The organism is Maribacter sp. C-4077, assembly GCF_055378385.1.
In genome coordinates, this window is record NZ_AP038807.1 from 3047501 (window position 1) to 3508873 (window position 461373).

Below are 461373 nucleotides of genomic sequence, written 5' to 3' on the forward strand. Positions count from 1 at the left end.
GTAATTACCGATATCAGAAACAGTTTTGCACATCCCGATCGACTTCCCTATTTTCAATTGACGCCTTCCAGGAAGCCTACCTTGGAAACAAAAATCAAGCAACTCTTGGATGCAGGGGTCGTATTGTTAATAGGAACGGATAGTGGCATCCCGATGAAGTTCCATAGTCAATCAACATGGCATGAATTTGATGTTTGGGTAAATGAGTTTGGAATCGACCCAATGTATGCCATTAGGGCAGCTACCTATTGGCCCGCGTTATGGATGGGCGTTGCCGATAAGGTTGGGACCGTAACTCCTGGTAAATACGCTGATATCATTGCGGTAAAAGGTGATGTTCTTCGTCATATAAACATTTTGCAGGACGTTGACATCGTATTTAAAAAGGGCAAGCAGTACAAATGAATTTGAATCAACTCTTCAAAATAGGAAATCAAGTTACAGAAGAACGTTTAAACTCCTTGTCTCACTTTTGCGGTGTTATTGCCGCTTGTATAGGTCTTATTTTTTTATGGAAAGATAATAATCATAGGTCGGTCTATTCGGAATTTAGTATTGGGGTATATGGTATAAGTTTAATAGTACTTTTTGCGTCTTCGACATCGTATCATTTTGTTGACAATCCTAGTTGGAAAAAACGCCTTCGAATTCTTGACCACATCAATATCTATTATTTGATTGCTGGTACCTATACCCCGGTAGCCTTGATAACTTTGGTAAATGGAAACGGTTGGACCTTATTTTACATTGTATGGGCAATTGCAGCATTGGGAACAGCATTAAAAATTTTTTATACGGGGCGATTTGAATTTATTTCTCTGTTGCTATATCTGGTAATGGGATGGTTGATCGTCTTTGACCTTAAAAATCTTCTTGCAAATTCTACTTCCCTTGGTCTGACTCTTTTGTTTCTTGGAGGCATATTTTATAGTGTTGGAATTATATTTTACGCAATACAAAGAATTCCCTACAATCATTTTATTTGGCATTTGTTCGTTTTGGCAGGTGCCTTTTGTCATTGGTTCTTTTTATATACCGATGTAATCTAATTTTTTAAATAATTGTCTAACTTGAATATTCGATGATTATTCGAAACTATTTTATACTTCTCCTTATTCTTTTTGTCTCATGTAAGAAGGATTATCCTGAAACGGATGTCGACTTGACAGCCTATATTTTACAGGATGGATTTAAATTAAAACCCATTGCCTCAGAACCTTTACTCATAGCCCCTGTAGCTATGGATTTTGACAATCGAGGAAGAATTTGGGTCGCCGAAATGAACGGTTATATGAATACCATGGAAGGCAAAGGGGAGGAGTTGCCACTGGGAACGATTAAAATTTTGGAGGATAGGGATGGTGATGGCGTTATGGACCATGACAAAAAGTTTTTGGATAGTTTGAGATTGCCCAGGGCCATCGCCCATGTCTACGGAGGCTTATTATATGCGGAACCCCCCAATCTTTGGTACGTTGAAATACAGAATGACAGACCGGTTAATCGCATATTGGTCGATTCTATGTATGCTCCGGACGGTAATCCGGAACATCAGCCCAATGGACTTATGATGAATGTGGATAATTGGATATATAATGCCAAATCGCACTTTAGATACCGCCGAGTAAATGGGCTATGGGTAAAGGAACCTACTACTTTTAGAGGGCAATGGGGAATTACCCATGACAACTTTGGGCGTTTATACTACAATGATAATTCCAGACAATTATTGGGGGATTATGTTTTGCCAAACAGAACTACCCGTAACAAGTTCTTGAAACCAGCCCATAGCGTACATAAATTGCTAACGGAAGACCAGAGGGTGTACCCATTACACGCCAGTTTGGTCAATAGGGGATATGCCGAAAGTATTTTGGATAAGGACAGTTTGTTGGTAGATGTAACCGCAGCTTGTGGACCGCTGGTATACAGGGGAGGAATGTTTCCATTGGAATATGTCCAGAACGTTTTTGTCTGTGTGCCCGAGGCAAACCTAGTCAAGCGTAATATTTTGGAATTTCATGGCGACAGTACCAGTGCCTATCAGGCTTGGCAAGGAAAGGAGTTTTTAGCGTCGACTGATGAAGGCTTTAGACCCGTAAGCCTATCCAATGGTCCGGATGGGTCTTTGTATATTGTGGATATGCATAGGGGCGTAATTGGTCACCATGCGTATTTGAGTCCATACTTCAAAAAGAAGGCTAAGGAAAAGTCCTTGGATACCATTATCAACAGGGGTAGGATCCTAAAAGTAGAAAGTGAAAATATTTCAATTGCAACCCCAGTAAACCTCGAGACAGCTACAGATGAGCAGCTTTTAGAATTTCTAAATCATTCGAACGGTTGGGTCAGAAATCGAGCCCAGCAACTTTTAATAGACCGAAACAAGAAAGGATTGGTGAACTCCTTAGTCAATTTGGTGAAAGAAAAGGAACCCAGTATTTCGCAAATTCATGCATTATATACGTTGGAAGGAATGGATGCCTTGGATTTTGATCTTTTACTTCATGTTGCTAAAAATGGCGAAGAACAACTGGCTGTCCATGCTATTGTTTTGCTCGAATCATTTGTAAATAGCAATAATACTGCCGATTTCCTTGAATTGGGGAATGGGATAATCAAGGAAAAAAGTCTATTTAAAGATATGTATTTGGCCAGTTCATTGGGTATTTGGACGCATGGATCCAAAGAATTGCTAGCGCCTTTGCTTGTGGAGTATAGTATTTTATATAAGGGAAATCCTATCATATCCGAGGCTTTGGTAAGCGGTGCCGAGGCCATACTGGAAGATTATAAGGTGATTTTGGACCAAATTGACTTTGATAGGTCATCGATTTTGTACCAAATGCTATTGGAAAGCATACAAAATAAAGCCGATGCTATTCTAAATCCAATTTACGTAAGTAAGGGATTGAAAGAAGATCCTAGAACCAAGGGTGCAAAAATCTTTAGGCAGATTTGCGCTGCATGTCATGGCATCAACGGAGAGGGAAATGAGGGGCTTGCTCCGCCATTGGTACATTCAGAGTATGTTTCCAAGCCTATTGAGCGCTTGGCTTTGATAATTTTAAATGGATTAAAGGGACCCATCCATGTAAATGGAAATCGGTATGAAATGAATCAGGCTATGCCAGGGTTAAAGAATAACGAAACGTTATCGGATAAGGACATAGCAGATGTAATTACCTATGTGAGCAATGCATTTGCGGATAACCCTCAGTGGATTTCGGAAGAAAGCGTAGGTGAATTAAGGAAAATAGAATCCCAGGATGGGAATGAATTTACCGAGGCTGAACTGTTGGAACTCGATTTTGAAAATTAAGTGACTAGGACTTCATTGGACTATCGTCACATTCTAAATCTCCCGTTGCATATAACAATCCATTGAGCAGAAATGAAAGTATGCTAGGGTTTTCATAGCTCTGTGGATTATGTGAAGGGGCGGAGTAAAAGACCCTACCTTTTCCAAACTTTTTTATCCAAGCCAAATAACTTATGTTTTTGGAAACTTCTTTATTTTTTCCTTCTATTTTTTCCGTCTCCATATATAGCAAAGGCTTAAAATCATACTCAAAATAGGCGTTGTCAAAAAAATAAGGTTCGTCCACATGTGCAAAGCCTTCCCCATCAAAGGCTCTAAGAATAGGATGGTCTTTATCCGCCAGTTTGATTTGGATCAACTGCTGTTTGGGATGATAATCAAAACTTCCACCCACCAATTCACTGAATTTTTTGGATTTGTTCAGCATGGTAATGCCACCGTGAAGTACCACCAAACCGTTACCTTCCCGGATGTATTGCAAAAGATTGGTTTCATATTGCTCGGCTTTTGACCAAGCCGCATTAGCATTCAATTCTTTCTTAAAAACGTCGTAGAAGAGATTTCTAAAATCTCTTTCGGAACAATTGTTATTCAATACGATCGCATCAAATTGCTGGATATTTTCCTTGTTGAACATGGCAACATCCTTGGAAGTTGTGATGTCAAAATTTTCACTTTTTTCCGCTATACCTTTGATTACGGCCTCGGTGTGTGGAACCGTCCAATGGTCAAACCCGGTGAATAGGCTAAAAATCAACACCTTTTTCCTTTCTTTCAATTTTGGATAATCATTCGGTAATTTGGATACGATGGAATTTGTCCATTCCTGGGTTAAATCGAAAGCTTCCAGATCTTGTGAAGAAACCTCAAGACACAGAAATAGCAAAATAAGGAAATAGACTAAAGTTCTCATACGTTTAAAACTAGGTTAATAACTTGATTCTTAAACATTTCCTATTGTAGAGGCATTTAACTTACCATAACAAATCCCTCTATGAGGGTTTCATTTATTTATTTGAAATGTATTGGAATATACGTCTGTTTTTCACGAATGTAAGTAATTAAAATTTCTTTATTGAGGCCGCATGATGGGATATGAATTTCGAATATCTTATTTTTAGCGCGAAAAACGTTCGTCCCCGGATTACTGGATTCCGGTGTGTCGTTAAAACTTAATTTACTTAAATGACCGATTTATTTTCCCTAAAAAATAAGATTGTTGCACTTTCTGGAGGAACGGGAACCTTGGGCGGATCTATCGCCAAATACTTGATCGAGCAAGAGGCTCGGGTAATTTTACTGGGAAGGTCAACAAAAAAATTAAGGGATAAAAAAAATGAACTCGATAGCATTTCCCCGGATCGCACATTTACTTTTGAAGTGGATGTTTTAAATGAGGAAGCACTTAACGAAGTTCGGGAGGAGATTGCCCAAAAGTTCGAAACCTTGGATGGGTTGATTAATCTTGCCGGGGGAAATATCCCTGGAGCTACTTTAAGTGCCAATCAGAGTATCTACGACATCGCGATTTCGGATACACAAAAGGTCTTGGATATCAACCTGTTCGGAACGGTCATACCTACCATTGTGTTGAGCGGACTTATGGCTAGGCAAGGATACGGTTCCATTATAAATATTTCTTCTATGGCCTCAAAGCAGGCTATTTCAAGGGTTTTGGGCTACTCGATGGCCAAAGCGGGCGTGGATACCTTTACCCAATGGATGGCCAATGAAATGGCTTCCAAATTCACGAACAGGATTCGCGTAAATGCCATCGCTCCTGGTTTTTTTATCGGAAATCAAAATAGAAGCCTTTTGACCAATGAAGATGGCACCTACACGGAGCGCGGAAACAAAATAATCAACAATACGCCCATGGCCCGTTTTGGGGATGCTTCGGAATTAAATGGTATGGTCCATTATTTATTGAGCGAGGCTTCCAGTTTTGTAACGGGTGTGTGTTATGATGTGGATGGTGGTTTTAATTCTTTTTCAGGAGTTTAATGGAATATTTAAAAAAGACATTTAGGTGGTTTGGACCCTCTTTTGGGGTTCGATTGAGCGATATTAGGCAAATAGGTGTAGAAGGTATTGTGGCTGCCTGTCAGGATATACCTTTGGGAGAGGTTTGGCCAATTGAAACCGTAGCATCCCTGAAATCTGAAATTGAAAGTGCCGGATTGGAATGGTCCGTGGTGGAAAGTGTGAACATCCATACTTCCATTAAATATGGTCTTCCGGATAGGGACCGATATATTTCCAATTACATTGAAACGCTTAAGAATTTGGCAAAGAACGATATAAAAGTCGTTTGCTATAATTTTATGCAACTGATCGATTGGACACGTACCAACTTGGATTATAAATTGCCCAATGGGGCATCGGCGTTGCAATACGATCCACTGGCCGCGGCAGCTTTCGATTTATATATCCTTAAACGCGAAAATGCGGAAAAGGACTATGACGAAGGTTGTTTAAAGGAGGTAGCCTCCTTTTTCAAAAATTTATCGAACGAGGAGATTTCCAAACTCGAAAAGTCCATCCTCGCCGGAATGCCGGGTTCAAGAAAGCTTATCGATTTGAACGAATTCAAAAAAAACCATGAAATCGTTTTGGGAATCAGTAAACAACAACTTCAGGATAATTTGGCCTATTTTCTGAAAGCTGTGATTCCTGAAGCCGAGAAATTAGGTGTAAAAATGGCCATCCATCCAGACGACCCACCATTTTCGGTATTTGGGGTACCAAGGATAGTTTCCAATTACGAGGAACTCAAGTTTTTGTTGGATGCCTGTCCTTCGCCCAGTAACGGATTAACATTTTGTTCCGGTTCCTTGGGGGCCTCTTCCAATAATGATTTGGTGAAGATTATCAAGGATTTTGGTGATAAGATACATTTTATCCATTTGCGAAATGTACAAAGACACGGGAATGGAAGCTTTTATGAGGCGGAACACCTAAACGGTTCCGTTCCTATGCAAAAAGTGATGAAAGCTATCGTTGAGGAACAGTTAAAAAGAAATGAAAAGGGTGGTATAGTTAATATTCCCATGCGACCCGATCACGGTCATGTGCTTTTGGACGATATCCAGAGACAGGACGAGTTCTATTCCGGATATTCCTTAATAGGAAGGGCTATGGGACTTGCCCAATTATCAGGACTTGAAATGGGTATTCGGGAAAGCCTTCTTTAACAAAGGGGTTTGTTTGGGCTAGGGAAACACGGGGTGCTACTTTTCTATCAATGCCTTTCCAAAATAGAACCCTAAATAAGGGATTCAAGGTTTTAGTATATCCCTAAAATCTTCAAAAAATGCCTCCACATGATTCATGTTTTCATTAAAAAATAACATGGTCTGCAGCCAGGTATTTTTGTTGTGGATGGATACACCTTTAATTTCAACATAAATTCTGGAAATTTCCTTATGGTTTTCCAGCAAGTGGTATTCTTCGAATATTGCACTGGGCCAGTAGTCCTCCAAAAGAACGGATTTCAAGGATAGGAATTTTTCCCATAGCAATATACGTTGTTCAAGGCCTCCCTCCACATCAATGGATACCAAGGCTTTTTTGGAGTCAAAAGTAAATTTAAAGGTCAGCCCCTTTATTTTGGTTTTATAGAGTATCCATTTTTTGGGATATGATTTACCATAGGAAATCCAGAATTCCTCCCTGAGTCTTCGTGATTCCTCTTTGCTGAACATTAAATAAAATAGGCTATGATTATTCCAAGTACAATGACCACTAGTTTTCTTAGGTTGAATTTATGTCCTTCTGAACTTTCAAATAGGATTACCGTAGAAATATGGAGTAAAACCCCAATGACAATGGCATTAATGAACATCAGGTTATCCATTATAAAACCAAAGGATTGCGATAGATAGGTTCCCAAAGGTGTCATCATCGAGAAAAGTAGTATGAACAATGCCGATGCAATTGTTTTCATTTTGGAGTTCAATAAAAAGAAGCTCAGAATTACGGCGATGGCTATCTTGTGGATCAGGATTCCATAGATAATACTGTTGTTTTCGGAAATGGGAATACCCTCCAACAACGAATGTATGGAGAGACTTCCAAAAAGCAACCATGGAAAGTTAGTATCGGTTTTGGACAAATGAACGTGTCCATGCTCCGCACCCTTGGAAAAGAACTCCAGGAATATCTGTAGTAATATCCCCAACATGATAAATATTCCTATACTTTTGGTATTGGAATGCTCGTACACTTCCGGCAGCAATTCAAAAATGGTCAATGCGAGCAAGAACGCCCCGCTAAAGGCCAGTAATAATCTAAAATGCTCCTTTTTTTTGGGTTTGGTAAAGAAAACAAAAACAAAACTTAGCAGTACACCAAGAATTGGCAGAATATAAATCATGTAAAGCAGGGTTTGTTGCCTAATTGAGAATGGCGAATCTTTGCTGCATCAAAATTAACGTATTTTTGTTGTATGCTAAACAATGGGTATGGGGAATAATTTTAGGATGGTAGCCAAAACACTTTTTGGCTTTGAAGAAATATTGGCCAAGGAACTTAGGAACCTTGGTGCAGGAAATGTTGAAATTGGGATTCGCAATGTGGCCTTTGACGGCGATACCGGATTCATGTACAAGGCCAATCTATGCTTGCGGACCGCTATTAAAATTATAAAACCCATCGCCACCTTCTCCGTATTAGGGGAGGATGATCTTTATAAAAAGATTTTTCGGATGGACTGGGCCGAATATTTGTCCGTGGACGATACGTTTGCCATTGATGCCACTGTTTTTTCCGATAATTTCACCCATTCGCTCTATGTTTCCCAAAAGACCAAGGATGCCATTGCCGATAAATTCCGAGAAACGGATGGCAAACGTCCCAATGTGGATGTCAAGAACCCGGACCTAAGAATCAACGTTCATATTCACAAAGATCAATGCAATGTTTCCTTGGATAGTTCCGGGGCCTCCCTGCACCATAGAGGCTACAGGACAGCGACCAATATAGCCCCCATTAATGAAGTCCTTGCTGCCGGAATTCTATTGTTGAGCGGGTGGGACGGCCAGTGTGATTTTATGGATCCTATGTGCGGCAGTGGAACCATGCTGGCGGAGGCGGCCATGATTGCCTGCAATATTCCGGCGAACATCAACCGGAAAGGTTTTGCATTTGAAAAATGGCCCGACTTTGATGCAGATCTTTATGAAAAAATTATCGAGGCAAGTCTCAAAAAGACCAGGGAATTCCATCATAAAATCATCGGAATGGACAAAGCTCCCTCAGCGGTAAGAAAGGCAACGGAGAATATTGAGAATGCAAACCTATCGGATTATATAGAAGTAAAAAGGGATAACTTTTTCAAGACGGAAAAGGAGACGGAAGGACCCTTACACATGTGTTTCAATCCGCCGTACGGCGAACGTTTGGACATCGACATGCAAAACTTTTATGCCTCCATTGGTGATACCTTAAAACAGGGATATCCCGGCACCAACGCATGGATGATTACTTCAAATCTGGATGCCCTGAAATTTGTTGGGCTAAGACCCTCACGCAAAATAAAGGTATTCAACAGTCATTTGGAGTCCCGTTTGGTACATTATGAAATGTATGAGGGAAGTAAGAAGGCGAAATATAATAAAACTGGAAATACAGAGGCATGAGTTTGAAGCAAAAGGCATTGTTGTTCAATTTTTTGGGATTTGCCGTTATTTTCCTCCTATTCCGGTTTGGACTTTCTTATTTATTGGCCATCAAACCGGTATACATTTCGGTACTTTCCGCAGTTTTGGCAATGGTTATTGCCCCAAAATTTGCCGTCGCTAGCATTGAGGGTGTTCCAAAATTGTTGATGAAGTGGATTTTCCTGAAGGGTTTTAAGGAATTGTGATTATTGCTCAGGCTCCAGTTCCTTGGGCTGTTTTTTCTTTTTGTAGAGGGGTAGGAAATAGGAAATGGAATAATTATAGCCTACACCAAACCGGGTACCGTCCGTGACCTTGTTAAAACCTGGAATCCAAAGGTTGGGAAACCGATCGTCCCCACCGTCAGAATTGAAAACCAAAATTCCCAAACGAACACTCGCTCCCAAAAATATATTTGCGAAAAGTTCCACTTTGGTACCAAAAAGTGCCTCTACCCATACGGCGGACCTTCCGGAAAATTCCTCCGCTATGTTGGAGCCTTCTGCAAAATCCGTCGGATTCCAGTACCTGTTGGAATTGAAATATTGATAGTTGTTCAAGGTCTGACTAAAACTGCTAAAAGCCAATCGGCCTCCATAATAGAGCAAATTTTGTTCCCCGTACCAGTTTTCATAGGTATTGTTGTCAAACCCCAATTTGAGGTAGCCTCCGGTTGTGGTGAAATTATATAGGTCTTCCTGTTTGGTCTTGTCTTCCGTACCTAGTTCAGCGGCCAGGTACAGTTTTTCAGTAAGTCTATAATCGGCCACAATTTCAAACCCCGTATAGTTCTCGTCCAAAGTACTGATAAAGGGCCTACTAAGGTCGATTCCCGCACGCAGTCCGTAAGCCTGTTTATATTCCAAGGTATCCTTGGGCTGGGTATCAATGGGTTTGCTTTGGGCAAAACCAAACATCAGTCCGAATAGAAATAAGGAATTAATGAAATATTTTAACATGGGTGGAGTCTGAGTTTGTAATATTGGCCCTAACGATTTCTATATCCAAGATCCAATTACCGGAGCCGGATTGTAGGTTGGTCCTAAGACTGTCATAATTGACAATAAATCCGCAGGCACGCGATGTAAAGTCCTCTAGGCGTTCATAATTGAAGGTCAGGGTATCGATATTGCCAGTTTCTTGTCCGCCATCGTTTGTGGCAGAGTTGGAAATCATCAAAAATGTGGTTGCATCCGTTTCCGTTCTGAGAGGGATTTGGACGTTGTTCACATTGGACCGGTCTGTAAATGTATTGACTGCAGTACTTTGCCCTTCACCCAAAATGCGCAGGGCGGTGACATTTTTGTTTGCGGTGGGGTTGGCCGCATCAAAAAATTCCAGAACAAGCAACGGGGTATCACCCTCAACACAAATGTCATCCTTCTCACAGGAAGCCACAAAGACGATACACAATACCGCGAACAAGACCAAACCTAACTTCTGCATGCTAATTTTTCTTTTCCAAAAGTACGACATTTTCAACGTGGTGCGTCTGTGGGAACATATCCACGGGCTGAACTTTCACAACCTCATACCAATCTTTCATCAGCTCAAGGTCCCTAGCCTGGGTAGCACTGTTACAGCTTACATAAACGATACGTTGTGGGGAAATGTTGAGAATTTGTTGCACCACATCTTTGTGCATGCCGTCCCTTGGGGGGTCGGTTATTATGACATCCGGTTTTCCATGTTGGGCGATGAAACTATCGTTGAAGACATTTTTCATATCCCCCACGAAGAAAGCCACATTATTAATATTATTTCGTTCCGCATTTGCCTTGGCATCCAGAATTGCGTCCGGAACGGATTCGATCCCAATGACTTTTTTGGCCTTTTTGGCAACGAATTGGGCTATGGTTCCTGTTCCTGTATAAAGATCATAAACCAATTCGTCCCCCGTAAGCATGGCGAAATCCCGGGTTACTTTATAAAGTTCGTAGGCCTGCTCAGAATTCGTTTGGTAAAAGGATTTTGCCGTAATCTTAAAGGAAAGGCCTTCCATCTCTTCAAAAATATGGTCCCTTCCAGCAAAACAAATCACTTCTTGGTCGTAAATGGTGTCGTTTTGTTTTGTGTTGACTACGTAGAGCAAGGAAGTAATGTCAGGGAATGTAACCTTTAAATGATTTAGCAGTAGTTCTATTTGAGGTTTGTCTTCCTCAAAAAACTGTATCAATACCATCAATTCCCCCGTCGAAGCGGTGCGTATCATGAGGGTCCGCAGCAAACCATATTGATTTCTTGGATTGAAAAAAGTAAGGTCGTTTTCCTGTGCGAATTTTTTGGTTTCCGACCGTATGGCATTGGATGGATCTCGTTGTAGATGGCATTTTTTTATGTCCAGGATCTTGTCCCACATGCCTGGTATATGAAAACCTAGGGCGTTTTTGTTATCGATGTCTTTGTTGGATTGGATTTCATCCATGGTAAGCCACCTGCTGTCCGAAAATGAAAACTCCATTTTGTTCCTATAAAAATAGATGTCCTTGGAGCCTAGAATGGGTTGAATTTCGGGTAGATCCAAATGGCCTATTCGCTTTAAATTGTTCTCAACCTCTTTTTGTTTATAATAAAGCTGGTGATCATAGCCCATATTTTGCCACTTGCACCCGCCACAAACACCAAAATGTTCGCATTCAGGTGCGACCCGCTTTTCCGAGAGGGAGTGGAACGCAACGGCTGTACCCTCAAAATAGCTTTTTCGTTTCTTGTGCGTTTGCACATCCACCACATCGCCCGGTACGGCGTTATCCAAAAATACGATTCTTCCATCTGGGGCCTTCCCCAAGGTTTTCCCCTTGGCACCGGCGTCCACGACTGCTACATTTTCAAAAATGAGTCTCCTTCTGTTCTTTCGCATGCGGCAAAAATAATAGGTTTCTTTGGATTGAAGGTTAGGATAGGCATACTATTAACAAGTGCGTTGACACCCTTCAAAAAAGCTTTAAAATGAATTGGAATATTTGTACTTTTGAAACTCTACAGGGATGATTTCTCTCCCACGCTGAATTTTCGTTCCGATGCCCATCGGGATAGCGAAAGGATAAAGGTACAGAAGGAATTGCTAAAGTCTTATTTAAAGTAATTTTATCATGTCAGTTTTAGAAAAAATCACTTCTGAAGATGCCATTGCATTGGAGGATAAGTACGGGGCCCACAATTACCATCCGTTGCCCGTAGTTTTGAGCAAGGGAGCCGGCGTATATGTGTGGGATGTGGAAGGTAAAAAGTATTACGATTTTCTTTCGGCCTATTCTGCAGTAAACCAAGGGCATTGCCATCCCAAGATTGTTGGGGCCATGATGGAGCAGGCCCAAACCTTAACGCTCACTTCCAGGGCATTTTATAATGACAAATTGGGCGCGTTTGAAAAGTATGCAACGGAAACTTTTGGGTTTGATAAACTCCTGCCCATGAATACAGGTGCCGAAGCCGTAGAGACCGCCTTGAAGATCTCTAGAAAGTGGGGGTATGAGAAGAAACGGATTCCGGAGAACGAAGCGGAAATCATTGTGTGTGAAAACAATTTCCATGGACGGACCACCACGATCATTTCCTTTTCCAATGATCCTATTGCACGAAGGAACTTTGGACCTTATACCAAGGGCTTTCTAAAAATAGCATACGATAACCTGCAGGCCTTGGAGGAAGCTTTGAAAGACAACCCCAATGTAACCGGATTCTTGGTGGAACCTATCCAAGGTGAGGCCGGGGTGTATGTTCCGTCCGATGGGTATTTAAAAAAGGCGAAGGAACTTTGCGAAAGATATAATGTGCTTTTCATTGCCGATGAGGTACAGACAGGCATTGCGCGTACGGGCCGACTTTTGGCCACCTGCGGTAATTGCTCCTGTTCAGATAAGCATTGTAGCGGTACTCCAGAGGTAAAACCCGATATTTTAATTTTAGGGAAGGCATTGTCCGGTGGGGCCTATCCTGTTTCCGCTGTATTGGCTAATAACGATATTATGGAGGTCATTAGACCTGGTAATCATGGTAGTACCTTTGGGGGCAACCCAGTGGCCGCTTCCGTTGCCATGGCCGCATTAAATGTCATTAAAGAGGAGCAATTGGCAGAAAATGCCCAAGAACTTGGGGAACTGTTCCGTGCAAAACTGAATGAATTCATCCCCAATTGCGATTTGGTTACTGCGGTGCGGGGTAAGGGCCTTTTGAACGCTATTTTAATCAATGATACCGAAGAAAGCTCCACGGCATGGGATATTTGTATGGCCTTGAAGGAAAACGGTTTATTGGCGAAACCTACGCATGGTAACATCATCCGATTTGCGCCACCACTGGTAATGACCAAAGAACAGCTACTGGATTGTGTCGGCATAATCATCAGAACGTTGTCCGAGTTTAAGAAATAAAAAAATCCCCGAAATTCTTCGGGGATTTTTTTCTCTCGATTCCTATTATTTAAAAATTACCTGATGACATTACAAGGGCTATGATTGCCCCAAAATAAATAATGGTAAAAATCAAATAGATCAAGGCGAGGCCCAATCCAATATAGGAAAGGATCCTTCCTGTTTTTGCATTTTCATATCCGCTGTACGAATTGCCGACTTCAGACCGATATATGTTCTCCGCTTTTTTGGCATTGCTCAGTCCTATGAAACTGAAAATAGCACCAAAAGGACCACAACAGAAAATGGTCAAAACAATGGACAGAATGCCAAAAGTTAGGGCATTACTTGCGCCGGGTAGTGGTTGCATATTCATAGTTGACTACTCTTCAATTCCCCACTGTTCCATCATTTCCCTTTGTTGTTCCATAATGCCGTCCCAACCGATAGTGCTTATTTGGTATATCACGCTACCTATGTAATATACGCTTAAAACAATTCCTATAATGGCCAGAATCTTGCCAATGTTGATTGTCTTAAAGTTGGAGTACAGTTCAGGGTTTTCCTTATAAATCCTTTGTGATTTAAGGGCCAATACCAAGGCTATCACCGCTGGGATGATCCCAAGACCAAAACACCAGCAACAGATAATTCCAAAGATGGATAAAACGATAATCGCTATTTCATTAGGTAATTTTTGTTGTTCCATAATTTTTAAAAGGTTTGGTTAGATAAATTTTAAAATAAAGTTAATGAATACGGCCGCAGTGCTTATAAACATGAGTGAAAACGTAATATTGGACTCGTGCTTAAAGTTAAACCTATTTCTCACTAGTAAAAACGCGAACAGGGCAATCAAAGGATATATGGCAGGATACATTTTAAAGGCCTCCACAAATTCGCCCTTAAACAAAAACAACAGGGACCGTTGTAATCCGCATCCCGGACAGTCCACACCCAGAAATTGCTTCGTAAAACAGGGAAGCATGTACTTCTCAATGTTGAGTATATATAACAATGCCGATAGTTGCATGGTGCGCATTATACAGAAGCTGAAAATTACCACTATTTTTGGGTAAACAAAATAAAAAATGGCTCAATTTGAAATAGGGGATAGGGTAGAGGCAATTGACGATGTCATATCGGGAACCGTGACACAAGTAAGCGGTCATATGGTTACGCTCATGACCAAGGACGGATTCCCCATGCAATTTCAGGACACGGAATTGGTGCTGGTCTCCAATGACATAAGGGTAAGTAATTTTGAGGTGGCCCAGGTAAAGAAGGAAAAAGAGCTTCCCAAAAAAAGAACTAATAAAAAGGTCAAGCCCAAGGAAAGAAACCTACCAAAGATGGAAGTGGACCTACATATTAATCAGTTGGTGAAAAACCCAAAGCCCTTGAGCAATTTTGAAATGTTGAACCTACAACTGGACACTGCGAAAAGGCAGCTTGATTTTGCCATTGGCAAACGCATACAAAAAGTAGTGTTTATACACGGGGTGGGCGAGGGAGTCTTAAAGGAGGAATTGTACTCCTTATTTAGAAAATACGAATATGTAAAATATTATGATGCCGACTACCAGAAATATGGATTAGGAGCCACCGAAGTATATATCTTTCAGAACTACTGAAAACTACAATTTGGTCGTAACCGTACCGAAATCATTGATGCGTAAGTCTGTAATCCTACTTTCATCTTCGGTTACCAAAGAAATGCCGCTTAGACGTATGGTGTGTTCAAAGGTAACGGAATCCACGGGCGCTGTAGTTATAAAAACGACCCCATCCTGAGCAATGATTTCCTTGGTGACCACAGGTTCAACAGGTGGCACATCGTCACAGAAATAGTTCGAGGAGACCGTGCCCGAGAAGATTCGGTAGGTCACGGAACCCGATTCCGTAATGTTCACGGTAATGTCCTCCGTAGTAGCCTCGTTTTTTATCGCCCCATTGGGCAATTCAAGAATCAGGGCCTCGTCCCCATTGATCTTGAACAGCACATTGGCCGAAGTTACGGAGACCCCACCGCAACTTTGCACGGAAGTAATACTATCGAAATCCAGGGTTTCTATTTCCAAATCCCCATCGTCACACGAAAGGAAAAGCGCAAACAGCGCTAAGACAACATACTTTTTCATCCACCAAATTTAATTGAATTATTGGATATGGCTCAATCGGCCCAACACCAATTAAGTTTAAATTAACAGGGCCAAGGTTTGGAACCTGGTGTAGAAATAGCATTGATATGATTTATAGTTTTGGCATATCCTCCCCTTATATCAAGGCATTTTCCTTTATTTCAATTATTTTTGCGGCACTAAAGAAATCTGATTCAGGAAGTCATGAAGCACGTATATCTTGACAATGCCGCTACTACCAAGGTTCGGGACGAAGTAATATCTAAAATGCAGGATGCCTTGGCCAACAATTATGGTAATCCATCCTCTACGCACAGTTACGGTAGAACGGCGAAAACGGCTATTGAAAGCGCCCGTAAAACCATTGCCAAATATATGAATGCGCTACCTTCTGAAATTATATTTACGTCCGGGGGCACGGAGGCGGACAACATGATTTTACGAAGCGCCGTGAAGGACTGCGGGGTAAAGACAATTATCACCTCAAAAATTGAACACCATGCCGTACTGCATACCGTGGAGGAAATGGAACAGTCCGGCCTACTTGATGTTTTGTACGTTCGTTTGGACCAGGTTGGAAATCCAGATTTGGAACATCTACAGGAACTATTGCAAAAGGACTCGGGCAAAAAACTTGTAAGTCTTATGCATGTAAACAATGAAATAGGAAACTTGTTGAATATTAAAAAGGTCGCCAAAATGTGTAAGGAACACGGGGCCTTGTTCCATTCGGATTCCGTGCAGTCCATTGGACACTACCCTTGGGATGTAAAAGAAGTCCCTGTCGATTTTCTAGCTGCCGCCGCGCATAAATTTCACGGCCCCAAAGGGATCGGTTTTGCCTTTATTCGCAAGAATTCCGGTCTTAAATGTTTGATATCCGGAGGTTCCCAAGAGCGCGGTTTTAGAGCGGGAACGGAATCCTTCCATAACATCGTAGGCTTGGAAGAGGCCTTTGTTTTGGCCTATGATAATCTTGAAAAAGAGCAGTCGTACGTAAAGGAATTAAAAGGGTATTTTGTGGAAAAGATTAAAACCGAGATTCCGGGAGCCAAGTTCAATGGTCTTTCCGGAAGTCTGGAAGAAAGTACCTATACCCTTGCCAATGTCTGTTTGCCCGTATCTCCAGAAAAGGGTTTAATGCTTCTTTTTCATTTGGATATTAAGGGAATTGCCTGTTCCAAGGGAAGCGCTTGCCAATCCGGTAGTGATTCCGGTTCCCATGTGCTCAACGAAATTTTAAGCGGGGAGGACCTAAAAAAACCTTCTCTAAGGTTTTCGTTTTCAAAGTACAACACCAAAGAGGAAATCGATTACACGATTGGGGTGCTTAAGGAATTTACCCTCCAATAGCAAAAACCTTTTATTGGCCTCTGTCCCTTTTACGTTCCCGTTCGTATGGGAATTTTCGAATGGCAAGCTTCATCATCCGATCTATCAGGTCATCGGTATTCTTGCCGGTCTTTTTGTTGATTTCCTTTTCATATTTCCAGAGAAGTTTGCCCGTATCGCCATCACTTATCTTAACTCCGATCCTTCCATAGTCCGCAGCTCCAGAGAAATAATCGGTTATACTAAAATCCGTGGAAACTCCCTTGGACAATAACACGTTCAAGTCTAGCGTGCCACTGATAATGGCATCTACGCCCAGGATCTCGCTCAGTTGTTTGGTGGTATAGACATCTATATTGCGGTAATCAATGTTGTGCTGGGCAAGAATCGCCTTGGTATCCTTAATATTCTGGAAGTCCACCGGAAATTTCTTTTTTTTCTTTCTTTTGGAAAAATAGGTTTCAAAGGCATCCTGAACGGCATATCCCTCTTTTTCCTCTAGGGATTGGATATCTTCTTCGGATGCATTTTCCCTCAGGTCCAAATTGGTAAGGAAGGGTAGAATGGCCAGCATTTTATGGTCATCGCTCATTTCATCGAAACGAGGGTTTTCATAAATGTTTTTTTGAGCGTTTAAGGAAAAGGCGCAAAATAGGGAAACGTAAAGTATGAATTTCTGCATTTTTCTATATCACAGTCGCATTTGTAATCTCAAGTTAAGAACCCTGGATGTGAGATAGTTTGGTACGGCAAACTCATTTTTACTATCCACGTCCCTTACCCATGTATTGGTTATCGAATTTTGATTGTTGAACAGATTGAAAATTTCAAAACCAACATTCAAATTTTTGAAAGCGTGTAACCAGTGGCTTTCGGGAAAGGTTTTGTTCTTATCGGCAAAAATATAGGAAATTCCTAAATCGGCACGTTTATAATCTCTTAATCTATTCTGAAAAATATAGGGGTCCGCATAACTGGGGGAACCCCCTGGTACGCCCGTGCTGTACACCAGGTTCAAATACATTTTCAGCTCTGGAATGTTGGGAATGTAATCTTGGAACAGGATCCCCAGTTTCAGCCTTTGGTCCGTTGGTCTTGAAATATAGCCTCTATTGTTCCTATTTTCCTTGGTTTCCATATAGCCCAAGCTTACCCAGGATTCGGTTCCGGGAACAAAGGCGCCGTTGAGCCTTACTTCAGCTCCATACACATAGGCCTTCGCATCGTTATTGGCGCTATATCGAATACGAACATCCTCCAATGTGTAGGGATTCACATCGGTCAATTTTTTATAATATCCCTCGCTGATCATGGTAAACGGCCGTTCCCAAAGCAAGAAACTATATTCATTCCCAGCAACGATATGAAAGGATTTCTGGGCTTCCACATAGGGATTGATAGTACCCGTGATATCCCTTAACTCCCTGTAGAAAGGAGGTTGTTGGTAAAGGCCCGTGGCAATTCTGAACAGCATGTCTCGCTTCCAATTCGGTTTTATGGCAATTTGGGCCCTAGGGCTTACAACGGTATGCGACACTTTTTCTACATTCTGTCCACTGACCGTCCAGTGATGGGCGCGTATGCCTACATTATAATACAATACGTTGGAGTTCCACGCTGTTTGGGTGCCCATTTGTACAAAACCGGAAAACCGATTAGTCTTAACAAAATTTAGGGCATTAATACTTTGATAGGCCTCCAAAGGCGCTAAAAATGGTTCCTCTGGTTGGTTGTTCACAAAAGATGGTCCAGGAGGTCGTACCGAAAACCCTAAGGAATCGATGAATTCAGATTCCCGCAGTTGGTCCCTGATATCCTCATGGGTATATTTTACGCCCCATTCCACATTTGTTTTATCCTTCCAATGGCTGCCCCTGTGGGAAAGATTGACTATGAGTGCGTCCAAATCGTTTCTGGCACGGTTAAACTGGGAACCCACACCGCGACTGTTGGTGGGCTGTCCAAAATTGTCGCTCCCCAAATTACTATCCACTTGGCCCAATAAATAACTCGCAATAACATCCGAGTATTCTTCCTCCGTGGTATGATAAATGGAGCCTAACAATTTTAAGGTGGTATTTTCATTTATAAAGTAGTTTCCCTTAAGGGCTCCCAATGCCGTTGCAAAGCGGTTGTTTTCCTTTCCTTCATAAAAAATGGTCAATGCCCGGGGGTCCGTAATGGTTCCAAAGTTGGTCTGTCTCTGTCTCGGTTCATTTCTATAATTGTTGACCGATATGTTTCCTAAAAAATTTATATTGAACTTGTTGGAAACCTGATAGGTGATAAAACTTTGTAAATCCGTAAAGTTGGGTTGAAGACTTGCCTGAGTCTGGAGACTGTTCAGTAATAGAGAATTGTTTCGATACCGGAAACCCGATGTGCTACTCAGTTTCTTGTTTTTGGAACGTGTGTCCATGGAAACATTGGCCCCTAAAAAGCTAAAGTCACCCGTGAGGTTAAAACTGGTTGGGATTTTGTATTTGATATCCAGTACGGAAGAGAGTTTGTCCCCATATTTCGCCTGAAAACCTCCAGCGGAAAACATGACCTCCTGCACAAGGTCGCTGTTGACAAAACTAAGGCCTTCCTGTTGTGCGGAACGAATTAAAAAAGGTCTATATACCTCAATATCATTTATGTAGACCAGATTCTCATCGTAATTTCCCCCGCGAACGGAATATTGGGTGCTCAATTCATTGTTGGAGGTTACGCCAGGCAACAGCTTTAGAATATTCTCCACGCCGGCATTGGCACCAGGTATTTTTCTGATCTTTTCGGGGGAGATGTTCAGGATTTCCATAGGCTCCCTTTTGCCAGTGGAAGTAACGGTAACTTCGTCTACTTGCAGCACATCCAATTTTAGAACCGGGTGAAACTCAAAGGTCTCATTCGTATTCAACAATAATTTTTCAAGAATGACCTTTTGGTGGCCAATATGTGAAAAAGTGACGGTCGTTTCTACATCGGAAACCAGTTCCAATATATAGAAACCTGTGTCGTCCGTAAACGTTCTGGAACCGCCCGATGTAATCTCGACATTGGGCAAGGGGGTGTTTTCCTCATCCAACACAATTCCTGTTATGGAGGCAGTTTGGGCGGCCACAATAATGCAAAAAAGCATTATTGGGACGAAAATGATGTTCCTAAGCTTCAAAGACTTTAATTTCTGTAAAAAGGTGTGGCCAAGGTACTGGTATTACCCACATTATCAGTAACGGTAACTTCCAGTACACATTGCTTTTTATCCAAAATTGAATCGTCAAAATTATAGGTAAGCGTATTCGTTTTTGGCTCATACTCCATCAATATCCATTCCCCGTTGAGCGTGGCGGAATAACTGTCCACCCCGCTGAGGTCGTCCGAAATATGGACGCTGAGATATCTGTAGTTGTTCAGCCATTGTTTCTCCTTGAAGTTCTTTGTACGTATTTTGGGAGGAACGGTATCCTTTGCCAAGGTATAGGTGCCCAGATTTCTAGTCCTTGCCGTAAATGTATTTCCCCGTTTATAGGTATTCAAATAACTAGGGTTCAACTGATTATCCAATCTTGCTATGAACAATTGTTTTCGTTCTTCTTCCGGATATTTATCCACGTCAAAGGTGATAGTGAAATTCCTGTGCGCTGGAACGGTGTTTCTATGGATGGTAACCGTATCCCGGCCTTTTTTCAAATCGATGTAAAAGTCCTCGTAAAAAGTATTCTCGGGAAAATAGACCTTTGCCCCGCCAAGGTCATAGTTGTTGGGTTTCTTGGCGATAACAAAATAATCCGTCCTATCATCCTCCTTTTCAATTTTTATTTCTTCCTTTTTCCCTTCCAAGGGAATGTTGAGGGTAACCTTGTTCCCTTTGAAGTCGGAAATCAGTAGTTGCAAGTTGTAGCTCAAACCCTCGCTCACCTCAATAATGCCATTATTATAAAGTTCCTCGTAAATGCTCAGGTAATTTCCAGGGGATTTGAACAATTTTTGGATTCGTTCCCTATAGCGTCCAAGGTGGTCATAGTCGATGAGTGTATTGATATACCTGGTTTCGCCAAAGGAAAATGATTCAAAATCGTAGGAGCAGTATGTTTTACCGTTTACCGAAAGCGATACGGCGTAGACCCCATTCTTGTTCGCGGCCATATCCAGACGGTCATATCCCACAAAACCGACGCCTATTTTTCCCAGGGCGTTTACGGTGCTCGCCAAATAGGTCCCGTCCGCTTGCCGACTAAAATTGACTTGGACCTTTTCCCGGCTCTGGTTCACTTGCGAATTATCGGAAAGTGGATAAACAAAAAGTTTTTCCAAGGTAGGGTTTGTGGCATCGGGGATATCGATTCCGTAAAGCATTGGATTGGTGGGTTTTTCCGAAATACTACTACGAATTTCAAAATGCAGGTGCGGACCGGCGGAACCTCCCGTATTTCCACTGTACGCGATGAGCTCGCCTTTTTCAATTTTTAGTTCTCCATAATCAGGGAAGGCTTCAACTTCAAAGGATTTTTTATTGTACTGTAGTTTTTTTACATATTCCTCAATTCTAGGGGAAAATTTCTGAAGGTGACCGTAAACCGAGGTGTATCCGTTGGGATGCGCTACATACAGTACCTTGCCATAGCCCCAGATGGAAACCTTTATCCTTGTGATAGTACCATCGGCTATACCATATACTGGCAGCCCTTCACGTTGTTGTGTCTTAATATCGATTCCCCCATGAAAATGATTGGAGCGAAGTTCACCGAAAGTACCTGCCAAAATAAGCGGGATATCCAACGGTGACCTAAAGGCGTCCTGGGGATAGTTTTCTTGGGTGAAACCAAAAGTGGAAAATAATAATAGGAGTCCAAGGGTAAATCTCTTCATAGCAATGTTACGTTGCTACGAAAATAAATAATAGGCTTCAATTGGAGAAAGCTCCGTATGCCAAAAATGAAATTGGCCCCAACGCTCCTATTTATTGAGGTTGTCCAAATGGCCCCAAGAATATTTCTGAAAAGTATTGCTAAGTCAGCGAACGAATGTTAACTTTGTGTAAATCGCATCGAATTTTTGTATGGGCGAATTAATTCAAATCGTTGATTCCTTAGAGAATAAGATTAGCAAGTTGCTCCATAGATTGGAGGTTTTGGACAGGGCTAACAAAACGTTGGAGAATGAATTGAAAAATGTACGGTCCAATCAGGAAAATGCCCGTAAAACGGTGTCTGAATGGGAGGAGAAATACAATTCGCTCAAACTGGCAAATTCAATGCTTGGCAGTAATACAAACAAAACAGAAGCTAAGCTTAAAATAAATACATTGATAAGGGAGTTGGACTATTGTATAGCACAGCTTTCGGAATAATGTACATACTATGTCTGAAAAGCTCAAAATAAAGCTCTCCATTGCTGACAGGGTCTATCCATTGACCATTGACCCAAGTCAGGAGGAAGGTTTGAGAAAGGCGGCCAAAAATATTGAACAATTGGCCAAGAAATTTGAGCAGAACTATGCCGTGCGGGATAAGCAGGATGTATTGGCCATGTGCGCCTTGCAGTTTGCCTCCAAAATTGAGCAGAAGGGGATAGAACAGACAAAGGGAACCAAGGAAGCTGAGGAGCGTTTAAAGGCGCTCGCGGAACTGGTAAATTTGCAGCTTGCCTCAAAATAAAAACGTTCTTTTAAATACATTAAGTTACTGCCCACATTGGTAATACCTTTTGACGAACTCAACATTAATTAAGTTAAAAAGGGTGAGTTTAGATTGTAAAAGCAGGCCTTACTCGTATAAGGATCCTTGATCAGTCTGTTAGCCCTAAACCTGTTTATCGGAGTTTGTACAAAACTTCTCCAATGTGGGCTTTTTTTTAAAATATAACACTATGGATAGTACAATAATTATAATAGCGGCCATTGTTGGTTTGGCCATCGGTTTTGCCATCGCCAAGTTTATGGAAAAGGGCAAGGCCTCCAAAACCATCGCCAATGCAAAAAAGGATGCCGCCCAAATTTTGAAGGAGGCGAAGATAGAGGGAGAAAACATTAAAAAGGATAAGATACTACAGGCCAAGGAGAAATTCTTGGAGCTTAAGGCGGAACATGAGAAGGTCATCATTGGGAAGGACAAGAAAATAGGGGAGGCGGAAAAAAGGACACGAGACAAGGAGTCTCAAGTGAGTAGCGAACTTGCCAAGAACAAACAGCTCAATTCCCAACTTGAAAACAAGATGAAGGAAGTTGAGCATGCCAAGGAGTTTTTTGAAAAGAAGCAGGCCGAAGTGGATAAGCTCCATAAGAGCCAAGTGCAGCAATTGGAGGTCATTTCCGGTCTTTCCGCTGATGAGGCCAAAAGTCAATTGATCGAGAGTTTGAGGGATACGGCCAAGTCCGATGCTATGGGCTATATACAGACCACGTTGGAAGAGGCCAAACTTACCGCCCAGCAGGAAGCTAGAAAAATTGTTATCAATACCATACAGAGGATTGGAACAGAGGAAGCGGTGGAAAACTGTGTATCCGTTTTCAATATTGAATCGGACGATGTTAAAGGTCGTATCATTGGTAGGGAAGGAAGGAATATACGGGCATTGGAATCAGCTACCGGAGTTGAGATTATTGTAGATGATACACCGGAGGCAATTATTCTATCTTGTTTTGATTCCGTACGAAGGGAAGTGGCCAGATTGTCCTTGCACAAGTTGGTTACCGATGGAAGGATACATCCGGCAAGGATAGAGGAAGTAGTTAAAAAGACGGAGAAGCAGATAGAGGCCGAAATTGTTGAAATTGGGAAACGTACGGTTATCGATTTGGGTATCCATGGGCTACATCCAGAATTGATCAAAGCCGTGGGAAGGATGAAATATCGTTCCTCTTACGGGCAGAACTTGTTGCAGCATTCCCGCGAGGTTGCGAAACTTTGTGGCGTTATGGCATCCGAATTGGGCTTAAACCCAAAAATTGCCAAAAGGGCCGGTTTGTTGCATGACATTGGAAAGGTGCCCAACACGGAGGCCGAAGTTGAAACGCCTCATGCTATATTGGGTATGCAGTGGGCCGAGAAATACGGTGAAAAACCAGAGGTATGTAATGCTATTGGCGCCCACCATGATGAAATTGAAATGAAGACACTTATATCGCCGATCGTTCAGGTATGCGATGCCATTAGTGGTGCGCGTCCAGGAGCAAGAAGACAGGTCCTAGATTCCTACATTCAACGTTTGAAGGATTTAGAGGAGATAGCCTTTGGTTTTGGCGGTGTTCAGAAAGCTTATGCCATCCAGGCCGGGCGTGAGCTACGGGTAATTGTGGAGAGTGAAAAGGTCAGCGATGAAAAGGCCGCACAATTGTCCTTTGAAATTTCACAGAAAATACAAACGGATATGACCTATCCAGGTCAGGTAAAGGTAACGGTGATACGGGAAACAAGGGCCGTGAACGTTGCCAAATAAATCGGCAAGGAGGCTATAATGCCTCCTTTTTACTTTTGTGATTCCCTGTTAATCCATAGCAATAGGGAATTTTTTTCTTCAAGTGTGAGGGCGTTATTTTTTCCTTTGGGCATTTTGTTTTTTACAAAGACCTGCTCATTGATTTTAGACACCAGACCGTTCATGTTATCCAATGTAAAGTGATCAAGCCTTTTCCTAGTCATATGGCAGAAATTACATTTGGAATCCAAAACGGAAAAGGCCTTGTTTTGAATGGGATCCTGTGGCTCAACCGAAATGGGTAATTCCGAGGGTCCGGTTAGAGCATCAAAACTAAAATGTATTCGGTCGTTGTAGAAAAAGTGAACCCAAATTAACAATGGAAAAACAAAAACCTTGCTTTTGACCATTATGTATAATTCTAATGGAAAAAATCCTTGAGGCCGTCCAAAATGCTTTGCACGGCATAAGAGGCCAAAATTAGTCCCATAATCTTACTGATTACCGTAATGCCATATTCACCGATTCTTCTTTGTACTATGTTGGCGGCAAGTAACAACAAGCAGGTTAAAAATATGACTACCAAAACCAAAACGGTAGTTATTACTTGCTGATTCAGAGCGTATTTGTGATTGTCAGTCATCAAAACAACGGCCATGATAGCACCAGGGGAAGCGATGCTTGGTATTGCCACCGGGAAGATAGTAACATGTTTGTAATCCGAGATTAAATGCTTTTCCGATTCTGGTTTACCGTCGCCAAAAATCATGGTCAAGGCAAAGAGAAACAAAATAACGCCACCCGAAACTTGAAAGGCATCTAGTGAAATCTCCATGCCTTCAAGAATAAGTTGGCCAATGACGATGAAGAACAATAATATGAAGAAGGCGACAATGCAGGCTCTTACTGCAATCTTTCTCTTATGAAGCCTGTCAAAGTGTTTGGTGGCCTCCAAATAGACGGGAACTGAACCTATTGGGTCAATTACTGCAAAAAGAAAAAGGATGGTAGTGATTATTTCCTTCACATCATTTTATTTGGTGTCCTTGGGTAGTAAATGATAAACCTTGCTGTCCATAGGTTGAAATCATTACTGCTTCAAAAATAGGGTAGGTGCTCTCAGGTTCAATTGCCCAATCGAAAATAAAATTAGCTCCAGTGCCCCCCTTTTTATCAAATTCCGCAATGACTATTTCCAACGTTTCCAATTCGGAAATTTCTATAGGTTTGTTGATATAGGAATGTATTTTATTTCCGTGGGTGTCAAAATAGTCGGCTTTTAAAAGATAGAGCTTCCTTTTGTCATCTGTATTGCGCATGCTTACGGTCGCCGTTAAATCAATGGAGGTATGCTCCGTGTAACTGTATATCTGTGAATAAACGGATAAGTAAGTGCTTCCGGTAAGCAATGAATCTTTTTGGACAAGATTTACTTCCTTACTGCTCCAATCAATTTTGGACAAAGGTTCCTCGGTTCTTTCCTTACCGGAATTACAGCTGATAAGTCCAACGAAAAAAAGAAGCATTAAACTAACTATTCGGATTTTCATATCCCGTATTTTTTGGTGGAACAGTGAAGTGTATAATCATAAAGAACTGTAAAACAGGAAGTATTGGATTATTCCTCTTCAGGGGCGTCGTTAGCTTCTTCGGCATCCTCCTTTTCCAAGTTGTTCCTTAAGATATTCAACTTCTTAAGTTTCGTTTTCCAGGAGTCCAAGGCTTCCTTATGTTTTTCAACCCGGTTGATTACATCTTGGACCAATGGATTGTTTTCGGAATCGTCTGAAAAAAACTGTAGGTTATTCTCAAGCTGTATTATTTCGTTTTTGCTTTCCTCGATTTTTTTCTTGATAAAGCTACGTTCCTTTTGAATGGCTATTTCTTGGTTGTCCTCTTCCTTGAGCTTTTGAATTTTATTTCCATATTTCAACAACTCCGATTCTTGGGGGCTTACCTTCAATTTATTGAACAGGGCGTCGACTATTTTATGAAACTTTTGATTGATGTTTTTTTGTTTGAAGGGAACATGGCCAATGACCTTCCATTCCTCCAGCATTTTTTGGATTTCCTTTATGTCGCTTTCCTTTTTACCGCTCAGTTTGAAATCCTTTAGGCTTGCAAGGATGGCCTCTTTTTTATTGAGGTTCTCCATCTCCTCCTTATAGGAATCATTTTTGGAGGCATGTAATCTATCAAAATAATGGTTACAGGCAGTCTTGAAATCCTTCCAAAGTTTATCCGAATATTTTCTGGGGACATGACCAATTTTTTTCCACTCGCTTTGAATGCGTTTCATTTCATTGGTCGCGGTTTCAAAATCCTCACTGTCCTTGAGAGAAACCGCTATATCCAATAAGGCCCTCTTTTTGTCCAAATTGTCCTGTTGGTCCTTTTTAAGGTTTTTATAAAACGCGTTCTTGTTTCGGTTAAAGGAACGCACCGCATTCTTAAAGGAACTCCATGTCTTATCATTTTCTTTTTGGGGGACCTTTCCCGCCTTAAAGAATAGTTCCCTAAGTTCTTCCAGATGCTTGATCTGCTTTTGGATGCCCCTGTGATTGTTGGCCACATTTTCCGAAAGCTTAACAATTTCCTGGATTATTTCGTTTTTCCTTTCCAGATTTTTCTCGCTTAGTTTGTCCAGTTCCTTAAAATACTCCTGCCTTCTTTCATGAATGGCCTTGGTAGCACCGCTAAAACGCTCCCATACTTCTTCCCTATGTTCCTTGCCCACGGGTCCAATGTCCTCCTTCCAAATCTTGTGCAGCACCTGTAGTTCCCTAAAGGCTTTGTTGAGGTCCGGCTCCACGGCAAGGGCTTCGGCACGTTCCACGATTTTGAGCTTTTCCTCCAGATTATGTTTGAAGTCCAGATCTCTGAGTTCCCGGTTCAGGTGAAGGAAATCATAAAAAATCTCGATATGGTGGTGGTAGGTTCGCCACACATTGTTGTATTCGGCTCTGGGGACCGGACCGGCATTTCGCCAATTTTCCTGAATCTCCTTAAAGGTTTTGTACGTGGTGTTCATATCCTCTTCCATGTTTACAAGACCTTTCAAGCTCTCTATAAGTTCCAATCTATACGCCAAATTTTCCTTATGGCTTTTCTCAAGGTTCTTGTAATACTGGTTTCGCTTTTCCTTGTAATCCGTATATACCTCGTTGAACTGACGCTTGGTAACGGAATTGTACCGAAAGTCGATTTCATTGCCTCCATTGGCCACGAAATCCTCTTTTTTCTGTTCGATAAAATCCTGAAACTTCAGATTGAATTCGTCCTTAATGGTGTCCACATGCTTCCTAATGGCCTGTACTTTCTCGTTCCTGACCAATTTTTGAAGTTCACCAACGAGATTTTCCATGGACATGGAATGGTAATCCAAAAACGGAATTTCATGTCGCTTTTGGGTTTCCGTATCCTCGGCATCTTCGGCGTTGCTTTCATCGATTTCGTCCTGGACATCCACCTCTTTTTCGGAGGCTTCCTCTACCGATTCGGTATGTGTCTCTTCCGATTCATTCGCTACAAGGGGTTCATTTTCAGCATTGTCGGTTCTTTCCTCGGTAGGTTCTTCTAGAATGGAATTATCGGCCTTTACAACTTCGGTCTTTTCCTCGGCTACGTTTTCTTCGGTTATTTTTTTCTCGTTTTCTTCAGACATCATGGAAAATTAGGTGTCTACAAGATAGTGACAACCTAAATAACTGCAAAGTTTATGGGTTTTCTTTTTGTGGGCCTAGAATACACCTATGGTTATGCTAAATGTAACATAGTTAAAACCATAGTGTTGGAAAACGATTGTGGAAACCAATCATTAGTCCTGTTCATTCCAGATTTCCCAGGCGCGTTCCGCCTGTAGTTCCAACATTTTCAATCCGTTCAATATGACAGCGCCTTGGGCTTCCCCCAATCGTAGAAATTCCGTTTTTTCCGGATTGTAAATTAAATCGAACAGGAGATGTTTTGGTCCCAAATAGGCATAGGGTAGGGCAGGTTTGTCCGTGATATTGGGGAAAGTACCCAAAGGAGTACAGTTTATGATCAACAAATGCTCTTTTATAATTTCTTCCGATAGCTCTTCGTAGGTAAAATTACCCGACTTTGATTTTCTGGAAACAAATGAAAACTGGATGCCTAATTGCTTAAGCACAAAGGCAATGGCCTTGGATGCGCCACCTGTTCCCAATATCAATGCTTTTTTGTGGTAGGTTTTGAGAAAAGTTTCCAAGGATTTTTCAAAACCATAGGCATCGGTATTGTATCCCTTTAAATGATTTCCCCGGATTTTTATGGTATTTACTGCGCCAATTTCCGCTGCCGATGCATCAAGGGCATCCAAAAATGGAAGTACTTCCTGCTTGTAGGGAATGGTAACATTTAAGCCGATGAGATTTTCGGTGTTGGAAATGACCGATTCAAAGTCCGCTATCGACGGGATATCGAAGTTTTCATACCGATGGCTGTCCAGACCAAGGGCCTCGAACTTTTTTGAAAAATAACCTCTTGAAAAGGAATAGGAGATATTTCTACCCACCAACCCGAATCTATGCAAACCGTTTCCTGTTTTTTCCATACCAATCCAAAAGTAACAAAATACCAACACCCACAACTATGAAGAAGAAGGCCCACCAGGTTTCGGTCAACCCAAGATCTGGAAGATAGCGTTCGTAGTTCATGATGATTTCTTTTCCGTTAGAGTCCAAAAGAATAGTACCATCTGCATCCTCCTTAAAAATTGTTTTTTTCCAAGGCCATACTACGCCCAAAGACCCCGTTATAAACCCTAGAATTACGGCGGTTGAAATATGTTTGTAATGTTTGAGCACATAACTGAGAATATGGGACAAGGTTACCAATCCGGCCGCGGAGCCCAAGGTGAATACCGCAAGAATCTTCAATGTCCTAAGGCGTTCCGCATTGGAAACGAAACTAAAATCCCCCACAAACACCTCTGAAAAAGTGTCGTAGAGAGCGTTTACGGAATCTACCAGAAGCAAAACGTAATTACCTAGCAAAATCAGGATGAACGAACCCGATAATCCGGGAAGTGTCATACCCGATACACTGATCATGCCACAGAAAAAAATGAACAACAGATTGTCGTTTTCCTTTGCGGGACTCAAAAAACTAATGGCCACGCCTACGGCAAGCCCCAATAGGGCGGCTGGAACCGTTTTTTTTGTCCAATGCCCAAAATCCTTTCCAATGTAATAAATGGACCCTATGATCATCCCGAAGAAAGCCGCCCAAACATAAAGTTCCTTTTTGACCAAAAAATAATCGAGCACTTTTGAAACACTGAAATAGCTCACCAACATCCCGAAAATTAGGAGCGAAAGGAAAGAGCCGTTTATATATCTGTAAAAACTTTTGAACCTACCAGCGATCAGAAGCTTAAAAGCCTTGATATTTACCTTTTGGAGGGAATAAATGAATTCTTCGTAGAATCCGGCAACGAAGGCCACAATACCGCCGGACACTCCGGGCACTTTATTGGCGGCGCCCATACATAGTCCTTTGACCACTAAAAATAGTTTGTCCAGTAAAGTTCTAGTATCGCTCATTTGGGACCTTGCCTATTTTTTGGAAGCTGTTCTTTCCAAGATAAAAATAAGGGAAAATCCTATGAGGGCCGCAAGGATGGCATATAATATTTGGGGATCACCCTCATAGTTGAAAGGGGAAGTATTGGTGTCGATAACCACGGTTTTTTCTCCAAAAACCCTAGTTTCCAAGATGCGCTTCCATGGCCAAATTTTATTGAGGGATCCTAGAATGAAACCCGTTAATATTGCCAAGGTCAAATTCTTATAATGGGTGAACATCCACTTTAGCAATCTTGCAAAACTCAACAGCCCGAAGACAGCCCCCAGACCCACAGTGATGATTATTGCAAAATCTTTTTCATGTACCGCATCCAATATGGTTTTGTAGGACCCTAAAAGCACTAAAATGAAGGCTCCTGAAATTCCGGGTAAAATCATTGCACATACGGCCAAAGCTCCAGAAAGAAAAAGATACGGAAGGCTGTCAATATTATCGCTTGGTGGGAGGGTGGTAATGTAAAATGCAACAAAGGCTCCCAATATCATGGCAAAAACGATTCCAAGATTCCATCGTTTGATTTCCTTGCCCACAAAAAAAACACTGGCCAGCACCAATCCAAAAAAGAAGGACCATAGCAAAATGGGCTCGTTTTCCAATAACCAACTTACCAAGGTCGCCAGTGAAAAAAGGCTTATAAAAATGCCGATGAATAGTGCCAATAGAAAATTTCCGTTCATGGATTTCCAAACGGCCTTAAAACCATCCTCTTTCCACGTATTTAATAATCCAAGATTAATATTGTTGATGGCTGTAATCAACTCTTCGTAAATCCCTGAAATAAAGGCAATGGTGCCGCCGGAAACGCCGGGTACTACATCGGCCGCCCCCATGGCCATTCCCTTAAGTGTTATGAATAGGTAGTCTATTAAATTTCTATTTCCCATACAATTTTGGAGTGAAACGTCAAGAAGCTTTTTTGTAGTTCGCTAAAATAGTATTAATCCACTCTGAATTGCTGTATTGGGGAAATTGTTTGTTAAAAAGTTGGAGTTGATTTCGTTTTTTGTCCAGTTTCAGGGCATCCAGAAGGCATATTCTGGCATTGATAAAATCTTTAATGATTAGGTTAAACCCAACCGATTTATAAATAATTTTCAAATTTTTTGGATAAAACTCCCTTCCTTGCGCCAGGATTTGCAAGGCGGACAGTGTGTCTCCGTTAAAATGCGCTACATCGGCCCATTTCAACCACGTGTCCAATTCATAATTTCCCAGATCTACCACCTGCTTGTAAGCGAAATCTGCTTGGTCGTAATTTTCCAAGGCGTAGTTGATATTGGCACATTTCTTCCAATACAAAGGATTTTCCCCGTCAATGTTCAACGCCTTGTTTATGTAATAAAGGGCCTTCTCGTAATTCTTATTGTTGTAATAAAAATTGGTAATTGCCAACCAGCCTTTATCCAACAAAGGATCTTCGTGTACGGTTTGGTAGAAATAGTATTTGGCCATTTCCTTGTTCTTCAACTTTTCATAACACTTTCCAATACGTAGGAATGCATGGGAAGTGGGATCCTCAATATTGATGGTGGTCTCGTAATTCTCTATGGCCTCCTTGTATTTCCCTAGTTTCTCCAGCACTTTTCCTTTTTCAAAGTAGGCCCCTATGAAGGTGTCATCGGAGATTATGGCAAAATCGAATGCCGTTAGGGCCTCGGGGAACATACGCTTTTCGTAGTACTGCTTGCCCAATTGGTGCCAAGCAACTTGACAATATGGGTTTTTGTCCAGGTATTCGTTGAGGTAATAAATAGCCCCGTCGTAGTCTTCCAAAAATTCAAAGCAATAAATGACATTGTAGAGCGACGAATAATCCTCGTTATCGAATTCAACACAGCGCATAAAGCTTTCCTTCGCCAATTTAAAATCGTCCATGAACAAATATTCCATGCCTAAGAGGGAATAAATGTCAAAAGAATCGGTCGTTAGTTCCAAAGCCTTTTGCAATAGGGAAACCGCTGCCGCGTGATTGTCCTTTTTTGAAAAGATATTCGCCCTTTGGATGTAGATTTCCTCATTGTTCCTATCCAACATCTCCAGTTCGTCCAATAATTTTTCGGCGTTTTCCAAATGGTTTTCAAACACCATGACCTCCACTTGCAAAAGTTTCAGTTCAATGGAACATGGATGCTGTTGTAAACCTATTTTAATACCTTTTTTGGCTAGGGAAATCTTACCGTTGTTCAGGTAGTGGTGCACTATGTCCTCAAAGTCCTCCGCGTCAAAAAAATAGACGTCATCGGTCTTAAGCATAGATTCAAACTTGGTAATGGGCTTGTCAGGTCTTTCGTTAGATTCTAACGCCATAGGAACGTTTTGGTTAAACTATGGATTTAAAATTAAACTTTTGTTGATGCTTAGTACCCCAAATAGGCGGTATATTATTAACAAATTAGTTAACAAAATATTGTCAGATTCCGTCAAGAATGTCAAGAATAACCCTACATCCCTTGCGGATTTCATCCATGGAAATGGTCAATGGAGGAGAAATACGTACGGCCCTTTTTTCAAACAACAACCAAAATAAAATCAGGTTTTTCTCTTTGGCTTCTAGCACCAATTGATCGGCTATTTCCGGAGTTTTCATAATCAATGTCAACATGAGTCCCTTTCCGCGTATCTCCTTGATTTTGGGATGTTTCAAACATTCCCTGAACAGTTTTTCCTTTTCCAGGGTATCTTCGATCAAGGTCGTTTGCAAAAGGGTTTTGAGCGTCGCCAAACTTGCGGCGGCTATCACTGGATTTCCTCCAAAAGTGGTAATGTGTCCCATCTTGGGACCGTCGCTCAAGGTATCCATGATGGTCTTGCTTGCAATAAAGGCACCTACGGGCAAGCCCGATGCCATTCCCTTGCCTATTACTAGAATATCGGGTTCACAATCAAAATGTTCAAAAGCGAAAAGTTTGCCCGTCCGGCCAAAACCGGGCTGAATCTCGTCCAGAATCAATAAAGCGCCAACTTCTTTACATCGGTTTCTGATTTTTTTGAGATAGTTGTTTTTTGGCAAAATAAAACCCGCTCCTCCTTGGATGGTTTCCAGCACCACACAGGCCGTTTTTTCCGTGATGAGATCAATATCCTTCAAATTATTGAACCGGATATGGTGCACATCCGGTAACAAAGGTCTAAAAGGGGCCTTACGTTCCTCATAGTCCATTAGGCTGAGACTACCCATGGTATTGCCATGGTAGGCGTTATGGGCGGCAATAATCTGTGACCGACCCGTATAGCGTCTGGCCAATTTAAGGGCTCCTTCCATAGCCTCAGTTCCGGAATTCACCAAATAGGTCACTTCCAGGTTCGCAGGTAGCTGTTGTTGCAATAATTTGACGTATTCCGTGGCAGGGGATTGGATATACTCCCCGTACACCATTACGTGCATATACTTCTGTGCCTGTTTTTGAATGGCCGCTACAACGGCTGGGTGGCAATGCCCCAGACTGCAGGCAGATACCCCGGCAACAAAATCCAGATGGGCATTTCCGGCAACATCGTAAATATAGCTCCCCTTGGCGTGTGAAATTTCAATCCCCAACGGATATAGGGAAGTCTGTGCCTGATATTTGAGAAAATCCTCTTTCATGAATGGGGTCGATTATTTTCTCGAAGCATCTTTTTGCCGGGGATCCGTAGCCTTGGTATTGGGAAGATTGTTCACGGGATCGCTCTCATTTTTGCTCCGCTCTTCTTCTTCGGCATCTATGTCAATGGGATTGTCAATTCCCCGAATCGTGACCAACTCAATGTTGTTATCGTCCTCATCAAAAATGTCGTCCTTGGTCATGATGCGTTCATCGCCGCGCCAAATAAAGCCTTGGAGTTTTCTACTGTTTTCGGGTAGTTCCGCTTCCGTGTAGATGGTTCCATCGGGATTGGTAAAAAACGTGAGGTCCTCCACATCGTTATTGGCCATGGTTATTCTGATAGCACTACAGACTGTTTTGTCAATGCCAATAAGCTCATCGTCATCGTTGTACATGTAATAGATCACCTCCGTATTCTGTACCAGGTCTATGATCTTTAATTCGTTCTCTACAAACTGACCGTACAGATTGATTCCCTTCGCCTGATTATACCCTTTTTTACTGATGCTGTCCAGAGAAATGACAAAGGCATTTTGTAAAACTTTTAATGAATCCAACTTTTCCGTTTCCAAGTTGGAAATAAGATGGATACTGTCGCCTGTCATCTGGTTGGCCCCGTTCCATAAAATGGGATTTTTAATCAGTTGGGTAATACCCGTTTTTTCTTCGGAATGAATGGAATCACACTTGCCACTAAGGTCTTTTTTGAAAAACTTGGCGTTTCTAAACGCACGCGTAATCCTAGCCTCCGGTTTACCGGTAACCATCAAGGTATCGCCATGGACATAGAGCGAATCCAGTTCTTGAACCAAAATAGAGACAGCCCTTTTTGTCGCAAAAACCGAATCTTTCGCTTTATGGACTTCGGCATAGTGAGCTCTTATTACTCCATTGTTTATGGTGTCCGTAACGGTGATATTGTTGGTGGCTGATGCGAATTCCCTGGCCTTGTTAAAATAAACGCTATCCCCCTCTACGATGCGATTGTTATAATTGATTTTGGTATTTTTTATGAAGTAACCACTCTCCACCTTGGTGTCGTAAAACCCCCGTTCGCAGTAAATTTTATAGGTTTCCCCAACAATGGTGGACGGCCCATACATATAGGCATTTTTGGAAGTCGTGTAATAATCCAGTTGCTCCGAATCCAAAATATATTCAGGATTGTCAATATGAACGCTGTCCAAGAACTGATATTTTTTCTGTTCCATGAAATACCGACCGATTCTGCTGGTTAGGGTATTGGCCGAATCTATAACGGTGCCATTATCTTGATAGTAGGCTTCCTGCTTGATACGGTCCAACCGAAGTGTATCGGTTCGTAGGGTCATATCGGCGTTTTTTAACACGACATTGCCCCAGGCTTTGGCCAATTTTTCATCTCCCTGATAATTGATTTTTTTGGCCGTCATTTCTACGGAATCGCCTTGTTTTAAGAGCACGTTGCCAATCGCCTCCAGCCGATTTTCACGCTGAAAATAAATGGCCACGTCGCACCATAGGTCGGCCCCTTGGTGTTCAAATTGGACCTGTCTTTCATCCTTGCTAAAAATGGAGGCACCGGGATATTCGGTTTCGTTTTTGGTGAAGTTGGCCCCATAAACAATATTGATTTGTTTAGGTTCCTCTGGGGGTTCCTGCGCAAAAACGGATATGCTTACAAAAAGGAACCATGTTCCCAATACGGTACTACGCAACACGAATTTTTTTTCAAAAATAGGATTTTTAGTGGTGGCTGGCGCATCCTTAGCATTCTTTTAGGAAACCTGGATTCCTATTCGTTTGCTTTGGGAACTAAGTTCTAAACCCGTTTTTCCATTAATAGCTGGACTATTTTTGTACCGGTTTCTCGCCATTAGTGTATGAGTTTTGGCTTTTGGTTCAATTTGTACTTTTGGCCAAATCCGGAATTGTTGGGTTCATAGGGACTCGCCAAGGTAACGTTCACCCCATCTTCCGGAATTTTATCCTCTTTCCCCAATGCCCAAAAAATTCCGTTCATGGCAATTTTGCGCACCTGCGGAAGTTTAAAATCATAAGGGTGGCCCAAGGTGGTAAAAAATACGCGCCCTGCTTTCCCACTGTTACCGGTATAACTTTTGGTCCAGGCTACGGGGTTGGTCAGTGGAAATTTATCCAAATTTCCATCTATTTCATGTTGGGACTTGGTGGAGTATCCTTTTAGAATAGGTTTTGAGTCGCCATATAAACTCCAATCCCCACCATCCACATGATAGAGCCAGGAATATGCCTCAAAAGGTTTAAACCCGTTGAGGATGGCATTACTGGAATCGATGGCGGATATTTTCGTAACGGGAAATTTGCCGTCGTCAAAATGACCGTGGTGGGTAATCCATTGCTGACCGAATACTTTGGTAGGCCATTCATTGTTCCAGTATTCCAAGGTTGGATCATCGTATTTGAAGGCGTGGGTCGATGTTCTAAAGCCTACGATCGGCTTTCCGGATTCCACATAGTTTGAAATGTAATCCCGTTCTTCTTTGGGCAATTGCCTGTATCGGGTAAAGATCACCATTAAATCTGCATCTTCCAATGCTTCCAAATTTGAAATATGGTCCAATCTGTTGGGGTCTATAGTCCCAGTGGAGTCCAAAGCATAACAAACAGTGACCTTGGCGTTCAATTCCCTTTTAGCTATGGCCGCCAGCATGGGCATGGATTCTTCGGAGCGATATTCCTCGTCCCCGGTTACGAACACGATATGTGGGGGATTTTCAGTTTTCTTTTGTGCCAATTGGGGCTCCTTTTTTTCCTCCTTGCAGGCGAAGGCCAGTATCACAAAAGCAAATACCATTAAGTGTCTGAAATTGATTCGTTCTTTCATACTTTTAAAATTAGGTTTAGAGCTTCATTTTTAAACATTTCCTTTTGTAGAGGTATTTTACTTACCATAACAAATCCCTCGATGAGGGTTTCATGGTCTTCATTTAAATACTATTTCATAGGATGTTCCTTCAACAATTCATCCGGGGTGTAAAAATCGTTTCGGTCTTTGGTGGCTTCCCTGACACGTTGTACCGTTTCGGGTTGCACGACAGACGCTTTGTTTCCAAATGCATTGCGAACATAGGTCAGTACCGCCGCGATTTCCTCATCGTTCAATAGACCTTTAAAAGGCATCATAGGAACCTGACCGTCATAGTGATTGCCCATGACGTCCATGGGCCCGTACAGGCCATGTAAAGCCAATTTAATAAGTCTTTCTTCATCGCCGGTAACCCATTGTTGATTTACCAAAGTTGGATAGCCAGCCTGTTGAAGACCGGTACCACTTTCTTGGTGGCAGGTAATGCAATAGCCCTCCGTTTCATAAATTTTCTTTCCTTGGGCAAACACCTTTAAATCCTCCCCTTCAAGCGTAGTGATGAGGTTTTCTTCTTCTGTGGTGTCCAAGAAGTTACCGGTAAGTCTTGTTTCGGCGAACTTATAGGAATCTTCCATCCATGTGTCTAAAGGATGTTGACCCGCAATTTCCAGAATTTCCAATCCTTTCTCTTTTGGTAACCAGGAGGCGGCCGTTATCGCTTCCAAGCGTACACGGCCATGTGCATCGGCAGCCGCTGTCTTTAAAAGTTCCTGTGCATTGTCCAGTTGATGTCCCATATATCTGAGAACGCGTACCGAGGCTGCCCTGACCCTATGGTCCTGCGATTGCAGCAGGCTTTCAAGCAGGTTTTTGTCCACCTTGTTCAGTCCCCAGGTTACCCACAAGGCTTCCAATCTGTGGTGTTCAAAATTTTCCTCCGATGCATCTAGGTTGTTTACCCACGTTTTTAATTTTTCCAAAACTTCATCAGTATTTCTGGCCCTAATTTCGCGTCGGGTTCTGTATCGGGTCCTATATTCTGGCAGTTTTAGGTTTTCCAATAAGGTCTCTATGGATGCCCCGTCGATTTTGGCCGGTTCAACTAAAGGTCTGGAAGGATAGGTGATCCGGTAAATCCTGCCGTGGACATGGTCCCTCAAAGGGTCGCGTGCATTGTGCTGCATGTGGCCGATGAGTACATTGTGCCAGTCTACCACATACAGGGAACCATCCGGGGCGAATTCCATTTCTACGGGCCTAAAGTTTTTGTCCGTACTGCTGATGAGGTCCAGCCGATGTTTTGTTTTATATCCCGTACCATCTTCCATCACTTGATGTTGCTTCATTCCCAAAAACCCGATGGAATTTGCCAGAAGCATATCGCCCTGGACTTCGTCCGGAAAATGCCTGCTGGAGATAAATTCCATGCCGGAGGTAGGCCGTACCCGATGCGCTTCCTCGATAAGGTCCTCTGTCAACGGAGATGCTACACCATAAATCGATTTTAAGGTGCTGGGCATCATCCAGTTTACCGTAGGCCCCGAAGTATGTAGGAAAAAGTCCTGTCCCCAGTCGTCAAAAGCGATTCCCCACGGATTGGGAATGCTCACTTGAACGGCTCGCTCCAATTTTTTTCGCTGTGGATTGTATCGGTAAAAGCCTCCATTGGTGCCTCGTACGGGACCGTAGGAAGTCTCCACGTTGGTGTGGAGAAACACTCCTTCGGCCATATAAAAAGCCCCGGAAGGATCCGCACAAAAAGCGGAAATGGCATGATGGGTGTCATGGTCATCAAAACCGCTGAGCAGGATTTCGATATTATCCGCCTTGTCATCGCCATCGGTATCGGTTAAAAGTTTAAGGTTCGTTCCCTGACTCAGGTACACACCCTCTGGGGCAAACTCAAAACCTATGGGCAAATGAAGGCTGTCCGCAAAAACCGTTTGCTTATCCGCTTTTCCATCGTTATCGGTATCCTCAAGAATGATCAGTTTATCGTTCGGTTTGGCATCGCCTACACGATAATGTGGATAGGAGGGCAGGGTAGCCACCCATAATCGGCCTTTATTATCGAAGGAGATTTGTGCGGGGTTGGCCAAATCCGGAAACTCCTTTTCGGAAGCGAACAACTCCACTTTATATCCCTCCGGGACCGTGAGTGTTTCCAATGCGTCCTCCCCGTATTTGTAACTGATCATTTCTCCTTCGTCCGCTAGATTGTAATTTGTTTCTACTTCGGGGAGTACCGTGGTCCTGGCATCGGCCATAGAAATATCGTAATTTTTATTTTGAAGGATGGACCAGATGGCGGTATCCCGGATTGCGGTCATTTCCCTGATCTTCAATTTTTCATAGGGATAATTATCGGGTCCAAACGGGTCGTACCTCCTTCCATAGGCGTGCACCCCGTTGGGAATTTTATAGTCATTATGCCAATAGAAATTCTTTTCGTTAACCATTTTGTTGATGGCCGTTCGTTTGGAGGCGCTACCGGCTTCGGGGATTCCTGTAAGCTGTTCCACAAGGTAGGCAGCAAATTTTTGATACCCTTTTTCATTTAACTGCGAACCATCTATCGTGTAGTCATCGCTATCTACAAACCACTTCAAGGTTGGCGTATATACATCCAAAAAGGGCACTTGGTTCTTTAGACTTACCTCTTTGATGGCATCTGTATACAACTTAAGATTTTCATTCTCCTTTTGACCGTTGGGTAGGTCCATCTTTTGGGAAAGGTCCTCAAAAGCGATGGGTGAGATAAGGACCAGTTTTGGACTCGTTTTTCCATTATAGGCCTGATTCTTGGTGTGTTGGATAAAGGCCTCCAATTCACCTTTAAAATTATCCAACCCCTCCGGACCTTCAAAGGATTCGTTGTAGCCAAAGAATCCAAGAACGATATCCGCCTCCAATTGTGTCAACCATTCATCCGGTGAGGGGAAGAATCCTTCGCTTCCGGAATTTTGGGCCAGTTCCGTTTGGAATTTCTCCGCGCCCGGAAACGCCCATGGATTGTTTCTGGACGAATGTGGCCTGAACCCGGGGGTGTTTCCGCCATCGCACATGTTTCTTATCCGCAGGGAGTCCTCTGGGAATCTCAATTGCATTTCGGTCTCAAAAAAACCGTAATTCAGCATTCTGGAACCTAGGTTGTTGCCAATAAGAACGATGCTGCTTTTAGGATTTATTTCGACTAAAGGCTCTTTTTGATTTTTACAGGCGGCAAGGAAAATCAATAAAAATACTAACGGGTAGGTAAACTGGCGTTTCATTGGTTGAATAAAAGTGCAATTAAATATAGTCATTATGTTGAACTACCTCAAAAAGAACAACAACTAACAGTTGCGTATAGAAACAAATAGACCTGACAGGTTTTAAAACCTGTCAGGTCCAGTTTTTCAAATTTTAGTCGTGTTTCAAGGTGGGCACTGGATGAATTAAAAATCCCGGTAATCCCCAGCCAAATATTGATTGGCCTCCTCTTCGGCGAATTTTGCGTTTTGGGCATCCCAATGTAGGGTTTGGTTGGGGAACCTTCCGGCAATCACGCCCAAAAGGATAGTTTCCGTAAGCCTTGAGGCATAGGAAAAGGGTGCACTACATTCCGCTTCGCCCAAACAGGCATCCACAAATTGGTGGTAATGTTTTGGCCCCTCCGAAGCATAATCCCTAATGGGTTTCCCCATATTGTTCGCTTGCTCCACTTGCGCAATTTCTTCGGAAATATCCACATATTCCCCATCCACTATTTTCTGTGGAAGCTGCATGAAGTGCGGCAGTAGGAGTCGGCCCTTATCGCCAACGAACATAGCCCCCTGCTCAGGGAGTTGTCCCGCTTCGGCAATTCCGGCATCCAAGGAAATTTTATTTTCTTCGGATTCTTCTTGGTTCGCATTGGAACTTTCTCCCGTACTAGCAACGCTATTCGGTAGTTTTAGGTCCTCGTGCATTTCCGGTGCTCCAGGTCCGTCATACCATATCCATTTTAAGGATTCCGCCGTATGCTTGGTGCCGGGGAATTCGTAGGTAACGATATTTTTTTCAGGGAACCCAAAACCGTTCGGTTCCCTACATTCATTTTTGATGGTTCTGGGAACGCCCAATTCCAGTGCGTTATATGGGGTATCAAAAATGTGAACACCCATATCGCCCAAGGTTCCACACCCATAGTCTACCAACTTTCTCCAGTTTCCGGGGTGATAGACTCCTTCCTTATAAGGCCTTTTTGCCGATGTTCCCAGCCAAAGGTTCCAGTTGAGCGTTTCGGGTACCGGGTCAGAACCTTCGGGTTCCGGTCCGTCATATCCCCAGTTTTTGGGCGACCAGGCATGTACCGTATGAACCTTTCCAATGATGCCCGACTGTATCAAAAGCGTAGCCAGTTTATAATCATAAAAGGAATGTACCTGTATTCCCATTTGGGTTACCAAACCTTTTTCAGCTGCCAATTTGTTCATCGCTCTGGCTTCGGAAACATAATGTGTCAAGGGTTTTTGGCAATACACGGCCTTATCCATGTTCATGGCCATCATGGATGCGGGTGCATGGGTATGGTCTGGCGTACTTACGATTACGGCATCTATCTCATCACCAATTTCTTCCAACATAACCCTATAATCCGTATAGGTCTTTGCATTGGGATGCAACTTTTTGGCTGCTGCCAGATTGTTGGCATCCACATCGCATAGGGCGGTAACATCCACTTTGGGGTGCGAGGAAATATCCCTCAAATCCTCTCCTCCCATATTGCCTACACCTATATGCGCGGTTCTGAGTCGGGTTAATGGAGTTTTTACCACTTCTTTTTGCTCTTCCTTACAGGCGATTAAAATTGATGGCATGATAGCCGTGGAGGAGGCCAGTATAGCCGATTTTTTTAAAAATTCCCTTTTTTTCATTTTGTTGGTCTATAATTTTTTGATTTTGATATTTCGAAACCAGATCGGACTGGAATGGTCTTGAAGGCCGATATATCCCGTTTTGTATTTTCCGTAGTCCTCGCTATTTTTCCATTTGTCCGAATTCTTGCGTTCGTACCAATCTTCGGACCATGGAACGAAGGACAGTACCATTTGGCCGTTCAGCCAGTGCTCAACTTTTTCCGGGGTGAAGACAATCTTGGTAGCGTTCCATTCCCCTACGGGATGCAGTATTTTTTTGCTGGCATCTGCGGCGTGCATGGCATAGTCCGAAGCTGTTTGTTGTAGCGGCTTCAGTTCTTCCGGTTTTTCCGTGTAGCCCAGGCTCTTGTTGTATTCGGTAAGGTCGTGGATTTTGGCGTAGTTTTCATCATCGATCAATTGATATTCCGGAGCAACTTCCGGGGGACCGCCATAGCCTTCCTTTAGGTGGTAAAAAATTCCGCTATTACCGCCTTCCGGTAACTTCCATTCTAGATACAGTTCAAAATTTTCGAACTCTTCCGCACCATAAATTATATCCTTTCCCCCAGTGTAATCCTGTTCCAATCCCAATTCCGTATCAAAAGTGAGTGCGCCATCCTTCGCGATCCAGCCTGGTGGGAGTTCCTCCCCGTTATAGGCCCGCCATCCTTCGGTACTTTCACCATCGAATAGCACAATCCATTCGTCCGATGTTTCCTGTTCAACGGTTTCCTTGGGGCTGTCATCTTTTTTATCGGTTTTACAGGAGATGATTAAAATAAAAAGCAGTGGGAGAAACTTGAGCTTAGTCATTTTTGGTTTTGTAAGTTATTTGGTTTGATTGGTAATTTAATAAAAAAAGGATAGCGATACTGACTTTTGTCAATATCGCTATTCTAAAATTTATGAATTCTATGTTCTTACCTATGTATCGTTTGGGTCCTGTCCGGTCCCACTGAAACGATCTTAATTGGTACTTCCAATTCTTTTTCCAAAAATGAGATGTATTCTTTTAATGCTTTAGGGAATTGCTCTTCTGTTTCCATTTTGGTCAAATCCTCTGCCCAACCGTCCATTTCAGTGTAAATAGGCGTCACGTTTTCTGCTTCAATATTGAATGGAAGATGCTCGATTTTTTTTCCTTTGTAATTGTAGGCGGTGCATACCTTTAGTTTTTCGAATCCGCTAAGGACATCCCCCTTCATCATCATCAACTCCGTAACACCGTTAATTCGAACGGCATATTTAAGGGCCACCAAATCCAACCAACCACACCTTCTAGGCCTTCCCGTAGTTGCCCCAAATTCATTACCGACCCGTCCCATGGTTTCACCAACTTCATCGAACAGTTCCGTTGGGAAGGGGCCACTTCCAACCCTTGTTGTATACGCCTTGAAAATTCCCTTGACCTCCCCAATTTGGTTGGGAGCAATTCCCAATCCCGTACAGGCTCCTGCCGCCGTGGTGTTGGAAGAAGTTACAAAGGGATAGGTTCCAAAGTCAATGTCCAGTAAGGACCCTTGAGCGCCTTCGGCCAATATCTTTTTACCGGCTTTTTGGGCCTGGTACAGATATTCCTCACTATCAATGAAGGTCAGTTCCTTAAGTTCCTTGACCGCCATAAAAAATTCTGCTTCCAACTCTGCCAGGTCATATTGAATGTCCACATCGTAGAAATTGATCATGGCCTCGTGCTTGTTGGCCAAGCTACGGTATTTTTCCTTCCAATCGTCCAGTTCCAAATCGCCAACGCGCATACCGTTCCTGCCCGTTTTGTCCATATATGTAGGACCGATTCCCTTCAAGGTAGAGCCAATTTTGGCCTTGCCTTTGGCCGCTTCGGATGCGGCGTCCAACAACCGGTGCGTGGGTAATATTAAATGGGCCTTCCTGGAAATCAACAGGATGGTCTTTATGTCCAGGTTGAACTTTTTTAGGTTGTCCAATTCCTTTTTAAAGATGACAGGGTCAATGACGACGCCGTTTCCAACCACATTTATGGCATTTTCATGGAAAATTCCGGAGGGGATGGTATGTAGAACGTGTTTGATACCGTCGAATTCCAAGGTGTGCCCGGCATTGGGACCTCCTTGAAATCGGGCGATTATGTCATAATTTTTTGTGAGTACATCAACAATTTTTCCTTTTCCTTCGTCCCCCCATTGTAGGCCCAACAATAAATCTACTGCCATTTAAAATAAACTTGCTTGGTTAGTTATTTGTGTTTTCTGAATTATTTTTTACTCCATAAAAATAGAGCGAATGTGTATTAATCTTTATATCGAATACTTCCTCTATCGTTTTTTTGATAGACTGGATCCGTGGATCGCAAAACTCCATGACTTCACCCGTATCCGTTAGGATTACATGATCGTGCTGCCGGTCAAAGTAGGACTTTTCATATTGTGCCTGGTTTTTTCCAAATTGGTGTTTGCGCACCAATTTACAGTCCAATAAAAGCTCAATGGTATTGTACAAAGTGGCCCTGCTAACACGATAGTTTTTGTTCTTCATTTTTATGTAGAGCGATTCAATGTCAAAATGATCCTCACTATCATAAATTTCTTGAAGGATCGCGTAGCGTTCAGGCGTTTTTCTATGTCCGTTTTCCTCCAAAAAAGTGGTAAAGACATTTTTCACTATTTCCTGATTCTTCTCGGAAGCCATACAAATAAAGTTAATGTACAAAGGTACAGTTAAATTTTTATTCCTTTCCAAGAGCCCATTCAAGAATTTATCAAATGTTATCCATGCCCTTGTTAGCGGTCAAAATCGAAATCCAAAGGGCTAAAATGCTCTTTTCCGACTATGCAAATAGGGTGTCAAATTCCAAATTTAAAATGACTGTAAAACTCTATAGTCGGGTTACTTTGTCTATGCCGTTTATTTGCTGAAGGTTCTCGGTGAGCTTGTTCAGGATACCCTTGTTTTTTACGACTACGGTAATTCTTCCGGTGAAGGTGCCGCCGTCTGTGCTAAAGTTGAGGTTGCGCATGTTTACGTGCATGTTGTCCGATATTACTTCGTTAATCTCACTGACCAGTCCAAGATTGTCGATGCCGGTTAACTGAATATCGGCCTTGAATTCTTCCTGCGTGGAATCTACCCATTTCGCGCTGATGATGCGGTAGGCATAATTAGACTGTAAGGAAATGGCATTGGGACAATTCTTTTTATGCACCTTGATGCCTTCGGATACGCTCACAAACCCAAAAACGTCGTCACCGGGAATGGGGTTGCAGCATTGTGACAGCTTGTAATCCAATTTTTCCTCTTCCTTGCCAAAGACCAAAAGATCGTATTTGGAGGTAATCTCCTCCTTGTCGATATCCTCCGGTGCCGGCGTCCTTCTGATCCTGTTTTTGAAGAAACTGATAAAGGCATTGCTGTAGGAAGATGCAAAATCACGAATCATTTGATTGTCTATGGAACCGATACCCACCCTGTAGAACAGGTCCAAACTCGTCTTCAGCTTGAAAAAAGTCACCATCTTATTGATGGAATCCTCGTTCAAGGTAATTTTTTGCGACTTTAATTTTCTTCGGAGTATCTCCTTGCCTTCCTCCGCAACTGATTTTTTCTCTTCCCGTAAAACCGATTTGATCTTTGCCCTGGCCCTCGCAGTGGTGGCGTAATCCAACCAGTTCTGGTTGGGTTTCGCCTGTTCCGATGTAATGATTTCTACTTGGTCTCCACTATGCAGCGTCGTATTTAGCGGTACCAATTTACCATTGACTTTGGCACCACGGGTCCGCATACCCACTTCTGTGTGGATGTTGAAAGAAAAGTCCAGTGGTGTCGCTCCTTTGGGGAGCGATTTTAATTCGCCTTTTGGGGTAAATACAAAGATTTCTTTGGAGTAAAGGTTCAGTTTGAACTCCTCCACAAAATCCACCGCGTTTGAATTGGAATTTTCCAAGGCCTCCTGAAGTTTGTTCAGCCAGACCTCGATTCCCTGTTCCTTTTGGTCGCCGTGCTTGTACTTGAAATGTGCGGCATACCCTTTTTCGGCAATCTCGTGCATGCGCTCGCTTCGTATCTGTACCTCCACCCATTTTCCTTTAGGCCCCATCACGGTGATGTGCAAAGCTTCATAACCTGTTGATTTTGGAGAGGATATCCAATCCCGCAAGCGAACCGGGTTGGGTGTAAAATGATCGGTTACGATGGAGTATATCTTCCAGGCCAAAAACTTTTCGTTCTTGGCATCGGATTTATAAATGATACGGATGGCGAACTTGTCATAGATTTCATCAAAACCTACATTTTGGGTCTTCATTTTACGCCGCATGGAGAAAATGGATTTCATACGGCCTTTGATGTAATAATTGAGCCCTTCCTGTTTTAGGGAATTGTCTATGATATCAGAAAAGGCATCTATGTATGCCTGTTGCTCCTCTTTGCTTTCCTCTATTTTGCTTTTGATATCATAATAAACCTCAGGTTCCGTATACTTTAGGCTCAGGTCCTCCAATTCCGTCTTTATGTTGTAAAGCCCAATTCTGTGCGCTAACGGAGCGTAGATGTATAAGGTTTCGGAGGCTATCTTCACCTGTTTGTGCTCCGGCATGGAATCCATGGTGAGCATGTTGTGGTAGCGATCGGCAATCTTTATGATGATGACCCTAACATCGTCGTTCAGGGTCAATAACATTTTTCTAAAATTCTCCGCTTGTTGGGAGATGTTCATATCCTTTTTTAGGTGGGATATCTTGGTGAGGCCGTCCACAATACGTGCCACCGTTTCCCCGAACATCCTGTCAATATCGTCCAGTGTGTACGGTGTGTCCTCCACAACGTCATGCAAAAGGGCTGAGGCAATACTTACAGCATCCAAACCAATTTCCGAAGCAACGATCTTGGCCACGGCAATGGGGTGAAACACATAAGCTTCACCGGATTTTCTCCGTTGTTCCTTATGTGCGTCCACTGCAACTTCAAAGGCACTTCGAATCAATTTCTTATCGTCATCCGTTAAGGTTTGGTAACTGATACGAAGAAGTTCCTTGTACTCCTGTGCGATTAACTTGTTCTCTTGTTCTAATGCAGCCTGTGTCATACTTGATTAAAATTAGCACAATCCTAGCTGTTAGACAACAAAAATTATGCCTTTAAATTTCGGATTCTTTCCACCAACGGTGGATGCGAGTAATGGACAAAAACATAGGTAGGGTGGGGGGTGAGGTTGCTCAAGCTGTTTTTTGAAAGCTTTTTTAGGGAAGTGATCAAGGGAGGTGCCGCAAAGGTGTTTTTTGCAAAATCGTCCGCCTGATATTCGAATTTCCGAGAAAAATAATTCATCAAAAGACCGGTAAGCTCAGAGATGGGACTATACAGGATTCCAAAACCGATCAGCGCCGCGTGAAAACTAGGTCGGTCAACCCCAACGGCCAAGGAAATACTAGGGTTGTTTATGAATAATGAAAGGATAAAGAGCATAAAGCCCGTAAGTAAAACCGATGTTATCAAATTAAAGATGATGTGGTTCTTTTTGTAATGCCCAATTTCATGCGCCAAAACGGCCACAATCTCGTCCTCTTCCAAATCATTGATGAGGGTGTCGTAGAGCGTTATCCTTTTTTCCTTTCCAAACCCGGAAAAGTAGGCGTTCGCCTTGGTCGATCTTTTTGATCCATTGATCACGAAAATATTTTTAAGCTCGAAGCCCACCTTGCTCGCATAAGCCTCTATTTTTTCCTTTAACGAACCGGTCTCCAGGGGTTCCTGTTTGTTGAACAATGGAACGATCAATTTGCTGTAAAACAAATTCATGAAGAGGGTAAAGACGGCGATCAATGCCCAAGTGTAAAGCCAAAAGCCTTTGCCGGCGAACTGAAAAAACCAAATGACCAGGGATAAAAGAATGCCGCCAATGACAATTGTCATTAACCAACTTTTAAGCTTGTCCAACAGAAAGGTTTTCACCGTTGTTTTGTTAAAACCGAACTTCTCCTCGATCACGAAAGTTTGGTAATAAGATAGGGGCGTAGCCAGAAAATCACTGCCGATCATAATGAATCCAAAGAACAGCAGGGCCTGTAGGATTTGGTCGTTGGTAAGATCCATAACGATGGTATCCACAAAACCGAAACCTCCAAAAACCAAAAAGGCGACAATCAATACGAGTGAAAAAACAGAGGTTACAATGCCAAACCTGTAATTGGCCAATTTATATTCCTGTGATTTTTTGTACTCTTCCGGATTGTAGACATCATGTACATCCGCAGGTATGGGATCCCTAAATTTCTTGGCATTGAGATAGTTTAATATTGTGGTAACAACAAATTCCCCTATGAGAATTCCCAGAATACAATAAAAAACAACGGTGTGGTCCATAAAGACTTTTGAAATTAACGAACGAATTTTGGTTTTGTTATTACAATCGCTGACGTTTCGCCTCAAAGATAAGTATTGCCGCGGATACCGAAACATTCATGGAATCGATGGCGCCTTCCATGGGAATGATAATGTTTTGAGTGGAATTTGAAAGCCATTCTTCACTGAGTCCGCTATGCTCCGCACCTACAACAATGGCTGTGGGCCCTTTGAAGTCGATCTCCGTGTAAGGTTTGGAAGCGGAAAGTGAGGCACAATATAGGGCAATGCCATTTTCCTTTAAAACTGAGATGATGGTAGCCGTATCTGCCATAAAAATCTTTCTTGAAAAAACACATCCTACACTTGACCGAATGATATTCGGATTGTAAAGATCCGTTTTAGGATTAGCGATAAAGACGGCATCCAGGTTTGCGGCGTCGGCCGTTCTTAAGAGAGCCCCAATATTCCCTGGTTTTTCTGGGGCCTCGGCTACAAGGATCAAGGGGTTTTTGGTTTGAAACGAAACCCCTTCCATGTTGTGGTTCTTGGCTTGGGCTATGGCGATAACGCCTTCCGTCGTATTTCTATACGCCAATTTTCCATAAACCTCGGGACTAACCGAAATCAAAGAAGCCTTCTCTATTTCTAAGGAAGTCTCCAACGTATCATATGAGATTAGTTCCGGACAAAATAATAAGGTGTCAATGGTATAGTTTCCATGGATCGCGAGTTCAATTTCCTTTCTTCCTTCTAGTACGAAAAGTCCGGATTTCTTTCGTTCCCTGGATTTTTCCTTTAGTGAAAGGGCCTTTTTTATCAGTGGGTTTTGTAGGCTGCTAATGAGTTTTATGTCCTTCATCGGCAACAAAAATAATTTAATCTGTTAACTAAACATGGTATGACCGACCAACTTAAAAACTAATTCCTGAAAAATGATAAAACAACTAGTACCAATCTGTATGCTTCTTATGCTGATGGGCTGTAAAGAGGCTGCCAAAGAGAAGAAGACCAATGAAACCATGGGTAAAACTACCGAGACAAGTAACGTAGTAAGCAGGTATCTGGGAGCGCTAGAACGCATATTTGATGCCCATGGGACGTATGGGGCATGGAAGGAATACAAAACGCTTTCCTATGAAATAGGGAAAGAAAAGACCCATGAAATCCATGTTGTGGATCTACCAAAAAGAATGGATTTGGTTACCATGGGTGCTGTTCAAATGGGTTTCGATGGTACCAAGGTTTGGCTCGCGGATCTGGAAAGAGACTATCAAGGTGACCCTGTATTTTACCACAACCTTATGTTCTATTTTTATGCAATGCCCTTTGTTTTGGGCGATGAAGGCATCAACTATGGGGATACAGCGGATTTACTAGTGGATGGCAAATCCTTTCCCGGGATAAGCGTTACCTATGATTCAGGTGTTGGTACGTCACCCAAGGACGAGTATTACCTTCATTACGACCCGGAGACTTTTCAAATGGCTTGGTTGGGCTATACGGTAACCTATAGAACTGGTGAGGATTCGGATACTATAAAATGGATTCGGTATGATGACTGGCAGAAAGTGGACGACCTTGTTTTGCCTAAATCGATTTCTTGGGTTGCCTATGAAGGCAGGGAGATGGGCGAAATACGAAATACCGTGCAGTTTGAGAATGTGGAATTAAGCAAGGAACCCAAGCCCAATGAATATTATGCAAAGCCCGAAGCCGGGGTTTTTGTCGAAGGAAAATCCCAAGATTGATTTTGTGTTTTTCAAACTTAATGAAAGGTTAAATAGGCCTTTGATTCGTTAGGTTCTTCCAGAATAATAAGTAATTTAGAGGTTCAGGTAAAATGGGCATGCCCATTGGACAAATTGGGTCAAATGGATTTACTTTTTTTTGGAATTGCAAAGGATATTGTTGGAACATCCCAATTGGACATGGATTTTGGGGAAGATGCCCCGAATTCTGTGGCGGAGCTAAAACAAGCCTTAAAAAAAAGATATCCCGAATTTTCGAAGTTGACCTCCTTGGCAATAGCCGTTAACAGCGAATATGCATCCGATGATGTTCAGCTTAAATCAAATGATGAGGTGGCGATAATTCCGCCCGTAAGTGGAGGCTAATGAATAAGATCATTGAAATAGTACAAGATTTGGATACCAACAAAGTGTATCAGGAATTATCCCATCCAAACAGTGGTGGCATCTGCGTCTTTGTAGGTTCTGTCAGGGAGTTTACCAATAACGAGCAAGTGATGGCGCTGGAGTTTGAGACCTACGAATCCATGGCTTTGAAGGAGATGGATAAATTGGCGGATAAAGCTTTTGAGCAATGGAAGTTGAACAAAGTGGTCATCAAACATGCGGTCGGGAAGAAAGAGGTCCAAGATGCGGTGGTCATTGTAGGAGCCTCATCGGCACACAGGTTGGAATGCTTCGAAGCATGTCGGTTCTTAATCGACACCTTAAAGGAAACGGTTCCCATATGGAAAAAGGAACTGTTCAAAAATAAATCGGTCTGGGTTTCTGCCCACCCATGAAAAGGAAGAGAAACCAACCGACTGTTGGCCATTTTGCATTGGCAACGCTAAAGCGTATATTGAAGGAATATGTTGATAGACAATCATAATAGAACAATAAATTACCTAAGATTGGCGGTTACGGACCGTTGTAATCTCAGATGCAACTATTGCATGCCCGCGGAAGGCATCAACTTTGCCAAAAACGATAAACTGCTCACCATTGAAGAATTGAAAAAACTGAGCAGTATTTTGGTAGGTCAGGGAATAGATAAAATCAGGATTACCGGGGGCGAACCTTTTGTGCGAAAGGATTTGATGGAATTGCTAAGATACTTGGCAAAGTTGGATGGTTTAAAGGATATTTCGGCAACCACGAACGCAACCTTGATAGGGCCGTATATCGATGAGCTAAAATCCTTGGGCATCAAAAATATCAATGTGAGCCTGGATGCCATCAATAAAGCAACTTTTGAGAGAATCACTCGCAGGGACCAATACGATACGGTCCATAACAACCTGATTCGTTTGATCAGTGAAGGATTCAACGTACGCATAAATTTTATCGCCCTTGACGGACAAAATACCCAGGACATTCTGCCCATTTTGGAGCTGGCGAAGCACTATCCGGTATCGGTTCGGTTTTTGGAGGAAATGCCCTTTAATGGAGGTTCAAAAACCTTCCAAAAAATAACTTGGGACTACAAAAAAATACTGGAGCATATTAGGGAAGCCCATCCCGATTTCTACAATCTGGAATCACCAAGCACTTCCACTTCCATAAATTACAAGATACCCGGTCATATGGGAACTTTTGGGGTGATACCTTCGTTTAGCAGGACTTTCTGTGGTACCTGTAACCGACTCAGGGTTTCGGCCACGGGCGATGTTATTACCTGTTTGTATGCAAAACCCAGCGCAAACCTAAGGGACATTATGAGAAGTGAAAATGCGAAATCCAAAGTGGAAGAACAAATTTTGAAAGCTGTTGGCAGTAGGGCAAAAACCGGTTTTGAGGCCCAAGAAAAATATCGGGAAGTCTTTTCCAATTCCATGACATCGATTGGAGGGTAAGCCATGGAGAATAAATTATCACATATCAATGCATCCGGTAATGCCGAAATGGTAGATGTTTCGGAAAAACAGGTAAGTTCAAGAATTGCCATTGCTTCTGGTAGGGTACTATTTCCAACGGAAGTTTTTAAAGAATTGCAACAGCAGGACTTTTTGGGAAAAAAGGGAAGCATCGTGCAGACTGCAGTGATTGCAGGGATACAGGGAGTCAAGAAGACATCGGAATTGATTCCATTGTGCCATCAGATCAACCTGACAAAAATAGATGTGGACATCGTTCCGGACGATAATCAATTTCTGATTACCTGTACCGTAAAGTGCGATGGAAAAACAGGGGTGGAGATGGAGGCACTTACCGGCGTTTCCGTGGCCGCCTTGACCTTATATGATATGTGCAAGGCATTGTCCCAGGATATTGTGATTTCTACGATACAGTTAGAAAGAAAATCAGGAGGAAAAAATGACTACGAACGATAAGATTTATGGATTGGTGCTTTCCGGAGGGAAAAGCACCCGGATGGGTCAGGACAAAGGATTGATTTCCTATCACGGCGTGCCACAAAGGGAACATTTGTACCGCCTTTTGGAGGTTGTTTGCGACAAAACCTTTATGAGTGTTCGGCACGATCAGCAAGGAGACATTCCGCCCACGCTCAATACCATTTTGGATAAAGACGAATTTCGAGGTCCCTACAATGGATTGTTATCGGCACATAAGGAATACCCAGGTGTTGCATGGTTGGTTTTGGCATGTGACCTTCCTTTGATTGATAAGGAATCCCTCATGGAATTGATAGGAAAAAGGGACACCAAAAAGATGGCCACCGCCTTTGCACAAAGGGAAAATCCGCTACCCGAACCTTTGTGCGCTATTTGGGAGCCGGAAGCCTTACGAACTTCGATAGCCTATTTGGAAGCGGGCAATGGTACCTGTCCCCGAAAGTTTTTGATTAATAATGATGTACTGCTCGTATTTCCTAAAAGACCGGAAGTTTTGTTGAATGCCAACTCCCAAGAGGAGTATAAGGAAGCGGTACAAAAACTGGAAGCCTAATGGAAGGTAGGTACCATAGACAGACCATTTTACCCGGTTTCGGGGAAAAGGGGCAAGCGGCTTTGGCAAAGGCTAGGATTCTAGTGGTAGGAGCCGGAGGCCTGGGCGTGCCGGTACTGACCTATCTGAATGCCATGGGAGTGGGCACCTTGGGAATAGTGGATGCCGATCTGGTTTCACAGTCCAATTTACACAGACAAGTACTCTACACGGAGGCCATGATAGGTAAGTCAAAAGTGGAAATGGCAAAAGAACGATTATCGGCACAGAATACAACCACTTCAATCCATATCTATAAAACCTTTTTAGCACCGGATAATGCCGAAAAAATTATTGAAAATTATGATGTGGTAGTTGATGCTACCGATAATTTCCCTACTCGATATCTCATAAATGACGTTTGCGTACTTCAAAAAAAGCCTTTTGTATATGGTGCTTTGCACGGTTTTGAGGGACAGGTAAGTGTTTTTAATTACAACAATGGTCCTACATATCGATGTTTGTTCCCAAATATGCCAAAGGCCGATGAGGTTCCCAATTGCAACGAACATGGTGTCCTGGGAATTCTTCCTGGGATTATTGGCAATTTACAGGCCTTGGAAGTTGTAAAGATTGTCTGCGGACTGGGCGGTGTACTAGCAGGGGTTTTGTTACTCTATGATGCGCTGTCGCAACGTATGCAACGCATGAAATTCGGACTAAATCCTGACAATCTAAAAATAAACGGGGTCCAGGATTCTTATAATTTTGATTGCGAAGTAGTATTGGAGTCCGTTGAGGCAGTTGGAATCCAAAACCTTATAAAGGATAAAAAAGTGTTGCTTTTGGATGTTAGGACGGAGCGGGAATTCCATAGGAAGCATATTGACGGTGCTAAAAATATTCCATTGGATGAATTGGAAAAAAGAGCGGGGGAGGTGGCCATTGAAAAACCGGTGTATGTTATTTGTCAGTCGGGTATACGTAGTAGGAAGGCTGTTTTAATGTTGCAGGAATTGTCTCCGGAAGGAAAATATATCAACGTGGCCGGAGGTATGAACCAATTGAACTCCTATGCAACTACCTATTGAGCAATTCGCACTCTTATGTTGCGGTTTTTTTGTGGTGGCAACCTTATACTCTTCAGTGGGATTTGGAGGTGGATCCAGTTACCTGGCCCTCTTAACCCTATTTTTAGGAAGTTTTTTTGCAATACGATCCATTGCACTTATTTGTAATCTGGTGGTGGTTTCTGGGAGCACCTATCTTTATTTTAAGAACGGACACGCCAAGTTGAAGGATTTTCTCCCTTTTATAATTACTAGTATTCCTTTGGCCTTTCTTGGAGCGTCGTTCCGCTTAAAGGAAAATATATTCTTTATTATTCTGGGTATCTCCTTGATTCTTTCGGCAACCTTTTTGGTATTGCAAACCTTTAATTGGGCAAAGTCGGTACCGGAGACCAAAAAATATCCGGGTTACCTGAGCTATTTTTTAGGGGCCGGAATAGGTTTTCTATCGGGTTTGGTAGGAATTGGCGGGGGTATATTCCTGGCACCGATCTTAAACCATTTACGTTGGGACAAGGCCATTAAAATAGCGGCCTTGGCCAGTTTCTTTATTTTGGTCAATTCGGTATCGGGACTCATGGGATTGGTAACAAGTGATTCCTTGTTCCTCCCTTGGTTGGAAACCCTATGTCTTGGAATTGCCGTGCTATTGGGAGGTCAGTTGGGAATACGTATCAGTTTGAAGCGACTTTCCGCGAACGGTATCAAACGGGTAACGGCACTATTGGTCCTGATTGTGGGAATTAGGGTGCTTTTGGTAAATGGATTCGGTGTCCTTTAAAATGAAAAGTGAAAAGTGAAAAATGGAAATTTAGAAGTAAGAATATAGATTTTAGAATGAAGTTAAACCTCAAATCTGAACCTTGAATTCTAGTGAAATAGTTGGATAGTGAAATAGTGAAATGTCACTTGAACTAAAAGCGAACAACCACCAACTAACAACGAAAAACGAACAACGAAAAGTGAAAAATTGAAATGAAAAATGATTTTTTTTGCTAAAGGCTAAAGGCTAAAGGCTACAGCGAAGAATGCAGAGTTAAGAGGTAAAAATTATTTCATTAGCCAACAACCAACAACCAACAACCAACAACCAACAACCAACAACCAACAACCAACAACCAACAACCAACAACCAAAAGCCAAAAATAAACAACAGTGATTACATTTAAGGAAGCATTGCAAAAGGTATTGGAACATCCCCTGAATTTAGGGAGTGAACACGTACCGTTGATGGATAGTATGGGTCGGTATTTAGACGAACCCATTTATGCTGACAGGAATTTCCCTCCTTTCGACCGCGTAACCAAGGATGGAATTGCTATCCAATTTGATGCCGTTATAGGCAAAGTTGAAACACTGCGTATTGAAAACATTGCCAGTGCTGGTATGGCACAATGTACCCTTCAAGATGAAACGGCCTGTATCGAAGTCATGACGGGTGCAGTATTGCCCAAGCACACGGACACGGTCATAATGTACGAGCATCTAACCATTGAGAATAATCGTGTAACCATCAATGAAACGGTTACCAAGGGTCAGAATATTCACTGTGAAGGGAGCGACGAAAGCAAGGGAACCCAAATATTGTCGGAAGGAACCAAAATAACCCCTGCCGAAATTGGAGTGATGGCCTCAGTGGGAAAATCGAATGTCTTGGTGAAAAAGGTCCCACGCGTATGCAGCATCGCTACAGGGAATGAATTGGTGGATGTTGATGTACTACCGGAACCCCATCAGATTAGAAAATCAAACAGTCTTACGATGGTATCGGCCTTATCCGATTTGCGAATCGAGGGAAGTTCCTTACATCTTTTGGACGATAAAAAAAGTATTGAAGATGGTCTTTCATCCGCCTTGCGTGAAAATGATGTCCTGCTGTTGAGTGGTGGCGTATCAAAAGGTAAGTTCGACTTTATACCGGAAGTGATGGAAACTCTAGGTGTGGAGCAGCTATTTCACCGGGTGGCGCAGCGCCCTGGAAAGCCCTTTTGGTTCGGGATCCATAAGGAATTCAATACCGTTATATTCTCCTTCCCCGGGAATCCGGTATCGACCTTTGCCAATTATCATTTATATTTTTTGCCGTGGCTGTTTCGTTCCTGGGGAATCAAAATAGAAAATCAATTTGCCAAATTGACCGTTGAACTGGACATTAAACCTCCCTTGACCCGATTCATTCAGGTAAGTACGCATTGGCAGGACAGCTGCCTACAGGTTACACCGGTGGTGGAGAATGGTTCCGGTGATTTAACAAGCTTGTCCCGTGCCGATGGCTTTATTTGCCTAGAACCAAGAGATTTAAAATATACAAAAGGTGAGCTGGTATCTTTTATTTCCACAAGGTAAACTTTGAAATTGCTGTTTGCAAAAGATTACTATTTAATCTCTTATTATTGGAATGAACATAAAATGTTATCTTGGTTTTGCTATAAAGTAAACGATTATCATTCATTCCTAAATAAAAGTAAATATGAACCCCATTATTAAAAATATATTAGCAGTAATTACGGGAGTTTTAGTAGGAAGCATCGTAAATATGGGTATTGTCATGATTAGCGGTTCTATAATACCGCCGCCGGAGGGAGGAGATATTACAACCATGGAAGGATTGAAAGCGACAATACACTTGTTTCAACCAAAACACTTTATATTTCCCTTTCTCGCTCACGCATTAGGAACTTTGGTCGGTGCATTTGTAGCCGCCAAAATCGCAGCAGCACGTCCTTTATCCATAGGTTTGATAATTGGGGTTTTCTTTTTGATTGGAGGGATAATTAATATCACAATGTTGAACGGGCCAGTATGGTTTACCATTTTGGATTTGGTTGGAGCCTATTTGCCAATGGCGTATTTAGGTACAAGATGGGCAACTAGATAATGGAAACCATTTATTTTTAAAAAAATTTTTTTCTTTCAGGCGAATTTTCCCCTACCTCATTGAAAGTTGTGCAAATACGACATTAAATAATTTTTGAACGTTTCTGACTAATTATCAAAGGGTAGAAACCTCTTACGTTCAACAGCGACGGAATCAACCTTTTGCTTAGTGTAATAGACAGGAAAATACTGATCCTTGGCCCAAGGTTCAAACAGATTGCTATAAAAAGGACTCTCTGGATTGCCGGATTGCCCCGGTCCATTGGTAGCTTGTGCGGCATCCCAGTCCCCGGTATTTACGATCATCCGGAAGGAGGCACCGCTCGACTGGTTCATATTGCCTCCCGTTGATCCCGGTGTGGTGCCGCTGCCGCCCCTGGGCAAAGGGCCTAGATTGAAAAGGGTGTCACGCATAGCTTGGTTAACAACCTTTCCCAAGGCATGCTCGATATATACGTGTTTGTTTTTTGCCTGACCGTACTGCCATTTTTCCATATCCGCGCCCAATCTGTTTTCCAGGTCATCGATGGCTTGTTGAAAGGACTTTTTTAATAACTCGTTTCTATTTTCCTCTGTATCGCCCCCAAAAACTATTTTAGGATGTGAAACATATTCAATGATTGTTTTAAGTTGCAACGAGGTCACAATATGTCTTGCTTCTTTGGGAATGACCAAATCTTCCATCATTTCTGCCAACGAATCCTCCCAAGCTACATAGATGGCCGCGGGAATGGAATTCGGGTTCAACGTAAAATCCCAATCCTCCAATTTCGTTTTGGCCTCTTGGTACGTACCGTCCAACGTAATTTTATTTAGCAAGGGAACAAGTTCCTTTGCAGGTAGGGAAAGAAAGTCGGTTTGTAAGGCTTTAAAATCCTCCATGGTAAAGTCCGATTTACTACTTAAAACATCTTCGATCCTGTTACCCCTGTAAGGATCCGACCATGAAAAGCCAATGGCATCCCAATGTTCATAATCGGGTGGGGTAACATTTTGGTTGGCGGTGGCAATAAAGCCTTTGTCAGGGTTATGGTCGTTCGGTTTTTTAACAATGGGCAGATAACCGTCCCACTCATAGGTTCCATCCCCGGGTACGGGGACCAAACCGCTAAAATTTCTCCGGATAGGGGCAATGCCAACGGCTTGCCAGCCGATATTCCCTTCTTTGTCCGCCCAGACCATATTTTCCCCTGGAATATGGCTGTAGTTGCAGGCTTCCCGAAATTCCTCCCAATTTTTGGCCTGGTCCATTCGTAAGGATGCCAAGTACGGGGAGCCTCCAGGCTCCAACCAAGCACAACGAACGGCATAGGCAACGTGGTTTTCTATATCGATTAGGGTCACTGGGCCATGTTGGGTGTAGTGTAGATTGACAATGGTGTCTTTTTCCCCTTTTATCTTAATGGTTTCCTGAATGGTTTTCATATCCACCCATGCTCCTTGGTATTTATACTGATTCTGATTTTCAGGATTGAGTTCATACACATAAAGGTCTTCACCATCGGTTTCAAAAACAGTCAATCCCCAAGCTCCATATTCATTATGTCCGATTGATATACCCGGGATTTCGGGTTCCCCTCCGCCAATAACATTCCAACCCGGAGCGACCAAGTGGGCCATATAGCGCAGGGAAGGTACCGCAATGGTTCTGTGGGGGTCATTGGCCATAAAGGTGTTGCCATCCTTGGTGCGGCTACCGTTAACTACCCAATTATTACTCCCAATAGACAGGGAATCCCTGTTTTTTTCCTGATTTTCGATAAGAAGGTTGGCCACTTCTTGGCCTCTGTATTCGGGTTGGATATCCTCCGGGGCGAACTTTACCGATTTTCTATAGGCATTGTAAAGCTCCAAAATATCCTGGGACAGAAGTTCCTTGTTAATTTTTTTGTCAATGGTCAAGTCAGGATCTTTGGGGTGTAACCAAAATAATTTCTTAGTCATTTGCGGTCCCATTTTTGCGACCGCCCTACCAATTTGTAACTCATCATTGATATTTCCCAACAGGCCTTGATGTCTTGATATCACCACCTCTGGCGTCCATTTTTGGGGAAGTATGTCCAATATCCTGAACTCTATGGGAAGGCTATCAGGATTTTGCAACACTTCGTCAATATAGGCATTCACTCCATCGGTATAAGCAGTTATGATTTCTACGCCATCCTCGTGATAGTGGTTCATTTCCGTTTCCATATCTCCCCGAAACTGGAAGAGTCGGGTGCCAATATCCCGCTTCAATTCACGTTCTCCAAGAATTTCCGCCACGGTACCCGTTGCCTGTCTACGCCAAATTTCGAACTGAAAAAGTCGGTCGGCCGCCGCCGCATAGCCTTGGGCGAAGAAAAGATCATGTTGGTTATTGGCGTAAATGTGGTTGATGCCCCATTGGTCCCGCACTATCTCTACGGGTTCTTTAAGACCCGCCAATTCTAACCCATTTTCCGATGTTTTGTTTTTCTTACAGGAAAACAAAACCAATAGACCAAAGAAGATTATTTTTTTCATACGGAAGGTTGTTATTTACACAAACAAAAAAGCCCGATAGCATACCGAGCTTTTGTTGATACTTAATTCGCTAACAATAAAGTCGATACCTACCGACTTAAATGTACACTTTTATAATCAGATTCCTAATCTAGTAATTAGATTGATTATAGTTTCTGTCCTCTTGAGCGCAGTAGAAAGGTCGACAGAAACATCTCGACTGCGCTCGATGTGACATATGAATAGAGTCGTGTCTTTTTAGACGGCCTCTTTGTTATTATTTGGTTCATTTCCAATTCAGTCGATACCTACCGACTTAAATGTACACTTTTATCTTTTTGGAAACGATTTATTCCCCCTCATATTTGCCCATGTATCGTTTCCACAATTCGGTTTGGTGAGTTTCAAGGGAAATATTCCTACCATCAATAAACGCATGGGTCAACTGGTTGGTGCGCATGTCCAAGGCATCTCCCTCCGAAATAAAAAGTGTGGCACTTTTACCAACTTCCAGAGTACCATAACTATCATCAATGCCCAAAATCTTAGCGGAATTCCCGGTAATCAACTGTAAGGCCTTTTCCTTATCCAATCCCTGTTGCCCCACTTGGCCAGCATAGAAAGGCAAGTTCCTGGTTTGGAAATTGGACGCTTCGTTGTTTTGTAGACCAACCAACAGGCCACTGTCCACCAAGAGTTTGGGAAGTTTGTAAGGAAGGTCATAATCGTCGTCATCAAAAACGGGAAGATTGTGGGTAAACTGAACCAAAACGGGAATATTGTTCTTTTTAAGGAAGTCGGTTATTTTGTAGGCTTCATATCCTCCTACCAATACAACTTCCTTGACTCCGTTGGTTTTTAATGTGTTTACGGCATCAATGATTTCCTTTTCCCCATCGGCATATACATACATTTTTTGAGTTCCATCCAGAACACCCTGCATTGCGGCAAAGGCGGGGTTCATCTCCGTAGGTTTTCCTTTGCCATAGGCCACGGAATTTTTGAGGAACGTAACTACCGTTTCAACATCTTTGCTATAGTCCTTATTGGGTTGGTATCCTCTTTCCTCGCCCATCCACCAACGTCCTTGGCGGAAACTTCTTGGCCAGTTTAAATGTACGCCATCATCTACCTTGATGGCTGCGTCCTCCCAATTCCAAGCATCGAACTGCACTATAGAGGAGGTACCGGAAATTCTTCCGCCAGATGGGGCAATTTGTCCAAGCAGAACACCATTGGGCCGCATGCTTTCCACCACCTGGGATTCCGCATTGTAGGCAATGAGACTCCGCACGTGGGGAATTAGTTCCCCAATCTCGTCTTGGTCGTCCGTAGCGCGAACGGAATTGATTTCGATGAGTCCCAAGGTTTTTGCCGGGGCAATGAATCCAGGATAGACATGTTTTCCTGAGGCATCTATGATGTTGCCTTTACGGGCAATCTTCATTTTGGAATCCCCCACAAAGGTGAGTTTGCCATCTTCGAACATGATCAATGAACTTTCAATGACCTCGCCATTTCCCAAATGGGCCGTAGCTCCCTCTATGGTAATAGCTTCTGTCTGCTTAGCGGCAGGTGTCTGTTGTGCCGATACTGGCAAATATGTTGCTATTGCCAGTAGTAGTATTAATATATTTTTCACACGTTTAAATTTTAGTAATTAGTTGATAATAAATAAATTATAAAATTAAGAACGTGTGCAACCACTCGCTGTACTCGTTCTCTCATTAAAAATTTTAAACATTCCCATTTATGAAGAAATTTTTAAAATTTTTTAATGCTCGTTTCATCTTACTAGGTATTTTCGATTTTAGAATTTTAAAGCGTTTCACAAGTGAACGTTTGTTTTACACTTTGTTTTGGACCTTGGGTCTTTTTGCCTCCGGCTTTCTCCTCCAACATCATTTTTACCAACTCGTTGCGTTCTTTTTTTATGGCTTCCCGCTGGGCTTTGTCCTTTTCCAAATCAAAGTAAGTGGTACCTTCAATGATGGTTTTTTCGGCTTTCGTATACACTGATAATGGATTGCCGGACCATAAAACAAGGTCAGCATCCTTTCCTTCCTTGATACTACCCACACGGTCATCCAGATGAAGGAGCTTCGCCGGGTTGATGGTCACCATTTTCCAAGCTTCGAGTTCCGTCATACCTCCGTATTTGATGGTTTTGGCCGCTTCCTGATTCAAACGCCTCATCATTTCGCGATCGTCACTATTTATGGCGACCGTGACACCTTGTGAATGCATGATGGCGGCATTATAGGGAATGGCATCCTTTACTTCGTATTTGTAGGCCCACCAATCGCTAAAGCTTCCTGCCCCAACACCGTGCTCGGCCATTTTATCGGCTACCTTATATCCTTCCAAGATATGTGTGAAGGTATTGACCCTAAACCCAAAGTGCTCCGCAACTTTCATCATCATATTAATTTCGCTCTGTACATAGGAATGGCATGAAATAAACCGTTCACCATTGATAATTTCTGCCAATACTTCCATTTCTTCATCATAACGATAAGGCTGTCCGCTTTTTTTCTTTTCGTCGTACTCTTTGGCACGTTGAAAATAGTTCATGAACACCTGCTCCACGCCCATTCTCGTCTGCGGGAAACGGGAGTAGCTATCCCAATTGGACTGTTTTACGTTTTCGCCCAAGGCAAATTTTATAAACTTGGGGGAGTTATCGTAGATAAGACCATCCGCTTCCTCACCCCATTTTAATTTTAGGATGGCCGAACGACCCCCAATAGGGTTTGCGGAACCGTGCAATAACTGAATCGAAGTAACCCCACCCGCCAGACTATGGTAAATTCCCATATGTTCAGGATCTACAACATCTTCCATTTTCACTTCTGCCGAGCTATTATGACCTGCTTCATTGACGGCAAGTGCCGCAATATGGCTGTGTTCGTCAATGATTCCGGCAGTTAGGTGTTTGCCTGTGGCATCGATGACCTTGGCGCCGCTGGCTCCCAAATTGGTGCCTATTTTAGCGATTTTTCCATTTTTGACCAACACGTCCGTATTTTCCAAAATTCCCGCTTCCTCACTGGTCCAGACCGTGGCATTTTTGAACAACAAATTTTCCTGCTTAGGTTTGGAGGTATAGCCGTAGCCCACATTTGGAAAGGTAACTGGCATTACCTTGGGAGCATCGGAAGCATCGCTGTCATCTTTGGATTTTTCCTCAAAACCTGATTTTTTGTTGGCCATAAAGGAGGTTTCCGTTCCGTCCGGCAATATCAACCTGCCGGAAAGATTGTCGGTATCCGGAAGCACCGCTCCTATCATCCGGTAGGTTTTGGCACCTTTATCGGCGGAAAAAGAAAAGGTCAGCCAATCATTTTCATAGGATATTTTTGAATCCAGTTTTACGGTATCCAGCTTTACCTCCATTTTGGGCTTTGCGAGTTCCCCAGTTATGGAAATATCATAGGTTTTACCTTCGGTAGTCAGGGTATAGTCACCCCGTATGTCCGTGATGTCCTTATTGTTGATGCTATTTTTATTCCCTTGTACCCAGTTTTCATAAAGGGTCGTGGACTTGTCAAAAATATCGCCCGATGTAATCAGGAAGTTTGCATGCGCCCCTTTTTTTAGGGTTCCAAGTACATTTGATTTTCCCAATATTTCGGCAGGAACCGTAGTTAGCGCCTCTAGGGCCTTTGTTTTGGGTAGGCCATATTCTATAGCCTTCATCAGGTTATCCTTGAATTTTGACATGGATTTTAGTTCGTAGGGTGTCAGGGAAAAAGTGACCCCATTTTCGGCCAGCACTTTCGGATTGGTGGGGGCCTGGTTCCAGTAGCGCATATCCTCCAAGGATACATACCCTGCCTGATAAGGGTCGGAAACATCATAGGCATCCGGAAAATTCAAGGGGATTATGAACTTGGCGTTGGTGGCCTTTATTTCATCAATGCGCTCAAACTCATTTCCACCGCCTAGAATGGTATATTGAATACCATAGGCGTCCCCAATTTTATCGGCACGTAGGTCGTTGCCCTTATCCTTGGCCTCAAAGATTTGGACCAGTCCCTTGTTTTTTATTAATGCCTCCAAGGATCGATCCGTTGTGGATGCATTTCCGTTTGCATACCAATTTGCGTCACTATACATCTGGCGCAACAAGGCTAGCGCACCCATTAGGGAGGTGGGGTAGGACTGTTGTTTGGTAACACTCTTTTCCAACGAAAAATATTGGGCGGATCTATCATCCAGTACCCTGTTGGCATCTGTACCCGCATTGTTCAGGGCGATGAGTACACCAGTACCCCGAGCGATTCCATCATGGATATGCGAATTCACCGCACCAAAACCCGCTTCAATCAATTCCTTCGCTTCTTTTTCGTCATACTTGAAACTGCCAATGGCATCGTTTTCGGGCATGATATGGTCGTTCCAGTAAAACCCTTCCCGAGTGGGCTCAAATTGCGGGGAACGTCTGCCACCACTGCTTCGCTTTGGTTGTTCTACCCCAAACTTGGAATAGATGTCTATAAAGGAAGGGTATATTGATTTACCGTTTAAATCCACCACGATTGTATTTTGTGGTAGTGTTACGGATGCGCCAACATTGACCACTTTGCCGTTTTGGATGAGCAGCGTTCCTTTTTGAATGACTTCGGTAGGGGTCACAAAAATCTTGGCGTTCGTAAAGGCCGTAAAATTATTGTTGTTCGCTTTCACGCCTTCGCTTTCAGGGAAGTAATCCTGAGAAAAGAGTAGGGCACTACACCAAAATAGGCATAGTGAAAAAATAAGTTTTTTCATTTTTGAGTTCGTTTGATTAGTCCTTTTAAAAGTAAGGTTTAATCATTGCTATCCGATGATTTTAGTTTTTTTTAACACTTAAAACGGCCAAATTGTGTGACTTTGAATACAGCTATTAAAATTTGGAAAATTTTATAACAAATTGATATAAATAGTATCAAATTGCTAAAGGTTTTACTCGTTTTGGTAAGCTAATTTTAAAATTGCCTGTATTCTAAAGCGGATATTTTTTGTGATAGGCTATCACAAGGGAAACCACCCCGTTGTAACTTTTAATACCCTGTTCTTGATTATTCGCCTTTAAAAAGGAATTGAAGATCGATTTGAATACGGGTTCCAAGGGGTTTTCATATTGTTCCCAAAACAGGGCCATTTCCTCAAAATTGGCCCGGACACCTGGATTGAGTTTTTGGAACATTCGGTCGAAAGTTTCTCTATTTCCACGCCGTACATCGCTGAGACAATATCCCATGACATAAGCATATGCTGCATATTGAAAATAGGGGTCCTTGTTTTTTGATGTTACCAAGTATCCAATGAAATTGGTCTCATTTTCGGCTGAATAACCCAATTGATGGCCAATTTCGTGTCCGGTGACAATGGGAAACCTAAAATTGGGCAGGATGCCGTTTACCTGGGCTTCATTGGTAAATGGGTTCAAGTAACCCGCGTAGCCCATATAGGTGAGTCCGGTGCTAAAAAGTGAGGTTTTCACGCTTGGATGTTCGTACCCCAAAAAACCGAATTCCTTGGCAAGCTCATGATAACCTTCAATGCTCATTTGAAACATTTCATTTTGGGAATAGGGAATGTTCACTTTTTCAAGGGTATCGCCAACCACATATTCTTGTATGGAATTTGTTTTTTGGATAAGCCTTTCCGTAAAGTCCAATAATTCTTGATAATCCTTGGTTTCGGTCAAACCCAATTTCTCCGATAGCGGTCTGCGATAATAATTAAATCCCCATACCAGATGGAATGTCAGGTAGGCAATGGACAGCACCATCAGCACATCCCTTAGAAACTTCAGTTTTTGTGTTTTGATAAAGGTCCATCGTCGGTATAAGTAAAAAATGACTGTACATATTAGAAGGAAATAGAGTAGGTCGCCCACGGAAAAAGGAATCCAACCAAAGAGCCATCTGAAAAATCCGGATATATGGGGATACAGCCCCATGCTGTAATAGGATTCTATGAAATCTGTGTTTTGGCCCAACCATTTTACAAGCATAATTTGGGGAATCAAGGAAACCGCGATTACGGTTTTTAAGGACATCTTCATGATTTCAAAAATAGGGATTTGATTTTATGGTATGTATTTTTACTGAAAAATTTCAATCTTATGAAAAACCAGATACTCGAATTAGAACCCAAAAACGTTTGGAAGAACTTTTCAAGATTGAATGCGGTTCCCAGACCTTCCAAAAAGGAGGAAAAGGTGATTCAATTTATGGTCGATTTTGGAAACTCATTGGGGCTAGAAACCTTGACCGATGCCGTTGGAAATGTCATTATCCGGAAGCCTGCAACAGCTGGTATGGAACAAAGAAAAACCGTCACCCTTCAGTCCCATTTGGATATGGTGCACCAGAAAAATTCGGAAACCGACTTCGATTTTGAGAATACCGGGATTCAAATGTTTGTTGCCGGTGATTGGGTGAAAGCGAAGGGTACCACTTTGGGAGCCGACAATGGTATGGGAGTCGCTGCCATTATGAGCTTGTTGGAATCCACGGAAATTGCGCATCCACCTTTGGAAGCCTTGTTCACCATAGACGAGGAAACCGGGATGACGGGAGCTTTTGGGTTAAAGGATAGTCTGTTACAAGGAGAAATTCTGTTGAATTTGGATACCGAAGAGGACGATGAAATCGATATTGGGTGTGCGGGGGGCATTGATGTCACAGCAACCAAATCTTATAATCAGACTCCTAGAATATCGGGGGAAGTCGGCCTGAAAATTACCGTAAAAGGACTTGCCGGGGGCCATAGCGGTATGGATATCCACAAGGGTCTGGGCAATGCCAATAAAATAATGAATCGGTTGTTGTTCCAAGGTAATGAATACGATTTTAGGATTTCTGAAATACATGGTGGGGGCCTTAGAAATGCCATACCCAGGGAAAGCGAATGTCTGTTAAATGTGGACGAAAACCAGCTGCCCGCATTTTTGGAAAAATTGAAGACCGAAGCACAAGCTATCAAAACCGAATTGGCGGTGGTGGAACCGAAACTCGATATTTGCTTTGATACAGTCATTCATCCTTTTGAAAAATTGATGGAATTGGAACAGCAGGAGCAGCTATTAAAAACTATTTATGGGCTGCATAACGGGGTTTACCGAATGAGTGCCAACATGGAAGATTTGGTGGAGACGTCCAACAATGTGGCAAATGTGACCGTTGCCAATGGCACGATAGAGATTGGTTGTTTGACCCGGTCTTCGGTTGAATCCGGAAAAATGGATTTGGCCAATGCAATAAAATCGGTATTTGAACTTGGAGGCTTTTCGGTTACATTTTCTGGGTCCTATCCCGGATGGAATCCCAATATGGATTCTGAAATACTCAAGACTGTCACATCGGTGTATAAAACACTTTTTGATGCCAAACCCAATGTGGTTGCTTGTCACGCCGGACTGGAATGTGGGATATTAGGACAAAATTATCCGGGGATGGATATGGTCAGTTTTGGACCCACCATCAAAGGGGCCCATTCTCCCGATGAACGCGTAAGCATCTCCTCCGTACAGAAATTCTGGAAGTTTTTACTGGAGGTACTAAGTCAGATACCTTTAAGGACGTGACGGGTTTGGTTTTTTTAGACCTGACAGGTTTCTAAAACCTGTCAGGTCTTTACATGTACTATTCCTGTATTCCCGTAATCTCCAAATCAAACACCAAATCTGAATTGGGAGGTATGGGTCCAGACCCCTGCGCTCCGTATCCAAGATGTGGAGGTATGAATATACGTACCTTGTCCCCAACGTTCATGCTTAAAAGACCTTCCCTGAAACCGGCGATTAAAGGTGATTCTGGACTGTAGTCCATAGGTATCGGCATGTAGCCGCCTCCCTGTAAACGTCGCTCATCGAACATGTCATATTTTCTGGCAACTTCTTCATAATTACTGTCAAACAAAGTACCATCCTCCAGATAACCGGCATACATTACGCCAACTTTTTGGCCTACTGCGGGTTTTTCGCCAGCGCCTTCGTTCAAAACAAGAATTTTTAGACCGGATTCCAAGGTTTTTGCCTCTTGCTTTTGAGTTTCCAAAGTGGATGAGAACTCCGATTTCATTTTTTCGATTTCGGCCCTTTTTGCGGCTTTTTCCTTTTCAATGGCAGCAAGACGTTCTTCCTCCCCGTCAAAATACTCTGTCATTATTTTTACGGCATCGAATTTTTTCGCTTCCTTTCCATTACGAATGATTTCAATGGTATTCATTTTTACGGGTTCCAAAGGCTTATTATTTCCGGGGGATACCTGTACGCCTGCGATGGAATCCACCACTTCCAGACCCTCTACAACTTCACCAAAAACACTGTGCCTGTTATCCAACCATGGGGTAGGAGCATGGGTGATAAAGAACTGGCTTCCGTTGGTCGCAGGCCCTGAATTGGCCATGGAAAGTATCCCTTTTTTATCATGGATGAGAGAGTCGTTGAACTCGTCCATGAATTTATAGCCCGGATTCCCGGTACCCGTAGCCAATGGATCTCCACCCTGTATCATAAAGTCCTTCATCACACGGTGGAAGGTAAGTCCGTCATAATACTTTTGCCCTTTGAACTGTTCACTAACAAAAGGGTTGTTGCCTTCGGCCAAGGATACAAAATTGGCCACCGTAACTGGTGTTTTTTCATGCTCCAGTTTCACGATAATATCGCCATGGGTGGTTTTGATATCGGCGAAAAGGCCATCGCCCAAATCCGCTCTCTGACTGGTTTTACAGCTTGCCATAAGCAAGACAAGGGCCGCCCATAGGTATGTTTTCTTTATCATAATATTTATTCTTCTAAATTATCCTGTTGTTTTTCTATGTTTAAAATTGTAATCGTCGATTTAAGGGGCACATTGGTGCCTATTTTATTATTGTCGCCATGATATCCGTAAGCTATGGACGAGGGGAAAAGGAAAGTGGCCTTTTCGTTTTCCTTTAACAACTTTACCGCCGCTCTAAGGCCCAGAAACAATTCCTGTTTGTCCACCTTATAAGTAAATGTTCCTATCTCATCTTCGGAATACAAGGTGTCGTTATCCAAGGTCAGAAGATTATATTTCATGGTAACAATATCATCCGTTTGGGGGGTATACTCCGTTGAGTCGTTCACCCTAAGGTAATGATACCAGGAACCGGAAGCACTATGGGTGTAATGCTTTAAAGAATCGATCTTTATGATTTCCTGGATTTTATTTTCTTCGGCCTCCAACAATTTTCTACTCCTTTCAATGGATTCCTTGAAATAACTGCCGCTTTTTCGCTGGACCGGTTTGCGAGGTTCAGGACCCTGACATCCATAAAGTAAAATGAAAACGAGAAGTACGCCAAGGGTTCTCATGCTGTCAACTCTTTTTTATAGTTGGGTAATAGGGATATAAAGTAATCGATGGTCTCTTGCAAGGATTTTTCGCTTTTGCCGCCAGCGGCATTGGTATGTCCGCCTCCCTCGAAGTGGTTCCGTGCAAATTCGTTCACTGAAAAATCGCCTACGGACCTAAAGGAAATTTTAAAGATCCCTTCATCCTTATTCTCGATAAAAATAACCGCAAAACGAATATTGTTCAAGGTAAGGCCATAATTCACGAAGCCCTCCGTATCGCCTTTTTCATAGTCGTACCTATCAAGTTCTTCCTGGGTCAACGTAATATAGGCCGTGTTGAATTCTTCAAGAATGACCATGTTCTTTAGGGCACAGCCCAAAAGGTGCAATCGGCTAGGCGAGTTGGTATCGTAGACTTTCTCGTGGATGGCCGTATTATCGGCCCCTTTGTCCATAAGTTCCGCAACGATGCGATGTGTCTTACTGGTAGTAGCCTTAAACTTGAAGGAGCCGGTATCCGTCATAATACCCGTATATAGGCAGTTTGCTATATCGCTGTCGATGAGATCACGGTCCCCCATGGCATCGATGAGGGTGTAGACCATTTCGCAAGTAGAGCTCATGGTTACATCGGAATACGTGATGACCGCATAGTCCGAAGGTTGCTGGTGATGGTCCACCATGATGAATTGTGCCGATGCATTTTCCAAACATTCCGCCATTTGGCCTACACGTCCAAAGTCGTTAAAATCCAACGTGAAAATCAAATCGGCATTTTCGATATACTTTTTTACTTCCGTATTATGCCTTTCAAAGTTCAAGATTTCAGTGGCCCCGGGCATCCATTTCAGGAACTTTGGAAAATCATTGGGAGCGAGTACTTGGGTTACATGACCTTTTTTTGATAGATAATGGGAAAGCGCCAGGGTGGAACCAATGGCGTCCCCATCCGGATTTTTATGCGGTACAATGGCAATCCTTTTTGAAGAGGAAAGCAATTTCTTCAACGCCGTTACTTGCTCAAAATTCATGGGCGCAAAGATACAATTTAATAGGAAAGCGAATACAGGACCCCCGTTCTTTTCACAAGGCATATTCTTTGAGTATGCTACTATAAAGTTGTGGTTCTTTGGGAAAAGCGTATTTTTGCGCAAAATTTTAGAATAAATGACTACAAATAGAACATTTACCATGATTAAGCCCGATGCTGTTGAAAATGGACACATTGGAGCTATTTTGGAAAAAATCACGGCGGCCGGATTTAAGATCATCGCCATGAAATATACCCAGTTAAGCGTACGGGATGCTCAGGAATTTTATGCCATACACAAAGAAAGGCCTTTCTTTGGGGAGTTGGTGGAATTTATGACACGCGGCCCCATCGTTTCAGCCATATTGGAGAAGGAGAACGCCGTGGAGGATTTTAGGGCCTTGATCGGTGCTACCAATCCTGCCGAAGCTGCGGAAGGTACCATCCGAAAGATGTTCGCTACGGATATTGCGGAAAACGCCATACATGGTTCTGATAGTGATGCCAATGCCTCTATCGAGGGAGCGTTTCATTTTTCCGGTAGGGAAATATATTGATAGGAAAATTTAATTTAAGAAAGTAAGGCTGTTCAAATAATGATTTGGACGGCCTTTTTTTGTGGCCTTCGCTTTGCTCCGGGAGACCGTATTGGCTTTTTGGTTGTTCGTTATTTATTATTTGTTGCTCGTTGTAGATAGTAGCTAGACGCCTTGTGATGAACGCTTTACGCTGAGCGCTTTTCGCTTAAGGCTAATAGCTTTTGCACAAAATTGTACATTGTAAACTTTTTACTATAAACTGCTACTGTTTGCTGCCAACTGTTAACTTATAACTGGTAATTGTTCATTGCCAAATGCACACTGAATACTGGCAACTGAAAACTGCTACTGCATACTGCCACTGATTTCTGTTCAACGCAGCACCAATTTTTTTATGAGCTCTTTGCCCAACTCCTCGTTCAGCATGGTGATAATCTTGGTCTTTCCATGGCTGAGTTCTTCCCGTAACACGGAAGAAGATAGGGAAACGAACAGCGTGTCCCTTTTAAGTTCCACATCCGTCGTATAATTTAATACCCCATTGCCCATAAGATTGGCCCACGCCGTACGAACATCCACCTTGTCCATTCCTTCCTGCAGGTTGTTCTTTTTTATGAAGGCGTATAGGGCATCCTGCATGCTCAAATGGTCGTTCTCTCTTCGGGACATGGTCAATCCAGTTTTATAGGTTCAAAGCGTTTGAAACGATATAGGATTCCTTCCGGATTTTCAACGGAAAATGAATCTTCTGTTAAAGATAACAACCTTTCCTGCCATTCGCTCAATGGATTTTCATAGCGCAAATAAAAAACACCGTTTTCTTGAACAATGTTAAAGGGTTCCGCATCGTCCGAAGTTTCAAACGTACCATCGAACCGGGGCACCATTTTTTTTCGGAATCCGTTATTTTCCTTAAACTCGATATAATCGACCACGGTATTCATCGGGTATTCCTTTTTGTTTCCATTAGGGAATTCCACTTCCTGAATTTCCCAGTATCCGTTTAAATGAAGTAAATCCTCCTGAGCGACCTTGTCAGTGCAGGAAACCCCGAATATCAGTAACAAAAACAGTAACCTGTTCATGGTTCAAAGTTTAAAAATCTTATACGACTGATGTATTTTTTTTACAACGGCTTCAGTCCGGTCGGCATGGGTGTCACTCACAAAAATCTGGCCGAAGTTTTCCTTGTTCACCAAGGAAATGATATGGGAAACCCTGTTTTCATCCAGTTTGTCAAAAATATCATCCAATAGCAAAATGGGATTGGTCTGTGACAAATTGCGCATAAAATGGAACTGTGCGAATTTTAAGGAGATCAAAAAGGACTTTTGCTGTCCTTGGCTACCAAATTTCTTGATGGGATACTCCCTAATGGAGAAATTTAAATCGTCCTTGTGAATACCCACGCTCGTGTATTGAAGGGCCCTGTCCTTTTCCAAGTTTTTCTGTAAGAGGGAACCCAGGCTTTCGGAGAGCAGTTTGCTTTCATACGTGAGGTTTACATCTTCAGTATTGTTGGTGATAGCCTTGTACTGCTCCTTGAAAATGGGTATGAAGTCCTCCAGAAACTTCACCCGTTTTTTGAATATTTCCGTACCGTAATTTTCCAATTGCCCGTTGTAAACGGATAATGTGGCCTTGTCAAAAGTATGGTTGGCGGCAAAGTACTTTAAAAGCGCGTTTCTTTGCGAGAGGACTTTGTTGTAATTTATCAGGTGTTGCAAGTACTCCTTGTCCGACTGGGCAATGACCCCATCCATAAATTTTCGGCGGACATCGCTCCCTTCCAAAATCAGGTCCCTGTCGGCCGGGGAAATGATTACCAGTGGCAATACCCCAATATGGTCCGCAAATTTCTCGTACGGTTTTCCGTTTCGTTTGATGATTTTTTTATTTCCTTTTTTTAAGCTACATACTATTTTTTCCTCTTTGTCCTCCTTTTGAAAGTGCCCTTCTATTACAAAGAAATCGGCATCATGCTTTATGTTTTGGGAGGAAACGGGGTTAAAATAGCTCTTGCCAAAGGATAGATGGTAAATGGAATCCAGGATATTGGTTTTTCCAACACCATTGTCCCCCACAAAACAGTTGATCTTGGAGTCAAACTCCAGATTCTTGGATTCAAAGTTTTTGTAGTTAAGAAGGGAAAGGCTCTTTAAATACATTAAAAGATTCGAGTTTTTATTGCGCAAAGTGCATCCATTGCTTGGACTTCCAAAAATAACGAATAAATACACTATTGGATTTCAATAAAAACTTTATTTTTGCGCGACCAATAAAAATAGAGATGGCAACATACAAGAAAAGAGGATTTAAGCCCAAAACAAAGGTTGAGGCTCAGGAGTTTGAAGAGCAGGAAAGTACTACCGCGGAAGTTTTTAGTTCGTTGGATGAAGGTGCTTCCAGGACCGAAGAATGGGTTTCTAAGAATCAGAATTACATCTTAGGAATCATTGGTGTGGTCGCCGTAGCCGTATTGGGGTATTTGGCCTATAATCAATTTGTATTGAAGCCAAAGGAGGCGAACGCCGCCAACGAAATGTATTATCCGCAGCAGTATTTTGACCAGGCCTTGAACAGCACCACGGCAAAGGATTCCCTGTTCACGCTTGCCTTGGAAGGTGCAGAAGGTAAATATGGTTTCTTGGATATCATTGAGGAATACAGTGGTACCAAGGCAGCCAATTTGGCCAATTATTCCGCAGGCATGTCCTATTTGAACATGAATAAGTACCAGGAAGCCATTGATTATTTGGAGGATTTTAAATCCGATGATGCCATTTTAGGGGCTCTGGCAAAAGGTGGTCTTGGAGATGCCTTTATGCAATTGGACCAACCCTCCGATGCTTTGGGCTATTACGAGGCCGCTTTCCAGCACAGCAATAACGAATATACAACGCCCAAATTCCTTTACAAGGCCGGGGTCACTGCCTTGGAAATGGGAAATAAGACAAAAGCTTTGGAGTACTTCCAAAGAATCAAGGACGAATTTTCGGGTTCCCAAGCGGCCACTTCCATCGATGCTTTTATCGGCATAGCCAAAACTGGCGCATAATGGCCACGGAGAACAAAAATCTATCGGAATACGATAAGGACACCATCCCAAACGCGAAGCACCTTCGGTTTGGGATCGTTGTTTCTGAGTGGAATTCCAACATCACGGAAGGGCTGTACCAAGGGGCCGAAATGACCTTGTTGGATTGCGGTGCCCAGGCGTCCAATATCATACGGTGGAACGTACCAGGAAGTTTCGAGCTTACCTATGGCTGTAAAAAACTGATACAACAGGAAAAACCGGACGCGGTCATTGCCATAGGGAGTGTCATACAGGGTGAGACCAAACATTTTGATTTTGTCTGTAGCGCTACCGCGCAGGGTATCAAGGACCTCAACGTACAATTTAATGTTCCCGTCATTTTTTGTGTCCTAACGGACAATACCATGCAACAGGCCATTGACCGAAGTGGTGGAAAACACGGTAATAAAGGTGCCGAAGCTGCCATCGCTGCAATTAAAATGGCCGTGTTGGGCAATTAGCCGTTTCCTTTTCATTCCATCTTACTTGCTCCATATTTTCATCTGTTCATATTTAAAATTTTTAAAAGGTCAGATGCAATTATTCACATCGCTGTTTATTGTATTTTCAAAAGGTGTTCATGAATCTTTGATTTCGCCAATAACAATCAAGGTGGGTATCAAGACTTATTATGGCTCATTTCCTAAATAATTCAGATTGCCAGGCAATGTGGCGTGTTAACAAATTTTGGGGATCCTTGTAAGGGGCTTTTTGCTATTTTGAGTAACTTTGAAGCTATGGGATTTCTGAGTAAAATAACGCGTTTACGAAAAAACAGAAGGTTCGAGTACAATCCTAGATTTTATGACGATAAGGGCAAAGGAAGCCCCTACCGGATAGAGCCCAAGTTTGATCAGTTTCGAAGTACCCTCAATAATCAACGGGGTTTGAAGAACAAGATCAGCAATGCCCTGGAAGATTCCCGAAGAGAGGGCGATAGAAACGTAAAAATCCGATTCGTGATTATCTTGGCCATTCTCATTTTGATTTTCCTATATATAATTGATTTCGATCTCTCCATATTTTTTTCCCGATAATGGCGGATATTATTAGACTTTTACCCGATCACGTTGCCAACCAAATCGCAGCGGGAGAAGTAGTGCAACGACCGGCCTCCGTGGTAAAGGAGTTGCTGGAAAACGCCATTGACGCCCAATCGACCGACATAAAATTGATCGTAAAGGATGGGGGGAAAACCTTGATTCAGGTGGTGGACAATGGCATTGGTATGAGCGATACGGATGCCCGTTTGAGTTTTGAACGGCACGCTACCTCCAAAATCCAAAAGGCCGAAGACCTTTTTAACTTGCATACCAAAGGTTTTAGGGGCGAGGCATTGGCGTCCATAGCGGCCATTGCACACGTGGAAATGATGACACGTACCGCTGAGGATGAGGTAGGTACCCATATAAAAATTGAGGGCAGTAAGGTTATAAGTCAGGAAGTTGCCGTAGTGCCCAAAGGGACTTCCATGATGGTGAAAAATCTCTTTTTCAATATTCCGGCACGGCGTAATTTTTTGAAGTCGGATCAAGTGGAATTCAGGCATATTACGGATGAATTTCACAGGGTGGCTCTGGCGCATCCGCAGGTTTCGTTCAGTTTTTATAATAATGGCAGTGAGGTCTTTAATCTTCCTGCCAATGATTTTAGAAAGCGCATCGTTCAGATTTTTGGGCGAAAGACCAACGAGAAATTAGTACCTTTAAACGAGGAAACCCAGGTGGTGAAAATTACAGGATACGTCCAAAAGCCGGAATTTGCCAAAAAGAGTAGGGGGGAGCAGTTCTTTTTTGCCAATGATAGATTCATCAAGAGTCCGTATTTGCACCACGCCGTTTTGGGCGCCTTTGAGGGATTGATAAAACCTGGAATGCATCCGGGTTATTTTATTTGTCTTGAAGTGGATCCGGCAACTATAGACATCAATATACACCCCACAAAGACCGAAGTGAAGTTCGACGACGAGCATACCCTGTACGCGTATTTAAAATCAACCATAAAGCATAGTTTGGGCCAGTTCAATGTGGCCCCGTCCCTGGATTTTGAAAAGGACCAAAATTTGGAGACCCCATACGATTTTAGGGACAAAGCGGTATCGCTGCCCAGTATAACGGTCGACTCCAGTTTTAATCCCTTTGAGAAATCGGGAACCAATAACGCATCCGGGTATTCCAGACAACCGAGTGCCAAGGGATGGGAAAGCATGTACCATGGCTTGGAACGAAAATTGCCCCAGCGGGACATAGGTATCCTGGAAATGGAATCCGAAGGTATCAATAACACTATTTTTGATACTTCGGTGGAAACCCAGGAATCTGTAACGACTACCTTTCAGCTACGAAAGAAATACATTGTTTCCACCATAAAGTCCGGGATGTTGATCATCAACCAGAGCAGGGCACACCAAAGGGTGCTTTACGAAAGGTTTTTAAAGAATATAACCATCAAGGAGGCGGTGAGCCAACAATTATTGTTCCCGCTGAATCTAAATTTTACCCGGGGCGAAATATCCATACTGAAGGAAATAAAAGAAAGTCTTTGTGCGGTGGGATTTGTCTTTGGCGATATTACCCCCGAAACGGTGGAAGTGAAAGGCGTGCCAGTAGTGGTTACGGAAAGTGAGGTGCAAATGATTATGGAACAGCTCATCTCAGATTTCCAAATGGAAGTTGCCGAAGATAGTTTTTCACAGGTGGACATGTTGGCAAAGACCTTGGCCAAGACCCTATCCGTTAAGACCGGGGAGGTGTTGGACGAACGTTCGCAGGTAGGTTTGGTAAACGACCTCTTTGCCTGCAAGGAAAGTGCCCTGAGCCCATTTAACAAACGTACCTATACCACGATTACAGAAACCGATATTGATAGAAAATTTATATAAATGAGCAGACTAACCGAGGCGATAAAGCACTTATTGATCATCAATATTTTATTTTTTGTTGCCACACAGATTTATGGGGACCAAATGTATCAATGGTTCTCGCTTTGGTTTCCAAAAAACGAGAATTTCGCAATCTGGCAAATTTTGACCCATATGTTCATGCATGGTGGGTTTATGCATATCCTCTTCAATATGTACGCCCTTTACGCATTTGGAACACCCTTGGAGCGTATGTGGGGTCGAAATAAGTTTCTGTTCTTTTATTTTTCTGCGGGATTAGGGGCAGCCTTGCTCCATACCGGGGTCAACTATTATTACTTTCAGGAAGGACTCAATGCCATCGTTAGTTCCGGAGTATCGGAAAGTTCTGTTATGGACATTGTTACTAGGGGGCAGTACAATACGGAGTGGTATAACATAGCTGGAAAATCAACTGTCGACAATTTTTTAAGCGCCTATCACACACCGGCCGTTGGTGCTTCCGGGGCCATTTATGGTGTATTGGTGGCCTTTGGGATGTCCTACCCCAACAGTGAACTTTTCCTAATTTTTCTTCCGGTTCCCATCAAGGCAAAGTATTTCATTCCCGTATTGATCGGTTTGGATTTGTTTTCGGGGATTACGGGCTATGGAATTTTCGGACAGGGAATTGCACATTTTGCCCATGTTGGAGGTGCGCTTGTAGGTTTTATAATGATGTGGTATTGGAAAAAGAATCAGTTTAACAATAATCGCTGGGACAGATAATGGCAGGATTCGATTTAAAATATCAATATGCACGCTTAAGTGTGGCCGAGAAGCTTATCGCAATCAACGTAGTGGTATATATTGTCAACGCACTTATTCCATTTCTATTTGGCTTCTCCAAAAACGCGATTGTCCAATGGTTTGAGCTGCCCAATGATTTCTTCGGGTTTTTGATGCAGCCCTGGTCCATTATTACGTATTCCTTTTTTCATGGCGGACTGGGACATTTGTTCTGGAACATGCTGCTTATTTTTTTTGTAGGCCGAATTTTTTTGAACCTTTTTGATGGCAGGCGGTTTTTGAACGTGTACTTTTTGGGCGTTATCCTTGGGGGCTTGTTTTTTATGCTGGGCTATAACATATTTCCGGCATTCTTTAATGTGAACGCCGCATTGATTGGCGCCTCGGCCGGTGCGAGTGCCATTCTTATCTTTATTTGCACCTATATTCCCAACCAGGAAGTACGGGTCATTTTCTTCAATGTAAAGCTCTGGTATATTGGAGTATTCGTTATTTTGATGGATTTGATCCAACTGCCCACCAGCGGGAATGCAGGGGGGCATTTGGCCCATTTGGGAGGTGCTTTGCTGGGATATCTGTACGCGAGTCAATTGTTCAAGGGCAATGATATAGGGGCCGGGTTTTCAAATTTTTTTGACAGTATTGCCAATCTATTCAAGCGCACCGAAAAAAAGGCTCCCTTAAAAACGGTATACAGGAACCAAAGTGCCCCTTCCAATAGAAGTACAACCGATTATGATGCCCAGAGCAAGCAGAAAAAAATTGATGCCATTTTGGACAAAATCAGCAAGTCCGGTTATGAAAGTCTTTCTAAAGCGGAAAAGGACTTTCTTTTTAAGGCAGGTAAGGAATAGATTCAAATTGGCGTATGACTCTCTGGGGTAAAACCGTTTACGGGTTAAATATTGTTTTTTCGTTGGCATTGCTATTGGCCTGTGTTGCACAATACATGAAATCGGCCACCCTTTCCTTCTTAAGCCTCCCTGTTCCCGTGTTGGTGATTTCAAACTTTCTATTTCTTTTATATTGGCTCATGGTCAAGCCAAAACGTTTGTGGCTCTCCTTTATCATTTTGGTGGTTGGCTATTTTAGCTTGGGCTCTTTTGTTCAGTTCAATACCGGGGAGGCGTATGACGATAATGCCCTAAAAGTCATGAGTTTCAATATACAGGGGTTTGAAGGGTTTCCGCGGAATTATGACCGACCCATTGTTCCCGAAATTGCCGAGTTCATCCAAAAGGAAAATCCGGACATTCTATGTTTGCAGGAGTTTGGGTATTACGGTTTGCGGAATGAGGTTTTTACCAAGTATCCGTACAGTTTTACAAATTACGAGGTCGGTTCACATGAAAAGGGGGTCTTAATGGCCATCTACTCCAAATACCCGATTATCAATAAAGGTGATATTGAGTTTCAGAACTCCTTGAACGGGGCCAGTTTTGTGGATGTAGTGTACCAAAAGGATACCCTTCGCGTATACAATCTTCATTTGGAATCCTTAAAGGTGCGTCCCAGAAGCCTGAAAAGGGAGCGATCGGATAGATTACTGGGAAGATTGCGGAATTCCTTTGCGAAACAGCAGGAACAGGCAGATTTGATCAGGGAACACATGAGCGGGGTGGGTCATAGCAAAATTGTTTGTGCCGATATGAACAATACCCAATATTCCTATGCCTATCAGGAGCTTAAACAGGATATGGCCGATACCTTCGTGGAAAAGGGAAACGGCTATGGTAGGACCATCAACTTTTGGAAATTCCCATTGCGAATCGATTTTATCTTGACCGACCCAAATATCGAGGTGTTGGCACATAAAAATTATAAGGTAAGTCTGTCCGATCACGAGCCCATCATGGCCGTCCTACAGGTTGTTTCGGATAAATAGGCAGTCGGCCAGATCCGCCACCATGTGGATTAAAAAGGCGATACCCCAGATTCGGGTGGTTTTCCAAAAAAGCATCAAACAATACATAGCGATCGCCCAATAAGTGTGCAATGGGTGGAAGTTGATACTACATCTATCGGCATCAAAAATGGGCGAAGCCAAAAGATGATCTACATCCAGAACAATTCCCGCTAAAAGTATCAAAGCCACTTTCAACCGATGTTCCTTAAAAAAAAATAAGGCAACAAGTATGGGGACTATAAAATGAATCCCGTAGTGTACCAAGAACCTAAGCATCGGGCATGGAAATTTCTATATCGGAAATATACCCGGCGGTGTTGGGACCTAAATTGAAAAGTACGTCTAGAATGCTCAGGTTGGGGATAAACCCATGTCGGTCTCCAAAAACCTGCACATATTCGGGAAATTCGTACGGCAACTCTTTTTTTGCATTTACCAAATACCGATAATCTTTTTCATACTCAAGGGAATAGATATCCGTGAATTCATCCACAAAGTCCAATTGTAGGCAATCACAGATGGTTTGGATGGAAGCCAAATTGAAATCCAAGAGGAGCTCGAATTCCTTTTCGTACAAAGGTTTGATTTCATCTTCGTAAAACTCGAAAAACGGCGAAGTTCTGTAAGCAGTTTCCAAGGTTCTCCAATGCTGGCGTTGCCATGGATAGGAATTGTCCAGTTTCACATCCTTGTAGTACTGCCTGCCTGTGGCACCTTTGGTGTGCACGATGGGAATGCTTAACAAATGTTTGCCCCTGTCCGTGCAGATATACGCCCGGTTCCTGTAGGTCTGTTTTTGATAGTTGTCCTGCATTTCCAGCACCACATTTTTAGCCTTTGTATACACATTTAAAAAAGCCACATTGGGAAAATAAGCAGGATGTAGTACGGTCATGGGTGCCTGTGGTTATTTTTGGGCCTTTTTGCGTTTCCAAAACCAGTTGCCCACGAAATAGGCCGCCAAGAGAATCAGGAAGTACTTAAAATAGGATTGTGGTTCGCCATCCCCGTTTACGGTCGTAAAGATGCGGTCCCATCTGGGGCGCCATTTGGACATGGGTTCCGTAAAGTTGTCAAAACTCATCCATATGAAAATAGGCGTTCCTACGATATGGTTCTCTGGTACATAGCCCCACGCCCTGCTGTCTTCTGAATGGTCCCGGTTATCCCCCATCATCCAATAATAGTCCTGTTGAAAGGTATACGTGTCAGCAACTTCGCCATTGATCACTATTTGGTTGCCGTTCACGTCCAGGGTGTTGCCTTCGTACTCGCGGATAATCTTTTTGTATAGCGGCAGTGTTTTTAGATTCAGCGAAACTGTCGCTCCTTCCTTGGGTATATAGATGGGACCCATTTGACTATAGTTCCAAGGGTAATCCGGACTTTGGGGGAAAAGGTTGATGCCCCTTCTGCCTTTGGGGACTATTTGCCGAACTACGGAATCGATACCCGAGTCCTTGCGTAGCGTAGCTACCATTTCATCCGTAAGGGGAACCAAGCGCTCCCGATCCGTTACCTCTTTAAGAGAAAGCCGATTATTTCTAATGACATCGGTTGGGAAGCCTGAACTGCCCGTATAGAGTTCCAAACCGCCATCGGCCAGTTGGTTAAATCCTTTTAAATAGGGATTTATAGCTTGGGCCTGTTGTTGGTTGACGGGTCCTGAAATGTATTTTCTGGTGAAATCCGTAATTCCTAATTGGTCCAACAGTCTTGAGGATACTCCTTTTTGGGCGTAAATGATATAATCATACTGAGGTTTGGCACTTCCGGGCAGTTCCAGCTGCTTGCCGTTTATGAATACATATCCATCGCGCACTTCCAGGGAATCCCCAGGAATGCCCACGCAACGTTTTACGTAGTTGGATTTTTTGTCGATGGGTTTTTTCACCCCGGCTTCGGCCCTGAAGAATTGGCGTACGGTATCCGCCGGCCAACTAAAAACTACAATATCGTTCCGTTCAACCTTTGTAAATCCGGGCAATCGAAAATAGGGAAGCTGCGGTTTGTTCAAATAGGACTTTGTTCCTATGAGGGGAAGGGTGTCATGCACCATAGGTGCCGCCACCGTAGTCATGGGTGTCCGGGCCCCATAATGGAATTTGCTCACGAATAAAAAGTCGCCCACACGCAAGGTTCTTTCCAGTGATCCGGTGGGTATTACATACGGTTGAATAAAATACGTGTGCACCAAAGTGGCCGCCACTACGGCAAAAACAATGGAACTTACCCATTCGCCCAAGGCCGTGCCTGGATGGAGGCTCCTATTTTCGATATATTTTACGTCCAATGCATAGTTCACATAGAAGATATAAAAGCCTAGGGTCAATACGACCAACCAAGATTCCACGAAGCTGTTCCTGCCATAGCTCCGTATGGTCTCAACCCAGATTACAGGGAACATCAACAGATTGATGATGGGAATGAACAACAAAATGACCCACCATTTGGGCCTGTTGATAATCTGCATCAAAACGATGGCATTGTAGACGGGTACAAGTGCCTCCCAGGGCTTTCGACCGGCCTTAACGTATAATTTCCAAGTTCCTAGAAAATGAATTACCTGTATTGCTAAGATGAATATGATCCACTGTGTGCCATTCATGATGTATACTTTTTACGCGATAATCGATATTTAATGCTCCCGCTAGGAACGTAATTTGATTGTATCTGTCTATTGAATATTCGTTTGTTACTTATTTTAACCCAGGTTTAACACATCCTTCATTGTGAAAACCCCTGTCTTTCCAAGAATCCATTCCGCAGCAATGACGGCTCCCAAAGCAAATCCCTCGCGGTTGTGTGCGGTATGTTTTATCTCAATACTATCTACAGCGCTAGCGTATTCCACGGTATGGGTACCCGGCGTATCCCCGATTCTCTTGGCCGAAATCGCAATTTGATGATTCCCCGGTTCGTCCAGCTTCCAATTTTTGTAATCGGTATGGGCAATAATTCCTTCCGCCAAGGTAATGGCCGTGCCACTGGGTGCGTCCAATTTTTGGGTATGGTGAATTTCCTCCAACGAAACGGAATACTGGGAAAGGTTTTTCATCATTTTGGCCAAATATTCGTTTAGTTCAAAAAAGATGTTTACCCCTAAACTGAAGTTGGAGGCATAGATAAAGGCTCCTTTTTGCTCCTTACAATGTTGGACAACCGACCCGAATTTGTCAAGCCAACCTGTGGTTCCAGAGATGACGGGAATCTTATTGTCAATACAATTTAGTATGTTTTCGTAAGCGGCATCCGGAGTACTAAAATCGATGGCTACATCGATCTTTGAGAAATCTACCTCTGTGGTTCCCACATCGATTTTGGCTACGATTTCATGTCCTCTCTCAACGGCCAACCGCTCTATCATTTTTCCCATTTTTCCGTAACCGAAAAGTGCAATCTTCATACTTAAAATTTTATGGTTAGGGCCATCCCGTAGGTGGGGTTGTTGGTAACGGCGTTCAGGTCAAGATACGGTTCAAAATCCAGGGCCAGATTGTTATCGATATTGAATTGCTTTAAGTGCGCATCCACATTGGCATCGATAATGTTCAAGCTATAGGCCACGATTGATAAAACCAACCAAAGGTCCCGGTCGCGCTGAAAACGTTCCTGTTGGTTTTCCAAATCACCATCGTCCAAAAAGGGAAAAACACCTTCGCCATTAAATTCATCGTCCGTAAACCCGGCCTGCCTTCTTTTAAAGGCCGTCCTGAAACGTTTGTAGTTATCGTTGTTCCAAGTATAGGCATAAACGCTTCCACCAATAGCTCCCCAAACAAGCGGAACCTTCCAATAGCGCTTGTTGTAGATTTGGCCCAGACCGGGCAGCACCGCAGAATAAAATGCGGCCTTGCTAGGAGCCAACGGATTTATATTCCTTGTTTTCTTGACGGTTAGGGAGTCGTCCATGATTAAGACATCCGTACTAAGTGCGTTGGAAATGGAGTCCGTTGCTTTTTCCTCCGGTTGCTCTTCCTTTTGGGAATAGGACGTTACTGTCAAAAAAAACAACAGGGAGAGTATTGAAAAGTGTTTATGCACCCGTAATCAACTTTTTTATTCGCTCGAATTCCTCTTTGGAATGAAAGGGGATGGTAATGCTTCCTTTGGAATTTCCGCTGGTCTTTACTTTGATTCCTGCGGATAGATGTTTGGAGATTTCCTCGATTCCCGATGCCACATAGGTTGGGGTCTCCCCCTTTGGTTTTACCGGTTTTGGCTCCTCTTTTTTGTGATAGTTCTTTACGGCATTCTCCGTATCCCGTACCGATAAATTTTGCCCTACGATTTTCTCGTAGAGGGCTATCTGGTCCTGCCTGTTCTCGATATTTACCAAGGCCCTCCCGTGTCCCATGCTCAAAAAGCCGTCGCGCATCCCGGTCTGTATAATGGGGTCTAGCTTTAATAACCTTAGGTAATTCGCGATCGTAGAGCGTTTTTTTCCTACCCGATCACTTAATTTTTCCTGGGTAAGATTAATTTCATCGATAAGACGTTGGTAGGAGAGTGCAATTTCAATGGGGTCCAAATCTTGTCGCTGGATGTTCTCCACCAACGCCATCTCCAAGGATTCTTGGTCGTTAGCGATGCGAATATAGGCCGGGATGGTATCCAGTCCTACCAATTTGGAGGCGCGATACCTTCTTTCCCCAGAAACGAGTTGGTATTTGTTGAAACCAAGCTTTCTTACCGTAATGGGCTGGATAACACCCAATTCCCGTATGGAAGAAGCCAGTTCCTGTAAAGTTTCATCGTTAAAATTGGACCGGGGCTGAAAAGGATTGACCTCAATATGCTCTAAATCCAGTTCAATGATATTACCAACGACCTTGTCGGCGTTTTTATCCGATGCAGATTGTATGTCATTATCAGGGTCCTTCAACAATGCCGATAATCCTCTTCCCAAAGCCTGTTTCTTTACTGCTTTTGCCATGTTATGCTGTCTGCTTGTTTTTCTTCACCACCTCATCCGCCAGGTTCAGGTAGTTCGTTGCCCCTTTGCTGGCCGCATCATACTTTATGATACTTTCACCGTAGCTGGGCGCTTCGCTCAATCGAACGTTCCGTTGGATGATGGTCTCAAAGACCATATCGCCAAAATGTTTTTTGACCTCTTCCACCACTTGGTTTGAGAGCCGTAATCTGGAATCGTACATGGTCAATAACATTCCTTCAATGTCCAATTGCGGATTGTGGATTCGTTGTACGCTCTTTATCGTGTTCAATAACTTACCCAAACCTTCCAAGGCAAAGTATTCACATTGAATAGGGATGATGACGGAGTCTGCGGCTGTCAGTGCATTTAATGTCAAGAGCCCCAAGGAAGGGGCGCAATCGATAAGGATATAATCATACGCATCCTTTATGTCCATGACGGCCTTTTTCATCATATATTCTCGTTCGTCCTTGTCCACCAATTCTATTTCGATCGCCACCAAGTCTATATGGGCGGGAATCAAATCCACATTGGGTGAGGTGGTTGGGATGACGGCCTCTTTGGCAGTCTTTGTATGTTCCAAAAGCTGATAGGTGCCCAACTCGATACTGTCCACGTCAATACCCAATCCAGAGGTGGCATTGGCCTGGGGGTCGGCGTCGATCAACAGTACCTTCTTTTCCAGAACACCTAGGGAGGCAGCGAGGTTTACGGTCGTAGTCGTTTTACCAACGCCGCCTTTCTGATTCGCTATAGCAATTATCTTGCCCATATACTAAGTAAGTTAGGGTGTAAAAATACGATTATTTGTGGGGCTGATAAAAGGATTTTGTTAACACAAGGTGAATAACCAAACCCTTTTGATTAAAAAAGCGTTAAAGTTTTAGATATCAAAACTTTAGATGTGATACTTGAAATGTACTTACCGCTTAGCCGGATGGGCCTTATTCCTTTTTTTCCTTGAGCTTGAGGCTGTCCTCGTACTCAATCAAATAGATTTCCTCGTTTTTTTTCTTCAGGTAGTATTCCTCTCTGGCAAATTTTTCCAACTCGTCCTCATTGGACAGTTTTTCGATGACTTTTTTATCCTTGGCGATTTCCTTTTTTAAGAATTCCTGGGTCTTTTCCAACTTGTTTATTTCACGTTTTAGCTCCATGTGAATGAGCAGGGAGTTGGTGTCAAAGAAGACCATCCATATAACGAACACGGTTAGTACCAAAACATAGATGTTGGTCATGACCTTGAACCATTTTTTCTCCCTTAATTCCTTTAGTCCCACTAGGCTTCGGCTAATTTTTCGTTAATAATGCTCCGTACAATTTCAACGGCAACCGTATTGTATTTATTATTGGGAATGATGATATCAGCATATTCCTTGGTGGGCTCTATAAACTGGTCATGCATCGGTTTTATGACATTCTGATAATTGTCCAGGGTTTCGTTCAAGTTCCATCCACGTTCGTTCACGTCCCTTTTTAATCTACGGATGAGGCGCTCATCGGTATCGGCGTGCACAAAGATTTTTATATCGCACATATTTCTGATTTCGGCATTTGTCAAGATGAGGATACCTTCTACGATCATTACCTTTCTTGGATGGGTAGGTATGGATTTTTCTGTCCTATTACACTCCAAAAACGAATACACCGGTTGTTCTACGGATTCCCCCGCTTTTAGCGCCTTCAGATGATTTTCCAATAATTTGAAATCGATGGCACTGGGATGGTCAAAATTGGTTTTTCGGCGCTCTTCCAAAGTAAGATGTGAAAGATCATTGTAATAGGAATCCTGTGAAATGACCCCCACCTCGTTTTTAGGCAGTTCATTGATGATCTGATTTACCACGGTGGTCTTTCCGCATCCCGTTCCTCCCGCTATTCCTATAATGAGCATCCATCTAATATTTGGTCCAAAAATACATATTTGAACATCAAAATGGTACAAAACTTAAAATTGACGATCGGGTAACGGTCATTCTGGTATTAAGGGTTACTTTTGCGCCATGCAAAACGAACAGGTAAAACCTAATTTTGAATTTGTAGCGTTAATGGCCTCATTGATGTCCATCGTAGCCTTAACGATTGATGCCTTGATACCTGCCATTTCCGATATTGGCATGGCCATCCATAGCTTGGACCCGACCCAGAATCAGCTATTGATCATCATGATATTTTTGGGACTGGGCGTGGGGCAGCTCTTTTTTGGACCCATTTCCGATAGTTTGGGCAGAAAGCCCGTGGTATACATTGGTTTCGGGGTTTTCGCCATCGCCAGTATTATCTGTCTTTTGGCACCAAACCTAGAAATCATGATTGTTGGTAGGATTTTACAGGGTGTCGGGCTTTCGGCGCCAAGGACCATCAGTATTTCAATTATCCGGGATACCTACAGGGGGGATTATATGGCCAAGATTATGTCCTTCGTGACCGCTTTCTTTATATTGGTGCCGGTCATCGCTCCCGCTTTTGGGAAATTTATCATGAGTTTTTCAAGCTGGGAAGGCATTTTTTATGCACAGCTGTTTTTTGGTTTGGTGGTATGTTTTTGGTTTTATAAAAGACAGGAAGAAACCTTGAAACCTGAATATAAGGTACCTTTTAAAACATCGGTATTTACAAACGGAACCAAGGAAATTTTCAAGTATCGGGAGACGGTTTCCTGTACGATTATCTCCGGATTGATTACAGGTTCTTTTTTAGTGTATCTAAGCTCCGCCCAACATGTTTTTGAGGAATTATATGGCATGGCAGATAGCTTTCCGCTAATCTTCGCCGGACTCGCCATTTCCATCGGTTTTTCAACGTTGACGAACGGTACGCTAGTGTTACGTTTTGGCATGCGAAACCTATCTTTCGTGGCCTTGTCCGCCTTCACGGCCATCGCCCTTCTCTATAGTGTTCTATTTTGGAACAAGCCCGACCCAAGCGTGCCCGTATTGATCGGTTTTCTTTCGATATTATTTTTATGTTTGGGATTTATTTGGGGAAATTTACGGTCCATCGCCATGGAACCTATAGGTCACATAGCTGGTATTGGGGCGGCGATTACAGGTTTTGTCTCCACGGTATTATCGATTCCGATATCCATCTACATAGGAAAATTCATAACCGACTCCGTATGGGCCTTGTTCGCAGGGCTTGGTATATGTGGATTATTTTCAGTGGTCCTGTTCGTCGCGTTTAAGACAAGACCACTGTTTGCAAGTAATCAGGCGTATCAGTAGAATAAAACCCAGATTATGCATTAGAAAAGCTGTTACAACTAAAAATCGCTTTATAATAAAACGCTACGCTGTATTTTCAATTTCGCCATAGCGGTGCTATACCGAAATTTCCAAACCACTTTACTTTATTGCGCTTTTTACCTTCGCGACGCTCCCCTAATGCATATTCCGGGTTAAAGCGCCTCATCCATGATTTCCTGAACGATTTCAGGATTCAACAGCGTACTCGTGTCGCCTAGATTTGAGGTGTCACCACTGGCGATCTTGCGCAGTATCCGTCGCATGATCTTACCACTTCGGGTCTTGGGCAATCCGGAAACGAATTGGATTTTATCCAGTTTGGCAATAGGGCCAATTTGCTCCGTAATCTGTTGGTTGATTTCCTTTCTGAGATTGTTTTTGTCCCTGCTTTCCCCGGTTTCCTTCAAAATTATATATCCATAGAGTGCATTTCCCTTTACATCGTGCGGGAAGCCAACGATGGCGGATTCTGCCACGGCCGGATGTTCGTTGATGGAATCCTCAATAGGTGCCGTACCCAAATTGTGACCGGAAACGATGATGACATCGTCCACGCGACCCGTAATCCGGTAATAGCCAACGGCATCGCGCAATGCACCATCGCCCGTAAAATACATGTCCTTATAGGCCGAAAAATACGTATCCCTGTATCGTTCATGGTCGCCCCATATGGTTCTTGCCATGGAAGGCCACGGGAATTTAATGCAGAGCCTGCCATCGACTTGATTCCCTTTAATCTCCTGTCCGTTTTCGTCCATCAGGGCGGGTTGGATTCCAATAAAAGGTAACGTGGCATAAGTTGGGGTCGTTGGGGTCACGTACGGAATAGGGCTTATCATGATGCCGCCCGTTTCCGTTTGCCACCAAGTATCTACAATGGGGCTTCTTTTTTTGCCAACATTGTTATTGTACCAATGCCAGGCCTCTTCATTGATTGGTTCGCCTACAGAGCCCAAAACCTTTAGGCTGGATAGGTCGTATTTTTCAACATAATCGAGATTTTCCTTTGCCAAGGCGCGTATTGCGGTGGGAGCCGTATAGAACTGAGTGACTTTGTGTTTTTGGACCACTTCCCAAAACCGACCAAAATCGGGGTAGGAGGGGATTCCTTCGAACATCACGGTGGTGGCACCGTTGGCCAAAGGCCCATAGACGATATAGGAGTGTCCGGTAATCCAACCGATATCGGCAGTACACCAATACACGTCCTCTTCCCTGTATTGAAAGACATTTTTGAAGGTGTATGCGGTATAGACCATGTATCCGGCGGTGGTATGGACCATTCCTTTTGGCCTTCCTGTGGATCCCGAAGTGTATAAAATGAAAAGTGGGTCTTCGGCATTCATGATTTCGGCAACGTTATCGCCATAGGCATCGTCCAATAAAGGTTGCAACCAATGGTCCCTTTGGGGCATCATATCGATATCGCTATGGATGCGTTTCGCCACCAAAACCGTTTCTACGCCGGGGCAGCCTTCCAAGGCTTTGTCCACAATTCCCTTTAAATCGATGGTCTTGGCACCTCTATAGGAACCATCCGAAGTTATAACCAACTTACAATCGGAATCATTAATCCGTGTAGCGAGGGCATTGGAGGAAAATCCGGCAAAAACGACCGAATGTATGGCGCCAATTCTGGCGCATGCCAATACTGAAACCGCCAATTCAGGTATCATGGGTAAGTAGATACACACCCGGTCCCCTTTTTTGATGCCTTTTTCCAACAGCACATTGGCCATTTTGCATACGCGCTGGTGCAATTGTCTGTAGGTAATATGTTCCGCTTCTTCCTTGGGGTCGTTGGGCTCAAAAAGAATGGCCGTTTTATCGCCACGGGTAGGAAGGTGTCGGTCAATACAATTCTCGGTAATGTTCAACTGTGCACCTTCGAACCACTTTACTTCAGGTTTTCTAAAGTCCCAGCTCAGGACATTGTTCCATCGCTTGCGCCAAACAAAGTGCTCCTCTGCGATTTCTTCCCAAAAGGCCTCTGGATTACGAACCGATTTTCTATATACTTGATAATATTCCTCTAGATGTTTAATGTGATAGTTACTCATTTTTGTATGCTGATTTTACGCGATAATCAAAATTGAAAATAATCCAAAACTGGTCCGTCCCGGTTTTTAAAAATACGAATTTATTTAATGGTCTATGGCCTCTCCCGCACCGCTTGGAATCCGAATATCCTCCACAATCTCCTGAACATTATAGGGAGGGGGCGGGGTGAGTTTCATGACACTAATGGATACCAAAAAATTGGCGAGCATGGCAATGCTTCCAAAACCTTCTGGGGATATGCCAAACCACCAATCTTCTGAAGTTCCACCGCCAAACCAGTCGAACTTGAACTTGGTCATATAGAACAGCATCAAAAGGGTTCCCGTGACCATGCCGGCAATGGCCCCTTCCTTATTCATCTTTTTGTAAAAAATTCCAAGCACAATGGCCGGAAAAAAGGAAGCTGCGGCTAATCCAAAGGCGAGGGCGACCACGGCGGCAACAAAACCGGGCGGGTTGATTCCAAAATAACCAGCGATTACAACGGCAACCGTTGCCGATAAACGTGCCGCCCAAAGTTCCCCTTTATCTGAAATAGTGGGTTTGAATACTTTTTTTATGAGGTCGTGGGATACTGAAGCCGAAATCACCAATAGTAGGCCTGCCGCGGTAGATAACGCGGCCGCAAGGCCACCGGCCGCCACCAGGGCAATTACCCATGCGGGAAGGTTGGCTATTTCCGGATTTGCCAGTACCATGCTATCTGGATCTACGTAAAGTTCGTTTCGATTTTTATTCGCTACATACTGTATTTTACCATCTTTGTTCTTATCGTCAAATTGAAAGAGCCCCGTAGTTTCCCATTTTGTAAACCATTCTGGCATGGAACCGTATTCCTTGTTGTTAACCGTATTTATCATATTCGTTCTGGCGAATACGGCCACGGCGGGTGCTGTGGTATAGAGGATAGCAATAAGAAGTAGTGCCAATCCGGCCGATTTTCTTGCGTCCTTGACCCTTTTGACGGTAAAGAATCGGACAATAACGTGGGGCAGTCCGGCGGTGCCTACCATCAACGCCAAGGTAATGGCCAACACATCTATCATGGATTTTGAGCCGTTGGTATAGGCGTTAAAACCCAATTCCGTGGATAATCCGTCCAACTTGTCCAAAAGGTAGGTTCCCGAACCATCGGCCAATTTGGAACCCATTCCCAGTTGCGGAACGGGATTTCCGGTCATCTGGATGGAAATGAAAATGGCTGGCACCATAAAGGCGAAAATCAAAACACAGTATTGGGCTACCTGCGTATAGGTGATTCCTTTCATTCCGCCAAGCACGGCATAAAAAAGAACGATGATCATTCCGATGATGACACCGGTGTTGATGTCGACCTCTAAAAATCGGGAAAAAACTACGCCAACCCCGCGCATTTGCCCAGCTACATACGTAAAGGAAACGATAAGGGCACAGATAACGGCTACGATTCGGGCGGTTTTGGAATAGTAACGGTCCCCTATGAAATCCGGCACGGTAAACTTTCCAAATTTCCGAAGGTATGGCGCCAATAAAAGCGCTAAAAGCACATAGCCCCCTGTCCAGCCCATAAGGTAGACGGAACCGTCATAGCCCGCAAAGGCGATGATGCCTGCCATGGAAATAAATGATGCGGCGGACATCCAATCGGCTGCAGTGGCCATACCGTTTGCCAACGGGGAAACCCCGCCCCCGGCCACGTAAAAATCCTTGGTGGAGCCGGCGCGCGACCAAATGGCAATACCGATATACAGGGCAAAAGTAATTCCGACGAGAAGGTAGGTCCAGATTTGAACGCTCATAATTTTTTAGTTTGTGTGGTCTTTGGTTTTAGGCAGTCTTGGTGTTGTTTGAAAGCATTTTTAGAGACTATTCATTATAGCCATATTTTTTGTCCAGTTTGTTCATGAGTCGGACATACACGAAAATAAGGATTACGAAAACGTAGATAGATCCTTGTTGCGCGAACCAGAACCCGAGTTTAAAACCGCCAATTTTTATCGTGTCCAAGGCATCTTTAAAGAGGATACCCGCTCCATAGGACACCAAGAACCAAATTGTTAAGAGAATGAAGAGATATTTTACGTTTTCCTTCCAGTATGCGGAGGCTCGTTTTTGTTTGTCGGACATTTTTAGGAATTATCTAATTAAGATAGAAAATTAATGAAAATACTTCAATTGGGTAAAAAAATAACCCCGCTTGAGGAATCCCTTTTGGCACCTGTAACTGTTTTGAGTACATTAATTTCCTTTTCCGACCTCAATACCCCCATGAAGGCGAAAACCAGCGCTTCCTTGAATTCAATTATTTTTTTTTCCGGCACAACGACTTCTATATTTTTATTTAGTTTTTGCTTCAATGTTTCAATGAGAAAGGTGTTCAGGGCACCTCCACCGGTGATGAATAATTTTTGGGCTTGCTTTCCGGAATTCAAGGTCACTTGATGGGCAATTTTTTCGCAAATGTGATGAACGGCGGTGTGTAAAAGGTTCTCTGTACTGTCTTTTGTCGTTTCTACAATAGGAACGACCTCCTCCAAAAACCACTCATATCCGATCGATTTGGGGTGTGGCAATAAATAGTAATTAAGGTCATTGAGCTTTTTCAACATCTCAGGATTGATGTTGCCCGATTTTGCCATGGTCCCGTTTTCATCATAATCCAGTCCGATTTTTCTGGTGATGTAATTCAGGATCATATTCGCCAGGCCGATATCATAGGCAATCCTGCTACCTTTGGATTCAAAGGAGATGTTGCTGATACCCCCAAGGTTGAGGCAAAAATCATATGCACTGAAAAGCAATCGGTCACCGATGGGAACCAGGGGCGCACCCTGTCCGCCCAAGGAGAGGTCGTTACTTCTAAAGTCGCAGATTACTTGATGTCCGCAAGCATTGGCCAAATGCTGCCCCGATCCCAACTGAAAGGTGAGTCCTAGTTCCGGCCTATGATGCGAGGTATGGCCGTGGCTCGCAATAAAATCGGTCTCCAGATTATTTTCAGCGATGAATTCCTTGGCCCTTGCCCCAAGCCAACTTCCGTACTCGTTGTGCAGTTGCAGCAATTTTTCGGCCGATAGGTGTATGGCATCCTTGAGCTCGTTCTGCATTTCTTGGGTATAGGATATACTTTTTGTTGCCTTGATCTCGAACTCCCATCGGTCCTTATGTTTCCAAAAATGGCAAAAGGCCAGGTCCAGACCGTCCAATGAGGTGCCGGACATAATACCGATGACTTTGTATTTATTCATAGTTACGTTACGTTAATGAAACAGGTAATTTTCCATGCGCCTTTATTTTTCCCAAGAAATGTTCCGTGGCCACATCCTGAAACTCGGTAAAATCTTGATAGACCAATACGGTTGCAACGGATTTTTTTACATCAAAAAGGTTTAGGGAATATGGATTTCCAAAATAGTAAAGTACCACCTTCTTTTCCTCTAGCATTGCATTGATGAAATCAATTTCTTCTTGAAAGAAACCAAATTGGTTCGCGGGCTTCACTTTGGGCGGGGTTACCAGTAAAAGAATATTTTTCTCTTGTTTGGTTTCCTGTTTGGCTTCCTCCAAAAAGGATAGGATATCTTCCTTTAAAGCGTTTTCTTGGGAACGTTTTAGGGTAAGGGTACAAAAGTCTTTTTTTCTGAAAGATTTGATATCGGTTTCGGTGCCATGGTATACCGTGATGCTTTCCGTTGCGATTTCCTTGTTTAACTTACTGCTATCCGAAAGTTCGCCGAATCCCTTCCAAAATGGATTTCCCATCGCCTTTACCTTGAGCTTCCATACGCGTTCAAAGGTTTCTTCAAGCTGTTTTGCAGTACTATTTATTGCGATGGTCTCAATGCCTTCCTTTACGTGTTCGGCAAAGCAAAGGATATCGTTTCCTGCATTGAAGGCGAGCCATTCCAGCTCACCGGGCATGGGATAGATTTTTGAAACGGCATGCATGTTCAGGGCATCGGAGATGACAACGCCCTTAAAATGTAGTTCGCCCCGTAAAAAATCGGTACAGATTTCCCTCGAAATACTTGCGGGAGTATCCGAGCCATTTGCCAAAGCCGGCACGGACAAATGGCCCACCATTACGGCATCCACGCCTTCTGATATTATTTTTTGAAACGGATATAGTTCATTTTCCAAAAGCTCCTTCTTCGATTTATCAATGACCGGAATCCCCAAATGTGAATCTACGGAGGTATCCCCGTGTCCCGGAAAATGTTTGATGCTTGTCAATATGCCAACACTTTCCGTTCCTTTTATGTAGGCCAATGCTTTTTGCGTTACTTGTTCCCGGTCATCTCCAAAAGACCGATACCCGATCACAGGGTTGTTGGGGTTGTTATTGATATCCACTACCGGGGAAAGGTTCCAATGGATTCCGGCCGCCAAACAGTCCTGGGCAATCTTTTTCCCTACTTCATAAATAAGTTCCTCGTTTCCGGTAAACGCCCCCAAAGTGATGGCGTAGGGATATTGAGGGGTATTTTCAACGCGCATCGCCAAGCCCCATTCCGCATCGATTGCAATAAAAAGGGGATATTTTGATGCTGACTGATATCTTTTTATGAGGGATTTTAAGGTATCAAAACTTTGCTCGTTTCGTAAGACCTCCTTTTTACCCTCAAAATTGGTAGCCGCACTCGCCCTCGAATGAAAAAAGCAAATGCCCCCAATACCGTAATTCCTGATCAAATCTTCCAAGGCACGGATTTCTTCTTCCGTATCGTTGATAAACGCTGCGGGCATGAAAAATTGACCAATTTTTTCGGCAGTACTTAAGGTGTTTTTGGCTTCGGTATAGTTAGGTAACGACTTCATGTTAGTTATCGGTTTTCTTTCCGAATTCCGGTGGGTAGGTGATGTATTTCAATAATATCAAGGCGGGTAAGGCCGCGATAACGACCCAAATAAAGAATCCGTCGTACCCCAACCATTGTTGCATATATCCGCTGATCATGCCAGGAAGCATCATGCCGAGTGCCATAAATCCTGTGGCAATGGCATAGTGGCTTGTCTTGGACCTGCCTTCGGCTATATAAATAAGATACATGAGAAAAGCCGCAAAGCCGAAACCATACCCAAATTTCTCGAACATAACGGTGGCGGTTACTGGTATGACATGCGTGGTTTTGGTAATCGCCAAAAGGGCGTACAAAATATTCGGCAAGTTTAGGGAAAGCACCATGGGAAGCATCCATTTTTTGAGTCCGTCGCGGGAAATCAGGATACCGCCCAGAATACCCCCAATAGAAAGCATGATAACACCTGCCGTACCAAAAATGGTCCCTATAAGTTCCGTGGAATAGCCCAGCCCTCCTTTTTCCGGACTGTCCAGCATGAACGGAGCCGCCATTTTTACCAATTGTGATTCCCCTAGTCGGTACGTTAAAATGAACGCCAACGCGATTCCAATGTTTTTCTTCTGAAAAAAGGACTTGAACACTTCCAGGAAGCTTTTGGGTTTTTCGGTAACATTCGATGCTTCTGATTCATATTTTGGGGTCACAAAGAAATTGGAAATGGTGAGCAACAGCATTAGAACCGCCGCAGCGATCATGGTCATGCTCCAGGCCTTGGAATTGTCCCCGTATTTGTTTTCAAGGAATCCGGCCATGATAACGATAAGCCCTTCTCCTGTGACCATCGCCAAACGGTAAAAGGTACTTCGCATGCCCACGAAAAAGGATTGCTTTTTTTCCGTTAGTCCCAGCATATAATACCCATCCGAAGCGATGTCGTTCGTGGCCGATGCAAAGGCCGCCATCCAAAAACAGGCGAGGGTAGTTATAAAAAACATATTGGTGGGGATGCTCAATCCTACGCCCAATAAGGCAATCGCGATGAGCAACTGCATGGCCAAAAACCACTTTCGCTTGGTACTTTTAAGGTCTACCAAGGGACTCCAAAGGGGTTTCAATACCCAAGGGAGGTACAACCAACTGGTATACAGTCCAATGTCCGAGTTGCTGACGCCCAACTGCTTGTACATGATGACCGAAACGGTTACGACCAACACATAGGGCAGGCCTTGCGTGAAATATAAAATGGGCACCCAGCCCCATGCGCCCTTATCTTTTTCTGCCATACCCTGATATTTGATTTAAATGTAAAATTGTTGGTTGGGATTCCCGCCCATATCGGTCCAAAAAAGTAACCGCAATTCGCTTTCCTTTGAGAACCGACTTTGGTATTTGGACCTGATTTGATTCCGCCTCAATAAAAATCTTGTCAAGAAGTTTCTTGGCTTTTAATTCCGATGCCGTTCTTTTTCCCGATTTATATACAAGTGCATATTGAATTGCATCATTGTGCGCTATGGTCAATGTCAAAAAATCATCTGATTGTACCTTGCCGATAATGTCAATGTTTTCCGAAGGTTGTTTTTGTCCGCCATTAATTTCAGGTGTAAGGGCCGGCCATTTGTAATACTTTTTTTTCAAATAGGAAACCACGTCCGGGTTATTTTCCATTAGGGATTTTGCGCTGAACAAAATATTGCCTGATATCTCTGGGGTCTGCCTCGCCAATTTGAACTGGTTGGGCAATTCCTTTTTTTTCTCCCAGGCTAGATCGCTATTATTTCGGACTTTATAGGCACCATTGCCAATATATACTTGGGTATTCGCACTGTTCTTGGCCCACCAATTCACCAGGGTTTTATGAGAGGCCACAGGAAGCTCCAGGCTCCAATAGATTTGCGGGGCTATGTAATCCAGCCAGCCATTTTCCATCCATAGGAGCGGGTCGGCATAGAGGTTTTCATAGGTGGTCTGGCCCGCTTGGGTTTCGGAACCCCGTGGGTCTGTAGACTTATTTTTCCACACCCCGAACGGACTCACCCCAAAGGAAACCCATGGTTTTATTTCCTTGATCGTTGCGTAGCTTTTTTTTATAAGGCTGTCCACATTACTTCTTCGCCAGTCTTCCAAGGACTGATTGGGTAAGGAGCAGTTGTAATAGGTAGTGCTATCGTTGAACACTTCGTCCTTGATGGTGTAGGGGTAAAAATAGTCGTCAAAATGTACCCCGTCAATAGCATACGAACTGGTCAATTCTTTTATTATAGAGGTAAATTTTTCCTGTACTTGGGGCAATCCGGGATTGTAGTAGTATTTGGTTCCGTATTTGACCATCCAATCAGGATTCGTATTATAGTCGTGTTCAGGGCTTAGGATATCGGTATTCAAATCGAATGTGGCCCTGTACGGATTTAACCAAGCGTGGAATTCCAAACCACGGCTATGCGCCTGTTCGATCATCCATGCCAAAGGGTCTTCTTTCCACTTAGGGTTTTCCCCTTCCGTTCCGGTCAGAAATCGGGACCACGGAGCATATTCCGAAGCGTAGAAAGCATCCCCGGTGGCACGGACTTGCACAATCACGGCATTGTAGTTGAGGTTTTGATAAAAATCCAGAATTTTTAGAAAATCCTCCTTTTGTTTTTCGACCGTATCCAAGCCATTTTTAGGCCAGTCAATGTTCACCACCGTGGCTACCCAAACCCCTCGAAATTCCTTTTTTGGTTGTGGGATAGTGGAGGTAAGGACACCGCAGGAACTGGCAAGTGTCAAAAGGAAAACAACAATTAGCTTTTTGGGCATGGGAAAAATAAAAAGGGCCTATCGAAAATAGGCCCTTTTTTAAGAGTATTAAAATTTATGTCTTACAAAAGCTTCCATGGCCGCATAGGAAGACATGCCCAAAGCCTTGTATTTGTTTGCGGTATCCCTATTTCGCTCCTCGGCTCGCATCCAGAATTCGCGGGAGTCGTCCCCTTGGAACATAACCCCATCCTTTTGGGACTGATGGCAGAATATGGCATTTCTCTTTTTTAGGACCTGTCCCGGACTCATAGGAACGCACATTTCTATTTCGTTGATGTCCCATTCGTGCCAAGCGCCCCTATACAGCCACAACCAACAGTCTTGTATGAAAGGTTCCGGTTTTAGTCGTTTTAAGGCTTCTAGAACGGCGTCCAGACAGACTTTGTGGGTGCCATGAGGGTCTGCCAAGTCCCCGGCAGCATATATTTGATGCGGTTTAATCTGGCTTATGATATCTACCATTAAGTCTATATCCTCTTTAGAAAGATTGTTCTTTTTAATCGTTCCGGTTTCGTAGAAAGGCAGGTCCAAGAAATGGACGTTGGCATCCTTTAGGCCCATGTATCGGGTGGCGGCATAGGATTCGGACCGCCTGATATCTCCTTTTAACCTACGTAATTCCGGGGAATCGATTTGGCTATCCCGTTTGTTGTTGATTGAGTTGATGATTTTCTGAACTTTTTCAGAGGGGTTCAAGTTCATGGCGATTTCCGCGAATTTGCGGGCATCGGTATCGGATACGGCAATATTTCCGGATGTTTGGTACACTACATGCACTTCGTGGCCTTGTTCCACCAATCTATCGAAAGTTCCCCCCATGGAAATGACGTCATCGTCTGGATGCGGGCTAAAAATAATGACCCGTTTTTTGGCAGGTTCCGCCCGTTCCGGTCTGTAAGTGTCGTCCGCATTCGGTTTTCCGCCGGGCCATCCCGTGATGGTATGTTGTAGTTTGTTGAAGATCTGTATGTTGAGGTCATACGAATCCTCAATGGCGAGTAGATCGGCCATGCCGTTGTCGTTGTAATCCTTATCGGTGAGACTCAGAACGGTCTTGCCTGTCTCTTCGCAAAGCCAGATGATGGCCTTGGCCTTGAGTTCTTCCGTCCACTCGCAGGCATCTACCAGCCACGGGGTTTTGTTTTTTGTCAATTCCGATGCGGCCCCTGCATCCAGGATAAAGGTGCAGTTGGGATGGTTTTGTAGGTAGGTTGCCGGCACCTGCGAGGAAATTTCCCCTTCAATGGTTTTTTTGATGATTTCAGCCTTGTTTTCGCCCCAGCCCAAAAGCACGATCCGTTTGGCCTTGCGAACTGTGGCGATACCCATGGTGATGGCCTTCCTGGGAACGTTGGTTATTCCAAGAAACGCTGGTGCGGCGTCCACACGCGTGATGTGGTCCAAGGTGATCACCCTTGTCCCGGAATTATAATGGGAACCGGGTTCGTTGAAACCAATGTGTCCCGTTCTACCGATACCCAATAACTGAAAATCGAGTCCGCCGTAGTCCTTTATTTTCCGTTCGTAACCCAAACAATAGGCTACCGTATTCTCAGGGGCTACGGTACCGTCCGGAATGTGCACGTTTTCTGGGTCAATGTCGATATGGTTGAAGAGATGTTCGTGCATGAAGTAGTGATAGCTCTGAATATTGCTTTTTTCCATGGGCAAATATTCGTCCAAATTGAAGGTGACTACATTTTGGAAGCTAAGACCTTCCTCTTTGTGCATTCGTACCAGTTCAGAATACACACGAATAGGAGAGGAGCCAGTGGCCAGCCCCAAAACACATGTTCTTCCCTGATTTTGTTTTTTTCGGATGAGTTCCGCAATCTCTTCCGCTACGCGAATGGACGCTTCATTGGAATCCGAAAAAATGACGTTGTGGATTTTTTCAAATCGGGTTTCCTCAAATTGTCCAATGGGTTGGTGGCTTATGTCCCTCTTTTTTTTGACCATGGTGGTTTTCATAGAAAATTGGAATTATACTTTTTAAATTCATGCAAATATAGGCAATAAAAATATATTTTGCTGTTTTTTGCAATTTTAAATTGCTGTTTTTTGCAATATTAAATATTAAATTAATTGTCAGGACACAATAACGGAATAAAACGGCATGTTTAAATTTTAGTTATCTTTGTCCCAATTTCTATTTATTTGAATACCTATGTTAAAGGAAGAACGCCAACAAATCCTCTTGAACGAAGTAGAATTGCATAATAGGATTCTATTGACGGATATTGCAGAAAGCTTGGATGTTTCCATTGATACCATCCGTAGGGACGTTAAAGAACTGGATGCCGAAAACAAATTGAAGAAGGTTCATGGTGGTGCCATTTCCTTGGGTTTTACCAATAGCAATAGCAGGAATACAAACATCTATGCCCTGGAGGAAAAAGTTATTATCGCCCAAAAAGCCGTTACTTTGTTAAAGGACGGTGCGGTCATTTTTATCGATGGGGGTACCACCTGTATGGAGCTGGTACGGCTCATTCCGGATAATTTGAATTTGACCTGTTTCACCATCAGTCTACCGGTAGCCATGGAACTGTCCCACAAACCAAATGTAACGGTCATTTCCATTGGGGGACAGATTTCCAAGGAGGCCCAAATATCCATCGGTGCGAACGCCATTCATAATCTTTCTGAAATTAGGGTCGACTATAGCTTTATAGGTACTGGATATGTGGATGCCGTGTATGGGCTTACGGAGTTTGATTGGGATATCGTACAAGTAAAAAAGGCGGTCATAAAGGCGGCAAAAAAAACGGTTTTATTGTCCATTTCGGAAAAGCTAAATTCGCAGCATCGGTATAAAACCTGTGATATCAATACCATTAATACCATGATAACGGAGTTGGAACCGTCCGACCGAATGTTGGAGGTCTTCCGCAACTGTGACATACGCATCTTATAAATACCTTATGGAATACAAAAAAATTACGGAGTCACCCTCCAATCATGATTATTTGGAACAATTGGATACTGTTTCCATCCTCCAAAAAATGAACGAAGAGGATAAGAAGGTTGCCGATGCCGTCGCCCTGGTAATCCCCCAGATTACCCAGTTGGTGGATGCCCTTGCCGAACGTTTCATACAAGGGGGACGTTTATTTTATATTGGTGCGGGAACCAGTGGCCGCTTGGGGATTTTGGATGCTTCCGAAATTCCTCCCACTTTTGGTATGCCCCATGAACGTGTTATTGGACTTATTGCAGGAGGTGATACGGCTATTCGAAAGGCAGTTGAGAATGCAGAGGATGATACCCAACAAGCTTGGCTGGACCTAAATGAACATACAATAAATGAAACCGATGTTGTAGTTGGTATTGCAGCTTCGGGCACTACACCTTACGTTATCGGTGGTCTTGAATCGGCACAAAAAAATAATATCCTCACGGCTTGTATCACCAACAATCCGGGTTCTCCAATTACAAAGGTTTCCGATATTCCTATTGCTGTGAACGTGGGTCCGGAATTCGTTACGGGAAGCACGCGCATGAAAAGTGGTACCTCCCAAAAGCTGGTGCTCAATATGATTTCCACGGCCCTGATGATAAAGATCGGACGTGTAAAGGGAAACAAAATGGTCAATATGCAACTCACCAATAACAAATTGGTGGATCGAGGAACGAGATATATTGTAGAGGGTCTTGGTGTAAGTTATGACGAGGCCGAAGCTTTGTTAAAAAAACACGGCTCCGTTAAAGAGGCCTTGGAGGCCGGTAAATAGTAAAAGTGTTTGCTTTCCTGGATTTGAGAATTAAAAAATTCAAAACACTAAAACCAAAATGCCCAATGTCAAAATCCCAGTTAATAAATGGCTTACCCTAAAGGTTTTTATTTTTTGGGGTTTAGCCGATAAATCCCTTTTCCTTCCACTCCCACGTAAATTAGTCCGTCAGGTCCTTCTTCAATGGAACGAACACGTCCTATGCCGTCCATTAATTTTTCCCTTCTCGTAACCTTGGTTCCATTCAGTTCCAAGCGCTCCAAATACTGAAATGCCAGGGAACCTACAAGGACACTGCCTTTCCATCCGTTGTATTTGTCCGTGGTTATAAAGACCATACCACTTGGAGCGATGGAAGGTACCCAGTAATGAATGGGCTGTTCCATGCCTTCCATGTTGGTCTTATCCGTAATGGGCGTGCCGCTATAGTTGATTCCATAGGTTATCACCGGCCACCCGTAATTGACTCCTTTTTTGACGATGTTGATTTCATCACCGCCTCGAGGACCATGTTCGTTGTCCCAGATTTCACCGGTTTTAGGGTGTACGGCAAGCCCTTGCGGATTTCTATGTCCGTAGCTGTAAATGGCGGTTTTTGCACCTTTTTTCGCTACAAATGGGTTGTCCTTGGGTATACTGCCATCATCGTTTAACCTGTAAATTTTGCCACCGTCCCTAGTAATATCCTGAGGATTGACGTCCCGTTCCCCGCGTTCCCCTATTGAAAAATAAAGAAACCCTTTATCGTCAAAAACAATTCTTGACCCAAAATGTTGCCCTTTTGTGGTGTTGGGAACTGCTTTGTAGAGCACTTGGTTTTGGACCAGTTTGTCACCCTCCAGTTTGGCCCTCATGATAGCCGTATTTCCACCTTTGCTATCTCCTTCTGGGGAGGCATAGGACATATAAATCCATCCATTTTTTTCATAATCGGGATGCAGTTCAATATCCAAAAGACCACCTTGGCCCCGCTGATAAATTTTGGGTCCATTAGCGATTTTTGTCTTTTTTCCATTAAAAAATCGGATTAAATCACCGTTTTTTTCGGTTATCAGCATACTTCCATCCGGAAGGAACGTAAAGCCCCATGGAACCTGTAGGTCATCGACGAAAAGCTCTGCATCGAACGGAACGGTTTCTGGGGTAGAAACCTTGTTTTCAGGGTTTTGCGCGCAGGAAAAATTGAGCAATACAACGAAAAAACAAAAAAATAATACACTTTTTTTCATGTTGGAACGTTAGAAGAATATTAATGAGTGAAGATAGATTTTTTATACTAATACCGAGAATATAAGCAAAAATTTTTACACCAAGGAGGGATATTGAACCCCAAATCATTGTCCTTCTTACCAAACACTACTTAACCTATGCACCCATCACAACAGCGAAGATCGCTGTATGTACTCCTGCTGATACTGCTATCGGTGGTTGGCTCTACGGCACTTGCGGATTCAAGCATTACCAAGATTTTTAGTGAGGTAACCCTTGCAGTGGAAAGGGTGGTCGAAAATACGGTTTCCAAGAAGAAAGTCGAAACCTCTTCGGATTTTGATATTTTAAAGACCAAAGACTCCAATACTAAGTCGGCCACTGCCATGGCTCCAATGTTCATGACCATCATCCAAGGCGCGGACGAGGAAGTAGGTTGTAGCAGCAACGGATTCACGGTAGCCCGTTTTAACCTTTGTGGGAACAGCGATGATCGGATCATTAGTCTATCCGGTGGACCATACGGTTCTGTCTCCTGGCAGATGTTGGGCGGTCCTTGTTCTCCGGATATCAACAACGACTGTCCCAATACGGGTTCCTGCTATACACAAGTGGCCACAGGGCAAACCTTCAGTTTGGATGCGAGTTCCATCCCATCGACCATTGGTGCCGAATATAGGGTGGTCGCAGACGGACAAATATTTTATTTCAAGGTCAAAAAGAGTACCATCAACCAAACCTTCGTTAAGGAAGATTATATCTGTGATGTACCGGGACGGATTCAAATCACCAATTTGTCCAGCGCCTACGAATTTAGTATTGATAGTGGAAGCGGTTTTGGACCATGGCAAGGTGCCATATTCTCAAATTTGACACCAGGTACCTATATTGTAAAGGCCAGGTTGAGAAATATCCCAAATACCTGTGAGTATCCCTACGAGCCTATTGAAATATTGGAAAGAAATTTGGATTTGTCCGTAAACTTTACGGATATCAATTGTCCCGGGGAAACGGGCACCATCACCGTAACGCCCACACCCGGCCTTGGACCCTATAAATACACCCTTTTGAACAGCATGGGTGTGGCGCAGGAATTTACCGCCTTTATACCTGACGAGACCTATACCTTTTCCGCTGTGGGTTCCGGTACCTATATCGCACAGGTAGAAACGCAACAATGTACGGGAGACCCATTGAACGGAATCAATCCGCCAAGAATTGCGGTCGATACCTTTGGAAACCCCATAACCATTGGGTCCGGAATAAGTCCGTTGGATGCCTCCACGGAGGTAAATTCCAGTTTTGGATGTGCGACTATTTCCAGTGTGGATATCACGGTGAATACATCGGGTGGTTCAGCTCCCTACACGTTTACGGTGAACGGTGGACCAGTTCAGCCCTCCTATGGAAATGCTACAACGGACACAGGGACCACAATCTACACCGTAAACTCCCCAGGAACCTATGACTTCGTTATAACGGATAGTAACGGTTGTATCATAACGGCCTCTTCAAATGTGGAAGACTTGCTGCCGCCAGATGTTACCGCATCGGGAATTGACGGAACGTGCAGTAATGGGGGTGCCAGAGTTAATTTTACCGTAAACGATGCCCGCGGATATAACCTTTCCTATCGGGTGAATTCTGGAGATCCTTGGGTGACGGCACCACAGATTTCTGTCCCCGCGGGAACTTATAACAATATTGAAGTCCGATATCAGCAAGGTGGTTTTGAATGTACCATTACCCTACCTTCGGTAACGGTGACAACGGTTGGGAACATAAATGGTTCCGCGACCAAAATTACCGATGTTACCTGTGATGGTAGTGGAGGTACCAATGGTGGTAGGATTGACTTTGTAGGTCCTTTTACCGGTGGTTCAGGTAGCGGATATCAATTCAGTATTGACGGGGTGAATTTTACGGGCATCACTTCGTACACCAATCTATCGGCTGGAACATATATTCCAATTATCCGTGATGGTGGTGGATGCCGATTGGAACTAACTCCGATCGATATTTTGGATGTAGATCCGCCCAGAAACCTGGATTTCGCACAAAGCAATATTAGTTGTGCCGCCGGTACATCGGATGTTACCCTTACACCAACATCCAATGCGGCCATCGTTAACTACTCGGTCGTTAGCCCTGTGACCATCAATAATGGAAGCAACCCAACCTTTGTTGGGTTAAGCACTTCCACGTCCTATATCTTTCAAATAACCGATGCAAATAACTGTACCTATACGGAAGGCTTTAGTCCGGCCGTAATAAGTTCCATTCGGGCCCGTGTAAAATCCGGCGGGGACTTACGGGTCTGTAATGGCGCTACGGATGGTACCGGCACTTTTATCATCGACGGATTTGCGAACAACTACACCTTTAATATCAATGGAGGTCCCGAAAGTGCCCCGCAAAACAATGCCGAGGTCGATTTGCCGCTATCGGGAGTAGGAACCTATACCATCACCGTAACAGATGCCGATACCGGTTGTACGGATACCGCTACTTTCGACATTGTGGACGCTCCCCCCTTGGATATCAGTGGAAGCACCGTCACCCCAATGAGCTGTGCCAATGGAAATATAGGTAGCGTTCGTGCCAATTTTACCGGAGGTTGGGGCGGAAACAGGTATACCTTGACGCCACCTACAGGGCCAGCAATAGGACCCAGATCGGGGAGGACGTTTAGCAACCTAACGATTCCAGGAACCTATACCTTGACCGCTGAAGATGCGGAGGGTTGTACCGATACTTTTGTTTTTGTTCTTACCCAAATTGACGCACCTACGGTAAGTTTGGACAATGCGGCATCCGATTTTTGTTATGTTCCCGGTACCGGAGCAACCGCAGTGGTAACTTCCACGGCGGGCACAGCGGCATTGGGAACGCATGAATTCCGTATCAATGGTGGAGCTTTGCAACCCACAGGTACCTTCAATGGATTGACTCCCGGTAATTATACCATAGAGGTGGTAGACGGCAACAATTGTAGCGATTCCATAGTAATCACTGTTGCTCCACAACTAAGGGTCAATACTGCGGTCGTCACGGAAATCCCTTGTGGGGGATTGTCCGGCCAGATTCGGGTGGACGTAAGCGGAGGGTATGCTTCTGGAACCGGTCTCTATGAGGTAAGTTCCGATAATGGGGTAACGTTTAGTGCGCCTGCACCCTATACCTCCAGTACCTTCTTTTACGATACTGCCATTGATGGCACCTATATATTTAGAATAACCGATAACAATACTACCAATGCAGGTTGTGAAGCCACATCGGCACCGCTCATATTGAATCCGCCAGCGAACATTGCCGCTGCTTCGGTAATAACAAGGCCTGTAAGTTGCGGTGCTCCAAATAATGGGGTCGTAACCATTATACCCGACGGAACCAGTGGCGTGCCGCCGTACGAAGTCAACTTCAACGGTATGGGATGGAGTTCGCAAACAGTGTACTCAGATTTACCTGCAGGTACATATCCTTTCTTGGTTAGGGATTCCAGAGGCTGTGAAACCGTACCGGCAAATGCCGTCATAGGTACCGATACCACCTTGCCACCGGATGCATCGGTTACCCAAGATGCGGCTATTTGTGACGGTAGTGGTGTCTTGAGCGGAGGAATTACCATTAACGGCGTTACCGATGGAACCCCAAATTTCGACTTTAGGATCGAGGACAGTACGGGAACGGAAATCACACGTTTGGAAAATCAGTCGGCCTTTCCAATTACCATTAGCGATACCAACTTGATTCCAGGGAACTATACAGTGATTACCTTGGATGCCAATGGTTGTACGGACATAGATACAGTAACTATCACTTCAAATGAAGTTGTGATTACACCTATTTTGCCACCATTGCCACCATCCTGTGACGATAGTAGTTTTACATATGCCGTTAGTGTGAGCGGCGGTTCCGGTTCTTATGAAATCAAGTTGGCGCAACAGCCTTCGTTTTATCCTTTGAACAATACGCCGGGCATTAATGACCATACCTTTAGTAATGTTACTGACGGTATCCAATATGGTATTGCCTATACCGTACAGGTGAGGGATGTGGTAACAGGTTGTTTGTACGAGCAGGAAATTCCCCCAGTTGATGCGCCTTCAACACTCGAAATTACGGCATCTTCAACACCTGGAGCCTGTGATGTGAACAGAAACGGGGAGATTGCCTATGAGGTCATTGGCTATAATCCTGGGGATGTTTTAAGAATTGAGTTGCTGAACAATGATACAAATACCACAACGGTAATCGTCCCATCATTTTCGGCCCCTGCGCCACCATATACCAACACGTATCCAGAGTTGCCCGGAGATTATCAAATAATCGTGGTGAACGAAACGGATACCTGTAGGGATGCTGCCGGTGTCATCATAGATCAAAACTTACCGGCCATAGATGTTATCTCCGATGTTCCCGCGAATTGCAATGCCTTCGGACAGATAACGGTACAGGGCCGTGGCGGATCGGGAGGTCCGTATGAATATGCCTTTGTGCCTGATGGTTCCCCGGAACCCGCTTATCCTGCAGATTATGTGAGCACCACGACCTTTGTGGGTCCTGCCGGAGACTACGATATTTATGTGCGCGATAGTGGGGGCTGTATCTCGTTTGATATCGCCACGGTAATCCAACTGGACCCAGACCTTCCCATACCAACCTTTACGGTGGTGAACCAGTGTAACCCCAGTTCAACTTCCTTTGATATTACCGTGGCCATGCCAAACTCGGTCAACACGCCACGTTTTACTTTGGCGGGAGACGAACAGATTCCAACGGATAATGGAACCAACTGGGTATATACCTTTACGGTTGCCAGTCCGGGGGATTATGTGGTCGATGTGGTCGATGCAAATGGATGTACCAGTCAGGGTACCGCGACGGTATATAACTTCCTTTCGGCTACGGGCACTTTTTCTACGGATTCAACATGTAACGATGCCGATGGCGAGATTACGATTGCGACTTTTGGTGGCAGTGGTGATTTTGGATACATCCTTTCGGGAACCGATTACACCGGTGCTTCGGTGGGACCCATTACCCAAGAGGGCGACCCCGTTTTCACCGGATTGGCTCCCGGTACCTATGATGTTCTGGTGGTGGACCGAATTATGTTCGACGGAACCAATTTCTGCGAATATAATGTGGCCGGAATCAATCTGAATCAGGCCGCGCAACCAGTTATCACTTCAGAATTGGCTACCGATATTACCTGTCGTGACAACAACGATGGAACGATAGAAGTGGTCGTGGGACCTGCGAATGCTTTGGTGCCATTTACTTCTCAGGATATGCCCATTACATATATTTTGAATAACCTTACAACCTCCTCGGAACACGACCGAAACAATACGGGAACCTTCTCCAATTTGCCACCAGGGGATTATCAGGTTCAGGTGGTGACACAACGGGGTTGCGAGGTATTATCCGCAGTGCACACTATTACAAATCCGGCCGACTTTAGCATAACAGCTTCGGCTCCTGATTTTGCCTGCGAGCCCGGGGCAAATCGCTATAGTTCAACAATAATTACCGTGAATGTTGTAGATCCGGGAACAGTCGGCTCCGGATATCAGTATAGTATCACCGGATTTTCAAACTATCAATCCGGTAATACATTTGAGATTGTGGATAATGGTTCACCGCAGGATTTCACGGTATATGCCATAGACGGAAATGGTTGTCAGACTACCTTTGACCTGCCAACTATAAATCCGCCTACGGATGTTGTACCAACATTGAGCGTAGTGAGTGCATTGGATTGTGCCAATGATGAACGCGTTCGCATTGATGTGGTGGGTACTACGGACTTTACCATTGTCACGAACTCGGTCGTACCGGTCGCCAATGTAACTATTAGTGGTGCTTCCTTTGGGTTTGTAGATTTGCCTGCATCGGGCGATTATATCATGGAGATTGTGGACAATACGGGCGGCTGTACCTATCCACTTCCCATACATACCGTAAGCGATCCACAATTGCCGTCGGTATTTATTACGGAAGCCAAACCGGTTAGCTGCTTTGGAACCAATGATGGAGAATTGTTCATAACGGTATCTGATTATGTAGGAACTTATAACTATACGGTTTATATGGCCGATGACATCACCAAGAGTACGCCCATAGCCACCGGAAGTTTTGATACCACCAATTTCCCCGATGTGAATGGGGAGGAGGCTAGGATAACCGGCCTGCCAGGAGGTAATCTGATAGTTGAGGTGGTTTCCACGGACGTACCATTCTGTAGTAATGACAGCAATGTGGCCAATATTAGGACGCCCAACGGGCCTTTGCAGGTAACCGCCAATTCTGTGGGTAACGTTGGCTGTGGCAATGACAGTGGTGAAATTCAGGCGACCGGTACCGGGGGTTGGGACGGTACGCCGTATGAATACCGATTATTGTTCAGCACCGATGGTGGTACGAGCTACGCCACTGAAGCAGCGCCTTTCTCCAACAACAATACATTTACCGGATTGGAATATGGTTTCTACCGAGTGGAGATTCGGGATGCTGAGCTTTGTACGAACATTTTTGATATTGAATTGGATGAAGTACCACAAATCGATGCCGGTATCAGACAGCCGCAAGGACTGGATTGTCCCAATGGAAACAACGCCGTATTGGAAGCTTATGATCCCACAACGGGTGACGCAACAACGGCGACTGCCGGAGCCACGGGAGGATTTCTAGGCGCTGGATATAATTATCGATTACTGTATTTGAACGGCAACGACAATACAGATATCTCATCTACGAGCGGATTGCAGAACACGCCAACCTTTATTGGTGCCAGCGGTGGTTTTATCAGTGCCGGATGGTATGCCATAGAGGTTTCCTCTAGCTTTGGATGTTTGTTCGTTACGGAGCCTTATTTTGTGGATCCGCCACCACCAGTGGCCCCGTTACTGGTTCAGACACGGGTACCCGGTTGCGGCGGTGATGGTGAGATGCGATTGTCAATCCAAAATCCGGAACCTTCTTTTACGTATGAATATGCGCCTGTGGAGAATGGGGTTGTGGTAGGGCCTTATCAAACCATGGTGGGAACTTCCGTTTTGGTATCAGGCGTACAGGGAATCACCTATCAATTTGATGTAAGGAAGACCAATGCGGCCAGCACTTGTTTGGCCATACGATCTAATGGTATAACCATGACCAATGCCACGGGCATTACGTTATTGCCCAATCTGCCGGACGATATTTCCTGTGCTTCGGAGCTGGACGGTAGGATAGAATCTTTCGTAAATGGTGGTGTGGGTGACGATACCTTTTACCTCTACAACGGGGACCCTGTAGACGCGTTTAATCCGTCCGCATCGGCAACCTTATTCAGGGGACCACAGGATAATGGAACTTTCGAAGGCTTGCCCGAAGGTACGGACTACTATATTGCCGTAACAAGCGGGGCCACATGTATGGACATTGCAGGTCCTTTCCAAATTGTGAGGCCTGATCCCATCGTATTCGATGCAACACCTACAACGGTAAGTTGTAATGGGGAGCAGGATGGAACCATCACCGTTGAGGTGTTATCTGGAGGTATCGGTTTGATTCAGTTCGCCATAGGCCCAAATTTCAATGAGTTCTTTAGTGATCCGGCAACTCCGGGAACTTATACCTTCGAGGATTTGGCACAGGGTACCTATGAAATATTGATTCAGGATGAAAACGGCTGTTTTGAACGTGATTTTATCACTGTGGACGAACCCGAGGTGCTCCAGGCCGTCAACATTCAAACTACGCCGGAATTGTGTATAGGTGCAAATGATGGCACTATGACTTTTGAGATAACCGGCGGAACACCCTTTAATGACCCCATGGTAAGTGCTACGCCTTATTATGAGTATAAGGTAGAAATGATCGACCCCATCGACGAATCGGGTACTGGAACTTTTGCTCCATATGTGCCTGGTCAATTGATCGAGAATTTACAGGGCGGTGCCTCCTACGCCATTCATATTAGGGATGCCAATTTATGTACGGGATTGGAATTGTTTAATATCGGCATTGGTGTCGATTTAACTGCTGAACCGTTGGTTGTGTATGGATGTGAGGGAATCTTCCCAAATAGCACGGTAACCATTGACATGTTGGGTAATATAAATATGGATGATTTGATGTTCGCCTTAAATCCCGTAGATGCTACCGACGCCATAACTTCCAATTCGGGAATGGACTATCAATGGGGAGATCTTGCTCCGGGTGACCACACCGTTTACATCTACCATCAGAACGGGTGTACCAATTTTGTGGAATTCACGGTCGATGCGTATGATCCATTGACCTTATCGGCAGAAAAAACAGGTCCCAATGAACTTGTGGCCATGGCACAAGGCGGTTATGGCGGTTATGAATATTTCTTTAACGGCGCTTCCTATGGAAGTGAAACTACCTTCACCACAAATCGAAGTGGAATGGTAAACATTCGGGTAGTAGATGCCAATGGTTGTGTGGCCGAAGTCGACCTTCCTTTTGAATTTACAGGAATGTTGGAAATTCCCAATTTCTTTACGCCGGACGGAGACAGACAAAATGATGTATGGCAAATACGAAATACGGAATTCTTTGACGATTTGGAGGTAAAAATTTATGATCGTTACGGTAGGGTAGTGGCCGTATTGGACAAGGTGACCGGATGGGATGGAACCTATGAAGGCAAAGAAGTGCCTACAGGCGACTACTGGTATGTGGTCAATGCCCTGGGAGAACGGAAATCCCGTTATGTGGGACACTTCACATTGTACAGATAACATTTAGTAAGGGAAGCTGGGAAAGCTTCCCTTTTTGTTTCATACGTTTAAAATTAAATCAATAGCTTTTAATTTAAACATTTCCTCTTGTAATGGTATTCGACTTCCCGAAACGAATCTCTCGAAAAGGGTTTCACTCATTTTTTAAGCCAAAAAATATGTATCTTCAAGGGATATAATTCGCCTGATTTGTATAAAACCATCTTATTTGTTTTCCTGATACTCTTGGTAAACAGTTGTGCCTCGCAACCTAGTTATACCTTGGTAGATGGAGAGTTGGAGACATCGGTAATGGAAACCTTAAAGTATTACCTGTACTATCCACCGGAATACGAATTGAAACCTGAAAAAAAATTTCCTGTTTTATTGTTCTTGCATGGAGGGGGAGAGGTGGCCGAAGATTTAGGTCCCAATGAAAGAATTCCGCCACCAAACCTCATTTTACAAGGTAGAAAATTTCCATTTCTGATTTTAGCCCCTGAAAATTCATATGCGAAAAGTTGGTGGAACACCCGTGCCGTAAAACAGCTCTTGGATTCCGTGGTTTCAAAAAACCGTATCGATAGGAATAGGATTTACTTATCCGGGATAAGTCGTGGCGGGGGTGCCGCCTGGGAGATGGCGGTCCAATATCCAGAAACTTTTGCTGCCATGGCCGTTGTCTGTGGGATGACACCGTTGCCCTATGCTTCATGGATCAATAAGAAAATGCCCATTTGGGTCTTCCATGGCGAAGACGATGACGTGATTCCGGTCGAAGAATCCGAGTCCATGGTGAATAAACTCAAGGAGTTTGGGTACGATGTCCGGTTCACCAAATATGAAAATGTGGGCCATGAGGCATGGTCAAAAGCATATGCTACGGATGAACTCTATGTGTGGTTTTTAAGGCAACAATTACAGAATTGATGGTACCTCAAACTAAAAAATACATATTATGAAAATAGCACATGCACTAGTTTTTTTGACTTTCTCTTTGTTTTTTCTTGGGAGAGGAAATTCCATGCCCAACAAAAAGCAGCCTAGGAACGTAATTTTCATTCTTACCGATGATCATCGGTATGATTACATGGGTTTTACAGGAAAAGTTCCCTGGTTGGAAACTCCAAATATGGATAAGCTTGCCAGGGAAGGAGCTTATCTGCCCAATGCCTTTGTAACGACTTCCCTGTGCTCCCCCAGCAGGGCTTCTATTTTGACGGGTATGTTTTCCCATAGCCACACCATAGTGGACAATCAAGCGCCAGATCCGGGCAACCTTACTTATTTTCCCCAGTATTTGGAGAAGGCCGGATATCAAACCAGTTTTTTTGGAAAGTGGCATATGGGCGACCATGGGGATGAACCACAACCTGGATTTACGCATTGGGAGAGTTTTCCTGGTCAGGGTGTGTATTACAATCCCACCTTGAACATAAACGGAGAAAGAATATCCTATAAGGACTCCACGTATATTACCGACCTATTGACAGAACATGCCATTGATTGGCTTGATAGCAGGGATAGGAAAAAGCCCTTTTTTATGTATCTATCCCATAAAGCGGTTCATGCCGGATTTCAGCCGGCCAAAAGACACAAGGGAAAGTACAAAGGAAAACGGATCGACCTCCCAACAACCTATGAGCAGACAAAAACAGGTGCCTATCGTGACCTAAAATGGCCTCAATGGGTAGCTGACCAACGGGTAAGCTGGCACGGTGTGGATTATATGTACCATGAAAATAGAGATATCCATGAGATGGTGGTGGATTATTGCGAAACCCTTTTGGGTGTCGATGAGAGTATAGGTACCGTGATGGATTACTTAAAAAAGGAAGGATTGGACGAATCGACCTTGGTTATTTATATGGGGGACAATGGTTTTAGTTGGGGGGAACACGGATTGATAGATAAACGTCATTTTTATGAGGAGTCCGTAAAAGTACCTTTATTGGTGCGTTGTCCGGAATTGTTTAAGGGTGGAATCCGTCCGAAGCAAATGGTCCAGAATATTGACATTGGACCCACCATTTTGGCCGAAGCGGGAATTAAGCAGCCCGAGCATATGCCGGGTACTTCGTTTATTCCAATTCTTAAGGGGGTGGCCAATGTAAATACCCGAAAAGAGGTGTTTTATGAGTATTACTGGGAATATGATTTTCCAATGACACCCACGGTTTTTGGGATGAGGACGGATAAATACAAATACATGAAGTACCATGGCATTTGGGACCGAAATGAATTGTATGACCTGGAAAACGATCCCGATGAAATGTATAACCTAATTGCAGATCCTGACAAACAGGAGATAGCAAAATCCATGTCCGCCGCCATATATGATTGGTTGGAAGAAACAGGAGGCATGCAGATTCCCTTAAAGCGGACTGTAAAGTATAGGTGGGGCGATTTTAAGCATCAGAATGAGCATTGACTTCTAGGGATTCGCAACCCCCTTTAGAAAATCACGGGTTTAAATTGTTTTCAAGAATCAAGAGATCCACTTCAGATTTTCTCCAGGCCTCGTTGAGATAATCCGGAACGGGAGTGAAGGAGTAACTAAAGGCGCTAAGAATAATATCCGTATCTCCGTCCTGATCCACATCTCCCGCATCCATTAACATCCATCGGCCCAGATCGCCAGTGTCCATACGATAGGGTTCAAATTGGAATGAATTGGCATTTTTGTTTTCCAAATAAACAAAGGAGTACGCAGGGGTTCGTTCATAATCAGGAAAAGTGGATAGAATTCCAAAGTCGATGTCCCCGTCTTGGTCATAATCATTGGAAACGACCCTAGTGGCACCGTTCATAGGATAAAAATAAGCTTCGGTAAAATTATTGTGGCCATCGTTGATATGGATTCGTAATCCGTGATACGGCTTGTGAACATAGCTTTTATCGGCATTATCGCCCTGAACTGTTACTATGTCGTTATATCCATCATTATTATAATCAATAATCTCAAACCAACTAGATCCGTACACCGGACTGAACTGTATGGGGGTTTCCATCCTAAATTTTAAATCGGCCTCCTGATAAAAAATGGTAATGCCCTCCCTACCTTGTGAAGTTAGCACCACCAAATCATCTAGGCCATCTTTGTTCATGTCCTTGGCCATAGCCCTTGTACTTCCTGGTTGGTTCAATAATATCTGGTCTTTATAATTAAAATCCCCATTATGGCTTAGAAGGGTAAGTTTCCCTGTCAAATCCCCAAATTCACAGACCACGACTTCGTCATTGCCATCCTTGTCAAAATCGTGGACAAGGCTATGAACAGGTCTATGTAACTGAATATTGGCTCGGTTTATTTTTCTCTTGCTGGGCTCTATAACACTTAAACTGCCCTGAGAGAGCTCAGAAGGGTCAAGATAACCAACATAGGTGAAATACTTTAAGGTGTCCTTTTGGGAGTAGGAGGTAAGTGCTTGCTCCGTACGTTCTGTTTTGGTGACTTTTTTTAAAATAGGATCATAATGAATTAATCTGCTATTTAGGTTGCCGGTTATTATTTTTTTCTGAACAGAATCAAATTTCAAAAATGTAAATAGCGCTCCCTTGATACTATCCAGAACTATTGGTTGCACCTTAAATTGGTATATTCCATTGGTTGGTGTCTTCACAATGCCCAGATCAAGGGAATCACCGGCCATTTTAAGAATATAGTCTTTGAGTAAATTCCAATCCTCTATGGATATACTAGGTTTTTCAGGATACACCCCGGACTGAACAATGGCAAATTGTTCCATGCGTGAAATACCCTCATAGGGATCGTATGCCGTGTCCTTGATTCCCATACGCGCACCCATATCCGGTAAAATGCCATCTTTCCATATATGTTTAGGCAAGTTACCTATTTCCGGAAGCAGGTGGCAACTTGCACAATAGGACTCATACAGTGCTACAGCTTTTTTCTCCTTCGGCTCACATGAAATCAGGGATGTTATTACAGCAAGCAGAAAAGGGAATTTCACGTTGGAAGACATTGTCATACTATTTTAAAGAAGAAATCTTTCCTTTGGTTCAATCCTAATAAAAGGGAAGTGCTATCCATACATATTTTCGATAACGGCGGATAAATTAAACACTACTCATTTTTAAGAAAAACCTTTATCGGGCCCCTGTTCTGTGAGACCACAATGAATGGATTGCCCCCGTTGGCATTATTTACAATGGTAATATCCTTGGTATCACCTTGAGCTACAAACCCACTTTTTTGGATATCGACAACAGAAAAATTACCCTTTCCATCCCCTTCCAATAAAAATCCGTTGGAGGCATCATATTTTCCAATAAATACCTCGTTGCCATAGTCGTTCCCAACCAATAGAACATCGTCATTGCCATCGTTGTTGTAGTCCGTTACCGCGATGCTGTTGATCGGTGCCATTTGTGTTTCCCAAGGTAGTTCCTTATAACTGAACGTGCCATTACCTAAATTTTCCACGTATATACTTCTATCAAAATTTCCTGTCAATGTAAAGGCACCGTCCATTTCCTCTTCCGTGAACAAGGTGTTGATATCCGCATTTGCAAAGCTTTTATATGTATTGTATTTAGAACGGAACAAAGGACTCTGACCATTTAGATCGCCCCAAAATTTCAAGGGAAACGACCTGTATTCCGGATTGTCAAAGCTATACTTAAGATAGGTGAACATCACAGGGTCAACGGTACCATTATTGTCGAAGTCTTTGGAGACAAGCTTGGTAGGTCTTTCAGGGGAAGGTTGGTAAAAATTGTTGGCCCCTAAATTCCCAACGATAAAATCCAAATCCCCATCCTTGTCAAAATCATGGGCAACGATGCTTTCCCAGAAACCGTATAAATCATCCATACCGGTCCCCTCCAATTTTGTTAGTTTTTCCCCATTGTTTTTGAATACGGTAATTGGCATAAATTCCCCAATAACTATCAGGTCATCAATTCCATCGGAATCCACGTCTGCCCAAGTAGCATCGGTGACCATACCTATATCACGTAATTCGGGACACATTGAATCGGTTACATCCACCAATGTACCATTTTCATTTTTTAAAAGATAGCTGCTTTCCGGAATGGGGTATTTCGCAAATGGTGTTCTGCCCCCTACAAATAAATCTATAAAACCATCTTTGTTAAAATCATTTGCGGCAACTACGGAGCCACTCTTTTTGATTTCAGGCAATTTATCCAAGGCAAGGGAAAAATTACCCTTTCCATCGTTAACAAGAATCCTATCCAGATAATAGCTGTCATCCGGTGTAAATTCATTGCTTCCGGACACGAAGTAAATATCAAGATCCCCATCGTTATCCAAATCAAAAAGGGCTATTCCTTCTTCCTCGTATTTTTTGTCTTCTTCTTCCTTGAATAACTCTCGTTGCAAAAATTGTCCATTCGATTCTTGCAAAAATAAAACCGGTGAATACCTGGCGGAACTACCCACAATGTAATCCTCCAAACCATCGCCATTGAGGTCTCCCGATGCCAAGCAAGGACCATTTTGGGTCAATTTATGCGGTAATATTCTTTGAATATTGAAGTCGATTACATCCAACTCCTTATGTTCATAATCCATTCCATATTCTTTTGAAACTTCGGTAAATAACTTTTGGTCCTTTTTGGGATTGAACGGAAATTCCAGGGATTTTACATCTATTGGGGAGGCTTCACTTTGTTTCAGTACCAAGGTTTGATTAGGCTGAACGCCTTCCAATTTTTGATAGTTGCCATTAGGCCATAATATCTCTAAAGAATTAATTTTTGCCTTATCGCCCAGACCAAAATGCACTATACCATCCAAGGAGGACATATAGCCTCTATACAAGTAGTTTTCATGGTATTGAAAAGTACCATCGTCAAAGCGCACAACTACTTTTGCACCTATGCCGTAGGTGTCCGAGTTTTTAAGGTTGATTCTTACATAGTTGTTTTCTGCCCCTAAGTTGTTTCTAAAGATGAAAGCAGGGTCGTTGATATTGTTAACAACATAGTCCAAGTCACCATCATTATCCAAGTCTGCAAATGCCGCTCCATTTGAGAAGGAAGGTATATTGAGACCCCATTCCTCACCTTTATCCTCAAATGTATCCTTACCGTTATTTACGTAAACATAGTTTGGAATCTTGATAGTAGGTATGGAATCCAAAATTTGACCTGGTTTCAAATACCTACTTACATTAAAATTGAAGTCCCCAAAATCAAGGTCGGTGATATCCCTAGGAAAACCATTCGTTATCAATAGGTCTTTATGGCCATCATTGTTCATATCCGCAAATAATGGCGACCAGCTCCAGTCGGTTTTAGAGACACCAGACATTAAACCGATTTCACTAAAGGGTACACCATTTCCGTTTCCTTTCTGCAACATGTTCCTGGAATATTGATATTCATAATTGTAACGTTCATTAAGGACATAGTTGGTGTAATTATTACTTGCTATGGTTGTCTTCAACCTTTGGTTGGTTTCACCCAACATATCCAGAGTGATGATATCCAAATAACCATCATTGTTAAAATCCGATATATCATTGCCCATGGAGAATTTACTTTGGTGCTTCACAAATTCCGATATTCTATTGGTAAAAGTACCGTCCTGATTATTGATATACAGCAGGTCATTGGTGAGGTAGTCGTTGCTTACATATATATCTGGCCAGTTATCGTAATTGATATCCGCAATGGCCAAACCAAGTCCGTAGCCTTCTAAAGTGATGCCGGCTTCAAGGGAAACATCGGTAAAGGTGCCATCCCCATTGTTACGATACAGATGGTCCGTGCTCAGCGCAGAGCCGTCCGTTATCTTTTCCCTGTAGTTGGAAGGAAGCACATGAATATCCACGTTGTTGAGAACATAAAGATCTAAATCTCCATCTTTATCATAATCGAAGAAGGTGGCTCCCATACTGTTACTGCTATCTGCAATGCCATATTCTTTAGCCATCTCTTTGAAAGTAGGAACACCATTGGCATTGGGTCCTTGATTTACGAATAACATATTGGCCTTTTCTTTATCGGAATCCAACATGGCCGCACATACATAAATATCAAGGTATTTGTCGTTATTTATATCTACCAGGGCAATTCCGGTACTCCATTTGTCAATTCCTTCAATCTGTGCCTCTGCGGAAATATCCTTGAATTTAAAGTCGCCTTCATTTAGGTAGAGTTTATTTGAAACTTGGTTTCCCGAGAAAAAAATGTCGGGCCTGTCATCATTATTGAAATCTCCAATGGCAACACCGCCTCCATTAAAAATATATTCACTTGTTAGAATATTAAAGCTGTCCGTTTCTATAATCCTATTGTTAAAATCTACGCCAGAACTTTTAGCTGGTATTTGGGTAAAGAGCTTTTCTTTTTCCTCTTGGCAAGATGTAAAGGCAAGGGCAATAAGAACTGTAATGCAAATTATTTTTTTCATTTTTAGTGCAATAGTTTTAATAATGATATTAGGATATCAAAAAAGCGATGATTTTAAATGACTATAAACAAAGTTAATTAAACGGTAATGTTATAAAAATTTAGGAGTAGAAAAGCTTGTTGGATTAAACTTTCATTAATCAATTTTAGTTTTTGAATAATAAAAAAAGGGCGTGTGTAACACGCCCTTTTCTATAAATATAGGTTGATTAATTAATAACCTGGGTTTTGGGATAATACATCCGAACCTTGAATGTCTATTTGCGTTTGTGGTATTGGATAATACTCGTTTTTACCAGCGGTAAAACTTGCTCCACCAAACTTTGTCACCAAATATTGGGATTCATAATCCAAGTACGCGTTCAATTCCTCCGCAGCTACGCCCCAACGAACCAAATCGAAGAAACGATGGCCTTCTCCGGAAAGTTCCAATTTACGCTCGAAACGTACAGCTCTTCTCGCGAAATCCTGATTTGGGAAAGAAGTATATTCAGAAATCACATAGTTTGCTGCTGGGCCACTTCCATCATATTCTTGTACCCAGAACTCAGAATTTGCGGCTCTTGCACGTACCCTGTTCACATATTCCAAGGCTTTATCCAAGGAACCTGCTTCTACTTCCGCTTCGGCTGCCATTAAAAGCACATCGGCAAAACGAATTATGGTATAGTTCATAGTTGCATAACCTCTGGTCCACGAGCTTCCATCCGTAAAGCTATTCTCCTGACTCCTATAGTAAATATACTTTTTAGGAGAGTAGGGACCCGCATAGGGGAAGCTACGAATCCAAGCGGAACCTGGATGCTCGATCCAATCCAAATATGGAATTCCTTTTCTACCAATGGAATGGTCAATTCTTGGATCTAATGGGTCTGGATCTTCTACGAAGGTCGATTCATCATTGTCATTTGTGAATACATGTCTGTAGATATTGTCCACTTCATTGGCAGGGTCATTGTATGAGCCATCCAAAAGTGGTAAGCCATCTGCACCGGTTCTAAAGGAGTTGGCCAATTCCATACTCGGTTGGAAGAACCCACAACAGTTCCCAGGACCGTCAGGGCCTGTATTGTAAGGGTAGTTCAAATCATCAAAGTAATTGGCATTTGCTGTACTACCAGTATTATTGGCAGATTCCACATCCATTACTGCTTCTGCATGGTTGTCATTTTCAGCATTGTAAATTTGGGCATAGTTATCCAAAAGGTCATAGGGCAATCCGTTTGAAGTAACACCTTGTTCTATGACTGTAGTGAACAAATCTTTGGCGGGACCAAATTTTTGCTGATACAGGTAGGCCTTTGCCAAGTAAGCTCCAGCTGCCCATTTATTAACCCTTCCGGGGCCATTTTCTGCAGGTAGATTGTCATATGCAAACTGAAAATCAGCCTCGATAAAACCCCAAACATCCGGTGTATTTGGAATACTCGGTATATCAGCAGGGAGCACAGTTTCATCAAACAATGGAATACTATTGAAGTGCTTCTTTAAGTCAAAGTAGAAATGACCTCTTAACAAACGTGCTTCCCCAGCAATACGTGCGGCATCGGCGGCTGATACATCAGTGGCCACTGCCAATGCTGCTAACACTTTATTCGCTCGACTTACTCCTTCAAAGCGACCATTCCATAAACTGTTAAAATCTCCAATGGTTGGATCAGCCTCGTATCTTTGAATTGGATTAATGGTCGAATAGTCACCAGCATCCGTTCCTTTGTTGGCCTCACCGCCCATGATGGAGCCGGTCACCCAATGGTTGGGTCCCTCAAAACGATTGCCAAATACGCCATTTAATGCGGCATAGGTGCCGATAAGTAGACCCTCAATTCCATCTTTCGTACCCACCTGAGCATCCGCTAAGGAGCCGGTAGGAAGTACTTCCAAGAATTCATCGTTACATGACACCCCTATCATAAGAAAGGACATCGCAGCAACGACTGTCTTTTTAAAATTAATCATAGTTTTCATAGTTTATTTTTACTTAAAGATATAATATATTTTGAACATAACTATCACAGTTTTATAACATTGAATTAGATTCCCACCTCAAGTGTTATCAAATATTGTGGTGCGACTGGATAGTTTCCTACATCGATACCAAAGTTGGTATCAGCTCCACCACCAATGCCTGGGTCAAGACCACTATAATTTGTTATAGTCCAAATGTTGTTTGCTGAAAGTCCTAATTTTAACCTGCTCAATCCAAGTCTATCTGTTATATCAGCGAAGTTATAGGCAAACGCCAGTCTTTGTAGTCGAAGATAGGATCCATCCTCAACATACCAAGAGTTACCGACACCACTGGTACTTAAATTAGTAGCACTCTCCCAAATGGGGGCAGCAGCATTGTTTCCTAATTCAGGAGTCCAAGAACGCTTGGCGGCCTGACCTTTTGCAGAGCCTTCAAAAGTACCAAAGAAATCAGTGAACCATTTGGACTGATTAAATATGTCGTTTCCAACAGAAGCAAACCAATAAGTTTCAAATTCCAAATTTTTATAGCGTAAATTGATGGTCGCACCACCAGTATAATCTGGTACAGGACTTCCTATAAAAGTTCTATCATCTGGGGTAATTGCGCCATCCCCGTTAATGTCGGCATATCGGAATCGACCTAGACCCTTTCCATCCTGAGCAGGAGAGTTAGCTACTTCTTCAGCACTGTTGAAATAACCAATTACCTCATAACCAAAGAAGGAGGACAAAGGCTGTCCAACAGCATTTCTGGTAGCTTGAATTCCTCTGTATGTTTGACCGTCAAAAAAGTCAAGTCCCGGCGCCAATGCTGTAATCTCATTTTTAAGAAAGGAATTGTTTAGGGTGACCGTGAAGGAAAGGTCCTCTGTAAAATTACCCCTTCCAATAATTTGGAAATCGAGTCCAGAGTTGCTCATACTTGCAATGTTAACGGATGGTGCTTGTGCAAAATTACCGGTAACCCCAGCTAAAGGCAATTGGTACAATAGGTCATCAGTATCCTTTTTCCACCAATCTAAAACCAATTCTAATTTATTGTTGAAGAAACTTGCATCAAAACCTACATTCAGTGTGGTACTTGTCTCCCATTTTGCATCTGGGTTACCTATTCGACTTTGGGCGAAACCTTCATCGGCTCCACTGTTCTGACCTTGAATTGGATACCATGTGTTTCCTCTATTGGAGGCAAAAAGGGAGTACTGGTTATTAGGGTCAACGTTGTTCGAGTTACCCATTTGGCCCCAACCACCCCTTATTTTTAGGTCGGACACAACTTCTTGATTTTGCATGAATGGTTCTGAAATAACCCTCCAAGCAGCTGAAAATGCAGGGAATGTACCATAACGGTTATTGCCACCAAAACGAGAGGCACCATCCCTTCGTATAACCCCGGATAGATAATATCTCTCATCAAAGTTATATTCTAGAGATCCAAATGTAGAGAAGAAGTTAACCCCGTTGCCTAAGCTACTATTAACTACAGGACTTTGAACCACACTTAAATTTTGAAAGTCCAAATCTGTAGAGAAAGGATTGATACCAGATCCAGAAATTGACCTTCCTCTACCGGTATTCAAGGCTTCTAAACCACCAAGAAGCTTAACTTTATGTTTGCCGAATAATTTTTCATAGGTGGCCGTATTGGTGAAAGTCCATTGGAAACCGTAACCACTACCTTCTGAGAAGGTATTGCTGGCTTCTGGTTCTGAATCACCTAAATACCTGAAACCGTAATTCACAAAATAATTGTTGCTGTATCCTCCCCCTATACTGGTACGGACCACTAATCCATCCAAAGGTTTGATATCAGCATACAGGTTACCAAATCCACCAATGGAGTAATTTTTATCATCGCCAGCGTTAAGTACTTGCTGTCTTACAGGGTTTCTTGGGTTGTTAAAACCTGTGGCCCTCGTACTGGCAAAACTACCAAATTCGTCTCGTACCGGTATAATCGTTGGCATACGATAGGCGGATAAAATAACTGATTCGTCGTCAGCGCCACCAATACCTCCTTCACCTCCAAATCCACCTACTACAGAACGATAGGTAACTTGAAAATTCTCACCTATGCTTAACCATGGGGCCACATCCCACTCTGAGTTAAATCGCGCGGTATATCTAGAAAAATTGTTTTCAATAAGAATACCCGCCTGATTCTGTGCGGAAATTCCCATGTAGAAGCGGCCGTTTTCATTGCCTCCATCAAAACCTAAGGTGACACGACTAAGGGGTGCAATTCTGGTCAACTCCTTGTACCAATTGGTTCCTTGAAGGTTTGGACGTATCAAGAACACATTATCAGGATTAGCCTCATAATTTGCACGTATTTGTGCTAAATTAATATCCGATTCAAACACGCCATTTTGCCCATCTGCATGCAAATAATCAGGAAATCTTGGAGTAGGATTGGTTCCATATTGTGGATGGGTATACTGAGGTGCAGTACCATTCGCCCTTGCATTATTTTCATAGGCCAAATGGGTGAATTCGGCCATTTCCTGTGGACTAAGGTTTTTTGGTGCTCCACCAACATTAGGGTCGCTCACTCCACTCTGAATATTTAGTGAAATTCTAGTTTTTTGACGGCTTCTTGATCCTTGTTTCGTGGTGTATACCACAACACCATTAGCCGCTCTTGCTCCGTAAATCGATGCTGCAGCAGCATCCTTTAAAACAGTTGTTGTTTCAATGTCGTCCGGATTAAGAAACTCCGTGTTTTGAACTGGCACACCGTCTACTATATATAATGGTTCGTTACCTCCAAAAGCACCAAAACCACGTACACGAATTTGTGATGAGGTTCCTGGCTGTCCATTGGTCAATACTGTTACACCGGCAACTCTACCCTGTAGTTGCTGCTCTACGTTACCAGAGGGAATTGCAGCTAACTCCTCAGCCTTTACTATGGAAACTGCAGCCGTGGCCTCTCTTCTACTTGTAGTAGAGTAACCCGTTACAACGACCTCGTCTAATGCGGCTGCATCTTCGGATAAAAATACATCGACATTGGATTGGCCATTTACGGCTACTTCTTTCCTTTGAAAACCAATGTAGCTGAAAACCAATGTTGCTCCAGACTCTACATTAATAGTAAAGTTTCCGTCAAAATCTGTTTGGGTACCATTGGTAGTACCTTTTTCGACGACGTTGGCACCAGGTAGCGGCGCGCCATTTTCATCCGTTACCGTACCGGTAACAGTAGACTGTAAAGTTTCGTCCAACATAATTTTGTAGTTGGCAGTTGTCGCATTTGCAGAAGCGAGTTGCACTCCTAAACAAATGACCATCGATAAAATCCCAGCTTTAAAAAAGGTAATACCTCTTTTGGATTTAACCGATTTGAAATCATGTTTTTGATTCATAATCCTTGTTGTTTGTTAGTTTAAATTAATCTCCTTGAACTGGTTTTTAAAGGGCTCTTCCGTGAGTGATGGAAATGTTTAAAAAAACCAAATTCAGCGTAATGATAACAAAATATTATGAAATATAAATAATGACCAATTCATTATTTTTTAAAATTAAGTGTCAAAAAATTACTTAAAATCTTGCGTATATGGTATAATTCACCGTTTTTATTGGCTTTGTAGAAATTTTGGTTCGTAAAATTTTAATAAATTGGAAATTTGCTAAATTTAACAGTATTGTCTCATGTTGTGTCAATAATTGCCAGTTTTAGCTGATTTCAAACGTTGTAGTCCGTTTGAAATTTGAGTTCAAATTCACACTTTTCAATCGGTTTTTAACTTTTGATTCGAGCTGCTGCGATAGCGGAAATGACTATCAAAGAATTTTTGGTATCCTTAGTAAAAAAAAGATAGTTTTGTCCTCCGTCCTCCAATTTGAATTTCTTTCGAATTTGGACAACGGTTTCGGGAAAATTTCGTGTTGTAATATTGGCTTTTTTTATCCCTAGTTGTTTGAAGCGTTTATTATTATAGGGAATGGTTTTAACAATTTCAAAAATCCTTCCTGGAAAAGGCAATAAAGCTTCTGAGGTATATAGATGAGTATGTTCCTGTAATTTTTTTAGGCCGTATCTTTCGCTCACTAGATTGAATGCCCCAGATTTCATTATTGCGGCATTAGGCTCATAGAGATATTTTAAGGGTTTTGAGAACTCCGCCTGCGCATTTTCTTTTTCATAAAGGCCATATTGAAATGTTTCCGTATTGCCCTTGTTAAAATTGATTGTCCTTACAAGGGGGGCTTTGCCAAAATCAGGTTTTAAATGCCACAACACTTCCTTGACTTCATTTTCAAGACTTACAGTATGTATTTCGAATACCTGATCTAATTGTTCCAGCCCCATGGAAAGATCCAACATAGGTCCGGTTTTTATCAATATATTTTGTGATTTTGAGCGCAGTAATTCCAAATGTTTGGTAACATTCGGCTCACAGTCCTCCAAGAAAAACACTTTTTTGTTGCTTTGGTCCCTTCGGGAAGGATCAAGATAGATCCAATCTAAAATTTGCTTATTTTTTTCAAGAAAGGTAATTCCGTCCCCATACAGTACTTCTATGTTGGATACGCCCATTTGGGCAAAATTGTGTTTTGCAATCTCGGATACTTCCCTGTTCTTTTCAATGTGGAAGACCTTATCAATTTTCTTGGAAAAATAATAACTGTCAACACCAAATCCTCCTGTTAAGTCTGCCAGCGAATCTCCTGAAACTAAATCTGCCTTATACTGGGCACAAATCTCGGACGACGTTTGCGATAAATTCAGCTTGTTCGCGTAATAGATATTTTTGGTTTCAAACCAAGTAGGTAATTTCTTTTGGGCTTTTTTTTTGGATTCCAGTTGTTCCACAACTTCCCTGTTTTCAACAGCTGAGAACAGTTTCTTTCCTAAAAGGATTGTATGGATATCAGACCTAAGATTGGTGTCTATAAAATCCTGTACCTCCTTATTTAGTAGGTTTTTGTTCAAAGGACGTTAAAGGTTTTCGGTCAGGGACTTGACGATTTTATTTTCGGAAAGAAACTCCTTTAGAATTACTTTAATGGCCGTATATCCAGGTACGGCTACTATCATGCCCACGACCCCGAACAACAGCCCGGCAATGATAATTACCAGAAATATTTCCAAGGGGTGCGATTTTACACTGCTCGAAAATATGAAGGGCTGTGAGAAAAAATTGTCCACCAACTGACCGATCACCAGTCCGATTAAAACATAGCCAGTTTTTGGAAGGATTACCTCGCTAAAATCCGCTCCCAAATTACTGGTCATGGTAAGTGTTATCATCAGGGCGCCACCGATCAAAGGTCCCACATAGGGAATTATATTGAACAGGGCGCATAGAAAAGCGATCACGATCGCATTTTCGATACCCACGATCAAAAGCACTATGGTGTAGATGACGAAGAGTATAAAAATCTGAAGCAGCAGGCCAACAAAGTACCTGGATAGTAAATTGTTTATTTTTTCTATGGAGTTGACCGTGCCTTTTTCCTTTGTTTTGGGAACAAAGATGAGAAGGCCGTTCTGAAACAGACTGCTATCCTTTAGAAAGAAAAAGGAGATGAACAAAACGGAAAAAAGACCAATACTTGCTGAGCTTAGAATGTTCAATATGGAATTGAGAAAATTAGGAACAAAGCCAATATCCAATCCTTGAATGATGTTCCTTTCGATCTCTGAATCATGGATGACATCTTCCACCATATTCGAAGAAAGGCCAAAATATTGGGTGGTCTTGAGGTATAAGGTATTTATACTTCGCTGTAGTTCCTCAATATTCAGCAAGGAAAGGTTTTTGCTCTGTTCCGTAATCAGCGGAATGAAAAGTGCAAAAATGCCCGCTAAAACTCCTACCATAAAGATCATGGTCAAAATTACTGCCAGCGTATTGGGAAAATTCAATTTTCGTCTTAAAAAAAGAACAAAAGGTCTTCCAATAAGGGCGATGACCGCTGCAGCTGCCAAATACGCCAAAACAGAACGTATCATATAGAAGAAATACAGGGTCAGCAGGATTCCTGTTACGATACCCAGGGCCCTTAAAATTCCGTTGGCAATGGTTTTGGAGGTCATTTTTTAGTTTTTAAACACATATGAGACGATATTCGCACCCATTTGTAGCGCTTTTATTCTTATTTCCTCCGGATCGTTGTGTACGGCGGCATCTTCCCAACCATCCCCAAGATCGGATTCCAAGGTCAATAATAAAACTAATCTATTGTTTTCAAATATGCCCAGTGCCTGGGGTCTTTTTCCATCGTGTTCGTGGATTTTGGGCAAGCCCTGCGGAAATGTATACTCCTGCGAAAAAATAGGATGGTCCAAACCAATTTCCTCCAAATTGCTGTTTGGGAATAACTCCTCCAGCTCACCAACGATGTATTCACGCATGCCATAATTATCATCAATATGTAAAAAACCACCGGATAATAGGTAGTTCCTTAGGTTTTCCTTTTCTTCCGAAGAGAAGACCACATTGCCATGGCCGGTCATATGGAGAAAGGGATACTGGTAAATGGTATTACTGCCTACTTCTACGGTTTCTGGTTTTGTAATTAAACGGGTCCCGATGTTGGAATTGCAAAAATTAATCAAGTTAGGCAGCGCTGTAGGGTTCGCATACCAATCCCCGCCGCCCTGATATTTTAAAATGGCTATTTGCTGCGCTTTGGCCGATAGACTAAGACCTGCGGCCAAAAGTAACGTGACGATTAGTTTTCGCATCTTCGAAAGGCTATAAAATCAAAAATACACATTAAGTCCAAACAAAGATATTCCAATCCATTATTTAGCCATTATTGATAATGGCCACCGTGGTACAGGCTACAATTGCGGCGGTTTCCGTTCGTAATCGATTTCTGCCCATGGAAACGGGAAGGAAGCCTTTCTGTTTTGCTGCCTTTATTTCCCTGGCCGAAAAGTCACCTTCCGGACCTATCAATATGGTAATCGGTTTGTCCGGGATGACCCTTCTTTTTAGTTCGTATTTTTCCGATTCTTCACAATGGGCGATGAACAGGCCGCCTTCCCTTGGTTCTTCCAGGATGTCATTAAAATTGGTCAATTCGTTCAATTTGGGCAAAAAGGCCTGATTGGACTGTTTCATGGCCGACTGTATGACTTTCATATAGCGATCCAGCTTTATTGTTTTTCGTTCCGAATGTTCGCATAGAACGGGTGTAATTTCATTAACGCCTATCTCGGTGGCCTTTTCCAAAAACCATTCAAAACGATCGTTCATCTTCGTAGGGGCAACAATCATATGGAGCCAATAATTTTGAGGATGCACCCTCTTTACCCCGGTAATTTCTACCGCGCATTTTTTGGGGTTACTGTCGGTAATTTTGGCACTTAGCATCAACCCCTTTCCGTTGGTAATCAGTACTTCATCGTTCACTTTTTTTCGAAGGACACGAACCATGTGCTTGCTCTCTTCCGCATCAAAGAAAAATTGGGAAGAGGTCTCGTCCAAGTTGGGATTGTAGAACAATTGCATGATTTAGGATGTTAGGTTATAACGGGCTTTGGCGGAAGTATCTTGTTTCGCGAATTGGCCCGACTTGTATTTGAAATAGCCCACGATCCCTATCATGCCGGCATTATCCGTACAGAATTCAAAATTAGGCACATAAGTGTTCCATCCCATTTCTTTTTCGGCATCCTTCAGTGCTTTTCTAATACCTGAGTTTGCCGAAACACCACCCCCAATGGCAATATTTTTTATTCCCGTTTTTTTGACCACCTTCTTTAGTTTTCCCATTAAGATATGTACAATGGTGAACTGGATGGAAGCGCAAATATCCGCAAGGTTTTCAGTAATAAAATCCGGGTTTTGGGAGGTCTCTTTTTGGATAAAGTAGAGGATGCTGGTCTTAAGACCGCTAAAGCTAAAATTGAGGTCCTTGACGTTGGGTTTTGGAAATTCAAAGGCATGAGGATTACCCATTGCCGCGTATTGGTCGATCAACGGTCCACCGGGATAAGGCAAACCCAGAATTTTGGCACTCTTATCAAAAGCTTCGCCAACGGCATCGTCCAAGGTTTGGCCCAAGATCTCCATGTCAAAATAGTCTTTCACCTTTACGATCTGGGTATGTCCGCCACTAATAGTGAGGGCTAAAAAGGGAAATTCCGGAGCATTCATGTTTTCGTCCTTAATGAAATGGGCCAAAATATGGGCCTGCATATGGTTCACTTCGATCAAGGGGATCTCTAAAGCCAAGGATAAAGATTTAGCAAACGAAGTACCTACCAGTAGGGAACCCAACAGACCGGGTCCGCGTGTAAATGCTATGGCGGATAATTGTTTTTTATCGATATTTGCTTTGGCTAATGCTTGGTAGGTAACCGGGACAATATTTTGTTGATGTGCACGTGATGCAAGCTCCGGTACGACCCCGCCATATTCTTCGTGAATTTTTTGGGAAGCGACTACATTACTCAGCATGATATCATTTTTTAGGACCGCTACCGAGGTGTCGTCACAGGAAGATTCAATGGCCAAGATGTAAATAGTTTCGTTTTCCAACGGTTTTGGAATAAAAATTGAAAGACAAAGGTAAAACATAATAGCCCTATCAAAAAACTTAGAAAAATACTGGTTAGAACACTTCTGGTTCTTTTGCTGACCTGTGTTTTGGGGACTATTGTGCTCTCATTGCCGCCCGTGCAGACCACATTGGCAACCTATGCCACGGATTCCATAAACGAGGAATTTGGAACGAACATCCATGTAGAACGCCTGAGGGTGTCACTGATTTCTTGGGACACTTCGTTGAAGGGTGTTTTTGTGGAGGATTACAAACGGGATACCTTGTTTTATATCAACGAATTAAAAACATCTATCGTAAGCATCGGGAATTTGGCCAAGGGCCGATTGGAGTTTGGAGATATCGATATCGATGAACTTCATTTTAAACTGAAAACCTATTATGGCGAGCAGGAAACCAATATCAATGTTTTTGTGGACAAATTGGATGATGGAAAGCCTAGGGCCCCTGGAACCCCGCCCTTCTTTTTTTCTTCCTCCTATGTGGATATTCAGAATAGCAGGTTTCAATACATTGACGAAAATCTTGAAAACGAGGAGGCGCTCCACTTTAAGAACCTTAAAATTGAGGCGAACGAATTTCAGATTCTAGGTCCTGAAGTAACGGCAGGTATCGAAGAAATGTCCTTTTTAAGTGAACGTGGGATCCTTGTTGAAGACCTGAAAACCAATTTCAAATATACCAAGGAGCAGATGCGTTTTGATTCGTTGCAGATCAAGACGCCATTGTCCAATCTAGATGGAAATATTGTTTTCAACTATAATAGGGAAGATTTTCAGGATTTTCTGAACAAGGTAAACATCGAGGCCAATTTTGAGGAGTCCACGGTCTCCTTTGATGAAATTAATTTAATATATAATGAATTCGGCCAAGGAAAGACCGCTACCCTCAGCACAACCTTGAGCGGCGTCCTCAACGACCTAAACATTGAAAATCTTTTTCTGGTTTCGGACAACACGGGAATCAGGGGCGACTTCAACTTTAAACACCTTTTCAACAAGCAAAAGTCCTTCGTGCTGGATGCCAACATGCGCAATGTGACCAGTAGTTATTATCAATTGAACGCCCTTTTGCCCAACCTTATCGGAAATTCCTTACCGTCCACTTTCAGTAAACTGGGACAGTTCACTATCCGGGGAGAGGCGCTGATCACGGATTCTTCCATAGACGCCAAAGTAAACCTCAATACCGCCGTGGGCAGCAGTTATTCGGATATCGTGTTGTCCAACTTCAACAATATTGACAATGCCACCTACACGGGCTTTATTTCCCTTATCGATTTTGATTTGGGCGAATTTGTGAACAGTAAAAGTCTGGGGAAGACCAATCTGGACTTTAATGTGGAAGGGCAGGGATTCGTGACCGAAAAGTTGAATACGGAAGTCATCGGACAGATATATTCCATCGAGTTCAATAATTATAACTATCAGGATATCAAGGTGTCCGGTATTTTGAAAGAACAATTGTTCGATGGATCCTTGACCAGCAATGACGAAAATTTAAAGTTCAACTTTAAGGGTCTTGCGGATTTTGGGGAAGAAAGCAACAACTTCAATTTTAAGGCTTCCGTTGATTATGCGGACCTGAAGCGTCTCAACTTTATTAACGACAGTGTATCCATTTTCAAGGGCGATGTGAGCATGAACATCCGGGGAAATACCTTGGATAATATCGTGGGAGATGTAAACTTCACAAAAACCAATTTTCAGAACAAAAACGATACCTACTACTTTGAGGATTTTACGGTTACCTCTTCCTTTGAAAGCGATTCGGTACGCGTAATCGACATCAATTCCCCGGACATCATCACGGGTTTTATGAAAGGAAACTTCCGCGTTAGGGAATTGGGCAAATTGGTGCAGAATTCCATTGGTAGTATCTACACCAATTATAGGCCCTTTAAGATTTCCGGCGGACAGAACCTGAGCTTCAATTTTAAGATATACAATAAGATTGTGGATGTGTTCTTTCCCGAAGTGAGGTTCGACCCCAATACGTTCATCCGAGGGAAAATAGTATCGGACGAAGGTGATTTTAAATTGAACTTTGAATCGCCCAGTATTGTGGCCTTTGGTAACGAGGCCGATAATATAGAGGTGCAAATAGACAATAAGAACCCCTTGTTCAATACCTATGTTTCCGTGGGCGATTTAAAGACGCCCTACTACGATGTAAAGGATTTCAACCTGATCAACACTACCTTAAAGGACACCCTGTTTTTTAGGTCGGAATTTAAGGGAGGTAGTGAATATAACGACAGCTACAACCTTAACTTCTATCATACCTTCAATGCGGACAACAAGTCGGTCATAGGTCTTAAAACCTCTGATGTCAGTTTTAAGGGCAATAAATGGATCCTGAACAAAGATGGGAACAGTAAGAACAAAGTCATCCTGAATAGGGCACTGGACAGTATCTCGATAGAGGAAATCGTAATGAACAATGATGAACAGGAGCAGATTCGATTACGGGGGCAATTGGCGGATTCCACCTATAAAGACCTTCAGCTACAATTCAAGATCGTTTCCCTGAATAAAATTACACCGGTGATCGATAGCCTAAAATTGCAGGGCGAGGTAAACGGAAATCTGAACATATTACAAAAGGACGGAATCTATCTACCATCGTCCAATTTGAACATTGACCGATTTGCCGTGAATGACATGCCCATGGGAGATCTGGCCATTAGTATAGTGGGCAACAGGGATTTGACTGAGTTTCAGGTCAATTCACAATTGTCTGAAAACGGTATCGAGAAATTTGGGGTAGTTGGAAAAATCGAGAACAAAGAGGAAATGCCCACGGCGAATTTGGTGGCCAATTTCAATAAGTTTCCAATTGATCCATTCAATCCGTTGGGCGAGGGCATTATTGACCATATTAGGGGCGAATTGGACGGAAGGGTCAATATTACGGGTCCTGTGGACAATCCCAATTTTAACGGATTGGTGACTTTGGAAAACGCTGGCATCGCCATACCCTATTTAAATGTGGATTACGCCTTTGCCCCAAGGTCAAGGGTGCGTTTGGAAAATCAGACCTTTGATTTTGACAACATAGCCCTTTCGGACGTTGCCATGGGTACACGGGCGAATCTGGACGGGACCATAACCCATAGTTATTTTGATAATTGGGTGCTCAACTTCAATGTCGACACCAACAATAATAGGTTCCTGATTCTAAATACGGAATTCAAGGAAGGGGATTTGTACTATGGCACGGGCTATCTGAATGGTACGGGTCGAATTTACGGTCCAACCACCGCACTGAACATAACTGTAGATGGGGAAACGGCAAGGGGTACTTCCCTGAAAATACCTTTGAGCGATGTGGCCAGTGTAGGGGACTATTCATTTATCAATTTCTTGGAAAAGGATACGGTCCAATCCCAAGGCGAGCAGCGGGATTTGAAGGATTATCAAGGTCTGGAGTTGGAGTTTAACCTGGATGTGACCCCAGAGGCCGAGGTAGAAATAGTTACGGATACCAGAACGGGTAGTTCCTTGAAAGGAACGGGGGAAGGTATCCTACTGATACAAATTAATACGAACGGCAAGTTTGAAATGTATGGGGATTTTGTGGTGGTTACCGGACAGTTTCGATACAAGTTTGGTGGCATAATAGATAAGACCTTTACCGTGGAGCCCGGAGGGCAAATTAACTGGGACCAAAAACCCCTGGAGGCCTTGTTGAATATGGAAGCGGTGTATTCGCTGACGGCAAATCCTGCGCCGCTGCTCCAAAACCAGGCGTATGCCCAAAGAATACCAACGGATGTGATCATTCGCTTGACCGGGGAACTTCAAAATCCCGATATAGAATTCGGCATCGACTTCCCGGGAACCAATTCCATTGTACAGTCAGAACTGGAATACGCTTTGCAAGATCCAACGGTTGCGGAGAAAAATGCCATATTCCTATTGGCTCAAGGAAATTTTGTGAACGACCAAAGTGGTATCAACCAGCAGGCGATTACCGGAAACTTGGTTCAGAGTGCATCGGGTATTTTGAATTCCCTTTTAGGTGGTGGAAATGATAAGTTGAATTTTGGTTTGTCCTACGAACAAGGATATCAAGGAGCCCAATTGGAAACGGACGATAGAATAGGGGTAACGGTCTCTACGCAAATTTCTGATAGGGTATTGTTCAACGGTAAAGTAGGGGTGCCGGTTGGTGGAACAAGCGAAACCTTGGTCGCAGGGGACTTTGAGATTCAGCTCCTATTAAACGAGGAGGGAAGTTTAAGTGCAAAGTTTTTCAGTAGGCAAAGCGAAATCCAGGCATTCCTGCCCGATCAACAAGGCTCTACCCAAGGGGCCGGACTTTCCTACGAAGTTGATTTTGACAGTTTTAAAGAACTATTCAGGAAAATCCTTAATAAGGAAGTTAAGCAGAAACCTATCAATACCCAGAAACTTAAACCTCAAGAACCGCCCATTTCGGTAATGGGCCAGGATAGTTTGCTTAACTTTTATGCAAAGCCTAAATCGTTTTGACTTATTTTTTCAATTTTGTGGGCGAATCCATTGTTAAGTAATCATAGGTTTTTGTTATTTTTTGGTTAAAATGAAACAGCCTTGCTTTTTTTCTTCAATTCTTTCCAAATGCATGCTGGGCATATTTCGTAATTGAAAGAAGATTTACTAATTTCGTTGGCTTAATTTTTCGAATGTCTTCAAACATAAAAAAAATAGCAGTGCTAACTTCTGGGGGAGATTCTCCTGGGATGAATGCGGCCATACGTTCGGTAGTTAGGACCTGTGCGTATATGAAGGTTGAATGTGTTGGAATATATAGAGGCTATCAAGGCATGATAGAAGGTGATTTTAAGCCGATGGATGCCAGAAGCGTCAACAATATCATCAACAAGGGTGGTACTATTTTAAAGTCCGCACGATGCGAGGATTTTAGAACTCCCGAAGGTAGGAAAAAGGCCCATGAACAATTGGTTTCTGCTGGCATCGATGCCTTTGTGGTCATTGGCGGAGATGGTAGTTTTACAGGGGCCATGATTTTTAACCAAGAATACCAGTTCCCAATTATGGGGATTCCCGGAACCATAGATAATGATATTTTTGGAACCAGTTTTACACTTGGTTTTGATACCGCCTTAAATACCGTAGTCGATTGTATCGATAAAATTCGTGATACGGCAAGTTCCCATAACCGATTGTTCTTCGTAGAAGTTATGGGTCGGGATGTTGGACATATTGCATTGAATGCCGGAGTTGGTGCGGGCGCCGAGGAAATTTTGATTCCAGAGGAAAATCTTGGACTGGATCGTTTATTGGAATCCTTAAAAAGAAGCAAAGAATCAGGTAAGTCTTCCAGTATCGTAATCGTTGCCGAAGGGGATAAGACCGGTAAAAATGTCTTTGAGCTAAAGGAGTATGTGGAAAAACACCTGCCAATTTACGATGTACGTGTTTCCGTTTTGGGACACATGCAACGTGGTGGTGCGCCTTCATGTTATGACCGTGTACTGGCAAGTAGAATGGGCGTTAAGGCCGTGGAATCCTTATTGGAAGGAAAAACGAACCTTATGGTTGGGGTTCAGGATAACAAAATTACCCTCACGCCAATTAATAAGGCCATAAAAGGACACACAAAAATAGACAAGGAACTTATCCGCGTCTCAGAAATAATGACAACATAAAGTATAATCGATTAAAAACAATAGAAAATGTCAAATTTAAAAATAGGAATTAACGGTTTTGGTAGAATTGGTAGGTTAGTGTTTAGAACTACCGTAAAAAGAGGCGATGTTGATGTAGTTGCCATTAACGATTTATTGGATGTTGAGCACTTGGCGTATTTGTTAAAATATGATTCCGTTCATGGAAAATTCGATGGTACCGTAGATGTGAAGGATGGAAACTTGATAGTAAACGGAAAAACTGTAAGGATAACCGCAGAAAGAGACCCTAAAAACTGTAAGTGGGACGCGGTAGGGGCAACTATAGTAGCGGAATGTACCGGTATTTTTACCACATTGGAGACGGCTCAATACCATATTGACGGAGGGGCTAAAAAAGTGGTAATTTCCGCTCCTTCCAAAGATGCACCTATGTTTGTAATGGGCGTAAACCATAAAGAAGTAAAAGCTTCTGATACTATCGTATCCAATGCTTCTTGTACTACAAACTGTTTGGCACCTATGGCCAAGGTTTTAAATGATGCTTTTGGAATTGAAGAAGCGTTAATGACTACCGTACATGCCACTACTGCTACTCAAATGACCGTGGATGGTCCTTCTAAAAAAGATTGGAGAGGAGGTAGAAGTGCCATGTTGAATATTATTCCCGCTTCTACGGGAGCAGCCGTTGCGGTTACCAAAGTAATTCCAGAATTAAAGGGCAAACTTACAGGGATGGCATTTAGGGTTCCTACAGCGGATGTATCCGTAGTGGATTTGACTGTTAGGTTGCAGAAGGAAACTTCCTATGAAGAGATTAAAAAAGCGTTCAAAACCGCTTCCGAAGGTGAATTGAACGGTGTGTTGGGCTATACCGAAGAGGCAGTTGTTTCACAAGATTTCATTGGTGAAACGAATACCAGTGTTTTTGATGCCGAAGCTGGTATTGAATTGAACTCCAAATTCTTTAAGTTGGTTTCCTGGTACGATAATGAATCTGGGTTCTCCAACAAAATGGTAGACTTGATACAACATGTGAATAGCCTATAACAGGCATTTAGATTTCATATAATAATCCTGTGAATAAGGTATTTTTTCCTTATTTTCAGGATTATTTTTTAAATACCAAGGTATGATTTTAATTGTTGATAGTGGGGCGACCAAATCTGATTGGATCGCATTGGATGAAAAAGGTGAGCAGCTCTTTTTGACTCAGACTTTGGGTTTGAGTCCAGAGGTTTTGACAAAGGACGTTATCGAAGATAGATTGGCGAATAACTTTGAGTTGTCCAAGAATAGAGAGGAGGTAAGCCATTTATTTTTTTACGGGGCAGGTTGCGGTACGGATCGAATGAAGAATTTCTTGAAGGATATTTTCAAAGACTTTTTTCCAAATGCTGTTGCGGAAGTGAAGGAGGATACCTATGCGGCCATTTTTGCTACAACCAAGGTAGGGCATCAAGGAATTGTCTGTATTTTGGGTACGGGTTCCAATTGCAGTTATTATGATGGGGAAAAACTACATCAGAAGGTGACTTCCTTGGGCTACATTCCAATGGATGATGGTAGCGGTAATTTTTTCGGTCGGAAACTGATACGGGATTACTACTTCAACAAGATACCCAAGGACCTCGCCGATAAATTTGCCAGCCAGTACAATTTGGATGCGGATGTGATCAAGGATAACCTGTATAAACAGCCAAACCCCAATACGTATTTGGCGACTTTTGCCCGATTCCTTATCGAGAATAAAAGCCATCCCTATTCAAAAGGAGTAATCGACAAGGGCTTTCAACAGTTTATAAATAACTATATCATGCAGTTTGATTTGGCCACAAAGGTCCCAATCAATTTTGTGGGAAGTATAGCCCATTATTTGCGGGATGAACTTACAACCGTGCTACAAAGAAACGACTTGATCGTTGGGGTAATTCGCCAAAAACCAATTGAAGGTTTGGTAGAATTCCATCGGGCGAATATGTAGCCTAGAATTGTACGGCTATCATAGAGATTTCCACGTTCACGAATTTGGGTAGGTTGGCTACTTCCACGGTTTCCCTTGCCGGAGCCGTATCTGAATTGAAATAAGAGCCGTATACTTCGTTTACTTGGGCAAATTGATTCATATCGCTCAAAAATATAACCGATTTCACAACATTTTCAAAGGTCATTCCCGCTTCGTGCAGAATGGCCTTTAAATTTTCCATGGATTGCCTGGTCTCTTTTTTAATATCGCCGGAAACTAGTTCTCCAGTTTCTGGGTCCAAGGGGATCTGACCGGAAATATAAAGGGTGTTGCCAATTAAAATAGCTTGGTTGTAGGGACCGATTGGCGCTGGGGCATTGGATGTGTTTATTATTTTCTTCATTTTGGTGTGTTTAATTTCTAAAGGGCTGACTTCTATTTTCCCATTTCAGGTCACTTAATATGGAGGCATCGATTCCTATAAAGAAGTACCACCTCCTAAATTCTCCAAAAGGGGTCCAATTGAAGCGCATGGAAAAACTCTTCAAATCCCTTTGAAAGCGTAACTGCGTCAAGGTAAAACCTTTGTTTTTAAAATCATACCCGGAGGATCCGCCCACTTTCCAGCGTGGAGATAGTTCTATATCCCCGGAAAACATTAAGGAATGTGCGCTAAACTCGTTTTGTCTGGCACTGTTCAAATAACTTGCCGAATAGGCCAACCTGAAATTCCAGGGTATTTTAGTCGCATAGGCCGGATTTTCCACATTAGTGCCCTTTTCCCGGTCTTCCCTTGGGTTGTCCCTAAAGCTATCGGCGCGGCCAAAGAGATCATCCGTTCTACCGCCACTTTGGGCCACATAGTCAAAAGGATCTTCGGCTTCTTCGGCTTCGTCGTCCTTTTTCCTTTCAAACATTTTACTGTCAATGGAGTAGGATATGTTCATATTAGCACGTGTCAGCCTAAAAAGACTTCCTCCATTATCGATATTCCAGGTGTCGATGCGCCTTCCATTATTGTCTATGGCATAGGGGTCCAGTCCTGCCGCGAAGTTTATGGACATTTTATTGTTCAGGATATTGGTTCCCCCATTAATGTTCAATGGACTTAGCCGAAGGGAATCGGCCTCCAGATTATAAGCAGTTGATATATTAAAATTGCTCAACAAGGGAATCTTTTTGGGTTCCGTTTTTGTAGAGTCCTTGTCCCTCACCTTCGCCTCCAAAACGTTGTTCAGGGCCAAGCTTAGGCTATTGGATCGGCCCAGCCTAGGCGCTCCGTTCAATGTTCCGTCAAACCTGCTATATTGCACAACGCGGCCATCTCCGTCTATTCCTTCCACATATTCATCATAATATTGCTCAAAGGATGGTGCATAACCATAACTAATGGTGGGGCGTAACACATGTCTAATAGCCTGGATCTTTTTGTCCTCACCAAAATTGAATGTTCCATAGAGCGTGGTACCAATACTGGCATTAAGGTTGTATTGGTTGTATCTGTCAAATCCGGAAATAGTATCTACAACTACTCGATTCGCCTCAGGATCAAAACTTCGTTCGAATGTTTGCATCGTCCAAACATCTTCATAGTTTCCGCCCATTGTTACACTAAAGTATTTGGCAATTTTAAAGTTGGTACTTATGGGGATGCGGTGTCTTGCCCCGATCCTGGCGTTGTCGAACATGCGGCCAGAAAAGAAATCCTCGTCGTTGGTGGTGAGTCGGTTTTGGGCATTGACATCATATTGAAAGTTAATGTTCTGGATGGCACCTTTTTTTATTCCGTCCCTTTTTGCAAATGGAAAAATACGCTCCATGCTCGCTTGGAACGTAGGTAATGTCATGTTGATATTGTCTGGATTGGTCGTCGTAGCCGTTGGTGAGGTTAATTGCGAATGTGTCGCCGTAACGCTCATATTTACGGATGGATATGCGGGAAAGGTTTTTGAATATGAGATGGACGAGGATAGGGTATTGTTCTGTGTATTGGGCAGATTACGTTGTTGGAGGGAGTTTCGGTAATATTCGCTACTCCCCAAATTCACCGATGCTGAAAACCTGGAATTAGGACTTGCCTTTTGATCCTGCGAGTGTGAAAACTGTAAGTTCCAGTTTTTTGATAAACTATAGTCGCTGAAGCCCTTTTGGCTCGTCACCAGGTTTTCGTACCTAAAATTTACATTGCCCCGGTATTTGTACCTTTTGGTGTATATGGAGGCCGTTCGAAAACCCCAACTTCCGTTGGTATAAAAATCACCCGAAAACTCCACATTGGCATAATCTCCCAGCGGAGCGTAATATCCAAAATCCTGTAAAAAATAGCCCCTGTCCGGGTCGTTTCCAAAAGTGGGCATTAAGACACCTGGCGCACTTCCAACGGATAACGGAAAATACGCGAATGGCATAGCGATAGGCGTAGGAACATCGGCGATATAGAGATTGCTATAGCCGGCGATCACTTTTTTCTTGGGCACGAATTTCGCCTTTCGGACCCTAATGTAATAGTCTGGATTAATGGTATCCTCGGCGGTAGTAATTTTCGCTTCGCTCAGAAAATAGACGGAGTCGTTCTCTTTTTTTGTGATTTCGGCATATACCTTCATGGCGTCACTACCCAATTGACCCGCGGCGGCTTGCTGTTCGGTCCTGGAATTCCAGATAATCGCCTTTTGGGTATCGAAATTGAACCGAATGGAATCCGGAATCACCACATTGGAGCCCTGTTTGAAGTAGGGAAGTTGGGTGTAATTGCCTACCGAATCCTTTATCCTACCCGCGTACACCTCGTTTTTGATATAATCCATTATGATGATACCGGCCTTTAGCTCCGTATCCTGATAATATATTTCAGCTTCATTGTACAGATAGATTTTGTTCTCACGTTGACTCAATTTCACGTAGTCCTTGGCCTTGTAGGTAATGTTGTCCAACAGTAGGGGAGGCTTTTGATTTAGGGAGTCCCTTTGCAGGGAATCTCGCTGAATACTATCTCTTTCTACAGGTTTTGGGAAAAGCGGGGCAACAATGGAATCTCTTTCAGCCTTAATTTCAAGGGGGACGACCTTGCCCTCTTGTGCCGTTCCCAAAAATAGACCAACAAAAAGTAGGAATAGGAAAAGTACGTTCTGTTTATTTGATTGCAAGGCTATAAATCCTATTTTTGTAAAGGTTTGGCAATCGGTAAGCCATTTGGTTCAGATGCCAAACTTACATATATTTTTTGTTCTCTTTATAGGGTGTTACCATAAATTTAACCATATAAGGAGTTGGAGAAACCTATTAAGAATATGAAAATAAAACCCCAAATTATCTTCCTTGTTTCCTTGTTATTACTACCGATGATGGCCAGTGCCTCGGAAACGGGAAAAGGACCTACGGTAGATCCATTCATTGTGGTATTGGACGCCGGCCATGGTGGCCATGACCCGGGAAACCTAGGGAACGGTTATTTGGAAAAGGACATAGCCCTAAAGATTGTGCTGAAGGTTGGCGAACTGCTTTCTGCCAATAAGGACATCAAAATCATTTACACCAGAAAGGACGATACCTTTGTGGATCTTTTTGTGAGAGGTGAAATCGCCAATAAGGCGAATGCCGATTTGTTTGTTTCTGTCCATTGCGATTCCCATAATTCCGATGCCCACGGGGCCGGAACCTTCGTTTTGGGACTACATGCCAACAAACAGAATTTTGAAATCGCCAAAAAGGAAAACTCGGTAATCTACCTGGAGGACAATTACGAAACCCGATATGCGGATTATGACATCAATTCGCCGGAATCCGTAATCGGGCTCACCATTATGCAGGAAGAGTTTTTGGACCAAAGCATCGCCTTGGCGAAAAACATTCAAGATAACATGTCCGGTAGGTTAAAGCGGGTGGACAGAAAGGTGAAACAGGCCGGTTTTATCGTACTACATCAAACCTTTATGCCCAGTGTTTTGGTGGAAACGGGCTTTTTGACCAATAAGGATGAAGGGGCCTATTTAAATTCATCAAAAGGACAGGCCGAAATGGGCACCGCCATTGCGGATGCCATTTTAAAATATAAGACGGAGGTACAAGGGGTATCCCAAGCGACCCAAGTTTCGAACCCCGCTACACCGGAAAAATCGTTGAAGGACGAAAGTTCCTCCGTTGCTGCGGTGGTAGTTTACAAAGAGGAAACTTCGGAATCCAAAGAAACCAAAGAAATCAAAAAACCGGAATTGGCAGAAAAGAAACAGGAAGTATTGGCTGTATTGGAACCAAAAGAAACCGTAGAGGAAAAACCGGATGAAAATGCCATTATCTATAAGGTCCAGTTAATGGCGAGTAGTAAGGATTTGGCTTTGTCGCCGGAAAATTTTAAAGGACTGCCCCAAATTACCAAGGAAGCCTATAATAATTTATTTCGGTATATGTACGGGTCTACCCAATCCTACAGGGAGGCGAAGATGTTGCAGTCTAAAGCGGCCAGGACGGGGTACCCATCGGCATATATCGTAGCCTACAAAAAGGGCGTAAGGGTTTCCGTGCCCAAGGAGGTGGAGGAGGAATCCCAATAACGGCCATTGGTATGTTATTTATTCCTAATTTTGTTAGAAACATAAAATTGATTGCTTGAAACTATCCAGGGAAATTAAGACGGGAATTATTGTAATTGGAGGAATACTCCTGTTTATTTTGGGGTTTAGTTATTTAAAATCGACACCACTTTTTGACAATAGTAAAACCCTGTACGCGGTTTATCCAGATGTGGGCGGACTACAGGCCGGGACCGTTGTGTCCATTAATGGTTTTGGCGTAGGGAAGGTAAACGATATAAAGTTTAAGGATACAAAAGGAAATTTGGTGGTCACCTTTACGGTAAGCAGCGATTTTCAATTTTCCAAAAATAGCACCGTAGAATTGTACGATACGGGAATAATTGGCGGGAAAGGATTGCAGATTACACCCGTTTTCGACGGTGCAGAGACCGTTCGATCCGGTGATACGCTTTCCACCGAAACAAGACCCGGCTTGACGGAGCTGGCCCAGGAAAAACTGACCCCTTTGTTCAAAAAATTTGAATCGGCCGTTTCCGATGCGGACTCTGTCCTGATCAACGTGAACCAGGTCCTTGATACCAAGACCAAAAAGGATTTACAGACCGCAATTAACGGACTCAGTGAACTTATGGCGAGCCTCAATGGAAGTGCCAAGGTATTAAACGATATTTTGGCCAACAACGAACAAAAGTTGGATAGTTCGCTTACCAATTTTGAGACCCTTACCTATAATTTCGCCAAGCTTTCGGATACACTGAACAACGCAGGTCTGGGCAGGACTTTGGCCAGTTTGGAAACCACCATGTCTAATTTGGACAAGGTGATTTCTAAAATCGAACAGGGTGATGGTACCTTGGGCAAGTTAATGAACGATAAGGAGCTATATTCCAATTTAACCGCTGCTTCCAGGGAGTTGGATCTGTTGCTACAGGACTTTAGGTTAAATCCAAAACGCTACGTGAACGTTTCGGTCTTCGGTAAAAAACAAAAGGAATATGAGGTTCCGGAAGATGATCCGGCCGCTAAAATAGAATAAATCAATGCAGTATATACCCAATATCCTTTTTGTAGCGATTCTTATTATGGGAATCGGATATTTCGCCAAAAACGTTGGTAAACTTAGGCGCAATATTTTATTGGGAAAAGATACCGATGTTTCCGATGACAAACCCACAAGATGGCGCAATATGCTCCGGATCGCCTTTGGTCAATCCAAAATGGTCGTACGCCCTGTAGCGGGATTGCTCCATGTAATTGTCTATGTTGGTTTTATCATTATCAATATTGAAGTTTTGGAAATCGTCATCGATGGTATTTTTGGTACACATAGAATTTTTGCAGGTCTGGGTCCTGTGTATGATTTCCTGATTGCATCCTTTGAAATCCTGGCGCTCTTGGTCATTATTTCGGTAATCGCTTTTTGGATAAGAAGGAACATACTAAAACTCCAGCGATTTTTAAAGTCGGAAATGAAGGGTTGGCCCAAGAAAGACGGCAATCTTATCCTTTACATTGAGTTGGTGCTGATGCTTTTGTTTCTCACTATGAACGCGGCGGATTTCCGTTTGCAGCAATTGGGTGCGGAGCATTACGTGCAGGCCGGTAGTTTTCCCGTAAGTCAGTATATATCAGATTGGTTCACTGGTATGGACATTTCCAGCTTGATACTTTTGGAGCGAACCGCATGGTGGTTGCACATTGTGGGGATACTGTTCTTTTTGAATTATCTATATTTTTCAAAGCACCTGCACATCCTATTGGCATTTCCCAATACGTTTTACGGAAAATTGGGGCCCAAGGGAAAATTTCAGAATTTGGAGGCTGTAACCAAGGAGGTAAAATTGATGTTGGACCCTAATGCCGACCCGTTTGCCGCTCCCGCAGATACTGGGGATGTGCCATCAAAATTCGGGGCATCGGATGTGATGGATTTAAGTTGGGTGCAATTGCTGAATGCCTATACCTGCACGGAATGTGGTAGATGTACGAGCGAATGTCCAGCCAATCAGACCGGTAAAAAATTGTCCCCAAGAAAGATCATGATGGACACGCGGGACCGATTGGAGGAAGTGGGAAAAATTCTGGATGCCAATAAGGGAGAATTCAAAGAGGACGGTAAACAATTGTTGGACGATTATATTACCCGCGAAGAGTTGTGGGCCTGTACGTCCTGCAACGCCTGCGTTGAGGCTTGTCCGGTAAGTATTGACCCTTTGTCCATTATCATGGATATGAGGCAGTATTTGGTGATGGAGCAATCCGCTGCGCCCTCAGATCTAAACAACATGATGGGCAATATTGAGAACAATGGGGCTCCTTGGCCATTCAATCAAATGGACAGGTTAAATTGGAGCAAGGAATCATAAAGAACTAAAAATGACTGACACAATTAAAGTTCCTACAATGGCAGAAATGTTTGCTGCCGGTGAAAAACCCGAAGTATTGTTTTGGGTAGGTTGTGCCGGTAGTTTTGACGATCGGGCCAAAAAAATTACAAAGGCCTTTGTGAAAATTCTGAACAAGGCCAATATTTCCTTTGCCGTTTTGGGAACGGAGGAAAGCTGTACAGGGGATCCGGCCAAAAGGGCAGGAAACGAGTTTTTGTTCCAGATGCAGGCCGTCACCAATATAGAGGTGATGAAGGCCTATGAAATAAAGAAAATTGTGACCACATGTCCGCATTGTTTCAATACCATCAAGAACGAATACCCCGGTCTTGGAGGTACCTATGAGGTGGTGCACCATACGCAGTTTTTGAAGCAGTTGTTGCAGGAGGGACGTATAACCATGGAGGGAGGAACCTTCAAAGGAAAGCGCATCACCTTTCACGACCCCTGTTACCTAGGTAGGGCCAATGGCGTGTATGAAGCGCCAAGGGAGCTGATACGGAAATTGGATGCCGAGTTGGTGGAGATGAAAAGCTGCAAGCAAAGAGGTCTGTGCTGTGGTGCGGGAGGTGCCCAAATGTTCAAGGAACCCGAAAAAGGGAACAAGGATGTGAATATTGAACGTACCGAGCAAGCTTTGGAGACAACCCCCCATATTATTGCCGCCGGATGTCCTTTTTGTAATACCATGATGACTGATGGTGTTAAGAACAAGGAAAAAGAGGGTGAAATTGCCGTTATGGACATTGCGGAACTTATTGCCAAGGCCGAAGATTTATAAGGCGTTGATTTTAAAACTATAAAGAAGGATTCATGCTAGCAGATTTTAATACACTACCCGATAGTTCCAGGGTATGGATTTACCAGGCGAACAGAAGTTTTACGGAACGGGAATTACACGAAATACAGGACGACCTTACACTTTTTTTGGAAAACTGGACGGCCCACGGTAAGGACCTGAGGGCCGGTTTTGAGATAAAGTACAACAGGTTTTTGGTAATTGCCTTGGACCAAAGTGGGCAGGCTGCCACAGGATGCTCCATTGATGCATCGGTTCATTTTATACAACATTTGGAAAAAAAGTACCAAGTGGAACTGCTTGATAAAATGAACGTATCGTTCAAGCAAGGTGGTTTTATAGCCTATAAGAACTTATTGGACTTTAAGGCCATGGCCAAACAGAAGGCCATATCACGGAATACCATCGTTTTCAACAACCTTGTGGCGACCAAGGGTGAATATATGGAACATTGGGAAGTTCCCGCTTCCGAAAGTTGGCACGCGCGTTTTGTCTAGGTGCTAGCGGTCGTTAACATCTATTTTTATTAGGTTTTATCGATGAAATGCAATAAATTTCATGGTTTGATGTTATTTCCATACAGTAAAAACACATGAAGCTTTTTCTCAAATTTTTCTTTTTTCTTTTTGGCTCTTTTTTTCTTTTTGGGCAAAACCCTTTGGTCAGTTCGGATAGTCTGGCCCAGGCCATTTGGGTAACCGAACAATACCAAAAAATGACCTTGGAAGAAAAGGTAGGGCAATTGTTTATGGTCATGGTTACCTCTAACCAACCCGATGGGGAAAAGGAGAAGATAAGGCAGCTCATTCTTGAGCAAAAAATAGGGGGAATCATTTTTTCAAAGGGTGGGCCCGTACGCCAGGCCAAACTTTGCAACGAGTTTCAATCCCTATCAAAGATACCGTTATTGGTGGGAATGGATGCGGAATGGGGATTGGCCATGCGTTTGGACTCCACCTATGCTTTTCCTTGGAACATGACCTTAGGTGCCATTCAGGACAATAAGATCATAGAAAAGGTTGGCTACAGGGTGGGACAGCACGCAAAACGCTTGGGGGTGCACATTAATTTTGCACCGGATATCGACATCAACACCAATCCTAATAATCCGATCATTGGCAACCGTTCCTTTGGGGAAACTAGGGATGTGGTTGCTGATAAGGGCATCGCCTTTATGAAAGGTATGGAAAGTGCGGGTGTGCTATCCAGCGGAAAGCATTTCCCGGGCCATGGCGACACCGATGTGGATTCCCACCATGATCTGCCCGTAATTCCTTTTTCCAGGGAGCGATTGGACAGTCTGGAGCTGTATCCCTTTAAAAAGTTGATCAACGAAGGTCTGAGTAGTGTCATGGTCGCCCATTTGGAGGTGCCATCCATGGAAATCAAGGAAGGTCTGCCATCCTCATTATCGGAACAGATCATTTCTGGAATTCTCAAGGAGGAACTGGGATTTGAAGGTTTGGTTTTTACCGATGCCTTGAATATGCAGGGAGTTGCCAAATTCGGTACCGATGGTGCCGTAGCGTTGGCCGCTTTCAACGCAGGCAACGATATTCTTTTAATGCCCCAGAACGTGGAGGATGCCAAAGACCTATTGATCAAAAACTACAACAGGGGCCGGATCAGTGAGGCAAGGCTTGCCCAATCCGTGAAGAAGATATTAATGGCAAAATTCAAGGTGGGACTCCATAATTATAGACCCATTGCCTTGGACAATCTGTACGAGGATTTAAATACCGTTGAGGATGATATCCTCTATGAGGAAGCCATTGAGAACGCCCTAACAGTTGTTAAGAATCGGTTTGACTTGCTTGGCATTAAAAATTTGGAAAACAAGAAAATCGCCTATGTAAAATTTGGGGATGCTCCCAATGATGACTTCATAACGGAACTGAACAAATATACTACGGTGACCCAAGTAAATGCCAACACCATTGAATCGCTCAAAAAGCAGTTGGAGGATTATAACTTGGTAATCATCGGACACCATAAGAGCAATGAGAGTCCCTGGAAACCCTATAAGTTTACTGACAGGGAACTCGCTTGGCTGCAAGAAATTTCCAATTTAAGGTCTTCAAACCTAATCCTGACCGTATTTGCAAAACCGTATGCACTTTCGGATATCTCCACGTTTCAGAATATTGATGCCGTGGTGGTCTCCTATCAAAATAGCGCCATTGCCCAGAGGAAAACCGCGGAACTTCTGTTTGGTGCAATTCACGCCTCGGGAAAGTTGCCCGTAAGTGGAAGTTTTGAATTTCGGGCCGGAACAGGAATTCAATTGTCATCGCTAAATAGGTTGGGATATAGTCTTCCGGAAAGGGTAGGTCTTAGTTCAAAGGGCCTTTCCAAGGTAGATGAATTGGTTCAGGACGGACTGGATAGTCTCATGTTTCCTGGGGCCCAGGTTTTGGTGGCGAGACATGGGAAAGTGGTGTACAACAAAAGTTTTGGGAAACCCACGTACGAGTCCGAAGTTGCCGTCGCCGATGATGATATTTACGACCTAGCTTCGCTGACAAAGATTTTAGCGACCTTACCCATGGTTATGAAAATGGAGGAAGAAGGAAAGATTGCCTTGAACGATACTTTTGAGGAACTGGTACCCGAATATTCCAATACGGAAATCAAGAACGTAACGGTCTTAAAGGCCTTGTCGCATTATGGACGGTTGCCTGCTTGGATTCCCTTTTATGTCCGCACCTTGGACGAAAATAGAAGGCCTTCAAAGGAATTTTATCGTACCCAACCAACGGATGGCTTTTCGGTCAAGGTTGCAGAAAACCTATATCTCACGGATGCCTATAACGATTCCATTTATAATAGGATTGGAAGACAGGATTTAAAATCCAACAGATATCGCTATAGCGACGTGCCATATTACGTCATGAAAAAGTACGTAGAGGATACTTTTGGTGAAAAATTGGATGTACTCGCAAACGATTTTCTATATAGTAGAATAGGGGCGAACTACACTACGTACAATCCTTTGGAAAAGATTCCAAAGAACAAGATCGTGCCTTCAGAAGAGGATAATTATTATAGATACCAGACCGTACAGGGCTATGTCCATGACATGGGGGCGGCCATGCAAGGTGGGGTGGGAGGTCACGCGGGCCTGTTCAGCAATGCGAACGACGTGGCCAAGATTATGCAGATGTATTTACAGAACGGATACTACGGTGGGACGAAGTTCTTTGATTCCCGGACCGTAAAGAAATTCAACACCTGCTATTTTTGTGATAAAAACGTACGAAGGGGCGTTGGCTTTGACAAGCCCCAACTGGAACACAGTGGGCCCACCTGCGGGTGTGTTTCCAGAAAAAGCTTTGGACATAGTGGTTTTACGGGAACGTACACCTGGGCAGATCCGGAAGAGGAGATCGTGTATGTGTTTTTATCCAACCGTACCTATCCATCGGCCTCCAACACCCTTTTAGTTAAATCTGGGTTAAGAACTAGGATTCAGCAGGCCATTTACGACTCCATACTAAATTAAAGAGTAGTTTTGTAGTCAAGGGCATCCGTTGGAAGATTCCTTTAAAGCCTGTATGCCTTTGGGTTTTCATAACTGACCGATTACAAAATGGATTTAGACAGAATGAAACCCTCAGAGAGGGATTTATTATGGTAAGCTAAATTCCAATACAAAAGGAAATGTTTAAGAATCAAGCTATTGAACTAATTTTATACGCATGAAAATTGCTATTGTTTGCTACCCAACGTTTGGTGGTAGCGGTGTTGTTGCCACGGAATTGGGAATCGCTCTCGCGAATAGGGGGCACGAGGTACATTTTGTAACCTATCGTCAACCCGTGCGATTGGAACTTTTAAACAATAGTATTTATTTTCACGAGGTACATGTGCCGGAATATCCTTTGTTCCATTATCAGCCTTATGAGTTGGCATTGTCCAGTAAATTGGTGGACACCATAAAATTGTACAATATAGATTTGTTACATGTCCATTATGCAATACCCCATGCTTATGCCGGTTATATGGCCCAGAAAATGTTGGAGGAACAGGGAATTTATGTTCCGATGGTGACGACCTTGCATGGAACCGATATTACCCTTGTAGGCAAGCATCCGTTTTATAAGCCTGCGGTGAATTTTAGCATCAATCAATCCGATGTGGTAACCTCTGTTTCCGAAAGCCTAAAACAAGGTACTTTGGAGATATTCGATATAAAAAATGATATAGAGGTTATCCCCAACTTTATAGACAAAAACAAATACAAGCACACGTTTACGGATTGCCAACGATCAGCTATGGCAAAGGATGGCGAGCGTATAATTACGCATATAAGTAACTTTAGGAAAGTGAAGCGCATACCCGATGTAATCAAGGTATTCCAGAAGATTCAGGAAAGGATACCTTCTAAATTGATTATGGTAGGAGAGGGGCCTGAAAAAGAAGGTGCGGAACGATTATGTGAAGATTTGGGCATTGGCAATAAAGTCATCTTTTTGGGAAATAGTAATGAAATAGACAAAATCCTATGCTTTTCCGATCTTTTTTTGCTGCCGTCCCAAACCGAAAGTTTTGGTTTGGCGGCCTTGGAGGCCATGATTAATAAAGTTCCTGTGATTTCTAGTAATACCGGAGGAATTCCGGAGGTGAACGTCCATGGCGTAACAGGATATTTAAGTGATATTGGGAACATTGAGGAAATGGCACAAAATGCGATATCCATTTTGGAGGATGATGACACCTTGGAGCGATTTAAATTGAACGCCGTAAAGGAAGCCGAAAAGTTCGATATTTTAAAGGTATTGCCACTGTACGAGAAAGTATATGAAAGAGCCTATAATAGCCGATTAAAAAATGTTTAGGCCCTTTATCCTCCTATTTATTCTCGCAGTTTCCTTGGGTTCTTGCAAGAGTCAAGAAAAAATGAAACTCGAAAATACCGATACAGTTGCAATGGACCTCATTATCAGCGGAGATCATAGTGGCTTTGAACAGGAACAGTTGTTAAAAATCGATAGTCGGTTGGAATTTGAGGAGTTTTTCGGAAAAATCAATCGAACCAGAAAACCAGGCCTTCCTGTTCCGGAAATCGATTTTAAAAGAAATTCGGTCATTGTTCGCTTAAAAGGTACTACTACCAATAACGAACCCGATATAGCCCTTCGGAAGTCGTCCAATGAAAGTTTACTCCTGAAGAAGCTAAGGACAAGTTCTAGAAAAGAAACTACCGCTGTTTTGACACCTTTTTTCATTTACAGTGTTCCCAAAACAAATAAGGATGTAATAATCCAATAGATTACATCGGATATTTATAGGAATACATCTATCAAACGATAAAAAATACCTTACAAAGGACTTTTTTGAAAACTAGTGTTTATTATACTAGTTTTACACTTTAATACCCAAATTCAATGGACATGAGAACCAAAATTTTATTTTCAGCAATAGCAACTCTTGCCTTTTCCAATATCTCTTTTGGTCAGGAAGAAGAACTTCAAATCACCTCAAAGGATAGTATCGTCATAAGTTCATGGATGGTAGGCCTTGGTTTCAATGCCGTAGATGATTCCGGGAACGTTTTTGACGGTTTGCTTAATATTGGGGATGAGTGGAATATCTTGCCGTATCCTTCCAGGTTAAGTTTAGGAAGATATTTCAAAAGTGGACTAGGTGTGGAGGCCATAGGGACTTTGAACAAGTATAAAGAGGGCAAAATTATTGATGGGCAAGTGAATCCTGAAGATATTGACTATTATGCCATTGATGCTAGGATTACCTATGATTTGAACAAAATTATAGGGGAAACCGGTTGGTTCGATCCATACGTTGGTGTAGGAGCGGGTTATACCGAGGCCAATAATTTGGGAAGGGGAACGTACAATGCCGTGGTAGGATTTAGAACATGGTTTTCGGATAGATGGGGCTTGGATTTCAACTCGTCTGGAAAGTGGGCGATGAGCCAGTCGGAAGGTGCAACTAACCATATCCAACATGCCGCTGGGGTAGTTTACCAATTTGGTATCGAAAAGGGGCTATCAAAAAGGGGCGAGGAGAAGAAGGAATTGTTGGCTGCCATTGAAAAGGAAAAACAACGACAGGCAGATTCGATTGCCGAAGTAAATCGATTAAAAGAGGAAGCTTTGTTGGCAGAGCGACTTCAAAAGGAAAAGGAGGCTGCCGAGCTGGCCGCCGCAGAAAAAGCCGCTAGGGATAAAACAGAGGCAGAACAAAAAGCGATTCAAGATCAAATAGACGGCTTAGGGCGGGTTTATTTTAGGTTTAATTCCTCGTATTTGACAAATGAGGATAAGTCATTGTTGGATAAACTTGCAGCCATACTAAAAGAACATGAAACCGTCAAATTGGAGATTTCCGCCCATACGGATGCGAGGGGTCCCGAGGAATTTAACCAATGGTTATCTGAAAGACGATTGGAAAGAACGGTCAACTACTTAAATGAATTGGGAATTACATCCGCTCGTTTGGTTGGAAAGGCCCAGGGTGAATCCCAGCTGACCAATGAATGTGGCAATGGGGTAAAATGTCCAGAGGTCAAACATCAGGAGAACCGAAGGTCACAGTTTAGTATTATGGAGTTTTAAAAATATGAAACTGTATTGTTCTAATGTAGAGATGGATATTCAAGAGCTTTCTAATTTATTGAATATGGTGTATTTTTAAATAGTAGTCTTTATAAAGGGAAATTGATTTAAATGTCTCGAAAACGAGCTTCATGGGTAGGTTTTTTAGGTCTAGGTATTCTCCTGGGGTATCTTTTATTTGGCCTTGATTCAGAATCAAGGTCTAAGCCTTTGCCAAATGAAGAAATAAATGAAAATGTAAAGTGGACTTGTTCCATGCATCCTCATATTAATGGTGAGGAAGGTCAAAAATGCGCTTTATGCGGAATGGATTTGACTCCCTTGAATTTGAGCGAGACCATACTTTCGGACAATCAGTTTACCATTTCTCGTGAAGCCGCGGCTCTTGCCAATATTGAGACCATAACGATTTCAAAGGATTTGCCTGATGCCCCTGGAGAAGTTAAACTATCAGGAATTATAACGACGAATAAAGAAACAGATGCGGTTCAAACATTCCTATTTGATGGTAGACTTGACAAATTGTATCCCAATACTATAGGTGAAAAGGTATACAAGGGCCAAGAAATCGGGGAAGTATACTCGCCTGAACTGTATATTGCACAGGACAAACTTTTAACTTCCGTGTCGTATAAGAATAGTCATGAAAAATTATACGATGCAGCCCGAAATACCTTAGGTCTTTGGAAGGTAACGGATGCCCAAATTGAAGAAATGATTCAAAGCGGAAAGCCATTAAAGAACTTTCCATTTTATGCTGATAATACAGGAACCGTAATGGAAGTTTATGCAACTGAAGGCAACTATTATAAGGAAGGGCAGCCTCTTTATAAAGTTTCTGACTTGCGAAAAGTTTGGGTTGAGCTGGATGCCTATGAATCCCATGTTCCATTTTTGGAACTAGGTCAAGAAAGTAAGATTTACGTCAAGGCCTTGAACAAAGAGTTTTCTGGAAAAGTTGATTTTATAGACCCTATTGTCAATACGCAAACAAGGTCCATGACTGTGAGAGTAGCACTGATCAACGAAATGGGGCTTTTAAAGCCTGGTATGTTTGTTGAAGGAAAACTAAAGACAAAACCCTTGTCAAATTCAGCTATCGTAATACCTAAATCGGCGGTACTTTGGACGGGTAAGCGTTCTGTGGTTTACAGGGAGATGAATATGGATACCCCGGTTTATGAGATGGTACAAGTTCTATTAGGTCATGAAATGGCGGATGCATTTGAAGTTTTGGAGGGTATCAAGCCAGGAGACAGGATTGTTGTAAATGGAACCTTTACCGTTGACGCCGCTGCTCAACTTAATGGGAAAAAGTCCATGATGCACGTCCAAGAGGTCAATGATGGATTGAGGGAAGAACATCATTCGCATGAACTACCAGAAGGAAAATTGGATTTGAATATTGGGTTGTTAAGGGATTTCCCCACGTTGCTGCCCGAATATATGGAAATTAAGGATGCTTTGGTTTCCACAGATTATAAAGAGGTAAAAGTTCATGCGTCGATGCTATTGGAAGGCATAAGGAAATTGGAAACATCCAATAGGGAATTTGATGATAGCCAATTGGAGCACTTGAAATTTAACCTTGAAGCTATCAAAGATGCTACGGACATAGAAAATCAGCGGATAGCCTTCAAGAAGCTATCGGAATTGTTTATTAGTTCTATGACTACCATTGAAGGGCAATTACCAAAGAAACTATATATACAGCACTGTGATTGTGTACCCAATGGCGGAGGAAGTTGGTTGAGTTATGAAGAAGGCATTTTTAATCCCTATTTTGGAGATAAAATGCTTACCTGTGGTTGGGTTGACGGAGTTATAGAATGATTGTTACTTAACAATCTTGGTATATCGTTTTTTAGAAGTGCCTATCTGCATTTCCAAAGTATATATTCCTTCAATAAGATTTTCCGTATTTACATTCATAAGGGTTGCTGCATTCGACTCTTCTCTTTCATAAACTTGTTTTCCCGTTAAGTCATAGATTCTAATTGTAATTATTTCCTCTTCAATATTTTCATGGGCCAAATCGATATTGATTTCCTCATTGAAGGGGTTGGGGTATGCAATAAGAGCGTTTTCCAGAACAATAATGTCATTATAGCTATAAGAACAAGGTTCGTTGGTAGTTACCGTGAGTTCATTGACGGAATTTTCAATTGGTAAAAAAAGTTGCGGTTTGGTTTCTGAAACTGTTTTCCCGTTTAGCGTCACAAAATATTCAGAGGCACCTGTCAATTCTATTGTCAAGGTTTTGAAGTCAGAATCCAATGAAGTATTCACTGTAAATGGCTCAGGTTCCCCAATAACTATTTGGGCGCAGTTTTCGGAACTGATAGTACCATCCGACGTTAGGCATATTTCATAAACGCCCGGCTTTAAGTTTTCAACACTAATTTCATTAATTAATTCTTTGGACATCGTCAATCCTTCGCCTGTAACCGATGCAATAAAGGAATCCGAGGTGCTGTTTTCTATTTGAATGAGGCCATTGTTGGAACCTTCGCAAATTACATCCTGCTGTGAAAGCAAAATTTGATCGGAGGTAAAATTCCATATACTACAACCCCTTGCATCAACAGATCCGCCCACTTTTGTGTTAGGACATAAATCTATGGTATTGGATATCCCATCCCCATCCAGGTCATCAATATCATTTTGGTTTTCAACAATGATATTGATTTCTTCAACACATCCCTCTTCCGTTATAATAATATACGTTCCCTGATCCTCTTCATTGACCACACCAAGGTTAAGATCTCCACTTTGAACAGCACCATCAGGTGATTCAATCGTAAAATCGACATCATTGGGCATCATGCTCACAATTAAGGTATCGCCTTTTGCAACCGTAAGATTTTTAGTGCCTTCAATCCAGTTGCCATTTTTGTTGTATTCTGGTATTATAGAATCGATGTCACAATTCCATTCGGTCCATTTTGAAATGTTGTTTGTGGTTGACAGGTTTCCCGAAATATTGAAATTTCCACCAAGAATTATCTCGTTGTTCGTTTCCGTAAATAATAGGGCGTTTCCGCGCGTATTTATTCCTACTTGTTTTCCTGACCCCATGGCTTGCCAACCTTCCAAAGAACTCCATCTGGCCACATTGTTCATTATTTCATTTGTATTATTGATGTTGCTAGCAGTTTCAAAAGTGCCCGTAACATACACATAATCATTTTCTACAACCAAGGCATTTACATTTCCACTTAGTCCGTTGCCCAAGGGTTCCCATAATCCATCTTCCAAATCAAATCTTGCAATACGGTTTACCGTGGTATTTCCGGCATTTACAAAATTGCCCCCTGCATATAGGTAGCCATCGTGGAAATCAATGGCCTGTACAAAGCCACTTGTGCCAGTTCCCAGTGACTGCCATGTACTCCCGTTCCATTGGGCAATTCTATTGGCGGCTACACCACCGGCCATGTCAAAATTACCTCCTACATATAGATTGTTTTGATCATCAAAGGCCAGTGCCCTTATTTCATTGTTAGTACCTGTGGATCCGGTCTGGACATTAGTTAAACCTTGCCAAATATCATTTTCCCATTTTGCAATGTTGTTCACGGTTTCGCTACCTGCCGTGGAAAAAACCCCGCCAACATACAATGTCGTCCCCAAATTGTCGAAGGCAATTTTGGATATTGGTCCATTCGTCCCTAAGGCCATGGGATTCCATTGTTGGCCGTCATAATAAGCAATATTATTAGCATTTATCCCCCCAATTTCACTAAAATCCCCAGCGGCATATACCAATCCATTTTGTGAAACGGCAATTGAAAATATAGTTCCATTGGAGCCTAATCCTAGGTTTTTCCAAGTATTCAGTGAATCATAAACGGCAATATTGGAGACGGGGGTGCCACCTGCCTCCGTAAACGTGCCACCAACGATAATGTCGCCATTGGTGTTTTCGGCCAAACATTCTACAATGCCATTGGTTCCAAGACCCAATGCTTTCCAAAACCCAATACCATCTACTGCTATGGTGTTTGGTCCTGTATTGGTTTCAGTTATCGCATAGATATTCGCATTGGCGCGATAGTCCAAAAAATAGAGCTCCCCATTTTCGTCTTCACCAAAGGAAGAAATGAATTGCCCGTTGGTCTTGAATAATAATTCGTTGCTTGAAGTACCATCGGAAAAGTTGTGTTTTAGAGCCCAAACCCGACCAGATACGTAATCGCCGTAAATATAACTGTTTTGTAATCTTGGGTCATTTAAGCTTCCCTTATAGCTATAACCACCTGTAATTGAAACATCACCTTGGTTGTGGTCATAAATGAAGATTGGTTTTACATCGGGTGAGGTTGCAAGGTCTGTGTTTGAACCATAACTTGGTTGGCTGCTACCTTCAAAGCGATTCCAGCCGTAATTGCCACCTCTTGTAATAATATTTATCTCTTCATACGCATTTTGACCAACATCCGCGCCCCAAAGTCTACCCTGTTCGTCGAAAGAGAACTTCCAGGTATTTCGTATTCCCCAAGCATAAAGTTCGTCCAATCCTGATTGACCTACCCTTGGATTGTCATTAGGGATTTCATAGCGTCCGTTGGGTTCTTCGGGGTTGGTTTCCAAAGGGTTGTCGCCATTGATATCAACATCGATTCGAATGATACTTCCAAAAACGGTTTCCAAGTTTTGCCCATTGCCCATAGGATCACCGCCACCACCCCCATCGCCTATGGATGCATAAAGATATCCATCAGGCCCAAAGGCTATTTTTCCTCCATTATGGTTGGAGTCCCCTTGATTCTTTACGAACTGGGCCAGGATAAATTCAGAAGAAAGATCCAGGCTATTGCTATTTGACTCTGAAACCGTGTATCTGGCAATATTGATTCTAAAATTAGAGGGTCTATCGATATAATATACAAATACATGGCCGTTATTGGTAAAATCTGGATGAAAGGCCAGTCCCAAAAGGCCAATTTCCTGTCCTGCACTGTAGGCTATTTTGGATCGAATGTCCAGAAATACGGAAACCCCATCATTGGAAGTAGTAGGGTCATTGGGAAAGACTTTGATTAGACCAGGTTGTTCAAGAACAAAAAGGCGATTCGTGCCGTCCGTTGAAGCCTGCAGTTCCACAGGAAAATTAAAAGAAAGGTTTAGAAATGCGTTTTCAAACGCAACTTGTCCCAAGCACCACAAGGAACTTACTAAAAAATAAATTGTCGTTAGTTGCGTCTTTTTCAATTTGGGGGCGAAAAACTTCAAGCAAATGTATTTTCAACAAATATACGCTGGTATTGCCCGCTTTGGATTCCCCTTTTTTCCCTAAGTTTCTATTTTTATCAAAAGTTTAACAAGAAATCAACAATGTTTGTTGTTAACGCTCCACAAGTATATTTTCCATAACTAGGACGTCCATTTGGGTTCTAGCGAAACAGGCATAGGCTTCTGCCGGGGTGTTGACTATAGGTTCATTTTCATTGAAGGAAGTATTCAATAAGATGGGCACCCCTGTTTTTTTTCCAAACTTCTCTATGAGCCCATAGTATCTTGGCGATGTGTTTTTATCTACACTTTGCAATCTTCCCGTACCATCAACATGTGTTACGGCCGGAATCAATTTATGCTTCTCTGGTTTTATTGGAAAAACCTTTTCCATAAAAGGGACATCCTCCGTATATTCGAAATATTCAGGGACATATTCTTTTAGAATGGAAGGGGCAAAGGGTCTAAAACTCTCCCTTCTTTTAATTTTAAGGTTTAATAATTCTTTTGCTTTTGGGTTTCTGGGGTCTGCGATTATGGACCTGTTTCCCAAAGCCCTGGGGCCAAATTCCGCCCTGCCTTGAAACCAACCAACAACCGCGGGCTCAATTAGTTTGGCTACCAAATAATCGAATAATTCATCGTCGTCATCAATTCTTTTATAAGCAACCCCTATTTCGTTCAAATAGTTTTCAATTTGTTCGTTATCAAATTTGGCACCTGTACTTGCGGATAATATAGGTTCTGCCCTTTTTATATCTAGGACATGATTGTAATGATAGAGCGCGGATCCCATGGAAATTCCCGCATCATGTCCGGCAGAAGGTATATAAAGATTGTCAAACTCCGTATTTGCAATAATTTTTCCGTTTGCGACAGAATTTTGGGCTACTCCACCTGCAATACACAAATTTTTGGACCCTGTCTTTTTCTGTAAATAGGATGCCATGTGAAAAATAATCTCTTCGGTGACCTGCTGAACGGATTTTGCCAAATCTTTATGATATTGGGTCAGCTCTTCTTCTTTTTGTCTTGGTTTTCCAAACAATGCCTCAAATTTTTCTGTGAAAAAAGAGGGAACTACGGGTTGGTTGTTTTCATATTTTACTTTTATTTCCCCAAAATAAGAGAAATCCCAAGTCCATTTACCTTTAGGCTCCAGTTTAATAAGTTTCCTAACCTTTTCAACCTGTGTAGGATTGCCGTACGGGGCGAGACCCATTACCTTATATTCATCTCCATAATGCGGGAAGCCCAAAAAATGTGTAAATGCCGTATATATAAATCCTAGTGACACAGGATAATCTATGCTATCATAGATATCTATTTTGTTTCCTTTGCCGTAGCCATACATGCAGGTACTAAAATCACCGGACCCGTCTATGGACAATAAGGCAGCTTCATCAAAGGGACTTGCAAAAAAAGTGGAGGCCAAATGCGCCCTATGATGCTCAACCTTTATAAGTTTCTCTTCAATCATCTCTTTTTTGCAACCAAACGCGGTTGCAAATTGCTCTGGTATAGAGGTAATATCATTTCTGTTTTCCCACCTATTTTGTATTAAGGACTTTCCTGTTTTTATATTTTTGAGGGCGAAAAGTACCTTTTTGCCCATTTTTGCACTAGCATCCCGCCCTATAGTTATGTAATCCACGGCTTCAAGGGTAGTATTGGCCTCATTCAGGCAGAATTGAATAGCCTGAGCGGGGAAACCTGCCCAATGTTTTATTCTCGTGAAACGTTCCTCCTCCGTCGCAGCAATGAGTTTGCCGTTTACAAAAATCGCAGCTGAAGAGTCTGCATGATGCGTATTTAGGCCTAGTATGATCATCTTTATTATTTTTATTAGGCTACTATCGTGTTTTGAAACATAGCCATTCAATTCTATTCTTGGTTCTTTTTATTATTGAAAATACTGTTTCAATTTGGGAACAAGTCTTTTGACTGTATAAAAATTATTGATTGGTATTTTATTCTTCCGAAAAGCCTTAAGGCATTCCTTATTTCCTTTGACAATATTCGTAATATTTTTACTAGTGGCTCCACCAAGCCTCATTCTAACCAGTGGCTTTTCTATATAGCTCCAGGAAATACCATGCTTTTCCAAAAAACGCAGCATTATCTCAAAATCTGCCGCTAAATCCAAACTTTCGTCAAAATACCCATATTTTTCATAAATCTCACGTTTTACGAAAAAGCTTGGGTGGGCGGGATGCCATCCTTTTCTAAAGGCGTTTTTGTAATAAGGGCCTGTAATCCATTTCCGAACAATTTTATCTGTATTTTCGGCTTCCACGTAATATAAATTACCAAAAACACAATCGGCGCCAGTTTCTTTAAATGTATCAACTACTTCAGATATCACATTGTTGGTATTGTAAAAATCATCGGAATTTAGAATACCCAGAATTTCGCCGTCAGCTAATTTAAGCCCTTTGTTCATAGCGTTATATATACCACCATCAGGTTCGGAAATAAGTCTACTTACCCTGTTAGGAGCTTTTTTGATTATTTCTACAGTATTGTCCTTTGAAGCACCGTCAATGATAATATGTTCCATGTTGGCATATGTTTGATCGTTTATGGACGATACACAATCCAATACATATTTTTCGCTATTATAGGTCCCTGTTATTATGCTTACTTTCATACTTTATCTCTTATATAGATTTGCATAAAACGCCGCGGTGAGGTCGAATGTATTCTTCCACGTGAATTTTGAAGCATTTTGGAACCCCTTGCTTCTAAGCTGGGCTCTCAAATTTTCATCCGTTAATTGGTGTACCGCCTGGGTAAATTGTTCAACTTCGTTCTCTTTGACCAAAATGGCCGCATTGCCTGCAACTTCGGGTATTGAAGATGCGTTGAGGGCTACGACCGGGCACCCTGCCATTTGTGCCTCGATTACCGGGAGTCCAAAACCTTCATAGGCGGAAGGGTAGAGCAGGGCAAAGGCATTGTTGTAAAACCAATTCAGGGAAAAGTTGTCCACCTTTCCAAAGTGTTCATAATGGTTTTCGGCTCTGTTCTTCGCCAGGACTTCCCGTTCATGTGTAGATAACGGTCCTCCTCCAAGAATCACAAGGGGGATATTCGCTAAAATGGAAGTTTCAACTGCTTTATCAAAATTCTTATAAGCGGATTTTCTATCTCCTACATATAGCAAATAGCCGTTTGTAGGGAATTTGGTCAACTGATGTGCATCCCTGTCTTCTTTGGAAAGTTCAAAAAACGTTTCGGATGAAACACCGTGAGGAATTACGGTAATATCCAAATCCTTGGCGGCCGGAATAAATTTCAACAGATCTTTTTTTGTGTTTTGGGAAATACAGATAATTCCTTCGGAATTAAGTATAGCCTGTTTCTTTTGTAGTTTGTGGGCGATGCTACTGGGTGTCCTAATGAAATGTTCATAGGTAAAGTCATGAACCGTGGTAATGCTTATATGGTTTTTATTTTGCGATGTTCGGTAATAGCTGGAATGGAAAATCGCCTTTTCAGTTTCATTTGCCAATTTGGGATTTATGTATCGCCCCAAAGGAAGGTTTTGCCTACCTAATTTTGGAAACGCTTTTAAATTAAGTAGATTCCTAAAAATATTATCGGTGTCAGTATCATCAAAAAAGAAGGTCTCGTAATTTTCCTTTTGAATGATATGGGAAATTAATTGATACCAATAATTAGATATTCCCCCGGATATTTGAAGTTGAAAGATGATATTGTCAAGGATAATTCTCATAATTATGGTATCAAACTACTTTAATACTTAGCCATAATTGGGTATACTATGGTCTCGTTCAATTAAGTAGATTTTCGTATAAATCAAAATAGCCGTTCAATTGCATTTGGCCGTCGAATGATATTAACGCATGATTTCTGGATTTATTTGCCATGGTTGAAGAATCATGGTTCATCACCAAATTTCTAAAGGTTTCCAAGGCTAAATCAAATCTTTTTTTGGGAACCGTTATACTTAGCTCTGAATTTTCAACCATTTCAGGACACCCACCCGTATCATAAGTGATGACCGGTGTTCCACAGGCCACAGCCTCCATGATGGTCGTAGGGTAACTATCTGCATATGTGAGGTTCATAAAACAGTCGGCCCTTGTGTAATATTCGATCAGCTCGTTCAAATCTGAAGTTCGCTCGACCCCAACGATGCCGTCGGGTAGGGATTTTATTTGATTAGGGTTCAACCCTATGAGTACAATGGTCTCATCTTCGTTCAAAAGTTTTTGCATCTTATGGAAATCATACAAGCCTTTGTTTTTGTCCCAGACACTTGCCACCCCTAGAATGATTTTTTTATTGGGAAACAGTTTTTTTGAGGTTTTTGCGGGGCTAAAAACGTTCAGGTCAATACCGTTTTTTATAACGGTATTTGGTTTTGTCCGTAAAAAGGACTTGTCCAAATAGGATTTTAACCAGTTTGATACCGGAACCAGGTGCAGGTTTTTTATGTTATTGAAGCTTTCCTTTTTGTGCTTGTAGTTATAAAGGGACCTGTCTAGAAGATAACTCTTTGGATAGTCTCTTAGTGCGGGACATTTGCTGCAACCGTTTTTCCATTTTTCACATCCATGAGGTTCAAAATGGGTACAATGTCCCGTAAAGGCCCAGCAATCATGAAGTGTCCAAATTACGACGCCTTGATACTTTTCCAAGTATTGGAAAAGTACCTTATAATTGATAAAGTATCCGTGAATATTATGTAAATGGATAATATCCGGTTGCATTTTTTCAAGGTGGCGTACCAATTTCCTTGTTGCCCAAAACGATCCCTTACCATGGGCATCAAACAATCTGGAAATTAACAAGTGCCATCCGTAGGACCACCAATTACCCACTTGAAAGGTGTTAAGGTTGGATTTTCTATGCTTTCTACCATGGGCCAGATATGCCTTCCCTCCACGATCTATAACCCTATTGCCCAAGGCCTCTGCGATTTTGCCAGTGGACCCATAGTTGGCTTCAACATTTATTTGGTAGAGTACCATTTGGACTATTTCGAGCTCTTTAAGATGATTATTATTTCGTTTTTAGGCCAAGGAAAAGGCTGGTTTTGTACAGAAAATTTTTAAACTTTAGATACCAGTCTATAGGATAGTTCTCCGCCCGTAACAATTCATTATAGATTAATTCCTGAAAGCTGGTTTCCTCCATGGTGGAAAGTCTTTGCATTGTGTGCTTTTCGAACAATCTGGCCAGTCCCGTGTTTTTTTCGTTTGGTAAATGCCAGATGGTAAGGTTTTTACTGTCCGCTTCTACATTTCTAAAGTAATTTCTATTGGTCCACAGTCTTTTGATAAACGGCTTAAGACCATTCATAAGCGCATCATGTTTATAGTAATAATAACTAAGGGTGTGTGCCTCTTCATTGAACTTTGGTAGGTTCTTTTGATTCCTGTCCAACATATCCTTATAAAGATCAGGAAAATGATCGGCAACCTTTTTAAGGAATTTTCCATTGGCAAGTAGTACTTCGCCTCCACAATAGAATGGATTGTCTTTGAGTTCAACGCCCCAGTCCTTAAAAATAGTTCGCATGTCCTTTCCCGTTACCCCGTGCACCTGATACTCCCTTTCCTCGTCAACTACATATGTAATGGCATTATAACCATTGTGTAAATTTTGAAATAATGGTGCAGCAGGTTTTGTAAAGATACAATCGGAGTCCAGTAATAAGAAACCATCCTCTTGATTTATATGTTGGGCAACATGATCAATGATGCTGAACTCGAAGAATTGGTTTCTAAATCTGTCAAAGTAGTTTTTTGGCAATGGATATTTGTTGGGTAACGTTATCAATTCTATGTTGTTCTCCTCAAGGAAATCCGCTACGGAAAAACCGTTGATAATGGGCAATTCCTTGCTGTTGGAAAATAGAAGATGATGGGCTTCCGGATTATATCGCAAAGAGGTTTCGTAAAAGAGGATCACGCATTTCCAGTAGACTTCTTGAAAGCTTTTAGAACTGGCGTCCCCTTTATTATTGGGGTATTTTGATTTTTCCTCCTTGGATTCCAAATAGATCCATGTGGCAATATGGTTTTTCACACGTTTAAATTTTAGTAATTAACTAATGGTAAAAAAATTATAAAATTAAGAACGTGTGCAAACACTCGTTGTACTCGTTCTCTCACTAAAAATTTTAAACATTTACTTTTATAAATAAATTTTTAAAATTTTTTAATGCTCGTTTCATGGTCAATTATTTTTTGCTCTGATGCCGGTTTTGGCCTATTCTATAAATACGTATGCTTTTAATGGTGTTTGTTGGTTGTTTAATTAAAATCAAACCGTTTTATATACATTTTTGGGAATACTACTTTTAAGAATGCGGAAAATAGGACAAAGGGAACACGTACGGGAAAAAACTTGCGTTGCAGCAGCAGATTGCTCCGTAGATCTAAACCAATGGGGTTCCACAATTTTTTGATTCTTTGCCGTATGGACAGCTTGTGAAAGTTGCTATAGGCATTCTCATGGTCGTCCGTACAATGACCCAAAAAGCCTGGGGTAATGAGTACAGGTACATTTTTCTTTCGTGCTTTTAAGGTGTAGTCATAATCTGCGACCCCGTGAATATACCCTTCAGATAATATACCAATTTTTTTTACTACGGTCCTTGGTACCCACATGATATTCGCATTTCCAAGATCGCATTCCTGAGGGGTATCCGTGGGTTGGATAAACTGGTACTTGAACCAAAAGGTATTGGTCAATTTGGCACCTCCATAGGATAATGAATTACTTTTTTTATCCTTTGTAGAACCAATGTAGACACCTTCCTGTCCATAATTTTGAAGACAGAATTCGCCGGTGGATAATAATGTAGTAAGAAAATTAGGATGTACGTCCGTATCGTCGTTAAGCAAAAGATAGGCATCATAATCGCCCTGTAAAGCCTCTTTCCAAGAATGTCGCATACCGCCCGCCCAATAAAGGTCGCCAGTGCCCTTAAGTACATGCACCTTTGGGTACTGATCGCGTACGGCATCCCCCGTGCCATCCGTTGAACCGTCATCCGTAAGGTAAATGTCTAATCTTATATGCTCTTGTAAAGGTACATGGGCCTTATAAAGACGTTCTAAACATGCCAAGGTTTTATCCTTACGGTTAAAACAAGTAAGGAGCACGGCAATGGAGGTTGTTTTCATATTCTTTTGGGTCAAAACAATGCTGTTTTTTGAATTGGTATTTATTTGGTAGAAGAAATACCTTGTCAAATATCAGAATTTTAAAAAGTAGCACCCAATATTGTGGGTTTAATTAGATGATCTTGTAGGAAAATAGGGTGAAGTGTCTTTTGCTACCATAAACTCCAATAACTTATTCCAATAGTATATGATTAAATACTTTATTGGTCATTTCTTAGTATACGGTTGATTGTAAAATATTGGTTTTAAGAGGAGTCGGTTTTTTCTTTTCTATAAATTAAGATGTTTTACAATATTTTGTAATCGGTTGTTCTTTCTGTTCTTAATACCCAATGAGGAACCTAGAATTCTTCTTAAATACTCTTTTTAACAATTTTGAAATTATAACACATTGAACAATTATTAGAAATGGGAATATTAATGAAAATAGTCCCCAAAACTCTTTTGAAATGTATTCTTTCAAGAAATTAAATAATATAGGCTGTTGTAATCTTCCCAAGGTATAGTGCATAAAATAAATGGCAAAACTCATTGAAGCGATTTTATTAAATAGTTCCGATTTATTCGTTTTTATTGAATGAAATAATGGTAAGATTACCCCAATGACTGCCAGCTTTTGAATATAAAATATTGAATTTTGAACTTGGGTCATTTCACCATTTGGATACATTTTGTATGAAATAAAGAGAATAGCAGAAGTAAGAAGGCATATACAAATTAAGATTACCTTATTCGATCTACAAAGTGTTATGGTCTTTTCATAATTTATACCAGCGAACATGCCTAAAGTAAAAATGGGAAAAAAATATAAGTACTGGCCAATAGTTAAAATTGTTCCCGTTCGTGTTCCCAAAAGTGGGATAAAGAACAGAAATGGTGAGTAGGTTAGAAGCCATTTCTCTGGAATTTTTAGTAAAAATGGGCTAATTAAATAGATAAGGCTTATAAAGGGAATGTACCACAAATGAGGGACGATACTACCTGTAAGTACTGATTCAAAAAGATTGATCTTAACGGGTTTATATGTATAAATTTCAAAATAATTAAGTCCGTAAAAAATAATCCAAACTGTTATGGCATTGAATATATAGGGTGCAATAACATTAATTGTTTTTTTTTTGTAATAGATCTTGGTTATAAAGTTTTCTTTTAAATAATAAAAAATAAAGCCTGAAATGAAAACAAAATAAATAGTACTGTTGTTAAAAAGAACTTCACGAACTATCTCTTGATTCCCAATACCATAATTTGTTTCAAGGGGTATTCTCCAAAGATGTACAAGTACTATATTTAGGATTGCGAAGGCCCTAAAATAGTGTATGGACCAAAGAAATTTATTTTGCTGCTTCAAACCAATAGGAAAACAGGGTTAGCCAAGAAGATAACTTTTCATCTTATCCATAAGTTCTGGATGATTTTTGTACGAGAATTTTCTAGCGAATTTCACGTTCATTTTTGTAGTTAATTCCTTAAAGTCCTCTAGCTCCCAAGTGTACGGCTTACCCCTGTCCCAATCTATATATCTAATATTCATTAAAGGGGAAACATTTTTTTTAAATGGTGAGTTCATTACTAGTGTAGGTAAAAATACTTCGTCTACACAAAAACCGTAATTGAAATTTCTCTCGATAAACTTTTCCTGTTCTAGAACGTAGTTTGCAAAATTATGCGTAATACTAAACCATTGACTCCCCATATGATATTCCAATTTTTTTCTTCTGGTCCTGTCAATTAAAAATAAAGCCTGTAGTGCTGCGAAAAACACACGAAGGACTCTATACGAATCCCTGCTAACAATTTCCGTTATTTTTTCAGGGTAATAATATTTATACCTACTGGAAATTTTCCAGGTAGTAACCTTACCGGTAGATATGTATTCCCATTTGGGATCAGCATTAAAAAAATCATGTAAATGATTTTGGGATTGTAAGGGTAGATCTACACCGGAGAGTAAGTGGTAATAGATGTTGTGGTGTTTGACGGCACACTTTAATAGGCTAACCATTACGTTGACCATTGTGTGCCCACCCCAATAAATTTTTTGGCGCTCAATAAAATAAATTTTTGCATGATGACACCATTTAAGAATTTCATTTGGATATAAGGAAGTAGCCCTTTGGTCTATATGAATGTAAACATTGTTACGAGGGTCGTCTATTACCGTAAGTAATAACCGTAAGGCCTCAGGTTCATTATGTGCCATAATGAGGTAGGCATGAGAATCTATTTTATTCATTTTTTAAATTAACTCTTTTGAATTCAAGGAATAAGAACTGTTATTTTTATCATTCTTTTCCAAATCCAATTTGAGGCAATGGGATTGCGTGAAACCAACCACTGCACAGAAAATAGAAAATAAAACAAAAAGTCCATCCAATATAGGTTCTACAAGGAAAACCAAAATGAATGAAATAAAATAAATCAATAATTGACCATCTAATAAGAATATTTTTTGTCTTATTCTAAGTACTTTTAAAAGAATCCTCAATGTGTAAAATGTAAATATCAACAATAAAACAAAAGAAATAACACCGCCAATTCTTGTTGCGTCAAACCAAAGGTTATGCGAATAACCAAATTCATCCAGGTCCCAGCCTAACGGTTCTTTGAACATATATATTATTGATTTTTCCCATTTGTTCAAGCGACCACCTGCGGTAGATACACCATGTTCTTTGCTATCCATTCTATCAGCGTAGGCGGATAGAATGTCTGAATCACTATCTAACGATAAATATGCGAAACCGAGATTCACCCCAACAAAAATCACTGCTAGAAGAACAAAATTTTGTACAATATTTTGTTTTTTTAAACGGTAGAAAACGGCAATTAAAACGGAAAAGATGGTTATTGCCAAATGCGTTCTGCTCCCTAAACGTAGAACACAGGTCAACGAAAGAAGGAAGAGAAGTACGGAAAATATTTTTAAAAAATGTGGTTTTACTTGTTTATAGCCAACTAATAATATCCCAGGAATACACATGTTCATTACAAAATAGGCAGCTGTGTTGGTTGCGGGCACAATGTCTCCAGTCCAAATTGAAGGAACATCCCTTTTTATGGTCACAAACCCGTGAACTATTATTTCCTTGAATACACTGGCCATACTGGAAACTGAAAATAGAAAACCCAATAAAAAGAGTGTTTGAATGTTTAACTTCTCAGATTCAATGTAAAGCATTTTTCCTGCTAAGTATAAACTGGCCGGAATTAAAGCATAAATAAAAATAAATTGAACACCCATATCCAAATTAAAAGTGTAGAAGACAGCATATACAGTAGAAAACAAGAAAAGGCTTAAAAATGTCCTGTCCAATAAATGAGATAATTTTTTAAGATTTACAAAAATAAAAATGGACAATAAATAACCGAACACAAAACCATAGGAAAAAGGGTCTATGGCATATAGGGCCATTAAAAAAAGGACAATTCGTCTATCTCCAGTTGAAAAAAAATTCATCTACCCATTTCTTTTGATATTGATATTATCATTTTCTATCATAACTGAATAAGCTGAAATTAATTGCTCCCTGTTTATTTTTCCATTATGGCGTGTTTTTGCAACGGATACACCATTTAACCCTACATTTCTAGCTTTATTTGGATTGGTCAGTAAATCACTTATTAGGTATGCCAATAGTTCCACTTCCTCAAATCTATAAAGAAAACCAGTTTGATTATGTTCAATCATGTTTTGAATCCCACCTACATATGAACTAATAACAGGAACACCCAATAATTGAGCTTCACCAATTGAGTTTGGACTGTTTTCAATACTAGACGGACACACAAAAATACTCGATGACAAATATTGATTACGCATCTGATCGGCAGTAAGCGAACCAATAAATTTGAATCTACTTAAAACATCATTTTTTTTTGCCAGATTATAGATATAGTTGGCGAAACCTGTAAATTTAATACGCTTTTCCATACTGGAACGATCTAATATATTTCCACCAGCTATTTCAACACTGAGATTTGGAAATTTGTCTTTTAACAATGCAACGGCCTTAATTACTTGATGTAAACCTTTAACGGGACTGCTGGCTTGGCTTAAAAAAATCGTTTGTTTTTTTAAGTTTGCAACATTCCAAGTTTCATCCGTGTAGAATTCGTTACGCAAGGTCTCGTTGCCAAAATAATAGTTTACACTGGGGTTAATGGCCTTGGTATGGGCCTTGTCCCAGTCAGTACGGCCCATTACGGCCTGGGTTCTTTGAATATATTCTCTTTCATTTTTCCCCCTTGCAATGTAATTCTTTTTTCCGTGGATCAAGGTATCCCATCGTACCCAATCCCTAAACGTTGCATATCTTAAAATGTCTTTCTTTGAAATTCCCGCATAATAATAGTTTGCATATACCGAAACCAAGCCTTGGATAGAGACCAAATAGTTTAAATTAGGTCGTACCCTCATTAAAGCGAGCCCATGTGCAAATTCTGTTCCGTGTATATGCACTACATCCGGCTTTAATACATCCGTTAGCTTTGACCATTGAGTTTCAAGTGATTTATCATATTTCGTTTTATTTACCTTACTTTCTAAGATATGGTAGGTAATACCTTCTACATGGTAGTCGTTTAGTTGAAAATTTTTCGCAACTGTTGCAACGTGCAAGTCAAGATTTTTAAAATCCTTTAGTTTCTCTGCCAACCCAAAAGTCCATCCTCCATATAAAGAAATGGGCTGATTAAGCTTTTTTGAAACGGCAGGGAAGAATTCATTAACAATCCATAAAATTTTCATCAAATCAATTTTTGGTGACTTCGTCAAGTATTTTTAATTGGAATTTTGGATTCCATTTCCTATCTATGATATCATAGCAATTTTTACGGATATCTTCTCTCAATTTGCCATCTATCCGTAGCCACTTTTTAAGTGTTTCACAAAGATGGTCAATGTCTCCATATTTATAAAAATCCCCCGTTTTTCCTTTTGTTATGACTTCATGCTCTGGAGCTTGTTCATAAAAGTTATCGTGACTAATAACAGGTGTACCATAGGCAAGGCTATGAATTGCAGTCAGTCCAACCGATCCAGGTGATACACAAACGGTAGCGTTATAAATGAGTTCCCCTAATTTATCTTCATCGTAACAGGGGCCATAGAAAAGTACCTTATCTGACAAATTTTTATTCAATACCATTTCCTTAACGTTATTATCGCCCAAATCACGTCCAACAAAAACAAGATTACATTCCACACCCTCATTGTTTAAAATCGTAAGGGCCTCTATCAATAAATCCAATTTTTTACTTTCTTGAATTCTTCCAATAAATAAAAGGGTAGGGGAATCGTTCTTAAAATGATTTTTGTAAATATCAGTATATGTTAGATTGCTTCTTATTTTAATTTGTTTATCATGGTCCAGTGAATTATAAATACAAACTAATTTATCTTTTGAAAAGCCTCTCCTTAGCATAACATTTCTTGAATGATTGCCATATAATAATATTTTGGACGTAAGTTTATAAAAGTACAATTCGAACCAATCCGCTTTTTTTTTTGGATCGCCTTTCATGCCATGTGACCATACTAGAACTTTTTTACCCAAAAGCCTTCCCAAAATCATTATTAACCAATTGGAAAGTATGCTTGGTTCACCAGTCAAAATATAGTACTTATATCTCTTAAAAACGAGGGGCCAAACTTTAAATTGCCAAATAAAGGTGGTATTAAATATCCAGTGATTACGAACCTCCTTTTTATAATTTGTCAATCTATTGTAATCCAGTTTTTTTATGGGACTGTTAACAGTATGCCCAAAATAGAAATCACAATCCAATTCCTTGTCCATAAGTTTATAAATTGGAAATCTATAGTGAGGGGCATAATTGAAAATACAACAGATTTTTTTGTTCATGGATATTGGGAGATGTTATTTCTAAAAGGCTATAAAAGTACCATCATTTTTTCTTATACCAAGAAAATTTGGTCGCCAATGCCTCGGTGCAAGGATTCGTCCCTTGTTCGATCCTAAAATTATTCTTTTCGATTTTTCTACAAACTTTTATTAATTCGCCTGCCGCATTTTCTGGGGACCATGTAGTGGATATATCCCTATATGCTTGCACCGCCAGATTTTTACATAATTCCCTATTCTGATAAAGCAGCAACACCTTTTTTGTAAGATCTTTTACACTCCCGGATTTAAAGATGAGTCCGTTTGCTCTTGGGCGTATTAAATAGGGCATACTACCTATTTGATTGCTGCCAATTATAGTACATCCATTGGCCATGGCTTCGTTGGCAACGGCACCCCAACCTTCGTTGCGGTCGCTGGTCAACAACACACAGTGTGATTCCCGTAATTTTTGCTGCACCTCGCCGTTGGGCAGATTTCCTAAAAACTGCACCTGTTTTTCCAAGCCATATTCGGTAACTCTCTGTTTAAGCGCTGCGTTCAGTTCTCCGGAACCAATTATCTCTAACGTAAATTCCATTCCCAACTTATGCATTTTTCTTGCAGTTTCAAGAACCAGAAATGGTTTCTTCCATTTAATATGTCTTGCTATAAATAGGATTTTGAATTCTTTATTATTTTTCTGTTTTAATATTTTAGAAACGTCCAAGGTGTCAACCGACGTAAAATACCCCCACTTTAATTTCTTATTTGGAAAAGCAAAGACCCAATTAAGGTCATTAGCCGTAAAGGCCCCGGAACAGAGCATATAATTATTACCCTTTCTGTATTTGGTATAACTGTGGTATAATTCCCATAGTATTCTAATATCGAAGTTTTGGTAGGTACCCTGTTTAAAAAAACGTTCAGCTGTAAACAAAATTGGTTTGTTTTGCTTTATTCTAGGTAGGACCAATTCATAGGGGGCATCACCAAAAATGACCACATCCGATGTCATCATTAACTCTTTTGCCTTCAAGTAGTTTCTTTCATTTTCAAAACTTAGCAGGTTATAGGGCACATTGGAATAATCTGGATAACCGGCATCCTTAAAGCTTTGTGGCATGTCCATGGTACTCACAAAAGTGAAATTTAGACCTAGCTCCTTAAAAATCTCATCCGCCACAGGCTTTTGGTGGTGGTTGAAAAAATTTGAATATGAGGTAATTAACATATCTGTATGGGCATTGAACATTTAATTTTATTGACCGGTCGAAATAAAATCTTCGTTTTCAACGAATAACATTGAATCAATTCTTTATTATTGAAATTTGATACTTTGATTTGAAAATTATTTAATTGGACTCTGGATTATTTTTTAATAAGGACAAAATCTTGCTTCTCAACATGTTTAGCTCATTTACTTTAAGGAATACCAAGAGATAATAGTATACAAATGCACAAACAGGAATCACCACTAACAATTGTACATATGTATTTATTATGAGGTATTTGCAAATGAATCCCAGGATGAACATAGTGATACCGGCCAGTATAATTTTTGAAATATCCCTTAATTGTGCAATTGCCCCATAGTTGAATAGCTTTCCGGGATAATAGGTATTTATAAAATAGTGGATGCTAGTGGCGGACAATTCTGCCACCGCAATCCAATAGATCCCATGCGGTAGGGCTATTAAAAGGAAAATAATCCTTACGGCAATCTTTACATATTCCTGTTTCAACGTTAGGTCTGTTCTTCCTACAGCATATAATACGTTTGAACTTATCCCAACCAGAATAGTTATAAGCCGGGCAATGCAAAATATTTGCATGATGGGGATGGCCATACGCCATTTATCGGATAGCAAAATAAGTACGATGGGTTCAGAAAGGAGGGCAAGCCCCAGAAAAAGCGGGACTGTCACAAGGGCGGTTGTCTTTAAAATGGTTCTTGTAATACCTATTAACTCCTTGGTATTCTGTTGGATGACGGACAGGCTGGGTAATAATACACTGTTAAGGGAAGCGTTCAGGATACTATAGACGATATCGGCAAATTGGGTTCCCCTTGTATAGAATCCTAGGGACTTGGTGCCAATATACTTTCCTATTAAAATCGAATTTAAATTACTTAACAGGCTACTTAATAAGGATGAAACCAACAGTTTCGACCCAAAGGAAAAAAGCGTGTTAAAGGATTTTTTGGAAAATATGAACATAGGTTTCCATTGGGTGCCCAACCATAAAAAGATCGTCATAAAGGCGCCCTTGCTAATTGTTTGTATCACCAAGGCCCATTCTCCCATACCCAAATAGGCACAATAAATGGCCAAGGCTCCACTTAAAATAGTAGTAACCAACGTGACCTTGGCGATGGATTTAAAGTCCAAGGCGATGGTTAGCAGTGTTAAGGGAATGGTGAACAAGGCGTTCAACAAAAGTGAAATGGCCAATACCCTTAACAAAGGGGTCAGTTTGGGTACTTCATAAAAATAGGATATACTGGGGGCTGCAACGTAAAGAATAGCATAGCATGCCAAGGCCACCAGTATATTGAACAGAAAAACGGTCGATATATCCTTATCCGTCCTTTCCTGTCGTTGGATCAGTGCCTGGCTAAAGCCACTATCTATAAAGACCTGCGAAATGGATATAAAAACCAAGAGAAGGCCAAAGGTGCCATACTCCTCCGGCGTGAGCAATCTGGCCAGAATAACACCCAGAGCAAATGAAACAACCTGTACAGATAATTTTTCCAGAGAACTCCAGACGGTACCTTGAAACAATTTATTTCCTAAACTCAATGTGGTAGTTCGCTTTTGACTTTAGATACTATTTTTAAGTAGGCTTTAATTGCTACACGACTTCGTAGCTCGTTTGGAAAATGACTTAATCTTCGCCTAGGTACCAACCATAAAGGCTTCCGATCCCATCTTCCAAATTCACGGAGTGTTTCCAACCTAGGCCATGTAGTTTTTTAACGTCCGTTAATTTTTTAAGGGTACCGTCCGGTTTTTCCGTATTAAAGAGAAAGGCTCCTTTAAATCCAATTTCCTGTTTTATAAGTTGGGCCAAATCCTTAATGGCAATGTCCACTCCGGTTCCAATATTGATATGGGTATTGCGCACTTCCGTGGTACCGGGTGCATAGGTGTCCTTAAAGTTTCGCTGTTCCATGATAAAAACACAGGCATCGGCCATGTCCTCGGACCATAAAAATTCTCGCATGGGATTGCCGCTACCCCAGATTTCCACTGTAACGGTCCCTTGCGAGTGCCTGGTAACCCCGTACTTCTGTAAGATGGCACGTTTTTCCTCTTGGGTATGTCTGGGTCCTACGCCTTCTATGGGCAGTTTTTCTAGGTCTGCATCAATTATTTTCCAATCATCCTGCTCCAGGGCCTTCCCCAAGTGGACCTTGCGTATCAATGCCGGCAGTACGTGCGATTTTTCCAGATCAAAATTGTCATTGGGACCGTACAGGTTGGTAGGCATCACGGAAATAAAGTTGGTACCGTACTGTAGATTGTAACTTTCACACATCTTAATGCCTGCAATCTTGGCAATAGCATAGGGCTCATTGGTATATTCCAAGGGGCTGGTCAACAAATAGTCCTCCCGCATGGGCTGGGGACAGTTTTTCGGGTAAATGCAAGTGCTTCCCAAAAACAACAACTTTTGTACGCCATGTTTATAACTTTGATGGATTACGTTGTTCTGTATCATCAGGTTTTCATAAATGAAATCGGCCCGGTAGGTATTATTGGCTACAATACCGCCTACCTTGGCCGCGGCCAAAATGACGAACTCCGGGCGTTCCGCGGCAAAAAAGTGTTTGACCGCCAAGGCGTCCGTAAGGTCCAATTCCGCATGGGTGCGGGTTACAATGCTTTTATAGCCCTTGGACTGGAGGTTCTTTATAATTGCGCTTCCTACAAGGCCCCTGTGGCCCGCGACATATATTTTGGAATCTTTGTTCATGTTCGTTGCTGGTTGTTCGTTGTTCGTTTTTCGATACTCGATATTTGTTGTAACAAAATCAAACGTTGTACCTTATACTTTTAAAGCCTAAAGTCAAACGGCGACCGCACTGCGCTCAGCGCTGTGCAATTCTTACATCGTACTTCGTACTTCCCACTTCGTACTTACTCAAAATAATTCAGGATACGGTAGCCGCCCTCTTTAAGGAATTGGTCCTTTTGCATGAGTTTTAGGTCACTTTGCATCATATCCTTTACTAAATCCTGTAGTTCATACTGTGGCGTCCACCCCAATTTTGTGTTGGCCTTGGTAGGGTCGCCAATCAAAAGGTCCACCTCCGTAGGCCTGAAGTATTTGGGGTCTACCGCCAATACTTCCTTGCCTAAGGGGAGTTGATAGGCTGGATTATTACAGGCCTTTACCGTCGCTTTTTCATCGACGCCTTCCCCTGTAAATTCCAATTCAATGCCCACTTCCGCAAAGCTCATGCGTACAAAATCACGAACGGGCGTCGTCTTGCCGGTGGCAATGACCCAATCTTCCGCTTTGTCTGCCTGTAAGATCATCCACATCATGCGCACATAGTCCTTGGCATGCCCCCAGTCCCTTTGGGCATCCAAATTGCCCAGATAAAATTTATCCTGTAGTCCCAAGGCAATCCTAGCCGTGGCCCTCGTGATTTTTCGTGTCACAAAGGTTTCTCCACGTATGGGGGATTCATGGTTGAACAGAATCCCGTTGCAGGCATACATGCCATAGGCTTCCCGATAGTTTACGGTAATCCAAAAGGCATACATTTTGGCGACGGCGTAGGGACTACGCGGATAAAAGGGCGTGGTCTCGCTTTGCGGCACCTCCTGTACCTTACCATAGAGCTCCGAGGTCGAGGCCTGATAAATGCGGGTTTTTTCGGTAAGCCCCAATAGACGAACGGCATCCAAGATCCGTAAGGTGCCCAATCCATCGGCATTTCCGGTATACTCCGGGGTTTCAAAGGATACGGCCACGTGGCTCATAGCGGCTAGGTTATATATTTCGTCCGGTTGTATTTCCTGGATCAATCGAATGAGGTTGGTACTGTCCGTCATGTCCCCGTAATGCAGGAAAAAATTACGGTTTTCAACATGGGGATCCTGGTACAGGTGGTCAATACGATCCGTATTGAAAAGGGAGGAACGGCGTTTGAGGCCGTGTACCTCATATCCTTTTTTTAATAAAAATTCACTAAGGTATGCTCCGTCTTGTCCGGTGACTCCGGTAATCAAGGCTACTTTTTTCATAAAAGAGATGTAATTAGGTTTTCGGTTACTATTGATGATTTACCGAGTATAACGGCGGGAAATTGTAAAAATTTTGTCAAAAATAAAAAAAGCCCCTAGAAAAGGGGCCCTTTATTCCATTAATTGGTTAAAAGGTCAAAAAGCACCGATATTATAGGAGTTTCGTTGATTTCCCAAGAAATCAAAGGCCCCCAAGGGATTCATTACAGAGATGTTCTGACCTGCATTTTGTAAGGGACTTGAGGGCAGTAGGCGCAAACCCTCGACCCAATCGTTCCCCCTAGAAATGGCTTGTGGGTCCTGAAACTGGGGATTCCCATCAATATTGTTATTGGTGACAAAGGAATTGGCACTGTTTCGATTCAAATTACCGGAAAAGTGGCAGTTCTCAAATCTGGTATTTCCATTTAAGCTATAGCCCGCATGGTTGGTGTATAAGGACGATGAGGCGGAGAAGTGACAATTGATAAAACTGTTGCCGCTATTGTTCCGGTGCGCTCGAATGCCAAATTCGGTATTGAAAAAGGTACAATTCAGAAATTTATTATTGTTTGTAGGCCCCCTGTTAGCCCCGCTTTCCGAAAAGATGACCCCGTATTTTGCATTCTTTACTATAATGTTAATGTAGTCGTTCGCTATCCCGGCAAAGGATGAAGATCCATCTTCTCCATGATCTAAAAATAGAAGTCCGCCCCACACATCGTCTACCACAATGTCCTTAAAGGTGTTTCCCGTACTGCCATTGGATGTTAAAATATAGGTTAAGTCGTCACCTTGACTAGCACTACCTTGAACATATCCTTTTTCAAAGACATTACCTGTGGCATTGGCAAAACTCGTCTCAATATTGGTGTTGATGACCCTAAAATTTCTGAAGGTGTTATTATAAGCTCCATTTTTGGTTATAAAACCATGACCTCCGTGGGGTACTGAGGTAAGTCTATGGCAACGATTGTATTCAATGACCAAATCGTGGCTTGATGCACCGGCATCCCCTGTTACCAAATAAAAATAGTCCGTTCCATTGCGATCATTATACGAATAGACCACATTGTCCGAATACGTTCCACTGTTGGCACCCCTAATCTCAAGAGCCTGTTGTTCGCAATTTAGAAAGGTACAAAAACGAACCTCTAGTCGCTCAGACCTTCTATTTGAAATCCCGGTACCTTGATATCTGTCCGGATGCGAGGAATCCGAACTAGCGATATCCATTCGTCCCTGTTCCATGATAACAGAATTTATCAACTTGCAATGACTGGAATTTCGGTCGAACAACATGCCAAAGTCGCCTCCTCTGATGATAATATTATGGAATTCAATATAGTCCCCAGAAACCGTAAAGAAGAAGTCATTTTTGACGAAGTTCTTTGTAAAATGAGGCATCTCGTTCATGTTCAAGGACTGTGTGTAGTCAAATTCCACATTGTTTGCAAAACGCGTCGTGCCCCTACGGTCCCTTGTCTCATTGGAAAGCAGATTTTGCTCATAGGCGTTGATATCTCCGGGCTGGTTTTTGTATCCTATAAATTTAATGGGCTGTGAAGCATTTCCACTTTGGTTGAAAACGTAATTTCCGCCTCCATAATTACCAGCTTTGATATAAACAATGTCTCCTGGTCTAGCTGACTTGAACGCATGGCCAATATCCCAAGCGCTACTTTCAGACTTACCATTGTTACCGCTATTACCTGAGGTGGTTACAAAAAAGACGTTGTCCCCAGAGGTGGGTGTTCTATTGTCCAAATTACTGACCGTTACCGTGCCCTGTTCTTGGGTGGTGGTACCGGATGCATCCTGTACTTCTACGGTATAGTCAAAGGTATCCACAAATTCCTCTTCCGGTGCCTGGGGCGTTTCTACGACAGGTACCATGGGCGTATACGTTAAGCTGTTGTCCTCATTGATGACCACTGTTCCCAGGTCAGAGGGTTGTACGTCCACAACGGTGGCTTGTTCCCCTTGGTTGAAGGCATCGTTTTGGAGGACGTTCATTACGATGCTATTTTGGGACTGTATATAGTACGAATCGTCCAGAATACGATCTTTTAAGGCAATTGAAGATTGTTCTTCCACGATTACATATTCTGAAAGAAGATCGGAATCCTTGCTACATGAAAATACCATTAGGGACGTAATGAGCAAAAGTAGCATGTTTGGGCAAGCGTTTAGGTTAAGTTTCATCTACTCGATTGGGTTAAAAAAATTAGCAAAAAGATTATGGGGTCTAAAACTATTTAAATTTTATAATTCATCGTTGAAATATTCTATTTTTTCGATGAACTACCATTTCATTGCCTTTTTATACGAGCCATAACTTATTTTTGGATGACCATATTTTAAATTATTCGATGAAATGCACGTTTTTTTCCTTTTTCATCTTAAAATAGTCAATTTTTGGGGGTATGGCGTCGACCTAAGTAAATCATATTTCATAGCCATTTTAATAAATAAGCATAAAATATGTGGGTAGTCATACTATCACACTACTGTTAGAGCCGTTGTGCATTTTAAAATTTTACACGTAGTTTTGGTTCGAGTGCTTATTTTTGATTTTCCCATCGAAAATTAAGTGTATCGATAACCCATCGCCTTCGCTCAGGGCGGGCTCCTATGGGCCATAAAAAGGTGCTCGATACAATTTCATATCTCGCAATGGCTCGATAGGAAATCACTACCAATGACATAATTCTTAACATAAAAATTGCCGGATATTAGATTGCATCTGTACTCTTGGCTTTCCCTTCATTTTTTTCTTGATGCTTCGACTTCGCTCAGCAGAACTAAAAAACGAAGCAAAAAAATCAAGTTGAAAATAGGCAATTGCTGCACACCATTCACTATCGGGTTTACATGCGTTGTGCCAGCGCACCGCACTTCCAACCCTTCGTTCATTATTGCTGATTTTCAACGGACAACTCCAACTCTAATTTATAAGCATAGTACCAGCATTGAAACCTACACACTCCGTTCAAAAGAATGTCATTCACATTTCAACGAAATTTTTTTCCAATGGCTCGAACTGACCCTTTTAGTTAAGATGCCAGGTTCAAATTGCACAATAGTTTAAAATAGTGAATTTTTTGGGGGAATGGCGTCGACCTAAATAAATCATATTTCATAGCTCATTTCAATAAATGGGCAGAAAATACGTTGGTAGTCATAATACCATAATACTGTTAGAGCCGTTGTGCATTTTAAAATTTTATGAATATCCACAATTAGTTATTAAATGCTGTCCCCTCAAGCAGCCTTTCCTGAGCAAAGTCGAAGGGCAGTAAAGAGGTCGTTAAACCTAAAGTGTTTAAAGTTAGGTCTCGACTACGCTCGACCGGACAATAAAAATCAAATATGACCAATTACGTTTATTCATTAAAATTTTACACGAACTGAGCCTTTTGTCAAGGAGATACGTTCAAAATGTACAGTGGGTTACAGGTGGTTTTACAGTACCTTATGTTATTTTGGTATTATTTGTACTAGACGTGGTTTACCTTAAAACGAATGATTATCGTATTTTTGATTGAAAGTTATAGGGACTTTTTTAATAATCGAGAAATGATTTTTTGATGCTTTAAACCGTTGGCCGCACAATACACTATTAATAATTGCTTCAATACATTACTATTCATCCAAGAAATCTATATTTAAATATGCCATTTAGTTCTTCGTATCAAGAGGTGAGGAAATTTCAGGGGAATTATTTGAGAAATAAATTGCGAGGGCATGTTTTGGATGTGCTTTCCTATCTGGGCAGGGAAGACTACAAAGAACTTTCAAAAGTACCAAGGATTCAGTTTCTATATTTTCATCACGTATTCCCCGATGAGGCCAAAAACTTTGAATACATTGTTTCCCAGTTGGCGAAGGATCACAGTTTCATTCCACATTCAGAGGCGGTACAACGCCTGATAAGCGGTACTGTGGACAGACCCTACATAAGTTGGAGTTCTGATGATGGTCTGGAAAATAATCGCATTGCCGGAGAAATTTTGGCACAATACGGGGCAAGCGCCTGCTTTTTTGTGAACCCTAATAGTATAGGGCTTTCGGACCATGATGCGGTTGCAGATTTTTGTACCCGGCGATTGGCCATGCCCGCAACTTCCTTTTTGGATTGGAAGGGCGTGGAAGCGCTTTTGGAAATGGGCCATGAGATAGGTAGCCATACTAAGGACCATGATCGCGTTACGGAACTCGATATAGAGCAATTCCGAGATGATCTAATACAATCCAAGGAAATTCTTGAGGGCTATTGCGGTCCTGTCCATCATTTTGCCTATCCATACGGTACATTCAATGATTTTAACAAAGCAGCCTTTGATTTGGTGTTCGAAACCGGTTATGATTCCTGTTCTACGGCCGTACGGGGTTGTCATCTACCTACCCAAGGACTTACAAAAGAAAAATTGTTTATCAGGCGCGACCAGGTCATAGGTGCCTGGCCCCTACAACATATTTACTATTTTATGGCACAAAGTGCCAAAAATGCCACACACAATACGCATTTAGTGCCAAGCAACTATCTTTCATGAACAGACAAACTTTAGAAACCCCGGTATTATTTATCATCTTTAAACGGGAACAGGAGGCCTTGGAAACCTTAAAAGCCATTGCAAAGGTACGACCCAAAAAACTATATATTGCCGCGGACGGACCACGGACGGGTGTGGCCAATGAAGATCACATGGTAATGGCTACAAGGGAGGCCGTTCTAGCGGCCGTTGACTGGGAATGTGAGGTAAAAACGAATTTTCAGGTATCCAATTTAGGTTGTGGTCCCGGGGTCCTGGCCGCCATCAATTGGTTCTTTAGGGAAGAGGAGTCCGGTATTATCCTTGAGGATGATTGTGTGGCACTGCCCAGTTTTTTTCATTTTTGTGAAACCTTGCTTCAACGATATGCAAATGATGACAGGGTTGGACTCATTTCCGGGTTTAACAATATCCCCTATGATATGGGGCCTTATTCCTATTGCTTTTCCAAATATACGGTATGCTGGGGATGGGCCACATGGCGCCGGGCTTGGAAGCACATGGATTATGAAATGGGCTGGTTGCAGGATCCCTGGAAGGAGAATGTCCTATTGAACGCAGGGTATAATGGAAAGGACAGAACCTACTGGGAACGTCGGGTGGAGGCCGTACACAAGAATACGGTAAGCGCTTGGGACTATCAATGGTGCTTTACCATAGCCGCACAGAACCAGCTGGGAATTTTTCCCGCAAAAAACTTGATAAGCAATATAGGCATAGGGGAGGGTGCCACCCATACCACCAAAAGCCCCCTGGTTTCCTATAGTGCCGGGGAAGATTTGGACTTTCCCCTAAACCATCCAAAAGCCATGGCTCCAAACATGGGGTTTGATAAGACCTTTTATAAATCCAGAAATAATTTGGTCAACACCTTGGCGTGGTTCTTTCCCAAACCTGTGAAGGACTTTGTAAAAAGTGCGATAGCCGTGGTTTACAATAAACAATAAGCAATAAGCAATAAACAGTTTTCAAGTGGGTACTTAGGGATTAGGAGCTAGGAGCTAGGTATTAGGGGTTAATAGTTAAAAGTTTCAAGTTTCAAATTCCAAGTGCAAAGTGCAAAGTGCGGAATTAAAAGTTCAAAGTACAAAGTGCAAAGTGCGGAGTACAAGGTACAAGGTACAAGGTAAAAAGTACAAAGTATCAAATTCTAAAGGCGAACAGAGAAAATATAAAAGCTGGGGGTATTAGGTTTCAAGTATTCAGTCTCCGGTCTACAGTCTTCAGTCTCAAATTCCAAATTCCAAGTGCAGAGTGCAGAGTGCGGAGTTCAAAGTGTGGAGTACAAGGTAAAAAGTATATAGTACAAAGTACAAGGATAAAGTACCAAGTATCAAACACCAAATTCCAAAAGCAAATAGCTAAATGCTAGCAGCCAAAAGCTGGATGTATCAAGTTTATCCTATTTATTCATTACTCAATACTCTCTCTTCGTAATCGGGTTTTAACTCTTTACCCTGCATACTGAACTCGACATTCAAAAGTTTTAATTTTCAAGTCTCCAGTCTCAAATTCCAAAGGGGCACAGAGAAGGGCTAAAAGCGAAGAGCCAAAAGCCAAGAGCTAAAAGCCAAATTCCAAAGTGGAACAGAGAAGGGCTAAAAGCTAAGAGCCAAAAGCCAAATTCCAACTTCCAAATGCGAAGGGCTAAAAGCCAAAAGTTAGCGTTTTAAGCTAAAATGACCTTTAAAGTTTACTGGAATTCCCGCCAATTCATCGAAATAGCTTATGGTGAACCAATAATCGGTCTCAACTGCGGGTCTTCCGTTCACGGTCCCGTCCCAGGATTCGTCCAGACCATCCAATGAGGTCATCAGTTGACCGTACCGGTCATAGATAAGGATTTCCAGGGAGGTGGTGAGGTTTAAATTGTCCAAGCCATACGGCCTCCATGTATCATTAGATCCGTCCCCATTGGGCGTAAAAAAAGTTGGGTAATTTATTACTAAAAAAGGACTACTCGCTATCGTTTGGCCACAACCCAATAGGGACCGTACGTAGCCCGTATATAGTCCGCCTGGCACGTTTTCGAATATGTTGCTCGATTGGTAAGGTCCGTCAGGCCCGGAAAGGCTATACTCAAATTGGTCAAAGGTTAGAGGGTCGGTTCCAGGTAACAGGCGTACCCTGTTCCCTTGGCCAAAATTGTATCCAAGGGCCGTAATTTCCACGGCTACATTTGTGGCCTGGGGTACCGTCGTTACCTGGGTGGTATAGGTCGTTAGACCACCACAGGCGGCATTGTTCCCCAATTGATAGATTTCTAGGCTATAGGTACCCGGTTCCGTCACCGTGAACAAGGCCTCCTCAATGCCATCCCCGTTGGTGTCGTTATTGGGGGTCCAGTCGTATTGGAATCCAGGTCCCAGATCTACCCCCAAAATCACCGAGTCGTTTCCTTCACAGATAGCAACGGTTTCCGGTAGATCCAATATGGGTTCCTGAAGAAGGGTCACTTGAAAACTGTTTTCCGTGGCACAGTTAGGGTTTACAGGGGATGTGGCTCGTACATATAAAAATTGGCTTGTTGTTATCTGTGTGCCTCCCGTCAATACACTGCCCAAGCCATTGGGGGAGGTATGATAGGACTGACCAGCCTGCAAGGCGGGCAATACATATACTTCACAGGCTTCAATATCCGCTACCACAGGGACTTCTGGAAGTGGAAGGATTTGGAGTTCAATGGCAATACGGTCGCTGGAACAGCCGGTTACCGAATTTACGGTCTCCGCATAATATATATAGCTGCCCGGTACCGTTTCCGTAGAAACAAAGGATTCCCCAACATTTAAAAGCGTACCGCCAACAAGTTGATCGTACCAATGTATTTCATCTCCGCCGAGGGGTACCTGTGTATTCAGCATATGGGTCAATGTGCCTTCACACGATAGTATATCCCCGCCACTAATGGGCATGGAAACCAATGGACACGAGCAATCCGGTGCGGTAATCGTTGCATTTACGGTACATCCGCCGTTGGTTGCAGTTAAGATGACATCCGTTCCCGCAGGAATATCAATGACTTGATTATTGCCAACGACCACCCCTTGGGAAGCGGTCAGGGTTCCTATTACAGGGTCTACCGTAACGGAATAGGTCTGTAGGTTTGGGGCACATGTAGTGGAAACCACGACCAAATTGGGCGTTTGTTCTATGGTTACGTTAAAACTGCTTTCATCAAAGCAGTTTGGCGCCGTTCCGGATTCCGTATAAATATAGACCGTTTGGCTGGTAGTAAGGCTGTCCCCTTGGTTCAGTGGTGTCCCCGTCCCGTTGGAACCTGTAAAGTATGCGTTGTTCGCGCTTAGCGCAGGAAGCACATAGGCATCGCAGGTAACAATATCCGCCAGTATATCCGCAATTACAGCTGGGTGAATGACGAAATCCACTTGTGTTCGTGTGGCACTGGTACAGCCTGAAACACTTTCTTCCGCTTCAGCAAAATAACTATATGTACCCGGGGCGGTTTCTGAAGGCGTGATGCCAAGCCCGGTCCCTAAAAAGGTTCCCCCAGTTGCGGCATCGTACCAATTTACGGTATCTGCACTGCTGCTAGCATCCAAACCGACACTTATAGACGGGTTGGGCGATGCCTCGCATATTGCCGCCGGAATTGGGTTTATTGGCGCTGGAAGTAAGGGACAGCTACAATCCGGAGCAGGTATCGTAAGGCTTCGAATGCAACCATTGTTGTCTACGGTGATTACCAAATCCGTACCGGAGGTAACGCCGGTTACCGTAGTTCCGGTAAGCGTACCTTCGTTTACGGCCGTGATGGTACCCACGTTCAAAACGATATCCGCATCGTAAGTGAGTAAATCTGGAGCACACGTTGTGATGGCATTATCTACAACCGGTACTTCGTTTACCGTTATCGTTTCTTCGAGGAAAGGTGTTAAGGTCAACGTACATCCAGAGATGCCATCGGTCACACTGATTATCCGTACCGTAACATCCAGGGTAGCCCCCACTTGTTGTACTATTCCCGTACCTGTGGCATCCAGCACTACATTGGCCGTAGTGGTGCCTCCATCAAGACTATAGGTGACAGTATCTCCTGCGTCCCCAGAAACTGTAAAAATGGGATCCTCGCCTTCACAGATGTTGGCGGCATTGGCCGCAAGGGTAATGGTTCCTGGACCTGCCGATACCTGCAAGTCCGCAAAGGCCTCGTCATAGCATAGATGATCGTCACCAAACACCCGAATCCTATATTGATTATTGTTTTGTGCCGATGTGGTACCGGCCAGGGTCATGGTATTTGTAGTAGTCCCGGAGTACGGGGCACTATCGGTTAGGGTGCTCCACGTGGTACCCCCATCCGTACTTTCTGCCCATTCATAGAGTATCGTAGGGTTGCTACCCGCCCTAGAGGCGGTAACCGTAAAAACGGCATCTTCCCCTTCACAGACGATGGTAGGTGCCGTAGGAGGGACATCGATGACCGCAGGTTCGGAAAAATTGCGTACATCCGGACTTACTGGGGTGGTATATCCTGGTTCGCTGGTCACCAAGCCCTGGGCATTTACGGTTGGTGCACCCGTACCCAGGATACCGTCCCGGTCCCCATCCACAAAGCCGGCCTCAATGGAATCCGGGCAACCATCATTGTCAGAATCTTGATCCAAACAATCTGGAATTAGGTCTCCTGTCAATATTCCATCCGTATTTCGTTGGATACGAATATGGTCGTAATTACCAGCCTGTTGGTTCAAGGCATTATTGGCAATATGCTCTATACGTACACTTAGGGTATTGCCTATGGCAGGGGAACCCGCAGGTACCTCGAAATTAAAGGAAAAATCCCGCCATGTACCGTTGGGGGTATCCTCTGGATTTACCGTTATGGAAAATGGCAAAGGGGTATAGGTTACCGCAAAATCCGAAGGATTTGTATCATACCCTACCTCTATAATACTGGTACCGTCATTTCTGTAGCGATTTGTCATGTCAAGGCCGTCGCCCACGGCGATGGTAAGCATAAAGACCCCCTCTTCCAGTACGAGACCGGAACCTGTTTGGGTTACAACTACATTGTCGTTAAGACTTAAATAGGCGTCGTTTCTGTAATCTGGATCGGGAAGGTCCGGTAACAACGTACCGTCCGTTCTATAATTGGGCAAGTCGTTAACAAAATTTCCAGAACCTGGTGGATCTTCATATGTGTAAGTTTCTGCATTCACCAAATTGGAAAATAACATACCCGTTCCGCTGGTATATTGCCAGAAATCCATGGCGCTGTAAGGAGAATTATTACCACCAAGGATAAAATTATTAAGTGGTATTTCAAATTCAAAGTATTGTCGTATGAAACCATCCAATAAATCACAATCCTCTTGATTATCCGATAGCCCATCGTTGTCATTATCCTCGTCAATATTGGAAAAGAAATTATTGCCGGCATCGTATCTAAAATAATCCCCATCTGGAACACCATCCCCGTCCGTATCTACAGGATTACATGCCGTATTTTCGAGGGCGTTCCGTTGTTGCCACCGTGGTCCGGTATAGCCGGTGGGGGCACCGGTCACCAACCCGTCTGCATCCACGGCCGTACCCAAGGTACCGCCGCCGGCATCCGTATGGCCGGCTTCCACCACGTCAAAACAGCCATCATTGTCAGCATCCAAATCCCGGCAGTCCGAAATACCATCCGCATCCGTATCCCGAAACAACCTCAGGTTGTCATAATTGCCTTGCCATTGCAATAATGGATTGTTACCCGCATGGGTTATTTGGACGGAAATGGCCTGCCCCAGGGCGGGGCTTCCAGGAGGAATGTTCGCCGTGACCGAGAAATCCGTCCATGTACCGTTGGGTGTTTCCCAAGGTTCTATAATCGTATTTGCGAGGGGTTGAAAATTAAGGTAATCGCCGTCATGATAGCCTAGCGTAATCGTTGTTTGACCGTCATTCCTGAAGCGATTGTCTAATTGGATACCGTCGCCCAAGGCAACCTGTAGGGTGTACCCGCCCTCCTCATAGGTAGCAAACACGGTATTTAGGGTGATGCTGCCATTTCCATTGATATAGGCAAAGGTAGTGCCTTCATTTGCTACGGGATAGTTGGTGCCATCCCCAATATTTACGGGGTTCTCTTGGCCGCCATTCGTATCTGGGTTGAATACGGCATCATTGCGGGTAAATCGCCAGCCTTCCAAAAAGTTCTCCGGCACATTGAATTCCTCAAACCCCGGGTTTGCCAAGGGGATTTCACATTCATAGCTATCCCGTATGCCATCGTTGTCGTCGTCCAGGTCAATTTCATTGGGTACACCGTCCGTATCAAAATCCAAGTAATTGGGGTCACAACGTATCAAAGCGTTATTCCGTACTTCTTGGGTATTCCCTGTGTACGCCGTAGGAGCACCCAATACCATGCCATTTAAATCGGTTATCACGCCCACGGTTCCACCGCCTGCGTCCAAATGTCCGGCTTCCTCCACATCAAAGCACCCATCTCCATCCGAGTCCGTATCGATACAGTCCGAGAATCCATCCCCATCCGTATCCTTTACCAAGCGCAAGAAGTCATAATTTCCTGCCAATGTGGTACCATCTACACGTTCATGTTCTATCTGGACGAGGACGCCTTGCCCAATGGCCGGGTCGCCCGGAGCCAAGGTAAAGTTTACTTGAAAAGTGGTCCACGTTCCATTCGGGGTATCTGTATCGATAACTGTAATTTGAGCTCCGGGAATGGGGGTAAAGGCGGCGGCATCGTCGCCATAGCCCAAGCGAATGGTACTGTTGCCATCATTTCTGTAGCCGGTGGCGGCCAAACCATCGCCCACGTCAATATAAAATTGATAATTGGTGGGTTCATACACGGCCAAGGGTCTATTGAGGGTGATCCCGTTGACGGCAGCGGCACCATCTGAATTGATGTATAGAAATTGATTGCCTTCCGGAGCCGTTGGGTAGTTGGAGGCCTCCAAATTATGACTGCCTGCCGCACCAGCGCTTAAATGATTGACCCAAGTGGGCGTAAGCCCATAGGGTACCGTTTCCTCAAAGCTAAAATCCGGGATGGGTACGATGCATTCGTTCGTGTCCAGGATACCATCGTTGTCCGAGTCCTGGTCCACATAATCCAGAACACCGTCCGCGTCCGCGTCCTGGGCAATTACGTTCATGATTCCACAAAAAAGTAGAATACCAATTATGAGTAATCTTCTTACCATAGCGATAGGTTCCATGAGGTCTGTCTTTGGGGCATTCCTAATTGGATGGAAAGATACAATCCAGTAGTTAAAGTACTGTTTTATTTCGACCAAGATGCAAATTTAAGCGATAAGCCCGTATGAAAATCCCCACGTTTTTAAAAGTTATTCCTGTTTTTGGTGGTTTGTTTCTCTTTGCTCCTTTTTCGTTGAAGGTGGTTCGTTAATGGTTGTTCCCTTCGGCTCCGCTCAGGGCAGGAGTTGATGATTGTTAATAACCCAAAAACCGTACTTTGCACGTTGCACTTGGAATTTGGTGCTTGCTACTTGGTACTTTATACTATGTACTTGGTACTATATACTTTTTACCTTGTACCTTGTACCTTGTACCTTGTACCTTGTACCTTGTACCTTGTACCTTGTACCCCGCACTTCGCACTTCGCACTTTGTACTTAGTACTTCGTTTTTTGGCACTAAGAGTTACCTAAAGCCTAGCCGTCCAACCGCTTTTCAATTTACCTTTTACATCGTATACCAAGGTCCTTTCATGTTTGAAGGGTGTAAGGTCGCCCTCAATGAATTCCTTATGTGCCACGGCCAAAATGATCAGGTCAAATTGTTTTTTTGGTGCTTCTTGCACCGTGGTCAATCCATATTCATGCGCTACCTCCTTTGGGTCCGCCCAAGGGTCGTAGATCGTGGTCTTAACACGGTACTCGTTCAAATGTTTTACCATATCCACCACTTTGGTATTACGAATGTCCGGACAGTCCTCCTTAAACGTAATTCCCAAAACCAGGACATTGGCGTCCTTGACCTGTAGGTCGTGTTTGAGCATTAATTTGATAATCTGGGAGGAAATATAATCGCCCATACCGTCATTTAAGCGCCTACCTGCCAAGATGAGATCGGGGTTATAGCCGTTTTCCTGGGCCTTCTGTGCCAAATAGTAAGGGTCCACCCCAATACAGTGACCTCCAACAAGGCCGGGCTTAAAGGGTAAAAAGTTCCATTTGGTACCTGCGGCTTCCAATACATCATTGGTATCGATACCCAATAAATAGAAGATTTTCGCCAATTCGTTCATAAAGGCGATGTTGATGTCCCGTTGTGTATTTTCAATGACTTTGGAGGCTTCCGCTACTTTTATGGTGGGGGCCAAGTGGGTTCCCGCCGCAATAACCGAAGCATATAACCGATCCACCTTTTGGGCCACTTCTGGCGTGGAGCCCGAGGTAACTTTCAGAATTTTTTCCACGGTATGTTGTTTGTCGCCAGGATTTATCCGTTCTGGTGAGTAACCTACAAAGAAGTCTGAATTGAAGACCAACCCACTGGAGCGTTCCAGTTCTGGGATACAGATTTCTTCCGTAGCTCCCGGGTATACGGTAGATTCATAGATGACAATATCCCCTTTTTTAAGCACTTTCCCCACGGTTTCACTGGCCTTTATCAAGGGTGTAAACACCGGTCTTTTGGTATCGTCCACGGGGGTAGGTACCGTTACTATGTAATAAGTACATGCAGCCAGATCCTGGATATGGGTCGTACAGACGAGACCCCTATCCAATACTTTTGTTTTGGACACCAGTACGCTGTCCAAATCCATATCTGTCAGTTCCAACGTGGTATCCTTCCCGGCATTGATCTCATCCACTCTTTTTTGATTGATATCAAAACCTACCACACTGTATTTTTTTGCAAAAAGCGCCGCCAAGGGAAGGCCAACATAGCCCAAACCGATTATTCCAATTTTCATAAAATGGTTTTTATAGTTATATTAAAATGGTTATTTATCTTAAAAGTCAACATACCCCTATGCCTTATTTTCAAAATAGGTGCCAAATGGTTGGTATAGAGGATTCTAACATTGCTTATTGTCGCTGTTCTTTATAATGCAGGTACCAGTCTATAAATTGGCCAATACCTTTCGCCAAATCCGTCTTAGGTGCATATCCATAATTCCTTTCAATCCCCGTTGTATCTGCCCAGGTTTCCAATACATCCCCAGCTTGCATGGGTAAAAATTCCAATAGGGCTTTTTTTCCCAGCCTTTCCTCCAAGGTTTTTATAAAATCCATTAAAGCCATGGGCCTACCAAGGCCAATATTATAAAGCGCCGCCGTACTTTCGTTTGTAGCACTGGGTTTGAACCCTTGTTCCACAACAAGCATGATACCTTCAATGATATCGTCAATGTAGGTAAAGTCCCTTGAAAGTTTACCCTTGTTGAACACGGGAAGGGGCTTTTGGGCGAGGATACCTTCCGTAAAGGAAAAATAGGCCATATCCGGACGTCCCCAAGGGCCATATACCGTAAAGAAACGAAGTCCCGTAGTAGGGAAACCATATAAGTGACTATAGGTATATGCCATAAGCTCGTTACTTTTTTTGGAAGCCGCATAAAGACTGATAGGATGATCTACCCGATCTATGGTGGAAAACGGTACTTTTTTGTTGAGTCCATAAACACTTGAGCTACTGGCATATATCAAGTGTTGTATCGTATGCATGCGACACGCCTCCAAGATGTTCAGAAAACCTACCATATTACTTTCCATATAGGCCTGTGGGTTTTCCAGGCTGTAACGAACCCCGGCCTGGGCCGCTAAATGACAGACCAATTGAAATTGGTGCGCTGTAAACAATTGTGAAATATTTTCCGTATCCTCAACACCCATGCGCACAAAACTGAATGATGCATGTATATGACTAGATTGCTGTACATGCCATTCCAGGCTTTGGGCTTTTGAAATACCCAACTCGTTCAATCTGGCAATTTTTAAGTTTACATCATAATAGGAATTGATATTGTCCAGACCTACCAAGGTGAAACCTTTTTTTAATAGGGCCCTGCACAAATGAAATCCTATAAAGCCTGCCGCACCGGTCACCAGAACCTTCATGCTTCCCCTATTTTGTAATAATTAAAGCCAATAGCTTCCATTTTCCTTGTTTCCAAAAGGCGACGGCCGTCAAAAATAAAGGCGGGCTTTAGCATACTGTCATAGATTTGTTGCCAATCATATTCCTTAAATTCATCCCATTCCGTTAACAGCGCAATAGCGTGGGCATTTTCCGTAATTTTTAGAGGGTCCGAAGAAACTTTCAATAATTTTCTGTTTTCCTCAGGACTTCTTGTATTGAAATAATCCAGGTCCGCATAGATACGTTCAGCAGCTACTTTTGGATCATACACTACCAATTCCGCTTTTTCCTCCAAAAGGGCATCTGCTACGTAAATAGCTGCAGATTCGCGCGTGTCGTTGGTATCTTTTTTGAACGCCCAACCCAAAAGCACTATTTTTTTGCCAGAAACCGTATTGTACATGGTTTGGATGATATGCTCTGCAAAGCGTCGCTTTTGATAGTCGTTCATCAAAATCACCTGTTCCCAATAGTCGGCCACCTCAGGGAGGCCAAAACTTCTCGCTATATACACAAGGTTCAAAATGTCCTTTTGAAAACAAGAACCTCCAAAACCCACGGAAGCCTTTAAAAACTTAGGGCCAATGCGGCTATCAAAACCTATGGCACGCGAGATTTCATCAATGTTGGCGTCCGTCTTTTCGCAAAGGGCGGAAATGGAGTTTATGGAGGATACCCGTTGGGCCAAAAATGCATTTGCGACAAGTTTGGATAATTCAGAGGACCAGACATTGGTCTGTAGAATACGTTCCTTGGGCAACCAATGTTCGTAGACCCAGCTCAATGCATCCTTTGCCGCCTTTCCACTAGGCGTGTCGTCCCCCCCAATTAAAACCCTGTCCGCTTGTAACAGGTCATCGATTGCGGTTCCTTCTGCTAGAAATTCGGGGTTTGATAGGATTTCAAATTTCACGTCGTTACCCGTATTGTCCAGAATCGTTTTTATGGCCTCCGCCGTCCGTACGGGCAAGGTAGATTTTTCAACAACAATTTTATCGTCCTTGGCTACCTTCGCAATATTGCGGGCGCATAGTTCCACAAACTTTAAATCGGCCGCTTGACCTTTCCCTTTTCCGTAGGTTTTCGTAGGTGTATTTACCGAGATAAAAATCATTTGTGCCTCATCGATGGCCTTATCCACCTCCGTAGAAAAAAAGAGGTTTTTACCACGGTTTTGGGCAACTATTTCCTTAAGTCCCGGTTCGTATATGGGCAATAAATCAAGATTCCCGGAATTCCATTGATCTATTCTTGCTTGATTTATGTCCACCACGGTAACCTTTATTTCAGGACATTGGTTGGCAATAACACTCATGGTAGGGCCTCCTACATAACCTGCTCCAATACAGCAGATGTTCGTAATGCGCTTCATGTAAAATGTATGATTTTTAAAGTGCAAAGGTTAAAAAATAACCTTAGAATAGCACTAAAATCTTGGTCCAAGTAATACATTCCTAGTTGTACGGTTGACAAAACGGTTTTTTAGAATCCCAAAATTTCCACTAAATCATTTTCTACGGTATGTAGCATCTATCCAACACGAACCTTTAAAACCGGATTATTCACTCGAAAAGCCGATACAGCTAAAAATCCCTGCCCAATTGGCAGATATGCCTTCAAAGTATATCAATACCCCATGTTTTCAATTTCACCAGGACGGTGCTGGCCTAAAATTTCCAAACCATTTTATTTTATTGTGCTTTTTACCTTTACAACGCGCACCCAATACATAGTATGGATTCATTGTAAAGCCCAAAGGTAGTATAATGAAAATGTAATTGCCTGAATGTGCGTTTTTTTAAACGATAGTTTTACAGCACAAAAAAAGCGGAACCTAGTTGATTTTAGATTCCGCAAAATGTCTAATTAAATTTGGTGAAAACGGGCATACATTTTACCCTTTACATTTCAATGTATCCAGGGTCAACGCGTCCTGTGTTTGGTTTAATTACGTATCAAAAACGATATGCCTTCCGTCTCTCCGTTGTCAAAAGTAATCCTCAAATAGTAAATACCGTCCGTTAATATCTGGGCGGGAATTCCAAAGTAGTCCCCTTGTCGTATGGTGTCCAGTATGTATCCAGCAATGAACTTGCCGGTGGCATCGTGCAGGGAAACCGTATTTGCGGTGGTCGTAGTCCCTTCATCCAAATACAAACGAATCATGGTATTGGCGGGATTGGGAGCTATGATTATGGTACCCACAGTATTGGTCTCATTTTCCAAGACCAATATGTTTATCGTTCTAACATCACTAAGGCCTTCTGCATCTGTAACCGTTAAGCTTACCGTAAAGTCGCCGGGAGTTTCAAAAATGTGGCTAGGATTGATTTCAGAGGAGGAGTTACCATCCCCAAAATCCCAAGCATATGTTGCTACAGCTACATCGTCCGTGGAGTTTTCACCAGTAAAATTGACCTCCAGGGGTACAATGCCATTTTGGGATGAAGCACTGATAACCGCTAATGGTGGCTGGTTAACGGGACCATTTACTGTAATTGAAATACTTTCCACATCTGTTTCTCCTTCCGCGTCCTTAACCGTGAGGGTAGCCGTAAATGCACCTTGTTGCTGATACGTATGTTGGGCATCTGCAGTCGTTGCCGTGCCACCATCACCAAAGTCCCACAGATAGCTAGTAATTGCGGCATCATCCGTAGAGTTGCTACCGGTAAAATCTACCACCAATGGCGCTGTTCCGGTCAAAGGTGTTGCAGTTGCAACGGCAACCGGCGGTTGATTGCTACTTGACTCCGTGACCGTAATGGTCAAGGATTCTTGATCCGTAACACCGTCCGTATCCGTAACGGTCAGTGTAGCCGTAAACGTTCCAGTGCTGGTATAGGTATGTGAAGGATCAGCGATCAAAGCACTTTCACCGTCCCCAAAGTCCCAATTATAGCTCGCTATCCCGGTATCATCCGTGGAATTACTTCCTGTGAATGCTACCGTTAACGGATTGATGCCCGAAGTTGGTGTCGCCGAGGCAACGGCAACCGGAGGTTGGTTATCCAAATCATTTACGTTGATTTCAATGGTATCTTCATCGGATAAGCCTTCCGCATCCGTTACCGTTAAGGTGACTGAAAAAGTCCCTAATTCCGTAAATGTTCTGGATGGATTCGGTTGGTTTGATGTTTGTCCATTTCCGAAATCCCAGAGATAAGATACTATCCCAGTGTCATCGCTAGAGGCATCACTATTGAAACTCACCTGCAATGGTGCATTTCCAGAAACAGGTGAGGCATTTGCCACTGCAATAGGAGGTTGGTTCTGAGAAATAACGGTTATGGAAAGGCTAGTGGTAGCAATACTTCCCTCGTTGTCCGTAACGGTTAATACCACCTCATATTCCCCGGCCGTATCAAACGTATGTTGGGGATCTGCAATTGAGGCGGCACCTCCGTCCCCAAAGTTCCAGGAGTAGCCAGTAATGAGGCCATCATCTGTTGAGTTGCTTCCAACGAACGAAACCTGCAAGGGTGCGGTTCCAGTACTACTATCACTGGAGGCAACTGCGGTTGGCACTTCGTTCTCGCCAACTAGAACCAAAATTTGCGCAACACATCCACTGCTGCTCGTCATGATATAGGTTCCTTCATGGATTTCCTGAACATCTGAAATTATCAGATCTTGACTGTTCAATGGTTTTGTAATGCCATTTGGACCGCTGATTTCAAAAGCCAACATCTGACCATTGTACACATCCGGTACTACACTCAATTGGATACTTTCCCCAAGGGGCACCCGTACAAATTCCGCTCCTGATATGAAATTTCCGGAACCGTTCAAATCATATTGGCTTTGAAGATTCAATTCCGCACAATCGATGCTGTTTATTAAAAGTTCCAATGTTACGGTACATCCAACATTGGTTTCAAAGGTATAGATACCGGCATCGGCCGCACTTAAATTATCAAGGGTCAAATCTGATAAATCCATCGGTTTTTGATGGTTGTTTGCCGATGTACTCGAAATGGAAAACGGTGTTCCATTGGGTAATATGCTTAGGGTGATGGAATTTCCCTCATCTACCGAAACTTGGCTTTGGCCCGAAACATAGGCTCCTGCACCGTTTAACTGGTATTCTGTCTCAAGGTTTATATTGGTACAATCCACTACTTCGACATTCACGATCAAATCCACGCTGCAACCCCCTGCTGTGGTGAAGGTATATGTTCCGGCGTCCTGTTGCGTGAGGTCGGTAAGGAAGAGGTCGGTGGTACTGGACGGTTTCGAGTTGCCGTTGGGGGCGGTGGACGATACGCTGAACGCGGTCCCGTTTGGCAGGATGCTTAGCCTGAGGTCGTCCCCCTCCAGTACGTCCACGCTCGCCTGGCCGCTGATGTACGCCCCCCCGTTTACCTGGTACTCGCTGACCAGGCCTAGGGCCGCGCAGTCCGTCGTTTCCACCACGACCTCCAGAAGGTCCGTACATCCCTGTGCGGAGACGAACTGGTAGGTACCGGCGTTCGCCGCGGTCACGGGGTCTATGACGAAACCGTCGCCCACGCTGTTCCCGTTGGGAAGGATGATGCTTATGGGGTATACCTCGGGGCTGGCGTTCGGAAAGGGCGCGTTGTTGGGCAGTACGCTGAGCTGCAGCCTGTCGCCCTCGGAGAGGGTGATGGAGGCCGCCCCGCTGGACCATGTGCCGTTGATGTTGTACTCGGCCTGGATGGGGGTGTCCCCCGGGTCGCAGGCCCTTGTGACCTCCACGAAGACCGTGGTGGGGCACCCGTCGGCGGTGGTCAGGGTATAGTAGCCGCGGTCCGCCGTGTCTATCAGGCCGTCCCCCAAGGGGTTGGCCGCGCCGGGCCTGTCCGTGTCCAGTTGGTAGCCGTCGGCCCCGAAGTCCACGGTGGAGGAAAAGGTGGGCCCGTCCACGATCTGCGTGGCGATGAAATAGGGCTCCGTATAGTTCCTGGCCCTGAGGAAGACCTCCTGGCCCTCTTGGACCACGATGCGGTTGTTGGCGTTGGTCTGCCAGGGGCCGTCTCCCACCTTGTACTCGAAGACGATGGTACTGTTCTGGCAGTCGCCGGAGAGCACCTCCCCGGTGGCGAGCCCCTCCTCGAAGAGCTGGCGCACCTCCTCCGCGCCCAGTACGCTGGAGTATATCCTCACCTCGTCCAGGCGGCCGTCCACCTCGTCGGTGATGCCGCTTTCGTTGCCGTAGGGCAATACCGGCATGGGCCTGAAGTCGTAGAAGCCCGAGAGGGTGAACCTGCTCAGGTCCGAGCCCGTGTCGCCGTTGAGCGCGACGCTGCCCGAGGCGGCCACCTCGCCGATCAGCACGCCGTTGGCGTAGAGCTTCGAGGTGCTGCCGTCATAGGTGGTCACGATATGGTTCCATCCGGCAAGGGGCGCATAGCCGGCATAGTTGTCGTAATAGCCCGTGTTGGTACGGAAGGACATCTTGTAGAGGGTGTTGTGGAACCCGAAGAAGATGCCATTGGCACCGATGCCGTCCTGGTAGTCGTGCCCCAGCACGGCCACGTTGGCGATCCTGCCGCCCCTTTCGGGGACGCCGCTTTCCGCGTCGCGCCATACCCATGCGCTCATGGTGAACCGGTCCGTAATGTTCCCGAAGGAGGCGTCGTAGGGGATGTCGATGATGGAGTTGCTGGTATGTTCCTTGCCGTCAAATTCGATGGCGTTGCCGAAGAGGCCGTCCACGAAGCTGTGGTCCACGGCGGCCACCGGGTCGCCCTGGTCGTCCCGTTGCAGCACGGTACCGTCGTTGCCGTTGCCGGAGGAGTCCGCCACCGTGGTGCCGGAGGCCTCGTCGAAGCGCATGTCCAGTACCAGGTTTGGGTTGTTGGCCAGGGGCAGCGCGGTACCTATCCTAAGGGTCCGTGCCACGCTGGGCACCCCGTTGGCGTCCATGGCGAATAGCATGTAATATCCCGGTGGAAGCAGGTCCCTGCCGGGAATCGTGAGCGAATGGTCCGTTCCCAATGTCGTGGCAAGGGGTATGCGGCGCTGCTCGTTGTTGGTGGAGTGCGTGGCGGCGGAGAAGCGTATCAGGCTGAAGCTCGCCACGGGTACGTCCGTGGAGACCTGCAGCACGTCGCCGTAGTCCGCCTGTGGGTTGTTGTTGTAAGGGCCCGTCCCCAGGGTGTTCCCGGTAAGGGTGCCTATGACGGGCCGTTGGGCCAGGTCGCCGTTGGCATCGAACAGGTAGGCCGGGCTGTATATCTCCGCGCTGAAATGGTTTACACAGTCGGGGGTGCCGTCACAGAGCCCGCCGCCGCCCACGAACACCCTGCCGTCCACCATGAGGATGGCCACGCTGTGGTAGGTCCTGGCCTCCTGCATGGCGGCAACGGTACGCCAACCGGTCTGCTCGTTGAAGATCTCCGCGGGGTACACCGCCGTCTGGTCCGTGAACACCGCCGCGCCCTCAAGCCCGCCGGTGACCAGTACCTCCCCGTTGGGGAGCACGGTACTGTTGTGCATGGTACGGAGATTCGCCATGTTGCCGGTATATTCTACCGGGGGGGCGGCCCCGTAGGCCACCCCGTTGAGGTCGATCACAAAGGAGTTGTTCCTCGCGGGCACCTGTATGACGTTGTCGTCGCCATAGGCCGGGGCGCCCCCGGTCTTGAGGATCTTGCCCGCGTCGAACATCACCGTGTTGCCCTTCATGGAATAGCCGTCCGTCTGTCCGGCCCCAAGGTCGCGCCGTATACCGGCCTCCAGTATTTCCCCGCCGGGGACCTCCGGGTCTATCCAGTGCATCATCTCGCCGGGGCCTGCGTGGAAGAGCTTGCCGTTGGGCGCGGGCCAGAGCCATACGTGGTTGTCCACCCGGTAGAGCCCCTGGTTCTCCTGTGCAAGGTCGTTGGCGGTATAGATGTCCTCGCCGGTTATGTTGCCAAGGGTGATCCAGCCCGTAGTTGGGGACCAGACCTCCGCGTCCTTGCCGCCGTTGCGCAAGGGGTCGTTGGGATTGTTACTGTTGTAATCGTTCCAGGAGCCGCCAACGGTGAAGACGTTGCCGTCGCGCATGGTGACGTTGCCCTGGTAGCCGCGGGGTATGTTCATCTCAGAGGCCACGCTCCAAAGGCCCGTCTGGGGATCGAAGATACTGGTGCGCTCGCTACTGGTGCCCCCCGCGGACAGGATACGCCCGTCCGGAAGGTTGTTGATGCCGGGGCAGAACATGTCATGGTCCGTGTTGATGGTGAACTCCGGACCGTCCACACCGCCCAGGCCGCCGTTGGCGAAGGGATCGAAGTACTGGGAGAAGGTGGCACCGTCCCCAGCTTCCACGAAGGTGTTCCTGAACTGGGAGGACCAGGTCAGCAAACGGCCGTCAGGAAGGTTCGCGACCGCAACAGGGACGATGCCGAACTGTATCGGGTCGCCCCAGGAACCCTGTACGGACTCCTGCTGGGAGACAGCCGATAGGTACATCAATAGGAAAATCCAAAGAAAAATTGGCTTTTTAGTAGAGAAAGTCATAAGCATTTAAAATATAGTGTTGTAAGAGCAATAAATCAAAATAGGAACAAAGATAGCCGAGGCCATGACTTTGTTAAATGTAAAACCGACTAATTACAAAATTTATCGTTTAAAGGGGGTGCCAAATTTACTGATTTCCAGAACGAAGTCCCAAAAATTTGAGCTATTGATTGACTAGAAAGTTAAAACCCTATCTGGAGCGAAGGAGTTGCATACCTATTGAAGGGTAAACTATTAAAAAATGCTTGCGTTTAGGTAAGATGCAATTTACTCATTGCGAATGATGCGTTCTAAATTATTTGAACCCAAATTATGCATTAGGACTTTGTGATGAGGGTTCAAAATACAATAAACACAGGTGTTTCTTAATTTTAGCATAGCATTGCTATGGTTAAATTAAAAAACAGCCAAACAGCGTGTTTTTGAAGTGGTTTGAAGCCGTAATACCTGCCCGTCCGTTCTGGCGGGGATTTTCCATTGCATATTTTGGGTTTAACCTCCCCATTCTTTTTTTTGACCTAAACTCAAAAAAAACAAGAAAGCTATGATGTTTAGATTCCTCTTGAAAATATAACGGTTGTCGCCGTTTTAAGGATTATCCTAAAGTCTAAAACTACAGATTTATTCTTGATATAATATAGGTCATATTCCAATTTACGAATGGAGTCTTCAAGATTTTCACCATATTTGTATTTGACCTGAGCCCATCCAGTAATGCCTGGTTTTACGAGGTGTCTTACATTGTAAAAGGGAGTAACGTCATTTAATTTATCCACAAAAACCTTACGCTCAGGACGAGGGCCAATAAAGGACATATCACCTTTGATCACAGAAATTATCTGAGGTAGTTCATCAATCCGAAACTTTCTCAGAATTTTTCCAAATTTTGTTACTCTCGCATCATTTTTTGTGGCCATTTTCACACCTGTTTTTTCAGCATCGATGACCATAGACCTAAATTTATAAATTTTGTATTCCTTACCATGTTTGCCTACCCTAAGTTGTGTGTAAAATAATGGCCCACGGTTGAAAAAAATATTCAGTAAGAATACAAAAGGGATTACAACCAAAAGAAACAACCCAGCGATTATGGTAAGGATCAGGTTGAAATTGAAGTTGGCAATTGTTTGTATATATCTGATTTTTTTGTTTTTCAGTTGCAGTATTTCATAAATACTATCATTATGGGATTGTATGGGCAACGCCTCATACGTATTTTCATAAAAGGAGGTATAGGTAATAATCTCTTTGCCATTCAAAATGGAATTTACCATTTTTAATTCAAGTTGTTTGGAAAAGTGATTGTAATTTCTCGTATTGATTATCCAAGTGTCTATCTTAGTTAATACATCTGGATTTAATTGTTCGCCAATATCCGATAATTCATCGTTCAAATTTGTAGAAACGACTTTATGGTAGGTTTCTTTTTCTATTCCATTAATTATGGAAACATTTTTTCTTAAGCTTTCTTCGGTAGTTTGGTCATACAAATACAAAACCCGTTTTGTAACTGGTACAAATTTGAAAATATAGTTAAATAGCATGCGCCACAATACCAGTTGTATTGGGCAAAAAATCATAAAGATCAATAAGTGTATTCTCCAAAAAGCAAAATCAAAAATTAAGGTAGTGATAATAAATAGAAAGGATGTGAATAGGAATGCAATCGAAAAGGTTCTTACAATTGAGTAGGTCAAGGACTTTGGTATACTCTCAAGGTTATATAAATCCAGTATATATGCAAATATGAAATACATTAGTATACCTATGGAAAAAATTACAACTTTCGTCGAAAGGAATTCCTCGTCCAGAAAATCTATTGCCCTATTAACGTAATTTTTAAGGGAAAAGCCAATTATCAATAAATCACCAATCAATAAAATTGATTTTCTTTCAACCGTATTTAAAATTGCACTTTTGGCCATTAAACTCTATTTTGAATAGGTAACGTAAATTAAGTAAATCTATTTTATGAGCTGATCAACATTGCCTTTGGATTCATAATCTATAAAAGAATTAAGCTAAATTTGTACATAATGGTAAGATGAACGATTTTTTTAAAGGTTTAACGAAAAGCAACCTGTGTAAATTGGTTTAACTTCTTTTTCTTCTACCTTTGGCATGTAATTTATTGTTATGGCAAATATCTTTAGTTTTCCAAAGAGTTTTTTTCCATTAGGGGTGGTATTTTTTCTAGACCTATTTTTAACAGCGCTTTCATTTGTTATTTCTTATGGGCTTTGTTCCTTAATTCTTCCAGATTTAAGTAGTCATGGAATGTTAATCCAGTTACCTATTATAGTTGCATTATCTTCCCTTATTTTTCTTTATATAGGTATTTACAATGGAATTGTAAAAGCGGATAGGATTAGGGAGGTTTACAGTATATTCAACGCGATATGTTTGGCAAATATTCTTACCATAGTCCTTGTGGTTATTAATGGTAAATTAATAATGGAGGAAGATTTAATGGTGCCTTTGTCAATTATAATTGTACATAGTATTCTGAGCTTTTCTGCTTTAGTAGCTTCAAGATGGTTGTATAAGCGTATAGTTATAAATAACAGAAATAGATTCAAAGGTTTACGTAAGGCGATACTCTATACGGAAGCAGGTATTCCGGATTACAGAATTGGACAGCTAAAGGATGCGCTTTTGGAGAAGGAAATAGAAATATTGAACACAATTATTTATTCTAATGAGAATGCTGATCGAGTAATTTTGCCAACCAACAAACAATCAAAAGTAATTGACAATATTATTGTATGTAATGATGGTGATATAAATTCAAAAATACTACAGGATTTAGTTTCATACAGTTCGGAAAAAATGAAGTCTCTTGGGATATTGGATTTGCCCGACCAAGCGATTCATTCTAAAGAAGATTCATTTGCTTTAGATTTAAATAACAATCAAATTCGAGGACTTCAAATCGAAGACCTTTTTCCTAAAAAGGTTAATTTACTGAAAAATCAAGGCGAAATTTATTCAGGTTTTACTGGTAAGACTATTTTGATAACGGGGGCTGGAGGCTGTATAGGATCAGCCTATTCCAAGGAGTTGTTCAGACTTGGTATTAAGGCGAGGGTTATCTTATTGGATAATTCCGAATCTTCACTCAATTCCATTAATTCTTTTATGCAAAACTCCAGGCATTTGGAGGTTGTTCCCAAATTGATGGACATTAAGGACAAAAAGAGCTTGAAGGATTTGTTCTCTACTTATGCACCATCCATAGTGCTGCATACTGCTGGAAATAACGGTCCTGAAACCTTGGATAGAAATACAAACAAGTTTTTACAGGAGAACGTTCTTGCTACAAAAGTGCTTGCCGATTTGGCAAAAGAATTTGGCGTTCAACGATTTGTATTTTGTTCCAATAAAAACATTTCCTTTCCTTCTACCACCCTGGAGGTGTGTAAATTATTGTCTGAATTATATTTACATAGCCTGGATAGAAATAATAATTCAACGAATTTTATAAGCGTTCGAATCCCAAATGTAGTCGAATCAAATAGTTCTATATTAAGTTACATGAAGAACCAGTTATCCTTTGGAAAGCCAATCAATATAACTGCGTTCAACGAATATGAAACTATGGCAAATGTTGAGGATGTTGCCAAGTTTTTGGTTTGGGTCAGTTCGGATTCTAGGTTCTCGGAAACCCAAGTGTTTGATTTAATGGTTGGATCATCCATATCCGTTAAACTCCTTGCTCAGGTTTTAAGTGTGAAGGATATTGGATATTCAAATGCAACCACTATTAATTTACCCAAATTCCTTGGTGAATTTAATGGTACTTATGATTTATCTGAAAAAGGACAAAGAATGTTACACATGGATTCACCTTCTTTGAGCAAAATATTTGAAAAAGTAGACCTAAAATCCAATTTAAAAAAGGAACAAATTCAACAAAAAATTGAAAATGTTTGTTTAAATATTCTTTTTTACAGTGATGATTATTCGCCGATTTTTGAATTAATTGAAAACTTTGCTGCTGGGGAGTGGCAAAATCTTCATAAATTACATCTTGAAAAGAAGTCGTCCAATAAAATTATCAAATTACAAACCAACTAATTTCAAATGTTTAGCAAAAACAATTCTTTTCAAAAGTACATGGTACTTTTGATTCTTAACTCACTATTATTTTCCTGTGCCTCAAAAAAAAATGTCGTTTATTTCCAGGATACATCGGACTATGAGACGATAATCGGGGATAACCTAACTTCTTACAAATTTAAAACGGATGACGTTGTTTCAATTCATATTTCTACTTTAGATCCCGAGGCTAGTTTGCCATTTAATTTGTTCAAAGGTGCTGATGCCGGAGGTATTAGGCCTGAGCAGTTAGACTATATTGTGGATAAAGAAGGTAATATCGACTTTCCTGTCTTGGGTTCTATAAAAATCGTGGGTCTATCCCCTTTCGAAGCCAAACAACTTTTAAGGGAAAAGCTGCAGGATTATTTAAAGGACCCTATCATAAATATAAGGTTGAACAACTTTTCAGTAACCGTATTGGGTGAGGTGAATAGACCTGGAACTTATCCTGTAAATGGTGAACAAATCACAATTTTGGAGGCTTTGGGATTAGCAAATGACTTGACAATCAAGGGAATGCGGCACAATATTCTTGTTATTAGGGACTTTAATGGGACCAAGGTATCAACTAGGATTGATTTAACCTCCAAGGAAGCACTCAATTCACCTGTTTATTACCTCACGCAAAATGATGTTGTATATGTGCAACCTAACAAATCAGCCATAACTTCATCCTCTCTGGATAACAGGGCCACGATATTAGTTTCTATTGGTTCTGTTTTGATTACATCCGCTGCACTTATATTAACAAGAAATTAGATTACTATTCTTTTATTTATGACTTCAAATCAAAGTTTTAGTACTGAAAATGATTTAAAAGACTTTATTTCAAGATATACGCGGCATTGGTTGTGGTTTATATTATCTGTTTTGGTTTTTATATTGTTGGCCTACATATATAACAGATATGCAACTCCTAAATTTGAGCTAACATCAAAAATTCAGATTCTTGAAGAAAAGGGCAGTTCTCCTGAAATGTCTGTATTTAAAGACCTTGGGTTTTTGGCAGGTAGTCAAAACGAGGTAGAGGATGAAATAGAGGTTCTTAATTCAAGGTCGAATTTTATTGAGGTCGTTAGGATTTTAAAGAGTAATGTAGTCTTAAAGGAGCTAGGGAATGTAAAAGAACGGGAGATTTACAAAACGGATCCCATTCGTTTGAATTTCTTAGAACCAGATTCGATTATTTTTAGGTCGGAAACAAACTTTATTATAGAATTGGTTGGGGAAAATTCCTTCACTTTTCAAGAAAAGGAGGAAGGCGTAAAGAATACTTATTCTTATGGAAAAACAATAAAAACGTCCATTGGAGAAATAATTATTACTCCAAACCTTAACTTTTTCAAGCAATACGAGGGTAGTACTCTTAAGATTTTGGTTTCACCTATTGAAAAGGTGGCTCAGTCATATAAGGAAATTGTTAAGATATCCAATATAGAGGAATACTCTAAAATAGTAAATTTAACCGTAAAGCATCCAATCCCTAGCAAGGGCATGGACATTCTAAACACTTTGGTAAATGTCTATAACAAAAATGCAATAGAAGATAAAAAGGAAATAGCCGATAGGACTTTTAATTTTATCAATGACCGTATTTCTGATATTTATGAAAATTTGGCAGATGTCGATGAGACCGCTGAAAATTTTAAAACGGATAAAGGTTTAGCGGATATACAGTCTCAAGCAAGTATTAATCTTAATGTAGGTGCTGCTAATCAGCAAGAGTTGGAGAACTACCGTAATCAATTGAACATAGCTTCTTCAATGAAAGAGTTAGTCATCGACGAAACTGGTTTTGAGTCAACTTTGCCATCAAACATCGGTCTTTCAGATCCTTCAATTGCCAATAGTACGGAGAAATATAATCAGTTGGTACAAGAGCGTAAAAGACTTCTTAAAAGTTCCAATGAAAAGAATCCAATGATTGTTAGTTTGGATGAGCAATTGAATAGTATTAAAAATGGTCTAAAAGCCAGTTTAAATAATATGGAAAGCAATCTTTCCATGACCGTTAATAGCCTCAGTAGACAACAATCGATTATAAACAGTAGAATATATGCCGTTCCTAGTAACGAAAGAAATCTTAGGGACATAACTAGAAAACAAGAGACTACGGAGTCGTTATATTTGTTTTTATTGCAAAGAAGGGAAGAATCCCAAGTAGCACTGGCTTCTACATCCCCAAAATCTAGAGTTTTGGATTTCGCCTATTTAACGGATGACGCTCCTGTTGAACCTAACAAATTGAAAATTTATCTGGCCGCTTTGGTTTTAGGTCTTTTAATACCATTTTCAGTTCTTTATGGTTATAGTTTAATTGATAATAAGATTCATAGTAAGTCTGATTTAGAGAGTAAGGTGAAGTCAGTTCCTGTTTTGGCTGAATTACCTAGACTAAGTAAAAAGGAGAAGAAGTTTATAGACGATAAGGATCGTTCTGTTTTGGCTGAATCTTTAAGGATATTAAGAACAAATCTGGATTATTTAATCAAGTCCAAAAAAGATAGTTTTTACAATAAAGTAATATTAGTTACCTCAAGTGTTTCAGGAGAAGGTAAAACCTTTGTTTCAACGAACCTTTCCATGATATTTGCCAGTACAAAGAAAAAGGTTTTATTGATTGGTGCTGATATTAGGAACCCTAAGATATATTCCTATTTTGTAGATAGCAATGTAGATTCTCTAGAAAGTAATAGGAAGAATAGTAAACTAGGATTATCTGAATATTTGTTAGATAATAAAATTTCCGTAGACACTATTATTCAGAGTATGTTGGTCTATACTAATACGATTGACGTAATTTATTCAGGTAAAATTCTTCCAAATCCATCGGAGCTTTTGATGGGTGAAAGGTTTAAGGAACTTATTCATTCCGTTTTACCTAAGTATGATTACATAATAATAGATTCTGCACCGCTCATGTTGGTAACTGATACTTTGTTGATAGCTCCCTATGCCGATCATACATTATACGTTACTAGAGCCAACATTACTGAAACCAAGGTCGTTGATTTTCCAATTTCTTTACAAAATGAGGGTAAAATTAAAGGTCTTAGTTTCTTGGTTAATGATGTTAAAGAAAATAATTTAGGTTATGGAGGCAAATATGGTTATGGCTATGGCATAATTCAGAAAAAGTGGTGGCAGTTTTAGGAATGTGCACTTGTGTTTTTTAAGTAAACCATTATTATAAATCTTTTATTTCCTAAATTATTTTTAGGCCCTTTTTTCACTAGTTAGTAATATTTTCTTTCCTAGTTTATCCTTACCCCAATACTATAGTCAAAATGGGCATTTATCGATGAAAAGTTAACTTTCATCGGATTTGATATTTTCTTTGCTTCAATTCCTTATTTTCAACGCTATTTTAGATGAAGATTCCCCAAAACTAATTTCTAAAATAGTGTTACAATGTATGTCAAGAATTATTGGGGCTTGACCAATTATTTTCTCTGGTTATTTATTTTCATTTTTTCTTCTGTCCATTCCCAGCAGGAGTCCGTACAGGGTTCCTGGGGCGACCCGATACAGTTCGGCATCGTCCCTGTTGCGGTCGCGAACCTTCCTGACGGCCGTTTGCTGACCTGGTCCTCCCAGTTCAGGAACACCTTCGTGGAAGCTGGGGACGGTGCCACCTTCTCCCAGTACTTCGATCCCTTCGCCAACGGCGGCCTGGGCGGTGTGGACGGTCCGGAGTTCACCATCAACACGGACCATGACATGTTCTGCCCCGGCATCAACAACCTTCCGGACGGGCGTATCCTGTCCGCGGGGGGCACCAGTAGCGAGCGCACCAGTATCTTCGATCCCCAGACGGGCCTTTGGAGCGTGGCCTCTGAGATGAACATACCCCGCGGCTACCAGGGCAACGTCACCATGCGCGACGGCAACGTCTTCACCGTTGGCGGCTCCTGGAACGATTACAACAGTAACAATCCCAACGACCCCTTGCGCAACGGCGGCAAGGACGCGGAGGTCTGGTCCCCAACTACGGGCTGGATCACCCTTGGCAACATAACCGGCGAGGACATCTATACCGCCAACGACCTTGCACAGGAGAACCAGGGGCTCTACCGGGTGGACAACCACGTATGGCTCTGGCCCGCGCCCAACGGCAAGCTCTTCCACGCAGGCCCCGGCGAGATGATGCACTGGATAGACCCGGAGGTCCCCGGCGGGGAAATACTGGAGGCCGGTATACGGCGCGACCTTGGGGCCGGACAGACGGACGGCTATTCCATGAAGGGCAACACGGTGATGTTCGACGCGGGCAAGATCCTCAAGACCGGGGGCGCCCCGGCCTATGGCGACGACAACGTCATACAGGTGCCCGCGAGGAACAACTCCTTTGTGATCGACCTCAACGGGGTGGCCTACGGGGCCGCCCCCCCGGTAGAATATACCGGCAACATGGCGAATCTCCGTACCATGCACAACAGTACCGTGCTCCCCAACGGGGAGGTACTGGTCACCGGCGGGCTTGAGGGCGCGGCGGTGTTCACGGACCAGACGGCGGTGTACCCCGCGGAGATCTTCAACGAGCAGACCGGTTGGCGTACCGTTGCCGCCATGCAGGAGGCCAGGACCTACCACAGCGTGGCCATCCTCATGGTGGACGGCAGGGTGTTCGTGGGCGGCGGCGGGCTCTGTGACGGCACCCCCGACTGTGTAAACCATTTCAGCGCGGAGATATACAGCCCGGCCTACCTGTTCGATGCCAACGGCGACCTGGCCCAACGGCCCGTCATAGGCACCCTTACCGGGAACACCCTGGGGACGGGCCCTTACAACAACAACCCACAGGCGGACTACGGCGACGTGCTGCAGGTCTCCACGGACGTACCCGTGGCGAGCTTCAGCCTGATACGCTTCTCCGCCGCCACGCACTCCACCAACAACGAGCAGCGCCGCATACCCCTTGCCACGACATTGGGAACGGACCATTCGCTCACGATTCCCGGCAGGGACCTGCTTCCACCGGGATATTACATGCTATTCGCCATGGACGCCAACGGGGTGCCCAGCGTGGCACGGACCCTTAGGATAGGTACCGCGCTGCCCCTGGCCAACAACCCAAACCTGGTACTGGACATGCGCTTCGACGAGGCCTCCGGCACCACGGTGGCGGACTCCTCCGGCAACGGCAACGACGGTACCGTGCTGCAACGGGACGACCAGGGCGACCCGGTGGCCGCCGTGGACCACAGCTTCGTGGACGGCCTCTTCGGCAACGCCATCGAATTTGACGGCAAGGAACATACCAGCAACTCCATCATCGACATCCCCTACGACGCCTCCTTCGGGAACATTACGGACCGGTTCACCATGAGCGCATGGGTATGGCGCGACGCGGAAAGCGGCGTCCCCGAAAGGGGCGGCAGGATCGCCAACGTGGCCGTGCTGGGGCACGACTACCAGGACGGCATCGGTGCCAATGGCATCTTCTTCGGGTTCCACAACACCCTCTACAAGATGTCCTTCCGTACCAACACGGGCTATTACGACAACTATGCCGGCTATGCGCCCCTTGCCGGATGGAACCATATCGTGACCACCTATGACGGCAGCACCTCGAAGCTCTACGCCAACGGCGTGCTGATCGGCGAGGTGGCCGCCTCGGGCAGCGTCGCGCTCAACGGCGACACGGGCTCGGACCTGAGCAGGTTCACCCTCTCGGGCTTCTACGACTTCAGGCCCATGCCGGTATTGCCCTACGGCAACAGCAGCGGCATCACCGACGAGGTGGACGGCCGCCTGGACGAGGTGAGGATATACTCCAGCGTACTGGGCGCGGAGGAGGTGCGCCAGCTCTTCGAGGAGGGGCTCGCCACCGGGGAGGTGCTCTCCGGCGACTGCCAGAACAGTACCATCGTCTTCGAGTACAAGGTGGGAGACGGCCCCTGGCAGACCAACGCCAACAACCGCATCGTGGTCCAAGAGGGCCAGGAGGTCTTCCTCAGGGCCAGGAACTATACGGAGCCCTATTTCATCGCCACGCAGATCGTGGACGGGCCCACCTTTTCCTCCACCGTGGACTTCGGGGCCGACGGCTACCAACTGGACACGGACAGGCCCGGCGCGGCCAACCCCTTGGGGGACGGCCTGATAGACACGGCGGACCGCGGCTACTATACCCTGACCACCGCCGACGGGTGCCCCACCACGGTCTTCGTGGAGGTCACAAGGGCCTGCGACCCGGGGGACACCCCCATCCAGGCCGAGTACAACATCAACGGCACATGGTCCAGCGGGGCGGCCTCCATCACCCTCTCCGAGGGCGACAGGCTGCAGCTCAGCGTACTGCCCAACAACGCGCCCTTTCCGAACGCCAGCCCCGAGGTATACCCCATAAGCATCATCCTGCCCAACGGGAACAGCGTGGGCGACGGTTTCGTCATAGACCCGGTCACCGCGAACAACGCCGGCACCTACCAGTTCGTCTCCGCACAGGGATGTACGGACCTTCTGGAGGTCGTAGTGGACCCCGTGGCCCCGTGTTCCGGGGAGATCATACCGGAGTACCGTTTGGACGGCCGCTGGTTTTCCGGTGACAGCCGTTTGGAGGTATCGGAGGGCACGGAGGTGCTGTTGAGCATGCTTCCCAACGGGATAGGCGTGACGGTGGGCTTTCCCGACGGCAGGGAGTTCGGCGACAACGTGAGCCTTGGCAACGTGGACGCCTCGGATTCTGGCGTTTATGTCCTGACCTCCGAGGAGGGCTGTACCGCGTTGATCGACCTTGTGGTTGTGACGGAGGGTCTTTCCGGGCCTACGGCCTTCGCTACGGCGGACGTACTTACGGGTCCTTATCCTCTCACGGTGTCCTTTGACGGTACGGGCTCCACGGACGACCTGGGCATCGGTTCGTATCTTTGGGATTTTGGCGACGGCGCGACTTCGGCCCTGCCTTCCCCGGTCCATGAGTATGGCGCACCGGGCGTTTATGGAGTCCGTCTTACGGTAACGGATACCGACGGGTTGACGGACACATCCGACCTGACCGTTACGGTAGTGGACCCCGTGGCCCCGTGTTCCGGGGAGATCATACCGGAGTACCGTTTGGACGGCCGCTGGTTTTCCGGTGACAGCCGTTTGGAGGTATCGGAGGGCACGGAGGTGCTGTTGAGCATGCTTCCCAACGGGATAGGCGTGACGGTGGGCTTTCCCGACGGCAGGGAGTTCGGCGACAACGTGAGCCTTGGCAACGTGGACGCCTCGGATTCTGGCGTTTATGTCCTGACCTCCGAGGAGGGCTGTACCGCGTTGATCGACCTTGTGGTTGTGACGGAGGGTCTTTCCGGGCCTACGGCCTTCGCTACGGCGGACGTACTTACGGGTCCTTATCCTCTCACGGTGTCCTTTGACGGTACGGGCTCCACGGACGACCTGGGCATCGGTTCGTATCTTTGGGATTTTGGCGACGGCGCGACTTCGGCCCTGCCTTCCCCGGTCCATGAGTATGGCGCACCGGGCGTTTATGGAGTCCGTCTTACGGTAACGGATACCGACGGGTTGACGGACACATCCGACCTGACCGTTACGGTAGTGGACCCCGTGGCCCCGTGTTCCGGGGAGATCATACCGGAGTACCGTTTGGACGGCCGCTGGTTTTCCGGTGACAGCCGTTTGGAGGTATCGGAGGGCACGGAGGTGCTGTTGAGCATGCTTCCCAACGGGATAGGCGTGACGGTGGGCTTTCCCGACGGCAGGGAGTTCGGCGACAACGTGAGCCTTGGCAACGTGGACGCCTCGGATTCTGGCGTTTATGTCCTGACCTCCGAGGAGGGCTGTACCGCGTTGATCGACCTTGTGGTTGTGACGGAGGGTCTTTCCGGGCCTACGGCCTTCGCTACGGCGGACGTACTTACGGGTCCTTATCCTCTCACGGTGTCCTTTGACGGTACGGGCTCCACGGACGACCTGGGCATCGGTTCGTATCTTTGGGATTTTGGCGACGGCGCGACTTCGGCCCTGCCTTCCCCGGTCCATGAGTATGGCGCACCGGGCGTTTATGGAGTCCGTCTTACGGTAACGGATACCGACGGGTTGACGGACACATCCGACCTGACCGTTACGGTAGTGGACCCCGTGGCCCCGTGTTCCGGGGAGATCATACCGGAGTACCGTTTGGACGGCCGCTGGTTTTCCGGTGACAGCCGTTTGGAGGTATCGGAGGGCACGGAGGTGCTGTTGAGCATGCTTCCCAACGGGATAGGCGTGACGGTGGGCTTTCCCGACGGCAGGGAGTTCGGCGACAACGTGAGCCTTGGCAACGTGGACGCCTCGGATTCTGGCGTTTATGTCCTGACCTCCGAGGAGGGCTGTACCGCGTTGATCGACCTTGTGGTTGTGACGGAGGGTCTTTCCGGGCCTACGGCCTTCGCTACGGCGGACGTACTTACGGGTCCTTATCCTCTCACGGTGTCCTTTGACGGTACGGGCTCCACGGACGACCTGGGCATCGGTTCGTATCTTTGGGATTTTGGCGACGGCGCGACTTCGGCCCTGCCTTCCCCGGTCCATGAGTATGGCGCACCGGGCGTTTATGGAGTCCGTCTTACGGTAACGGATACCGACGGGTTGACGGACACATCCGACCTGACCGTTACGGTAGTGGACCCCGTGGCCCCGTGTTCCGGGGAGATCATACCGGAGTACCGTTTGGACGGCCGCTGGTTTTCCGGTGACAGCCGTTTGGAGGTATCGGAGGGCACGGAGGTGCTGTTGAGCATGCTTCCCAACGGGATAGGCGTGACGGTGGGCTTTCCCGACGGCAGGGAGTTCGGCGACAACGTGAGCCTTGGCAACGTGGACGCCTCGGATTCTGGCGTTTATGTCCTGACCTCCGAGGAGGGCTGTACCGCGTTGATCGACCTTGTTGTGGTCCCTACAGGAGTTTCTTTAAAAGGTGGCACGCAGTTAATTAGTAAAAAAGAAAATTTTAGTGAAAATAGTTTTGTTCAAGTAATTCCAAATCCTGTATTGAGTGATTTAAATATTCATTCATCTCAGGATTTTCAGATAATTCGATTGGAAATTTATACCATTGATGGGAGAAAAATAACATCTATTTTATTTGAGGATGACGATAAGAACAATCATTCAATAAATGTGGAAAAATATCCTGCAGGTATATATTTTATGGTTGCTTTTGATAGTTTAGGTCAAAGAATTACCAAACAGTTTATTATTAATAGATAAATCTTGTTTAGTAGAATGTGTTTATAGTTTTGGAAATCAAAGAATCAAATTTACCGAAATACTTAGGGCTTATTTTTATATTTTTTAAAGCATTTAATTGGGCTACATTGTGAACGTCACTTCCTAAAAAATCATACATTTCTTGCTCCAAAAGTGTAAATGAAGCTTTTAGAATCTCTTTACCATAATATCCACCGAACGAAAGTAGGTTTCCTTGGAGTTTTAGTCCATTCCTTTTCATTTTTGAAAAGTGTTTTTTGTTGTTTTTTAAGTATAAATATCTTTCAGGATGTGCGAGTATTGAAAATATTTGTAAGTCATTGATACTTTTAAACGCCTGATTAAAATTGATGCTTGGCTGTAAATAGCTCATTTCTATCAATAAATAGTGTTTTTTTATAGGTAAAATCGAATTTGATTCTATTAAACCCCCAAACCCCGCATCAATCATGTGTTCTGCGGCAGCTTCTATACGAACGTGGTTCAAATCGTTCATTTTTAAACCGTTTTTTAAAAGCACCAAGGAATTATGGATGGTATCCGGCGTATTGGGATAATAGTTTTCCATAATATGGGGCGTACAGATAAAATCCGTCACACCAAACGCACCAAAGCCTTTGATGAGCTCCAAAGAATCTTCCACTGTTTTGGCCCCGTCATCAATGCCCGGCAGTATGTGGTTGTGGATGTCCACAAAGCCATTTAAGTGGTCGATCAAAAAATGCTTCTTTGTAAAAAAACTGAACATTGATCGGGTTTAAGATTTTTTTGAAAGTACCTTTTTCTATTTTTTAAAATCGGTCCTGTTCATGTTTTAAGGGTCGAAGATATTTTATTTCTAGCAGGAAGTACAAGGAATCTTGTAGATTTTTAACCCTGAATATGCATTTGGGGAGCGTCGTGAAGGTGAAAAGCGCAAAAAAGTAAACTACCTTGGGGCAAGCCCACCAGGCATTCGAAGGAAACATATTTTGAATTTCGAGGCCTGCCCGACAAGCATTCAGGCGGGCAAGCCTCGGAGTATAATACCCTTTGTCGGTGCCAATAAAGTGGTTTGGAAATTTTAACATAGCACCGCTATAGTGAAATTGAAAACGCAGCATACCGTTTTATTTTGAAGACCTGCCTGCCAATTGGGTAGGGATTTTTAGCTATAACAGCTTTTCTAGTGCATAATTCGGGTTTAACTTCGTTTACGGAGCTACCAATATTTTATTCTATATATTTAGCATATTTTTCTGTTGTGTATTCAGGGTTTGCATAGTAAGAATCGCGAAACATTTTAGCTGCACCCATCTTCGGGTTAAGAGGGGTGGTCAGCTTAGGGAACGGAGAGTTCGACCTGACCTAAAATTTGGGTACTATCCCTGTGTCTTTGGTCTGTCATTATGGTCCTTGCTTTATAACCCTCCGGCGCTAGGTAGGTCGCGCCACCTCCCTTTATCAAAAGGGAGGAGCCCTTAATACTACCCAAAATCTAATGAAACCCTCATCGAGGGATTTGTTTGATAAGTTAAATACCTCTAAAAACGGAATTGTTTATGAATGGATATGTTTGCAAACCTTGGTAATTTTGGTATATTGAGAATAGCATAGAATCATGATCGACATCAAACTGAATATACGGGATAAATTCAACAAAGAACTACCTTCAGACCCAAGGACAGATACGGCTCGACGTCAGGTAACGGAAGCTTGTTTTTCCTTTGTAAGGCCCAAGGAGCCCGGCAATCCTACGTTGCTTCATGTTAGTCCGGAAATGTTGGAGGCCATGGGACTGGATAGTTCCACAGCGGCTTCGGAAAAATTCTTAAAAGTGTTTTCAGGAGCAGAGGTACTCAAAAATACCCATCCGTACGCCATGTGCTATGGAGGGCATCAGTTTGGTAATTGGGCGGGACAGCTGGGCGATGGTAGGGCTATTAATCTCTGTGAAGTAGAACACGAAGAAAAGAAATGGGCTTTGCAACTAAAGGGAGCGGGGGAGACCCCGTATTCAAGATCGGCGGATGGGCTGGCCGTGCTACGTTCCTCCATCCGGGAATATTTGTGCAGTGAGGCCATGCATCATTTGGGAATTCCTACGACAAGGGCCTTATCGCTCATGCTTAGTGGCGACCAGGTCCTACGGGATATGCTGTATGATGGTAACCCCCAATACGAAAAAGGCGCCATTGTCTGTCGGGTTGCGGAATCGTTTATTCGGTTCGGGAATTTTGAGATATTCACTTCCCGAGGAGATCATGAGACCCTCAAAAAATTGGTCGATTTTACCATAACAAACCACTTTCCGCATTTGGGAGTGCCTGCTAAGGAAATCTATTTGAAGTTTTTCCAAGAAGTGGTACATCGGAGTCTTAAAATGGTCATCCATTGGCAACGCGTGGGTTTTGTTCATGGGGTGATGAATACCGATAATATGTCCATTCTGGGGCTTACCATCGATTATGGCCCATACGGTTGGTTGGAGGGGTATGATCCTGGTTGGACCCCCAATACTACGGACCGCACGTATAAGCGGTACCGCTTTGGGACACAACCACAAATCGTATTATGGAACCTTTTGCAATTGGCGAATGCCCTATATCCCTTGATCGAGGAGGCAGAACCCTTGGAAGATATTTTAATGGGGTATAGGAACGACCTACCGAAAGCGTATCAAAACATGATGCGACAAAAACTGGGACTAACAACGGAACAGCAGGCGGATTCCCAATTGATAACCGATCTGGAAGCCGTGCTTCAGGCTTCCGAAACGGATATGACCATTTTCTTTAGGCAATTGGCGAACTATAAAGGGGAGGGAAGTATCCCGGGAATCAAAGTCGTACAGAAAGCCTTTTATTCTCCAAAGGAAATAGATGGCGAGATAAAGGAGCAATGGGACCAATGGTTTTTGAACTATTCCGAAAGGCTGAAACATGAAAATTCGGCTAATGACAAACGTAAAAAAGCCATGAACAAGGTAAATCCAAAGTATGTCTTGCGCAACTATATGGCCCAATTGGCCATTGATGCTGCAGATACGGGAGATTATTCCTTGATAGACGAATTGTTTAAATTGCTAAAAAGGCCCTACGATGAACAACCCGAAAAGGAAAAATTGTTTGCCAAAAGACCGGATTGGGCCCGACATAAAGTCGGTTGTTCGATGCTCTCCTGCAGTTCCTAAAAAATAGGTAATGGATTTTCAAAAATTTCCAGAGGGGTATTCTACAGGAATGTATCGGGGTAAAAAATATGGTATAAGCAAGACTACCTTCAATAAAGGAAAGTCCTTTAAGCTATATGCCGAGGAATTGGGGGTAAGCGATTTTATAAGTATGAATTTCTATAGCACACAGGAAAAAGAGTTGTTGAAACCTTGTGAAATGCCCGAAGCAAAGGTGGTCGATTTTTTAAATAAAGTAAGGCTTCTGAACACAATGGAATCATGAAAAATGGGAAATCCTTTTCACATTGTCCAACAATTCTAAGAGGTATAAATTTCCAATATGGGACGTATCTATGCGAGTAACCAGTAGTATCATAAAATAAAAATCAATGAACGAGTATAAAAAAGCGTATATAGCCGGAGGTTGTTTTTGGGGAATGGAGGACCTTTTCAGGAAGCGTCCCGGGGTAGTGGATACCGAGGTGGGCTATCAAGGTGGCGAGAACGAAAACCCCACCTATCATAATCATCCAGGCCATGCCGAAGGTATTGAGATTACCTATGATCCGGAGAAAACTTCGTTCAAGGAGTTGTTGGATTTTTTCTTTCGGATGCATGATCCCACCACGGTAAACAGGCAGGGGAACGATCGCGGTTCCAGTTACCGGTCGGCTATTTTCTATCAAAACGATACCGAAAAGAAGGAAGCGGAGGAAGTCATTGGATTAGTGGATGAGTCGGGAAAATGGCCATCCAAAGTAGTGACCACCTTGGAGCCATGGACCACCTTTTGGCCTGCCGAAGACTACCATCAAGACTATTTGGTGAAAAACCCCAATGGATATACCTGTCATTTTGTTCGTTTTGAGGATAGCGAGGCATTTTTAAAATAGCGAAACTGTGCGGTACGATTTCATGAAAAAGTGGTTGAATGGAACTGTTTTTCTTGCGTAATTGCTTAGTAATCCGAAAATCTAATCCTAGGATGTGGATATATTTGGAGAAAGTGATTATTTTTACTTTCAAAGTATGCTACATCACCGTATTGTGAATTGTACGAAAACCAACTTTGTTCTACTCACCGAATCCGGCTCCTACTTTGTAGAGTATCTTTTGGGCGAATTGGTTCTTTCCCCGTCCATATCCGAAGCATGGATTTTTAACGATGCCGATATTGCCAGAAAATTCCAGAATCGCTTGTTCGATACATTCAAGCTGTATACCTCGGTCAATAGTTTTATCGATATTGAAAATTAGAAAGTGCCTTCCCAAAAAGGGACACTTTTTTCAATATCAATGCGTTATGGAACTAAACATTTCTTAAAGTCCGATTTCAAATTGGAAATTTTATAACTTTGCATTCGGTTATGAAAGCAAGCATTCATAAAATATCGGCGATTGCAATGGCACTTTTGGTGTTGTTCTCCACAATGTCCTTCACAGTGGACATGCACTATTGTGGAGACCACTTGGTGGATTTCAGCTTGTCCAGAAATGTGGATACTTGCCTAATGAATGCCAAAATGACCAAGTCACCCAGTGATTGTCCCATGATGGAAATGAAAATGGACTGCTGTTCTGACGTGGAAGTTGTCTTCGAAGGCCATGATGACTTAAAGCTGTCATTGGACCATTTTTCTTTTGACCAACACGTATTCGTTGTTTCCTTTGTATATGCTTACATAAACCTATTTGAAGGTTTTGAGGCTGATGAGGTATATTTCAAGGATTATTCTCCGCCCCCTTTAATACGGGATGTGCAGGTGCTGCACCAGACTTTTTTAATTTGATGTTTTAGACGGAAGTCTACCGTTCTGGTAGATTGCAAGCCCAATGATAGCAATTCATTTGGGCAAAACGTGTTATTTTCACAACACGTAACTAATACTGTCTAAAAATCAAATCGTATGCTGAACAAAGCAATAAAATTCCTGATTGAAAATAAGTTGGTAGCCACCCTGCTATTGATACTTTTTGTGGGCTGGGGTATTGTACATGCACCGTTTAATTGGAATATTGACCGGTTAGGTATCGGGATACCTAATAATCCGGTCGCGGTGGACGCTATTCCTGATATTGGCGAAAACCAACAAATCGTTTTCACCCGATGGGACGGTCGTTCCCCCCAGGATATCGAAGATCAGATTACCTATCCGTTGACAACATCCTTACTGGGCATTCCGGGTGTTAGGACCATCCGGAGTTCGTCCATGTTCGGGTTTTCGAGCATCTATATCATTTTTGAGGAGGACATCGAATTTTATTGGTCTCGGAGCAGGATTCTAGAAAAATTGAATTCCCTTCCCAACGGCCTATTGCCCGATGGAGTCAACCCTACCTTGGGACCGGATGCCACTGGTTTGGGGCAGATTTTTTGGTACACCTTGGAAGGTAGGGACAAGGACGGTAATGTTACGGGCGGATGGGATTTGCAGGAACTTCGCAGCATACAGGATTACTACGTAAAATATGCGCTGTCCTCTGCAAACGGAGTCAGCGAAGTGGCATCCATAGGCGGATATGTTCAGGAATATCAAGTGGATGTAGACCCGGAAAAAATGCGCCAGTACAATATTGGCCTGGCCGATGTAGTAAAAGCGGTCAAGGAAAACAATCAGGATATTGGTGCCCAAACCTTGGAAATTAACAATGCGGAATACCTGGTTCGTGGTCTGGGCTATGTAAAATCAATTTCCGATATCGAAAATGCGGTGGTGGATTCCAAAGATTTTACATCCATCCGAATCAAGGATGTGGCCAGGGTGAGCCTGGGGCCTGCGTCTAGGCGCGGTATCCTGGACAAGGAAGGGGCCGAGGTCGTTGGGGGCGTAGTGGTAGCCCGCTATGGTGCCAATCCATTGGAGGTGATCAACAATGTCAAGGATCAAATTGCCGAATTAAGTACAGGTTTACCTTCAAAACAATTGGCGGATGGGCGCACCTCGCAAGTGACCATCGTCCCATTTTACGATCGTACGGAGCTCATTCTGGAAACTTTGGGTACGCTCAACGAAGCCCTTACCATGGAAATCCTGATAACCATTTTGGTCATCATCATTATGGTGTTCAACCTCAGGGCTTCCGTATTGATTTCGGGATTATTGCCCGTAGCGGTTTTGATGGTTTTCATTGCAATGAAGCTTTTCAATGTGGATGCCAACATCGTGGCACTTTCAGGTATTGCCATTGCCATTGGTACGATGGTGGATGTGGGTGTAATCTTGGCGGAGAACATGATCCGCCATATGGATGACAAGGACCTGCGGTTGAATTTGGATGGTAGACCCTATACATCAAATGAATTGATTTACAACGCCACGTCCGAAGTATCCGGTGCCATTGTCACGGCGGTAATGACCACTATAATTAGTTTCCTTCCTGTATTTACCATGGTAGGTGCAGAGGGTAAACTCTTCAGTCCCTTGGCTTTTACCAAAACAATGGCCCTTGCTGCGGCACTCGTAATCGCTTTGTTTCTAATACCGCCTTTCGCGGCCACCTTTTTTAGAAAAAGAGAAGTGCAGGCGCGGTTAAAATATATTTTGAACGGCCTAGGTATCTGTTTTGGAATCATGGCCGTCCTCTTTGGCTATTGGGTGGGATTGGCGCTTGTAGCTTTTGGCGGAATAGGACTGTATTATTTAGCAGGTAAAAAGGAAGATGTCCGTTTCAATTTTTTTAATCGGGATTTTTTACTCACCAAGAATTTGCTGAACACCTTGGTTGCCGTAATTGCCGTAGTGTTCCTTTTGGCCGAATACTGGCGACCGTTTGGTTTCGACCGAAGTTTGGTCATGAACTTAATTTTCGTTGGTGTGATCTGTTTTGGGGTGTTGGGTATTTTTTCATTACTCCGAAAATATTACGATCGTATCTTGAACTGGGCTTTGGAGAATAGGATGCCATTTTTAGCCATCCCTTCAACACTGCTGGTGCTTGGTTTCCTGATTATGCTGAATACGGGCAAGGAATTCATGCCCGCGCTCAACGAGGGTTCCTTCCTCTTAATGCCCACATCTTTGCCCCATGCGGGCGTTGCCGAAAACAAACGGGTATTACAACAGTTGGATATGGCCGTAGCGACTATCCCTGAAATAGAAACCGTGGTGGGGAAAGCCGGCCGTACCGAATCTGCCTTGGATCCTGCACCGCTTTCCATGTACGAGAACGTGATTCAGTACAAATCGGAATATATGCGAAACGCCTCTGGGGAACGCCAACGCTACAAAATAGATGATAATGACCGCTTTGTTTTAAGAGATGTGCGGATTAGTGGATTTGAAGATGTACAAATTGTTTATGATTGGGAGGAAGGGGTCTATTATAAAATGAACTCTGATGAAAAACTACCATCATCCGCACATCCTCACATCAATACATCAGATGATCTAATTCCCGATGCCAATGGTGAATATTTCCGCAATTGGCGACCTGAAATTCAAAGCCCGGATGACATCTGGAATGAAATCGTTCGGGTTACAAAACTCCCGGGAGTTACATCCGCGCCAAAACTACAGCCCATAGAAACCCGATTGGTCATGTTGCAAACGGGAATGCGTGCGCCCATGGGTGTAAAGGTAAAGGGACAGGACCTTCGCGAAATCGAGGCATTTGGACTTCGGCTTGAAGAAATTCTAAAACAGGCTGTAGGGGTGAAGCAACAGGCCGTATTCGCCGACCGAATTGTGGGGAAACCTTATTTGTTGGTCGATATCAAGCGTGAGCAGCTTGCCCGTTACGGTGCATCGATCATGGACGTTCAGGAAGTCCTACAAGTGGCCGTTGGCGGCATGCCCCTTACCCAAACGGTAGAAGGACGGGAACGCTACGCCGTTAGAGTTCGCTATCCGCGTGAGTTAAGGGATAATCCAACAGATTTGGGCAATATTTATGTCCCTGTTGAAAATGGGAGTCCGGTTCCGCTTGGCGAACTGGTGGACATTCGCTATGAGCAAGGGCCACAGGTCATAAAGAGCGAGGACACGTTTTTGGTAGGCTACGTATTGTTCGACAAACTGGACGGTTTTGCGGAAGTGGATGTCGTGGAGAATGCCCAGGCCTTGATTCAGGACAAAATAGAAAGTGGTGACCTGACCGTTCCCAAGGGCATCAGCTATAAATTTACGGGAACCTATGAAAATCAGTTGCGAGCCGAGAAAACCCTATCTATCGTGATTCCCTTGTGTTTGTTGATCATATTCCTTATCCTATACTTTCAGTTTAGATCGGTGACCACCTCATTGATGGTATTTACGGGTATTGCGATTGCCTTTGCCGGTGGTTTTGTCATGATTTGGCTCTATGGTCAGGATTGGTTTTTAAATTTCAGTTTGTTCGGTGAGAGCCTCCGTGAACTGTTCAACATCAAGACCATCAACCTGAGTGTTGCAGTATGGGTTGGGTTTATTGCACTCTTTGGAATCGCTACAGATGATGGTGTCGTAATGGCTACCTATCTTGACCAGTCTTTTGAAAAGGAAAGGCCCAGTGATATAAAGGGTGTGCGTAAAGCTACTTTGCAAGCTGCTGGAAAACGTATCCGCCCTTGTTTGATGACTACCGTAACGACCGTACTCGCATTATTGCCCGTGCTGACATCCACTGGAAAAGGAAGTGATATTATGATCCCGATGGCTATTCCCATCATGGGTGGGATGCTCATTGATGTAACCTCTTATTTCTTGTTACCAGTACTTTATAGCTGGCGGGAGGAGGTGAAAGTGAAAAATGAATATAAAGAGTGAAGAATGAAGAATGAAGAGTGAAGAATGAAAAATGAAGAGTGAAGAATGAAAAATGAAAAGTGAAGAATGAAAAATGAAAAGTGAATAATTTAAATGAAAACATAAAATCAAAACCTAGCGGATGGGAAAGAATGTTTTAAAAGAAAAGAGTTTCGAATTTGGGGTGAAAATTGGGCGATTGTCCAAAGCACTTAATTCCCAAAGCGAATTTGTTATTTCCCGCCAATTGCTACATAGTGGTACTGCGGTTGGGGCCTTGATTCGCGAAGCCCAGTTTGGTGAGAGCAAGGCAGACTTTGCCCATAAAATGAATATTTCACTAAAAGAGGCCAATGAAACGTTGTACTGGCTTGATTTGCTTGTAGCGGCTGAATTACAAAATGAGGACAACGTTTGTGTGGAGAAATCCCTTTCCAAGGAAATCATTGCAATGTTGGTTTCCACTTTAAAAACGATTAGAAAATGAATTCGGTAATTTTTAAAAATTCAAAAATGACTGTTTCCAAAGGACTTAAGGGTGCACTCACTTTTTGTCTGTCATTTTCACCCGGAAGCTTGAAACGGACCTTTGTTTTTAGCTTTTCACTTTTCCTTTTTCATTCAATAGTTGCACAAGATTTGCAATCCTATATTTTGGAAGCCGAAAGGAACAATCCCAATATTCAGGCTTTTGAGCTTCGGTATGACATTGCCAAGGAAAAGGTCAATGAGGTCAATGCATTGCCCAACACCTCTGTTAGTGCCGGTTATTTTGTGAGCGAACCCGAAACAAGGACTGGCGCGCAACGGGCACGTTTTTCAATTTCCCAGATGTTACCTTGGTTCGGGACAATAACGGCACGTTCAAGCTATGCAAGCTCCATGGCGGAAACGGAATTTGTGGAAATAGCCATTGCCAAACGGAAATTGGCCCTTTCGGTCGCACAATCCTACTATCAGTTATATGCCATAAAGGCGAAGCAGAATATTTTGGACGAGAATATCCAATTGTTAGAAACCTATGAACGATTGGCTTTGACATCGGTTGAAGTTGGCAAGGCATCTGCCGTGGACGTCCTGAAATTGCAGATCAGGCAAAATGAATTGCAGCAGGAAAAGGAAATCCTACGTGAAAATTATTCGGCGGAGCAGGCAAGTTTCAACAGCCTTTTGAATCGGAAAGAATCCATCGCCGTGGAAGTCGTCCCGGAAATGACAATTCCCTTGGAAGATCCTATGTATGCTACGGAAAGTTTGACTCTCAATCCGGAATTGCTTAAATATGATAGGCTTTACGAATCTGTTGAACAATCGGAACTATTGAACCAGAAGGAAAGTGCACCAAATATCGGTTTTGGGTTGGATTACGTACCCGTTTCGGAACGGCCCGACATGACCTTTAACGACAACGGTAAGGATATCATTATGCCCATGGTATCACTTTCGATACCCATTTTTAACAACCGTTTTGCCTCGGTATCAAAGCAGAACGAACTCCGCCAAAAGGAAATCGAATTTCAGAGAACGGAACGATTGAACCTTCTGGAAGCGGCTTTGGCAAAGGCAACATCGGAACGAAATCAGGCACGGATAAAATTCAATACCCAAGAAAAAAACCTGGAACAGGCCCGCGATGCCGAGGAGATTCTGATAAAGAATTATGAAACCGGAACAATCGATTTTAACGATGTGCTGGACATACAGGAATTACAGTTAAAATTTCAAATGAATCAGATTGAGTCGGTTCGTGCGTACTACCTTCAATCGGCCATCATCAACTATTTAATAAATCAATAATCTAAATTCAAAAACAATGAAATCAATACGTATCGAATACCCAAAATCAAGGAAACCCATGGTAAATAGAACATTTTTCAGGACATTTTCGGCAATAGTGTCTTTCTCGGCACTTATTGCCTGCAAAAATGAACCAAAATCCAATGATGAAACCCAGGTCAAAGAAGAGGTGAGTCAGGAGAAGGCAGCGTTGGCGTTTAATGACAGCAATGTGGGCAACCAATTTCAGCATTATATCCATCTTAAGACGGCACTTGTAAATTCGGATGCGGTGGAAGCACAATCGGGTGCCAAAATGCTGATGGAAAATACGGTGGATGCCGCGCTAAAGGAAATGTTGGCAAAAATTGCAGCATCGAACAAGATTGAGGATCAACGTATCGTATTTTCAGAGGTAACCAAGAAAATCACGGAGTTAGTGGATGCATCCATTTCTTCCGGCGAAGTCTATAAGCAGTACTGCCCGATGGCATTCAACAATGAAGGAGGCTATTGGTTATCGACCGAGAAGGAAATTCGTAACCCCTATTTTGGGGATAGGATGCTCACATGTGGGAAGGTGACGGAAATTATCAAGTAACTTTTCAATGGATGATTTTTTACATAAGTGGAGCGAAGCCGCCTATACATCGACAGGGTTTTTCTGGATGGCGCTTTGGGCGTTTATCCTAGGATACATCATTAGCAGTATGATACAAATTTTTATTACAGAAAAACGTATGCAGGAAACGATGGGGGAGAGCGAAGGCAAAGGCGTTTTGCTGGGCACATTCTTCGGTTTCATAAGTAGTTCGTGCAGTTTTGCCGCCTTGGCCAGTACAAAATCAATTTTTAAAAAAGGTGCCAGTTTTATTGCGTCCATTGCATTTCTGCTAGCTTCTACCAATTTGGTCATAGAGCTGGGGATAATTATATCCATTTTTTTGGGATGGCAATTTGTGGTTGGGGAATATGTTGGCGGTTTGCTGTTGATTGCGATTAGTTGGATTCTAATCAAATCGATCAACCCCAAAAAACTCATTTCCAACGCAAGAAGGAATTTGGAGCGCGTGGAGGATAAAGATGATAGTGACACTTCCAAGGATTGGAAAAAACAGATTCAAAAAGAGGATAGCTGGGCGCGGGTAGGTAAAAAATACAAAATGGAATGGCAGATGGTGTGGAAGGACGTGACCGTAGGTTTCACTATTGCAGGAATCGTAGCGGCCTTTGTCCCAGATTCATTCTTCGAGACCCTTTTCATTAATAGTGGTCAAGGAAATAAGGAATTTTCATTTCTCGTAATTCTGGAACATATCGTAGTAGGACCCGTAGCGGCATTCCTCACATTTATTGGATCCATGGGCAACATACCTTTGGCAGCTCTATTATATGGAAAGGGTGTTAGCTTTGCAGGAGTCATGGCCTTTATTTTCAGTGATTTGGTTGTTTTTCCAGTATTGCGCATCAATGCAAAATACTATGGATGGAAAATGTCGTTTTTTATCCTGTTTTTATTGTTTACCGCGTTGATCGGCACCTCGTTGGCCCTATACTATGGTTTCGATGTATTGGGCATGCTGCCAGATTCGTCACAGGTAAAGATTCAGGATGCCGAGCATTTTAAAATAGATTACACCTTCTATTTGAACATCGCTTTTTTGGCCATTTCCGCCTATCTCATTTATTTGGGATTCTTTAAGAAAAAGGATGTGGAACATTCCATGAGCGAAATGGCGCCCAAAAGCCCCATGTTCGAAAAGACTTTGAAATATGCGGCCTTTATCTGCTATGCATGGCTTGCGGGGGGATTGATTATAAAATTTTTAATAACATAAAATGAAATGTGCCATAACAGGTCTTGATGTCCACTAAGATGTCCCGATAGCTATGGGGATGGCGAATTAGAAGATTATGAACACCCGTGTAAACAAACCAAAATGATGACAATAATTGCAATCCTGTGCTGAGCGTAGCCCAAGCATAACCTATGACCAACAATAAAAATAAACAGATGAAACATACGTACCATATACAAGGAATGACCTGTAACGGTTGCAGGACCCATGTTGAGGAGACGCTTTCAAAAATAGAAGGTGTTAGGAACGCTTCCGTCGATTTGGAAAAGGCCGAAGCAATTATTGAGATGGAGCATCATATCGATGTAAACACCTTGCAAAATTCACTTCCGGATAAATATAGCATTTCAGAAAAGCGAATGGTAACGATGGCTGAAACAAGTATGGAAACAAAATCGAAATTGGAGCAGTTACGGCCGTTGTTTTTAATCTTGGGATATATAACCGTAGCCTCGATTCTACTCAATTACAATAGACCCAATTGGGAAGGGGCGATGCTTGATTTTATGGGGCTATTCTATATTGTGTTCAGCTTTTTTAAGATGCTTGATCTAAAAGGATTTCCCGATAGTTTTCGAATGTACGACCCCTTGGCAAAGGCCGTACCTTTTTATGCTAGGGTATACCCCTTTATAGAGACCATTTTAGGAGTATTGTTCTTGATGAGACTCTATGTGCCTTTTGCATTGATTGCCACACTGGTCGTTCTGGGCATTACAACGATAGGGGTCACGAGGACACTTTTGGATAAGAAATCCATACAATGCGCCTGTTTGGGAACGGCACTCAAATTGCCAATGACAGAGGCAACATTTATTGAAAATGCCATTATGATTGTAATGGCCATAAGTATGTTAATCGATCTTTAAAAAAGGATGGTTTGATGTGCAGATGGTTTGATGTGCAGATGGTTTGATGTGCAGATGGTTTGATGTGTGGATGGTTTGATGTGCGGATGGGTTTGATGTAATGATTGAAGGTTTAAGAATTATATAGGTATGAGAAAGAACGAGTTATTGGAAGTCACTTTTAAACTTGCTTTATTAATAATAGCCTATTTTGAGGAATTGAAGAAAGCTGGGAAGTACGTAATTGCCCGCCAGATTATGCGGTCTGGAACCTCCATAGGGGCCAACTCCAGGGAAGCACAAGGTGCTGAAAGTAGAGCCGATTTTATTCATAAACTCAAAATCGCATTTAAGGAAGCAAAGGAAACGGAATATTGGTTATTACTATGCCAGGAATCCCAAACATATCCAAACCCGGATGAGGACCTGGTTTCCCATTTGAAATCCAGTTTAAAACTGATAGGTAAAATAATTTCAACTTCAAAAAAATCAAAATGAAACATCCATGGCATTAATTGACAACGATAAAATGATTGCATGGATGTTACATGCCTTCACGAATCGTAGCCGAAGTTTGACCATTGAAAAACAATAAAAAACATGAAAAAATATGTCATTTATCTACTGATCTTGATATTGGGAATTGTTGCTGGGGGGTACTTTTTCTCCAATAGTAAGGAAAATACATCCGCCCATCCACCCATCAACGCATCAATTAATCAAGAAATGTGGACTTGCTCCATGCATCCCCAGATAATGCAACCGGAGCCGGGAAACTGTCCCATTTGTGGTATGGAACTCATACCGTCCGAAACAGGGCAAGATGGTCTGGCAGCCGGTCAATTTACCATGACCGCCAATGCCCTGGCCCTGGCCAATGTTCAGACTATGGTGATAGGCCCAAGGTCTACAAATGTTAGCGGTACCATCAATCTGTCCGGCAATATAACTGTCAATGAGGAGGCCATTGCCGTTCAGGCCAGCTATTTTGATGGAAGAATCGAAAAGTTGTATGTCAACTATGAAGGACAGGAAGTGGGCAAAGGAGAATTGTTGGCATCCATTTATGCTCCAGAATTGGTGGCTGCCCAACAGGAACTGTTGACCGCTACATCCTTAAAAAGCTCACAGCCACAACTATATCAGGCGGTCAGAAATAAGTTGAAGCTTTGGAAATTGACCGAGAAACAAATCGACGGTATTGAAAGTTCTGGAAGAGTAACGGAGTCTTTTCCCGTGTATGCAACGGTCTCGGGAACGGTTTCAGAAGTTATGAGTGCCGAAGGCGATTATGTCAAAAAGGGACAGCCCATTGTAAAATTGAGTGACTTAAGTACGGTCTGGGCAGAATTTGATGCGTATGAAAGTCAACTGTCCGTATTCAAAAAAGGGCAGAATATACGTATTACCACAAATGCATATCCAAATAAATCCTTTGATGGTAAAATAGCCTTTATAGATCCTATTTTGGACAATGCTACGAGAACGGTAACGGTTAGGGCCACTCTAAAGAATGAGGAGGACATTTTTAAACCTGGGATGTTCGTTTCGGGCGCAATCGAAGGTATTCATGGTGGAGAAAGTGAAACAGAACTATTGGTTCCAACATCCGCCATTATGTGGACCGGGGAACGCTCATTGGTCTATGTAAAGGTGAAAAAGGACGAACCCGTATTTGAGATGCGTGAAGTGATGTTGGGAACTAGAATCGGTGAGCAAATTCAAGTGACTTCTGGGTTGGAAGCTGGCGAGGAAATTGTCACCAACGGCACCTTTACGGTAGATGCCGCAGCCCAATTGCAGGGTAAAAGAAGTATGATGAACAAATTGGGCGGAAAATCAATGACGGGACATGAAGGCCATGCTGGAATGCAACAAAACATGGTTTTAAATAATCCCAATGCCATGATGCCAATGAAATTTCCCCAGTCCTTTGAGAAAAATTTTAAAGAAGTTCTACCAATATACTTTAGGCTGAAGGACGCTCTTGTTGCCGGTAATACCGAACGGAGTTCCCTTGAAGCAAAAGCGATGAAAGACGCATTGCAGAATATCGATAATTCGGGATTGGGGAAAATGGAAAAGGACCGTTTCGGCAAAATTACTGAAATGATAAAGGCAATTACCGTAAATCAGGATATAGAAAATCAACGAAGCCATTTCGTAATTCTAAATGAAAATATGGTAGCTATTGCTAGTAGCTTTAATTCCTTCGAAAAAACGCTTTACATCCAGCAATGTCCCATGGCGAATAGCAACAGGGGCGCTGTATGGTTGAGTTTGGATAAGGATATTAAAAACCCCTATTTTGGGGATGCCATGTTGACCTGTGGAGCTGTAATGGATTCCCTAAAATAATTCAAGGGTAACCTATTTTTTTGAGGTGTTTGTTGATTTAAAAAGAGTACTTAGCTTATTTCCCGATACAGAAATTGGCAAAAATATTTCCCAATAACTCGTCATTGGTTACTTCCCCGGTTATTTCCCCAAGGTGATAAAGGGTTTCCTTTACATCGATGGCCATAAGGTCGCTTGAGAGCTCCTCCGTTAGGCCCATCTGGACTTTTTCGATGGACTCCAAGGCCCTTAATAGGGAGTCGTAATGGCGGCTGTTGGTTATGATGGTCTCATTGTTTCGTAAAGCCCCGGTATTTACAAAATTCAACAATCGGTTTTGCAAATCCTCTACTCCTTTTCCCGTTTTTGCCGATATAAAATGGACTTCCTGCAATGTTTCGCCAATACTGGAAATTTCATTCTCCGTTAGCATATCGGATTTATTAATCAACAGCAAAAAGGGTTTCGAAGGACTTTTACTTCGGATTTTTTCTGCTTCGACCTGGATTTGTCGGAGTTTTTCATCCAAGGAAGTACCTGAATGTAAAGTGCTACCGTCCACTAGAAGAATTACGACCTGTGACTGTTCAATTTTTTCGAACGTCTTTTTAATGCCGATACTTTCTACGATATCCTCGGTTTCACGTATGCCTGCCGTATCGATAAACCGAAAACCTATTCCGCCAATATTGATTTCGTCCTCTATGCTATCCCTTGTGGTACCCGCAATATCCGAAACGATCGCTCGCTCCTCGTTGAGCAGTGCATTCAACAGCGTAGATTTGCCCACGTTCGGTTCCCCTACAATGGCCACGGGGATGCCGTTTTTGATAACATTGCCCACGGCAAAGGAATTTATGAGTCTTTTCAATACTTCCTGAATCCTGTTCACCAAGGATTTGAATTGGGTACGGTCTGCAAACTCAACATCCTCTTCGGCAAAGTCGAGTTCCAATTCTATCAAGGAAGCAAAGTTCAACAGTTGTTCGCGTAATTTCTGGATTTCGTTACTGAACCCGCCCCGCATCTGTTGCATGGCGATTTGATGGTTGGCTTCATTGTCGGAGGCAATAAGGTCGGCCACGGCTTCGGCCTGACTCAAATCCATTTTGCCGTTCAAAAAGGCCTGCAAGGTGAACTCTCCTGCTTCTGCCATTCGGCAGCCGTTTCGTAAAAAAAGCTGAATGATTTCCTGCTGAATGTAGGGCGACCCGTGACAGGATATTTCAGCAACGTTTTCGCCGGTGTAGGAATTGGGACCTTTAAAGACGGAAACAAGGACTTCATCCAGAATCTTGTTGCCATCAACAATGTGCCCCAAATGAATGGTATGTGTTTTTTGTGTCTCCAGGTTTTTACCGCTAACGGATTTGAATAGCTTGGAGGTAATGGTAATCGCTTCTTTTCCTGAAACCCTAATAACGGCAATGGCTCCAGCCCCTGAGGCGGTCGCTAATGCTACTATGGTCTCATCTCTTTTCATTCGTTTAAAATTAGGTCAATGGACTGATTATTAAATACTTAATTTTGTAAAAGTACTGAACTTGCTATACCAAATCCCTGGCTAAGGGTTTCATGCCGCAAAAATAATCAATTAAAAAGTAGTCTTCCCTTGATTTTTAAATGACGCTTTTTATTAGTACATTCAAATAACGGCATTAATGAAAACAACTATGAAATGAGCCATAACAAGTCTTGATACCCATCGAGATGTCCCGATAGCTATCGGGATGGCTAATTAAAGCTGACCTATGAAAAACAATAAAAATAAACAGATGAAAATCGGATTTACATGCATTCTCTTAGTATTTACCTCCCTATTTTCCGTGTACGCGCAGGAGTCAACAATGCCAACCGAATCCGTTTTGGAAAGGGAGCGGCAAAAGGAATTAAAGGAGGTTAAGCGAAAGGTCGATAAAAGGGAAAAAAAGGAAAAAAAGGAAGCGCGTCTTGAAAAAGAGGCGGAAGAAGCGGAAAAACTAAAGAAAAAAATAGCATCCACGGAAAAGGGTATTTCCAAAATGGAAAAACAGCTGCAATCCATTCAGGAGAAAATGGAAAAGGACCTACAAAAAGGGAAGCTCTCCCCAAATGATATTGAAAAACTGAACAAGAAAATAGAAAAGTTGAATACGAAGCTCCTGAAGGAGGGCAAAAAACTGGAAAAGCTGGAACGGAAGAAATAGGGACACGCATTGTAACAAATCCGCTTTTTAAGCGTCCTATAGGTAATTATTCATCTTAAAATCAATCAAAAAATGGAAGTAGTAAATCAAAATATAGCTTTACGGGAGGATAGGAACCTTTTGGTGGTTGCACATCTAAGTCAGTATCTGGATTACATTACAGGTTTTGGCGGACTCATTGTTCCTTTGGTATTATGGTTAAGTACAAAGGATTCCGTTATTGGAATGAACGAACATGGTAAGGCCATTATCAATCTGCAGCTCAGTCTAATTCTTTATGTCATCATTGGAATACCAGCTATTTTGCTTTTAGGGGCCGGTATCCTACTTTTGGTCTTTGCTGGAATCCTATCTTTTGTAATGCCGATAGTAAATGCGGTCAAAGCTGCCAACGGCGAAGCCCCCAGTCATTTTGGGACGATACGATTTATATCATAATAAAATAAAAAGAATAAAAAAGGGAGCCAAACTTGGCTCCCTTTTTAGTTTCCGTGTTTTTTGGAATCAGTTGTTCAGCATCACCGGCATGACCAACATGGTTACATTCTCACCTTCGTCCAAACCGTCAATAGGTGTTAAGATTCCAGCGCGATTCGGTAAGCTCATTTCAAGGGCAACCTCATCCGAGCCCAGATTGTTCAACATCTCTACCAAAAATCGGGAATTGAACCCTATCTGCATATCGTCTCCCTGATAGGAACAGGTCAACCGTTCTTCGGCCTTATTGGAATAATCGAGGTCCTCTGCGGAAATATTCAATTCGGCCCCGGCAATCTTAAGCCTGATTTGGTGCGTTGTTTTATTTGAGAATATGGAAACCCTTTTGACCGAGCTCAAAAACTGGTTTCTTGCAATGGTCAATTTGTTGGGGTTTTCCTTGGGGATTACCGCTTCGTAATTGGGGTATTTACCATCGATCAAACGACAAATCAGTTCCGTATCGTCAAACGTAAATTTGGCATTGCTTTCGTTGTATTCGATAAGGACATCGGATTCGCTTCCTGCCAAAATTCCCTTTAATAGGGTAAGCGGCTTTTTGGGCATGATGAATTCCGCAACTTCGGAAGCCGAAACGTCTTCCCGTTGGTATTTTACCAATTTATGGGCATCAGTGGCCACAAAGGTTAGGTTCTCCGTAGAAAACTGAAAAAATACCCCGCTCATAACCGGACGTAAATCGTCGTTGCCCGCTGCAAAAATCGTTTTATTGATGGCGGTTGCAAGAATATCGCCCAACAAGGTAGTTGAACTTGGGTTTGTAAGCTCTACGGCTTTTGGGAACTCGGCACCATCGGCATAGGCCAAGGCATATTTACCGTGGTTGGAACTGATTTCCACCGTGTTGTTATCCGCCACGATAAAGGTCAGCGGTTGTTCCGGAAAGGTCTTTAAGGTTTCCAATAGCAATCTTGCCGGAACCGCTATGGTTCCTTCATTGTCTGAATCCACGTTCAAAACGGAACTCATGGTGGTCTCCAGGTCCGAGGCAGAAACCGTTAGTTTATCCTTGTTCAGATCGAACAGGAAATTGTCCAAAATAGGCAGGGTATTGCTATTGTTTATTACACCACCCAATATTTGAAGTTGCTTTAATAAATACGTACTGGAGACAATAAATTTCATTGGTCGTTCTATGTTTTGTTTCAATCCGAAAAGCCCTATAAACCTAAAGGAAAATGCCGATTAGGTTGGCGCTTTTGCTATCAAACAAAGATATTTTAAATGCTTATTTATCGGAAACAAACTTATCAACAGTCGGGCAAGGCTACCTATAACTTTATTTTCCCGTTTTATGGGGGTTGACTAGGCGTTTTGGCTAAAAATGGGGACGGAGTTATTAACTATATGTATTTCTATAAGGCCGATTAAGAAAATCTTTGGGCAAGACGTCGGCTTATCGGATTATAAAAAATCGATCATAATAGTGTCCCTGTAATCAAGCCCCAAAAGGGTGGATGCTCCGCCCACCGTTTTAAGGTTACTTTTGTAAATGGCGAGTTCTATATAATCCGATGAATTGAAAAGCGCCAACAAATCACCATCACCCTTTCGTTTGCTTTTTTCAATGGAAAAATCAATAATGTCGTTATAGGCCTTGTGTATTTTTTTGATTTTGTGGTTCCGCACCAATAGCTCAAAATCGCGTCCTTTTCTGTAGGCTTCAAAAAGATGTTTTTGGATATTGGTGACAACGTTGCCGTAGTTGTCTATATAAATGACACTTCCAATAATTTTCTTGCCATCGTCCACGATTCGCGGCATGAATTCCCGCAAATCCTTGAGTTCGTTGAAAGGCTTGCCCACGACCTCCAAAGTACCGCCCCGGGCGATATGGCATGCTACCTGAACGAAGACACTTAACACCGGAAAGGAACCGTGCAAGGAATCGGGAATGTTGATCTCTACGACTTTATCCGGTTTGATTTCTGAAGTTATAAGTCCAATGACACCTGTATTCGCACTGACAAAATAGTGGCCGTTGATTAGAACCACAATGTGCTGGTTTTCTTGGGTGGCCTCTGAGTCTACGCCCACTATATGAATGGAGCCTTTGGGAAAACTATTGTAGGAGTTTTTTAGGATGTAGGCGCATTCCTGAATATTGAACGGTGCAACGTCATGGGAAATATCAACAATTTTGGCATCGGGTAATTCCCTGTAAATAGAACCTTTTAACACCCCAACAAAGTGGTCTTTCAGTCCAAAATCGGTTGTAAGGGTAATGATTGCCATGCAGCAATGTTGATATGTTTTTGGTTAGCCAAACTTAATTTTTGCTTAAATTTGATATACAAAATTAAACAAAAAAATAGCCGAGCGAAATTAAACTTGGCTCATTTAAAATCTTCAAAATCCCACTGTTTGAACGAAATTATATTAGAACTCACCGAAGTTAGTCCAAGAGAGTTTTTTGGGCAACAAAATGAAAATATAGAACTACTTAAAAAGTATTTTCCCAAATTAAAAATAGTTGCCCGTGGCAACAAAATAAAGGCCTACGGGGACGAGGACCAACTTGAGGAATTCGATAAGCGTTTTGATATGCTTACGGAGCATTTCATCAAGTACAATAAACTGGACGAAAATAGCATTGAGCGCGTACTTACCAGTGGCGATTCCAAGGATTACACGGGGCCGGAGAACAGCGGTGAAACGCTGGTGCACGGTGTAAGTGGCAGGTTGATCAAGGCACAGACCGTCAATCAGCGGAGGTTGGTGGATGCGGCCAGAAAGAACGATATGGTTTTTGCCATTGGGCCTGCCGGAACAGGGAAAACCTACACCGGAGTGGCACTTGCGGTAAAGGCATTGAAGGAAAAGCAGGTACGTAGGATCATCCTGACCAGACCTGCGGTGGAAGCAGGGGAAAATCTTGGATTTTTACCAGGGGACCTAAAAGAAAAACTGGATCCCTACATGCAGCCCTTGTACGATGCGCTCAGGGATATGATCCCGGCGGAAAAGTTGGCCCATTACATCGAAAACGGTACCATACAGATTGCTCCCATGGCCTTTATGCGCGGGCGGACCTTGGATGATGCCTTTGTAATTTTGGACGAGGCCCAGAACACCACGCACGCACAGATGAAAATGTTCTTGACGCGTATGGGTCGAAACGCCAAGTTTTTGTTGACCGGTGACCCAGGGCAGATAGACTTGCCCAGAAGGACCATATCCGGATTAAAGGAGGCTTTATTGATTCTGCAAAATGTAGAAGGCATAGAAATTATTTATTTGGACGATAAGGACGTCATTCGCCATAAATTGGTCAAGAAGGTCATTGAGGCGTACAAAACCATTGAACATCAAAATTAAAGGGCATGCAGAATACCATTTTTGATACCAATTTCAAATTCCCCGGACAAAAAAGTGTTTACAAAGGAAAGGTGCGGGAAGTCTATGCCCTTGAGGACGACCGATTGATTATGATCGCCACGGACAGACTGTCCGCCTTTGATGTGGTAATGCCCAAAGGTATTCCCTTCAAGGGTCAGATTCTGAACCAAATAGCTACCAAAATGATGGCGTCAACAGCGGATATTGTACCAAATTGGCTGACCGCTACCCCTGATCCAAATGTAGCCATTGGCCATGCCTGTGAGCCTTTCAAGGTAGAAATGGTCATAAGGGGCTACATGTCCGGTCACGCGGCCAGGGAATACAAAGCTGGTAAAAGAATGCTTTGTGGGGTCCCCATGCCAGAAGGTCTTAAGGAAAACGATCCGTTTCCCAAGCCAATAATAACTCCGGCGACCAAGGCGGAAATGGGCGATCACGATGAGGATATCTCCAAGGAGGATATTATAAAAAGAGGCATCGTTTCCAAAGCCGATTACGAAGTGCTTGAAAAATATACCCAGGCACTTTTTCAAAGAGGAACGGAAATTGTGGCCAAAAGAGGTCTCATTTTGGTGGATACCAAATACGAATTCGGAAAGACCAAGGATGGCACTATTGTGCTTATTGACGAGATACACACCCCAGATTCTTCCCGGTACTTTTATGCGGAAGGATATCAGGAAAGACAGGATAAAAATGAGCCCCAAAAGCAATTGTCCAAGGAATTTGTAAGGCAATGGCTTATTTCCAATGGTTTTCAAGGGTTGGAGGGGCAAAAAGTGCCCGAAATGTCGGACGAATATATTACCTCGGTTTCTGAAAGGTATATCGAACTCTACGAAAACATTACGGGAGAGTCCTTTCAAAAGGCCGATACTTCCAATATCCACGAACGGATTGAAAGAAATATTTTGGACTATTTGAAAAATTCCTAATCATTTCAAATTCCTTAAGGACAGTTCCTTTTTTTCCTTGATTTTTACAAGGATTTTTAGAAATGCTAGAGCGGTTATATAGGCATCGCCCAAAGCCGTGTGTCTATCCTTTTTGGATATCAAGAATTTCTCGGCCAAATCATCCAGGGAATAGTGCTCCTTCGGTTGTACGAGATAGGATTTTAGGAGCGTTTTTTTATACAAAACGCCCGTATCCAAAGGGGTGTTTTTTAATTTGGGAAGTCCCAATCTTTTGAGCGCGCTATTGATCATGCCTATGTCAAAACCCGCGTGATGTGCCACAATAATATGGTTTTCCACATAGCCCAGAAATTTTTTCATTGCCGCTTCCTCTGAAATGCAATCTTGCTGTCCATTCCTAAGGATACCATGGATAGGGACGCTTTCTTTATTGAAGGTTTCCTGTGATATGTACACATCTAGGATATCGTCGACATTGATACGATTGCCCTGTATTTTCAAGGCACCAATGGAAAGGATACGGTCGTTTGTCTTGTCAAAGCCTGTGGTTTCCGTATCCAAAACCACAAAGGTGAGCTTGTTGAAGTCCTTCTCCAAGGGCCGTTTGAAGGACTTTACGTACGCCTGCCAGTAGTCAGGGTATTTTGAGGAACGATCAAATGTGCCCATCAGCCCAAAATATTGGAAACCTTAAAGCGAATGGAAATTACATCCTGTATTTCCTTGATGGCCTTAAAGGTTCGTTTTAACTTCATTTTTTCCTCCTTTGTCAAGGATTCCAACTCGATATACCTGCCGGAGTCGTGGTGGAGCAAGCCCTGTTTTGTTCTAAATTTCAACAGTGCTTTGGTGGCGTAGGAACAGGCCAAATAGAGGTCTTGATTGTTCGGTTCCAACTCTGCCAATTTTTCATAGCGTTCCCACGTATTGCTGATTCCTTTGACAGAATGTGAAAGGATGAGTACGCGTGCCGCATCGATGAGCGGTCGTAACGCCCTGTTCTTTAAGTCGAAGAAGTCCTTGTGCTGTCCGTCCTGTTCCACTAAAAAAGACCTAAAAAAACCGGATGGGGATGGACTCTGCAAGGCCCCGTTGGCAATATGAACCAAGAAAATCGGGTATTTCTTGACGTTGGAAAAAATATAGTCGGACATTTCGTTCAACAATTCCCTGTGCCCATATGCCAAACTATAATCAAAAAAAATGGAGGACATCAAAACCTCGTTGGGGCCGGGATTAATGATCCAATAGGATATTTTGTTCTTCCATTCCTTGAGGCTCAGGCACCATTTGGGATTGGATGCCATCATATCCGCCGGGCAATACTCATATCCAATTTTGTTAAGTCCTTTGGTCACTTTTTTGGAAAGTTCCAAAAAATAGGTTGTAGTCTTTGGCAATGCTTCTTCGGGCACATCTTCAAAAACCAGTGCATTGTCCTGATCGGTATGGAGCAATTGTTCGCCTCGTCCCTGACTGCCCAATGCCAGCCACGCAAACTGTACCGGTGGCGGTGTCTTCATTTTCTCCAAGGAAAGCCTTATTACCTGTTTGATACAGGTATCGTTCAGTTCAGAAATAATCTTGGAGGTCAGTGCCATGGGTAGGTTTTGGTCCAAATAGCCTCTTAAAAGCATCATGATACTTTTACGAAGTTCCTTTACTTGGTTTATTTTTTTGGCCCTTTTGATGGCCTTTACGATTACGGCCGGATTGTCTCCCAGCGATACCATTATGTCGTTTTTCGAAATAATTCCTACGGATTTACTGTTGGAAGTTCCATCCTTGGTCAAAATAAGGTGGCTTATATCATTTTTCATCATGGCCATTTGGGCCTGTGCAATCGTCATTTTCTCTGGATAGGTAATTAACGGAGCGGACATAATGTTCCTAACGCTGGCGGTAATGGGAAACGTTCCCGTCACAACCTTGTTTCTTAAATCCTTATCCGTAACGATGCCCACGGGAAGATTGTTCTCGCAGACTAATATGGATCCGATGCGGTTTTTTGTCATTCGTTCCGCAGCCTTTTGTATGGTGGTGTTAGGTCCGCAGGTTATTAATTTTTTGGAATAGCGGATGGGCTGAAAATCATCGATGACCAAGTTTCCTTGGGCATTGAGGCTTGTCGATATTCCCGATTTTTCCAGTTTACGCGATTGGTAGGGATTTCGTAGATTGGATGCAAAACTTTCGGTAAGAAAATTGGAAACCCGCTGGTTGGATTCTGATATGGGCCTAAAAACGGCGATGGGTATCGCATAGAGAATCGATTCTTCGTAGGCCCGGGCCTCCAGTTTGTAATTCTCCTTGGCAATAAGGGGTCTAAGACCAAAAATATCGCCTTCGTCACAATAATCGGTAATGGATTTTACATTTGGATTCGTGAGCTCTATGGCCCCTTTATGCACCACATAGAAATGGGGATGCGCTTCCTCTTCAAAGGAGAACACCAAACTTCCCTTTTCCTTATAAATGATGGAAACCTGTTGGGATAGTTCCCCCAAAAGATCTGTATCCATGATATTAAATGGCGGATAGTTTTTTAGAAAATCGGCAACCCGTTCAGAAATTAAGTTTTTCATCTGTTTATTTTTATGATTTGTCATAGGTCAGATGTAATTCGCCAATGACCATTTCAGGGGGTATCAAGAATTGTTACGGCTCATTTCAATCTTTTAAAATAAGGTTAACAGATGGATTTTTAAATATTTCCTTTTGTAGAGGTATTTAATTTGCCATAATAAATCCCTCGATGAGGGTTTCATGTCCCGCATAATTTGTTTTTAGCAATCGCTTAGGAATACACCAACGGCCAATCCGCCTTCGGAGGTTTCCTTGTATTTGGAACTCATATCCTTGGCGGTTTCCCACATGGTCTGGACTACTTTGTCCAAGGGGACCTTGGCTTCGGCCGGATCGGAACCCAAGGCCAATTCCGCGGCATTTATGGCCTTGATGGCCCCCATAGAGTTTCGTTCTATACAGGGGATTTGAACCAATCCGCCAATTGGGTCACATGTTAGACCTAGGTGATGTTCCATGGCAATTTCCGCGGCCATCAAAACTTGTTCCGGAGTTCCACCTAGTAGTTCGGTAAGAGCACCAGCGGCCATTGCCGAGGAAACCCCAATTTCCGCCTGGCAACCGCCCATGGCTGCAGAAATGGTTGCCCCTTTTTTGAAGATGCTGCCTATTTCCCCCGCAACCAACAAGAACTGTTTTATGTGTTCAAAATTCCCCGCGTGGTTTTCAATGACCATATAATACATAAGGACTGCGGGGATTACCCCGGCACTGCCGTTGGTAGGTGCGGTAACCACCCTTCCCAAGGAGGCGTTCACTTCATTGACGCTCAAGGCGAAACAACTTACCCATTGCAGGATTTGCCTGAATTTTACCTCTGTCTGTCGGATGGATTGCAGCCATTCTTCCGGATTGGAGTAGGGCAGGTCCCCTTTCAGGTTTTCATGCAGTTCGAAGGCCCTTCGTTTTACATTGAGACCCCCGGGCAGTTTGCCTTCGGTGTGGCAGCCAAGGTACATACATTCCAGCATGGTGTTCCAAACCCGGTTTATCTGATGGTCGATTTCATCCTCGGATCGTAAGGACCGTTCATTCTCCAAAACAATTTGGGAGATGGATTTTGATTCTTTTTGGCAGATTAGCAATAATTCCTGTCCATTTTCCATGGGATAGGGAAAGCTGTTAAAAACACTGTTCTTTCTTTTGGCATTTTTACGTTCCTCCACGACAACGAAACCTCCACCAATGGAATAATAGGTTTTGGCGGTCTTTTTTCCATCGGCCAAAATCGCCTCAAACTTTAAACCGTTCGAATGGAAGGGAAGGAACTTTTTATGGAAAATGATGTCTTTTTCCGGGTCAAAATCCAAAGTTTTACTTCCCCCAAAATTCAACTTTCGGGTACTTTTTACATCTTGGACATATGTCTGAATGTTTTCTATGGCAATCGTTTCCGGATCGGTGCCCAATAGCCCTAAAATAATGGCATAATCCGTGGCATGGCCTTTCCCTGTTAACGAAAGGGAACCATAGACATGGACAGAAATGGAAGCTACTTTTTCAAATTTGCCTTCTTCCCTTAGCTCCAGGATCCAACGTTCCGCGGCTCGCCAAGGTCCCAAGGTATGTGAGCTGGATGGGCCTATGCCTATTTTGAGCATGTCAAAAATGCTTATGCTTTCTCTTTGTTCCATTATCTTTTAAAAAGTCGAATACTAATGTACAAAGTTAGATCGAGGTGTAAATTGTTTTTCCATTTTGAATTCACTCCAAACCCAATCATTCGGGTTCAAAAACAAATAAATGACATCCTGTCAGTTTTTGTCCCTTGGCATATTGTTTGTCATTTAAAGGTTGATTGAAAAATTAAGCACTTAAATTTTAAAACATATACAATGAGTAAGATTATTGGAATAGATTTGGGTACTACCAACTCCTGTGTCTCCGTGATGGAGGGTAATGAGCCAGTGGTAATTCCAAACGCAGAAGGAAAAAGAACAACACCGTCGGTCATAGCTTTTGTGGAGGGCGGTGAAATCAAGGTTGGAGACCCTGCAAAAAGGCAGGCAGTAACCAATCCGCATAAGACCATTTACTCCATAAAGCGTTTTATGGGGAACAAGTTCTCCGAATCTGAGAAAGAAGCTAAAAGGGTCCCTTACAAAGTAACCAAAGGTGATAACGATACCCCCAGGGTAGATATCGATGGTCGTTTGTATACGCCTCAGGAACTATCGGCCATGATTCTTCAAAAAATGAAGAAAACCGCCGAGGATTATTTGGGTCAGGATGTTACAAGGGCCGTTATTACGGTACCTGCTTACTTTAACGATTCCCAAAGACAGGCCACCAAAGAAGCGGGAGAAATTGCCGGACTTACCGTGGAGCGAATCATTAACGAACCTACGGCTGCCTCTTTGGCCTATGGTCTTGACAAAAAGGACACCGACCAGAAAATTGTGGTATTCGACTTTGGTGGTGGTACGCATGATGTTTCCATCCTAGAATTGGGTGATGGCGTTTTTGAAGTTTTGGCTACCGATGGTGATACCCACTTGGGTGGTGATGACGTGGACCAAAAGATAATCGATTGGTTGGCCGAGGAATTCAAGGCCGAGGAAGGCTTGGACCTACGTGACGACTCCATGGCACTCCAAAGATTGCGCGAGGCAGCGGAGAAAGCCAAAATTGAATTGTCCTCCTCTTCCCAAACGGAAATCAACTTGCCATACGTAACCGCTACGGCTACAGGACCTAAGCACTTGGTGCGTACCTTGACAAAATCCAAATTTGAGCAATTGATAGCGGATTTGGTCAAAAGAACCATTGAGCCATGTGAAAAGGCATTGAAATCTGCCGGACTTTCAAAAAGCGATATCGATGAAATCATTTTGGTAGGTGGTTCCACAAGGATACCGGCCGTTCAGGAAGCTGTGGAAAAATTCTTTGGAAAGAAACCTTCCAAAGGTGTAAATCCAGATGAGGTGGTTGCCATTGGTGCCGCAATTCAAGGTGGTGTATTGACAGGGGACGTAAAAGATGTGTTGTTGTTAGATGTTACGCCATTATCCCTAGGTATCGAGACTATGGGTAGCGTTATGACAAAATTAATCGAGGCGAATACTACGATTCCTACCAAGAAATCCCAAGTGTTCTCTACCGCTGCTGACAATCAGCCATCCGTTGAAATACACGTGTTACAAGGGGAAAGACCCATGGCGGCCGATAACAAGACCATTGGTAAGTTCCATTTGGACGGGATACCACCTGCACCAAGGGGAACTCCTCAAATAGAAGTAACCTTTGACATAGATGCCAATGGTATCATCAAGGTTTCCGCGACCGACAAGGCCACAGGAAAATCACAAGATATAAGAATTGAGGCATCTTCCGGATTGACAGAGGAGGAAATCAAAAAGATGAAGGCCGAAGCCGAGGCGAATGCCGAAAGCGATAAAAAAGCGAAGGAAAAGGCCGATAAATTGAACGAGGCCGATGGCATGATTTTCCAGACCGAAAAGCAGTTGGCCGAGTTTGGCGATAAACTGTCCGCGGACAAGAAAAAACCGATCGAGGATGCGTTGGCGGAGTTAAAGACGGCTTATGAATCCAAAGATTTGGCCGTAATCACACCGGCTTTGGATAAAATCAACGAGGCTTGGAAAGTAGCTTCTGAAGAGATGTACAAGGCACAGGCCGAAGCGCAACAAGGTGGAGGAAGTGCTGCCCAAGGCGAACCTACTGCTGATAGTAGCGGTAGCGCAACCGAAGGCGATAACGTTGAGGACGTAGACTTCGAAGAAGTCAAGTAGCCTGTCCTGAGCGTAGCCGAAGGGTTGACTTCGAAGAAGTCAAGTAACGTAGATATATTTTTTAATATCATACTATCAAGAAAAGGAGCGATAATCATCGCTCCTTTTTTATTTTGGAATGTAATTTGTTTGGGGAGGTAATTGAGTTAATTTTGTACTATGGTAAAAAACTATCCCCATATATTCTTTTTGGTTTTATTGGCTTTGCCCACCACTTCCTTTACCCAGGAGATACGAATCTTTACGGTATCGGATTTTGATTTGAAGGATAGCGTCAAAACCTGTCTTGTCAGTACAAAATATGGTAAGGAGGAGTATGATTTCAATCAGAGGGGGTTGCTTACCAAATCGGTTACCCGATATAATGAATCGGACTATGACGTAGTCTATTACAAATATCAGGACAGCCTTTTGGTCGAAAAACGGTCCGAAACCTACCGGGACAATAAATTCGACCCAGGAACTTCCATAGCGCACTTTTTTAAACTGGATACCATCGGGCAAACAAAGATTACAGAGAACATCATCTCTTATGATAAGGAGTTTTTGGACCAATATATCTACACCTATGACGATAAGGGCGATCTGACCAAAATTGTTAGGACCAACGATGAAGGCACGGATGAAACACAGGTGGAATACAAGAAATACAAAGGCGAGTATACCATCACCTATTTACTGAACGATGTACCCTTAAAATCGATACGGACTTCCTTTCAGACAAAAAATGGGGAGAAGCAAAAAATCGTACTTACCAAGGAATTTTTAAAAGGAGAGGCCACCAAGGCCTACGAGGAAGTATTTGGACCCAATGGGAAATTGTTGGCCAAACAGGAGTTTGAATATGATTTGGAGACCAAAAAGTTCGTCCCTACCGTAAGGACCACCTTTGAATATGATACAAACGGTATGTTGGTACAGGAAATTAAAAGGGGCGAAACTATTTTGGATAAAAAGGAGTATATCTATCAATACGATAGGGAGGGGGAAGGTAATTGGGTGAAGCAAATCGTAACCCCAGAAAATACCTATACAACCCGGAAAATCACCTATTACGAATGAGGTGTCCGGGAATCTACAAAACCTTACGCTGTTCCCATTCCTCCCTCAAAAGCCCGTAACAGCAGGTGTTTCTTTTAAACCCGTCCAATAGGTAGACATCCTTTCTAAGAATACCTTCCAGTTTGCATCCCAATTTTTCGACCGCTCTTCTGGATTTTAAGTTTCTTTCGTCCACCCGAAACTCTACTTTCTCAAAATCCATGTCCACAAAGGCATGGTGTAGCATGAGCCGTTTCATTTCCCTGTTCAGACCCGTTCCTTGAAATTCGTTCCCGATCCATGTGGAACCAATATGAAGCACTTTGTTTTTCCAATGTATATTCATATACCGGGTACTGCCCGCGTATCTGTGTACGGCCTTATCAAAAATGATAAAGGGAATGCCCAACTTTTGTGCCTGTTGCTCCAAGGCCATAAGCACGTAATTCTTGAGGGCTTCCGGGGTTTCGATATCGGAAGGGGAGTATTGGACCAGTTTCTTTTGGGAAGCAATGGGAAGGAGGTTTTCATAGTTCTCCAAAGTCAATGGGGATAGTTTCACCCGGTCGTTTTCCAAAACAATCTCCATATTAATAGGCAAAGGAATTAATGATTTCTTTTTTCAGTTCGTGGCCACCGTTAAAAGTAATTTGTTTTGCGGTACCCTGAAAAAGTTGGCCTAATTTTTCGGTTTCCTCTTCCAGTCTTTTGGCGTTGATGTATTCGTCTTCTTTACCAACCACGGAATACACGGCTGTAGCATCCGTTATCAATCTTTCAAAATCGGTCGCTTTCAATTCATCGGGGATACCCCCCGCGTATAAAATCAACTTGGAACATTTTAGGTTTGTTTTTGCCAAAAGTCGTGTTGCAACGGATACCCCTTGCGAAAACCCGAAGACGATTAATTGGCAATGACTCGGGATGTTTTCGGATTCCAAAACCTTGCCTACATAATTGAGGACATTTTGGGTTTCTTGCTCCTTGTCCACCCGTGTCAACCAACTTGCTCCCACATGCCTATATTTTCCGTTCAAATAATACTTTGAAGGCGCCTGGGGCGCGATTATATAGTTTTGGTCACTATCCAAATCCTCGAAATATCTCAAAAAGTATTTGCTTAGAAAACCTATGCCATGAAAGGCCAACCAAACATTTTTGGTTTTGGGCCCCAGATCATTCAGGGTTTCATAGGAATTGGTATGTTGGTATTGGACATTTTTTATTGTGGTCTGCATAAATCCATGGTGTCTATTCCTGCCTCTTGGTGTTCTATTGCTTAATTTTACAAAAAAAAGCATGGGCGAACACAAAGATAAGATACTTGAGGTCTGCAACAACTCCTCAAAGAATACCCTCATGGAAACCTTGAACATTTCGTATGTAGATGTAGGGGAGGATTTTCTAATTGCTAAAATGCCGGTAAACCCAAGGGTGCATCAGCCGGACGGGGTACTCCACGGAGGTGCTATGGTAGCATTGGCCGAAAGTGTAGGGAGTATGGCCTCCTATATATTTTTGAATGCAGCGGAGTTCTTTGTTAGGGGAATCGAGATTTCCGCCAACCACGTTAAAAGTGTGAAGGAGGGCTTTGTGTATGCGAAGGCTTCATTTATCCATAAGGGGAGGACTACGCAGGTTTGGGATATTCGCATAACGAACGAGGAGGACCAATTGATATCGGTCTGTAAACTCACCACGATTGCCCTTCCAAAGAAGTAAGATGGCGTATCCAATTTTAAAAAGGGCCCAAGGTCAATTGGAGCAAGGTCTCCCTTTCGTGATTTATAAAAAACCGAAAGAATTTGAAATTAAGGGTGTTTTTCAGCGGGATACACAACTCCATTCCGTTACCGATTTTACCGAAAGTGGTTTTGTATTTGCCCCATTCGATACTGTGCAAAGTCCGATTCTAATACAATGCGATGAAGTCCTTTCCGAAGTTTTTGGCACCGGGAATATGAGTACGACTAAAACCCCTCTGAAAAAGGAAGTTGGAGCATCCGAATCCTATGAAAGAATGGTTTCCAGGGCCATCGAAGCTATAAAATCAGGCCAACTGGAAAAGGTGGTGCTTTCAAGAAAAAAGGAGGTGCGTGTTGTCGCCTCCGCACTGGCCATTTTTCAACGTCTGGTACATGCTTATGAAAATGCCCTTTGCTATTTATGGCATCACCCAAAAATCGGGACATGGTTGGGCGCTACCCCGGAAATTCTATTAAAGAGTAGGGGAAATTCCTTTGTAACCATGTCCTTGGCGGGAACGCAAATGGTACGGGAGGAAGTGGGAATGCCCAAATGGGGCAAGAAGGAACTGCACGAACAGCAGTTGGTGACGGATTATATAGCGACGGCTTTACAGGACACTACGACCGACTTAAAAATTGGGGATTTGGAGTCCGTCCGGGCGGGGCAACTATGGCATTTAAGGACCAAGATTTCGGGTCGTTTCGAAAGGGAAAAGCTTAGCACCTTGATAAGGGCGTTACATCCTACACCTGCGGTTTGTGGCATTCCAACCGAAAGGGCAAAAAAATTCATTTTGGAGAACGAGCATTATGACCGAATGTTCTATACGGGATACTTGGGGGAACTCAACCTGAAAAATGAAGTGGAACGAAGCACAAACCCTCGGAATACGGAACAAAAAGCATATCGTTCCGTGTTGGAATCGACGGAACTTTTTGTCAATCTGCGCTGCATGCAACTGGACGGCACGGCGGCAAGTATTTTTGTTGGGGGTGGAATAACCTCAGATTCAGATCCTTGGAAGGAATGGGAGGAGACAGAAAATAAAAGCCAGACCATTTTAAAGGTACTCTTGGATTAAGTGCTTCACAATTGGTTTTTGAAGCCCATAGGTCTTAATTTTGTAGTTGATGAAGTACTCCAACATACCCGTGGCCCAATCAATTATTGGGCATTGTAAAGTCAATGGGATTAATAATATAATCATTTCGCCCGGTTCCAGAAATGCACCGTTAACCTTATCTTTTACAGAGAATCCTTTTTTTGATTGTTTTAGCATCGTTGATGAGCGATGTGCCGCATTTTTCGCATTGGGTATGGCCCAGAATTTGCAACGGCCCGTGGCTTTGGTCTGTACTTCGGGGAGTGCGCTGTTGAATTACTATCCTGCCATTGCCGAAGCTTTCTACAGTGAAATTCCCCTAGTGGTTATTTCGGCGGATAGGCCCTCCTATAAAATTGATATTGGCGATGGTCAGACCATCCGTCAGGACCATGTATATGACAGGCACATTGGCTATTCGGCAAATCTAAAGCAAGACCTTATCCACGCGACGGGAAGAATTACAAGATACCGACCCGAGTGGTTGGAGGGTAAGGATTTAAAGACGGAACAGGAACTTGTGGATACCTTTAATCATGGCGAACTGAACAAGGCATTTTCCATAGCGATCCAAAATAAGCTTCCCGTACATGTGAACGTTCCGTTTGAGGAACCTTTGTACGATCTTGAAGAAATGGATTTGATGCTTCCCGATGCCATTCCGGCTCCTACGGAAAATCCATTGAACCTTCCTGATGAGGTTTTGAATAGCTGGAACAATGCCGAAAAAAAGATGGTATTGGTGGGAGTAAACCATCCAAATTCCATTTCAAAGGATGTGTTGGATACCTTGGGAAATGACGCGTCGGTCCTGGTTTTTACCGAAACGACCTCCAATATCCACCACCCAAATTTTTTTAACAGCATTGATTCCATTTTAGCGCCCATTGAATTAAGTGGTTCAAAGCATACCTTATTCGAAGATCTAAGACCTGATGTCCTGATCACAGTCGGTGGACTTGTAGTCTCCAAAAAAATAAAGGCGTTCTTAAGGGAATATACCCCAGAGCACCATTGGCACGTAGGTGCCACCAAGGCAAATGATACCTTCTTTTGTTTGGGTAAACACTTTGAATTTTCGGTCAATGATTTTTTCGGCAAATTATACGACCAGAATGGTAAAAAGTCTTCTCCTTATTTTGAAAAATGGAACCGCGTAAAGTTGCAGTATATGAAAGGGCGGAAATCGTATTTGAATAAGATTCCTTATTCGGATTTTCTTGTATTTGATAAGCTATTACATTCAATTCCTAAATACTATCAGTTGCAGTTGGCGAACAGCTCAACCATACGGTATACGCAGCTTTTTGAATTGGACCCTACGCTACAGGTGTTTTGTAACAGGGGTACCAGTGGTATTGACGGCAGTACGTCCACGGCAATGGGTGCATCGGTATATAATGAATCGCCCACGTTATTGATAACGGGCGACCTTAGTTTTTTCTATGATAGCAATGCCCTATGGAATGACTATGTAAGGTCAGATTTTAGAATTATACTGATAAACAATGGGGGAGGAGGAATCTTTCGGATACTCCCTGGCAGGAAGGATACCGAGGCGTACGAACGTTTTTTTGAGACCAAGCATGCGCTGAAAGCTTCCCATTTGTGTGAAATGTTCCATGTTGGTTATAGTACCGCGGACGACGGGAACAGTTTGGAACAGGCGTTGGAGGATTTCTACAAACCTTCCGACTTTCCAAAGCTTTTGGAAGTACATACCCCTAGACTTATCAATAATAAAATTTTGACGGATTATTTTCATTTCATATCTTGTAGGGAATATTAACTATTAATTAAATAAGACACTAAAATTATGAGTAAAAGAGACGAGCTTATTGAAAAATATGCAGCCGACATCAAGGATAAATTCGGTGAGACTGCAGACATGGATTTGCTTACCAAAGTAACCGTTGGTTTAGGGCCATCAATTTACAACCTTGACGCCTCCAAAGTGTCTGGAGGTGACGAAAAGGAACTTGAAACGGTAAAGAACAACTACCTGATAAAGAAATTGGGACTAAGTGACGGTCCTCAATTAATGGAGGCCATCAAATCCGTTTTGGATAAATATGGTTCATCCAATAAGAACAAGCATAGAGCTGTTGTATATTACATGCTATGTAAGCATTTCAATAAGGCATCCGTTTATTAATAGATAGAATAGTAAAGTATTAAAAAAGCTGCTTCCTTTGGGGCAGCTTTTTTATTTACGACATTGTTTAATTGCCCCGTTATTTATTGTACTAACTTTGCAACATGATAGAAATAGGAAGAAAAAATGTCTTAAAAATTCTTAGGGATACCAGTGTAGGACTGTTTCTTGGAGACGATGAAGGCAATGATGTATTGTTGCCAAATAAATATGTGCCTGAATCCTACGAGATCGGGGAACAAATAGAGGTGTTCTGTTATTTGGATTATGATGAAAGACCCATAGCCACTACCTTGGAGCCGGATATTATGTTAGGGGAGTTTCGATTGCTTCAGGTTGCCGAAGTCAATGAATTTGGTGCCTTTATGGATTGGGGCTTGGAGAAACACCTGTTAGTGCCTTTTAGGGAACAACGAAGCAAAATGAAGCAAGGCCAGTGGTACGTGGTACATTGTTATTTAGACGAAAAGACGGGCCGTTTGGTCGCATCCAATAAACTGGATAAATTTTTGAACAATGAAAACCTAAATCTAAAGGAGTGGGAGGAAGTGGATTTGGTCATTATACGTCAAACCGAGTTAGGCTGGGAAGTCATTGTGAACGAAAAGCACAAAGGTTTGGTATATTTCAACGAAGTCTTCAAATCGGTCAATATTGGGGACGTGATACCGGGTTGCGTGAAAAAAATAAGGAAGGACAATAAATTGGATATATCCTTACAGCCCCTTGGGACAAAGGTTCTTGAGCCGGCCGCCAATAAAATCTACAGTGTATTGAAGGAAAAGGGAGGCTTTTTGCCCTTGCACGATAAATCAGACCCAGAAGATATTATGGACATGTTTCAAATGAGCAAGAAAACCTTTAAGAAGGGTTTGGGGACCTTGTATAAGGAAAGAAAGGTTGCCTTGGAGAAGGACGGTATACGTTTGGCCCAATAGGCTGTAATTGTGGGTTGTAGTAAGTAAACGCTTGGTGTTCAATTTTTTATCAGAAAATTGTCACCTTATTTTTTGTGTAGTTTGCCGTTAGTCCTATTTTTGTTCCATTACAGAGTTAGAAGTGTAATTCGAACTCTTTTATTTGTTAAATTTAAGGTAGTTTTTTAGACCAAAATACTTCATCATATGCCCTTTATCGAAGAAAGCGATCTTTTAGAGTTGCATAAAGACATAGATAAGGCCCAAATAATCAATGAGCGCCTTCTAGATCAAATAAAATTTAAAAACAAGGAGCTTAAACGCAGTAAAATACAGCGAAATATTTTCGCGGGGATTACGGCTTTTTTCTTGATAGGAGGGTTGGCCCTTACTTCTTTTACGGCTGGTCTAAATACCTCAAATTCGTTGGACAAACAAAACAATAATTTATTGGTATCCATAGATAGTTTGGATGCTATAAAAACCCGTATCGACAATTTAAAAGCTCAAAATGATGAGCTAAGCTTGGTAAAGGAGTTTTATTTGGCGAAACAATTCCTAGAGAAGGAAAAAATATATTCGGTGCAGGTTAAGTCCTTTGTAGACAACAATGTAACACTAGCTTCTGAAGCCTTGACCAATACCTTATTTGTAAAAACGAATCCTTTTTATTCCTATTCCTTGGGAACTTTCGAGACTTTGGAAGAGGCCAGATCGTTTAGGCAGCAACTGGTAAACCTTGGTTTTGAGGACGCCTTTGTGGCATCTTACAAAGAAGGGAAAAGAATTCAAATAGAAGATCCATATTAGAGTGACCCAGTTTAAGGCGTGGATAAACGCCGCAAGGTTAAGAACCCTTCCATTATCGGTGTCAGGTATATTAGTTGGTGCTACCTTGGCCTCGTACTTTGGCCACTCCAGCCCACTTATTTTTTGGTTGGCCATTTTGACCACCATAGGTTTTCAGATTACTTCAAACTTTGCCAACGATTATGGTGATGGCGTAAAAGGCACGGACAACGAAAATAGGATCGGTCCCAAGCGTGCACTACAAAGCGGGCTATTGACCCAAGGTTCTTTGAAAAAAGGAATCCTTATATCCATTATAATTGATTTATTATTAATATTGGCATTGCTTTATTTTTCATTTGGCATTAAGGAAATAGTATGGGGACTGCTTTTTCTACTTTTGGGTGTGCTGAGTATTTGGGCAGCGGTGAGATATACCGTTGGTAAAAATGCATATGGCTATCAGGGATTGGGAGATGTTTTTGTATTCCTCTTTTTTGGATTATTGTCTGTTATAGGTAGCATGTTTTTGTTCGTCAAGACTATTTTTTGGATTTCCTTTCTGCCCGCGATTACGGTAGGCCTTTTAAGCGTTGGAGTCCTAAACCTGAATAATTTGAGGGACCATGCGTCTGATGAGGATTCCGGCAAGATTACGATGATCGTTAAGATTGGCTTTAAAAAAGGGAAATTTTACCATTTTACCATTTTAATACTAGCTTTCATTTCATGGTCGGCCTTTATACTAGTGACCGCTACGGAATGGAAACATGGGATAAGTTTATTGGCCTTTGTTCCAATTTTTATTCATATGGTCACGGTGTGGTACAATAAATCTCCTGTAATGTTGGACCCGGAACTCAAGAAGGTCGCCTTGAGTACCTTTGCGCTGGCATTGCTCTTTTATTTTAGTTATTACAATTTTTTGTAGTTTTGAACGTTAACCCACTAAACAATTTACAATTTTGGAACAACCTATTAAAATACTAATCGTAGAGGACAACGTAATCATCGCAGATGATATGCAGTCCATGTTGGAGGAAATTGGGTATGAAATTGTAGATAATGTTATCGTTTATGAGCAAGCTGTTGAGGTTCTTAAGACAAAACAGGTAGACCTTGTCCTGATTGACATTATTCTTGCCTCCGATAAAACAGGAATCGACCTAGGGAAACATATTAGAGAAAACTATGACATCCCTTTTATTTTCGTAACCTCAAACTCGGACAGGGCTACTGTAGAAAACGCCAAAACGGTTAAACCCAATGGTTATTTGGTAAAACCCTTTGAGCAGCAAGATTTGTACACTTCCATAGAAATAGCCCTTTCGAATTTTATCTATGGTAAACAGGCTTCAGGTAAGACTACCAATAATTTGGAAGAATCCAACGAGGATGTCCCCATGAGCAATTCGATTCTAAAGGATTCCATTTTTGTTAAAAAACAGCATCTTTATTATAGAATTCAATTTGGTGATATCCAATTTATAAAGGCCGATAATGTCTATTTAGAGGTAAATACTGCGGACAAAAAGTTCTTGGTACGCTCTCCCCTTAAGGATTATTTGGAAAAATTACCTCAGAACAAGTTTTACAGAGCTCATAAATCGTATATCGTAAATGTAGACCATATAGATGCTATCAATTCAAAGGATATTATGATAAACAATACCTTGATTCCTATTTCAAAGGATTTTAAGGAGCTTATCATTTCAGCTATGAATTCTTAGAATTTTCATTAGGATTTAATCATATTCATAGGTCCGTTTATCGATAAAGTGTATAAAAAATCGGTTGAAATGGCATGATTGTCGTTTAACTGCATCTTCACAACAAAAAATCGACATTATACAACATTAAATCAGGACCGGCCCTTCTAAGTAATATTTTTGTAATAATAAGATATTCCGCAATACGATTTTTCTAATGATTGTTGGGAAATAGTTATTGTGAATTCTCTTTGGGATATAGATTTATGTCTTTGGTGGGATTTTTAAACATGCGGATATCTACTAAAATTACTTGAATTGATGGGGTTTACGGCGTAAATTGTTAGGACAGAAATAACAATTATTTCAGTTGCATTTGTATAGATTAGCAGAACGAATATCGCAATACGTCTATTACCTTCTTTTGAGCATGATATGAAAAGAGGTTTTTTGGTACTATTATTAGGTGTATTTTTTCTTCTGTTTACCTCTTTGGAGGTAAACGCACAGGATGTACCATTACAAGGCGAGAATTATTTTGAGCAGTTCAAGCAACTTCCGGATTCCGATAGCCGAATCGATTTTTTCTTTGATACTTCTAACAGGTATAACCAAAATTCCGCTTACGACTGGTTGGATGCCGTTAATGTTTATTTGAACAGTTCCCAAAAGACCAGCGATAGTACTTCCGTGTCCGATTATCAATTGATCCAGTCGAAAATATACTATGATTTGGGTGATTATGAGAAGAGCTTGGCCATTGCCAAAGAATTGTTCGATGACATGGAAAAATATCCCATGGAAAAGAAAGCGCTCATTCTCAATATCATGGACGATGACTATTCCAAGTTGGAACTTTATGATAAACAGATTGAAATCAGAAGGTTTAAAAGGGAATTTGGACTCACCGATAATGTTTCGTTTTATGATATCTATTCAAGTCTAGGTCAGCATAGAAAGGCTATGGAAGACTATATGACCGAGGAAAAAAAGAACTTGGAAGATGGCGATTTTTATGCCCAGGCGGTCTACAACAATAACATTGGAAATTACCTGCGACTGGATAAATCTACCCCTACGGCATTGGGTTATTTTAAAAAGGCAAAGGCTTTGATAGATGTCTATTTTAGCGATATCATCAATACAAAGACTGAAAATCAAATAAACGAGGGCAATCATTTAAAGGGCGTAATCGTTGGAAATATTGGAAAATGTTATGTGCAACTAAAGGAATATCAAAAGGCCATCCCTTATTTGGAAGAGAGTATTGACCTTATCAATAAATACAATACGGGGAAGGTTTCCACGGAACTTGTAGAGAATACCTTGGAAATCGCAGAATGTTACCTTCAATTGAACAATTTTGAAAAAGCCACGGACTACCTAAGTAATGACCTCGCCCCAAAAAAGATTAGGAACGTCATCAAAAGAAATAGACTTTACGCTTCCTATTATGACAGGACCGGAGACTATAAAAGCGCCAACGAGTATTTAAAGCAGAATAATAGGATACGAGATTCCTTGGACGATAATGACACCAACATCAAAAGTCAGCAATTGGAGTCGGTTCTAAAGCAGGACTTGGAGAATTCCAGAAAGATGGTGGAAGCCCAAAAGGCCGACTTGGAGAAATCCAGAAACGAGATTATCGAAAAGGACGAGAAAATCAGTCTTGTTTTTATTTCCTTGATTTTTACCCTTTTAGGATTTTCAGGGCTGGTATATGCCTACTTGAAAAGTATAAAGAACCAGCGATTGATCGCGGAGCAAAAACATTTTATAGAAAATTCCCTCATTGAAAAGGATTCGCTCTTAAAGGAGATACATCACAGGGTAAAGAACAATCTTCAAATGGTATCCAGCTTGTTGAGCCTACAGACCAAGAATACAAAAAGCAAGGCGGCCATTGAGGCTTTGGAAGAAGGAAAAAGTAGGGTAAAGGCCATGGCCTTGATACATCAAAAACTATATCAGAACGAAGATCTTTCCGTTATTGAAATGCAGGGCTATATTGAAAGTCTGATCAATAGCGTACAATCGGTCTATAAAAAAGGTGGGCATAATATTAATATCACAATCGATGCGGAAGGTGTAGAGCTGGATATTGACCGGGCCATACCCTTTGGACTCATGTTGAACGAATTGGTGTCCAATTCGTTCAAATATGCCTTTCCGAACGATGAGGAGAACGGTAAAATCTACATTCACGTGCGTAAGACGCAAGGGCAGGAAGGATTTTTTGAATATACCGATAACGGTGTGGGCTTACCGGAAGATTCAGAAGAAAGGGCGAATTCCTCCATGGGTATCCGTTTGATGAATCGTTTGGCCAATCAGCTGCAGACGACCCTAAATACCGACCGAACCGCCAAAGGGGTTCGTTTTTGGTTTCACTTCAAGTAGGATTACCTTACCTTACTTTTCAAAACGAGTTTGTGCAATAGTTTTGGGAAAAACCGTTTCAAGTATACTCCAAATCTTTCTTTTCCCCCAATATAGACTTCGAATTTTTCAGCAATGATCACCTCGATTATTTTTTGCGCACATACCGTTGGGGAAATCCCGTTTTTGGTGGCATCATCCTCCGTATTGGAAGAACTTCCATCACCAACCAAAGCATTTTTCGCTACGTTGGTCTGTACGAAACCAGGGCAAATCAATGTTACTAAGATTCCGTCTTTTGCATGTTCCATTCGTAAGGCATCGAAGAAACCATGCAAGGCATGTTTCGCCCCGCAATAACCGGATCGGTAGGGTGAGGAAAATTTGCCCATTAAACTTGTTACTGTGGCAAAATGACCCGACTTTTTCTCTGTAAAGTGGGGGAGCAAGCATCGGGTTAACTGTATCGTTCCCAGATAGTTGATATTGATTAGGTTCTGATATACTTTAAAGGCGGTGTCTTTTATCAAAGAACGTTGACTGATGCCCCCGTTATTTATCAAAATATCTATTTTGTCGAAGCACGAAATCGCTTTTTTGGGCATGGTTTCCAGTTCGGCCAAGTTTGCCAAATCCAACGGGAGAACGGCAACGTTTTCGGGAAATTTGCAATTCTTTTTGACGCGTTCCAGTTCAGTTTCCCTTCGGGCCGATAGGATCGTTTTGGCCCCAAGATCATTCAACTGGTACGCCAACGCTTCCCCAATACCGGAAGAGGCACCCGTAATCCAGACAACTTTATTTTTTATACCGCCCATACAACTTTATTGAAAGTCAAAATATAGCTAAATTTGAAGAATTCGACTAGGATACCTATGGGGTATTTTATGTTGGAAAGTTTCAAGAACCTCCATGAAGGCCACCTTTAAAAAATACGTACTCAATTTTAAGACTCCTAGCGGGACGTCCAGAGGGGTTTTAAGGACCAAGGAGACATGGTTCGTGGTGCTGGAACACGGGGAAAAAAAGGGAATAGGGGAGTGCGGATTATTTAAGGGCCTAAGTTACGACGATGTTCCGGGCTATGAGGAAAAGTGTAAATGGGTGGAGCGGAACATTCAAATGGGCAAGTCGGCCTTATTGACGGAACTTAGGGATTTTCCCAGTATCCAATTTGGTTTGGAACAAGCTTTTATTTCCTTGGAAAGGAAAAATCCGTTTACCCTTTTTAATACACCATTTCTACTTGAAAATAAACCAATTCCAATCAATGGCCTTATTTGGATGGGTGATGCCGATTACATGAAGGCTCAGATCAGCGAGAAATTGGAACAAGGTTTTTCCTGTATAAAAATGAAAATTGGGGCCATCGATTTTGAGGTCGAATTGGCACTATTGGAAACTATACGAAAGGATTTTTCTTCTGATGAAATTGAGCTCAGGGTAGACGCCAATGGCGCTTTTACTCCTGACGAGGCCTTAAAGAAACTCGGGGCCCTAGCGGAGTTTCAGTTGCACTCCATTGAGCAACCCATTAAACAGGGAAATTGGAGGGCCATGCGGGAGCTCTGTAAGCGAACCCCGTTGCCCATTGCGTTGGACGAGGAACTGATCGGTATTACTGAGATTTCGAAAAAAAAGGAACTTTTGGACACCATTAAGCCCCAATATATAATTTTAAAACCTAGTTTGGTAGGTGGGTTTGCGGGTAGCCAGGAATGGATAGATTTGGCCGAAAAGGGGGGAATTGGGTGGTGGATCACCAGTGCCTTGGAGAGCAATATTGGATTGAACGCCATTGCGCAATGGACCGCTTCCTTAGAGAACAAAATGCCCCAGGGCTTGGGAACGGGGTCCCTGTTCACTAATAATTTTGAGAGTCCGCTGGTCGTAAAAAATGGCGGATTGTATTACGAAAAACATAAAAATTGGGAAGCAAATTTAATTGAACAAATATGTACATAGAACAGGCGTATAAGGGTTTAAGTGAAAGTTGGAGGTTTATACTAGGGGTGTTTGTGGTATTTGGGGCTTGGCAAATTTTTGGCGGCATTCCTTTACTAGTAGCTCTTATTGCATCCGATGCAGCAGGGACGCTGGTGACGGGGGATTTGGGAAGTATGTCCGAAGCCTTGGGTTCCAATACCTTTTTGTTTTTGATGTTGCTCACTTTTGCTATTGGATTGGTTTGTTTGTTGGCCTACGTAGCACTGGTACACAAACAGTCGGTTACTTCTTTAACGACTTCCCGAAAGAAAATAGATTGGAGCCGAATTTTTTACGCATTCGGACTTTGGGCATCCATTTCCATAGTATTGATATTTCTCGATATATGGTTGGCACCAGAAGATTATGCCTTTAATTTCAAATTGGTTCCATTTCTAATTTTGGCTGCTATTTCAATCATTTTTATTCCGATACAAACCAGTATGGAAGAATATTTTATGCGTGGCTATTTGATGCAGGGACTTGGAATCTTGACCAAAAATAGATGGTTTCCCCTAGTTTTTACCTCGCTACTATTTGGAATGTTACATATCTTCAATCCAGAAGTTGAAAAGCTGGGATACGGTATTCTCGTATTCTATATCGGGACAGGGTTTTTTCTGGGCATTCTTACCCTAATGGATGAAGGTTTGGAATTGGCCCTTGGTTTTCATGCTGCTAATAATTTAACGGCTGCCTTGTTGGTCACCGCGGATTGGACGGCTTTTCAGACAGATTCCGTTTATCGGGATATTTCTAATCCGGTATTGGGATGGGACGTTTTGGTGCCTGTATTTGTAATATTTCCCTTGTTGCTATGGTTGTTTTCAAAAAAATACAAATGGAGGAATTGGAAAGAGCGCTTGACAGGCAAGGTGTTGACACGTGAGGAATTTTTGTCCCAAGAAAATGGGTAGATTTATATGACCGAGTCCTTGGTACATCCTAATTTTAAATTAAACGGGAAAGCAGTTTCCGGAGATGGACTATGGGAAGTTGCACATCGTTTTATTAAGGAAGGGCAGGGGTATCAGGAAAGTGTTGGTCGGTTTCTATTGGATTGGCTATCGGCATCGGAACATATCCAAGTAAAGACCTCCGGGTCGACCGGAAGTCCCAAAAATATTTCCCTTCTAAAGAAACACATGCGCAATAGCGCACGGGCGACAGGAGCCTATTTTGGATTAAAATCAGGAGATACCTGTTTGTTGTGTTTGTCCTGCCACTATATTGCTGGTAAAATGATGCTCGTCCGTGCCATGGTATTGGGGCTGGATATTTATTTGGCGGAGCCCACTGCCGCACCCTTGCAACACATTGGTTATCCTCAAACATTTCGTTTCTGTGCCATGGTACCTTTACAGGTGCAAGCTTCGTTGGAGGCTGTAGAGCGCATAGATATCTTGATTATCGGGGGTGCATCGGTGTCGAACGCACTTAAGAAAGAACTGCTTCCCAAGAAAACACGTTGTTTTGAAACCTATGGAATGACGGAAACTATTACCCACGTGGCAATGAGGGAATTATCGGAAGCATCCAGGAACCCCTTTCGGGCATTGCCAAATGTACATTTCTCTTTGGATGATAGGGAATGTTTGGTGATAGACGCGCCTAAAATCGCTTCGAACAAAATAGTCACCAATGATCAGGTGGCATTGGTATCGGACACCGAATTTCTTTGGTTGGGTCGATATGACAATGTCATAAATTCCGGTGGGGTAAAATTGTTTCCGGAAGCCATAGAGGAGAAATTGAGCACGTATCTGCAAGATGCCTGTATCGTTGCTGGAATTGAGGATGAACGTCTGGGGCAAAAATTGGTATTGGTCATGGAATCGGATTCCACACAAAAAATTGATTTGGACCTCTTCAAGGAAATAAAAACGCTGGCGCCCTACGAACGACCAAAAGAAATCTATTATCTTCCTACTTTTATAAGAACTAAGAACGGGAAAATTCAGAGAGAATTCACCCTTCAAAAAGCAATTAATAATCAATAATCCATTTTTTATGCGAAGCATTTTATTCCTTTTAGTATTCACTTTCGTTATAAGAGTTCAAGCACAATATATCCTGCCAGAAAGAGAACGAGCGACCGTAATCGACGAACTGTTGGATGAGAGATTTAATAACCTTTTGCCAAAACTCATGGACGAGGCCAATATTGATATGTGGGTGGTCATCTCAAGGGAATACAATGAGGATCCTGTCCTACGGACGATGTTGCCCGCCACTTGGCTCAATGCCAGGAGACGAACGATTCTACTGTTCTATAGAGATAAGGCCAACAATAAAATTGAAAAATTGGCGGTAGCCCGATACAACGTAGGGAAAAATATTGAATCGGCATGGGACAAGGAGACCCAGCCGGACCAATGGAAACGATTGATGGAATTGATTTCGGAACGAAACCCAAAGCAAATAGGCCTTAACTATTCCAAGGATCATAATATTGCGGACGGACTGGACAAGACCGATTATGATGAATTCATAGCCAATTTGCCAAAGAAGTTTCATTCAAAAGTAGTATCCGCGGAACAATTGGCCGTACGCTGGATCGAAACTAGAACGGAACGCGAAATGGTCATTTACAATCAGTTGGTGGACATTACCCACGATATCATCGCTGAAGCCTTTTCTGAAAAAGTAATTACCCCGGGTATAACCACGACTTCTGATGTTGTCTGGTGGATGCGCCAAAAGGTTACGGATCTTGGTTTGGAAACATGGTTTCATCCTACGGTGGACGTGCAAAGGAGCAATAACACAGGTGAAAATTCCGAATTTTATTCGTTTTCCAATAAACCGGACGAAATGGTCATCTTGCCCGGAGATTTATTGCATTGTGATTTCGGAATAACATATCTGAGATTAAATACGGATTGTCAGGAATTGGCCTATGTACTAAAACCGGAAGAAAAGCAGGCTCCCGATTTTCTGGTCAATGGTTTAAAGGATGGCAATAGGGTACAGGATTTCCTGACCCAAAATATGATTGCCGGGAGAACCGGAAATGAGATTCTTATGAAATCACTTGCCGAAGCAAAGGCAGCCGGATTAAGACCATCCATTTATACACATCCTTTGGGAATGTATGGACATTCGGCCGGTACAACGATAGGAATGTGGGATGCCCAGGGCGGTGTGATGAAGGATGATGGGGAAAACTATCCCTTGAATCCCAATACAGTGTATGCCATTGAACTCAATACGACCATTACGATTCCAGAATGGAAACGGGACATACGCATCATGTTGGAGGAAGCAGGATTCTATGGAAAGGATGGTTTCAGATATGTTAATGGTAGGCAAACCGAACTTTTACTCATTCCCAGGGTAAAAGGGCATCAAGGGAATTGATGCTACATTACTATTTTCACTGGGCAAAAAAATACAAAGTAGAATATCGATTGATTTAATAGTAATACTATTGATATTGGGATTATTACTGTTAACAATGTGTTAATAGTTAAATCTTTTCATCGGCTGTATTGATTTATTTGTAACTTTTATACACTAAATCAATACATTATGAAAAAATTGCTTCTTTTTTTCTGCATTATTCCATTGATGTCATTTGCGCAACAAGTGGATTCTAAAATTATTAAGGGAATTGTAAAAGATAATTCCGCTCCAATGGCAAACGTTGCCATAACGACATCGGCTACGCAAAACGCGGTGTACACGGATAAGGATGGTAAGTACAGTATAGGAGTTGTTTCAGGTGAGACCTTGACTTTTTCCTATACCGGCATGGAACCGGTAGAAATCATGGTCGAGGATGTAACCCGTATCCTGAATATTACCATGTATCCGAAAATAGAGCAGCTAGAAGAGGTGACGGTCACAAAAAGTGGTCGAAAATCACAAGAAGACTTACAAAAGGAATATGCCACGAACAAACGTTTGATTAAAACGGCTTATGGAATCTTGGATGCGGATAGGGCCCCAGGTCGTATCATGATGCTTAACGAGAATGATATAATGCCTATTGGAATCTGTATCCTGGATGTTGTTAGAAACGAATTTCCAGGTGTTATTGTAAATGGAGACTGTTATAATGGAGGTGACATTATTATTCGGGGTGTGGGGTCTATATCATTTGATGCGGCGGCAATCTATGATATAGATGGGCAAATTTTCACAAACACCCCAATTTGGGTGGACGTGAACAACATCAAGAGGCTGGCCATCCTTAACAATTTCGCTACGGCCACAAAGTATGGCGGACTTGCCTCTGGCGGGGTAGTGGTTATCAACACGGTCTCCGGTACACAGTACCCCAAAACCCTAGTGGACCAGGTTAGGCTACGCAACAACTTTTATGACCACGGAGCTGTTAGCCAGCAAAGTCTTATGAAAAATGCTCCGGAATACCTAAAGGAGCTCCATGCCAGTACGACGGATGATGCGGCGGAAACGGTTTTCGGGAACTACCTGTCCAAATATTCCGGGTCGTACTATTTTTTGGTGGATAGTTACCGGTTCTTCATGGAGCGTGGAAACGAAACCTTTGCGGAGGCTTTAATCCGGGAGAATTTTGGGCGTTTCAATGATAACTCCGTGGCCCTGAAATCCCTGGCCTATGTCCATGACAATTTCGAGGAATATGGTAAGGCCAATGAGCTATACAAGGAAGTCTTCATATTAAGGCCGCATTATGCGCAGTCCTACCTCGACTTGGCCAACAGCTATAGGCAGATCGGGGACTACCAGAAGGCGGTAGGCCTGCACTCCCGTTATGGTTATCTATTGGAGAACGGCTTCATGAACGACGAGCGCGGGGAGTTTACGGGTCTAATGGACAGGGAGCTCAACAACCTCATCGCCCTTAAGGGCGGAGATTTGATGTCCAAGAAGAATCTTAGGAAGTATGCCCTGGAGGACGACTTCAAGGGAACGCGCCTGGTATTCGAGTGGGCGGATAGCGAGGCGGAGTTTGACCTCCAGTTCGTGAATCCGGAGAACCAATATTTCAAGTGGCAACATAGCTTGAAGGATAACGCGGACCGCATAAAGGACGAAAAGAAGGTGGGCTACTCCGTTACTGAATATTTGATAGACGATTCGTTGCCCGGCACCTGGAAAGTGAATCTTAACTATTTGGGCAACAAAAGCCTTACGCCTACCTATCTGAAGGCAACGGTCTACCATAATTACGGAAGCGCCTCCCAACGCAAGGAGATCAAGGTGTTCAAGTTGTCGACTAGGGAAGTAAACCAAGAACTGTTCTCCTTGAATATTGCTTCCCGGATTGCATCGAGGTAAGATTTAATTTAAACATTAAACAACCTTTTTATATTACAAGTACTATCATAGATGTAAAACATTTGGATAATTATAAAACTACGGTCATGAAAAACGCTAAGCTTACTACATTATTTCTGTTATTATTGTCCTGTTCATTGGGCTGGGCACAAAACCTTCGGGAAATTTCTGGTAAAGTATCGGATAGTTCGGGTCCTTTGGAAGATGTTATGATAAGCATTAAGGATAAGGATGATTCCTCAACATTTTCAAGTTTGGACGGGAACTATACCATAAATGCTCAAACTGGTGACATACTCATGTTTACATACGCAGGAATGAAGACCGTTAGTATTCAAATTGAGGATGTTACCCGTTATATCAATCCTATCTTGTATCCATATGTAAATCAATTGGATGAGGTAATAGTGGAAAGCAGTAACAGAATATCCGCAAATGTAATGGCACAAAGATATTTTGAGCGCAGAAATGGTATCCAAAGTGCCTACGGTTTTATAGATGGGGATAGGACTGCAGGAAACATACTATTTTTGGAGCAAGATGAAATCATGCCGGTAAACCTTGGGTTGGCAAATCTTTTGCAAAACAGGTTTCCTGGAGTTTCAACGGGTATTTTACAAAATCTTGCAAGCGGGGTGCCCGTATTTTTGATGAGAGGAGCCTCAATGACGGCTGCGCCCCAACCTGCGATATTTGATGTGGACGGACAAGTCTTCACTAACTTTCCTACATGGCTTGACATAGGGAATATTAAACGTATCGCCATTATTACGAGTCTATCAATGACAGTCAAATATGGATCTCTAGGTTCTGGAGGGGTAGTTGTTATCAATACATTTTCTGGACCACCGACTCCTGAATTCCATGCTAAAAAATATTTGGGTAATAGCGAGTTTTATGATGGAGACGCCGTAGGAATGGACGTCATTCGTAACAATTGGCCAGAATATAAAAAATCATTGTACGCAAGTACATCCTTGGGAATGGCAAAGTCTCAATATATTAAGTGGTCTGAAAAGTATGGTGGTGCACCCTATTTTGTTCTTGATGCCCAAGACTTTTTTGCAACTGAAATGAATGATCCGGAATTTGCACAACAAATAGTTAATGAGCATTATTCTGAGTTTCGAAATAATCCGGTTCTTTTAAAAGCTTTGGCTTATCAATACGAAGTGCAAGGTGAAAGGAAGAAAGCAAATGACATTTATAAGGAAATTTTCTTGTTAAGACCTCATTATGCACAAAGTTACTTGGATATGGCAAGGAGTTATAGGGAATTGGGAGAAGTCAATCAGGCAGCGGCCATTCATGCCAGATACAACTACCTATTGGATGAAGGTTTTATGGAAGCGGATATTCAAAGTGTACAAGAGATTATGTCCACGGAATTCAATAATCTGATATCCATGGAAAATGTTTTGGTAGAGAGACAATTAAACAATGAGTCTAATTTGGAAAAACCTCTAAAAAAAGGTACTCGGCTGGTATTTGAATGGAACGATGGTGAGGCTGAATTTGAACTGCAATTTGTTAGTCCTGTGGGACAATCCCATGTTTGGAAACATACTTTACAGGACAATAGTGATCTCATACAAAGGGAAAAAAAATATGGTTTTTCAACTATGGAAGTGGTTATAGATGAAGATTTGCCTGGCACTTGGACGGTGAATGCCAAATATTTGGGAAATAAGAGTTTGACACCAACATTTTTGAAGACAACTATCTACAGTGACTATGGTAGTGATAAGCAGCTAAAGGAAGTTAAACTGTTTCCGCTACAGTTAAAGGAGGTAAATCAAAAGCTATTTAGTGTTTCCAATGCCAAGGGCGTTGCCTTAAATTAATGCAAATATTGGATACGATATGTTTTAAAAAATTGTCCCTTGTACTTTTTTTGGCTCTGTATTTTGCAGGTTTTGGCCAAAGAGATTACAAGGGACAAACCGTTGATGCAAAAACAGGAGAACCCGTTCCTTATGTGAATATTGGTATTTTGGATAAGGGCGTAGGTACCGTATCGGATGAAAATGGGATTTTTCATCTTCCTTTGGAGACTTCAAAATATGGGAATGGGGACTACATCCAAATATCTTGTTTGGGTTATGAAACAATTCGGATACCAGTTTCAAAAATTGAGTTTGAATACAACGAATATCCAAAACTAATCTTGAATCCAGCAGAAATTAGTTTGGATGAGGTTGAGGTAACAAATACTACCTTGGTTCCAATAAAGGAATATATTGGCTATCAAAACAATGGGTCGCCCAGTTTGGGGTATTGGAAGGACAATGTGGCATTGGGAGGGGAATTGGCCACTAAAATTAGAACTTCAAAAGGACCGAGGCAATTGAATTCCCTTGAATTTGAAGTATGGAGTAATCCATCCGATAGTATTTTAGTCCGCATTAATGTCTATGATAGTGATGGTCCATTAGGAAAACCTCTAACCAATCTCAACAAATCCGGCAAGGATATCCTAACGACACTTACAAAAGGTCGGGGATTTAAGGATGTGGATTTAGAGCCTTTTATTATCTCTGTAACCGATGACTTTTACATATCGCTGGAACTATTAAAAGTATATGGCGATAGTGAAATTGAATTGGTTCTTGCCGCTGCGGACAGTGATTATGGTTCCTATCGGAAATATACCAGTCAGGACAAATGGCAAAAGGTAAGCGATGTCAATATGGCCTATTATTTGGAAACCTCGCCCTATGTTTCCCAAGAAAAGGCCAAGCGATATGAAGTGAAGGTAGAGAAAGCTAGAAGAAAATTACGCATGCTATCCGGTTTTGCGATTCACAATGGATCAATGCTTGCCGATGTAACCGTTAAAAACCAGCGTACCAGGGAAACCACAAAAACGGATGATTCGGGTAGATATGTCATCCATGCAGAAAAAAAGGATGTCATTATGTTTTCCAAGGAAGGTTTTAAAAATATGATTCTGGAGGGAAGCGACCAGCAATTTGCCAATGCCTTGATGCGCCTAATTGATTGAATTATATCCTTAAACCTGCAACAAACCCATATTAAATGGTTTTTCAATAGGCGCATGATTGGCAGCCTCAATGCCCATGGATATCCATTTACGTGTGTCTTTTGGGTCTATAACGGCATCGGTCCAGAGACGTGAAGCAGCGTAATACGGTGACACCTGATCATCATAGCGCTTCTTTATTTTGTCGAATAAGGCTTTCTCCTTTTTCTCGGTGATTGTTTCGCCTTTCTTTTTTAAGGAGGCCGTTTCAATTTGCAGTAATACCTTTGCTGCTGAATTACCGCTCATTACCGCCAATTCCGCACTGGGCCAGGCTACGATCAATCTGGGGTCGTAAGCTTTTCCGCACATGGCATAATTACCGGCACCGTAGCTGTTTCCAATAACGACCGTAAATTTTGGTACGATGGAATTACTGACGGCATTCACCATTTTTGCCCCGTCCTTTATAATGCCTCCGTGCTCACTCTTGCTGCCCACCATAAATCCGGTAACATCCTGTAGAAACACCAAGGGTATTTTTTTCTGGTTGCAATTGGCGATAAATCGGGTGGCTTTATCTGCAGAATCGGAATAGATGACGCCCCCAAACTGCATTTCACCCTTTCCGTTTTTCACCACCTTGCGTTGGTTGGCAACAATACCTACGGCCCACCCGTCAATTCGGGCATAGCCTGTAATAATGGTCTGTCCGTAGCCATCCTTGTACGGTTCAAATTGAGAATCGTCCACCAATCGCTTGATGATTTCCATCATATCATATTGCTCGGTTCTGGAACCGGGTAGTATTCCATAAATATCTTCAGGGTTTTCTTTTGGTTTTATAGCTTTGGAACGGTTGAATCCGGCCAGTGGAAAATCCCCAATTTTGTCCATGATGTTCTTGATGGTATCCAAGGCATCCTTATCGTCCTTGGATTTGTAATCGGTAACCCCACTAATTTCGCAATGTGTCGTAGCACCTCCCAAGGTTTCGTTATCGATACTCTCCCCAATGGCCGCCTTTACCAAGTAGCTACCGGCTAGAAAAATACTTCCTGTTTTGTCAACAATTAAGGCTTCATCGCTCATGATGGGCAAATACGCGCCACCGGCCACACAGCTGCCCATAACGGCCGATATCTGGGTAATACCCATGCTGCTCATGATCGCATTGTTCCTGAAGATGCGCCCAAAGTGTTCTTTATCGGGAAAAATTTCATCCTGCATGGGCAAATAAACCCCTGCGCTATCTACCAAATAAATAATAGGAAGTTTATTCTCTATGGCTATTTCCTGAGCCCGAAGGTTTTTCTTGGCAGTAATGGGAAACCATGCTCCGGCCTTTACCGTTGCATCATTGGCGACCACGATGCATAGTATCTTCTTTATATATCCGATGGTGACTATGACCCCACCTGAAGGGCATCCTCCATGTTCCTCGTACATGCCTTCCCCGGCAAATGCTCCAATTTCAATCTGTTCGGATTTTGGATCTAATAAATAGGCAATTCGCTCTCGAGCGGTTAATTTTCCCTGTTCGTGTTGTTTTGCAATTTTCGCATTTCCGCCGCCAAGTTGAACCTGGGCAAGCTTTTTCCGTAATTCGGATAATAGGAGTTTATTTTTATCCTCGTTTTGATTGAATTTAAGGTCCATTCTGTCCGTTTTCATTTCTTAGGCTAAAGATAAGGAGTTAAATTTGGGTAAATTGTAAACAAAATATAAAAGTATGGTAAGATGGGGTATTGTAGGTGCCGGTAAAATAGCACATTCGTTTTCAAAGGATTTAGTCTTGGTTTCCGGAGGTAAACTTACAGCTGTAGGTTCTAGAAGTCTTGAAAGGGCTAAGAAATTTGCTGACGAATATGGGGCTCCCCATGTATTTGGGAGTTATGATGCTCTTTTTGAAAGTGATACGGTTGACGTTATATATATCGCTACGCCGCATACGTATCATGCCGAGGTGGCCATCAGTGCAATGGAGGCAGGTAAACATGTACTTTGTGAAAAGCCTATGGGTGTTAACAAGTCGGAAGTAGAGCGAATGATAGAAGCTGCCAAAAAGAACAAGGTATTCTTAATGGAGGCCCTTTGGTCCCGATTCAACCCCACTATAAATGCCGTTAAGGAACTTGTTGACTCAGGTGAGATAGGGGATGTTGGATACCTATATTCAGATTTTGCATTTTATGCCTTAGATCGCGATGAAAAGGGACGATTGCTCAATCCTGAATTGGCCGGCGGTTCTTTATTGGATATAGGCATATACCCAATTTTTTTAGCATATTTAATGCTTGGAATGCCTGCCGATATCTTGGCGAAAGTTCATTTTCATGAAACGGGTGTAGAAAAACAATGTAGTATGATTTTCGACTATCACAATGCACACGCTATGTTATATAGCGGACTAACTTCCGACTCAGAAATGAAAAGTGAAATTTCGGGAAACAAAGGGTCGGTTTTTATCAATCCAAGGTGGCACGAAGCTACCAGTTACACGTTGGTCAAGGATGGGGAAACAAAGACCTTGGAATTACCTAAAATAGGGAAGGGATATGCACATGAAATCGAAGAAGTACATAAGTGTTTACAAGCCGGCAAGTTGGAAAGCGATTTATGGAGCCATCAAAATAGTTTGGACCTGATTTATTTGATGGATACCATACGACAGAAAACAGACATTAAATTCCCTTTTGAATTATAATAATCAGATTTAAAATTGGAAAGGCATATTAAAAATTACGATATTTGATGTTCGCTTAAAACTTAAGGAAAGATGGGAATGAACAAGAACACTGTGTTGGCATGGGCCACTTTTATCATGATTTTGGTCGGGTTGATTTTAATAGCTCTTGGAGCTTTTCGATATAATGAAGTTGCAGGATGGGGCTTTGCTTCGGTCGGCATAGGATTTTTTGCCATTGCCTGGGTTTTTAATGCCCTAAAAGGAAGGGTTTAGGTTTACATGTGATGAGTTAAGAGTTCAAAGTTCTGAGTTTTATTTTTTTTGAAAAAAGCAAAAAGCTAATGTATACAACTGTTTTTTCTTTAGCCAACAACCAACAACCAACAACCAACAACCAACAACCAACAACTAACAACGACTTACTATTCACTAACAACTAACTTATAGATTTTTATGTCTGACGATAAGAAGGTCATTTTCTCAATGTCCGGTGTGACCAAAACGTTCAAAACGGCCAATACTCCTGTTTTAAAGGATATTTACTTGAGTTTCTTTTACGGTGCCAAAATCGGGATTTTGGGACTTAATGGTTCCGGAAAATCCACGTTGCTTAAAATCATCGCCGGCAAGGACAAGAATTTCCAGGGGGATGTGGTCTTTTCACCAGGTTACAATGTGGGTTATTTGGAACAGGAACCTGAATTGGACGATAACAAGACCGTCTTGGAAGTGGTAAAGGAAGGTGTAGCGGAAACGGTGGCTATTCTGGATGAATATAATAAAATCAACGACATGTTCGGCCTTCCAGAGGTGTATGAGGACGCCGATAAAATGCAGAAGTTGATGGACAAGCAGGCCGCACTTCAGGATAAGATAGATGCTTCCAACGCTTGGGAATTGGACACCAAGCTGGAGATTGCCATGGATGCACTCAGAACCCCTGAGGGCGATAAGAAAATAGGAGTATTGTCAGGAGGGGAAAGAAGAAGGGTAGCGCTGTGCCGATTGCTGCTTCAGGAACCCGAAATTCTTTTGTTGGATGAGCCTACCAACCATTTGGATGCAGAATCCGTACACTGGTTGGAACATCATTTGGCCCAATATAAAGGTACGGTCATTGCCGTGACCCACGACCGATATTTCTTGGACAATGTGGCCGGTTGGATCTTGGAATTGGATAGGGGGGAAGGTATCCCTTGGAAAGGAAACTATTCCTCTTGGTTGGATCAAAAATCAAAACGCTTGGCCCAAGAAAGCAAAACGGCCTCCAAACGCCAGAAGACCCTGGAGCGAGAGTTGGAATGGGTACGGCAAGGTGTTAAGGGCAGACAGACCAAACAGAAGGCCCGACTCAATAATTACGATAAGTTGATGAGCCAGGACCAAAAACAACTGGACGAGAAACTAGAAATCTATATTCCCAATGGCCCTCGTTTGGGAACGAATGTGATTGAAGCAAAAGGTGTTAGCAAGGCATATGGCGACAAACTATTATATGAAGATCTAAACTTTAGGTTACCGCAAGCCGGAATTGTGGGAATCATAGGTCCCAACGGAGCAGGTAAGACCACCATTTTTAGGATGATAATGGGTGAGGAAACCCCTGATAAAGGTGAATTTGTGGTTGGCGATACTGCAAAGATTGCCTACGTGGATCAAAGTCATTCCAATATTGACCCCGAAAAAACTATCTGGCAAAATTTCAGTGACGAGCAGGAATTGATCATGATGGGGGGAAGACAGGTAAATTCTAGGGCCTATTTAAGTCGGTTCAACTTTTCCGGAAGCGAACAGAACAAAAAGGTAAACATGTTGTCCGGTGGGGAACGAAACCGACTGCACTTGGCCATGACCCTCAAAGAGGAAGGAAACGTGCTGTTGTTGGATGAACCTACGAACGATTTGGATGTAAATACCTTAAGGGCCTTGGAAGAAGGTTTGGAGAACTTTGCAGGTTGTGCCGTGGTGATATCCCACGATAGGTGGTTCCTAGACCGTATCTGTACCCACATCCTGGCCTTTGAAGGGAACTCACAGGTTTATTTCTTTGAAGGTTCCTTTTCTGATTATGAGGAAAATAAGAAGAAACGACTTGGAGGTGATTTAATGCCGAAGCGAATCAAGTATAAAAAATTGATTCGTTAGAACTCTCATTGACATACTTATTTAAGACCTGTCAGGTTTTCAAAACCTGACAGGTCTATTTTGTTACTTCTTCAACGGTTTTTGAACCGTTTCCATCACTTGGTCCTGTATTTTGGCCTTATCTCCTACGACGATCAAGGTCATATTTTCCGGCTTGATATACTTTTGGGTCATTTCCTGTACCTTTTCAGGGGTAATGGCATGCATGTTCTGAACTTTATTGGTCAAAAAGGACTCGTCAAGATCGTGCGTATCCAAAAATATCAATTGGCCAATGATACCATTGGGTGTTGAGTTCTGAAGCACGTAGATACCGGACTCATAATTAATGATACCATCCAATTCTTCCTGGGTTGGGGGTTCATCCTGCAAGCGTTTGATTTCTTTTTGTATTTCGGCCAAGGAAGCACCTGTGTGTTCGGTAGTTACATCCGCGGATTCGTACCAAACGCCACTCTTGTAATTGGTGTCCAAACTACTATAAGGTGAATACGTATATCCCTTGTCCTCACGGATATTGCTTGTTATCCTGGAAGCAAAGGAACCTCCCAGAATGGAATTGGTAACATCCAATGCCACAAAATCGGCATCCGAAGGGCCAACCGTGGGGAGTCCATAGTATATGGTAGATTGGGGAGCATCGGGTCTGTCAATGATTTTTATCTCATTGGCGGTTACGGGTTCCGCCACGTTGTATTGGGCCTCCGTACCTTTTTTCCAATCGCCCAAGGCACTTTCCACCGCTGTTTTGACTTCATCGGCGTTAAAATTACCGGCCACATAGACCGTAGTCCTCAAGGCACCAAAATGGTTGTCATAAAAGGACTTAATATCGGCAACGGTATAGGAATCTATCAATTCATCCGTTGGATATACCCTTCCGTACGGATGGTTAGGGTAAATTGTAGCGTAAAAGTCCCTGTTTGCCTGTGCCTGGGGTCGGGATAATTGTACCGAAAGGTCCCGTTTCATGTTATCCTTTAACCTGTCCAGTTCACTTTCCGGGAATTTAGGGTTTCGAAGGACATCGGCCATTACTTTTATCGCTTCCGGGGCGAATTCATACAGTACGGAACTGCTTATGGACGAAGTGTGTAACCCAACGCCAATGTTCAGGTTTCCACCCATTCCAGCCATTTCGTCGGCAATTTGCTTGCTCGTTTTCGTGATGCTTCCCTCCTCCAGCAAATCGGCCAAAAGATCGCTCAACCAGACCTGGTTTTCGTTCTCATCGATATTCCCAGTCTTTATACTGAAGCGGATCGTAGCTTTTGGAATAGATCCGTATGGAATCATTACCAGTTCTAGTCCGTTGTCAAAGGAAACAATTTCTTTTTTAGGTAAGGTGAAATTTTTAGGTTCGCCTCCTTTTGGGGGCATCTCTTTTTCCTGTGCCCAAACTCCCATGGAGAATGTTAATGCAACAATAAATAAAATGGAACGCTTCATTAGGATTGTGTTTTATCGTTATCTGCCAAAAGGGGATTTACCCTTAGCACGGTTCTATTTGTTTTGGTCAAAAATTCGTCAATGGTTTTCTTGACGATTTCTGGGGTAATTTCCTTAAAGGAATCCTCCAAGGTATTTATCCTTTGAGGGTTGTCATCAAATAATGCAAAGGAAGCAAGTAGGTCTGCACGGCCCAAACCAAAAGTTCCGCCAATGTCATCATAGAGTTGTGACCTGATTTTAACGATGGCCCGATCTATTGTGGGTTGGTCTATGGAATCCTTTAGTCCGTTCATGACTTCATCAATGGCCATCAAAATTTCTTCTTCCGATGTATCCGTATCATAGGTAAGGTCGTACATCCAAAGCATGGGACCTTGGTAATTGAACATATTGCCCAAGTAGTTGATGCCGCCGCTCACGTTTGACGTAAACCCTTTTTCCTTTTCCAGTTTTTGGGCCAAAAGGCTGTTGTCTCCCTGAACCAAAATTTGGTCCAAAAGGCCCATGGCAAAATATTCCGGCGAGTTTCTTTCCGGCATATGATAGGCTAGGGCTATGGCCGGTTTATTGGCCAAGGGATCATCCTTTACAAAGGTTTTTTCCTCCGTTTGTTTTGGCTCTGAAATATCCGGTTTTGCTGGTAGATCCGATGCAGGAATATCTCCAAAATATTTTTGAATCCAAGCCTTGGTCTCTTCTGTTTCAAAATCACCCACCACGGAAAGTGCCGCATTGTTGGGAGCGTAATAGGTCTTAAAGAAACTCGATACATCTTCCAGATTGGCGGCGTCCAAATCTTCCAGGTCCCCATAAAAGTTGTGTGCATTGTACCAATTCGAATTGGCATATTGTGGCATATCCAACCATGGGAATCCGCCATACGGCTGATTTAGAACGTTTACTTTCACCTCGTTTTTTACCACACCTTGTTGGTTGGTCAGGTTTTCCTGGGTGATGTCCAAACCTCGCATTCGGTCCGCTTCTGCCCATAGCATGGTCTCCAATTTATGGGAAGGGACAATTTCAAAGTAGTTGGTAAAGTCAAATCTGGTTGAACCGTTAAGGACGCCTCCGTTTTCCTGAACGAGTTTTATGAATTCCATTTTCCCCAAATTTTTGGAGCCTTGGAACATCATGTGTTCAAAAAGGTGGGCGAATCCGGTCCTATCCTTCGGTTCTATCCGAAACCCGATGTTGTAGTACACCGCCACGATGGCTGTTGGCGAGGTTTTGTCCTGCGAAAGGATTACCTTGAGTCCGTTGTCCAAGGTGTAATATTCTACGGGTACCTTGAATTGTGCCATTTTCTGACTATCGGCATCCTTCTTTTCTTCTTGATTTTGACAACCAAGTATGCAAAGAAATAATACAGGAAGTAGAAACATTCCGAATTTTAATTTCATACAGTTTTATTTTAGTCGATTAAACAATTTTCATTTAGTAAGACTCATTTCTTACTGTGATGTTACATTTTATCAATATTCTTCATTTGGGTACCAATCCAATTGGACCACTTCAATATCGGCATTGCCGGCGTTTACCAGTTCCTTGAATTTTGAAACATCGCTTACATCTGGTCTGCCCCTGTAATGATAAGGGTAAACTTCTGCTGGTTTAAAATCCAAAACGGCCGAGGCGGCATTCTCCACCGTCATCGTATACGGCAGGTTCATACAAACAAAGGCCTTATCTATATTTTGAAGGTTTCGCATTTCAGGAATGTCCTCAGTGTCCCCGGAAAAATAAACGCGTTCATCCCCCAAGGTGAGGACATAACCGTTGCCCCTACCTTTTACATGAAAATCCTTGGCCTCTTCTCGCAAGTTGTACATGGGGATTGCCTCAATTTTTATACCTTCCAGCGCTGCAGTTTCACCGTTATTCAAAATTTTCAACTGTGGATGGAATGCTTCCGGAAGTTGGTCGGCTACGGCTTGCGGGACTACGATGGCAACATTGTCCGTATTCAGTTCCTGTAAGGTTTCCACATTGAGATGGTCGCCATGGATATCGGTTATTAATAGTAGATTAGGCTCATTTTGACCTTCAAAAGCTTTCGCCCCTCCGGTAGGGTCCACATAAATGGTGACACCGTTCCATTCGAGTACTGTTGTGGCGTGTTCAATAGGGACAACCTTTAAATTGTCCAATACTTGGGATGGAGATTGGGGTGGAATGTTTGCTTCAGAATTGTATGCTGGTACAGCATCAACATCTTTCCCTTTCTTGTCCTTACAAGAAAACAAAAGGGTTGCCGAAAAAAATAGTATCGTAAGTAAATTTCTCTTTTTCATAATATGATTTAATTAAAGTAATAGTTCCATTTTTATATCGGATCGTGCATAGGGAGAATTGTTTTCCAGAATCACTTCCCTAAACCCAAACTTTCTGTATATGTGAAGCGCCGGATTCAGTTTGGTGCTGGAATATAGTTCAATACGCTCCCATTGGTTACGCTTTCCCAAAGCGATGGCGTGCGCCAACATCCGTTGGCCGATTTTTAAACTTTGGTATTCCATATCCACCGCCATTTTTCCCAATTCGTAGATTCCGGCCCCCTTTTTCAATAGGGAGTAGCAGCTCACGGGTTTTTGGTTCCAAAGACCTATGAATATGAGTCCTCCTTTATCCAGGATATGTGTCTGACAATCGTTGAGAAGTTCATGGTCTTTATCCTCCACATAAAAAAATCGCTCTAGCCATGCCAGATTTAAGTCCCTAAAAATATCCTTGTATTTCGGCTCAAAAGCAATGATTTCCAGCATTATATTTGGAATCGTGGTATGCTTAAAAGTATTAAAAGTACATAGTCTTTGAAAACGGATTTAAAATTATTTAACATTAAAAAATCTAAAATCCGCATCCGTACGTATATAGAGTGATACAAACAAACACTTTAGTTGAAAATCAACAAGATTAATTAAATATTACATTATGACCGAAACAAAAAATAACAATGGTTTGAAAGTCCTAGCGGCTTTATTGGGTGTAGTGCTCTTAGGTACTATTATCTACACTGTAAGTCTTTATCAGGATAAGAAAAAGACTGAAACCGTTCTAACCAAGGAGAAGGAATTGGTGGTTGAGGACTTGAATAGCTTAAAATCCGAATACGATAAGGCTATTTTAGAAAGTAACGCTACCAATGAGGAATTGGTTACGGCTAGGGATAATATTGCAAAATATATCGATTCCGTAAAAACAATGAAAGCCGATATTTCCGCTTTGTCAAGATATAGAAGACAAGTGGATGTACTTAAGGCCGAAAGAGAGCAATTGTTGAAACAAGTGGATTCTTTAACCCGATCCAACACGATGATTGCCATGCAACGTGACAGTACGTATGTTGAGTTGGAAAAACAAACAGTTTTCAATGATTCTTTGGTTGTGCAGAACACGCAACTGGCCGATGCCGTTGCCAAAGGTTCCGCTTTGAATCTTTCAAAATTTAATGTAGATGCCGTAAAAGAGCGTAATAGTGGTAAATTGGTCTCAACGCAAAGAGCCAGGGCTACTGATAAATTTAAGATCTGTTTCACGGTTGCCGATAACGTTATCGCCCAAGCCGGTGATAGGGAATTTTATTTAGAGGTATTGGATCCCCAAGGAAATGTTATGGGCGAAAGTTTCTCCAAGACAAACGATGAAGGTGCTTCCATTACTTACAGTAAGGCTACGGAATTCTATTACGAAAACAAGGCTTTGGATGTTTGTGATTACATTAACAAACCAGCTAGTGATTTCCAAGATGGAAACTATATGGTGAATGTGTATGATGATAAGCTTAAATTATTGGGAACTTCCAAGTTCGCTTTAAAATAATAGAACACTATCCATTACATATATAAAAAGGGCGGTCTTTCGTAGACCGCCCTTTTCATTTTCTACAACAATTTTTATTTAAGACTTCCTACCATATCTTCAGGTTTTACCCATTCATCATATTCTTCGGCGGTTACATAACCTAGATTCACGGCTTCCTCTTTTAAGGTGGTTCCGTTTTTGTGGGCCGTATTCGCTATTTCGGCCGCTTTGTAATATCCTATCTTTGTGTTCAAGGCTGTAACCAACATCAAGGAGTTGTTCAAGAGTTGCTTGATGACACTACGATTCGGCTCAATGCCAGAGGCACAGTGTTCCTCAAAACTTATGCAGGCATCCCCCAATAGTTGGGCGGACTGTAAAATATTCGCCGCCATCATTGGCTTGAATACGTTCAATTCATAATGTCCTTGTGTACCTCCAACCCCAATGGCAACATCGTTGCCCATTACTTGGGCACATACCATGGTCATTGCCTCACATTGTGTAGGGTTTACCTTGCCCGGCATAATAGAACTACCTGGTTCGTTCGCCGGAATGATTATTTCCCCTATTCCCGATCTTGGTCCCGATGCCATCATTCGTATGTCGTTTGCAATTTTGTTCAACGAAACCGCCAATTGCTTCAGTGCCCCATGGCTCTCAACAATAGCGTCGTGTGCGGCCAGGGCCTCAAATTTGTTTTCTGCGGTTTTAAAGGGTAAACTGGTAAAATCTGCAATGTATTTGGCTACTAGTACGTCATAGCCTTCGGGTGTGTTCAGTCCGGTACCAACGGCGGTTCCTCCCAAGGCAAGTTCGCTCAAGTGGTCCAAGGTGTTGTGCAATGCCTTTAGCCCATGGTCCAATTGGGAAACATATCCTGAAAATTCCTGCCCAAGGGTTAGGGGAGTGGCATCCATCAAATGTGTCCGACCAATTTTAACAACATCCTTAAATTCCTTTGCTTTTTTATCCAAGGTATCCCTTAATCGCTTTACTCCGGGAACGGTTACCTCCACGATTTTTTTATACGCCGCAATGTGCATGCCCGTTGGGAAGGTATCGTTTGAAGATTGGGATTTATTGACATCATCGTTGGGTTGAATGGTCTTTTCACCTTCCCCGATGACCTTTCCCGCAATTTCATGGGCCCTGTTGGCAATCACTTCGTTCACGTTCATATTACTTTGGGTGCCAGAACCTGTTTGCCAAATTACCAATGGAAATTGTTCATCATGTTTACCAGCCAAAATTTCATCACAGACTTGGGAAATTAGGTCTCTTTTTGCTTCGGACAATACGCCTAACTCGCAATTGGCATATGCGGCCGACTTTTTCAAATACGCAAAACCGTAAACTATATCCAATGGCATGGATGCCGAAGGTCCAATTTTAAAATTATTACGGGAACGTTCCGTTTGTGCCCCCCAATACTTATCCTTGGGCACTTGTACTTCGCCCATAGTGTCTTTTTCTATTCTGTAATTCATGATGTTAAATATTTTGAATAACAAATTTAGGGGTTTGCCCAATTTTTTGGACTTCAATGCCTATTAAATATTTTTTTAAGTTTGACTTGGAAAATGTATCATTTTCAAAGTATCTTTGGAACATAAAACGAAGTATCATGTTTGAATTTGACCAATATTTAGGATTTCTAGCTTTTTTGACCATACTTACCATAGGATTTTGGTTAATGATATTCTTGTTGACTTTTGTAGTACCATATTGGTTGTTTGGAAATATTCGTGAGCTTTTGAAGGAAAGACGTGAAAAGAAAAAAGCCGCAAGACAGGCTTAAAATATAGTAATTAAAAAGGGGAAGCAAAATGCTTCCCCTTTTTTTTGTATTCGTTTCTCCATTAACTTCCAAATTCTTCATCGTCTCCGGAGTCGTCCCTTTGCTGTCTTCTTTCACGCTGCTTTTGCTGGTTAATTCGATATACAAAAGAAAGATTGAATTGCCTTACCCGCCATTGAAATTCACTATCTGAAGTAAACGTAGGAGTCTGTGTGAAAGACATACGCTTTCTTGAGTTTAATAAATCGCTAACATTAAAGGCTATGGTGCCATTGTCTTTTAGAATGTCCTTACTAAATGCCAGATTTATGGAAAAAATGCCTTCGTTTTCTGTTTGGGCATTGTTTGTGGGGCCCCGATAGAAGGCGTTTGTTTGCCAATCAATTTTTCCTGGTAATGTAACCTTGGAACTAAATCTAGAAAACCAGCTCGTGTTTTTGGCGCCAAAATCTACACCATTAAATATACCGCTGGAATTAAACTGGAAAAAGTTAAAACTTCCGTTGATTCTCCACCATTTAAAGGGGTTGTAAAGTATGCCAACTTCTCCACCTATTCGCTCATTGGTTGAAAGATTAATGGGCAAAGAGCGTATAATTGCGATACCATCTGTTGTAAGTTGACCTGTTTCTTCTTGGATTCTTTCAAAGGAATTTGTCTCTTTTTGATAATACACAGAAGTTGTAAGTGTAATTTTTTCCCATCTTTTTAGATATCCTATATCATAGGCATTAGCAAAGGCTGGATCCAAATCAGGATTACCTTGAAAAATATTTGTTCTACTGGAAAACGAGGGAAATGGGTTTATGAAGAATCCCCTAGGTCTATTGATACGTCGATTATAACCCAAAGATATATTTTCGTTTTCGGCTAGTTCATAAATAAGGTTCAAAGTAGGGAAAAGGCCCAAATAATTCTTGTTGAAATCCAAATCAATTTCCGGTCCCAAAATTTCCCGTAATGTTTCAATATCTACGCCGGTTACTTGACCTTTTAACTGTGTGTTTTCCAGTCTTAGACCAGCAAGAAATGAAAATTTCCCGTATTTGTTCCCATATTGGGTATACAGCGCATTTACGTTTTGATTAAAGATAAAACGGTTTGTCAAGCCAGGATTGGGTTCAAAAACACCAGTATCAGGATTACGTTGCTCCAAGGCGAAGTCATTGTCGTTTTCCTCAAAATTACCTCTATAGCCCGCCTCAAATTGTGCATCTCCCATAGGAAGTACATAATCAACCTGTACCAGTACTTCATTTTGTAATTCAATCTGATCTATGTTTTGAGCATCAATAATGGAATCCGTAGGAAAAAATTGGTCTTCACTAATTATGATGGGTTTTATCTCCTCATCAAAGGAATATTGAAAGTCAGCCGTTAATTTATGTCCTTCATCATTAAAATTATTGTTGTAATTAAGTGAAAGTTGATAGCTCTTTTCATCCTCTAATTCAATTTCCCTTCTTAAAGTTCTGCTATCAATATTTGTACCTATGAAACGTGTTGTATTATTATCCGTAACATCTTCTCCATCGTTCAACCTTCCAAAGCCACTAATGGTTAATGAAGATTGATCTGTTAGAAAGTATTCTATTCCTAAATTGGCATTAAATCCGCTATTGTTTCTATTTATATCCCTATCCTCGATAATTCGGTCAAAGGCACCATTAAAATAGGTGTTGTCAAAAAAGCCGTTTCCGGGACCTTTGTTATACCTATAACCTATAGTAGTAAAAATATTGAAGTTGTCCGTACGAAGGTTTAGGTTTGGAGTAATGGAAAACGCGTCTGGATAGCCTACAGTTGTATTTATGGTACCATTAAATCCACGGGTCTTTTCTTTCTTTAAAACGATATTTAAAATACCGGCGGTGCCTTCTGCATCATATCTCGCGGATGGGCTCGTAATCACCTCCACTTTTTCAATAGCATCAGCAGGTAGCTGTCTAAGTGCATCCGTGGAACCAAAGCCCGCAAGGGCGGAAGGTCTACCATTGATTAATATCCTTACGTTTCCATTTCCTCTAAGGGCTATGGCACCATCTACATCCACCGTAACGGAAGGAATGTTATCCAAGGCATCACTTATGGTCGCACCACTATTCGTTAAATCCTTTCCTACATTATATACCTTTTTGTCCAAGCGTACCTCTACGGTGGTGCGTTCTCCAACTAACTCTACTTCGTTCAGTTGTGCAACATCCAGCGCAAGTTTAATGGTACCTAAATCCGTGGATTTGGTAAAATTTTGATTGGGAAACTCCTTTGATTTATAAGAGATATATTCTATTCGTGCATTGTATCTTCCAGGACCTACTTCTACAGAAAATTTACCGTTGATATCCGTAATTCCGCCCGTAACCCGTTCTGGATTATCAACACTTTGTAGTACCAAAGTTGCATATTCCAAAGGTTGGTTATTTTCTTCATCTAGAACCGTACCTGTAATCGTTACAGGAGATCGACCGTTCCCTGGGCCTCCTTCTGGTCTTTGACTTATAACTTGTAAAGTGAATAATAGTAGGAGTAAAGGGAAAAGTTTTCTCATAGGTTTAGTTTTTGTCTTTCTTTCGTTGTTTCTTTTTTTCTTTTTTATTCTTTTTTATGGTTTTGTCCACTCCGTTTTTTTGGAGTTCTACAAATGCCTCATATTTTTCTAGAGGTAAACTTGCTTTTAATTCTTCATCCTGCCGCTGCGTAATCTTATCATAGACCTCACGCATTTTTTCAGGTGGAAGTTTTAATATTTGTGCCTCAATTCTTTCCTGAACGTATTTTTTCAATATTGAACTTAGAATGGCACTTTCAAAATCGTTCAATTGCAAGGCCTCTGTAATGGAGGGCATTTCACCGTCTACCAATTCTTCGGCCGTCTTGGGCTTTACCTCTTCGGGAGTTTCTTGGGCCTGTGGTATGGCACTTCGTCCTCTTCCATATCCATAACCCCTACCATAACCATATCCTCCCATACCATTTCCAAACTGGGCGTATATTTCTACACCAGCGAATAGAAATAGGGTCAATGTGATAATGCTTAAGCGATTCCATTTCTTTGTACTATTCATAATATTTGATTTTGAAATTGAACTTTGGTTTAAGTCGCTTTGGTTAATTATTTGTTAATAGTTTCCGCGATTTTAAGGAACCTTAAGAAATCAGGGTCTTAATATTTTCTGGTGGCCTACCTATTACCGCCGTGTTGTTTTTTATAACTATCGGTCTTTCAATGAGTTTTGGGTTCTCTATCATGGCATCTAGGATTTCTTCTTCGGTCAAAAGACGATTTCTATAGTTCTCTTTCCATATTGTCTCGTTTTTACGGACCAAATTCTCCGCCGAGATACCCAAACACTGAAGAACTTGTCGCAGTTCCTCCTTTGAGGGAACATCCTCCAGATATTTAACTACTTCAAACTCCTTGCCAGAATCCTCCAATATTTCCAGACCCTCCCTGGATTTTCTACATCTGGGATTGTGATAAATTTTAATCATTGTTAAATTATAATGTGTTTATTCTTCCTCTTTTTGTCCCATCATCATAAGGTAGGCCTTTAAAAAAGCATCTATCTCCCCATCCATGACCGCATCCACGTTGCCTGTTTCTTCAGCAGTTCGCACATCCTTGACCAATTTATAGGGGTGCATTACGTAATTCCGTATTTGCGAACCCCATTCTATTTTCATTTTGGAGGACTCTATTTCCTGACGGGCCTCCATCTTTTTCCGCAGTTCTATTTCGTAAAGTTGAGACTTCAACATTTTCATTGCGGTGGCCCTATTGTCATGCTGACTTCTGGAGTCCGAACATGAAATTTGTATGCCTGTGGGATGGTGCACCAATTGCACCTTTGTCTCGACTTTGTTCACGTTCTGTCCTCCCGCGCCACTAGATCTTGCCGTGGTGATCGTGATATCGGCCGGATTTACGTCTATCTCTATACTGTCGTCCACCAAAGGATACACATAGACAGAAACAAAAGAGGTGTGTCTTTTGGCGTTACTGTCAAACGGGGAAATTCGTACCAATCTGTGAACGCCGTTCTCACCTTTTAGCCATCCAAACGCATATTCACCATCAATTTCCAAGGTGACCGTTTTAATACCGGCAACGTCACCTTCCTGAAAGTTCAGTTCCTTTACCTTGTATCTATTTTTTTCGGCCCACATCATGTACATCCGCATTAACATGGAGGCCCAATCGCAACTCTCGGTACCGCCCGCACCTGCGGTTATCTGCAGTACGGCGGGAAGTTCATCACCCTCTTCGGAAAGCATATTCTTGAACTCCATTTTTTCCAAGGAATTCAAGGCTTTTTCATATTGAGTTTCTACTTCTTCCTCCGATACTTCCCCTTCCTGAAGGAACTCAATAAGCACTTCCAGATCGGTTACCAATGTCTTGGCGGCATTGAAGTCATCCACCCATTGCTTTTTGGACTGGATGTATTTCATTTGTGCCTGTGCCTCTTGGGGATTGTCCCAAAAATCGGGTGCCAAGGTCTTTTCCTGCTCGTTCTCTATTTCAATAAGTTTGGCATCGATGTCAAAGATACCTCCTTAACGCACCAAGGCGATCAATAAGACCTTTATAATGGTCTGTAGTTACTATCATCTGAGATAATTTTCGGTAAAAATACTATTCTTTTTTACCAAATTTGATATAGTTTGTTCCGATTATTGCTGTATGAGGCGTTGCTGATTTTTAACGACAACGGAATACGTAGTTTTATGGTTCTCGGCCGAATGGATTACGCGCTTCTCCGGTAAACAATCCATAGAATCCTTGCCATGGCAGATTTTGATGTAATCGGCATTGACCACCCTATTGTTGGTAGGGTCAAATCCCAACCAACCGTAACCAGGGACAAAGGCTTCCGCCCAAGCATGTATTTGCCCATCGCCAAGGCATCCGTTCTCATGATTTAAAAAGCCCGATACATATCTACAAGGTATTTTATTGTATCGGCCCATGGTACAGAAAAGATGTGCCAGGTCTTTGGAATTGCCCAATTTTAAGACCTGGATTGTCTCCATTCTAGACGTGCCCTCAGGTCCTCCCGATACAAATTGGAACTGGGAATGTATCCAAAAGTTCAACTTTACAAGGTTTTCAAAAATTCCCTTATTTGGGTCGAACTGGTAGCTACCATTTTTGTTCTTGGGTAATCCCGTTAGTGGGGTTGCCCGTAAAAAACGCTCAAAGTGCACCTGAAATTTGAGGGAGCCGATTTCCTCTAGTGTGTTTAGAATATCCTCGGACTTCGTTGGCTCGGGCATTTGTAGCAGGGAAGTACGTACTCTAAAGGTAGCTTTAAAGGAAATTTGGCTGAACGCCTTTTTTGGGTGCACCTTAATGGTTTTAAATCCAAAACCGTTTATTGATAATTGGTTCACACAGTGGGTGGAGTTTGAAAAATCGAATTCCAGTATCTCTTGGAACTCGTTTTCCATGGGGATTATCAGGAATTGCCAATACCCTTCGGCCACCTCATTTTCAAAAGTAGTATTGGATTCGTACAGAATGGTATGCTCTTTCCACATCTTGGATGTAAAAATAGCCTATTTGTAGACATTAATAGTTGAAAAACTCTTCGTCTACCTTATTGCTGATTTCCTCCAGACTTTTGAGAATACTTTCTATAAAGGATTTTATATCCTTTTCAATTTCCTCTATGTATTTGAATTCATATTCGGATCGAACGCGGCCAATCAGAAACGCTGTGGATTCCTTATTGTATTTTCTTTCTGGGTTTAGAATTTTCACATGCTCGTAAAACTGGTTCAAAGCATTCATGACGGATCTGGGGCAATTGGGGTTCAAAATGAGGAATTCCAAGGTGGATATGCTAGTAGGCGGTTTTTTATAGTACCTGCGCATCATGTCATAGGACTCCGCACATTTCAGTAGTGTGGTCCATTCAAAACTTTTCCGAAAACCATCCTCAAAATCGCTTTGAGACAATAATGCGTCGTTATATTTGGAATTGATCATACGGGTAATCTGTGTCGCCCTTTCAATATTTACGCCCATCATTATGATGGCGTAAACGGAATCGTGCAATAGCGTACCCCTAATTTTACCCCTAAGTATAGCGCTCATTTCCGTCACATTGGTCGTGAAATCATGGAGCCCGCTTCTTACGAAAACCTCTTTGGGATAATTTAGGACAAAATGGTAGAATTTGTTGATGGATTCATAGAGTTCCGTAGAAATAAGGTCCCGTGCACTGTTGGCATTTTCCCTGGCATATTTTACATTGTTCAAAATGGACGATACAAAACTAGGGTCCACGCCAATTTTGAACAATACCTCTTCCTCCACCAGTGTTCCATTGGAATCCTTATCAGGTTCCCCAACCATAAACAACATCGACCTAAGAACAAACTGTCTGTCCTGGGAAATTTGGTTAGGTGCGTCCAGGGACGAAAAATAATTGACGTTCATATAACGCGCAATGTGCTCGGAACGTTCAATGTATCGTCCCATCCAGAAAAGATTATTGGCTACTCTTGCTAACATGTAGTATTTATTTTTTTAAGACCCAAGTGTCTTTTGACCCGCCGCCTTGGGATGAGTTCACGATTAAATTTCCTTTTTTCAACGCCACGCGGGTCAATCCGCCTTTTAAAACGAACTCCTTGTCCTTGCCTAGAATGGTAAACGTTCTTAGATCTACATGACGCTGTTCAAAAGATTCGGAATCATCGATATAGGTTGGATGTACGGAAAGTGACATGATGGGCTGGGCGACATATTTTCTTGGATTTTCCTTTATCTGTTTTCGTACTTCCTCAATTTCCTGTTGGGTAAGCCTGTTGCCTATGGAGATACCATAACCACCTGCTTCGTCCACAGGTTTTACGACCAGGTCCTTTATATTTTCCAATACATATTGCAACTCGTCCGGTCTGCTACAATGATAGGTATGCACATTGTTTAGGATGGGTTCCTCTTTCAGGTAATATTTAATGATGTCCGGCATATAGGTATAAACCGCTTTATCATCGGCGACTCCCGTGCCAGGTGCGTTTGCAAGTGTTACGTTCCCTTTTTTGTAAGCGGCGAATAGGCCCGGTACGCCCAAAGCGGAATCCGGCCTAAACTCCAATGGATCCAAAAATGCATCGTCAATTCGCCTGTAGATTACATCCACCTTTTCAGGTCCTTTGATGGTCTTCATGTACACAAAATCGTTTTCAACGAACAGGTCACGTCCTTCTACAAGTTCGACCCCCATGGTCTTTGCCAAGTAGGAATGTTCATAAAAAGCGGAATTATACATGCCCGGCGTGATAACAACGCAATTTGGGATATCTACACCTTTTGGTTTTACGGATTCCAATTGCTCCATTAGGTTTTCCGCGTAGTCCGTAACCGTATAGGTCTGGTAATGGTTAAAAACCCCAAAGAGGGCCCGTTTCAGGGCCGTGCGGTTGCAGATTACGTAGCTCACTCCGGACGGACATCTAATATTGTCCTCCAAAACATAATACTGGCCATCTTTGTGTTTAATGATATCGGTTCCCGATATATGATTGTAAATGCCACCGGGTGGATTGAGCCCGTTCATTTGATCCAAGTAATTGGCCGAAGACGTAATGAGTTCCAAGGGAACGACCTTATCCTTTAATATATTCTTATCGTGGTAAATGTCCCACAGAAAAAGGTTCAATGCCTTGGCCCTTTGAATGGATCCCCTTTCAATGATGTCCCACTCCTCCGGGTCGATAATTCTTGGGAATAGGTCGAAGGGAAAAATCTTTTCCTGAACATTGTCCTCACCATAGACCTGAAAGGTTATTCCCTGATTGAAAAAAGATGCTTTGGCCTTGGAGTTAAGGTTGATATAATCCTGGATGGAATGCCCGCCATAAATATCAAAAAGCTTTTGATAGATATCCTTTATGTTTCCTTTACTATCGTAAATTTCGTCATATAAATCAGGGTTTCTCTGATAGGAGGAAAAAATTTGGTTCTCAACGTTAGACATACAATTTGTTTTCATAAAAGGTAAAAAATTTTATAGAAAAAACGCTTAGTATTTCAACATAAATAGGGTGCTTAAATTTTCTTTTCTATAAAAATCTTGCGACTTTTTTGTTTAAAAACGTGTTTCTCCAATTAGGACACCATCGGTTAAGAATTTAGCCGTAAATTATCTATTTTTAACTCCTAACTAAATTTTGAAACCAAACATCCAAGTTGTTTTTTTCACGTATTCATTTGCGACTTATTGGATGTAAACAGTAATTTTTAAGAATCAATACCCATTAATACATGAAAAAAACATCCCCGTTATGGCTGTTTTTGGCCATACTATCCATATCACCGGTTTTTGGTCAGTTTTCAGAGAAAAAAAAGGATTTCCAAAAGTTTGAAGGCCTTTTCGATTTCTATTACGATTCCAAAACCGACAAAATTTATCTAGAGGTACCCCAATTGGAAAAGGAGTTTCTATATGTTTCTTCCTTGAGCAGTGGCATCGGAAGCAATGATATTGGCTTGGACAGGGGGCAATTGGGAAATGAACAGGTAGTCTTTTTCAGGAAGGCCGGAAACAAGCTCCTTTTGGTGCAGCCTAATTTAAAGTTCAGGGCCTTGACGGACAATGCCCTTGAAAAGAAATCCGTGGAGCAGGCCTTTGCAAAATCCATTTTATATGGTTTTCCCATTGAAGAGGAAAAAGATGGGAAATATATTATTGATATATCGGGGTTTTTAATGCAGGATATCCATGGAGTTACGGAAAGACTCCAAAGCACCGATCAGGGAAGTTATACGCTGGACAAGGAAAAAAGTGCCATGGCGATGGACCGTACCAAGGCCTTTCCAAAAAATATTGAATTTGATATTACCCTAACCTTTAAGGGAAGTCCCAAAGGAAGCTATGTGAGAAGTGTGGTGCCCAACCCTGGATTGATTACCGTGGCCCAGCATCATTCATTTGTGGAACTCCCCGATGACAATTTTGAAAAGCGCGAGTTCGACCCCAGGTCAGGGGCCTATCCCTTTTCCTATTACGATTATGCGACTCCCGTTGAGGAGTCCTTGATAAGAAGGTTTATCCCTAGGCATCGGTTGGAAAAGAAAAACCCCGATGCCGAGGTCAGTGAAGCGGTAGAACCTATAATCTATTATTTGGATAACGGAACCCCGGAACCTGTTCGCAGTGCCCTTTTGGAAGGTGGCAGGTGGTGGAACCAAGCATTTGAGGCCATTGGGTATAAGGATGCTTTTCAGGTAAAAATGTTGCCGGACGATGCGGATCCTTTGGATGTTCGCTATAATGTCATTCAATGGGTGCACAGATCTACTAGGGGATGGAGCTATGGTTCCAGCGTGTCGGATCCCAGAACCGGTGAAATAATTAAAGGACATGTTAGTTTGGGAAGTTTACGAATCCGTCAGGATTTTTTAATTGCACAGGCTTTGATGAACAAGCCTTTTGCGGAAAGGGACGATAATTACCAGCCTATGTTGGATTTGGCCTTGGCGAGAATCCGTCAGTTATCGGCACACGAAATAGGGCATACTTTGGGCTTTTCGCACAACTTTGCCGCCAGCACCAATGGAAGGGCTTCGGTGATGGATTATCCACACCCCCAGTTTTCGGTCAAAAATGGTGAAATCGATTTTTCCAATGCGTATGATACGGGCATCGGGGAATGGGACAAGGTAATCGTGGCCTATGCTTATAGCGATTTTCCCAAAGGTACCAATGAAAGGGAAGCGTTGAACGAAATTTTGGAAAAAGCAACTTCGGATGGTCTACGGTACATATCCGATCAAGATGCGCGTCCACAAGGCGGGGCCCATATATTTGCCCACCTTTGGGACAACGGAAAGTCCATCAGTGATGAATTGTTGGATATGTTGAAGATCAGGGAGACCGCCATCGCAAACTTCTCTATAGACAATATCCGCACCAATGAGGCCAATTCCGTTTTGGAAGACGTTTTCGCACCCTTGTATTTTTTCCATCGGTATCAAACAGAAGCGGCAACAAAGATCATAGGCGGTTTGGATTATAACTATACCGTAAAGGGGGATGGCCAATTGACCGTTGCCCCTGTAGATAAGCGAACTCAGGAACAAACCTTAAAGGCAATTTTAAGGACCTTGGATGCCGATGAAATTGCAATCCCAAAGGAGAAATTGAGTTTGTTCCCTCCCAGGGCCATTGGTTTTGGAAGTACCCGGGAATCCTTTAACGGCAAGACGGGCGTCACCTTTGACGCACTTTCCGCTCCAGAAACGGCCGCCGATATGACCCTTGGACTATTGCTGCATCCGGAAAGGGCTTCCAGATTGATCCAACAAAAGGCTTTGGACCCCAACAATCTTGGATTGGAAGAGGTATTGGCCGAAGTAGTTTCCAATACCTTCGGGAAAAATCTGAAAAATTCCTATAGCAATGAGGTACAGCAAAATATCAATTTTAGGGTGCTATTTCATCTGATGAACTTGGTAGCGAGTGATGCCGTCCATCCGCAGGTAAATGCGATTGCCAACATGCAGCTAAAAAAATTGAATGCCATGAATATGGAAAATGCGGCTATCAAAGGGGAAATTAGCCGTAGGATCACTGATTTTTATGAACACCCAGATGAATTTAAAGTTGTCGATGCGCCAAAGATTCCAGATGGTTCGCCCATAGGCATGGATTGTTTTCATTAATCCAAAATAGTATCCTGTAATGACAATAAATTTGATAAGCGACACGGTCACCAAACCTACGGCTGGTATGCTGGATGCCATGATGTCTGCCCAAGTTGGGGACGATGTGTTCAAAAATGACCCTTCGGTCAATGCTTTGGAGGAAAAAGTGGCCACCATGTTCGGGATGGAGGCGGCACTTTTCTTCCCGAGCGGTACCATGACCAATCAGACCGCCATAAAATTGCATACCCAACCCGGAGAGCAATTGATCTGTGATAAATATGCCCATGTTTTTAATTATGAAGGCGGAGGTGTGAGTTTTAACAGCGGCGTTTCTTGTCGGCTCTTGGATGGACACCGGGGCATGGTTACGGCGGCACAGGTAGAATCGGCCATAAATCCACCCGATTTTTATCACAGTCCGTTGACTTCCTTAGTATGTATTGAAAACACGACGAACAAAGGGGGTGGTGCCTGTTGGGATAATAAGGAATTAAAGAAGATTAAGGCGGTTTGCGAAAAGCACGGTTTGCATTATCATTTGGACGGCGCCAGATTGTGGAACGCCTTGGTGGCTAAAAATGAATCGCCGGAACAGTATGGCGCCCTCTTTGAAACTATTAGTGTATGTTTGAGCAAAGGCTTGGGATGCCCGGTGGGTTCCGTACTTTTGGGAAGCAAGGAGCATATTCACCATGCCTTACGGATACGAAAAATATTGGGTGGGGGCATGCGCCAGTCGGGATTTTTGGCCGCTGCAGGAATCTATGCTTTGGACCATCATATTGACCGACTCTCAGAGGATCATCAAAAGGCGGCAGAAATTGGTAAGGAACTAACGAAGCTGTCCTTTATAAGGAAAGTGGAACCCATAGAAACCAACATCATCATTTTTGAAATTGAGGAGGATTTTATGTCCAGTGCCGACTTCAACTCCAAATTGCAGGAAAAGGATATCCATATCATAAGCATGGGGCAGGGAAAGTTGCGTATGGTAACGCACATGGATTATACCAATGAAATGCACGACTATTTTTTGGAAACCTTACGGCGTTTCTAGGTTATCTAAAATTGGCCCTTTTACGGTTCCAGGATGTTTCGTAGGTTTTTGATGCCGTTTTCCATACCGGCTTCGGAGTTGTAAAAACCACTGCTGCCAATTACGGTTCCTTGGTCGTTTTTTAGATTGAACAGAAATTTACCCTCGAAATTCGTTTTGCGTTCGAACCTTTTAGTTGGAAGTTCGACATTCTTTAGTTCGTTAAGCGTATGCTCCATGGATTTGGAATCCTTAAATTCCACACTTTCCAACAGCACTTTTCCCGTGGCAGATTTTACCACAAACTGGTAAAATTCATCATCCTTGTTTTTGACCTCGATCATACCAATTCTTTCTTTTAAAGATAGGTAATTTCAAAGAATAGGGACTGGAAAACGTTCAAGCCATCGCCATAAAGTTCAACGCTCAGTCTTACCTACAAATCAAAACTTTATTTCTTGGGAGTGCCATGTAGGCCTGCCAAACAGTAGCTTACTTCAACAAAGAATCCATTCCTGGAATATTGGGCATTCCTTCCTTGGCAACAGACGCCAATTCGCTTTCGTTTATGCTCGTCGCCCTTTTAATGGCCTTGTTCAGCGTTAAGATTAGAAAATCCTCCAACTGCTCCATGTCGGACAAAAGTTCTTCTGAAATTTCGATTTTTTTTATTTCTCTATTGGCGGTGATAGTTACGGAAACGGACCCATCGGAAGATTTTTCATCGATAAGGACCGTGTCCATCCGCTTTTTGGTCTCTTCCACTTTTTTTTGGGTTTCCTTTAGTTTGCCCATCATACCCATCAAATCTCCGAACATAGCTGATTTTTTTGTTTTCGTTTATATTTCAAAGGTACTAAAATGTTCATATTCGTTGCGGATCCAAAATCGGCCTAACATACAGAAACGCTCCAAATAATAAGATCTATTTTTGCGACCATCTTAAAATTGAAAAGAGAACAGAATGACACAGCGCAATGCACCGGTAGCCAAAAAACGACCTAAGGAATTAGTTGCCCATAACGATGTTAGAATCGATAATTACTACTGGCTTAACGAGAGGGAAGACCCTGAGGTTTTGGCCTATTTGCAAAGTGAAAACGACTTTTACAATGCCATGACGGCGCATACCAAAGCTTTCCAAGAGGCACTTTTTAAGGAAATGAAGACCAGGATCAAGGAAGATGATGCCTCCGTACCCTACAAGCTAGATGGATATTGGTACAAGACCAGATATGAAGTAGGGGGTGAATATCCCATTTATTCCCGTTTCAAGGAAACCTTGGATTCCGAAGAAGAAATCATGTTCAATGGGAACGAGATGGCAGAAGGTTTCGAATATTTTAGTTTGGGCGGAATCGCGGTCAGCCCCAATAATACTTTGGCCATTTTTGGTGTGGATACCGTTTCAAGAAGGGAATATACACTTCAGGTAAAGAACCTTGAGACAGGTGAAATATATCCAGATAAAATAGAGAATACCACAGGTGGCGGTGTTTGGTCCAACGATAACAAAACCTTTTACTATACCAAGAAGGAACCGGTTACCCTAAGATCGGATAAAATATACAAACACGTTCTGGGAACCCCCGTAGCAAAGGATGAGTTGGTGTTTCATGAGAAGGATGATACTTTTAGCACCTTTGTGTACAAGACAAAATCTAAAAAGTATATTGTAATAGGTTCCCATAGTACCTTGACCTCGGAGTTTCAGATGCTCTCCTTGGAAAGACCGGAGGAAGGTTTTAAGGTATTTTCCCCTAGGGAAAGAGGGGTGGAGTATTCAATTTTTCATTTTGAGGACTCTTTCTATATCCTGACAAATAAGGACGGTGCTACCAATTTTAAGTTAATGAAGGTGGGAGAGGATAGCACGGAATCCAGGAATTGGCAAGAGTTCATTCCGCACAGGGAGGATGTGCTATTGGAAGATGTTGATATTTTCAAGGATTACTATGTTCTTTCCGAAAGGGAAAACGGACTCAACCAGATTCGGATAGTCCGTTGGGACGGTTCGGATGCCTATTACCTGCCTTTTTCAAGTGAGACTTATACAGCCCACGTGGGCAACAATCGGGATTTCGACACCCAAATTTTAAGATATAGCTATAATTCATTGAGAACTCCAAGTTCTGTAATCGATTTCAATATGGCCACCAAAGAGGAGACCGTCATGAAGGAACAGGAGGTACTTGGGGGAAATTTTGATAAGGACAATTATATTGAAGAACGTCTTTGGGCCACGGCAAGGGACGGGATAAAAATTCCTATTTCCTTGGTATACCATAAGGATACGGTTTTATCCAAGAATACCCCGCTTTTACAATATGCCTATGGCTCATATGGGTACACCATAGACCCCTATTTTTCAACGGTACGCCTCAGTTTATTGGACCGAGGTTTTGTCTATGCCATTGCCCATGTAAGGGGAGGTGAGTATTTGGGGAGGAAGTGGTATGAGGATGGAAAGCTTTTAAAGAAGATGAATACCTTTACGGATTTTATCGATTGTTCGAAATACCTGATTGAACAGCAATTGACAGGTCCCGATCATCTGTATGCCATGGGTGGTTCCGCAGGCGGTCTTTTGATGGGCGCTGTCATCAATATGGCCCCTGAGCTTTACAATGGAGTAATTGCTTCAGTACCCTTTGTGGATGTGGTCACCACAATGCTTGATGATTCAATTCCACTGACTACCGGGGAGTATGACGAATGGGGCAATCCAAACGATTTGGAATTCTACAACTATATGAAATCCTATTCTCCGTATGACAATGTAAAGGCCCAGGGTTACCCCAATTTGTATGTCTCCACGGGTTTGCATGATTCCCAAGTGCAATATTTTGAACCTGCCAAGTGGGTCGCCAAATTAAGGGAATTGAAAAAAAATGATACCTTTTTATTTTTTGATATCAATATGGAAACGGGTCATGCAGGGGCTTCCGGCAGGTTTGAGGCACTTAGGGAAGCCGCAAAGGAATATGCATTTCTGTTGGATTTGGAAGGAAAAATAGTACTGTAGAAAAAAAATAGTAGATTTGTAGCAAATTTTAACAAATCTTTGATTTGCTAAAAACAAAAATCGTACCCCCCTATGGAAAATAAGATAAAGGCTAACAACAATATCTTAGAATTAATTGGGAAAACACCCTTGGTGAAACTTAACAGGATTACCGAGAATCTTACAGGTGACTTTTATGCCAAAGTTGAGGCATTCAATCCAGGTCACTCCTCCAAAGACCGCATCGCAATCCACATAATAGAAGAGGCCGAAAGGAAAGGCCTCTTGAAGGAAGGCAGTACCATTATTGAGACAACTTCTGGGAATACTGGTTTTAGTATTGCCATGGTAAGTATTATCAAGGGGTACAAGTGTATTCTGGCGGTCAGTTCTAAGTCTTCTGCCGATAAAATCGATATGCTACGTTCCATGGGTGCGGAAGTGTATGTTTGTCCTGCCCATGTGAGTGCGGATGATCCAAGGTCCTACTACCAAGTAGCGAAACGTTTGCATGACGAAACCAAGAACTCCATATATATCAATCAGTATTTTAATGAATTGAATATGGAGGCCCACTATCGATCAACAGGTCCTGAAATTTGGGAACAAACAGCCGGACAGATTACGCACTTGGTGGCCTGCAGTGGGACGGGTGGTACTATTTCCGGTACGGCCCGATATTTAAAGGAACAAAACCCGAATATCAAAATCATTGGAGTAGACGCCTATGGTTCCGTTTTAAAGAAATATCACGAGACGGGAACCTTGGATACCAATGAAATCTATCCGTACAGGATTGAAGGATTGGGTAAAAATTTGATTCCAACTGCCACGGATTTTGAGATTATCGATGAATTTATAAAGGTCACCGATGCGGAAAGTGCACATACCGCAAGGGAAATTTCCAGAACGGAAGGCATTTTTGTAGGGTATACCAGTGGAGCCGTTATGCAGGCCGTGAAACAACTGGATGAATTGAACACCTTTGATGCGAACAGCAAAGTCGTTGTTATTTTCCCAGATCACGGTTCACGGTATATGAGTAAAATTTACAGTGACCAGTGGATGGAAGACCAAGGCTTTTTGGAGGCCAATCCAGTGGAAGCGAAACAGGAAATCCAGTTCATTAAGTAAGCTGAGGTTTAAGAATACTACCAAAAGCGGGCTTTTTGCCCGCTTTTTTTTATTCATATCTACCTTGGGGAAAGCCCACGAGGCATTCTTCGAAGACGAACTTTTTATTTCGTGACTAACCTAGGTATAGTAAACCCTTTGGCGGTGCCAATAAATTATTTGTGAATGCTGTCCAAAAATTTTTACTTTTGCAGGCAGAACCAAAACTAGGTGATGAGAGATTTATTTGAAAGAATCATAGAAAATAAGGGCCCGTTAGGTAAATGGGCTTCACAAGCAGAGGGATATTTTGTATTTCCTAAATTGGAAGGTCCAATTTCCAATAGGATGAAGTTCCAAGGAAAGGATGTAATTACCTGGAGTATAAACGATTATTTGGGTCTTGCAAATCTACCCGAAATAAAAAAGGTAGATGGTGAAGCAGCAACGGAGCACGGAGCGGCGTACCCAATGGGCGCACGTATGATGAGTGGTCATACGGACTACCACGAGCAATTGGAACGGGAATTGGCAGAATTTTCCCAAAAAGAGGCTTCCTACTTGCTTAATTTTGGTTACCAAGGGTTTATGTCGGTTATCGATGCATTGGTTACAAAGGATGATATTATTGTGTATGACGTGGATTGCCACGCCTGTATTATCGATGGTGTTCGATTGCATATGGGTAAAAGGTTTACGTTTACCCATAACAATGCCGAGAGTCTGGAAAAGAACCTTGAGCGAGCCACCAAAATGGCGGACCAAACAGGAGGGGGTATTTTGGTTATCTCCGAAGGTGTTTTTGGGATGCGGGGCGAACAAGGGATTCTTAAGGAAATTGTCGCGTTAAAAAAGAAGTTCAACTTTAGGTTATTGGTAGACGATGCCCATGGTTTTGGAACGTTGGGCAAAACCGGAGCAGGTGCAGGTGAGGAGCAAGGTGTTCAGGATCAAATAGATGTATATCTGGCCACATTTGCCAAATCCATGGCTGGTATTGGGGCTTTTGTTGCGGCCGATCAAGAAATAATCGATTACCTAAAATATAATTTGCGTTCCCAAATGTTCGCAAAATCCCTTCCCATGGTTTATGTGAAAGGAGCTTTAAAACGTTTGGACATGTTACGTACCATGCCGGAGCTTAAGGCGAAGTTGTGGGAAAACGTTAACGCCCTTCAAAACGGTTTAAAGGAGCGAGGTTTTGATATTGGGACCACTACTAGCTGTGTCACCCCTGTATATTTGAACGGTAGTATTCCAGAGGCGATGGCATTGGTAAAGGATTTGAGGGAAAATTACGGTATTTTCTGTTCTATTGTAGTATATCCAGTGATTCCTAAAGGGTTGATTTTGTTGCGTTTGATACCAACGGCAACCCATACCATGGAGGATATTAGCGAAACTCTGGATGCTTTTTCCGCTATCAGGGACCGATTGAAAAACGGAACCTATAAAAGATTATCCGCAGCGGTTGCAGCGGCTATGGGAGAGTAGCGTTCGATTTTTCAATAAGTAATAAATAAAGCCCAAACATTAAGTTTGGGCTTTTTTATAGGCTTTTTCTATAGGTTCTTCTTCTTTTGTAAACCTCTGGGCTAAAGTGCTTCCACATTTGTTTTATGGCAATGTTTTCTTCCAACTCTGGAGTTCTGTAACACATTTTTATACCTTTTTCCGTGAATACCTTGTAATATTCATTGAATATGATGGCGGTAACACCTTTGTTCTGGTATTCAGGGTGGATGCCTATCAAATAAAAGATAGCATCCTTACTGTTCCTTTTTGCCGATAATAGATGAAAAATCCCAAAAGGTAACAATGTGCCATTGGCTTTTTGCAAAGCCTTGGAATAAGAGGGCATTACGATGGCAAAGGAAATTACCTTGTCATTTTTGTCCAGAATAAATTTGATGTACTCCGGATTGATAAAACTGATATATTTTTTTTTGAAATAGGCCTTTTGTATTTCGGTAATGGGAACAAAGGAAGAAAGCTTTGCGTAGGTTTCGTTAAAAAGGTCGAACATCTCGTCCACATAGGGCATAACCTCCTTGGTGCTTGTAAAGTTCATTTCTTTTAGGCCATACCTCTTTTTAACAATGTCATTAAGTTTGGTAAAGAGTGCAGGATCTGCATTACTAACGGGGAATTTGTTCTCCATGTACTCCTTCTCCTTTACAAATCCAAAATTGGCGTAATGCTTTTCATAATAGGGATGGTTATACCAAGTGACCATAGAGCCAATATGGTCAAAACCTTCCACAAGTACTCCTACTTTATCCAGATTGGAAAAACCTACCGGTCCCTCCATAAATTCAAGTTGGTTTTCCCTTCCTATTTCCGCAACTTTTTCCAAAAGTAGTTTGGAGACATTGGGATCGTCTATAAAATCGAACCAACCAAATCGCATTTTCTTGATCTGTTGCTGCTCAATTTCCAATCGGTTGATGATAGCGGCGACTCTACCAACAATGGAATGATTTTTATAGGCTAGAAAAAATCGGGCATCCGCATCTTTGAACACGGGGTTTATATCCTTGTTAAAAGAGTCAAGTTCGTCCTTTATAATAGGGGGAACCCAATATTTGGAACCCTTGTAGAGCGAAAAAGGAAAGGTTACGAACTTCTTTAGCTCCTTGGTATTTGCAACCTCTTTTAATGTGATCATCGATGCTTCTTAGAAGCATCAATATTAGGAATATTAATCAATACCTAAAAATTAAGCAAAGGTTAAAAGTACTAAGGGTATCGAAACTTAGAAGTCAATTTCGCTGTCGTCCCTATTTCCTTTTTTCTGGGCCTTTTTGAGTTTTCTCAATTGCTTTTTGGACGGTCCCAAATCCACGTCTTCCGCACCGCTTCCCCGGGATTTTCTATCTTTTCGTTTCTCCTTTTTCATGGAGTTTTTCTTGATGGCACCCCCATTTTCATTGGACTTTTGGTCTTCGATGGGGACCAATTTATCTTTGTGGAAGTCAAACCTATAGGAGCCCCCGGCATTCACAAAAACACGGGACGGTGTATTTTTAAAACTTGCCCCTAGTCCCATATCCACTTGAAGTTGCTCATTGAACAAATAGGCAACCCCTCCACGTAATAGTAAATCTGAATAGCGATCACTGTGTATCCCCTGATGTTCCAAAAAGGTACTCCATTTGGGGTTTCTAAAGGCATGTGAGAAGGAAATTATATAACTCAATTCCGGGTCATCGGTTCCAATTCTATCATAAGCCGTATTGGTGATCATGACCATTCTTGGCGTCATCCTGCTTTGGGTGGCCAACATGACCCGCGGCGAAAAGGTGGGTTCTCCCGGATAGTAGGGATTGTCGCCCAAAACAAAATTGGCTCCCGCATACAGGGAGACGGCAGGCAACAAGTTTTTAAACTGGAACTTATGGTTGGCGCGCCAACTGTAAAGATTGGGTTTGTTTCGCTCCGGATTTTTATACGGGTCGTAGATTAAATACTTAAGTCCCAATCTGTTCCTGGAAAAATCCCTTCTCTTGGCCTTAAGGTCGAAGAATTCGTATATAATGTCCTGATCTTGAAAAGTACCTTCATAATTTAGTTCCAATCGCTCAAACAACAATCCGTATCGCAAGGAGAAGTTGGATCCCCAAGAATCAGATTGCGTATTCAAAAGTGCATGGTCGCTCTGTTCATAAAAAAGGCCCATTTCCAACTGCACGACATTTCTTCCAACGGCATAGGCACTTACGGAAAGTCCAGGCCTGTTGGAATTTATAACATCCGTATATTGGGCCAGGACGGACATAGGTGCAATCAATAAAACCAGTAGTTGTAATAGGATTCTTCTGCTACTAAAGGGCTTGCCCATGGAAACGACTTTATAATTATTTTAATACTTTGAATCTAGTTATACAACGTGATAATTGTATTTTTGATATGTAGCAATCCAAATAAATGGCATTTTTAAAAACTATATTGGTAATTCTCTTGGTGTACTACCTGCTGAAAATTTTGGCAAGGATGTTCGCGCCGAAAATATTGAATTACGCGGCCAAAAAGACCGAATCACATTTTAGGAAGACCTTTGAAGGATTCCAGCCAGAATCCAATCAGCAAGAGGAGCAAGTAGGTGACGTTATCATCAAAAAAAAGTCGGCCAAGAAAAGGAGCAATTCCGAAAAAGTTGGGGAATATATCGATTTTGAAGAAATAGACTAGTTATCTTTGTCTAACCAACCACCGGAACATGAAGAAAGGTCTAAAATTCTTTATTACCCATTTTTTTGTCACCGTATTCCTTATCATCGCCGCACTGGCCTACTTTCATCCAGTACTTCAGGGAAAGGTAATTTTTCAGAATGACATTGCCCAGTACACGGGCATGGCCAAAGAACAAAACGATTTCAGGAAAAGAACGGAAACAGAGCCTTACTGGACCAACAGTGCTTTTGGGGGCATGCCCACGTATCAGTTGGGGGCAAACTATCCCCACAATTATGTCAAGGAATTGGATCGGGCCATCCGATTTTTACCAAGGCCCGCAGATTATCTATTTCTTTATTTTATCGGATTTTATATTCTTCTCTGTTGTTTGAAGGTAGATTATAAACTGGCCATTGTAGGGGCTTTGGCCTTTGGCTTTTCGAGCTATTTGATCATCATCATTGGAGCGGGGCACAATGCAAAGGCCCATGCATTGGGATATTTGCCCATTCTTTTGGCGGGCATCGTGTTGGTTTTCAGAAAGAAATACCTATCCGGATTTTTAGTGGCGGCCTTGGGAATGGCACTCGAAATTGTGGCCAACCACTACCAAATGACCTATTATTTCATGTTGCTGGTACTGGTTTTGGGGATAGCGTATTTGGTCGATGCCATCAAACGAAAGGAATTAAAGCACTATGTTATCTCGGTTGGAATTTTGGTAGCGGCTGTCGCATTGGGTATTGCCGCAAATGCCACAAGCCTTCTGGCCACGAAGGAATATGCAGATTGGAGTACCAGGGGCAAAAGTGAACTGACCATTAATCCTGATGGTTCCCCAAAGGCGAGCACGGATGGATTGAGCAAGGAGTACATCACGCAATGGAGTTATGGAATTACGGAATCCTTAAACTTGTTCGTTCCCCGGCTATTTGGTGGGGCAAGTCAGGAAAACCTAGGTGAGGACTCAAAATCCTTCAACTATTTGATAGACAAAGGACTGCCCAGGTCCAGTGCCTTGGATTTTGTTAGCGGACTACCTCTTTATTGGGGAGAACAACCCGGGACATCCGGTCCTGCCTACATTGGGGCCATTATATTTTTCCTGTTTATTTTGGGATTGTTCTTGGTCAAGGGAAAACATAAGTGGTGGTTGTTGTTCGGGGTGTTGATGTCGTTGATGCTTTCCTGGGGAAAGAATTTCAGCGGACTCACAAACTTCATGATCGATTATTTTCCGCTGTACGATAAGTTCAGGGCGGTTTCCTCCATCCAGGTCGTATTGGAATTATGTGCGCCCCTCTTGGCCATCTTGGCCTTGAAAAAGATATTTTCACCTAAAGTCCCTCCCTCGGATAAGTTGAATTCCTTAAAATATGCCGGAGCGGTAGTTTTGACTCTAGGAGTCTTGTTGTTCCTTGTCAAGGGAATGTTCGATTTTACGGGGCCTTCGGACGAACGGTTGCGCATGACCGGTTTAGAGGAACTTCCTGAAATGTTGCGACTGGACCGTAAGGCCGTGTACACGAACGATCTTATTCGGTCATTGATTTACGTGTTGATAACCGTTAGCTTGGTCTGGTTGTATCTCAAGGGGAAACTCAAGGAAAATTGGGTCGTATTGGGAATCGGAATGCTCGTGGTATTTGATTTGGTAGGGGTGAACCTTAGGTATGTGAACGCCGATAATTTTGTGGCCAAACGAAGGATGCTTGAGCCATTTCAGGCTACGGAAGCGGATAAGCTGATTATGGAAGACGATGGGGTATATAGGGTTTTTGATCAGACCGATGGTTTTGATTCGGCAAAAACGGCCTATTTCCATCAAAGTATTACCGGTTACCATGCGGCCAAACCTGCAGGCATGCAGGATTTGTATGAGTTCCATATCTACAAAGGGAATCTTTCCGTATTCAATATGCTGAACGTTAAATATGTGATTCGGCAAGACCAGGAAGGCAACATATTCCCCATTCAAAATCCGGATGCCAATGGAAATGCTTGGTTTGTTAGTAAGCTGAAGCCCGTAGAATCCGCCAACGAAGAGATACTCGCTTTGGATAGTCTGGATACCAAGAACGTTGCCGTTTTTAATTCCGAAAAAATAAGGAATATCAATCGTCAAGGTTTTCAAGTGGATTCCACCGCCACGATTCAATTGACGGACTATGAGCCCAATCACCTGACCTACAGTTCCAACAATCCAAATGCGGGTGTTGCGGTTTTTAGTGAAATGTACTACCCAGAAGGTTGGAACGCCTATTTGGATGGACAACGAACCGACCATTTTAAGGTAAACTATGTTTTAAGGGCGATGCGTGTTCCCGAGGGAAAACATACCATTGAATTCAAGTTTGAGCCGGAAGTCGTAGAACAAGGTAGCACGATTGCCTTGGCAAGTACCATTCTCCTTGGTTTGGTGCTTTTGGGTGGCATTGGATATTCTTTTTGGAGAACCAAAAAAGGAGAAACTTCCCAATGAAACGAGTTTTGGTCATCACGTATTACTGGCCCCCGGCAGGCGGCCCCGGAGTACAACGATGGTTAAAGTTTGTAACCTATTTTCGGGATTTTGGTGTGGAGCCGGTGGTTTACATTCCCAAAAATCCACATTATCCTTTAAAGGATGCCTCTTTGCTTGATGAGGTTCCAAAGGATATCAAAATCATTGAAAATACCATTTTTGAACCCTACGGACTTTCAAAATTGATATCCGGTAGGAAGACCAAACGAATAAGTTCCGGTGTCATTTCCGAGAAGAATCAGTCCGTATTGGAACGGGTCATGCTTTGGATACGGGGAAATCTTTTTATTCCCGATGCCCGAAAATTTTGGGTAAATCCGTCCGTTAACTTATTGGGTCCTATTTTGAAGGAGGAAGGGATAGAAACCATCATTACTACCGGACCCCCGCACAGTGTACATCTTATCGGACTTAAATTAAAGGAGCAATTGGGGCTGCAATGGATAGCCGACTTTAGGGATCCTTGGACCACTATTGGATATCACAAAAAACTGAAGCTAACGACATCGGCACAAAAAAAGCATAAGGAACTTGAGCGAAAGGTCTTGAATACTGCCGATAAAATCGTGGTCACGAGCAAGACCACGAAGCAAGAATTCCAGGGCCTTACCCCAAAACCCATCAAAGTAATCACCAATGGTTATGACATGGGGGAAAGAAAGCCCGTTACCTTGGATGAAAAGTATACCATAGCCCATATTGGATCTATGCTTACCAAACGAAACCCATGTAAATTATGGAAGGTGTTGGGTGAATTGGTGCGCGAAAATCTGGAATTAAAAGAATCCCTACAATTAAATTTTGTGGGCGTCGTGGGGCAGGACATCCTGGATTCCCTGAACGAATTCGGTTTAAATAGATATGTTACCATCATGGGATATGTACCCCATGAGGAGGCGGTTTTATATCAGCTGAAATCACAAGTATTATTATTGGTGGAAATCGATTCCGAGGAAACAAAAGGAATCATTCCTGGAAAATTCTTTGAATATGTACGTTCAGGAAGGCCTATTTTGGGTATTGGGCCTGAAAATTGGGAAGTAGCGGAAATGATAACGGAAACGGCATCGGGCGAGGTTTTTAACCACACCCAGGAGACGGAGCTTAAGAAGGTACTTTTAAACTGGTTTCAGCAGTTTCAGAATAATTCATTAAAATCATCGGCTACGAATATTGAGCGCTACAGCAGGCGTGAACTAACGAGGCAATTGGCAGATTATATTTAGCATGGGCATCGTACTAAAACAATCCTTGAGCAATACCATGGTTACCTACCTTGGATTTGCCATTGGTGCGGTAAATACGCTATTTCTATATACTAATTTTATGCAGCCGGAACATTATGGTCTGGTTCAATTGATTTTGTCTGTATCCGGGGTTCTTATGCCTATCTTGGCCTTTGGAGTGCCCAATAGCCTTGTAAAGTTTTACAGTAGTTTTAATACCGAAAAGGAGCAGGACCAATTTTTGGGCATGATGCTTTTTCTACCGTTGCTCTTTATCGTTCCTATAGGTGTAATCAGTTTTTTTGCCAATGAGGCCATTGGGAAATTGCTATCAAATGAAAACCCGGTTGTGCGGGACTATGTTTGGCAAATATTCCTGATCGGAATTTCCATGGCCTATTTTGAGGTTTTCTACGCATGGGCCAGAATCCGGATGAAGTCGATTTTTGGAAATTTCATGAAAGAGATTTTTTGTAGGATAGGGCAGAGCCTTTTACTGGTTCTCCTTTGGTTGCAGGTACTGGATGTGCCCCAATTCATCAATGCCTTGGTGGGGTTTTACATTTTGAGAGTGGCTATCATGAAGTTGTATGCGTACCGACTTCGGTTTCCAAAATTGGCCGCTGTACTACCTTCCAATTGGCGGGAAATCCTTCAATACAGTGCCTTGATAATCTTGGGAGGGTCTACCGCCATTGTACTTATGGAGGTGGACAAGGTCATGCTCAACAATTATTTGCCCATCGAAAACGTGGCCTTTTATGCCGTTGCAGGCTTTATGGCTACCGTAATTGCCGTACCCAGTAGGGCGATGCATCAAATAACCTACCCCATGACGGCCGAATATATCAACGCCAATGATATGAAGTCGCTTGGAGGATTGTATCGGAAAAGCTCCCTGACGTTATTCATAGTTTCATCCTTGCTGCTGATTTTAATACTGCTGAATTTACAGGATTTGTACAAACTTTTGCCATCGGATTATAGTGAGGGATATATCATTGTGTTTTGGATAGGTTTGGTAAAAGTCTATGATTCCTTGTTGGGCAACAATAACTCTATATTGTTCAATTCCAAATACTATACATCTGTGTTGTTTTTTGGTGTTTTATTGGCCATTTTGGCGATAGGTTTCAATCTTTGGTTGATACCAAAATTTGGGCTGAAGGGAGCTGCCATTGCCAGTTTTTCGGCGTTTTTTATTTACAACTCATTGAAGTTGTACTACGTGAAAACCAAGTTTGGTCTTCAGCCTTTCACAAAGGAAACTTTAAAAGCCCTTTTGTTGGTACTAGGGTTAGCGCTTGTTTTTTCCGCGATACCGTTTTCATTTCACCCCATCTTAAATATAGGGGTCAAAAGTATTTTAATTTCGGTGGTTTATTTATTGATACTTTATAAATTCCGAATTTCAGAAGATATTCATGCCGTTTTGCATAGATACTTGCGTAGAAAATAATTTATATTTGACGTGATTCTTCCGATTTTCGTAAACCGTACTGCTCTTTATAAACTTTAAGCAAAACTAAAAATAGGTTTACAATTAAGGGACCAAAAATTAGTCCTACAAATCCAAAAAGGGGTATCCCCAGAAGTACACCAATAAGGGTTATCAATGGATGGATGCTATCCAATTTTTGAAGTAACAAAAGCCGAATAAGGTTGTCAGTAGAACCTACCACGACCATTCCGTAAATAAAAATTCCCCACGCCTGAAAGTCGTTTCCACTGGCCAGACTCAAAACGAATACCGGAAAAATCCCGACAAAGGTCCCAATAAAAGGTATCATGGATCCTATGGTGACGATTACGAACCAAAACCACGGATTATCAATGTCGAAAATAAAAAAGCCTATAAGAGCGATAATTCCTTGTGCAATTGCTACCAAAGGTATTGCTATTGCGTTGGAACGGACCACCTTGTCTATTTCATTTCCCAGGGTAACCAATGTTTTATTGCTCAACGGAATATATTCCATTAAGGAATCCCTCATTTCCTTTGGACCTATGAGCATGTAATATAAGATGATCAAAAGTACCCCAATGGAAACAACTATGTTAAGGGTACCACTTGCAAAGCCCGAAAAGTTGTCAGTAACCCACCCCGATGCCTGTTGCGGGTCAATGGCATTTGAAATATCATAACCTAAATGCTTTTCCAATACGAAAACTTGTTCCTTAAAAGCACTGATAACTTGTTCCGATTTATCGGCCAAGTTACCAATTTTAAATCCTAGCATATAAATGGCACCGGATAATGGGATGCAGATGCCAATGGTGGCCAAAGTAATCAGAATAATTGCGGACCACCTTTTTCCCAATCGGGTCTTTTGGAGTCTTTTCATCCATTTTCTTAGGATGACATACAACGTAAGTGCTCCCAAAACCCCCGAAATATAGGGTAACATGGAGTCGAATATGAGCCAGCCAAAAAAAAGAATCAATATTAGAAGTAATAATTGCCGGATCAACTTTGGATGTATTTTTTTCAATCTACTTATGGAATTAGGTTTTTGGGAAGCTACCAGGTTTTAATCAAATAGATTGATGCACATGGTGAAATATGTAGTCTAATTGCAATTTGTATCAAATTAAATTGGATTAAAATATGTCAAAGAAATTCCTATCAGCAAAAAAAAGCCCTGCAGCAAACGAATTTGCTACAGGGCTAAACAACTAACCAACCTAAAAACTATCTTTAATTATTCATAATTCCTTCGAGAAGCTGATCTTGAATTGCTACTTCTGGTAGTACCTCGGGACGGTGCTTTATTCACCGACCTTGTAGATCTGCTTACCGTGCTCCTATCGTTAGAAGGAGTTTTGGAAACGGTCCTTTTAACGGTTCTCTGGGTTACGGTTCCACGATCGCTACCACGGTTCACCGTACTTCTTTTGACAGGTGCATTATAGGTAGTGGTACTTCTTTTAACCGTAGTACTTCTTGGGGTTCTGGTTACTTCCCTAGTGGATACTACTTTTCTTTTTTCGTTACCTCTGACCGTATTGTTACTACCTCGGTTTACCGTTGTGGCACTGCTTCTGTTCACGGTAGACGACCTTCTAACGGTATTGTCATAATTTCGTCCGTTGTTTCTTGAAGCTACACTTCTACCAGATTTAAAATCATCACTTCTTCTAGCCGTATTGGTATTGGAACGGAGGCTGTTATTGTTTCTATAGGTCACGCCCTTATTACCTCTGTAGGAGTTCTCCCTAACCGCCACTCTATTGTCATTTCTATAAATACTGGCCCGCTCGCGCCTTACTTGATTGTACCTGTGCTCCCTACCGATCTCTACATAAGCCCTACGGGTGTTGAATCTGTAAGGTCTGTAATAGGTGTATCTAATTGGCGTGTAGAACCTTCTGTAAGGTCTGTTGAAAACCAAGGCGAATCCTATGGCCGGTCTTACGAAAAATCCATGGAATGGTCGGTATACATAATGTCTGTTATAGATGTTTATGAATCCGGTATGGTAATCGTAAAATCCCCTGTTATCATAGAAAACGAACATCCCACCAACGCTGCGTACCCTATTGTTTCTATATCTAATATCCACGTCGCCTATTTGGGTAACCCTACCATAAAAGTCGTAATAAATAGGAACGTTTTCCACTTGAATCACCGCACCGTAATCATCATACTGTGCGTAAGGGCTATAATCATATCCTGAGTTGAAGGTTATTCCATTTCTTCTTCCAGTAACATAATCCTCAATGTAGAAATCGAACTCCCCATCTGGATATACTGAAAACGTAATGCCATTTTCAACAAAAATAAATGAGTTGTTGTACCTATAAGCATTGCGCGTTGCAACCTTATCTTCTACTGTACTTTTGGCCAAGACACCTGTAGTGCCCAAAATTACCGCCGCAAAAAGGAGTACAAAATTTTTCATAATATAAGGTTTTAAATTCTAAGTGCAACTATTTGCACTCGCCTGATATAAAACAAACAGCGTGCCAAAAATTTATCAATCCATGTAAAGTATTGATAAACAGAATATTAAAAAATAATTAACTCCCCTAAATTTCTATTCTAAAGGGATTATAGCTTTACCTGAAGATATTTCGCCGTAAAAGATTTGGAGTTTTTTGCCACTTCCTCAGGGGTGCCCTCTGCCAAAAGATATCCCCCGTTTTCGCCGCCACCGGGACCTAGGTCGATTATATAATCGGCACATTTGATAAGGTCAATGTTATGCTCAATTACTACAATTGAGTGTCCTTTCTTTATCAAGGCGTTGAAGGATTTCAAAAGTTTTTGGATGTCGTGAAAATGGAGTCCGGTCGTTGGTTCGTCAAATATAAAAAGTGCCTTGTCCTTTGTAGCACCTTTTACCAAAAAGCTAGCCAATTTGATACGTTGTGCCTCACCACCGGATAGGGTAGAGGAGGATTGCCCTAAGGTTACATAGCCCAAGCCCACATCCTGTAAAGGTTTAAGTTTGGCAACAATCTTATTTTGTAACCCAATTTCAAAAAAAGCGATGGCATCGTCAATGGTCATATTGAGAACATCATCAATATTCCTATCGTTGAAGGTGACCTCCAATACGTCCTTTTTAAACCGTTTTCCGTTGCAGGTATCGCATTCCAGATGAACATCGGCCATGAACTGCATCTCTACAGTGATTTCACCTTCTCCCTTGCACTTTTCGCATCGGCCACCATCCACATTAAAGGAAAAGTGTTTCGCTTGATAATTCCTGATTTTGCTCAGTTTTTGGCCCGCATAGAGGTTCCGTATTTCATCATAGGCTTTTATATAGGTAACCGGATTGGAGCGGGAGGAGCGTCCTATGGGGTTCTGGTCCACGAACTCCACATGTTTTATGTGCTTATATTTACCCTTTACGGAACTGAACTGGCCGGCCTTTTCACCATAACCTCCCGTTTCTTTGAGAATGATGGGATACAACAGTTTTTTTACCAAGGTGCTCTTTCCACTGCCCGATACCCCCGTAACCACGGTAAGCATATCCAAGGGAAAGGTCACGTTGATATTTTTAAGGTTATTGGCTCTGCACCCAATAATTTCTATATGGTTTTTGGAAGTCCTTCTTTCGATGGGGACCTTTATTTCTTTGGTACCGTTCAAATAACTGGCAGTTAGGGAGGTGGAATTTAGGATATCCTCCATGGTGCCTTGGGCTACGATGTTTCCGCCATGGGTACCGGCTTCCGGGCCAATATCTATTACCTCGTCTGCAGCTTTCATGATGTCCTCGTCATGTTCCACAACGATGACCGTATTGCCCAAATTCCTTAGGGACAGCAATACTTCGATCAGGTTTTCCGTATCCTTGGGGTGAAGCCCAATACTGGGTTCATCCAAAATGTACATGGAACCTACCAGGCTACTCCCCAAGGAAGTAGCCAGATTTATCCGCTGGCTCTCCCCACCGGATAAGGTATTGGACTTTCTATTCAGGGTTAGGTAATTAAGTCCTACTTTGTCCAAGAACCCCAAACGAGTATTGATTTCCTTTAAAAGCCTGTCGGCTATTTTGGCATCATGTTGAGAAAGTTCCAAATCGCTAAAAAATGGTATCAACCGCTCAATGGGCAGTCCCACCAAATCCGAAATGGACTTGCCGCCAATTTTTACATATTCCGTCTCCGGTCTAAGTCTTTTCCCATTGCAAACATTGCATTTTGTCTTACCGCGGTACCGGGAAAGCATCACCCTATTCTGGATTTTATAACTTTTTTCCTCTAGTGTTTCAAAGAATTTATGAAGGCCGATGAAATGCTTGTTCCCGTCCCAGACCAATTTTTGTTGTTCTTCCGATAGTTCAAACCAGGGTTTGTGAATGGGAAAATCGAATTTATAGGCACTGTTCACCAACTGATCGCGGTACCAGCCCATGCTTTCGCCCCGCCATGGAAAAACGGCATTCTCATAAATGGAAAGGGCCGTATTGGGTATTACGAGGTCTTCATCGATACCGATAACATCGCCATACCCTTCACATTTAGGACAAGCCCCATAGGGATTGTTAAAACTGAAAAGATGTACGTTCGGTTCTAGAAATGTCATGCCGTCCAGTTCAAACTTATTGCTGAACTGGCGTTGGTCGGAATTTTCCATCTCTTCAATGATACACTGCCCTTTCCCTTCAAAAAAAGCATTGTCCGCGGCATTTGCCAATCGGTTATAAAAATCTTCATCGTCCTTGGTTATGATTCGATCTACCACTAGGTCAAATTCCTTACCAATATCGGCAGGTGCCTGATCTATTCGAATTACCTTGCCTTGGTATTTTATACGGGCATATCCTTGCTTGGAAAATAACTGGAGCGATTTTACAGAATTCCTGTCCTCCCTAATTTTTATGGGGGCCAAGAGCAATAATTTTGTATCGGTTTCAAAGTTCTTAACGTATTCAATAACATCGGATACGGTATTCTTCTTTACCTCATTACCCGATATGGGCGAAAAGGTTTTCCCAATTCGGGCGTAGAGCAGCTTTATGTAATCGTAAATTTCGGTAGTAGTGCCAACGGTCGATCGTGGATTCGTTGAGTTTACCTTTTGCTCAATGGCTATGGCTGGGGCAATACCTTTTATATAATCGACTTTGGGTTTGTCCAATTTCCCAAGGAATTGCCTAGCGTAGGAGGAAAGGCTTTCTACATACCTTCGTTGCCCCTCGGCAAAAAGTGTATCGAAGGCCAAGCTCGACTTACCGGAACCCGATAAGCCTGTTATAACTACCAATTTGTTCCTGGGAATTACAACATCGACATTCTTAAGATTGTGCAATTTAGCACCCTTTATAATTATGTTTTTTTTAGGGTCAACCTGGGATAGTGTAGTCATAGCATTCAATAAAATTGCAAAGATACACTATGGAGTTTAGCTAAAAATCCAAATGCCACAAATCTCATTTCATCGAGTAGTTTTTCACATTTTTTTTGGAGTATTTATTTTTTTATATATTTGAACTTCAATAAAAAAGAAGTGCCTATAGCCTAAAATTACTTTTGAAGTTAAAAATAATGTAAAAATCCGCTTGCCCCATGGGCTTTCGGACCCCCAATTTAACCCACAAAAGTAAGGCTTATGATACAGGAACTTGAAGATTCCCATTTGGTTAAGGATTACATGAACGGTAACGAAAGGGCCATTGAGGTTCTAATCAACCGTCACAACGCACGTTTGACAGGTTTCATCTATTCCAAAGTAGGGGACCGGGAACTCACCGAAGATATTTTTCAGGATACCTTTATGAAAGTCATACGCACACTCAAGCGAGGTGCTTATAATGAAGAAGGTAAATTTTTGCCTTGGGTAATGCGTATTGCCCACAATCTAATTATAGACCATTTTAGAAAAAGCAATAGAATGCCCATGTGCGATGGAACGGATTCGTTCAACATTTTTTCGTTGATGGGTGACGAAAAATTAAATGCCGAAAAGCAATTGATCAAGGAGCAGATCGATACGGATCTGTTAAGAATGATAAAGGAACTTCCCGAGGACCAACAACAAGTTTTGCATATGCGTCTATTTAAGGATATGAGTTTTAAGGAAATTTCTGAAAATACGGGTGTAAGTATCAACACGGCTCTGGGCAGGATGCGCTACGCGTTGATTAACCTTAGGAAGCTTGTAGAAGCCAATAGTATAGTTTTAACGAATTAATTGGTAACAGGTCGAGTGGATCTACTATATTGGTTCCGTTGGCGTTTTTTAGATGTAACCAAAACGGAAGAATATGGAAAAAATTTACCAGACTACAGAAAACACTTCTAAAAAAGTATCCGCGAAACCTGAAACGATCAAGTTTTTACTGGATTATTCAAAATCACTCAATATAACGGAAGCCAAAGGCATACAATTTGAAAGTAATTTGAACTAGTTATATTTTCTACTATACTACAGGAACCCCGGGAAAGCATTTCCCGGGGTTTTGTGTTTTATCGATTAAGGTACTACTAGAGGAGGTTTACCACATCCAGGTATTTACATAGCCTTTTTTAAATGGCGTAAGTAACTATTAAAATGTGTATTTATTGTACAGAAAATAAGTTTCCATGTTTTCACATCAGAAAAAGGCGGTTTTACAACATACTTTTTCCTACAGGGTGTGATTTATCTAGTTTTATATCAGAATTGAACGACTAATTACAATTAATTAATAACCAAATCAGGATCCCCACCCTGTCACCTAATGAAAGTAACTAATATGGAATTACAGATTGAAGATTCAGAACTAGTAAGAGATTATATCAGCGGCGATGAGAAAGCATTGGAAATCCTTATCCACAGACATAATCAACGTATTACAAGCTTTATTTATTCCAAAGTATTGGATAGGGATATAACCGAGGATATTTTCCAGGATACCTTTATCAAGGTTATCAAAACCCTTAAAAAAGGAAACTACAGTGAAGAGGGCAAGTTCTTACCTTGGGTAATGAGAATTGCGCATAACCTTATTATAGACCACTTTAGGAAAAATAAAAGGATGCCAATGTTTGAGGGGAATGAGGATTTCAATATCTTTTCTGTAATAGGTGATGACAAATTGAATGCCGAAAAGCAGTTGATCAAAGATCAAATTGATACGGATTTAAGGGAACTGATCGAAGAATTACCGGATGATCAAAAAGAAGTTTTGATTATGCGTATCTACAAGGATATGAGCTTCAAGGAAATTTCCGAAAACACTGGGGTTAGTATCAATACGGCACTGGGGAGAATGCGATATGCCCTGATCAACCTTAGAAAAATAATCGAAAAACACAATATCGTTCTAACGAATTAATCCTACTCAAGAATAGCTGAACAATATTTCCATTTTAGTTGCGTTAAATTAATGTAACAACAATGGAAATATGGAAAAAATTTACTCTAATTATCAGGAAAGAACTGAGTTTAAAAAAGTTTGCCCAAAAACGATCAACTTTTTGTTGAGTTTTTCAAAGGCTTTGTACGATGTAAAATACAAGGACTTGGAGTTCGAAACTTATTTAAACTAGAATACTGACCCGCTTAGCGGGTCTTTTTTTTATGTAAGTATTCATCGATGACGGATTTCCTTCCAATCGTTTTGGTGATGATATCCTTCTCAAGATCCCAACCTCTAGCTGGCGAGTAATCCCTGCCGTACCAAATGATCTGTAGATGTAGGTCGTTCCATAATGGCTTGGGAAACAACCTTTTGGCGTCCTTTTCAGTTTGCACGACATTTTTTCCGTTTGAAAAGCCCCATCGGTACATCAACCTATGGATGTGCGTATCTACTGGAAATGCTGGTAAACCAAATGCCTGTGAAACCACCACACTGGCGGTTTTGTGACCTACGGCCGGAAGTTCTTCCAATAATTCGATTTCCTTAGGAACCTCCCCGTTGTATTTTTCAATCAAGATTTTTGACAGTCCATGTATTCCTTTGGATTTCATGGGTGACAGCCCAACGGGTTTAATGATTTCCCTAATTTCCTCCACGCTCAGTTTTACCATGTCAAAAGGATTGTCCGCTTTTTCAAAGAGTAGGGGGGTAATTTGATTGACCCTAACATCCGTACTTTGTGCGGACATGAGGACCGCGATCAAAAGCGTGTACGGATCCTTATGTTCCAGAGGAACGGGAATGGTGGGATATAGTTCCTGTAATTTTGAAATAGCGAAAGATACCTTTTCTGCCTTCGTCATTTTTGTTTAATTTTATAAAAATAATATTGAACAAAATATAAGATAATTGACTATGAAAACACTAAAGGAAGGGGATAAGGTCCCTCAATTTTCAGCCAAAGATCAAGACGGCAATACTATTAATTTATCCGATTATAGCGGAAAGAAATTGATTGTTTTTTTCTATCCCAAGGCAAATACCCCGGGCTGTACTGCCGAAGCATGTAACTTAAGGGATAATTATAAAGCTCTTCAAGATGCTGGTTATGAGTTGCTTGGTGTTAGTGCCGACTCCCAGAAACAACAATCTAACTTTAAGATCAAGTATGATTTCCCATTTCCGCTCCTGGCCGATGAGGACCACACGGTCCTGAATATATTTGGGGTGTGGGGTCCAAAAAAATTTATGGGACGGGAATATGACGGTATTCACAGAAAGACGTTTGTAATCAATGAGGAAGGTACAGTGACCAAGGTTATCGACAAGGTAAAGACCAAAGACCACGCCGCCCAGTTATTGGACTAAAAAAACCCCCGTATAGGGGGTTATTTTTTTTCTATTTCCTTTTCAATTTCTTCCGGTTTCGAAAGTTCTTTTTTATTGAATAGGTTTTTTTCCTTGATGATTTCTGCAATACCTTCTGGCAGCATTTTTTCCCATCCGTCTTCACCGTTCATGATTTTTCTCAGTACGTCCCTAGAGAAAATATCCATGATATCCGGTTCATAGTCTATAATGTCCATGACCTTACCGTTATACTTGAAGAATTTGTAAAGCTCCTTCATCCTTGGATGCACCTTTACATTGTTGCTGGTCATGACCTGGCCGGTATCCGGGTTTTTCATTGGATACAGATACACCTGTAAATCTTTAAAGAATAATTTTCCAAAGGCCTCCAAAATACCACCGCTCAAGTGGCGATAGTACTTTTCATCAAAAATATCGACAAGATTGTTGACTCCCATGGTAAGTCCGATCCTATTCTTGGTGTAATTGTTGAAATACTCTACCAGTCTGTAGTATTCCTGAAACTTGGAAATCATAACGAAATGCCCAAGGGAGCACAGTAGTTCCGCACGGTCCATAAAATCTTCCTCGTCAATTTCTCCGGATGCTTTTAGGTTGGACAACGTGATTTCAAAGATTACAATACTGTTTTCTTGATCAACCTGTGGATCTCTAACAAAAATATCATAGGACTTATGGAACATGTCCATATTCACTTTGGTAACCGGTCTAAAACTACCTCTAAGGGCTAAAATATTCTTTTTGTAAAGTACTGCGGCAGGTAAAAGGTTGTTTCCGTCCGGACCGAACATTACTGCGTCGGTCATATCGTTTCTGATCAGTTGAAGGCTCATCAATCGATTGTCCACATCCTTGAAATTGGGCCCTGAAAAATTGATCATGTCAATTTCCAAGGTGTCCTTGTCTATATGATCATAAAGATATTTCAACATTTTCTTGGGCTTGTGGTACTTGTAAAAAGCACCATAGATCAAGTTAACTCCCAAGATACCTAAGGTCTCTTGTTGCAGCCTGGCCTCGTTTTGTTTAAATCGAACGTGCAGGACTATTTCGTCGTATTCTTTCTGTTTGGGGTCCAATTGATATCGGATACCTACCCAACCATGTCCCTTATAACGTTTTGAGAAATCTATGGTGGCAACGGTATTGGCATAGGAAAAGAAAACCCTGTTGGGGTGTTTTTCCCGGCTGATTCGTTCCTCCATCAACTGCATCTCATATTTGATCATGGTTTTCAGCCTGGCCTGTGTTACATAGCGGCCGTCTTCCTCCACGCCATAAATGGCATCGCTAAAATCCTTGTCATAGGCACTCATGGCCTTGGCAATGGTACCAGAGGCCCCGCCCGACCTAAAGAAATGACGAGCTGTTTCTTGTCCGGCCCCAATCTCGGCAAACGTGCCGTAGATATCGGGATTTAGGTTTATTCTTAAAGTTTTGGCTTTGATCGAGGGTATATTCTCGAAAACACTTTCTCTCTTTAAAACTGAGGCCATTCCTATAAATTGTTTCAACAAAGTTATGAAGAAAGGGCAACCTAACGGCGAAACCAATCAAAAAAATGCGGCTCCCCATTAAATTACGTAGGGGCCTATCGCTTTGCCGTAAGCTTATTCCTATTTGGGCCGCTATTTCTTAAATAAGGATTACATTTGGTGAATATGGATGAAGGCCTTAAAGTTACTTTTCTAGGAACGGGAACTTCCCAAGGTGTACCCGTCATTGGTAGTGAACACCCGGTGTGTTTGAGCGAGGATTCCAGGGACAAAAGACTTCGGGTGTCCGTCTTGCTTTCTTGGGGAGGCTATAACTATGTGATTGATTGCGGACCGGATTTTAGACAACAAATGTTGGTCAATAAGGTTAAAAAACTGGACGGGATCCTGTTTACCCACGAGCATTCGGACCACACGGCGGGCATCGATGACATTCGGCCTTATTTCTTTAGGCAAGGGGATATTCCCATATTCGCCCATAAACGGGTGGTGAAATCCTTAAAAAGACGCTTCGATTATATTTTTCAGGATAAGGACAGATATCCCGGGGCACCTTCCGTAGCGATTAATTTGGTGGAAAAGGATACCGATTTTGAGATAGGGGACCGTCGCGTCACGCCCATTCAGGTAATGCACAACAGGCTAAAGGTTTTTGGCTATCGCATAGGTGGTTTTACTTATTTGACCGATGTAAAATCGGTTACCGAGGAAGAACTTGAAAAGATAGTGGGCACCAAGGTATTGGTGGTCAACGCCTTGCGCATAGAGCTACACCATTCCCATTTTAACTTGGAAGAAGCGCTGGACTTTGTGAAAAAGGTAAAACCACAGCGCACCTATTTTACCCACATTAGCCATTTGTTGGGTTTTCATGCGGAGGTTGAAAAGAGTCTTCCTAAAAATGTACATTTGGCCTACGATAATCTCACCATTGCGATATAAACCATGAAGAAGAATATTTATTTGTACTTGTTTATTTTTTCCGCCTTGATCTGTCTTTATCTCGCGGTTAGAGGCAGTAAAATGTCCGAAGTTAATACGGCCAGAATACAAAGTTTGGAGGGCAAGGTTGAAAATCTTAAGGATTCCCTGCAACAAAGTGAATTGCGTGCTTTGGAAATGCAATATTTTTCCTTGGAGAACAATGACGATGCCTTGGCCTATTATGACCATTTGGGATTGGAAAATCCTACGCGTTATATTTCCGATAAATTACTGGAAACCAACGAATCCAAGGGGGATAATCCGCTGGTACCTTATGAGGGCATGCAAAATGATTTTAAGATCAACAAGATCAAGGTGCTGAACCACAAATGGATTTTGGCCGATTTTTCGGATGGAATGTACTGGGGCGAAATCCTGATACGCTATGAGCTAAAGGACGATCTGGGCGTCGATTTTACCCTGATAGACCATTTATTATACACCCGAAGCAACTAGCGGTTTGCTTCCAGCCACTTTTTGAAGGCATAGAAATTCAGCGGTGCCACCCCGTGTCCCACAGGAAACTCCTCAAATACATGGGAAACTCCCAACTTGTTTAGAAGTAGGGGAGCCTTTTGCGCCCATTCAATCGGTATCACTTGGTCCACCTGTCCGTGGGAGGCATAGATTTTTAGGGAATCGAAATTATTTTTGGTATATCCTTCTTTTAGGATCCGCTCGTTGATATAGCCGCTTAGCGCGACCACTCTTTTGATTTTTTCGGGGTAGGAGAGGGCAACGGCATAGCTTAGGATGGTACCTTGGCTAAATCCCAGAAGGGTTACATCCCCTTCATCCAAATGATAGGCAGTACAGGCCTCATCGATAAACGTGCGGATTTTGTCCCGGGATTCAATCGCCTGCGCATCGTCGCTCCATTTTCCCTGTTCGTTGTCAAAATGAATGGCGTACCAAGCATAGCCAAAAGGTTGAAGGGTATAGGGCGCCCTCACTGAAATGATGCAATACTCGTTGGGCAATTCGTCCGCAAAGGAATAAAGGTCTTCTTCATTGCTGCCGTAACCGTGCAACATAAACAGTACGGGGGATTTTCCCTGCTTTATGGAGGAAGGTTTTATGATGTGTTTCAAGGATAAGGGGGCCGTCGTCATGTGCTATTGAATAAAGGTGAACCATTTTTGAAAATAGGTCCCAATGATGGGGACAAGTTGCTTTTTGTTGTTCAGGGCACCCAAAAACCCATAAAACCAAAGGGCCAGATAACAAATATAAAGTCCGTAAAGGCCGTACTGATTGTACCAAACACTGGAAAAAAGCGCAAAGGCATGGAACAACAGGTGTATCCCAAAAGCCTGCCGTATATGGAACCTGGCAAATTCATGTTTGGGCTCCACGTTCATGGTAATGGCGATAAGGGCCCCAATGAGGGTCAAATAGGAAATGATGGCCGTGTTTTTTCCGGCTACTGCATTTGCTGCCATACTACTCGTTTAATTGGACTTGTTTGTTGGCAATGGTTCCCAGCACTTTTCCCTTCAGGGTATGGCCCAGAAAGAGACTGTTCTTTGAACTGCTTTCTATATGGGATTCCGTAAAGATATATTCCTTCGTTGGGTCAAAAAGCGTCAGGTTGGCCTTGGCACCTTCTTTTAGTTCCGGATTTTCGATTCCGAAGGCTTCCCTGCCCTGGGTTAGGATGTCAATGGTTTCCTCGATTGAAAAAAGCTGGTTCAAGGCCCCAAAACTGCTTTCAAGTCCTGTAGTACCGTAATCGGCATTGTCAAATTCTACCTTTTTTAGTTCTATGTTCAAGGGGGTATGGTCACAGGTCACAAAATCGATGGTGCCATTTTTGACCGCTTTTAGGAGTTCCTTGGAGTCCTTGGAAGTGCGTAACGGCGGAAGGACCTTGTAATTCGCATCAAATTCTTCCAATGTGTCGTCCGTATGGAACAAGTTATGAACGGCCACGCTGCAGGTTACCTGTAGCCCTTTTTTCTTGGCCGCTGCCACCAGTTTTACGGAATCTGCGGTACTTAGGGTGGGGATGTGCAGTTTACCTCCGGTATATTCAAGGATGAACAGGTCCCTGGAAACCTGAAGTTCTTCGGCCATGGCGGGTATGCCCTTTAATCCCAGTTTGGTACTTACGACCCCTTCGTTTACGATGCCCTTTCCGGCTATATGGGTGTCCAGCGGAAAGCTTATTACCATACCGTCAAAATTTTGTGCGTACTGCAGGGCGATTTTCAACAGGTTTGGGTTGGAAACGGCATGCTTGAAATCGTAGAAGCCCACGGCCCCTGCGTTCTTCATATCGTACAGTTCTGCCAAGGCCTCCCCTTTGCCACCAACGGTGAGGTTTCCCAAGGGGTGCAGCTTGGTCAAATGCCCCTTGCCCGCGTTTTTTAGAAAGACGATATCGGAACTACTATCCGGCAGCGGAAAACTGTTAGGATTTAGCACGATGTCCGTAAATCCGCTCTTGGCGGCCGTATCTAGCCCGTTTTCAATGGTTTCCCTTTCCTCATAGCCCGGTTCGCCAAAGCTTATCCCGGTATCCATCCATCCTACGGAAACATGTAAATTGGGGAATTCAATGATTTTTGTCTTCGCCGGCGCATCGATGGAGGTGGCAATCTTTTCTATAAGGCCGTTCTTGATTAATATATCCCTCTTCTTAAGGTGGTTTTCCTTGGTTGCCCCATTTACAATCTTTACCGATTTTAGAAGTATGTTCATCTAAGCCTTATTTTAAGAACCTCTGAAGTGCGGATTCCATTAGTACAAAAACCAGTGCTAAAATAGCAAACCATTTCCAGAATTCGTTGACGCTGTTGGATTTTTGGACATCCTCAAAAAAACGGGAAATGGAGTCAAAGACCCGGTCGCTTTCAACCGAACCGATATCCAAATATCGAAGTTCGCTTTCCTTGCGGTCGTAATTGAAACTTAATTGGCCAAGGCCCTCATTACCGTTCCTAATTTGAAAGATTCCGTCCGTTTTGGGGTTTTCGTCAAAGGTCAGTTGCACTTTTTTGGGCAGGGAAATTTGTTGGGGAATAAACTCATAATCGTCCTTTGCAACCTTCAAAATACGGTCCTTGGAAAGGGAAATGGGTATTTCCAAAGTCGCTTGGGTCCCTAGGGTCTGGTACAGTTGGGGCAATTTTAGGCTGTTGCGGGCCATGTTGTAAAATGTGGGAACGATGAGCGGCGAATTCTTAAAATTGGAGTTTTGCTGGTTTAAGGCCGATGCAAAGAAAAAGGCGTTTTCGTTCCCTGTCAAAAATGCGTTCCCGTTCTGGAACGTAAGGATTTTAGGACCTTCGGAACTAAAACTGTAGAAACTTTCTACCTCCGGATATTGAAAATTCGTCACGCGTTTGTTGAACACATTTTTATAGATGGGATGCTCGAACGCAATACCGGAAATGGAGGCCTTCTGGGGTAGCAGTGGGCCGTAGCTCGTATTGAAATAGGAAGCGGCAAGACCGTTATAGGAGGCTATATCGATGTTCTGTGCGGGAATGACCACAAAGCTGCCCCCGTTCTGAACAAAGGTGCGCAACGTACTTTGCAATCCGGCGGGAATCTGCTCCAATTCATTCAATACCAATAAATTATAGTCTTCAACGGCACTGTAATTCACTTGGCCCAAGGGCGTAGTTGTGAAATCAAATTCATCCGGGCCGTAAATTCTTCTGAGGAATTCGGGGTGGTTTTCCGAGATGGCCAGCACCCTGATTTTCTTCGGACTGTCCAAATTGAAATAAAATTCGTTGTCGTATGAAAGTCCGGTGTCCGAAATAACGATCCTACCGGCGATGGGCGCATTGGCGGGTACTGAAAAAGTGACCGATGCATTTCGGCCGTTCGCAAAGGGCGCAGCGGTTTTCGCAATTAGATTGTCCCCATTATAAAGGGAGACCGGGTGGCTTTCCAGGGTTTCATTGGAGGATAACACTGCGGTCAATTCCACCACCGCATTGTCCGATTCCGAAATATAGACCGAATCGATGGAGACGTTCAGCAAATCCTGTGGCACCTGTTTTATAAAATAGATATCGGGGTTTTCCTCCGTATCGGGTAGGGGTCCCAGACGTTCTTGAAAATCGGAAATAAAAACGGTCCTTTTAATAATGTCCGGGTCGTTTTGGAAGAGGGTAGTACTGCGTAACAGTACCTGGTCCAAGGACAGTTGATTGGTACTGGGTGCTAGGTCGATGAGCTCATTTTGTATGTCCGCAATTTCCACGTCCTCGAACACCCGATCATTCGTCAATAGGGAAAACGAGCTGTTTTTTGGAACATTCTTTATGATTTCCTGCACCATGTTCTGCAGGAGGGTGCCATTGTCCAATTTCGCCTCCATGCTATAGGAATTGTCCAGGTAGATGACCATTTGCTGGGGCTTTAAGGCATTTTCATTGGCACTGAAAGGCTGGGCGAACGCGAGTATTAAACTGGCAAAGATCCCCAGTCGGGCCAAGAGGATAAGCCACTTTTTGAGTACACTGCTCCTTCTGGATTCCGAAACGACCTTTTTGAGCAGTTTTACATTGGTAAACGGCGTTTTTTTGAATCTGCGGAGCTGAAAAAGATGGATAATAATTGGAATGGCTAGAAGCAAAAGGGCCCAAAGAAGTTCTGGATATTTAAACTGCATTCCTTAACGTGATTGGTCAAAGATAGGGATTTTGTTCGTAGGAGTAGACGCGGTTTTTTTATTCTTCTGGTGATTATCGTAACAGAAAAATCAGCAGAAAAAGAAATAGTCCGTCATGTGCTTCAAACCCAGTTTCTTAAAATACCCTCTTATTTCCTCTTGGGCCTCTTCATTGGCCACGGTCACGATGCTTTGGGAAAAACCGATTTTAACCAGTTCTTGAAACGGTAGCAGGGTCTTGCCGTAAATCTTCTTCCCGATTTTCTTTGGGTTGTCACAGATCCATGTGAATTCGATATGCTGTTCGATTAGGGATTTGGCAATTTTTTTCCCCTTAAAACCCGCGCCCCAGACAACGAGTGTCCGCTTGGGGTCATGATCCAGCTTTAAAAAATAATGGAGCTTGATGTCCAAAAAATAGTTTTGGGCGTAGTGTTCGCTGGTTCGGGAGGTGCGGTGGTCATAGTCCCTCCAATACAGTAAGGTTTTATCGCAGGGAATGATGTTGAGTCCGGCTTCATAGAACCGAAAGGTAAGGTCGTAATCCTCTGGATATCGAAATGGGTTAAAACCGTCACAGGCATCAAAATCGGTTCTATGTAACATCCAGCAGGGGGAAGGAATGACACATTCCTTGTAGATTTCGTTGAAATTGATGCCCTTAGCCGTGAGTCGGTTCAACCATTTTTCATAACGGTCGTAGCCATCGCTAATACCCCGGTGCGAGAAATATGTTACCTGCCCCACGGCAACGTGTCTCTCACCATGTTCCAGCAACGAATTTGTCATAACCTCCAGTCGGTCTGGGGTCATGATATCGTCGGAATCCATTCTGGTGATGAAAGTTCCGCTGCTTTGGGCATAGGCCATTTGCAAGGCATGGATCACACCGGCACCGGAATTTTCAACCACCTTGATACGCGTATCCTTACTGGCATATTCCTGTACGATTTGCAGACTTTCATCCGTGGAGTGGTCGTTCACGGCGATGACTTCCCAAGATGGGTAGGACTGTGCCAAAATAGAATCCAGGCATTCCCGGAGATAGGGCGCCGTGTTTTTAAAGGGAATGAGGATGCTTACCAAGTTTGCCTTCATTCCGGAAAAGTACTAAAATAAGCACTTTATAAGCAGCATTTAATGGGACGGTAACTTCTATGGCTTTGTAGACCGGAGCCATTGTTGCCATCTAGCCAATGCCTTACGGTCCTCCTTTTCCCTATTTTGGGGCATGAATAAAGGACCTGATTTTGAAAAATCCAACTAAAACATATCCAAGAAAATAGCATAAAAAATCGAAGTTTGGGGTCCCTTTCAATGACCAAATAATATAATCGTTGGCTCTCATTCTTGAAGGTCAAAGAACGATTATTGATTTTACCTGATAACGTAATACCTACTTTTGGTCAAAGGTCTTTCCATAGGCTTTCGCCTTTAGAGGGGTTTACCTCATCATTTTGGACATTCACAACATAAAATTGCCATTGTCTTCATTATTCTTAAAATTGGTTTATTATAAGAAAAAATGAGTGTTCGCAGTTTTTTGGTTGTTTTACTGTTATTGTCCTCCATATTGGCGGTTGCACAGAATCTACCGCCAGTTGGCAATGACGATTTTTACAATGTGGGTTACCAAATCCCATTGGCGATAGATGACCTGCAGGGTGTTTTGGCGAATGACACGGATGCCAATTTTGGCACCAACCTTCGATCTAGGACAGCTCCTGTTATCGGACCAAGTTCAGGAAGCCTTACCTTGGATACTGATGGTAGTTTTTTGTACACTCCCAATACAGGGTTCGTTGGTACTGATAGTTTTACCTATAGGGTATGTGATGAGGGTACTCCAACGGAGGTAGTATCCAGATTTGATTTTGACGATCCCAATTTGGCCCTGGCTACCATTGGACCAAATGCAACTTCTGTAAATCCTTCCGCAGGTCAGACAGGTTGCGGAATCTATTTTCCATCAGGTGCCGGTGGTTCTGCAGGTTTTGACATCAATATACCTAATACGGGAGGTATTTTTGATTTTACCAGTTTTACGGTTTCCTTTGAATACGAAGATCAAGAGAGTACTGCAGATATAATTACTGCCGGAAATTTTAGGGTATACCACATTTCGGGCAATAATATGGGGCTACGGGTAGACGTCATCAATGGATCAACCGGTTTGCCGGATTCCTTTACTGTGAATTTAGGAAGTTTTGTTTCCGGTAATGTGCCATATACCATACATTATGACGAACTCTCCGGAAACGTTACCTATACGGCAAATGGTGCAACCAGCGTTTTTGCATTGGCACCCGCCTTTTCTCCCCTAAATACGGGGTTGGCTACAAACATTATTTTGGGTAGGTTCATGGATGGTAGTGGATCTTCAAGGCCCTCATTGTGCAGCATGGAATTTGTGGACAATAGCTACCTGTGCGATACCGCAACGGTATATTTAAACGTTGTCGCCAATATCGTGACCAATAGAAGAATTACGTATAGGGTAAAGCGCAATTGACGAGCCTTTGTTGTTTTTATCCTATCCTTATACTTTCCAAATGGCACCTATGACCTAAGGAATTTAATACATTACGCATTGTGGACTGGGTGGCAAAAGTTGTAGAAGAAATGGATGCCATCGGATTTTTTAAATATTTCTACTATTGGATTATTTATTTGAATTGAAGCAGGTGGTAAGGCTTCCAGTTTATGGTATTACCCGGAATAGGCACGACTACGTACACACAAAAACCCTCCAAAAATAGCGTTTGTTGGTTTTGTATGTTCAATCGTTTATGAGATTGGACTTTTGGTAATAAGGAATTTACTTCGTGCATCCCGACTGGCATATTCCTGTACGATTTGGAGACTTTCATCCGTGGAGTGGTCGTTCACGGTGATGACTTCCCAAGATGGGTAGGACTGTGCCAAAATGGAATCCAGGCATTCCCGGAGATAGGGCGCCGTGTTTTTAAAGGGAATGAGGATGCTTACCAAGGGGTCTGCCATGGGAGGCAAGTTAGGAAAATGCTGGTACGTGATGTAAATATTTGCAAAGGTGATTTACGGAAGATATAATTATAGCAGAAAAGATTTTAAATAAGTAAAAACCTTTCTATATTTGCACCCGCTTAGGAGAAATGGCAGAGTGGTCGAATGCGGCAGTCTTGAAAACTGTTGAGGGTCACACCTCCGGGGGTTCGAATCCCTCTTTCTCCGCAAAAGAAACCCGCAACGAAAGTTGCGGGTTTTGTGTTTTAAGGAGCGTCAAAAGCGTGCTTTTGCAAGCGGAATAAAACACAAAACCGAACAAACGCAGTTTGTGCAGGTTTTCATGGGTGCCCGGGATTGCCTTTATGGGATGCACGTAGTGAATCCCAATTCGTCCAAAATGCGCAAGGTGTCAATTTTTGGATACACTTCATTTCAATATTTTCACTCGTTTTATTTCTAAATTAGGGATTTATACATTTGCTATGCAGCTGATTAACCATGTTAGCAATAATCTATGTCTGCCACAAAAATAGATTCCTTATTATTCAAGTCAATAATGGATGATTTGCATCCAGAAAAAGAAATGTCCAAAATGATTGGGGCAATTGCGTTTGAAAAGATTGGAATTCTAAGTGAAAAATATTTCAATATTAACTTTTGCCAATTAATTATTAACTCAATAGAATCCGAGTTTGAAGTAAGGAAAGTTGCTTTGATTTTTGACGTTATGGTTTGGTCAACACCAGATAATGGAAAGAAATTAGATTTTTTAACTAAAAACTGGGTTGGGTCAGAGGACTTAATTAAAATTAAATCAATGATTTTCAGATACGAGTGGCTACCAATAAATTTGGATTGGAAAAAATTGAGCAGACAGATTATAAAACAGGACAATAGGCTTGCGGATCTAGTTAAATATTATGAGGAAGAATTAAATTACTGGAATACCACTGGACTTAGAAGAACAGAATTATTAAAAGAAAAAATAAATTTATATAGCAAGTTCAGTAAATAACTAAATAGTGCTTTAGATTAACTTTAATTATAGGTCTATTATTTCACTGGCTTCTGTTTGGTTTGGCTTTATACAAAGTCAGTAAATAAGCATAAACGAAACATATCCAAATTAATAATTAAATGAAAAATGAACCTTGGAAATCTGGACCAAAAGAATTACTAGAGCATGGTCTTGAGCATTTATCGCTTGAAACCGATTTCGATTATCGAATGGGAATTATAGCTATAGACAATTCGGTTGAATTGATGCTCAAGACCTATTTAGGGCTACCTAAAAGGATTACGCAGCTTAAAGGAGTATCTAGAAAAATATATGCTGAAGCAACCAAAAGTTTTCCAAATCTCTTGGATGCAATGGAAAACCATGCAAAGGATAAACTTGTGGGAATTGAACTTGGCGAAATTGAATGGTACCATAGAATAAGAAATCAACTTTATCACGATGGAAATGGAATAACAGTTGAAAAGGAAAAAGTAATTGCGTATTCCAGCATAGCAAAGATTTTGTTTGAAAATTTATTCAACGAAAAACTTGAATTAAAAGGAATCCATTATAGAATCGATGATTTTCTTTTAGCATGGGCAGAGTTCAAGACATTGATAGTAAATCAAGGACCTAAAATATTTAGGTTAAAAAATTTTACCAAACTTTTTAATTTATCGGAGTTAGAAGAACGTACTCTTGCGGACATTATAAATTTTCGAAAGCGCTTAATACATTCTCCAGATGAAATTGATGAAAGAGAATTATCAACAAAGGTTAAAGAATTGATTGAGTTAATAGAAGCAATTAAAGATCGGAAATAAGTAAGTATTTAAAGCAAACGGTAAAATAGGTTGCTTGAGATTTTCCGATTATGCTGATTTACAATCTGTGCCATTCTTCCGTTATCGCTTGAATCATTATTTAATAGATCCACTTCAAAACTTACCACGGAAACGCCATGAAAACAAACCGAGCCTAACGAAAAAAAAACGAACCAAAAACGAATCCAAATGAGATATGCATTCCCTTTTATGGCCCTCGTGGTGCTTGTGTTCTCCTGCCAAACCAAAACAGGTAAAACGGACAAATCCCAACCGCATACCCCGGTAACTATCGGGGCCAAAACCCAACTCACCAAAACCTATATCGACCCCGGTCCGGGGTATTCCCAAGCGGTGGTGGTGGAAGCGAACGGTATAAAGACCATCCATATCTCCGGGCAAGTGGGCACGGGCCCCAATTTTGAAAGCCAGTTAAAGGAGGCCTTGGAGGGGCTCTTAAAAACCTTGGAACATTCAGGGGCCAGCTTTGAGGACGTGGTCAAATACAATACCTATATCGTGGATTACCAACCCGCCTATCTCGATACCTTTAGAACCCTTCGCAAACAGCTTTTAGGGGATAAGGATATGCCTGCCAGCACCTTGGTGGGGGTAGAGGCCTTAGGCCTTCCGGAATGGAAGGTGGAGATCGAGGCCATAGCGGTCGTGCAAAAAAAATAAAAAGTCATTTCAAACCATTGGAAAAAATTTTCGTTGAAATGTGAATGACATTTTTTTGAACGGAGTGTGTAGATTTCGATGGTGCTTTTATGCTTATAAATTAAAGTTGGTATCGTCCGTTGAAAATCAGCCATAATGAACGAAGGGTTGGAAGTGCGGTACGCTAGTACAACGCATGTAAGCCCGATAGTGAACGGTGCGCGGCAATTGCCTATTTTCAACTTGATTTTTTTGCTTTGTTTTTTAGTTCTGCTGAGCGAAGTCGAAGCATCAAGAAAAAAATGAAGGGAAAGCCATGAGTATTGATGCAATCTAAATATCCGGCAATTTTTATGTTAAGAATTATGTCATTGGTAACCATATAACATGCATGCGGGAAATCTAATTTCAAATTAGATTTCTCGTCGCCTTGCCTGTCTTGGGCGACAGGCTAAGGGCGCTGTCGAAATGACCCTCGCTGGCGCGAGCATTTGCTATTACCTAATTACAAAATGAAATCCATTGTATTGAAAAGCCATCCAGACAGGGCAGATAGGTTTTCCATCCTGACCGTTTCCCGCGATCAGAACCTGTTCCAATCCGTTGGCACCCCTTCATTTTGGCAAATACGCAAATTCGAGCATATTTAATTAACTATTCCTCGATCGCACTTGATAATAGGTGTTAAATAAAACATAAGTTTTTTCACCAAAAGCGTATTACAATTAGATTTGAGTTACCAACGAAATCAAACGACCACCTTTTCAACATGAAGTTCAAATATATCATTTACGTGCTGCTCGCCGTGGGTTTGGGAGGCATGATCGTATACCGAATCAATGCCAATGTCGCCATAGGAAAATCGGGCAAACCGGCCAATGAAACCACCAAGACGACCGTAAAGGGGGTGGTGCTAAAGCCCAGAAAATTCGATGACAATATTTCGCTTTCCGGTACTTTGGAGGCGAATGAGCAAATTGAGATACGGAGCGAGGTTACCGGTATCGTAAAGAGCATCAACTTCCAGGAAGGCAGCAAGGTTTCAAAGGGCCAGGTACTTTTTAAAGTGGACGATGTGGAGCTTCAGGCCCAACTTTCCAAAGCCAAAACGGCCCAAAAATTGGCCGCCGAAAATGAACGAAGGGCCCAGTTGTTGCTGGACAAGCAAGCGATCAGTCAGGAAGAATATGACATCGCCAGTGCCGATTTCCAGTCGGCCAGCGCGGAGGCCTCCCTCATTTCGGCCCAGTTGTCCAAAACGGTCGTTCGGGCACCCTTTTCGGGCACCATTGGGTTGCGCTCCATATCGGTAGGGACCTATGTCACTCCCGCCACTCCAGTCGCCAAGCTGGTTAATACGAACCAGTTGAAGATAACCTTTTCCATTCCGGAAAAATATGCCTCCCAGATACGAAAGGGCTCCAACCTTACCTTTAAGACATCGGATGCTTCCAGGGACTACTCGGCCACCATCTACGCCATAGAACCGGAGGTGGAGATCGCTACCAGGACTTTGCGCATGCGGGCCGTTGCGGATAATTTGGACGGCACGTTATACCCCGGTGCCTACGCCAATGTGGTGCTGCCCCTACAGACCGTCGATGACGCGCTTTTGGTTCCGTCGGAAGCCCTGATACCCGTACAGAACGGGAAGAAAATTTTTGTATCGGAGAACGGAAAGGCCAAGGAAATCGATGTGGAAATCGGTTCCCGTACAGGCTCCGAAGTACGTGTGCTTACTGGACTGAACGTTGGCGATACCGTATTGACCTACGGGGTCATGGCCTTAAAGAACGGAGCTTCGGTCAACGTTGAGATAGAGGAACCCAACCAAAATCCGGCCGAGTAATGAACCTGTCCACACTTAGTATAAAACGGCCGGTACTTACCATCGTAATGAACATTACCTTGGTCTTATTCGGGGTCATTGGATACACGTATTTGGGTATCCGGGAATTTCCGTCCATAGACCCTGCGCAGGTGTCCGTACGCACAAGTTATTCAGGTGCCAATGCGGATATCATCGAGTCACAGATCACGGAACCCCTTGAAAAGGCGATAAACTCCATCGATGGCATTCGCAATATTACCTCTTCCAGTGTGCAGGGTTCCAGCTCCATCAATATTGAGTTCAACTTGGACAAAAATTTGGAGGAGGCCGCCAATGATGTACGCGATAAGGTTTCGCAGGCCATACGTAATTTGCCGGAAGACTTGGATGCGCCTCCGGTGGTTTCCAAATCCGATGCGGACGCGGAGCGAATCCTTTCCATGACCGTGCAGAGCGACAATAAGAACATTTTGGAATTGTCCGATTATGCAGAAAACGTCATCACGCCAAGGATAGAGACCATTCCCGGGGTGAGCAGCGTACAGATCTGGGGCCAGCGCAGGTATGCCATGCGCCTTTGGATCGACCCGATAAAATTGGCTTCCTACGGACTTACGGTGGCCGATGTGCGCAGTGCCCTCTTGGCACAGAACGTGGAACTCCCATCCGGTAAACTAACAGGCGAGAATACGGAACTCGCCGTAAAGACCATTGGAAACTTGCAGACGGAAGAGCAGTTCAACAATATCATTATCAGGGCCGAAGGTGAAAAATTGGTACGGTTGAGCGATATCGGTCGTGCCACCTTGGAAGCTGAGAACATGGAGACCAAAATGAGCGATTCCGGTCAGCCCATGGTCGCTACGGCCATCGTACCCCAACCCGGCACCAACTATCTGGAAATCGCCGAAGCCTTCTATGAGGAATACGAAAAGCTTAAAAAGGAATTACCGGAGGGATTTAAGCTCAACGTAGTGATTGACGACACGGTTTTTGTTAAAAAGGCCGTAACAGAAGTTGGGGAAACTTTGCTGATTTCTATCGTCCTGGTCATCCTGGTCATCTATCTGTTCTTTAGAAACTGGTCCATGGCCCTGCGTCCCCTGATCGATATTCCCGTTTCCCTTATTGCCACGTTTTTCATCATGTGGATGTTTGGGTTTTCAATAAACGTGCTAACGCTATTGGCCATCGTATTGGCTACCGGTCTGGTGGTGGACGATGGTATTGTGGTCACGGAAAATATCTATAAAAAAGTAGAGGAGGGGATGAGCCCTATTGAAGCGGCCATAAAAGGCTCCAAAGAGATTTTCTTCGCCGTTATTTCCATTTCCATTACCCTAGCGGCGGTTTTCCTGCCGGTGATTTTTTTGGAAGGCTTCGTAGGCAGATTGTTCCGGGAATTCGGGGTGGTATTGGGTGCGGCCGTTTTGATTTCCGCCTTTGTTTCCCTTTCCTTAACACCGATGTTGAATGCCTATTTGATCAAACCAGGGAAGCAGAAACAATCCAAATTCTATCATTTTACGGAAAAGTATTTTGTTAAAATGAACGATTATTATGCCGATAGCCTTCGGGGTTTCATGAAGCGGAAGTGGCTCAGTTTCCCCATACTCATTGGATGTTTGGGGCTTATAGCACTCTTTTATACCCTTTTGCCCAAGGAAACAGCTCCCTATGATGACCGAAGCTTTGTACGCCTGAACGTTACCGCCCCGGAAGGTTCCTCGTATGAATATATGGACCGATTGATGACGGACATCACCGAATTGATCAATGACTCCATCCCTGAAAAAAAGGTGAGCCTGATATTGACATCGCCCGGTTTTGGGTCGTCCTCGGTCAACAGCGGGAGGGCCAACGTGGCGCTTGTGGACCCCAGTGAACGGGAGCGTTCCCAACATGAGATAGCCAATGATTTGGGAAGATGGGCCAAGGCCTATGTGGGCGGAAAGTCCAATGTATCCGAAAGGCCCACCATTTCTGTGAATAGAAGGGGAGGACCGCCCATCCAATTCATCATCCAGGCACAGAATTTTGAAAAATTGGAGGAAAAAATTCCAGAGTTTATGGCCCTAGCGGAACAGGACGAAACCTTCTCCTTTGTGGACGTAAACTTAAAGTTCGACAAGCCGGAAATCTATGTGAACATCGATCGGGAAAAGGCGGAAAGCTTGGGGGTTTCCGTACGTGATGTGGCCCAGACCCTACAGCTTTCCCTCAGCGGACAGCGTTTTGGGTACTTTTTGATGAACGGCAAGCAGTACCAGGTCATTGGTCAGTTCGATAAAAAGGATAGGGACGCACCCGTGGACCTGACCTCCATTTTCGTACGGAACGATGCCGGTTTGTTGATCCAGCTGGACAATTTGGTACAAACGGTGGAGCACAGCAGTCCGCCTCAATTATTCCACAACAACCGATACATGTCCGCCACCGTTTCCGCAAATTTGGCTCCGGGCAAGACCATCAACGATGGTATCGAGGCCATGGAAGCAATCAAGGATAAAGTATTGGACGAAACCTTCACTACCGATCTGGGAGGGGAATCCAGGGATTTTGTGGAAAGTAGTTCCAATACCCTTTTTGCCTTTGGGCTCGCCCTGTTATTGATTTTCCTCATTCTGGCGGCCCAGTTTGAAAGCTTCATCGACCCTTTTATCATCATATTGACGGTGCCTATGGCCGTTGCAGGGGCCATGTTCTCCTTATGGTTGTTCGGTCAGTCGTGGAACATATTCAGTCAGATTGGGACCATCATGTTGATCGGTCTGGTGACCAAAAACGGAATCCTGATCGTAGAATTTGCCAACCAGCTTCGGGAACAGGGCATGTCCAAAGGCGAGGCTATCTTCAAGGCCTCGGAATCCCGCTTGCGTCCTATTTTGATGACAAGTTTGACCATCGCCCTAGGTGCCTTGCCCATTGCGTTGTCACTGGGTGCGGCCTCCACCAGTAGGATAGGCATGGGAGTGGTCATCATTGGAGGAACCCTATTTTCACTGGTACTCACCTTATTCGTAATTCCGGCCCTGTATTATTTATGGTCCAAGGACCGCGTGGAACGGCCCGAGTTCAAAGTTTTAGAAACCTATTAAAATGCCATACCGAATCCCTTTACGTTCAATTTTTATTTTACTGAACATTTTTAGTATCGCCGCGCAGGAAGTACTTACTATCGATGAGACCGTGAAATTGGCCCTGGAAAACAACTTTCAGATACGAACGGCCAAAAACGACCTAAAGATCGATGAGTACGGGGTGAGTCATGGGTATGCCGGCATATTACCTTCGGTGCAAGCCAGTGTAACGGACAACAATAGGACCATCAACCTATCGCAAGTACGTTTGGACGGTACCGTACAGGAACTGGACAATGCAGTGAACAACAACCTAAATTATGGTGTGGCCTTGGACTGGACGCTGTTTGATGGCCTGCGGATGTTCGCCAATTACGAACAATTGAAGGAGAATAGGAACTTGGGGGATGCGGAACTGAAACAGGTCATATTGACAACCGTAGGTGAGGTAATGATTACCTATTACGATTTGGTACAACAACAGCAGCAACTTAGCGCGTTGGATAGTACCATTTTGATTTCAAAACAGCGGGTGGAATTGGCCCAAAACCGCTTTACTATAGGGAAGGCCTCCAAATTGGAAGTATTGAACGCCCAGGTGGATTTGAATACGGACGAAACCCTGATGCAGCGTCAAAAGGAATTGTATGTAAATACCAAAATCCAACTAAACCGACAATTGGCGCGGGACCTGGAAACCGATTTTACCGTGGCCCCGGAAATTTTTGTGGACGAATCCCTGCTGTTGCCGGAGCTGCAGACCAAGGTCTTGAGCGAAAACCCGCAATTGATGGCCTCACAGATAAGCAAGCGAATTTCTGAACTGGAATTGAAACAGATAAAGGCCGCCAGGTTGCCCACCATAACCGCTTCCACGGGTTATATCATTAGCGAGTCGGAATCAAGTTTGGGCTTTATCGTATCTTCCAATTCCAAGGGTTTCAGCTATGGCTTTGGAGCCACCTTAAATCTATTTGACGGCTTTACCCAAAACAGGGACGAGAAAATTGGGAAATTGCAAATAGAAAACTCGGAAGTGGCCATCGCCCAGCAAAAGCAGGACTTATTGACTACCCTGGGAACTACCTATCAGACCTACCTGACAAATATGAGCTTGATCGATCTTGAGGGAAACAATGAGGCCATTGCCAAGGAGAATTTGGATATTACGGTAGAAAAGTACCGCATCGGGATTATTCCTCCCATTGAGTTCAGGACCGCCCAACTAAATTATATCAATGCCAAGGTACGGTTCAGCAATGCCAAATTCCAGGCAAAACTCTCCGAAATCATCCTCAAGCAACTGGCGGGAAATTTAACGATCTAGAAAACTACGTACCGCACATCAGTCCATCACAAAGGTAAAACCTCCTGTAACGATGTAGGAGCCAAAAGTGGTATCCCGGTCGTATTTGTAAAATTTCAGGTCAAAGCCCTTAAAGCCGAATTCCCAAATATGCAGTTGGGTAAAAATATCCGTATAGGAAACCCCAAAACCAAATTGGTTGGCTACGTATTGAGACAAATCAAAATCGGATGTATAGAACTCCTGCGTGGATAGATGTGTTTCGTAGCCCCCAAAGTAGTCCGCCGCGGTTTGTTGGTAATAGCGATAGGAGGGGTACAGCGTGAATGTATCCGAAATTTTTACGGGTACCTCCACACTGGCCGTATGGGAATGGATGCCCCAATCGTCCAAATAATAGCGGTAGAAGGTACGTACGGTTATCGATTGGTTCAGGAACCAATTCAGCCTTCCGCCCATGGCAATCTTGAACCGGCTATCGGGTAGGCGCTCCACGTCATCCGCCAATTGAAAACCCTCGATAAAGGAATCCGCCACATCGCTAAAATAGACACGTTGAAAAGGTGTGGAAAGCAGTCCTTGCTGTTGGACAAAATCCAGGGCGAGCGAGCCCTGAAGGTTTTTATGCAATATCTGGGAAAAGCCCAGGCCTAGGGCATAGGAGTTCCGGTTCGTTTTGTCGAATTCGGTAAAATTTGGGCTATAGTTTACATTGCCGGTAATTTCCGTCGGTCTAAAAAACCCAATGCCATTGTTCCCAAAGGGCCTTAATTCAAAAGGGTAAATGGTGTTCCAAGAATCCAGATAAACGGTGGCATTAAGACTCAATTCCGTATTTTTTTCGTTGAAGAGCCTGGAATAACTTCCGCCGAAACCGATCGAGAAATAATCATATTCCGATGAAACCGAAAGTTTCCCGGAAACGATGTTGTTGCGGTCATCCGAAGTGTGGGAGTAAGATCCCGTAAGATTCACCCAAACGTCCCCGCTGGAAGCCCCGGAACTGGCCACAAAAGGATGCGCCTGGCGTCTGCCATCAAAGGGGTCGATGTTACTGGAGGATGCCGACGTATAGGCGGATACCCCTGCATCTATGGTAAGCACATCGTCGTCGTTCAAGGGAATGGATACTACAAAAGTACCCGTGGCGTCCGTAAGTTCTTCAGTGCCTATCCCACCACTAACGGCGGCATTGTCACCCGTTTGGGAATAATAACTGGATAGGAAATCGACCTCCGTAGTTTCCAATACCCTTTTTTTATAGGTTTGGGCATTGCCCGTATCTTGTGCGGATGCCCAGAACCCAAGGCCCAAAAAAAGGACAAGCACTAAATTTTTCAAGTGGGTCATAGTGAACAGTTCTAGGATTCCTTAGTTACAGCCGCAACCGCCGCCCGTTTTTCCACCGTTGGCTCCTGCCGCCGCTTCCCTGTAGGAGTGCATGGTGGTCACATTTCGGTCACAGGGTTTATCGGCCAGGATCATATCCGGATCGTTGATGTTTACTTTTTCGTATTCCTTGACTACGACGCAGCTTCCCATGGAAACCCCCATGAGCCCTAGCATCAGTAATTTTTTTATCATAATTTGTCTATTTTGATATGGTCCGATTTTGAAATGTTTCCTTGATCATCTATGATGATGCATTCCACCTTGGGCAACTGGTTGATCCGGTCCAAGCCAATTTCCGTTCCCATGACAAAAACGGAGGTAGCCAAGGCATCTGCCAATTCCGCCTTAGGGGCAAAAACGGTCACACTTATAATTCCCGTGGCCGGATAGCCCGTTCGCGGGTCAATGATGTGGGCATAGCGTTTTCCGTTAAAGTTTACGTAGCGTTCATAGTCCCCAGAGGTGACCACGGCGCCATCGATGATCGGCAGCAGGGCAAAAACCTTGTTTTTGTCCATAGGGTTGGTAATGGCCACTTTCCAATATTCTCCGTTGGCCTGTTTTCCCCACGTGTTCATATCGCCGGATGCGTTTATGATGCCCGCGGGAACGCCCGCATCCATTAACAATTGCTTGGCCTTGTCCGCCGCATAGCCTTTGCCTATGGCCCCGAACCCAATTTTCATCCCCTCCAATTTTAAGAAGACAGTGCGTTCGTTTGGCTCTAGTATAATATTTTGAAACCCGACTCTGGATATGGAAGCTGAAATTTCCTCCGGAGTAGGCATTTTTTTCATACTACCATCGAATTTCCAGATTCGGTCCATGGAGGCATAGCTAATGTCAAAAGCGCCGTCCGTCAATTTGGAAATCCTAATCGCTCTTTGGATCAGTTCAAACAGTTCGGCATCCACTTGAACGGGTTTAATACCTGCATTTCTGTTAATTTCCGAGGTTTGTGAATTGGGGTCCCAAGAGGAAATCAATTTTTCGATCCGGCTGATTTCAGCGACGGCCAAATCAATATATCCACTGGCAGTAACGGAGTCGGTGGCAACTACGGTAATGTCGAATCGGCTGCCCATCATTTTCAGGGTCCGCTGAAAGTTTTGCTGCGATAGGGCCAACCACGAGGTCAGTAGGACGCAAATAAAGAGTATCTTTTTCAAATTATTCCGTAAAGGAATCCAAAAGTTGTATATAATCCTTTGGGTTCATTTTTTTATAACTGGTCTCACCTTTTACCTTTCCTTGTGCGTCCATGACTACCACAAAAGGAAAGATGCCGTTCTTATTATACTGTTCTGCAAGCTGGGCATTGGCCCTGGCCCGATCTTCGGGTAAGGCGTTCTGTTTTTTTCGGGGAAAGTCCGCTTGGAGCATTACGTAATGGTCCTTGGCGTATTTTTGGAATTCATCCGTACTCCAGACCTCGCGGTCCAGTTTAATGCAGGGCGCGCACCAATCCGAACCCTGGAACACCAAGATAATCGGTCTGTGTTTCTCTTGGGCGATTTGTTGCGCCGTGTTGAAATCGGTTTGCCATTCCTGGCCAAAAAGGCTTGTCAGTCCTGCAACGAATAAAATGGTAAGCAGTTTTACTTTTAAGTTCATATCTTTTTTATGTTACCCTTTGTCAATTCCTGTACCAAAAGCTTTCGGTTAGAATAGGTTAACTTATTCCCCAATCAGGTTATACGTGCCTTTTGTCAAAAATTGGGTGTTGGGTGCAAAACTGTTGGCTTCTTTAATCACGGAGAAACCATCCAGTTCTTCATCTACAGAAACTTCTTTTTGTGAAAAATAATATGTGTCCCCTTCCTTTTTTTCAAAAATCAAAACGTTGGGGATGTTGTCTATGGTTACGATGGCGTTACTGGGCAAGGCTTTTTCCTGAACATTGTCCGTTATGATGTTCGCTTCCACGAACATGCCCGTTAGGAACTTTTCCTTGCCTTCATCCTCCAAATGCCCGTGTACCTTTATGGTCCTATTTTCATCGATGGAGGTACCCACCAAATAAACTTCAGCATGGAAGGTGTCTCCCGATGCTTCTGGAATCCTAAAGGTAATTTTTTGTCCTTTCTTTACCTTCATGATGTCCTTCTCAAACACTGATAGTTCCAAATGAACATGGTCGTTATTGATAATCTCCATAATGGCCGTAGCGGGCGAAACATAGCTTCCCTTGGTCACGTTGACTTTGGTAATGCTGCCGGAAATGGGCGCTTTAATCGACACCGTGGAAACAATCGTTCCGTTTTTGACCTGTTCCGGTGAAATGTTCAGCATCTGCAGTTGCTTTTGTAAGCCGCTATGTCGGGCCAAAGCCGATTTATAATCGCTCTCCGATTTCAAAAAATTCTTTTGTGAGGTGATGTTTTCTTCAGACATGATGGTATGCCGTTCATACTCGGCCTTCAAAAACGAAAGTTGTTCGTTCACTTCCAAGTACTGCTGTTGAAGGCTCACAAATTCAGGATTCTCCAAGGTCACCAAGGTTTGCCCTATGCTTACCTTGTCCCCGATTAAAAAAGGCGTGGTTTTAATATAGCCGCCCATGGTGGCGTTTACCATTGCCCTATTTTCTGGCGGTACGTCTATCATTCCGTTTACGCTTACCCTAACTGGAAATGATTTTTCTTCTATTGTGCCCATTTCCATGCCCAGTTGGTCATATTGTGCCTGGGTTACCTTTATAAAAGAGGATATTTCAGTATCTGCCGAAGTTTCGTTGGTACTGCTTTTTTCGCCACATCCTGTAACGCCCGCTGAAAGTACCAGTGTTAGAAAGTAATATATATATGATTTCATGGTGTATTAATTATAAGGTTAGGTAATTGATGGCAATTACCGTCGAATTATATTCTTTAAGCTTAGTTAGGTATTCTAGTTTCACGTCGTAGGCGCTTTCCAAACTCTGTATGTACTGATAAAAATCGATTTCGCCGTTTTGGAAACTACTATTGGCCATTTTTAGAATCTCATCGGACAGTTGGCCACCTTCGGTTTCATAATATTCCAAGGATTGGGTGAGCACCTGTAGCTGATTTTTTAAGGTTGCTAATTTGGTGCCAATTTCTATTTCATAATTTCTATATGCCGCCTCTGCACTCTGCTCCGCTATTTTTGCCGATTCTATCTTGGAGGCCTTACCCCCAAAAAACAACGGAATCTTTAGGCCCAGTTGATAGCCGTGCAAATTCCCGGAAATCCCCTCATTGGTACCTTGAAAGTACTCCACGCCAATATTGGGCAATAACTGCTGGCTTTCCAGGTTCTTCTCGGCCTTTCTTAACCCGATTTGATTCCGATAATAGGCGATTTCCGGACTTGCGTTCAACACAACGTCCTTTAAAGGAACCTTTAGTAGGGTCTCATTGGCAATGGAAAGACTGTCCTTTGCCTGAATGACCATCATCAAATTCTTATGGGCAATTTCCACGTTTTGCTGCGCTTCGGTATATTTCAATTGTATTTGCCGCTGTTTTGAGGTGGCCGTTATCTTCTCCAAATAATTAGTTTCGCCCAGTTCAAAACGCCTAGTGGCCATTTTGGAAAAATTACCGTAGAGACTGTCCAAAATTTTAAAGACATCGGCCATTTCACGGGCTACCTGATATTCATAATAACCGGCTACGACCGCTCTTTCCAAATTTTTGGATTGGATGTCAAAATTGCTTTTGGCCAGATTGTACAGCTCCTTGTTCACCCTCCTTCGCGAAAAATAGACCGTTGGAAAGTCGAAAGTCTGTGCCACCCCAAAAACCTTTATGGGTAAATTGTTCAATGCCAAATTGTTTTCGTCGTAGGCGTAGTACACATCCGTCTTATCAAAATCGAAGGCACTGTTTATAAAGGCATCGGACCGGTCCAATTGCAATTGGTTCGCTTTCAATCCTGCATTGTTTTCCAAGGCCAATGGAACCAATTCATCTAAATTTTTTGGGGTATCCTGGGCATGCAAACCAACGGAAGAAAAAATGAAAAGGAGAACCAGACCAAGGTTGGCTTGTATAGAATGTTTACCGTTCTTCTTTTCCATGGAACTATTCAAATAGGAGTAGAGTACGGGCAGGACGACAAGGGTCAATATAGTGGCCGTTATCAGACCGCCAATAACCACGGTTGCCAAGGGTCGCTGTACTTCGGCCCCTGCATTGGTAGAAATGGCCATGGGTAAAAAGCCCAAAGCGGCTGCCGATGCGGTCAAGAGAACCGCCCTGAGCCTGTCTTTGGCCCCTTCCTTGATCAAATCGTTCAGGCTTTCAAATTTCCCCGTAGCTTTCAATTCCTTGAAATGTTCAATGAGTACGATACCGTTCAGTACCGCAATACCAAAGAGGGCGATAAAACCTACCCCGGCCGAAATACTAAAGGGCAATCCGCGTATCCATAACAATAGCACACCGCCCACGGCCGCCAGTGGGATGGCGGAATAGATCATTAAGGCTTCCTTGACCGATTTAAAGGCGAAGTAGAGGAGTATGAATATAAGTATCAAGGCAATGGGTACTGCGATCATCAATCTCGATTTCGCACTTTGGAGGTTTTCGAATTGACCTCCATAAGTAATGGAATATCCCACTGGAAGCGTAACGTTCTCGTCGATAAGCTTTCTAACATCGTCCACAACGGACTGCAAGTCCCTATTACGTACGTTGATACCCACAACGATGCGCCGGCGCGTATCGTCCCTGGAAATCTTGGCCGCACCTTTTTGGTAGCTGATTTCCGCCAGTTCGCTCAACGGAATCTTACCTCCAGCGGGGAGGTCCACATAGAGATTTTTGAGGTTGTCGATGTCACGGCGCTTTTCACTGTCCAATCGAATGACCAAATCGAACTTCTTTTCCCCTTCAAAAACGCTCCCGGCCGTTTTTCCGGCGAAGCCCATGGAAATCATGTCGTTCAGTTCTTGGATGTTGAGACCGTATCGGGCAATCTTGGACCGATTGTAGTTCACGTTCATTTCCGGTAGGCCCGCAATTTTTTCCACGGAAATATCGGCGGCACCGGGAACGTTTTGTATCAGGTCGCCAATTTCCTTTCCTTTTTTGGCAAGGATGTCCAGGTTTTCACCGAATATTTTAATGGCAATATCGGCACGAACCCCCGTTATCAGTTCATTGAAACGCATTTCAATAGGTTGGGTAAATTCCACTTCCATACCCGGAATGACGGACAGGGCTTCCTTGAACTTATCGGCGAGCTCATCCTTGGATTCCGCCGATGTCCATTCGTCCTTTGGATTCAACACGATAATTACGTCGCTCTCCTCCATGGACATGGGATCGGTAGGTACTTCCGCAGCACCAATTCTGGTCACTACCTGTTTAACTTCCGGGAATTGTTCCAAAAGGATTCTTTCTATTTCCGTGGTGATTTCCACCGTATTACTGAGGGAGGTACCGGTCTTCAACACAGGTTGGATTACAAAATCCCCTTCATCCAAGGTGGGGACGAATTCGCCCCCCATGGACATATACAAGGAAATGGCAATCGCCAAAAGCACCGCGGCAAAGCCCAAAACTATTTTTTTACTGCGCAGGGCCCAATCGATAATTGGGTCGTATTTTTTGGTCAACCAATGCATCAACCGAACGGAGATGTTCTTATCGGTTGTTTTGGAGGGTTTTAGGAAAAGGGAGGATACCACGGGGACGTAGGTGAAACAGAAGATCATGGCGCCTATCAATGCGAAACTGAAGGTCAGGGCCATGGGCTTGAACATTTTGCCTTCCACACCGCTCAATGAAAGTATGGGGATAAAAACGATCAGGATGATCAACTGGCCAAAAATGGCGGAATTCATCATTTTGTTGGCCCCTGTGTAGGTGATACTGTCTCGGAGCGCTTGTTGCTCGGACCTTGTCATACTGGAAATCTCCGCTCTTTTTTTGGTGACATTGAACGCGATGAATTCCACAATGATGACGGCGCCATCTATGATGATACCAAAATCGATGGCACCCAAACTCATCAAATTGGCGTCCACGCCAAAAATGTACATCAGCGAAAGCGCGAACAATAAACAGAGCGGGATTACGGAGGCCACAACCAAACCCGACCTAAAATTTCCTAGTAACAGGACCACTACAAAAATAACGATCAAACAGCCCAGGATGAGATTTTCAGTCACCGTAAAAGTCGTTTTAGCAATAAGCTCGCTGCGGTCCAAAAAGGCATTGATATACACACCTTCCGGTAAGGATTTTGCGATATTGGCCACCCGTTCCTTCACGGCCTCGATTACCTTTTTGGAATTGGCGTCTTTTAGCATCATCACCTGGCCCAGAACCTTTTCACCTTCGCCGTTGCCCGTAATGGCGCCAAATCGGGTTGCGTTACCAAAGCCCACTTTGGCCACGTCCTTTATATATATGGGAACGCCACCCTCATTTTTCACAACGATATTTTCGATATCCTCAAGGGAGTTCACCAAACCCTCCCCTCTAATGAAAAAGGCCTGGTTTACTTTTTCTATATAACCGCCACCTGCAACACTATTGTTGGTCTCCACCGCTTGGAATACCTCTTGGGCGGTGATGTCCATCGCATTGAGCTTCTCGGTGTTGATGGCGACTTCATACTGCTTTAAAAAGCCGCCCCAGGTGTTGACCTCTACTACACCGGGAATCCCGGAGAGCTGTCTTTTTACGATCCAATCCTGTATCGTTCTTAGGTCTTGGGCCGTGTATTGATCTTTATATTCCGGTTTTACGTCCAGGATATACTGGTAGATTTCACCCAATCCGGTGGTAATGGGACCCATTTCGGGCGACCCGAAATTTTCCGGTATTTTTTCGGAGGCCGATTTTATTTTCTCGGCGATCAACTGTCGGGGCAAATAGGTGCCCATATCGTCCTCAAAAACGATCGTTACTACGGAAAGTCCAAATTTGGAAACCGACCGGATTTCCTTCACTCCCGGTAAATTTGCCATTTCCAACTCTACCGGATAGGTGATGAACTGTTCTATATCCTGTGTGGAAAGGTTTCGTGATGTTGTGATTACCTGTACTTGGTTATTGGTCACATCGGGAACCGCACCAATGGGTATTTTCGTAAGGGAGTACATCCCAAAACCTATAATAAAACAGGTAAATAGCAGAACAATGAACTTGTTCTTGATACTGAAATTAATAATATGTGAAAGCATGTGTCATAAAATAATCAACATTAAAATTGTCCGAATAGTACCATTCGGAATTAAACTGCAACCTGATTAATTTATGAATGCCGTGGTGGCTGTAGCAAGCCTTTTGTATGGGAAGAGGAAGAAGGTGCCTGATAATAAAAATTGGAGTCCCTGTACTCCGTGATCATTGGGGTTTCCAATTCCGTTTGTAAGGGATTTGGGGTATAGGCAATGATGGAACTTAAATGGGAATGATGCTGAAAAGGAAGCTGTTCATGATCCTCCTTTTCCTCTTGATGCTCTTGTTCGTGGGCAGCTTTCAATTCCCCGTAGTGTTTGGATATGAAGACGAGTACGTTATCGCCGTACTGCTCGCTGTGGAATTTGGCATGTTCGATGAATTCATCGATTTGCACCAAATCGTCGGTGTGAAGGCCGATCGTCTGCAATAGGATTACGACCGAAAGTACTATGGAGGCTAATTTGTTCACTGGGTATAAAGTTAGTGAATGCCTGTAAGAATATGAACGTCAACCCCTTAAATGGAATCAGTCTAAATTTAAAAACCCGAGTTCCTTAAATGGGGCTTTCTGTTGATAAGTTCCGTTCATAACCGTTCGGTGGAAAAGCGATCAACTTTTATTTTTGCAGACTTTTAAACGAATGGAAAAGTTAAAAGTAGGCGACAAGGTGTATAATACAAGGCAAAATGGTTTTACGGATTTTGTGAGGTACTCCTTCTCTGAGGTAGTTTCCCTGACCAAGACCTTGGCAGTATTAAAGAATGGCGTCCGATTGGTGAACGAGCCCAAGACGTCCTATATTACGGAGGATGTTGGCTATTCCGTTTCCAGAAAAAAGGGTACACATTGGCACCTGGTTTCTTTGGAGGCTATCCGAAAGGCGCAAATTGAGAACGAAAAAATTGCCGCCCATGATTGGTTTTCTGCAAAGGAGTTTACCCAAGAGGAAAAGCTGGAAATCTATCGGCATTTTACATCCAAGCAAAAATAAGTATCTTCTCATTTTAAAATAAGCATATGCCAGGTTTCGAATTATTTGGGGAAAAGGAAAAGCAAAGCGTCAACGAGGTCCTGGATACGGGCGTCTTGATGCGCTACGGATTTGATGGCCCCCGCAAGGGACATTGGAAGGCCAAGGAACTGGAAGCGGCCTTATGTGCGAGAATGCAGGTTGCGCATGCGCAGGTAGTGAGCAGTGGCACGGCGGCCTTGACGGTGGCCTTGGCCAGTGCGGGCGTAGGAGCGCGGGACGAGGTGATCCTGCCCACCTTTACCTTTGTGGCCAGTTTTGAGTCGGTTTTGGCAATTGGCGCCGTCCCTATCTTGGTAGATGTGGACGATACACTAACCCTGAAACCATCCGCTGTAGAAAAGGCCATCACACCCAAAACGAAGGTGGTCATGCCAGTGCATATGTGTGGCTCCATGGCCGATTTGAAACCGTTAAAGGTCCTTTGCGAAACGCATGATCTAATTCTGTTAGAAGATGCCTGCCAGGCCATTGGTGGCAGTTATGAGGGCAAACCTTTGGGAAGCTATGGGGATTTGGGCTGTTTTTCCTTTGATTATGTAAAAACGATAACCTGCGGGGAAGGAGGGGCCTTGATCACCAATAATGCCGAATATCATAGCAATGCCGACCATTATTCCGATCACGGTCACGACCATGTGGGGAACAACCGGGGAGCGGAATCCCATCCTTTTTTAGGGTATAATTATAGAATTTCAGAACTGAACGCGGCCGTGGGGTGTGCCCAGATCCAACGTTTGGATGAATTCTTGGAAATTCAGGAGAAACATTATAGGGTTTTGTACGACGCATTAAAGGGGATTGAAGGAATTGGTTTTAGAAGGATTCCATCCGGTGGGGTTCAGAATTATTCCTTTTTAAATTTTTTCCTTCCGACGGAGGACCTGGCCAAAAAAGCACATACCGCACTGGGTGATGGGGGCGTGGATGCCTGTTTTTATTGGTATGACAATAACTGGCATTATTATCGAAAATGGGAACACCTAACGAACCTGACTTCCTTGGGAAAACTGCCGGATGAAGTCAAAAACAACCTTCCGGATTATTCCAAATCAGATTTCTCCGAATCCGACCATTGGATCGGCAGAACAATCTCCTGTCTCATAAAACTGAGTTGGACTGAGGCCGAAGTCAAAAAGCGCGCGAACGACATGGCCCAAATCTTAAAAAATATACTAAAGTGAACCCGTTGTTCATTTTGAATCTGTCACCTAATGGGTCAGTTCGAGTGATTTTTCGCAATGAAATGAAGAAAAATTGTATCGAGAACGTTTTTATGGGCCAAAGGAACCTTCCCTTAGCGAAGGCGATGGGTTCTCGATACACTTGATTTTTGATAAAAAAATCAAAAATCAAGCACTCGAACTGACTTCTTGTGTAAAATTGTTAAAATGCACAACGTGTCAAAATGATTTAATACCAATTCAACATTCAATCCCATCCAATAAAATGTTTCTTTTCTCGCATTACTTCAAAATAAAAAAGTTCCGCAACTAAGGCTGCGCAACGTTTTTCTTTATTGTAATCCAAAAAAATATTCCATTTTCTTTGGCAGGTTTTAAAAATTGAATTGGTATAAACTGTGAAATATAGTTAAATCCAATGCTGATTAGAAAGGTGAAGTAAGTAAGAAAATGCTCCTGGCTATTTTAACAGCGATATATGATTTTTAATCCTTTCTCATACAACAACACGCAAATTATTATGGTATCGGAAAATACTTCTTACCTCTTTTGTCTAAAAGCGAAGCGGTCTTTGTCCTTAACAGGACAATACTCGTTTACATCAGTACGAAACATATTCCACAATTTCCAGACCGTAGCCCACAATACCCACTCTCTTGGTCTGTTGGCTGTTGGTGAGCAATCTCAATTTGGATATGTCCAGATCATGCAGAATCTGTGCGCCAATGCCAAAATCCTTGGCATCCATTTCTATTTTGGGAGCCTTGTGAATCCCTTGTTTTTGAAGTTCTTTTAACTCGGAAAGCCTCCCTAGAAGGTTCATGGATTCCAAATCTTGATTGATAAAAACAATAGCTCCCGTGCCTTCCTGATTGATGGCCTTGAACATGTTCTCCAATTGGGAATCCGCATTGTTGGTTAGCGTTCCCAAAATGTCATTGTTCACCAACGTGGAGTTGATACGTGTGAGCACCTTGTCCCCGAGGCCCCAGGAGCCTTTGGTCAAAGCTAGGTGAATGTGGTTATTGGTGGTTTGTTTGTAGGCCCGCAATCGATATTCCCCAAACCTTGTGGTAATGGGAAAATCAAGTTCTTTGTGGATCAGGCTATCGTGTTCCATTCGGTACGCCACCAAATCCTCTATGGATACGATTTTTAAATCGAACCTTTTGGCCACTTCTATCAATTGGGGGAGTCTGGCCATACTGCCGTCCTCGTTCATGATTTCAACGATGACCCCGGCGGGTTTCAACCCGGCGAGTCGGGCAAAATCTATCGCGGCCTCCGTGTGTCCCGTTCTCCTAAGTACGCCGCCTTCTTTTGCCACTAGGGGGAAAATGTGTCCGGGTCTAGCAAAATCATGCGGCTTAATAGTATCATCCGTTAGGGCGCAAACGGTCTTGGCCCTGTCGGACGCGGAGATACCAGTGGTCACCCCTTGTCCTCGTAGGTCAATGGAAACGGTAAATGCGGTTTCCAAGGGGTCAGTGTTGTTGTTGACCATTCGGTGCAGGCCCAGATATTCACATCTTCCTTCGGTTAAAGGGGCACAAATGAGTCCTCTTCCATGGGTGGCCATAAAATTGATGGTTTCTGGGGTTGCCAATTCCGCAGCCGCCAGAAAATCTCCTTCGTTCTCACGGTTTTCATCGTCCACAACAATGATTACCTTGCCATTGCGGATATCCTCTATGGCTTCCTCAATGGTATTCAATTGAATTTTATCCGCAAGATTAGACGTCATGACCTCCATTTTTTTGCTTCTTAAATAGGTTCTTGAAAAAATCCGTTATTACACCAAAGCTCATTAAACCTTTATCCTCGGTGGCCCTTTTGGTAAGGACAATGCTCAATGGCAACATGATGAGGGTGGATAGCCAGGCGCCCAACATGGGGTGGATGTTTCCTTCCTTTGCATAATTACCTGCAAACACACCAATAAAATAATAGACCAAAAATAGCACAATTGCAATTACCATGGGCAGGCCCAGTCCGCCTTTCCGAATGATGGCACCCAAGGGAGCGCCCACAAAAAACAGGATAATACAAGAGAATGCCAATGCATATTTGTTATGCATGGAAAGTATATGCATGTTGTATATTTTATACCGTTTTTGCATTTCCTCCTTTTTTCCTTTGACAGAATTAAGGACATTGGTGGTGGCGTTTTTTGCCGAATTCACTACCTGCATTTGAAGGTAAAATGGAAAAATGTGGAAGATGTCCTCTTTTATGGAATCCTGTCGTGCCGGATTGTTTTTTAGCTTTTCCAGTTTTATCTGCCTAATGGAGTCCTGGGTTTTTTGTAGGGTCGACTTTATTTTTGCCGTATCGCTTGGGTCCAAGGGTTGGAACATCCCCATCCTGTTCCCGATGCTTTTGGAGAATGCCCTAACTATTCTGTAGTTATCATCCTTCAAGGAGTCAATATCTTTTCGCAACCTTGAAATATTTTTCATTTTGTCCGTACTGATATCACGTTCCTCTTCCAGATCCTCATTGTTCAATTCCGGGATTTCGATGTTCATGATGTAGGTGTCGAAATCGGCTTTGGCATGCGGATACTTAAGTTTGTTTTTTTTGGAGTCTATATCATCGTAATAATGTCCGTCCGTAAGGATTAGCTGCACTATATCTGAATCCTCGCTACTTACAAGTTCCCCTTGTTTGGATTTTATGACCACATTGTTTTGGCTTCTGTCATTTTTTTGATGGATGATGACGTTTCTAAGGTATCGGTCATTTTCGCCATATTTTTCATCTACCTTGATGTTCATCCCCTCAAAGTCACTAAAAACACCTTCCGCCACCACAGCTGCCGGTTTAACCTTGGCGATGTTCTTACGAAGATTGTAAATTTTGCGTTGTGATAATGGGATTACGGAATTGGCGAAAAAGAATGTGACGCCCCCCAGAATGGTTACAAAGACGATCAAGCTCAACATGGCCCTTTGTAGCGAGATACCCGATGCTTTCATAGCCGCGAACTCATAATTCTCTGCAAAGGCACCAAAGGTCAGAATGGAGGAGAGCAACACCGTGAGCGGTAGTACCTTTTCCGTGAGGTCCGGCATCAGGTAAAAAAGAAATTTTCCTATAATGATGATATCCAGACCCTTACCGGCCAAATCGTCTATAAAAAGCCAAATCGTTTGGAATATGAAGATGAACATCAATATTACAAACGAACTGACAAAATTAAAGGTAAACCTGGATAATATATACCGGTCTAGTATTCTCAATGGTGTTAATTTCTTAAGATGTAATAGCCTTCATCCTTGTATTTGGCTTCGTCAAAATTAAACAAGGTCGCCGATAAAGGCTGATTTGTTTTAAAAGAATTAACAGTAATCGTGGTCTTGGTACCGTTCTTTCCCGTTTCTATGAGCCTATAGATATGTTTTGTGCCCATATCGATTCCCAACAAGCGGGATTTTATTTCCGTATTGGAGTCTATGGGGGTCAATTTTACGTACTGTATCTTTCTTCCCTGAACATTTTGTAGGATGTCCCACTCATAGTTATGGCCTTGCTTGTAGAAAGTCAACATTTTTGATGGTGTCATGGCATCCTCTTCATTGGATTGGTCTTCAATGGTCACCTCCTCGTTTTCGGGAACAATGGTATAGACCTTTTTTCCATCGTAGAGCTGTTTTGAGCCCAGATAGTTGAATACATATTTGTCGCCTGCCAAGGTGACATCGCCCCGTGTTTCCTGGTTTATACCTGCCTCGGCATTTTTTAAGTCGAACTTAAAGTCCACAAAAATATTATCGTAGCTTTTTACCTTGTTGTAGACTTCGTCCAGCAGTGCCTTGGCCTTTTCAGGGGTTTGTGCGCTCAACATAGAAGCGGAAAGAACAAACGCGAATACCAATACTATTTTTTGCATGTTATGTAGTTTTAATTTTTGAGCCATTTATAGGCCTTCGTTATCCAATAATTGTTGTAGGGATGCCATATCGGGAATGAGTACTTGCCTTGCCTTGCTCCCTTCGAAAGGCCCGACAATTCCGGCTGCTTCCAGCTGATCGATGATTCGTCCCGCACGGTTATAGCCAAGCTTCAACTTTCGTTGTATGAGCGAGGCGGAACCTTGCTGGGCAATAACGATAACCTCTGCCGCTTCCCGGAACATCTTATCCCTGTCCTCAATATCATAATCAACACTCGTGCCAGAATCTTCGCCGATGTACTCAGGGAGTTCATGGGCCTCTGGGTAGGCACGTTGTGAACCGATATATTCCGTGATTTTGGCCACTTCGGGGGTGTCCACAAAGGCACACTGAATACGGGTAACATCGTTACCTTGTGTATACAGCATGTCACCACGGCCGATCAATTGGTCCGCGCCCTGGGCGTCCAAAATCGTTCTTGAATCTATTTTGGAAGTAACCCTAAAAGCGATTCTGGCGGGGAAGTTCGCTTTGATGATACCTGTTATTACGTTCACCGACGGTCTTTGCGTAGCAACGATAAGATGGATGCCTATTGCCCTGGCCAATTGCGCCAACCTTGCTATGGGCGTTTCCACCTCCTTACCGGCCGTCATGATCAGGTCCGCAAACTCATCGATGACCAAAACGATGTAGGGCAAATATTTATGACCGTCGTTCGGGTTCAACTTTCGTGCCTTGAACTTGGTATTGTATTCCTTAAGGTTCCGTACCATGGCCAATTTCAACAGTTCGTAACGGTTGTCCATTTCAATACACAGGGAGTTCAAGGTGTTGATAACTTTGGTATTGTCCGTGATGATGGCTTCTTCGGAGTCCGGCAGTTTCGCCAAGAAGTGCCGTTCGATTTTATTGTATAAGGTAAGCTCCACTTTCTTGGGGTCTACCAAAATGAACTTGACTTCGGCCGGATGTTTTTTGTACAAAAGCGAAGTCAAAACGGCGTTGAGTCCAACGGATTTACCTTGCCCCGTGGCACCTGCCATCAACAAGTGGGGCATTTTTGCCAGGTCCACCACAAAAGTTTCGTTGCTGATGGTTTTTCCGAAGGCGATCGGAAGTTCCATTTCCGCTTTTTGGAATTTGCTCGAAGCAATTACGGAGCGCATGGAAACGACCGTCGCGTTTTTATTGGGTACTTCTATACCGATGGTTCCCTTGCCTGGAATTGGCGCGATGATCCTAATGCCCAATGCGGCCAAGGACAAGGCAATATCGTCCTCCAGGTTTTTGATCTTTGAAATACGGATACCGGCGTCCGGAACAATTTCATAAAGGGTTACCGTAGGTCCAATGGTCGCCTTGATTTGCGCGATACCGATTTTATAATTTTTGAGGGTTTCAACAATTTTGTCCTTGTTTTCCTCGAGCTCTTCCTGATTGATGGTAATTCCGCCGGAAACCCCATGGGCATCCAATAAATCGATGGTAGGGAATTTGTAATTGCCCAGTTCCAAGGTGGGGTCGAACTCACCAAAATCATCCACCAATTTACTGGCCAGTACGTCAATCTCCTCCGGTTCTTCCACAATTTGCTCCACTTCCATGGCCAGTTCTTCCTCATCCTCTTTGGGAACTGTAACCTTAAAGTCGTCTTCTTCCTTGTTCAGGTGCGGTATTTCTTCCTTATGGGTATAGGTGTCTACCAAAACTTGCTCCTCGTCATCAATGCCTAGAGGTATATCATCCTCAATATCATTATCCTCGGCAGGTCTGGCAGACATAAAGTCGGCAGAGAGCTCCTTTCTTTTTGACTTAAAATACTCCGCAACACCTTCCGGTGTAACGTTGAAAAGTCGGACCAAAATGAATATCAGACCAAATATCAGCAATAGCAATACGCCAATTTTGCCTGTGTAATCCTGAAGGAAGTCGTTCATTTCATATCCTACGAGACCTCCCAACAACGGACTTTCAACGGCAAAGAAACCGAATGCTATGGAAAACCAAATGAGAAACAAAAGTCCCCAAATCCACTTTTTTGCCAAACCTTTTTTATCCAACCCCAGAAACATATAGATTCCCGTTAGACATAATAAGACAGGAAGTATTAAAGTGGCAATTCCAAAACCCTTGTATACAAAGAAATGACTGATGCTTGCCCCAAATTTGTTGAGCAGGTTCTTGGCTTCCTCGTTTCTGTTCTTGAATTCCGACAATAAACTTTGGTCATGCTCCCAAGAAAAGTAGAACGATACAAATGAAAAGAAAAGCGCTATACTAAAAAGAATCAGAAGGCTACCCAAAATAATCTTGTTCTGTTTGGATATCTTAAAAGGATTCCTCTTTTTGGTAGCTGTTGCCTTTGGCTTGGATTTGGATGCCTTTTTTGCCATGTAAAACGTATTCTGGTGGCAAAAGTACAAATTTACCCCCGAAGCCTTTTAGCTATTATTTTTAAAAAATTTTGGGAAAATAAATGATGCAGCCAACAATGCTTGCAGCTATGGACACCAACATGACCGCTCCTGCTGATATATCCTTAATAAGACCTATTTTGGTATCGAACTCCGGTTGTACGTAATCCGAAATCTTTTCAACGGCCGTGTTCATTCCCTCAATTCCCAGGACCAAGGCGATGGCAAAAATTTGCAAGATCCATTCCGTATTGGATATTTCAAAATAGAATCCGGCCGCGGTCATAACCAGCGTTATAAAAATCTGAATCTTTATACTGGCCTCCGTTCGTATCAACAAAAGGGCACCGCGAAGGGCGAAGCCAACGCTTTTTATTCTATTTACCAGAAAGGATTCTTTGGGCATTTTGCCGTATTTAGGAATCCATCAAAGCTTCAAGTGCAGCTTTATAGTTGGGTTCGTCCACAATTTCCGGAACTTGCTCCGTATACAAAACCGTTCCATTTTCGTCCAATACGACCACTGCCCTGGAATGAAGTGAGGTCAAGGGACCGTCCGTAAATTCCAGATTATAGGCTTTGCCAAAATTACCGTCCCTAAAATCGGAAAGCATTTCAACGTTCTCAATGCCTTCCGCTCCGCAAAAGCGTGCCTGAGCAAACGGTAAATCTTTGGAAATGCACAAAACTATGGTGTTATCAAGTTCCGCAGCCTCCTCGTTGAACTGTCTGACGGACTGGGCACAGGTTCCCGTATCCACACTTGGAAAAATGTTCAGAACCAATTTAGAACCTTGGTAATCCGAAAGCTTAACGGAAGAAAGGTCGTTCTTTGTGAGTTGAAAATCAGGGGCTTTGCTGCCAGTTGAAGGAAGGGTTCCCAAGGTATGGATTTCACCTCCTTTGAGTGTTACGGTTGCCATAGTGTTTCATTTTATTTGGAACGTGAAATTAAAAATATAAGCCCATACCTAAAAGCCAAATCCTTTAAAAAAAGGATAAATTTTCACTTTTAAATTTTAGGTGTTGCTTACGGTTTTGACCAACTTTTTGATTTTAATATTAAAGGCCGCAAAGATGAAGGTCATAATAGGGCTGAGCCAATTAAAAATGGCATATACAAAATACTCGGCCACGCCTACGCCCAAGACGCCGCTATGGTACGCTCCACATGTATTGTACGGAATTAACACGGAAGTTACCGTACCAGTATCCTCTAAGGTTCTACTTAGGTTTTCGGGGGCCAAACCTCTATCCTTGAAAGCTTGGGAGAACATTTTGCCCGGAACAACTATGGCCAGATATTGATCGGAGGCCGTACCATTTAAAACGATACAGCTGATTCCTGTGCTAAAAAACAGCCCAAAGGTTGACTTGGCCAAACCTAACAAAGCTTTTGTAATTCTTGAGAGTGCCCCAATTCCATCCATAATTCCCCCAAAAACCATGGCACAAACAATAAGCCAAATGGTTCCCAACATGCCTGCCATTCCCTTGGCAGAGAATAGGTCACTCAAAGACGCATTGTCCGTTGGAACATCGGTACTTACCGTAATTGCTTTTAAAATACCCTCGTATCCAGATTGAAAATTCAATTCCTTGGCACCTGTAATACCTGCCACAACTTCGGGCTGAAATATAAGGGCGAAAAGCGCCCCTAATAAAGTTCCTATGAGGAGAGCGGCCAAAGGCGGGGTTTTCTTCACGATCAATGCCACAACGACTATCGGTACTATAAAAAGCCATCCGTTTATATTGAATGAAGCATCTATGGAAGAAAGAATGGCATCAACATCCGCCTCACCACTGGTTTCAAGGTTGAAACCAATAATTATGAACACGATAAGCGTAACTGTTATGGTAGGCATGGTGGTCCATAACATATACTTTATGTGGGTGAACAACTCACCACCGGCCATAGCTGGCGCAAGATTCGTAGTGTCACTTAGTGGGGACAACTTATCGCCAAAATAAGCACCTGAAAGGATAGCTCCTGCCGTCATACCCAATGAAATTCCCAGGGTCTCGCCAATTCCAATCAATGCGATGCCCACAGTCGCGGCCGTGGTCCAACTACTACCCGTAGCTATCGAAATAACGGCACAAATGATGACACAGGCTGCTAAAAAAATAGTGGGATTTAAAATTTGGAGTCCGTAATAAATCATGGCCGGAATAATACCGCTAACGAGCCATGTTCCGGCCAATGCTCCCACCATCAATAATATTAGCAAGGCACCGGAAGTGGATTTGATGTTTTCGGCGACCTCGGCCAACATCTGTTTGTAGGGAACTTTCTTATAGATACCTACGATAGCTGCAACAGCCCCGCCTAAGAGAAGGATAAATTGATTTGAACCACTTAACGCGTCATCCCCAAACACATATACATTGTATGCCAGCATAATAACCAGCGCAACTACGGGTATTGTTGCTTCTAAAATGCTCAGTTCCTTATTATCAACAATATGCTCGTTCTCTCTATGTTTGTTGGTTTTCTGATCCGCCATCAACAATTTTCCGTTTGGTTATCCCGTAATATTACGATTTAAAGGAAAGATGTGCAACCCGATATTCTTTTACTCTAGCTTCATCGTATCGGCTTCAAGTATGTTTAGGTCTACCATGCATTGCTTCATCAAATCGTAGGTTCGGTGGATATCACTGTCCAAACCAATGGAAAAGCGGATAAGTCCGTCACCCAAGCCCATGGCTTTTTGTTCATCCAAGGGAATTTCGGAGGAAGTGGAAGTGCCTGGGGCACTAAAAAGCGTTTTGTAAAAGCCCAGGCTGACCGCCAAGTAGCCTAATTTCCGTTCTTGCATCATCTCCATCAGGGAATTTGCATTTTCCAGGGAACCCACGTCAATCGTTAGGAGTCCGCCATATCCAAACTGTGGATTCATTTGATCTTCCATGATCAAATGGCCGGGGTGTGAGGACAGTCCGGGATAAACGACCCGTAGACCATCTCCTTCAAATTTTTCGGCCAAGAACTGCGCATTTTCGCTGTGCTTTTTTATTCTGATATGCAAGGTTCGCATGTTTTTGAGTATGGAAGCGCCCCGTAGGCTATCCAACGTACTTCCCAAAAGCATTCCCGCACCATTGTTTACGTCCTTGAGGCTTAAACAAAATTCCTTCGTGCCGCAGACCGCTCCAGCCACACAATCGCTGGTGCCATTGATGAACTTGGTAAGGCTATGGATTACGATGTCGGCACCCAATTTGGCCGGAGTGATGGATAGGGGGGAGAACGTATTGTCCACTACCAAGGGAATTCCGTTTTCCTTCGCAATTTTTGCCAATGCGGAAATATCCGCGACCTCCAACAAGGGGTTACTCACACTCTCGCAATAAATCATTTTGGTCCTTGGCTTTATGGAGCTCGAAACCGCATCCAAATTGGTAATATCCAAGAATGTTATTTCAATATTGAACTTTTTTAAGAAGTTCTTCATAAAGGCATATGTACCTCCATAAATAGTTCTGCTGCTAATGATATGGTCTCCGGCATCGCATAATTGCAGGATGACGGCGGTAATCGCTCCCATTCCGCTCGCGGTAACGTTGGCCGTTTCCGTTCCCTCCAAAGCCGCCAAGGCTTCCCCTAAATAGAGGTTGGAAGGGGAGGAGTGCCTACTGTAGAGATAACATCCTTCCGTGTTCCCTTCAAAGGTATCGAACATTGTTTTGGCGGATAGAAACGTGTAGGTCGATGAATCTGAAATGGAAGGATTCACCCCACCAAACTCACCAAAATACTGTAGATCCTGTAAATCGTTTGCTTCTTTATGGCCCATTATTGTAACATTTGTCATCAAAAATATATTTATTTAGATGAATTGTCAATCAAAATGTATATTTAAAGAAAAATAATCTATAATATTCCGATTCTTGGAAAATTAGTTTAAGAGGAAGCTTTGGAATGTTAATTTATAGAATAAAATTCGGTTATGAAGTTTGATGAAATCGATGAAAGATTGTTGGGCCTATTGCAGACCGATTGTAAAAAGACGACAAAGGAGTATGCGGATACCCTTGGACTTTCTACCACTGCGGTGTACGAAAGAATCAAGAGGTTAGAACGCGCCAAGGTCATTACATCCTATGTGGCGCTGATCGACAGGTTTACCGTGGATAAAGGTTTTACGGCGTTTTGCCATGTGAAGTTGGTACAGCATACCCGGGACAATATCCGTCATTTTGAACGTGAAATAGGCAAGCTCCATGAAGTAGTGGAATGTCATCACTTAAGCGGTGATTTTGATTATATCCTAAAAATCCATGTAAGGGACATGGAGGATTATCGGAATTTTATGGTTTCCAAGTTAACGGCCATACCGCATATTGGCAGCACCCAAAGTTCCTTTACCATAAAAGAAGTGAAGCATTCTACCGTTATACCGCTGTAAAATTCAAAAAAGCAGTAATTTTACCACACTAAATGCATAGTCGAATACTATGGGTTTTTTGAACTTTAACTGAATATCGAAATTAGTGTCGGAATGCACTAAATCTCGAATAGCGCGTAAAAATTAAAATTTATGAATCAATACGATGTAGCCATTATCGGCTCGGGTCCTGGAGGATATGTGAGTGCCATTAGATGTGCCCAATTAGGAATGAAAACCGCAATTATTGAAAAATATCCCACTTTGGGGGGAACCTGCTTGAATGTGGGATGCATTCCATCCAAAGCCCTTTTGGATTCATCGCACCATTATGCGGATGCCATCAACCATTTTGAGGAGCATGGTATCGAGATTCCCGGGGAGGTAAAGGTAAACCTGAAGCAGATGATCGCCAGAAAGCAAGGGGTCGTAGATCAAACCACTAAAGGCATCCAGTTTTTGATGGACAAAAATAAAATCGATGTCTACGAGGGGGTGGGAAGTTTCAAGGATGCCACCCATGTCAATATCAAGAAGAATGATGGAAAAACGGAGACCATCGAGGCCAAGAACATCATCATCGCCACAGGTTCCAAACCTGCTTCGTTACCATTCATAAACATGGATAAGGAACGCATCATTACCTCTACCGAAGCCTTAAAACTTACCGAAATTCCAAAACATATGATCGTTATTGGAGGCGGGGTGATAGGTCTGGAATTGGGCCAGGTGTATAGCCGTTTGGGTGCCGAGGTTACCGTGGTGGAATATATGGACCGAATCATACCCGGCATGGATGGGGCGCTTTCCAAGGAGCTCATGAAGGTCCTTAAAAAACAGAAAATTAAGTTTGCCCTTTCGCACAAGGTAAAATCGGTCGAACGTAAGGGTAAAAAGATAACGGTAAAAGCCGATGACAAAAAAGGCACCGAAGTCGTTTTTGAAGGCGACTATTGTTTGGTATCCGTAGGAAGGAAACCTTACACTGAAGGACTCAATCTTGAAGCGGCCGGTGTGAAAATGGATGACAGGGGCCGAGTAGAGGTCGATGGACATCTTAAAACCAACGTAGACAATATATATGCCATTGGTGACGTAGTCAAAGGAGCGATGCTTGCGCATAAAGCAGAAGAAGAAGGTACTTTGGTAGCCGAGCAATTGGCAGGTCAGAAGCCGCATATCGATTATAACCTGATTCCGGGCGTAGTGTACACTTGGCCAGAAGTCGCCGCCGTTGGTAAAACGGAAGAGGAACTAAAGGAGGCTGGAGTGGACTATAAAGTGGGTCAATTTCCTATGAGGGCTTTAGGCCGTGCGCGAGCAAGTATGGACATTGACGGATTCGTAAAGATATTGGCCGATAAGAAAACCGATGAAGTGTTGGGTGTCCACATGATTGGGGCCCGTTGTGCCGATTTGATTACGGAGGCCGTTACCGCCATGGAATTTAGGGCATCCGCCGAGGACATTTCCAGAATGAGCCATGCACACCCAACCTATGCGGAAGCGGTAAAAGAGGCCGCACTTGCCGCCACGGAGGACCGTGCGTTGCATATTTAATCCGAAGTATGGTTTAAAAAAAATGCCGTTTCAAACTACTTGAAACGGCATTTTTCCTAACTCCTAACTCCTCTGTAGCCCTAAAAACTGAACCAATCTAAAAAGCAGGGTTCTAAGTAGATTAAACCCTATAATTAGTAATCGCTCCGCCTGCACTTTAATAAGTAGGACAATCTGATGTAACTGCTCCTTGATCCAGACCTTTTTATTCTCATAGCCAAGTGCCAGATACGAACAGACGACCATAAAGGTGATGGCACCAATGATGGCCATCCAAGGATTCAAAGAATGATGGAAAAATCGGTAGAGACCAAGTCCCGTAAAACTTCCGTAAAGGATAATGAAGTGGATTACATAAATGGAAAGGGTACTCTGACCCAACCGCAGTCCGGTTTTGTTGGTCAGGAACTTTCTAAACAGCATAAAAATGGAGAATACAACGAATACGTCTCCCAGCCTAATGAACAGATAGTTATTGGATACGACATGGGCAAAAATTTGTAATCCGGTAATTTCATTTAAAAGTGCAAAGAAGTCCGAAGAATACCACATCAGTGTAAACCCTATCAGTGCAAATGTTGGTATGGCAACCGTATATAAATTTTGGTGTTCCTTAAATTTTGTAAAGACAAGCGAAAGGAACGCACCCATGGTAGTGTAGCCAAACCAAGGTATTATGGTAAAAACGGAACCGTTGGTTTTGGTCAGGTAGTTCGCTATCCAAGTGGGTAAACCATTATATTCCAGTGTTTTGTATATCGGTTCAAAAATGAACAACAGCAGTGTAGTGGAGAAAAGAAGGAAGGAAAACAGCCAATATTTGGATTTGGCTGTCAACACGTAATACGTAATGATTCCTAAGATTGAAAACCCGATGCAGTGCAATACATCCACCAGATAGAAGGAGCTGTAAATTTCCCCTTTAAAGAGTCCCCAAAGATTTAGGCGTAAGAGATAACCAATAAATAGTAACTGTAAGCCTCTCTTGATACCTTTTTTTACCCTGGGGTTCTGCCAACCACGTTCCGGAACCCTGATCAATAGATAGGTAAATATAAAACCGGATACGGTAAAGAAAACAGGCGCCGTAATCCCTCTAAAATATTTCCAAACGTTGAAAACGGTATTTGAGGAATCCCTATAAAGCGGGTCGAGGAGTCCATCAATAAAATGCCCTTGTAGCATCATTAGGATGGCCCATGCCCGTATGGCATCGATAAAGAATAGTCTTGTAGTACGTTTGTCCATTCCAAATTTTAACTACCCTATATACTTAATTTACAGGGTGGTTGGATGTTTTCTAGCGCGAAATTAGATAAAATACTGTTAACTAAGTGGCTTTTGGCTAATTTAGTCCTTTTAAAAATTGACCGCTTATGTCCTTTATCCTCGCCTTTGCCGGAAGTAATTCTTCGGCTTCCATAAATTTTGAACTCGTAAAATATACGTGCTCCTTGATAGGAACTGAGGAAGTCCGACTCATGAACATGAGCAATTGTCCGTTTCCCATGTATAGTATGGACTATGAGAAGGAACACGGATATTCAAATGCCCTCAATGAATTCAAGCGGGATATCCAGTTTTCCAAGGGTGTGATTATTTCGGTAAATGAACATAATAGCTACCCTTCTGCTTATTTCAAAAATTTGTTGGATTGGTTATCCCGGTTGGATCGCGATTTTATTCGGGATAAGAAGGTGCTTCTAATGGCTACTTCGCCCGGAAAGCGTGGAGGTATCGGAGCTTTGGAAGTAAGTTCCGCCCTCTTAAAAAGGTTTGGGGCCCATATTGTGGGCACCTTTTCCCTGCCCCAGTTCAAGGAGAATTTTGATGCCTATAAGGGTATCGTGGATGCCGACTTGGCCCAGGCGCACCAAAATTTGTTGAAGGATTTTCTAAAGGTAATAGACTAGGCTGTTGCGGCAACGACTCCTGCATACCGTTGATGACATCGGTGCTTTCAAACGCTCGGTGCTTCGTTGGGCGCAGCGTTTCGATGAAATTGTATGGTTGGACTCCAACAGTCATCAAAACTCTTATACCTCCTTTGAAGCACTGCTTGCCGTGGATGGCCTCACGGCAATTTCTACGGATCACCACAACGCCTTTGAGGATTTAAAGGCCTATCAGTCGCAAGTGAACGACTGGATTTTTGGCTATCTCTCCTACGATTTAAAGAACGATGTGGAAGCCCTTGAATCCCAAAATTTTGACGGACTGGAATTTCCGGAGCTCTATTTCTTTCAGCCAAAGAAAATTATTCAAATCCAGGGTTCCCAGGTTGAATTTCTGTACTTGGATATGGTCGCCGATGAGATGCAGTCCGACTTTGAGTCGATTTCCCAAAATTATTTCGAGGAAGACATCGGCTTTCAACATGAGCAGCCGTCCATAAAAATGCAGATTTTCAAGGATGAATATTTCAACAAGGTTTCCCTAATATTGGACCACATCCATCAAGGCGATATATATGAGGTAAATTTTTGTCAGGAATTTTATTGTGAAGGCTTTGATATGATTCCTTTGCCCGTCTATGAACGCTTGAACGCCATTTCAAGACCGCCCTTCGCGACCTTCATGAAGTTCTTCGGCAACTATGTACTATGTGCCAGTCCGGAACGATTTTTAAGGAAAGTCGGTACAAAAATAGTTTCACAGCCCATAAAAGGAACGGCGGCCCGTTCACTAGACCCAAAAAAGGATGCAGAACTGAAACGACATTTGGAAAAGGACCAAAAGGAGCGTTCAGAGAATGTGATGATCGTGGATTTGGTGCGTAACGACTTGTCCAAAACTGCCCTAAAGGGAAGCGTACAGGTGGAGGAACTCTGCAAAGTGTATTCCTTTGCCCAGGTACATCAAATGATTTCAACGGTATGCTGTGAGGTGAAAAAAGATGAAAACCCTGTGGATCTTATAAAAAACTGTTTCCCTATGGGCAGTATGACCGGGGCCCCCAAAGTGTCTGCCATGCAGATTATAGAGGACTTGGAATCGTTCAAAAGGGGCGTATACAGTGGGGCGGTAGGATATTTTACGCCGGAGGGCGATTTTGACTTCAACGTGGTCATACGCAGCATCCTATATAATAGTTCCAAAAAATATCTTTCCTATGCCGTTGGGAGCGCCATTACGGCAATGTCCAACCCGGAAAAGGAGTATTTGGAATGTCTGTTAAAGGCCAAGGCGATGCGACAGGTTTTGGAAGAGGTTTAAGATTATGTGAATTTCTTAATTGGTTAACTTTGTGCCATGCTCAAGGATTTTCAAACGCACATCTTAGATAACTTTCCGGAACTGACAAAAAATAAATTTTTATTGGCGTGCAGTGGGGGGTTGGATAGTGTTTTGCTGTCTTACCTCTGTAAGGAAAGCGAGATGGATTTCATTTTGGCACATTGTAATTTTAGGTTGCGTGGAGCGGCAAGCGATGGCGACGAGAAACTTGTAAAGGAATTGGGCAATCGATTGGGAAGACCGGTACTTGTGACCCATTTTGATACGATGGGTTATGTACATAGTCATAGGGTGTCGGTGCAAATGGCGGCCAGGGAGCTGCGGTACCAGTGGTTCAAGGGATTGATGGAAGAACATGGAATCGATTATTTGGTTACGGCGCATCATGCCGATGACAATCTGGAAACCTTTCTCATAAATTTGTCCCGCGGAACCGGAATCGATGGTTTGACCGGCATTCCCGAAGCAACCAGTCAAATCAGGCGACCGCTTTTGAAATATACCCGGGATACGATTTTGGCCCATGCCAAAGAAAGGGATCTACAATGGCGGGAGGACGAAAGCAATGCCGATATCAAGTATTTGCGCAATAAAATCCGACAGGAAATTGTCCCGAAATTAAAGGAACTGCATCCTGCCTTTATGGAAAATTTTGAACGCACCTTGGGCTTTCTCAAGGAAACCCAGGAAATTTCGGAAAATGAACTGGAGAGGGTTAGGGAACGGCTTTTCCAAAGGGAAAACCAGTATTTGAAGATTTCCGTATCGGAATTAAAAAAATTCCGGCCTCTCCATGGCTACCTATACGGACTGTTCAAGGAATTTGGTTTTACGGAATGGCAGAACGTAGCGGAACTATTGGACGCCATGAGCGGTAAATCTGTCTATTCTGCTGAATATGTATTGCTGAAGAATCGGGATTACTTGATTTTGGCCAAAAACACGGCACAGGAAAAGGGAGTTTTTGAAATTGAAGAGGGCGACTTTAAAATCGATTACCCCATTGGCTTGGAAGGTAAAGAGGTATCGGAAAAAAGGGATACCACTGCCCGTATAATTTATTTGGATAAAAACACGTTAAAATATCCGTTGACCGTAAGGAAATGGGAGAAAGGCGACTATTTTTATCCCTTTGGGATGAAGGGCAAGAAGAAATTGTCCAAGTACTTTAAGGATGAAAAATTGGATCTTTTTTCCAAACAGGAACAATGGTTACTTTGCTCTGGCGATGCAATCGTTTGGGTAATAGGTAGGCGGGCAGATGACCGATTTAAAGTAACGGAAACAACAAAAGAGATACTAAGCATAGCATTATTATGAAGCAACTAATTTTCGGAATTTTCATTCTACTATCATCATTTGTGGGCCGTTCCCAGAGCGATGAAAATCCGGTCATTTGGAGCCATGAGGTCAATAAGATTTCGGATACGGAATTTGAGCTGATTATCAAAGGCGACATTCACGAGGGATGGCATGTGTATTCCCAGTTCACGGACGAAGGAGGTGCCTTGCCCAGTGAATTCAAATTCTTTGAAGTAGATAAGGACTACGCTTTGGTGGGCGATACAAAGGAGAGTGCCACCGTGAAGGAATTCAGTGATATTTTTGAGGTAGAGGAAACCTTTTTTAAGGAAGAGGCCATCTTTACCCAGCGGATAAAACTGTTGAATCCGGAGATCAAACAAGTAAAGGTCAACCTATTTTATCAGGTCTGTAAGGAAGTCTGTATCCCTGCCGATATTGATTTTGTGTTTTCCTTGGACGGTTCCAAGGCCGTGACGGAAACCCTTGCACTGGATGAAAAAAGCAAGATGTTGACGGCGAACCTAAAATTGGATTTAAAGAACAAGGCCTTGTTGAGTCAGGGTCAGGAGAATATTGGTTCAGGTTCCAATCTGTGGGTGATTTTTGCCCTCGGATTTTTGGGAGGGCTTATCGCCCTTTTGACCCCGTGCGTATTTCCCATGATTCCCTTAACGGTTTCCTTTTTCACCAAACATTCGGAGAAAAAATCAAAGGGGATAGCGAATGCCTTGCTCTATGGCTTTTTCATCGTATTGATCTATTTCCTGTTGAGTCTTCCGTTTCATTTATTTGATTCGGTCGATTCTCAAATACTGAATACCATAGCCACCAACGTTTGGCTGAACTTGGCGTTTTTCGCCATTTTCATCTTCTTTGCCTTTTCTTTTTTCGGCTATTACGAATTGACCCTACCCAGTTCCTGGGCGAATAAAATGGATGCGGCATCCTCAAAGATTGGAGGGGCTTTGGGCATCTTTTTTATGGCCGTGACCTTGGCCATTGTTTCGTTTTCCTGTACGGGACCCATTTTGGGCGGACTATTGGGAGGTACGACCTTGGCCGAAGGCGATGTGGCTACTAATCTATCTGCTGGGATGACCGGATTTGGCGTGGCGTTGGCCTTTCCGTTTGCACTCTTTGCGTTATTCCCGGCCTGGCTGAACTCCTTGCCAAAATCTGGCGGATGGATGACCACGGTAAAAGTGGTATTGGGATTTTTGGAGATTGCCTTGGCCTTGAAATTCCTTTCCAATGCCGATTTGGTAGGTCATTGGGGAATCCTAAAAAGAGAGGTTTTTATTGGAATTTGGATTCTCATAGGAATATTGATAACATTATACCTCTTTGGTGTTTTTAAATTCCCGCATGACAGTCCCAAAGGAAAACTTTCCATAGGCAGAAAGGCCGTTGGCGTGGTGAGTGCGGCATTTAGTTTGTACTTGATTTTAGGATTGACGGGGATTTCAAATCTGAAATTGTTAAGCGGTTTCCCACCACCGGAATTTTACAGTGTTTTTGAAAAGGAATCCGATTGTCCCCTGGGCATTGACTGCTTTAAGGACTTTGAAACGGGATTGGCCTACGCCAAGGAACAGGAAAAACCTATTTTGTTGGATTTTACCGGATGGGCCTGTGTCAATTGTCGGAAAATGGAAGAAAATGTATGGAGCGAACCGGATGTCTATCAGATTTTGAAAAATGATTACGTTCTTATTTCACTATATGTAGACGATAGAAAGGAACTTCCAGAGGCCGAGCAGTTTACGTTTCAATATGACTCGGGCCGAACCAAGCGCATCGGTAACATTGCCCAAAAGTGGGGTACTTTTCAGGATGTGAACTTCAATGCGGTATCGCAACCTTTCTATGTGCTGCTCTCGCCGGACTTGGAGGTGTTGAACACGGCCATCCAGAACACCGATGCAGATACCTACAGAACCTGGTTGCAGGAAGGGCTACGAAATTATGAAGGAAAGGGATTTTCCAGCAATCCGTAAGAAATAGGATACCGTCTTTTGGCTTCAAAAATTTAACCTTAAATTACGGGTGTAATTTTAGGAACATCCATGAAGATATTCAAAAAAGTAGGGTACGTGTTGTTGACCCTCATCCTCCTGATTGTTATTTCAGGTTACGTATTCGTACAATTGCACAAACCTGATTATTCTGGCGAAAAAAAACTTCCAAAACTACAGAACGAGGTACAGGTTTATTTTGACGAATATGGTGTGCCGCATATCTATGGGGAGACCGAAGAAGATGCCTTTAGGGCTTTGGGCTATGTGCATGCGCAGGACCGACTATGGCAAATGGAGCTGCTTCGCAGGATTGGAAGCGGTGGGCTCTCCCAAGTTTTTGGCAAGGATTTGATCGGTACGGATAAGTTCTTTCTTTCTTTGGGAATCGATGAGGCATCGGAAAAGGCCGTTTCCAAATTGGATATGAACGGTGATGCAGCTACCATAATGCAAGCCTATTTGGACGGACTCAATCAGTTTGTGGAAGAAGGCCCAACACCCATAGAATTTTATCTGACAGGAATCGATAAGACCGAGTTTACGATTACCGATGTGTACAATATCATGGGGTATATGGCCTTCAGTTTTGCCATGGGGCATAAAACCGATCCACTGCTGAGCAATATAAAGGACAAACTAGGCCTCGAATATTTAAAGGATTTGGCAATACATTCCGATACCAGCACAGTATGGATCAAGAACTTTAAAAACAACCCAGTGGATTCCGTTGGAAATTCCGTAACAGCTTTAGTAACCGAAGCACTTGGAAAAGTAAACCTTCCGCTGTTCGAGGGCAGTAACAGTTGGGTCTTGGCGCCTGCAAAGACCAAAAACGGGAAGGTTATTTTTGCGAATGATCCGCATATTGGCTTTGCACAACCATCGGTTTGGTACGAAGCCCATGTGGAAACACCTACCTATTCAAAATACGGCTACCATATTGCGGGCATTCCGTTTCCGGTCTTGGGGCACAATCGGGATATCGCCTATGGGATGACCATGTTCGAAAACGACGATGTGGATTTTTACTTTGAGGAAAACAATCCCGAAAATGCCGATCAGTATCGCCTAAACGGTACTTGGGCGGAGTATGAATCGGTAACAAAAACGATTAAGGTGAAGGATTCGTCGGATATCAAATTCACTTTTAAGAAATCGGTACACGGACCCATCCTAAACGGGATTGCCGATCAAATCCAAGGCGAACGCCCCGTTTCCATGTATTGGGTATACACCCAAGAAGAAAATACCGTGGTGGATGCCTTTTACGAAATTAGCCATGCCACGAATCTTGGCGAGTTTACATCGGCCTTGCCAAAAATACATGCGCCCGGACTCAATATCATGTATGGCGATGCAGAAGGCAATATTGGCTGGTTCGCCACCGCAAAACTTTGGCAGGTTCCGGATAGTGTAAATACAAAACTGGTTTTTGACGCGAGCAATAAACCTAGCGATACAAGGGAATTCTTGGATTTTGAAAAAAATCCGCAAGCGGTGAACCCGCCATGGAACTATGTGTACTCCGCAAACAACCAGCCAGATTCCATTTCAGGGATGTTATATCCAGGCTATTATTTGCCCGAAAATAGGGCCAAGCGTATCGTTCAATTGTTGGACCCTAAAAGCGATTGGGACAGTAACGATGTTTCCAGTATGATTTTGGATGTAAACTCGCCGGTACATTTGGAAATTGCCCAAGACCTGATGGGTGCCATAAAAATTAAGGAGGTATCTGACAAGGAAACCAAGGTTTTAGATGCGCTAAAAGCCTGGGATGGAATATACTCCCTGGACAACGAAAGCGGAACGATATACACACGTTGGGTATATCAGGTTCTGGAAAATATTTTTGAGGATGAATTGGGCGCGGAACAATTTGAACAATTGTTAGCTACGCACGTTTTAAAGCGAACCATAGCGCCTATCATCGAGAGTGATACGTCCGTTTGGTGGGACGATGTTTCAACTCCTGAAATCTTGGAACAAAGAAGTGATATAATCAAAAAATCATTAGTGGAGGCCATTGGCTCTTTAGAATCCGACTTTGGGCCCGATATTGCCCAATGGACATGGAACAAGGTGCATACCTTGGAACATGGCCATCCCATTGGTCAGGTAGATGCATTACGGTCATTATTCAATGTGGGACCCTTTCCTATTGAAGGAACACGTGAGGTTATCAATAATTTGGCCTTTCCTTATGATAGCACAGGATTGTACAAAGTTAGTTCCGGCCCTTCCACAAGACGGATCGTCGATTTCTCCGATGTTGAAAATAGCATCAGTATCCTGCCAACAGGTCAGTCCGGCAATCCATTTAGTGAACACTATAAGGACCAAGCGGAGATGTATGTCAATGGGGAATTTAGAAAAATGATGATGAATGAGGAGGAGATCCGATCTACTAAAAAGTCGGTGCTAATTTTCTCTCCAAATTGATGTGTGAAGTTATTTGGCAAAAAATTTTTAGGACGCCTAACTAGATTTAAGTGCTGTATAGTGATTTACATTTTTTAAAAATACGAAATTTTGGATTTGGGTGTTGTCCAACTCTTAAAAGTAAATTTTTGAGGGTATTAAATTATTATTATGTGATTTTCCGTTCGGAAATTCAGGTGTTGGCGGTATTACAAATAAATTTCCCTTATTTTTAAGAAAACCAATCCCATCAAATGACCTTACTTTCGTACTATAGATTGCCATCCTCGCTTTATTTTTCCTTTCTTTTAATGGGACTTTGTTTTTGTGCCTTTGGGCAAGAAACATCTTTGGTTTCTGGAAATTATACAAACACATCGCTCAAGGATGTCTTTTTGGATTTGGAATCCAAGACGGATTATAAGTTTTATTTTTTGGAAGAAGGAATGGATCAAGAAACGGTAACCCTCAATGTTTCTTCAAGGGAATTGGATGAGGTTTTAAACGAGGTCTTGGCTTCTACTAGTTATAACTATTACATAAAAGAGGATGAAAAACGGATATTCATCATCAAAAATGCCATTATTTATGATGAATTGCCCGATGGATTTTTTAAGGATCCAACAAAAGAAGAAGCGGACAGTTCAATTGGGCAAAGGTCAAATGCCCCGCCTCCAACTTTTTACAATGAAGAGGTACGGCCAACCGCCAAAAGATATCCCCTTGTGCGGATTGGAAAGTCGGACCCCAACAACCTGCGGCCGGAGTACACCTTATCTGGAAAAGCTATAAACGTTGTAAGTGGTGAAGCTGTTCCTGATTTGACCATCCGTGTTAAGAATGGAGATGGTTTTGTCATAACGGATGGGGATGGCAATTTTTCGATCCAATTGTCCTCGGGATATAATGTTTTGGTCGTTAGGGCCATGGGTATAGCTTCTACGGAACGTGAAGTAATCATGTACAATGACGGTAATTTGGATTTGATGTTGGAGGAGGGACTGCAACAATTGGATGAAGTAGTAGTGCAGGCAGACGCGGCAAGGAACGTTGAAGATGCCGATACCGGAAGTGAGCAAATAGATTCCGAGGCTTCCAAAAATATACCCTTGGTATTGGGAGAACGCGATATTTTACAGGTTGCTAAGGCTCTTCCCGGTATTTCTTCGGCAGGGGAGGGGGCCACCGGGTTAAACGTGCGCGGCGGTAAAACGGACCAAAACCTGGTACTTTTAGATGATGCGGTCATCTACAATCCGCAACATTTTTTCGGGATTTTTCAAGCATTAAATCCATTCACTACAAAAGGCGTCAACATTTACAAAGGTGCTATGCCCGTCGAATTTGGTGGTCGTTTATCCTCGGTTTTTGACATACGGACCAAAAACGGAAATGTGGAGAAATTGGCAGGAGAAGGATCCATAGGTCCGGTTACCGGTAATCTGGCTCTTGAAATTCCCATAGTTAAGGAAAAATCCTCCCTTGTGGTTGGGGGACGAGGTGCCTATGCCGATTGGATTTTACGCTCTTTGGACGAACCTTCCTTGAATAATAGCAATGCCAGTTTTTTTGACGGCATTCTAAAATATCACCACAATATCAATGACAATAACGAGGTAAAGGCAACGGCATATTATAGTCGGGACGCCTTTAGTATTACTTCGGACTCACTTTACAATTATGATAACAGGTTGTTTTCGTTGAGATGGGACAGAAAAATTGGCGATAGGACAACAACGGCCATGGTGCTGGGCAATAGTAATTATGGTTTTGGAATCGATTTTGACGGACAGGCAAACACGGATTTTAACCTGGATTATAGTATTAATGAAACAGAGTTCAAATATAAGTTTAGGACCCTACTGAATGAAAGGAATACACTGGATTATGGTATTTCGGCAAAATATTATTCGGTCAACCCTGGAAGTATTCGCCCGGACGGGAATGAATCAAATATTAGCACAATAAGAATTGATAAGGAACAAGCTTTGGAAGGGGCGCTGTTTTTGGGGGATGAATTCAAATTAAGTGAAAAGTTTTTATTGGATTTAGGGGTGAGGTATGCCTTTTTTGCCGCTTTGGGTCCGGGAACCCAGCAGCGCTATCAAGAAGGACTCCCTAAAAATGAATCCACCGTACAGGAGACCCTAATCTATGATGGGGCGGAAATAATAAAAACCTACGGTGGACCTGAGGCCCGGGTTTCGGCAAGGTATCTTTTTACACCTGATTTTTCCATAAAGGCCAGCTTTAATAATTCGTATCAGTTCCTACATACGCTTTCTAACAATACCACTGTGTCCCCCATAGATACTTGGAAGCTTTCTGATTTGAATATTGCTCCCCAAACAGGGTATCAAGCCTCATTGGGCCTCTACAAGAACTTTAAGGAAAATGAATATGAATTGAGCTTGGAGGGATATTACAAGGGAATGGACAATGTGCTGGACTTTAAGACGGGGGCCGACCTGTTTCTGAACGAGAACGTGGAGACCGAAGTACTGCAAGGGGAAGGCAAAGCGTACGGAGTGGAATTTTTGGCAAAGAAGAATCGGGGTAATCTAAATGGGTGGCTTAGTTATACCTATTCCAGATCATTGTATCGTTTTGATAGTGAATTCAGTGAGGAACGAATCAATAACGGCGAATTTTTCCCGTCCAATTTTGATAGGCCTCATGATGTAAGTGTTATCACCAATTATCGTATCACCAGAAGGTATAGCATATCGGCCAACTTTGTATACCAAACAGGACGGCCGGTTACTTATCCCATTGGCACCTTTCGTTTTAACAATGCCGATTTTGTGGCCTTTAGTGACAGAAACGAATTCCGTATTCCTGACTTTTATAGGTTGGATTTAGGGTTGAATATCGAAGGGAACCACAAGAAAAACAAACTCGCCCATAGTTTTGTAACCATATCGGTATATAATGTCTTGGGAAGGAACAATCCCTATTCGGTATTCTTTGTGACGGAAAATGGTGAGGTAAAGGCCTTACAAAGTTCCATATTTGCTATCCCTATACCATCCATCACTTATAATTTTAAGTTTTAAGGACTATGTTGAGAAGGCGCAATATACATAAATGGAAGTTGGTTTCTTTTTGCTGCCTATGTTGTTGTCTAATGGCCTGTATTGATGATTTTGAAATTGAAAATATAACCGACGTTTTAGAGGGGTATTTAGTCGTGGATGCTAGGATTACAGATGGGAATGATAAGCAAACAATTTTTCTATCGAGAACCTTTGCGTTGGAGGATTCAGAACCATCCCCTGAAAAGGGAGCCTTAGTGGCTTTAATTGATGAAATGGGTGGGCGTATCGGTTTTAAGGAAATTGAACCTGGAAATTATACCAATGAGGGAAACTTATCCTTAAAAAGCAGTGGTATATATAAGCTCGAAATAATCACACGAGATGGAGTTAGGTATATGTCCGAAGAAGTAAGGTTGCCAAACAAAGTACCCATCGTAGACTTGCGTGCCGAAAGGAGGCTTAATGGATTTATCTCGGATGGATTAGCGATTCTGTTGGACAATGAAGATATTTCTGGCCAATCGGGTTACTTTAGATTTGAATTTGAAGAAACTTATCAAATTGTGGCACCCTATCCAAACCCCTTTGATTGGGATGAGATAGATTATGACATCAATGATGGCGATGGTTGGGAAGTTACCATAGCTGGGCGTACGGAACCTGTGCATATTTGTTTTGGTAATAGTGCATCCAATGACATCATTCTAGGGTCTACCGAAGCATTGGAAACGGGCGGATTGGATGATTTTCAGGTCCGCTTTTTAACGTCTGAAAACCCTTCTATATCCCATAGATATAGCATATTGGTCAAGCAATACCACCACGATATCAATGCAAGGGCCTTCTTTGAAACATTGAACAGTTTTTCAAGTTTAGAAAGTATTTTTAGCAATGTACAAACCGGTCGTTTGGAAGGAAACATACAAGTTCAAAATTCTGATGTAGCGTTGGTTTTTGGCTATTTTGAATTGAGTTCTTACAGTGAAAAACGATTGTTCGTTAATTATAGGGACTTTTTCCCAGATGAGGAATTACCGCCTTATTTTACGAATTGTGCTACAGGAGCACCTGCCCTTTATCCAAGGGGATTTCATTCTACCCCTGGGGAGGGTGGGGAGATTATAATTGATGGAACCAATAGTTCGCCATTAATTGAAGGTATATTGGCAGGGCTCTATGCCTATCATGCGGACAATAAGGACTACGAAGATCTTATAGGTAGTGGAAATGTGGCCGGTGCAGCTCCATTTTTGGTCAAGCCATTGGGATGTGTAGATTGTGGAACTTTTGGTAGTTATGAAAAACCGGATTTTTGGATCGATTAATGATTGGAAGATGATCAAAGCACTAATTTATGAACCGAATTCTAAATTGCTTAAACTTCTAAATTTAAATTAATGTATAAGAGGAAACGTTTTTACATTTTTTTGGTTTTCGTAGGTCTTTTGACGGTATGCTGTACTGAAGAAGTGGACCTGGGCCTTGAAAACAATGCAGGAGTACTGGACATTTTGGTGGTCGAAGCGACGATTACGAATGAGTTTAAGAATCATCGGGTTAACCTAAGTAGGATGGACACCATATTGGATACCCAGATAGATTCTACTTTTAATCCTTTTACACCAGAGAGGGATATTGATAGGGATTTAGTGAAATATGAGCGTAACGCCCGCGTAACAGTAGAGAACGCTATAGGCACCGCATACAATTTCGATGAAATAAGTCCGGGCATATATGAATCTGTAGAACCTTTTGCAGCAGTAGAGGGCCAGAGCTATACCTTGAATATTTTGACTGCCGATGGGAAAACGTATACTTCTGAACCTATGGTCATTGAAGGTTTCTTGGACGTCGACCAGTTATATGCGGAGCGGATGACCAACGATGATGGTGAAGAGGGAATCGGGATTTTTATTGACAACGGCCAGGGTTCGGGATCTGTCAACAATCTACGGTTCAGTTATGATGAGACCTATAAAATCGTTGCCCCTTTTTGGGATGAAAGCGATTTTAAACTTTCCAATTATGACCCCTGCGCACTGCCCGTACCCACCTATGAACTTGAAATAGTGCCTCGTGAGACAGAACAGCAGGTTTGCTATGGGAACCAGGTTTCCAATAGTATCATACTTGCTGAAAACAATACAGTGAATGGTACCGGTTTAGACAGGTACATGATCCGGTTCCTAGATCAGGACGATTTTATGATCTCGCACAGATACAGTATCGAGGTGACCCAGATGGTCACGGGTAGCGAGTCCTTCGGGTTTTATGAAAAACTGAGGAACTTCAGTCAGTCCGGAAATGTTTTTTCCCAGGTACAGCCCGGTTTTATCGAGGGGAACATCACTTCGGCAAATGGAGACCGGGATAGGGTCATCGGTTTTTTCGATGTGGTTTCGGTATCCAAGGAAAGAATCTTTTTTGATTATATGGACTTTTTCCCAGACAGGGATCTGCCTCCCTATGTTTTTAACTGTTTGGAGCAATCCACCAATGAATCGCATGTATCCTATTGCTATACAGGGCCGCAGGGCCCCAATCCGTGTCCCCAATCGATTATAGAACAAGTGAATTTAGGGCTTATCAGTTATGCAGGTCCTAATACGGAAGATATAGGTCCATGTCCCAGTGAATACATTTATGTTCCTAGGATCTGTGGTGATTGTACGGTTTTGGGAAGCAATGTAAAACCGGATTTTTGGATCGATTAAAATAAACAACCATGCGAAAAATACTTTTTTTGAATTTAATTCTGGCCTGCTGTTGCTTTGGCGTTTCGGCGCAGTATGTTATTAAGGACGGCAGCGAGCTTTTAAGTCTGCAACAGCTTCCTCAAGAAAAGGCTTATGTGGACCATACAGGCCCCTTGGTATTCTCAGGGGAGTATTTGTTTTATGCCTTTTATTGCTTCAATGCCCAAAACAACAATCCATCGAACATCAGTCGGGTAGGTTATGTAGTATTGGTTAATGAGGAAAAAGAACAAATATTCGAACACAAACTAAATTTGGATAAAGGACTTGCTCAAGGTGATTTTTTTGTAAGTACGGACATTCCATCCGGACGATACAAGTTGTTGGCCTATACCCAATGGATGCGAAACGGTGGTTTTGATCAGATGTATACGGATGATATTGTCATCATAAACCCGTATCTAGCGGATCAATCCGCATTGGTGCCAAATTCAAATGAGCAAACCGAAAACAATAACATACTGGCTGATACCGATTTTCAGAATTTTTTGGACTCGGCAACAATATCAGTTCGCCTTGAAAAAGAAATCTACGGAACACGTGAAAAAGTTCGTTTATCGGTAAACAACTACAAAGGACCTTCCGGTTATGGCATTTATACCTTAAAAGTCAAAAAGAAGGAGGAGAAACCCGTTAAACCTTATTTAAACGCCACGCAATACGCCAAGGATTTCTTCAATGCAGATAAACAAATAAAACAGCGAGTAGGTGATTCCATTTTTTTGCCGGAGCAACGGGGAGAGCTATTCTTTGGTTCCGTTCAGGATAATGAAACAAAACTGCCGGTTAAGGATATTCCTGTAATCATTTCTATTCCCGGAAAAGAGTTTATTTTGAAATTTGCCCAAACCGATGCACAAGGCAACTTTTATACCTATTTGAACAAAAAATATACGAATCCAATGGCCTTGGCACAAATTGAGGAGGAAAATAGGATGTATTCCATAAAAAAGGGTGAGGTAGCCAATTTAGATCTTTCAAATATTACTTTTTCCAAGTTTACGTTGTCAGATTCATATGCGCCGTATATCAAGGAAAGAAGTGTTTTAAATCAATTGGAGAATCAGTTCTTTACCGCAAAACCGGATTCCATAATAGCGAGTGACCCCATCGACCCTTTTGATGGTGGACTCCCTGAGGAAGTTTTCTTGGACGAATTCACTAGATTTCCAACGTTTGGGGAAACCTTGGTTGAAGTCGTCAAGTTTGCCGGGTACAGGTCGGGGGGCAAAGATCCCGATTATATCAAGATATCACAGGATTTCGAGACCTATAACGAAGAGTTAAATAGTTTTCCTGCCATAGTACTTATAGATGGTGTCTTTATACCCAATCACGAAAAAATAAAGTCCTATGATGCACGTAAAATCCAAAAAATAAGCCTTGTTCGCGACCAGTTTGTCTTGGGAGGGAGGCAATACCAAGGAATGATGTCCATTGAAACCTTTGAAGGGGATTATCTTGAAGAACATACCTATGGAAATTCCGTGGCGATTCCTCTGAAACTGCCCGTTGCCAAGAAAAATTATTTCAAACAGGATTACGATGATGAAGTAATGGATTTCTCAAGGATTCCGGATTACAGAGGACTGCTTTTATGGGAACCACATGTAAAAGTGGAGGCTAGCAGCTATAATTTTGAGTTTTTCACTTCGGATGTCGAGGGTGTTTTTGAAGTAATATTGAATGGATTTACTACCTATGGCAAACCAATAACGGTAGTCAAAGAGGTAACTGTTATGAAAACCAGCCAATAAGGGATATATTCGGCAAAATCTTTTATTTTTAGCCCAAACGAAAACTAAATGCTAACCAAAGTTTATGGCAGTGCCGTTTTTGGTGTGGAGGCCACTACGATTACCGTTGAGGTAAATATCGATAAAGGGATAGGCTACCATCTGGTAGGTTTGCCCGATAATGCCATAAAGGAAAGCAACTACCGGATTGCTGCCGCACTACAGAACAACGGATACAAAATCCCTGGAAAGAAGATTACAATCAATATGGCACCGGCCGACTTGCGTAAAGAAGGCTCGGCCTATGACCTTACGTTGGCCTTGGGGATTTTGGCCGCATCGGGTCAAATACAATCCGAAGCCATTGAGAAATATATCATTATGGGAGAGCTTTCCTTGGATGGCAGTTTGCAGCCCATTAAAGGAGCCTTGCCCATAGCCATAAAGGCTCAGGAAGAGGGTTTTGAGGGATTTATCCTTCCTGCCGATAATGCCAAGGAGGCTGCTATTGTTGGAAATCTAAAAGTTTTTGGAGTTGAGAACATCAAACAGGTCATCGACTTTTTTGATCAGGGCACACCGTTGGAGCAGACCATCATCGATACGCGGGAGGAGTTTTACAAGAGTCTGGATTTTCCTGAATTCGATTTTTCCGATGTCAAGGGTCAGGAAAGTATCAAGCGCTGTATGGAAATCGCCGCTGCCGGCGGACACAATATTATTTTGATCGGGCCTCCGGGTGCAGGGAAGACCATGCTCGCCAAACGATTGCCTTCCATTTTACCGCCCATGACGCTGCACGAAGCCTTGGAAACGACCAAAATCCATAGTGTGGTAGGGAAGATTAAGAACATGGGGCTTATGAGCCAGCGCCCGTTTCGAAGCCCTCACCACACGATTTCAGATGTGGCCTTGGTAGGAGGTGGGGCCTATCCTCAACCCGGGGAGATATCCCTTTCGCATAATGGAGTACTATTCCTGGATGAGTTGCCCGAATTTAAACGCGGGGTGTTGGAGGTGATGCGTCAGCCGTTGGAGGACAGGGAAGTAACCATTTCCCGGGCGAAATTCACCGTGACCTATCCCAGTAGTTTTATGTTGGTGGCGAGTATGAACCCGAGTCCGGGTGGGTATTTCAACGACCCCGACGCACCCGTGACTTCCTCACCCGCGGAAATGCAACGCTATCTGAGCAAGATTTCAGGTCCACTTTTAGACCGAATCGATATCCATATCGAAGTGACTCCGGTACCCTTTGACAAACTTTCCGAGGACCGAAAAGGGGAGAGTAGTGTTGAAATCCGCAAACGGGTAACCAAGGCCCGGGAACTGCAGACAAAACGTTTTGAGGAACTGGAAAACGTGCATTACAATGCGCAGATGAACACAAAACAGATTCGCGAATTCTGCAAATTGGACGAAGCTTCAAAATCCTTGTTGAAAAATGCCATGGAGCGACTCAATCTTTCCGCCCGTGCGTATGACCGCATCTTAAAAGTGGCCCGCACCATTGCCGACTTGGATAATGCCACCGATATCAACGGCAACCATATTTCTGAAGCGATTCAGTACAGAAGTCTGGACCGTGAAGGTTGGTTGGGGTGATACTTAGTTTCAAGTTTCAAGTTAAAAGTGAGCTGTGAAAAGGTCCTTTTGTCATGCTGAGCGCAGCGAAGCATCTGTTGAAAGCCTAAGAGATTCTTCACTGCTTCAATTACTTCATGGCTGGAATGGGAATGAATAGCGCGGAAAACATTTATGCGCTATCGGGACGCCAAAACCGAATACCATTCCATCTAATCTTCTTTTTTAGGTTCTTTCTCCTTCTCTTTTTCATTTGAGTCTTTTATTGGTATAAAACCTATCAAGCTAGTTATAGTTATAAAAATCATCCAGCCGTCTATATTATCTAGAAAGTTTGCTACAGTTGCTGCTGTTCCATGAAATTTTTGGGAATAATCAATTTCAAAATTCCCTTCTGGGAATGAAATACTGAACTCTTTACTTGAGACCGTAAAAGTATGCCAAACTTTAACCTCTATGGTTTCATTTGCCAGCAAATCACCAAGTAAAATTCGGCTTTTCGATTGTCCTGATTTTAACGCTCCCGTGCTATCTTAAAATTCATAATAGCAATTCATACCATTAGTTAGAAGATTTATTTCTTTTATCTGATTATCACCTTCGTTTGTTATAGTTATTACACTTTGATTGAACCATAAGCTACCTAAATTTTCGAGTCTTAACAACGCTACAAAGTCGGGTTTCTGAAAAACCCCATCATAGCCTAGGTCCATTGAACCGAGACGTTCTGGAATGTGAAATTCGTTAGTATCGGCAACGGCTTTTAAATCATACTTGTCTACAAAAACAATTTGATAAATCTGAAAGCACGCCCAGATTAGACCAACTAATGCTCCAAGATTTCTTACAACTTTCCAAAAATCTGCCATTCAAACAATTAAACATGATTATACAGTTGTAAAGAAATTAATAAAAATTCTTATGAGCGATATTTCGTTAAAAACTTGTAGTAATTTTTAATTAATATATCAAAAAAAAACCCGTTGCCGCCAGTTTGATACTGGTGACCACAGTCAGTTGCTTAAAGGTGGAAACATCAAATTCAAGAAACATAGAAACCTATTCGCCCCTAGCGCTCGTATGTAACGAGTGCCCTCACTAGTAAGCAATATCAAACGATGCTAAGACCTATTTGGGTTACTTCGTCCTCCTCAAACTTAGAAAAGCAAAATTCCATAAAAATAAAAATAGTGCTAGCGCCTTTTACTGCACTTGACTCAGTATTACACTATTCCTTTTAAAAACGAGGGTTTAGCTTTATAGTCGGTCTCTAGATACAAGGTATCCCGGACAGGAGCTGTTCATGTTTGATTTTAAAATACGCTTTTTAAATTTTAAAAGAGTAGGTTATAGTATGGTTTCGGACAAGGTGTTAAACCCTATAATTATCTGCCCGCCAATTTTTTATGCGTTTTTTAATTTCTTTGTTGGTCAAGTTTTCTTTTAAAGCTTTTTCTACTAAGGGTAAAAACTCGGCATCGCTTGCAAAACGTAACGCTATAATTTGGGATACTTTCAGTTCTTGTGGGAATAATTTCCCCGTGAGTACATAATACCTCAAATTTTCTTCAGCTTTTATGGCCCTATCCTGTGCTTTTAAGGGAAAACTGCGTACATACCATGCCATAATTAAAAATATAACAGCGATAAGCACTACTAAAGATGCTACATAAAGGTTGTCACTACTGGTGTGAATTAGGTTGACTATAGACCCGATCAATAAGGCTAGCATTGCAAGAAACAAGAGTCCATGGAACCCTTTTACAAGTTTAGCATGATTTTTAAAATTCTGTTCTTTCATTTTTTAGTTTGATTTAAGGATGTTCATATTTTAGTAACCAAGCTCGTGCGTTTTTGTAACTAGTGTCGGTTCTTCCTATGTGCATTAAATAGTGTTAGGCGCCATCTGGGGCATTATTCCAACAATGCCCACTCTTCTTCCGTGGCCTTGGATTTTTGATATTCCATGACCATGAGCCAACCATTATCCTTTTTAACGAGTAGGGCTTCAAAGTGCACGAATTGTTTTGGAGCTGTTTTGCCACTATCATCATTGGATTGGAAACCAAAAATTCCTGTTTCATGCGCCGTGTTTTCGTCACCCACACGCTGTGAAAAACGGAATTCCACCGTATTCTGTGTTTTTCCAGCCTTGGTGTCAATGAAACCTTGCTTCCAATTTGAAAGCGCTTTGGTAATAGCTATGGATGATTTGTTTTCGCCAGTAGTAAATACAACAACTGCATCCTCATGATACGTGGCTTTATAACCTTCAAAGTCACCCTCCCGGACCGTTCTGGAAACCTCGGCCCAAAAGGAATCCAATTCCTCGATTCTTAGTGAATCGTTGGAAATTTTCATCGTATCCACTAAAGTAAGGGCAGTGGTATTTGAATAGGTGGTGGTAACACTTAGCATAAGCACTAGGCTTAGAAATAGTTTATTTTTATTCATATGTATGGATTAATCTTATTTCCTAATTCGCAGTTTCCCGCGCTCCGCCAGTTTTCAGCTGGAGGTAACAGTAAAACAATCACCCCATAACCCTTTTTAATCCCCTATCAAAAGCCTTTATATCCTCCATGGTGCCGGTACTGATACGGGCCCATTCATTGAAGGGAGGGAAGGGCCTACCAATCAAGACGTTTTCCTTTTCCATGGCGGCCATCATGTCTCGAATGGGTCTACCCGTTTTAAAGAAGACAAAATTGGTGTGGGATTTTATGTAGGGCAAATCCAAATCGTCCAAGGTATTGTAAATGGCCTGCTTGGCCTCCATGTTCTTCGCTACGCTAAATTTGTAAAATTCATCGTCGTCCAGGGCATGCTTGGCCGCTTCAATGGCCAGCACATTAGTCATCGCCATCACACTTTTTTGCAATCGTTTCGCAATATCCGGGCGCGCTACCAAGTAGCCGATTCGCATCCCCGCAAGTCCGTACACCTTGGAAAAGGTCTTGGAAACGATGACGTTCTTGCCTTGCTTCACTAGTTCCACCATAGAAGGGTAATCGGGTTCCGTGATAAAATCGTAATAGGCCTCATCGCTAAAGACCATGGCGGTTTCACTGGTACGCTCGCAAAAGGATTTGAGGTCGTTTTTGTCCAAAAGTGTCCCGGTAGGATTGTTGGGATTACAGATGAATATGAGTCGGGTTTTGCCATTGACCCGGTTTTCCATCTCCTTTAAATCGTGCTGCATGTTCTCGTCCACAGGAACCCGGTGTACATAGGCACCAAAGTTTTCGGCATAGGTCATCATGGACTGGAAGGTTGGATCTGCAGCGATAAGTTCCCCTCCGTTGAGTCCGTAGGTAAGACCCACGGCCTTGAGTCCTTCCGTAGAACCACCCGTTACAACTATATGGTCCGTGGAAACACCTTCGGTTTCCGCAATTTTTTCCAATAGTGGCCTAAAGACCATGGAGGGATACCTACAAGCGTTATCAAAAGCAGCGGTTATGGCCTTCCTTACTTTTGGGGAAGGGCCAAAGGGGTTTTCGTTGCTGTTCAGCTTGGCAACATCCAACGTTGCATTGCTAGGTCTGTTTGCAGGGTTTGTGAATGCCAGGGCGTTGGCACCGCCCAACATAGTTAGTCCTCCACCAAGGGCAAAGGTCTTTAGCCAGTTTCTTCGGTCTATGTGGTTCATACCTTTTGGATTTTTCCTAAAAGGTACAAAAAGATGGGGTTACTCGTTAATCGAGGATATTTTACCCAGATTATTCATTAGAAAATCTATTGCAGCTTGAAATGCCGGCAAAATAAGCGCTTTGCTACCGTTTTCGGAATCACCATAGCACTGCTACGCCGATTCTTCCAAACCACTTTATTTTATTGGCCTTTCAACCCTCACGACGAAGTTCCAATGCATAATCCGGGTTTAATGAAGGTTAACTTACAATTTCAATCGCCCAGCATTTCAAGTTCCAGAGCAACTTAAAAAAAGGTTTTTATGAAAGAGTATTTGTTTAGAGGTTTTCCGCTACAACTGAAATTCCTCGTTGTTGTTGTCCTTTTTCTCCTTCTTTTCAGAATTAAAGATATCCTTTAGGATATAGGAGGTAACGATGGTGAGTCCGGTCGTAAGGGTGGGGATGGCGAATTCCCAATTTAAAAGCTGCATTAAACCACCGGCAATGATGGTCAGTACGCCCACGACCATAGCAAAATTCCAAGCTATCTCTACGAAGGTATTGGTCGATTTCCTATCGTGGTCCATAAAATAGGCCGTTCCTTCCATCGCGAACCATAGGATAAAGGAAAGTGCCGTACCTATTTGGAAAATTCCGGTATAGGGGAAATCCAAGATCCGAAGCAGGCCATTGGTCGTCCAAAAAAGTACGAGTACCATTTTGATAAAGTCGACGGGTTTTTTTGGATTCTTTCTCGAAAACCGAACCCCATAAAGTACCAAGATGGCCAAAAAGGAGACCAAAATGATACCGCCGGCATAGGGCCAATGCACGATTCGCGTGAGCATTCCAACGATCAAACAGGCCAGTGCCACTCTGAGCGGCGTTTTTAATGTTTTGTTGGATGTGCTCATAACGAAGGTTTTTAGTTGATAACTTTTATGTTTGCCTTTAGGCCTTCCATGATTCCTATAATGTTCTTTATGGTCTCGTTCAAATAATACCGAACCAGAATATGCGGTATGCGTATGGTGGTAAAACCGTTCTTGAAGGAATGCATGGCCTCTTCCAAATTGTTTATAGCCTGTTCTTCCGTCAATTTATCATAGCCGCAGTCTATTTCAATATTCAATTTTACACGGGAAATGGCAATATCCACGGATTTCTTTCCATCCCACCATTCCAGCATTCCCTGTACACCGGCCTCTTTAAGTCCGTAGTACAATTGAATGGCCTCCAAGGGCGTGTTGTTCTTTTGGATCAAGACCTTTATCAGTTCCTGATGATGGGCGCAAAGCTCCACGCCCACACTCTCTATGGCACTTTTATGGTCAAGATATCCAAGCTCTTTGTTACATTCTAAGCAAGTCATTAAGTAGGTTAAGTTTATTTTGTTTGGGATAGTAATAACAACGAAATTTTGGCTTTATTATCAAGTATCGACGTATGACCTCCGGTTTTTAGACGAATGACATTTTTTTAGATAAACGGCATTTTGAAATGTTAAAATTGTTGTGAACTTCTATTTTTTGAAAGGGAGATTTTTAGGATAATTGAAGGTATCTTTAGCAAAACCGAAAATTTTCTGCCAAATGTTCAAAAAAATGGGTCCGGGAGTCCTTGTTGCGGCCGCCTTCATTGGTCCGGGAACGGTAACGGCCTGTACTTTGGCAGGGGTTTCCTTTGGATATGCCCTCTTGTGGGCCATGCTACTTTCGATGGTGGCTACGATGGTATTACAAGAAATGTCGGCCCGGTTGGGCATCATCACCCAAAAGGGATTGGCGGAAGTAATCAAACAGGAATTGGTAAATCCGTATATCCGAACGGGGGTGTTGGGTATTATCGTTTCGGCCATCGTCGTGGGCAATGCCGCCTACGAGGCGGGAAACATTGGTGGGGGGGCCTTAGGTCTCGAAGCCATTTTTGGAACTTCGTTTACGGGATACTATCCGTTCGTTATCGGGTTTTTGGCCTTTATACTATTATTTATCGGAAATTATAAAGTACTGGAAAAGGTATTCATATCCTTGGTAATCCTCATGAGCCTTTCTTTCGTCATTACGGCCCTGCTCACCAAACCTGATGTATTGTTGATTTTGCAAGGGCTTTTTATCCCGAAGTTTGACAATGAAAATATCCTAACCGTAATCGCGCTTGTTGGGACGACCGTAGTCCCGTACAATTTGTTTTTACACGCTTCCTTGGTAAGTGAAAAATGGAAATCGAAAAGCGATTTGGAGTATGCGAAGCGTGATACCTATATATCGATTGTCTTGGGCGGCATCGTTTCCATGTGTATTATTGTGGCGGCAGCTTCGGTAGATTTGATGCAGGTCGAAAGTGTCATGGACATGGCCAAGGCTTTGGAACCTTTGTACGGTACCAGTGCCCGATACTTCATGGGAATCGGACTTTTTGCCGCCGGGGTTACATCGGCCGTTACCGCACCCTTGGCGGCGGCCTATGTGGCGGCCAATTGTTTTGGATGGAAGCAAGGACTGAAGGATACTAGATTCCGAATGGTTTGGATGGTCATTTTGGGCTTGGGCGTCTTCTTCCTTTCCTTCAATATCAAACCGATTGAAGTGATCAAATTCGCCCAAATTGCGAACGGAATCCTGCTGCCCATAATCGCCATTTTTCTGCTTTGGGTGGTGAACAGGGTCACCTTGATGGCCGATAACAAGAATACAGTAATGCAGAACCTTTTGGGAATTTCCATTGTGCTGATAGCCGTCTTTTTGGGAATTAAGAGTATTTTAAAGGTATTGGAAGTAGTATGATGACGGAATATACCATAGATATCAACTGCGATGTAGGGGAGGGCGTGGCCAATGAAGCGAAGCTGTTTCCATACATCTCCAGTTGCAATATTGCCTGTGGGGGACATACGGGTGATCGGGATTCGATGCGGGCGACCCTTCGTTTGGCAAAAAAATTTGAAGTTGGAATAGGGGCGCACCCCTCGTATCCGGACCGTGAAAATTTTGGAAGAAAATCACTTTCCATGGATGCCAAGGAATTATCCCAAAGTATCAAAAATCAAATCCAACAGTTAGCATCGATCTGCAAAGAGGAAAAAGTTACGATACAACATATCAAGCCCCATGGGGCGCTTTATAACGATTTGGCAAAGGACGTGGCATTGTCCTGTATCTTCTTGGATGCGATTCAGGAGTATAAATCTGAATTGGTAGTGTTCGTACCTTTTGATTCCGTCTTGGAAAAATTAGCGCTTAAGGAAGGGTTCCAAATAAAGGTGGAGGCTTTCGCCGATAGAAATTACACGGAAGAATTGACCCTCGTTCCAAGGACCCATCCCAATGCACTGATCACGGAACCCCAAGAGGTGTTGAACCATGTGGTGCGAATGGTCAAGGAGCGGAAGGTCAGGACCATAGCTAATACCTTTGAACCGATGCTCGCCCAAACCTATTGCTTGCATGGCGACACCCCGGAAGCTTTGCAAATATTGACGTATATTACGAAGGAATTACCAAAACATCAGATAGCCTTAAAAAGATGACGCATCCCCCAATTTCCTTAAAACCCTATGGAAGGCACGCTATATTGATCGAATGGCCCAATGAGGTAAGCGAAATTATTTTGGAAAGTATTTTGGATTTTGAGGACTTTCTCCTGAAGGATTGTCTCAAGGAAAAGGATTGGGAAACGATAATCGCCTACAATTCGCTCCTGTTGGTTCATCCCAAACTGGAAATCGACTTTCCAAAATTTAGCCACACCCTACAGGAATGGTATGACCGATCCAAGGGACAGGTGGCAAGGGAAAAGGTACTTTGGAAATTGCCTGTTAGCTATGACAAGTCCTTTGGTATCGATTTGGAGGACGTTGCAAAGCGTTTGGATAAAAGTGTGGACGCGATTATCAAACTTCACACTGAAAATACATACACTGTATATGGTATCGGGTTCGTTCCCGGTTTTATGTATTTGGGCGGTGTGCCAGCGGAACTGGAAATTCCCAGAAAGGCGACTCCCAGGTTGAAAGTGCAAAAAGGCTCCGTAGGTATCGCCGCAAAACAGACGGGAATCTATCCGCAGGAATCCCCAGGTGGCTGGAACATAATCGGCAACTGTCCGGTGCCCTTGTTCGATAGGAATAAAAAGGACCCTTGTTTTGTGAACGTTGGGGATAAAATTCAGTTTCAACCCATTTCCATGGGCGAGTACGAACTACATAAAATCGAGGCCGAGGTGGGTATTTATAAACCAGAAAAAATACTATTGGATGCTTAAGGTTTTAAAAGCCGGATTTTTCACGAGCGTACAGGATTTGGGTCGGTTCCATCATCGTAAAAAAGGGGTTCCGGTATCGGGATGTATGGACCAGCAATCGGTTTACAAGGCCAATACCTTGTTGGAAAACGAAGACCGAAGTGCCGTTTTGGAAATTACCATGACGGGGCCCACCTTGCTATTTGAAAAGGATACCTACATCGTTTTGGGAGGAGCACAGATTTCCGTGACCTTGAACAATGAACCCATCCAAAATTATAAAGTCTATCCCGTGAAGGAAGGGGATATCCTGTCCTATGGGAAACTTAAAAAGGGATTTAGAAGCTATTTGGCCTTAAAGGGCGGATTCAAAACGAAGGAAATATTGGGCAGCCGTTCCTTTTATGTTCCCATTACGGATGTAAATAGAATTGAGGAGGGTGATGAGGTTCCCTATGGGGAACACCGCAATTTTGCACCCAAAATTTCTGAATTGAAAGTGGATAGCTTTTTGGACGAGACCGTTTTGGAAGTCTACAAGGCCCCGGAATTCGATTTACTGACGGATAAACAACTGGAAAACCTCTTTTCACGGAAATTCACCGTCTCCAAGGAAAACAATCGTATGGCCTACCAACTGTCCGAAACCTTGGAAGCGCATCAACATAGCATTCTAACTTCGGCCACGTTACCGGGCACCATCCAGTTGACTCCATCGGGAAAGTTGATCGTGCTTATGAAGGACGGACAGACTACCGGTGGCTATCCAAGGATATTACAGCTTTCGGATAGGTCCATTTCCGTATTGGCACAAAAACGGGAAGGCAATATGGTATCCTTTAAATTTATTTAGTCGGGGGAAACGCCCTATTTGCCTGTAGCCCGCCATCGTTTTTAAAATAGTATTTTGGACGTATTGATTTTTTGCGTACTATTGTCCCATGATTATGAATAACGAAATTGTCATTGAGGTCGTCATTATTTCCAATAGGAAATGATATAGATTTTTCGTTGACTTAAAAAACCTGTATCAGAGCCATCCGATACAGGTTTTTTTATGTTTCCATTTGAAATCACCATGTATTGAATATGATAATAAAACAAAGGTTAAGTATCTGAAGGACAGTTTTTTAATTAATTTTTATGGGTATTGAATTTGAACCTGATTTAAATGTTAAAAAATGAACGCTTACTAAACTTATATCTTTGATATACGCCAACGTAAAAATAAAAGGAAGAAGACGAAAAAATGGAATTGAACAAGTATAGTAAAACTGTAACCCAGGACCCCACATTGCCAGCGGCACAGGCCATGCTACATGCCATTGGCCTAACAGATGATGATTTGAAGAAACCCCTGATCGGTATTGCAAGTACAGGTTATGAGGGGAATCCATGTAATATGCACTTGAACGATTTGGCGGTACATGTGAAGAAGGGTGCGGACAATGCAGGATTGGTTGGTCTTATTTTCAATACCATTGGTGTGAGTGACGGTATTGCCAACGGAACCCCAGGGATGCGTTATTCCTTGGTTTCAAGGGATGTTATTGCCGATTCTATGGAAACGGTGGTGGAGGCCATGAGCTATGACGGATTGGTTACGGTGGTAGGATGTGACAAGAATATGCCGGGTGCCCTTATGGCGATGCTGCGTTTGAACAGGCCTTCCGTTTTGGTATATGGTGGGACGATTGCATCGGGATGTCATAATGGAAAAAAACTGGATATTATTTCAGCTTTTGAGGCCTATGGACAAAAAGTAGCCGGAAATATAGATGAAGAAGAATACAAGGAAGTTATCCACAAAGCTTGTCCGGGTGCAGGTGCCTGCGGTGGTATGTACACCGCGAACACCATGGCCTCGGCCATTGAGGCGTTGGGAATGTCTTTGCCGTTCAACTCCTCGAACCCTGCCATCAGCGACGGAAACCTGAAGGAACAGGAATCCGTAAAGGCCGGGGAGGCGATGCGATTGTTGCTGGAACGAGATATCAAACCTTTGGACATCGTTACCAAAAAATCCTTGGAGAACGCTTTTAGATTGGTAACGGTTCTAGGTGGATCCACCAATGCCGTGCTCCACTTCTTGGCGATTGCCAAGGCCGCCCAGATAGAATTCACTTTGGAGGACTTTAAGAAAATCAGTGACAATACACCGTTGTTGGCCGATTTAAAACCCAGCGGAAAGTATTCCATGGAAGACCTTCATGGGGTAGGTGGTATTCCCGGAGTTTTAAAGTATATGTTGGATAACGAAATGTTGCACGGCGATTGCTTGACGGTTACCGGAAAGACGCTTGCCGAAAACCTAAAGGACGTACCCAACCTGATCGAGGGCCAGGACATTGTCCATACCTTGGACAATCCGATCAAAGAAACAGGGCATATTAGAATTCTGTTCGGGAATTTGGCTACGGAAGGTGCGGTCGCCAAGATTACGGGCAAGGAAGGACTGGCCTTTAAAGGAACCGCCAATGTCTTTGACAGCGAAACGGCCGTGAACGAAGGCATCAAGAACGGGAAGGTCAAAAAGGGCGATGTGGTGATTATTCGCTACGAAGGTCCCAAAGGGGCACCCGGAATGCCGGAGATGTTGAAACCTACTTCTTCCATCATGGGAGCGGGACTGGGCAAGGATGTCGCTTTGATTACGGATGGCCGTTTTTCGGGTGGATCGCACGGATTTGTGGTCGGCCACGTGTCACCGGAAGCACAGGTTGGAGGGAACATCGCATTGGTTCAGAATGGGGATATTATTTCCATTGACGCCGTGAACAATACCATTGATATTGAAATTTCCGATGCCGAACTGGAAGCGAGAAGGGCCAAATGGGTGGCACCGGAACTAAAGGCCAAAAGAGGAATGTTATACAAGTACGCCAGAAGTGTATCGTCCGCAGCAAACGGATGTGTAACGGACGAATTTTAATCAGGCGTATTTTTAATTGTTTGATATGGAAACATTGAAAGAAAAAAAGACAGCGCAGGAGACTGCAACATCCATGAAAATTAGTGGTGCGGAGGCCATCATCCATTGCTTGTTGGCAGAAGGGGTCGATTTGATTTATGGCTACCCTGGCGGGGCCATTATGCCTGTCTATGACGAACTATATAAATTTCAGGATAAGCTTACGCATATCCTCACAAGACATGAGCAAGGAGCGACCCATGCCGCGCAAGGGTACGCGAGGGTATCCGGAATGGTAGGGGTGGCCATGGCGACATCAGGTCCCGGGGCCACCAACTTGGTAACCGGTCTGGCGGATGCCCAGATAGATTCCACGCCCTTGGTTTGTATCACGGGTCAGGTACCTCGACATTTGTTGGGTTCCGATGCCTTTCAGGAAACGGATATTATTGGTATTTCCACGCCTGTCACCAAGTGGAACTATCAGGTGACCAAGGCTTCCGAAATTCCGGAAATCATGGCCAAGGCCTTTTATATTGCCAAATCCGGCCGTCCGGGCCCGGTATTGGTGGATATTACCAAAAATGCCCAGTTTGACGAACTGGATTTCAGTTATACAAAATGTACCGGTGTACGAAGTTATAAGCCTGCACCAAAACCAAATCCAGAGGCCTTAAAACAGGCGGCGGATATGATCAATAACGCCAAAAAACCATTGATCGTTTGGGGCCAGGGCGTCATTCTTGGTAAGGCGGAGCAAGAGCTGAAGGAACTGGTGGAGAAAGCCGGGATTCCCGCTGCTTGGACCATCATGGGAGCATCGGCCTTGGATACCGATCACCCATTGAACGTGGGGATGGTTGGGATGCACGGGAACTATGGACCCAATATATTGACCAATGAATGCGATGTGCTGATCGCCATCGGGATGCGTTTTGACGATCGGGTAACAGGTCGATTGGAAGATTACGCAAAACAGGCAAAAGTCATCCATTTTGAGATCGACCCTGCCGAGGTCAATAAAAATGTCCATGCCGATGTGGCCGTGTTGGGCAATTCAAAGGAAACCTTGGGCCTGATTCTTCCTTTGATAAACTCCAATTCACACGAAAAATGGCATAACCTCTTCAAGGAAAAATATCAGATTGAGTATGATACGGTCATTAAAAATGACATTTATCCTACCAAGGAAGGTCTGACCATGGGCGAGGTTATCGAGGAAATTAATTTGGCTTCGGACCAAAAGGCGGTGATCGTTACGGATGTGGGCCAGCACCAGATGATCGGTTGTAGATATGCGAAATTCAAGGAATCCAAAAGTAATATTACGTCCGGTGGACTTGGAACCATGGGCTTTGCACTTCCAGCGGCCATCGGTGCCAAAATGGGTGCCATGGACAGGGAGGTAGTGGCCATCATAGGCGATGGGGGATACCAAATGACGATTCAGGAGTTGGGGGTTATTTTCCAACACAACGTTCCGGTGAAAATTGTGGTGTTGAATAACGACCACTTGGGAATGGTGCGCCAATGGCAAGAGCTGTTCTTTGACCGTAGATATGCTTCCACGGTCATGACGAATCCGGATTTTGTAAAGATTGCCGAAGGGTATCATATCCAAGCAAAAAGAGTAACCGAAAGAAAGGATTTGAAAAGTACGGTTCAGGAAATGATGGCTTCAAAAAATCCATATTTCTTGGAGGTAAAAGTTGAAAAGGAGGACAACGTTTTCCCGATGATTCCTTCCGGTGCAGCGGTGTCCGAGATACGATTGAAATAGTCTATGAACGATTCCAACGTCCTAGATATCCCAATGGTTTACAAGGCACTACAGGATACATCCCATGCAATTGGGTTTGCCATGCCATCGGATGTATATGTGGGGACCTTTTTAAAAACCTTGGTCAGTTCAAAACCTGGGGGAAGATTTTTGGAACTGGGGACCGGAATAGGCTTGAGTTTGTCATGGATCATTGATGGGCTGGATACGGAATCGGAACTAATTTCGGTAGATAATGATTCCCAATTGATTGAAATTGCCCTTTCCTTCTTTGGCGATGACGACCGGGTAACATTGATTTGTCAGGATGGGGCTAGATGGATCGAAAACTATAAAGGTGAAAAGTTCGATTTGATTTTTGCAGATGCATGGCCCGGAAAATACGGTCAGTTGGAGGAAACCTTGGCATTGTTGAAAGTTGGTGGTTTTTATGTCATCGACGATATGTCGGCACAGCCCAATTGGCCAGATGGACACGACAAAAATGTGGCCGAGTTGCTTGCACATTTGGAAAGCAGGGATGATTTGAATTTGACAAAAATGAATTGGTCGAAGGGAATCGTGTTGGCCGTGAAAATAAAATAAGGAAGGACTGTAGGTCCATTTAAAATTAACCGCCACAAAAAGTGGCCAAGAATTTAGTGTTTCGAAATGAAAAATGAATGGTTTACCATATCGGTATATTCCGAGAACAATGTGGGATTGCTCAATAGGATATCGGGCATATTTTTAAAAAGGCACATCAATATAGAAAGTCTGAACGTTTCAAAATCGGAAATAGACCACGTATCCAAGTTCACCATCGTAGTCAATACGACGGAAAAATGGGTGCATAACATCGTTGGGCAAATCGAAAAACAGATAGAGGTCATCAAGGCCTTTTACCATACGGATGATGAAACCATTTATCAGGAATCGGCCCTGTTTAAAATAGCATCCAATCTTTTGTTCGATGAACGCCAGATCCAGAACATTATCAAGGAAAGTAATTCACAGATCGTTACGGTTTCCAGGGAATTTTTCGTTTTGGCAAAGAGTGGTAGAAGGTTCGAGATTGATGAGATGTACGAACAATTGAAGCCCTTTGGCATTATGCAGTTCGTGCGTTCCGGCCGAATCTCGGTGACCAAGGATGAAATGCAGATTACGTCTTTGTTGAAAGAGTTCCAGCACAATTAATACTTTTGAAAACTAATTAATCAAAATCCCTTTTGGGAAAAATCACACTTAAAAACTAGAAATAAAATGTCAAATTACTTTAATACGCTGTCGTTACGGGACCAATTGACGCAATTGGGAAAATGTAGATTTATGGAAGCCACGGAATTCTCCGATGGCGTAACTGCGTTAAAAGGAAAGAAAATTGTAATCGTAGGCTGCGGTGCCCAAGGCTTGAACCAAGGCTTGAACATGAGGGATTCCGGATTGAATATCGCTTATGCACTGAGGGATGCCGCCATTAAGGAAAGGAGACAGTCATATCTCAATGCCTCTGAGAACGGTTTCAAAGTTGGAACGTATGAGGAATTGATTCCAAGTGCCGATTTGGTCATTAACCTGACTCCGGATAAGCAACACACCCAGGTCGTAGGTGCCGTGATGCCCTTGATGAAGAAAGGGGCTACCTTGTCCTATTCCCATGGTTTCAATATCGTTGAAGAGGGAACAAAAATCAGAAAGGATCTTACCGTAATCATGGTCGCTCCCAAGAGTCCGGGTTCTGAGGTACGGGAAGAATACAAAAGAGGTTTTGGGGTGCCTACCTTGATTGCGGTACACCCAGAAAATGATCCGGAGGGAAAAGGCTTGGAACAGGCCAAGGCTTATGCTGCCGCTACGGGCGGACACAAGGCCGGGGTGTTGGAATCTTCCTTCGTTGCGGAGGTAAAGTCCGATTTAATGGGCGAGCAGACTATTCTTTGTGGTCTGTTGCAGACAGGTTCCATTTTATGTTTCGATAAAATGATCGAAAAGGGTATCGACCCTGGCTACGCTTCCAAATTGATCCAATTCGGATGGGAAACCATTACGGAGGGTATGAAATATGGAGGTATCACCAACATGATGGACCGTTTGTCCAATCCGGCCAAAATAAAGGCCTTTGAACTTTCCGAAGAATTAAAGGATATCATGCGGCCTTTGTTCCAGAAGCACATGGACGATATCATGACGGGACATTTCTCCAAGACCATGATGGAAGATTGGGCCAATGACGATAAGAATCTATTGACCTGGAGAGCGGAAACCGGGGAAACGGCTTTCGAAAAAACACCTGCAGGCGATATGACCATTACAGAACAGGAATACTATGACAACGGTGTATTGATGGTGGCCATGGTACGGGCCGGAGTCGAACTCGCCTATGAGTCCATGACAGAATCGGGGATCATTGGTGAATCCGCATATTACGAATCCCTGCATGAGACCCCGTTGATTGCAAATACGATTGCTAGAAAGAAACTTTTTGAAATGAACCGGGTGATTTCAGATACGGCGGAATACGGTTGCTATTTGTTCGATCATGCCTGTAAACCTTTGTTGGCGGACTTCATGAAAAAAATAGATACCGATGTCATCGGGAAGCATTATGGCGAAGGCAGTGACAATGATGTGGACAATGCGAAACTGATCGAAGTGAACAAAAGACTACGGGAACATCCGGTGGAAATTGTGGGTGCAAGGCTACGTGAGAGCATGACCGCTATGAAACCTATCGTGTAATCTTAGATATAACGGACCTTTACCGTACATCTTATGGAATATTTCCCAAAGGTAGAGGATATACAGCAAGCGGCGTTGACCATTCGGCAAGTATCGGAGGTAACGCCGCTTACTCCTAGTATACGTTTGTCCAAACAGTTTGGGGCAAATGTATTTTTGAAGCGTGAAGACCTGCAGCGGGTCCGGTCCTACAAGATACGGGGAGCCTTTAACAAGATAAATTCCCTTTCTCAGGAAGAAAGAAGGCATGGCGTGGTTTGTGCGAGTGCCGGCAATCATGCGCAAGGCGTCGCCTTTGCCTGTAGACATTTAAAAATTGAGGCAACGATTTATATGCCTTCCGTAACCCCAAGACAAAAAGTGGAGCAAACGCAGATGTTTGGGGAGGAATGGGTGCGCATAGTACTTGAAGGCGATACCTTCGACGACTCCTACAATGCGGCCATGAAGTATTGTACTGCCGAAAACAAGACCTTTATCCATCCGTTCGATGACCCCAAGGTAATTGAGGGACAGGGTACCGTGGGACTGGAACTGTTGGAACAGGCCACGAACCCCATCGATTACATTTTCGTTGCCATAGGTGGGGGCGGACTGGCATCGGGGCTTTCGGCTGTTTTTAAAAACCGTTCGCCAAAGACGAAAATTATTGGTGTGGAACCCTTGGGAGCTCCGTCCATGAAAACATCCATGGAGAACAATCGGAATACGGAATTGGAACATATCGATAAGTTCATTGATGGTGCTGCGGTAAAAAAGATAGGTGACCTTACTTTTGCTATTTGCAGGGAACATCTTTACGATATCGTAACGGTACATGAAGGGAAGGTTTGTCAAACTATATTAGATTTGTACAACAGGGACGCCATTGTTGTGGAACCCGCTGGGGCTTTGAGCATCGCGGCGTTGGACGCCTTTGCAGACCAAATCAAGGGAAAGAACGTGGTCTGTATCGTAAGCGGTAGCAATAATGATATTACAAGAACTGCGGAAATAAAGGAGCGTGCCCTTTTATATGGGAAATTAAAACACTATTTTATTGTCCGATTTCCCCAGCGCCCGGGAGCCCTTAAGCAATTTGTTGCGGAGATTTTGGGTCCTACGGATGACATAACGCATTTTGAGTATTCCAAAAAATCCAGCAAGGAAAATGCGCCGGCCGTCGTGGGTATCGAGCTAAAAAATCCAGAGGATTTACAACCTTTAATGGAGCGCATGAAGGCCAATAATTTTTTTGGGGAATATATAAACGACAAACCGGATTTATTTCAATATTTAGTATAAAATTGAGAACATGAGCAAAAAGAATAGCAACATACCTAAAGAGTTCGCCATTGAGCAGCCCATTCACCAAACCAAGTATTTGATAGATGGCAAGTTAAAGGAGTGGTCAGGACCTGTGACTGAAGTTTATTCCACGATTTCATCCACCGTGGACTATAAACCCACCTTGTTGGGCAGTATTCCAGATTTGCAGGAACCGGAAGCCATGGATGCTTTGAACGCAGCACTTACTGCCTATGATAGGGGGCAGGGTGTATGGCCCACAATGCATGTACGGGATCGTATCATTTGCATGGAAAATTTTGTCAAGCAGATGAAGACCAAAAGGGACATTGTAGTAAAATATTTAATGTGGGAAATTGGAAAATCCCTTCCAGATTCCCAAAAGGAGTTTGACAGAACGGTGGAGTATGTGGAAGATACCATTGAAGACTACAAAAACTTGGATAGAAACGCAGCCAAGTTTCAGAAGCACGATGGTGTCTATGCCCATATCAAAAGGGGGCCCTTAGGCGTGGTACTCTGTTTGGGACCCTATAACTACCCTTTGAACGAGACCTTTGCATTGTTGATTCCTGCTATCATTATGGGAAACACGACGATTTTTAAACCAGCCAAACATGGGGTTTTGTTAATTACTCCTTTGTTAGAGGCTTTTCAATCCTGTTTTCCAAAAGGTGTCGTGAATGTTATTTTTGGAAGGGGAAGAACGGTCGCCGCACCTATAATGCAGACAGGAAAAGTGGATGTTTTGGCTTTGATAGGAAACAGTAAATCTGCAAACGCTTTGCAGGACCAACATCCAAAAAGCAACAGGTTGCGATTGGTTCTTGGCTTAGAAGCTAAAAACCCCGCAATTATTTTGCCGGATGCGGATATGGAACTGACTATCAATGAATGTTTGGCAGGCACCCTTTCCTTTAATGGTCAGCGATGTACGGCTTTGAAGGTTATCTATGTACATGAGGAGGTTCGTGAAAATTTCCTTAAGAAATTTGCCGATGAAGTGGATAAACTGAAGTTTGGAAATCCGTGGGATGATGGCGTAAAATTGACGCCATTGCCGGAACCTGATAAACCCGCTTATATTCAGGAACTCATAGATGATGCCGTTGCTAAAGGAGCCAAAATATTGAATAAAAAAGGAGGGAAGCATTTTGATAATTATATCTGGCCGGCCGTCCTATATCCGGTGACAAAGGAAATGCGCGTATATCAGGAGGAACAGTTTGGACCTATTATTCCTGTGTTGTCTTTTTCCGATATTGAAGAACCTTTGGACGATATGGCGAAAAGCAACTACGGACAGCAAGTCAGTCTTTTTGGTAAGGACGTGTATACACTTTCTCCGTTGATCGATACCTTGGTGAACTTGGTCTGTAGGGTAAACTTGAACAGTTCCTGTCAGAGAGGTCCGGATGTATATCCGTTCACGGGAAGGAAGGATTCAGCACAGTCTACATTGAGTGTGCACGATGCTTTGCGCTCATTTTCCATAAGGACCTTTGTTGCATTTAAGGACAATGATTTGAATACGGAAACTGTACAGCAGTTGTTGGAAGCCAAGGTTTCCAATTTTGTAAGCACGGATTACATTCTTTAATTATCAAACAACAGAATGAAAGCCGAAACGTTCGTTTCGGCTTTTTTATTAAGTTTTGCCTAGAAATATGGCATTTTAACAATAACTAACAATTTGTTAGGGTATTGAGTTAATATTGAACATAAATAGGATAATGTACTAATAACTTTTGGCAAATAAGTTCCCTAGTTTTGCATGGTAAAAGCGAATGAGAGCACTATGAATTTAGAACGGACGAACAAAAAAGCACTTTTCTCTTTGGCCCTCGGAGGTTTTGGCATTGGGCTAACAGAGTTCGTCATTATGGGCATACTTACGGAAGTATCCGACGCCTTGGAAATTACAATTTCTCAAGCCGGACATTTCATAGCGGCCTATGCTTTTGGCGTTGTGGTAGGTGCACCTTTGTTGACCAGTTTGGGGTCCAAACTGTCCCCAAAACGAATGCTGTTCATTTTGATGGTCTGGTTTACCCTGTTCAATACCCTTTCGGGGCTTTCTACGAATTACGTAACACTATTGTTACTACGGTTTTTATCTGGAATACCCCATGGCGCATTCTTTGGTATTGGCGCGGTAGTGGCCATGAAATTGGCAAGAAAGGGCAAATCGGCCCAAGCCATAGCCATGATGTTCTCAGGGTTGACGGTTGCCAATGTTATCGGTGTTCCAATCGGCACTTACATTGGTCAGGAATTTGGCTGGAGCATGTCATTTTTTTTGGTGGGTATTGTCGGTATATTAACATTGACCACCTTGCAGTTCTGGATGCCACAAATGGAAGCGGCGACCAATACGCCCCAAGTAAAATTATCAGAGGCTTTACGAAACAAGCAATTGTGGGCCATGATTGCCTTGACCACTATTGGGACGGGAGGCTTTTTTGCATGGTATAGCTATATTGCCCCATTGATAACTGATGTGGCCGGCTTGGAAGACCATTATGTAGGCTATGCGATGATGCTCGCCGGATTGGGGATGGTTTTTGGAAATTTTGTTGGGGCCAAAATGGCGGAAGTATTTTCCCCTTTAAGGGCCGTTATTATAAGTTTGTCCGTTATGTCCATTGTCTTGGTAATCAATATGTTCATTGCTTCAAATCCGTATATATTGATGGTATTTACCTTTTTGATAGGCGCCATTGCCTTTACGGTTTCCACGCCCATTCAAATGGCCATCATCAATACGGCAAAAGGCTCTGAAATGCTGGGTTCCTCTATGAACCAAAGTGCTTTTAACACGGGAAATGCTTCGGGGGCCTATCTGGCCGGTTTGCCCATGGTATTTGGGTTGGAGGTAATCTATTCCAGTTTGGTAGGTGGAATCTTGGCTGCATCTGGAGTAATATTGGCCATAGCTATATACCTTTACCGAAAACAGCAAATAGGAAAATCGAATAAAGTTGCGGTACCTTCCTAATTGACATCGGAATTTAGTATTTTCACAACTTTATGATTTTGGCCGTAATGAATTTCTAATTTTTGCGTTAGAAGTTATACTTAAACCATTTTCCAAAGTGCATCGATTTAAACTTATTTTTGGCTCCTTATTTTTGGTGCTGATTCTTTTTGTTTTGTCCGCTGCGACCATAGATACGAGAGTTGAAGAGGTTTCTCCAGAGGAACTGCAACAGCGGTTGGCCATGCAAAAGGAAGCCAAAATATATGCTTCCCGAAAGAGGGCCTTGGAAGAGGCTGTGAAACAATACTTTAATCAGGCCATTGCATCTGGTGAAATTGTAGGTGCCGGTGTAAGCATTGTAAAAGGAGATTCCATTATACTGTCCCAAGGATATGGAAAGAGAAATAACCAAAAAGGCACTCGAATAGATGGCGAAACCGTATTCAGATTAGGTTCCTTATCCAAAGGTTTTACGGGTGTTTTGGCAGCCAAGTTGGTGGAGGAGCGTGCATTTGATTTTATGGACAAGGTTACGGATTATCTTCCGGAGTTTGTTTTTGGGGATAGTACGAATACCCAGAGTATTAAGATAGCCCATTTGCTTTCCCATACTTCAGGAACACCCTATCACAGTTATACCAATTTGGTGGAAGCAGGTTTGTCCATGGGCAAGATTGCAGGTCAATTTAAGGAGGTGCAACCCCAAAGTCCGCCAGGTATTCAATACAGCTACCAAAACGCTATGTTCGCGCTTTCCCAGGAAATTATGCTTCAGGCCACCGGTCAGGATATCAACACATTATTGATGCAACGTTTTTTTGAACCTTTGGGAATGTACAGTGCTTCCATGGACCATGCTTCTTTTTTGGAAAAGGGGAATATTGCAGAGCCCCATATAAAAAATGGACATAGCTGGCGAATTTTGCCACTGAAGGACAACTATTACAACGCTGTTGCTGCGGGCGGCATCGATGCCAGTGCCAATGATATGGGTAAATGGATGCGCTTTTTATTGGGACATAATACTTCCGTTATGGCAAAAAGTACTTTGGAAAAAGCTTTTGAGCCTTTTATCGAATTGAACGAGAACAATAAGTATTATCAACGTTGGGAAGGACACTTAAAATCAGCTTATGCTTTTGGGTGGAGAATCCACACAATGAAGAATGAAACAACCAATAAAGAGGAAACCATAGTACATCATGGAGGCAGTGTCAATAGTTACAGAAATGAAATTGCTCTTTTTCCAGATGCCGACCTTGGCATTTGTGTGCTAATGAACAATCATTCAAGTCTGGCAAAAAATGTGATACCGGAACTAAGGGCTTTAGTAAAATATATTTATGAATTATCACCCGATGCTTTGGCGAGCTTATAGTTTTTAAGTGTAATTCAAGAAAAAACCCTCAACGAAAACATTGAGGGTTTTTAATTTTATAAGGTAAATGGTTTAGATGTTTTTTGCCAGCCAATCCCCAACTTCACTTGTTTTATAAGATTTTCCGCCTTCCGCCAAATCTTCTGTCACGATACCCTCGGCCAAGGATTTATTGACCACCCTTCTGATTTCTTCGGCCTCTTTGGTCAATTCTAGATCTTCAAAGAGCATCGCGGCCGATAAAACAGTCGCCAAAGGATTTGCAATGTCCTTACCGGCAGCTTGCGGATAGGAACCATGTATCGGTTCGTACAAGGATACCTTGCTACCTACGGAGGAAGATGGCATTAATCCCATAGATCCAGAAATTACGGAGGCTTCATCGGTAAGGATATCCCCAAAAAGATTCGCGGTAATAATCACATCATATCCTTTTGGCCATTGAATCAAACGCATGGCCGTGGCATCCACAAATTCATAGGAAACTTCAACTTCCGGATAATCTTTTTCCATCGCCTGTACGGTCTCCCTCCACAATCTAGAGGATTCCAGTACATTGGCCTTATCCACGCAGCACAGCTTTTTGGAACGTTTCATGGCCATTTCAAAACCTTTTTTAGCCAATCGCTCAATTTCGAACCGTTGATAGGTCATGGTGTCAAAGGCAGTATGGTTGTCGTCCTTTCTACCGCGTTCCCCAAAATAAATACCTCCGGTAAGTTCCCTTAGGATAATCAAATCCGTTCCTTCGATACGTTCCCTTTTCAAAGGTGATTTGTCTATCAAGGAAGGAAAGGTAAATGTGGGCCGAACATTGGCGAACAAACCTAATTTTTGTCGCATCTTTAAAAGTCCTTGCTCCGGACGCACCTTTGCCGATGGGTCATTGTCAAATCTTGGATGGCCTATGGCACCGAATAGTACGGCATCTGCGCTGGCACAGATTTCATGGGTCTCGTCTGGATACGGTTCACCTACGGCATCGATGGCGGCCGCCCCGGTCAAAGCAGGTTTCCATGTAATTTCGTGGTCGTATTTTGCCGCGATGGCATCGCATACTTTTACCGCTTGATCTACTACTTCAGGGCCTATTCCATCACCGGCCAATAGGGCTATGTTTAGTTTCATGTTTTTTTAGTTTCTAGTTCTTAGTTTAAAGTTTTAAGTTGATCAAATCCCAAATCATATATCTCAAATCGTATATCTATTAAGTAATATCTATATAAGATTCAACATTTTTTCCGTGGCCTTTATGGCCGATACCGTTTGATCCGAATCCAGTCCACGGGAGGTAAATTCCTTTCCGTCCAGATCCCACGTAATGACGGTTTCACAAAGCGCATCCGAGGCACTACCGGGAGGAATTCGCACAGCATAGTCCGTCAGTCTCGGTAATACGAGATTTTGGGCCTTATATATTTTTCGCAAGGCGTTCATAAAAGCATCGTATTGTCCGTCGCCCGATGCATTTTCCTCAAAGGTTTTACCGTCGATTTCCAATGAAAGGGTAGTGGAGGGGCGCAATCCTTTGGAATGTGTCAATACATAGGACTTTACAAACACTTTTTGCTGATAATCCGTATCCAGAACATCGGATATGATATAGGGCAAGTCATCCTTCGTGACGCGTTCTTTTTTATCGCCCAGCTCAATTATGCGAGCCGTAACCTTTTTAAGTTCGTCATCGTTCAAGGTAAGTCCTAGTTCCTGTAGGTTTTTTTGGATGTTGGCCTTTCCGGACATTTTACCCAAGGCGTACTTTCGTTTTCTACCGAATCGTTCCGGCATCAAATCGCTAAAGTAAAGATTTTTCTTACTATCTCCATCTGCATGAATACCAGCGGTTTGCGTAAAAACGTTGTCCCCAACTATGGGTTTGTTCGCCGGTATACTGATACCTGTAAACGCCGATACCAATTTACTTACTTTATAAAGTGCCTTCTCGTTCAAATTAATTTTTACATCCGGCAGAAAATCATTGATGACGGCAATGGCGCTGGCCATAGGGGCATTGCCTGCCCGTTCCCCCATACCGTTTATGGTGAGATGCAGTCCATGACACCCTGCTTTTATGGCTTCCATGACGTTGGCCACGCCCAGATCATAGTCGTTATGACCGTGAAAATCAATATGCAACTGAGGATATTTTTGAACGATTTCCGAAATAAATTCGGATGTTTCGGTATGAGTGAGTATTCCCAAGGTATCCGGTAGCAAAACCCGTTTAATCGGTTGCGTAGTGAGGAAATCCAAAAATTGAAAAACATATTCTTTGGAGTTCCTCATGCCATTACTCCAATCTTCCAGGTAAATGTTATTGATGATTCCCTTTTCAGAAGCCGCTTTGAAAATCTCGGCAATTTCAGCAAAATGTTGTTCAGGCGTTTTTTTAAGCTGGTGGGTCAAGTGGTTTAAGGAACCTTTGGTCAATAAATTTTGGGAAATGGCACCGGCCTTTTCCATCCAATCCAAGGAGACGCCGCTATCCACGAAAGTGAGTACCTCTATCTTGTCCAAATAATTATGGGCTTTGGCCCATTCCGTTATTTGCTGCACCGCTTGGAGCTCTCCATCCGAAACTCGTGCCGAAGCTACTTCAATACGATCAACCTTGAGTTCCTCCAAGAGTAATTTGGCCAAGGTCAATTTTTCGGAGGCGGAAAAGGATACCCCAGAGGTCTGTTCCCCATCCCTAAGGGTGGTATCCATGATTTCCAACTTTCTTTTCACACGTATAAAATTAGGTCAATTACTTGATTCTTAAACATTTCCTTTCGTAGAGGTATTTTATTTGCAATAACAAATCCCTCAATGAGGGTTTCATTCCAATATGGTTGGGATACTACTTAGAGCGGAGTGTTGGCAGCAAACGTTTGAATGTCCTTTTTGATGTTCAACAAAAAGTCGATATCGTCAAAACCGTTCATCATATTATTTTTCTTGTAACCATTGATTTCAAAAGATTCACTTTCCCCTGAGGATAACAATGTAATTGTTTGCTCCGGAAGGCTTACTTCCAGTTCGGTTTTTGGGTCGGCCTCAATGGCGTCAAATATTTTTTGTAGAAAATCCGCACTCACCTGCACGGGTAGCACCCCAATATTTAAGCAGTTGTTCCTAAAAATATCAGCAAAAAAACTGGAAACAACGCACCTGAATCCGTAATCATAGACCGCCCACGCAGCATGTTCACGGGAGGATCCCGAGCCAAAGTTTTTGCCCCCCACCAATATTTTTCCGCTGTATGTGGGGTCGTTCAAGACAAAATCCTTTTTTGGGCTATCGTCCTGATTGTATCGCCAATCCCTAAAAAGGTTGTCGCCAAACCCCTTTCTCTCGGTAGCCTTTAGGAAACGTGCGGGTATAATCTGGTCCGTATCCACATTTTCTATGGGTAACGGTACCGCAGTTGATGTTAATATATTGAATTTATCGTATGCCATTTTATAATAGTTGTTAGTGTGTTTGTGGTTAGTGAACTAGTGGATAGCGACCTCTTCCATCAATTCCCTGGGATCTGTTACCTTACCAGTTACGGCCGCGGCGGCAGCTACCAATGGGCTTGCCAGAATGGTTCTTGCTCCTGGACCTTGTCTTCCTTCAAAATTTCGGTTGGAAGTACTTACAGCCAGCTTACCGGCCGGAATTTTATCCTCGTTCATGGCCAGACATGCCGAGCAACCCGGTTCCCTTAATTCGAATCCGGCTTCGGTCAATATATCCAACAAACCTTCTTCCTTGATGGCGGCTTCTACCTTATGTGATCCCGGAACCAACCACGCCGTTACGTTATCCGCTTTTTTTCTACCTTTTACCAAAGAAGTGAAGGCCCTAAAGTCCTCGATCCTTCCGTTGGTACAACTTCCAAGGAACACATAATCTATAGTCTTGCCCATCATGCTCTCTCCCTCGTTGAACTTCATATATTCCAAGGATTTTTTATAGCTGCTAGCTCCACCTTGGGTAGCCGTAGCCATTGGGATTTCCTTGGAAATTCCCATTCCCATGCCTGGGTTGGTACCGTAGGTAATCATCGGTTCTATCTGTGAACCATCGAATGTGAGTTCCTTATCGAATATGGCATCGGCATCGGTATATAGGGTTTCCCAATAGGCCATCGCCTTGTCCCATGCTTCGCCAGTAGGCGTAAATTCCCGCCCTTTGATATATTCAAAAGTCTTTTCATCTGGTGCAATCATACCACCACGTGCACCCATTTCTATACTTAGGTTACACACGGTCATTCTTCCTTCCATACTCATATTTCGGAAGATATCCCCGGCATATTCCACAAAATATCCGGTAGCCCCTGAAGTTGTCAATTGACTAATTATGAACAATGCGACATCTTTTGGGGTTACCCCTTTACTGAGTTCACCGTTGATATTGATACGCATTCTTTTTGGTTTGGGCTGCATGATACACTGTGTGGCCAAAACCATTTCCACCTCAGATGTACCTATACCAAAGGCTATAGCTCCAAATGCACCGTGGGTCGAAGTATGGGAATCACCACAAACAATGGTTGCCCCAGGTTGGGTAATACCATATTCAGGACCCACAACGTGAACGATTCCATTTTTTTCATGGCCCAATCCCCAGTAAGAAATACCGTGTTCATTGGCATTTTCTTCCAACATTTTCAATTGGTTTGCGGAAAGGGGATCCTCAACGGGCAAGTGCTGATTTTTGGTAGGGGTGTTATGGTCTGCCGTGGCAAACGTTCTGTTATTATATAAAACCCCGATGCCCCTGTTCTTCAGACCAAGAAATGCAACCGGGCTTGTTACTTCGTGAATCATATGGCGGTCAATGAACAGGACGTCCGGACCGTTTTCAATTTTATGGACTACGTGGGAATCCCACACCTTATCAAATAACGTTTTATTAGCGCTCATAATCTTTATAATGTAAGGGTGTAAAAATAGTTAAAACAAGGATTTTTAGGAAATCGGCAGGTGTTTAAATTACGATGTCCAAAACTGGAATCTGTTAAATATGATGTTTAACTAATATAGTTCCAGATATTTTTAAACTTGGCTAATTGGGCATAAAAATGACGGATTACCAAATTTTCGGGTTTCTCCAACGTGGGGTCGTCTTTCAATACTAGCATGGCATAGTACCTCGCTGATTTTAAAATGGTATTGTCCTTGACGATATCGGCGATTTTAAGGTTGAGCATTCCACTTTGTTGGGTTCCCATAATATCTCCGGGTCCCCGCAGTTTTAGGTCTACTTCGGCAATCTCGAATCCATCATTGGTTTGTACCATGGTTTCCAATCGGGTTTTCGCCTCGGAGCTCAACTTATAACTTGTCATAAGGATGCAATAACTTTGGTCGGCACCCCTGCCCACACGTCCCCGTAATTGATGTAATTGAGAAAGTCCAAAGCGTTCCGCACTTTCAATGATCATAACCGAGGCATTGGGAACATTTACGCCCACCTCAATGACCGTAGTGGCCACCATAATTTGTGTTTCGCCTTTTACGAACCGTTCCATCTCGTAATCCTTGTCCTCTGGTTTCATCTGCCCGTGTACGATGGAAATTTGATATTGCGGTTGGGGAAAATCACGGACGATGCTTTCATAACCGTCCATCAAATCTTTATAATCTAAAGCTTCGGATTCCTGTATCAGGGGATATACGATGTAGACTTGCCTACCTTTTTGGATTTCCTCCTTTATAAAATGAAATACTTTAAGCCGATTGGAATCATACCGATGTACCGTTTTTATGGGTTTTCTGCCGGGTGGCAATTCGTCAATTACCGATATGTCCAAATCCCCATATAAGCTCATGGCAAGGGTTCTAGGAATGGGCGTGGCCGTCATCACCAAAATGTGGGGGGGAGTGCTCCCTCCAACCTCCCCATCGTTTGGGCTCTTATGCCAAAGTTTGGAACGCTGCGCTACCCCAAACCGGTGTTGCTCATCGATGATGGCCAAGCCCAGATTTTTAAAGACGACCTTATCTTCCAACACGGCGTGGGTGCCGATCAATATATGCAGCTCACCATTCTCCAGTTGTTCATGAATGGGTTTTCGGACGGATTTTTTAACGGACCCTGTCAGGAGTTCACACGTAACACCCGTTCCTTGCAAAAGCTCCTTAATTCCAATATAATGTTGATTGGCCAATATTTCCGTGGGGGCGACCAAACAGGCCTGAAATCCATTGTCTATGGCCAAGAGCATGGTCATAACGGCTACAATGGTTTTTCCTGATCCAACATCGCCCTGTAACAGTCGGTTCATTTGGGCATTGCTACCTAAATCGGCCCTAATTTCCTTGATGACCCTTTTTTGTGCATCGGTAAGTTCAAAAGGCAAATGATTGGCATAAAAATCGTTGAACAAAGGCCCCACTTGGTCAAAATTGAAGCCTTTGATTTTCTGCTTGTGCAACATGTTTTTGGCAATCAACTGTAACTGTAGGTAAAAAAGCTCCTCGAATTTCAATCGGAATTGGGCCTTCGCCAATAGTTCCTGATTTTTTGGGAAGTGGATGTTGTAAAGGGCCTCACTTTTTGAGATCAATTTTAACTCGTCAAGGATTTTATTGGATAAGGTCTCTGCAAAGCTGCCCTTGGTTTCAATGAACAATTGCTGGATTAATTTGCTAAGCACTCGGTTCGTAATACCCTTATTGCTTAATTTTTCGGTGGAAGGGTAGACCGGTTGCATATGGATTCGGAGATTCTTTTCATGTTCTGAAAGAAGTTCCATCTCTGGATGGGGCATGGAAAACATGCCGTTGAACCAGTTGCACTTGCCAAAAATGACGTACGGGACATTCAGTTTTAAATTTTCCCGAATCCATTTTTGGCCCCTGAACCAAACCAGTTCCATTTCTCCGGTATCGTCCACGAATTTGGCCACCAAACGATTGCCCCGTTTTTGCTCCACGGTCTTGATATGAACGATTTTGCCCACAATCTGTACCTCCGCATTGCTCTTTTGCAGTTGGCCGATTTTGTAATATTGGGTCTTGTCAATGTACCTATTGGGAAACAGGTTCAAGAGATCCTGATAGACATGAATGCCCAGTTCTGACTGGAGGGTCTCGGCCCTGTTTGGCCCCACACCTTTGAGATACGCAACGGGAGTTTGAAGGAATCCGGCATTCATCCGACTAAATTAGGGTTTACCATCTGTAACTGCAAAACAGGAAAAGCCTTAATTTGGTAGAAGAATTGAAGTGCCATGAATATGTATCGGTTTTTGTTTGTAATCATCTTTTGCAGTTTCGCCATCTATCCCCAGCATCAGGAAAAGGTGGATTTTTTGCATGCTGCCATAGAGATTCGTCCAATTCTTAATGAAAAACGAATTGACGGGCAGGTCCTTTACACGTTCAAGGTCTTGGAACGTGTGGATTCCGTTTGGTTGGATGCCAGGAATATGGAATTTGCCGAAGTACGATTGGATGGAAAGAGTATCGGCATAGGTTATGCGGACGGAAAATTGACTATTGGCCATTCCTTTGAAAAGGGTTCTACTCACGAACTTTTGATCCGATACTCCTGCAGCCCAAAACAGACGGTTTATTTCATTGACCTTGAAAATGAAAAATCGTATAACAGTTCGAATAATAATATGAATCTGGTGGCTGAGCGTAGCCGAAGCCAAGTCTGGACCCAAGGCCAGGGAAAGTACACCAGCCATTGGCTTCCCAGTTTTGATGCCATGGAGGAGAAGGTGGAGTTCGATATGGATATTACCATGGATACCGGTTTTGAGGTTATAGCTAATGGGATTTTGCTACAGCGGGAAACTAAGGATGAAGTGACCAAATGGCAATTTGATATGGTAAAGCCCATGAGCAGTTATTTGTTGGCTTTTGTCATTGGGGAATACGACAAGCAGGAATTGATGTCCGAAAGTGGGGTTGCCCTCGAAAATTATTTCTATCCAGAGGACAGCCTTCGCGTGGAACCAACCTATCGCTATACCAAAGAGATTTTTGATTTTTTCGAAACAGAAATCGGTGTAGCCTATCCCTGGCAGAATTACAAACAGGTACCGGTGCACGATTTTCTGTATGCCGGAATGGAAAATACGGGCGCCACAATTTTTTCCGATGCCTATGTCATAGATTCCACGGCATTCATCGATAGGAATTATGTGAACATCAACGCCCATGAAATGGCCCACCAATGGTTTGGAAACCTGGTCACCGAGAAGGATGGCAACCACCACTGGCTTCATGAGGGCTTTGCTACCTATTATGCCTATCTGGCGGAAAAGGAGCTCTTTGGTGCCGACCATTTTTACTGGAAGTTGTTTGATACCGCCCATCAGTTGGAAGAATTGTCAGAGTCGGGCAAAGGGGAAAGTCTTCTTGATCCCAAAGCCAGCAGTCTCACCTTTTATGAAAAGGGTGCTTGGGCCTTGGTGATGCTTCGGGAGGAAGTAGGGGACGATGCCTTTAGAAAGGGGGTGGCTTCCTATCTGGAAAAGTATGCCTTTAAAAATGTGACTGTGCATGATTTTCTACAGGAAATAGAGGTGGAAAGTGGCAAGGATTTGACGTTATTTAAAAATGATTGGCTCGCAAATACTCACTTTTTATGGGACCGTGCAAAGGAGTATTTGATGAAAAACAATCATTCCATGCGTATGTATTTTGTAAACAATCATATGAATGACCTTAGTTGGTTAAATGAAGATTTTGCTGTAGAAGCGAAAAGGCAATTGATTAAGGAGTATCCAGTAGCTGCTGAAATACAATTAATTGGGGTGTTTAGAAATAGCGCCATTGAAATTAGACAGGAGGGTGTAAAAAAAATCGAAAAGCTTCCAAAGGAATTAAAAGAGTATGTGGAACCGCTGCTAAAGGACAACAGTTATATCACACAAGAATTGATGTTGTTCCATCTTTGGAACAATTTTGATGAAGACAGGGATACATATTTGGACACCACTTCCCATGTTATAGGCCTCCCTAGCAAGAATGTCCGCTTGCTGTGGTTGGCCTTGACCTTGGTGACTCCGGAGTATAATACTTCTCAAAAACAACAGTATTTGGACGAACTGGTTCATTATACGGATTCAAGCTTCAATCCAGAGGTCCGCCAAGGGGCGTTCCAATACTTGTTTCAAATCAATGGCCTGACCGATACGGCGTTAAGGAATTTGATACTGGCGACCGACCATCATTCTTGGCAGTTTAGATCCTATATTAGAAATTTGTTGGACGAATTATTGAAGGATGCCGAACTAAAAAATCGACTGGTAGCGGTGGCCCAAAAACTAAAAGACGCCGATTTACGTTATCTTAAAACAAAAATAGAGTTACCATGAAGGCTTTGGTCATTTCAGGTGGGGGAAGTAAAGGCGCCTTTGCAGGCGGTGTTGCCCAATTTTTGATTCAAGATGCGGGCAAAACCTATGATATCTTTGTGGGTACCTCTACCGGAAGTCTGTTGATATCCCATTTGGCCTTAGGCAAACTGGATAAAATAAAACGCATTTATTCCAACGTTACCCAGGAAAGTATTTTCAACAATTGTCCGTTTGTGGTCAAAAAAAAGCATGGTACGGATGAAATTGGCATCAACCATTGGAACGTCGTTCGGAATTTTGTGCGAGGTAAAAAGACCTTTGGCGAAAGTGAGAACCTTCGAAAACTCATAGGGAAAAGCCTTACCAAAACGGAGTTCAACAAGCTTAAAAAGGGAATGTCCGACGTGGTCATCACCGTAAGTAACCTTTCCTTGAACCAAGTCGAGTACAAATCCATAAAGGATTGTTCCTACGAGGATTTTTGCGATTGGATTTGGATTTCGGCCAACTATACCCCCTTTATGAGTTTGGTCCGTAAGGAAGGTTGCGAATATGCCGATGGCGGATTGGGAAGCATCGTGCCCATCGAAGAAGCCATTAAAAGGGGCGCCACCGAAGTGGATGTGGTAGTGCTGCATACTGAGGTGAATTACCTCAATAGAATGCCCTCCAGAAATCCGTTCGAACTATTGACTTCTATGATGAGCTTTGTTTTTGACCGCATCGAGACCCAAAATATTCGGATAGGGAAATTCGTTGCCAATCAGAACAACGCTATTATTAACCTATATTACACACCTACCATATTAACCACCAACTCGTTGATCTTCGACAAGAAAAAAATGACACTTTGGTGGAAACGGGGCTACCTCTATGCCAAGAACAAAAACGAGGAAACAAATCCCATCGAGCCGAATGAGAATGAGTAGTTTAGTTAGACGCTAGACGCTTGTTAGTTTTAGGTTTCAAGTATGGAGTGAAAAGTGAAAAGTGTAGATTTTTCTAAAAACTTTGGCTATATGAGTAGTCGAAGGGAACAACCAAGAACCAATAACTAACAACCAAATAGCAATTACCACAACTCCCCAATCTCCCTTTTTACAAAGGATAGAGCGGTAGCGGAGGGAGAGGCCTTTTCCATTGTGTCGTTCAATATATCCTCACGTAGTTTATCGGCCGTTTCAGATTGGCTCATGGCTGCCTTTCGTATCATTTGCACCGTAGCATTTTTGGCCGCCTTGATGATGTTCCAACATTCATCGGTCATGTAAATCTGTTGGGAAAGATTATGGTCAAATTCGGTTTCAATGCTCTTTATCAACAGGTTTTCGTAGGCATCCTTATCCTGACTTTTAGGAGCAACACGCACCACTAAACTTGGAATGGCGATTCTTTCCAAAAATAGGGCCATACGTTCATACGCCTGTAATCGCACGGGGAGCGTGTCCTTTTGGGAATCCTTATGCAATAAAAAACGTCTCCTACCTTCTTCATTGTTGGTGTGCATTCTAAAAAAGTAAAATGCTATGGCACCTGTTACTATGGAAGGCAATAAATAAGCAAAAAGTTGAAAAATCTGATCTGAAGTCATTCGTATAATTTTAAACTGGTTAGTTCACGTTTCTTGACTCTTAAACGGCCAGTTTTGTCAATTAGTATATGACTTGATCGATGAAATGCAATTTTAGTTTTTTACATCGTCCTTAGCGGTCGCATAGAAGGATTTGTAATCTGGATGTATTTCTATCTGCAAAGATTCCCGTAGTCCACCATCCATACCTTTTACGTTCATCCTGCCTCCATCAACACCGTAATCCTTAATGAGAATCTGTGCCACGGAAGCTGCCTGTTGCAGGGCAATGTCGAGTTCTCCGGTCATACTCAATCCGGAAACGGTCACGGCCGATTTTGGATTGGCGGCAATGATCTTCGCAATCTTTTCCAACCAGGGTTTGGCCGATTCCTGCACCTTGGCGCCTAAACCATCGGCGAAGTAAAAATCCAATTTCTCCGAGATAATTACGGAACCATTGTTCACCTGTACCTTGGCGTTTTCGCCCAAGGTCTGTTTGGCGTTCGTTAAAATCACGATGGCCGTGGAATCGTTGCTCGCCACACCGTCCACAATTCCCTTTAATTGGGCCTCCTTACGTTCCAAAGTGGCCAAGGTCTTGTTTATATTTTCCGAGTTTTGGCTGGAAAGGGCGGCAAAACTGTTCAGGTTTTGAAGCAAGGTAGCGTTGGTTTCCTGCAATTCCGTTACCTGGGCCTGTAGTTCCTCCGCTTTAATCTCGCTTATTTTTTGTTTTGACTGCGCCGTTGAAACCAAACGCGAAATGGAATCCAGACGGTATTTTAAATCCTGATTCTGTTCAATGAGTTCACTTTTCTTCTGCGCCTGCGCAGTTCCAAAAGTACTTAAGGCAACAACTATGACTAGGGGTAAAATTTTCTTCATGTTTAACAGCATTTTATTGGCACCGCCAAAGGGTTTAATAGACCAAGGCTTGCCTGATAATAATAGTTTCGTTTCCTACCAATGCCTCGTGGGTTTTCCCAGAGGTGGTTTATTTGCCGCCAAGATACGAACAGTCTTTCAATTCCTGAACACCCTTGAAGGCTACTTTGGCCTTATTATAGCCATAGGCATAGGCAAGACTCTTGTTCAGTTCATTATCGTCCAGGTTTACCTGCACATCGTCCATGGTAAATTGGCAAGGATGTTCGTATCCAGAGGCGTGGGTAATCTCCAAAAATTCCTTCCGGAAGGTTTTGAAATATTGTGCCAATCGGTCCGACTTCAAGGGTACATTGATGCCATTTTGAAGCCATTTGTTTTGGGTGGCTATTCCGGTGGGACATCGATTCGTATGGCACACCTGGGCCTGGATGCAACCAATGCTCATCATGGCCTCACGCGCCACGTTGATGCAATCCGCTCCCATGGCAAAGGCCATGGCCGCTTTGGCGGGAAAACCCAGTTTTCCGCTTCCAATAAAGACAATGCGATCGGTCAATTGCCGTTCCAAAAACACCCTGTAAACACTTGAAAAGCCATATACCCAAGGCAGGGAAACATGATCGGCGAACGAGGGCGGTGCCGCTCCCGTGCCACCTTCACCACCGTCTACGGTTATAAAGTCAGGTCCCTTTCCTGTTTTTAGCATCAAATTGGCGAGTTCCTCCCACTGGTCCAGTTTTCCAATGGCACCTTTTATGCCCACGGGCAGTCCCGTTTCATCGGCGATCTGCTCAATGAGGGCCATGAGTTCCGGTACGGTAGAGAACGCCTTGTGGGTTGCTGGGGAAAGCACGTCCTTTCCAACTTCAACGCCCCTGATTTCGGCCAGCTCATGGGTTATCTTGGCCCCTGGCAACACACCGCCCTTGCCCGGTTTGGCCCCTTGGGAAAGTTTGATCTCTATCGCCTTGATGCATGGATTCTCATCGACCAATTTCCTCATTTTTTCCATGGAGAAGTTTCCATCCGGCGTGCGTACCCCAAAATAGCCCGTTCCAAAATGGAAAATCACATCGCCCCCCTGTTTGTGATAGGGTGAAAGTCCGCCTTCGCCCGTATTGTGGTAGGCACCACTTTTTTTGACTCCGATGTTCATTGCCTCGACCGCCGCTGCGGACAGGGAACCAAAACTCATGGCGGAAACGTTCACAATACTGGCCGGACGGTAGGGTTTTCTGCGATTGTTAAAAGCACCCATGACCTTGGCACAAGGTACGAACGACGGGTCCAGCTCATTCGGGTGGCCTTGGGGAATTTTATAGGCCATCATACTGTTCTTTATGAATACATGCTGATGCGCATAAATATCCCTATCGGTTCCAAAACCTTCATAATTATTTTCTTTTTTGGCCGATGCATAAATCCAGCCCCGTTCGATCCTGTTGAAGGGGAGTTCCTCGCGATTATTGGCCACAAAATATTGGCGCATTTCAGGGCCGATGCTCTCCAACCAATACCTAAGATGCCCAACAATGGGATAATTATGTTTTATGGTATGTTTTTTCTGAATGAAAATATCCCAAATTGCGACGAGAACCAGTGCGATAAGCATCCACGCCCACCACGGTAAAATGGCAAGTAAAACAATTTGATACGCCATTACTAGTTTATCCTTTAGGTTGGTTTTCCAATCGGGGCGTCTTGTCGCTGTTCAAATAGTCCAGACTCATGGCGGTTAAGGTTTTTACGCCCAACAACAGTCCGCTATCATCGATCCTGAAATCAGGGGTGTGATGCGGATAGGACTCCGTTGTTCCCGGGGTCATACCACCCAAAAAGAAAAAGAAGCCGGGCACTTTTTCCTGATAGAAGGAAAAGTCCTCCGCACCTGTAACGGCTTTGGCAACCACCACGTTCTCCTTCCCGGCAACCGCTTCCATAGTGGGGATCATTTGGGAAACCAATTCTGGATTGTTATAGGTAATTGCCGTTCCCGAAGCAATTTCGGTAGTAGCCTCGCCTCTGTAAGCCTCCGCGATGGAACTGACCATTTCCTTCATCCTTCGGTTCAACTGTTCTTGCATGTCATAATCCAAGGTTCGTATGGTTCCTACGATTTCCGCGCTTTCAGGAATGATGTTGTTCCTGACTCCGGATGTGATTTTACCCACCGTAATCACGGCCGCTTCGTTCGTAAGGTTCATTTCCCGACTAATGATTGTTTGCAAACCATCGATAATCTTCGCACTGATCAAGATGGGGTCTACTCCGGACCAGGGTTGTGAGCCGTGGCTTTGCTTTCCTTTTACATTGATGACAAATCGCTGTGCGGCTGCCATGGTGCCCCCGGATTTATATCGGATCATGCCTACGGGCGTTTGCGAATTGATATGTAGGCCAAAAATGGCATCCACATCGGGATTTTGTAAAACACCTTCCTTGATCATCAAAGCGGCACCGCCTTCCTCTCCCGGAGGCGCTCCCTCTTCCGCAGGTTGAAAAATGAATTTGACGGTACCCTTGATTTTATCCTTGTTCTTGGACAGCACTTCGGCCACGCCCATAAGAATGGCAATATGCGTATCGTGTCCGCAAGCATGCATCACGCCCACTTCGCTTCCCAGATATTCAGATGTTACATTGCTCTTAAAGGGAAGGTCGTTACGCTCTGTTACGGGCAGGGCATCCATATCCGCACGGAGGGCGACCACTTTGCCCGGTTTGTTACCCTTTAAAACACCCACTACACCGGTGTGCGCCACACCCGTCTGTACTTCGATTCCCAAACTTTTTAAATGATCGGCTATTTTTTCGGCGGTTTTGAATTCCCTGTTGGAAAGTTCCGGGTGTTCGTGGAAATACCTTCTCCATTCGATTACCTTGTCCTCAATGGCACTAAAATCCTTTTCCATCGATTTTTGCGCGAAAACCGTCATTCCGCAACATAACAGGGTAAATAATCCTAGTTTTTTCATCTGTTTATTTTTATTGTTTTCCATAGGTCAGTTGCAATTATTCACATGATTTCAGTTTCTTTATCATAGGTGTTCATGAATCTTTGATTTCGCCATCCCGATAGCTATCGGGACATCTCAGTAGTTTTCAAGACTTTTTATGGCTCATTTCATTTTAACATATTTAGAGTTTGTATATCGGTTATGTTTCGATTTCGCTTTGCAAGGATGTGAATGCTCGAATCATGGTGTTTATCTAAAATTTTATCAGTCTATAATTATCGTCCTGCAATTGGATCAATGCGGTCATGGCGCTGAGGGACAACTGTATGCCGTCTATCAAATCCTCTTTTGGAAAACCTCGGGAAACGGAGGATTGCCCGCAAAAAATTATTTCCGCATTGGCTGCCATAAGAGCCTTCAGTAAGGCTTCATTGGGATTCTCGGTACCGTATTTCTTTTGATAGGCTTTGGAGGTGATGACATCCTTGGAAGCCTTGTTGTGAACGACCAAGGCCACCTTCAATTGCTCCAAGGGAATTCCGTTTTGCCCGTGCATGTTCAAGAATCGGGCGGCGGTCTCTAGGGAGGGGTTTACTTGGTTCAAATCATCGGGCGAGGTCATGATATCGAACACAGCCTTGAAGGTTTTAGTTGTATCTAAGCTATATTCCTGATGCTCTATTTTCCATACCTGGCCATAGTCGGCTATGATGGGACCACTATTCTTGTCTTGGGCAATTCCAAGGAATAATGAGAGGAAGGTTGGAAAGCATAGAACCCTTATTTTTTGAAAATACTGCGTGGCCATAAGTTTGTTTTGCTAAATATATTTAAAAAGGAACAAATGCCTTGACACATTGTTTATAAATCTAAAAAACAACATTTCCGGTATCGTTCAATAATGGCTAAATTCACACTTTAAAAATAGTTCGACCTTGAGTTCTTTTATAGATGAATTGAATGATGCCCAAAAAGCCCCTGTTTTGCACAAGGATGGGCCTCTAATGGTGATTGCCGGTGCCGGTTCCGGAAAGACGCGAGTGCTTACCTACCGTATAGCCTACTTGATGGAACAGGGGGTGGATGCCTTTAATATCCTGGCGTTGACCTTTACCAATAAGGCGGCACGCGAAATGAAAAAGCGGATTTCCGACATCGTTGGGGTATCGGAGACCAAAAACCTTTGGATGGGTACCTTTCATTCCGTGTTTGCCAAATTATTGCGGTACGACGGGGACAAACTCGGGTTTCCCAGTAATTTCACGATTTACGATACCCAGGATTCTCAACGCCTCATCGCCTCCATCATCAAGGAAATGGGACTTGATAAGGACATCTATAAGTACAAACAGGTTCAAAACCGAATCTCCTCCTTCAAAAATAGCCTTATTACGGTTAAGGCCTATTTTAATAATCCCGAACTAATGGAAGCCGATGCCATGGCCAAACGGCCCAGGATCGGGGATATTTACCAGAATTATGTAGACCGATGTTTTAAGGCCGGGGCGATGGATTTTGACGACCTGCTTTTAAGGACCAACGAATTGCTGACCCGTTTTCCGGATGTACTCCTAAAATATCAAGACCGCTTCCGGTATATATTGGTAGATGAGTATCAGGATACGAACCATTCACAATATTTGATTGTGCGGGCATTGGCAGATCGCTTCCAGAATATCTGCGTGGTGGGAGACGATGCCCAAAGTATTTATTCCTTTAGGGGTGCCAACATCAGCAATATCCTAAATTTTCAGCGGGATTATGACAATGTGGGCATGTACCGGTTGGAGCAGAATTATCGGTCTACCAAAAACATCGTGAACGCTGCCAATTCCATCATCGCCAAGAACAAAAACCAGTTGGAGAAGAACGTCTGGACGGCCAATGATGACGGGGCGGCCATCAAAATCCATAGAAGTACTACCGATGCCGAGGAAGGCCGGTTTGTGGCCAATTCCATTTGGGATAATAAAATGCAGCACCATATGGGGAACGGCGAGTTTGCGGTTCTGTACCGCACCAACTCCCAATCCAGGGCCATTGAGGATGCGTTGCGCAAAAGGGACATTCCCTACAGGATCTACGGCGGACTCTCTTTTTATCAACGAAAGGAAATCAAGGACGTTTTGTCCTATCTCAGGTTGGTCATCAACCAAAAGGACGAGGAAGCCTTAAAACGGGTCATCAATTTTCCGGCGCGTGGCATAGGACAAACAACTATTGATAAGTTGGTGGTTGCCGCAAATCATTACGGGCGTTCCATGTTCGAGGTCATGGAGAACATTTCCAAAATAGACTTGAAAATAAATTCTGGTACTAAAAGGAAATTGGAGGATTTTGTTACCATGGTCAAAAGCTTTCAAATCATGAACGAGGGGACCGATGCCTTTACCTTGGCTGAGCATGTAGCCAAGAAGACCGGACTTTTGTTGGAATTTAAAAAGGACGGTACCCCAGAAGGTATTGCCCGTATGGAAAATATAGAGGAGTTGCTCAACGGTATCAAGGACTTTGTGGAAGGGCAAAAGGAAATTGCGGATGCTACCGGAGGGCTGAGCGAATTTTTAGAGGACGTGGCCTTGGCGACGGATTTGGATAACGATACGGGCGATGACGACCGTGTTGCCCTTATGACCATTCACCTGGCCAAAGGCTTGGAGTTCCCTTATGTATATATCGTTGGGATGGAGGAGGATTTGTTTCCTTCCGGGATGAGCATGAACACGAGGAGCGAATTGGAGGAGGAGCGAAGGCTTTTTTATGTAGCCTTGACCCGCGCAGAAAAACAGGCCTATTTGACCTATACCCAGAATAGATACCGATGGGGAAAACTCATCGATGCGGAACCGAGTCGGTTTTTGGAGGAAATTGATGAAAAATATGTCGAAAATTTAACGCCCTTGGATGGTGGCTATCGGTACAAATCCATGATCGATGCCAATATCTTTGGCGAAGTGGACAAAAGCAAGTTACGTCAAACGAAACCTATAAACGGAACCCCCCCAAGTATCGACAGACCGAATATGACCCAACTTCAAAAACTGCGAAAAATAAAACCGGAGCTTTCACAGCCGTTGGGTAACACCACTACGATCGACCCCAATTTGGCCATAGGTTCCTTGGTGAACCATTCCAGGTTTGGCAGGGGCAAGGTCCTTAAGATAGAAGGTGTGGGGAATGACCGCAAGGCGGAGATAAAGTTCGATCATGGCGATGTAAAAAAATTGTTGCTACGGTTCGCAAAATTGGAAGTATTGTAACGTTTTATGACTTAATCACTAAATTGGATTAATTTTTTTTCAAATGATTAAACATACTTTATCTGTAGCATTCATAGCATTTTCCTTTTTTATGGCTTCCTGCCAAGGTTCTTCAGATTCTGATGAACCAATAAATCGAAATTTAGAAGAAACTAATCTACCTCCTGAAGATATAGAAGATGTTTTTGCTTCAAATTATTGGGACGATGCCGAATTGGTCTGGAGCGATGAGTTTGACGGAACGGAGCTTTCCCAGGAAAATTGGAAACTTGAGACTGGAAATCACGGTTGGGGTAATAATGAACTTCAGAATTATCTCGATGAAGGCAATGTGGAAGTTAGCGATGGTACGCTGAAGATCATCGCGAAAAAGGAATCCTTGGGCGGGAGCAATTTTACTTCGGCCAGGTTGAACAGCAAGAAGGAATTCAAGTATGGTAAATTGGAGATTCGGGCCAAAATCCCTGATTATAAGGGAAAGGGAATTTGGCCCGCACTGTGGATGTTGGGGAACGACATCAGTACCGCGGGATGGCCTGCTTGTGGCGAAATCGATATTATGGAATATGTTAGCTACAGTCCAAACGAGGTTCATTTTTCACTGCACAGTACGGCCAACAACCACGTAAAGGGGACCCAAATAACGTCTGGGCCGGTACCACTGGAAACCATAGAGGAAGAATTTCATATCTATGGGGTGCTTTGGACCGATAGATACATCAAATTTTACATTGACAAAGAAGATAATGTGCAACTCAATTTTTTGAGGCCCACAGTCCCGAGTGCCGAAAACTGGCCTTTTTCCAAACCTTTTTATTTTTTGATGAATATTGCCGTTGGAGGAAATTGGGGCGGTCTTGAAGGTGTGGACGAAAGTCTTTTCCCAGCTGTCATGGAAGTGGATTATGTAAGGGTATATCAGAAGTAAAAAAACTACCTCGGGGCAAGCCCACGGGGCATTCTATAGAAACGAACTTTTAATTTCGAGGCAAGCCTCGGGGTATTAAACCCTTTGGCGGTGCCAATAAAGCGTATGGCCGAACTTATCAGAATATATGAGGAAAACCCCAATCCCAAGGAGATTGCCAAGGTGGTGCAGGTCTTGAGAAAGGGAGGGCTTGTTATTTACCCTACAGATACGGTCTACGGGCTGGGATGTGATATTACCAATTCCAGGGCCTTGGAGAAAATAGCCCGCATCAAGGGAATAAAATTGGCAAAGGCCAACTGGTCCTTTATTTGTGCCGATTTAAGCAATCTTTCCGATTATGCCCGGCAAATAGATACGGCCACTTTTAAGATTTTGAAACGGGCCTTACCCGGACCCTACACCTTTATTTTGCCGGGGAACAACAACTTGCCCAAAGACTTTAAAAAGAAGAAGACCGTGGGAATACGTGTGCCGGACAATAACATTGCCAGGGCCTTGGTACAAGGTTTGGGAAATCCCATTGTTTCAACATCCATTCGGGATGATGATGATGTTTTGGAATACACTACGGATCCAGAACTGATCTATGAAAAGTGGGATAATTTGGTGGATGTTGTGATCGATGGGGGGTATGGGGGCAATGTAGCTTCAACCATTATCGATTTGTCCACAGGTTTTCCAGAGGTCATCAGGGAAGGAAAGGGGGATATTGATATTATTTAGGGTATAATTTGTACAAATTTAATCGGGAATTGGTAATCTCAATACGTTGTCAGTTCGAGTGATTTTGAGGTACGAAAAATCATATCGAGAACAAGCCAAATAAAGATTCTACTTCTCCATTCCAATTATCTTGTTTTGATCTACAAACTTTTTGAAGACATTCGTTGTTCTAAAATGAAAGATGGGTTTTTATTCAAAAGCTATATAAAATTAGACAAATGAGAAAAACAATACTGATTATTGGAATGTCCATTGCTATACTCACCGTAGTCTATAGTTTCTTTGGGATGGGGGATACGGGTCAGTTTTTTGGTTTTGAAGTACATATTTGGGTCTATCGCCTGATTTGGACCGGGTTGTTCGTTTTGGTTTTATTCGATTATCTGAAATCACCGAAAAAATCGGAATAAAAAAAGCGACTCAATTTAGAGCCGCTTTTCTACTATATTTTTTTCAAGGAAATTATCTTCCACCGTTGATGGCAGGGTCTTTCATTCCCTCTTCGATCATGCTATAGAACTGATCGATTTTTGGAAGCACCACAATTCTGGTTCTTCTGTTTTTGGATTTTTCGGTTTGCGATACCGGAACATATTCAGCTCTACCAGCAGCGGTCATACGTTTAGGATCTACACCAAAATCATTTTGAAGTATTCTAACAACTGCAGTCGCTCTTTTAACACTTAAATCCCAGTTATCCAATAGGACTCCACTTCTGTAGGGCACATCGTCTGTATGACCTTCTACCATGAACTCGAAATCTGGCTTATTGTTTACAACCTTCGCTACCTTTCCAAGAACTTCCTTAGCTCTGTTGGTTACGTTGTAGCTTCCGCTGCTGAACAACAATTTGTCGGAGATAGAAACGAATACTACACCTTTTTCAACGCTGATTTCAATATCCTCATCATCCAAGTTGCCCAAAACTCCTTTTAAGCTCTGTACCAAAGAAAGGTTCACGGAGTCTCTTCGTGTAATGGCATCGTTCAATTTGCGGATGGTCAAATCCTTTTCTTTCAAACTTTCCAAGGATTTCTCTAGGTTCTCAGCTCCTTTTGTAGTTAAGGTAGTAAGATTGCCCATGTTGTTGATTAATTCTTGATTGTTGGCTTTTAAGAAGGCGTTTTGGTCTTCTAAGGTCTGTAGCCTTGAAGAAGCAGTTGCCTTTTCTTCCAAACAATCATTCAACTTAACGGTTGCCGAATTCAATAAATCTTGGGTCTCTTTTTGTTTTGCCTCAAGATCGGCATATTTCTTCTGTGAAACACAGGAAGATAATAATAGCGTTACTCCAAGACAGCCTAAAACGATTTTTTTCATAATTGCTTTACTATATTAATGTTTGTTATTTACTTGTTTACTAAAACGGAATCAAAATTATGGTTTTTGACAATCGTTTATAGTGGTTCTTCGTTAATCTTTTACTAAAATGTTAAAATTCTTTACTCCATTTACGAAGTAAGACCATACAATGGATTTTACAATATAATATTTTAGTATGAATTTAGCTTTCTCACGTTTTTTGTACATCCCCCTAAATTTACTATAAAAGCTCACGTGTGCCCGTAATATCGCGAAGCAATGCCTCAACCTGAATTGAAAAATAAATCGGAGGGCGGCGATACCGTCCAACAATAACCGAATTAAAATGATCAAAAACGCCTTTCTTCTTGGCAGGTTCTTGGTGATAGAAAAGAGTGAATTCCTAAAATTCAGATAGGTTTTTCTCGGGTTCATATTGCTCAAGGTAGATCCTCCTAAATGGTACACCTTGGTTGTGCCCAGATAAAATACCTTATGGCCTAGATTTTTGGCCCTCCAACAAAAATCCACTTCTTCCTGATGGGCAAAATACTCGGCATCAAAGCCTTCCAATTCCCAGAATACTGAGGAACGTACGAACATACAGGCACCCGTGGCCCAGAAAATTTCGCACGTATCGTCATACTGGCCCTGGTCTTTTTCAAGGCTTTGGAATATCCTTCCCCTACAAAACGGATAGCCCAACTGGTCGATAAATCCTCCTGCGGCCCCTGCGTATTCAAAATGGTCTTTTTTCAGGAGGTCCAGTATTTTTGGTTGCACAATGGCCACATCCAAACGCTGTGTGAAAAAATCGATAACCGGGGCAAGCCAGTTTTTTGAGACTTCAACATCAGAATTAAGCAAACAATAAATGTCGGCCTTCACATGTTTGAGGGCATCGTTGTATCCCTGTGCGAATCCGTCGTTGGAACTGTTTTGGATTATTTTGATATTGGGATAATGCTGTTTTAAGAATTCGATGGAACCATCGGTAGAAGCATTATCGGCCACATAGATATCGGCAAGGCCCTCGGAATATTTCACTACCGATGGCAAATAGCGTTCCAGGAGAACCTCTCCGTTCCAATTGAGTATGACGATGGCAAGCTTCAAAACGAGTGCAAATTAACGGCTAAATTCAGGAATCTCCTTTAAAAAAATATATTTTTCCTCTTTGAAATTCATCTGGCACATGTAATGTTCCAATCCGTTGGTAACCATCAAATAGCTGGCTTTCAGTTTAAAATTGTATTGGGCAATTTGGTCGAAGGTGGTTTGTGAAATGTTGATGTGTGGTGCCTTGCATTCCACCAGGAGATGTATGGAACCGTTTGGGTTAAAAACGACGATATCATACCTTTTCCGTAACCCGTTGTATAGGATCTGTTTTTCAACATTGATATGGCTCAGCGGATACTTTTTTTCGATGCTAAGGAACATCAGGGCATGCTGCCGCACCCATTCCTCTGGGGTAAGTACTACGAACTTTTTGCGAACGATGTCAAAAATAAGGGCCGAATTTTGACTATTTTTGAATCGAAAGTCATACTTGGGAAAGTTAAGGGGCTGCATGGTACAAATTTGATGATTTTTTCCGAATGGATGAAGCACTACAAATCGTAAATGAAATAAGGGAAGGGAAGATAAAACCGATTTATTTTCTCCATGGGGAGGAAGCCTATTTCATTGATAAAATTTCATCCTTTATTGCCGATTCCGTACTTACCGAAGAGGAAAAGGGCTTCAACCAAATGGTTTTGTACGGTAAGGATGTTACTATTGACGATATAATTGGAAATGCCAAGAGATTCCCCATGATGGCCGATAGACAAGTGGTCATCGTAAAGGAGGCGCAACACCTGTCCAGGACCATTGAGAGCTTGAGCTCCTATGCGGAACATCCGCAAATGAGTACGGTCCTTGTCTTCTGCTATAAGTACAAGAAGTTGGACAAGCGAAAAACGCTTTACAAGCACATTAAAAAAAACGGGGTCGTTTTTGAGAGTAACAAGCTGTACGAGAACCAGGTTTCGGAATGGTTGCGAAGGACCTTGGTTTCCAGTGGCTACGCCATTTCCCACAAAGCGGCCATTATGTTGGTGGAGTACCTGGGTACGGATTTGGGAAGGATCAACAATGAACTGGAGAAGCTAAAATTGGCCATTCCCCAAAAAAAGGAAATTACCCCAGAGGATATAGAACAGCATATTGGCATCAGCAAGGATTACAACAATTTTGAGCTGAAGAAGGCCATTGGCGAACGGAATATTTTAAAGGCTACCAAAATAGTCAACTACTTTGCCCAAAACCCGAAGGACAATCCCTTTGTGCTCACCATTACCTTATTGCACAGTTTCTTTACGCAATTGTTGCAGTACCACGGACTCAACGACCACTCACCTAAAAATGTGGCCAGTGTGCTTAAAATCAACCCTTATTTTGTAGGTGAATATCAGACGGCCGCCAGAAACTTTCCCATGAAACGGGTAAGTCAGATCATTGCCAATCTTAGGGAACTCGACCTTAAGGGGAAGGGGGTGAATGCCTCCAGTATGGACCAGTCGGATTTATTAAAGGAACTCTTGTATAGGATTCTTTAATTTTATGGAAAATACCTTTTAAGAAGACTTCTGTGCAATTTGCAGAACGCTATACCCCTAACTCTTAAATGCGGATGGCGCAATGCGCAAGGCGTTTGGCCAAATCCTATTCGATAAGGCTTTAGTTACATTTAGCCGTTTTCAAACCCATCTGTTTTTACCCGATCGTAGTTTCCTTATTTTTTGTCGATACTGAATTTTCCGGGACCCAATAAGGCGATGGTAATAAAGGCGACAAGGAACAACAAGGCTTTTTCCTTAGTGCCGAAGGGGTCGGCAGCATGGGCTATAAATCCTGCAACGGCCATGGTAATGGCAGCGGGAATCGCCGCAAAGCGGGTCTTAAAACCGATAATAATCAAAATAGGGCATATGAACTCCCCGATGACCGCTAGAAAAAGGGATGGCGCGGCCCCGATACCAATGGGGTCTCCGAACTCAAAGTCACCTGCAATCAGTTTTTGAAATTTGGGAAGGCCATGGGTAAGCATCATGGCAGAAACAGCAATTCTAAAAAATGCAAGACCTATATCTTTCATGGGGGAATAATTTTGTTAGTTAATTGGTTTGTATAAAAGTATATAATTTATTTCTTCTGCAAAAGCTTTTCAATTTGGCTTAGGAGCATATCGCAATTTTCCTTGTTGAAGTAAAGCGGGGGCTTTATTTTTAGTACATTGTCCGCCGGTCCGTCCGTTCCAATGAGGATGCTTTCCATGCGCAAGCCATTTTTTAAGTATTGTGCAAACATCGTATCAGGTTGAAATTTTTCGTCCATAATTTCCACACCAAGAAAAAGTCCCTCTCCGCGCACATCGGCTATTTCTGGGTATTGTTTCCCCAATTCCTTCAAACGGCCTTTTAGATACGATCCTGTATTTTGGGCTTCGGTATCCAAATGTTCTTCATGGATAACATCCAAAACCGCTTCGCCAATTGCACAGGAAACGGGGTTGCCACCAAAGGAACTAAAAAATTCCAGCCCGTTTTCAAAACTTTGGGCAATTTCGGTTGTTGTAATCACGGCGCCCATGGGATGCCCGTTGCCCATAGGTTTACCAATGATGACAATATCCGGAACCACATCGTACATTTCGTATCCCCAGAAATACTTTCCCAACCTACCAAAGCCCACTTGTACCTCATCGCTGATGCATACCCCTCCCTGGGCACGGATTTTCGGATAGATGTTTTTTAAGTAATCTTTTGGCAAAGGTACTTGACCACCACACCCAATAATGGGTTCCGCAATGAAGGCACTGATTTCCAATTCGTGATTTTGAATTTCTTTATGTGTTTTCTCTACATAAAATTTAGTGGCTTCCGCTTCGCTGCCGAATCCAGCACCGAAAATCTTGGGTATGGATGCCTCAAGGATATAGTCCCTTTTTCCAGGTCCACCCTTGTGCCCGTACTTGTAATGACTGATATCGATGCCCAAACGGGTATTGCCATGGTATCCATGTTCCATGACCATGACCTTCCTTTTTTTGGTGTGGGTCTGTGCCAAGCGGATGGCCAGGTCGCTGGCGGCACTGCCAGAATTGACAAAAAACACCTTGTTCAGGGAGTCGGGAAATTTGGACAACAGTTTCTCACTATAGGACTGTAGCTCGTCATACACATAGCGGGTGTTGGTATTGAGTCGGGCAAAAGTCCGTTGTGCTGCCTGAACCACCTTGGGATGGCAATGCCCCACCAACATGATGTTGTTATAGGCATCCAAAATGGTATTGCCCTTTGCATCGTACATATATTGGAAGGCAGAGCGGACCATGTGAATAGGTGCTGTATAGCTCAACGATAGGGAGTTGCTTATAAACTGTTTCCTGAGTTCCAGTTGTTTTTCCAGGGCATTCGTTTGCAAAGGCGGATAACCTGCGGCCTTTCTAAAGGTGTTTTGTGCCGCTATTGGGTTGATAGTGAGCCAAACATGTACTAAGTTCCAGGCCGATTCCTCGCTGATGGTGATGTATTCGGAATCCGGATTTTGTTTTTTGGCGTATGCCGAATTACAGACACTCGTACACAAACGTGCCGCAATCAAATAATAGAGCACGTCCAGTTCCAGGACATCCAAAGGTCTTAAGGCGTGGTATCCCTCGATAAGCTCCACGGCATATTCCAAGGGGTTTTCCTGACCCATCATGTAATACGTAATGGCCACGGCAAGATTATTTATGGTCCAGGTGTGGCACATATCCCCAAAATCTATAATGCCCGATATGGAATTGTTACAGGTAAGCACGTTCCATTCGTTCGCATCGTTATGAACGATGCCCATTCGCAGTTCCTCCTGATGCGGAAGCACCATTTCCTTGAACTGCAAATAGAAATACGTAACCAAACTCCGATGCTTCGGGTTTGGAATGTATTTTATGAGGGGTTCGTTTTTATAAAAATGGCGTAGGTCCCAAGGTGGTTGTTTTGCCATGGTGGGAGCATCGTACATTTCAATGGTCATGGTATCCATTTGGGCCAAAAATGCACCCAGTTCATGGGCCATGGATTTGTTTCGGGGAATGTTGCCGAGAAACGTTCCGGTTACGAAAGAAAGTAATCGGTATAATGTATCACTTTCCTCAATCCAGTTTGCGCCGCTATTGGATTTTATCGGGACTGGAAAATTATAGCCTTTTAAATTTTGAAGCTTCGTAAGGATGTGTGTTTCCCCATCGATGCTCGCTTTGTTAGCTACCGATGCATCATAAATTTTAAGCACGTAGCATTGGTCCGTACATTCAATTTTATAATTCTTGCTTTCATACCCCTCCATCCCCGATATTGTGGGATTTGAAATGTCAAAATGTTTTTGAAGTACCTGTACAATCGGTTTTTGATGCTCTTCCATCGTGAGAATTTTGGAATGTCCTTCGTTTTATATAGGTAGGAAAGATACTAAAGAATACCCCGATTTTCAGATGTTTCCAATATCAATCGAACATCTGTTTGACCATGCAATACCAACCAAAAAATCAAAGAGTTTTAGAATGCTACTATCAACGGAGCGGGGGATAATCCTGAGGGTTGGCTTCGTTCATGATGGCATACACTTTTTCAAAAACATCCTCAACGTTCGGCTTGCTAAAATAATCGCCATCGCTTCCGTATGCAGGTCTGTGGGCCTGTGCAGAAAGGGTCTGTGGCGCACTGTCCAAATATTTGTAAGCTCCCTGTTTTTCAAGGATTTCGGTCAATAGGTAAGCCGAGCAACCACCGGGAACATCCTCATCGATTACCAAGAGTCGGTTCGTTTTCTGGACACTTTTTACCGTATCCCCATGGATATCAAAGGGCAACAAGGTTTGTGCATCGATTACTTCGGCATCGATTCCCACTTCCAACAGTTCCTTGGCAGCCTGTTCCACGATACGCAAGGTGGAACCGTAGGAGACCAAGGTGATGTCCGTACCTTCCTTTACTTTTTCTATGACGCCAATGGGCGTACAAAATTCCCCTAAGTTTGTCGGTTTAGGCTCTTTGAGTCGGTAGCCGTTCAGACTTTCAATGATCAGGGCGGGTTCGTCGCTCTTCATCAGCGTATTGTAAAAACCTGCCGCTTGGGTCATATTTCTGGGAGCCAAAATATAAATACCACGTAGCACATGGATCAAACCGCCCATTTCAGACCCCGAATGCCATATACCTTCCAAACGATGCCCGCGGGTTCTAATGATAAGCGGTGCTTTTTGTTTCCCGTAGGTTCGATAAAGAAGACTTGCCAGGTCGTCCGTTAAGGTAGCAAGCGCATAGAAGATATAGTCCAAATATTGAATTTCCGCGATGGGGCGCAGGCCTCGCAACGCCATGCCAATTCCCTGACCAATGATGGTAGTTTCCCTGATTCCGGTATCCGCAATCCGAACTTCCCCATATTTGGCCTGTAAGCCTTCCAGTCCTTGGTTCACGTCGCCAATGGCCCCAGTATCCTCACCAAAGACCAAGGCATTTGGATATTTTTCAAAGAGTCTGTCAAAATTATCCCGCAGCAGGACACGGCCGTCCACTTTTTCCTCCTTGGAGGAATTGTAGGTGGGAGGGATGCCCTTTATTTTAGTGGCCCTATTTTCATTTTCACTGTAGAGATGTGAACTGAATTTGGGTTGGGATTCCGCAATGAAATTATTCAGCCAATGGGCCAATTTTTGTCTTTCCTTGGTATTTTCACCGAGTAGATATCTCAGGGATTTTCGGGCGGCCACGGCCAGATCTTTTTTGACCGGCTCGTCCACCGCAATCAGATCATTCTTGATTTTTGTCAAAAAATGCTTGTTGGAGCTTGTGCTGACCGCGTCATTGATTAGTTGCACCAAGGTTTTTTTCAAGGCCAAATGTTCTTGCAAATACTCGGTCCACGCCTCCTTTTTCGCCTCCCTGACAGTTCTTTTTATCTGTTTTTCCAAATTGGAAAGTTCCTCTTCCTCGGCGATGCCCGATTCCAATATCCATTCCCTGAACCGTTTGTTACAATCGTTCTCCCGTTCCCAGGCCAGACGCTCGTCGTCCTTGTACCTTTCGTGGGACCCTGATGTGGAATGCCCTTGGGGCTGGGTAAGTTCAGTCACATGGATGATTACCGGTACATGTTCCTGCCGGGCAATATCGGCGGCATTTTCATAGGTATGCATCAAGGCCGTGTAGTCCCAACCTTTGACTTTTAAGATCTCAACGCCCTTGTGGACGTCGTCCCTTTGAAAACCGGCTAGCACCTTTGAAATGTCCTCTTTGGTGGTGTGGTATTTTTGCGGAACCGAAATCCCATATTCATCGTCCCAAATACTCAAGACCATGGGCACCTGCAAAACCCCTGCGGCGTTGATGGTCTCCCAAAACATGCCTTCACTGGTACTCGCATTGCCTATGGTTCCCCAGGCAACCTCGTTGCCATTGTCCGAGAATTTTGCACTGTCCAGGCCTTCCAGTTGCCTGTATACTTTGGACGCCTGTGCCAAGCCCAGCAGACGGGGCATTTGGCCGGCGGTGCAGGAAATATCGGAACTGCTGTTTTTCTGTTTTGTGAGGTCTTTCCAGCTACCGTCCTCGTTTAGGCTGTAGGTCACGAAGTGCCCACCCATTTGTCGGCCGGCGCTCATGGGCTCTTTTTCAATATCGGTAGTGGCGTAGAGTCCGTGGAAAAAATCCTTGGGTTTTAAGTGGCCTATGGCCATCATAAAGGTCTGGTCCCTGTAATATCCGCTTCTAAAATCACCGTTCTGAAAGGATTTGGCCATGGCCAATTGGGGAAGTTCCTTTCCATCCCCAAAGATTCCGAATTTCGCCTTGCCAGTAAGTACCTCTTTTCTTCCCAGCAGGCTGCAGGTCCTACTCAAAAAAGCAATCTTATAGTCATTAATAATCTGTTCCTTGAAATCTTCAAATGATATATCACTGCTCGTCTTGGAAGAAACCTTCATGTATTTTTTCGAATTTTCACAAAAATACCGAATTGAAATCGTTTTAGCAATCCGGTTTAAACTTTATCCGTTGCGAAAATGTTATTTCAAATTAAATATTTTGTGAAATTCTCATTGGAACTGGGTATAGAGACAAGTTCATTGAGGATTTTTGGATCAAAACCATTGGCGGGTAAACAGTCCTGTCAGTGTTTTTGGGCTTACGGTAATGATGAAACGTATCTTTTCACCGTAATTGGGTTGTGAAATTTCCCACCCATTGTTGGAATAGAAAGGAAAATAAAGTTCAAAATAGTCGGTTACCAAATTGAGTCGCACACCGGAATCGTATACGAATTTCTCCTTGAACCCATTGTTTTTTACCAATCCCGCGTCGCCATACAGTTCTATCCATCGCCAAAGGTTAAAACTGGTATTGACGGTTGCCATCCAATTATCTGAAAATCGGTAGCGCTCGTCCAGGAAAGATTTGAAACCACCTTCCGCAATGATGATTTGTTGGCTGTAGATGCCCGTATCTTCGGAACGCCCCAGATAACTATAATCGAACAAATAGTCCGTGGGACGATCTAGGGCAAAGCTGAAAAAATCGGAATCTGTATTGTTGCTCAAAAACTTCCCTGCAAAAAATCGAACATTAAATTGCCTGTTGTTTTCGAACAGTTTTCGGTATTCATATTCAAAGGAAAGTTTGCTGAATTTGCCGGCCAACTGAAAATCCAAGAACCACGATTTATAATCCAGAATATCGTTGTCCCTATTTAGGTATCGCATGTTGAAAACACTGTAATCCGGATTTTCAGGGTCGTTCGCCAAATCGCTTAGGCTTTCGTCAAAATCCCGGAAGATATTTACAAAGCGGAACGACAATACCTGACGCTTGTTCGAAATGAGGTCATCCGGTCGCCAACCAAAACTCAATGCGGGAGTAATGGACGTGTATCTGGAATTGACGTTGAAATGCGAAGTGGATCCTCCCAAGGAATAGTTGGCAACATAGAGTCCGCTTTTGCTCAAGTATTTTCTATAGCTGAATTTTCCGTATCCCACGAAGGCATTCTCCCGAAAGGAATAGGAGGGGGCAAAGTCATATATAAAAGGACGCTCCAAGAGAGTTTTATTGTATAGCCGCATACCCGGCACCCACCCGTCATAGATGTTGAAATTTAGGACAGGGACATAAAAAACTTGATTGTAATAAGGGTTTTCAGAATCCTTGAAAAATGTAAACTTTAGTTTTTTGTTACTGGATAAAAATCCTTTAAGGGATTTCCAGTTATCTCGTTGGTTGAATTCCGGTATTGTTTGATCGTAATTGAGAACCAAACGATCTTCCTGATTGTTGGGAACGGTAAAGGTTTCCAAGGTCTTTATATCCTTGAACCAATATTTGGAGACCAAGGTGTCGTTTTTAAGCCCGAACATGCTAATGGGGACATTGGTTCCCTCCTTATTTTTTATGGTAACTCTTAGGGAATCCTCGGTTTTGTCGACCTTTTTTATCTTAAAATCTATCTTACGGTCCGTAGAGACATACTCGCTAAAGAACCAATTGATATCCTTCTCCGTGGAACGTTTAAGGATAGATTCAAAATCCAGTACCTTTACTTTATTGAGTTGATAATATTTGAAAAATGTTTTGATGCTCTCGTCAACTTTTTCCTTTCCAATATAATCCGCCAGATAGGCCAATCCCAGACCCGCCTTATACTTGTTTGCAATTTTTTGGTTGAATTTAATCAGGGAATCGTTGGGCGTGGTCAGCGCTTGGTCCAAGTTTTTCCGTGCCGTTAGATTGTATAGGAAGGGATATTGTTCGTTAAAATCCATTTTCGCCAAATTGAAACTACGAATGCCCCAGATTCGAGAAAGGTTGCCCAGTAATTTTTGATCGGGATAAAACTCGTCAACATATGCAATCATGAGGTAGTTGGCGATGGCGCTGTTGAGCCATTGTTCCTTTCTTGGGTCCAAGAACAAGGTTTCCCTCAAGATACTGTTCAAGGCCGTTTTAAGGAACTTCATTTCAAATTGGAACTGCTGCTCGTACGGTCTGATAAAGGATGGTAATTGGTTGATTCCGTACAACGGATCTTTGTTATAATCCGTTTCGCTAACCAACAGTTTATCATGGGGGTATTTGCCCAAATTCCGTTCAATGAAATCCGTAATCCTATTGATGGAAATGCCCTGTTCAATAGGGTCATATCTGGGTGCCGAAATGCTGGTGACCACCTTCATTTCAGGGGTAATATGGGTCGAAAAAAGATTTTGTACGTTCAGAAAGATCTCGGCACTTTTTTGATTGTCGGCAACAAGCTCCACGCGCCGACTATTGGTCATTTCCGTACGTTTGTTTTCCTTGAAGTTGGAATTTAGGAAAAGAGCCTTGGGATACGTGAAATCAATGGTCGTTTTGGTGCTATTCGTATAAAGGTCTTCCAGATTTTTGTTCGAATACAAATGCCATTTCCCATCATATACGGCCGGGGTAAGGTACCAATCCTTTAGGTAATAATTGCCCCTATTATCGTACCCGTAGTCAGTGTATTTATTTGGCGGAAGTTTCACCTTGTAGGTGATTATCAGTTGTACGGATTCCTTTGGTAACAAAGGTTTGTTAAGCCTGAATTTTATGATGTCATCCTCCTGGGTCCGTTCCCATTCCAGCCCTTCATATTCACCGTCCACCGCACTGATGATGGTGGTATAGCCCCGTTCACTTTTTTTTGCGAGGTGCAGGCTTCTTTTGAATTCTTGCGCAAAACGCTTTGCAAGTCCGGTATTTTTATTGGAGTAGGCATGCGCCCAGTCATTGAAATAAATGATTCCCAGGTTATAGTTGGAATCATTGTAATAGGTGAACTCCTGTTTTATGTCCAGTTCCTTGGTGAAATCATTTAACTTTACCGTGAGGTTCGTTTCGTATTGGGCAAAGGCACCTCCGTTTACTATAGAATATAGTAAAATGCTCAGTGCTATTTTTATCTGGAGGAATCCTTTCAAGGGCAATCTAAAAATTGGGACTTAGGGTATGGCCTTTATAAAAGGCATCGATGATTTCCACCACCTCGTCTTCGGTATCGACAATTTTTATAAGATCTAGATCTTCCGGACTGATATTCCCAAAAGAAAGCATCGTGTTTTTTATCCAATCGAATAGACCGGTCCAAAATTCACTTCCCACAAGGATGATTGGGAATTTTCCAATTTTATGGGTCTGGATCAGGGTGATTGCTTCGAACAGTTCATCCAAGGTCCCGAAGCCTCCCGGCATCACCACAAAACCCTGGGAATATTTTACGAACATCACCTTTCTAACAAAGAAATAGTCGAAGTCCAGGCTTTTGTCCTCATCGATATACGGATTGTCATGTTGTTCAAAAGGAAGGTCGATGTTCAACCCTACCGAAGTACCTCCAGCCAAATGGGCGCCCCTGTTTCCAGCCTCCATAATACCCGGACCGCCACCAGTGATTACGCCATAACCGGCCTCTGCTATTTTTTTGGAAACATTTACCGCTAGCTGGTAGTATTTGTCGCCCTCTTTGGTTCTTGCCGAACCAAATACCGAAACACAGGGTCCTATTTTGCTCATTTTTTCGAAACCGTTAACGAATTCGCCCATAATCTTAAATATGGCCCAAGAATCGTTTGTCTTGATTTCGTTCCACCCTTTGTGGTGCTTTTCGTTTCTCATTTGCTTGCCTTATTTTTTTAACTCTTTTCTCAAAAACTCTGCCGTATAACTGTCCTTGACTTTACAAATTTCTTCCGGTGTGCCATGCGCTATCAGTTGCCCCCCGGTGCGACCTCCCTCATATCCTATATCAATAACGTGGTCCACCATTTTTATTACATCCAAGTTATGTTCTATGACCAAAACGGTATTGCCCTTATCCACCAGTTTGTTCAATACTTCCATCAGAACGCGTATGTCCTCAAAGTGAAGTCCGGTAGTGGGCTCGTCCAGGATATAGAACGTATTTCCCGTATCCCGTTTGGAAAGTTCCGTGGCCAATTTAATTCGTTGTGCTTCCCCGCCGGATAGGGTAGTGGACTGCTGTCCAAGTGAAATATAACCCAAACCTACATTCTGTATTGTTTTTAACTTACGATGGATTTTTGGAATAAGTTCAAAAAAATCGACCGCTTCATTGATGGTCATTTCCAAAACATCCGAAATGGATTTGCCCTTATACCTAATTTCCAAGGTCTCTCTGTTAAAACGCTTGCCGTTGCAGGTTTCACATTCTACATATACATCCGGTAGGAAATTCATTTCAATGACACGTAGTCCCCCTCCCTGGCAGGTTTCACATCTACCGCCCTTCACATTAAAGCTGAATCGGCCCGGTTTGTAGCCTCGTATGGAGGCCTCTGGGGTTTTTGTGAACAAAGACCGAATTTCGCTGAAAACGCCGGTATACGTTGCAGGATTGGACCGTGGTGTTCTACCAATAGGGGATTGATTGATGTCGATGACCTTATCAATATGCTCCAGCCCCGTAATCTTTTTATACGGCATTGGTTTTTTTACACCGTTGAAATAATGGGCGTTCATAATGGGGTAGAGTGTCTCATTGATCAAGGTGGATTTACCACTTCCGGACACCCCCGTTACCCCGATCATTTTTCCAAGGGGGAATTCCACCGTAATATTTTTTAGGTTGTTACCCGTGCATCCGGAGAGTACGATTTTCTCACCATTGCCCTTTCTTCGTTTTTTGGGCACCTTTATTTCCTTTACCCCGGTGATATAATCCGCCGTAAGCGTATGGTGTTTTTTGAGGTCTTGGGGGTTTCCTTCGGAAATAATTTCCCCACCGTGCTTGCCTGCTTTTGGACCGATGTCGATGACATGGTCCGCACGTTCGATCATATCCCGATCGTGTTCTACAACGATCACCGAGTTTCCAATGTCCCGCAAGGACTCCAGTGATTTTATCAGTCGTGAATTGTCCCTTTGATGTAGCCCGATGCTGGGTTCGTCCAAGATATAGAGTACCCCCACTAATTGGGAGCCTATTTGGGTCGCCAACCTAATTCGTTGCGCCTCCCCGCCAGACAAGGACTTTGAACTGCGGTTGAGGGAAAGATAATCTAGCCCTACATCCAGAAGAAAGCGGATCCTGGTACGGATTTCCTTGATGATTTCCTCGGCAATTTTCAATTGGTTTCCTTCCAAGGTTTTTTCCAGCCCCTCAAAGAAATTGGACAATTCCGCAATGTCCATATTGGCTAATTCCGCAATATTCTTATCGTCTATCTTAAAGTAGAGCGATTCCTTTTTCAGCCTAGTGCCTTCACAGGTAGGACATTTTATTTTATCCATGTATTCCTTCGCCCATCGTTTGATGGAAGTCGATTCCGCCTGATCAAATTGATTCTTTATAAAATTTGAAATTCCTTCGTAGTCTATTTTATAGGTTCTTTTTACGCCCAAGGATTTGGAATCCACCTCAAAACTCTCGTTCCCCCCGTAGAGCAATACATCAATGGCCTCTTGGGGTATTTTGCTTATTGGGTCCGTTAACTCAAAACCAAAGCGTTGGGCTATGGTCTCTATCTGTTTAAACGCCCAGGATTTTTTATACTCGCCAAGCGGTGCTATACCACCGTTCTTTATGGAAAGTTTTTTGTTGGGAAATATTTTGTCCGCATTTACTTCGTACACATGTCCCAGGCCACTGCAGTTGGGACACATTCCTTTTGGGGAGTTGAAGGAAAAGGTATTGGGTTCTGGGGTAGGATAGGAGATTCCCGTGGAAGGGCACATCAAATCCCTACTGAAATATCTGGGAACATCAGAACCTTCCTCGATTACCATTAAAACGTTATCGCCACTGTACATGGCGGTATTGATGGTTTCTGCCAGGCGCTTGTGCAGCTCTTCGCTTTCCTGAACCTTCAACCTATCGATTACGATTTCAATATCGTGGGTCTTGTATCGGTCCACCTTCATGCCCTTTACAATATCGCGAATTTCTCCGTCCACGCGGACCTTCACAAAGCCCTGTTTGGCAATTTGCTCGAACAGTTCCCTGTAATGTCCTTTTCGGGATTTGATTACCGGGGCAAGGATATTGATTTTTTTATCGGTATACGCCTCAATGATCAGTTCCTTTATTTGCGCGTCACTGTAACTGACCATTTTTTCGCCCGTATTGTAACTGTGGGCATCACCGGCACGGGCAAAAAGCAAACGTAGGAAATCGTATACTTCCGTAATGGTGCCAACGGTGGACCTTGGTGATTTTGAGGTAGTTTTCTGTTCAATGGCAATGACCGGGGAAAGTCCGTCGATCTTATCAACATCCGGCCGTTCCAGGCCACCTAAAAATTGGCGGGCATAGGCCGAGAAGGTTTCAATGTACCTCCGCTGGCCTTCGGCATAGATTGTATCAAAAGCCAAGGAGGATTTACCGCTTCCCGAAAGTCCGGTAATAACGACAAGCTTTTCCCTGGGAATGGTGACATCGATATTTTTGAGGTTATGAACGCGTGCCCCTTTTACCTCAATATTCTCCTCGTAGTTAATCATAGCAATTGACAAAGTTGCAAAATTACGATTTTGATAGCGAAACAAGAACCCGGTGCCATTTATATTTTACTAATAAAACTCTAAAATTCAGGGCCCTTTCACATAGGGCGACAAATAGCTAATAAGATAGTATTGCTGTTTTAAGCGTTGGTATCAAGCTTGGGAAACCTTTATCAAATTGAGAACCCTTCTCCAGAAAACGGTACTACTAATGTGTACATTTTCGTTGCCCCGTATACCCGAAGTATCCAAGTTCAAGTTAATGGCCTTGTTCTTGAATGTTTGATCCAATATGTCCTTATCCGATAGTAAGGCCATACTCCAATTTGGAAAAAAACGATGTGAATTTATTTTGCGGGTGAGCACTTCCAAATCATAGTGTCTTGGGTCCTTTTTTATTTTATCGAAGACTTGGAGCACATTGGATTTGGGTCCTTCCAAAAATTGAAAGAAATCATTGTCTTGGCAAACAAGACATCCTGTGATGTTGTTTTCTTGATTGACAGAGTTAGCCACCTCGATTATATCCTCAATATCGGAAATTTGAACACCGTCTGACATGGTCGATTTATAGGTAAGTTCATAAATCAAATCATCTGAGGAAAGCGAACTTTTAAATTTGCTGGGCAAGAGTCCAAATCTCTCCGAAAAGGTTTTGGAGAAATAGCTTCTGCTAGAAAAGCCTATTTTGTAGCATACTTCAGAAATGGTCAAATCTGTATGTTGGATAAGCTCCTTTCCTTTTTCCAGGCGTAAGTGAGTGATAAAATTTCCAAGGCTTTCCCCAAAGAGATGCCTAAAACCTGCCTGAAGTTTTTTTGGGGATAATCCAAACGTTTTTGATAGATGGTCAATATTAAGGGATCGGTCTATGTTTTCGGCAATATGTTCGGCAACTTCAGATATCCTGAGTATTTCTGTGTTAGAAAGCGGAAAACTTATTTTAATCTCTTCCTTAGTAACGTCATGGTGCTCCACTTGGGACGCTAATGTATTTACAACGGCACCCTCTACCAACAGTTTGCCTACGGCATCGGTTCTTTTATTTTCGATAAGGATAGATGCGTACTTTGAGGTTAAGGGACTTATCTCACCATAATAACTAAAGGGTTTTTCCTTACTGATGAAGGAGGTTATATCCTCCAATGCTGTCTCCAAGAGCGTTTTTCGTTTGGAATTTGACTCTCCCATTTTTTCCCGTACAAAAATCGCGCTTAACCTTAAATGTACTTTACTGGGAAAGGTTACGATGTTTGGGGACTTTGCGGCACTGGAAAAAATAACATTCTGTCTTGGGTATATTTTATTGTTGTTTTCCTGGTTCTCGAACCTGTGAAAAAAATGACCCTTTACACAGTAAAGAAAATAGATTATGGATGGGTCCTGCTCCATCTTGGAAATCTTTAATTCCTCATTGAAAGTTATATCGTACACCCTTACATTGAGTCCCTCGAATACACTATAGGTGGTAACGGTTCCTTTGCCCACCAAATTGTCAAGCGTTAAAATCGCAGAATCCTGATATTCCTTAAAATCGGCACCAAGGCTAAGAGCCAATTTTCGTAGTTGGTCAAAAGGATGTTCAAAATTAATATGAAGCATGGCAGTGGTAAAAGTCTAAGGGACTCAAAACTTAAAATTAACTATATTTTTTCTTATAAACCTCGTTAAATATTTCTCAAGCACGGATACTGTTAAGCTATAGCGTTATTAATACTAAACAGATTATTAAAGACCCTGCGAATCCTACCTTGGTGTTTTCTGTAGCTGGCCCGTGCCAATCCCAATAGAGTTAAAGATTTTTTTTTAGTATTGTTTTAATATACTTAAAGAATTTGAATGAAGTCTATACCAGTTTTAGTTTTCGAACCTATGCAATTTCCTGCGCAATAATTTAATTTCATCTTGCAAGTTTGTAACTTGAATCAAGAGATGGTGAATAGCTTGGAGTCCTTCCGGGTTAATTTCCAGTTCTTGGTGTAACCTCACCATTTTTTCGAGTTTTGGAAGTTCACTGATCTTAATCATTTCCTTTTCCTCCTTCTTCTCAATTGTAAGGATTTCAAACTCCACGAGCCGATGCACTAATGAAACCTCAATATTGTGATGGTTGCAAAATTCCTCAATAAATATATAAGTAGCTTTTTCCATGATGCTTTTACAAACCTTTTTGTTCAAGTTCCTTAAAAATCCTTTCTTGCTCTGTAGTAAGCTTTACTGGAATCTTTGGGCTATATGTGATAAATAGGTCGCCAAACCCATCTTTTTTATATAAAGGAAATCCCTTGCCTCTAAGCTTCACGGTGGCCCCGTTCTGTGTTCCCGGCTTCACGCTCAATTTCACTTTTCCCGTTAAGGTTTCCAACACTATTTCCCCTCCAAGAACAGCCGTTGTTAATGGGATTTCAACGGTCTTATAAAGGTTGGCGCCCTCTCTTTTAAAAGGGGTGTCGTTCAAAATGGAAAAGGTAAGGTAAAGGTCACCTTTAGGTCCCCCATTGATTCCCTCCCCGCCATATCCTTTTATTTTGATGGTCTGACCGTCTTCAATCCCAGCTGGGATTTTAATTCTTATGTTTTTTCCATTTACAGTGAGCGTGCGCTTATGCGTTTCTTTAACTTCGGAAAGATTTAATCGAAGCTCCGCATTGAAATCCTGCCCCCTGTACTTTGCCCTTCCTTGTTGCCTACTGAAGCCACTACCCCCAAACATGGATTCAAAGAAATCTGAAAAATCACTTTCTTGACCGCCTGAGTATGTGTATTCCCTGTAACCGCCACCAGAAGGTTGACTACGTCTTTGTGATTTGGCCTTTTCAAATTCTTCCGCGTGTTGCCAATCCTTCCCATATTGGTCATATTTCTTTCTTTTTTCAGGGTCGCTCAGTACTTCATGGGCCTCATTGATTTTTTTGAATTTCTCCTCTGCATCCGTGTTGTTGGGGTTTAAGTCTGGATGATGTTTTCTGGCCAGTTTTCGATAGGCGGATTTTATATCTTTTTCGGTCGCGGACTTATCCAACCCCAGAACCTGGTAATAGTCTATAAAATTCATGGTAGTATATCCAAATCTATTCTTCTTTCAAGTTACATAAATCAATGTGATTTCTATTGTCCGCCCAATGATTTTTGTGAACTTGATGCATTCAAACACCTATATTGCTGTTCGAATGCACAAAAAATAGTAGGAATTTGGCGATGGGCTGTTACATGCGGTTTAATGATTTCCATAGAACTAGAAAAGATGATATGATCATGGAAGGAATTTTAGCTACAGATTAAGTTCCTTTCATTTTTTCGGCCTAAAATCCTATAAAAATAGAGACAGAAATATATCAACACTTGATGACACAAGTTGGTCCGCAAGCCTACCTTGATTTCGATATTGAACAACTTGTTGCAACAGGCATTTACGATTGCCAAATCCGGGCAGCCCTATGATGAGAACTGTGTATCGAAATTGAACTAAAAGAACTTGTTTTTTAACTCAGTTCTTTGTTGGCATTTCGTATTTTATTTTTTTCGTTTATAGTGTCTCTGTGATACTTGATTTAGAAATGTTTTTGTTCCAATTAGTTCAAATTTCAGTTCTTTTGGCAATTCTCCAAACAATGAAGCACCACCACCTAATAAAACTGGAATAGTTGTCAGTATCATTTCATCAATCAAGTCTGCTTTTAAAAAATTCCTGATTGTTGTTCCACCATCAATGTATAATCTTTGATACCCTTTCTTATGAATTTGCTCTAAAATTTCCGTTAAAGTTCCTTTGACTAAAAAAGCTTTGTCTTTGTGAGAATCAGGGATTTCTTTCAGTTTGTTGCTCAATAGAAAAACAGGTTTGGTATATGGCCAAGGAACATCAAATCCGATTACAGTTTCAAATGTTGTTCGTCCCATAACAAGTGCATCAATTCCATTAGTGAATTCCAAATATCCCATATCATTATTATCAGGATTTGGAATAGAATATAACCAATCAAGTCCACCATTTTTGTCAGCTATATAGCAGTCTAAACTTGTCGCAATAAATACGCTATTCTTTTTACTCATTCTTCGTTCGCGTTTTTTGTCAACATGAATGCCAACGGTTTACATATGGCTTGTGGCGGTTTCGAAGTGCTTTCATGTCCCCAGAAATCAAAGCTGGCTACAGAGCGAAAACCTTGCTAGAAGCCGTTCACCCGCCATAAGCTATATGCGATGTTGGCACACGTATTTATTTTATAGTTTTTCAATCATTTTTTTCGCTCTACCTGAAACAGACTTTCGTTCGTCCGTTGTCAATCTTTCCAAATGAGGTTTTATCCAGTCTTTCAAGTTCTCATCTTTTTTCGCCCATTTTGTTAGTGTATCCATTGTTTGGTTAAGCACAATCCAATCGGTGTGATTAGAAAGATTATTCTTCATAATGTTTTTCGCCTGTTCAATTTGTTTTTTGGTCATATCCTTGTCGAGCATTCCAAACAATTGAGATAAAGTCCATTGAGTAGATGCTTGGTCTATTATGGCGATATCAGTTAAAAATCGATCGATATATGGAAGTAAGATTGACTTGTTTGCTTTACAAATCCGTTTCATTGCGTTGGAAGTCCGAAGGCGAACAATTTCATCACTACTGAAATAACAGTTAAACAGTTCGTTGAAAAGTTGATTTTCCGCCAAAACTTCGTCCACAACTTCTACCGTATTACCTAATGAGTTAGGATGCCCTCCCTTAAGTCTTTCTTCAAAGTATTTCATTCAGCGATAATTTTTTTTCTTATGTGTGCCAACGGGAGTCTGCGCATCAACTCCATTTAGAATAAAAATAGTTGATCTGTTTTGATTTATAGTAGGCTAGGCGAAGGTTTTATGGCCGGTTGTTTTGTGTGTGGACTAAATTTCCAGGAAAAGGAAAGTCGTTGAAAACACCGTAAATGACCTCGAATATGGATGATATTTCAAGTGCAAGCCTTTTCAGCCTGTTCTTGAGCTCTTTTGGGTCCAGTATGGCCATAAGTCTGCTAAGGTTGTAGCATATCATGATCAGGTTTACCTCGGAGAGCACGTTCTATTTTCCTTTCATCAATGTATGGGTGAAGCCCCATTGTCTTTTGATGGTCCCGAACTGGTGTTCGGTTATCTGTTGCCTGAGCCTGTAATATTCCGGGTTTTCCTCCATCCTTTTTTGGTTTTCCTCCAGGGCCTCCTGATAGATGGAGCGCTCTATGAAGCGTCCGTTCTTGTTTACGGTACATAGATGCCATACGGGACAGACCTTGCAGGCCTGCCCGTTCCTGTAATGCTTGACCTTGTGGCCCGCCTTGTCGTAAACGGTCCCGTTGGTGGCCAATATTTGCCCGTCCGGACAGGTATAGGTGTCCATACCCCTGTCGTACCTGAAATCGACCATGGGATAAAGGCCGTTGTGCTGGGAGGAATGCTCCTTTGGCGAGGAGTATGTCGTTATCCCGTTCTTGGTACAGATGTCCAGGTGCTTGCCGGTGGTGTACCCCTTGTCGGTAAGTGTCCGCATGCTTTCCATGCCCAAAAGTTGCTTTGCATCGAGTGCCATGGGCGAGAGTGCATGGGTATCGTTGACGCTCCCCGTAGCGTTGTTCACGAAGAGCTTGTGCTTTGCATCGCACCCTGCCTGTACGTTATAGCCAACGTTGACGATGTTTCGGTGCAGTACCACCGACCTGGCATCGGGATCGGAGAGGCTGATCTGTCGTTCCCCGCTGGCCCGCAGCTCTTCCCCGATGTTGCGGTATCTTTCCTTCTTCGATTCCTGGTAGGCTATCCTGTCCTGTATTTTTTCGGTATCCGAATCCCCGTCCCCGGCGTCAAGTTGTTGTTGGTATTCCTGGATCTTGTTGTCTATGTACTCGATATGGCGGTCCAGCTTCTTTTGGTTGAAGTTGTTCTTCAGGGCGTTCTGGGCCCTTATCTTGAAGGAGTCGATGGCGATGGTCTCGCCTTCGATGAGTTCCCAGTCCTTGAGAAGCCCCACAAAATATCGGAAGGCCTGTTTAAAGGCCTTCGGGTTGTCCTTCCTGAAATAGGCCACCTTCCTTGTCGAGGGGCGCAGGCCCTTCAGGAGCCATATGACCTCGAGGTTTACCTTGCAGGCCTGTTCCAATTGGCGGGAGGAGCGCAGTTTGTTCCTGTAGCCGTAGAGATAGAGCTTGAGCATGTCGGAAGAGCGGTAGGGCGGCCTGCCCTCGATGTTCAGTACATCCCTGAACCCGAGTTCGCCCATCGGGAGTATGTCCACGAACATATCGACTATCCTTGCCCATGAATCGGGACCTACGGCGGACTCGAAATCCATCATTACGAGTTGGTCCCTGTCAAAACCTGTTATAAAATCCATACCATTAAGATAATCGATATCAGGATGTTATGGACCTTTAGGCTGTAAGGGTAATGAACAAAGTTATCAAGAAAGGGTAGGTTTTTGCGCAGTCTGACGGTCTTGAGTATGAGCAGTAGCGGATTTTAAACAACTACTTTTCGGATAACAATATACTTTAATTTAACGAAAAACAGTTCGAGTTAGCACTCAAACCGCTATTGCTTATACACGTTGTTAGCCACTGGCTTTTTCTTCATATTCTGGGCAATCCAATCGGATTTCAGTCGCCTTTAATTCCTTTTGAAGTAGGTTGCAATAATCTGTTCCGTCATTTTTTTTATAGAAGATACAACCAAAGCAAGTCCGTTGCACGGTCAAAATTCCACTACGGTTCAATTTGTAAATCAGTTCGCTAATAGTGCCGAAGAGACTTTCTAATTCGTTTTCGTTGAATTTGTCTATCTGCTTTTTGAGAGGTTTAGCGAAATCGTTCGTTTCTGTTACTAATTTTCTTCCCAATTCGCTCAACTGTAGTGAATAGCTACGACTGTCCGAAGAAGAAAAGTCTTTTGAAACCATTCCTTTTTTGTCCAAAACCCTTACTGCATCGCTAATTGTTGGCTTGGTCACATTAAACTCTTTTGCCAAATGGCTCACATTGCACAATTCCTGTTTGTGGAATGCTATGAAAATTAGTATCTGAATTTGGATTGGACTTAAACCTACTAATTTGGCTTTTTCCCACAACAACACTTTAAACACTTCTGAAATCCGTTCCAATCCTGTAACGATTTTGCTCGAAGTATCTATTTCCTGTTGTTTTGGGTTAAATAAGCTGTTATCCATAACAAAGTCCCGTTTGATGAACGGGACAAAGTTAGTAATCCTAATTAAATTATTCGCAATTTTCCATTTCAATGATGTGAAAGCCAACATTTTCAATAGATGAAATTATCTGTTCGGTAGCTTGTTCTATGTGGCAGAACTTGCATTCTTTTGCCGTTAGATGCTCTGTGGCAAAAAGTTTTGTTTTTAGATATTGCTTTCCGAAACCAAAAATGGTTTCTTCATCAGTAACTTCATTTGGCACGAGGATGTCAAAATGCATCACTTTTCCATCTTCTCGCTGAACGTAGGTATCCCAAACTGAAACTTTCATTCTATTGTTTTTTTACGGTGTAAGGCAATGATAAATCGCCACTTGCAACGCCATACACTTCATAAACGCCCAACATTGGCATATTTTCAATGCTTGTGTTCACTTTCATAAATGCTGTAACACCATCATAGTTAAAATCTGATTGATTGTTCATTCTGTAATTTGGAACAATGACTTTTATCGTATTTCCAATTGTGGTTACAGGAAATCCTGGCGAGTCCATATATATTGGCATTCCTGGATTGGTTGGTGGCAATACTACGGTTTTGTCTGCTTTTTTAAATTGTTTTACCGAAAGCCCACCTGCGACCCTTTCGTCTTTTGTTAAGATTACCCAATGTGGATGCCAAACAAGTCCGTCATTGTCAAAAATTTTATCGTTGTTTTCATCCCAAAGTGGTGTATCGTCAAAATCGGGATGTGAAGTTAGGGCAAGAGCAACAATACCGTCCGTTTGACCAAATCCTACATCAGTCGGTTTTAAACTTGTTGGGAACACATAACCCAAAACAGGTGCACCATCCAATTGCCCTGCCTTTGTTGGTGTAGTTTTTCCTGCTGTGCCGTTAACATCAATTTCCCAAACCGTTATCCCCAAGTCCGACTTATTGGTTACACGAACATCTTTTATGGCAAAGTCATCGTTTTTATATTCACTTTCCTGTGCACACGACTTTGTAGTGCTTAAAAGAATTGTAGCTGAAAGTAATAATACTATTGATTTCATAATTTAAGATTTTAAAAGTTAGGATTCCAATAAATAATTAGGAATCCTAACTATTTTGATTAAAAAAAATTTTAGCCCTTTACATCGTCCATTGATGCACCAAAGTTGATGTGTAACGTATTTCCATTTGGTGTTACCAATGCTGGGACAGATTTTACACCTGCGTTTTCGGCTTCTGAAATTCTCGACCTGTTTTCGCCAATGTGGACAACTTCTACATTGTCGGCTCCGATTAAGTTTACTATGTCCTGTTCTGCACTTACACATACTGGACAACCTGCGTGATAAAAAATTGATTTGCTCATTTTCTGAATGAATTTAAACTGTTATTGCATTATTGCTTCGCAAATATAGTAAGGAATCCTAACTATACAAATTAAATTTAAGATTTTATATAAACCCAACCTTGTTTTCCCGATTGAAATTTAGCCTTTACCCTTTTGTAATCAGCTACTTCATACAAATCTGCTTGCCTTAATTCATCGGTGGAAATTTCTAAAAGTGTTCCGTTTACTCGGTCATTTGGGTCTTTACTTGGAATAGCAATTGGGTGAAACTCCTGCTCGCTTTTTTTAAGAACAGTTCTGTCGGTAATTTGAAGCTGTTCCAATTTGTAGCCTGTTAATATTTCCTTTGTTCCGTTCAGTTCTCTTCCGAACGATTCGAGTTGCACCTTTTTGAGTTGAAGTGTTCCATATGAAAACAAGAGTTCTTTCATTTGCAGGATGTTTGTTCAGCTTGTGGCTAACGGTTGTGTGTATGAGCAGTAGCGGAATTAAAACCACTTTGCTTTCGGATAGCAAGATATTCAATTAAATGCAAAAACGGTTCAAGTATGCACTCAAACCGCTATTGCTTATACACGATGTTGTGGCACGTTTTTTTTATTAGTACACCGCTTGTTCTGCTACTTCTCGGTTCTTTTCCAAGTCCGATTTTACACTGTCTAATTTCATTCCTATGGTCATTAACGGAACTTTGCCAAGTGGTAGTCTAAGGGTAGGACTTTTGGAATAAACAAAGTCAATGATTGCATTTGAGGCTTTTACAGGATGTCCTTCTTGTTTTCCGTTTACAGATTTTAGCTTGTTTCTAAATGCTCCTGCTGTTTCGGTATAATCGTCAATCACTTTTTCCGCTTCTCCAAGTCCTTTGCCTGCAAAGTTGGTGCGGAATGGCCCTGGTTCCACAATGGTTACCTTAATTCCTAAAGGCTCCACCTCTTGTGCCAATGCTTCGCTGAATCCTTCCAAAGCAAACTTGCTTGCATTGTAAATGCCAAAACCTCCAAACGCCTTTATTCCACCGTGGGAAGAGATTTGGACAATATGCCCTTTTTTCTCTTTTCGCATAAAAGGAAGAACCGCTTGTGTCAATTTGAGTGTTCCAAAAAAATTAGCTTCAAACACCTTTCGGGTTTCTTCTAAGGAGGTTTCTTCAATAGCTCCTACAAAACCAACTCCTGCGTTGTTTACCAAAACATCTATTTTACCAAATTTAGCAATAAGTTCTTCTACTTTTGATTCGATGCTTTTTTCATCACTTATATCTAAAAGTATGGCAAAGCCATTGCCATCGTTCGCTCTATTATAATCATCAACTTGGGTTTGTTGACGAAATGTACCTATGGCAAAATCGCCATTTTCCATTACAGATTGGGCAAGAGCCTTACCTAATCCGCTTGAAATTCCTGTTATGAACCAAATTTTCTTATCCATTTATTTTTAGTTTAAAAGTGATTTAAGCTTATCTCTTTCGTAGTAGCCGATAATTACAAAAAGTATAGTCGGTGCTAACCAAATTCCATTACCAACGAAATCGTGAGCAATATGAAAAGCCACAATGTTGAATATCACGGGCAACAGTATAAGCCAACCAATGAATTTAGTCTTTTGAATAACGAGTAAAATACCGCCTATTATTTCTGCCAGTGCCACTACTTTAAAAAGGTAAGTGGAAAACATTGCACCCATAAACTGCTGTGCAGTAGGGTCTGCTGGTGGTTCGACTGGTATAAATCCAAAAAATTTGTTTAGTCCAAAAACTACCATTGCAAATGCCAAAACGCTGTTGAATATCAGTTCATCAATTTTTTTCATTGTCTTATTTTTTAAGATTTTCAATAATTTCTTCTATCTCTACCCTGTTTCTGTAATCGCCACCCAACGACTTTGCAAAAGAGATGGTGGCATCTTTATCAATCACGAAAACGGCAGGAACAGGCAACTCCCTAGAATCGTCTGCATAATGAGCATCAAAGTCAAACCCAAGTGCAGACATTGTATTTAAGGGTGCTTCTCCGTTTTTAAATACCGTTGTGTATTTTCTTGCTACGATGTTTCCATTGTCGCTCAATACCTCAAAATTGAGTTCGTTTTTCTCCTTGATATTTAAAGACTCGTCTGGTGTTTGGGGTGAAATAGTTACCAATTCTGCACCCAAACTGTGGATTTCATCCAAAGACTTCTGATAAAGCGAAAGTTGTAGATTGCAATAAGGACACCAGCTACCTCTATAAAAGGTCAATACTACTTTGCCTTTTTTTAGCAAATCCGATAGTTTTACAGTCTCATTGATAGCGTTTGAAAGAGCAAAATCTGGGGCTTTGTCTCCTTCTTGAAGTTTTGGAATGGAAGATTGTTGATCTTGTAGATTTTGTGCATCATCATCAAAGACAGATAATGCTTCTTGAGGCAACATATTTTCTAGGTTTGCCCTTAATTCGGTTAGTTTTTCTTGGTAAGAAATACTTGTTGTGTTCATTTTACTTTGTTTTAAATTATGTCAAAATTGACTTTACAAAGGTCAGGGAACACTCCAACTTTATTAATGAACTAGATTAGGAAATGGTCTTAATGTAGATTAAGTCTATTGGGTCAAGTCTTTTCTTATTTTCGATAAGAACTCTGGTGTAAAACCTAGGTAAGAAGCAATCACTTTTTGAGGAACACGCTGAATCATATCAGGATAGCGTTGCATAAGTTCAAGGTATCTTTCCTCCGCAGTTAGACTTAAATTGGACAATGCCCGCTTCCGCGAAAAGGCAAAAGCTCTTTCTGTCGTAATTCTAAAATATTCGCTCAAGGCGTGTATTTCCTTGCAAAGTCCTTCGATATCGTCATAGGTCATTTGAAGTATGGTTGAATCTTCTAAAGCTTCTACAAAAAGGGTTGCAGGCGTTTGGGTTATGTAACTATAAAAATCACTCACGAACCAATCCTCAAGTGCAATTTGAACAGTGTGTTCTTTGCCTTCATTATCTATAAAGTAAGAACGGAACGCTCCTTTAACAACATAGTTTCTGTATTGACAAACATAATTCGGTTGGTCAATAAACTGTCGTTTTTTGATTTTCGTAGTTCGGATTATGGCAATCAATTTTTCCGTTTCCTCTTTGGTAAGAGTAACGTATTTTCCAATGTTTTCTAATATGCCTTTGTATTGTTCCAATTTTTTTTCAAATGTGCCTAACGGTCTCGGCTATGAGTAGTTGCGTGGGTTAGCACTTAACTTTGCAAGTACACACCAAACTGAAAATCCGAGAGGATTTTCAGAAATAGGCGAGAACCAGCAATTACTTATAGCATCTATGTAAAAGCAGCGTGTCCTTTATCTTTAAAGTTCTCTAAAACAAAAAGATATGAAAACGGAACACACTGCAAGACCCAAGTTATTCATTGGTATCGACATACACAAGCGCAGTTGGAAGGTACACTGTGCCACGGACCTGTCCTCCGGCAGGACCTTTTCGATGTCCCCGGACCCGGAATGCCTAAGGGAATATGTGGGGCGGCACTATCCGGGCCATGAGGTCTCGACGGCCTACGAGGCCGGCTGTTGCGGTTATCGTGCCCATCGTTGTTTCGAGGGTTATGGCTGGCGCTCGCTGGTGGTGAACCCTGCGGACATATTCAGGCGGGGAAAGGAACGCCACACAAAGACGGACCGTATCGACGCTCAGCTCATAGCCCGTGAACTGAAGGACGGGCGTTTGGGGGGCATCGTGGTCCCGGACCCCCAACGGGAACAGTTGCGAAGCCTGTTCCGCAGAAGGAACGACCTGGTCAAGGACATGCGCCAGATCAAGAGCTACATCAAGATGCAGTTGCTCTATTACGGCATCAAGGTCCCGGAGGAGTTCGACAACGACCACTGGAGCCACGCGTTCAGGAACTGGTTGGACGGTTTGGAATTCGCACACCCGACGGGGAAAGAGGTGCTTGAGAGCCGCATGCGCAGCTTCAGGTTCGTCGACCGGGAGTTCAGGGACGTATCGACCCGGTTGCGAAAATGGACCAAGGAACACTACAAGGAAGACTATATGCTCTTGCGCAGCATACCCGGTATCGGCCCCATAGTGGCCAGCGGGATATTGGGCGAACTGGGGGATTTGAGGAGGTTCGGCAACATCAAGCAACTTGCCGGTTACGTGGGTCTTTCCCCCGGGATCTACCAGAGCGGGGATACGGTACGCCACACGGGGGTAAGTATGCGGGCACATCGGTTGATACGCAGTTATTTCATCGAGGCCTCCTGGCAGGCCATACGCACGGACCCGGTGATGCAGGGATACTACCGCAAGCACCATGGCAAGAACGTGAAATCCGTGATCGTCAAAGTGGCCCGTAAGCTTTTGAGCCGTACCCTGGCGGTGATAAAAACGGGGATTCCCTATGAGATAGGGGTAGTGGAATAGGAAAATTTGAACAGGACATAGCGAAGCTCACAATGGAAGTAGAGAAGTTTGGACCACAGAACAATGTAGGTGATCGCGATAGCTATCGGGAATCACACCGGTTAGCAAGTGGCCAAACTTATTATAGCTTATAATCATACAGATGCCGGTGAACACGGAAAAGAGTGTATCACATATAGGATGCGGAGCAAGTTATATGGTATTGAACGGTTGATAATCCTATCGGAATTATCAACGATTCAACACCCCAAAACCATCATTATGAAGTAATTGAAAATTAAATATTAACTTTAGAGAACTGGACTAGGGCTTTTCATAGGATACATTGTTGGGCACAGTAATTTTTAGTCCATATATCCTTTCAATCAAGGCTAAGTCATATCCATAGCCATATCCCATAACATATTCAGTCGGCATGTTATCCGAATTAAATTCTGCTTTAGCTTTAAAGTAATCAGTCATTATTTTTTTAGGATGTCTTTGTACAAACTCGGTCAGGTAGCTATTCGCTAAATCCACTTTTGAATAACTTAACAAATATTGAACTGTACTAATCGGATTAGTTAACTCAAAATCTCCTTTTGATATTTGGTCAATAACCAATTCAGAATCTTGTAATTGTTTGAATATCCTTAATAATTTTCCGCCACAAACATCTGTCACAGTCTCAACAGCAGTATTAAAATCCTTGTCAATTGCTAAATTCCATATACTTTTACCTTTTTCTGGGTTAATAAGGCTTCCTAAATCATGAGAAAAAAGAATATCACTCCAATAATTAAGTAATGGATTGGTCTTGCCAAATTTTTGTAAATCCTTAGAACTTATCGAAAAATAGCCAGAAAACTCAATGTATTCTCCAGCAACATTATCTCTGTCAGAGGTAAATTTAATTTCTAGTTTATATTTTTTATCCTGACTTTCTATTTTTAATTTCTGGCTACTTTTTAAATATATGAATCCGAAATCAACAAGTTTCTCTGCAATCAATGTGCAACAATTCAAATATACATCTCTAGGTTTTAGAGAATCACTCGAATTGCTTCTTGCTTTTGATTTTCTTTCCTTTTTTGCAAAGATTTGATTTGTTAAATCATCGATATTTTTAATCCATTTCATATCTCTATGTTTCGCAGTCCGTGCTTATTGTGCCCAACGGTTCGTGTATGATTAGTTGCGGACTTTTCATGTAGGCTGAGCGTAGCGGAAGCCAGGAAAATGTCCGCCTAGCTCTAAAGATAATTGATTGCTGGGATTTCCATCTGGAAATTCCGCCCGCAATTGATTATACACCGTGTTGGCATTAGTATTTTTTACGTTTTTAAGTCAGGTATATTATCGACAATCGATGGCCTCCGAACCTTTGAAAATTCTGGATAATCGTCTTTAAACTCTTTAGATTCATTTTTTTTCATTGTCCAAATATTAATTTCTTTTTCGTAACTCATTTGCCATAAGTACAATTCAGCGGCAAACATTTGTTCTAAATAAATAGAGTAGCTCCAAGCAAGTCCAACGTAGAAAATACAAATAAACCAACTCCAGTCGGGAAAGTCGATTCCTATATCGCTTAGATAGAACATAATACCCGCTGGAAGAAATATGATGAATTCGACGGCTAGCGAAAGAGTAAAGCCACCTAGAAATTCGGCTTTTCTTTGTCCAAGAATTTCAAAGCCGCGTTTAAACGATTGACGAATCCCTTTATTTTCCCAGGCAAAGGCAGGAATAATAAGGAAAACAACCATTCTAATACCTTTTAATAATAAATCAATTGAAAAGGTTCCAAAGGAATCATTAGATCCTGCTAAGGTTCGAGCTACATTCTCAGCACTTTTTTCCTCTGACTGACTACTTTTATCTTTAATGAAAATTTTTAAGACCACTAATATGAACCAAATAGAACTCCATACCAAAGAGAGAAACATTATTGGAACTAGGTTGTAAGAAAATGTAACAAGAATTGCTTTTGCTAGGTTGAACTTCTTTCCTGTTTCCTTTTGTTGTAATAATTCTAGCATTACTGAACATGATATGGAAAGAATAAAAGCCAAAAAGTAAATGATTAAAAAAAGAATCATAAACTGAGCTTTATTATTATACATGTCCCAATTAAAGTGCCATTTAAAATAGATTATTAATGGGGCGTAAATTAGCCAGACAACGAAGATTGGAAATCCCAAAATTGGGTATTGTCGAAATGTCTTAAAGGATGCGGAAATTAGGCCAGCTCCATTTTTTACTCCTTCAAACATTCTTATAGGTATTTTTCAATAATGAAGATTTTTAATATTAATGCCAACGGTTCGGCTAAGCGTAGTGCGGAGGCAAGGAAACTTTTCGTTTCCGTCTGCCGACGTAGCTAAAGCTTATTGTTTTGCTTTTTCTTTTTTTAGTCCAAAGCTAAATCCATAAGATTTAGCGACTTTATAAATATACACAGACCATTCGATTTAACCCTAAAGTCCGCATTACGTTTAGGTTGTGTTGTAGCAAGTATTTCTTTTGCGAAAATTTGAGGATTTAAGAGTTAAACAGGATTATTTATTTGAATCCAATTTATCCACAATCTGAAATACTAGCGCAATATGTAATATTAAAAGACCAGCCGAAATCGGGTTAATTCCGAAGCTTCCAAATCCAACTTTGAAAGTTGAATAGTAAAAGTCCAGAAGCCCGAAAATCCCAACCAGAAGAGTTAGTCCATAAACAACATAGTAAGTCATTCTATTTTTAAAGTAGAAATAGATTGAAATCACCACGCATCCAATTCCGATGTAGTGTTTTAAGCTTAGAGCATAATTGGAGGTAGAAATTACTACTAATGAAACTAGAATGAGTATTATGGAAATTCCTAATGGTATAAAATCGAAATCTAGTTTTTTCATATTTGCTACAACGGTTTGGCTATGAGCAGGCGGGCTTTAAAAGCTACTTACCTGTCAGCCGAGACCATAGTTTTTTTAAAGTATTATCGTTTCGTTTAGCACTGTCCGCCCGCTTGCTTATAGCCGTTGTTGTGGGTAGTGTTTTTTCTTTTTCTTCTGTTCTTTGTTGTTCGATTGGTTCGTCATCTTTTCCGTGAACATATTTGTCAATCCACTTTCTTGCTTCTTTTTTAAGGACTTCTTCGATGTTGTCTAAATCGGCTCCTTCAAAGTAATAGTTCACTCCAATTTCTTCGAGTTCGTCCCACCCGTGGTAAATCAGATAGAAGTTCATAAGACCTGATTCGTAGTCGTTGTCTACGCAAAGCTGATAAAGAGACTGCAAATTCTTTCTTATCTGTCGGTCGTTCAGAATTTCATTTAGATGATAATGTGTCTCTGCAATTACAGCACTTTTATAGTCGAGTTCTTCAAGTCCGAAGTCGTTTAGAACATTGGTAACATAGGGTCTGATTTCAAATCTATCAATCGGTTCAGAGAATGAAGCAAGCATTAGCACATTTTCAGTCTCTTTTCCCTGTCGAATTAAATCAATCGCCCAATCAACTGCTTTGGAATAGTCGAAATGTTCCAATTCCTTATGGCTTTGAATCAATCTTATTATGTGCTGTTCGTCTGTCATTTTACATTACCCACAACGGTTGGGCTATGATTTCGTTGCGGCGATTTCCGGCAGGAAATTGTCGGTAAGAAATCGGGCCCTGTTAATAGTTGATAGGTTTAAATTTAGCGAAAATGCAGCAATGAATTATAGCCGGTGTTAGCACCAGTTTTTATTTATTTCACATTATTTGGAATTCCATTGTCCACATCAATATCAATCCAATAATACCTCCTAATAGCATTAATGGAAAGAATAATTTTACTTGTTTCGCTGAAGTATCGGAAACCCCTTTTAAACCTGATATTCTAAGTAAACCTGGGTGTTTTTCAATAAATTCAGCTCCATCCCTAAAGTAAATCCAACGTATACTTAATATCCATAATATGACAATAGAAAGATGAAAGGTCAATACCATTGGATTCATGGCTTTAGGATTAAAATATTCAAATATACTTTCAGTCAATCCACTCAAATTTCCAATCATTATAATAATCCATGGAATATTTCCATAGATAAGCCAACCTTTAAAAAACCTGTCGTACCCACTTTCTAATTCGGGATTTTCTTGGATGTATTTTTTCGAGCGATATTTAAGAACAAACCCGTTTAAAACTGTAACCGCAATTAAGAATATCCAAGCGTATTTAAATATTAATTCCATATTTGGTTTAATTGGTGCTAACGATGGCGCTATGATCAGTGGTCCTTTTTCGGGCTCATGCTTTTGGGCCATTGATCATAACGCGTGTTGGTCGTAGTTTTTTTTTAATTTTATTTTCTCCTAAAATTAGGAATAAAAACTACGGATAGTTTGCCATAAGACAATGACAAGGTCTCTTTTCTTCAAGATTCCCGTTTTATATTGATGTATACATTGCGTGTATGATCAGTCTAAAACGGAACCAAAACTCCCCTAAATGAATGAAAATGAACAACAATACCGCTTAAAATTTGACTTTCTCAAAATTTTTACCGTCCTTGTTCAAGTAGTTTTTAACGTTCCCAACGTTTTGATAGCGAGCTCTCAACGCTGATAAGCTAAACTACTTGGGCAATATCCGCCGGAAATGTCCGAATATTACCGTAATCCATTTTAAGACATTTAGCGTCCCCGATTTTTTAAGTACAATATACTTCACGTAACCCTTGAAGAAAAGAACGACGGCGATGGCAAATTACGATCAACAATTGTATATAGTAACAAGTTACTATATTTCTATTTTATCCGGACTAATCTAATGGATTTTTAATGTTCTTAAAGGTATTTGTCGCCACATGGGTGTATATTTCGGTAGTCTTGCTGGATCCATGGCCTAAAAGTACTTGGATCTGCCTAAGATCTGTACCTGATTCCAAAAGATGGGTCGCAAAACTGTGCCGTAATATATGTGGGGTGACCGTATTTCTTATACCAGCCTTTTCTGCTGCTTTTTTGACGATGTTCAATACACTTTCTGCGGTATATTTCGTTGCCTTCCTTCCCTCGAACAAATATTCCTGAGGTTTCCATTCTTTGTAATACAGACGAAGATCATCAAGTGTTGATTTTGATAATAAAGTATACCTGTCCTTATTACCTTTGGAACCTTCGACCCTGACCAGCATTCGCTTGCTATCTATATCGTTTATCTTTAAATTCAAAAGCTCACTTCGTCTAAGGCCTGAACCATACAAAAGTTTTACAATACACCGGTGCTTAAGATTATTGGTGTTCTCGATAATCGCAATGATATCTTCCTTGGAAATGACCTTCGGTAGCTTTGATTCTTTTCTGGGCCTTTCGATCTCATAAAAACGGTTGGGCATACCTAAAACTACCTCGTAATAGAATTTAATGGAGTTAATCGCCTGGTTCAAATAGGAATTGGAAACCTTCCTCCGTATAAGACTCTATAAAAACGCCCTGATATCACTTTCATCTATTGTATTTAACTCTTTTTCTTTATAATAGTTGATGAACATTTCAAAGAAGGATATGTAGGTCTTTACCGTACTGAACGAATATCGTTTCAATTCCAATTTCAATAGATATTCCTCGGGACAAAATCGGTAATCGGGAATCGGTTTTCTATTCCTGAACCAGGTTGCATCCACAGTGTCGTTTCTGGTATGTATGGGTCTATTGGTAAAAAACCGATTGTAGTTTATCCAGACGACACCTTTGAACGTATTGAAAATGATTCCAAGATTGGCTTTGGTATTGGGTATGTAGGCCATGTTGTATTTATCGCTCCATTTAGGGTTTGGAAGACCTTTGATCAAGTTCTGAATAAGTCTATCGGGCAAAAACTTGATACCAATCATTTTACGATCGTCGATCATTAAATGGTACAGTGTTATGGATTTCATTTCGTTCATACAACAAGTTTATCGAAGTTTCGTAATTTGAGCGGTATATTATATCTATAATATGCGTTTGTAAATGACTGATTCAAAAAAATGTCCGGTTTGTGGTGCTTTGGTAAAAGGTAGGTCAGATAAGAAGTTCTGCTCCAAAAAATGTAAGTCCATAGACCAATATGAGCACAGGCAGAAAACGGAGACCTTTTACCTTAAGGTCGATAGACAATTGAAGATAAACAGGAGAATTTTAAAAAAGTACAACAAATCAGGATACACCATAATTAGGCAGGGCGAATTAATAGGGGAGGGATTCGACCCTAAGTATTTCACCCATTATTGGAAGAACAAAAAGGGCGACGTATATTTCTTTGTTTACGAATTTGGTTTTCTAAGGAAAAGCGAAAACGGAAAGGATAAATATGTCCTGGTCACATGGCAGGATTACATGGGAAGGAAATACGAACCCTAAATTTTTTCAGGAATCTTTTTCTGGACAGCAATACACCCAATTTTAGGCAGATCGTTCACAGCGACATTACGTGGATTTCGACTATTCAATTACAGTTCCAAGAAATATCATGTTTTGTGATAAAAGTTTAGGCGTTTTGGCAAGCTTCTTGTGGAAAATTCTTTTGTTAAGCCGATGTTGTCATGCGATTTTCCCGATATTTCAAATTCTTACGCCCCAATGACCCTCCCTTGGTGGAATTGGACGAACTATATGCCAAGGCCATGTTGGAACTGTCCGTTGCTACCCGATTGGATTATTGCCAAAGGTTGCTTAGCAGAAGCAAATTTGAACTCAAACAAATCCGTTGCAGGCAGAAAAGAAAACAGTTGGAAACCTTGATCAAGTCTACCCTCACGGAAATTTCTAAAATGGAAAGTACATCCAACCTATGGAGTACCACAATGGACTAGCAATTATTCATTAATCAATTCCAATAAGGGCCGTTTTTAATAGGCCAACATGTAGGCAGTTTTAAATATTTAGATTATGGTTTAAAATTACCCTTCTCAAGTTAATTTTTATTCTATCAATCCGCACCGTCCAACTTGGCGACATCAATAGTGAACTGCGCCACATTTCTACCTTGATCCGTTCCTACGGTAGCATCGAAAGTCCAATGGATTCCTCCATATACCCTGGAGATTGCGGCTTCTTCGGCCCAACCCCTAACCAAATCTGCCTTTTCCGGAAAAATATAGGCCAACACTTCCGAGGCTGCAGCGGAAAACACACTATGCCCAGAAGTATAACTGGGGAAATTAGGGGTCCCTGCAATGGTCCTAAAACCGGGAATCGTTTGAATGGGTCTCGGATAGTGGTAGTAATATTTAGCGTCCCAGCAACTTATTCCGGCATCCATAATCGCCATGTTCATATAGGCCATGGTGCGTGCGCTGCGTAATGGGTTCATTTTACTTTCCACTATAAATTCGTTCGCAAATCTGTTCCAATGTCCGGGGGGCGTATAGGTGCCCAGACCATCCTGCCAAAAATTTGCTATCGCCCTGCGCTCCTCTGTCATGTTATCGGCATAATTTTTTAATATTTCAACATCATCACGATACTCTTGGGAATCAAGAGGTGGTGGAGGTATGGGACGTACACTTTCAACATCATCAATACTCCACATTTTGACTTTTCCAAACAACGGTGTCAATCCTACCGGCCTTACGGGAAGTTCAAGATTTTCCCATTGCCAACCGAATCTTTCAAAGGCGGCTGCCTTAATGGAATCTGAAACGGCCTTTGGTGCCTGAGCATTTTTCATACCGTCGTTTGCCGCTCTTTCCAAGGCTATTTCCGATACCGAATTTGCAATGATAACTCCGGCATCAATATCGCTTTGTACGTTACCTCCAGATAATAATAGACTTTCCAAATGTTCTTTTTCCATCCTCTCCAGATATGCGACCTCCAATGGGAACATTGTCGAAAGTATATTTTTTGAAACACGTGCCAATACAGCGCCATCGGAAGGGTATGAGGGAATGTCGTTGGCTTCATAGGCATAACTTATGGATTCGTCCAATTGGTAAGGTGCCGGTCTGTTGTATTGATATTTGTAATGCCATGCGGATATCAGGCCATCGAACTGCGCTACTGAAAGATAGGCAAGTGCCCTACTGGCATAAGGTGGATGTGAAAACGGAAATCCGGGAGGACCATCCGGTGTATTGGGATTAGGTAGTGTATAGGTATCATCATCGTTAGGTCCTGGAATCAGGTTGTACTTTGCAATCAGTTCCAATGCAATTTCGTTCCATCGTACCACGGCATTGTTGGTCCAGTATTCAATGGATTTACGTTGATTGTCATTGATGTTATCCATTTTGGATTTTATATCGGCTATCTCGGCCAAATAAGCGGTCGATGTAGTTGTTTCGGGAGGTGCAATATCGACAGCGGTAGCCCCATCCAATAAAACAGGAACCCAATTCCCTCCACTTTCATCATTGTTAGCGTAGGCGTAACTTTTGAACTCTGTATAGCGGGGAATGTCCTTTTCACAGGAATTGGCTAGAATCAACACCATTATTGCCCCGAAGATTATATATTTAGTTTTCATCCTCTATTTCTTTTTTGTCCTTTAAGTAGTTGAATTGATAGGTAAGCCCAAATCCTGTGTTCGCCATTTTTCCTGTATTTCGCCCATTGACCACCTGGCTATGGTAGGCTACAAGTCCCAGACCTTTAATTGAAGGAATGTAATACTGTAAAAAGGCCCCGATCCTCTCAAATTGCACTTTGTTTGTAGGTTGGGCGGCATTGTAATCCCTTACATCATCGCCACTAGTGGATTTGATGGCCGAATAGCTTAATTCTGCCCTCAACGAATAGTTTAGGAACCATTTGCCTAAAATTCCCTCATAGTTCCAGGCACTTGGAACATCCATGGTCGATGAATAATAACTACCATTATTGTAGTAATAGTCCCGTTCAGCCTCTGTATAACCCCGCCATAGATAACCGCCCATACCGCGTACGTAAAAACCGTTGTTCCAATCATATTGTGCGATACCTCGCAGGGAAAACTCCGGTGCCCCGAAACCTAGACTATAGGGCATGTAATCGGAAAGGTAGTTGGTGGCCGGGGTCGAGAATCCAACGGTTGACAATAGGCTCAATGTTCCTTTTCCCAATTGTTTTTCCAAAGCCCTATACTTTAGTGCCGCCATAAAATCCTGGAAACCATTAGCACCTTCAAACCTACCCCCATTGGGTTCGGAAGATTCGGTTTTTACATAAGGTAGGCCTATATATAGATTTAAGTCGCCAAGGATGCTGATAGCTGCCATGGGCAAGAAGGTGTTTCTATGTACCGTGGCAATGGTCTCATTACCTCTTAGATAATCCCCTTCCCAATATCGGTCGAACTGGCCCATGTCATAACTAAGTAATACACATGCATTTCTTGATGGCATCATCAATGCATCCGTAGGCGTTTGTGATAACAGATCGGAATGTGTAAAGAGGCTCAATGCCGTGAGCGTGAGTTGTAGAAAAAACCATTTTGGGTTAAAATCCATACAAGAGGATTTCTGCCAAAAACTGGTCCTAGAATTATTTTCCATATTTTTTAGTTGGTCGTTACAAGTTTAGCGATAGTAGGATTTGAGGTATAGCCCGTTAGGAAGGACCCACAAAATTACTTCACTATTGTTGGCGAAGATAGATAGGGAATCAATCCCAAAGGATTAATGAAAAATTAAAGAAGATTAAGTAGGTTTAATATAAAGTTAATGGGGCAAGCGGAAGATTAATTTCGCCCCATAAAAGGTCATTAAGAGCTCATGTATTTTTGGATGGGCAAGTAGCCCCTACTATAATCTAAAATTTCGTTCATAGATATGGAGTATCGGACCGTGATAACTTAAGTACTCGCCGCGGCTCGGTTAAAACCTACGGTTTCCCTATAAATTTGAGGGGATACCTCCGCGTTTTTCTTAAAAAACCGACTAAAGTAATATTCGTCGTTATAACCTAGTTCAAAGGCAATTTCCTTCACCGTTTTATTAGTAAGATAAAGTTCCCTTTTCGCCTCAATGATGATGCGTTCCGATATCAAATCGGTCAAGGTCTTTTTAAAATGTGATTTCGTAAGCTTTGAAAGGGCCTTTGGTGTAATCGCCAACATATCCGCATAATCGCTCGCGGAGTGTTTTGTTCTGTAATGTGACTCTATATAGTTCTTTAGGTTCTGAAGAATATAGGGTTCCTCTTTGCTGAGAGTGGCTTCTTCCATTGCAGACTGTTGCTCCCTTTTAAGCCTTGATGCCGTAATCAAAAAAATTTTCAAATAGGACACCAGTAGTTCATATTGGGCCAATGCGGACTTCTTGATTTCCTCCTTGAGTTGTTCAATGACCATTTCAAAATTTGTGGAGGTTTTCCCATCTAACAGGACAATGGGGGTGTCATAGATATTATTGAACAATACGCCATGACAGGCAACTTCTTGATGGTGCTTATGAATACAGAAAAAATCGGGATGAAATTGAATAACGATGCCCGTAAGACCCTCAGTAGATTTGAAGGAAAAAGGTTGGTAGGGCGCAAAGGACAGTAACATATTCTCCTGAAATTCATATTCATGAAACTCAGAGGTTAATATACCCCTACCTTTTTGAACCCAAATAAGGGAATAATGGTTTAGTCTTTGGGTATCCTCAAAAGGATTTTCCACTTCGAAAGGATGGATTTTAAGCGCTAAATTCCCGGATTTAGGTTCAATAAGGGTATAGATGTTCGTCGGTATCACAATTGGTTGAAGGTTTTATTATAGTTTTCTTTCGTATTCTTCGATTATTAGGTCATTGATACTAGCAAATCTTTTCCGCATAAAACCATTTTCATCAAATTCCCAAAGTTCATTTCCATATGCTCTGTACCATTGGTCGTATTTATCTTGAAATTCATACTCAAATCTAACGGCGATTCTATTTTCCTTAAACCCCCAAAGCTCTTTTTTTAGCTTATAGTGCTTTTCGGATTTCCATTTTTGGGTCAGGAATTCAACAATCTCTTTTCTTCCATTGATGAATTGTGTTCTATTTCTCCACCCGGAATCAACTGTGTACGCTTTGGAAACTTTTACAGGGTCTTTAGTATTCCAGGCATCCTCTGCCATTTGAACTTTAATTTTTGCCGTTTCCTCATTAAATGGTGGTAGTGGATATTTCTTGATGGTTTCAATTTCAGTTGCCATTTTTCTTTAGTGTTTTGTTATAAAAAATATTATTTAATTGGCATAGCTTTGAAAGCATACATTGCATACTTCCTTTGTAATGTTGTATTTAGGATACGTTCCTTTTAAATTTCGCTCTGCGTAGGATCTAACCCATCCTTTTCTTTGTTCCATAACTGTAGGATGCTCCGTTTTTTGGGCGTTGTAAAATTCGCCTCCATATTCCTGTCTTCCCCAGCAATTTGGACACACAAATTCCGGAGTTATACTTTTGGGAAAAGCAGGATTTTTACTAAAAAATTCTCGTATACTTTTTAACGCTTTCATTTTATTGATTTTGGAAATTTAATGGGAAGTACACTAGATAAATGCATACTTCCCATATATTTTATAAGGTTTCGGCCAAAGGGAAATCTACTGGCACGTTAGTTAGGTTGTGCAAATAGTTCATGGCTGTTTTATCACTTACCTGTAAAATGACGTCTACAAGATTTTCCTTCGTGTATCCTTGGGCAAAAAAGTATTCAACGGTTTCGTTATTTGCCTTACCGCGGTTCAAGGTAATATCGGCAGTCAATTTCACTAGGGCATCCAATTTGGGATTGTCGCTTTTTCCCTTTCTAATGTCCAATAATTGTGCATCATTAAAGCCGTTCATCTTACCCAAAACGGTATGTGCACTTTGACAATAAACACATTCGTTGACCTGACTTACAATCAGGTTAACGACCTCCTTTTCTTTATTGGTCAAAGAGGTCTTAGCGTTCTGATAGTCCAAATAACGTTTTAAACCATTATCTGAATAGGCTATGGTAGCATATAGATTGGGGACAAAGCCCAGAGCTTTGTTTAGATTGTTAAAAATCTCTTGATTGATGGGAGCTACATCTTCCCGTGTTGGAACCTTAAATTCCGTTGCAGTTACATTTTCCATGTGATTATAATTAAAATTGTATGTCATTATTGACATTGCAAAGTTTGGGAAGATGGGTATTGTTTAAAATGGACGATTTTCGCCAATGAATGGATGATTTTCCCAGTTTCGTACAAAAAAAGAGTTAGTCGTTCTTTAGTTAAAATTTTAGCCCTCTATCGGTACAATAACTCCTATATTTCTAAAGCCAGTTAAAATCAAAACGACCTTGTGACACAAGGTCGTTTTTAATTTATGATTAATGGATAACTATGTTTCTATATAGAGGATACTTCCTTGGTTTTTTGATTCCAAACTCCGGTTCCTGCAGTTTTAAAAGCAAAGGTTTCAAAGTCTATGGCAGGTCTACCGAGTACTTTCGCAACATCATCTGAAACTTCCTGGTTTTCCGGATTTCCTAAAACTTCTTTGAACAAATACCCAAAAAGCCAAACATAAGAATCGGGTAAACCGGCCTTTCGCATACCATCCTTAAATTCCTCGATAGATATGGGCACAAATTGAATCTGTTTTTTGGATGCCTCCGCCATGATGGCAACGACCTCCTTAAAGGTTCTTTTTTGGGGTCCGGTAACGGTTATGGTCTGCCCATTATAGGAATCATCTAACAACACTTTTGTGACCACATCGGCTATATCGTTGACGTCCACAAAAGGAATCCGTGCCTCTGGCATGGGCAAGGCAACGGTCCCGTTCAAAATAAAATCTAGAAAGGCTCCTTTACTGAAATTTTGGTTGAACCAAGATGCCCTGACCAGGGTATAATTGAGTCCGGAGTTGGCCACGATTTCTTCACAAGCTTCCGCTTCGGACTCTCCTTTACCCGAGAGTAGGACCACCTTTTCCAATCCTGCTTCTAAAGCTTTTTCAGTAAGTGCTGTTATTGCATCTCTTGATCCTGGAACGGCCAGATCGGGATAGTAAACGATATACGCCCTGTCCATATCCTTTAGGGCATCATCGTAGGTCTCAGGATTTTCCCAATCAAAGGCCGGGGTCGTTTTTCTTCCCACAATCCTGACATTATGCCCAACTTGCATTAAATTTTCCGCTACGCGACGACCCGTTTTTCCAGATCCTCCAATTACTAAAATGTTCTCTGTTTTCATCTGTGTTTGTTTTAAAAATTGATATTAATTGCGTTTTAGGTGATTGAAATTTTCTTAAGTCTTTATTGATAATTTCCGATGGTTCTTTTGCTACGAACGTTGGTATGCCAGTAAACATAGGTGGTCGCTATAAACTCCAGGCCAATGAACCAAAACCCGAAGTCGATAAAGAAATCGGCATAGGTACCTCCATAGGGCAATACGGTAAACGGCACTGTGATAAGCGCATCCAGAATTGCCGAAACACCAAAGAAAATGAGCCCTGCCCATAGACCCTGAATGGTGGCTTTCTTTTTGAAATATAGTTTGGAACAAAACCAAACCACGGGTATAATGATGATGGATAGCCAAATGTTGGCCTGTTTTTCTGTATCCTCCAGAATGGGGAGATAAAAGGATAGTGCGTATAAATTCACTCCAATTATCCAAATTAATATCCCAAAGCCAATAGTTCTAATTAGTTTCATGATCGCTCGTTTTTTGATTGATGATAGTTGATATAATATTTATTTGTTGACTATAATTCCTGTAAGCAATAAGATGAAAGAGAACGTAGCACAAACTGTCCTGACCGTATGCCACTTGTTCCAAGGCTCTTCGAAGGTTTTTCGCAAATCTGCCAACTCCAGCTGGGTTGCTTTTTCCAGGACGGTAGTATCCAAGATTTCATTTAAGGGCACATTTTTGAAAACCGTGACAAGACCTATTCCAACGAAGAACAGCAAAGCCGCTAGGATAAAGGACCAAAAGGTGGCCGGATGTGCGCTGCGATACAAAAATGCATTGACGAACAGCAGAATCACCGGGCCAAAAAAGACGATTAGAAAACTAGGGTTGATAATGGCTCGGTTCATGGCTTGGAACGATTGTAAGAAGCCGTAGTCATCCAATCTGCCAATACCCGGTGTTATAGCATTGGACCACGTGAAACACAATCCTGCGGTCAATCCGGTACATAGGATTCCCAGCATCCAAACGATAATTTTAAAGTTTAGTTCCATGTTGATTTGTTTTAGGAGATGATATCCAGGTTAATAAGTCTTGATACTCGTTGGAGGTGAGTTTTATTTTCTTACCCTTGGGCATTCTTTTCTTTATAAAGACCTGCATATAAATATCAGTGGCCCAAGTATCCATATTTTTGGGGGTAAACACACGTTTCTTGTTTCTTGTGTGATGACAGACATTGCATTTGTTCTCCAAGATTTGAAATGCTTGTTCTTTTGGATTCTTAAAAGCCTGCATTTCAACCAAATTGTTGTTTTCATCTATTGCGGTGCTATTATCCGTTGAACTGGCACTAATCGTTAGAAAGAATATGATTGCATGTTTTACTAGTGTTGTCATCCTTTTATCGAATCGTTAATTTGATGATACAAAGGTGCGTAGCGTTCAAAAGATTTTTTTGACACTTCAAGACAACAATTTGACAGTTTACGCCAAAATGGGGTTCTAGCTATTTTTGCGGAATTCTGTAGGAGTAAGGTCAGTCCATTTCTTAAATGCCCGATTAAATGCACTCTGCTCTGAGAAACCTGTTAAAAATGCAATTTCTCCAATGTTGTAGGCATTATCGCTTAACATTTCCTTTGCGAGATGTTCTTGGGTTTTTTTTACCAAATCACGATAGGTAACACCTGCTTCGGATAGTCTTCTGGTAAGTGTCCTATTGCTCATGGCCGTAAGATCACTGATGTGATGAATGCTTGGAATACCAGTTGGGAGTGCATCTTTGATAAGTGCTTCAACATCCCTTACAAACTTATTGCCCGCAATCTTGATGCCTTTAGTCTCCTCATCAATTTGTTTTAACAGATATGCATTAATACTGGCGTCGGCCTTGGCGGTTCTTAGATTTAGATCAGCCGTTCTATAGCTAATTGAGTATTTGGGTTGGTTGAAGAGTATTTTACACTTAAATGCTTCGTGGAAGCTGCTCAAATCTTTGGGAGGGTCATGTTTAAAGCATACTTCTATGGGAGACAACACTTTTTCGGACATCGCCTGTGTCACGACTACCGTAGCCGCTAAACTAGCTTCGGAGGACAGTTGCATACCTCTTCTTGTTGCATCCCTATTGAGAATTATATGGGAAATCTCCCCGCCATTCTGGACTTCCCAATGATAGGTATTGGAGAGTAACTTAAAATATCGCTCGCTTCGATCAAAAATCTCACTAACCTTTGAACAGGTTCTCCATGATAACCCTAAGACACCATAATCATCCATTTTCATTTGCGCTCCAACCCTTATCGCAAAACCTGGCCTTAGTTTTTTATCAAGTAACTCGTGAGCCCTTAAATGTTCATCAGCGGATACAAATTTTAAATTATCGGCATCTTCAATGGAAATGGGTAAATCTTCAATATCCGCCCTATTCAAACCTTCCGCGATGGCGCAGTTAAGTATTTTTTTATAAAGACGAACAGAGAAATATTTCATTAGTATAGTTCACCAAATCCTTGAAATCTACAATAGTATTAATTTTTAGCATTTTAAGGGACATCCACCTTCTATTTCATTTAGGCCAACGGAATGTATCTCTGCGTTTTTGGCTTATTCTTCCTCAAACAAGTCCACATTGGGCCATTCGATTCTGGTATCGATCTCGTTGTTGATGATGGATTGAACGGCATTTAAGATGGCCTCATAGTTTGTGCTCCGTTTGTTCATTACCACGGTGTAATTGAAGGTATCGTTATGTCTGCTCATGACGGAGGAGGTTCCCGGAAGCGACCCGGTATGGACCCAATTGAAGAAATTAAAATACGGCCGATTTAATCTGTTAGTTGGTAGAATATCCTGCACATTGGGTCTGCGGTCAATATGGACAATGAACCTTGCCAAATCCGTTGCGGAAGCGATCCACCCACCATGGGCATCCATTCTGGTGACATTCATGTCGTAGGGGCTAAAGGCACCTTCCGTACTGGGATAGTAGACCACCTCATTTTCTAGTCGTTCATCCAATGTGTTCCCGCCAATTTTCATTTCCGTAATGCCCATGGGGGCAAGGATGTTTTCCTGAACATAGGCTTCATAGGATACATTGCTTACCTTTTCAACAATCCTGCCCAAAACAGCGTATCCAAAATTGAGGTAATAATAGGTTGGTGTCTCGTCGATTCTTCGGTTATCGATCATTTCAGAAAAAAGTTCCTGGTAGGATAGGCTGGGGTCGTCGAACATAATGTCGTACGGGTCGTTGGTCCAACCGGACCTATGCTCGATGAGGTCGTTTACGGAAATGTCCAGTACGCCTGGGGAGTAGGGGAGTGTCCCATATTCCGTACCCAATATGCCCGATTCCCCAAATACCTTGCCGCCCAGGGATACTTGACCATCCTCACTGAGTTTGAGCATGCTGATAAAGGTGATGGGTTTTGAGATACTCGCAATCCTGAACAGGGAATTGTCCGCAACGGGAATTTGATTTTCTACATCTGAAAACCCAAAGGACTGTGCATATACCAATTGTTCGTCCTTGGTGATGGCGACCTGGAGCCCGGGCACTTGATAGGTTTCCATAAAGGAAGAAATCTGGGCTTCAAAATTCTCAAAACTGATGGGTTCTTCCCCTTCCGTTTCTTCCTCAGTTACTGGTTCTCCCTCAGGTTCCTCGGTAACGGTATCCGTGGTGGTATCAGGGTTTTCTATTTGGGTAGTTGGGGTGTCCTTGGTTTCTGAAGTTTTACTACAGCTTACTAATAAAATTAAACACCCTACTAAGACAAGATTCTTCATATCCTCTTTTTAATTGATTAGGTCTTCGTAGTTCCAGTTTATACAAGCTGGATTGGAATATTAATAATGGGGGAAGCATAAAAATAGGTAAAAAATATTTTTTTGGTGATTCTTGTTCAAATGGTTGGTATTTGGGTTATCTGTGACCTAGGGATAAAGCTGTATTTGCATTTTTGGAAGAAAAATGAGCATACCATGTTTTAACCAATGCCTTCCGTTATGCACTTTTGGACAAACAGAACCACTTGAAAAAACAGTTCTGTAGGATAGATTTTGACTCAGAAAAAGAGACTTACGTGAAAAACGTATGACTTTTCGTATTCCTTTTGTAAAATTAGGGAAATCATGGACACAAAAAAACGGTTTGTGTATTCACAAACCGTTGATTTATAAAGGTTTTCACCTTGTAGCGAGAGAGGGACTTGAACCCTCGGCCTCCGGGTTATGAATCCTGAGACATTTGAACCCATTTGGTCTAATATGAATTGATAATCAATTGTTTATGAGTTATTTGACTATTTCTATTTGCTCAATAAAGTCATAAAAATTCAAGAAAAACCACCAAATGTTTTACCTATGTTTTACCTAAAATTTGTATCTTTAGGTAATAAAATAGGGGTTTATGGCTACTATACAATCATTTTTAATGAAAAAACCAAATAGCGCTGGCCTTTTTCCAATCGCTATTCGAATTACCAAAGATAGAAGGTCGTCATATTTATTCACTGGACAGTATATTGAAAGCAAATTTTGGGATGATAAATTTAAACGCGTTAAAAAATCTCATCCCAATTCAAAACGTCTAAATAGTTTAGTCGCAAAGAAGATAGCGGAAGCAAACGACAGATTAATTGACAATGAAAATCAAAACAATTCCCAGTCCGCAAAAAAGATAAAGAAAAAGATTATTGGAAAAACCAAAATGGATTTTTTTGAAGCTAGTAAGCTGTTTTTGTCCAATCTCTTAAAACGAAAGAAATTCAATCAGCACTATAATCAAGAAAAAAGACTAGACATTTTCAAAACATTTTTAGGGCGTAAAAAACTTTCTTTTACGGATCTGGACGTTACTCTGCTAAAGGATTTCAAAGCATATCTCTTGTACGATAGAAAGGTTGCTGAAAGGACTGCGATAAATTACCTGATGCTTATTCGAACCATCTATAATTTTGCCAGAAAAGAATATCATGTAGATGATGGCAATTATCCATTTGGTAAAGGTAAAATACAGATCAAATTTCCCGAAAGCGAAAAGATTGGATTGAATAGGGAAGAGGTTCTATTGCTTGAAACGGCTAATAATTTAACAAAAGCACAACTTCATGCCGTCTACGCTTGGCTAACTAGTTTTTACTTTGCAGGTGTTCGTGTCGCCGATGTCATAAAGCTAAAATGGAAAGATTTTAAAGATGGTCGTTTATATTATCGTATGGGGAAGAACAGAAAACTTGTCTCATTGGTCGTTCCAGATAAGGCCAAAGAAATACTAGCATATTTTGCTGCTCAGAAGACAGGAAAGGATGATTTAGTTTTTCCTTTTTTAAAAGGTACCGATTTGAAAGATGAGAAAAGGGTGGCAACCAGAGTTAAGACCATTACCCGTAATCTAAACCGTCGATTGGAAATTGTCGGCGAAAAGCTTGGTATTGAGAAGAAGATATCTATGCATATTGCGCGGCATAGTTTTGGAAATATTTCCGGTGATAAAATACCTATTCAAATGCTCCAAAAATTGTATCGCCATTCTTCGATTACAACTACGGTCAATTATCAATCGAATTTTATGCACAAAGAAACTGATGACGCTTTGGAAAAAGTCATCAATTTCTAAATCGCTAAAGTTCCATACAACCAATAAATCGACCGATGGACTTCTTTACGGGGAACAGATTTCGGAAAATCTTTAGATTACGGGGATAATAGACCCAAAAAAATGGGGTAATCCATTTTGGCAAAGAATTAATACAATGCAAGTAGTTTGCCTACAAGAAGAAGCTTTCTACGCCTTATTTGATAAGGTAATCGAACATGTAGAATCCAAAAGAAAAGATAAACCTGACAAATGGATCGATGGGGAAGAGGCAATGTTCCATCTAAAAATAAAGTCTACCACTACTTTGCAAAAGCTTAGGGACGAAGGTAAAATTAGATTTTCCCAACCTCAAAAGAAAGTAATTCTATATGATAGGGACTCTATTAATGAATATATCGAGGCACACGTTCGTGAAACTTTTTAGCCATGGAAGAAAATATTAAAATTGATGAGGAGTATAAAAAGGCATTTAATCTTGGCTATGAATTGGCGAAAGAGTTGAATCTAACAACTCCGATGTTCAAAAACGTTGCGTCAACCGACGATCACATGAATGCTATGCAAGCAGGAATGATGCAATACAGTAACGAACTAAATAAAAATCTACATAAAGGAAATGTCCAACATCAGGAATCAAATGTAAAACCACAAAATATTGCCATTGTTGAATCAAACAAGAATAATAAGGATATAGGAAAGGGATTAGACTTTTCCAATTGAGAAGACCATTGCTAAATACCCTATATCCTGATATCTTGAATTGAAACATAATGAATCCGTAGGGTAGTTGGAATTGGTAAAAAGGTTATTTCTTAAGTTTTGACGCAAAAGCGTAGACTACCAATTCTTCAGCCTTTCAAGTTTATGCATAGGCGTTGCATCAATTTTTTTATATTTTTGTACCGTGAAATTTTTAACAATCATATTGTCCTTTTACTTTCTGGCGCTCAATGTAGTGCCCTGTGGCGATTCGGGAACGGCTAAAGACGATGCCCAGATCGTTTCGGTAATGGACTATGATAGCGACCACGATCAAGATTGTGAGCTGTGTTCCCCATTCTGCCAATGCCATTGCTGTCACGTACATACGATTGATTTTGGTATAATCGCTTTCACACCCTTACCAAATCCTATTTCACAGGAAAACTTCTCACACTTCGAGAGCGTTTCCGATGGAGTAGTATCTTCAGTATTACAACCACCTAGAGCTTAATTCAGTTTTTTTAAGGATAGCTATGTCCTAACGTGATGCTTTTCAAAGCAAGCATCGCATCATAAATACATTGCATCTCTTGTATTGCGATGTTTAAACTGAATTAAATCTCTTTCTATGATTAATAAAATCATTTCATATTCCATTAATAACAAATTTATTATTGGTCTTTTTATAGTGGCACTTGTGGGTACGGGCATTTGGTCTATGGCCACTATCAATCTGGGTTCTGTTCCCGATATCACCAACAACCAAGTACAGGTTATCACAGTTGCCCCGAATCTAGGCACTGAAGATATTGAGCAATTTGTAACCTACCCTGTTGAGTTGGCAATGGCCAACCTTCCTGACGTTATCGAGCTGCGTTCAGTATCCCGTTTTGGATTGTCAGTGGTTACCATCGTCTTTGAGGACGAAGCAGGCACCTATCTTCCTCGGCAATTGGTGCAAGAAAAATTAACCGAAGTCGCCGGGGAAATCCCTGAAGGCTTTGGTACGCCTTTTATGGCTCCCATTACTACGGGTCTGGGAGAAATATTCCAATACACTCTAAAGGTAAAAGAAGGTTACGAAGATAAATACGATGCAATGGAGCTTCGTACCATTCAGGATTGGATTGTTAAACGCCAAATGGCATTAGTGCCTGGAGTTGTCGAGGTCAATGCTTTTGGAGGCTATGTAAAGCAGTACGAAGTTGCCATAAATCCTGATAAACTAAAAAGTTTCGGCATTACAATGAATCAGGTTTTTGAAGCCCTTAAAGTTAACAACGCCAATACTGGCGGCGCTTATATCGAAAAAAACCATCAAGCCAATTTTATCCGAGGCGAAGGGTTGGCTCGTAGCATTGAAGACTTGGGGAACACAGTTGTAACGACCCAAAACGGAAGCCCCGTTTTAGTGCGGGATGTTGCGGAAAAAGTAGGCTACGGAAATCAAGTGCGCTATGGTGCTTTTACCCAAGACGGACACGAAACTGTTGGTGGACAAATTTTAATGCTGAAAGGCGAAAGTCCTGGCACTGTTATAGATAATGTGCAAAAGCGTATCGATGAAATTCAAAAATCGCTTCCAGAGGGTGTTTACATAGAGCCATTTTTAAGCCGAAGTGAACTTATTGGAAGAACCACGAGTACCGTAGAAACAAACCTTATTGAAGGTTCGCTTATCGTGATTTTTGTGCTTGTGCTGCTCTTGGGAAGCTTCCGTGGTGGATTGATTACTGCTTCGGTAATCCCATTATCATTACTCTTTGCATTTATCTTGATGAAACAATTCGGTGTGTGGGCAAATTTAATGTCCTTGGGAGCAATCGATTTTGGGATCATTGTGGATGGTGCGGTAATCATTGTGGAAGGAATGGTATTCCACATTCATCAACGGATGAAAAAAACCACAACCGCCATTGGCCAAGCTGAAATGGATGAAATAGCCTATGAATCGGCAAGTACGATGATGAATTCGGCGTTTTTCGGACAGCTTATTATCCTTATTGTCTTTACACCGATTCTCTTTTTGACCGGTGTGGAAGGAAAAATGTTCCGCCCAATGGCATTTACTTTTGGATTCGCGGTTTTAGGAGCGATTATCCTTTGTCTTACTTACGTGCCAATGATTTCGTCAATGTTCCTTAAACCTGCTAAAAATCAGAACAGTTGGTTTGCCAAATTTGAAAACAAGATTGATAGGTTCAGTGATAAAATAATGTCCGGTTTAAACAAGGCGTATGTGCCGTTGCTCAATTTCGCACTTCGGTTTAGGGCTGGTGTCGTTATTGGTGCGGTCGGGTTGTTGTTGATTGCAGGATTTATTTTCAGCAATATGGGTGGCGAATTTATCCCCAAATTTGATGAGGGCGATATTGCGTTTCAGGCCTTGATAAAACCGGGCAGCAGTCTTACAGAATCCATTGAGGCTTCAAAAAAACTTCAAAATTTAATCAATGAATTTCCAGAAGTAAAAACAGTAGTTTCAAGGATTGGGGTGGCCGAAATCCCTACGGACCCAATGCCTATGGACATTGCCGATAGCTATATCATTCTTGAAAAAGACAAGAGTAAATGGACTTCAGCAGATAGCAAGGAAGAACTCATAGAAAAAATACAGGAAAAAATTTCAGTAGTGCCCGGTGTAAATTTCGTGTTTACGCAACCTGTAGAACTTCGTTTTAATGAATTGCTTACTGGTGTGCGTGAGGACGTGGCCATCAAATTATATGGAGAAGATTTGGATGTGTTGGCTGACAAGGTGCAAGAAATTGCGGCCGTCATCAGAACCGTTCCCGGCGCAGCGGACCTCAATGTGGAGGCCACGAGCGGTTTACCACAAATGACAGTGGAATACAATCGCGCGAAAATGGCACAATACGGTGTAACGGTTAATAAGCTGAATGATTATGTGAGTGCTTCATTTGCTGGAGAGCAGGCAAGTGTGATTTTTGAAGGCGAAAAACGGTTCGATGTGGTCATTCGTTTGGCAAAGGAATTTAGACAGGATATCAACAACCTTAAAAATCTATATATAGACCTGCCCAGCGGCAACCAAGTACCCTTAAAAGAAGTGGCAGATATCAGTTACAAACCTGGCCCGATGCAAATTTCAAGGGACAATACCTCGCGTCGTATTTCCGTAGGTGTAAATGTTCGTGGGCGCGATGTAAAATCAATGGTCGAGGAAATACAGCAAAAACTGGAAGCACAAGTAAAATTGCCACCTGGTTATTTTGTGACCTATGGCGGTTCGTTCGAAAACCTGCAACGTGCGACCGACCGATTGATGATCGTAGTGCCCATTGCACTCTTCCTAATATTCATATTGCTCTACTTTGCGCTGAGTTCGTTCTCGCAATCACTTATGATTTATATGGCAGTACCGCTGGCAGCTATTGGTGGTGTGTTTGCCCTTTGGATAAGGGGAATGCCATTCAGTATTTCGGCAGGTGTCGGTTTTATTGTACTCTTTGGAGTGGCGGTATTGAACGGATTGGTACTGATAAACAAATTCAATGAATTAAAGGAAAGTGGAATGACAGACTTAAAAAAACGCATATACGAGGCAACACATGAGCGCTTGCGCCCAATTTTGTTGACGGCAACGGCAGCTATTATGGGCTTTATACCAATGGCGATTTCTACCTCGGGAGGTGCAGAAGTGCAGCGACCATTGGCAACCGTCGTTATTGGTGGATTGCTTACGGCAACGTTTTTAACGCTTGTTGTCCTTCCGGTATTATATTATTGGCTGGAAGCCCGCAAAGAACGTAAGGGTAAAGGAGATGATCCAAGCTATATCAACAAAAGCACAACAGTTCTGGTGGTGCTATTGTGCTTGGGAGGATTTTTCACTTCCAATACAGTAAATGCACAGGAAAGTGGAATTGCCCAGACCGTAACATTACAGGAGGCTATTTCCCTAGCAAAACAGAATTATCCATCGCTTAAGGAAAGCCAGGCTTTTATCGAGCGCGAGCAGGCGATGAAGGGAACAAGTTTCGATCTGGGTAATACCCAAATCTTTACGGGCAAGGAAGAATATGGCAATGACCTGCCCGGGGTACAGACCACGATCGGGGTGCAGCAGCAAAATGTTGATTTGCTCTCTGGGTTTTCAAAATCCAAGTTCTATAAAGAGCGTGTTCAGCTCGGCGAAAAGTTCTATGCCCTCAACGAGCAACAGTTGATCCGTAACGTGATGCAGGCCTATGACCGTATCAATTATAACAAGGCACAATTGCGCTTCGCGGAACAGTTGGACAGTGTTTACGCCAATTTCAGGACGGCCGCGGAACTACGTTACGATACGGGTGAAACCGGAAAACTGGAGTTTATTGCGGCCTCCTCGGAGTATCAACAGATACAGGTGCTCAGACAACAGGCCTATGACGATATCGAGATTGCAAAGCGCGCGCTAAAGCAATATTTGGGTATAAACCAAGACATCGAAACGGTGGGCCGATCCTATACACCGCTAAATTATCGGGCAGTTTTGGATTCCACATCAGTGGGCGACAACCCAATATTGCAATATTCAATGCAAAATGCCAAAGTGAGCAAAGCAAACGTGGGCGTGGAAAGATCACAGTTCCTGCCCCAGTTCAACCTCACGTACGGAAGGCAGATCGTAGACGATGTATCAGGGTTCAACACCTATCAGGCGGGTATCAGCATTCCGCTCTGGTTCTTCCCTCAAAAATCCAGGGTCAAAGCCGCCAAAGCAGACGCAATGGTAGCCGAAAATCAGTATCTGGAACAGAAGGCCATAACCGAAAGTAGGGTTTCCCAACTTTTAAAATCCTTGGAGAAGACCCAAAAGACGCTTGATTATTATCAAGAAGGGGCTTTGCTCTTGGCGGAAGAACAGATAGCAACGGCGGAACTGGCCTCAAGGGAAGGGGAAATCGATTATGTGAACTATATCACGATCCTGAACAGTGCCATAAGAATCAAACAAAACCATCTACAATTTATAAATCAGTATAACCAGCAGGCCATTGAGCTGCAATATCAATTGGGCAATCTATAATCTTAAAAAAGGAAAAATGAAGAATATAATCTTAATAAGTACCGTATTATTTACACTTATGTTTATGGGTTGTAACGATGCCCCAAAATCTGAACTTGGGCATAATGAAGCAGAAGGTGTATCAAAAACCGAATCTGGTGGGGAAGATGCACACGGCGAAGAGGAAGGTGTTGTAGTACTTTCTACGCAACAAATAGAGACCATTGGTCTGGAGACCAGAACCTTGGAAAAAAGAAACCTCGGTAACAATATCAAGGTAACCGGAAGGCTTGAGCTATATCCTCAGGACAGGGCCAATATTAGTCCTTTCGTAGGCGGAAATGTACGTTCCATCAAAGTAATCGAAGGAGATGAAGTGCGAAAAGGAGAGGTGTTGGCCTATTTGGAACATCCCGATATTATCAGTATGCAACAGGAGTACCAGGAAAAAAACGATGAACTCGTTTTCCTTAAACAGGATTTTGAGCGAAAGCAGACCCTGTATGACAAAGGCGTTTCCTCCGGGAAGGAATTTCAGATGGCACAGTCAAAGTTCCGTTCCACAACCTCAAGTGTCAACGGCCTAAAATCAAAATTGCGCTTGCTCGGTATCGATCCTTCCAAGGTGGAAGAAGGACAAATCTACTCGGCCATACCCATATCGACACCTATATCCGGCTTTGTGGATGAAGTAATGATAAGCCTGGGGGATTATGTGGCCCCCCAATCAAAAATGTTTACGGTGAGCGATAATTCAGAACTCCATTTGGATCTCAAAGTGTATGAAAAAGATATCCCCAAGGTTCAGGTAGGTCAAAAAATCCATTTTACCGTTGCCTCAAAACCGGATGAACTGTTAACGGCAGAAGTGCACTCGATAGGTAAAACCTTTGAGGAAGACCCGAAAGCCCTGCACGTTCACGCAGATATCGATAACAAAAATGGCGACCTCTTACCAGGAATGTATGCAGAAGGAAGAATCGTGCAGGGAGAGAAATCGGGCTTTGCAGTACCCGAGGAAGCCATTGTCAAAGAAGGCGAACAGTCCTTTATTTTTATTTTGGATGAAAATGAAGAAACGGAAACGAACAAAATGAAATTTAAAATGATACCGGTAACAGTTGGAATTACGGATTTAGGCTTTGTGGAAGTCAATCTTCCTTCCGAAGTTTCGAAAGAGGCTAAAGTTGTGATAAACGGAGCTTATGTGTTGTCATCAGAGAGAATAAAGGGTGAGCTGGAACACAACGATTAATTTGATAATAAGTAAAGGTTTTGATTCCGGGTTTGTTTATCGTTTTAATTAGTTAGTTGAAAATCAGAAAAGAGGCCCGGTTCACAATCGATTAAAAATCTAAATAGTATCATAATGAAAGAAATAAAAGCATTTGTAAAACCAAACCGCATCCAAAGGGTCATCGAAGCCCTTAGCGACAATGGTTTTAAAAGTATGACGCTTTCACAAGCGGAGGGTACCGGGGCGTTCAAGGCAAAAGGCGCGAAACCTTCCCTCGATTTTCACGTAACCGATAGCCCGGTGGTAAAAGTGGAGCTGGTATGTCAAAATGAGGAGGCACAAGCGGCAATCGATATTATTACGGAAAACGGTAAAACGCCGGACCCAGGGGACGGTATCATCTATTTATCGGATATAGAGGATGCCTTTCAAATCAAAACAGGGGAATCCTTAAAACGGTACGACCTTTAACCGCGTCTAAAATGGAAAAAATCGTCAAAAAACTGGAGAGCAAGGGAATACGGCCCACGCCGATGCGACTGTTAACCTATAAAAAGCTGCTGGAAAGCGAGGTAGCCATCAGTTTGGGAGAGCTGGAGAATTTTTTCGAGAAATCGGAAAGGAGCACCCTTTTCCGGACGATGAAAACATTTGAGGAAAAAAATATTGTACATCAGATAGCAGACGGTACAGGGATTATGAAATATGCACTCTGTGAGGAAAACTGTGGATGTGAGGTGGGCAGCGACCTGCACCTGCATTTTCATTGCACCCGGTGTAACGAGACAGTTTGTTTGACCGACCGTAAAATTCCACAGGTCAATCTGCCCCAAGGATATATGGCAGAGGATATCAATCTGGTCGTAAAGGGTATATGCAATAAATGCAGTGACAATTTGGATTAGCCTTCAGGCGCGGAACATTAAAAGAATACAACGATGATAGCAATCTATAAAAAAGACCGAATCATATATACCATCGCAGATAAAGAGCTGGATACCGATGATAGGGCAACCCTGATCAAAGCTCTTAACGAACATTTAAAAGAAAATGAACGGGCCGCTTGGTATATGGAAATGGGCCTTCCCGAAAAAAGGGTATGGAAAAGTAGCGTTGAGAGGTTGGATTTTTCATTTTCCGAAGAGGCACGGTTTAAGAAAATAGCCTTGGTAGGCGATAAAATATGGCAAGAACGGTTTACCGAATCGTTATTGCCGTTTAGCGAGGCTCATATAAAATTTTTCGGGCCGGAAGATGGAGATATGGCCAACAACTGGCTCGAACGATAATAACACCCCTATCGATGCAAAGAGGTAAAATAGGGATATGGCTTTTGGCAGGTTTTGCCTTTGGGGTCTTTATACTGCAACCCTTGG

At 42.7% G+C, this 461373-nt stretch carries 377 protein-coding genes, 1 tRNA gene, 1 other RNA gene and 3 pseudogenes (2 of these 382 only partly in view); 173 read left to right on the forward strand and 209 right to left on the reverse strand.

The window, feature by feature from the left end; translation table 11 throughout:
• The 3 genes in view from ACZ41C_RS13140 to ACZ41C_RS13150 are tightly spaced (at most 32 nt apart) and all read left to right on the forward strand, a layout consistent with a single transcriptional unit that may run on beyond the window.
• On the forward strand, positions 1-405 hold the final stretch of the coding sequence (locus ACZ41C_RS13140; protein ID WP_464562051.1) for an amidohydrolase family protein. Its footprint begins 933 nt before the window's first position; the window shows 405 of its 1338 coding nt (coding positions 934-1338); the start codon falls outside the window, past its left edge; its stop codon occupies positions 403-405.
• Positions 402-1049 carry a PAQR family membrane homeostasis protein TrhA gene (gene trhA / locus ACZ41C_RS13145; RefSeq protein ID WP_138259671.1) on the forward strand — a complete coding sequence of 216 codons (648 nt, stop codon included), beginning with the start codon at positions 402-404 and terminating at the stop codon, positions 1047-1049. Before ACZ41C_RS13140 ends, trhA begins: the two co-directional genes overlap by 4 nt.
• Positions 1050-1081: 32 nt before the next feature.
• Positions 1082-3322, forward strand: coding sequence for a DUF7133 domain-containing protein (locus ACZ41C_RS13150; RefSeq protein ID WP_464562054.1), 2241 nt, complete (start codon positions 1082-1084; stop codon positions 3320-3322).
• Positions 3323-3326: 4 nt separating this feature from the next.
• On the opposite strand, the gene ACZ41C_RS13155 is transcribed toward ACZ41C_RS13150, so the two are convergent.
• Positions 3327-4235 (reverse strand): ThuA domain-containing protein, encoded by a 909-nt coding sequence (locus ACZ41C_RS13155; protein WP_464562056.1) that lies wholly within the window; start codon positions 4233-4235, stop codon positions 3327-3329.
• A 272-nt stretch (positions 4236-4507) separates the two neighbouring features.
• On the opposite strand from ACZ41C_RS13155, the gene ACZ41C_RS13160 reads away from it, so the two are divergent.
• Together ACZ41C_RS13160 and uxuA are read left to right on the forward strand one after the other, a co-directional pair.
• Positions 4508-5326 carry an SDR family oxidoreductase gene (locus ACZ41C_RS13160; RefSeq protein WP_138259673.1) on the forward strand — a complete coding sequence of 273 codons (819 nt, stop codon included), beginning with the start codon at positions 4508-4510 and terminating at the stop codon, positions 5324-5326.
• Positions 5326-6516, forward strand: coding sequence for a mannonate dehydratase (uxuA, locus tag ACZ41C_RS13165; protein ID WP_464562058.1), 1191 nt, complete (start codon positions 5326-5328; stop codon positions 6514-6516). Before ACZ41C_RS13160 ends, uxuA begins: the two co-directional genes overlap by 1 nt.
• 84 nt (positions 6517-6600) lie before the next feature.
• Here the strand turns inward: uxuA and ACZ41C_RS13170 are convergent, their stop codons facing one another.
• Together ACZ41C_RS13170 and ACZ41C_RS13175 are read right to left on the reverse strand one after the other, a co-directional pair.
• Entirely contained in the window at positions 6601-7026 is a 426-nt protein-coding gene (locus ACZ41C_RS13170; RefSeq protein ID WP_464562060.1) for a DUF4268 domain-containing protein, read from the reverse strand.
• Positions 7026-7697: a ZIP family metal transporter gene (locus ACZ41C_RS13175; RefSeq protein WP_272637973.1), complete on the reverse strand. Its 672-nt coding sequence runs from the start codon at positions 7695-7697 to the stop codon at positions 7026-7028. Before ACZ41C_RS13175 ends, ACZ41C_RS13170 begins: the two co-directional genes overlap by 1 nt.
• A gap of 88 nt (positions 7698-7785) precedes the next feature.
• On the opposite strand from ACZ41C_RS13175, the gene ACZ41C_RS13180 reads away from it, so the two are divergent.
• Together ACZ41C_RS13180 and ACZ41C_RS13185 are read left to right on the forward strand one after the other, a co-directional pair.
• Positions 7786-8961, forward strand: a complete 1176-nt coding sequence (locus ACZ41C_RS13180; RefSeq protein WP_138259677.1) for a THUMP domain-containing class I SAM-dependent RNA methyltransferase — start codon at positions 7786-7788, stop codon at positions 8959-8961.
• Positions 8958-9188, forward strand: a complete 231-nt coding sequence (locus ACZ41C_RS13185; protein WP_138259678.1) for a hypothetical protein — start codon at positions 8958-8960, stop codon at positions 9186-9188. Before ACZ41C_RS13180 ends, ACZ41C_RS13185 begins: the two co-directional genes overlap by 4 nt.
• On the opposite strand, the gene ACZ41C_RS13190 is transcribed toward ACZ41C_RS13185, so the two are convergent.
• From ACZ41C_RS13190 to rlmD, 3 genes are read right to left on the reverse strand one after another with little or no spacing between them, the layout of a single operon-like run.
• On the reverse strand, positions 9189-9941 hold the full coding sequence (locus tag ACZ41C_RS13190) for a DUF6048 family protein (protein WP_464562063.1): 753 nt from the start codon (positions 9939-9941) through the stop codon (positions 9189-9191).
• A complete protein-coding gene (locus tag ACZ41C_RS13195) occupies positions 9922-10428 on the reverse strand; it encodes a DUF6452 family protein (RefSeq protein ID WP_464562065.1) in 507 nt (168 codons plus the stop codon). The genes ACZ41C_RS13190 and ACZ41C_RS13195 overlap by 20 nt, the downstream gene beginning before the upstream one ends.
• Before the next feature lies 1 nt (position 10429).
• Complete coding sequence (rlmD, locus tag ACZ41C_RS13200; protein WP_464562067.1) at positions 10430-11842, reverse strand: 23S rRNA (uracil(1939)-C(5))-methyltransferase RlmD; 1413 nt, start codon at positions 11840-11842, stop codon at positions 10430-10432.
• 232 nt (positions 11843-12074) lie between these two features.
• Between rlmD and rocD the strand changes: the two genes are divergently transcribed.
• Positions 12075-13355, forward strand: coding sequence for an ornithine--oxo-acid transaminase (rocD, locus tag ACZ41C_RS13205; RefSeq protein ID WP_464562069.1), 1281 nt, complete (start codon positions 12075-12077; stop codon positions 13353-13355).
• 49 nt (positions 13356-13404) lie between these two features.
• Here rocD and ACZ41C_RS13210 read toward each other — a convergent pair whose 3' ends face one another.
• The 3 genes from ACZ41C_RS13210 to ACZ41C_RS13220 are packed head-to-tail and all read right to left on the reverse strand — an operon-like array spanning position 13405 to position 14376.
• The gene (locus ACZ41C_RS13210; RefSeq protein ID WP_317129193.1) at positions 13405-13704 is read right to left on the reverse strand and encodes a CCC motif membrane protein; all 300 of its coding nucleotides are present in this window, start codon (positions 13702-13704) and stop codon (positions 13405-13407) included.
• A 12-nt stretch (positions 13705-13716) separates the two neighbouring features.
• Positions 13717-14043, reverse strand: coding sequence for a CCC motif membrane protein (locus tag ACZ41C_RS13215; RefSeq protein WP_138259684.1), 327 nt, complete (start codon positions 14041-14043; stop codon positions 13717-13719).
• A gap of 18 nt (positions 14044-14061) precedes the next feature.
• Positions 14062-14376: a DUF2752 domain-containing protein gene (locus ACZ41C_RS13220; RefSeq protein WP_464562072.1), complete on the reverse strand. Its 315-nt coding sequence runs from the start codon at positions 14374-14376 to the stop codon at positions 14062-14064.
• A 49-nt stretch (positions 14377-14425) separates the two neighbouring features.
• Here ACZ41C_RS13220 and ACZ41C_RS13225 point away from each other — a divergent pair, with 49 nt between their 5' ends.
• Entirely contained in the window at positions 14426-14968 is a 543-nt protein-coding gene (locus tag ACZ41C_RS13225; protein ID WP_464562074.1) for a Smr/MutS family protein, read from the forward strand.
• A gap of 3 nt (positions 14969-14971) precedes the next feature.
• Here ACZ41C_RS13225 and ACZ41C_RS13230 read toward each other — a convergent pair whose 3' ends face one another.
• Positions 14972-15475 (reverse strand): hypothetical protein, encoded by a 504-nt coding sequence (locus ACZ41C_RS13230; RefSeq protein ID WP_138259687.1) that lies wholly within the window; start codon positions 15473-15475, stop codon positions 14972-14974.
• Between the two features lie 204 nt (positions 15476-15679).
• On the opposite strand from ACZ41C_RS13230, the gene ACZ41C_RS13235 reads away from it, so the two are divergent.
• The gene (locus tag ACZ41C_RS13235; protein ID WP_464562076.1) at positions 15680-16828 is read left to right on the forward strand and encodes a cysteine desulfurase family protein; all 1149 of its coding nucleotides are present in this window, start codon (positions 15680-15682) and stop codon (positions 16826-16828) included.
• Between the two features lie 10 nt (positions 16829-16838).
• Here the strand turns inward: ACZ41C_RS13235 and ACZ41C_RS13240 are convergent, their stop codons facing one another.
• Genes ACZ41C_RS13240 through ACZ41C_RS13250 form a run of 3 tightly spaced genes read right to left on the reverse strand, consistent with a single transcriptional unit; the run spans position 16839 to position 21661 of the window.
• Positions 16839-17489: a hypothetical protein gene (locus ACZ41C_RS13240; protein WP_154920877.1), complete on the reverse strand. Its 651-nt coding sequence runs from the start codon at positions 17487-17489 to the stop codon at positions 16839-16841.
• A 9-nt stretch (positions 17490-17498) separates the two neighbouring features.
• The gene (locus ACZ41C_RS13245; protein ID WP_464562078.1) at positions 17499-19931 is read right to left on the reverse strand and encodes a TonB-dependent receptor; all 2433 of its coding nucleotides are present in this window, start codon (positions 19929-19931) and stop codon (positions 17499-17501) included.
• Between the two features lie 38 nt (positions 19932-19969).
• The gene (locus ACZ41C_RS13250) at positions 19970-21661 is read right to left on the reverse strand and encodes a M23 family metallopeptidase (protein WP_464562080.1); all 1692 of its coding nucleotides are present in this window, start codon (positions 21659-21661) and stop codon (positions 19970-19972) included.
• A 190-nt stretch (positions 21662-21851) separates the two neighbouring features.
• Here ACZ41C_RS13250 and ACZ41C_RS13255 point away from each other — a divergent pair, with 190 nt between their 5' ends.
• The 4 genes from ACZ41C_RS13255 (at position 21852) to rny (ending at position 24229) form a co-directional block, all read left to right on the forward strand.
• Positions 21852-22142, forward strand: a complete 291-nt coding sequence (locus ACZ41C_RS13255) for a hypothetical protein (protein ID WP_138259692.1) — start codon at positions 21852-21854, stop codon at positions 22140-22142.
• Between the two features lie 10 nt (positions 22143-22152).
• Positions 22153-22449 carry a cell division protein ZapA gene (locus ACZ41C_RS13260; RefSeq protein WP_138259693.1) on the forward strand — a complete coding sequence of 99 codons (297 nt, stop codon included), beginning with the start codon at positions 22153-22155 and terminating at the stop codon, positions 22447-22449.
• Positions 22450-22505: 56 nt separating this feature from the next.
• Positions 22506-22615, forward strand: a non-coding RNA gene (gene ssrS / locus ACZ41C_RS13265) — 6S RNA.
• A 45-nt stretch (positions 22616-22660) separates the two neighbouring features.
• Positions 22661-24229, forward strand: coding sequence for a ribonuclease Y (rny, locus tag ACZ41C_RS13270; protein WP_464562083.1), 1569 nt, complete (start codon positions 22661-22663; stop codon positions 24227-24229).
• A 29-nt stretch (positions 24230-24258) separates the two neighbouring features.
• On the opposite strand, the gene ACZ41C_RS13275 is transcribed toward rny, so the two are convergent.
• The 19 genes from ACZ41C_RS13275 to ACZ41C_RS13365 all read right to left on the reverse strand — a co-directional run bounded on the left by ACZ41C_RS13275 (position 24259) and on the right by ACZ41C_RS13365 (position 48292).
• Positions 24259-24618, reverse strand: coding sequence for a hypothetical protein (locus ACZ41C_RS13275; RefSeq protein WP_464562085.1), 360 nt, complete (start codon positions 24616-24618; stop codon positions 24259-24261).
• 11 nt (positions 24619-24629) lie between these two features.
• Positions 24630-25235 carry a MarC family protein gene (locus ACZ41C_RS13280; RefSeq protein ID WP_138259695.1) on the reverse strand — a complete coding sequence of 202 codons (606 nt, stop codon included), beginning with the start codon at positions 25233-25235 and terminating at the stop codon, positions 24630-24632.
• A gap of 1 nt (position 25236) precedes the next feature.
• Positions 25237-25758, reverse strand: coding sequence for a DUF3124 domain-containing protein (locus ACZ41C_RS13285; protein ID WP_138259696.1), 522 nt, complete (start codon positions 25756-25758; stop codon positions 25237-25239).
• A gap of 68 nt (positions 25759-25826) precedes the next feature.
• Entirely contained in the window at positions 25827-27872 is a 2046-nt protein-coding gene (locus ACZ41C_RS13290; RefSeq protein ID WP_464565761.1) for a DUF349 domain-containing protein, read from the reverse strand.
• Between the two features lie 153 nt (positions 27873-28025).
• On the reverse strand, positions 28026-28784 hold the full coding sequence (locus ACZ41C_RS13295; protein ID WP_464562088.1) for a shikimate dehydrogenase family protein: 759 nt from the start codon (positions 28782-28784) through the stop codon (positions 28026-28028).
• Positions 28756-29775 carry a DUF368 domain-containing protein gene (locus tag ACZ41C_RS13300; protein WP_138259698.1) on the reverse strand — a complete coding sequence of 340 codons (1020 nt, stop codon included), beginning with the start codon at positions 29773-29775 and terminating at the stop codon, positions 28756-28758. The genes ACZ41C_RS13295 and ACZ41C_RS13300 overlap by 29 nt, the downstream gene beginning before the upstream one ends.
• 12 nt (positions 29776-29787) lie before the next feature.
• Positions 29788-30702 (reverse strand): polyprenyl-phosphate transporter, encoded by a 915-nt coding sequence (locus tag ACZ41C_RS13305; protein ID WP_138259699.1) that lies wholly within the window; start codon positions 30700-30702, stop codon positions 29788-29790.
• A 19-nt stretch (positions 30703-30721) separates the two neighbouring features.
• Positions 30722-32125 carry a tetratricopeptide repeat protein gene (locus ACZ41C_RS13310; RefSeq protein ID WP_464562090.1) on the reverse strand — a complete coding sequence of 468 codons (1404 nt, stop codon included), beginning with the start codon at positions 32123-32125 and terminating at the stop codon, positions 30722-30724.
• 103 nt (positions 32126-32228) lie between these two features.
• Positions 32229-33404 (reverse strand): aspartate aminotransferase family protein, encoded by a 1176-nt coding sequence (locus ACZ41C_RS13315; RefSeq protein WP_464562092.1) that lies wholly within the window; start codon positions 33402-33404, stop codon positions 32229-32231.
• Positions 33405-33416: 12 nt separating this feature from the next.
• The gene (locus tag ACZ41C_RS13320; protein ID WP_464562094.1) at positions 33417-35105 is read right to left on the reverse strand and encodes an OstA-like protein; all 1689 of its coding nucleotides are present in this window, start codon (positions 35103-35105) and stop codon (positions 33417-33419) included.
• A 155-nt stretch (positions 35106-35260) separates the two neighbouring features.
• Positions 35261-36250 (reverse strand): ThuA domain-containing protein, encoded by a 990-nt coding sequence (locus tag ACZ41C_RS13325; RefSeq protein WP_464562096.1) that lies wholly within the window; start codon positions 36248-36250, stop codon positions 35261-35263.
• 110 nt (positions 36251-36360) lie between these two features.
• Positions 36361-39504, reverse strand: a complete 3144-nt coding sequence (locus ACZ41C_RS13330) for a PVC-type heme-binding CxxCH protein (protein WP_464562098.1) — start codon at positions 39502-39504, stop codon at positions 36361-36363.
• Positions 39505-39669: 165 nt separating this feature from the next.
• Positions 39670-41130 (reverse strand): Gfo/Idh/MocA family protein, encoded by a 1461-nt coding sequence (locus ACZ41C_RS13335; RefSeq protein WP_464562100.1) that lies wholly within the window; start codon positions 41128-41130, stop codon positions 39670-39672.
• Between the two features lie 9 nt (positions 41131-41139).
• Positions 41140-41928, reverse strand: a complete 789-nt coding sequence (locus tag ACZ41C_RS13340) for a 3-keto-disaccharide hydrolase (protein WP_272637953.1) — start codon at positions 41926-41928, stop codon at positions 41140-41142.
• A 107-nt stretch (positions 41929-42035) separates the two neighbouring features.
• The gene (locus ACZ41C_RS13345) at positions 42036-43307 is read right to left on the reverse strand and encodes an adenylosuccinate synthase (protein WP_464562103.1); all 1272 of its coding nucleotides are present in this window, start codon (positions 43305-43307) and stop codon (positions 42036-42038) included.
• Between the two features lie 19 nt (positions 43308-43326).
• Positions 43327-43782, reverse strand: a complete 456-nt coding sequence (locus tag ACZ41C_RS13350; protein WP_138259708.1) for a Fur family transcriptional regulator — start codon at positions 43780-43782, stop codon at positions 43327-43329.
• A gap of 187 nt (positions 43783-43969) precedes the next feature.
• Positions 43970-46174, reverse strand: a complete 2205-nt coding sequence (locus tag ACZ41C_RS13355; protein ID WP_464562105.1) for a RelA/SpoT family protein — start codon at positions 46172-46174, stop codon at positions 43970-43972.
• 44 nt (positions 46175-46218) lie between these two features.
• Positions 46219-47451 carry a M48 family metallopeptidase gene (locus tag ACZ41C_RS13360; protein WP_464562107.1) on the reverse strand — a complete coding sequence of 411 codons (1233 nt, stop codon included), beginning with the start codon at positions 47449-47451 and terminating at the stop codon, positions 46219-46221.
• Between the two features lie 40 nt (positions 47452-47491).
• Complete coding sequence (locus ACZ41C_RS13365) at positions 47492-48292, reverse strand: TrmH family RNA methyltransferase (RefSeq protein WP_464562109.1); 801 nt, start codon at positions 48290-48292, stop codon at positions 47492-47494.
• Between the two features lie 73 nt (positions 48293-48365).
• On the opposite strand from ACZ41C_RS13365, the gene ACZ41C_RS13370 reads away from it, so the two are divergent.
• From ACZ41C_RS13370 to ACZ41C_RS13415, 10 genes are all read left to right on the forward strand, one after another.
• A complete protein-coding gene (locus ACZ41C_RS13370) occupies positions 48366-49181 on the forward strand; it encodes a DUF6503 family protein (protein WP_464562111.1) in 816 nt (271 codons plus the stop codon).
• Positions 49182-49304: 123 nt separating this feature from the next.
• Entirely contained in the window at positions 49305-49547 is a 243-nt protein-coding gene (locus tag ACZ41C_RS13375; RefSeq protein ID WP_138259713.1) for a MoaD/ThiS family protein, read from the forward strand.
• Positions 49547-49963, forward strand: a complete 417-nt coding sequence (locus ACZ41C_RS13380; RefSeq protein ID WP_464562114.1) for a molybdenum cofactor biosynthesis protein MoaE — start codon at positions 49547-49549, stop codon at positions 49961-49963. Before ACZ41C_RS13375 ends, ACZ41C_RS13380 begins: the two co-directional genes overlap by 1 nt.
• A 69-nt stretch (positions 49964-50032) precedes the next feature.
• Positions 50033-51016, forward strand: a complete 984-nt coding sequence (gene moaA, locus ACZ41C_RS13385) for a GTP 3',8-cyclase MoaA (RefSeq protein WP_464562116.1) — start codon at positions 50033-50035, stop codon at positions 51014-51016.
• 3 nt (positions 51017-51019) lie between these two features.
• Positions 51020-51493 carry a cyclic pyranopterin monophosphate synthase MoaC gene (gene moaC, locus ACZ41C_RS13390; protein ID WP_464562118.1) on the forward strand — a complete coding sequence of 158 codons (474 nt, stop codon included), beginning with the start codon at positions 51020-51022 and terminating at the stop codon, positions 51491-51493.
• On the forward strand, positions 51477-52070 hold the full coding sequence (gene mobA, locus ACZ41C_RS13395; RefSeq protein WP_464562120.1) for a molybdenum cofactor guanylyltransferase: 594 nt from the start codon (positions 51477-51479) through the stop codon (positions 52068-52070). Before moaC ends, mobA begins: the two co-directional genes overlap by 17 nt.
• Positions 52070-53140, forward strand: a complete 1071-nt coding sequence (locus ACZ41C_RS13400; RefSeq protein WP_464562122.1) for a ThiF family adenylyltransferase — start codon at positions 52070-52072, stop codon at positions 53138-53140. The genes mobA and ACZ41C_RS13400 overlap by 1 nt, the downstream gene beginning before the upstream one ends.
• The gene (locus ACZ41C_RS13405; protein ID WP_464562124.1) at positions 53124-53900 is read left to right on the forward strand and encodes a sulfite exporter TauE/SafE family protein; all 777 of its coding nucleotides are present in this window, start codon (positions 53124-53126) and stop codon (positions 53898-53900) included. The genes ACZ41C_RS13400 and ACZ41C_RS13405 overlap by 17 nt, the downstream gene beginning before the upstream one ends.
• Before the next feature lie 374 nt (positions 53901-54274).
• Positions 54275-55465 carry a molybdopterin molybdotransferase MoeA gene (locus ACZ41C_RS13410; protein WP_464562126.1) on the forward strand — a complete coding sequence of 397 codons (1191 nt, stop codon included), beginning with the start codon at positions 54275-54277 and terminating at the stop codon, positions 55463-55465.
• Between the two features lie 124 nt (positions 55466-55589).
• Entirely contained in the window at positions 55590-55997 is a 408-nt protein-coding gene (locus ACZ41C_RS13415) for a hypothetical protein (RefSeq protein WP_154920793.1), read from the forward strand.
• Positions 55998-56104: 107 nt separating this feature from the next.
• Here ACZ41C_RS13415 and ACZ41C_RS13420 read toward each other — a convergent pair whose 3' ends face one another.
• The 4 genes from ACZ41C_RS13420 to ACZ41C_RS13435 form a co-directional block, all read right to left on the reverse strand.
• Positions 56105-58501 carry a penicillin acylase family protein gene (locus tag ACZ41C_RS13420; RefSeq protein ID WP_464562128.1) on the reverse strand — a complete coding sequence of 799 codons (2397 nt, stop codon included), beginning with the start codon at positions 58499-58501 and terminating at the stop codon, positions 56105-56107.
• A gap of 328 nt (positions 58502-58829) precedes the next feature.
• Positions 58830-60122: an amidohydrolase family protein gene (locus tag ACZ41C_RS13425; RefSeq protein ID WP_138259398.1), complete on the reverse strand. Its 1293-nt coding sequence runs from the start codon at positions 60120-60122 to the stop codon at positions 58830-58832.
• A gap of 176 nt (positions 60123-60298) precedes the next feature.
• Positions 60299-63253 carry an amidohydrolase family protein gene (locus tag ACZ41C_RS13430; RefSeq protein ID WP_464562130.1) on the reverse strand — a complete coding sequence of 985 codons (2955 nt, stop codon included), beginning with the start codon at positions 63251-63253 and terminating at the stop codon, positions 60299-60301.
• Positions 63254-63467: 214 nt separating this feature from the next.
• Positions 63468-64529: a DUF3810 domain-containing protein gene (locus ACZ41C_RS13435; protein ID WP_464562132.1), complete on the reverse strand. Its 1062-nt coding sequence runs from the start codon at positions 64527-64529 to the stop codon at positions 63468-63470.
• Between the two features lie 66 nt (positions 64530-64595).
• Between ACZ41C_RS13435 and ACZ41C_RS13440 the strand changes: the two genes are divergently transcribed.
• Positions 64596-66059: an aminoacyl-histidine dipeptidase gene (locus ACZ41C_RS13440; RefSeq protein ID WP_464562134.1), complete on the forward strand. Its 1464-nt coding sequence runs from the start codon at positions 64596-64598 to the stop codon at positions 66057-66059.
• A 58-nt stretch (positions 66060-66117) separates the two neighbouring features.
• On the opposite strand, the gene ACZ41C_RS13445 is transcribed toward ACZ41C_RS13440, so the two are convergent.
• Genes ACZ41C_RS13445 through ACZ41C_RS13455 form a run of 3 tightly spaced genes read right to left on the reverse strand, consistent with a single transcriptional unit; the run spans position 66118 to position 68830 of the window.
• Positions 66118-67257 (reverse strand): peptidylprolyl isomerase, encoded by a 1140-nt coding sequence (locus tag ACZ41C_RS13445; protein WP_464565763.1) that lies wholly within the window; start codon positions 67255-67257, stop codon positions 66118-66120.
• 8 nt (positions 67258-67265) lie between these two features.
• Positions 67266-67817, reverse strand: coding sequence for a gliding motility-associated peptidyl-prolyl isomerase GldI (gene gldI, locus ACZ41C_RS13450; protein WP_464562136.1), 552 nt, complete (start codon positions 67815-67817; stop codon positions 67266-67268).
• The gene (locus tag ACZ41C_RS13455; protein ID WP_464562138.1) at positions 67814-68830 is read right to left on the reverse strand and encodes a DHH family phosphoesterase; all 1017 of its coding nucleotides are present in this window, start codon (positions 68828-68830) and stop codon (positions 67814-67816) included. Before ACZ41C_RS13455 ends, gldI begins: the two co-directional genes overlap by 4 nt.
• Before the next feature lie 136 nt (positions 68831-68966).
• On the opposite strand from ACZ41C_RS13455, the gene ACZ41C_RS13460 reads away from it, so the two are divergent.
• Positions 68967-69386, forward strand: coding sequence for a nucleoside-diphosphate kinase (locus ACZ41C_RS13460; RefSeq protein ID WP_464562140.1), 420 nt, complete (start codon positions 68967-68969; stop codon positions 69384-69386).
• A 354-nt stretch (positions 69387-69740) separates the two neighbouring features.
• Here the strand turns inward: ACZ41C_RS13460 and ACZ41C_RS13465 are convergent, their stop codons facing one another.
• Genes ACZ41C_RS13465 through recF form a run of 3 tightly spaced genes read right to left on the reverse strand, consistent with a single transcriptional unit; the run spans position 69741 to position 71536 of the window.
• Positions 69741-70037 carry a DciA family protein gene (locus tag ACZ41C_RS13465; RefSeq protein ID WP_464562142.1) on the reverse strand — a complete coding sequence of 99 codons (297 nt, stop codon included), beginning with the start codon at positions 70035-70037 and terminating at the stop codon, positions 69741-69743.
• Between the two features lie 2 nt (positions 70038-70039).
• Positions 70040-70453, reverse strand: coding sequence for a lipocalin-like domain-containing protein (locus tag ACZ41C_RS13470; protein WP_138259406.1), 414 nt, complete (start codon positions 70451-70453; stop codon positions 70040-70042).
• A 3-nt stretch (positions 70454-70456) separates the two neighbouring features.
• Complete coding sequence (gene recF, locus ACZ41C_RS13475) at positions 70457-71536, reverse strand: DNA replication/repair protein RecF (protein ID WP_464562144.1); 1080 nt, start codon at positions 71534-71536, stop codon at positions 70457-70459.
• Between the two features lie 122 nt (positions 71537-71658).
• Between recF and ACZ41C_RS13480 the strand changes: the two genes are divergently transcribed.
• From ACZ41C_RS13480 to ACZ41C_RS13510, 7 genes are all read left to right on the forward strand, one after another.
• Positions 71659-72426, forward strand: coding sequence for a tetratricopeptide repeat protein (locus ACZ41C_RS13480; RefSeq protein WP_138259408.1), 768 nt, complete (start codon positions 71659-71661; stop codon positions 72424-72426).
• Positions 72426-72908 (forward strand): 6,7-dimethyl-8-ribityllumazine synthase, encoded by a 483-nt coding sequence (gene ribH, locus ACZ41C_RS13485; RefSeq protein WP_138259409.1) that lies wholly within the window; start codon positions 72426-72428, stop codon positions 72906-72908. Before ACZ41C_RS13480 ends, ribH begins: the two co-directional genes overlap by 1 nt.
• A 276-nt stretch (positions 72909-73184) precedes the next feature.
• A complete protein-coding gene (locus tag ACZ41C_RS13490; protein ID WP_138259410.1) occupies positions 73185-73484 on the forward strand; it encodes a riboflavin synthase subunit beta in 300 nt (99 codons plus the stop codon).
• Positions 73484-75328, forward strand: a complete 1845-nt coding sequence (gene mutL, locus ACZ41C_RS13495; RefSeq protein WP_464562147.1) for a DNA mismatch repair endonuclease MutL — start codon at positions 73484-73486, stop codon at positions 75326-75328. The genes ACZ41C_RS13490 and mutL overlap by 1 nt, the downstream gene beginning before the upstream one ends.
• On the forward strand, positions 75329-76075 hold the full coding sequence (locus ACZ41C_RS13500; RefSeq protein ID WP_138259412.1) for a rhomboid family intramembrane serine protease: 747 nt from the start codon (positions 75329-75331) through the stop codon (positions 76073-76075).
• Positions 76075-76950 carry a rhomboid family intramembrane serine protease gene (locus tag ACZ41C_RS13505; RefSeq protein WP_138259413.1) on the forward strand — a complete coding sequence of 292 codons (876 nt, stop codon included), beginning with the start codon at positions 76075-76077 and terminating at the stop codon, positions 76948-76950. The genes ACZ41C_RS13500 and ACZ41C_RS13505 overlap by 1 nt, the downstream gene beginning before the upstream one ends.
• Positions 76951-76964: 14 nt before the next feature.
• A complete protein-coding gene (locus ACZ41C_RS13510; protein ID WP_464562150.1) occupies positions 76965-77981 on the forward strand; it encodes an endonuclease/exonuclease/phosphatase family protein in 1017 nt (338 codons plus the stop codon).
• Here ACZ41C_RS13510 and ACZ41C_RS13515 read toward each other — a convergent pair.
• The 9 genes from ACZ41C_RS13515 to udk form a co-directional block, all read right to left on the reverse strand.
• A complete protein-coding gene (locus ACZ41C_RS13515) occupies positions 77958-78278 on the reverse strand; it encodes a DUF6122 family protein (RefSeq protein ID WP_154920810.1) in 321 nt (106 codons plus the stop codon). The genes ACZ41C_RS13510 and ACZ41C_RS13515 overlap by 24 nt on opposite strands.
• Complete coding sequence (locus ACZ41C_RS13520; RefSeq protein WP_464562153.1) at positions 78271-78897, reverse strand: WbqC family protein; 627 nt, start codon at positions 78895-78897, stop codon at positions 78271-78273. Before ACZ41C_RS13520 ends, ACZ41C_RS13515 begins: the two co-directional genes overlap by 8 nt.
• A gap of 12 nt (positions 78898-78909) precedes the next feature.
• Positions 78910-80610 carry a signal peptidase I gene (lepB, locus tag ACZ41C_RS13525; protein WP_464562155.1) on the reverse strand — a complete coding sequence of 567 codons (1701 nt, stop codon included), beginning with the start codon at positions 80608-80610 and terminating at the stop codon, positions 78910-78912.
• Positions 80611-80706: 96 nt separating this feature from the next.
• Positions 80707-81408 carry a 4-hydroxy-tetrahydrodipicolinate reductase gene (gene dapB, locus ACZ41C_RS13530; protein WP_464562157.1) on the reverse strand — a complete coding sequence of 234 codons (702 nt, stop codon included), beginning with the start codon at positions 81406-81408 and terminating at the stop codon, positions 80707-80709.
• Positions 81409-81410: 2 nt separating this feature from the next.
• Positions 81411-82016, reverse strand: a complete 606-nt coding sequence (locus ACZ41C_RS13535) for a DUF5683 domain-containing protein (protein ID WP_464562159.1) — start codon at positions 82014-82016, stop codon at positions 81411-81413.
• Positions 82017-82038: 22 nt separating this feature from the next.
• Positions 82039-82938 (reverse strand): ParB/RepB/Spo0J family partition protein, encoded by a 900-nt coding sequence (locus ACZ41C_RS13540; protein ID WP_138259419.1) that lies wholly within the window; start codon positions 82936-82938, stop codon positions 82039-82041.
• A gap of 1 nt (position 82939) precedes the next feature.
• Positions 82940-83713, reverse strand: a complete 774-nt coding sequence (locus ACZ41C_RS13545) for a ParA family protein (RefSeq protein WP_138259420.1) — start codon at positions 83711-83713, stop codon at positions 82940-82942.
• Positions 83714-83885: 172 nt separating this feature from the next.
• Positions 83886-84221 carry an FtsB family cell division protein gene (locus ACZ41C_RS13550; protein WP_138259421.1) on the reverse strand — a complete coding sequence of 112 codons (336 nt, stop codon included), beginning with the start codon at positions 84219-84221 and terminating at the stop codon, positions 83886-83888.
• Positions 84221-84835, reverse strand: coding sequence for a uridine kinase (gene udk, locus ACZ41C_RS13555; protein ID WP_464562162.1), 615 nt, complete (start codon positions 84833-84835; stop codon positions 84221-84223). Before udk ends, ACZ41C_RS13550 begins: the two co-directional genes overlap by 1 nt.
• 109 nt (positions 84836-84944) lie before the next feature.
• Between udk and ACZ41C_RS13560 the strand changes: the two genes are divergently transcribed.
• Complete coding sequence (locus ACZ41C_RS13560; protein WP_464562164.1) at positions 84945-86165, forward strand: multidrug effflux MFS transporter; 1221 nt, start codon at positions 84945-84947, stop codon at positions 86163-86165.
• 173 nt (positions 86166-86338) lie between these two features.
• Here ACZ41C_RS13560 and acs read toward each other — a convergent pair whose 3' ends face one another.
• From acs to nagB, 8 genes are all read right to left on the reverse strand, one after another.
• On the reverse strand, positions 86339-88246 hold the full coding sequence (acs, locus tag ACZ41C_RS13565) for an acetate--CoA ligase (protein WP_464562166.1): 1908 nt from the start codon (positions 88244-88246) through the stop codon (positions 86339-86341).
• An 84-nt stretch (positions 88247-88330) separates the two neighbouring features.
• Entirely contained in the window at positions 88331-90025 is a 1695-nt protein-coding gene (locus ACZ41C_RS13570; RefSeq protein WP_464562168.1) for a sodium:solute symporter family protein, read from the reverse strand.
• A gap of 67 nt (positions 90026-90092) precedes the next feature.
• Positions 90093-90353: a DUF4212 domain-containing protein gene (locus ACZ41C_RS13575; protein ID WP_138259426.1), complete on the reverse strand. Its 261-nt coding sequence runs from the start codon at positions 90351-90353 to the stop codon at positions 90093-90095.
• Between the two features lie 44 nt (positions 90354-90397).
• On the reverse strand, positions 90398-91474 hold the full coding sequence (locus ACZ41C_RS13580; protein ID WP_138259427.1) for an anhydro-N-acetylmuramic acid kinase: 1077 nt from the start codon (positions 91472-91474) through the stop codon (positions 90398-90400).
• Between the two features lie 7 nt (positions 91475-91481).
• Positions 91482-93044, reverse strand: coding sequence for a glycoside hydrolase family 3 protein (locus ACZ41C_RS13585; protein ID WP_464562171.1), 1563 nt, complete (start codon positions 93042-93044; stop codon positions 91482-91484).
• A 1-nt stretch (position 93045) separates the two neighbouring features.
• On the reverse strand, positions 93046-94311 hold the full coding sequence (locus ACZ41C_RS13590; protein WP_464562173.1) for an MFS transporter: 1266 nt from the start codon (positions 94309-94311) through the stop codon (positions 93046-93048).
• A complete protein-coding gene (locus tag ACZ41C_RS13595; protein ID WP_138259430.1) occupies positions 94295-95827 on the reverse strand; it encodes a glycoside hydrolase family 10-like protein in 1533 nt (510 codons plus the stop codon). The genes ACZ41C_RS13590 and ACZ41C_RS13595 overlap by 17 nt, the downstream gene beginning before the upstream one ends.
• A 48-nt stretch (positions 95828-95875) precedes the next feature.
• Positions 95876-97801: a glucosamine-6-phosphate deaminase gene (nagB, locus tag ACZ41C_RS13600; protein WP_464562176.1), complete on the reverse strand. Its 1926-nt coding sequence runs from the start codon at positions 97799-97801 to the stop codon at positions 95876-95878.
• Between the two features lie 196 nt (positions 97802-97997).
• On the opposite strand from nagB, the gene ACZ41C_RS13605 reads away from it, so the two are divergent.
• Together ACZ41C_RS13605 and murQ are read left to right on the forward strand one after the other, a co-directional pair.
• Positions 97998-98747 (forward strand): DeoR/GlpR family DNA-binding transcription regulator, encoded by a 750-nt coding sequence (locus ACZ41C_RS13605; protein ID WP_138259432.1) that lies wholly within the window; start codon positions 97998-98000, stop codon positions 98745-98747.
• A gap of 7 nt (positions 98748-98754) precedes the next feature.
• Positions 98755-99564: an N-acetylmuramic acid 6-phosphate etherase gene (gene murQ, locus ACZ41C_RS13610; protein WP_138259433.1), complete on the forward strand. Its 810-nt coding sequence runs from the start codon at positions 98755-98757 to the stop codon at positions 99562-99564.
• Positions 99565-99671: 107 nt separating this feature from the next.
• Here murQ and ACZ41C_RS13615 read toward each other — a convergent pair whose 3' ends face one another.
• Positions 99672-100793, reverse strand: coding sequence for a PQQ-dependent sugar dehydrogenase (locus tag ACZ41C_RS13615; RefSeq protein ID WP_464562179.1), 1122 nt, complete (start codon positions 100791-100793; stop codon positions 99672-99674).
• Between the two features lie 138 nt (positions 100794-100931).
• On the opposite strand from ACZ41C_RS13615, the gene ACZ41C_RS13620 reads away from it, so the two are divergent.
• From ACZ41C_RS13620 to ACZ41C_RS13630, 3 genes are all read left to right on the forward strand, one after another.
• Positions 100932-109529: a T9SS type B sorting domain-containing protein gene (locus ACZ41C_RS13620; RefSeq protein WP_464562181.1), complete on the forward strand. Its 8598-nt coding sequence runs from the start codon at positions 100932-100934 to the stop codon at positions 109527-109529.
• 189 nt (positions 109530-109718) lie between these two features.
• Positions 109719-110438 (forward strand): carboxylesterase family protein, encoded by a 720-nt coding sequence (locus tag ACZ41C_RS13625; protein WP_464562183.1) that lies wholly within the window; start codon positions 109719-109721, stop codon positions 110436-110438.
• Positions 110439-110466: 28 nt separating this feature from the next.
• Positions 110467-111939 (forward strand): sulfatase family protein, encoded by a 1473-nt coding sequence (locus tag ACZ41C_RS13630; RefSeq protein ID WP_138259437.1) that lies wholly within the window; start codon positions 110467-110469, stop codon positions 111937-111939.
• A gap of 31 nt (positions 111940-111970) precedes the next feature.
• Here ACZ41C_RS13630 and ACZ41C_RS13635 read toward each other — a convergent pair whose 3' ends face one another.
• From ACZ41C_RS13635 to tsaD, 9 genes are all read right to left on the reverse strand, one after another.
• Positions 111971-113494 carry an FG-GAP repeat domain-containing protein gene (locus ACZ41C_RS13635; RefSeq protein ID WP_464562185.1) on the reverse strand — a complete coding sequence of 508 codons (1524 nt, stop codon included), beginning with the start codon at positions 113492-113494 and terminating at the stop codon, positions 111971-111973.
• A gap of 101 nt (positions 113495-113595) precedes the next feature.
• A complete protein-coding gene (locus ACZ41C_RS13640) occupies positions 113596-116913 on the reverse strand; it encodes a VCBS repeat-containing protein (RefSeq protein ID WP_464562187.1) in 3318 nt (1105 codons plus the stop codon).
• A gap of 212 nt (positions 116914-117125) precedes the next feature.
• On the reverse strand, positions 117126-118880 hold the full coding sequence (locus ACZ41C_RS13645) for a RagB/SusD family nutrient uptake outer membrane protein (protein WP_330072499.1): 1755 nt from the start codon (positions 118878-118880) through the stop codon (positions 117126-117128).
• A gap of 65 nt (positions 118881-118945) precedes the next feature.
• The gene (locus tag ACZ41C_RS13650) at positions 118946-122254 is read right to left on the reverse strand and encodes a SusC/RagA family TonB-linked outer membrane protein (protein ID WP_464562189.1); all 3309 of its coding nucleotides are present in this window, start codon (positions 122252-122254) and stop codon (positions 118946-118948) included.
• Positions 122255-122631: 377 nt separating this feature from the next.
• Positions 122632-123825: a class I SAM-dependent methyltransferase gene (locus ACZ41C_RS13655; RefSeq protein ID WP_464562192.1), complete on the reverse strand. Its 1194-nt coding sequence runs from the start codon at positions 123823-123825 to the stop codon at positions 122632-122634.
• 6 nt (positions 123826-123831) lie between these two features.
• Positions 123832-124932, reverse strand: a complete 1101-nt coding sequence (locus ACZ41C_RS13660) for an AI-2E family transporter (RefSeq protein WP_464562194.1) — start codon at positions 124930-124932, stop codon at positions 123832-123834.
• Positions 124933-124935: 3 nt separating this feature from the next.
• Positions 124936-125583: a DUF4159 domain-containing protein gene (locus tag ACZ41C_RS13665; RefSeq protein ID WP_464562196.1), complete on the reverse strand. Its 648-nt coding sequence runs from the start codon at positions 125581-125583 to the stop codon at positions 124936-124938.
• 64 nt (positions 125584-125647) lie between these two features.
• Positions 125648-126355 (reverse strand): 16S rRNA (uracil(1498)-N(3))-methyltransferase, encoded by a 708-nt coding sequence (locus ACZ41C_RS13670; RefSeq protein ID WP_464562198.1) that lies wholly within the window; start codon positions 126353-126355, stop codon positions 125648-125650.
• A gap of 3 nt (positions 126356-126358) precedes the next feature.
• Entirely contained in the window at positions 126359-127426 is a 1068-nt protein-coding gene (gene tsaD / locus ACZ41C_RS13675; protein WP_464562200.1) for a tRNA (adenosine(37)-N6)-threonylcarbamoyltransferase complex transferase subunit TsaD, read from the reverse strand.
• A 54-nt stretch (positions 127427-127480) separates the two neighbouring features.
• Here tsaD and ACZ41C_RS13680 point away from each other — a divergent pair, with 54 nt between their 5' ends.
• The 4 genes from ACZ41C_RS13680 (at position 127481) to ACZ41C_RS13695 (ending at position 135028) form a co-directional block, all read left to right on the forward strand.
• Complete coding sequence (locus ACZ41C_RS13680; RefSeq protein WP_464562202.1) at positions 127481-131905, forward strand: translocation/assembly module TamB domain-containing protein; 4425 nt, start codon at positions 127481-127483, stop codon at positions 131903-131905.
• A gap of 173 nt (positions 131906-132078) precedes the next feature.
• Entirely contained in the window at positions 132079-133065 is a 987-nt protein-coding gene (gene pfkA / locus ACZ41C_RS13685; RefSeq protein ID WP_272637894.1) for a 6-phosphofructokinase, read from the forward strand.
• A 27-nt stretch (positions 133066-133092) separates the two neighbouring features.
• Positions 133093-134094, forward strand: a complete 1002-nt coding sequence (gene gap, locus ACZ41C_RS13690; RefSeq protein ID WP_138259447.1) for a type I glyceraldehyde-3-phosphate dehydrogenase — start codon at positions 133093-133095, stop codon at positions 134092-134094.
• Between the two features lie 82 nt (positions 134095-134176).
• The gene (locus tag ACZ41C_RS13695; protein WP_272637893.1) at positions 134177-135028 is read left to right on the forward strand and encodes an N-acetylglucosamine kinase; all 852 of its coding nucleotides are present in this window, start codon (positions 134177-134179) and stop codon (positions 135026-135028) included.
• Position 135029: 1 nt separating this feature from the next.
• Here ACZ41C_RS13695 and ACZ41C_RS13700 read toward each other — a convergent pair whose 3' ends face one another.
• The gene (locus ACZ41C_RS13700; protein WP_272637891.1) at positions 135030-135413 is read right to left on the reverse strand and encodes a RidA family protein; all 384 of its coding nucleotides are present in this window, start codon (positions 135411-135413) and stop codon (positions 135030-135032) included.
• Positions 135414-135423: 10 nt separating this feature from the next.
• On the reverse strand, positions 135424-138156 hold the full coding sequence (locus tag ACZ41C_RS13705) for a putative LPS assembly protein LptD (protein WP_464562206.1): 2733 nt from the start codon (positions 138154-138156) through the stop codon (positions 135424-135426).
• 144 nt (positions 138157-138300) lie between these two features.
• Between ACZ41C_RS13705 and ACZ41C_RS13710 the strand changes: the two genes are divergently transcribed.
• The 10 genes from ACZ41C_RS13710 (at position 138301) to ACZ41C_RS13755 (ending at position 151139) form a co-directional block, all read left to right on the forward strand.
• Positions 138301-139560 carry an N-acetylmuramoyl-L-alanine amidase family protein gene (locus tag ACZ41C_RS13710; RefSeq protein WP_464562208.1) on the forward strand — a complete coding sequence of 420 codons (1260 nt, stop codon included), beginning with the start codon at positions 138301-138303 and terminating at the stop codon, positions 139558-139560.
• A 55-nt stretch (positions 139561-139615) separates the two neighbouring features.
• A complete protein-coding gene (locus tag ACZ41C_RS13715) occupies positions 139616-140578 on the forward strand; it encodes an MlaD family protein (RefSeq protein ID WP_138259452.1) in 963 nt (320 codons plus the stop codon).
• A 4-nt stretch (positions 140579-140582) separates the two neighbouring features.
• A complete protein-coding gene (locus ACZ41C_RS13720) occupies positions 140583-141908 on the forward strand; it encodes a 4Fe-4S dicluster domain-containing protein (RefSeq protein ID WP_464562210.1) in 1326 nt (441 codons plus the stop codon).
• 10 nt (positions 141909-141918) lie between these two features.
• Entirely contained in the window at positions 141919-142710 is a 792-nt protein-coding gene (locus tag ACZ41C_RS13725) for a (Fe-S)-binding protein (protein WP_464562212.1), read from the forward strand.
• Positions 142711-142742: 32 nt separating this feature from the next.
• Positions 142743-143225: an ABC transporter ATPase gene (locus tag ACZ41C_RS13730; protein ID WP_464562214.1), complete on the forward strand. Its 483-nt coding sequence runs from the start codon at positions 142743-142745 to the stop codon at positions 143223-143225.
• A gap of 95 nt (positions 143226-143320) precedes the next feature.
• A complete protein-coding gene (locus ACZ41C_RS13735; protein WP_464562216.1) occupies positions 143321-146230 on the forward strand; it encodes a glycoside hydrolase family 3 N-terminal domain-containing protein in 2910 nt (969 codons plus the stop codon).
• A gap of 196 nt (positions 146231-146426) precedes the next feature.
• Positions 146427-147566 (forward strand): N-acetyl-alpha-D-glucosaminyl L-malate synthase BshA, encoded by a 1140-nt coding sequence (gene bshA / locus ACZ41C_RS13740; RefSeq protein ID WP_464562218.1) that lies wholly within the window; start codon positions 146427-146429, stop codon positions 147564-147566.
• Positions 147567-147627: 61 nt separating this feature from the next.
• Positions 147628-147999 carry a hypothetical protein gene (locus ACZ41C_RS13745; RefSeq protein WP_464562220.1) on the forward strand — a complete coding sequence of 124 codons (372 nt, stop codon included), beginning with the start codon at positions 147628-147630 and terminating at the stop codon, positions 147997-147999.
• A 122-nt stretch (positions 148000-148121) separates the two neighbouring features.
• Positions 148122-149306, forward strand: coding sequence for an OmpA family protein (locus ACZ41C_RS13750; RefSeq protein WP_464562222.1), 1185 nt, complete (start codon positions 148122-148124; stop codon positions 149304-149306).
• Between the two features lie 111 nt (positions 149307-149417).
• Positions 149418-151139, forward strand: a complete 1722-nt coding sequence (locus ACZ41C_RS13755) for an efflux RND transporter periplasmic adaptor subunit (RefSeq protein WP_464562224.1) — start codon at positions 149418-149420, stop codon at positions 151137-151139.
• Between the two features lie 3 nt (positions 151140-151142).
• Here ACZ41C_RS13755 and ACZ41C_RS13760 read toward each other — a convergent pair whose 3' ends face one another.
• The 17 genes from ACZ41C_RS13760 to ACZ41C_RS13840 all read right to left on the reverse strand — a co-directional run bounded on the left by ACZ41C_RS13760 (position 151143) and on the right by ACZ41C_RS13840 (position 174998).
• Entirely contained in the window at positions 151143-154541 is a 3399-nt protein-coding gene (locus ACZ41C_RS13760; RefSeq protein ID WP_464562226.1) for a PQQ-dependent sugar dehydrogenase, read from the reverse strand.
• Between the two features lie 112 nt (positions 154542-154653).
• Entirely contained in the window at positions 154654-156372 is a 1719-nt protein-coding gene (locus ACZ41C_RS13765; protein WP_464562227.1) for a carbamoyltransferase family protein, read from the reverse strand.
• A 72-nt stretch (positions 156373-156444) separates the two neighbouring features.
• Complete coding sequence (locus tag ACZ41C_RS13770) at positions 156445-157191, reverse strand: glycosyltransferase family 2 protein (RefSeq protein WP_464562228.1); 747 nt, start codon at positions 157189-157191, stop codon at positions 156445-156447.
• A 3-nt stretch (positions 157192-157194) separates the two neighbouring features.
• Positions 157195-158280 (reverse strand): glycosyltransferase family 4 protein, encoded by a 1086-nt coding sequence (locus tag ACZ41C_RS13775; RefSeq protein ID WP_464562230.1) that lies wholly within the window; start codon positions 158278-158280, stop codon positions 157195-157197.
• Between the two features lie 58 nt (positions 158281-158338).
• Complete coding sequence (locus ACZ41C_RS13780; RefSeq protein ID WP_464562232.1) at positions 158339-159541, reverse strand: glycosyltransferase; 1203 nt, start codon at positions 159539-159541, stop codon at positions 158339-158341.
• Positions 159542-159572: 31 nt separating this feature from the next.
• The gene (locus ACZ41C_RS13785; RefSeq protein WP_464562233.1) at positions 159573-160601 is read right to left on the reverse strand and encodes a hypothetical protein; all 1029 of its coding nucleotides are present in this window, start codon (positions 160599-160601) and stop codon (positions 159573-159575) included.
• Between the two features lie 227 nt (positions 160602-160828).
• Positions 160829-161704, reverse strand: a complete 876-nt coding sequence (locus ACZ41C_RS13790) for a glycosyltransferase family 2 protein (protein WP_464562235.1) — start codon at positions 161702-161704, stop codon at positions 160829-160831.
• Between the two features lie 322 nt (positions 161705-162026).
• Positions 162027-163055 (reverse strand): acyltransferase family protein, encoded by a 1029-nt coding sequence (locus tag ACZ41C_RS13795; RefSeq protein ID WP_464562237.1) that lies wholly within the window; start codon positions 163053-163055, stop codon positions 162027-162029.
• 18 nt (positions 163056-163073) lie between these two features.
• Positions 163074-163940 (reverse strand): beta-1,6-N-acetylglucosaminyltransferase, encoded by an 867-nt coding sequence (locus tag ACZ41C_RS13800; protein WP_464562239.1) that lies wholly within the window; start codon positions 163938-163940, stop codon positions 163074-163076.
• 3 nt (positions 163941-163943) lie between these two features.
• The gene (locus ACZ41C_RS13805; protein ID WP_464562241.1) at positions 163944-165164 is read right to left on the reverse strand and encodes an O-antigen ligase family protein; all 1221 of its coding nucleotides are present in this window, start codon (positions 165162-165164) and stop codon (positions 163944-163946) included.
• Positions 165165-166454 (reverse strand): glycosyltransferase family 4 protein, encoded by a 1290-nt coding sequence (locus tag ACZ41C_RS13810; RefSeq protein WP_464562243.1) that lies wholly within the window; start codon positions 166452-166454, stop codon positions 165165-165167. It lies immediately after the preceding gene.
• A 4-nt stretch (positions 166455-166458) separates the two neighbouring features.
• Positions 166459-167505, reverse strand: coding sequence for a glycosyltransferase (locus tag ACZ41C_RS13815; protein WP_464562245.1), 1047 nt, complete (start codon positions 167503-167505; stop codon positions 166459-166461).
• Positions 167506-167614: 109 nt separating this feature from the next.
• Positions 167615-168805, reverse strand: a complete 1191-nt coding sequence (locus tag ACZ41C_RS13820) for a glycosyltransferase family 4 protein (protein WP_464562247.1) — start codon at positions 168803-168805, stop codon at positions 167615-167617.
• A 100-nt stretch (positions 168806-168905) separates the two neighbouring features.
• Positions 168906-170357 (reverse strand): lipopolysaccharide biosynthesis protein, encoded by a 1452-nt coding sequence (locus ACZ41C_RS13825; RefSeq protein ID WP_464562249.1) that lies wholly within the window; start codon positions 170355-170357, stop codon positions 168906-168908.
• Between the two features lie 85 nt (positions 170358-170442).
• The gene (locus tag ACZ41C_RS13830) at positions 170443-171534 is read right to left on the reverse strand and encodes a GDP-L-fucose synthase family protein (protein WP_464562251.1); all 1092 of its coding nucleotides are present in this window, start codon (positions 171532-171534) and stop codon (positions 170443-170445) included.
• Between the two features lie 164 nt (positions 171535-171698).
• Entirely contained in the window at positions 171699-172814 is a 1116-nt protein-coding gene (gene gmd, locus ACZ41C_RS13835) for a GDP-mannose 4,6-dehydratase (protein WP_464562253.1), read from the reverse strand.
• Between the two features lie 135 nt (positions 172815-172949).
• Positions 172950-174998 carry an Ig-like domain-containing protein gene (locus ACZ41C_RS13840; RefSeq protein ID WP_464562255.1) on the reverse strand — a complete coding sequence of 683 codons (2049 nt, stop codon included), beginning with the start codon at positions 174996-174998 and terminating at the stop codon, positions 172950-172952.
• Between the two features lie 1469 nt (positions 174999-176467).
• Here ACZ41C_RS13840 and ACZ41C_RS13845 point away from each other — a divergent pair.
• Positions 176468-177349 (forward strand): polysaccharide deacetylase family protein, encoded by an 882-nt coding sequence (locus ACZ41C_RS13845; protein ID WP_464562257.1) that lies wholly within the window; start codon positions 176468-176470, stop codon positions 177347-177349.
• Positions 177346-178296: a nucleotide-diphospho-sugar transferase gene (locus tag ACZ41C_RS13850; RefSeq protein WP_464562259.1), complete on the forward strand. Its 951-nt coding sequence runs from the start codon at positions 177346-177348 to the stop codon at positions 178294-178296. Before ACZ41C_RS13845 ends, ACZ41C_RS13850 begins: the two co-directional genes overlap by 4 nt.
• A gap of 714 nt (positions 178297-179010) precedes the next feature.
• On the opposite strand, the gene ACZ41C_RS13855 is transcribed toward ACZ41C_RS13850, so the two are convergent.
• The 5 genes from ACZ41C_RS13855 to ACZ41C_RS13875 form a co-directional block, all read right to left on the reverse strand.
• Positions 179011-184533, reverse strand: coding sequence for a T9SS type B sorting domain-containing protein (locus tag ACZ41C_RS13855; protein ID WP_464562261.1), 5523 nt, complete (start codon positions 184531-184533; stop codon positions 179011-179013).
• Between the two features lie 464 nt (positions 184534-184997).
• Complete coding sequence (locus ACZ41C_RS13860) at positions 184998-186272, reverse strand: nucleotide sugar dehydrogenase (protein WP_464562263.1); 1275 nt, start codon at positions 186270-186272, stop codon at positions 184998-185000.
• 115 nt (positions 186273-186387) lie between these two features.
• Positions 186388-187419 (reverse strand): NAD-dependent epimerase/dehydratase family protein, encoded by a 1032-nt coding sequence (locus ACZ41C_RS13865; RefSeq protein WP_464562265.1) that lies wholly within the window; start codon positions 187417-187419, stop codon positions 186388-186390.
• Positions 187416-188813, reverse strand: a complete 1398-nt coding sequence (locus ACZ41C_RS13870; RefSeq protein WP_464562267.1) for a nucleotide sugar dehydrogenase — start codon at positions 188811-188813, stop codon at positions 187416-187418. Before ACZ41C_RS13870 ends, ACZ41C_RS13865 begins: the two co-directional genes overlap by 4 nt.
• Before the next feature lie 572 nt (positions 188814-189385).
• Positions 189386-194254 carry a PKD domain-containing protein gene (locus tag ACZ41C_RS13875; protein WP_464562269.1) on the reverse strand — a complete coding sequence of 1623 codons (4869 nt, stop codon included), beginning with the start codon at positions 194252-194254 and terminating at the stop codon, positions 189386-189388.
• A 442-nt stretch (positions 194255-194696) separates the two neighbouring features.
• Between ACZ41C_RS13875 and ACZ41C_RS13880 the strand changes: the two genes are divergently transcribed.
• Positions 194697-194921: a hypothetical protein gene (locus ACZ41C_RS13880; protein ID WP_464562271.1), complete on the forward strand. Its 225-nt coding sequence runs from the start codon at positions 194697-194699 to the stop codon at positions 194919-194921.
• Positions 194922-195462: 541 nt separating this feature from the next.
• On the opposite strand, the gene ACZ41C_RS13885 is transcribed toward ACZ41C_RS13880, so the two are convergent.
• A complete protein-coding gene (locus tag ACZ41C_RS13885; protein WP_464562273.1) occupies positions 195463-196836 on the reverse strand; it encodes an exopolysaccharide biosynthesis polyprenyl glycosylphosphotransferase in 1374 nt (457 codons plus the stop codon).
• Positions 196837-197047: 211 nt separating this feature from the next.
• On the opposite strand from ACZ41C_RS13885, the gene ACZ41C_RS13890 reads away from it, so the two are divergent.
• From ACZ41C_RS13890 to ACZ41C_RS13900, 3 genes are read left to right on the forward strand one after another with little or no spacing between them, the layout of a single operon-like run.
• Entirely contained in the window at positions 197048-198988 is a 1941-nt protein-coding gene (locus ACZ41C_RS13890; protein ID WP_464562275.1) for an SDR family NAD(P)-dependent oxidoreductase, read from the forward strand.
• Positions 198989-198994: 6 nt separating this feature from the next.
• The gene (locus ACZ41C_RS13895) at positions 198995-199771 is read left to right on the forward strand and encodes a polysaccharide biosynthesis/export family protein (protein WP_464562277.1); all 777 of its coding nucleotides are present in this window, start codon (positions 198995-198997) and stop codon (positions 199769-199771) included.
• A gap of 18 nt (positions 199772-199789) precedes the next feature.
• The gene (locus ACZ41C_RS13900) at positions 199790-202165 is read left to right on the forward strand and encodes a GumC family protein (protein WP_464562279.1); all 2376 of its coding nucleotides are present in this window, start codon (positions 199790-199792) and stop codon (positions 202163-202165) included.
• 303 nt (positions 202166-202468) lie between these two features.
• Here the strand turns inward: ACZ41C_RS13900 and ACZ41C_RS13905 are convergent, their stop codons facing one another.
• Positions 202469-203689 carry a hypothetical protein gene (locus ACZ41C_RS13905; protein ID WP_464565781.1) on the reverse strand — a complete coding sequence of 407 codons (1221 nt, stop codon included), beginning with the start codon at positions 203687-203689 and terminating at the stop codon, positions 202469-202471.
• Between ACZ41C_RS13905 and ACZ41C_RS13910 the strand changes: the two are divergent.
• From ACZ41C_RS13910 to ACZ41C_RS13920, 3 genes and pseudogenes are all read left to right on the forward strand, one after another.
• A pseudogene (locus ACZ41C_RS13910) lies at positions 203621-203998 on the forward strand (galactose oxidase-like domain-containing protein); the annotation flags it as partial. The gene ACZ41C_RS13905 and the pseudogene ACZ41C_RS13910 overlap by 69 nt on opposite strands.
• Positions 203999-204103: 105 nt before the next feature.
• Positions 204104-204802 (forward strand): annotated as a pseudogene (locus tag ACZ41C_RS13915) (LamG-like jellyroll fold domain-containing protein); the annotation flags it as partial.
• 48 nt (positions 204803-204850) lie between these two features.
• Positions 204851-208213 (forward strand): PKD domain-containing protein, encoded by a 3363-nt coding sequence (locus ACZ41C_RS13920; RefSeq protein ID WP_464565765.1) that lies wholly within the window; start codon positions 204851-204853, stop codon positions 208211-208213.
• Between the two features lie 7 nt (positions 208214-208220).
• On the opposite strand, the gene ACZ41C_RS13925 is transcribed toward ACZ41C_RS13920, so the two are convergent.
• Both ACZ41C_RS13925 and ACZ41C_RS13930 read right to left on the reverse strand, forming a co-directional pair.
• Positions 208221-208961 (reverse strand): tyrosine-protein phosphatase, encoded by a 741-nt coding sequence (locus ACZ41C_RS13925; protein ID WP_464562281.1) that lies wholly within the window; start codon positions 208959-208961, stop codon positions 208221-208223.
• Positions 208962-209534: 573 nt separating this feature from the next.
• A complete protein-coding gene (locus ACZ41C_RS13930) occupies positions 209535-209687 on the reverse strand; it encodes a hypothetical protein (RefSeq protein WP_464562283.1) in 153 nt (50 codons plus the stop codon).
• 135 nt (positions 209688-209822) lie between these two features.
• Here ACZ41C_RS13930 and ACZ41C_RS13935 point away from each other — a divergent pair, with 135 nt between their 5' ends.
• From ACZ41C_RS13935 to ACZ41C_RS13995, 13 genes are all read left to right on the forward strand, one after another.
• The gene (locus ACZ41C_RS13935; protein ID WP_464565767.1) at positions 209823-211385 is read left to right on the forward strand and encodes a protein adenylyltransferase SelO; all 1563 of its coding nucleotides are present in this window, start codon (positions 209823-209825) and stop codon (positions 211383-211385) included.
• 10 nt (positions 211386-211395) lie between these two features.
• Positions 211396-211650, forward strand: a complete 255-nt coding sequence (locus tag ACZ41C_RS13940; protein ID WP_464562285.1) for a peptide methionine sulfoxide reductase — start codon at positions 211396-211398, stop codon at positions 211648-211650.
• Between the two features lie 106 nt (positions 211651-211756).
• Positions 211757-212260 (forward strand): peptide-methionine (S)-S-oxide reductase MsrA, encoded by a 504-nt coding sequence (gene msrA, locus ACZ41C_RS13945; RefSeq protein WP_464562287.1) that lies wholly within the window; start codon positions 211757-211759, stop codon positions 212258-212260.
• A 154-nt stretch (positions 212261-212414) separates the two neighbouring features.
• Positions 212415-212624, forward strand: a complete 210-nt coding sequence (locus tag ACZ41C_RS13950; RefSeq protein ID WP_240042723.1) for a hypothetical protein — start codon at positions 212415-212417, stop codon at positions 212622-212624.
• A 110-nt stretch (positions 212625-212734) separates the two neighbouring features.
• A complete protein-coding gene (locus ACZ41C_RS13955; RefSeq protein ID WP_464562289.1) occupies positions 212735-213157 on the forward strand; it encodes an HYC_CC_PP family protein in 423 nt (140 codons plus the stop codon).
• Positions 213158-213274: 117 nt separating this feature from the next.
• Complete coding sequence (locus ACZ41C_RS13960; protein WP_464562291.1) at positions 213275-217111, forward strand: efflux RND transporter permease subunit; 3837 nt, start codon at positions 213275-213277, stop codon at positions 217109-217111.
• Positions 217112-217232: 121 nt separating this feature from the next.
• Complete coding sequence (locus ACZ41C_RS13965) at positions 217233-217577, forward strand: four helix bundle protein (protein ID WP_464562293.1); 345 nt, start codon at positions 217233-217235, stop codon at positions 217575-217577.
• A 26-nt stretch (positions 217578-217603) separates the two neighbouring features.
• Positions 217604-218887 (forward strand): TolC family protein, encoded by a 1284-nt coding sequence (locus ACZ41C_RS13970; protein ID WP_464562295.1) that lies wholly within the window; start codon positions 217604-217606, stop codon positions 218885-218887.
• Positions 218888-218903: 16 nt separating this feature from the next.
• Positions 218904-219467 carry a DUF3347 domain-containing protein gene (locus ACZ41C_RS13975; protein ID WP_464562297.1) on the forward strand — a complete coding sequence of 188 codons (564 nt, stop codon included), beginning with the start codon at positions 218904-218906 and terminating at the stop codon, positions 219465-219467.
• Positions 219468-219474: 7 nt separating this feature from the next.
• Positions 219475-220704: a permease gene (locus ACZ41C_RS13980; protein WP_464562299.1), complete on the forward strand. Its 1230-nt coding sequence runs from the start codon at positions 219475-219477 to the stop codon at positions 220702-220704.
• 176 nt (positions 220705-220880) lie between these two features.
• Entirely contained in the window at positions 220881-221594 is a 714-nt protein-coding gene (locus tag ACZ41C_RS13985) for a heavy-metal-associated domain-containing protein (RefSeq protein WP_464562301.1), read from the forward strand.
• A 129-nt stretch (positions 221595-221723) separates the two neighbouring features.
• The gene (locus ACZ41C_RS13990) at positions 221724-222071 is read left to right on the forward strand and encodes a four helix bundle protein (RefSeq protein ID WP_464562303.1); all 348 of its coding nucleotides are present in this window, start codon (positions 221724-221726) and stop codon (positions 222069-222071) included.
• 102 nt (positions 222072-222173) lie between these two features.
• On the forward strand, positions 222174-223931 hold the full coding sequence (locus ACZ41C_RS13995; protein WP_464562305.1) for an efflux RND transporter periplasmic adaptor subunit: 1758 nt from the start codon (positions 222174-222176) through the stop codon (positions 223929-223931).
• Between the two features lie 55 nt (positions 223932-223986).
• Here ACZ41C_RS13995 and mnmE read toward each other — a convergent pair whose 3' ends face one another.
• Positions 223987-225393: a tRNA uridine-5-carboxymethylaminomethyl(34) synthesis GTPase MnmE gene (gene mnmE, locus ACZ41C_RS14000; RefSeq protein ID WP_464562307.1), complete on the reverse strand. Its 1407-nt coding sequence runs from the start codon at positions 225391-225393 to the stop codon at positions 223987-223989.
• 292 nt (positions 225394-225685) lie between these two features.
• Between mnmE and ACZ41C_RS14005 the strand changes: the two genes are divergently transcribed.
• Together ACZ41C_RS14005 and ACZ41C_RS14010 are read left to right on the forward strand one after the other, a co-directional pair.
• Positions 225686-226096 (forward strand): hypothetical protein, encoded by a 411-nt coding sequence (locus tag ACZ41C_RS14005; RefSeq protein WP_464562309.1) that lies wholly within the window; start codon positions 225686-225688, stop codon positions 226094-226096.
• 72 nt (positions 226097-226168) lie between these two features.
• Positions 226169-226534, forward strand: coding sequence for a DUF4870 domain-containing protein (locus ACZ41C_RS14010; RefSeq protein WP_464562311.1), 366 nt, complete (start codon positions 226169-226171; stop codon positions 226532-226534).
• 66 nt (positions 226535-226600) lie between these two features.
• Here the strand turns inward: ACZ41C_RS14010 and dnaN are convergent, their stop codons facing one another.
• On the reverse strand, positions 226601-227719 hold the full coding sequence (gene dnaN, locus ACZ41C_RS14015; RefSeq protein WP_464562313.1) for a DNA polymerase III subunit beta: 1119 nt from the start codon (positions 227717-227719) through the stop codon (positions 226601-226603).
• Between the two features lie 279 nt (positions 227720-227998).
• Positions 227999-228829, reverse strand: coding sequence for an SAM hydrolase/SAM-dependent halogenase family protein (locus ACZ41C_RS14020; protein ID WP_464562315.1), 831 nt, complete (start codon positions 228827-228829; stop codon positions 227999-228001).
• Positions 228830-228958: 129 nt separating this feature from the next.
• Here ACZ41C_RS14020 and ACZ41C_RS14025 point away from each other — a divergent pair, with 129 nt between their 5' ends.
• Both ACZ41C_RS14025 and ACZ41C_RS14030 read left to right on the forward strand, forming a co-directional pair.
• Positions 228959-229912 (forward strand): PhoH family protein, encoded by a 954-nt coding sequence (locus ACZ41C_RS14025; protein WP_138258321.1) that lies wholly within the window; start codon positions 228959-228961, stop codon positions 229910-229912.
• A 5-nt stretch (positions 229913-229917) separates the two neighbouring features.
• Positions 229918-230871: a phosphoribosylaminoimidazolesuccinocarboxamide synthase gene (locus tag ACZ41C_RS14030; protein ID WP_464562317.1), complete on the forward strand. Its 954-nt coding sequence runs from the start codon at positions 229918-229920 to the stop codon at positions 230869-230871.
• Here ACZ41C_RS14030 and ACZ41C_RS14035 read toward each other — a convergent pair whose 3' ends face one another.
• From ACZ41C_RS14035 to ACZ41C_RS14045, 3 genes are all read right to left on the reverse strand, one after another.
• Positions 230872-231522 (reverse strand): 3'-5' exonuclease, encoded by a 651-nt coding sequence (locus tag ACZ41C_RS14035; protein WP_464562319.1) that lies wholly within the window; start codon positions 231520-231522, stop codon positions 230872-230874. It abuts the gene before it with no gap.
• A complete protein-coding gene (locus ACZ41C_RS14040; protein WP_138258324.1) occupies positions 231522-233438 on the reverse strand; it encodes a DUF294 nucleotidyltransferase-like domain-containing protein in 1917 nt (638 codons plus the stop codon). The genes ACZ41C_RS14035 and ACZ41C_RS14040 overlap by 1 nt, the downstream gene beginning before the upstream one ends.
• Before the next feature lie 201 nt (positions 233439-233639).
• Entirely contained in the window at positions 233640-235073 is a 1434-nt protein-coding gene (locus tag ACZ41C_RS14045; protein ID WP_464562322.1) for an L-serine ammonia-lyase, read from the reverse strand.
• 201 nt (positions 235074-235274) lie between these two features.
• Here ACZ41C_RS14045 and dnaK point away from each other — a divergent pair, with 201 nt between their 5' ends.
• A complete protein-coding gene (dnaK, locus tag ACZ41C_RS14050; RefSeq protein ID WP_138258325.1) occupies positions 235275-237191 on the forward strand; it encodes a molecular chaperone DnaK in 1917 nt (638 codons plus the stop codon).
• A 159-nt stretch (positions 237192-237350) separates the two neighbouring features.
• Positions 237351-238253, forward strand: coding sequence for a hypothetical protein (locus ACZ41C_RS14055; protein WP_464562324.1), 903 nt, complete (start codon positions 237351-237353; stop codon positions 238251-238253).
• 13 nt (positions 238254-238266) lie between these two features.
• Here the strand turns inward: ACZ41C_RS14055 and ACZ41C_RS14060 are convergent, their stop codons facing one another.
• Both ACZ41C_RS14060 and ACZ41C_RS14065 read right to left on the reverse strand, forming a co-directional pair.
• The gene (locus ACZ41C_RS14060; RefSeq protein ID WP_138258327.1) at positions 238267-238821 is read right to left on the reverse strand and encodes a GNAT family N-acetyltransferase; all 555 of its coding nucleotides are present in this window, start codon (positions 238819-238821) and stop codon (positions 238267-238269) included.
• A 1-nt stretch (position 238822) separates the two neighbouring features.
• Positions 238823-239470: an alpha/beta hydrolase gene (locus ACZ41C_RS14065; protein WP_464562327.1), complete on the reverse strand. Its 648-nt coding sequence runs from the start codon at positions 239468-239470 to the stop codon at positions 238823-238825.
• A 61-nt stretch (positions 239471-239531) separates the two neighbouring features.
• Between ACZ41C_RS14065 and ACZ41C_RS14070 the strand changes: the two genes are divergently transcribed.
• The 9 genes from ACZ41C_RS14070 (at position 239532) to ACZ41C_RS14110 (ending at position 249056) form a co-directional block, all read left to right on the forward strand.
• Complete coding sequence (locus ACZ41C_RS14070) at positions 239532-239954, forward strand: PaaI family thioesterase (protein WP_138258329.1); 423 nt, start codon at positions 239532-239534, stop codon at positions 239952-239954.
• A 1-nt stretch (position 239955) separates the two neighbouring features.
• Complete coding sequence (locus tag ACZ41C_RS14075; protein WP_138258330.1) at positions 239956-241062, forward strand: chorismate-binding protein; 1107 nt, start codon at positions 239956-239958, stop codon at positions 241060-241062.
• A 49-nt stretch (positions 241063-241111) separates the two neighbouring features.
• Entirely contained in the window at positions 241112-242872 is a 1761-nt protein-coding gene (menD, locus tag ACZ41C_RS14080) for a 2-succinyl-5-enolpyruvyl-6-hydroxy-3-cyclohexene-1-carboxylic-acid synthase (protein ID WP_464562330.1), read from the forward strand.
• A gap of 27 nt (positions 242873-242899) precedes the next feature.
• Positions 242900-243238, forward strand: coding sequence for a DUF2853 family protein (locus ACZ41C_RS14085; protein WP_138258332.1), 339 nt, complete (start codon positions 242900-242902; stop codon positions 243236-243238).
• A gap of 104 nt (positions 243239-243342) precedes the next feature.
• Positions 243343-244176 (forward strand): CvfB family protein, encoded by an 834-nt coding sequence (locus tag ACZ41C_RS14090; protein ID WP_138258333.1) that lies wholly within the window; start codon positions 243343-243345, stop codon positions 244174-244176.
• 186 nt (positions 244177-244362) lie between these two features.
• On the forward strand, positions 244363-244965 hold the full coding sequence (locus ACZ41C_RS14095) for an SPOR domain-containing protein (protein WP_138258334.1): 603 nt from the start codon (positions 244363-244365) through the stop codon (positions 244963-244965).
• 58 nt (positions 244966-245023) lie between these two features.
• Positions 245024-245875 carry a 1,4-dihydroxy-2-naphthoate octaprenyltransferase gene (menA, locus tag ACZ41C_RS14100; protein ID WP_464562333.1) on the forward strand — a complete coding sequence of 284 codons (852 nt, stop codon included), beginning with the start codon at positions 245024-245026 and terminating at the stop codon, positions 245873-245875.
• 34 nt (positions 245876-245909) lie between these two features.
• Positions 245910-246674 (forward strand): LytR/AlgR family response regulator transcription factor, encoded by a 765-nt coding sequence (locus tag ACZ41C_RS14105; RefSeq protein WP_138258336.1) that lies wholly within the window; start codon positions 245910-245912, stop codon positions 246672-246674.
• A 429-nt stretch (positions 246675-247103) separates the two neighbouring features.
• Positions 247104-249056 carry a sensor histidine kinase gene (locus ACZ41C_RS14110; RefSeq protein WP_464562335.1) on the forward strand — a complete coding sequence of 651 codons (1953 nt, stop codon included), beginning with the start codon at positions 247104-247106 and terminating at the stop codon, positions 249054-249056.
• Between the two features lie 2 nt (positions 249057-249058).
• Here the strand turns inward: ACZ41C_RS14110 and ACZ41C_RS14115 are convergent, their stop codons facing one another.
• Positions 249059-249853 (reverse strand): SDR family oxidoreductase, encoded by a 795-nt coding sequence (locus tag ACZ41C_RS14115; RefSeq protein WP_464562337.1) that lies wholly within the window; start codon positions 249851-249853, stop codon positions 249059-249061.
• 94 nt (positions 249854-249947) lie between these two features.
• Between ACZ41C_RS14115 and ACZ41C_RS14120 the strand changes: the two genes are divergently transcribed.
• The 7 genes from ACZ41C_RS14120 (at position 249948) to ACZ41C_RS14150 (ending at position 259293) form a co-directional block, all read left to right on the forward strand.
• Positions 249948-251000, forward strand: a complete 1053-nt coding sequence (locus ACZ41C_RS14120; RefSeq protein ID WP_138258339.1) for an o-succinylbenzoate synthase — start codon at positions 249948-249950, stop codon at positions 250998-251000.
• Positions 250991-251938 (forward strand): lysostaphin resistance A-like protein, encoded by a 948-nt coding sequence (locus ACZ41C_RS14125; protein WP_464562340.1) that lies wholly within the window; start codon positions 250991-250993, stop codon positions 251936-251938. The genes ACZ41C_RS14120 and ACZ41C_RS14125 overlap by 10 nt, the downstream gene beginning before the upstream one ends.
• 6 nt (positions 251939-251944) lie before the next feature.
• A complete protein-coding gene (locus ACZ41C_RS14130; RefSeq protein WP_464562342.1) occupies positions 251945-253021 on the forward strand; it encodes an AMP-binding protein in 1077 nt (358 codons plus the stop codon).
• 10 nt (positions 253022-253031) lie between these two features.
• The gene (locus ACZ41C_RS14135) at positions 253032-254381 is read left to right on the forward strand and encodes a M24 family metallopeptidase (RefSeq protein WP_464562344.1); all 1350 of its coding nucleotides are present in this window, start codon (positions 253032-253034) and stop codon (positions 254379-254381) included.
• Positions 254382-254552: 171 nt separating this feature from the next.
• Positions 254553-256289 (forward strand): carboxypeptidase-like regulatory domain-containing protein, encoded by a 1737-nt coding sequence (locus tag ACZ41C_RS14140; protein ID WP_464562346.1) that lies wholly within the window; start codon positions 254553-254555, stop codon positions 256287-256289.
• Positions 256290-256375: 86 nt separating this feature from the next.
• Complete coding sequence (locus ACZ41C_RS14145; RefSeq protein ID WP_464562348.1) at positions 256376-258133, forward strand: hypothetical protein; 1758 nt, start codon at positions 256376-256378, stop codon at positions 258131-258133.
• Positions 258133-259293 (forward strand): carboxypeptidase-like regulatory domain-containing protein, encoded by a 1161-nt coding sequence (locus tag ACZ41C_RS14150; RefSeq protein ID WP_464562350.1) that lies wholly within the window; start codon positions 258133-258135, stop codon positions 259291-259293. Before ACZ41C_RS14145 ends, ACZ41C_RS14150 begins: the two co-directional genes overlap by 1 nt.
• A gap of 9 nt (positions 259294-259302) precedes the next feature.
• On the opposite strand, the gene ACZ41C_RS14155 is transcribed toward ACZ41C_RS14150, so the two are convergent.
• Complete coding sequence (locus ACZ41C_RS14155; RefSeq protein WP_138258473.1) at positions 259303-260931, reverse strand: acyl-CoA carboxylase subunit beta; 1629 nt, start codon at positions 260929-260931, stop codon at positions 259303-259305.
• Positions 260932-261004: 73 nt separating this feature from the next.
• Between ACZ41C_RS14155 and ACZ41C_RS14160 the strand changes: the two genes are divergently transcribed.
• From ACZ41C_RS14160 to ettA, 3 genes are all read left to right on the forward strand, one after another.
• Positions 261005-261979: a Gfo/Idh/MocA family protein gene (locus ACZ41C_RS14160; RefSeq protein ID WP_464562352.1), complete on the forward strand. Its 975-nt coding sequence runs from the start codon at positions 261005-261007 to the stop codon at positions 261977-261979.
• 78 nt (positions 261980-262057) lie between these two features.
• On the forward strand, positions 262058-262234 hold the full coding sequence (locus tag ACZ41C_RS14165; RefSeq protein ID WP_240042728.1) for a CAL67264 family membrane protein: 177 nt from the start codon (positions 262058-262060) through the stop codon (positions 262232-262234).
• A 180-nt stretch (positions 262235-262414) separates the two neighbouring features.
• Positions 262415-264106, forward strand: coding sequence for an energy-dependent translational throttle protein EttA (gene ettA / locus ACZ41C_RS14170; protein WP_138258349.1), 1692 nt, complete (start codon positions 262415-262417; stop codon positions 264104-264106).
• A 63-nt stretch (positions 264107-264169) separates the two neighbouring features.
• Here the strand turns inward: ettA and ACZ41C_RS14175 are convergent, their stop codons facing one another.
• The 4 genes from ACZ41C_RS14175 to ACZ41C_RS14190 all read right to left on the reverse strand — a co-directional run bounded on the left by ACZ41C_RS14175 (position 264170) and on the right by ACZ41C_RS14190 (position 268323).
• Positions 264170-265555: a M16 family metallopeptidase gene (locus ACZ41C_RS14175; protein WP_464562355.1), complete on the reverse strand. Its 1386-nt coding sequence runs from the start codon at positions 265553-265555 to the stop codon at positions 264170-264172.
• Positions 265555-266961 carry a M16 family metallopeptidase gene (locus tag ACZ41C_RS14180; protein WP_138258351.1) on the reverse strand — a complete coding sequence of 469 codons (1407 nt, stop codon included), beginning with the start codon at positions 266959-266961 and terminating at the stop codon, positions 265555-265557. Before ACZ41C_RS14180 ends, ACZ41C_RS14175 begins: the two co-directional genes overlap by 1 nt.
• 72 nt (positions 266962-267033) lie before the next feature.
• Positions 267034-267852, reverse strand: coding sequence for an MBL fold metallo-hydrolase (locus ACZ41C_RS14185; RefSeq protein WP_138258352.1), 819 nt, complete (start codon positions 267850-267852; stop codon positions 267034-267036).
• 12 nt (positions 267853-267864) lie between these two features.
• Positions 267865-268323, reverse strand: a complete 459-nt coding sequence (locus tag ACZ41C_RS14190; protein WP_464562358.1) for a GNAT family N-acetyltransferase — start codon at positions 268321-268323, stop codon at positions 267865-267867.
• A 169-nt stretch (positions 268324-268492) separates the two neighbouring features.
• Here ACZ41C_RS14190 and ACZ41C_RS14195 point away from each other — a divergent pair, with 169 nt between their 5' ends.
• Positions 268493-269380, forward strand: a complete 888-nt coding sequence (locus ACZ41C_RS14195) for a hypothetical protein (RefSeq protein WP_138258354.1) — start codon at positions 268493-268495, stop codon at positions 269378-269380.
• A gap of 74 nt (positions 269381-269454) precedes the next feature.
• On the opposite strand, the gene fumC is transcribed toward ACZ41C_RS14195, so the two are convergent.
• On the reverse strand, positions 269455-270852 hold the full coding sequence (gene fumC, locus ACZ41C_RS14200) for a class II fumarate hydratase (protein ID WP_464562360.1): 1398 nt from the start codon (positions 270850-270852) through the stop codon (positions 269455-269457).
• A 137-nt stretch (positions 270853-270989) separates the two neighbouring features.
• Between fumC and ACZ41C_RS14205 the strand changes: the two genes are divergently transcribed.
• Positions 270990-271163: a hypothetical protein gene (locus ACZ41C_RS14205; RefSeq protein WP_162850213.1), complete on the forward strand. Its 174-nt coding sequence runs from the start codon at positions 270990-270992 to the stop codon at positions 271161-271163.
• Between the two features lie 61 nt (positions 271164-271224).
• Here the strand turns inward: ACZ41C_RS14205 and ACZ41C_RS14210 are convergent, their stop codons facing one another.
• The 7 genes from ACZ41C_RS14210 to ACZ41C_RS14240 form a co-directional block, all read right to left on the reverse strand.
• The gene (locus ACZ41C_RS14210; protein WP_138258356.1) at positions 271225-273711 is read right to left on the reverse strand and encodes a TonB-dependent receptor domain-containing protein; all 2487 of its coding nucleotides are present in this window, start codon (positions 273709-273711) and stop codon (positions 271225-271227) included.
• 4 nt (positions 273712-273715) lie between these two features.
• Positions 273716-274228 carry a hypothetical protein gene (locus ACZ41C_RS14215; RefSeq protein ID WP_138258357.1) on the reverse strand — a complete coding sequence of 171 codons (513 nt, stop codon included), beginning with the start codon at positions 274226-274228 and terminating at the stop codon, positions 273716-273718.
• Positions 274229-274310: 82 nt separating this feature from the next.
• The gene (gene arsC / locus ACZ41C_RS14220) at positions 274311-274655 is read right to left on the reverse strand and encodes an arsenate reductase (glutaredoxin) (protein WP_464562363.1); all 345 of its coding nucleotides are present in this window, start codon (positions 274653-274655) and stop codon (positions 274311-274313) included.
• Between the two features lie 18 nt (positions 274656-274673).
• A protein-coding gene (prfB, locus tag ACZ41C_RS14225; protein WP_154920312.1) for a peptide chain release factor 2 occupies positions 274674-275772 on the reverse strand; the annotation gives its coding sequence in 2 pieces (ribosomal slippage) (positions 274674-275708 and positions 275710-275772; 1098 coding nt in all).
• Between the two features lie 65 nt (positions 275773-275837).
• Positions 275838-276704, reverse strand: a complete 867-nt coding sequence (locus ACZ41C_RS14230; RefSeq protein ID WP_138258359.1) for a transglutaminase-like domain-containing protein — start codon at positions 276702-276704, stop codon at positions 275838-275840.
• Between the two features lie 31 nt (positions 276705-276735).
• Positions 276736-277683, reverse strand: coding sequence for an alpha-E domain-containing protein (locus tag ACZ41C_RS14235; protein WP_138258360.1), 948 nt, complete (start codon positions 277681-277683; stop codon positions 276736-276738).
• A 7-nt stretch (positions 277684-277690) separates the two neighbouring features.
• Positions 277691-279154, reverse strand: coding sequence for a circularly permuted type 2 ATP-grasp protein (locus ACZ41C_RS14240; RefSeq protein ID WP_464562366.1), 1464 nt, complete (start codon positions 279152-279154; stop codon positions 277691-277693).
• A gap of 287 nt (positions 279155-279441) precedes the next feature.
• Between ACZ41C_RS14240 and ACZ41C_RS14245 the strand changes: the two genes are divergently transcribed.
• Positions 279442-281841 carry a zinc-dependent metalloprotease gene (locus ACZ41C_RS14245; RefSeq protein ID WP_464562368.1) on the forward strand — a complete coding sequence of 800 codons (2400 nt, stop codon included), beginning with the start codon at positions 279442-279444 and terminating at the stop codon, positions 281839-281841.
• 19 nt (positions 281842-281860) lie between these two features.
• Positions 281861-282883: a threonine aldolase family protein gene (locus tag ACZ41C_RS14250; protein ID WP_138258363.1), complete on the forward strand. Its 1023-nt coding sequence runs from the start codon at positions 281861-281863 to the stop codon at positions 282881-282883.
• A gap of 20 nt (positions 282884-282903) precedes the next feature.
• Here ACZ41C_RS14250 and ACZ41C_RS14255 read toward each other — a convergent pair whose 3' ends face one another.
• Both ACZ41C_RS14255 and ACZ41C_RS14260 read right to left on the reverse strand, forming a co-directional pair.
• Entirely contained in the window at positions 282904-283206 is a 303-nt protein-coding gene (locus ACZ41C_RS14255; RefSeq protein WP_138258364.1) for a YegP family protein, read from the reverse strand.
• Between the two features lie 148 nt (positions 283207-283354).
• On the reverse strand, positions 283355-283681 hold the full coding sequence (locus ACZ41C_RS14260; RefSeq protein WP_464562371.1) for a YbaB/EbfC family nucleoid-associated protein: 327 nt from the start codon (positions 283679-283681) through the stop codon (positions 283355-283357).
• 145 nt (positions 283682-283826) lie between these two features.
• Here ACZ41C_RS14260 and ACZ41C_RS14265 point away from each other — a divergent pair, with 145 nt between their 5' ends.
• The 3 genes from ACZ41C_RS14265 (at position 283827) to ACZ41C_RS14275 (ending at position 288473) form a co-directional block, all read left to right on the forward strand.
• Positions 283827-285887, forward strand: coding sequence for a S9 family peptidase (locus ACZ41C_RS14265; RefSeq protein WP_138258366.1), 2061 nt, complete (start codon positions 283827-283829; stop codon positions 285885-285887).
• Between the two features lie 72 nt (positions 285888-285959).
• Positions 285960-287000 (forward strand): PLP-dependent cysteine synthase family protein, encoded by a 1041-nt coding sequence (locus ACZ41C_RS14270; RefSeq protein WP_138258367.1) that lies wholly within the window; start codon positions 285960-285962, stop codon positions 286998-287000.
• Between the two features lie 213 nt (positions 287001-287213).
• Positions 287214-288473 (forward strand): aminotransferase class I/II-fold pyridoxal phosphate-dependent enzyme, encoded by a 1260-nt coding sequence (locus ACZ41C_RS14275; RefSeq protein WP_138258368.1) that lies wholly within the window; start codon positions 287214-287216, stop codon positions 288471-288473.
• 55 nt (positions 288474-288528) lie between these two features.
• Here the strand turns inward: ACZ41C_RS14275 and ACZ41C_RS14280 are convergent, their stop codons facing one another.
• Positions 288529-289647: a GTP cyclohydrolase gene (locus ACZ41C_RS14280; RefSeq protein ID WP_138258369.1), complete on the reverse strand. Its 1119-nt coding sequence runs from the start codon at positions 289645-289647 to the stop codon at positions 288529-288531.
• Between the two features lie 87 nt (positions 289648-289734).
• On the reverse strand, positions 289735-290820 hold the full coding sequence (locus ACZ41C_RS14285) for a transporter (RefSeq protein ID WP_464562374.1): 1086 nt from the start codon (positions 290818-290820) through the stop codon (positions 289735-289737).
• 86 nt (positions 290821-290906) lie between these two features.
• Here ACZ41C_RS14285 and ACZ41C_RS14290 point away from each other — a divergent pair, with 86 nt between their 5' ends.
• Genes ACZ41C_RS14290 through ACZ41C_RS14305 form a run of 4 tightly spaced genes read left to right on the forward strand, consistent with a single transcriptional unit; the run spans position 290907 to position 296364 of the window.
• Entirely contained in the window at positions 290907-291170 is a 264-nt protein-coding gene (locus ACZ41C_RS14290; protein ID WP_138258371.1) for a DUF4834 family protein, read from the forward strand.
• Between the two features lie 28 nt (positions 291171-291198).
• Positions 291199-293637, forward strand: coding sequence for a YfhO family protein (locus tag ACZ41C_RS14295; protein ID WP_464562377.1), 2439 nt, complete (start codon positions 291199-291201; stop codon positions 293635-293637).
• Positions 293634-294905: a glycosyltransferase family 4 protein gene (locus ACZ41C_RS14300; RefSeq protein ID WP_464562379.1), complete on the forward strand. Its 1272-nt coding sequence runs from the start codon at positions 293634-293636 to the stop codon at positions 294903-294905. Before ACZ41C_RS14295 ends, ACZ41C_RS14300 begins: the two co-directional genes overlap by 4 nt.
• A gap of 1 nt (position 294906) precedes the next feature.
• The gene (locus ACZ41C_RS14305) at positions 294907-296364 is read left to right on the forward strand and encodes an oligosaccharide flippase family protein (RefSeq protein ID WP_464562381.1); all 1458 of its coding nucleotides are present in this window, start codon (positions 294907-294909) and stop codon (positions 296362-296364) included.
• Between the two features lies 1 nt (position 296365).
• Here ACZ41C_RS14305 and ACZ41C_RS14310 read toward each other — a convergent pair whose 3' ends face one another.
• The 3 genes from ACZ41C_RS14310 to uvrA (ACZ41C_RS14320) form a co-directional block, all read right to left on the reverse strand.
• Positions 296366-297397 (reverse strand): AI-2E family transporter, encoded by a 1032-nt coding sequence (locus ACZ41C_RS14310; protein WP_138258475.1) that lies wholly within the window; start codon positions 297395-297397, stop codon positions 296366-296368.
• Positions 297398-297607: 210 nt separating this feature from the next.
• Positions 297608-298807, reverse strand: a complete 1200-nt coding sequence (locus ACZ41C_RS14315) for a hypothetical protein (protein ID WP_464562383.1) — start codon at positions 298805-298807, stop codon at positions 297608-297610.
• A gap of 149 nt (positions 298808-298956) precedes the next feature.
• Positions 298957-301734 (reverse strand): excinuclease ABC subunit UvrA, encoded by a 2778-nt coding sequence (gene uvrA, locus ACZ41C_RS14320; RefSeq protein ID WP_464562385.1) that lies wholly within the window; start codon positions 301732-301734, stop codon positions 298957-298959.
• A 243-nt stretch (positions 301735-301977) separates the two neighbouring features.
• Between uvrA (ACZ41C_RS14320) and ACZ41C_RS14325 the strand changes: the two genes are divergently transcribed.
• The 3 genes from ACZ41C_RS14325 to ACZ41C_RS14335 all read left to right on the forward strand — a co-directional run bounded on the left by ACZ41C_RS14325 (position 301978) and on the right by ACZ41C_RS14335 (position 303685).
• Entirely contained in the window at positions 301978-302559 is a 582-nt protein-coding gene (locus tag ACZ41C_RS14325) for an RNA polymerase sigma factor (RefSeq protein ID WP_154919880.1), read from the forward strand.
• A 73-nt stretch (positions 302560-302632) separates the two neighbouring features.
• Positions 302633-302776 carry a hypothetical protein gene (locus ACZ41C_RS14330; protein WP_162850214.1) on the forward strand — a complete coding sequence of 48 codons (144 nt, stop codon included), beginning with the start codon at positions 302633-302635 and terminating at the stop codon, positions 302774-302776.
• A 327-nt stretch (positions 302777-303103) separates the two neighbouring features.
• Positions 303104-303685 carry an RNA polymerase sigma factor gene (locus ACZ41C_RS14335; RefSeq protein ID WP_154920308.1) on the forward strand — a complete coding sequence of 194 codons (582 nt, stop codon included), beginning with the start codon at positions 303104-303106 and terminating at the stop codon, positions 303683-303685.
• 227 nt (positions 303686-303912) lie between these two features.
• Here the strand turns inward: ACZ41C_RS14335 and ACZ41C_RS14340 are convergent, their stop codons facing one another.
• Positions 303913-304575, reverse strand: coding sequence for an endonuclease III domain-containing protein (locus ACZ41C_RS14340; protein ID WP_464562388.1), 663 nt, complete (start codon positions 304573-304575; stop codon positions 303913-303915).
• Between the two features lie 52 nt (positions 304576-304627).
• Between ACZ41C_RS14340 and bcp the strand changes: the two genes are divergently transcribed.
• On the forward strand, positions 304628-305080 hold the full coding sequence (gene bcp / locus ACZ41C_RS14345; protein ID WP_464562390.1) for a thioredoxin-dependent thiol peroxidase: 453 nt from the start codon (positions 304628-304630) through the stop codon (positions 305078-305080).
• A gap of 20 nt (positions 305081-305100) precedes the next feature.
• On the opposite strand, the gene ACZ41C_RS14350 is transcribed toward bcp, so the two are convergent.
• On the reverse strand, positions 305101-306579 hold the full coding sequence (locus tag ACZ41C_RS14350) for a nucleotidyl transferase family protein (protein WP_138258381.1): 1479 nt from the start codon (positions 306577-306579) through the stop codon (positions 305101-305103).
• A 165-nt stretch (positions 306580-306744) separates the two neighbouring features.
• Between ACZ41C_RS14350 and ACZ41C_RS14355 the strand changes: the two genes are divergently transcribed.
• Complete coding sequence (locus tag ACZ41C_RS14355; RefSeq protein ID WP_464562392.1) at positions 306745-307521, forward strand: MBL fold metallo-hydrolase; 777 nt, start codon at positions 306745-306747, stop codon at positions 307519-307521.
• 3 nt (positions 307522-307524) lie between these two features.
• On the forward strand, positions 307525-308019 hold the full coding sequence (locus ACZ41C_RS14360) for a hydrolase (protein WP_464562394.1): 495 nt from the start codon (positions 307525-307527) through the stop codon (positions 308017-308019).
• On the opposite strand, the gene ACZ41C_RS14365 is transcribed toward ACZ41C_RS14360, so the two are convergent.
• From ACZ41C_RS14365 to ACZ41C_RS14385, 5 genes are all read right to left on the reverse strand, one after another.
• Entirely contained in the window at positions 308016-308675 is a 660-nt protein-coding gene (locus ACZ41C_RS14365; protein ID WP_464562396.1) for an alpha/beta hydrolase, read from the reverse strand. The genes ACZ41C_RS14360 and ACZ41C_RS14365 overlap by 4 nt on opposite strands.
• Before the next feature lie 3 nt (positions 308676-308678).
• Complete coding sequence (locus ACZ41C_RS14370) at positions 308679-309005, reverse strand: hypothetical protein (RefSeq protein ID WP_138258385.1); 327 nt, start codon at positions 309003-309005, stop codon at positions 308679-308681.
• Between the two features lies 1 nt (position 309006).
• A complete protein-coding gene (locus ACZ41C_RS14375) occupies positions 309007-310266 on the reverse strand; it encodes a dihydroorotase (protein ID WP_464562399.1) in 1260 nt (419 codons plus the stop codon).
• A gap of 7 nt (positions 310267-310273) precedes the next feature.
• Positions 310274-312193: a BatA domain-containing protein gene (locus ACZ41C_RS14380; RefSeq protein ID WP_464562401.1), complete on the reverse strand. Its 1920-nt coding sequence runs from the start codon at positions 312191-312193 to the stop codon at positions 310274-310276.
• A 90-nt stretch (positions 312194-312283) separates the two neighbouring features.
• A complete protein-coding gene (locus tag ACZ41C_RS14385; RefSeq protein WP_464562403.1) occupies positions 312284-313291 on the reverse strand; it encodes a glycosyltransferase family 2 protein in 1008 nt (335 codons plus the stop codon).
• Positions 313292-313718: 427 nt separating this feature from the next.
• Here ACZ41C_RS14385 and ACZ41C_RS14390 point away from each other — a divergent pair, with 427 nt between their 5' ends.
• Positions 313719-314705: an Ig-like domain-containing protein gene (locus tag ACZ41C_RS14390; RefSeq protein WP_464562405.1), complete on the forward strand. Its 987-nt coding sequence runs from the start codon at positions 313719-313721 to the stop codon at positions 314703-314705.
• A 275-nt stretch (positions 314706-314980) separates the two neighbouring features.
• On the opposite strand, the gene ACZ41C_RS14395 is transcribed toward ACZ41C_RS14390, so the two are convergent.
• Positions 314981-315196, reverse strand: a complete 216-nt coding sequence (locus ACZ41C_RS14395; RefSeq protein WP_464562407.1) for a glycosyltransferase family 2 protein — start codon at positions 315194-315196, stop codon at positions 314981-314983.
• Positions 315197-315321: 125 nt separating this feature from the next.
• Between ACZ41C_RS14395 and ACZ41C_RS14400 the strand changes: the two genes are divergently transcribed.
• The 8 genes from ACZ41C_RS14400 to ACZ41C_RS14435 all read left to right on the forward strand — a co-directional run bounded on the left by ACZ41C_RS14400 (position 315322) and on the right by ACZ41C_RS14435 (position 323903).
• A tRNA-Ser gene (locus ACZ41C_RS14400) sits at positions 315322-315406 on the forward strand.
• A gap of 289 nt (positions 315407-315695) precedes the next feature.
• The gene (locus ACZ41C_RS14405) at positions 315696-316196 is read left to right on the forward strand and encodes a hypothetical protein (protein WP_464562409.1); all 501 of its coding nucleotides are present in this window, start codon (positions 315696-315698) and stop codon (positions 316194-316196) included.
• Positions 316197-316318: 122 nt separating this feature from the next.
• Positions 316319-317005: a hypothetical protein gene (locus ACZ41C_RS14410; protein ID WP_464562411.1), complete on the forward strand. Its 687-nt coding sequence runs from the start codon at positions 316319-316321 to the stop codon at positions 317003-317005.
• 189 nt (positions 317006-317194) lie between these two features.
• Positions 317195-317686 (forward strand): RidA family protein, encoded by a 492-nt coding sequence (locus ACZ41C_RS14415; RefSeq protein WP_464562413.1) that lies wholly within the window; start codon positions 317195-317197, stop codon positions 317684-317686.
• Between the two features lie 491 nt (positions 317687-318177).
• Positions 318178-318315 carry a hypothetical protein gene (locus ACZ41C_RS14420; RefSeq protein WP_161595344.1) on the forward strand — a complete coding sequence of 46 codons (138 nt, stop codon included), beginning with the start codon at positions 318178-318180 and terminating at the stop codon, positions 318313-318315.
• A 119-nt stretch (positions 318316-318434) separates the two neighbouring features.
• The gene (locus ACZ41C_RS14425) at positions 318435-319514 is read left to right on the forward strand and encodes an efflux RND transporter periplasmic adaptor subunit (protein WP_464562415.1); all 1080 of its coding nucleotides are present in this window, start codon (positions 318435-318437) and stop codon (positions 319512-319514) included.
• Entirely contained in the window at positions 319514-322594 is a 3081-nt protein-coding gene (locus ACZ41C_RS14430) for an efflux RND transporter permease subunit (protein WP_138258394.1), read from the forward strand. The genes ACZ41C_RS14425 and ACZ41C_RS14430 overlap by 1 nt, the downstream gene beginning before the upstream one ends.
• Before the next feature lies 1 nt (position 322595).
• Positions 322596-323903, forward strand: coding sequence for a TolC family protein (locus ACZ41C_RS14435; RefSeq protein ID WP_464562418.1), 1308 nt, complete (start codon positions 322596-322598; stop codon positions 323901-323903).
• Between the two features lie 18 nt (positions 323904-323921).
• On the opposite strand, the gene ACZ41C_RS14440 is transcribed toward ACZ41C_RS14435, so the two are convergent.
• The 7 genes from ACZ41C_RS14440 to ACZ41C_RS14470 all read right to left on the reverse strand — a co-directional run bounded on the left by ACZ41C_RS14440 (position 323922) and on the right by ACZ41C_RS14470 (position 332906).
• Positions 323922-325232: a DUF3570 domain-containing protein gene (locus ACZ41C_RS14440; RefSeq protein WP_464562420.1), complete on the reverse strand. Its 1311-nt coding sequence runs from the start codon at positions 325230-325232 to the stop codon at positions 323922-323924.
• 21 nt (positions 325233-325253) lie between these two features.
• Positions 325254-325466 (reverse strand): DUF4266 domain-containing protein, encoded by a 213-nt coding sequence (locus ACZ41C_RS14445; protein WP_464562422.1) that lies wholly within the window; start codon positions 325464-325466, stop codon positions 325254-325256.
• Positions 325463-326443, reverse strand: coding sequence for an FAD:protein FMN transferase (locus ACZ41C_RS14450; RefSeq protein WP_464562424.1), 981 nt, complete (start codon positions 326441-326443; stop codon positions 325463-325465). The genes ACZ41C_RS14445 and ACZ41C_RS14450 overlap by 4 nt, the downstream gene beginning before the upstream one ends.
• 1 nt (position 326444) lies before the next feature.
• Positions 326445-326888, reverse strand: coding sequence for a thioredoxin family protein (locus ACZ41C_RS14455; protein ID WP_464562426.1), 444 nt, complete (start codon positions 326886-326888; stop codon positions 326445-326447).
• A gap of 63 nt (positions 326889-326951) precedes the next feature.
• A complete protein-coding gene (locus ACZ41C_RS14460) occupies positions 326952-328088 on the reverse strand; it encodes an efflux RND transporter periplasmic adaptor subunit (protein WP_464562428.1) in 1137 nt (378 codons plus the stop codon).
• Between the two features lie 10 nt (positions 328089-328098).
• Complete coding sequence (locus tag ACZ41C_RS14465) at positions 328099-332436, reverse strand: CusA/CzcA family heavy metal efflux RND transporter (protein WP_464562430.1); 4338 nt, start codon at positions 332434-332436, stop codon at positions 328099-328101.
• A 71-nt stretch (positions 332437-332507) separates the two neighbouring features.
• Positions 332508-332906 (reverse strand): hypothetical protein, encoded by a 399-nt coding sequence (locus ACZ41C_RS14470; protein WP_464562432.1) that lies wholly within the window; start codon positions 332904-332906, stop codon positions 332508-332510.
• A gap of 172 nt (positions 332907-333078) precedes the next feature.
• Between ACZ41C_RS14470 and ACZ41C_RS14475 the strand changes: the two genes are divergently transcribed.
• Both ACZ41C_RS14475 and ACZ41C_RS14480 read left to right on the forward strand, forming a co-directional pair.
• Positions 333079-333429 carry a pyruvate kinase gene (locus ACZ41C_RS14475; protein ID WP_138258403.1) on the forward strand — a complete coding sequence of 117 codons (351 nt, stop codon included), beginning with the start codon at positions 333079-333081 and terminating at the stop codon, positions 333427-333429.
• Positions 333430-333455: 26 nt separating this feature from the next.
• Positions 333456-334652 (forward strand): DegT/DnrJ/EryC1/StrS family aminotransferase, encoded by a 1197-nt coding sequence (locus tag ACZ41C_RS14480; protein WP_464562435.1) that lies wholly within the window; start codon positions 333456-333458, stop codon positions 334650-334652.
• Positions 334653-335253: 601 nt separating this feature from the next.
• On the opposite strand, the gene ribB is transcribed toward ACZ41C_RS14480, so the two are convergent.
• The 8 genes from ribB to ACZ41C_RS14520 all read right to left on the reverse strand — a co-directional run bounded on the left by ribB (position 335254) and on the right by ACZ41C_RS14520 (position 344768).
• Positions 335254-336396, reverse strand: a complete 1143-nt coding sequence (ribB, locus tag ACZ41C_RS14485; protein ID WP_464562437.1) for a 3,4-dihydroxy-2-butanone-4-phosphate synthase — start codon at positions 336394-336396, stop codon at positions 335254-335256.
• On the reverse strand, positions 336386-337825 hold the full coding sequence (locus ACZ41C_RS14490) for an LptF/LptG family permease (protein ID WP_240042729.1): 1440 nt from the start codon (positions 337823-337825) through the stop codon (positions 336386-336388). The genes ribB and ACZ41C_RS14490 overlap by 11 nt, the downstream gene beginning before the upstream one ends.
• 74 nt (positions 337826-337899) lie before the next feature.
• Entirely contained in the window at positions 337900-338544 is a 645-nt protein-coding gene (lolA1, locus tag ACZ41C_RS14495; protein ID WP_464562439.1) for an outer membrane lipoprotein periplasmic chaperone LolA1, read from the reverse strand.
• A gap of 27 nt (positions 338545-338571) precedes the next feature.
• Positions 338572-340944 (reverse strand): FtsK/SpoIIIE family DNA translocase, encoded by a 2373-nt coding sequence (locus ACZ41C_RS14500; protein WP_464562441.1) that lies wholly within the window; start codon positions 340942-340944, stop codon positions 338572-338574.
• A 61-nt stretch (positions 340945-341005) separates the two neighbouring features.
• Complete coding sequence (locus tag ACZ41C_RS14505) at positions 341006-341371, reverse strand: diacylglycerol kinase family protein (RefSeq protein ID WP_138258409.1); 366 nt, start codon at positions 341369-341371, stop codon at positions 341006-341008.
• 10 nt (positions 341372-341381) lie between these two features.
• Positions 341382-341888: a thiol peroxidase gene (tpx, locus tag ACZ41C_RS14510; protein ID WP_138258410.1), complete on the reverse strand. Its 507-nt coding sequence runs from the start codon at positions 341886-341888 to the stop codon at positions 341382-341384.
• Between the two features lie 96 nt (positions 341889-341984).
• Entirely contained in the window at positions 341985-343475 is a 1491-nt protein-coding gene (gene nhaC / locus ACZ41C_RS14515; RefSeq protein ID WP_464562444.1) for a Na+/H+ antiporter NhaC, read from the reverse strand.
• Between the two features lie 69 nt (positions 343476-343544).
• Positions 343545-344768, reverse strand: coding sequence for an aminotransferase class I/II-fold pyridoxal phosphate-dependent enzyme (locus ACZ41C_RS14520; RefSeq protein WP_464562446.1), 1224 nt, complete (start codon positions 344766-344768; stop codon positions 343545-343547).
• A gap of 153 nt (positions 344769-344921) precedes the next feature.
• On the opposite strand from ACZ41C_RS14520, the gene ACZ41C_RS14525 reads away from it, so the two are divergent.
• Both ACZ41C_RS14525 and lpdA read left to right on the forward strand, forming a co-directional pair.
• Entirely contained in the window at positions 344922-345380 is a 459-nt protein-coding gene (locus tag ACZ41C_RS14525) for an Lrp/AsnC family transcriptional regulator (protein ID WP_464562448.1), read from the forward strand.
• Between the two features lie 132 nt (positions 345381-345512).
• The gene (gene lpdA, locus ACZ41C_RS14530; protein WP_464562450.1) at positions 345513-346919 is read left to right on the forward strand and encodes a dihydrolipoyl dehydrogenase; all 1407 of its coding nucleotides are present in this window, start codon (positions 345513-345515) and stop codon (positions 346917-346919) included.
• Between the two features lie 63 nt (positions 346920-346982).
• Here the strand turns inward: lpdA and ACZ41C_RS14535 are convergent, their stop codons facing one another.
• On the reverse strand, positions 346983-348167 hold the full coding sequence (locus tag ACZ41C_RS14535; RefSeq protein WP_464562452.1) for a heparan-alpha-glucosaminide N-acetyltransferase domain-containing protein: 1185 nt from the start codon (positions 348165-348167) through the stop codon (positions 346983-346985).
• Between the two features lie 128 nt (positions 348168-348295).
• On the opposite strand from ACZ41C_RS14535, the gene ACZ41C_RS14540 reads away from it, so the two are divergent.
• The 10 genes from ACZ41C_RS14540 (at position 348296) to ACZ41C_RS14585 (ending at position 365035) form a co-directional block, all read left to right on the forward strand.
• Positions 348296-348832: an NADPH-dependent FMN reductase gene (locus ACZ41C_RS14540; RefSeq protein WP_272637156.1), complete on the forward strand. Its 537-nt coding sequence runs from the start codon at positions 348296-348298 to the stop codon at positions 348830-348832.
• Positions 348833-348836: 4 nt separating this feature from the next.
• Positions 348837-350135 carry an anthranilate synthase component I family protein gene (locus tag ACZ41C_RS14545; RefSeq protein WP_464562454.1) on the forward strand — a complete coding sequence of 433 codons (1299 nt, stop codon included), beginning with the start codon at positions 348837-348839 and terminating at the stop codon, positions 350133-350135.
• A 36-nt stretch (positions 350136-350171) separates the two neighbouring features.
• A complete protein-coding gene (tilS, locus tag ACZ41C_RS14550) occupies positions 350172-351476 on the forward strand; it encodes a tRNA lysidine(34) synthetase TilS (RefSeq protein ID WP_464562456.1) in 1305 nt (434 codons plus the stop codon).
• Complete coding sequence (locus tag ACZ41C_RS14555) at positions 351473-353458, forward strand: protein-disulfide reductase DsbD family protein (RefSeq protein WP_464562458.1); 1986 nt, start codon at positions 351473-351475, stop codon at positions 353456-353458. The genes tilS and ACZ41C_RS14555 overlap by 4 nt, the downstream gene beginning before the upstream one ends.
• A 69-nt stretch (positions 353459-353527) precedes the next feature.
• On the forward strand, positions 353528-355921 hold the full coding sequence (locus tag ACZ41C_RS14560) for a penicillin acylase family protein (protein ID WP_464562460.1): 2394 nt from the start codon (positions 353528-353530) through the stop codon (positions 355919-355921).
• A gap of 233 nt (positions 355922-356154) precedes the next feature.
• Positions 356155-358956: a TonB-dependent receptor gene (locus ACZ41C_RS14565; protein ID WP_464562462.1), complete on the forward strand. Its 2802-nt coding sequence runs from the start codon at positions 356155-356157 to the stop codon at positions 358954-358956.
• 71 nt (positions 358957-359027) lie between these two features.
• Positions 359028-360263 carry a DUF4249 domain-containing protein gene (locus ACZ41C_RS14570; RefSeq protein WP_464562464.1) on the forward strand — a complete coding sequence of 412 codons (1236 nt, stop codon included), beginning with the start codon at positions 359028-359030 and terminating at the stop codon, positions 360261-360263.
• 72 nt (positions 360264-360335) lie between these two features.
• The gene (locus ACZ41C_RS14575; RefSeq protein ID WP_464562466.1) at positions 360336-361652 is read left to right on the forward strand and encodes a DUF4249 domain-containing protein; all 1317 of its coding nucleotides are present in this window, start codon (positions 360336-360338) and stop codon (positions 361650-361652) included.
• A gap of 11 nt (positions 361653-361663) precedes the next feature.
• Entirely contained in the window at positions 361664-363451 is a 1788-nt protein-coding gene (locus tag ACZ41C_RS14580) for a hypothetical protein (RefSeq protein WP_464562468.1), read from the forward strand.
• Between the two features lie 48 nt (positions 363452-363499).
• Positions 363500-365035: a YifB family Mg chelatase-like AAA ATPase gene (locus ACZ41C_RS14585; RefSeq protein WP_464562470.1), complete on the forward strand. Its 1536-nt coding sequence runs from the start codon at positions 363500-363502 to the stop codon at positions 365033-365035.
• A gap of 191 nt (positions 365036-365226) precedes the next feature.
• Here ACZ41C_RS14585 and ACZ41C_RS14590 read toward each other — a convergent pair whose 3' ends face one another.
• The 7 genes from ACZ41C_RS14590 to ACZ41C_RS14620 form a co-directional block, all read right to left on the reverse strand.
• Entirely contained in the window at positions 365227-365490 is a 264-nt protein-coding gene (locus ACZ41C_RS14590) for a hypothetical protein (protein ID WP_464562472.1), read from the reverse strand.
• 57 nt (positions 365491-365547) lie between these two features.
• Positions 365548-365883, reverse strand: a complete 336-nt coding sequence (locus ACZ41C_RS14595) for a hypothetical protein (protein ID WP_464562474.1) — start codon at positions 365881-365883, stop codon at positions 365548-365550.
• A 503-nt stretch (positions 365884-366386) separates the two neighbouring features.
• Positions 366387-366815, reverse strand: a complete 429-nt coding sequence (locus ACZ41C_RS14600; RefSeq protein ID WP_464562476.1) for a DUF6526 family protein — start codon at positions 366813-366815, stop codon at positions 366387-366389.
• Positions 366816-366928: 113 nt separating this feature from the next.
• Complete coding sequence (locus ACZ41C_RS14605) at positions 366929-367468, reverse strand: nuclear transport factor 2 family protein (RefSeq protein WP_464562478.1); 540 nt, start codon at positions 367466-367468, stop codon at positions 366929-366931.
• Positions 367469-367547: 79 nt separating this feature from the next.
• Complete coding sequence (locus tag ACZ41C_RS14610) at positions 367548-368666, reverse strand: pyridoxal phosphate-dependent aminotransferase (protein WP_464562480.1); 1119 nt, start codon at positions 368664-368666, stop codon at positions 367548-367550.
• A gap of 333 nt (positions 368667-368999) precedes the next feature.
• Positions 369000-369563 carry a hypothetical protein gene (locus ACZ41C_RS14615; protein ID WP_464562482.1) on the reverse strand — a complete coding sequence of 188 codons (564 nt, stop codon included), beginning with the start codon at positions 369561-369563 and terminating at the stop codon, positions 369000-369002.
• An 11-nt stretch (positions 369564-369574) separates the two neighbouring features.
• A complete protein-coding gene (locus ACZ41C_RS14620) occupies positions 369575-370021 on the reverse strand; it encodes a hypothetical protein (RefSeq protein ID WP_138258429.1) in 447 nt (148 codons plus the stop codon).
• Between the two features lie 220 nt (positions 370022-370241).
• Between ACZ41C_RS14620 and ACZ41C_RS14625 the strand changes: the two genes are divergently transcribed.
• From ACZ41C_RS14625 to ACZ41C_RS14685, 13 genes are all read left to right on the forward strand, one after another.
• Positions 370242-371435: an Nramp family divalent metal transporter gene (locus tag ACZ41C_RS14625; RefSeq protein WP_464562484.1), complete on the forward strand. Its 1194-nt coding sequence runs from the start codon at positions 370242-370244 to the stop codon at positions 371433-371435.
• Entirely contained in the window at positions 371432-372178 is a 747-nt protein-coding gene (gene pxpA, locus ACZ41C_RS14630) for a 5-oxoprolinase subunit PxpA (RefSeq protein WP_464562486.1), read from the forward strand. Before ACZ41C_RS14625 ends, pxpA begins: the two co-directional genes overlap by 4 nt.
• Entirely contained in the window at positions 372175-372912 is a 738-nt protein-coding gene (gene pxpB / locus ACZ41C_RS14635) for a 5-oxoprolinase subunit PxpB (RefSeq protein WP_464562488.1), read from the forward strand. The genes pxpA and pxpB overlap by 4 nt, the downstream gene beginning before the upstream one ends.
• On the forward strand, positions 372905-373744 hold the full coding sequence (locus ACZ41C_RS14640; RefSeq protein WP_464562490.1) for a 5-oxoprolinase subunit C family protein: 840 nt from the start codon (positions 372905-372907) through the stop codon (positions 373742-373744). Before pxpB ends, ACZ41C_RS14640 begins: the two co-directional genes overlap by 8 nt.
• Positions 373745-374140: 396 nt before the next feature.
• Positions 374141-375823, forward strand: coding sequence for a dihydroxy-acid dehydratase (gene ilvD, locus ACZ41C_RS14645; RefSeq protein WP_464562492.1), 1683 nt, complete (start codon positions 374141-374143; stop codon positions 375821-375823).
• Between the two features lie 25 nt (positions 375824-375848).
• On the forward strand, positions 375849-377582 hold the full coding sequence (gene ilvB, locus ACZ41C_RS14650) for a biosynthetic-type acetolactate synthase large subunit (protein ID WP_464562494.1): 1734 nt from the start codon (positions 375849-375851) through the stop codon (positions 377580-377582).
• A gap of 3 nt (positions 377583-377585) precedes the next feature.
• Positions 377586-378167, forward strand: a complete 582-nt coding sequence (locus ACZ41C_RS14655) for an O-methyltransferase (protein ID WP_464562496.1) — start codon at positions 377586-377588, stop codon at positions 378165-378167.
• Positions 378168-378233: 66 nt separating this feature from the next.
• Positions 378234-378761 carry an acetolactate synthase small subunit gene (ilvN, locus tag ACZ41C_RS14660; RefSeq protein WP_138258437.1) on the forward strand — a complete coding sequence of 176 codons (528 nt, stop codon included), beginning with the start codon at positions 378234-378236 and terminating at the stop codon, positions 378759-378761.
• 66 nt (positions 378762-378827) lie between these two features.
• Complete coding sequence (ilvC, locus tag ACZ41C_RS14665; RefSeq protein ID WP_464562498.1) at positions 378828-380303, forward strand: ketol-acid reductoisomerase; 1476 nt, start codon at positions 378828-378830, stop codon at positions 380301-380303.
• A 33-nt stretch (positions 380304-380336) separates the two neighbouring features.
• On the forward strand, positions 380337-381587 hold the full coding sequence (gene ilvA / locus ACZ41C_RS14670) for a threonine ammonia-lyase IlvA (protein ID WP_464562500.1): 1251 nt from the start codon (positions 380337-380339) through the stop codon (positions 381585-381587).
• Between the two features lie 10 nt (positions 381588-381597).
• Positions 381598-383190, forward strand: a complete 1593-nt coding sequence (locus ACZ41C_RS14675; RefSeq protein ID WP_464562502.1) for an NADP-dependent glyceraldehyde-3-phosphate dehydrogenase — start codon at positions 381598-381600, stop codon at positions 383188-383190.
• Between the two features lie 198 nt (positions 383191-383388).
• Positions 383389-384588 (forward strand): MFS transporter, encoded by a 1200-nt coding sequence (locus tag ACZ41C_RS14680; RefSeq protein WP_464562504.1) that lies wholly within the window; start codon positions 383389-383391, stop codon positions 384586-384588.
• Between the two features lie 97 nt (positions 384589-384685).
• A complete protein-coding gene (locus ACZ41C_RS14685) occupies positions 384686-385948 on the forward strand; it encodes a serine hydrolase domain-containing protein (protein ID WP_464562506.1) in 1263 nt (420 codons plus the stop codon).
• A 72-nt stretch (positions 385949-386020) separates the two neighbouring features.
• On the opposite strand, the gene leuB is transcribed toward ACZ41C_RS14685, so the two are convergent.
• From leuB to recG, 5 genes are all read right to left on the reverse strand, one after another.
• Complete coding sequence (gene leuB, locus ACZ41C_RS14690) at positions 386021-387076, reverse strand: 3-isopropylmalate dehydrogenase (protein ID WP_138258443.1); 1056 nt, start codon at positions 387074-387076, stop codon at positions 386021-386023.
• A 90-nt stretch (positions 387077-387166) separates the two neighbouring features.
• Entirely contained in the window at positions 387167-388657 is a 1491-nt protein-coding gene (locus tag ACZ41C_RS14695) for an alpha-isopropylmalate synthase regulatory domain-containing protein (RefSeq protein ID WP_464565769.1), read from the reverse strand.
• Between the two features lie 137 nt (positions 388658-388794).
• Positions 388795-389391: a 3-isopropylmalate dehydratase small subunit gene (gene leuD, locus ACZ41C_RS14700; RefSeq protein WP_138258444.1), complete on the reverse strand. Its 597-nt coding sequence runs from the start codon at positions 389389-389391 to the stop codon at positions 388795-388797.
• A gap of 36 nt (positions 389392-389427) precedes the next feature.
• Complete coding sequence (gene leuC, locus ACZ41C_RS14705) at positions 389428-390846, reverse strand: 3-isopropylmalate dehydratase large subunit (protein ID WP_138258445.1); 1419 nt, start codon at positions 390844-390846, stop codon at positions 389428-389430.
• Between the two features lie 107 nt (positions 390847-390953).
• Entirely contained in the window at positions 390954-393083 is a 2130-nt protein-coding gene (gene recG, locus ACZ41C_RS14710) for an ATP-dependent DNA helicase RecG (RefSeq protein ID WP_464562509.1), read from the reverse strand.
• Between the two features lie 75 nt (positions 393084-393158).
• On the opposite strand from recG, the gene ACZ41C_RS14715 reads away from it, so the two are divergent.
• Both ACZ41C_RS14715 and ACZ41C_RS14720 read left to right on the forward strand, forming a co-directional pair.
• Entirely contained in the window at positions 393159-395258 is a 2100-nt protein-coding gene (locus tag ACZ41C_RS14715; RefSeq protein WP_464562511.1) for a M1 family metallopeptidase, read from the forward strand.
• Complete coding sequence (locus tag ACZ41C_RS14720; RefSeq protein WP_464562513.1) at positions 395255-396169, forward strand: patatin-like phospholipase family protein; 915 nt, start codon at positions 395255-395257, stop codon at positions 396167-396169. Before ACZ41C_RS14715 ends, ACZ41C_RS14720 begins: the two co-directional genes overlap by 4 nt.
• 143 nt (positions 396170-396312) lie before the next feature.
• Here the strand turns inward: ACZ41C_RS14720 and ACZ41C_RS14725 are convergent, their stop codons facing one another.
• From ACZ41C_RS14725 to ACZ41C_RS14745, 5 genes are all read right to left on the reverse strand, one after another.
• Positions 396313-396831, reverse strand: coding sequence for a DUF7935 family protein (locus ACZ41C_RS14725; protein ID WP_138258448.1), 519 nt, complete (start codon positions 396829-396831; stop codon positions 396313-396315).
• Positions 396832-396924: 93 nt separating this feature from the next.
• Positions 396925-397698 (reverse strand): hypothetical protein, encoded by a 774-nt coding sequence (locus ACZ41C_RS14730; protein ID WP_464562515.1) that lies wholly within the window; start codon positions 397696-397698, stop codon positions 396925-396927.
• A 109-nt stretch (positions 397699-397807) separates the two neighbouring features.
• Positions 397808-399361 carry an FMN-binding glutamate synthase family protein gene (locus ACZ41C_RS14735; protein ID WP_464562517.1) on the reverse strand — a complete coding sequence of 518 codons (1554 nt, stop codon included), beginning with the start codon at positions 399359-399361 and terminating at the stop codon, positions 397808-397810.
• Between the two features lie 7 nt (positions 399362-399368).
• Complete coding sequence (locus tag ACZ41C_RS14740; protein WP_464562519.1) at positions 399369-400676, reverse strand: amidohydrolase; 1308 nt, start codon at positions 400674-400676, stop codon at positions 399369-399371.
• A gap of 235 nt (positions 400677-400911) precedes the next feature.
• The gene (locus tag ACZ41C_RS14745) at positions 400912-401466 is read right to left on the reverse strand and encodes a DsrE family protein (RefSeq protein WP_464562521.1); all 555 of its coding nucleotides are present in this window, start codon (positions 401464-401466) and stop codon (positions 400912-400914) included.
• A 127-nt stretch (positions 401467-401593) separates the two neighbouring features.
• Between ACZ41C_RS14745 and ACZ41C_RS14750 the strand changes: the two genes are divergently transcribed.
• The 4 genes from ACZ41C_RS14750 to ACZ41C_RS14765 all read left to right on the forward strand — a co-directional run bounded on the left by ACZ41C_RS14750 (position 401594) and on the right by ACZ41C_RS14765 (position 405982).
• Positions 401594-403918 carry an ATP-dependent helicase gene (locus ACZ41C_RS14750; protein ID WP_464562523.1) on the forward strand — a complete coding sequence of 775 codons (2325 nt, stop codon included), beginning with the start codon at positions 401594-401596 and terminating at the stop codon, positions 403916-403918.
• Between the two features lie 43 nt (positions 403919-403961).
• Positions 403962-404846: a glycoside hydrolase family 16 protein gene (locus ACZ41C_RS14755; protein ID WP_464562525.1), complete on the forward strand. Its 885-nt coding sequence runs from the start codon at positions 403962-403964 to the stop codon at positions 404844-404846.
• A 105-nt stretch (positions 404847-404951) separates the two neighbouring features.
• On the forward strand, positions 404952-405572 hold the full coding sequence (locus ACZ41C_RS14760) for an L-threonylcarbamoyladenylate synthase (protein ID WP_138258454.1): 621 nt from the start codon (positions 404952-404954) through the stop codon (positions 405570-405572).
• 218 nt (positions 405573-405790) lie between these two features.
• Positions 405791-405982, forward strand: a complete 192-nt coding sequence (locus ACZ41C_RS14765; protein WP_464562527.1) for a hypothetical protein — start codon at positions 405791-405793, stop codon at positions 405980-405982.
• Between the two features lie 52 nt (positions 405983-406034).
• Here the strand turns inward: ACZ41C_RS14765 and ACZ41C_RS14770 are convergent, their stop codons facing one another.
• From ACZ41C_RS14770 to ACZ41C_RS14780, 3 genes are all read right to left on the reverse strand, one after another.
• A complete protein-coding gene (locus ACZ41C_RS14770) occupies positions 406035-406892 on the reverse strand; it encodes an OmpA family protein (protein ID WP_125223395.1) in 858 nt (285 codons plus the stop codon).
• A gap of 93 nt (positions 406893-406985) precedes the next feature.
• Positions 406986-407990, reverse strand: coding sequence for a glycosyltransferase family 2 protein (locus tag ACZ41C_RS14775; RefSeq protein WP_138258456.1), 1005 nt, complete (start codon positions 407988-407990; stop codon positions 406986-406988).
• A 12-nt stretch (positions 407991-408002) separates the two neighbouring features.
• On the reverse strand, positions 408003-408449 hold the full coding sequence (locus ACZ41C_RS14780) for a type I restriction enzyme HsdR N-terminal domain-containing protein (protein ID WP_154919727.1): 447 nt from the start codon (positions 408447-408449) through the stop codon (positions 408003-408005).
• Positions 408450-408475: 26 nt separating this feature from the next.
• Here ACZ41C_RS14780 and holA point away from each other — a divergent pair, with 26 nt between their 5' ends.
• On the forward strand, positions 408476-409477 hold the full coding sequence (holA, locus tag ACZ41C_RS14785; RefSeq protein WP_464562530.1) for a DNA polymerase III subunit delta: 1002 nt from the start codon (positions 408476-408478) through the stop codon (positions 409475-409477).
• Between the two features lie 176 nt (positions 409478-409653).
• Here holA and ACZ41C_RS14790 read toward each other — a convergent pair whose 3' ends face one another.
• The 21 genes from ACZ41C_RS14790 to ACZ41C_RS14890 all read right to left on the reverse strand — a co-directional run bounded on the left by ACZ41C_RS14790 (position 409654) and on the right by ACZ41C_RS14890 (position 433111).
• Positions 409654-410016: a DoxX family protein gene (locus tag ACZ41C_RS14790; RefSeq protein WP_138258459.1), complete on the reverse strand. Its 363-nt coding sequence runs from the start codon at positions 410014-410016 to the stop codon at positions 409654-409656.
• Positions 410017-410063: 47 nt separating this feature from the next.
• Positions 410064-412328: an aminotransferase class III-fold pyridoxal phosphate-dependent enzyme gene (locus tag ACZ41C_RS14795; protein ID WP_464562532.1), complete on the reverse strand. Its 2265-nt coding sequence runs from the start codon at positions 412326-412328 to the stop codon at positions 410064-410066.
• A gap of 148 nt (positions 412329-412476) precedes the next feature.
• On the reverse strand, positions 412477-414891 hold the full coding sequence (locus ACZ41C_RS14800; RefSeq protein ID WP_464562534.1) for an alpha-ketoacid dehydrogenase subunit alpha/beta: 2415 nt from the start codon (positions 414889-414891) through the stop codon (positions 412477-412479).
• A 156-nt stretch (positions 414892-415047) separates the two neighbouring features.
• Positions 415048-417897, reverse strand: coding sequence for a gluzincin family metallopeptidase (locus tag ACZ41C_RS14805; protein WP_464562536.1), 2850 nt, complete (start codon positions 417895-417897; stop codon positions 415048-415050).
• Positions 417898-417904: 7 nt separating this feature from the next.
• The gene (locus ACZ41C_RS14810; protein ID WP_138258462.1) at positions 417905-418591 is read right to left on the reverse strand and encodes an LOG family protein; all 687 of its coding nucleotides are present in this window, start codon (positions 418589-418591) and stop codon (positions 417905-417907) included.
• Between the two features lie 9 nt (positions 418592-418600).
• Positions 418601-421435 carry an excinuclease ABC subunit UvrA gene (uvrA, locus tag ACZ41C_RS14815; protein ID WP_464562538.1) on the reverse strand — a complete coding sequence of 945 codons (2835 nt, stop codon included), beginning with the start codon at positions 421433-421435 and terminating at the stop codon, positions 418601-418603.
• Between the two features lie 153 nt (positions 421436-421588).
• Positions 421589-423037 carry a BLUF domain-containing protein gene (locus ACZ41C_RS14820; RefSeq protein ID WP_138258464.1) on the reverse strand — a complete coding sequence of 483 codons (1449 nt, stop codon included), beginning with the start codon at positions 423035-423037 and terminating at the stop codon, positions 421589-421591.
• 255 nt (positions 423038-423292) lie between these two features.
• Positions 423293-423586 (reverse strand): chaperone modulator CbpM, encoded by a 294-nt coding sequence (locus ACZ41C_RS14825; protein WP_138258465.1) that lies wholly within the window; start codon positions 423584-423586, stop codon positions 423293-423295.
• A 7-nt stretch (positions 423587-423593) separates the two neighbouring features.
• Entirely contained in the window at positions 423594-424490 is an 897-nt protein-coding gene (locus tag ACZ41C_RS14830; protein ID WP_464562540.1) for a DnaJ C-terminal domain-containing protein, read from the reverse strand.
• Between the two features lie 458 nt (positions 424491-424948).
• Positions 424949-425488, reverse strand: a complete 540-nt coding sequence (locus ACZ41C_RS14835) for a dihydrofolate reductase family protein (protein WP_464562542.1) — start codon at positions 425486-425488, stop codon at positions 424949-424951.
• A 171-nt stretch (positions 425489-425659) separates the two neighbouring features.
• On the reverse strand, positions 425660-426178 hold the full coding sequence (locus ACZ41C_RS14840; protein WP_464562544.1) for a hypothetical protein: 519 nt from the start codon (positions 426176-426178) through the stop codon (positions 425660-425662).
• A 310-nt stretch (positions 426179-426488) separates the two neighbouring features.
• The gene (locus tag ACZ41C_RS14845; protein WP_464562546.1) at positions 426489-427793 is read right to left on the reverse strand and encodes an IS1182 family transposase; all 1305 of its coding nucleotides are present in this window, start codon (positions 427791-427793) and stop codon (positions 426489-426491) included.
• A 216-nt stretch (positions 427794-428009) separates the two neighbouring features.
• Complete coding sequence (locus ACZ41C_RS14850; protein WP_464562548.1) at positions 428010-428621, reverse strand: MarR family winged helix-turn-helix transcriptional regulator; 612 nt, start codon at positions 428619-428621, stop codon at positions 428010-428012.
• A 49-nt stretch (positions 428622-428670) separates the two neighbouring features.
• On the reverse strand, positions 428671-428934 hold the full coding sequence (locus ACZ41C_RS14855; RefSeq protein ID WP_464562550.1) for a DUF2024 family protein: 264 nt from the start codon (positions 428932-428934) through the stop codon (positions 428671-428673).
• 1 nt (position 428935) lies between these two features.
• Positions 428936-429661 (reverse strand): hypothetical protein, encoded by a 726-nt coding sequence (locus ACZ41C_RS14860; protein ID WP_464562552.1) that lies wholly within the window; start codon positions 429659-429661, stop codon positions 428936-428938.
• Positions 429662-429732: 71 nt separating this feature from the next.
• Positions 429733-429966: a thioredoxin family protein gene (locus ACZ41C_RS14865; RefSeq protein WP_464562554.1), complete on the reverse strand. Its 234-nt coding sequence runs from the start codon at positions 429964-429966 to the stop codon at positions 429733-429735.
• A gap of 77 nt (positions 429967-430043) precedes the next feature.
• On the reverse strand, positions 430044-430379 hold the full coding sequence (locus ACZ41C_RS14870) for a gamma-glutamylcyclotransferase family protein (RefSeq protein ID WP_464562556.1): 336 nt from the start codon (positions 430377-430379) through the stop codon (positions 430044-430046).
• A 169-nt stretch (positions 430380-430548) separates the two neighbouring features.
• Positions 430549-431379 (reverse strand): oxidoreductase, encoded by an 831-nt coding sequence (locus ACZ41C_RS14875; protein ID WP_464562558.1) that lies wholly within the window; start codon positions 431377-431379, stop codon positions 430549-430551.
• 6 nt (positions 431380-431385) lie between these two features.
• Complete coding sequence (locus ACZ41C_RS14880; RefSeq protein ID WP_464562560.1) at positions 431386-431760, reverse strand: hypothetical protein; 375 nt, start codon at positions 431758-431760, stop codon at positions 431386-431388.
• Between the two features lie 4 nt (positions 431761-431764).
• Complete coding sequence (locus ACZ41C_RS14885) at positions 431765-432424, reverse strand: peroxiredoxin-like family protein (RefSeq protein ID WP_464562562.1); 660 nt, start codon at positions 432422-432424, stop codon at positions 431765-431767.
• A 105-nt stretch (positions 432425-432529) separates the two neighbouring features.
• A complete protein-coding gene (locus ACZ41C_RS14890; RefSeq protein WP_464562564.1) occupies positions 432530-433111 on the reverse strand; it encodes a Crp/Fnr family transcriptional regulator in 582 nt (193 codons plus the stop codon).
• Between the two features lie 190 nt (positions 433112-433301).
• On the opposite strand from ACZ41C_RS14890, the gene ACZ41C_RS14895 reads away from it, so the two are divergent.
• Positions 433302-434357: an IS110 family RNA-guided transposase gene (locus ACZ41C_RS14895; RefSeq protein WP_138259787.1), complete on the forward strand. Its 1056-nt coding sequence runs from the start codon at positions 433302-433304 to the stop codon at positions 434355-434357.
• Between the two features lie 303 nt (positions 434358-434660).
• Here the strand turns inward: ACZ41C_RS14895 and ACZ41C_RS14900 are convergent, their stop codons facing one another.
• The 6 genes and pseudogenes from ACZ41C_RS14900 to xerA form a co-directional block, all read right to left on the reverse strand.
• Positions 434661-435476, reverse strand: coding sequence for a hypothetical protein (locus ACZ41C_RS14900; RefSeq protein WP_464562566.1), 816 nt, complete (start codon positions 435474-435476; stop codon positions 434661-434663).
• A 194-nt stretch (positions 435477-435670) separates the two neighbouring features.
• On the reverse strand, positions 435671-436612 hold the full coding sequence (locus ACZ41C_RS14905; RefSeq protein WP_464562568.1) for a hypothetical protein: 942 nt from the start codon (positions 436610-436612) through the stop codon (positions 435671-435673).
• Between the two features lie 285 nt (positions 436613-436897).
• A complete protein-coding gene (locus ACZ41C_RS14910; RefSeq protein WP_420757657.1) occupies positions 436898-437245 on the reverse strand; it encodes a hypothetical protein in 348 nt (115 codons plus the stop codon).
• Between the two features lie 43 nt (positions 437246-437288).
• Positions 437289-437927, reverse strand: a complete 639-nt coding sequence (locus ACZ41C_RS14915; RefSeq protein ID WP_464562570.1) for a hypothetical protein — start codon at positions 437925-437927, stop codon at positions 437289-437291.
• Positions 437928-438087: 160 nt separating this feature from the next.
• Entirely contained in the window at positions 438088-438642 is a 555-nt protein-coding gene (locus ACZ41C_RS14920) for a hypothetical protein (protein WP_464562572.1), read from the reverse strand.
• 497 nt (positions 438643-439139) lie between these two features.
• Positions 439140-440231, reverse strand: a pseudogene (gene xerA / locus ACZ41C_RS14925) (site-specific tyrosine recombinase/integron integrase).
• A gap of 100 nt (positions 440232-440331) precedes the next feature.
• On the opposite strand from xerA, the gene ACZ41C_RS14930 reads away from it, so the two are divergent.
• Entirely contained in the window at positions 440332-440721 is a 390-nt protein-coding gene (locus ACZ41C_RS14930; RefSeq protein ID WP_138258008.1) for a hypothetical protein, read from the forward strand.
• Positions 440722-440903: 182 nt separating this feature from the next.
• Positions 440904-441173: a hypothetical protein gene (locus tag ACZ41C_RS14935; protein ID WP_464562574.1), complete on the forward strand. Its 270-nt coding sequence runs from the start codon at positions 440904-440906 to the stop codon at positions 441171-441173.
• 116 nt (positions 441174-441289) lie between these two features.
• Here ACZ41C_RS14935 and ACZ41C_RS14940 read toward each other — a convergent pair whose 3' ends face one another.
• The 12 genes from ACZ41C_RS14940 to ACZ41C_RS14995 all read right to left on the reverse strand — a co-directional run bounded on the left by ACZ41C_RS14940 (position 441290) and on the right by ACZ41C_RS14995 (position 451234).
• Entirely contained in the window at positions 441290-442828 is a 1539-nt protein-coding gene (locus tag ACZ41C_RS14940) for a vanadium-dependent haloperoxidase (protein ID WP_464562576.1), read from the reverse strand.
• Positions 442818-443834 carry a transporter gene (locus ACZ41C_RS14945; protein WP_464562578.1) on the reverse strand — a complete coding sequence of 339 codons (1017 nt, stop codon included), beginning with the start codon at positions 443832-443834 and terminating at the stop codon, positions 442818-442820. The genes ACZ41C_RS14940 and ACZ41C_RS14945 overlap by 11 nt, the downstream gene beginning before the upstream one ends.
• A gap of 299 nt (positions 443835-444133) precedes the next feature.
• Positions 444134-445021, reverse strand: a complete 888-nt coding sequence (locus tag ACZ41C_RS14950; protein ID WP_464562580.1) for a helix-turn-helix domain-containing protein — start codon at positions 445019-445021, stop codon at positions 444134-444136.
• Positions 445022-445039: 18 nt separating this feature from the next.
• Entirely contained in the window at positions 445040-445468 is a 429-nt protein-coding gene (locus ACZ41C_RS14955) for a DUF1348 family protein (RefSeq protein WP_464562582.1), read from the reverse strand.
• 33 nt (positions 445469-445501) lie between these two features.
• Positions 445502-445774: a hypothetical protein gene (locus ACZ41C_RS14960; RefSeq protein ID WP_464562584.1), complete on the reverse strand. Its 273-nt coding sequence runs from the start codon at positions 445772-445774 to the stop codon at positions 445502-445504.
• Positions 445775-445835: 61 nt separating this feature from the next.
• Positions 445836-446381 (reverse strand): carboxymuconolactone decarboxylase family protein, encoded by a 546-nt coding sequence (locus tag ACZ41C_RS14965; protein WP_138258014.1) that lies wholly within the window; start codon positions 446379-446381, stop codon positions 445836-445838.
• A 257-nt stretch (positions 446382-446638) separates the two neighbouring features.
• Positions 446639-447490 (reverse strand): NmrA family NAD(P)-binding protein, encoded by an 852-nt coding sequence (locus ACZ41C_RS14970; protein WP_464562587.1) that lies wholly within the window; start codon positions 447488-447490, stop codon positions 446639-446641.
• A gap of 62 nt (positions 447491-447552) precedes the next feature.
• Positions 447553-447957: a hypothetical protein gene (locus ACZ41C_RS14975; protein ID WP_464562589.1), complete on the reverse strand. Its 405-nt coding sequence runs from the start codon at positions 447955-447957 to the stop codon at positions 447553-447555.
• A gap of 39 nt (positions 447958-447996) precedes the next feature.
• Positions 447997-448491: an anthrone oxygenase family protein gene (locus ACZ41C_RS14980; RefSeq protein WP_464562591.1), complete on the reverse strand. Its 495-nt coding sequence runs from the start codon at positions 448489-448491 to the stop codon at positions 447997-447999.
• Positions 448475-448837 carry a hypothetical protein gene (locus ACZ41C_RS14985; protein ID WP_464562593.1) on the reverse strand — a complete coding sequence of 121 codons (363 nt, stop codon included), beginning with the start codon at positions 448835-448837 and terminating at the stop codon, positions 448475-448477. The genes ACZ41C_RS14980 and ACZ41C_RS14985 overlap by 17 nt, the downstream gene beginning before the upstream one ends.
• 105 nt (positions 448838-448942) lie before the next feature.
• Complete coding sequence (locus ACZ41C_RS14990) at positions 448943-449932, reverse strand: AraC family transcriptional regulator (protein ID WP_464562595.1); 990 nt, start codon at positions 449930-449932, stop codon at positions 448943-448945.
• Between the two features lie 114 nt (positions 449933-450046).
• Positions 450047-451234, reverse strand: a complete 1188-nt coding sequence (locus ACZ41C_RS14995) for a serine hydrolase domain-containing protein (RefSeq protein ID WP_464562597.1) — start codon at positions 451232-451234, stop codon at positions 450047-450049.
• Positions 451235-451856: 622 nt separating this feature from the next.
• Here ACZ41C_RS14995 and ACZ41C_RS15000 point away from each other — a divergent pair.
• From ACZ41C_RS15000 to ACZ41C_RS15045, 10 genes are all read left to right on the forward strand, one after another.
• Complete coding sequence (locus ACZ41C_RS15000) at positions 451857-453065, forward strand: site-specific integrase (protein ID WP_275615886.1); 1209 nt, start codon at positions 451857-451859, stop codon at positions 453063-453065.
• A 136-nt stretch (positions 453066-453201) separates the two neighbouring features.
• Entirely contained in the window at positions 453202-453471 is a 270-nt protein-coding gene (locus tag ACZ41C_RS15005) for a helix-turn-helix domain-containing protein (RefSeq protein WP_094998964.1), read from the forward strand.
• A gap of 2 nt (positions 453472-453473) precedes the next feature.
• Positions 453474-453767: a hypothetical protein gene (locus ACZ41C_RS15010; protein ID WP_275615885.1), complete on the forward strand. Its 294-nt coding sequence runs from the start codon at positions 453474-453476 to the stop codon at positions 453765-453767.
• A 235-nt stretch (positions 453768-454002) separates the two neighbouring features.
• Entirely contained in the window at positions 454003-454260 is a 258-nt protein-coding gene (locus ACZ41C_RS15015; RefSeq protein ID WP_414459960.1) for a DUF6660 family protein, read from the forward strand.
• Positions 454261-454377: 117 nt separating this feature from the next.
• Positions 454378-458781 carry a CusA/CzcA family heavy metal efflux RND transporter gene (locus tag ACZ41C_RS15020; RefSeq protein WP_414459849.1) on the forward strand — a complete coding sequence of 1468 codons (4404 nt, stop codon included), beginning with the start codon at positions 454378-454380 and terminating at the stop codon, positions 458779-458781.
• A gap of 16 nt (positions 458782-458797) precedes the next feature.
• A complete protein-coding gene (locus ACZ41C_RS15025) occupies positions 458798-460015 on the forward strand; it encodes an efflux RND transporter periplasmic adaptor subunit (RefSeq protein ID WP_414459850.1) in 1218 nt (405 codons plus the stop codon).
• Positions 460016-460129: 114 nt separating this feature from the next.
• A complete protein-coding gene (locus ACZ41C_RS15030; protein ID WP_464562601.1) occupies positions 460130-460468 on the forward strand; it encodes a P-II family nitrogen regulator in 339 nt (112 codons plus the stop codon).
• A gap of 11 nt (positions 460469-460479) precedes the next feature.
• On the forward strand, positions 460480-460902 hold the full coding sequence (locus ACZ41C_RS15035; RefSeq protein ID WP_414459961.1) for a Fur family transcriptional regulator: 423 nt from the start codon (positions 460480-460482) through the stop codon (positions 460900-460902).
• 33 nt (positions 460903-460935) lie between these two features.
• Positions 460936-461286, forward strand: a complete 351-nt coding sequence (locus ACZ41C_RS15040; protein ID WP_414459851.1) for a SpoIIAA family protein — start codon at positions 460936-460938, stop codon at positions 461284-461286.
• Between the two features lie 14 nt (positions 461287-461300).
• On the forward strand, positions 461301-461373 hold the start of the coding sequence (locus ACZ41C_RS15045; RefSeq protein WP_464562603.1) for an AlbA family DNA-binding domain-containing protein. 698 nt of this gene lie beyond the right edge of the window; only the first 73 of its 771 coding nucleotides appear in the window; the start codon lies at positions 461301-461303; its stop codon lies beyond the right edge, outside the window.

Coding starts and splice junctions, on each gene's coding strand:
- trhA (WP_138259671.1), top strand. CDS start 402: ATGAATTTGAATCAACTCTTCAAAATAGGAAATCAAGTTACAGAAGAA.
- ACZ41C_RS13150 (WP_464562054.1), top strand. CDS start 1,082: ATGATTATTCGAAACTATTTTATACTTCTCCTTATTCTTTTTGTCTCA.
- ACZ41C_RS13155 (WP_464562056.1), bottom strand. CDS start 4,235: ATGAGAACTTTAGTCTATTTCCTTATTTTGCTATTTCTGTGTCTTGAG.
- ACZ41C_RS13160 (WP_138259673.1), top strand. CDS start 4,508: ATGACCGATTTATTTTCCCTAAAAAATAAGATTGTTGCACTTTCTGGA.
- uxuA (WP_464562058.1), top strand. CDS start 5,326: ATGGAATATTTAAAAAAGACATTTAGGTGGTTTGGACCCTCTTTTGGG.
- ACZ41C_RS13170 (WP_464562060.1), bottom strand. CDS start 7,026: ATGTTCAGCAAAGAGGAATCACGAAGACTCAGGGAGGAATTCTGGATT.
- ACZ41C_RS13175 (WP_272637973.1), bottom strand. CDS start 7,697: ATGATTTATATTCTGCCAATTCTTGGTGTACTGCTAAGTTTTGTTTTT.
- ACZ41C_RS13180 (WP_138259677.1), top strand. CDS start 7,786: ATGGGGAATAATTTTAGGATGGTAGCCAAAACACTTTTTGGCTTTGAA.
- ACZ41C_RS13185 (WP_138259678.1), top strand. CDS start 8,958: ATGAGTTTGAAGCAAAAGGCATTGTTGTTCAATTTTTTGGGATTTGCC.
- ACZ41C_RS13190 (WP_464562063.1), bottom strand. CDS start 9,941: ATGTTAAAATATTTCATTAATTCCTTATTTCTATTCGGACTGATGTTT.
- ACZ41C_RS13195 (WP_464562065.1), bottom strand. CDS start 10,428: ATGCAGAAGTTAGGTTTGGTCTTGTTCGCGGTATTGTGTATCGTCTTT.
- rlmD (WP_464562067.1), bottom strand. CDS start 11,842: ATGCGAAAGAACAGAAGGAGACTCATTTTTGAAAATGTAGCAGTCGTG.
- rocD (WP_464562069.1), top strand. CDS start 12,075: ATGTCAGTTTTAGAAAAAATCACTTCTGAAGATGCCATTGCATTGGAG.
- ACZ41C_RS13210 (WP_317129193.1), bottom strand. CDS start 13,704: ATGCAACCACTACCCGGCGCAAGTAATGCCCTAACTTTTGGCATTCTG.
- ACZ41C_RS13215 (WP_138259684.1), bottom strand. CDS start 14,043: ATGGAACAACAAAAATTACCTAATGAAATAGCGATTATCGTTTTATCC.
- ACZ41C_RS13220 (WP_464562072.1), bottom strand. CDS start 14,376: ATGCGCACCATGCAACTATCGGCATTGTTATATATACTCAACATTGAG.
- ACZ41C_RS13225 (WP_464562074.1), top strand. CDS start 14,426: ATGGCTCAATTTGAAATAGGGGATAGGGTAGAGGCAATTGACGATGTC.
- ACZ41C_RS13230 (WP_138259687.1), bottom strand. CDS start 15,475: ATGAAAAAGTATGTTGTCTTAGCGCTGTTTGCGCTTTTCCTTTCGTGT.
- ACZ41C_RS13235 (WP_464562076.1), top strand. CDS start 15,680: ATGAAGCACGTATATCTTGACAATGCCGCTACTACCAAGGTTCGGGAC.
- ACZ41C_RS13240 (WP_154920877.1), bottom strand. CDS start 17,489: ATGCAGAAATTCATACTTTACGTTTCCCTATTTTGCGCCTTTTCCTTA.
- ACZ41C_RS13245 (WP_464562078.1), bottom strand. CDS start 19,931: ATGCTTTTTTGCATTATTGTGGCCGCCCAAACTGCCTCCATAACAGGA.
- ACZ41C_RS13250 (WP_464562080.1), bottom strand. CDS start 21,661: ATGAAGAGATTTACCCTTGGACTCCTATTATTATTTTCCACTTTTGGT.
- ACZ41C_RS13255 (WP_138259692.1), top strand. CDS start 21,852: ATGGGCGAATTAATTCAAATCGTTGATTCCTTAGAGAATAAGATTAGC.
- ACZ41C_RS13260 (WP_138259693.1), top strand. CDS start 22,153: ATGTCTGAAAAGCTCAAAATAAAGCTCTCCATTGCTGACAGGGTCTAT.
- rny (WP_464562083.1), top strand. CDS start 22,661: ATGGATAGTACAATAATTATAATAGCGGCCATTGTTGGTTTGGCCATC.
- ACZ41C_RS13275 (WP_464562085.1), bottom strand. CDS start 24,618: ATGGTCAAAAGCAAGGTTTTTGTTTTTCCATTGTTAATTTGGGTTCAC.
- ACZ41C_RS13285 (WP_138259696.1), bottom strand. CDS start 25,758: ATGAAAATCCGAATAGTTAGTTTAATGCTTCTTTTTTTCGTTGGACTT.
- ACZ41C_RS13290 (WP_464565761.1), bottom strand. CDS start 27,872: ATGTCTGAAGAAAACGAGAAAAAAATAACCGAAGAAAACGTAGCCGAG.
- ACZ41C_RS13295 (WP_464562088.1), bottom strand. CDS start 28,784: ATGGAAAAAACAGGAAACGGTTTGCATAGATTCGGGTTGGTGGGTAGA.
- ACZ41C_RS13300 (WP_138259698.1), bottom strand. CDS start 29,775: ATGAGCGATACTAGAACTTTACTGGACAAACTATTTTTAGTGGTCAAA.
- ACZ41C_RS13305 (WP_138259699.1), bottom strand. CDS start 30,702: ATGGGAAATAGAAATTTAATAGACTACCTATTCATAACACTTAAGGGA.
- ACZ41C_RS13310 (WP_464562090.1), bottom strand. CDS start 32,125: ATGGCGTTAGAATCTAACGAAAGACCTGACAAGCCCATTACCAAGTTT.
- ACZ41C_RS13315 (WP_464562092.1), bottom strand. CDS start 33,404: ATGAAAGAGGATTTTCTCAAATATCAGGCACAGACTTCCCTATATCCG.
- ACZ41C_RS13325 (WP_464562096.1), bottom strand. CDS start 36,250: ATGAAAGAACGAATCAATTTCAGACACTTAATGGTATTTGCTTTTGTG.
- ACZ41C_RS13330 (WP_464562098.1), bottom strand. CDS start 39,504: ATGAAACGCCAGTTTACCTACCCGTTAGTATTTTTATTGATTTTCCTT.
- ACZ41C_RS13335 (WP_464562100.1), bottom strand. CDS start 41,130: ATGAAAAAAAGGGAATTTTTAAAAAAATCGGCTATACTGGCCTCCTCC.
- ACZ41C_RS13340 (WP_272637953.1), bottom strand. CDS start 41,928: ATGACTAAGCTCAAGTTTCTCCCACTGCTTTTTATTTTAATCATCTCC.
- ACZ41C_RS13345 (WP_464562103.1), bottom strand. CDS start 43,307: ATGGCAGTAGATTTATTGTTGGGCCTACAATGGGGGGACGAAGGAAAA.
- ACZ41C_RS13350 (WP_138259708.1), bottom strand. CDS start 43,782: ATGGCTTCCGAGAAGAATCAGGAAATAGTGAAAAATGTCTTTACCACT.
- ACZ41C_RS13355 (WP_464562105.1), bottom strand. CDS start 46,174: ATGACACAGGCTGCATTAGAACAAGAGAACAAGTTAATCGCACAGGAG.
- ACZ41C_RS13360 (WP_464562107.1), bottom strand. CDS start 47,451: ATGGACCACACCGTTGTTTTTTATTGTATTCTGGGAATTCTCATAGGG.
- ACZ41C_RS13365 (WP_464562109.1), bottom strand. CDS start 48,292: ATGAAGGACATAAAACTCATTAGCAGCCTACAAAACCCACTGATAAAA.
- ACZ41C_RS13370 (WP_464562111.1), top strand. CDS start 48,366: ATGATAAAACAACTAGTACCAATCTGTATGCTTCTTATGCTGATGGGC.
- ACZ41C_RS13375 (WP_138259713.1), top strand. CDS start 49,305: ATGGATTTACTTTTTTTTGGAATTGCAAAGGATATTGTTGGAACATCC.
- ACZ41C_RS13380 (WP_464562114.1), top strand. CDS start 49,547: ATGAATAAGATCATTGAAATAGTACAAGATTTGGATACCAACAAAGTG.
- moaA (WP_464562116.1), top strand. CDS start 50,033: ATGTTGATAGACAATCATAATAGAACAATAAATTACCTAAGATTGGCG.
- moaC (WP_464562118.1), top strand. CDS start 51,020: ATGGAGAATAAATTATCACATATCAATGCATCCGGTAATGCCGAAATG.
- mobA (WP_464562120.1), top strand. CDS start 51,477: ATGACTACGAACGATAAGATTTATGGATTGGTGCTTTCCGGAGGGAAA.
- ACZ41C_RS13400 (WP_464562122.1), top strand. CDS start 52,070: ATGGAAGGTAGGTACCATAGACAGACCATTTTACCCGGTTTCGGGGAA.
- ACZ41C_RS13405 (WP_464562124.1), top strand. CDS start 53,124: ATGCAACTACCTATTGAGCAATTCGCACTCTTATGTTGCGGTTTTTTT.
- ACZ41C_RS13415 (WP_154920793.1), top strand. CDS start 55,590: ATGAACCCCATTATTAAAAATATATTAGCAGTAATTACGGGAGTTTTA.
- ACZ41C_RS13420 (WP_464562128.1), bottom strand. CDS start 58,501: ATGAAAAAAATAATCTTCTTTGGTCTATTGGTTTTGTTTTCCTGTAAG.
- ACZ41C_RS13430 (WP_464562130.1), bottom strand. CDS start 63,253: ATGAAAAAACTTATTTTTTCACTATGCCTATTTTGGTGTAGTGCCCTA.
- ACZ41C_RS13435 (WP_464562132.1), bottom strand. CDS start 64,529: ATGTCCTTAAAAACCGTAATCGCGGTTTCCTTGATTCCCCAAATTATG.
- ACZ41C_RS13440 (WP_464562134.1), top strand. CDS start 64,596: ATGAAAAACCAGATACTCGAATTAGAACCCAAAAACGTTTGGAAGAAC.
- gldI (WP_464562136.1), bottom strand. CDS start 67,817: ATGAGAACCCTTGGCGTACTTCTCGTTTTCATTTTACTTTATGGATGT.
- ACZ41C_RS13455 (WP_464562138.1), bottom strand. CDS start 68,830: ATGAATTTTGAGCAAGTAACGGCGTTGAAGAAATTGCTTTCCTCTTCA.
- ACZ41C_RS13460 (WP_464562140.1), top strand. CDS start 68,967: ATGACTACAAATAGAACATTTACCATGATTAAGCCCGATGCTGTTGAA.
- ACZ41C_RS13465 (WP_464562142.1), bottom strand. CDS start 70,037: ATGTCCCGAAGAGAGAACGACCATTTGAGCATGCAGGATGCCCTATAC.
- ACZ41C_RS13470 (WP_138259406.1), bottom strand. CDS start 70,453: ATGAACAGGTTACTGTTTTTGTTACTGATATTCGGGGTTTCCTGCACT.
- recF (WP_464562144.1), bottom strand. CDS start 71,536: ATGTATTTAAAGAGCCTTTCCCTTCTTAACTACAAAAACTTTGAATCC.
- ACZ41C_RS13480 (WP_138259408.1), top strand. CDS start 71,659: ATGGCAACATACAAGAAAAGAGGATTTAAGCCCAAAACAAAGGTTGAG.
- ribH (WP_138259409.1), top strand. CDS start 72,426: ATGGCCACGGAGAACAAAAATCTATCGGAATACGATAAGGACACCATC.
- ACZ41C_RS13490 (WP_138259410.1), top strand. CDS start 73,185: ATGGGATTTCTGAGTAAAATAACGCGTTTACGAAAAAACAGAAGGTTC.
- mutL (WP_464562147.1), top strand. CDS start 73,484: ATGGCGGATATTATTAGACTTTTACCCGATCACGTTGCCAACCAAATC.
- ACZ41C_RS13500 (WP_138259412.1), top strand. CDS start 75,329: ATGAGCAGACTAACCGAGGCGATAAAGCACTTATTGATCATCAATATT.
- ACZ41C_RS13505 (WP_138259413.1), top strand. CDS start 76,075: ATGGCAGGATTCGATTTAAAATATCAATATGCACGCTTAAGTGTGGCC.
- ACZ41C_RS13510 (WP_464562150.1), top strand. CDS start 76,965: ATGACTCTCTGGGGTAAAACCGTTTACGGGTTAAATATTGTTTTTTCG.
- ACZ41C_RS13515 (WP_154920810.1), bottom strand. CDS start 78,278: ATGCTTAGGTTCTTGGTACACTACGGGATTCATTTTATAGTCCCCATA.
- ACZ41C_RS13520 (WP_464562153.1), bottom strand. CDS start 78,897: ATGACCGTACTACATCCTGCTTATTTTCCCAATGTGGCTTTTTTAAAT.
- lepB (WP_464562155.1), bottom strand. CDS start 80,610: ATGAATGGCACACAGTGGATCATATTCATCTTAGCAATACAGGTAATT.
- dapB (WP_464562157.1), bottom strand. CDS start 81,408: ATGAAGATTGCACTTTTCGGTTACGGAAAAATGGGAAAAATGATAGAG.
- ACZ41C_RS13540 (WP_138259419.1), bottom strand. CDS start 82,938: ATGGCAAAAGCAGTAAAGAAACAGGCTTTGGGAAGAGGATTATCGGCA.
- ACZ41C_RS13545 (WP_138259420.1), bottom strand. CDS start 83,713: ATGGGCAAGATAATTGCTATAGCGAATCAGAAAGGCGGCGTTGGTAAA.
- udk (WP_464562162.1), bottom strand. CDS start 84,835: ATGCTCATTATAGGAATAGCGGGAGGAACGGGATGCGGAAAGACCACC.
- ACZ41C_RS13560 (WP_464562164.1), top strand. CDS start 84,945: ATGCAAAACGAACAGGTAAAACCTAATTTTGAATTTGTAGCGTTAATG.
- acs (WP_464562166.1), bottom strand. CDS start 88,246: ATGAGTAACTATCACATTAAACATCTAGAGGAATATTATCAAGTATAT.
- ACZ41C_RS13570 (WP_464562168.1), bottom strand. CDS start 90,025: ATGAGCGTTCAAATCTGGACCTACCTTCTCGTCGGAATTACTTTTGCC.
- ACZ41C_RS13575 (WP_138259426.1), bottom strand. CDS start 90,353: ATGTCCGACAAACAAAAACGAGCCTCCGCATACTGGAAGGAAAACGTA.
- ACZ41C_RS13580 (WP_138259427.1), bottom strand. CDS start 91,474: ATGAATAAATACAAAGTCATCGGTATTATGTCCGGCACCTCATTGGAC.
- ACZ41C_RS13585 (WP_464562171.1), bottom strand. CDS start 93,044: ATGAAGTCGTTACCTAACTATACCGAAGCCAAAAACACCTTAAGTACT.
- ACZ41C_RS13590 (WP_464562173.1), bottom strand. CDS start 94,311: ATGGCAGAAAAAGATAAGGGCGCATGGGGCTGGGTGCCCATTTTATAT.
- ACZ41C_RS13595 (WP_138259430.1), bottom strand. CDS start 95,827: ATGCCCAAAAAGCTAATTGTTGTTTTCCTTTTGACACTTGCCAGTTCC.
- nagB (WP_464562176.1), bottom strand. CDS start 97,801: ATGAAAACCACCATGGTCAAAAAAAAGAGGGACATAAGCCACCAACCC.
- ACZ41C_RS13605 (WP_138259432.1), top strand. CDS start 97,998: ATGTTAAAGGAAGAACGCCAACAAATCCTCTTGAACGAAGTAGAATTG.
- murQ (WP_138259433.1), top strand. CDS start 98,755: ATGGAATACAAAAAAATTACGGAGTCACCCTCCAATCATGATTATTTG.
- ACZ41C_RS13615 (WP_464562179.1), bottom strand. CDS start 100,793: ATGAAAAAAAGTGTATTATTTTTTTGTTTTTTCGTTGTATTGCTCAAT.
- ACZ41C_RS13620 (WP_464562181.1), top strand. CDS start 100,932: ATGCACCCATCACAACAGCGAAGATCGCTGTATGTACTCCTGCTGATA.
- ACZ41C_RS13630 (WP_138259437.1), top strand. CDS start 110,467: ATGAAAATAGCACATGCACTAGTTTTTTTGACTTTCTCTTTGTTTTTT.
- ACZ41C_RS13635 (WP_464562185.1), bottom strand. CDS start 113,494: ATGTCTTCCAACGTGAAATTCCCTTTTCTGCTTGCTGTAATAACATCC.
- ACZ41C_RS13640 (WP_464562187.1), bottom strand. CDS start 116,913: ATGAAAAAAATAATTTGCATTACAGTTCTTATTGCCCTTGCCTTTACA.
- ACZ41C_RS13645 (WP_330072499.1), bottom strand. CDS start 118,880: ATGAAAACTATGATTAATTTTAAAAAGACAGTCGTTGCTGCGATGTCC.
- ACZ41C_RS13650 (WP_464562189.1), bottom strand. CDS start 122,254: ATGAATCAAAAACATGATTTCAAATCGGTTAAATCCAAAAGAGGTATT.
- ACZ41C_RS13660 (WP_464562194.1), bottom strand. CDS start 124,932: ATGACCTCCAAAACCATTGCCAACGGAATTTTAAGGGCCCTGGGTATC.
- ACZ41C_RS13665 (WP_464562196.1), bottom strand. CDS start 125,583: ATGCGAAAACTAATCGTCACGTTACTTTTGGCCGCAGGTCTTAGTCTA.
- ACZ41C_RS13670 (WP_464562198.1), bottom strand. CDS start 126,355: ATGCAATTGTTCTACAATCCCAACTTGGACGAGACCTCTTCCCAATTT.
- tsaD (WP_464562200.1), bottom strand. CDS start 127,426: ATGTTTTACCTTTGTCTTTCAATTTTTATTCCAAAACCGTTGGAAAAC.
- pfkA (WP_272637894.1), top strand. CDS start 132,079: ATGTCTTCAAACATAAAAAAAATAGCAGTGCTAACTTCTGGGGGAGAT.
- gap (WP_138259447.1), top strand. CDS start 133,093: ATGTCAAATTTAAAAATAGGAATTAACGGTTTTGGTAGAATTGGTAGG.
- ACZ41C_RS13695 (WP_272637893.1), top strand. CDS start 134,177: ATGATTTTAATTGTTGATAGTGGGGCGACCAAATCTGATTGGATCGCA.
- ACZ41C_RS13700 (WP_272637891.1), bottom strand. CDS start 135,413: ATGAAGAAAATAATAAACACATCCAATGCCCCAGCGCCAATCGGTCCC.
- ACZ41C_RS13710 (WP_464562208.1), top strand. CDS start 138,301: ATGAAAATAAAACCCCAAATTATCTTCCTTGTTTCCTTGTTATTACTA.
- ACZ41C_RS13720 (WP_464562210.1), top strand. CDS start 140,583: ATGCAGTATATACCCAATATCCTTTTTGTAGCGATTCTTATTATGGGA.
- ACZ41C_RS13725 (WP_464562212.1), top strand. CDS start 141,919: ATGACTGACACAATTAAAGTTCCTACAATGGCAGAAATGTTTGCTGCC.
- ACZ41C_RS13730 (WP_464562214.1), top strand. CDS start 142,743: ATGCTAGCAGATTTTAATACACTACCCGATAGTTCCAGGGTATGGATT.
- ACZ41C_RS13735 (WP_464562216.1), top strand. CDS start 143,321: ATGAAGCTTTTTCTCAAATTTTTCTTTTTTCTTTTTGGCTCTTTTTTT.
- bshA (WP_464562218.1), top strand. CDS start 146,427: ATGAAAATTGCTATTGTTTGCTACCCAACGTTTGGTGGTAGCGGTGTT.
- ACZ41C_RS13745 (WP_464562220.1), top strand. CDS start 147,628: ATGAAACTCGAAAATACCGATACAGTTGCAATGGACCTCATTATCAGC.
- ACZ41C_RS13750 (WP_464562222.1), top strand. CDS start 148,122: ATGAGAACCAAAATTTTATTTTCAGCAATAGCAACTCTTGCCTTTTCC.
- ACZ41C_RS13755 (WP_464562224.1), top strand. CDS start 149,418: ATGTCTCGAAAACGAGCTTCATGGGTAGGTTTTTTAGGTCTAGGTATT.
- ACZ41C_RS13765 (WP_464562227.1), bottom strand. CDS start 156,372: ATGATCATACTAGGCCTAAATACGCATCATGCAGACTCTTCAGCTGCG.
- ACZ41C_RS13770 (WP_464562228.1), bottom strand. CDS start 157,191: ATGAAAGTAAGCATAATAACAGGGACCTATAATAGCGAAAAATATGTA.
- ACZ41C_RS13775 (WP_464562230.1), bottom strand. CDS start 158,280: ATGAGAATTATCCTTGACAATATCATCTTTCAACTTCAAATATCCGGG.
- ACZ41C_RS13780 (WP_464562232.1), bottom strand. CDS start 159,541: ATGGTACTCTACCAAATAAATGTTGAAGCCAACTATGGGTCCACTGGC.
- ACZ41C_RS13790 (WP_464562235.1), bottom strand. CDS start 161,704: ATGAAAACAACCTCCATTGCCGTGCTCCTTACTTGTTTTAACCGTAAG.
- ACZ41C_RS13800 (WP_464562239.1), bottom strand. CDS start 163,940: ATGAATAAAATAGATTCTCATGCCTACCTCATTATGGCACATAATGAA.
- ACZ41C_RS13805 (WP_464562241.1), bottom strand. CDS start 165,164: ATGAATTTTTTTTCAACTGGAGATAGACGAATTGTCCTTTTTTTAATG.
- ACZ41C_RS13810 (WP_464562243.1), bottom strand. CDS start 166,454: ATGAAAATTTTATGGATTGTTAATGAATTCTTCCCTGCCGTTTCAAAA.
- ACZ41C_RS13815 (WP_464562245.1), bottom strand. CDS start 167,505: ATGGACAAGGAATTGGATTGTGATTTCTATTTTGGGCATACTGTTAAC.
- ACZ41C_RS13820 (WP_464562247.1), bottom strand. CDS start 168,805: ATGTTCAATGCCCATACAGATATGTTAATTACCTCATATTCAAATTTT.
- ACZ41C_RS13830 (WP_464562251.1), bottom strand. CDS start 171,534: ATGAACAAAGATTCCAAAATATATGTCGCGGGCCACAGGGGCCTTGTA.
- gmd (WP_464562253.1), bottom strand. CDS start 172,814: ATGAAAAAAGTAGCCTTGATTACCGGAGTCACCGGACAAGACGGAGCA.
- ACZ41C_RS13840 (WP_464562255.1), bottom strand. CDS start 174,998: ATGAAACTTAACCTAAACGCTTGCCCAAACATGCTACTTTTGCTCATT.
- ACZ41C_RS13845 (WP_464562257.1), top strand. CDS start 176,468: ATGCCATTTAGTTCTTCGTATCAAGAGGTGAGGAAATTTCAGGGGAAT.
- ACZ41C_RS13850 (WP_464562259.1), top strand. CDS start 177,346: ATGAACAGACAAACTTTAGAAACCCCGGTATTATTTATCATCTTTAAA.
- ACZ41C_RS13855 (WP_464562261.1), bottom strand. CDS start 184,533: ATGGTAAGAAGATTACTCATAATTGGTATTCTACTTTTTTGTGGAATC.
- ACZ41C_RS13860 (WP_464562263.1), bottom strand. CDS start 186,272: ATGAAAATTGGAATAATCGGTTTGGGCTATGTTGGCCTTCCCTTGGCG.
- ACZ41C_RS13865 (WP_464562265.1), bottom strand. CDS start 187,419: ATGAAGGTTCTGGTGACCGGTGCGGCAGGCTTTATAGGATTTCATTTG.
- ACZ41C_RS13870 (WP_464562267.1), bottom strand. CDS start 188,813: ATGAAGCGCATTACGAACATCTGCTGTATTGGAGCAGGTTATGTAGGA.
- ACZ41C_RS13885 (WP_464562273.1), bottom strand. CDS start 196,836: ATGGCCAAAAGTGCAATTTTAAATACGGTTGAAAGAAAATCAATTTTA.
- ACZ41C_RS13890 (WP_464562275.1), top strand. CDS start 197,048: ATGGCAAATATCTTTAGTTTTCCAAAGAGTTTTTTTCCATTAGGGGTG.
- ACZ41C_RS13895 (WP_464562277.1), top strand. CDS start 198,995: ATGTTTAGCAAAAACAATTCTTTTCAAAAGTACATGGTACTTTTGATT.
- ACZ41C_RS13900 (WP_464562279.1), top strand. CDS start 199,790: ATGACTTCAAATCAAAGTTTTAGTACTGAAAATGATTTAAAAGACTTT.
- ACZ41C_RS13905 (WP_464565781.1), bottom strand. CDS start 203,689: ATGGTTTACACAGTCGGGGGTGCCGTCACAGAGCCCGCCGCCGCCCAC.
- ACZ41C_RS13925 (WP_464562281.1), bottom strand. CDS start 208,961: ATGTTCAGTTTTTTTACAAAGAAGCATTTTTTGATCGACCACTTAAAT.
- ACZ41C_RS13940 (WP_464562285.1), top strand. CDS start 211,396: ATGGATTTTCAAAAATTTCCAGAGGGGTATTCTACAGGAATGTATCGG.
- msrA (WP_464562287.1), top strand. CDS start 211,757: ATGAACGAGTATAAAAAAGCGTATATAGCCGGAGGTTGTTTTTGGGGA.
- ACZ41C_RS13955 (WP_464562289.1), top strand. CDS start 212,735: ATGAAAGCAAGCATTCATAAAATATCGGCGATTGCAATGGCACTTTTG.
- ACZ41C_RS13960 (WP_464562291.1), top strand. CDS start 213,275: ATGCTGAACAAAGCAATAAAATTCCTGATTGAAAATAAGTTGGTAGCC.
- ACZ41C_RS13965 (WP_464562293.1), top strand. CDS start 217,233: ATGGGAAAGAATGTTTTAAAAGAAAAGAGTTTCGAATTTGGGGTGAAA.
- ACZ41C_RS13970 (WP_464562295.1), top strand. CDS start 217,604: ATGACTGTTTCCAAAGGACTTAAGGGTGCACTCACTTTTTGTCTGTCA.
- ACZ41C_RS13975 (WP_464562297.1), top strand. CDS start 218,904: ATGAAATCAATACGTATCGAATACCCAAAATCAAGGAAACCCATGGTA.
- ACZ41C_RS13980 (WP_464562299.1), top strand. CDS start 219,475: ATGGATGATTTTTTACATAAGTGGAGCGAAGCCGCCTATACATCGACA.
- ACZ41C_RS13985 (WP_464562301.1), top strand. CDS start 220,881: ATGAAACATACGTACCATATACAAGGAATGACCTGTAACGGTTGCAGG.
- ACZ41C_RS13990 (WP_464562303.1), top strand. CDS start 221,724: ATGAGAAAGAACGAGTTATTGGAAGTCACTTTTAAACTTGCTTTATTA.
- ACZ41C_RS13995 (WP_464562305.1), top strand. CDS start 222,174: ATGAAAAAATATGTCATTTATCTACTGATCTTGATATTGGGAATTGTT.
- mnmE (WP_464562307.1), bottom strand. CDS start 225,393: ATGAAAAGAGATGAGACCATAGTAGCATTAGCGACCGCCTCAGGGGCT.
- ACZ41C_RS14005 (WP_464562309.1), top strand. CDS start 225,686: ATGAAAATCGGATTTACATGCATTCTCTTAGTATTTACCTCCCTATTT.
- ACZ41C_RS14010 (WP_464562311.1), top strand. CDS start 226,169: ATGGAAGTAGTAAATCAAAATATAGCTTTACGGGAGGATAGGAACCTT.
- dnaN (WP_464562313.1), bottom strand. CDS start 227,719: ATGAAATTTATTGTCTCCAGTACGTATTTATTAAAGCAACTTCAAATA.
- ACZ41C_RS14020 (WP_464562315.1), bottom strand. CDS start 228,829: ATGGCAATCATTACCCTTACAACCGATTTTGGACTGAAAGACCACTTT.
- ACZ41C_RS14030 (WP_464562317.1), top strand. CDS start 229,918: ATGCAGAATACCATTTTTGATACCAATTTCAAATTCCCCGGACAAAAA.
- ACZ41C_RS14035 (WP_464562319.1), bottom strand. CDS start 231,522: ATGGGCACATTTGATCGTTCCTCAAAATACCCTGACTACTGGCAGGCG.
- ACZ41C_RS14040 (WP_138258324.1), bottom strand. CDS start 233,438: ATGAAAAACTTAATTTCTGAACGGGTTGCCGATTTTCTAAAAAACTAT.
- ACZ41C_RS14045 (WP_464562322.1), bottom strand. CDS start 235,073: ATGGAACAAAGAGAAAGCATAAGCATTTTTGACATGCTCAAAATAGGC.
- dnaK (WP_138258325.1), top strand. CDS start 235,275: ATGAGTAAGATTATTGGAATAGATTTGGGTACTACCAACTCCTGTGTC.
- ACZ41C_RS14055 (WP_464562324.1), top strand. CDS start 237,351: ATGGTAAAAAACTATCCCCATATATTCTTTTTGGTTTTATTGGCTTTG.
- ACZ41C_RS14060 (WP_138258327.1), bottom strand. CDS start 238,821: ATGGAGATTGTTTTGGAAAACGACCGGGTGAAACTATCCCCATTGACT.
- ACZ41C_RS14065 (WP_464562327.1), bottom strand. CDS start 239,470: ATGCAGACCACAATAAAAAATGTCCAATACCAACATACCAATTCCTAT.
- ACZ41C_RS14070 (WP_138258329.1), top strand. CDS start 239,532: ATGGGCGAACACAAAGATAAGATACTTGAGGTCTGCAACAACTCCTCA.
- ACZ41C_RS14075 (WP_138258330.1), top strand. CDS start 239,956: ATGGCGTATCCAATTTTAAAAAGGGCCCAAGGTCAATTGGAGCAAGGT.
- menD (WP_464562330.1), top strand. CDS start 241,112: ATGAAGTACTCCAACATACCCGTGGCCCAATCAATTATTGGGCATTGT.
- ACZ41C_RS14085 (WP_138258332.1), top strand. CDS start 242,900: ATGAGTAAAAGAGACGAGCTTATTGAAAAATATGCAGCCGACATCAAG.
- ACZ41C_RS14090 (WP_138258333.1), top strand. CDS start 243,343: ATGATAGAAATAGGAAGAAAAAATGTCTTAAAAATTCTTAGGGATACC.
- ACZ41C_RS14095 (WP_138258334.1), top strand. CDS start 244,363: ATGCCCTTTATCGAAGAAAGCGATCTTTTAGAGTTGCATAAAGACATA.
- ACZ41C_RS14115 (WP_464562337.1), bottom strand. CDS start 249,853: ATGGGCGGTATAAAAAATAAAGTTGTCTGGATTACGGGTGCCTCTTCC.
- ACZ41C_RS14120 (WP_138258339.1), top strand. CDS start 249,948: ATGAAGGCCACCTTTAAAAAATACGTACTCAATTTTAAGACTCCTAGC.
- ACZ41C_RS14125 (WP_464562340.1), top strand. CDS start 250,991: ATGTACATAGAACAGGCGTATAAGGGTTTAAGTGAAAGTTGGAGGTTT.
- ACZ41C_RS14130 (WP_464562342.1), top strand. CDS start 251,945: ATGACCGAGTCCTTGGTACATCCTAATTTTAAATTAAACGGGAAAGCA.
- ACZ41C_RS14135 (WP_464562344.1), top strand. CDS start 253,032: ATGCGAAGCATTTTATTCCTTTTAGTATTCACTTTCGTTATAAGAGTT.
- ACZ41C_RS14140 (WP_464562346.1), top strand. CDS start 254,553: ATGAAAAAATTGCTTCTTTTTTTCTGCATTATTCCATTGATGTCATTT.
- ACZ41C_RS14145 (WP_464562348.1), top strand. CDS start 256,376: ATGAAAAACGCTAAGCTTACTACATTATTTCTGTTATTATTGTCCTGT.
- ACZ41C_RS14150 (WP_464562350.1), top strand. CDS start 258,133: ATGCAAATATTGGATACGATATGTTTTAAAAAATTGTCCCTTGTACTT.
- ACZ41C_RS14155 (WP_138258473.1), bottom strand. CDS start 260,931: ATGGACCTTAAATTCAATCAAAACGAGGATAAAAATAAACTCCTATTA.
- ACZ41C_RS14160 (WP_464562352.1), top strand. CDS start 261,005: ATGGTAAGATGGGGTATTGTAGGTGCCGGTAAAATAGCACATTCGTTT.
- ACZ41C_RS14165 (WP_240042728.1), top strand. CDS start 262,058: ATGAACAAGAACACTGTGTTGGCATGGGCCACTTTTATCATGATTTTG.
- ettA (WP_138258349.1), top strand. CDS start 262,415: ATGTCTGACGATAAGAAGGTCATTTTCTCAATGTCCGGTGTGACCAAA.
- ACZ41C_RS14175 (WP_464562355.1), bottom strand. CDS start 265,555: ATGAAGCGTTCCATTTTATTTATTGTTGCATTAACATTCTCCATGGGA.
- ACZ41C_RS14180 (WP_138258351.1), bottom strand. CDS start 266,961: ATGAAATTAAAATTCGGAATGTTTCTACTTCCTGTATTATTTCTTTGC.
- ACZ41C_RS14185 (WP_138258352.1), bottom strand. CDS start 267,852: ATGAAAAAGAGAAATTTACTTACGATACTATTTTTTTCGGCAACCCTT.
- ACZ41C_RS14190 (WP_464562358.1), bottom strand. CDS start 268,323: ATGCTGGAAATCATTGCTTTTGAGCCGAAATACAAGGATATTTTTAGG.
- ACZ41C_RS14195 (WP_138258354.1), top strand. CDS start 268,493: ATGACCGAAACAAAAAATAACAATGGTTTGAAAGTCCTAGCGGCTTTA.
- fumC (WP_464562360.1), bottom strand. CDS start 270,852: ATGAATTACAGAATAGAAAAAGACACTATGGGCGAAGTACAAGTGCCC.
- ACZ41C_RS14205 (WP_162850213.1), top strand. CDS start 270,990: ATGTTTGAATTTGACCAATATTTAGGATTTCTAGCTTTTTTGACCATA.
- ACZ41C_RS14210 (WP_138258356.1), bottom strand. CDS start 273,711: ATGAGAAAACTTTTCCCTTTACTCCTACTATTATTCACTTTACAAGTT.
- ACZ41C_RS14215 (WP_138258357.1), bottom strand. CDS start 274,228: ATGAATAGTACAAAGAAATGGAATCGCTTAAGCATTATCACATTGACC.
- arsC (WP_464562363.1), bottom strand. CDS start 274,655: ATGATTAAAATTTATCACAATCCCAGATGTAGAAAATCCAGGGAGGGT.
- ACZ41C_RS14230 (WP_138258359.1), bottom strand. CDS start 276,704: ATGTGGAAAGAGCATACCATTCTGTACGAATCCAATACTACTTTTGAA.
- ACZ41C_RS14235 (WP_138258360.1), bottom strand. CDS start 277,683: ATGTTAGCAAGAGTAGCCAATAATCTTTTCTGGATGGGACGATACATT.
- ACZ41C_RS14240 (WP_464562366.1), bottom strand. CDS start 279,154: ATGTCTAACGTTGAGAACCAAATTTTTTCCTCCTATCAGAGAAACCCT.
- ACZ41C_RS14245 (WP_464562368.1), top strand. CDS start 279,442: ATGAAAAAAACATCCCCGTTATGGCTGTTTTTGGCCATACTATCCATA.
- ACZ41C_RS14250 (WP_138258363.1), top strand. CDS start 281,861: ATGACAATAAATTTGATAAGCGACACGGTCACCAAACCTACGGCTGGT.
- ACZ41C_RS14255 (WP_138258364.1), bottom strand. CDS start 283,206: ATGATCGAGGTCAAAAACAAGGATGATGAATTTTACCAGTTTGTGGTA.
- ACZ41C_RS14260 (WP_464562371.1), bottom strand. CDS start 283,681: ATGTTCGGAGATTTGATGGGTATGATGGGCAAACTAAAGGAAACCCAA.
- ACZ41C_RS14265 (WP_138258366.1), top strand. CDS start 283,827: ATGACACAGCGCAATGCACCGGTAGCCAAAAAACGACCTAAGGAATTA.
- ACZ41C_RS14270 (WP_138258367.1), top strand. CDS start 285,960: ATGGAAAATAAGATAAAGGCTAACAACAATATCTTAGAATTAATTGGG.
- ACZ41C_RS14275 (WP_138258368.1), top strand. CDS start 287,214: ATGAGAGATTTATTTGAAAGAATCATAGAAAATAAGGGCCCGTTAGGT.
- ACZ41C_RS14280 (WP_138258369.1), bottom strand. CDS start 289,647: ATGATCACATTAAAAGAGGTTGCAAATACCAAGGAGCTAAAGAAGTTC.
- ACZ41C_RS14285 (WP_464562374.1), bottom strand. CDS start 290,820: ATGGGCAAGCCCTTTAGTAGCAGAAGAATCCTATTACAACTACTGGTT.
- ACZ41C_RS14290 (WP_138258371.1), top strand. CDS start 290,907: ATGGCATTTTTAAAAACTATATTGGTAATTCTCTTGGTGTACTACCTG.
- ACZ41C_RS14295 (WP_464562377.1), top strand. CDS start 291,199: ATGAAGAAAGGTCTAAAATTCTTTATTACCCATTTTTTTGTCACCGTA.
- ACZ41C_RS14300 (WP_464562379.1), top strand. CDS start 293,634: ATGAAACGAGTTTTGGTCATCACGTATTACTGGCCCCCGGCAGGCGGC.
- ACZ41C_RS14305 (WP_464562381.1), top strand. CDS start 294,907: ATGGGCATCGTACTAAAACAATCCTTGAGCAATACCATGGTTACCTAC.
- ACZ41C_RS14315 (WP_464562383.1), bottom strand. CDS start 298,807: ATGAAAAATTTTGTACTCCTTTTTGCGGCGGTAATTTTGGGCACTACA.
- uvrA (WP_464562385.1), bottom strand. CDS start 301,734: ATGACTACACTATCCCAGGTTGACCCTAAAAAAAACATAATTATAAAG.
- ACZ41C_RS14325 (WP_154919880.1), top strand. CDS start 301,978: ATGATACAGGAACTTGAAGATTCCCATTTGGTTAAGGATTACATGAAC.
- ACZ41C_RS14330 (WP_162850214.1), top strand. CDS start 302,633: ATGGAAAAAATTTACCAGACTACAGAAAACACTTCTAAAAAAGTATCC.
- ACZ41C_RS14335 (WP_154920308.1), top strand. CDS start 303,104: ATGGAATTACAGATTGAAGATTCAGAACTAGTAAGAGATTATATCAGC.
- ACZ41C_RS14340 (WP_464562388.1), bottom strand. CDS start 304,575: ATGACGAAGGCAGAAAAGGTATCTTTCGCTATTTCAAAATTACAGGAA.
- bcp (WP_464562390.1), top strand. CDS start 304,628: ATGAAAACACTAAAGGAAGGGGATAAGGTCCCTCAATTTTCAGCCAAA.
- ACZ41C_RS14350 (WP_138258381.1), bottom strand. CDS start 306,579: ATGGCCTCAGTTTTAAAGAGAGAAAGTGTTTTCGAGAATATACCCTCG.
- ACZ41C_RS14355 (WP_464562392.1), top strand. CDS start 306,745: ATGGATGAAGGCCTTAAAGTTACTTTTCTAGGAACGGGAACTTCCCAA.
- ACZ41C_RS14360 (WP_464562394.1), top strand. CDS start 307,525: ATGAAGAAGAATATTTATTTGTACTTGTTTATTTTTTCCGCCTTGATC.
- ACZ41C_RS14365 (WP_464562396.1), bottom strand. CDS start 308,675: ATGACGACGGCCCCCTTATCCTTGAAACACATCATAAAACCTTCCTCC.
- ACZ41C_RS14370 (WP_138258385.1), bottom strand. CDS start 309,005: ATGGCAGCAAATGCAGTAGCCGGAAAAAACACGGCCATCATTTCCTAT.
- ACZ41C_RS14375 (WP_464562399.1), bottom strand. CDS start 310,266: ATGAACATACTTCTAAAATCGGTAAAGATTGTAAATGGGGCAACCAAG.
- ACZ41C_RS14380 (WP_464562401.1), bottom strand. CDS start 312,193: ATGCAGTTTAAATATCCAGAACTTCTTTGGGCCCTTTTGCTTCTAGCC.
- ACZ41C_RS14385 (WP_464562403.1), bottom strand. CDS start 313,291: ATGAAGGCAAACTTGGTAAGCATCCTCATTCCCTTTAAAAACACGGCG.
- ACZ41C_RS14390 (WP_464562405.1), top strand. CDS start 313,719: ATGAGTGTTCGCAGTTTTTTGGTTGTTTTACTGTTATTGTCCTCCATA.
- ACZ41C_RS14395 (WP_464562407.1), bottom strand. CDS start 315,196: ATGGCAGACCCCTTGGTAAGCATCCTCATTCCCTTTAAAAACACGGCG.
- ACZ41C_RS14405 (WP_464562409.1), top strand. CDS start 315,696: ATGTCTGCCACAAAAATAGATTCCTTATTATTCAAGTCAATAATGGAT.
- ACZ41C_RS14410 (WP_464562411.1), top strand. CDS start 316,319: ATGAAAAATGAACCTTGGAAATCTGGACCAAAAGAATTACTAGAGCAT.
- ACZ41C_RS14415 (WP_464562413.1), top strand. CDS start 317,195: ATGAGATATGCATTCCCTTTTATGGCCCTCGTGGTGCTTGTGTTCTCC.
- ACZ41C_RS14420 (WP_161595344.1), top strand. CDS start 318,178: ATGAAATCCATTGTATTGAAAAGCCATCCAGACAGGGCAGATAGGTTT.
- ACZ41C_RS14425 (WP_464562415.1), top strand. CDS start 318,435: ATGAAGTTCAAATATATCATTTACGTGCTGCTCGCCGTGGGTTTGGGA.
- ACZ41C_RS14430 (WP_138258394.1), top strand. CDS start 319,514: ATGAACCTGTCCACACTTAGTATAAAACGGCCGGTACTTACCATCGTA.
- ACZ41C_RS14435 (WP_464562418.1), top strand. CDS start 322,596: ATGCCATACCGAATCCCTTTACGTTCAATTTTTATTTTACTGAACATT.
- ACZ41C_RS14440 (WP_464562420.1), bottom strand. CDS start 325,232: ATGACCCACTTGAAAAATTTAGTGCTTGTCCTTTTTTTGGGCCTTGGG.
- ACZ41C_RS14445 (WP_464562422.1), bottom strand. CDS start 325,466: ATGATAAAAAAATTACTGATGCTAGGGCTCATGGGGGTTTCCATGGGA.
- ACZ41C_RS14455 (WP_464562426.1), bottom strand. CDS start 326,888: ATGAACTTAAAAGTAAAACTGCTTACCATTTTATTCGTTGCAGGACTG.
- ACZ41C_RS14460 (WP_464562428.1), bottom strand. CDS start 328,088: ATGAAATCATATATATATTACTTTCTAACACTGGTACTTTCAGCGGGC.
- ACZ41C_RS14465 (WP_464562430.1), bottom strand. CDS start 332,436: ATGCTTTCACATATTATTAATTTCAGTATCAAGAACAAGTTCATTGTT.
- ACZ41C_RS14475 (WP_138258403.1), top strand. CDS start 333,079: ATGGAAAAGTTAAAAGTAGGCGACAAGGTGTATAATACAAGGCAAAAT.
- ACZ41C_RS14480 (WP_464562435.1), top strand. CDS start 333,456: ATGCCAGGTTTCGAATTATTTGGGGAAAAGGAAAAGCAAAGCGTCAAC.
- ribB (WP_464562437.1), bottom strand. CDS start 336,396: ATGACGTCTAATCTTGCGGATAAAATTCAATTGAATACCATTGAGGAA.
- ACZ41C_RS14490 (WP_240042729.1), bottom strand. CDS start 337,825: ATGTTCATCTTCATATTCCAAACGATTTGGCTTTTTATAGACGATTTG.
- lolA1 (WP_464562439.1), bottom strand. CDS start 338,544: ATGCAAAAAATAGTATTGGTATTCGCGTTTGTTCTTTCCGCTTCTATG.
- ACZ41C_RS14500 (WP_464562441.1), bottom strand. CDS start 340,944: ATGGCAAAAAAGGCATCCAAATCCAAGCCAAAGGCAACAGCTACCAAA.
- ACZ41C_RS14505 (WP_138258409.1), bottom strand. CDS start 341,371: ATGCCCAAAGAATCCTTTCTGGTAAATAGAATAAAAAGCGTTGGCTTC.
- tpx (WP_138258410.1), bottom strand. CDS start 341,888: ATGGCAACCGTAACACTCAAAGGAGGTGAAATCCATACCTTGGGAACC.
- nhaC (WP_464562444.1), bottom strand. CDS start 343,475: ATGGCGGATCAGAAAACCAACAAACATAGAGAGAACGAGCATATTGTT.
- ACZ41C_RS14520 (WP_464562446.1), bottom strand. CDS start 344,768: ATGGGCCATAAAGAAGCAAACGATTTACAGGATCTACAGTATTTTGGT.
- ACZ41C_RS14525 (WP_464562448.1), top strand. CDS start 344,922: ATGAAGTTTGATGAAATCGATGAAAGATTGTTGGGCCTATTGCAGACC.
- lpdA (WP_464562450.1), top strand. CDS start 345,513: ATGAATCAATACGATGTAGCCATTATCGGCTCGGGTCCTGGAGGATAT.
- ACZ41C_RS14535 (WP_464562452.1), bottom strand. CDS start 348,167: ATGGACAAACGTACTACAAGACTATTCTTTATCGATGCCATACGGGCA.
- ACZ41C_RS14540 (WP_272637156.1), top strand. CDS start 348,296: ATGTCCTTTATCCTCGCCTTTGCCGGAAGTAATTCTTCGGCTTCCATA.
- tilS (WP_464562456.1), top strand. CDS start 350,172: ATGCTCAAGGATTTTCAAACGCACATCTTAGATAACTTTCCGGAACTG.
- ACZ41C_RS14555 (WP_464562458.1), top strand. CDS start 351,473: ATGAAGCAACTAATTTTCGGAATTTTCATTCTACTATCATCATTTGTG.
- ACZ41C_RS14560 (WP_464562460.1), top strand. CDS start 353,528: ATGAAGATATTCAAAAAAGTAGGGTACGTGTTGTTGACCCTCATCCTC.
- ACZ41C_RS14565 (WP_464562462.1), top strand. CDS start 356,155: ATGACCTTACTTTCGTACTATAGATTGCCATCCTCGCTTTATTTTTCC.
- ACZ41C_RS14570 (WP_464562464.1), top strand. CDS start 359,028: ATGGCCTGTATTGATGATTTTGAAATTGAAAATATAACCGACGTTTTA.
- ACZ41C_RS14575 (WP_464562466.1), top strand. CDS start 360,336: ATGTATAAGAGGAAACGTTTTTACATTTTTTTGGTTTTCGTAGGTCTT.
- ACZ41C_RS14580 (WP_464562468.1), top strand. CDS start 361,664: ATGCGAAAAATACTTTTTTTGAATTTAATTCTGGCCTGCTGTTGCTTT.
- ACZ41C_RS14585 (WP_464562470.1), top strand. CDS start 363,500: ATGCTAACCAAAGTTTATGGCAGTGCCGTTTTTGGTGTGGAGGCCACT.
- ACZ41C_RS14595 (WP_464562474.1), bottom strand. CDS start 365,883: ATGGCAGATTTTTGGAAAGTTGTAAGAAATCTTGGAGCATTAGTTGGT.
- ACZ41C_RS14600 (WP_464562476.1), bottom strand. CDS start 366,815: ATGAAAGAACAGAATTTTAAAAATCATGCTAAACTTGTAAAAGGGTTC.
- ACZ41C_RS14605 (WP_464562478.1), bottom strand. CDS start 367,468: ATGAATAAAAATAAACTATTTCTAAGCCTAGTGCTTATGCTAAGTGTT.
- ACZ41C_RS14610 (WP_464562480.1), bottom strand. CDS start 368,666: ATGAACCACATAGACCGAAGAAACTGGCTAAAGACCTTTGCCCTTGGT.
- ACZ41C_RS14615 (WP_464562482.1), bottom strand. CDS start 369,563: ATGAGCACATCCAACAAAACATTAAAAACGCCGCTCAGAGTGGCACTG.
- ACZ41C_RS14620 (WP_138258429.1), bottom strand. CDS start 370,021: ATGACTTGCTTAGAATGTAACAAAGAGCTTGGATATCTTGACCATAAA.
- ACZ41C_RS14625 (WP_464562484.1), top strand. CDS start 370,242: ATGTTCAAAAAAATGGGTCCGGGAGTCCTTGTTGCGGCCGCCTTCATT.
- pxpA (WP_464562486.1), top strand. CDS start 371,432: ATGATGACGGAATATACCATAGATATCAACTGCGATGTAGGGGAGGGC.
- pxpB (WP_464562488.1), top strand. CDS start 372,175: ATGACGCATCCCCCAATTTCCTTAAAACCCTATGGAAGGCACGCTATA.
- ACZ41C_RS14640 (WP_464562490.1), top strand. CDS start 372,905: ATGCTTAAGGTTTTAAAAGCCGGATTTTTCACGAGCGTACAGGATTTG.
- ilvD (WP_464562492.1), top strand. CDS start 374,141: ATGGAATTGAACAAGTATAGTAAAACTGTAACCCAGGACCCCACATTG.
- ilvB (WP_464562494.1), top strand. CDS start 375,849: ATGGAAACATTGAAAGAAAAAAAGACAGCGCAGGAGACTGCAACATCC.
- ACZ41C_RS14655 (WP_464562496.1), top strand. CDS start 377,586: ATGAACGATTCCAACGTCCTAGATATCCCAATGGTTTACAAGGCACTA.
- ilvN (WP_138258437.1), top strand. CDS start 378,234: ATGAAAAATGAATGGTTTACCATATCGGTATATTCCGAGAACAATGTG.
- ilvC (WP_464562498.1), top strand. CDS start 378,828: ATGTCAAATTACTTTAATACGCTGTCGTTACGGGACCAATTGACGCAA.
- ilvA (WP_464562500.1), top strand. CDS start 380,337: ATGGAATATTTCCCAAAGGTAGAGGATATACAGCAAGCGGCGTTGACC.
- ACZ41C_RS14675 (WP_464562502.1), top strand. CDS start 381,598: ATGAGCAAAAAGAATAGCAACATACCTAAAGAGTTCGCCATTGAGCAG.
- ACZ41C_RS14680 (WP_464562504.1), top strand. CDS start 383,389: ATGAATTTAGAACGGACGAACAAAAAAGCACTTTTCTCTTTGGCCCTC.
- leuB (WP_138258443.1), bottom strand. CDS start 387,076: ATGAAACTAAACATAGCCCTATTGGCCGGTGATGGAATAGGCCCTGAA.
- ACZ41C_RS14695 (WP_464565769.1), bottom strand. CDS start 388,657: ATGGATACCACCCTTAGGGATGGGGAACAGACCTCTGGGGTATCCTTT.
- leuD (WP_138258444.1), bottom strand. CDS start 389,391: ATGGCATACGATAAATTCAATATATTAACATCAACTGCGGTACCGTTA.
- leuC (WP_138258445.1), bottom strand. CDS start 390,846: ATGAGCGCTAATAAAACGTTATTTGATAAGGTGTGGGATTCCCACGTA.
- recG (WP_464562509.1), bottom strand. CDS start 393,083: ATGAATGCCGGATTCCTTCAAACTCCCGTTGCGTATCTCAAAGGTGTG.
- ACZ41C_RS14715 (WP_464562511.1), top strand. CDS start 393,159: ATGAATATGTATCGGTTTTTGTTTGTAATCATCTTTTGCAGTTTCGCC.
- ACZ41C_RS14720 (WP_464562513.1), top strand. CDS start 395,255: ATGAAGGCTTTGGTCATTTCAGGTGGGGGAAGTAAAGGCGCCTTTGCA.
- ACZ41C_RS14725 (WP_138258448.1), bottom strand. CDS start 396,831: ATGACTTCAGATCAGATTTTTCAACTTTTTGCTTATTTATTGCCTTCC.
- ACZ41C_RS14730 (WP_464562515.1), bottom strand. CDS start 397,698: ATGAAGAAAATTTTACCCCTAGTCATAGTTGTTGCCTTAAGTACTTTT.
- ACZ41C_RS14735 (WP_464562517.1), bottom strand. CDS start 399,361: ATGGCGTATCAAATTGTTTTACTTGCCATTTTACCGTGGTGGGCGTGG.
- ACZ41C_RS14740 (WP_464562519.1), bottom strand. CDS start 400,676: ATGAAAAAACTAGGATTATTTACCCTGTTATGTTGCGGAATGACGGTT.
- ACZ41C_RS14745 (WP_464562521.1), bottom strand. CDS start 401,466: ATGGCCACGCAGTATTTTCAAAAAATAAGGGTTCTATGCTTTCCAACC.
- ACZ41C_RS14755 (WP_464562525.1), top strand. CDS start 403,962: ATGATTAAACATACTTTATCTGTAGCATTCATAGCATTTTCCTTTTTT.
- ACZ41C_RS14760 (WP_138258454.1), top strand. CDS start 404,952: ATGGCCGAACTTATCAGAATATATGAGGAAAACCCCAATCCCAAGGAG.
- ACZ41C_RS14765 (WP_464562527.1), top strand. CDS start 405,791: ATGAGAAAAACAATACTGATTATTGGAATGTCCATTGCTATACTCACC.
- ACZ41C_RS14770 (WP_125223395.1), bottom strand. CDS start 406,892: ATGAAAAAAATCGTTTTAGGCTGTCTTGGAGTAACGCTATTATTATCT.
- ACZ41C_RS14780 (WP_154919727.1), bottom strand. CDS start 408,449: ATGCAGCCCCTTAACTTTCCCAAGTATGACTTTCGATTCAAAAATAGT.
- holA (WP_464562530.1), top strand. CDS start 408,476: ATGGATGAAGCACTACAAATCGTAAATGAAATAAGGGAAGGGAAGATA.
- ACZ41C_RS14790 (WP_138258459.1), bottom strand. CDS start 410,016: ATGAAAGATATAGGTCTTGCATTTTTTAGAATTGCTGTTTCTGCCATG.
- ACZ41C_RS14795 (WP_464562532.1), bottom strand. CDS start 412,328: ATGGAAGAGCATCAAAAACCGATTGTACAGGTACTTCAAAAACATTTT.
- ACZ41C_RS14800 (WP_464562534.1), bottom strand. CDS start 414,891: ATGAAGGTTTCTTCCAAGACGAGCAGTGATATATCATTTGAAGATTTC.
- ACZ41C_RS14810 (WP_138258462.1), bottom strand. CDS start 418,591: ATGAGAAACGAAAAGCACCACAAAGGGTGGAACGAAATCAAGACAAAC.
- uvrA (WP_464562538.1), bottom strand. CDS start 421,435: ATGATTAACTACGAGGAGAATATTGAGGTAAAAGGGGCACGCGTTCAT.
- ACZ41C_RS14820 (WP_138258464.1), bottom strand. CDS start 423,037: ATGCTTCATATTAATTTTGAACATCCTTTTGACCAACTACGAAAATTG.
- ACZ41C_RS14825 (WP_138258465.1), bottom strand. CDS start 423,586: ATGGAAAAAGCTACTTATATATTTATTGAGGAATTTTGCAACCATCAC.
- ACZ41C_RS14830 (WP_464562540.1), bottom strand. CDS start 424,490: ATGAATTTTATAGACTATTACCAGGTTCTGGGGTTGGATAAGTCCGCG.
- ACZ41C_RS14835 (WP_464562542.1), bottom strand. CDS start 425,488: ATGAGTAAAAAGAATAGCGTATTTATTGCGACAAGTTTAGACTGCTAT.
- ACZ41C_RS14840 (WP_464562544.1), bottom strand. CDS start 426,178: ATGAAATACTTTGAAGAAAGACTTAAGGGAGGGCATCCTAACTCATTA.
- ACZ41C_RS14845 (WP_464562546.1), bottom strand. CDS start 427,793: ATGGATTTTATAACAGGTTTTGACAGGGACCAACTCGTAATGATGGAT.
- ACZ41C_RS14850 (WP_464562548.1), bottom strand. CDS start 428,621: ATGGATAACAGCTTATTTAACCCAAAACAACAGGAAATAGATACTTCG.
- ACZ41C_RS14855 (WP_464562550.1), bottom strand. CDS start 428,934: ATGAAAGTTTCAGTTTGGGATACCTACGTTCAGCGAGAAGATGGAAAA.
- ACZ41C_RS14860 (WP_464562552.1), bottom strand. CDS start 429,661: ATGAAATCAATAGTATTATTACTTTCAGCTACAATTCTTTTAAGCACT.
- ACZ41C_RS14865 (WP_464562554.1), bottom strand. CDS start 429,966: ATGAGCAAATCAATTTTTTATCACGCAGGTTGTCCAGTATGTGTAAGT.
- ACZ41C_RS14870 (WP_464562556.1), bottom strand. CDS start 430,379: ATGAAAGAACTCTTGTTTTCATATGGAACACTTCAACTCAAAAAGGTG.
- ACZ41C_RS14875 (WP_464562558.1), bottom strand. CDS start 431,379: ATGGATAAGAAAATTTGGTTCATAACAGGAATTTCAAGCGGATTAGGT.
- ACZ41C_RS14880 (WP_464562560.1), bottom strand. CDS start 431,760: ATGAAAAAAATTGATGAACTGATATTCAACAGCGTTTTGGCATTTGCA.
- ACZ41C_RS14885 (WP_464562562.1), bottom strand. CDS start 432,424: ATGAACACAACAAGTATTTCTTACCAAGAAAAACTAACCGAATTAAGG.
- ACZ41C_RS14895 (WP_138259787.1), top strand. CDS start 433,302: ATGAAAACGGAACACACTGCAAGACCCAAGTTATTCATTGGTATCGAC.
- ACZ41C_RS14900 (WP_464562566.1), bottom strand. CDS start 435,476: ATGAAATGGATTAAAAATATCGATGATTTAACAAATCAAATCTTTGCA.
- ACZ41C_RS14905 (WP_464562568.1), bottom strand. CDS start 436,612: ATGTTTGAAGGAGTAAAAAATGGAGCTGGCCTAATTTCCGCATCCTTT.
- ACZ41C_RS14910 (WP_420757657.1), bottom strand. CDS start 437,245: ATGAAAAAACTAGATTTCGATTTTATACCATTAGGAATTTCCATAATA.
- ACZ41C_RS14915 (WP_464562570.1), bottom strand. CDS start 437,927: ATGACAGACGAACAGCACATAATAAGATTGATTCAAAGCCATAAGGAA.
- ACZ41C_RS14920 (WP_464562572.1), bottom strand. CDS start 438,642: ATGGCCCAAAAGCATGAGCCCGAAAAAGGACCACTGATCATAGCGCCA.
- ACZ41C_RS14930 (WP_138258008.1), top strand. CDS start 440,332: ATGACTGATTCAAAAAAATGTCCGGTTTGTGGTGCTTTGGTAAAAGGT.
- ACZ41C_RS14935 (WP_464562574.1), top strand. CDS start 440,904: ATGCGATTTTCCCGATATTTCAAATTCTTACGCCCCAATGACCCTCCC.
- ACZ41C_RS14940 (WP_464562576.1), bottom strand. CDS start 442,828: ATGAAAACTAAATATATAATCTTCGGGGCAATAATGGTGTTGATTCTA.
- ACZ41C_RS14945 (WP_464562578.1), bottom strand. CDS start 443,834: ATGGAAAATAATTCTAGGACCAGTTTTTGGCAGAAATCCTCTTGTATG.
- ACZ41C_RS14955 (WP_464562582.1), bottom strand. CDS start 445,468: ATGGCAACTGAAATTGAAACCATCAAGAAATATCCACTACCACCATTT.
- ACZ41C_RS14960 (WP_464562584.1), bottom strand. CDS start 445,774: ATGAAAGCGTTAAAAAGTATACGAGAATTTTTTAGTAAAAATCCTGCT.
- ACZ41C_RS14965 (WP_138258014.1), bottom strand. CDS start 446,381: ATGGAAAATGTAACTGCAACGGAATTTAAGGTTCCAACACGGGAAGAT.
- ACZ41C_RS14970 (WP_464562587.1), bottom strand. CDS start 447,490: ATGAAAACAGAGAACATTTTAGTAATTGGAGGATCTGGAAAAACGGGT.
- ACZ41C_RS14975 (WP_464562589.1), bottom strand. CDS start 447,957: ATGAAACTAATTAGAACTATTGGCTTTGGGATATTAATTTGGATAATT.
- ACZ41C_RS14980 (WP_464562591.1), bottom strand. CDS start 448,491: ATGGAACTAAACTTTAAAATTATCGTTTGGATGCTGGGAATCCTATGT.
- ACZ41C_RS14985 (WP_464562593.1), bottom strand. CDS start 448,837: ATGACAACACTAGTAAAACATGCAATCATATTCTTTCTAACGATTAGT.
- ACZ41C_RS14990 (WP_464562595.1), bottom strand. CDS start 449,932: ATGAAATATTTCTCTGTTCGTCTTTATAAAAAAATACTTAACTGCGCC.
- ACZ41C_RS14995 (WP_464562597.1), bottom strand. CDS start 451,234: ATGAAGAATCTTGTCTTAGTAGGGTGTTTAATTTTATTAGTAAGCTGT.
- ACZ41C_RS15000 (WP_275615886.1), top strand. CDS start 451,857: ATGGCTACTATACAATCATTTTTAATGAAAAAACCAAATAGCGCTGGC.
- ACZ41C_RS15005 (WP_094998964.1), top strand. CDS start 453,202: ATGCAAGTAGTTTGCCTACAAGAAGAAGCTTTCTACGCCTTATTTGAT.
- ACZ41C_RS15010 (WP_275615885.1), top strand. CDS start 453,474: ATGGAAGAAAATATTAAAATTGATGAGGAGTATAAAAAGGCATTTAAT.
- ACZ41C_RS15020 (WP_414459849.1), top strand. CDS start 454,378: ATGATTAATAAAATCATTTCATATTCCATTAATAACAAATTTATTATT.
- ACZ41C_RS15025 (WP_414459850.1), top strand. CDS start 458,798: ATGAAGAATATAATCTTAATAAGTACCGTATTATTTACACTTATGTTT.
- ACZ41C_RS15030 (WP_464562601.1), top strand. CDS start 460,130: ATGAAAGAAATAAAAGCATTTGTAAAACCAAACCGCATCCAAAGGGTC.
- ACZ41C_RS15035 (WP_414459961.1), top strand. CDS start 460,480: ATGGAAAAAATCGTCAAAAAACTGGAGAGCAAGGGAATACGGCCCACG.
- ACZ41C_RS15040 (WP_414459851.1), top strand. CDS start 460,936: ATGATAGCAATCTATAAAAAAGACCGAATCATATATACCATCGCAGAT.